This is a genomic window from Sinisalibacter lacisalsi, from assembly GCF_014640115.1.
Classification (GTDB): Bacteria; Pseudomonadota; Alphaproteobacteria; order Rhodobacterales; family Rhodobacteraceae; genus Sinisalibacter; species Sinisalibacter lacisalsi.
Map to the genome: position 1 here is coordinate 390,715 of NZ_BMGI01000002.1, position 375,573 is coordinate 766,287.

Below are 375,573 nucleotides of genomic sequence, written 5' to 3' on the forward strand. Positions count from 1 at the left end.
CCGGGTGATGTAACCATGACGATAATTTTACAGATTCGGAGGGGCTCATGGCAGGGTCGGTCAACAAGGTGATTCTGGTCGGTAATCTCGGCCGAGATCCGGAGGTTCGCACCTTCCAGAACGGCGGCAAGGTCTGCAATCTGCGGATCGCCACCTCGGAAAACTGGAAGGATCGCAACACCGGCGAACGGCGCGAAAAGACCGAGTGGCACTCGGTCGCCATCTTCCAAGAGGGGCTGGTGCGCGTTGCCGAACAATATCTGCGCAAGGGATCGAAGGTCTATATCGAGGGCCAGCTGCAAACCCGCAAATGGCAGGACCAATCCGGGCAAGACCGTTATTCGACCGAGGTTGTCCTGCAGGGATTCGGTGGCACGCTCGTGATGCTCGACGGTCGCAGCGGCGGCAGCGGTGGAGGTGGCGGCGGCTACGGGGATGACCCGGGTTACGGCGGCGGCGGTGGCGGCTACGGCGGCGACGACGCGGGCGGCCCGGGATCGGGCGGTTCCGGCGGCGGCAGCGGCGGCGGCGCGGGTGGCCCCGGCGGGTTCGACGACGAAATCCCGTTCTGAGCCCGGCGCACCGGGCGGGGTTGCGAGCCCGTGCCGCGCGGTCCATGTTCAAAAGGCGTGCGGATGACCCGCGCGCCTTTCTCTTGCGGGGATAACCGATGACTTGGTCCTTTCCGATCGGCCATCTGTTCGGCAGCGAACTCAGGGTGCATGTCACCTTCTTCCTGCTGATCGCCTGGATCGGCGCGACCGGCTGGCTGCAGGGCGGCCCGGCGGCGGCGGCGGTCTACATCCTCTACGTGCTGATCCTCTTCGCCTGCGTCATCGCCCACGAATTCGGCCACGCGCTCACCGCGCGCCGCTACGGCATCCGCACCCCGGACGTGACCCTCCTGCCGATCGGCGGCCTCGCCCGGCTGGAAAAGATGCCCGAGAAGCCGGGCCAGGAGATCATCGTGGCGCTCGCCGGCCCGGCTGTGAACGTGGTGATCTTCCTCGTTCTGGCGCTGATCCTCGGCCCCGCGCGGCTGGCGGAGGCCTCCTTCACCGAGATCACCCTCGCTTCGCTGCCGGCGCAGGTGGCGATCCTCAACCTCGTGCTCGCGGTGTTCAACCTGATTCCCGCCTTCCCGATGGACGGCGGCCGGGTGCTCCGGGCGGTGCTCTCGCTTTCCCTCGGGCGCGCCTCGGCCACCCGCGCGGCGGCAACGGCGGGGCAGGTGCTGGCCTTCGTGATGGGCCTTCTCGGCCTCGTCGCCGGCAACCCGTTCCTGCTCCTGATCGCCTTCTTCATCTTCATGGCCGCCGGGGCCGAGCGCGCCGACGAGGCGATGCGGACACTCGCCCGGGGCTTGTTGGCGCGGGACGCGATGATCACCGAGTATGAAACCCTGCGCCCCGACGACAGCCTCGATCTCGCCGCCACCACGCTGATCCGCACCACCCAGCACGAGTTCCCGGTGATCGACCCGGAGACCGGGCGGTTCGAGGGGCTGCTCACCCGCGCCGGGCTCTACCGCGCGCTGGAGGCCAGCCCGCGCCCCGCCCGGGTGGTCGAGGTGATGGAGCGTGAATTGCCCACGTCGCAGTTGACCGAGCCGCTCTCCGGCACGCTGACCAAGATGCAGACCGGCGCCCCGGCGGTGATGGTGATCGGGCGCGAGGGCACGCTGGTCGGCTACATCACCCGCGAAAACGTCGGCGAGCTGATGATCGTGGCAAACGCGCGCGGGGGGTGAGGCGAAATCCGTACGGATTTCGCACCGTTTTCCGTACGGAAAACGCCTCTAGCGGCGCGCCAGCGCATCCGCCAGAACCTCGCGCACCACTGCAAGGTCGACCTCTTCGGCCACGAAGGCTTCGCCGATGCCGCGCGCGAGGATGAACCGCAGCCGCCCGGCCTCCACCTTCTTGTCCTGCGCCATCAGCGCCATCAGGCCATCGACGTCCGGAAGATCGCCCGGAATGTCGGCAAGGTCGCGCTTCATCCCCATCGCCGCGAGGTGGGCGCGCAGCCGCGACGGCGCCTCCTGCGCCATCAGCCCGAGGCGGGCGGAGGTCTCGAAGGCCAGCGCGCAGCCGATCGCCACGCCCTCGCCATGCAGCAGCCGGTCGGAGTAGCCGGTGGCCGCCTCCAGCGCGTGGCCGAAGGTGTGGCCGAGATTGAGCAGGGCCCGGTCGCCCTGCTCGGTCTCGTCGCGCGCTACGATATCGGCCTTCATCTGCACCGATCGGCGGACCGCCTCCTGGCGCAGCGCCTGGTCGCCCGCCGCCAGCGCCGGCCCGTGGGTTTCGAGCCATTCGAAGAAGTCGAGGCTGCCCAGCCCGCCGTATTTCACCACCTCGCCGTACCCGGCGAGAAAATCGCGTGGCTCCAGCGTGCCGAGCGCACCGATATCGGCCAGCACGAGGCTGGGCTGGTGGAAGGCGCCGATCAGGTTCTTGCCCTGGGCTGAGTTGATCCCAGTCTTGCCGCCGACCGAACTGTCGACCTGCGCCAGCAGCGAGGTGGGGATCTGCACGAAGCGCACGCCCCGGCGCAGGATCGCGGCGGCGAAGCCCGCGAGATCGCCGATCACGCCGCCGCCGAAGGCCACCACCATGTCGCCGCGCTCGATCTTCTGCGCGATCAGCCACTCGACCACCTCCTGCAGCTGCGCCCAGCTCTTGGTCGCCTCGCCCGGCGGCAACACCAGCGCCTCGGAGGCGATGCCTTCCGCCGCCAGGCCGGCTTCGAGCGCGCCGAGATGCAGCCCCGCCACGCGGGCCTCGGTCACGATCGCCACGCGCTTGCGCGCCAGCAGCGGCGCGATTTCCGCGCCCGCGCGCCCGATCAGCCCCGCCCCGATGCGCACCTCGTAGGACCGCGCGCCGAGCGCCACCTTCACCACGTCCATCAATTGATCTCCTCGAGCACGTCGGGCCGGGTTTTCAGCGCCCGGATCACCTGCTTCGCCATATCCGGCAGGGTGTAATCGGGATGGGCGTCGACCACCAGATCGGCCTTGGCATAATAGCCGACGCGCGCATCGTGCAGGCGGGTGAGCGTGCCCCGCGGATCGGCGGTTTGCAGCAGCGGCCGCGTCGGCTTGTGGCGCACCCGCTCCCACAGAAGGTCGAGATCGGCCCTGAGCCAGACCGAGATCCCGGCGCGCGATATCGCCGCGCGATTCTCGGCGGCGAGAAAGGCGCCGCCGCCGGTCGAGATCACCCTCGGCCCGCCGCCGAGCAGCCGCTTGATCACCTCGGTTTCACGGGCGCGGAAAAACGCCTCGCCGTCGCGCGCGAACACCTCGGCGATGGTCATCGCGGCGGCGCGCTCGATCTCGTCGTCGCTGTCGATGAAGGGCACGCCAAGGATCTGGGCGAGCGTGCGCCCGACCGCGGACTTGCCCGCCCCCATCATCCCCACCATGACGATGGGTTTCTTCACCCGGAATGCCAAACCGGCAATGCCTCGCCAAAAATTCCCGCCGCGCCGTCATGGCGTGACCTCCGAAAGCATGGCATATAGGAAGAACGCAGGCAAAAAAACCTGCGAAACGCGAAGGGGCATGACTATGATCGGGCGGCTCGTGAAACTGATGCTGGTGCTGGCGATCCTCGGCGCGATCGGCCTTGTCGGCTTTGCCTATCTCGGCGATCTCGCGCCCCCGGAAAGCCCGCAGAGCCTGACGGTGACGCTGGATGCCGACTAGGCGGCTGGGGCGGCGTCTGGCCCTGATCGGCCTGCTGGCCACGCCGCTTTCCGCGCAGGAGGCGGGCGCGCCGATGTCGGCGATCGACTGGTTGTCGGACAGCGTCGCCGCGCCCCTCCCGCTGCCCGCCACGCCGGCCGAACCCGCGGTCACCCCGACCCGGCCGACCGCGCCGATCACCGTGTCGCCGCTCGACGCCGCCCAGGGGCGGCCCGACGCGATCGGCATCCTGTCGCCTGCCGTCACCGGTCTGCCCGCCGATCTCTGGGGCGCCTCGCGCGCCGAGGATATCGCCCGCCGGATTCGCGCCGAACGCGCCGAGACCCTGCCCGCCCTGCAGGCGCTGCTCTACATCATGCTGCTCGCCGAGATCGCCCCGCCGCGCGATGCCAGCGCCGATGGCCGGTCGGTCTTCCTGGCGCGGGTCGACAAGCTTCTCGAGATGGGCGCGCTCGACCAGGCCGGCGCGCTGCTCGAACGCGCCGGGCTGGACGATGCCGAGATCTTCCGCCGTCGGTTCGACGTGGCGCTGCTGGTCGGCGAGGAACAACCGTTGTGCGAAACGATGTCGGACATGCCGGGGCTTTCGCCGACCTTCCAGGCCCGGATCTTCTGCCTCGCCCGCGCGGGCGACTGGACGGGGGCCGAGCTTCTGCTGGGCACCGGCTCGGTGCTCGGGCTGATCGGCGAGGACCAGGCCGAGCTTTTCGCCCGCTTCCTCGACACCGAGCTGTTCGAGGGCGAGCCGCCGCTGCCGCGGCCGGTTCAACCCACGCCCCTGACCTTCCGTTTATACGAGGCGATCGGCGAGCCGATCCCCACAAACGGCCTGCCGCTGGCCTTCGCGCATGCCGATCTGCGCGAAGACAACGGCTGGAAGGCGCGAATCGAGGCCGGCGAGCGGCTTGCCCGCACCGGGGCGGTCTCGGACAACCAGCTTCTGGGGCTCTATACCGAGCGCGAGCCTGCCGCCTCGGGCGGGGTCTGGACGCGGGTTGCGGCGATCCAGGCGCTGCAGGCGGCGCTCGACGACGACGATACCGAAGCCGCCGCCGAGGCGCTGGCACGGGCCTGGTCGGCGCTCACCGCGACGCGGGTCGAGGTGCCGATCGCGCGGGTCTACGGCCCGCGCCTGCACGCGATGGGCCTGCCCGGCGAGGCGGCGCAGATCGCCTTCCGCATGGCGCTGCTCTCCGATGGCTACGAAAGCGCGGCGCGCAGCGGCACGCCCGATACCCCGCTCGACCGGCTGCTTGCCGGCGTGGCGCAGGGCGATGTGGCCGGGCTCGCCGCGCCCGACGCGCGGGCGGCGGCGGTGCTCGACGGCTTCCGCGCCACGCGCGCGCCGGCGCGCCTCGCCTCGCTGGTCGAGGGCAACCGGCTGGGCGAGGCCATCCTGCGCGCCTTGGCCCTGTTCGACGAGGGCGTCGACGGCAACCTCGACCAGGTGACCGACGCGCTGGCGCTCCTGCGCGCCGTCGGGCTGGAAGACACCGCCCGGCGCGCGGCGCTGGAATACCTGATCCTGGACCGGCGCGGATGAGCGCGGCGGGCGAGACCGAGCGCTGGATCTCGGCGTTCCTCGAAGCCCAGGCCGCCGAGCTGGACGCCGCGCGCAACACCCTGCTGGCCTATGGCCGCGACCTCAAGGACTACGCCGGCTTTCTCGCGCGCAAGGGCCTGGCCCCGGCAACCGCCACCCGCACCGACATCGAGGCATGGCTGGTGGATTGCGAAGCGCAGGGGCTGGCCGCCACCACCCGCGCGCGGCGGCTCTCGGCGGTGCGGGGGCTCTACCGCTTCGCCTTCGAGGAAGGCTGGCGCGCCGACAACCCGGCCCTGCGGATATCCGGCCCCGGCAAGGCGAAATCACTGCCCAAGACCTTGAGCGAAGACGAGGTCAGCCGCCTGATAGATGCTGCGAAGGCGCATGGCCGCTCCGCTGCCGACCGCGCCCGCAACACCTGCCTGATGGAACTGCTCTATGCCACCGGGATGCGCGTGAGCGAGCTTGTCGGCCTGCCCGTGGCCGCGGCGCGCGGCGATCCGCGGATGCTGCTGGTGCGCGGCAAGGGCGGAAAGGAGCGCCTCGTGCCGCTCTCGGCCCCGGCCCGCGTGGCGCTCGCCGACTGGTTGGCGCTGCGCGATGACGGGCAGGACAAGGCGCGCGCGAAGGGGCGCAAGCCCTCGCCGTTCCTGTTTCCCTCCAGCGGCAAGGAGGGCCACCTCACCCGCCACCGCTTTCACGGCTTGATCAAGGAATTCGCCGTCGTGGCCGGGATCTCGCCCGAGGCGGTCACGCCGCACCGGCTGCGCCACGCCTTCGCCACCCACCTGCTCGCCCACGGTGCCGATCTGCGCGCGATCCAGACCCTGCTCGGGCATGCCGACGTGTCGACCACCGAGATCTATACCCACGTGCTGGAGGAACGGCTCAAGTCGCTGGTGCTCGACCATCACCCGCTTGCGGCGAAGGACTGAGCGCGGCCGGGGTGCCCGACACCACGACAGCCATCGGCACATGACCTAGGCGCCGTAGAGCGCCTTGGCCCGCGTCTCGAAGGCGCGCACGATCCGTTGCATCGCCTCGTTGAAGACCACGCCGATGATCTTCTGCAGCACCGCGTTGCGGAACTCGAAATCGACGTCGAACGCCACCTCGCAACCGTCTTCGACATCGCGAAAGCGCCAGCGGCTCTGCATGTGCTTGAACGGCCCGTCGAGATACTCGATGTCGATCCCCAGCCCCGGCTCGTCGAGCACCACGCGGCTGCCGAACTTCTCGCGGAACACCTTGAAGCTCACCACGAGGTCGGCCTCCATCAGCTGGGTGCCATCGTGGTTCGGGGTCACCGAGCGGACCCGCGCCGCCGCGATCCAGGGAATGAACTCGGGGTAGCGCATCACGTCGGCCACGAGGTCATACATCTGGCGGGCGCTGTAGGGCATCCGGCGGGTTTCGGAATGTGTCGGCATCTTGCCCTTTCCCTGAGGCTCTGGGCGCGCTAATCCCATATCCGCAAGACCGGATGCAAGGGGGCGAGGATGCCGACGCGGCCATATGTCATAGACGAGATGATCTCGGCCAAGACCATCGCCGCCCGGGTGGAGGCGCTGGCCAAGGAGATTCACGATACATTCCGCGACACCGACAAGCTGGTGGTGGTCGGCCTGCTGCGCGGCTCCTTCGTCTTCATCGCCGACATGGTGCGCGAGCTTGACCTGCCGGTGGAGGTGGATTTCATCGAGGCCACGTCCTACGGCGACTCGACCGAATCGAGCCGGGAGGTACGTATTCTCAAGGACTTGCGCGGCGAGATCCACGGCCGCGACGTGCTCGTCGTGGAGGACATCGTCGATACCGGCTACACCCTGCAGCACGTTGTCGGGCTGCTCCGGGCGCGGGCGCCGAAACGGCTGAAAACCGTCGCCCTGCTCGACAAACCCACCCGCCGCGAGGTCGACATCAAGGCCGACTGGACCGGGTTCGAGATCCCCGACGAGTTCGTCGTCGGCTATGGCATCGACTACGCGCAGCGCAACCGCAACCTGCCCTTCATCGGCGCGGTGCGTTTCCTCGAACCATGAGGATCCGGCCGCAGCAATTCCTGCGCATGTCGCGCTGGGCGCGCCGGCCGCCTTCGGAGAAGCGGGTGAAACTGGTGCTCGCCGTGATCGCCATCGCGCTCGCGATCTGGGGGTTGGAGCGGGTGTTCGGCTCGCCCGAATGGATGCGGATCGACAGCACGCCCAAGGGCCGGATCAACCGTTGATCTGCCCCAGCCAACGCGGGCTGTCCTGCCGCAGCGCCGCCAGCAGCATCTCGCGCACCAGCCTGATGCGTGGCACGTCGACCATGTCGGCGTGGCTCGCCACCCAAAGGTCCACATTCATCTCCGGCATCGCGCCCGCAAGCCGGGCGAGGCGTGGATCGCCGTCGCCGATGACGCAGGGCAGCACCGCACGCCCCTGCCCGGCCGCGGCCATCTCGCGCAGCACGAGAAAGCTGTCGCTCCAGCCGGCGATATTGGCTTGCGGGATCGTCTCGGCCATCCACCTGGCGGCGCGCACGCGGGCGATGGGGCCGCTCAGCCCCAGCCAGCCGGCCTCGCCCCCCGGCGCGGCATAGACGCCGAACCCCAACCGCCCGGCCACCTCGCCGACCAGTTCGTCGGGCAGAGCCTCGGCCGGGCGCACCGCGATGTCGGCATCCATCCGGGCGAGGTCGGCGTGCTGGTTCTGGGCGCTGAGTTCGATCCTGAGCCCCTCCGCCTCGGCCTGCAGGCGGGCGATGATCGGCGGCAGGATCGCCTGGCAGATCGAATCGGTCGAGGTGACCCGAACGAGGCCCGCAAGCGGCGCGCGCGCGACGGTCAGTGCCCGCCCCACCCCGAGGGCGGCCTCTTCCATCGCCTGCATCGCCGCCAGCACCCGCGCCCGGTGCGGCGCGAGCCGGTAGCCGCGCGCGGTGCGCTCGAAGATCGCGAGGCCGAGTTTCTGCTCGAACCCGGTCACCCGACGCAGCACCGTGGCGTGGTTCACCCCGAGCACCCGGGCCGCACCCGAGAGGGAGCCCTCACGCGCGACCGCGAGCACGAATTGGATGTCGTCCCAGTCCATCCTTTGCATTCCTGCACAGACCCCCTGCAACATTGGTGAGTTCACAGCAAAATCCTAACAGATAGGCTGAGGGTGTTCCACGTTTCTGACCGAAACCGACATAGTCGAAAGGAGAACCCCATGCGTACCGCCCGTTCCCTCGCGCTCGGCCTCGCCGGCGCCATGCTTGCCGCCACCGTGGTGACCGCCGACAGCCATGCCCCAGCCCCGTCGCCGGCGATCAAGGCGCGCCAGGCCCAGATGCAGCTTTATGCCTTCAACCTCGGCACGCTTGGCGCAATGGCGCAGGAAAAGGCGCCCTATGACGCCGAGGTGGCCTCGGTCGCCGCCAAAAACCTCGCCGCGCTGGCCCATCTCGACGGATCGCTGCTGTGGCCTGCCGGCACGGATGCCGACAGCGTCGAAGGCACCCGGGCGCTGCCCGATATCTGGGCGAATTTCCCCGATGTCGCCGCGAAAGCTCAGGCGCTGCAAGAGGCGGCCGATGTGATGGCCGATGCCGCCGGCACCGACCTTGCCGCGCTTCAGGCCGCGATGGGGCCGCTCGGCGGCGCGTGCGGCGCCTGCCACAAGGCCTACCGCGTGCCGGATTGATCTCACGTTTCCGTGCGTTCCGGGTGAAGCGCATGGCCATATCCCCACCCTGCGCTAGGCTTGGCGACGATATCCGCGGGGCGGCACGCCGGTGCCGCCCCCGGTCTTCGACAGGAGATTTCGATGCAACGCTTTCTGATCCGTGTCGCTCTGCTCGGCCTCGTCGCCGTCGCCGCCGGGCTCTGGATCACCCGCCCGAAGGCTGACGGGGCGGAGGTTCTGGCCGGGCTGACGGCAGACGCGGGCCGCGGCGAGATGGTGTTCACCGCCGCCGGCTGCGCCTCCTGCCACATGGCCCCGGAAGCGGAGGGCGAAGCCCGGCTGGTGCTGGCGGGCGGGCAGAGCTTCCCCTCGCCCTTCGGCAGCTTCACCGCGCCCAATATCAGCCCCGACCCGGCAGAGGGTATCGGCGACTGGAGCGCGCTCGAGCTGTGGAACGCGCTGCACCATGGCACCTCGCCGGACGGGCAACATTATTATCCCGCCTTCCCATATGCCTCCTACATCCGGATGGAGCCGCAAGCGGTGGTCGACCTGCACGCCTACCTGCAGACCCTGCCCGCCGATGCCACGCCGTCGGCGCCGCACGCGGTGCCCTTCCCGTTCAACATCCGGGCGAGCCTTGGCGGCTGGAAGATGCTGTTCCTGCGGCCGGGCTGGGTGATGGCGGGCGATCTCACCGCCGAGGAGGCGCGTGGCCGGGTGCTGGCGGAGGCGATGGGGCACTGTGCCGAGTGCCATAGCCCCCGCAACGCGCTGGGCGGGACGAAGACGGGGGCGGACTGGCTCACCGGCGCGCCGAACCCGGCCGGGCGCGGCAGCTTTCCCAATCTCACCCCGCCCGCGCTGGACTGGTCGCAGGATGAACTGGTGGAATATTTCACCTCCGGCTTCACCCCGGAATACGACGTGGTGGGCGGCCACATGGCGCACGTGGTGGAAAACCTCGCGCAGCTGCCCGAAAGCGACCGCGCGGCCATCGCGGCCTATCTCAAGCGCCTGCCGCTCGACGGCTGAAGCCCGGCTTGACCGGGGTCATGGCCCGGCCCCCCGGCCCGGGCTAACCTGACCGCGTTAACCGTCGCGATGGGAGGTCAGTATGGCGGATTTCAAACTCATCGACGTGGACGAAACCCCGTATCTCTACGTCGAACGCAGCACCACGATGGACCCGGGCGAGATCTCGCGAGCGATGGGGTCGGCCTTCGGCGAGGTCTGGGCCTTCATGGAGAAGCACGGCGTGCCGCCGGGCGGCGGGGCGCTGTCGGTGTATCACGACTATGCCGAGGGCCGGATGGCCTTCCGCGCCGGCTTCGTGGTCGCGCGCGCCGACATGGCCGCGGCGGACGGCACGGTGAAGGCGGATGCGACCCCGGCGGGCCGGGTGCTGCACTTCACCCACATCGGCGCCTACGACGGGCTGCGCGACGCTTACGACGGGATGATGCGGCACATGGAGAGCGAGGGGCTCGCTTATGCCCCGCCGACCTGGGAGGTCTACCTCAACAGCCCCGACGAGGTGCACGAGGACCAGCTCGTCACCAAGTGCTACCAGGCGCTCGCGGGGTGATGCCGCAGGCGGTTTCCGTACGGAAACCGAAGCGATTTCCGTACGGAAATCGTGCCGAAATCCGCTGCGGATTTCGGCCCTAGCCCTGCCCGAGCTTCGCCAGCCGGTTCTCGCGCAGGCGGGCGAAATCCTCGCCGGCGTGGTAGCTCGAACGGGTCAGCGGCGTGGCCGAGACCATCAGGAAGCCCTTGCCGAAGGCCGCCTTCTCATAGGCCTTGAACTCGTCGGGCGGGACGAAGCGGTCCACCGCGTGGTGTTTCGGCGTCGGCTGGAGGTATTGCCCGATGGTGAGGAAGTCGATGTCCGCCGCGCGCATGTCGTCCATTACCTGCATCACGCCCTGCCGGTCTTCGCCCAGCCCCACCATGATGCCCGACTTGGTAAACATCGCCGGATCCAGTTCCTTGACCCGTTGCAACAGCCGCAGCGAGTGGAAATAGCGCGCGCCGGGGCGCACCTCGGGGTAGAGCCCGGGCACGGTTTCGAGGTTGTGGTTGAACACGTCCGGCCGGGCTTCGACCACCACTTCGAGCGCTTCCGGCCCGCATTTGAGGAAATCGGGGGTGAGGATCTCGATCGTGGTCTCGGGGCTGCGCTTGCGGATCGCGCGGATCGTCATGGCGAAATGCTCCGCGCCGCCATCGTCGAGATCGTCGCGGTCGACGGAGGTGATCACCACGTGGTTCAGCCCCAGTTTGTGCACCGCGTCGGCCACCCGGCCCGGCTCGAACGCGTCGAGCGTTTGCGGCCGGCCCGTGGCGATGTTGCAGAAGGTGCAGCCGCGGGTGCAGATCTCGCCCATGATCATCATCGTGGCGTGGCCCTGGTTCCAGCACTCGCCGACGTTGGGGCAGCCCGCCTCCTCGCAGACCGTCGCCAGCCCGTGCTCGCGCATGATCTTGTGGGTTTCGGCGTAGCCGGTGCCGCCGGGCGCGCGAACGCGGATCCAGTCGGGCTTTTTCGGCTGGGCATTGTCGGGACGGTGGGCTTTTTCGGGGTGCCGGCCCTCGGGTGTCTTCAGATCTCGCATGCGGGATACCTCCGTTCGTCCCCATATAACGGCTCGCGCGGGCTTGTCACAGCCAAAGGCGCGAAAGCGTGATATGCGCGGGCCGCATGTCTCGCGGCCGGCGGTCAGACCGCCGCCGCGCGCGCCACCAGTTCGGTGCCCGCCGCGGTGAGAATATCGGCGAGATCGCGAAACCATCCATCCGGCCCGCCGATGTCGCGCCGGACCAGCCCGATCACGCGCATCGGCTCGGGATCGGCGAAGCGTAGCACCGCCATGCCCGGCGTGCCGGGGGCTTCGGTGGCGTAGGCGATCTCGGGCAGCAGCGTCTGGCCGAAGCCGGCCGCGACAAGGCCGCACAGCGTGCGCAGCGAGGAGGCGCCAAGATCGACGCGCGTGGCCGGGCGGCGGGTGCCGCAGACCTCGAGCGCCTGGTCGGCAAGGCAATGTCCCTCGTCGAGCAGCAGGAGCCGCGAGGGGTTCAACTCGGTCGGGCGCGGCACGTCGCCGGCGCCGCGCATCTCGGCCACCTGGTCCTCGCGCGCGGCGAGCAGGAAGCGATCGGCGAAGAGCGGCTGTTCCACCAGGTCCGGCACGCCCGAGGGCAACGCGATCACCGCCGCGTCGAGCAAGCCATCGGCCAGCTCGTCGAGCAGAACCGCCGTCTGCGCCTCGCGCAGCCTGAGGTCGAGCGTGACATCGCGGGCGCGCAACCGCGGCAGCGCCTCGGGCAGAAGATAGGGCGCGACGGTGGGAATGATCCCGAGCTTGAGCCGCCCGTGCAACCCCGTCTGCCAGCGGGCGCTGGCCTGCATCCGCTCGATTTCCGCCATGATCCGACGCGCCGACGCCAGAACCTCCTGCCCGCCCGGCGTGAGCCGGAACCGGCGGTCGCTGCGGTCGATCAGGGTGGTCCCGAGGCGCTCTTCGAGTTCGCGGATCTGGGTCGAGAGGGCGGGCTGGGTGACGTGTGCGCGTGCCGCCGCACGGCCGAAATGCCGTGTTTCGGCCAGGGCGATAAAGTAGGCCAATTGCCTGAAGGTGATATCCATAAGCCCAATTTATGCAATTGGACGGCGGACGCAATCCCGGGCCATGGCGCGGGCCGGGCAGCGGGCAGGGATACGCGGCCCCTGCAGCGGGATCGCCGATCGGGTCTTGTCGCGGGGCGCCGTGGTCAGACGGGGGTTATTCCGCCGCTTCCGGCGCGCCGCTGGCGGATTTTTCACCCTGCCCGCTGCCGTCGGGTTTCTCACCCTGCGCATCGCTGTCGGATTTCTCGCCCTTCGCGGGCTTTTCCGAACCGCCGTCCTGCGGCGCCGGCTTGGCCCGGGGCTTGCGGCTGCGGGTGGTCTTGCGCGGTTTCATCTCCGGCGTTTCCACCAGCCCGCTGTCGCCCTCGGCCTCGCCGCCGGCATCGGCCACATCCTGCGAGGCGCCGCCGCTGGTTTCCTGCGCCGGCTTGCCGTCGCCCTGCCCGCGGTCGTCGCGATCGCGCGGCTTCTGCTGCTGGCGGTCACGGTTGGACTGATCCGCCTGCTGGCGCTTTTCCTCGGCGTCGCGCTGGGCCTCCCCGAGCAGGCGCGTATAGTGCTCCGCGTGCTGCTGGAAGTTCTCCGCCGCGACCCTGTCGTTGCCGAGAAAGGCATCGCGGGCGAGCTGGCTGTATTTGTCGATGATCTGCTGCGGTGTGCCGCGCACCTTGCCCTCGGGGCCGGAACTGTCGAACACCCGGTTCAGATTGTTGGCAGGCGAGCGGTTATTGCTGCGCGACTTGCCACGCGAACGTGATTTGGAAGGTCTCATAAGCTCTTGTTTCCAGCCTTTTCTTGGCTTTGTTGCGGGACAGGCAGCTCTTGGTGCCTCTATGGTCGTCCCAACTTTCGGCTTGCCGGCGACAGGCAATCAACTGACTGCGCCCTGTCGCTTGTGCCCTTCTAATCACGCTCACGCCGCGGTGACAAGGGAAAAAGGCAGATCCGGCGAGGCCGCGCTGATCCATGGTGTCGCAGGGGCCACAGGACGGGGGGCGACGGATCAGGGGCGCCGCGCGCGAACCACCCGGTCCCGGCCATCGAGATCGGGCAGCACCGTGACCTCCGAAAGCCCCGCCGCCGCGAACAGCGCCGCCACCGAGGGCCCCTGCGTCGGACCGATCTCGACAAGAAGGCGGCCACCCGGCACCAACCGCGCGCGCGCGCCGGCGGCGATGGCGCGGTAGGCGTCGAGCCCGTCGCCGCCCGGGGTGAGCGCGATCTCGGGGTCGTGCTCGCGCACCTCCGGGTCGAGCCCCGCCATCTCGCTGGCGGCGATGTAGGGCGGGTTCGAGACGATCAGGTCAAAACGCGCGTCGATACCGGAAAACCAGTCGGCCTCGATCAGCGTCAGCCTGTCGGCGACGCCGATGTCTTCGGCGTTGGAGCGCGCCACGATCAGCGCCTCCGTTGAAAGATCGCTTCCCAGCGCCTCCGCCCCGGTCCATTCCGCCAGCAGCGTGACCGCGAGAATGCCCGAGCCAGTGCCCAGATCAAGCAGCCGCGCCGGCGCCGGGCCGGCCAGCGCCTCGGCCACCAGCGTTTCTGTTTCTGGCCTCGGATCAAGCACATGCGGGGTGATCCTGAAGTCGCGCCCCCAGAATATCCGCCGCCCGATGATCCGGCTGACCGGTTCATGATCGAGCCTGCGGTGCAACAGCGCCTCGTAGCGCGCCATTTCGTCGTCGCTCACCTCGCGGTCGGCTTCGAGGATGAGCCGGTCGGCGGGGATGCCCAGGGCATGGGCCAGCAGCGCCCGGCTGTCGCGCCCGGAACTGCCCATGCCACCGAAGCCCAGAAGCCCGGTGCCCTTACCCAATGCCTGCGTCAGCCTCATGCGTCCATCTCCGCCAGTTGTTGCGCCTGATCGGTCTCGGTCAGCGCGTCGATGATCTCGTCGAGGTCGCCCTGCATGACCTCGCCGAGCTTGTAGAGCGTGAGCCCGATGCGGTGATCGGTGAGCCGCCCTTGCGGGAAATTGTAGGTGCGGATGCGCTCCGAGCGGTCGCCGGAACCGACTTGCGATTTGCGGTCGGCGGCGCGCGCATCGGCGGCGCGCTGGCGCTCCATGTCGAACAGCCGCGATTTGAGCACCTGCATGGCGATCTCGCGGTTGCGGTGCTGGCTCTTCTCGGAACTGGTCACCACGATTCCGGTGGGAACATGGGTGATCCGCACCGCCGAATCGGTGGTGTTGACGTGCTGGCCGCCGGCGCCCGAGGCGCGCATGGTGTCGATGCGCAGATCGCCCGGGTCGATCGCGATATCCACGTCTTCGGCCTCGGGCAGCACCGCCACGGTGGCGGCCGAGGTGTGAATCCGCCCGCCCGATTCGGTCTCCGGCACGCGTTGCACCCGGTGCACCCCGCTTTCATACTTGAGGCGGGCGTAGACATTCTCGCCCGACACCCGTGCGACAAGCTCCTTCACCCCGCCCAACTCGGTGAGCTGCTCCTCGATCACCTCGAAGCGCCAGCCCATGCGCTCGGCGTAGCGTTGATACATCCGCATCAGGTCGCCCGCGAACAGCGCCGCCTCCTCGCCGCCGGTGCCGGGGCGGATCTCGACGATGGCCGGGCGCGCGTCGGCGGCGTCGCGCGGCAGCAGTGCGAGCCGCATCGCCTGCTCGGCCTCGGGCAGGCGCGCCTTCAGCCGGGGCAGTTCCTCCTCGGCGAGCCCGCGCATCTCGGGATCGGCCAGCATCGCCTCGGTATCGGCGATGTCGTCCAGAAGCTGGCGATAGGATGCGATCTGCGCCACCACGGGCTTGAGCTGGGCATATTCGCGCCCGGCCCGGGCGAACTCCTCGCCCGAGAGCCCCTCGGCCATGCGCGCTTCGAGGTAGCCGAACCGCTCTGTGATCGCATCGAGTTTGTCGAAAGGAACCATGGCGTTCAGGTGGCCTATCGGCGGGGCTTGGTCAAGTGGCGCGGTGCCCGATGCCGGTTGCCGCCCGCCGCCGCCGTTCAGCCCTGCCCGGTTTCGAGCCGCTGAAACCAGCGCGCCACGCGGGCGGCGTTCATGCCCAGATCGCTGCGGCCATAGACGAGGTGCGAGTGCAGGTGAAGGTTGACGCCATCCTGCCAGATCACCGCGATATCGGGAAACCCCCAGAGCCGCGAGCGGGTGACGAAGGCGGCGGGATCGACGCTGTCGCCGATGCGGGTGGTGCGCGGTGTCTGCTGCGCGATCTCCAGCAGCCTCTCGAAGGCCCCCTCCGGCAGTTCGGCCAGCGGGCGCACCACCTTGAGCCCGCCCGGCACCGGGTGCACACCCGGCTCGAAGGGGCCCGGCCGGGCGTCGAGCCGGTGGCGCGGGAGCGGTGTGAAGCGGATCGCGGCCTGGGCCACGCCGATCAGGAGCACCGCGATGAGGATGGATTTGAGCATCGCTTCGCCTGCCTTGTTTGCTATCGTCTCTATGCAATACCCGCCCAGTGACCGAAAGGATCAATCCGATGCGTCTTGCCACCCTCGCCCTCGCCCTTGCCCTCGCGCCCTCGCTGGCCGTGGCCACGCCATATGACGGGCTCTACCGGCCGAACTACGATTTCGCCGCCGCCTGGGATTGCGCCACCGTGGGCGTGGAAGGCGGTGCGCTCGCGATCGAGGGGACCCGGCTGATCGGGGTGGAAAACACCTGCGAGCTAGGCGATCCGGTGGAGGTGCGGGGCATGAACGCGGTGCTCTACGATGCCACCTGTGAAGGCGAGGGCGAGGCTTACGACGAGCGCGTGATGCTGATGGCGCATGACTTCGGCGTCTACGTGATCCGCGACGCGATGGTGGTCGACTGGCTCTCCTGCGACGCAACACCCTGATGCGCCGGGGCGGATGATCGGCTAGGATTCGGCCCGGATCACATCGCGACGGGAGGCCTGCCATGCGTATCACCCCCAGCCTCGCCGTGGTGCTTCTGGCCAGTGCCGCCAGCGCCACGCCCTACGAGGGCAATTACCTGCCGCTGAACTATTACCCGAACGCCGTGAGTTGCCACGACGCGGGCAAGCCGGAGGGTCTTACCTGGATCCGCGGCGATACCCTGCGGATGATCGAGATGCCCTGCACGCTCAGCGCCCCCACGCCGGTGCGCGGGATGGAGGCCACGCTTTACGATGCGCTCTGCACCTATTCCGACGGGGTCACCCAAACCGGGGGGCGGGTGATGCTGATGCAGGCTCCGGGCGAGCTTTGGGTGATCTGGGACGGCTACATCGAGCACTGGATGCGCTGCGACTGAGGGGCGACGGCGCCGTGTCACGCGCCCGCGCGGGCGCGTCTCCCCCTGCCCGCTACCGCCGGGTCCAGCCCCAGAGGCAAAGCAGCTCCACCGCCACATGCGCCGCCGCAACGGCGGTGATCCCGGCGTGGTCATAGGGCGGCGAGACTTCCACCACGTCGCCGCCGACGAGGTTCACCCCTGCGATCCCGCGCAGGATCGCCGCCGCCTGCGCGGTGGACAACCCGCCCCACACCGGCGTGCCGGTGCCGGGGGCGAAGGCCGGGTCGAGCCCGTCGATATCGAAGGTGAGATAGGCAGGATGGTCGCCCACCACCTCGCGGACCCGGTCGGCCACCAGGTCGGGGCCGATCCGGTGCACCTCGGGCGCGTCGACCCCGGCGATGCCGAGCCGGTCGTCCACTTCGGTGCGGATGCCGACCTGCACCGACCGCTCCGGAACGATCAGCCCCTCCTTGACCGCCTTGTAGACGAAGGTGCCATGATCGACGCGGGACGGGTCGTCGTCGGGCCAGCTGTCGGTATGGGCGTCGACCTGGATAAGGGCCAGCGGCCCGTGTTTCGCGGCATGGGCGCGCAGGATCGGCAGGGTGATGGAATGATCGCCCCCCAGCGTGATCGCGGCGCAATCCTGCGCGAGGATGCCGGCGATATGGGCCTCCAGCCGGGCCGGGAAATTGGCCGGCGCGGCGTAGTCGAAGGCGAGATCGCCGTAATCGGCGATGGCGAACTCGCTCATCACGTCGTAACCCCAGCCAAACGGCGCATCGGGGCTTTGCAGCGCGCTCGCCTCGCGGATCGCGCGCGGGCCCAGCCGTGCACCGGGACGGTTGGTCACCGCCTGGTCGAAGGGCGCGCCGGTGATGGCGATATCGGCCGCGGCCAGATCCTTGGTGAAGGTCCGGCGCAGGAAGGTGGGCAGGCCCGAGAAGGTATTCTCGAAGCTCGGCCCCTTCATCCCCTCGCGGGTGATCGCGGTGTCGACCTGGTTTTTCGCGTCTTCCAGTGCCATGGTTCGTCCTCCCCGGGGGCAAGCGGAATTGCGACGCCTTTCTACAGCGGGTTCAGCCGCTCCACCAGACGGGCGAAGAAACTCGCCCCGATCGGCGCGATCTCGTCGTTGAAATCGTATTTCGGGTGGTGCACCGAGGGGCCTTCGCCCTGCCCGAGAAACAGGAAAGCGCCGGGCCGGGCTTCGAGCATGTAGGAGAAATCCTCCGCCCCCATCTCGCGCGGCCGGTCGATCTTGACCGCCGCATCGCCCGCCACCTCGCGCGCCACCGCCGCCGCCTTCTCCACCTCGCCCTCGTGGTTGACCGTGGGCGGATAGCCGCGCTCGTAATCGAGCAGGGCCTCGACGCCGTAGGCGGCCGCGCTGCCGGCCACGATTTCGCCCATCCGCCGCTCGACCATGTCGCGGATCCCGGGGGTGAAGGTGCGCACCGTGCCGCCGACGAAGGCCTTTTCGGGGATCACGTTGTCGGCGCTGCCCGATTGCACCATGGTGACCGAAACCACGAGGTCTTCGCGCGGCGGGTTGTTGCGGCTCACGATGGTCTGGCAGCCCTGCGCGATGGCCAGCGCCGCGGGGATCGGGTCGACCGCCTCGTGCGGATAGGCGCCGTGGCCGCCCTGCCCCCGGATGTGGATGCGGAAGGTATCGACCGCGGCCATGATCGGCCCCGGCGTGGTCGAGAAGGTGCCGAAGGGCTGGCCCGGCTCGTTGTGCAGGGCATAGACCTCGTCGATCCCGAACCGTTCCATGATCCCCTCTTCCACCATGATCCGCCCGCCGCCGATATCCTCTTCGGCCGGCTGGAAGATCAGCGCCACCCGCCCCGAGAAGGCCCGCGTTTCGGCAAGGTAGCGCGCCGCGCCGAGCAGCATCGTTGTGTGGCCGTCATGGCCGCAGGCGTGCATCCGTCCGGGCACGGTAGAGGCGTGGTCCAGCCCGGTTTCCTCGTCCATCGGCAGGGCGTCCATGTCGGCGCGCAGCCCGATGGTGCGCCCCGGCCCCTGCCCCTCGATGATCGCCACCAGGCCCGAGCGCGCGATGCCTTCGTGGATCTCGTCGACACCGAAGGCGCGCAGCTTGTCCACCACGAAACCCGCGGTCTCGTGGCAATCCAGTTTCAGTTCCGGGTGGGCATGGAGCCACCGCCGCCAGGTTTTCATGTCGTCGGCATAGGCCGCGATACGGTTGACTACGGGCATGGGTTTCGGCCTCTCGCGCGCTTTGCTATGGAACCCGGAGATTTCCCCGAAACAAGGGCCGACGCAATGGGCAAAACCTCAGATGACCTCGTGCATGACCCCGACGGCGGCATCGCACGGCTGGTCGAGATCATGGCCCGGCTGCGCGACCCCGAAACCGGCTGCCCCTGGGACGTGGCGCAGAGCTTCGCCACCATCGCGCCCTACACCATCGAGGAAGCCTACGAGGTGGCCGACGCGATCGAGCGCGAGGCCTGGGGCGAGTTGAAGGGCGAGTTGGGCGATCTACTGTTCCAGTCGGTGTTCCACGCCCGGATGGCCGAGGAGGAAGGGCTGTTCTCGTTCCACGACGTGGCCAACCACATGGCCGACAAGATGGTGGCGCGCCACCCGCACGTGTTCGGCGACCAGGCCGGGATCGACAGCGCCGAGGCCCAGACCGAGAACTGGGAGACGATGAAGGCGGCCGAGCGCGCCGCGCGCGCCGAACATGGCGTGCTCGACGGGGTGGCGCTGGGCCTGCCCGCGCTCTTGCGCGCCTACAAGCTGCAGAAACGCGCCGCGCGGGTGGGGTTCGACTGGGGCGCGGTCGGCCCGGTGCTCGACAAGATCGCCGAGGAGGCGCGCGAAGTGGCCGAGGCGCGCGACGAGCTGGGCCATGAAGCGCTGACCGAGGAGATCGGCGACTTGCTGTTCGCGCTGGCCAATCTCTCGCGCCATCTCGACATAGACCCCGAGGCCGCGCTGCGCCACGCCAATGCGAAATTCACCCGCCGCTTCGCCGCGATCGAGGCCGGACTGGCAGCGCAGGGCAAAGCGCCGCAGGAGGCGACGCTGGAAGAAATGGATGCCCTGTGGAACGCGGCGAAGGCGCAGGAACGCAAAACGCCGGGCTGAGGCCACAGCGGCGATTTTTCACCGGCGCCGCGGCAAGGGAAATGCCGCGACCGACTGTTTGAAAAGGTGCAAGGAGAGGCCGGATCGTCAGGGCGGGCTCAGCGCCCCGAGGCATCCGCCACGGCGACGAAGCTGGCCAGATCGGCGTCCGAGTCGAGGTCGGCCGCAGCGAAACGCTCGCTCAGGGCATCCGGCGCAAGCGCGATGTTCGACACCACCGAGGCACCCTCGCCCGCCGGCCCGTAGGCCGCGCCGTTCACCGCGAAATAGACGCTGCCGGCGTTCCCGGTGCGCAGGAGCGGCGGGCTTTCGGTCTTGGGCAGCACGTATTGCTCGCCGGCGTCGAGGATTTTTTCGAGGATCACCGAACCATCCGCCGCCTGCACCCGCACCCAGGACGGGCGAACGGCGAAGATCGCCACCTCCGGCGCGTCGGGGCCGAAGACGCGCACGCCGCCGCCGGGCACCGGCTCGTCGGCATTGGCCTCGGCCACCGCCGCATTGATCGCGTCTCCCGCAATCGCCCCTGCGCCCATCGGGCCCGCGCGCCCCGGTGCGGTGCGCCCCACCTCGGCGAGAACCCCCACTTCGGACGGGTCCAGCGTCGAGATCGGGCCATCGCGGGCGATCATCACCGGCATGTCGAGCGCCTCGGGCCGATAGAGCCGGTCGAGCGTATCGGTCGTGGGCGACGTGTTCAGCCCGGCCGGTCCGCCTTCGGCGAGGACCTCCGCGCCGCCGTCAGCGTCGCCGAGTCCCGGCAGGTCTTCCATCGCGCCCACGGCCTGTTCGACCGGGGCGAAATCGACCTTCTGGATTTCCTTGAGCAAGGACCAGCCGCCGTAGCCCAGCACGCCGACCAGCGCGATCAGCACCGCCACCGACCCGACCGCGCCTGGCTCGATCCCCTCGAAGATCGAACTTTGGCGCGGCACGAAACTTGCGTTGGGGTTGGCGAGCGGATCGCCGGCGGGGGCCGCGGGTTTGTCGGCCCGGGGCTTGGCCTGCGGGGTGAGACCGTGCACCGGCACGAAGCCGGATTCGCGGCAGAAGGCGGCGAAGGCGCGATCGGGGTCCATGCCGAGGTAGCGGGCGTAGGACCGCACGTAGCCGGCGATGAAACTAGGCGTTTCGAACGCTTTCACGTCGGCATTTTCGATCGCGGAAATATAGGTGGCCTTGATCTTCAGTTCGCGCTGAACGTCAAGCAGGGATTTGCCCAGCGTGGCGCGTTCGCCCCGCATGACATCTCCAAGCCTGAGATCGTAGGAATCGAATCCGCCCGGCGCATCTGGTTCCGTGATCTTGGGCGTCACCCACCGCCGGATCATGAACGCTGTCCCTCTCGCTGTCAGGCGGCCTGCCCGCTCAATGCCTCGACGTTCAGATGATTCTCGCAATCATCAACGTCTTGCGGCCAATTATTACCACAACGCCAGAGTTAGTGCACAGGCCGAAAAACTCAGGCGCTGAGTTCGGCGCGATTCAGCGCACATTGCGACCAGAGCGAATCCAGCGCCCGCACGAGCTTTTCGGTCTCGTCCGGGCCATGCACCGGCGAGGGCGTGAACCGCAGCCGCTCGGTGCCGCGCGGCACGGTCGGGAAGTTGATCGGCTGCACGTAGATGCCGAACTGGTCGAGCAGCATGTCCGACAGCGCCTTGGTGTGCACCGGGTCGCCGACGATCACCGGAACGATGTGGCTGCCATGGTCGATGATCGGCAGCCCAAGCCCCTTGAGCCGGGTCTTGAGAATCTTCGCCTGCTGCTGGTGGGTGTCGCGCAGCTTCTTGCCCTCGGCGGTTTTCAGCAGCGCCACCGAGGCCGCCGCGCCGGCCGCGACGACCGGGGCGAGCGAGGTGGTGAAGATGAAGCCCGGCGCGTAAGACCGGATGGCATCGACCATTTTCGCGCTCGCGGCAATATAGCCGCCCATCACGCCATAGGCCTTGCCAAGCGTGCCGTTGATGATGTCGATCCGGCCCATCAGCCCGTCGCGCTCGCACACGCCGGCGCCGCGTGCACCATACATGCCGACCGCGTGCACCTCGTCGATATAGGTCAGCGCGCCGAATTCGTCGGCGACATCGCAGATCTCGCGGATCAGGCCGAAATCGCCATCCATCGAGTAGACGCTTTCGAAGGCGATCAGCTTGGGGGCGTCGGGATCGTCGGCCGCGAGCAACTCGCGCAGGTGTTCGATGTCGTTGTGACGGAAAATCCGCTTGGCGCCGCCGTTGCGCCGCACGCCCTCAATCATCGAGGCGTGGTTGAGCGCGTCGGAATAGATGATGAGGCCGGGGAAGAGCTTGGGCAGGGTCGAAAGCGTCGCGTCGTTGGCGATATAGGCCGAGGTGAACAAGAGCGCCGCTTCCTTGCGATGCAGATCGGCCAGCTCGGCTTCGAGCCGCTTGTGATACACCGTCGTGCCCGAGATGTTGCGGGTGCCGCCGGAGCCCGCGCCGGTGGCGTCGATCGCCTCGTGCATCGCCGCGAGAACCGCCGGGTGCTGGCCCATGCCGAGATAATCGTTGCCGCACCAGATCGTGACCGGCTGGCTGCTGCCGTCGGGCTTCTGCCAGGTTGCGTGGGGGAACCGGCCCCGCTCGCGTTCGATGTCGATGAAAACCCGGTAGCGGCCTTCGTCATGCAGACGCCCCAGCGCCTCGTCCAGCTTGGCTTCGTAGTTCACACGCGTTCCTCCAGAATCCGGCCGGTTTGGATGCACTCTAATTGTAACATCACGGCAATCGAAGTGTTTTTTCACATACATTTTGCCGCAGGCCGGGAAATTGACCTGAATCAAGGCGGCGGGCAATTGGCGCCAACGGCCCGCCGCCCAGGATCATTCGGGCGCCGGCACCAGCAGGCCGATCACGGTGCAGGCGGCGCCGGTCTGCTGCGCGCAGACTTCAAGCACGGCGCTTTGCGCGGCGTCGGGCGTGGCGTGGTTCGCCACCGAAGCCAGTTTCTCGGGGCCCAGTTCGACGCCCTGCGGCACCGCGAGCGCGCCGTAGAAGCCGAACCCGGCCTGTTCGAAGGCGGCCATCTGCGCCGGCATCCCGGCTTGCAGCGCGGCGACCATCTCGGTCGCGGTGGCGTCGAGCCCCTCGGGCGCGACCGGCTGGAAGGCGAGGCCGCCCTCGGCATGGAGCGGCGCGGACATCCCGGCGCCAGCAAGTGCGAAACCGAGCGCGAGAACCATTCTTTTCATGCGAATTCCTCCTTGTGTCGCCGGCAACATAGGCAGCGCGGGCCGGCTTCGCCACCCTCTCTGGACAGTGGCCCCAGCTCTGATACGTTTTCCGCCGACCCGCGCGCGCGGCGCCGCGTTTGCGGACGACGCACCGGCGCCCGCTTCGCCCCGAAACGCCACAGGAGAAAGCCATGACCCTCACCCCCGTTCTCGCCCGCCTCGACGACGGCCTCGACGATGCCCTCGCCCGCCTGATGGCGCTGCTGCGGATCCCGTCGATCTCGACCGACCCGGCCTACAAGGGCGATTGCGACGCGGCCGCCGACTGGCTGGTGCAGGACCTCGAGAGCATCGGCTTCGACGCCTCCAAGCGCGCCACCCCCGGCCACCCGATGGTGGTGGCGCATGGTGGCGAGGGCGGCCCGCACCTGCTGTTCTACGGCCATTACGACGTGCAGCCCGTCGATCCGCTGGAGCTGTGGGACGCCGATCCCTTCGCCCCTGCGATCGAGGACACGCCCAAGGGCAAGGTGATCCGCGGCCGCGGCACCTCCGACGACAAGGGCCAGCTGATGACCTTCGTCGAGGCGATGCGGGCCTGGGTGGCGGAGCACGGCGCCCTGCCCTGCCGGATCACCATCTTCCTCGAGGGCGAGGAGGAATCCGGCTCGCCCTCGCTGGTGCCGTTCATGAAGGAAAACGCCGAGGAGCTGAAAGCCGACTTCGCGATGATCTGCGACACCACGATGTTCGACGGCAAGGTGCCGGCGATCACCACCCAGCTGCGCGGGCTGCTCGCCGAGGAACTGGTGCTCACCGGCCCCTCGCGCGATCTGCACTCGGGCATGTATGGCGGGCTCGCGCGCAACCCGATCAGCGTGCTGGCGAAGATCCTGGCCGATCTGCACGACGAAAACGGCCGGATCACGCTCGACGGCTTCTATGATGGCGTGCCGGAACTGCCCGACGAGATCCGCGCCCAGTGGCAGGCGCTGGCCTTCGACCACGCCCGGTTTCTCGGCGATGTCGGGCTCTCGGTGCCCGCCGGCGAGGTTGACCGCACGCCGCTGGAGAAGCTCTGGTCGCGCCCCACGGCGGAGGTGAACGGGATCTGGGGCGGCTACACCGGCGCTGGCTTCAAGACCGTGCTGCCCTCGAAAGCCTCGGCCAAGATCAGCTTCCGCCTCGTCGGCGAGCAGGACCCGGAAGCGATCCACGCCGCCTTCGTGCGCCACGTCGAAGACCGGCTTCCGGACGATGTGACGGCGGAATTTCCCAACGGGCACGGCGCCGGCGCCTCGCGGATGCCGACCGACGACCCGGCCTTCGAGGCCGCCCGCCAGGCGCTCTCGGATGAATGGGGGATGGAGGCGGCCTTCATCGGCTCGGGCGGCTCGATCCCGATTGCCGGGCATTTCCAGCAGGTCCTGGGGATGAACTCGATGCTCATCGGCTTCGGCCGCGACGACGACCAGATCCACTCGCCGAACGAGAAATACGACCTCGAGAGTTTCCACAAGGGCATGCGCAGCTGGGCACGGATTCTCGCGGCGCTGGCACGCTGAAGCTCCCGCGTTCCAACGTGGAAACTCGTCGGGGCTCCGCCCGTTCGGGCCTGAAAGGCTCCACCGGAGCCTTTCCGGGACGGCCCTCACTCCACAAGGGCATGCGCAGCTGGGCGCGGATCCTGGCGGCGCTTGCGCGCTAGAGGTTTCGACCGGGCTGCGCCCGGACGACCGGTGCGAGGGCTCTGCCCTCGTGCCGGAGGCATGCCGCCGGCGTGACGCTCCCGAGGTATTTTTTGTCAGGATGAAGGGGGATCAGGCCTCGGTCTTCACCACCGCCATGCGGGCGAGCTTGGCCGCGAGCAGAACCCAGGTCCAGCCGTGGAACACCAGATCGAAGATGTCGATCGGTTCGCTCAGCGTGCCGTCCGCAAGCATCTTGAGCTTTTCCCAGACATGCGGCTCGGGCACGAAGGGCGCGAGGCCGAGCGTGGCAGCGAAGAGCACCGCGTAGAGCAGCGGCAGGTTATCGAGAAATTTCAGCAAACGCGCGCGCATGGTCTCACCCCGTCTCGTTTCCGGGCCTCCCATACTGTGGGTGGAGCCGAATGACCAGAGGGGGAAAAGTGGCGCGGTTGACGGGACTCGAACCCGCGACCCCCGGCGTGACAGGCCGGTACTCTAACCAACTGAGCTACAACCGCGCAGGGACGCTTCGATCGGGTTTGGCAGCGATGGCGCGGTTGACGGGACTCGAACCCGCGACCCCCGGCGTGACAGGCCGGTACTCTAACCAACTGAGCTACAACCGCCCGCTGCCGAACCCCATGCGGGGCGTCGTGACGCCGGGTTCTAGAAGCGTGCGGGGGGGGCGTCAAGCGGTTCCGTGTGGCCTCGGGCGTTTTTTCCGCCGAGCGGCCGGATCGGTGGCGACTCGCGGGGTGAGTCGGCGCCGTGGCGAACGGCGCGCGCCCGGTCCGGGCGGCCCCGGCGGCCCCGGCGGGATCGCGGCGGCGGTATCGCGATCGCACAAGCGGCTTGACCTTTTCAAACCTCCCTCGGCCGCGCCCGCCGCCTCCAAGAGCCGGAATTGTGCGTTCGTGGCAACAGCCTGCGGGCCAGGGTGAATGCGCCGCTGCAAGGTCTTGCGGCGCGGCGCGGCGGCTGGGATCACCGTCGGGTATCTGGTGAAGCGCCAAAGCCTGGGGGGCAAGGGTGGTTACGAGACGAGACCTGATCCTCGGATCGGGGGCTGCGATCGCGGGCGGGACATGGCTGGCGCCGGGCACGGCGCGGGCGGCGTCCGCCGGGATCGCCCTGCCCGTCGATCTGGACACCGAGCGGCTGATTACCGTGACCGGCGCGCCGACGCAGGCGAGGCTGGTGGCGATGACCTTCGACGACGGTCCGCACCCGACCTATACGCCGGCCCTGCTCGACATCCTCAAGGCGCGCCGGGTCCGCGCCACCTTCTACGTGATCGGCCGCAACGTCGCACGCTACCCCGACATCGTGAAGCGGATGGTCGACGAGGGCCACGAGATCGGCAATCACACCTGGCAACACCCGTTGCTGTCGGGCCTCGGCAACACCGCGGTGCTGCGCGAGCTCGACCGCACCTCGGAAGCCGTGTTCCGGGCGGTGCGGCGGATCCCCGTCACCATGCGGCCGCCCTACGGCGGGCTGACCGGGCCGCAGCGCGCGATGATCCACAAGGAACGCGAGATGCCGACGGTGCTGTGGTCGGTCGACCCGGAAGACTGGCGCCGCCCCGGCTCCAGCGTGGTGGCCGACCGTATCGTCGACGGCGCCCGCCCCGGCGCGATCATCCTCAGCCACGACATTCACAAGCCGACGGTGCAGGCGATGCCCGTCGCCCTCGACGGGCTGATCGAGCGCGGCTACCGCTTCGCCACCGTGTCGATGATCCTCGGCGCGCGCGACTGGTCGAAGCTGCGCTGGCGGTTGCCGCGCGAGGCGCAGGCGAAGATCTGACACTCTTAATCCGGCAAACATATCAGTCAATTGAGACAGAAATGGATCTGTGGTTACAAGTTTTTGGACCCCGGCTCAATGTTCAGTCGGAGTCTTCATGGTTGTCTATTGCGTTCGACAACTTTTCCTTTTTCCCGCCCCTTCTCAGTCTTGGACCAAGCGCGACAACTAGCGCGACTATCCCGACCAGAACGCTAACAATGTCATTCAGAACGGCGACCAAAATTGTGAGTGTTTGCATCGTTATCCGTATCTTCCCTTCTGGCTCGTGGCCCGGGCCGTCATTGCGGCGGCAAGCCAATCTCATACCTCCCGGTGAGGGCGACGGGGCAAAGCCAGTACATGAAGAGACGATCGGATCGTCTAGCTTCAAGCTTCCGACCATAAGATCGGTCACCGCAAAATGCTCCCAGAACGGAGCTGCTCGATGCTAGACTTCTATCCCTACCCGCCGGACGGCCACACTATTGATGGTGGCTCGCCGACCAGCGGGTTCAACATAGGCACGAACCTGATCACTATCAACCCTTAGTGGCGGCGAAGAAGGGGTACGCATGGCGGGGAGTTTCAATTGTGATGGAGGCTGGTGGGTGATGAGGGACTCGAACCCCCGACATCTTCGGTGTAAACGAAGCGCTCTACCAGCTGAGCTAATCACCCGTGCGCGCGGTGTTACCCCTGCGCCCCGGAGAGATCAAGCCTCGAGCCGGGTCATCACCCCGTCGCGGATGTGCCAGACGATTCCCTGCCCGCCCGGCAGGCGCGAAATCCCCGCAATATCGAGGCCGAGCACCTGCCCGCGCAGCACCGCCGACAGCATCCCGTGGGCGACGATCACGGCCGGTGCGCGCTGGTCGGCGAGCCAGTCCGCGATGCGGGCGTTGAACGCCCCCCATGTTTCGCCGCCCGGCGCGTGGAAGTGCCAGGGCAACGGGTCGTCGCGGTCCATGATGTCGGGCCAGCCGGCCCGGAGTTCGGCGTCGGTCTTGCCCTCGAAATCGCCGAGTTCGATCTCGCGCAGCCGGTCATCGACCACAGGGACGGCGATCCCGTCGAGCGCGATCGCGGCGGTGGCGCGGCCCTGGGGCGAGACCTGGAACGTGGTGCGGTCGGGAAGGTCGGTGCGGCGCAGGATGCGGTTCTGATCGGCCGCCTGGCTGCGGCCAAGCGCGGTCAGCGGGCTGTCGCGCCCGCCCTGCTTGCGGCCCTCGGCGTTCCATTCGGTCTGCCCGTGGCGCAGGATCCAGAGTTCAGGGTTCCGCATCGAGAGGATGGCGTGGCGCGCCGGGCTGGCCCGGCGCGATCGTGATCGTGGTGGGAATGGTGGGTGATGAGGGATTTGAACCCCCGACATCTTCGATGTGAACGAAGCGCTCTACCACTGAGCTAATCACCCGTATCCGGGGGCTTTTAGCCTCACTCCGCGGCCTCTGCAAGAGGGTCTTTCGCCTTCTGTCCGGGCTTTTTGCGGCGCAGTTTGCAGACCACGATATCGCCACCGGCAAGCGGTTTCCTGCGCTGGACCTTGAGCGTGCCGAAGGGCTGGATCTTGACGCCGTCGCCGGCGACGATGGCGGCGCCGAGCTCATCGAGCACCGCGTCCATCACCGCGCGGACCTCGCGCCCCTTCACCCCCGTGCTGCGGGCCTTGACCCGCTCGAACAGGGCCTTCTTGGTCATCGCGTTCGGGATTTCGCCTGCGTTTGCGGCCTGCGGTTCGGCGGCCGGCTTTGCCGCGGCCTTCGCCGTGGTGGTCTTTTTCGCCGCCGTGGGCGCAACGGTCTTGCCGGTGCGGGTGCTGCTGCTGGTCTTTTTCGTGGTTGCCATGATACCGCCTCAATACAAGTCTTTTTGGGTTGATTGTTTCTTCCGCGTGGACGGTAACTAAAATTGCCAAACGAATCCAGCCTGATGGCCAGTCTGCCCCACCCGGCGATGCAAAAACGTCCCAGGTGCGCCCGACGGTGCGGCAGGCGCCATGACTGGACAGACCCGGCCCGGCTTGCAATGGTGGCGGCACCGGGCGGCAGTCAGGCCACCCGGTGCAGTTCCTCGGTTTCTGTTCATGGAGGACAATCAAGATGTCGAGACTCATCGGCTCCACCCTCGCCGCCAGCCTTGCGCTGGGCACCCTCGCCGGACCGGCGCTTTCCGGAAGCATTGCCGACCCGGTCGTCGATGCCGAGGTGATCATCCAGCAGAGTGCCAGCAGCGTCAGCCACCACCTGCTGCCCCCGGCGCTCTTCGTAGCCTTCGTGGCGGCGAGCATCATCCTCGGCCCCACGACGGTGGCGATTTCCGACGCGCGGCTGAAGACGGATATCAAGCACGTCGGCACCGCCGGAAACGGGCTGCCGCTCTATCACTTCCGCTATGCCGGCCAGAGCCAGACCTATGAAGGCGTCATGGCACAGGACGTGCTCACACATACGCCCGAGGCTGTGGTCGATCTCGGCGGCTACTACGGTGTGAACTACGGCATGCTCGGGTTGGAGATGCGCGCGGTCGACTGAACCGGGGGCGTTACCAATAGGCGGGGCTGTTCAGCGCTTCGACCCAGCACAAAGGGCCGCGGAGCCGGTCCAGCGGGCGCTCGGTGAGCGACTGCCCGAGCCAGCCATGCGGGAATTGCAGCGCAAGCGGCGCGCGCGCCAGGTTGTCGGTGATCGGCGCGAAGCCGACCTTGTCGTAACAGGCCGGATCGCCGTAGGTGAGCGCCACGTCGACGCCCCGGCGACGCAAGTCGTCGAGGCCGATGCGCAGGAGCTTCCGGCCGATGCCCCGGCGCTGGCGGCCGGTCTCTACGGCGACCGGGGCGAGCAGGAAGACGGTGCGGTTATCCTCGGGGTAGCGCAGGCGCGAGGCCATGACGCAGCCCGCGAGCCCGTCATCGTCGCGGCAGGTGAAAGCGCGCAGGTCGTCGCCCGGCGTTTTCTCGAACAGGTCCATCGCCAGCTTGCCGATCAGGGCGCCATCCTCGGGGCCTTCCGAGGCGGGGAACGTGGCCTCGGACAGCGCCGTGATCTCGCCGGCCCGGCTCCTGCCCTCGCGTGCGAAATCGACCCTCTGTCGCCTCTGCCCTCAGCCTGTTGGGTGTAACAGAAAAGGCGCGCCCGAGGGCGCGCCTTAGGATCTTCACATCAGGGCGTTGGCTCAGTGCGCCACCCGCCCCGGCTTTTCGCTCTCGCTCTTGAGCGCGGCCGCGGCGGCCTCTTCGGCGGCCTCGTCCCATTCCACCGGCTCGGGGGTGCGCACAAGCGCCCGGGACAGAACGTCGCGCACATGCGCCACCGGGATGATCTCCAGCCCCTGCTTCACGTTGTCGGGGATCTCGGTGAGATCCTTCTCGTTCTCCTCGGGGATCAGCACCGTCTTGATCCCGCCGCGCAGCGCCGCCAGCAGCTTTTCCTTCAAGCCGCCGATCGGCAGCACGTGGCCGCGAAGGGTGACCTCGCCAGTCATGGCGATATTCTTGCGCACCGGGATCTGGGTCAGCACCGAGACGATCGAGGTGACCATGGCGATGCCGGCGCTCGGCCCGTCCTTCGGGGTTGCCCCTTCCGGCACGTGCACGTGGATATCCCACTTCTCGAGCTTCGGCGGCTTCACCCCGATCGACGGCGCGATCGAACGCACGAAGGAATTGGCCGCGTCGATGCTTTCCTTCATCACGTCGCCGAGCGTGCCGGTGGTCTTCATCCGGCCCTTGCCGGGCAGGCGCAGCGCCTCGATCGACAGCAGGTCGCCGCCGACGCTGGTCCAGGCCAGCCCGGTGACGACGCCGATCTGGTCTTCCTTCTCGGCCAGCCCGTAGCGGAACTTGCGCACCCCGAGGAAGTCCTCGAGATTGTCCGGCGTGACCTCGACGGTTTTCACATCACCGCGCACGATCATCGTCACCGCCTTGCGGGCGCATTTGGCGATGTCGCGCTCAAGGTTCCGCACCCCCGCCTCGCGGGTGTAGTAGCGGATGATGTCGGTGAGCGCCGCGTCGGTCATGACGAACTCGCCCTTGCGCAGCCCGTGGTTCTTGATCTGCTTGTCCAGCAGGTGCTGCTTGGCGATCTCGCGCTTCTCGTCCTCGGTGTAGCCGGCAAGCGGGATGATCTCCATCCGGTCGAGCAGCGGCCCGGGCATGTTGTAGCTGTTGGCCGTGGTCAGGAACATCACGTTCGAGAGGTCGTATTCCACCTCGAGGTAATGGTCGACGAAGGTGCCGTTCTGTTCCGGGTCGAGCACTTCGAGCATCGCGCTCGCCGGGTCGCCACGGAAATCCTGGCCCATCTTGTCGATCTCGTCGAGCAGGATCAGCGGGTTGGTGGTTTTCGCCTTCTTCAGCGACTGGATGATCTTGCCCGGCATCGAGCCGATATAGGTGCGCCGGTGGCCACGGATCTCGCTCTCGTCGCGCACGCCGCCAAGGCTGATGCGGATGAACTCGCGCCCCGTCGCCCGCGCGACCGATTTGCCGAGCGAGGTCTTGCCCACGCCGGGAGGGCCGACGAGGCAGAGGATCGGCCCCTTCAGCTTCTTCGAACGCTGCTGCACCGCAAGGTATTCGACGATGCGTTCCTTGACCTTCTCCAGCCCGTAGTGATCGGCATCGAGCACCGACTGGGCGGCGACGAGGTTTTTCTTCACCCGGCTCTTCACGCCCCACGGGATGCCGAGCATCCAGTCGAGGTAATTGCGCACCACGGTGGCCTCGGCGCTCATCGGGCTCATGTTCTTGAGCTTCTTGATCTCGCCTTCGGCCTTCTCGCGCGCTTCCTTCGAGAGCTTGGTGTTGGCGACGCGCGCTTCCAGCTCGGCCACCTCGTTCTGGCCCTCGCCGTCTTCGCCGAGTTCCTTCTGGATCGCCTTCATCTGCTCGTTGAGGTAGTATTCGCGCTGGGTGCGCTCCATCTGGCTCTTCACCCGGGTCTTGATCTTTTTCTCGACCTGCAGAACGCTCATCTCTCCCTGCATCAGGCCATAGACCTTCTCCAGCCGCTCATCGAGCGTCAGCGTTTCGAGCAGTTCCTGTTTCTGGGCCACGTCCACGCCGAGGTGGCCGGCCACCAGGTCGGCCAGTTTCTCCGCCTCGACGGTTTCCGAAACCGCCGCCAGCGCCTCCTCGGGAATGTTCTTCTTCACCTTGGCGTAGCGCTCGAATTCCTCGTGCACCGAGCGCGTCAGCGCCTCGACCGTCTCCGCATCGCCGGTGGTTTCCTGCAGCGCCTCGGCCTCGGCCTCGAAATAGGCCTCGTTCTCGATGAACCGGGTGATCTTCACCCGCGACTGACCCTCGACGAGCACCTTCACCGTGCCGTCGGGGAGCTTGAGAAGCTGCAGCACGTTGGCGAGCACGCCGACGCGGTAGATCGAGTCGGTTTCCGGCTCATCGAGCGAGGGGTCGATCTGGCTGGCCAGCAGGATCTGGCGCTCTTCGCCCATGACCGCCTCGAGCGCCTTCACGCTCTTCTCCCGCCCCACGAAGAGCGGCACGATCATGTGCGGGAACACCACGATATCGCGCAGCGGCAGAACCGGGTGGGACTGGGTGGTATGCTCGGTCATGTTGTTTTCCTCTTGTTCGGCAGGCGCATCCGTCCCGTGTATCGGCAACGCGATCCGCCTCCTGTTCGCTGGCTGATTAAGTGGGGCGTGGCCCCGCCGGTTTCAACCGCGCCGGTGGTTTGGCGCATTGTGCCCGCGCGGCGCGCCACCGGCAAGGGCGCCGGCACGCGAAACTGCCTTGAAATGCATGCAATGGCCAGCTGGATGATCCCGGGCCGCCACAGGGGGAAAACCCCGGGCCCAAATTCACGCCGCCTGCGCCGCGCCCTTACAGCCGCTCGATGTCGCCCTCCGCGCGCCGCGCATGAAAATCGGCTTCGAAGGCACTGAATTCGCCGGCGGAAATCGCGTCACGCAAGCCTTGCATCAAGTCCTGGTAGTAATGCAGGTTGTGCCAGGTCAGCAGCATCGACGAGATCAGTTCGCCCGAGCGGAAGACGTGATGGAGATAGGCGCGCGAGTAGTTGCGGCAGGCCGGGCAGGTGCAGGCCTCGTCGAGCGGGCGCGGATCGTCGGCGTGGCGGGCGTTCTTGAGCGCGACCGGGCCGCGCCGCGTCCAGGCCTGCCCGGTGCGCCCGGACCGGGTGGGCAGCACGCAATCCATCATGTCGATCCCGCGCTTGACCGCGCCGACGATATCGTCGGGCTTGCCGACGCCCATCAGGTAGCGCGGCTTGTCGGCCGGCAGGCTGTCGGGGGCGTAATCCAGAACGCCGAACATCGCCTCCTGCCCCTCGCCCACCGCCAGCCCGCCGACGGCGTAGCCGTCAAAGCCGATCTGCACGAGTTTCTCGGCACTTTCGGCGCGAAGTTCAGGCGTCACCCCACCCTGCTGGATACCGAAGAGCGCGTGCCCCGGCCGGTCGCCGAAGGCCTCCCGCGAGCGTTCCGCCCATCGCATCGAAAGCCGCATCGAGTTGGCCACCGTCGCCTCGTCGGCGGGCAAGGCGGGGCATTCGTCGAAGCACATCACGATATCGGAGCCGAGCAGCTTCTGGATTTCCATCGAGCGTTCGGGCGTCAGCACGTGGCGCGAGCCGTCGATATGCGAGCGGAAGGTCACGCCCTCCTCGGTGAGCTTGCGCAGCTCCGACAGGCTCATCACCTGGAAACCGCCGGAATCGGTGAGAATCGGCCCCGACCAGTTCATGAACCGGTGAAGCCCGCCGAGCCGGTCGATCCGCTCGGCGCCGGGGCGCAGCATCAGGTGATAGGTATTGCCGAGCAGGATGTCGGCCCCCGTCGCCGCCACGCTCTCGGGCATCATCGCCTTCACCGTGGCCGCCGTGCCCACCGGCATGAAGGCCGGCGTGCGGATCTCGCCGCGTGGCGTCGAAAGCACGCCGGTGCGGGCCTTGCCATCGGTGGCGTGGAGTTGGAATTGCACCTGTTGGGCCATTGGATTATCCCGAATGTTTGACGCTGCTTCTGGCGCAAAACCGCCGCTGGCACAAGGATGGGCCCATGAGCACGATCGAGACCCGCACCACCCCCCGGCTGCAATTCGGCTGGGAAGAGTGGCTGTCGCTGCCCGACCTCGGCGTGCCCGCGATCCGGGCCAAGGTCGACACCGGGGCGAGAACCTCCGCGCTGCATGCCTTCGACATCGAAACCTTCGGCCCCTCGTCCCGGCCCAAGGTGCGCTTCACCGTGCACCCGATCCCGGGGCGCGAAGACCTGGTGATTCCCTGCTCCGCCCCGATCATCGACCGGCGCGACGTGACCTCGTCGAACGGCGAGACGGAAAGCCGCTACGTGATCTCGACCACGCTGGACGTCGCCGGCCATGCCTGGCCGATCGAGATCACGCTGACCAACCGCGCGCAGATGGCGAGCCGGATGCTTCTGGGCCGCCAGGCGTTGCTCGACCATATCACCATCGTCGCTACCGACCGCTTCCTGCAGCCCGAGCTGAGTTACGACGTCTACCACAGCGCCCGGATGCGCACCGCACAGCCGGCGCGGGCGCTGCGTGTGGCGGTGCTTTCGCGCGAACACAATTATTCCACCCGCCGGCTCGTCGAGGAAGGCGAGGCACGCGGCCATACCGTCGAGGTGATCGACACCGCGCGCTGCTACATGGCGATCAACGCGCTGGCGCCGGAGGTGCATTACGATGGCAAGCGGCTGCCGCGCTACGACGCGGTGATCCCGCGTATCGGCGCCTCGATCACCCCCTATGGCACCGCCGTGGTGCGTCAGTTCGAAACCATCGGCACCTATTGCCTGAACGGCTCGGCGGGCATCACCGCCAGCCGCGACAAGCTCTATGCCCACCAGCTCATGGCCCGGGCGCGCATCGGCATGCCCAACACCGCCTTCGCCGCCTCGCCCAAGGATACGGGCAACCTGATCGGCCTCGTCGGAACCGCGCCGTTGATCGTGAAACTCCTGGAGAGCACGCAGGGCAAGGGCGTGGTGCTGGCCGAAACCAAGAAGGCGGCCGAGAGCGTGATCTCGGCCTTCCGCGGGCTCAAGGCCAACTTCCTCGTTCAGGATTTCGTCAAGGAGGCGGCGGGCGAAGACATTCGCTGCCTGGTGATCGGCAACAAGGTGGCCGCGTCGATGAAACGATCCGGCGCGGAGGGCGATTTCCGCTCCAACCTGCACCAGGGCGGCACCGCGAAGACGGTGCGCATCACCAGGGAGGAACGCGAAACCGCGCTGAAGGCGGCCCGGGCCTTCGGGCTCAACCTCGCGGGCGTCGACCTGCTGCGCTCGGAGAACGGGCCGAAGGTGCTGGAAGTCAATTCCTCGCCCGGCCTGGAGGGGATCGAGACCACCTCGGGCAAGAACATCGCGGCCCTGCTCTACAAGGAGATCGAGGCGATGGTGCGCCCCGCGCCGGTGCGCCGGCGCAAGCCGCGCTAAGGCGTCAGCGCCGTTCCAGCACCAGCGCGGCGGTGCCCTCGGGATCGGCGATTCGCCGCACCGGGTAGCGCAGCGCCCAGCCGCGCCCGTACTCGGCGGCGGGGCCGATCACCGGGTCGTCGCGCCGCATCATCCGGCTGTAGCGCCAGTCATTCCGCGGCGCGGTGCCGACCCCCGCCCAGGTCAGCGCGGCGAGGATCGCCTCGCCGTCGGGCACGGTGACCACGTCGAGCACCGGCCCGGTGTCCCAGCGCCGGGTGAGCAGGGCGAGCACCGCCACCGGCGCGGTCGGGTGGCCGGGTGCGCGGTAGGCCACGACCCCTTCGGGCACCGGCTCGCGCGCGCCCAGTTGCACCGCGCGCAACGGCTTGTCGCGCCGGGCCAGTGCCGGCAGGCGCGGCATCACGCCGCCCGCCGCGGCAACATCAAGCCCGAAGGACAGGCAGCCGCCGCCCTCGTAGGCGCCGGGCTCGCGCAACAGCGAGTAATTGCGGTGCGGCTCGGCGGGATGAGTGGCGAAGGCGGCCACGCGCGCCCGCGCGGCGCGGCAATCGCGCGCGCTCACCTCGGCCGCCAGCACCACGCCCCGCCCGGCCTCGAAGGCGCGCAGCTGTTGCGGCGGGTTGGCGTCGAGCGCCACCAGCTTGCCGTCTTCGAAGGTGGAGAGCACCGGGGTCAGCCCCCATCCGGCGAGCAGCATGCGCTGGCCCTGGCGTTCCTGTTCGCCGGTCATCGACACCAGCCCGCGCACGCCCGCGCATTGCCAGCCCACCATCAGGTGGCCGATCGTGGTGCCCGCCTCCAGCGCGCCGAGCTGGTCGAACACCGTGCGCACCAGCGAACGCCGGGCGCGCTCAGGGGTGGAGATGTCGACGGGGTTGGCGGGCGGCAGGTAGGCGAGCACGAGGTAATCGCGCCCCCGTTCCAGCGCGAGACGGTCGAGAAAGCCCGGCCAGTCGCCCTCGAAGGGGGCAAGCGCACCGGCGCTGGACACCACCGGCACCACGGCGTCGCGCGCCGCGGGGCGGGCGCATCCGGCGACGAGAACGACGATGCAAAGCAGCAGCGCCGCCCGCACAGTCACGTACCGGCCACCAGAGCGTCGAGCTTGGCGGCGCAGTCGAAATCAAGTTCGCTGAGCCCGCCGACATCATGGGTCGTGAAGGTCACCTCGCAATAGCCCCAGCCGAAGGCGATATCGGGATGATGGCCCTCGCGGTCGCCGAGAAACGCCGCCGCGTTGGCCAGCATTACCGCCTTCTGGAACCCCTTGAAGGCGAACCGGCGGCTGAGTTTTCCGCCCTCCAGCCGCCAATCCTCGTGCAATGCGCCCAACCGCTTTGCCGCCGCGCTCTCGTCGATTTTTTCGGCCATGTCGGTCTCCTTGTCAGGACGCCGCACGCGCCTCCGGATAGAGCGGCGCGAACAACCCCAGCGATTGCGCCTTGCGCACATCGGCGAGCAGATCGCGCCCGGCTGCGGCGAACAGCGTGTCGATATCGTCCAGAACGTAGTAGAGCGGCTGGTGGATGTCGATCCGGTAAGGGGTGCGCAGGATGTCGATCACGTCGAATTCACGACGCTCCGGCTCATCCGACAGGCTCCACGGCAATTCCGTCGGGCTCGACGCCAGCCCCGAGCCGAGCGCCTTGAGCCGGCCCGCCTCGCGGGTCAGCCCGAACTCGATGGTGAACCAGTAGAGCCGGATGATCCAGGCATAATCGCCCGGGTCCGCGCGCAGCCCCGCCTCCCCGATCGCCTCGGTGAAGGCGGCGAATCGCGGGTCGGTGAGCAGCGGGGTGTGCCCGAAGATCTCGTGGAAGATGTCGGGCTCCTTGATGTAGTCGAAATCCTCGCGCGAGCGGATGAAGGAGGCGGCCGGAAAGGCCCGGTCGGCCAGAAGCGCGAAGAACCGCCCGAACGGGATCAGCGCCGGCACCGGCTCCACCCGCCAGCCGGTCAGCTCCCGCAGAACCGCCGAGACCTCGCCGGCCTGCGGCACCCGGTCGCGCGGCAGGTCGAGCCGGGCGAGACCGTCGAGATAGGGCCGGGCCATGTGTTGCGCCACGTTCGGGGCCTGCTGCGCGTAGAGATCGCGCCAGACCGCATTTTCAGCCTCGGTGTAATGGATCTGCCCCGTGGAATCCGGGCGCTTCGCCGCGTAGGCACTGGTCTTGGCCATGATATCCTCCCTGTCTGGCACGTTTTCGGCAGGATATCGCGATTTCGGAGGCAATTCTCTTCCACTCGGCGCCAGAATTGGCTAGAATTGGGTCGTATCTTTCTGAAACTTTCAATCTACGGCAAAATATGACCCCGCTTGACGAAACCGACAAACGCCTTCTCGCGATCCTGCAGGCCGAGGGCCGGCTGCCGATCCAGGAGCTGGCCGCCCGCGCCGGGCTGTCCACCTCGCCCTGCTGGCGGCGGGTGCGCAAGCTTGAGGAAAGCGGCGTGATCCGCGGCTACGCGGCGCTGGTCGACGCCCGCGCGGTCGGCCTGCTCACCCGCGCCTACGTGCATGTTTCGCTCGTCGATCACAGCGAGGAGACGATCCGCCGCTTCGATGCCTTCGTGGCGCAGGAGCCGCAGATCGTCGAATGCGCCAGCGTGACCGGGGCCGACGATTACCTGCTCAAGGTCGTCGCCCGCGACCCCGAGGCGCTGGAACATTTCCTGATGCACCGCATCCTGCGCCTCGGCATCGTGCGCGCCTCGACCACCCATTTCGTGCTCGGCCAGAAAAAGGAAACCACCGTTCTGCCGCTCGATTGAATGGAGGGTGGACCTCGCGCATCACAAATCCTATATGTTCTGTCAGGTATAAGGGAAACGCGCGATGAACAGCGAAACACCGCAGATGGAGGGCGCCCCCCTCATCAAACCCTCCAGCACCGATCACCCGCTCTACGAGCCGGTCGTCGAGGCTTGCCGCTCGGTCTACGACCCGGAGATCCCGGTCAATATCTACGATCTGGGGCTGGTCTACACGATCGAGATCAACGACGAGGGCGACGTGTCGATCCTGATGACGCTCACCGCGCCGGGCTGCCCGGTGGCGGGCGACATGCCGGGCTGGCTCTACGACGCCATCGGCCCCGTCCCCGGGGTGAAGTCGGTCGATGTGCAGCTCACCTGGGATCCGCCCTGGGGGATGGACATGATGTCGGACGAGGCCCGGCTGGAACTCGGGTTCATGTGACGATGCCGGGCCATCCCGCGAGCGAGCTCGAAAAGATGCGCGCGGGGCTGCCCTATCGCCCCGGCGATCCGGATCTGGTGGCGATGCGCAAGCGGGCCCAGCGTCTGATGCGCGATTACAACCAGACGGTCTACGGCGAGGACGAAGAGCGCGCCGCGATCATGCACGCGCTGTTCGGCTACCGGACCGACGCGGTGATCCGCCCGCCCTTCTTCGTCGATTACGGCACCGAGATCCGGCTCGGGCGCGGGGTGTTTCTCAACTACGGCTGCGTCATCCTCGACGTCGCCCGCGTCGAGATCGGCGACCGGGTGCAGATCGGGCCATACGTGCAGATCCTCACCGCCGATCATCCCCGCGACGCGCGGGAACGGGCCGGCGGGGCGGAATCGGGCCGCCCGATCCGCATCGGCGCCGACGCCTGGATCGGCGGCGGCGCAATCCTGCTGCCCGGCGTGACCATCGGCGAAGCCGCCCTTGTGGCCGCCGGCGCGGTCGTCACCCGCGACGTCGCCGCCGGCACCACCGTGGCCGGCAACCCCGCACGGCCCTTGAGTGAGCGGCCCTGAACCCTTACGTTGAACCCGCGAACAAGGAGTGCCCAGATGTTTTCGATCCCCGGCAAACAAGCGGTCAAGATGACCGACGCAGCGGCCAGTCAGATTGCCCGGCTGATGCAGAAAGACGGCCACCAGGGCCTGCGCATCGGCGTGAAGAAGGGCGGCTGCGCGGGCATGGAATACACCATGGACTACGTCGACGAGGTCGACCCGATGGACGAGATCGTGGAACAGGACGGCGCCCGGGTGATGATCGCGCCGATGGCGCAGATGTTCCTGTTCGGCACCGAGATCGACTACGAGGTATCGCTGCTCGAATCCGGCTTCAAGTTCCGCAATCCCAACGTCACCGAGGAGTGCGGCTGCGGCGAATCGATCAAGTTCGACGAGAGCCTCACCGCCGAAAGCTAAGATGCGCGCCGCCCGGACACGCCGTGGCGCCATCGCCGGTGCCCGGTGCCGGCCATTTGCCGCAGCATAGGCGCTTTGCGCCGCCGCCGATTGCCGCTAGTCTCCGCCCGACACAGCATCGGGGAGAGACAACATGCGGCGCGGATTGGCAGCGGGCAACTGGAAGATGAACGGCACGGCGGCGAGCCTCGGCGAGGTCGAGGTGCTGAAAACGGCGCACCCCGCGCCCGCGGTCGATATCCTGATCTGCCCGCCCGCCACGCTGCTCGAGCGGCTGTCCTCGGTGGCCAGCGGCAGCGCCATCGCCACCGGCGGCCAGGATTGCCACCCGGAAAAGGCCGGCGCCCATACCGGTGACATCGCCGCCGGGATGATCGCCGACGCGGGCGGCTCGCACGCCATCGTCGGCCATTCCGAACGCCGCGCCGACCACCACGAGACCGACGCCATCGTGCGCGCGAAAGCCGAAGCCGCGCTGGCGGCCGGGCTCGTCGCGGTGATCTGCCTCGGCGAGAGCCTCGATCAGCGCGAATCGGACCAGACCCTCGACGTGATCGGCGCGCAACTTGCCGGCTCGCTGCCCGACGGGCTCACCGGCGCCAATGCGGTGATCGCCTACGAGCCGATCTGGGCGATCGGCACCGGCAAGATCCCCACCATCGAACAGATCACGGAAGTCCATGATTTCATCCGCGCCGAACTGGTCGCGCGCTTCGGTGCCGAGGGCGAGGCCATCCGCGTGCTCTACGGCGGCTCGGTGAAGCCCTCGAACGCCGCCGAGATCTTCGCGGTGGCCAATGTCGACGGCGCGCTGGTGGGCGGTGCGAGCCTCAAGGCCGAGGATTTCTCGCCGATCATCGCCGCGCTCGAAACCGCGAAGGGCTGAGACCCGGAACCCCGTTCCCCTTCATCCTGGCACAAATACCTTGGGGGAGCGCGAGGGGGCAAAGCCCCCTCGCCCCCTCGGCGCTCACGAGGCACCGGCATGAACCACGACGATCTCGCCTATTGGTCGAAACGCGCCGCCGACTGGGCGCGCGATTACCACGCCGGCTTGCGCGACCGGCCGGTGCGCCCAGACCTGCAGCCCGGTGAGTTCCGCGCCCGGATCGAGGCGCCGGTGCCGGAACAGCCCGACCCGATCGCGGCGATCTTCGACGACATCACCACGCTGATCCCCGACGCGATGACGCATTGGCAGCACCCGCGTTTCTTCGCCTATTTCCCCGCCAACGCCGCCCCCGCCTCGATGCTGGCCGAGCAGATCGCCAATGCCATGGCGGCGCAGGCGATGCTCTGGCAGACCGCGCCGGCCGCGAACGAGATGGAGGCTCTGGTGATCGACTGGCTGCGCGACGGGCTCGGCCTGCCCGCCGATTTCACCGGCACCATCCACGACAGCGCCACCACCGCCACGCTCTCGGCGGTGCTCACCATGCGCGAGCGCGCGCTTGGGTTTGAGGGGCTCACCGCCGGCCTCTCCGGCCAGCCGCGGCTGCGGCTCTACGCCTCGGCGCAGGCGCATTCATCGGTCGACAAGGCCGCGCGGCTCTCCGGCATCGGCCAGGACAATCTCGTGAAGATCGCCACCCGGCCCACCGATCCGCTCCATTCGATGGACCCCGCCGCGCTCGACGCCGCGATCCGCGCCGATCTTGCCGCCGGGCACCACCCGGCGGGCGTGATCCTCGCCACCGGCGGCACCGCGATCGGCGCCTGCGACGATCTCGCGCCCCTGATCGCGGTGGCCAAGGCGCATGACCTGCCCACCCATGTCGATGCCGCCTGGGCCGGCTCGGCGATGATCGCGCCGGAGTTCCGCAAGCTCTGGGCCGGGGTGGAAGGCGCCGAGACGATCGTGTTCAACCCGCACAAGTGGCTCGGTGCCCAGTTCGACGCGGCGGTGCAGTTCATCCGCGATCCGGGGCCGCAGATCCGCACCCTCGGCCTGCGCCCCGACTACCTCGAAACGCAAGGCGCGGACGAGGTGGTGAACTACAACGAATGGACGATCCCGCTCGGCCGCCGCTTCCGGGCGCTGAAGATCTGGGTGCTCTTGCGCGCCGAGGGGCTTTCGGGCCTGCGCGCGCGGATCCGCAACCACGTGGCCTGGGCGCAGGAGGCGCGCGACGCCATCGCCGCCCTGCCCGGCTTCCAGATCGTCACCGAGCCGATCCTGTCGCTTTTCACCTTCCGTTTCGGCGACGATGCCAGCACCGCCCGGCTGCTCGACGCGGTCAACCGCGACGGGCGGATCTACCTCACCCAGACCACCCACGAGGGGCGGTTCGTGATCCGGATGCAGGTGGGGCAGTTCGACTGCACCCGCGACGACGTGATGATGGCCCCCGTCGTGCTTGCCGAGATCGCCGCGCGATCGTGAGGATTGGCCGCGCCGGCCCCGCCGTGATAACATCCCCGTGATGGGGCCGGTGCCCCGGTCGATGGAGGTTCCGCATGAAACGTCTTGCCGCCCTGCTCGTCGCGCTCATCCTGCCGGTGTTCGCCCTCGCCCAGAGCTGGCCGGTGCACGAGACGGTCTATGTCAACGATTACGCCAAGGTCATCGAGGAGGGCGCCGAGAGCCGGATCACCACCGCGCTGAAATCGCTGCGCGAGGACACCGGGATCGAGGCCACCGTGCTCACCCTGCACACCCGCTGGGGCTATGAGAACGTCGGCTCGCTCGAAGCCTTCGCCACCGGGCTGTTCAACCATTGGGGTATCGGCCGGGCCGAGACCAATGACGGCATCCTCGTGCTGGTGGTGACGGAAGACCGCGAAATGCGCATCGAACTCGGCGCGGGCTACGCGAGCGGCTTCAACCGCACCGCGCAGGACATCATCGACCGCATCTTCCTGCCGGCGTTCCGCGACGGCGACTTCTCGCGCGGGATCGAGGACGGCACCGCGGCGGTGATCTCGCGCATCGCCATGGCGCATCATGATGGCGCCGCGCCCGAGGCCTCCGCTGGTGGCGGTGGCAGCCTTCTCGGCGCGGTCATCGGCGCGCTGGTCGCGATCCTGGCCGGGGCGGCGCTCTTCGGCCGGCGGATTTCCGACCGTTTCGCGCGTTGCCCCGAGTGCGGCCAGCGCGGCATTCACCGCAAGAAACACGTGCTCGAACGCGCCACCCGCGCCGCCGGCGGCCGGGGCGAGCGGATCACCGATTGCCCGCATTGCGGCTATCACGGCGTGGTCAGCTACACGATCCCGCGCATCACCCGTTCGTCCTCTTCCTCCTCCGGCGGCTCCTTCGGCGGCGGGTCGTCCTCGGGCGGTGGCGCCTCGGGGCGCTGGTAGGCGCCGCACCGCCGATCTGCGCGCGCGGACGCAAGGTCATGCCTGCACGAGGGGCCGGGACGCATTATATATCGGGGCTGAAGGGAGTTCCGATGCAGCACCATGGCCTTGACCACAGCCTCGCCGAACACATCGCCGACGGCGTGATGCATGTTCTCGGCCTCGCCGCCGCGATCGCAGGGGCCACCGCGCTCCTGGTCTGGGCCGCGCTGGCGATGCCGCCCGACCGGCTCTGGCCGCTGGTGCCCTATGCCGTGGGCCTCGTCGCCACCTTCGCGCTGTCGGCGGCCTACAATCTCACCCTGCACCGCAAGATCCGCGCCGTGCTGAGGCGCTTCGACCACGCCGCGATCTACCTGATGATCGCGGGCACCTACACGCCGATGGCGATCATCGGGCTGGGCGGCGGGCGCGGGCTGGCGCTGGCGATCGCGGCCTGGAGCCTCGCGGTTTTCGGCATCACGCTGAAACTGGCGTTTTTCCACCGCTGGCCGCGCCTCGGCTTTGTCCTCTACCTTGCGCAAGGCTGGATCGGCGTGATCGCCGCCTGGCCGCTGATGCAGACTCTGCCCCCGGCCGCGCTGGTGTTGCTGCTCGTCGGCGGGCTGACCTACACGCTCGGCACGATCTTCTACGCCGCGCGCTGGCGCTTCTCCACCGCGATCTGGCACGGCCACGTGCTCGCCGCCGCCGCCACCCATTACGCCGCGGTGGTGCTGATCGCCGGTTTTTCCTGACCGCGGCGAAACGCGCGGCTCAGTCCTCTCGCGAAGGGGTCGACCGCCTGCCGCGAGCACCGCCGCGCCGGCCCGCGGTGCTGGCCGGCCCTTCCAGCCCCTCGCGCAGCACCGCGCTCATCGGGTGGTCCGGCGCGGCGCTGCCGTAATAGGCCAGAAGCGTTTCCATTTCCGCCGTCTCCTGCCCTTCCGGCCGCCCCAGCGCCCAATCGAGGAAGATCGCCCGGCACTCGGGCGCGCTGATGCCCTCGATCCTGTAGGCCTCCGCGATCAGCCCGCGCGGGTCGAGTTCGTGATAATCCATGGTCATGCCTCCCCCGGCAGGCGCGCGAGCGCCGCCTCGATTGCCGCCCGTGCCGCCTCGGCGCGGGCTTCCACTTCGCGGGTGAGCGCCTCGGCGCTGTCCATCCCGGTTTCGCGCAGCAGGAACTCGCGCCCGCCGGTGCCGACCGCCTCGAGATCGAGCGCACCCTCGGTCAGCAGCTTGGCCGCCGCCTGCATCCGCCACAATAGATCATAGGCCGCCAGCATCGCCTCGGCCTCCCCTTGCGTGAGCCAGCGGATTTCGACACCGCTGCCGATCTGCCCTTCCACGTCGCGCGGGCAATCCTGCGCCAGCACCGCGGCGCATTGCGCGACCAGCTCGATATCCTGCAACCGCCCCGGCCCGACCTTCGCCGCGAGCGGACCCGCCGTGCCCTTCGCCTCGGCGATGCGGGCGCGCATCTCCACCACGTCGCGGATCGTGGCGCCCGGATCGCGGTCGCGCCGGAGCACCTCGGCGCGCACCGCCTCGACATCGGCGCCGATCTCCATGTTGCCGGCCACCGGGCGGGCGCGGGTGAGCGCGAGGTGTTCCCATGTCCAGGCCTCGTCGCGCTGGTAGGCGGCGAAGCTGTCGAGCCCGGTGGCCACGGGCCCCTGCCGCCCCGACGGCCTGAGCCGCATGTCGACCTCGTAGAGCTTGCCCTCGGGCATCGGCGCGGTGAGCGCTGTCACCATCGCCTGGGTCAGCCGGGCGTAATAGGGCCGCGCGGTCAGCGGGCGCGGCCCCTGCGACTCCTCGACCCCGTCCGCGTCGTAGATCACGATGAGATCGAGATCGGAGGTCGACGAGATCGTCCGCGCGCCGAGACTGCCCATACCGATCAGCACCGCGCCGCGCCCCGGCGGGGCGCCGTGCTTGCGCGAGAACTGCGTCACCACCACCGGCCAGAGCGCGCTCAGAACCGCCTCGGCGAGGTCGGAATACTGCGCGCCCGCCTCGCGCCCCGTCACCAGCCCGCGCAGGTGATGCACACCGACGCGAAAGTGCCACTCCTTCAGCCAGCGGCGGGCGGCGTCGAGCTGGGCCTCGTAATCCTCCGAGAGCTCTTCCAGCCGGGCGCCGAGATCGTCCGCCAACCAGTGCAGCCCCGGCCAGTCGGCGAAAAAGTCGCCGCCGATCACCGCGTCGAGCACCTGGGAGTTGCGCCCGAGGTAGACCGCCAGCGCCGGCGCGGTGGCGGCGATATCGACGATCAGGTCGACAAGCGCCGGGTTGGCGTCGAACAGCGAGAACACCTGCACCCCGGCGGGCAAGCCGCGCAGGAAGGCGTCGAACTGCACCAGCGCCTCGCGCGGGCGCGCGGCCTTGTGCAGCCGAGCGAGGATATCGGGCTTCAGCCGCTCGAAGATCCCCGCCGCGCGGGCCGAACGACAGGCCGGGTAATTGCGCCAGCGGTCGACGATCTCCTCGTCGTCGGCATGCAGCACCGGCGCCGCCGTTATCCGCTCCTCGGGCGCGAAGAACCCTTCGGTCAGCTCGTGCACCTCCGCCAGCGCGTCGCGCAGCCGCTCACGCCAGGCCGCCACGTCGTCCTCGCCCGACATGTTGACGATCCGGCGGAACCCACCCGCACTGCCGGGCAAGGCGTGGGTCTGGGCATCGCGCACCATCTGCACCCGGTGCTCGATCTCGCGGTGGCCGCGGTAGTGCATCGCCAGCACCTCCGCCACGTCCTCGGGCACCCAGTTGCCGCCGGCGAGCGCCGCCAGCCCCGGCACGGTGGCGCGCAGGCGCAGCGACGGGTCGCGCCCGCCGGAAATGAGCTGGCGGGTCTGGGTGAAGAACTCGATCTCGCGGATGCCGCCGCGGCCGAGCTTCATGTCGTGCCCCTCCAGAGTGATCGGCCCGCCCAGCCCCTTGTGCTCGCGGATGCGAAGGCGCATGTCGTGGGCGTCCTGGATCGCGGCGAAATCGAGGTGCTTGCGCCAGACGAAGGGGGTGAGCCGGTCGAGATAGGCCTCGCCCGCCGCGATGTCGCCGGCGCAGGGCCGCGCCTTGATATGGGCCGCGCGTTCCCAGGTGCGCCCGAGGCTCTCGTAATAGGCTTCCGCCGCCGCCATCGAGAGGATCACCGGGGTCACCGCCGGATCGGGCCTCAGCCGCAGATCGGTGCGAAACACGTAGCCCTCGGCGGTCATCTCCGAAAGCGTGGCGCTCATCCGGCGGGTGGCGCGGACCAGGCTCGCGCGCGCCTCGTGGAAATCGTCGCGCTCATAGCGGCTTTCGTCGAACAGCATGATCAGGTCGATGTCGGAGGAATAGTTCAGTTCCCCCGCCCCCATCTTGCCCATCGCGATCGCCACCGCGCCGCCGGCGGTTTCGATATCGTCCTCGCTCGCGCCCGGCAGCTTGCCGCGCGCGATCTCGCGGCCGACATGGTACTTGAGCGCCCGGTCGGTGGCGTTTTCGGCAAAACGGGTGAGCGCGCCGGTGACCTCCTCGAGCGACCAGACGCCGGCCAGATCGGCCAACCCCGCGATCAGCGCCACCCGGCGCTTGGCCCGGCGCAGCGCGTCGCCCGGATCGCCATCTCCCTCCGGCGCGATCGCCGCCTCGAAGGCAGCCTCGGGACTGTCGGCGAGGGCCGCGCGCAGCCATTCCTCCTCGCGCTCCATCAACCCCTTGAGATAGGGGCTGCACCCCGCCGCGCCGGTCAGCAGCTCGGCCAGTTCGGGCGCGAGATCGGCAAAGCGCGTGGCCGCCTCGGCGCCATGGTCACGGTCGAAGGGGATGGGGCAGCGGGTCATGCGGGAAGCGAATGTCATGGCCGGAGATTGCGCCGGGCCTTCGGGGGGGTCAAGCAAACATGGCCGCCCCGAGGCGGCGTTTTCCGCAACGGAAAACGCTTCGGTTTCCGCTGCGGAAACCGTGGCGAAATCCGCAGCGGATTTCGGCCGCGCCCCGGCCTTGCGCCCGGGCGTGGCTCCATGCCAGAACCTGTGCAAAGAGGGAGGCAGGCAGACATGGCGAAATCGAAATCGCTCGCGCGGGTGGAGGCGGCGCTGGCCGAAGCCGGGATCGCGGCCGAGATCCTCGAAATGGCCGAGGGCACCCGCACCGCCGAGGACGCGGCGGCCGCAGCCGGCTGCGCGCTCGACCAGATCGTGAAATCCATCGTTTTTCGCGGCGAGGCCGACGGCCACGTGGTTCTGTTCCTCACCGCGGGCGGCAACCGGGTGGACCAGGACAAGGCCAGCGCGCTGGCCGGCGAGGCACTGGGCAAGGCCGATGCACAGCTGATCCGGGCCGAAACCGGTTTCGCCATCGGCGGCGTCGCCCCGGTCGGCCATCTGCGCGAGATCCGCGCCTTCCTCGATCCGCGCCTGTTGGAATTCGACAAGGTCTGGGCCGCCGCCGGCACCCCGCGCCACGTCTTCGCCGCCGACCCGCGCGAAATCGCCCGGATTTCCGGGGCACAAGTGGCTGATTTCACGATGTAATCGAAATTAATGTGAAGCGTGTTCACATTTTTCCTTGAAACCCGGAGGCGCCATGCCGATCTATTCGATGTGAAAGGCATTCACATTCAAATCGTTCGCACAAGGAGCACCCCGATGACTGTCGCCCTCAATCTTGAAGCCCGTAAATCGCCGGGGGCCGAAGGCTGGTTCCGCCGCGCCGAATCCTGGCTCGACGACCGTGGCAAAGGCGCCTGGATCGCCGTCATGGTTCTCGGCTTCGTCTTCTTCTGGCCGGTCGGCCTCGCCCTTCTCGCCTACATGATCTGGAGCAAACGGATGTTTTCCAAAGATTCCAGCCACAGCCGCAGCGCCCATGACACCGAATGGACCAACCGCCGGCACGGCTTCCGCCCCTCGGGCAACAGCGCCTTCGACGCCTACAAGGCCGACACGCTCAAGCGCCTGATGGACGAACAGGAGCAGTTCGAAACCTTCCTCGAGCGGCTGCGCGCGGCGAAGGACCAGCAGGAGTTCGACGCGTTCATGGACGAGCGCGCCGAGACCGCCCGCAAGGCCCGCGCGCAACGCGCCGAGGCGGCGGATGAGGCCGACGAAGACGGCGACGCCGCCGACCACGACGCGCCGGCGAAAGCCTGAGCCGACCTGAGCCAACACGGGTGGCCCCCACCGGGGCCGCCTCCCCCTGCCCGGATGAACACCATGACCCAGACCGACACCGCCCTTTGGGGCCTGCCCGACCCCGACACCCAATCGGAGTTCTACGCCGACATTCCCGTGAAACGGCTGATCGCATGGGTTTTCGACGCGCTGATCGTCTTCCTCACCGCCTTCCTGATCTCGCTCCTGACCGTGGGCATCGGGTTCTTTTTCTTCGGCCTGCTGATCGTGGCGGTCGCCTTCGTCTACCGCACCGTGACCCTCGCCAACCGCTCGGCCACGCTGGGGATGCGGCTCGTCGCCATCGAGATGCGCACCCACCGCGGCGAACGCTTCGATCTCGCCACCGCCGCGCTACACACGATCGGCTACCAGGTTTCGGTGTCGATGGTGGTGCCGCAGATCATCTCGATCGTGCTGATGCTCACCTCGGCCCGGGCCCAGGGCCTCACCGATCACGCCCTCGGCACCGCCGCGCTCAACATGACGGCGCGCGCCTGAGGCCGCCCCAAGGCGGGTTTACTCACAATCGTGCCAAGCACTTGGCGCGGCCGCGCTCGGGTGTTAGGCTCCCCCTGTCGGCCGCGCCTGCGCGCCGGCACTCGATGTATGATCAAGCCTTTAGAGCCGAACGCCGCCCCATGCGCCACACCCTGCCGCTCGCCCCGCAGTTCTACGTGACCGCGCCACAGCCCTGCCCCTACCTGGCGGGGCGGATGGAGCGCAAACTGTTCACCGCGCTGCAGGGCGAACAGGCGCACGAGCTGAACGACACGCTCTCCAAACAGGGCTTCCGGCGCTCGCAGAACGTGCTCTACCGGCCCTCCTGCGCCGAGTGTTCCGCCTGCCTTTCGGCGCGGATCCGGGTGGCCGATTTCGCGCCCAGCAAGAGCCAGCGGCGCGCCGACAGGCGCAACGCCCACCTGATGCGCCGCACCCGCGCGCCCTGGGCCACCGAGGAGCAATACGAGCTGTTCCGCAGCTACCTCGACGACCGCCACGCCGATGGCGGCATGGCCGACATGGACGTGTTCGAGTTCGCCGCGATGATCGAGGAAACCCCGATCCGGAGCCGGGTGATCGAGTATTCCACCCGGTCGGAGGATCACGAGCGCGGCCGCGAGCTCACCGCTGTCTGCCTGACCGACGTGCTCGATGACGGGTTGAGCATGGTCTATTCCTTCTTCGACCCCGCCAGGCGCGCGGACAGCCTCGGCACTTACGTGATCCTCGACCATATCCGCCTCGCCGCCGAGGCGGGCCTGCCTTACGTCTACCTCGGCTACTGGGTGCCCGGCAGCCCGAAGATGGCCTACAAGGCGCGGTTTTCGCCGCTCGAGATCTATTCCGGCGGCCAATGGGTCGAACTGTCCGATCCGGACGCGTTCCGCGCCGATCCGCACCCGCTTTCGAACGATCCGATCGCCGAGCAGGTGGCACAGATCACCCTGCCCGGCGCCGCCGCGGTGCGCCGGGGCTGACCCGGCGGGGGCAAGCGCCCCGAAATGAACGATCAACTGCCGACAGGCCCATCTGCAGAATAATATTGCTGCAGAATTTACCCCTGCGACACTTTATTCACCTATTTTGCCGTTGACGCCCCCGGCGCCCCCTCCTAGTCTGGCGCGCGTTACAAGGGAGATCCCGGGAATGAACGGCATTCTCATCGTAGTAGTAGGCGAGCGGCGCATGGGACGGTGACGGCACCCTGATAAATCCCCATGCGCCCCCGACAGCCTCGGGGGCTTTTTTTATTCGACAGCGACGCGTGACACGGAGAGCAAGATGACACGTCAGATGACCGGAGCGAGAATGGTGGTTCAGGCCCTGAAGGATCAGGGTGTGGACACGGTATTCGGCTACCCCGGCGGCGCGGTTCTTCCGATCTATGACGAGATCTTCCAGCAGAACGATATCCGCCACATCCTCGTGCGCCACGAACAGGGCGCGGTTCATGCCGCCGAGGGCTATGCCCGTTCCACCGGCAAGCCCGGCGTGGTGCTCGTCACCTCCGGCCCGGCGGCGACCAATGCGGTCACCGGCCTCACCGACGCGCTGCTCGACTCGATCCCGATCGTCGTGCTCACCGGCCAGGTGCCCACCTTCATGATCGGCACCGACGGGTTCCAGGAAGCCGACACCGTGGGCATCACCCGGCCCTGCACCAAGCACAACTGGCTGGTGAAGGACACCAACAAGCTGTCCGAGACGATCCACCAGGCCTTTCACGTCGCGCTCACCGGCCGGCCGGGGCCGACGCTGGTCGATATCCCCAAGGACGTGCAGTTCGCCACCGGCACCTATGTTCCGCCGCAGAAGGCGCGCACCGAGCATTACCGGCCGCAGGTGAAGGGCGACACGCTCGCCATCACCGAGCTGGTGGAAATGATGGAACAGGCCGAGCGGCCGGTCTTCTACACCGGCGGCGGCGTGATCAATTCCGGCCCCGGCGCGAGCCAGCTCCTGCGCGAACTGGTCGAGGCCACCGGCTTTCCGATCACCTCCACCCTGATGGGGCTGGGCGCCTACCCCGCCTCGGGCGAGAAATGGCTGGGGATGCTCGGCATGCACGGGCTCTACGAAGCCAACATGGCGATGCACGATTGCGACCTGATGATCAACATCGGGGCGCGGTTCGACGACCGGATCACCGGCCGGCTCGACAGCTTCTCGCCGGGCTCGAAGAAGGTGCATATCGACATCGACGCCTCCTCGATCAACAAGGTCATCCACGTCGATCTGCCGATCCTCGGCGATGTCGGCCACGTGCTCGAAGACCTGCTGCGGATCTGGAAATCGCGCGGGCGCAAGGTCAACAAGGACGGCCTCAAGGCGTGGTGGAGCCAGATCGAGGAATGGCGCGCGGTCAAGTGCCTGTCCTACACCAATTCCGACAAGATCATCAAACCGCAATACGCGCTCCAGCGCCTCGAGGCGCTGACCAAGGACATGGACCGCTACATCACCACCGAGGTGGGCCAGCACCAGATGTGGGCGGCGCAGTTCCTCGGCTTCGAGGATCCCAACCGCTGGATGACCTCCGGCGGCCTCGGCACCATGGGCTACGGGTTGCCCGCCTCCAACGGCGTGCAGATCGCCCACCCCGACGCGCTGGTGATCAACGTCGCCGGCGACGCCTCGATCCTGATGAACATCCAGGAAATCTCGACGGCGGTGCAGTTCCGCCTGCCGGTCAAGCAGTTCATCCTCAACAACGAGCGCCTCGGCATGGTGCGTCAGTGGCAGCAGCTGCTGCACGGCGAGCGCTACTCGCAAAGCTGGACCGAGAGCCTGCCCGACTTCCCGAAGATGGCCGAGGCCTTCGGCTGCAAGGGGCGCCGGGTGTCGGACCCGGCCGAACTCGACGACGCGATCCACGAGATGATCGAGTATGACGGGCCGTTCCTGCTGGAAGTGCTGGTGGAAAAACACGAAAACTGCTTCCCGATGATCCCGTCGGGCGAACCGCACAACAAGATGCTGTTGGGCGACGACAAGGCGACCGACGCCATCAAGGGCGGCGGCGCGGTGCTGGTGTAAGGAGGGCTGGACAGATGGCTGCATTGAAGATCAAGAAAGGCTCCTCCCGCAAATCGGCCTACGAGTTGCGCGATCCGAACGCCGAGGTGATCGAGCGTCACACCCTGGCGGTGCTGGTCGACAACGAGGCCGGCGTGCTGGCGCGGGTGATCGGGCTGTTCTCGGGCCGGGGCTACAACATCGACAGCCTCACCGTGGCCGAGGTCGACCACACCGGGCATCGCTCGCGGATCACCATCGTCACCACCGGCACGCCGGCGGTGATCGAGCAGATCAAGGCGCAGCTCGGGCGGATCGTGCCGGTGCACGAGGTGCACGACCTCACCGTGGAGGGGGCCTCCGTCGAGCGCGAGCTGGCCCTGTTCAAGGTTTCGGGAACCGGCGACAAGCGGGTCGAGGCGCTGCGGCTGGCCGATATCTTCCGCGCCCGCGTGGTTGATTCGACGCTTGAGAGTTTCATCTTCGAGATCACCGGAAGCCCCGAGAAGATCGACGCCTTCGCCGATCTCATGCGCCCGCTCGGCCTTGTCGAGCTTGCGCGCACCGGGGTTGCGGCGCTGGCGCGCGGCAGCGAGGGCTGACGCCCCGGCCCGCGCCCGGGCCGGTTCAGGCCACGATGTTGAGGTGGGATTCGGTCTCGCGCGTGCTGTGGAAGCCCGCGATGATGTCGCGCGGATCGGCGGCGACGAGTCCCGAGGTGACCGACGCCACGTCGCGCACGAAGCGCACCTCGTCGCGCACTTCGATCGAGAAGGTGAGTTGGTCGCCGCAATCGAGCGTTTCACAGCCGCCGGGCAGCTCCACCTCCGGCCCCAGGAAGGCGAGCGGGCCCTGGTCTTCGCACCAGATCATCCCCACCCGCGCCTTCGGGTTGAACCACAGCACGAGTCCGATCATCGCGCAATCCTCCGAAATCCTGCCCGGAAGCACGCCCGGGTCTCTTTTTCATTTTGCAACACGAATACGCGAGAAACTATACAAAAGTCCAAGTCACTTCCCCTTTCGTCGGGGACGTTTGCCCAAAAGATACGCTTTCACCTATCCGATTGGATAGGATTCCCCTCCACTTGGCAAGAAGGCACGCAAGAAAAAGGGGAGCCAAAGCTCCCCAGTTTCGCTGATAAGGCTCGTCCTTGGTACCGCCCGTTTGTGCTTCTGCCTGCGGCCTTATCCGCGGACGCGGCGAGCGCACCCGCCGCGGGTCTCGGTGTTCATGCCCGGCGCGCGGCCTCGGCCCGCTCCGGGATCGGCCCCTCGGTGAGGAAATATCCCACCCCCTCCACCGGGTCGATCTCGCGCAGGATCAGCCCGATCCGCTCGCCGGATTCGCTGCGGAACCCGAACGATGTGCCGGGCCTCGCGCCCACCAGCGCCAGCGGCAGCGCGAAAGCACCCGACCCGAGGCGCAGCCCGTCGCCGCCGGTCGAGACGATCACACGCAGCGATCCCGCCTCGACCTCGCGGCCGTCGATCACGAAATACCCTTGGAGATCAAGTATTTCCATATCGACCTCTCAGCTGCACCCGGTGGTGCCGCCACAGGTGTTGCACTTCAGGCAGGTGCCGTTGCGCACCAGCGTGTAGTTGCCGCAATCGCCGCAGGGGTCACCCTCGTAGCCCTGCATCCGGGCCTTGGCGCGGGGGTCGACCGACACCGTGCCGGTGCCGAGCGCGGTGGCCGCGGGGCCGCTCGTGCCGGTGCCTTTCAGCATCGTGCCCCCGGCCAGACCGTCGGCGGTTTCGGGCACCAGCGTGTGCAGCGCGCCGACCGGGTCGGGCGCATTGCCGAGCGCCGTCGCCCCGGACGACACCCCGCCCTGGAGCACCACCAGTTCCTGGGGCAGCCGCTTGCGCAGGTAGCCGGTGGAGCTGATCTGCTTGAGCACCTCCAGCGACCGGCTCGCAGCCGTTTCGCTCATCTCCTTGATATTGCTGACACCTTCTTCTTCGCCGCGGCCGATGTCGTCGAAGCTCGCGCCCTCCGGCTTGACGTGCGCAAGGTCGGTGCGGTCGAGGTAGCTGACCGCCAGTTCGCGGAAGATGTAGTCGAGGATCGAGGTCGCGTTCTTGATCGTCTCGTTGCCCTGCACCATGCCGGCGGGTTCGAACTTGGTGAAGGTGAAGGCGTCGACGAATTCCTCCAGCGGCACGCCGTATTGGAGGCCGACCGAAACCGCGATGGCGAAGTTGTTCATCATCGCCCGGAAGCCCGCGCCTTCCTTGTGCATGTCGATGAAGATCTCGCCGAGCGTGCCGCTCTCGTATTCACCGGTGCGCAGGTAGACCTTGTGGCCGCCGACGGTGGCCTTCTGGGTATAGCCCTTGCGCCGGTCGGGCATCTTCTCGCGCCCGCGCGCGACTTCCTTGATGACGATCTTCTCGATCACCTTCTCGGCCAGCACCGCCGCCTTTTCCTGCGGCGTGCCCGAGGCAAGGATCTCTTCGGCTTCCTCGTCGTCCTCGACCAGCGCCGAGGCGAGCGGCTGGCTCAGCTTCGAGCCGTCGCGGTAGAGCGCGTTGGCCTTCACGCCAAGGCTCCAGGACAGCTCGTAGGCCTTCTGGCAATCCTCGATGGTGGCGTTGTGCGGCATGTTGATGGTTTTCGAGATCGCGCCCGAGATGAAGCTCTGCGCTGCCGCCATCATGTAAATGTGCGAGTTGGTAGAGAGGAAGCGCTTGCCCTTCTTGCCGGCCGGGTTGGCGGTGTCGAAGACGTGGTAATGCTCTTCCTTCAGGTGCGGCGCGCCTTCCAACGTCATGGTGCCGACGGCGTGATCGTTCGCGGCCTCGATATCGCCTTTCGAGTAGCCGAGGTGGCGCAGCATGTCGAACGAGGGATCGTTCAGTTGCGCATCGGTAAGTCCAAGCGATTCCTTGCAGAAATCCGTGCCCAGCGTCCATTGGTTGAACAGGAAGCGGATGTCGAAGGCGCCGACCAGCCCGGCCTCGATCTTGGCGATCTCGGCCTCGCCGAAGCCCTTCTGGCGCAGCGTGCTGGCGTTGATCCCCGGCGCGTTGCCGAGCGTGCCGTGGCCCACGGCGTAGGCGACGATTTCCTCGATCTCGGCGGAGCCGTAGCCGAGGGCCTCGAGCCCGGCCGGCACCGAGCGGTTGATGATCTTGAAGTAACCGCCGCCGGCCAGCTTCTTGAATTTCACCAGCGCGAAATCGGGTTCGATGCCGGTGGTGTCGCAATCCATCACAAGCCCGATCGTGCCGGTCGGCGCGATCACCGAGACTTGCGCGTTGCGGTAGCCGTGCTGCTCGCCGAGCGCCAGCGCCTCGTCCCAGCTGGCCATCGCCAGGTCGACGAGACGGGGATCGGGGCAGTTGGCGTGATCGAGCGCCACGGGATTGACCGCGAGGCCCTCGTAACCATCGCTGGCGCCGTAGGCCGCGGTGCGGTGGTTGCGGATCACCCGCAGCATGTGTTCGGCGTTGCGCTGGTAGCCCGAGAAGGCGCCAAGCTCGCCGGCCATCTCGGCCGAGGTGGCATAGGCGGTGCCGGTCATGATCGCGGTGAGCGCGCCGGTCATCGCCCGGCCCTCGTCGGAGTCATACCCCAGCCCCATGTTCATCAAGAGCCCGCCGATGTTCGCATACCCGAGGCCCAAGGTGCGGAAATCGAACGACAATTGCGCGATTTCCTTCGACGGGAACTGGGCCATCATCACGCTGATCTCGAGCGTGATCGTCCACAGCCGGGTGGCGTGCATGTAGCTTTCGGCGTCGAACTTGCCGTCGTGCAGGAAGGTCAGCAGGTTCATCGACGCGAGGTTGCAGGCGGTATCGTCGAGGAACATGTATTCCGAGCACGGGTTCGAGGCGCGGATCTGCCCGTCTTCGGGGCAGGTGTGCCAGGCGTTGATCGTGTCGTGATACTGGATGCCCGGATCGGCCGAGGCCCAGGCGGCGTGGCCGATCTGCTCCCACAGGTCGCGCGCCTTGATCGTCTTGGCGACCGAGCCGTCGGTGCGGCGGATCAGCTCCCAGTCGGCATCGTTGCGCACCGCTTCGAGGTAGGCATCGGTGACGCGCACGGTGTTGTTGGAGTTCTGGCCCGACACGGTGCCGTAGGCTTCCGAATCCCAGTCGGTGTCATAGGTCGGGAACTCGATCGAGCCGTAGCCCTGCTTGGCGTAATCGAGCACGCGCTTGATGTAGTTCTCCGGGATCGCCACCTTCTTGGCGGCGCGGATCGCGGCCTTCAGGGTGTCGTTCACCTTCGGGTCGGTGGCGTCGGCCTCGGCGCCGTCCCAGGCGCGGATCGCGGCGAAGATCTCGTTGAGGTGCTGCTCGTGCATCTTCGAGCCGGCCACCAGCGAGGCGACCTTCTGCTCCTCCTTGACCTTCCAGTTGATGTATTCCTCGATATCGGGGTGATCGGCGTCGACGATGACCATCTTGGCCGCGCGCCGGGTGGTGCCGCCCGACTTGATCGCGCCGGCGGCGCGGTCGCCGATCTTGAGGAAGCCCATCAGCCCCGACGACTTGCCGCCGCCCGATAGCGGTTCATTGGCGGCGCGCAGGGAAGAGAAGTTGGTGCCGGTGCCGGAGCCGTACTTGAACAGCCGCGCCTCGCGCACCCAGAGATCCATGATCCCGCCGTCGCCGACGAGATCGTCGCCAATCGACTGGATGAAGCAGGCGTGCGGCTGCGGGTGCTCGTAGGCGGAGGCCGAGCGGGTCAGCTCGCCCGACTGGTAATCGACGTAGTAATGCCCCTGGCTCGGCCCGTCGATGCCATAGGCCCAGTGCAGGCCGGTGTTGAACCACTGCGGCGAGTTCGGCGCCGCCATCTGGGCCGCGAGCATGTGGCGCATCTCGTCGAAATAGGCGCTCGCATCTTCCTCGGTGGTGAAATAGCCGCCCTTCCAGCCCCAGTAGGCCCAGGCGCCCGCGAGCCGGTCAAACACCTGCTTGGCCGAGGTTTCGCCGCCAAAGCGTTGATTCTCGGGAAGTTTGTCGAGCGCCTTCTTGTCGGGCACATGCCGCCAGAGGAACGCGGGCACGTCTTTTTCCTTCACCGGCTTGGTTGCCGCCGGAACGCCGGCCTTGCGGAAGTATTTCTGCGCGATCACGTCGGAGGCCACCTGGCTCCAGCCGGAAGGCACCTCGACGTTCTCAAGCTTGAACACCACCGTGCCGTCAGGATTGCGGATCTCCGAGGTCGTGGAGGTGAAGTCCAGTTGCGCGTAGGCGTCTGCCCCTGCCTTGGTGAATTTGCGTTCGATTTTCATGGCGCCCGTATCGTCCCTTCTTGCTCGAGGCCCAGGCCGTCATTGCGGCGGCGGGCCGATCTCATACCTCCCGGTCGGGGCGGCGGGGCAAGGGATGGGCGTCGGGGGACTCTATGTCCTCCGCCGACCGGTCAAACGGTCACCGTAAAATGCTCCACGATCGGGGCTGCTCGATGCTAGACTTCTATCCCTACCCGCCGAGCGGCCACACTATATGTTGTGGCTCGCCGACCAGCCTGCACAAACTGGCGTAGGTAGCCGCAAAGATCAACGGAGATTTTTATCGTTTTTCGCTTGACTGGCCGGCCTCGGCGAGCCCGTCCGAGTCGGCTGTCGCGGCGGGCCCCGGAGCGGGTCGGGAAAGCGCCCGATATTTCAGGCGTTTCTTGCAGGTTGCTCGCAACACGCATGAGCCGGGGCGTCATCGTCCTGTTACCATCGGTTTTTCGGCGGGCGCGGCAGAGCGGCAACAGGCAAGCGCGCCAATGTTCGATTTGCGCAAGAATCGGGCAGGAAACATACTAGATATGGTCGGGCCAGATCGTAGTCTGCGCTGTATGTAGCGCGGGCCGCACGACTCACGAAGATCGGTGGGAGGATGTGGTCGGGGCGGCGAGATTCGAACTCACGACCTTCTGTACCCAAAACAGACGCGCTACCAGGCTGCGCTACGCCCCGACGAGGCTCTCCATACAGGCGCGCGCGGCGCGAGGGCAAGAGCCTATTGCGCGGCGATCCCGTCGCCGTCAGCGCATGCCCAGGCCGCCTCCGCGCCGAAGGCGGGATGGCGCATCTCGTCGCCCGGTCCGATGCCGATCGCCCCGGCCAGCCCGCCGCGGATCTCGAGCACCGCGAGCACCCCGTCGCCACCGCGGATCGGCGTGAGATCCCCCGGCACCGCCATCGGGTGCACGTGCTGGACCTTGCCCTCGGGCGTGACGAAGAGCATGTCGAGCGGGATCAGCGTGTTCTTCATCCAGAACGCCGGCGCGCCGGGCTGATCGTAGACGAACAGCATGGCATGGGACGCCGGCAGGCTTTCGCGGAACATCAGGCCGCGGGCCTGGGATTCGGGCGTGTCGGCGATTTCCACCGAGAATTGCGCCGCGCCCCAGTCGCCCCGGATATCCAGCCGATCGGGGGCGCAGGCCGTCGGCGCGGCCAGTGCCGCGCCGGTTGCGACGACGAGCGCCAGCGCCGCCGCCGCGAGGGCGCGCAGGGCGATCATCCCTCGCCGTCCGCCGCGAGCGCCGCATCCCATGCGGCCACGACCACGGCCATCCGGCCGCGCTCGCCCTCGATCACCCGCAGCGCCACCGCCTCGCCGGGCTGCAGATCGGCAAAGCCCGACCGGCGCAGCACCTCGATGTGAATGAACACGTCCTCGGGCTTGCCGAAGACATTGGCGAAGCCGAAGCCCTTGCCCTTGTCGAACCATTTCACCCGGGCCGGCTCCAACGGACCGGCGGAGTCAAGGTCGACAACCTCCTCCTCAAGCCCCTCGGCCGGCGCCACGCCGCCCTCGGGCGGCTCGATCGAGATCACCTCGACCGCCTGCATGCCGCGCTTGGTCGTCTGCGCCACGAGCTCGATCCGCGCCCCGTCGGCGACGGAACTCTGCCCGAAGTTGCGCAGCACGTTTGCGTGCAGGAGAATATCCGGCCCACCCTGCTCGGCCACGACAAAGCCGAAGCCTTTTGCCGCGTCGAACCACTTCACCTGGCCGCGCAGGGCCACCCGCGCCTCCGAATCGTGCTCGTCTGTCATTTCTTTCGCGTGTCCCGCGTTTTGTTCGCATCCCCAACCAATTAATTGGTTCAGATCGTTGTCGGTTGCAAGCAACCTTCACCTGTATTTTTGGACAGGTCACCGATCAGGGGGGATCTTGCCGACGCATCCCGCGCCCGATCCAATCACGGGTTGAGCCGGCTCACTTCCCAGGGCTGCCCCGGCGCGGCCCGCCGCCAGCGGAACCGGTCATGCAGGCGGAAGGCGCCATCGGCCCAGAACTCGATCTCGACCGGACGGATCCGGTAGCCGCCCCAGAACGGCGGGCGCGGCGGGTGGGTGCCGAGCCGCGGCGTGATCCTGGCGACCTCGGCCATCAACGCGGTCCGCGACGACAGCGGCTGGCTCTGGTGCGAGGCCCAGGCGCCGAGCCGGCTCTTCAGCGAGCGCGAGGCATAATAGGCATCGGCCTGCGGGCCCTCCTCGCGTTCCACCGTTCCGCGCACCCGGATCTGCCGGCGCAGGCTCTTCCAGTGGACCACGAAGGCGGCCTTGCCCGCGGCCTCGATCTCGGCCGCCTTGACCGAGCCGTAATTGGTGTAGAACACGAAGGCGTCGGCCTCGATCTCCTTGAGCAGCACCATGCGCACGTTGGGCAGGCCCTCCGGGTCGACGGTGGCGAGCGCGATGGCGTTGGGATCGTTCGGTTCGCGTTCGGTCGCCGCGTCGAGCCAGTCCTGCGCGATGCGAAACGGGTCGTCGCCCGCGAAAATCCCGCCCCGGTCGCTCATCCGAACCTTCCCCCGATCCTTCCCGGTGCCGCGGCGCGCCGCGGTGTCAGCCAGCCTGTATTCCCCGCTCCCGGCAGGCTTGAAGCCTCCGGGGCAATGACGTAGACCGGCTTAACCGAAAGCGAGCGGACGGGGAACAGCGAATGTCCAACGGGTTGATGAACGGCAAACGCGGTCTGATCATGGGCCTGGCCAATGACAAGAGCATCGCCTGGGGCATCGCCCGGGCCTGCCGCGAGGCGGGGGCCGAACTGGCCTTCTCCTACCAGGGCGACGTGGTGAAGAAACGCGTGCTGCCGCTGGCCGAGCAACTCGGCTCCGATCTCGTGCTGCCCTGCGATGTCGGCGACGACGCCTCGATCGACGCGCTGTTCGAGGCGCTAGAAGCCAAGTGGGGCAAGCTCGACTTTCTCGTCCACGCCATCGGCTATTCCGACAAGGCCCAGCTCCGGGGCCGCTATGCCGAGACCACGCGCGACAATTTCCGCGTGACGATGGATATCTCGGTCTATTCCTTCACCGCCGTCGCCAATCGCGCCGCTCGGCTGATGACCGACGGCGGCAGCATCGTGACGATGACCTATTACGGCGCCGAGCGGGTGATGCCGCATTACAACGTGATGGGCGTGGCCAAGGCCGCGCTCGAGGCCAGCGTGCGCTATCTCGCCGAGGACTTCGGCAAGGACGGCATCCGCGTCAACGCCATCTCCGCCGGGCCGATCAAGACGCTGGCGGCCTCGGGGATCGGCGATTTCCGCTATATCCTGAAGTGGAACGAACTGAACTCGCCGCTGCGGCGCACGGTGTCGATCGACGACGTGGGCAAATCGGCGCTCTACCTGCTCTCCGATCTCGGCTCGGGCGTGACCGGCGAGACCCACCACGTCGACGCCGGCTACCACGTCGTCGGCATGAAGGCCGTGGATGCGCCCGATATCGACGCCACGGCGGGGAGGAAAGAAGAATGAACGACCGCCTGCCGCACGAGAAGGGCTTTCACGTCTCCTGGGACCAGATCCACCGCGACAGCCGCGCACTGGCCTGGCGGCTCGATCACCAGGGCCCGCTCGAGGACGGCGCGTGGAAAGCCGTGGTCGCGATCACCCGGGGCGGCATGGCGCCGGCGATGATCGTCAGCCGCGAGCTCGATATCCGCATGGTCGACACGATCAGCGTGAAAAGCTACCAGCACCAGAGCCAGTCGGAGCCGGTGGTGATCAAGTCGCCCGACATGGACGTGGTCGGCGATGGCACCGGCGTGCTCATCGTCGACGACCTCGTCGATACCGGCCGGACGCTGGAAGTGGTGCGCAAGCTGATGCCCAAGGCGCATTTCGCCACCGTCTACGCCAAGCCCAAGGGCAAGCCGATGGTCAACACCTACATCACCGAGGTGAGCCAGGACACGTGGATCTTCTTCCCGTGGGACATGGCGCTGCAATACGTCGAACCCTATCGCGGCAAGGATTGAGACGCGCGTTTTTCGTACGAAAAACGCCACGGAAAACGTCCGTTTTCCGTGGCGAAATCCGGACGGATTTCGGCCCCGTCAGCCGATGGCCTTGAGGCCCGCCCGGAAGCGCGCCGCGTTCTCGCGGTAGCGCCGGGCGCTGTCGAGAAGCGCCGCGCGGGCGGCCTCGTCGAGATCGCGCACCACCTTGCCCGGCTCGCCCATCACCAGCGCGCCATCGGGGATTTCCTTGCCCTCCGTCACCAGCGCCCCGGCGCCGATCAGGCAGCCCTTGCCGATGCGCGCGCCGTTGAGGATCGTCGCGCCCATGCCGATCAGGCTGCCGGCGCCGATCTCGCAGCCATGCAGCATCGCCTTGTGGCCCACCGTCACGTCGCGCCCGATCACCAGCGGGTAGCCCGGATCGGTATGGCAGACCACGTGGTCCTGCAGGTTCGAGCCCTCGCCCACGGTGATCGTCTCGTTGTCGCCGCGTAACGTGGCACCGAACCAGACCGAGGCCCCGGCTTCCAGCACCACCTTGCCGATCAGGTTGGCGTCGGGCGCGGCCCAGCTGGTTTCGTGCAGGGTGGGGGCGATACCGTCGAGCGCGTAAAGGGTCATGTCAGTTCCTCGAATTCCGACTGCAGCGCGCGCACGTGCTCTACTAGCTCGGGTCTCTGAGGCGTTCTCATGCGCGTTACGGTGACGATCTGCACCAACCTGTCTAAAGTATCTTCAAGATCATCGTTCACAAGTACGAAATCGTAACCATCCCAGTGGCTGATTTCGTCCCAACTCTTGGCCATTCGTTCTACGATGGTTCGGTAGCTGTCTTGCCCTCTCTCGACCAAACGGCGATGCAATTCCCCTATGGACGGCGGCAACAAAAAAATCGACAGAGTGTGAATGCCCAGGGGCGAATTCTTGATCTGCTGGGCACCTTGCCAATCGACATCGAAGAGAACGTCTTGGCCCCCTTCTATAGCATTGCGCACAGGCCCCTGCGGCGAGCCATAGAAATTGCCGAAGACGTGGGCATGCTCCAGCATCTCGCCATCCGCCACCATGGCCTTGAACGCTTCGGGCGTGGTGAAGTGGTATTCTCGTCCGTCCACCTCTGCCGGGCGCGGCGCGCGGGTGGTGGCGGAAACCGAGAAGACGATCTCCGGGTCCCAGTCGCGCAGCCGTCGCGCCAGCGTCGATTTTCCCGCCCCCGAGGGCGACGACAGGATGATGAGTAGTCCGCGCCGCTTGGCCATGTGCCCTGCCCTATTCCACGTTCTGAACCTGTTCGCGCATCTGGTCGATCAGCGCCTTGAGATCGAGGCCGATGCGGGTGAGCTCCTGGAATTGCGCCTTGGAGCACAGCGTGTTGGCCTCGCGGTTGAATTCCTGCATCAGGAAGTCGAGCTTGCGGCCGCAGGCCTCCTTGCCTGCGAGCAGGCTGCGGGCCTGGCCGACGTGGGCGGCGAGCCGGTCGAGTTCCTCGCGCACGTCCGATTTCACCGCGATCAGCGCCAGTTCCTGCGCCACCCGGTCGGGATCGGCGGCTTCGGTGTTGTCCATCACCCGGGCGAGGGCGGCGCGCAGGTTGGCCGCCTGCGCCTCGCGCCGCGCCTCGGCGGCGGCAACGCCCGCGGACACCAGCGCCTCGATCTCGTCGAGCTGGGTTTCGAGCACCGATTTCAGCGCCGCCCCCTCGTGCGCGCGCATCTCGTTGAAGGCCGCGAGCAGGCCGGGCAGATCGGCGACCAGCGCGGCGCGCAGCCCGGCACTGTCCTCCGCCTCGGGCACGGCATCGCTCACCCCGCGCATCTGCGCGATCTCCACCGCGCTCGGGGCCGCCAGAACGATCCCCCGCGTCACGGCGGCTTGCGAGACCTCCACCAGCATCGACAGCGCGCGGTCGAGCGCCGCGGCATCGAGCGCCACGCCGCCGGCCGCCGCCTCGCGGGTAAGCTTGAGCCCCACCGAGACGCTGCCCCGCGTCACCGCCCCCGCCAGTGCCTTGCGCACGGCGGGCTCCAGCCCCTCGATCCAGTCGGGCAGTTTCAGCCGCAGATCGAAGCCGCGGGCGTTGACGGCGCGGATATCCCAGGCCCAGCTCCAGGCCGCGTGGTGGCCCTTGAGCGCGGCGAAACCGGTCATCGAGTGTATCATGGCGGGTTAACCAATCGTTTAGATTCTCCCGCAACTTCGCACGAAATTGTGGCAGATTGGGGCTGTAGCGGCCCATGACGCGTCTTCGTTAGCAGACCGCCCGAACCGGGGCAACCGAGACCGCGCGGGGCCGCACTGGCCCGCGGCACGCGCCCGGGCTCACCACAACGAAACGCGGGAGAGGCACGATGATCGACTACGTGAAGGACGACAAGGTAATCTCGCTCACCCCGATGCGCCGGCGCGCGCTGTTCCCGGCGATCGGCGTGGTCGATGCCTATTGGGAGGGCCTGCGCGACGGCCGGCTGATGCCCACGCGCAGCGATGTCGATCCGCGCGGGATCGCCGAGGTGCTCGAATTCGCCTTCATTCTCGAAAAGATCGCGCCGGGAGTGGCCCGCATCCGCCTCGCCGGGCTTCATCTCAACGAGATCATGGGCATGGAGGTGCGCGGCATGCCGGTGACCGCCCTGTTCCTGCCCGAGGCCCGGCGCGAGATCGCCCGGGTGCTGGAGACCGTGCTCGACGAGCCGGCCGTGGTGCGGCTGGCGCTGAACAGCCAGGGCAGCTTCAGCCTGGCCGGGCTCGAGGCGCAGATGATCTTCCTGCCGCTGCGCGATGAAAGCGGGCGGCCGATGCGCATTCTCGGCGCGCTGCAGGCGCGCGGCGAGATCGGCCGCGGCCCGCGCCGCTTCACCATCGCCGATATCGAAACCAAGCCGCTGATGGCCGACCCGCTGACCGCGCGCGCCCCCCGTCCCGGGCCCCCGGTCGATCGCGCGCCCCAGGGCGCCGGGATCGGTGACGACGCGCGCCCTTCCAGCCCCCACACCGAGGCGCTCCGCCGCCAGATCGCCGAGATCCGGCGCGCCAGCGAAGACGGGGATCGGCGCGCCAGCCACCTGCGCCTCGTGCACAACACGGCGGAGGACTGAACGCGGCCGGGCATGAAAAAGCCCCGGCCGCGCGGCCGGGGCTTTCGTCATCGTCAGGGTGCGGCGCGGCTCAGCCGGCGACGGCCTTGCGCGCTTCGGGCAAGACCCGTCCGGCCAGTTCCTCGGCGACGAGGAAGGCAAGTTCGAGCGCCTGCGAGGCGTTGAGCCGGGGGTCGCACACGGTGTGATAGCGGTCCGAGAGGTTCTCGTCCGACACCGCCTGCACGCCGCCGGTGCATTCGGTCACGTCCTTGCCGGTCATCTCGAAATGCACCCCGCCCGGAATCGTGCCCGCCTCGCGATGGACGGCGAAGAACTCCTGAACCTCGGCCAGCACCCGCTCGAACGGCCGGGTCTTGTAGCCCGAGGCCGACTTGATCGTGTTGCCGTGCATCGGATCGCAGGACCAGACCACCTCGGCGCCCTCTTCCTTCACCGCCTGGATCAGGCGCGGCAGGTGCTCGGCCACCTGCCCCGCGCCGAAGCGCGCGATCAGCGTCAGCCGCCCCGGTTCGTTCTCGGGGTTGAGCGTGGCCATCAGCCGCTTGAGATCCTCGGGCGTCGTCGAGGGACCGGCCTTGAGACCGATCGGGTTGATCACGCCGCGCGCGAATTCCACGTGCGCACCATCGGGCTGGCGGGTGCGGTCGCCGATCCAGAGCATGTGCCCCGACCCGGCCACGACCTGCCCGGTCGTCGAATCAACCCGGGTGAGCGCCTCTTCGTATTCGAGCAGCAGGCTTTCGTGGCTGGTGTAGAAATCCACCGTCTGCAGCGCGTGCGCGGTGTCGCCGTTCACCCCGGCGGCGCGCATGAAGCTCAGCGTGTCGGAAATCCGTTCCGCCATCTCGCGGTATTTCTCCGCCTCATCGCGCTCGGTGAAGCCCAGCGTCCAGCTGTGCACCTTGTGGATATCGGCATAACCGCCGGTCGAGAAGGCGCGCAGGAGGTTTAGCGACGCCGCCGACTGGGTGTAGGCGTGCAGCATCTTGAACGGATCGGGCAACCGCCCCTCGGGCGTGGCCTCGAGATCGTTGATGATGTCGCCGCGGTAGGAGGGCAGTTCGACGCCGTTCACCGTTTCGAACGCGGCCGAGCGCGGCTTGGCGAATTGCCCCGCCATCCGACCCACCTTCACCACCGGAACCTTGGCGCCGTAGGTCAGCACCACCGCCATCTGCAGGAGCACCTTGAAGGTATCGCGGATGGTGTCGGCGGAGAACTCGGCGAAGCTCTCGGCGCAATCGCCGCCTTGCAGCAGGAAGGCCTCGCCGCGCGCCGCCTTGGCCAACTCGGCCTTCAGCCGCCGCGCCTCGCCGGCAAAGACCAGCGGCGGATACTTGGCCAGTTGCGCCTCGACCTCGGCCAGGCGGGCCTGGTCGGGATAATCGGGCATCTGCACCCGGGGCTTGCTGCGCCAGGAAGATTTGGTCCAGTCCGTCATCGCCGTCTCCGTCAGCTTGTTTCGCGGGCCGTTAGCGGCAACAGGCCCGACAAGTCGGGGCCGGTATACGCGGGCTTGGCCAGCGGTGCAAAGCAAACTTGACCGTCCGGTGCATCTTGCGCGCGGGCGGCAAAGCTGTTGTGCTTCTTCCAGTTTGGCCGCAACGAGGAACGCGCGCAATGAGTCGAAGAGCCATCAGCGATGCGCCGGGCGACCGCCCGACCCGCCGTTTCGTTTTCGTGCTGCTGGAGGAGTTCACCCTGCTCTCCTTCGCCGGCGCGATCGACGCGCTGAGGCTGGCCAACCGTTTTCTCGGCTATGAGGCCTATAGCTGGACGCTGGCGGGCGAAGGCGGCGACGTGGCCACCTGTTCGGCCGGGTGCCGGGTGCAGCTCGACTGCGGCCTCGAAGAGCTGCGCCATTCCGACACCGCGGTGATCTGCGGCGGCGTGAACGTGGCGCGGCATACCTCGAAGAAGCTGGTGTCGTGGCTCCGGCGCGAGGCGCGGCGCGGGGTGTCGATGGGCGCGTTCTGCACCGGGGCGCACGCCCTGGCGGAAGCCGGCCTGCTCGATGGCAAGCGCGCCACGATCCACTGGGAAAACCACGACGGATTCGCCGAGGATTTCACCGAGGTCGATCTTGCCCGCTCGGTCTACGTGATCGACGGCAACCGGATGACCACCGCCGGCGGCACCGCCTCGATCGACCTGATGCTCGCGGTGATTTCGCAAGATCACGGCCCGGAAGTGGCCAACGCGGTCGCCGACCAGCAGATCTACACCTCGATCCGCACCGACCGCGACACCCAGCGCCTCTCGGTGCCCACCCGCATCGGCGTGCGCCACCCCAAGCTCGCGCAGGTGATCCAGGCGATGGAGGGCCATATCGAGGAGCCGGTGAGCCCGTCGCGGCTGGCCGCCGATGTCGGGCTTTCGACCCGCCAGCTCGAACGGCTGTTTCGCCGCTACCTCAACCGCTCGCCAAAGCGCTATTACATGGAGCTGCGGCTGCAGAAGGCGCGCAACCTGCTGATGCAGACCGACATGAGCGTGATCAACGTGGCGCTGGCCTGCGGCTTCACCTCGCCCTCGCATTTCTCGAAATGCTACCGCGCGCATTACGAAACCACGCCCTACCGCGAGCGCGGCTCCAACGCCGGCAAGAGCGCCGAGGCCTGAGCCGGGATCATTCCCCGGTCTTTCACGGCGCGGGCGAAATCCGGAACACGCCCTCGCGCCCGACCGAGAGAAACCAGATCGACCCGTCGGGCGCCTCGCGCACATCGCGCACCCGGGCTGTCTCGCGGGTGCGCAGGCCCTCCTCGTCGCCGGTGGCGGGATCGAGCACGGCGATGTAGTCGAACTTGAGGCTGCCCACCAGCATCCGCCCGGCCCAGTCGGGCCAGAGCGCGCCGGAATAGACCGCGAGCCCGGAGGGCGCGATCGACGGGTCCCAGTAATGCACCGGCTGCGCCATGCCTTCCGCTTCGGTGCCGATGCCGATCGTCGTTCCGTTGTAATTGCGCCCGTAGGCGATCACCGGCCAGCCGAAGTTCACCCCGGGTTCGACGCGATTCACCTCGTCGCCGCCCATCGCGCCGTGCTCGACCAGCCAGAGGGCCCCGTCCGGCCCGAGCGCGGCGCCTTGCGCGTTGCGGTGGCCGTAGGACCAGATTTCCGGCCGCGCGCCGGCGACGCCTGTGAAAGGATTGTCGTCCGGCACCGTGCCGTCGCGCATCAGCCGCACCACCGTGCCGTTGTGGCGGCTGTTGTCCTGCGCCAGATCGGCCTCGCCACGATCGCCGATGGTGAGGAAGATGTGGCCCTCGGCGCCTTCGACGATGCGCGAGCCGAAATGCTGGCCGCGCCCGCCACCCGGCGTCATCTCGAAGATCACCCGAAGATCGGCCAGCGCATCGCCATCGGCGTTCAGGCGCCCCACCGCAAGCGCGGTGCCCGCGCCGCCCGGCTGGGGTTTGGAGAAGCTGAGGAACACCTCGCGGCTGGTGGCGAAATCGCGCGGCACCATCACGTCGAGCAACCCGCCCTGCCCGCGCACCCAGACCTCGGGCGTGCCGCCGACGCGCACCCGCTCGCCGTCCGGCCCGACCCGCCATAGCGTGCCGCCGCGTTCGGTGACGAGAAAACCGCCATCGGGCAGGAAGGCGAGCCCCCAGGGTTCGCGAAAGCCCTCCGCCACGGGCGCGATCAGCAGCCGGCCCACGCTGGCCTCGACGGTTCCGGCGACGAGGGGGGCGGGCCCGGCGAGCAGGGCCAGAATCAGGGCGAGGGAGCGGGGTAGTGCGGAATGTTTCATGGCCCCAGTCTTGCCCGTGATTGACGCCACGGCAACGTGCTGCACGCAATCGTGAGACCCCAATACGCGGATAGAAGCCGACCGCTAAAGGCTTCCATTTTGTGACAAAGACGCTAGGGTGAGGGCCGGAAAATATGACCAACTTGGGAGAAAAAACATGAAAAAGCTGCTCATGGCGTCCGCCGCGACGCTGATCGCCACCGGCGCCTTCGCCGAAGATGTGAAGATCGGGGTGATCCTCGGTTACACCGGCCCGCTGGAATCGATCACGCCTGCCATGGCGGACGCGGCCGAACTGGCGATCAGCGAAGCCAACGAATCGGGTAAATTCCTCGATGGCATGACGCTGGTGCCGGTGCGCGCCGACTCGACCTGCATCGACAGCGCCGCAGCCTCCGCCGCCGCCGAGCGCCTGATCACCACCGACGGCGTGGCCGCCATCATGGGCGCCGACTGCTCGGGCGTGACCGGCGCAATTCTCGCCAACGTGGCGATGCCGAACGGCGTGCCGATGATTTCGCCCTCGGCCACCTCGCCGGCGCTCTCCACCGCCGAAGACAATGGCCTGTTCTTCCGCACCGCCCCGTCGGACGCGCGCCAGGGCGAAGTGCTCGCCGCGATCCTTGCCGACCGTGGCGTGAGCGAAGTGGCGATTACCTACACCAACAACGATTACGGCAAGGGTCTTTCCGACGCTTTCACCGGATCGTTCGAAGCGGTGGGCGGCTCGGTCACCACCGCGGTGCCGCATGAAGACGGCAAGGCGGATTACTCGGCCGAAGTCGGCGCGCTGGCCTCGGCCGGCGGCGAAGTCCTGATGGTGTTCGGCTACTCCGACCAGGGCGGCAAGGGCGTGATTCAGTCGGCGATCGACAGTGGCGCCTTCGACACCTTCGTGATGGGCGACGGCATGTTTTCCGAAGTCCTGCGCACCGATATCGGTGATGGGCTGGTCGGTTCCTACGGCACGATCCCGTGGTCGGAAGGCGAAGGCACCAAGGCCTTCACCGCGCTCGCCAACGCCGCCGGCATCAACCCCGACAGCTCCTTCACCCGCGAAAGCTACGACGCCGCCGCGCTGCTGGTGCTGGCCGCGATGAAGGCCGGCGAGGCCACCCCGGCCGGGATCGCCGCCAACGTGATGGATGTGGCCAACGCCCCGGGCGAGCTGATCCTGCCGGGCGAACTTGGCAAGGCGTTCGAGATCCTCGCCGCTGGCGGCGATGTCGACTACGTCGGCGCCTCCAACGTCGAGCTGATCGGACCGGGCGAAGCCGCGGGCACCTACCGTGAATACGACGTGACCGACGACGGTTTCGAAACCGTCAAGTTCCGCTGATCCAAGTGGCGCACTGACGAACCGCACAGCCCGGGGACGACCCCCGGGCTGTGCTTCATCCGGCGGGAGGGGGAACCCGCAGCAGACGGGGTGGGATCTGTGATCACGGTTGAAAACCTGCACAAGCATTTTGGCGGCTTCCATGCCGTCGACGGCGCGTCGCTGACCATCGAGAAAGGCTCGATCACCGGGCTGATCGGCCCGAACGGCGCGGGAAAAACAACGCTTTTCAATGTCGTCGCCGGGGTTCTTCAACCCACCTCGGGCCGCGTCACGATGGAGGGCGAAGACATCACCGGCCTGCCGCCGCACGAGCTCTTCCATAAGGGCCTGCTGCGCACCTTCCAGATCGCGCATGAATTCGCCTCGATGTCTTGCCGCGAGAACCTGATGATGGTGCCGCCCGGCCAGGCCGGCGAAAGCCTCTGGGACACCTGGTTCGGCCGCAAGCGGATTGCCGAGGAAGAGCGCGCGCTGCGCGCCAAGGCCGACGAGGTGCTGGAGTTTCTCACCATCGAACACCTCGCCGACCACAAGGCGGGGCAGGTTTCCGGCGGCCAGAAGAAGCTGCTGGAACTCGGCCGCACGATGATGGTCGATGCCCGGATCGTGTTTCTCGACGAGGTCGGCGCGGGCGTGAACCGCACCCTGCTCAACACCATCGGCGACGCGATCATCCGCCTCAACAAGGAGCGCGGCTATACCTTCGTGGTGATCGAGCACGACATGGATTTCATCGAGCGGCTTTGCGATCCGGTGATCTGCATGGCCGAGGGCAAGGTGCTCGCCGAGGGCAGCCTGGGCGAGATCAAGGCCAATGAACACGTGATCGAGGCCTATCTCGGCACCGGTCTGAAGAACAAGGACAAGGTCGAAGCATGAGCCAACCCTTCGACGCCCCCGGCTACAACCGCGATTCCACCATCGTGAACCCAAAGGGGCAAGGCGAAATGAGGGCCGGGCCGCAGCACGGCAAGGCCAAACCCGCCCCCGGCGGCCCGTTCCTGATCGGCGACAAGATGACCGGCGGCTACGGCAAGAACGGCCCCGACATCCTCACCGATTGCACCATCGCGGTGGACAGCGGCGAGATCGCCGTCATCGTCGGCCCCAACGGCGCGGGCAAATCCACCGGCATGAAGGCACTGTTCGGGATGCTCTACCTGCGCGCCGGCAGCGTCCGGCTCGACGGCGAGGACATCACCGATCTCACGCCGCAGGCGCGGGTGGCAAAGGGCATGGGCTTCGTGCCGCAGAACAACAACATCTTCACCTCGATGACGGTGGAGGAAAACCTCGAGATGGGCGCCTTCATCCGCCGCGACGACATCACCGAAACGATGGAGCAGGTCTACGACCTGTTCCCGATCCTGAAGGAAAAGCGCAACCAGCCTGCGGGCGAGCTTTCCGGTGGCCAGCGCCAGCAGGTGGCGGTGGGGCGCGCACTGATGACCCGGCCCAAGGTGCTGATGCTCGACGAGCCCACCGCCGGCGTCTCGCCGATCGTGATGGACGAGTTGTTCGACCGGATCATCGAAGTTGCCCGCACCGGGCTGCCGGTGCTCATGGTTGAACAGAACGCCCGCCAAGCTCTTGAAATCGCGGATAAAGGTTTTGTTCTCGTGCAAGGTCAGAACGCCCACACCGGGACCGGCAAGGAACTCCTCGCCAACCCCGAGGTGCGCCAGAGCTTCCTTGGGGGCTGACGGATGAAAGCCGCCGCCCTCGCCTTCGCCTTGCTTGCCGGCCCCGCCCTCGCCGGGCCGGTCTGCACCTTCACCGAGGAATGCTACATGTCGCTCGGCTGCGCGGCGACCGACCTGGAACTGACCGTCGACCACAAGGCGGCCCGGATCACGACCGTGGCCGAAACCCTCGATATCCTGCACGTCGAGGATGGCCCGGCGCAGCAGATCGTCGCGCGCGGCTCCGGCGCCCTGCACCTGCTGACGATCGGCGCCAATACCGCGCTCTACACCCTCCATATCGGCGCGGGCCCCGCGTCGATCACCTACATCGGCACCTGCGGAGACGATTGATGGATTTTCTGAATGCCATCGTGGCGCTGTCCAATTACGTGCTGATCCCGGCCATCGCCTATGGCAGCCAGCTCGCGCTCGGCGCGCTCGGGGTCACGCTGATCTACGGCATCCTGCGGTTTTCCAACTTCGCCCATGGCGACAGCATGGCCTTCGGCGCGATGGTGACGATCCTGTTCACCTGGTGGTTCCAGTCGATGGGGATCACCCTCGGCCCGCTTCCGACGGCGCTGCTCGCCCTGCCCTTCGGCATCCTCGGCGCCGCCGCGCTGTTGCTGGCCACCGACCGCGTCGTCTACCGCTTCTACCGACGGGTGAAGGCCAAGCCGATCGTCTTCGTGATGGCCTCGATCGGGGTGATGTTCATTCTCAACGGCCTTGTACGCTTCATCATCGGCCCGGGTGACCAGCGATTTGCCGACGGCGAACGCTTCATCATCTCGGCGCGCGACTTTCGCGAATGGTCCGGGCTGAGCGAGGCCCTGGTGCTGAAAACCTCGCAGGGCATCACCATCGTCACCGCCGTGGTGGTGGTGGCGGTGCTGTTCTGGTTCCTCAACCGCACCCGCACCGGCAAGTCGATGCGCGCCTTCTCCGACAACGAGGACCTGGCGCTGCTCTCGGGGATCAACCCCGAGCGGGTGGTGATGTACACCTGGCTCATCGTTGCCGCGCTCGCCACCATCGCGGGCGTGCTCTACGGGCTCGACAAGAGCTTCAAGCCCTTCACCTATTTCCAGTTGCTGCTGCCGATCTTCGCCTCCGCCATCGTCGGCGGCCTCGGCAGCCCGCTCGGCGCCATCGCCGGGGGCTTCGTCATCGCCTTCTCCGAGGTGATGGTCACCTATGCCTGGAAAAAGGTTCTTGGCTACCTGCTACCTGACAGCCTCGCGCCCGACGGGCTGGTGCAGCTTCTGTCCACCGACTATAAGTTCGCGGTTTCCTTCGCGATCCTCGTGGTGGTGCTCCTGTTCAAACCCACCGGGCTGTTCAAGGGGAAATCGGTATGAGCGTGAACTGGAAAAACATCGGCCTGTTCGGCGTCGTCGCCCTGCTCCTGCTCTGGACCGGGCTGTTCCAGAGCTGGAACTCGGCGCTCCTGATCATCAACATGGGCCTGATCTCGGCGATCATGGCGCTCGGGGTCAACATGCAGTGGGGCTACGCCGGGCTGTTCAACGTCGGTGTCATGGGCTTCGTGGCGCTCGGCGGGCTCGCGGTGGTGATCACCTCCGAGGCCCCGGTGGCCGAGGCCTGGGCGGCGGGCGGACCGCGGGTGCTCGCCGGGCTCGCCTTCGCCGTCGGCGTGCTGGCCGCCGCCGTCGCGCTCTACAAGCGCATGGCGCCCGGCCGCAGCCGCGCGCTTGCGCTCACCGTGCTGCTCGTCGGCGGCTTCTTCGCCTACCGCGCGATCTTCGATCCGGCGGTCGATGCCGTCGAGTCGGTGAACCCGGCCGCAACCGGCTATCTTGGCGGGCTCGGCCTGCCGGTGGCCGTGGCCTGGCTGGTCGGCGGCCTGCTCGCAGCCGGGGTGGCCTGGGCGATCGGCAAGACCGCGCTCGGCCTGCGCTCCGACTACCTCGCGATCGCCACGCTCGGCATCTCCGAGATCGTGATTGCCGTGCTCAAGAACGAGGAATGGCTGGCGCGTGGGGTGAAGAACGTCAACGGGCTCGACCGGCCCTGGCCGGTGCCCTACGAGGTCGACCTTCAGCAGAGCGCGGAGTTCGTCGACTGGGCCACAGGCTGGGGCCTCGACCCGGTGATCACCTCCTCGATCGTGGTCAAACTCGCCTTTGCCGGGCTCTTCATCATCGTGCTGGCGGTGCTGATGTGGATGAGCCAGGCCGCGCTCAACTCGCCCTGGGGCCGGATGATGCGCGCGATCCGCGACAACGAGGTCGCCGCCGAGGCGATGGGCAAGGACGTCACCCGCCGCCACCTGCAGGTGTTCATCCTCGGCTCCGCCGTGATCGGCATCGCCGGCGCGATGATGACCACGCTCGACGGGCTGTTCACCCCCGGCACCTACCAGCCGCTGCGCTATACCTTCCTGGTCTGGGTGATGGTGATCGTCGGCGGCTCGGGCAGCAACTGGGGCTCGGTGCTGGGCGGCTTCGTGATCTGGTTCTTCTGGGTGCAGGTCGAACCGCTCGGCCGCTGGCTGATGGACATGCTGACCTCCGGGATGGCAGCGGATTCGGCGCTGCGCGCGCACCTGATCGACTCGGCGGCGCATATGCGGCTGCTCACCATGGGGGTGATCCTGCTGCTGGTGCTGCGCTTCAGCCCGCGCGGGCTGATCCCCGAGAAGTGACCCGACCGGCGATCCTCGTTCTGGCCGCCGGTCGGGCCACGCGGATGCGCGGCCGCGACAAGCTGATGGAGGAGGTCGCGGGCCAGCCGCTGCTTGCCGAGCGGGTGGCGACAGCGCGCGCGACCGGCGCCCCGGTCTGGGTGACGCTGCCGCCGCGCGCCGAAAGGCCCGGCCGCTGGGCCGCGCTCGAAGGCGCCGGGGCCGGGCTGATCGAGGTGGGCGACGCCGATAACGGCATGTCGGCGAGCCTCAGGGCCGGTCTCGCGGCCCTGCCCGCCGATTGCCCGGCGCTCCTGGTGATGCTGGCCGACATGCCGGAGATCACCACGGCCGATATCACCGCCCTGCTCGCCCCCTTCGACGGCACCACGATCCTGCGCGGCGCGAGCGCCGAGGGGCGCCCCGGCCACCCGGTGCTGTTTCCCGCGCGCGACTTTCCCGCCCTCGCTGCGCTCACCGGCGACGCCGGCGCGCGCGACCTGCTCCGCGCCGAGGCCGGCCGGGTGCGCCTCGTGCCGCTACCCGCCCGCCATGCCCTCACCGACCTCGACACGCCCGAAGACTGGGCGGCTTGGCGCGCCGCGCGCCCACGGGGCTGACGTGCGAACGCCGGGCCCCTTGCGGGCGCCCGGCGCTCAGACATCCCCCCAGGGACGATTCTCATTCTGTCAGATCGAGGCGATCAGCTGCGCTTCCCGGTCGTCGATCGTCACCCGCATCTCGACGTAATTCGCGGCGGTGGTGTCGTAGCGCAGGCGCGGCACCGCCTCGGTCATCGCGTGCCATTCTTCCGGATGCGCCACGCGGATCGACCACATGTCGGGCGCGAAGCTCTCCATCCAGAGGCCGTTGACCCGGATCATCTGGTGGCTGTCGAGCAAGGGGTGGCTCCAGCGTGCAACCGAGCGCGGCACGATTTCGACACCATCGAGATGGGTGAGATCCCCCGCCGCCGCGAGCACCTCGTCGGTGCCGAACAGAACCTGGTTGAGCGGGCTGCGCACCAGCAGCCGCTGCCCGGGCGCAAGCACGAGGTTGCCACCCTCCGGGGTGCTGCCGAGCGCGCCGGCGCGGATGCGCACCGGGCCCGGCCCGGCCGGCATCGCGGCGTCTGCGGTGGCTTCCGGCACGTCGTAAACCACGGTGGAGGTGCCGATCCAGCGCAGCGGCTGAAGCCCGGCGTCGCGCGTCACGAGCTTGTCGCCCACGCGCAGATCGCGCGCCAGCACCGGGCCGCGCGCGGTTTCCACAAGCGCGGCCTGCGCCAGGCCGGAGGTGGCGAAGACCGGCGCGGCCATCTCGCCGAGCCCCCTGAACGCATCGCCGCGCGGATCGAGCGCGGGCGGAAGGTCGTTTTCCACGGCCGGTGAACGAAAGTGCAGCATGGTTTCAACCCCGTCAGGTCGGATCAAATCGTCGGACAGGGTCAGGCTACCCGTCAAAGGTGCCCCGATTGTGAAGAGATTCGGTAAATTGTGCCCGAATTGCTGGCCGGAGAACCGCTGAAAGCCAGTTGTTTTCGGCGGTGCGGCCACATTTCCGCCCGATTTCGCCACAATTCGCGCGATCCGGCCCCGGGTGCGGCAGGCCCGTTGATCCCGCGCCGAGGCCCTTTTGCGGCGACCGATTCGCCTTGTTTTCCTGCGTGACGGCGCTTGTTCCGGTTTGGAGACAATTCGCCCTTGTGTGGCAAGATTGGTGACTAAGGCGAAACAATGGCACCGATGCGGCCTCGGCGCCCTTTCAGTAATCCCGCGATATCATCGCCCCGGCGGCGGGCCGAAATGAAAACAATCCCGCAGTCACCCGCGAGATTGTTTCAAAACCGGAAACAGCGTGGCCTTCGGCGCGCGAAGCCCGTCTCGGCACCAGGTGCCGGGGGCAGCCCCTCCCCTTTTCCAGCCTGGGTCGCCCGCCGGAGCCGCCGGCGGGCGCGCTGCATCACTCCCCGACGAGCATCCGGGCTTCGTGCTTCTTGAGGATCCGCCGGGCGGCGGTGTAATCCTCGATCCCGTCGCGCGTATCGAGCTCGGGGAAAAGTTCGAACAGTTCCTGACGCTGGGCGTTGCCGATGCCCTTGAGCGAATGATCGCCCGGCTGGAAGCTTTCCGTCCACGCCCCGTCCGAGAGCACCACTTCGTGGTGTTCGAACATGAAGTGCAGGTAGGTCACCCCCAGCGGCTCGACGGTCATGATCCCCTTGTTGTCGACAAGGTGTTTCGCCGCCGCCAGCACTTCGCGCTCGTCGAAGTAGAGCGTGGTGCGATCGTTGGCCACCAGCACGCGGTGGTTCGGGCTGACCATCATGTCGCGCTCGGGCAGGCCGTTGCCGAGCGCGCCGGCGCGGATCAGGACCGGCTTGAGGTGGTCGGAAACCGCCAACTCCTTGAAACCGATCGGCTTGTGGCCGACCCACTTGATCTCCTGGATGCCGTTGTCGCGGGTAATCACCCGGTCGCCGGCCTTCAGCTCTTCCACCCGGCGCTCGCCCTTCGGCGTCGCGATCATGGTGCCCGGCGTGAAGCAGGGGATCACGTTCTCGATCTCGTAGAAGTTCAGCGTGCCGGCCGCATCGCCGTTCTCGTCGAAGTAGGAGACGAAGCCGTCTTCCTTGTCGGCCGAAGTATAGGTGACCTTGAGCGAACCGTTATTCGGGGCCGAGCCGTTGAGATCGAGCGTGTCGAAATCGTCGCCGCCTTCGCCACCGTAGATCAGATCGTCGGCATTGACGTTGACGAAGCTGTCGCGGTCGTCGCCGCCATACATCTCGTCATTGCCCGCGCCGCCATCGATCAGGTCGCTGCCGGCGCCGCCATGAAGCTCGTCATTGCCCTCGCCGCCGTAGATCGTGTCGTTGTCGATGCCGCCGTCGATGAAATCGTCACCCTCGTCGCCGTAGAGGATATCGGCATCGTCCTGGCCGTAGATGGTGTCGTTGCCGGCACCGCCATAGATCACGTCGATGCCGTTATCGGGCCGCGGGTCGATATCATCGGGGAGGTTGAGCGGGTCGAGCGACGGATCCGGGCCGAGGCCGCCATAGATCACGTCATCACCATCGCCGCCATGGATCGTGTCGGAACCGTGTCCGCCGATGATCGTGTCGTTGCCGGCGTCGCCGTAGATCAGATCGTCGTCGAGCCCGCCGTCGATGGTGTCGTCGCCGGCACCACCATGGATCGTGTCCTGGTCGTCGCCAGTGAGGATTGTGTCGTTGCCATCGCCGCCTTCGACGTAGTCGCGATCGTCGAACTTGTCGCTGTCTTCCGGCACCAGCGGCGGGAAGCCGTAGTCCGAGGCCGGGTTGGAGCCCGAGGTGTCGATGTAATCGTCCCCGGCGCCGCCGTAGACGGTATCGGAGCCATCGCCGCCGATGATCGTGTCGTTGCCGTCTTCGCCATGGATCACGTCATCACCGGCGCCGCCGACGATATGGTCGTCGCCAAGCCCGGCAAACACCGTGTCGTCGCCGTCGCCGGCGAGGATCACATCGTCGTTGGGCTGAGCGCCCGGCAGGATCGCGTCGTTCGCGTCGACCATGTCGCCTTCCGGATCGTCCATGTAATTCACGTCGATCAGGTCGTCGCCAACGGTGCCGGACACGATCCCGTCGTTGACCATCAGGGTCACGACCGCGCTGTCGGTTCCGCCGTTGCCGTCGGAGATGGTGTAGTCGATCGTGGTTTCCCCGAAGAAATCGGTGCCGGGGGTGAAGGTGATCGTGCCATCGGGGTTGATATCGACCGACCCGTCCGGGCTGGAGGCGCTGATCACGTTCAGCGGATCGCCGTCCGGGTCGCTGTCGTTGGCCAGCACCGAGATCACCACCGGGGTGTTGATCGGGGTGCGGCCGGCGTCATCCTCGGCCACCGGCGCGTCGTTCACCGGGGTCACGTCGATGTTCACCGTCGCCGTGTCGGTCCCGCCATTGCCGTCCGACACCGTGTAGGTGAAACTGTCGGGCCCGTTGTAGTCAGGGTCCGGGGTGTAGGTCAGCGTGCCGTCGGGGTTGATCTCGACCGTGCCGTTGGAGGGATCGCCCACCTCGGTCACCTCGAGCATGTCGCCGTCGACGTCGCTGTCGTTCGCCAGCACGTCGATCACCACCGCCGTGTCCTCGTCGGTGCTGGTGCTGTCGTCACCCGCCACCGGCGCGTCGTTCACCGGGGTCACCTCGACGCTCACCGTCGCGGTGTCGGTGCCGCCATTGCCGTCGGAGACGGTATAGGCGATCGTCGTGCTGCCGTTGAAGTTCTCGTCCGGCGTGAAGGTGAGCGTGCCGTCGGGGTTGATCTCGACCATGCCGTCCGGGCTCGTCGCCTCGGTCACCGTCAGCAAATCGCCGTCCGGGTCGCTGTCGTTCGCCAGCACGTCGATCACCACGGCGGTGTCCTCGTCGGTGGTGGCGTCGTCGTCCATCGCCATCGGCGCTTCGTTCTGCGGATCGGTGAGGAATTCCTCGATCTGGCTGAAGCCGAGCGTGTCGCCGTTCTCGAAGGTCACCGTGCCCTTGTAGGCGCCGGCATCGGTATCGTCCTCGATCTTGTCGATGGTCACCTTGCCGGCGCCGCGCAGATCGAGCACGTCGTGGTCGGTGTCTTCATCGGGGCCGTTGCCGCCGACGATCACGTCGCCCGCCCCGTCCTCGGCGCTGGCGACGATGAAGGTATCGTTGCCGCCCTCGCCATGCATCACGTCCGCCCCGGCGCCGCCGGTGATCACGTCATCGCCCGGCGGGCAGTGCTCGCCATCCGGCGCGGTGGTCTCGAAGGTCACGTCGGAAACCCAGATCGCCTGGTCGGTCGCCTCGCCGTTCTGGTAAAGGATCTCGACCCGCGCCACCGGGCCCGCGATCGCCACTTCGACCGATCCCAGCGCATCTTCGGGATCAACATTGCCCTCGTCCGGCGAGGTGCCCGTCACCGTATTGCCGTCCACGTCCTGCACGCCGGTGGGCGTGAGGACCACGTCCACCGCGTTGCCCTCGGCGTCGAAGGCGCGGACGGTCACCCGGTCGATATGATCATCGGCGCTGTAGCCGGTGTCGACATCGTTGAGCCGGAAGAACACGTTCTGCACCTCGTCGCCATAGGCGCTGTCTGTGGCCGAGAAGGCGAGCGAGGTGAGCGAGGTATCCTCGAAGCCGCCATCGCTGCCCACACCATAGAGCATCAGGCTGGAATCGGGATCGAGCCCCTCGCCCGCCTCGGTGTAGACCGTGTCGTCCGAAATCGTCGCGGAGGCGCCATGGTCGAGGGCGCTGAAGGCGATGTTCACGTTTATGCCGCCGGCGTCGTAATCGGTGGAGCCGCCTGGATGGGTGCCGTCGGCCGCCACGTTCTCCCAGACGAGGGTTTTCGCCTCGCCCGGCGCGCCGGGGGTGCCGGGGCCGTAATCGCCGTAGATCGTGTCGTCGCCCGCGCCGCCTTCGATGACATCGTTGCCGGCGCCGCCAAAGATCAGGTCGTCACCCGCGCCGCCGTCGATCACGTCGTCATAGGCTCCCGCCTCGCCGGTCGTGCCGGAGGCCGCGGGATCGTAGGTGGCGTAGAAGTCGGAATAGAGCAGCGTCTCGGTGCCGGAGCCCGTGTTCATCGTCGGCCCGTCGTCCGGCAGCGCCCCGTTGCCATCCGCATCGACGGCGTAGAACTCGGTGGGCTGCACACCGCCCTTGATCGACACGCCGAGCACCACCGAAGCCCCCTCGAGCTCGGGGTTTTCCGCCACGATGAAGCCATGCATCTGGGCGTAGAAATCATCGAGATCGTTGGAGATATGCGTCGGCGTGCCGCCTTCGGGGAACCCGTCGATCTTGATCGCCCGATCATGCTCGCCATCGCCATCGGTGTCGAAATAGAACACGATGTTGGAGATGTCCTGCTCCCAGGTCGGGAACAGGTCGCCCGTCTTCCCGCCGGTTTCGCAGGTTTCGTCATCGCCATGGATGGTGTCGTTGCCGTCGCCGCCATGGATCGTGTCGTCGCCCGCGCCGCCATAGATCAGGTCGTCGCCGCCCTCGCCATGGATCACGTCGTCGCCGTCGTTGCCGTAGAGCGTATCGTTGCCCTCTTGCGGCGTGCCATCGCTCACCTCGACGTCGAAGAAAACGTCGGTGATGTTGATGCCGCTGTTGCCGGAACCGTCCTGGTCGTGCTCGATCACGATCCGGGCCACCGGACCGGCGATGCCGACAAGCACGGAGTATTCCGGCGCGTCATCGTCGAGGTATCCGCCCTTGCTGTCGGCGGTATCGGCGCCGGGCACGCTGTCGGTGTCGAGCAGGCTCAGCTTGCTGCCACCGGTCATGTCCACCCGGATCACGTTGTCGTCGGCGTCGTAGGCGGTGACCCGCACCAGGCCGTCGCCGTCGATATCGTTGATCCGGAACGACACGTTCGAAACCGGGTCGGAGAAGGCCAGCTGGTAATCGCCCTCGTTGCCCTCGCCGTTGGTGATGCTCTCGAAGGAACTGTCGTCATCGACCGGGTCGCCATCGTCCACGATCCCGTCGGTGTTCTGCGTGGTCACCTCGAAGCGCGAGTCGGTGTGGCCAGTTTCGGTCAGGATCGAGAAGGTCACATCGACGTTGCCGGTGTTCTGGGTGAAGCCGTCGGCATCGGTTCCGCTGCCGAAATTCGGCGCCTCCGACCAGTTGAGGCTCTCGCGCAGGGTGACGGTTTCGGCCGCGCCGGAATCGCCATAGATCACGTCGTCGCCCGCGCCGCCGAAGACGGTGTCGTCACCCGCGCCCGCGTACACGGTATCATTGCCCGCACCCGCGACGATCACGTCATCGTCCGGCGCCGCACCGGACAGGATCGCATCGCCCGCGTCGACCATGTCGCCATCGGGGTCGCCGTCATAGGCAAGGTCGATCAGGTCGTCGCCCGCCGTGCCCTCAACGATGCCATCGCGGGTATCGTGCACCGCGTTGAAGCCCATGTCGGTGATCTTGATATGGCCCGACTCGTCGTCGCTGCCGCCGTGGTAGTGGATGATGACCAGTTCCACGATCGGCCCGGCGATCGAGACGGTCATGCCCTCTTCGTCAAGCTTCGTTCCGCCTTCGATGGTGTTGCCGCTCACCGTCTGCTCCGCCTGCAGATCGGAAAAGTCGACGTCGACGAGATCGCCGTTGGCGTCATAGGCGAGGATCGTCACCTTGTCGTCCCAGTCGTGCCCCTGGTCGATATCCTTGATCTGGAAGTTGAGGTCGGTCACCGCCGTGTCGAAGGTGATGACGGCGCGGGTCGGCTCCTCGACATCATCCGATTTGAGTTCGCCGTACTTGAGCCGGAATTCATCGTCATCGCCGTTGTCCGGCGTCGACACCGTGACCCCGACGGGATCGGCCCCGGAAGAGGAGACGAGCTGCGCAGAGCCGTCGGCGCCGGTCAGATCCCAGTCGAGAAGGTAGTCGCCGGTCGGCGTGTAGGAGGTCGAATAGGTCATCTCAAAGGTTCCCTTGCTCAAGTCCGCGGCGAGCGGCGGTAGGCGCAACCGCGTCACGAGGATGGTTATCTGAATTGGCCGAAACTGGCCGGCGCTCGTTGGTCATGATGTCATGGGGTGAGGGCACAGCCGCGCCGATCCCACTCGCGCGGGGCGCGGCGCAGACCTGATCGGTTTCCAACATCGGTGGCATGTCCCTACTGTCCCCTCGCTCAACACTCGTCACGTCCCGACCCTGGGCGATGCCCGGCCACGGAATGCCGCACATTCGACCATCTGGCCCTTCTGCCTGGGAATTCGGAGAGCGGGCCATAACGACCCTGCGGCGCGCGTCATGACAGACCCCCCGATCCATCACCCTCGCGACACCGCGCGCCCGCCACGATCGGCGAAATCGGCGCACACTCCGACCCCACGGAAATACCATGGTCTCGGTGCGGCCGCCCCCGTGGCCTGCAAACATCACCCCCCAGTCGGGCAACGCCAAATTACCCCCGTCCAGACGGTAAAAAAAGGGATTTCTCGGCGCGCGTCGGCGATGGCGGGTGCAAGATGGTTAACCCGGCGGCACGTTTTGGCCACCTTTTCGCCGGAGGATCCCCCTCGATTGTTTCCTGCCCGGCAACCGGTTCAACCCCCGGGAGAAGGCCGCCGAAACGGTCGCGCGTGGTTATCCCCGTAAACCCTCGGTTATCCACAGATATCCCGGTCTCGAGCCCGGGAATCCGCCCCCGGCGATGTTTCCGTGGCGTGAACAAAGCGCCGGCGCGTAATGCCGAATGAATTGGCACGCATTTGCCACAATCTTGTCGAAATTCGGCCATGCCGATGTTTGCGTCATCGCGCCAATCACCCCGGTTGGGGTCCATCGGTGCAGATTCGCGAACATGCCGATGGCCTCGAATCGCTCGCCCCCGATTTCAGCCACGTCAGCACCCGCGAGCACCGCCTCACCGGCGGGGCCGCAGACCGGCCGACCCGCCTCCCGGCGACGGACGGAACCCTGAAGTGTGTTGAAATGGTGCCCGAGGTGGGACTCGAACCCACAAGGTGTTGCCACCGGCGGATTTTGAATCCGCTGCGTCTACCGGTTCCGCCACTCGGGCACGCGCGTACCTGTAGCCGCGCCCCCCGGTGTCGTCAATCGCGAGATCGCCCTGCCCCGGCCGGGCCTCGGCCCTTGACCCCGCCCCGCCCGCGTGCTGCATAGCATCCAGACCCGGGGCCCACATGCTGCGCAAACTCTACGACTGGACAATCCGGCTCGCCGAGAGCCCGCACGCTCTCTGGGCGCTGGCGCTCGTCGCCTTCCTCGAAAGCTCCGTCTTCCCGATTCCGCCCGACGTGATCATGATCCCGATGATCATCGCCGCCCCGCGCAAGGCCTTCCTGATCGCGGGCGTGGCGCTCGCGGCCTCGGTCACCGGCGGCGTGCTGGGCTACGTCATCGGCTGGGGCCTGTTCGAGAGCGTCGGCCGCCCGGTGCTCGAATTCTACGGCAAGGACGCCTATTTCGACAGCTTCCGCCAGAGCTACAACGATTTCGGCGCCTGGGCCGTTCTGATTGCCGGCGTCACCCCCTTCCCCTACAAGGTGATCACGATCCTGTCGGGCGTCACCGGCCTCAACTTCGGCGTCTTCATGGTCGCCAGCGTGATCGCGCGGGGCCTGCGCTTCTTCCTCGTGGCGGCGCTGTTGTGGAAGTTCGGGGCCCCGATCCGCGATTTCATCGAACGTCGGCTCGGGCTGATGTTCATCCTTTTCGTGATCCTGCTCCTCGGGGGCTTCTACGCGGTGCAATACCTATGACCACGCTCACCTCCCGCCAACTCATCCTCGCCGCCACGCTGTTCTCGGTGGTCTCCTCGCTTGGCGCCTGGGGCTTCCAGGCGCTCGGCTACGAGCCCTGCCAGCTGTGCTATACGCAACGCTACCCGCATTACGCCGCCGTGGTGATCGGCGCGCTGGCGCTGGCCACCGGCTGGCACCGGCTGGCCTGGGCCGGCGCGCTGGCGGCCCTCGCCACCTCGGCGGTGGGCTTCTACCACAGCGGCGTCGAGCGCAAATGGTGGCCCGGCCCCGCATCCTGCTCGGGCGGCGGCGACATTTCCGGCCTCAGCCCCGAGGACCTGCTCGCCCAGCTCACCGCCACCGATTTCGTGCCCTGCGACGAGATCCCCTGGCGGCTGTCGGACGCGATCCCGTGGCAGGGGCTCGACATCACCATGGCCAACCTCAACGCCGTCGGCGCGCTCGTCGCGGCCTTCGTCTGGATCGCCGCCGCGCGCCGCGCCTGATCGCTTCTTGGGTCCAGAAATACCTCGGGGGGTGAATTGGCCGTGAGGCCAAGAGGGGGGCAGCGCCCCCCTTTCACATCAAAAAGAGCGCGGCGCAGCCGCACCGCCTGACCGCCTCAGCCGCGCGCCCGCAGCAACTGGCGCAGGATCCCGTGCAGCCGCTGCACATCGGCCCGGCTGAGCCCGAGCCGCGTCCACATGTTGCGCAAGGTCAGCTTCATCCCCTCCGCCTTGGTCTCGGGAAAGAAGAACCCGGCGCGCTCCAGCTCGGTCTCGAAATGCTCCGCCAGTTTCTCGACCTCGATCGCCTGCGCGAAATCGGTATTTGCGAGCACCTCGTGCGCCACGTCGCCACCCTGCCGGCGCCACTCGTAGGCCACCAGGAGCACAGTCTGGGCGAGGTTGAGCGAGAAGAAGTCGGGGTTCACCGGCACCGTGATGATGGCATTGGCGCGCGCGATATCCTCGTTTTCCAGCCCGGCGCGCTCGGGGCCGAACAGGATCGCCACCTTGCGCCCCGCCGCCGTCATCGCGCGAGCCTGTTCCATCGCCCGCTCGGGGCTGAGCACCGGCTTGGACAGTTCGCGCCCGCGCGCGGTGGTGGCGAAGACGTAGTCGCAATCGGCGATCGCCCCGGGCAGCGTGTCGAACACGCCGGCGACGTCGAGCACCCGCCCGGCGCCGGAGGCCATCGCCACCGCCTTGGGGTTGGGCCAGCCGTCGCGCGGGGCGACGAGGCGCATGCCGTCGAGCCCGAAGTTCAGCATCGCACGCGCCGCCGCGCCGATGTTCTCGCCCATCTGGGGCCGGACCAGCACGATCGCCGGCATCGCCACCTGTGAGTGCTCGCTCATTTTACACGCTTCCCTGCTGCCGCGCCGGGGTGATAGGCTGGATGGCAATGACAACGCAAGCAGGGAGGGGCCGCGATGTCATACGACGAGGGATTGGCGGACCTGATGCGGAGCGATCTCGCCGACACGCCCGGCATTGCCGAGAAGCGAATGTTCGGCGGCATCGCCTTCATGCTCGACGGCAACATGCTCTGCGGCGTCCACCCCGGCGCGGCGATGTTCCGCGTCGGCAAGGACAACGAGCCTTTCGCGCTGGCGATCCCGGGGGCGCGCCAGATGGCGCTCACCGGGCGGCGCATGGGCGGCTTCGTCGAGGTCGACGCCGAGGCGATGGCCGACGAGACCCGCCGCACCCGGATGCTCGATCTCGCCTTCGATTTCGTCCGCGCCCTGCCCGCGAAGTAGCCAAGCGGTGCGAAACCGGCTATAGCGCGGCAAACCGTCAAGGGAGCCGCCAGATGGCCGATACCGAGCAGCCGCAGCTTTATCTCGTCACCCCGCCGCAGATCGACCTCGAGGTCTTCCCCGAGCAGCTCGGCCGCGCCCTCGACGCCGTCGAGATCGCCTGCCTGCGGCTCGATCTCGCCAGCCGCGACGAAGACCTGATCGCGCGCGCCGCCGATGCCTGCCGCGAGGTGGCGCATGGGCGCGACGTGGCGCTGGTGATCGCCGACCACGTGTTGATGGTGGAGCGTCTCGGGCTCGACGGCGTGCATTTCTCCGACGGCGCGCGGCACGTGCGCAAGGCCCGCGCCGATCTCGGCGGCGATGCCATCGTCGGCGCCTTCTGCGCCGCCTCGCGCCACGACGGGATGACAGCGGGCGAACACGGCGCCGACTACGTCGCCTTCGGCCCGGTCGGCGCCAGCCAGCTCGGCGTCGGCAGCGTCGCCGAGCACGAGCTGTTCGACTGGTGGTCGAAGATGATCGAGGTGCCAGTGGTGGCCGAGGCCGGCTTCACCGAAGACCTGGTGCGCAGCCTCGCCCCGGTGGCCGATTTCCTCGCCTTCGGCGAAGAAGTCTGGCGCAGCGACGATCCGGTGGCACAGCTCACCCGCCTCGCCGCCGCGCGCGGCTGACCCGGCCCCGGCCTCGAAACGCGCTTCCGGCTTCTTGGGTCGGCAAATACCTCGGGGGGTGAATTGGCCGTGAGGCCAAGAGGGGGGCAGCGCCCCCCTTCGCGTCGTCCCCGGCGCAGCCGGGGGCGAAACCTCACAACGCCCCTTTTGCGATCTCCACGTCCAGCGGCGTGCGCACCGCCTGTTCGCAATAGCCCGCCAGAGCCTTGCGGTCGGCGAACTCCGACACCGCCACCGGCTCATGGTAGACGAGCTCCACCGAGCCCTGCGGCCATTGCGCCAGCACCTTGAGAAGGTGCGGCCCCATGTCCTGCGCCCCCCACCAGCCGAAGAACCGCGCGTCGCGCCCCTTCGGCGCGCGGTAGATCACCGTGACCGGCTGAACCTGCATCCAGTCGCGCAGGGCATCGTCGAAGAAGGCGGCGAACAGCGTGGTCTTGAACGGCAGCACCCGGCGCGAATCCGTCGATGTTCCCTCGGGGAAGAACAAAAGCTTGTGCCCCGCCGCGAGCCGGTCGCGAAACAGCGCCACCTGCGCCCCCGCCTCGCGCCGTTCGCGCTTGATGAAAACCGTGCCGGTGGCCTTGGCCAGCAGGTTGATGCCGGGCCAGCCCGCGACCTCGGCCTTGGAGACGAAATAGACGCGCTTGCGCGCGTTCAGCACGAAGATGTCGAGCCAGGAGGCATGGTTGGCCACCACCGCGCCCTTGGCGCGCATCTGCCGGCCGGTGACGGTGAGTTTCAGCCCGAGGATCGCCAGGCTGAGGCGGCAGACGGTTTGCGTGATCCAGGGCGTGAGCGGCCGGCGCAGGCCGTAGAGCGGCTTCTCGACCAGTCGCAGCACATACATCGCCACCAGCCCGGTGACGATCACCAGCACGATCGCCGGCCCCCGGATCGCCGCGCGCAGCCAGCCGAGCGGCGAGACCCGCACCGCTTCCGGCTCGGACCCGTCCTTCCAGACCACGCTCACGTCGGGTCCTCGCGCGCATAGATCGCCCGCACCGAGTCCGGCACCCGGGCGATATCGACCACCACGCAGACGTCGGTGGTGTTGAACGGCGCGTCGATGAAGGCGCCCTCGCCGACGAAACCGCCGAGCCTCAGGTAGGCCTTGATCAGCGCCGGCACCGCGCGCATCGCCGCCACCCGGTCGATCTCGGCCTCCGGCACCAGGTCCATGCGCTGGAAATGTTCCGGCAGCGCGCGCACCCGCAACGCCGGCGGCGCGAGATGGCGGTGATGCAGAAGCGAGAGCGGCTGCGCCAGCGGCGCCGGGTCGCTGCCATGAAACGAGGCCACGCCGAACATCACCTCGATGCCATGGCACTCGACATAGCCAAGCAAGCCGCGCCAAAGCTGCATCAGCGCCGCGCCGCCACGGTAGTCGGGATGCACGCAGGACCGGCCGAGCTCCAGCAGCCGCCGCCCGGAGGCCTTGAGCACGCCAAGGTCGTATTCGCTTTCGGAGTAGTAGCGCCCCACCCGGTGCACCATGTCGTCGCGCATCAGCCGGTAGACACCGATCGCCGCATCGCCCGGGCGCGCCCTGTCGAACAGCAGCAGGTGATCGTAATGGGCGTCGAAAGCATCGCGTTCGAGCCGCGCCGCGTGATCGACCAGCGCGCCGTCGCCGCCCAGTTCTTCCACGAAAACCTCGTAGCGCAACCGCTGTGCCGCGCGAATGTCGGCCTCGCCCGCGGCCAGCCTCAGCTCGAACTCCGGTCTGTGCGCTGCCATGCCCAGCCTCTCCTTCGCGCGCCGTCTTCCGCGCCTCGCCGAAAGCCCCTGTTCCGGGGTCGCGCGGCCCCGCGCGAAACGCGTCGGCCCGGCGCGGCGCCTCGCCTCGATCTCGCCGCGGCTTCACCGCGCAACGCTTTAGGTCGCCCCTGCGGATTTGGCAACCGGCGCGCGGCCGCAAACCGGTTGCTTCGCCTCATGGTTGTGCTAGCTTCTACCCATGAGCCTCATGATTGCACCACGCCAAAGCCGCGCCTCAGGTCTCGAGGATCGGATCGAGGTCGACCCGGGCGATGTCGATCACCACCTTGCCGGCGTGCTCGAAATTGACCGTTACCTTGCCGCCGATATTCGACTGCACCTGGCCACGCCCCCAATCGGGCCGGCCGGGATGGCGCACCAGCATTCCCGGCTCCAGCATCGATCCTGTTCCAGCCATGATCTTCCCCTTTCCGACGGAGCCGCCGATGTCCGACGCCCCGCCTGATCTCGTCGCCCTCGTGGGCACGCGCATCGCGCATGACCTCGCCAACCCGATCGGGGCGATCGCCAACGGGGTCGAGCTTCTCGCCCTCACCGGGCAGGACGACAGCCCCGAGCTCCAGCTCCTCGCCGAGAGCGTGGCGAACGCGGCGGCCCGGATCAAGGCCTTTCGCATCGCCTTCGGTGCCGCCCCGCCGGGCCAGCGGGTGAAGGCCGCCGACATCGCCGCGCTGTTTCCCCCCGGTGCGAGCGGCCACAGGCTGGCGGTCGACTGGCAGCCGGAGGCCGACGTGCCGCGCGGCCTGGCCAAGCTCGCCCTGCTCGGGCTGATGTGCCTCGAAACCGCGATGCCGAGGGGCGGCGAGGCGCGCGTAACCGCGCATGGCGCGGGCTACCGGGTCACCGGCTCGGGACCACGGCTCGCCCTGCCCGAAGGGCTCAGGGCCGCGCTCGACGGCGCGCCGCCCGCCGATCTCGCCCCGGCGCATGTCCACTTCGCCCTGCTCGCCGGCGAGGCCCGCGCCCAGGGCCGCGCGCTGCATCACGAGATCGGCTCGGCCGGGATCAGCCTCGCCTTCTAGCCTCAGGGCCGCACCGTGCCGTCGCCCTCGACGATATACTTGAAGCTGGTGAGCTGCTCGGCCCCCACCGGCCCGCGCGCGTGCAGCTTGCCGGTGGCGATGCCGATCTCCGCCCCCATGCCGAACTCGCCACCATCGGCGAACTGCGTCGAGGCGTTGCGCATCAGGATCGCGGAATCGACCCGCTCGAAGAAGCGCGCGGCGGCGGCATCATCCTCGGTCAGGATCGCCTCGGTGTGATGCGAGGAATAGCGCCGGATATGCTCGATCGCGCCGTCGATATCCTCCACCACCTTCGCCGCGATCACCGCGTCGAGGTATTCGCGGCCCCAGTCGTCCTCGCCGGCTTCCACGCTGCCCACGAGTCCCGACCCCGCGCGCACCTCCACGCCGGCCGCGATCAAATCGTCGATCACCTGCTGGCCGAGCGCCAAAGCGTCGCGATGCACCAGCAGGCACTCCGCCGCGCCGCAAATCCCGGTGCGCCGGGTCTTGGCGTTCATCACCACCTTGCGGGTCTTCTCCGGGTCGGCGGCCTTGTCGATATAGACATGCACGATACCCTCGAGATGGGCGAACACCGGCACCCGCGCCTCGCGCTGCACCAGCCCAACCAGCCCCTTGCCGCCGCGCGGCACGATCACGTCGACGAACTCCACCATCTGCAGAAGCTCGCTCACCGCCGCCCGGTCGCGCGTCGGCACCAGCTGGATCGCGTCTTCCGGCAGCCCCGCCGAACGCAAGCCATCCACGAGGCAGGCGTGGATCGCCTGTGACGAATGAAAGCTCTCCGAGCCGCCGCGCAGGATCACCGCGTTGCCCGCCTTCAGCGTCAGCGCGCCGGCGTCCGCCGTCACGTTGGGCCGGCTCTCGTAGATCACGCCGATCACCCCGAGCGGGGTGCGCACCCGCTTGATGTGCAGCCCCGAAGGCCTGTCCCACTCCGCCATCACCGCGCCCACCGGGTCGGGAAAACCCGCCACGGCGCGCAGGCCCTCGACGATCCCGGCAATCCGCCCCTCGTCGAGCATCAGCCGGTCCATCATCGCCGGGCTCAGGCCCTTCTCGCGGCCGTAGTCCAGATCCTTCGCGTTCGCCGCGACGATCTCGCCGCGCCGCGCCCAGACCGCATCCGCCGCTGCCTCCAGCGCCGCCGTCTTCGCCGCCGGCGAGGCGAAGGCCAGCTCCGCCGCCGCCGCCCGTGCCCGCGCCCCGATCCCGCGCATCATCGCGTGAATGTCCTGGCCCTCGCTCATCGCTCTTCCTCTCGCATCGTCCCGTCACATCCCCCTTCTTGGGTCCGAAAATACCTCGGGGGTTTGGGGGTGGAACCCCCAATCGAAAAATCCTGCGCGCCGCAGGCGCACCGCTTCACACCGCCGCTCTCAAAGCACCATGTCGTCGCGGTGGACGAGCGCAGCGCGCCCGGGGTAACCCAGCACCGCCTCGATCTGGTCCGACCGCTTGCCGATCAGGGCGCGCGCCTCCTCGGCGGTGTAACGCACGAGGCCCGCGCCGAGCCGCGCGCCATCGGGGCCGAGAATATCCACCGGGTCGCCGCGCCCGAAGGCGCCGTCGACCTCGGTCACGCCCGCGGGCAGGAGCGAGGTGCCCCGCGCCAGCGCGCGCGCCGCACCGGCATCGATTCTGACCGCACCGCGCGGCTTCATCGCCGCGATCCAGTGCTTGCGCGCCGAGGCCGGGGTGAGCCGGGCCTTGAACAGCGTGTGCGGCGCGCCGTCGTCCAGCGCCGCCAGCGGCCGGTGCTGCGCGCCGGCGGCGATGATCAACGCGCAGCCCGCCGCGGTGGCGGTCTTGGCCGCCATGACCTTGGTTTTCATCCCGCCCTTCGAGATGCCGCTCACCCCCTCGCCGGCCTGTGCCTCGAGCGCGGGGGTGATCTCGTCGATCACCGCGTAGCGCTGCGCCGAGGGGTCGGTCTGCGGGTTGGCGGAGTAGAACCCGTCGACATCCGAGAGCAGCACCGCGAGATCGGCGCCGACGGTCACCGCCACCTGAGCCGCCAGCCGGTCGTTGTCGCCGAAACGGATCTCGTCGGTCGCCACGGTGTCGTTCTCGTTCACGATCGGCACGATGCCGAGGCCGAGCAGGGTTTCCATCGTCGCGCGGGTGTTGAGGTAGCGGCGCCGGTCGGCGCTGTCCTCGAGGGTGACGAGCACCTGCGCCGCGGTGATGCCAAGCGGCGCCAGCGCCTCCTCGTAGGCGCGCGCGAGCCGGATCTGGCCCACCGCCGCCGCCGCCTGGCTCTGTTCCAGCGCCAGCCCGCCCCGGGGCAGGCCGAGCACGCCGCGCCCGAGCGCGATCGAGCCGGAGGAGACGAGCACCACGTCGGCGCCGCCCGCCTTCAGCCAGGCCACGTCCTGCGCCAGCCCGGCCAGCCAATCGGCGCGCAGCTTGCCTGTCGCGGCGTCGACGAGCAGCGCCGAGCCGATCTTTACAACGATCCTGCGGGCCTCGGTCAGGGTTGCCACGGCGCGTCCTCTTCGCCTTCGTCGCCTTCCTCGCGCCTGATGCGCAGCCGGTCGCTGTCGATCCGCGCCCGCAGCGCGCGCAGCACCTCCGTCACCCCGGCGCGCGACACGCCCGACATCACCATGACCTCGCCGCCGCAGGCCGCGGCCAGCGCCGCGCGCTTCTCCGCGATGTCTTCCTCGAGCAGGGCGTCGGCCTTGTTGAGCACCGTCACCCGGGGTTTCTCGGCCAGCGCCCCGCCGTAGGCTTCGAGCTCGTGGATGATCGTGGTGTAATCCGCCACCACGTCGTCGGCGGTGCCATCGACGAGGTGCAGGAGCACGGCGCAGCGCTCGACATGGCCGAGAAACTGGTCGCCCAGGCCCCGGCCCTCGTGCGCGCCCTCGATCAGCCCGGGAATATCGGCCACCACGAACTCGACGCCGTCGACCCCGACCACGCCGAGATTGGGCACCAGCGTGGTGAACGGGTAATCGGCGATCTTCGGCCGGGCGTTCGAGGTCGCGGCGAGGAAGGTGGACTTGCCCGCGTTCGGCAAACCCAGCAGCCCGACGTCGGCGATCAGCTTGAGCCGCAGCCAGATCGTGCGCTCGATCCCGGGCAGGCCGGAATTGGCCCGTCGCGGCGCCTGGTTGGTGGCGGTCTTGAAATGCAGGTTGCCGAAGCCGCCATTGCCGCCCTTGGCCAGCACCACGCGCTGGCCCACCTCGGTGAGATCGGCGATCACGCTTTCCTCGTCCTCGTCGAGGATCTCGGTGCCCACCGGCACGCGCAGCACGATATCCTCGCCCGACCTGCCGGTGCGCTGGCTGCCCTGCCCGGGCCGGCCGTTCTCGGCGAAGAAATGCTGCTGGTAGCGGAAATCGATCAGCGTGTTGAGGCCGTCGACGGCTTCCACCACCACGTCGCCGCCGCGGCCGCCGTCGCCGCCGTCGGGGCCGCCGTATTCGATGAACTTCTCGCGCCGGAACGAGATGCAGCCGTTGCCGCCCGAGCCGGAGCGGATGTAGACCTTGGCGAGATCGAGGAATTTCATGAAGGCGCCCTTTCAACTGGCTCTGCGATAGTGGGAAACCGCACGGGCCTCAAGGGGCGTGCGAAATCCGCGGCGGATTTCGGGCCGGAATTCGGGGCGAATTCCGTCACGGTTTCCGAAGCGGAAACCGCCCCCGCTCAATCGCGCGGCGCGGTCTCCCAGCGCGCCCGGCTGAGCCGCATCCGGTGCAGCACCATGTCCATGCCCTGCGCGCGCGACCACACCCTTTCATCGCCGTCGCGCCGGAACCCGAGCTTCTCGAGCACGTGGAACGAGGGATGATTGCCCTCGAAATGGCCCGACACGAGATCCTCCGCCGCGGTGCTGGCGAAGTAGTGGTCGAACAGCGCCCGAGCCGCCTCGGTGGCATAGCCGCGCCCCTGGTAGGGCCGGGCGAGCCAGAACCCGAGAGTTTCGGCAATCCCGATCACGCCGACGAGCGCCCCGGTCCGATCCTCGATCCCCCAGCCGTCATGGCCGGGGCGCGCCGCTGTCGCGGCGATGAAGGCCCGCGCATCGGCCTCGGTATAGGGATGCGGCACCACGGTGAGCCAGCCCGAAACCTCGAACGGCGAGAGCCCGGCCACCAGCGCCGGCACGTCGGCCTCGCACAGGTCGCGCAGAACCAGCCGCTCGGTGCGGATCGGCACACGGCCCGCCATGGCTCAGCCCATCTTGCGGATGTAGGTCCATGTCGGAACATTGGCGTTGCGCGCCAGCGAATGCGCCTCGGCGTCGCCGATGTATTCGAAGCCCGCGTTGGTGAGCACCCGCGCCGAGGCCGGGTTGTCCTGGAACACCTCGGCGAAGAGCTGCGCGTTGCCCAGCGGGTTGGCCTCGACCAGCGCGCGCACCGCCTCCGAGGCGATCCCGGTGTTCCAGAACGCCGGCGCCACCCAGTAGCCCAGTTGCGCCTGGTTGCGGTCCATCCGGGTGAGGCTGATCACGCCGAGCACGTCGTGGCCCTGCGTGCCGCCGTCCATCACCCAGACATCCTCGCGCCGGTCCGGCGCCTGGGCGCGGACGACATAGCCCTCGACCGTGCCCGGCGGCATCGGGTGCGGGATCGACCGCGCCCCCTCGGCCACGCGCCGGTCAGCGGCGTAGAGCGTCAACAGCCCGATGTCGCCGCGCCGCGGCGGACGCAGCACGAACCGCGCCGCCTCGATCACCGGCTGATCCGAAATGGTTTCCTGCTTCATGCGCCTTCCCTCCTCCAAAAAACGTTGCGATGAATATGGGCGCTGCGCCGGCCCCCGGGGCCGCCTCCTCGCGCAACTTTGAACCCTCACCGCGTCAGAAATAACAAAAGGGGGACCGGTTCATCGCCGATCCCCCTTGAATGTGCTTTGCGCTCGGGTTCGGCTTACTCGGCGGCCTCCGGTACCGGCATCACCGAAATGAAGGTGCGGCCCTTGAGGCCCTTGCTGAACGACACCTTGCCTTCGACGGTGGCGAAGATGGTGTGATCCTTGCCCATGCCGACGCCCTCGCCCGGCCACATCTTGGTGCCGCGCTGACGCATGATGATGTTGCCCGGGATCACGGCTTCGCCGCCGAACTTCTTGACGCCGAGGCGGCGACCGGCAGAGTCGCGCCCGTTGCGGGAGCTGCCGCCTGCTTTCTTGTGTGCCATCTCGCTCTCTCCTTACTTCGCCAGCTTCTTGGCCTGATCGACCCAGCCTTCACGCTCGATCCGGCCCTTGAAGCTCAGTTTCTCGTCGAATTCGGCGACATCGGCCTCGGTCCACGCAGCGATCTGCGCGAACGAGGTCACGCCGGCCGCGTGCAGCTTCTTCTCAAGCGCCGGGCCAACGCCCGAAAGCTGCTTGAGATCGTCCGCCCCGGCGTCCGCCGCCGGTGCCGCGGCCTTCTCGGCCTTCGGTGCGGCCTTCTCGGCTTTCTTGGCCGGCTTCTTGGCCGGCGCGGCGGCTGCCACGGCAGCGCCCGAAACCGAGCCCGCGCCCACCGCGGCCATCACGCCCGACTTGTCGGCGCCGTTCTCGAGCACATCGGTCACCCGCAGAAGCGTGAGCTGCTGGCGGTGGCCCTTGGTGCGCTGCGAGCCGTGCTTGCGGCGGCGCTTGACGAAATGGATGAGCTTCTCGCCCTTGATCTGGTCGATCACTTCGGCCTGGACGCCCGCACCTTCCACCAAGGGGGTGCCCACGGTCGCGCCGACCATGAGAATCTCGTTGAACTGCACCTTGTCACCGGCATTGGCTGCAAGCTTTTCCACGCGCAGCACGTCGCCGGCCTGGACCTTGTATTGCTTGCCACCGGTCTTGAGGACCGCAAACATCTGGTATTCCTTCATTTCTGCCGCGTCCTTCGGCCCCGGCCCCGCCGGCGTCATGGCTTTCGCCGCCTCGAACTGCGCGCCCCTCGGGGGCGTGGTTACAACCTCCGCCCGGGGCTTACCCCGTTCGGAAGCCCGGCTTATCCTTGGGACGAGCCATAAAGTCAAGCGCAAATGGGCATCCGCGCGCCGCCCCGGGGGCTGGCCCCGCGCCCGCGCCCGGGCCATAAATCGGGTCATGACCGATTCCCTTCTCCCCGCGGGCGACTGGCCCGAGATGCTGCCCGGCTGGGTCTGGCTGGTGGGCGCGGGCCCCGGCGATCCGGGCCTGCTCACCCTGCATGCGCTGAACGCGCTGCGGCAGGCCGAGGTGATCGTGCACGACGCCCTCGTGGCGCCCGCGATCCTCGACTGGGCCAATCCCGCCGCGACCCTGATCGACATGGGCAAGCGCGGCGGCACCGCCTCGCCGAAGCAGCGCGACATCTCGCTCGAACTGGTCGATCTGGCGCGCGCGGGCAAGCGGGTACTCCGGCTCAAGGGGGGTGACCCCTTCGTCTTCGGACGCGGCGGCGAGGAGGGGCAGACGCTGGTGCAGCACGGCGTCCCGATCCGCCTGGTGCCGGGGATCTCGGCCGGGATCGGCGGGCTCGCCTATGCCGGCATCCCGGTCACCCACCGCGACGTGAACGCGAGCCTCACCTTCGTCACCGGGCACGACCCGAGCGGCCATGCCCCGCAGCTGGACTGGAGCGCGATCGCGCGCGGGTCGGCGGTGATCGTGATCTACATGGGGATGCGCAACCTCGACGATATCGCGGCCAGGCTGATGGCGGCCGGGCGGGCCGGCGACGAGCCGGTGGCGATCGTACAGAGCGCCACCACGCCCGACCAGCGGGTGCTCGAAACCCGGCTCGACGCTTGCGCCGCCGAGGCGGAAGCCGCGGGCATCGGCGCGCCGGCGATCGTCTGCGTCGGCCGGGCCGCGCTGTTGCGCCAGGCGCTCGACTGGCAGGCGATGGTGGAAGGCGCCACGCCGCGCAATCCCGACCCGCTCGGCCTTGGCCCCGCCGAGGGCGCATGAGCGGCGCCGGTCTGATCCTCGCCGCCCCCGGCTCGGGCAGCGGCAAGACCACGCTCACGCTCGGGCTGCTGCGCGCCTTCCACCGGCGCGGGCGGGATGTGCGCGGCGCCAAGTCGGGCCCCGACTACATCGACCCGCGCTTTCACGAGGCCGCCTGCGCGCGGCCCTGCCCCAACCTCGACGCCTGGGCGATGCCGCCCGAGCGGATCGCCGCGCTGGCCGCGGGCGACGGTTTGTTGCTGATCGAAGGCGCAATGGGCCTGTTCGACGGCGCGCCGCCCGAGGGCAAGGGCGCGACGGCCGATCTCGCCCGCCTGCTCGGCCTGCCGGTGGTGCTGGTGGTCGACGCCGCGCACATGGCGCAAAGCGTAGCGGCGCTGGTGGCGGGCTTCGCGCGGCACGACCCTAGGGTGCGGGTGGCGGGGGTGATCCTCAACAAGGTCGGCTCACCGCGCCACGAGGCGATGCTGCGCCGCGCGCTCGCGCCGCTCGGCCTGCCGGTGCTGGGCGCGCTGCACCGCCAGCCGGGGCTCGAACACCCCTCGCGCCACCTCGGCCTGGTGCAGGCGGAGGAACGTGGCGATCTCGACGCCTGGCTCGACCACGTCGCCGGGACGGTGGCGGCGGCGGTCGATCTCGATGCGCTCGAAGCTCTCGCGGCCGATCTGCCCGCCGCCCCGGAAAGCCCCCGCCTGCCGCCGCCGGGCCAGCGCATCGCCGTGGCCGCCGACCGCGCCTTCGCCTTCGCCTACCCCCATATCCTCGACGACTGGCGCGCGGGCGGGGCGGAGGTTCTGCCGTTCTCGCCGCTGGCCGACGAGGCGCCCGCGCCGGGCGCCGATTTCATCTTCCTGCCCGGCGGATACCCCGAATTGCACGCCGGCACCCTGGCCGCCGCGAACCGGTTCAAGGAGGCGATTCGCGCCGCCACCTGCCCGGTCTGGGGCGAGTGCGGCGGCTACATGGTGCTGGGCAAAAGCCTCACCGACGCGGAGGGGGTTCGCCACGAGATGCTCGGCCTGCTCGACCTCGAGACCAGCTTCGCCAGTCGCAGGCTGCACCTTGGCTACCGGCAGGTCCGCGCGGCGCAAGGCCCCTTCCCCGGCAGTTGGGCGGCGCATGAGTTTCACTATGCCACGACGCTGCGCGCCGAGGGCACGCCGCTGTTCGAGGTGGCCGACGCCGAAGGCACCGCGCTCGCGCCCGCCGGGCTGATCGCCGGGCCTGTCGCGGGCTCGTTCCTGCACCTGATCGACCGGGCGCCCTAGCCCCCTTTCCTTTCCCGACAAGCCCGGATATTTCACCCCGATGAGCTCAAACATCATCTCCGACGACCGCAAGGCGAAACGCAACGTGGTGATCCTGGTCCTGGCCCAGGCGCTGCTCGGTGCGCAGATGCCGATGATCTTCACCATCGCCGGACTGGCCGGGCAATCGCTGGCCACCAATCCGTGCCTGGCCACCCTGCCGATCTCGCTGACGGTGCTGGCCTCGATGGTGATGGCCAACCCGATGAGCTGGATCATGCAGCGCCACGGGCGGCGCGCGGGCTTCTGGCTCGGCACGATCGGCGGCAGCTTCGGCGCGGCGATCGGCGTCTTCGCGCTGATCCAGGGCAATTTCGTGATGTTCAACGTCGGCGCGTTCTTCACCGGCTTCTACATGTCGGCGCAGGGTTTCTACCGTTTCGCCGCCGCCGATACCGCCTCCGACGAGTTCCGCCCCAAGGCGATCTCCTACGTGATGGCGGGCGGGCTCGCCGCCGCGGTGATCGGGCCGCAGCTGATCAAGGTCACCGCCGACGCGATGGTGGTGCCCTTCGTCGGCGCCTATCTGACGGTGATCGCGATCAACGTGTTCGGCGCCTTCCTGTTTCTCGGGCTCGACATACCCACCCCGGCGCGTCCGACGGGCGACGAGCCGCGCGGGCGCAGCACGATGGAACTGCTGAAAACCCCGGTGATCGCGGTTTCGATCGTCACCGCGATGGTGTCCTACTCGCTGATGAACCTGGTGATGACCTCCACCCCGCTGGCGGTGGTGGGCTGCGGCTTCGACACCGGCACCGCCGCCGATATCGTCACCGCGCACGTGTTGGCGATGTATGTGCCCTCGTTCTTCACCGGCCACCTGATCGCCCGTTTCGGCGCGCGCAGCATCGTGGCCACCGGCCTCGGCATCCTCGCCGCCGCCGGGTTCGTCGGCCTGATGGGGGTGGAACTGGAGCACTTCTTCGTCGCCCTCGTGCTGCTCGGCGTGGGCTGGAACTTCGGCTTCATCGGCGCCACCACGATGCTCGCGGGCGCGCATGAGAGCTACGAGCGCGGACGGATCCAGGGCATGAACGACATGATCGTCTTCGGCGGCGTCACCCTTGCCTCGCTGGCCTCGGGCGGGCTGATGAACTGCTCGGGCGGCAATGCGCAGGAGGGCTGGATCGCGGTGAACCTGGCGATGATTCCCCTGCTCGCGCTGGCCGGGGCCGCGCTGATCTGGCTGGTGATGCGGCCGAAGGACGAGATCGCCTGATCGGGCGGGGGCGCGGCGGGCTCCCCGGCGTGTTCACCTTCTCTTGCCTTGTCGCCGCCCCTGCCGCGCGTTATCCCTTGCCCGACCGCAAGCGAGCGAGGCCGAGATGACCCACAACCCGATCCGCCCATGGCGCAACATCGAGCGCCGCAAATCGCGCCAGATCATGGTGGGCAACGTGCCCGTGGGCGGCGACGCGCCGATCTCGGTGCAGACGATGACCAACACCGATACCACCGACGTGGCCGCCACCGTGGCCCAGATTCAGGCGGCGGCGGACGTGGGTGTCGATATCGTCCGCGTCTCCACTCCCGACGCGGCCTCGACCAAGGCGCTCAGGGACATCGTGCGCGAAAGCCCGGTGCCGATCGTGGCCGACATCCATTTCCACTACAAACGCGCGATCGAGGCGGCCGAGGCGGGCGCGGCCTGCCTGCGGATCAACCCCGGCAACATCGGCTCGGCGGACCGGGTGCGCGAGGTGATCCGCGCCGCCAAGGACCATGGCTGCTCGATCCGCATCGGCGTGAACGCCGGCAGCCTCGAAAAGCACCTGCTCGAAAAATACGGCGAGCCCTGCCCGGAAGCGATGGTGGAATCGGGCCTCGACCATATCCGCATCCTCGAGGACAACGATTTCCACGACTACAAGATCAGCGTGAAAGCCTCCGACGTGTTCCTCGCCGCCGCGGCCTATCAAGGCATCGCCGAGGCGACCGACGCGCCGATTCACCTCGGCATCACCGAGGCGGGCGGCTTCGTCTCGGGCACGATCAAGTCGGCCGTGGGGCTGGGCAACCTGCTCTGGGCCGGGATCGGCGACACCATCCGCGTGAGCCTCTCCGCCGACCCGGTGGAAGAGGTCAAGGTCGGCTTCGAGATCCTGAAATCGCTGGGGCTCCGGCACCGCGGCGTCAACATCATCTCCTGCCCGTCCTGCGCCCGGCAGGGGTTCGACGTGATCAAGACGGTGGCGATCCTGGAAGAGCGGCTGGCCCATATCCACACCCCGATGAGCCTGTCGATCATCGGCTGCGTGGTGAACGGCCCGGGCGAGGCGCTGCTCACCGACGTCGGCTTCACCGGCGGCGGCGCCGGGTCGGGGATGGTCTACGTCGCCGGCAAGCAGGATCACAAGCAGGACAACGCCGGCATGGTCGACCACATCGTCGAGCTGGTGGAGAAACGCGCCGCCGAGATCGAGGCGCAGGCGGAGGCGGACGCGAAGGCGGCCGAGTAGGCGGGGGGCACCGTGGCTGTCGAGACGGATGGCTCAAGGCCGGTTTGACGCCCGCCGTCGGCACCAACGGCAACTGACGCGGTAGGCGCGTCAGAACACGCTTGCGTGAACGCACATATGGCAACCTCTCGATCGCCATATTCTTGCCAAGTGTTTCATTTACCTGAATGCCCGTGAAACGGCGTGAGAGGTATGCGATGGAACAGGCAATCCAAGAGACTCCGGCGAAGTTCGGTCTGGTCGGGTTCATACTCGGTGTCGCGAGTATCGTCGTTATCCTCATTCAGCTTTCTGCGTTTTTTGAGCCGCAAGAGCAGAGCACCGGCTCTGTCATTGGCGAGATCGCCGCCGACATCAGGCTATCGGCCACGCGGGCCTTGTCGGGCGCGCCAGCCCCGGACCCGGCGTCGGCGCCCCGGGATTACAGCACGATCATCACCATCGCGGCGCTCATTTCGGCGGGGGGCGCGGTCGTGCTTGGTGCCTTGGGGCTATATCGCAACGAACCGCACCGGCTTTCCTACATGGCGGTTGGCGTGGGTATGTCCGCCTTCGTCATGCAGTATCTGTTCTGGTTGGCGCTCCTGGTTTGCGGCGTGGCGCTGCTCATCAGCATTATCGGCAATCTCGACAGTATTTTCGGCTAGCAGAAACCTTCATAGTCAAGACCGACCTTCACCGCTCGATACGCGGGTGATGTCACCGCATGGCCGCCATGAGGCCCGGTCGGCCCGCTCGATCCTGGCACCTGCGTTTTCACCCTGCAAGGCGGACCGGAAAACGCACATTTTCCGGTCCAGAATTCGTCCGAATTCCGGCCCTGCGTCGGCTGACCGCCGACAGCGCCGGAAATCCCGTCAGGTCAAGGAGTTCACTGCTTGCCTTCGCGCAGTTCCCCAACGATTTCGACCATCCCGCCGAGCGGCACGTAGCCGCGCACCAGTTGGTCTTCCATCACGAAGGTCGGCGTGCCGGTGATCTGCAGCCGCTGCGCCAGCGCGTGGTTGTCGCTGATGATTTCATCGACCCGGGGGGCGGTCATGCCGTCGAGGATGGCGTCGCCGTCGAGACCGAGGCCGTCGGCCAGCGCCACGAGGCTGTCGGGCGTGACGTTGCCGCGCATCGTCATCAGCGCATCGTGCAGCGACTCGTAGGCCGCGCCGCCATCGCTCAGCAACGTCGAGACCGCGAAGCGCGAGGCCAGCAGGCTTTCCTCGCCGAGGATCGGGAATTCCTTGTAGATGATGCGGATGTTGCCATCGCTCTCGATCAGTTCCTGAAGCTCCGGGTAGGCCTTCTTGCAATAGCCGCACTTGTAATCGACGAACTCGACGAAGGTGACATCGCCGTCGGGGTTGCCGCCCACGAACGACACGCCGTCATTGAAGATCGCCTCGGCGTTGGTCTTGACCAGCGCGGCGTCGCCCGCCACCTGCTCGGCGGCGCGGCGGCGTTCCAGCACCTCGATCGCCTCCATGATCACGTCGGGGTTGTCGAGCAGGTAGGCGCGCACCTCGTCTCGAAACGCATCGCGCTCGCTATCGGTCATGGCGTCGATCTCGAAGGCGGACGCGGGCGCGGCGGCGAGGCCGGCGGCGAGCGCGAGGGCGGGGAGGTAGCGGCTGGTCATACTGGCTCCGATCTGGAATTTCACGTTTCGTCGGACATTGGCGCAACCGGGGCCGGGGCACAACCGGGCGCGGCGCGGCGCCGCGTCACGTCTTGACCTTTCGCCCCCGAGGGGGCACCCCGGACGGATCCAGACTAGCGAGGGCGGTATGAAGGCATCAAGGCGGTCCGAGGTCGATCCCTTCATTGTGATGGACGTGATGGAAGCGGCGCGCGCGGCGGAAGCGGCGGGGCGGCACATCATTCACATGGAAGTCGGCCAGCCCGGCACCCCTGCCCCAGAGGGCGCGCGGCGGGCGGTGATGGACGCTATGGAAGCGGGGCCGCTCGGCTATACCGTGGCGCTCGGCCTGCCCGAGTTGCGCGCGCGCATCGCCCGGCTCTACGCCGAGTGGTATGGCGTCGATCTCGACCCGGCCCGCGTGGTGGTCACCGCCGGCTCCTCCGGCGCCTTCCTGCTCGCCTTCACCGCGCTGTTCGATTCGGGCGACCGGGTGGGCTTGGGCGATCCCGGCTATCCCTCCTACCGCCAGATCCTCTCCGCCCTCGGTTTCACCCCCGTCGGCATCCAGACCCGGGCCGAGAACCGCTACCAGCCGGTGCCGGGCGATTTGCCCGAGGGGCTTGCAGGACTGATGCTGGCCAGCCCCGGCAACCCCACCGGCACGATGCTGGGGCATGACGAGATGGCGGCACTGGTCGCGGCCACCCAAGAGCGCGGCATTTCGCTGATTTCCGACGAGATCTATCACGGGCTGCACTACGGCGCGCGCGGCGTGAGCGCGCTGGAGATCACCGACGAAGTGTACGTCATCAACTCGTTCTCGAAGTATTTCTCGATGACCGGCTGGCGCGTGGGCTGGATGGTGGTGCCCGAGGATCACGTGCGCCGCGTCGAGCGGATTGCGCAGAACCTGTTCATCTGCCCGCCGCATGCCAGCCAGATCGCCGCCCTCGCCGCGCTCGATTGCAGCGACGAGCTGGAGGCCAACCGGGCGGTCTACGCGAAAAACCGCGCCTTGATGCTGGAGGGGCTGCCGAAAGCCGGGTTTGACCGGATCGCCCCGCCCGATGGCGCCTTCTACGTCTATGCCGATGTCTCCCACCTCACCGACGACAGCCGCGCTTTCGCCGCGGAGATCCTCGATCGCGCCGGCGTGGCGGTGACCCCGGGGCTGGATTTCGACCCGGTTCGCGGCCACGGCAGCTTGCGCTTTTCCTACGCCCGTGCCGCCGCCGACATCGAGGAAGGGCTGGTCCGGCTCGCGCGGTTCATGGCCGCGCGCGGATGAGCGGGGCGGCCTGCGCCGGGCGGGGCTATGCAGGACATGCCGGCGGGGTATAGTTGGGCGAAAAAGGGCAGAGCTTTGCAGCGTTTCCTTCTTCTTCTCGGGCTGATCTGGCTCCTCGCCGCGCCGGGGGCCGAGGCGCAACAGGCGCTTTCCGGCCTCGCCCGGCTCACCGACGCGGGCGTCGAGATCAGCGAACGGCGCGGCCGGGTCGAGATCGGGCTGGGCGTGACCCAGGCGGTGCCGTGGCGCATCTTCACCCTCGACGGCCCGCCGCGCGTGGTGGTCGATTTCTCCGAACTGGACTGGACCGGCGCCGACCCCGAGGCCCTCGCCTCGGCCGCCACGCAGATCGACGCCATCGCCATGGGCACGTTCCGGCCGGGCTGGTCGCGGATGGTGATCGCGCTCGCCGGGCCGATGGCGGTGACCGCCTCCGAGATGGACACGCGCGGCCCGGGCGCCCGGGTGCGGCTCCGGCTCGAAGCCACCGACGCCGCGGGCTTCGCCGCCAGTGCCGGCGCCCCGGAAAGCGCGCTGTTTCAACGCGCGCGCGGCGCCGGGATCGAGACGGACGCGCCGCCCCCGGCGGCGGGCCGGCTCGTCGTCGTGCTCGATCCGGGCCACGGCGGGATCGACCCCGGGGCCGAGCGCGAGGGCCTTCGCGAGGCCGACCTGATGCTCACCTTCGCGCGCGAACTCAAGGACGTGCTGCTGCGCGCCGGCCTCTTCGACGTGGTGCTGACCCGGGACGACGACATCTTCGTGCCGCTGGAGGAGCGGGTGACGATCGCCCGGCGCGCCGGGGCCGACGTGTTCCTCTCGCTCCATGCCGACGCGCTGGCCGAGGGCCATGCCGAGGGCGCCACCGTCTACACGCTGGCCGAAGAAGCCTCCGACACCGCGTCGGCGGCGCTGGCCGAACGCCACGACCGCGCCGACCTGCTGGCGGGGGTGGACCTGTCGGACACCGACGACGCGGTGGCGCTGGTGCTGATGGACCTTGCCCGCACCGAGACCGCGCCGCGCACCGACAGGCTCGCGGAGGCGCTGATCGAGGGCATCCGCGGCACCACGCAATCGACCTACAAGCATCCGCACCTCGAGGCCGCCTTCTCGGTGCTGAAGGCGCCCGACATCCCCTCGGCGCTGATCGAATTGGGATTCCTCTCGTCGGAACGCGACCGCGCCAAGCTCGCCGATCCGGCCTGGCGGATCAGCGCCGCGGAGGGGATTCGCGACGGGCTGCTGTTCTGGGCGCGGGAAGACGCGGCCCTCAGGGACCGGCTGCGCCGCTGACCCCGCCTATCGCGATTTCGTGACCGGCCGCGCATATCTTGGTCTTGTAATATTCAAAAAGATGAATATTATCGTCCTCAACAAAGCAACACCGCCACGGGCCAACGCGAACAGGCGCCGGTGGCAACCAGACCAAAAGGAAGATCCGATGCTGAACTTCATGATGGGCCGTCAGGCCACCGCCTCCCGCTTGTCGCCGCAAGATGCCGTCGCGAAAGCGAAAAACGGCGAGATCGTCGTTGTCGACGTGCGCGACCACAACGAGCTGATGATGACCGGCAAGGCCGAGGGCGCGGTGCATATCCCGCTCAGCGTTCTGCAGATGCAGGCCAACCCCTCCTCGCCCGATTTCCACCCCGCGCTCGACACGTCGAAGCCGATCGCCGTCTATTGCGCCTCCGGCGCGCGCTCGTCGATGGCGGCGCAGGTCTTCCAGCAGCACGGTTTCGAAGAGGTGCACAACATCGGCGGCCTTGGCCACTGGCAGATGGCCGGCGGCGCGATCGAACGCGCCTGAGCCAGAAGGTTTTTCAACGTCCCTCCCGGACGCTGACTTGCCCCGCGATCTTCCGGTCGCGGGGCTTTTTTGTGTCTGTGTCGGGCTTCACCGGGTGGTGGGAAAGGTCTCAGCTCTTGCCCCGGCCACCGGCTTTGCCTTTTTGCTCTTTGGCTTTCCGGCCCTTGCCCTTGCCATCGCGCTTCGCGTTGGGGCCTGCCCCTTTCCCGACACCGGCCCGCTCGCGCGCCGACGAGGCAACCTTGGGCGATGAACCCACCTGGCTCCCGGCGCTGCGCTCGGCGCGTCCGCCGCCGCAATCCCCGGCCGCGCAGGATTCGAACGTCGGCAGGTGCCTGGTTTGCGATGCGGCCATCAGGTTGTTGAAAACACGGGTCACATCCGGGTAATCCGCGACCGCTGGCAGAAGCTCGCGCTCATAGAGCGCCATGTTGGTGATCTCGCCGACCACGCCTGCCGCGTAGGCTTCGGCCAGCGTTGCCGGCAAGGGCTCGAGGGCACGGGTGCCGTCGAGCCATGGATTGGTGGGAATGGCGACATCGTGTTTCGCCAGCAGCCGGATCAGCGCGTCCGAATGCTTCTTTTCGGCCGCGAGGATATTGGAGAACGCGGTGTTCGGTCCGTATTCGTCGATCAGGGCGGCGTAGACCGCCGCCGCGTGATACTCGTCCATCAAGGCTTCGAGAACCGCAGCCTCGGCCTCGTCGGAAAGCGAACCAGCCTGTGCACTGGCCGCGAAGGCAACTCCCGTCGCCAGAACGGCGAGCGTCTTGGTGAATGATTTCATGGTCTTCTCCTGCTGAATGCGAAGCGTTTCGCCACTACGGCGGCGACAATCGCAGAAGGACCTTAAAAATCGGGCAAGAATGGGGTGGTTTGAAGCGACAGGCCGCGTCAAACCGTCACGGCACACACTCCTGCCTAGTAGTGAATCGCGCGCCCCCAGGCGTCGAGCACGCTTTCGTGCATCATCTCGCTGAGCGTCGGGTGCGGGAACACGGCTTGCATCAGGTCTTGCTCGGTGGTCTCCAGCTGCCGGCCGACGACGTAGCCCTGGATCAGCTCGGTCACCTCCGCGCCGATCATGTGCGCGCCGAGCAATTCGCCGGTCTTGGCATCGAACACGGTTTTCACGAATCCCTCGGGCTCGCCGAGCGCGATCGCCTTGCCGTTGCCGATGAAGGGAAACTTGCCCACCTTCACATCATGGCCCAGCTCCTTCGCCTTCGCCTCGGTGTAGCCCACGCTGGCCACCTGCGGATGGCAATAGGTGCAGCCGGGGATGCTTTCGGGGCGCACCGGGTGGGCGTGCTCCCCGGCGATCAGCTCGGCCACCATCACGCCCTCGTGGCTGGCCTTGTGCGCGAGCCACGGCGCGCCGGCGATATCACCGATGGCATAGAGCCCCTCCACGCCGGTGCGGCAATAGGCGTCGACCACCACGTGGCTGCGGTCGATCTCGACGCCCAGCTCCTCCAGCCCGAGATCTTCCACGTTGCCGACGATGCCGACCGCGGAAATCACCGTGTCGAACGCGTGTTTCCCGGTCTTGCCGCCCCGTTCGATCTCCGCCGTCACCTCCGCCTTGCCACGGTCCAGGCTCTTGACGATGGATTTTTCCCAGATCGTCATCCCCTGCTTCTCGAAGGCCTTTTTCGCGAAGGCCGAAACCTCTTCGTCCTCCACCGGAAGCACCCGGTCCATCACTTCGACGACCGTAACATCGGCCCCCAGTGTACTGAAAAAGCTGGCAAACTCGATGCCGATGGCACCGGAGCCGATGACCAGGAGCTTTTTCGGCATATGCGGCGGCTCGAGCGCGTGCCGGTAGGACCAGACCCGATCCCCGTCGGCCTCCAGCCCCGGCAGGTCTCGCGCCCGCGCGCCGGTGGCGAGGATGATGTTTTTCGCTTCAAGATCGAGCTCTTCCTTGTCGGTCTTGACGTGCACCTTGCCCTTGGCGGGGAGCGACGCGATGCCCATCACCACCTCGACCTTGTGCTTCTTGAGCAGGTGCCCGACGCCCGAGGAAAGCTGCTTGGCCACGCCGCGCGAGCGTTTCACCACCGCGTCGAGATCGTAGCCGATCTTCTCGGCCTTGAGGCCGAAATCCTTGGCGCGCCCCATCAGGTGGTACACCTCCGCCGAGCGCAGCATCGCCTTGGTCGGGATGCAGCCCCAGTTGAGGCAGATACCGCCGAGGTGCTCGCGCTCGACCACCACCACCTTGAGCCCCAGTTGCGCGGCCCGGATGGCGGCGACGTAGCCCCCCGGCCCCGCGCCGACAACGATAAGGTCATAGGTTTTTCCGGCCATGCGCGCCTCCATCGAAAAAGTAGTTTGACATTAAACTATTCTTGACCGGCCTTCAATCATGCCGGTGAGATAGCCGTCATGCCAAGCCTACATGGCACGCGCGCGAAATGACACCCGTGGTTGCCCACGGGTGCCGTCGGGTTGATCGGTAGGTCTGACGCCTCAGGCCCGCAATTCGCGCAGCACCGCGCCATAGCCGCCGTCGCGCTCGAACTCGCGCTCGTGCGGCGTGTCGGGGCGCGCCAGCGCGGCGTTGCGGTAGGGGAACCGGCCGTAGCGGCGGATCACTTCGCGATGCGCCTTGGCGTGCTCGAGATTTGCGGCGCCGGTCTCGGGCATCCGCGTGAGCATCAGCCGCACGCAGCGGTCCTGATCGGTCTGGCTCTCGGAGTGCATCAGCGGCAGATAGAGGAACTGCCGCGCCGGCTCGTCGATCTTCATGTCCCAGCCCTTGTCGATCGCGCATTTGGCCGCCGCCAGCGCCGGCTTGTCGGAGGAGAAGGCGCGGCCCTCACCCCGGAACATGTTGCGCGGGAACTGGTCGAGCAGGATCACGTAGGCCAGAACGCCGGACGGATAGGTCAGCCAAAGCGAATAGGCCCCCTCCTGCGCCTTGCGCCAGGCGGATTCGAACCGCTCGCGGATACGCGCGTCGAGCGCCTCGTCGGTCTTGTACCATCCTTCGGGTCCAACCTCGTCGAGCCAGAACGCCAGTATGTCTTCGGGTGTCGCCATCGCCCCATGCCTCCTTGCCTGCCATGCCCCGGGCGATTCCAGCGTTACAAAAGTTTCACATCCACGCAAGCCGATTTCGGATTATTGCGCGACTGTTTGCGTATCTGTGTCCGCGCTGCCTTCTTCGCCGGCATCCTCAACCGCGTCTGCATAATACTCCTGCGCCATGTCGACAGCGACCGGCGAGGCCGAGGGCAGAACCGCGGCGTAGCTTTGGGTTTCGGTCACCGCCGGCGCCGCGCGGCGGGTGGTGCGCCACAGGCCGTAGCCGACGAGCAGGAGCATCATCACCGCGAGGTAGATGAAAAACCCCTGTGGGCCGATCACCGTCATCGCCCAGCCGGTCACCAGCGGCCCGGCCACCGCGCCGACGCCGTTGACGAACATCAGGCCCGCCGAGGCCGCGGCCATGTCGTCGACCTCGAGGAAGTCGTTGGTATAGGCAAGGAGCAGCGCGTAGAGCGGGTTCGAGGTGCCGCCGACGAGGAAGGCGGCCACGATCAGCGCCGGGTAACTGCCCGAGAAGATCACCGGCACCAGCGCCGCCGTCGCGCCAAGCCCCGCGACGGTCAGGATCAGGCTGCGGCGGTCGACCCGGTCGGAGATCCAGCCGATCGGGTATTGCATCACCAGGCCGCCGACGTAGATCATCGCGATGAAGAATGACAACCGCCCGATGCTGAGCCCGATCTGGCTGGCGAACACCGCCGCCATGCCGAACAGCGCGGAAAACACCGCGCCCATGATCATGATCCCCACCACGCCCAGCGGCGAGATCCGCACCAGGTCGCGCAGCGTCATCCGCCGCGCGGTGGCGAAGGCCGGGGTCGGGCTCACCGAGAGCAGGATCGGGGCGAAGGCAAGCGACACCAGCACCGAGGGCAGGATGAACAGCAGATACCCGCCCGGGTCGGCCAGCACCACGAGGCCCTGCGCCGCGATGATGCCGATCATCTGCACGATGAGGTAGAGCGAGAGCGCCTTGCCCCGGTTCTGGTTGGTCGCGGCGTTGTTGAGCCAGCTTTCGGCGGTGACGTAGACGCCGGAGAAGGAAAAGCCGATCGCCACCCGCAGCAGCGTCCAGGCGATCGGGTCGGTGATCACCGGAAACAGGATCAGCGCGGCCGAGATGAAACTGCCGAGCGCGGCGAAGACACGCACGTGCCCGACCCGCCGGATCAGCCATGGCGTGGCCCGCGAACCGCCGAGAAAACCGGCGAAATAGCCCGACATCACCACCGACATCTCGTAGGTGGAAAACCCCTCGATCGCGCCACGCAGGCCAAGCAGCGTGCCCTGGATGCCGTTGCCGACCATCAGCAGCATCACCCCAATCAGGAGCGCCCAGGAGCTTTTTAGAACGTCAAGCATGGCCCACCTCTAGCAGATACCGCCGCGCCGTAGCATCCCGTGTCCCACCCGTCGCCTGGAAAACGACTCGACTGCGCGAAAAAACGCCGGCGCCCTCATCCCGACGAAGAGATGTCCGCCCCTCGCCGCCGCAGGGTTGCCGAAGGCGCAGCGGATGTTTCGCCAAGGGGGTGGCAAGCGCCGCCCGGCTTGCCGCTTCAGAGCGAGGTCACCCAGAGGATGGTGGCATCCTCCTCGCTGGTCGAGATCACGTTATGGCCCATCGAGGCATCGTAATAGGCGCTGTCGCCCCGGCGCATCTCGACCGGCTCGTAGAACTCGGTGATCAGCCGGATCGCCCCGGTGAGCACGTAGAGAAATTCCTCGCCGTCATGGCGCACCCAGCCGTCGAACTCGTCGAAACTGCGCGCGCGCACCCTCGCGCGATAGGGCAGCATCGCCTTCTTGGTAAGCGCACCGGCGAGCAGCTCGTGCTCGTAGGTGGCGGTGGGATGGGCCTGGCCCTCGCCAGTTTTCGTCACCGTCATCCGGCCCGACACCTTGGCGTCGCGCGGCGGCGTGAAAAGTTGAGGCACCGAGATTTCCAGCCCCACGGCAAGCTTTTTCAGCGCCTCGTAGGTCGGGCTCATCTGGCCGTTCTCGATCTTCGACAGCGTCGAGCGCGCGAGCCCGGCCTGGCTGGCGGCCTGTTCCAGCGTCCAGCCGCGCGACTTGCGCAGGGAGCGCACCCGTTCGCCGAGGTTGAGCGGCTGCGGGTCCGGCGCATCGTGGCCCGACTGGCGGGCAAGCTGGATCAGGTTGGGTTCTGGCGGGATCACGGGTTCCATGGCGCTTGATATACGCCCGCGCGCGGCACTTGCAAGCGCAGGCCCGGGCGGCATAGTGGCCCCATGCTCTCCGTCGATGCGCCCGGACCCGCCCTCCCCCCGCCGCCCGGCCGGTTCAACCTCGCGGCCTACGTGCTCGCGGGCGGCGCGGCCACGCCCGGCAAGGTGGCGCTGTCGATCCTCGGCGCCGATGCGCCGGAGGATTGGACCTATGCCCGCCTCGCCCGCGCCGTGGGCGGGATCGCCGGCGGGCTCGCCGCGATGGGGCTCGCGCCCGGCGACAGGGTGCTGCTGCGGCTGGGCAACACGGTGGAATTCCCCCTCGCCTTTCTCGGCTGCATCGCGGCCGGGCTGGTGCCGGTGCCCACCTCCTCGCAGCTCACGACGCCCGAGATCGGGCCGATGGCGGCGCTGGTCGCGCCCCGGCTGATCGTGGCGGGGCCGGGCATCGCCCTGCCCGACCCTCTGCCCTGCCCTGTGCTGACCGAGGCGGAGCTGCACGATCTGGCCGCCCACGCCCCCGAAGCGCCGCGCCTCGGCGACCCCGAGCGCCCGGCCTACGCGGTGTTCACCTCCGGCACCTCCGGCCGCCCCCGCGCCGTGCTCCACGCCCACCGCGCGATCTGGGCGCGGCGGATGATGTGGAACGGCTGGTACGGGTTGCGCCCCGACGACCGGCTGATGCACGCCGGCGCCTTCAACTGGACCTATACCCTCGGCACCGGGCTGATGGACCCGTGGAGCCGGGGCGCCACGGCGTTGATCCCGGCCGCCGGCACAGCGCCCGCCGACCTGCCGGCGCTGGTCGCCGAACACGGCGCGACGATCTTCGCCGCCGCGCCCGGGGTGTATCGCCAGATGCTGCGCGCGGGCCTGCCGCCCCTGCCCCGGCTGCGCCACGGGCTCTCGGCGGGCGAGAAACTGGCCGACCCGATCCGGCACGCCTGGCAAGTGGCCACCGGCACGGCATTGCACGAGGCCTTCGGCATGTCGGAATGTTCCACCTTCGTCTCCGGCAACCCGGCCCGGCCCGCACCAGAGGGGGCGCTCGGCCACGCACAGCCCGGCCGCCGCGTGGCGGTGCTGGGAGACGACGGCGCGCCGGTGCCGCGCGGCACGCCCGGCCTGCTCGCGGTGGACGCCGCCGACCCGGGGTTGATGCTCGGCTATCTCGGGGCGCCCGAGGCCACCGCCGCGCGGTTTCGCGGCGGCTGGTTCGTCACCGGCGACCGCGTGGCGATGGCGCCGGACGGCGCGCTGCGCTACCTCGGGCGCGACGACGACATGATGAACGCCGGCGGCTACCGGGTGTCGCCGGTCGAGGTGGAGGCGGCGATGGCGGCGCATCCGGGGGTGCACGAGGCGGCCTGCGTCGAGGTCGCGGTGAGCGAGAGCGCCAGCGTGATCGGCTGTTTCTACGTGCCCGAGGCGGGGCCGGTGGCCGAGACGGCGCTCTCGGCCCATGCCCATGCGCGGCTCGCGCATTACAAGTGCCCGCGCCTCTTCGTGGCCGTCGACACCCTGCCGCGCGGGGCCAACAACAAGCTCCTGCGCCGCGCGCTCCGCCGCAAGCTGGAGTCGGGCGAGATCGCGCTGCCCGCGCCGCCGGGCCGCAACCCGGCCGGATGAGGCCGCGCCGCCGTCAGTCGCGCGCCCGCGCGGCGGCGAGCAGATCGGCAACCCCCTCCGACAGCGGCAGGGCCCCGTCGTGAATATCGGCGTCGGCCACCCAGCGCGCGGCGGCGGCATCGTCGGCGGCGCAAAGCGCGCCGCGCGCATCTTCGCAGGCCACCGCGACGAGGAAGAAATGGTAGAGCAGCCGCCCGTCGGGCGCGTGGTGCAGGATCTCCTTGCTGCCAAGCTGGGGCCCGGCGCTGGCTCTGAGCCCGGTTTCCTCCATGAGTTCGCGCAGGGCCGCCTCGGCCACGGTTTCGCCCGGCTCCACCTTGCCGCCGGGAAAGCCCCACAGCCCCTGGTCGGGCGGGTTGGCGCGCTGCACCAGGAGCGCCTCGCCGGGCCGGAGCGCCACCGCGAGCACCCCCAGCACCGGCGCGGCGGGGCTCATTCCGCGGCCCGGTGGCGCGGCTTCAGCATCTCGGCGAGGTAGTGCCCGGTGTGGCTTTCGGCCACCGCCGCCACCGCCTCCGGCGTGCCCTCGGCCACGATCCGCCCGCCGCCGTCGCCGCCCTCGGGGCCGATGTCGATGATCCAGTCGGCGGTCTTGATGACGTCGAGGTTATGCTCGATCACCACCACCGTGTTGCCCGCCTCGACCAGTTCGTGCAGCACTTCGAGCAGCTTTTTGACATCCTCGAAATGCAGCCCCGTGGTGGGTTCGTCGAGGATATAGAGCGTGCGGCCCGTGGCGCGCTTGGACAGCTCCTTGGAGAGCTTCACCCGCTGCGCCTCGCCACCCGAGAGCGTCGTGGCCTGCTGGCCGACCTTGATATAGCCAAGCCCCACCCGCATCAACGCGTCCATCTTCTCGCGGATCGAGGGCACCGCCTTGAAGAAGTCCTGCGCGTCTTCCACCGTCATGTCGAGCACGTCGGCGATGGACTTGCCCTTGAACCGGATTTCCAGCGTTTCGCGGTTGTAGCGCGCGCCCTGACAGGTTTCGCATTCCACGTAGACGTCGGGCAGGAAGTGCATCTCGATCTTGATCAACCCGTCGCCCTGGCAGGCCTCGCAGCGCCCGCCCTTGACGTTGAAGCTGAACCGCCCCGGCTTGTAGCCGCGCGCCTGGGATTCCGGCAGCCCGGCGAACCAGTCGCGGATCGGGGTGAAGGCGCCGGTATAGGTGGCGGGGTTGGAGCGCGGGGTGCGGCCGATCGGGCGCTGGTCGATGTCGATCACCTTGTCGAGATGTTCGAGCCCCTTCACCGCGTCGCAGGGCGCGGGCGTTTGCCGCGCGCCGTTCAGGCGCATCGAGGCGGTCTTGAACAGGGTTTCGATGGTGAGGGTGGATTTGCCGCCACCCGAAACGCCGGTGACGCAGACGAACTGCCCGAGCGGGAAATCCACCGAAACCCCTTGCAGGTTGTTGCCGGTGGCGTTTTCCACCCGCACCGCCTTGCCGTTGCCCGCGCGGCGCAAGGCGGGCACGGCGATCTCGCGCGCGCCGGTGAGGTATTGCCCGGTGAGCGAGGCGGGGTTCGCGGCGACCTCTTCGGGGGTGCCGCGCGCCACCACCTGGCCACCGTGCACACCCGCGCCGGGGCCGATGTCGAAGACGTAATCGGCCTCGCGGATCGCCTCCTCGTCATGTTCCACCACGATCACGGTATTGCCCTGGTCGCGCAGGTTTTTCAGCGTATCCAGAAGCCGTCCATTGTCGCGCTGGTGCAGCCCGATGGAGGGTTCGTCGAGCACGTAGAGCACGCCGGTCAGCCCCGAGCCGATCTGGGAGGCAAGCCGGATGCGCTGGCTTTCGCCGCCCGAAAGCGTGCCCGCGTTGCGGCTGAGCGTGAGGTATTCGAGCCCGACGTTGTTGAGAAAACCGAGCCGCTCGCGGATTTCCTTCAGGATCGCGCGGGCGATCTCGTTCTTCTGCGCCGAGAGGTGTTTCGGCACCGTCTCGCACCAGTCGAACGCCTCGCGGATCGACATTTCCACCACCTGGCCGACGTGCAGCCCCGCAATCTTCACCGCCAGCGCCTCCTCGCGCAGCCGGTAGCCGCCGCAGGCGCCGCAGGGGCGATTGTTCTGGTAGCGCTCGAATTCCTCGCGAATCCAGTTCGAATCGGTCTCACGGTAACGCCGCTCCATGTTGGGGATCACGCCCTCGAAGGGGCGCGTGACCTCGTAGACCCGCCCGCCCTCGTCGAAGCGGAAGCGGATCTCTTCCGCGCCGGTGCCGTGCAGGAACACCTGCTGCACATGCGCCGGCAGGTCTTTCCACGGCGTGTCGCGGTCGAACTCGTAGTGCTTCGCGATCGCCTCGATGGTCTGGCGGAAATAGGGGGACTTGCCCTTTCGCCACGGTGCCAGCGCGCCGTCGTAGACGTTGAGCGAGGTGTCGGGCACGATCAGGCGCTCGTCGAAGAACAGCTCGACGCCGAGCCCGTCGCAGGCCGGGCAGGCGCCGAAGGGCGCGTTGAACGAGAACAATCGCGGCTCGATCTCGGGGATGGTGAAACCGCTCACCGGGCAGGCGAATTTCTCCGAGAAGGTCATCCGCTCCGGCTCACCGTCCTCGGGCCTGGGCGCGGTTTCGAGCACCGCGATACCGTCGGCGAGGTCGAGCGCGGTGCGCAACGAGTCCGCCAGCCGCGTCTCCAGCCCCTCGCGGACGATGATCCGGTCGACCACCACGTCGATGTCGTGGCGGAAGTTCTTCTCCAGCTTCGGCGGATCTTCCAGCTCGTAGAAGCCGCCATCGACCTTCACCCGTTGGAAGCCCTGTTTGCGCAGTTCGGCGAATTCCTTGCGGTATTCGCCCTTGCGGTCGCGGATGATCGGCGCGAGCAGGTAGGCGCGGGTGCCCTCCTCCATCGCCATCACCCGGTCGACCATGTCCTGCACCTGCTGCGCCTCGATCGGCTTGCCGGTGGCGGGCGAATAGGGCGTGCCGGCGCGGGCGAAAAGCAGGCGGAGATAGTCGTAGATCTCCGTCACCGTGCCCACGGTCGACCGCGGGTTCTTGCTGGTGGTGCGTTGCTCGATCGAGATCGCGGGGCTGAGGCCGGAGATGTGATCCACGTCCGGCTTCTGCATCATGTCGAGAAACTGGCGCGCATAGGCCGAGAGCGATTCGACGTAGCGGCGCTGGCCCTCGGCATAGATCGTGTCGAAGGCGAGCGAGGATTTGCCCGAGCCTGAGAGCCCGGTGATCACCACCAGCTCGTCGCGCGGAATATCCACGTCGATGCTCTTGAGATTGTGTTCGCGCGCGCCGCGCACCTCGATGAACTTCTGTTCAGCCATGGGCCACCTCGTCTGACCCGGCCTTGATACGCCAAAGCGCGCGGGCCGCCAATCGGAAAAAGAGAACGAAAGCGGAACCCGGCTGCGCCGGAATGCCCTCTCCCCAAGCTCGTGATACATGGCTTACAATAACGCAGGTTCAACCCCCGTCACGGAGCCCGACATGCTGCGCCTCATCGCCTTTCTGCTCATCTTCCCCGCCGCGCTCCTGGCCCAGGGCGCGCCGAAGACCATCCTCGTGCTCGACGGCTCCGGCTCGATGTGGGGCCAGGTCGACGGAGTGAACAAGATCGTGATCGCGCGCGAGGTGATCGAGGGGCTGCTGACGACGCTGCCCCCCGAGCAGGAACTGGGGCTGATGAGCTACGGCCACCGCCGCAAGGGCGATTGCGCCGACATCGAACTGCTGATCGCGCCGGGCACCGACCGGGCGGCGATTCTCGACGCGGTGAACGCGATCAACCCGCGCGGCATGACCCCGCTTTCCGACGCCGTGATCGCCGCCGCCGAGGCGCTGCGCTACACCGAGGAGGCGGCGACGGTGATCCTCGTTTCCGACGGGATCGAAACCTGCGACCGCGATCCCTGCGCGGTGGGCCGCGCGCTGGAGGCCGCGGGCGTGGGCTTCACCGCGCACGTGGTCGGCTTCGATGTCGCGGGCGAGCCCGAGGCGCTGGCGCAGCTGCAATGCCTCGCGGAGGAGACCGGGGGGATGTTCCGCACCGCCGCCAATGCCGAGGAACTGGCGCGTGCGCTCGACGTGGTGGTGCGCACCCCGGACCCGGCGCCGGACCCCGCCCGCGTGACCTTCCAGGCGCTCGACGGCGCGCAGGGGCGGGTGATCCGCGACGGGCTGGTCTGGTTCGTCGAGACCGACGCGGCGGGCGTGGTGCTCGACAATGACGCCAGCGCGCCCGAGCCGGTGGTTTCGCTGCTGCCCGGCGAAGGGCGGGCCGAGGTGCTGCGGCTGGCCGACGAGGCGGTTGCCGAGGCGCGGTTCACCGTCGGCGCCACGCCGCTCACGGTCACGCTGGTGCTGCCCGAGTTCCGCCCGCCGGCCCGCGTCTCGCCCCCCGCCGAGGCCCCCGCCGGGGCGACGATCCCGGTCGCGTGGACCGGGCCGGATGCGCCCGACGATTACATCTCGGTCGCCGAGGCCGGCGCGCCGGAAGGCAGCCGCACCAGCAAGGTGTTCACCGAGCGGGGCAACCCGGCGATCCTGCGCCTGCCGATGATGCCGGGCGACTACGAAATCCGTTACGTTCTGCGCGAGGGCCTGCAGGTTCTGGCGATGCAGCCGATCACCCTCACCGAAGTCACCGCCGCGCTCGACGCCCCCGCCAGCCTGCCCGCCGGGAGCGAAATCAGCGTCGGCTGGGACGGGCCGGATTATGACCGCGACTTCATCGCCATCGCCCGGCCCGACGCGCCCGATACCGGCTTCGAAGTGCGCGCCTATACCGGCAACGGAAACCCGGCGCGGTTCAGGGCCCCGGCAACGCCCGGCGACTACGAGCTGCGTTACGTCGGCAACGACAACGGCACCCGGGTGCTCGCCCGGCAGCCGCTCACGCTCACCGAGTAGCACGCCCCAGGCGTCGCACGACCACGGCGGCGCCGACGCCTTCGCCCGACCGGCCGGGCCACCTTTCCCTGCGCGGCAATCCCCGTTACCAAAGGGGCATGGTCAAACTCGTCATCTTCTCCGATCCGATCTGCCCGTGGTGCTACATCGGCAAGGCCCGCCTCGACCGCGCGCTCGAGGCGCGGCCCATGCACCCGTTCGAGGTGGAATGGCATCCCTTCATGCTGAACCCCGACATGCCGCCCGGCGGGATGGACCGGCGCGCCTACCTGGAAGCCAAGTTCGGCGGCCAGGAGGGCGCGGTGCGGGCCTATATGCCGATCGTCGACGAGGCCAGGAGCGCGGGGCTCAACCTCAACCTCGAAGCCATCGCCCGCACGCCGAGCACGATCGACGCCCACCGCCTGATCCACTGGGCCGGACTGGAGGGGCGGCAGACGGCCGTGGTGTCGGCGCTGTTCCGGGCCTATTTCGTCGAGGGGCGCGATATCGGGGCGGCGGAGGTTCTCGTCGAGATCGCCGAACGCGCGGGCATGGACGGCGCGGTCACCGCCCGCCTGCTCGCCACCGAGGCCGATGCCGCCGACATCCGCGCCCGCGATGCCGATGCGCGCGCCAGGGGCGTGCGCGCCGTGCCCACCTTCCTCGTGGCGGGCACCCACGTGGTGCCCGGCGCGCAACCCACCGCGCTGTGGCTGAACGTGATCGACGAGCTCGCCGGCGACGCCGCCGACGGGCCGGCGCAGGAAAGCGGGCCCACCGGCTGAACCCGGCCGCTGGCCTCTGGCCATTCCCGGCAGCTTGCGGCAAAGAGGGGGCTCGAAAAGGACCCCCCCGATGCCACGTCTGCTCGCGCCCACGCGCCCCCTGCCCTTTGGCGAACTTGTGCTGCTGCTCGCGGCGCTGATGTCGATGATGGCTTTCGCCATCGATTCGATCCTGCCCGCCCTGCCCGAGATCGCCGCCGAATTCACCCCGCAGGATGCCTCGCGGGCGCAACTGGTGATCGCCGCCTTCATTCTCGGCACCGGGATCGGGCAATTCTTCATCGGCCCGTTCTCCGACAGTTACGGGCGGCGGCGCGCGCTGATGCTCGGCGTGGGCCTGTTCATCGCCGGCGCGCTCGGGGCGCGGGCGGCGGGGTCGATCGAGGCGCTGCTCGCCTTTCGGCTGTTGCAGGGCACCGGCGCGGCGGCGAGCCGGATCGTCAGCCAGGCGGTGATGCGCGACCTGTTCTCCGGCCGGGCGCAGGCGCGGGTGGGCTCGATCGTGTTCTCGTTCTTCGTCATCGTGCCCGCGGTGGCGCCGATGATCGGGCAGCAGATCATCGCCTTCGTCGGCTGGCGCGGGCTGTTTGCGAGCTACGGCTGGCTCGGCGCGGTGGTGCTGACCTGGTTCCTCCTGCGCCAGCCCGAGACGCTGCGCCCGGAGAACCGCCGCGCCTTCCGCCTCGGCCGGGTGCTGGTGGCGATGCGCGAGGTGCTGGCCACCCCGGTGGCGCTGCGCTACCTGCTCGTCGCCAGCCTCGGTTTCGGCCAGCTCATGGCCTATATCTCCTCGGCGCAGCAGATCTACGTCGACGCTCTCGGCGCGGGCGACCGCTTCGTCTACTACTTCGCGGGCGTGGCGCTGATCTCGGGGCTGTCGGGCTTCATCAATTCCCGGCTGGTGATGCGGCTGGGAATGCGCCCGCTCGCCTCGGTCGCCTTCGCCAGCCAGGGGCTGATCGCGGCGGCGCTCGCCGTGCTCTGGCTGTCCGGCATCATCTCGGCGCTGCCGCAGGGCTGGCAACTGGTCATCTTCATCGCCTGGTCGGTCAGCCTGTTCTTCATGAACGGGCTCACCTTCGGCAACATCACCGCGCTGGCGATGGAGCCGCTCGGCCACATCGCCGGCACCGCGAGCGCGGTGATCGGGGCGCTGTCGTCGATCCTGGCGGTCGCCATCGCCGCCCCCGTCGGGCTCGCCTACAACGGCACCCCCGGGCCGCTGCTCGCCGGGGCGGCGATCTGCTCCGTCCTCGCGCTGGCGCTGATCCGGGGCGATCGCGACCGGGTGCGCGGCTAGGCGCCGGGCCTACCCCGTCGCCCGCGCCAGCATCCGCGCCCTGAGCACCCCCGCCGCGCCGAGCTGCACCACGTAAGCCAGCATGATCGGCACCAGGAAACTCGGCCCGAAACGGTCGAGCGAGAACGAGGCGAGGATCAGCGCCAGCGTGATGTAACGCGTCACCATGTGCCAGTAGACGGCTCGGCCCTCGGGGCTGTCGCCGGTGAAGGCGGTGGCGAGCGCGATGGCCACAGCATAGAAGGTGAGCGTCGCGGCGAAACCGATCGCCAGCGTGGCCGGATCGAGGCGGAACAGGGCCTGGGCGCTGTCGAGCGAGAACAGGTAGAAGACGATCCCCGCCATGGTGATCTGCGAGATCGCCCGGGCGTGACGCTCGGCGAAGGCGACGAGACCGGGGGCGTCGTCGCGCGCCCAGCGGCTGATCAGGAACGGCAGCACGATCAGCACCAAGAAGGGCGCGAAGGGCGGGACGCGCAGCGAAGCGCCCGTGGCCACCCCCGCCGCTTCGACAGGCGGAAAGAACGGCGCCGCGAGGCCCGGGAAGGCGTCGAAAACCAACGTCACCGGCAGGATCAGCGCCAGGTTCACCACCGAGAGCAGGAACCCCAGCCGCACATCCGCGCCGGCGCTGCGGATCCAGGCCATCACCATGCCGCCGCCGGGCAGCAGCGCGAGCAGGAAAAGTGCGGCGGCGATGCCCAGATCGCGGCTGAGCCAGCCGATCAGCAGCGCGGCGGCGGCGAGCAGAACGAAGTTCAGACCAAGGTTGAGCGCGATCGGCCGCGCCTCGGCCCGGCCCAGCCGCAGCGCGGCGGTGTCGAGGCGAAACAGCGTCGGGGTGACGAGGAAGACCCCCGCGAAGATACAGACGAGGGCGGAAAAACCAAAGCCGCCGGTGAGCGCACCGACGCCGAGGCCCAAGCCCATGGCGGCGAGAAGGATCAGGATCTGTTGCATGGCTTCCCCGGTCTGGCCCTCGCTGCACATGGCGCCGCGACACGCGCGATCAAGCCGGGCAGTTTGTCGCGGGCGGGCCCGGGCGAAATCCGCGGCGGATTTCGGGCCGATTTCCGTACGGAAATCGTCGCGGTTTCCGTACGGAAACCGCCCTGCCCTCAGCCCTTGCGCTTCACCGTGCCGGCCTTCTCGGCGAGGTCGCGGGCGATGGCGAAGGCGCCCTTGATCTTGTCGGCGTCGCGCGCCCAGTCGCGGCGAATGACGATCTTGTTGTCGCGCACTTTCGCCAGCCCCTTCTGGTCGTTGAGGTATTCCACCAATCCTGCGGGGTTGGCGAACTTGTCGTTGTGGAACTGGATCGTCGCGCCTTTCGGCCCGCCGTCGAGCCGGGCGATGCCCGCCTTCTTGCACATCGCCTTGATCCGCACGATCAGCAAGAGCGTGTTGACCTCGCGCGGCAGCTTGCCGAAGCGGTCGATCAACTCGGCGGCGAAGCCTTCGAGCTCCACCTTGGTGCTCAGCCCCGAGAGCCGGCGGTAGAGCCCCAGCCGCACGTCGAGGTCGGGCACGTAGTCGGCCGGGATCAGCACCGGCACACCGAGGTTGATCTGCGGCGCCCATTGCTCGTCGGCTTCGGTCAGCCCCTCGCTCTCGCCCGAACGGATCTTGGCGATCGCTTCCTCCAGCATCTGCTGGTAAAGTTCGTAGCCCACCTCGCGCATCTGGCCGGATTGTTCCTCGCCGATCAGGTTGCCGGCGCCGCGCAGGTCGAGATCCTGGCTCGCCAGCATGAAGCCGGCGCCGAGGCTGTCGAGGCTGCCCAGCACCTTCAGCCGCTTTTCCGCGCCGGCCGTGAGCGGCACGCGCGGCTTGGTGGTGAGGTAGGCGTAGGCCCGCGTCTTCGCCCGCCCGACCCGGCCGCGGATCTGGTAGAGCTGGGCCAGCCCGAACATGTCGGCGCGCCAGACGATCATGGTGTTGGCGGTAGGGATGTCGAGGCCGGATTCGACGATGGTGGTGGCCAGCAGCACGTCGAACTTGCCATCGTAGAAGGCGTTCATCCGGTCGTCTAGCTCGCCCGCCGCCATCTGGCCATGCGCCACCACGTAGCTCACCTCAGGCACCTGGGTTTGCAGGAACGCCTCGATCTCGGGCAGTTCCTTGATCCGCGGCACAACGAAGAAGCTCTGCCCGCCGCGGTAATGCTCGCGCAGCAGCGCCTCGCGGATCGTCACGCTGTCGAACTCGCTCACGTAGGTGCGGATCGAGAGCCGGTCGACCGGCGGCGTGCCGATGATCGAGAGGTCGCGCACCCCCGAGAGGCTCATCTGCAGCGTGCGCGGGATCGGCGTGGCGGTGAGGGTGAGCACGTGCACGTCGGAGCGCATCTCCTTCAGCCGTTCCTTGTGGCTCACGCCGAAGCGCTGTTCCTCGTCGATCACCAAGAGCCCGAGGTTCTTGAACCGGACCGACTTGGCCAGAAGCGCATGGGTTCCGACGACGATATCCATCGTGCCATCGGCGATGCCCTTGCGGGTGCGCTCGGTCTCGCGCGCGCCGACGAAGCGCGAAAGCTGCCCCACGGTGATGGGAAAGCCGCGGAAGCGCTCGGCGAAGCTCTTGTAATGCTGGCGCGCGAGCAGCGTTGTCGGCGCGATAACCGCCACCTGCATGCCGCTCATTGCCGCCACGAAGGCCGCGCGCATCGCCACTTCGGTCTTGCCGAAGCCGACATCGCCGCAGATCAGCCGGTCCATCGGCTGGCCGCTGGCGATATCCTCGATCACGTCTGAAATCGCGGAGAGCTGGTCTTCGGTTTCCTGGTATGGAAAGCGCGTGGCGAACTCTTCCCAGGCGTGGTGCGGCGCTTCCAGCACCGGCGCCTTGCGCAGGGCGCGTTCAGCCGCGAGGCGGATCAGCTTGTCGGCGACCTGCCGGATGCGCTCCTTGAGCTTCGCCTTCTTGGCCTGCCACGCGCCGCCGCCCAGCTTGTCGAGAAGCCCTTCCTCGTGGCCGAATTTGCTAAGCAGTTCAATGTTTTCGACGGGGAGGTAAAGGCGGTCTCCGCCGGCGTATTCGAGCACCAGGCATTCGTGCGGCGCGCCCGCGGCGGTGATCGTCTCGAGCCCGGTGTAACGGCCGACGCCGTGATCGACATGAACCACCAGGTCGCCCGGGCTGAGCGCATTGGCTTCGGTGAGGAAGTTCTCGGCCCGCCGCCGTTTTTTCGGCGCGCGGATCAGCCGGTCGCCCAGCACGTCCTGCTCGGAGACGACGGTGAGGCCGATGCCGGTATCGGTCCGCGCCTCGAAGCCGTGCTCCAGCGGCCAGACCGCGAGGTAGACCCCGCCATGGCTCTCGGGCACGTCGCGCCAGTCGGCGATCTCGGCGGTGGCGGTCAGCCCCTCGTCGGCCAGAAGCCCCTTCAGCCGGTCGCGCGCGCCCTCGGAATAGGAGGCGACCACCACCGCGCCCGCTTCGCGCTTTGCCCGAATGTGATCCGCCAGGGCACTGAACAGGTTGATCTTCTCCTGCTGCCGCTCCGGGGCGAAGTTGCGCCCGATCCGGCCGCCGCCGTCGAGCACACCCGGCCCCGTGGCGCGCGGCAACTGGGCGAACTCGATCACCCGGCTTTGCGCCGTGGCCGCCTCCCAGCCGGACTCGTCGAGGTAGAGCAGCTGCGGCGGACAGGGCTTGTAGACCGAATCCATCCGCCCCTTCGCCGCCATCGCCGCGCGCCGCGTGTCATACTGGTCGGCGATACTCTCCCAGCGCGCCAGTCGCGTGGGCACAACCTGATCGTCGAGCATCACGCTGGCGCCGGGCAGGTAGTCGAACAGCGTCTCCAGCCGCTCGTGGAAGAACGGCAGCCAATGCTCCGCCCCCTGGTGCTTGCGCCCCGCGCTCACCGCCTCGTAGAGCGGATCGTCGGTCGTCGTCGCGCCGAACTCGATCCGGTAATTCTGCCGGAACCGGGTGATCGCCGCGTCGTCGAGGATCACCTCGCTCACCGGCGCCAGCTCGACCACCGAAAGGTTCTCGGTGGTGCGCTGGGTGACCGGGTCGAACCGGCGCGCGCCGTCGAGCACGTCGCCGAACAGGTCGAGCCGCACCGGCCCCGCCTCGCCCGGCGGGTAGATGTCGATGATCCCGCCGCGCACGGCGAAGTCGCCCGGTTCCATCACCGTGGGCGCCTGCGAAAAGCCCATGCGCACGAGGAACGACTTGAGCGCGTCGACATCGATCCGGCTGTCGACCCGGGCGGTGAAGCTCGCCTCACGCAGCACCTCGCGCGCCGGCAGCCGCTGGGTGGCGGCGTTCAGCGTGGTGAGCAGGATGAAGCGCTGCGTCGGCATGCCGTGGGCGAGGGCCGCGAGCGTGGCCATCCGGGTCGCCGACACGTCGGGGTTGGGCGACACCCGGTCATAGGGCAGGCAATCCCAGGCCGGAAAAGTGATCCGGGTGACATCCGGCGCAAAGAAATCGAGCGCCGCCGCCATCGCCGCCATCCGCCGCGCGTCGCGCGCGACATGCACGACCGGGCCGCCGGAGTTTTCCAGTTCGCGGGCGAGGAGCCGGGCGTCGTATCCCTCGGGAGCCCCCGAGAGCGTGATGGGGCGTGGATCGGTCATGGCCCGGGGCTGTTACTCCGCGCTGCGGGCGGGATCAACCGGTGATCGCGCAGCCGGCGCGCACCGCCGCTCAACCGCCCAGAACGCCGATCGACATGTTCTGGTACATCCCCCACATCGCGGTGATGAAGACCGAGATCATGCCGACGAACTGGGTTTGCACCCGGTGGCGGTGCATCCGCTTGCGCAGTTCGGCACCGGTGAGCGCACCGGCCCGGATCAGGTTCGCGGTGCGCAGCGACAACAGCCCCACGAACGACATCGGCGTGACGAGCAGGAACACCGCCTGGGCGAACTCGATGCCATACCAGAACCCCAGCAGCGCCAGCGCGGTGATCAGCCCCGAGGCCAGAGCCACCAGCCAGATCCCCGAGACGCCGGCGATGTAGAACAGCCGGTTGACGTTGATGCGCACCATGTCCTCGAGGTCGCGCTCGGCCTCGCCGCCGTGACGCCCGGCGCGCTGCACCATGTCCCAGGGCACGCCCAGAACCCAGTGCGAGGTGGTCGACCAGACCACGGCCAGTGCGATCCAGTACCACAGGTTGGAAAAGGATCGCATGTCGATGAGTTCGAAGACCGCCGAATACCAGTCCACCGTACCGCCTGTTGTCTGCCCCTCAATACGCGCCCCTCTTAACGCCCCGCATGGCCGAGCGCCAGCCCCGAGCGGGAAGCCTTGAGCCGGAGGCCCCGGCGTGGCAGATGGGGAACGCAATTGCCACGGAGACAGACATGAGCCGCACCTTTGCCCCCTTCCCCGCCACGCGGCTGCGCCGCATCCGCCGCACCGAGGCGCTGCGCGGGCTCGTGCGCGAAACGCAACTCTCGGTGACCGACCTGATCTGGCCGGTTTTCGTGATGGAGGGCGAGAACGAGGCCCACCCGGTGCCGTCGATGCCCGGCGTCTCCCGCCTCAGCATCGACCGGGTGGTGGCCGCGGCGCGCGAGGCGCGCGATCTCGGCATCCCGGCGATCTGCCTGTTTCCCTACGTCGACCCGGCGCTGAAAACCGAGGCCTGCGAACTGGCCTGGGATCGCGACAACCTCTCCAACCGCGCCACCCGCGCGATCAAGGACGCCGTGCCCGAGATCGCGGTGATGACCGACGTGGCGCTCGACCCCTACAACGCCAACGGCCACGACGGGATCGTGAAGGACGGCGAGATCGTGAACGACGAAACCGTCGAGGCGCTGGCGCGCATGGCGCTGGCGCAGGCCGAGGCCGGGGCCGACATTCTCGGCCCCTCCGACATGATGGACGGCCGCATCGGCGCGATCCGCGCCGCCCTGGAGGCGAACGGCCACCCGAACGTGACGATCATGTCCTACGCCGCGAAATACGCCTCCGCCTTCTACGGCCCCTTCCGCGACGCAGTGGGCGCCTCGGGCGCGCTCAAGGGCGACAAGAAAACCTACCAGATGGACCCGGGCAATGCCGGCGAGGCGCTGCGGCTGGTCGAACGCGACCTGACCGAGGGCGCCGATATGGTGATGGTCAAGCCGGGCATGCCCTATCTCGACATCGCCCGCGCGGTGAAGAGCGAGTTCCGGGTGCCCACCTTCGCCTACCAGGTCTCGGGCGAATACGCGATGCTGATGGCGGCGGCCGAGAACGGCTGGCTCGACGGCGAAAAGGTGATGATGGAGAGCCTGACCGGCTTCAAACGGGCGGGCCTCGACGGGATCCTGACCTATTTCGCCCCCCGCGCGGCACGGCTGCTCAACGGCTGACCACGCGGCGGGACGAAATCCGCGGCGGATTTCGTAACGGAAAACGGACGTTTTCCGGGCCGTTTTCCGCGGCGGAAAACGCGCCCGCGGCGGGCCGGGCGCCGCTTCGGCGCGGGAGCGGAGTTTCGCCATCTGAGCGAGGTCACGGGTGACAGGTGCGCGGGCTTGGCGTATCATTCCGCCCGTTCCCGGGCGCAAGACCCGGGCGTGGGCACGAGGCATTCGAAAGGCGGCAGCACGATGAGCAAACTCTCCAGACGCGGTTTCATGGTTACCCTTGGCGGCGGCGGGCTTGCGCTCGCGGGCTGCGGCAACGGCATGGGCTCGGAAGGCCCCTCGCGGATCGACGCGCGGGTCGCCGCCACGCTGCAACAGATGTATCAGGAAGTGCCCGACAGCCGGCGGCTGGAGGAAAAATCGGTCGGCATGCTGGTGATGCCGCTGGTCACCGAAGCCGGCTTCGGCGTCGGCGGCGCCTACGGGCGCGGCGCGCTGATGGTGGGCGGTGTCGCGGTGGATTACTACGCCCAGACCAAGGCGAGTTTCGGCATCCAGGCCGGGGCGCAACAATATGCCCACGTGCTGTTCTTCATGACCGAAGACGCGCTGGCCAATTTCCGCACCGCCTCGGGCTGGGTGGCGGGGGCCGACCTGAAATACGCCGTCGCCACCGAAGGCGGCCGGATTTCCGCCGACTCGATCACCACCATGAGCCCGGTCGTCGCCCTCGTGTTCAGCCAGGCCGGGCTGATCATCGGCGCGACGCTGGAGGGCTCGAAATACACCCGGATCATTCCCTGACCCGATCCCGGCGGCCGTGGGCCAGGCCCGCGCCGGTCGTTCAGTAGGCGCGCGCCGCGCCCTGGGCGAAGAGCGCGCCGAGGCGGTCGAGGATCGCCCATGGCGGCTCGATCCCGAGGCTGACATCGCGCGCCCAGTCGGCGGCGGCGAGGCTCATCTTGTAGCGGTGCCCGTCGGGATCACGGCAAGGCGCCATCGCGATCACCTCGTAGACCGCGCGCGCCTTGGCCGCCATCACCGGGTTGGGCCAGGGCCGGTTGCGCAATTCATCCATGAAGACGAGATCGCAGCCGCAATCGAGCAAGCCCGTTTGAGCGATACACAGGTCGTGGCGCTGACAGGCGGCGTCGAGCAGGTCGAGCGCGGGGCCGGCGCCGTGGTTCGGCCCGCACCAGTTGCCATGCACCGGAAAAGCCATGCCCTGCGCCACCGCGGGCGGCGCGATGAGCAAGGCAAACAGCAGGGCGATCACGCGGGTCATGGCGTCAATTCTGCGCCAGGGATCGGCCCGCGTCCAGCGCCGCTTTGCCGCACGGCGGGGTTTGGCCAGCAGGACGGGACGAGTCCTTGCGCCGGACCCTATCGCGCCCGCAGCAGCCCCGCGAGCACCCCGGGCAGCGCCTCGGGCAGGTCTTCGGCGATCAGCCCCGGGCCGAAGGCGCGGGCGGCCTCGGTGTGTAACCAGGCCGCCGCCTTCGCCGCCGCGAAGGCCGAGAAGCCGCGCGCCATCAGCCCGGCGATCAGCCCGGTCAGCACGTCGCCCGCCCCGGCAGTCGCCAGCCACGGCGCGGCCCGGTCGTAGGCCGCGAGGTGAATGGCGCAGCGCCCTTCGGGCGAGGCGATCACCGTGTCGGGCCCCTTGAGCAACACCACCGCGCCGGCCCGCGCCGCCGCCTGCCGCACCGCTTCGAGCCGGGAGGGCGCGGGACCGCGCGTCGCCGGGCCCGCCAGATCCTCGGCGAGATCGGGAAAAAGCCGAGCGAATTCGCCAGCGTGGGGGGTGAGCACCGTGGCGCTGTGCAGGAGGGCGAAGAGCGTGGCCGGGGCTTCGGCGAAGGCGGTGAGCGCATCGGCGTCGAGCACGGTGGGGCGGCCGGCGCCGAGCGCCACCGGCACCAGCGCGCGGGCCCGCGCCACCCCCAGTCCGGGGCCGAGCGCGAGCGCGTTCAGCCGGGTGTCGTCGAGCGCAGCGGCAAGCCCGGGGCCATCCTCGACCGCGGTCAGCATGATCGCGGTGAGCTGGGCCGCGTTCTCGGCCAGCGCCGGGCCGGGCGTGCCGAGCGTCACCAGCCCGGCCCCCACCCGAAGCGCCGCGCGCGCCGCGAGCCGGGCCGCGCCGCCCCTGGCCGTGCCGCCCGCGAGCACCAGCGCGTGGCCGTGGCCGTATTTGTGCGCCCCGGGGCTGGCGCCCTTGTCGAGCCGGTCCGGGTCGGGCGCCGCCACCAGCGTTGCGAGCGCGCGCACCCCGTCTGCCCCGAGCGCGGCGCGGGCCTGGCCGGGCGTCAGCCCGATATCGGCCACCACCGCGCGGCCGCAGCGTGCCGGCCCCTCGGCCAGCACATGGCCGAGCTTCAGCGCGTGAAAGCTCACGGTGAGCGTGGCGGCGGCCACGCCGTCGCCTTCCGGGGGCGCCAGCGGGCGGCCCGAATCCATGCACAATCCCGAGGGCGCATCGACCGCGACCACCCGCCCCTCAGCCCAGGCCATTTCCGCCAGCGCGTTGGCCGCCCGCGCCGCCACCCCTTCGAGCGGCCGGGCCAGGCCGGTGCCGAACAGCGCGTCCACCGCGAGATCGGCGCCGCCGAGCGCGGCCAGCGCCTCATCCAGTCCGAGCACCGGGCCGAGGGCTGCCCAGCGATCATGGTTGCTGCGGGCGTCGGGCGGCAGCCGGTCAGGCGTTCCCAGAAATCCGAGGCTCACGCGCCAGCCGCGATCCGCCAGCAGCCGGGCGATGACGAAACCGTCGCCGCCGTTGTTGCCCGGCCCGCAGAGCACCACCGCATCACCCGCGCGCGCCGCCAGTTCGGGCCAGTGCCCGAACACTTCCGCCAGAACGCCCGCGCCCGCGCGCTCCATCAACGCATCCCCGGTGACCGCGCCCGAGGCGATCGCGGCGCCCTCGATGGCGCGCATTTGGGCAGATGTCAGCAGCATGGCCATGGTCGGCGCCCCTTTTCTTCGCATTTCGCCCGGTTTCGCGGCTTAATGCACAAATTTTATGCACGGCGGATGGAATCCTGCCTCCCGCCACGCTACCACGACCCTATCCAATTGAGGCCGCCCGGCGAAAGTGGTCAGTGGGCGGCGAACCTGAACCCACGGGGGGAATGAACATGAAAAAGATCGAAGCCATCATCAAGCCGTTCAAGCTCGACGAGGTGAAGGACGCGCTGCAGGAGATCGGCGTGCAGGGCCTGTCGGTCATCGAGGTCAAAGGCTTCGGCCGGCAGAAGGGCCACACCGAGCTGTATCGCGGCGCCGAATACGTCGTCGACTTCCTGCCGAAAGTGAAGATCGAGGTGGTGCTCCCGGCCGACCAGGTCGATGCCGCCATCGAGGCGATCATCGCCGCCGCCAAGACCGACAAGATCGGCGACGGCAAGATCTTCGTCAGCCCGGTCGAGCAGGCGATCCGCATCCGCACCGGCGAAACCGGCCTCGACGCCGTTTGACCGGCCCCGCGAGCCTAAAATCCAAACTCTGAAACCAAGGGAAAATGTCAAATGAACAACGCTGACGTTCTCAAGCTGATGTCGGAAGAAGATGTCGCCTACGTCGATATCCGCTTCACCGACCCGAAGGGCAAGCTGCAGCACGTGACCGTGGTTGCCGGCCTCGTCGACGAGGACTTCCTCGAAGAGGGCTTCATGTTCGACGGCTCGTCGATCGCCGGCTGGAAGTCGATCGAAGCCTCCGACATGAAGCTGATGCCCGATCCGGGCTCGGCCTACATCGACCCGTTCTATGCCGAGAAGACGCTCTGCCTGCACTGTTCGATCGTCGAGCCCGACACCGGCGAGCCCTACGAGCGCGATCCGCGCGGCACCGCGCAGAAGGCCGAAGCCTACCTCAAGTCCACCGGCATCGGTGACGTGGCCTATTTCGGGCCGGAAGCCGAGTTCTTCCTGTTCGACGACGTGCGCTACTCGGTGACGCCGCACAAGGTTTCGTTCCAGCTCGACGCGGTCGATGCCGCCTGGAACACCGATACCGAATACGAGATGGGCAACATGGGCCACCGCGCCCAGCACAAGGGCGGCTACTTCCCGGTCAACCCGATCGACGACGGCCAGGACATCCGCTCGGAAATGCTCTCGACGATGAAGCAGATCGGCATGAAGGTCGACAAGCACCACCACGAGGTGGCCAGCGCCCAGCACGAGCTTGGCCTGATCTTCGACAGCCTCACCACCCAGGCCGACGAACTGCAGAAATACAAGTACATCATCCACAACGTCGCCGCCGCCTATGGCAAGTCGGCCACCTTCATGCCCAAGCCGATGAAGGGCGACAACGGCTCGGGGATGCACGTCAACATGTCGATCTGGAAGGACGGCAAGCCGCTCTTCGCCGGCGACAAGTATGCCGACCTGAGCCAGGAAGCGCTGTGGTTCATCGGCGGGGTGCTCAAGCACGCGAAAACGCTGAACGCCTTCACCAACCCGGCGACCAACTCCTACAAGCGCCTCGTGCCCGGTTTCGAAGCCCCGGTGCTGCGCGCCTACTCGGCCCGCAACCGCTCGGGCTGCGTCCGGATCCCGTGGACCGAGAGCCCGAAGGCCAAGCGCGTCGAGGCCCGTTTCCCCGATCCGGCGGCGAACCCCTACCTCGCCTTCGCGGCGCTGCTTATGGCCGGCCTCGACGGGATCAAGAACAAGATCGATCCCGGCCCGGCGCAGGACAAGAACCTCTACGACCTGCCGCCCGAAGAACTGCAGGACATCGAGACCGTCTGCGGCTCGCTGCGCGAGGCGCTCACGTCGCTGGAGAACGACCACGACTTCCTGCTCGCGGGTGATGTCTTCACCAAGGACCAGATCCAGGGCTACCTCGATCTGAAGTGGGAAGAGGTCTATGCCTACGAGCACACCCCGCACCCGGTGGAATACCTGATGTATTACAGCGTCTGACCCGACCGGGACGACACAACCAGAGGGGCGCCTTGATGGCGCCCCTTTTTTCTTGTGCACTGGTCGCTTGAGGCGCGGCGCGAAACAGTTGCGACGGGCCGCCGCGATTTGAGCCCGAAATAAGACAATCCTTGGCCCTTCGATGTTCAATAATCTTGAAAAGATCAAATTGTAGCCGGATTCTTGGGATTACCTGTGGTTGATCTGATGGCAGGAGGGCCCGTGATGACCGGATTCGCCAACAGTACGATTGCAGCGTTGTGTTACGCAAACGAGACCGAGATCGACTTCCAGGAGCTGAGCCATGAACTGGGCCGGGCGCTCTGGACCAACCCCGAGGGGCAGCTCGACATCGACGCTGCCTACGATGATTTCGTGGTCTACGATCTGGCGACGATGCGTATCTGTCTCGCCTATACCCGGCTCGCGGGCGCCCTGCCGGACGCCGAGACCGCCCCGCGCTTTGCCGAGTGCATCGTGGTGTCGGTCGGGCCCGGCCCCGACGGCGTGCCCGCCGGTCCCGGCACCGAGGACCGCGCAGCGATCTGCCAGGGGCTGGCCGACCGGATCACCATGCACTGCGGGCCGGAACGTTTGATCGTGCGCGAATACCCCGGCGCCTTCGATGCCGACGCGCACGACGCGCTGGTGGAAGACATCGCCACCCCGCGCGCCCGCAACCTCACCGCGCCCTACGACCCGCGCACCGAGGAACTGATGTGGGAGATGGCGCAGAAAGCCTGGAGCGAAACCGCACCGGCGCCGGAGCCGCAGCCGGAATACAGCGCGGATGTGATCGACATCACCGCCGCGAAGGCCGCGCGCGACGCCACGCCGGAGGAGGACGACGAGGACGCGCTCTGGGACCGCGACCCCGAGAGCCAGCCGATCGTGCACCGTGCCGCCGTCAACGGGCTGAACGCGGCGATGCTGGTCTTCGCCCTGCCGGTGGGCGCGGCGCTGCTCACCCTGGCCGTGCTCGGGCGCGAGAGCCTCGGCTTTTCGGCCCGCACCACGGCGATCACCGGCTCGGTGATGGGCGCGTCGCAGACCGATGTGGCCCAGTCCCTGCTCGCGATGCTGAGTTGACCCCGGCCCCGGATTGCGCGCCGGGGCCTCAGATCACCGCCGCGCGCCCGGCCAGCGCCGCGCGGTCCTCCGGCGCGAGCGTCTCCATCGCCAGAACGAAGGTGTGGATCGAGAACACCACCGCGCGCGTGCGCGCGAGGCGTTTGAGCACCTGCCGCTCCATCCTCAGCCAGCGCGCGCTGCCCGGCGCGCAAGACCGCGTCTCGCCCTCCCGGCGCGGCTGGTGCAGGGCGGGATCGCCGTAAACGAGCGCATTCGCCCGCCAGATCGGCCGCTCCGGCTGGAGCCCGTCGAACAGGCGCTGCACCCGCCGGGCAATATCGTCATCATACGCCGGCACCGGCACGTGGATCGCGGTGAGCGGGCGCAGGAACTTCTGCGCCAGCGTCCAGCTTGCCGGAAAGCAGAGCACCGCACCGGTGAGCACATGTTCGCGCGCGCCGGCGGGCTTTTCGAGAATCACCAAGTCTTCCTGCACCAGCCGCCCGGCGGTGGCGAGCGGATCGGCCCGGTCGAGCGGCACGATCACGCCGTCGGGCCTCTGCACCTGCCCGGCGGACAGCGCGTAGCCGGGCGCGCCGGCGATCTCGGCCAGCACCGCCTCGAGCAATTCTTCCGCCGCCGGGCGCGCGGCGGGATCGAGCGCCAGCACCATTGCGCGGCGCGCGGCGATCAGCGAATCGCGCAGCGCCATCTGGCCGGCGAAGGCCTCGTCGGCAATCAACCATTCCCCCGGCGCAACCGGGTTCAGCCCCGGCAGGCGGCGGGTCTTCTCCTCGGCCCAGGGCCGGAACGGCAGATGATCTTGCAGGATCGGCTCGCTCTGCATCGCCACCTCAGAACCGCATGGTGAATTCGGCCAGAACGCCGTGGTGGTCCGACCCCAGCAGCGGCAGGCGCACCGCCGCGCCCTCGGCGCCGGTGGCGAGCACGAAGTCGATCGGCAGCCCGATGACCGGGTTGGGCCGGAAGGTGGTGAGCGTCGGGCCGATCCGGCGCACCCCGGCGGCGCGCGCGATCCCGCGCACCGAGGCCGAAAGCGGGAAGGCGTTGAAATCGCCGCCGATGATCTTCGGCCCCGCCAGCGCCGCGATTTCCGGCGCGAGGGCGATCACCATCTCGCGGTGCAGCGGCTGATCGGGGGTTTCGAGATGCACCGACAGCACCCAGACCGGCCCTTCGGGCATGGTCACCTGCATCGCGGTCACGCCCCGCCCTTCCAGGCAGCTCGCGGAGCCCTCGACCATCGGCCAGCGCGACGCCACCGCGACGCCGCCGATATCGCGAAAACGGCACAGTTTCTGCGACGGATAATCCGGCTTCAAACCGTCGAGCACGGCGCGATTGGCGCGGCTGACCTCCTGCAGCGTGACCGTGTCGGGCGCGCGGGCGCGAATGTCGTCGACGATGGCGGCCTTGTCGGCGAGATCGAACATCAGGTTCTTCTGGTAATGCACGATCACGCGCGGGCCCGGCTGCGCCCCCGCGCCGGGCACGACGAAGGCGATCATGGCGACCATCACGATCACGCGCCAGAGGCCCGGAAACGGCACCGGGAAAGCCGCAAAAACTCTTTTCATCCAGGCACCCTAGGTCAATCGAAAATGATCCGCAAAGCCTTCCCGCACCACGTTTGCGAGAGCCGACCGGGGCGGGCTTGCATCGGCGAGAAAATGCCAGCACCTTGCGCCGAAACGAAAGGCCGGCAGAGATGAAAACCGAGAGCTTCACCTTCACGGGCCACGACGGCGGCGAGCTCGCCGGGCGGCTCGATCTGCCCGAGGGGCCGGTGCGCGCCACCGCGCTGTTTGCCCATTGCTTCACCTGCAGCAAGAACATCCTGCCCGCCCGGCGCATCGCGGCGCGGCTGACCGAGGCGGGGCTCGCGGTGTTGCGCTTCGATTTCACCGGGCTCGGCCAGAGCGAGGGGGAATTCGCCGACACCACCTTCGCCTCCAACATCGGTGATCTGCACGCGGCGGCCGAGGCGCTGGCGGCGCGGGGCATGGCGCCGAGCCTGATGATCGGCCATTCGCTCGGCGGCACGGCGGTGCTGAAGGCGGCGGCGGCGCTGGACGGGATCAAGGCCGTGGTCACCCTCGGCAGCCCGGCCGCCCCCAACCACGTCACCCACAACTTCGCCCGCCGGCTCGAAGAGATCGAGCGGAACGGCGTTGCCGAGGTCGATCTCGGGGGGCGGAAATTCAACATTTCCAAGGCTTTCCTCGACGACATCCAGGAGCATGACCTGACCGCGGCGATCCACGGCCTGGGCGCGGCGCTCCTGGTGATGCACGCCCCGCGCGACATGGTGGTGGGAATCGACAACGCCGCCGAGATCTTCAAGGCAGCGCGCCATCCCAAGAGCTTTGTCACGCTCGGCGACGCCGACCACATGATCAGCCGCAGCGAGGATGCCGAATACGCCGCCACCGTGATCGCGGCCTGGGCCGGGCGCTACCTCGGGATCGACCGCGCCGCGCCAGCCACGCGCGCGATGCCCGCCCCCGCCGACCCTGCCCCGGAGGGCACCGTGCGGGTGCGCGAGATTGACCCGGAGGGGTTCACCCAGGAGATCGCGAACGGGCCATGGCACGGCTTCATCGGCGACGAGCCGGAAGAGGTGGGCGGCGGCAACAAGGGCCCCAACCCCTATGCCCTGCTCAAGGCCGCGCTCGGCACCTGCACCTCGATGACGATGCGGATGTATGCGCGGGTGAAGAAATGGCCGGTGACCGGGATCAGCGTCGACGTGACCCACCGCAAGGAACCCGCCGCGGACGGCGCGAAGGACGATCGCGGCCGGCCGCTGAAGGTTGACGTTTTCACCCGGCGGATCACGCTGGAGGGCGATCTCGACGACGGCCAGCGTGCCCGGCTGATCGAGATCGCCGACCGCTGCCCGGTGCACCTGACCCTGCACCGCGCCAGCCGGATCGAGACCGAGGTCGCGGGCTGACCGCCCGCGCCGGGGGGGCGCTGCCCCCCTCGCCCGTTCCGGGCTCACCCCCCGAGGTATTTCGGCCAGGATGAAGGGGCCGGGGATTGTTTCGGTCTTGACCTGCGTGCCCGCCTGCCGGAAACCGGGCGCCATGAGTACCGGACGTTTGACGATTGATCTCGACGCGATCGCCGCCAACTGGCGCGCGCTGGACGCGATGAGCGCCGCCGGCGTGCAGACCGCCGCCGTGGTGAAGGCCGATGGCTACGGGCTGGGCGTGGGCAAGGTGGCGCGCGCGCTGGCCGCGGCCGGGGCGCGGCGCTTCTTCGTGGCGGTGGCCGAGGAGGGCTGGGCGGTGCGCGAGGCGCTGGGGCCGGGGCCGGAGATCGGCGTGTTTTCCGGCCACATGCCCGGCGATACCGACATGATCCACGATCTCGGGCTGGTGCCGATGCTCAACTCGATCGAGCAGATGACCCGGCATTTCGAGGCGCTGCCGGGGCATCCGTTCGGGGTTCAGCTCGATTCGGGGATGAACCGGCTCGGCATGGAGCCGGGCGAATGGGCGGCGGTGCGCGAGATGGTGCTGGGCCTCGGCCCGCGGCTGTTGATGAGCCACCTCGCCTGTGCCGACGACCCGGACCACGAGATGAACCCGCGCCAGCTGGCGCAGTTCATCGAGATGACCGAAGGGTGCGACGTGCCGCGCTCCTTCGCCGCGACCGGCGGCATCCTGCTCGGCCCCGATTACCACTTCGACCTGACCCGGCCCGGCGTCGGGCTGTATGGCGGGCTGCCCTACGAGGACGCCCGGCCGGTGGTGGAACTGGACCTGCCGGTGATCCAGCTGCGCGAGATCGCGGCCGGGGAGAGCATCGGCTACGGCAATACCTTCGTGGCCGAACGGCCGACGCGGGTGGCGACGGTGTCGGGCGGTTATGCCGACGGGTTGTCGCGGCACCTGTCGAACCACGGCGTGCTGTTCCACGAAGACACCCCCTGCCCGATCCTCGGCCGCGTCTCGATGGACCTGATCGGCGTCGAGGTGAGCCATCTCGGCGAAGAGCCGAAGTTTCTCACCATGCTCGGCCGCCACCAGGGTGTCGATGACATCGCGGAGGCCGCGGGCACGATCGGCTACGAGGTGCTGACCCAGCTCGGGCCGCGCTATGTGCGTCGCTACGCGCGGGGGCGCGAGTGACGCCTTCGCCCGGGAATTCCCCTCGCCCGCGGGGCCGCGATGCGGTAACCGGGAGCCATGATCTGGCTGCGTTCCCTCAACCTCGCGCTCGTCGTGCTCTTTCCCGTCGCCTGGTTCGCGCCGCTGCTGCGCGCCGGGATCGACCTGCCGTTCTTCGGGCTGGAGGAGATCAGCGTGGTCTCGGGCCTGCAGGCGCTGTGGCAGACCGACGTGGCGCTGGCGCTCCTGGTGAGCTTCTTCGCGATCTTCGCGCCGATGCTCAAGGTGATCGGGCTTGCGCTGATCCAGTTCGGGATGATGCGGCGGCGGGTTCTGCCGGCGCTGGAGTTTCTCGGCCGGCTGGCGATGGCCGACGTGTTCCTGATCGCGCTCTACATCGTGGTGCTGAAAGGCGCGGGCTTCGCCCGGGTGGAAACCGGCTGGGGGCTTTATTTGTTCACCGCCTGCGTGCTGGCCTCGATCGTTCTGGCCTGGGCCACGACGAAACGGCGGCGGACATGAGCGCGCAAGGCACAGGCTGATGGCGAAGAAACCCTCCTTCACCTGCCAGGCCTGCGGCGCCGCGCACAGCAAGTGGTCGGGCCGCTGCGAGGCTTGCGGCGCGTGGAACAGCATCGTCGAGGAAAAGCCGCTTTCGGCCGGCCCTGCATCGAAAACGCTGGGCGGGCGGCGCGGCACGCCGGTGATGCTGACCGACCTCGCCACGGAGGAAGCGCCGCCGCCGCGCGCGCGCTCGGGCGTAGAAGAGTTCGACCGGGTGCTGGGCGGCGGGCTGGTGCCCGCGAGCGCGATCCTCGTCGGCGGCGACCCGGGGATAGGCAAATCCACCCTGCTGTTGCAGGCCGCCGCAAGTTTCGCCCGCAATGGGTTGAAATGCATATATGTTTCCGGCGAGGAGGCGAGCGCGCAGGTGCGGATGCGGGCGGCGCGCCTCGGCCTTACCGACGCCCCCGTGCGGCTCGCCGCCGAAACCAACCTGCGCGACATCCTGACCACGCTGGAGGCCGAAAAGCCCGACCTCGCGGTGATCGATTCGATCCAGACGATGTGGGCCGACAACGTCGAGAGCGCCCCCGGCTCGGTGGCGCAGGTGCGCGCCGCCTCTCATGAGCTGACCAGCTTCGCCAAGCGCCACGGCGTTTCGGTGGTGCTGGTTGGCCATGTCACCAAGGACGGCCAGATCGCGGGCCCGCGCGTCGTCGAGCACATGGTCGACACCGTGCTCTACTTCGAGGGCGAGCGCGGCCACCAGTTCCGCATCCTGCGCGCGGTGAAGAACCGCTTCGGCCCGGCCGACGAGATCGGCGTCTTCGAGATGACCGGCGGCGGGTTGGCGGAGGTGGCCAACCCCTCGGCGCTGTTCCTGTCGGAACGCGAGAAACCGGCGCCGGGCTCGGTGGTCTTCGCCGGGATCGAGGGCACCCGGCCGGTGCTGGTGGAGCTGCAGGCGCTGGTCGCGCCCTCGTCGCTGGCCCAGCCGCGCCGCTCGGTGCTGGGCTGGGATTCCGGGCGGCTGGCGATGATCCTCGCGGTGCTGGAGGCGCGCGTCGGCATCCCCTTCGCCGGGCTCGACGTATACCTCAACGTCGCGGGCGGGATGAAGATCTCCGAACCGGCCGCCGACCTCGCCGTGGCCGCGGCGCTGCTGTCGGCGCGCGAGGACGTGGGCGTGCCGCCGGAAACGGTGGTTTTCGGTGAAATCTCGCTGTCGGGGGCGCTTCGCCCGGTGGCGCAGGCGGAAAACAGGTTGAAAGAAGCGCAAAAACTTGGTTTCACAACTGCCATTGCTCCGGCAGGGTCGAAATTCGGTGAAGGCTCGGGAATGCAGGTCCGCACGATGGACGACCTGGTGAGTTTCGTGGGCGAGGTTTTCGGCGCGGGGTGAGCGCCTGAGGAATTGGGAAGCGAAAGCATGGACGGTTTCACGATTGTCGACGGGATCGTCGCGCTGGTCATACTGGTATCTGCCATTCTCGCCTATTCGCGCGGGTTCGTGCGCGAGGGCATGGCGATCGCGGGCTGGGTGATCGCGGCGGTCGTGGCCTACATCTTCGCGCCCCGGGCGGTGCCACTGATCCGCGAGATCCCGGTGCTGCGTGACTTCATCGCCGACAGTTGCGAGCTTTCGGTGATCGCCGCCTTCGCCGGCGTGCTGGCGCTGGCGCTGGTGGTGGTCTCGATCTTCACGCCGCTGTTCTCCTCGGCGATCCAGCGCTCCGCGCTCGGCGGCGTCGACCAGGCGCTCGGCTTCGCCTTCGGGGTGCTGCGCGGGCTCCTGCTGGTGGCGATCGCGCTGGTGATCTACGACCGGGTGATCATCACCGAGAGCCTGCCCATGGTCGACGACTCGCGCACCGCCAAGGTTTTCGCCCGCACCTCCTCGCGGATCGACGAGCAGATCCCCGCCGATGCGCCGGGCTGGATCGTGGAACGCTACGAAACGCTGGTCTCCAGCTGCACCGTGGCCGGCCCGGCCAACTGAGCTTGACCTGACGCAATCGCCCGCGCAGGCTGCGGGCGGAGGCCGTCATGTCCGACCCGACCCGGTTCTGGGATCGCATTTCAGCAAAATACGCGCGTCAGCCGGTGGCGGACGAGATCGTCTATGCCCGCAAGCTGGCCCAGACGCAGGAGCGGCTGCAGCCCGGTTGGGAGATGCTCGAGATCGGCTGCGGCACCGGCAGCACCGCGATTGCCCACGCGCCGCACGTCAAACAGGTGCGCGCCGTCGACTTCTCGAAAAAGATGCTCGCCTTCGGTCAGGACCGGGCCGCGCGCGAGGGCGTTCGCAACGTACAGTTCGACTGCGCCGGGCTTGACGACATCGACACGTCGCGCGCCTACGACGCGGTGCTGATGCTCTCGCTCCTGCACCTGATCCCCGACTGGCAAGGCGCGCTCGACAAGGCCAGGGCACTGACCCGGCCGGGCGGGATCTTCGTCTCCTCCACCGCCTGCATGGCCGCGATGCCGCTGGCCTTGCGCCTCGTTCTGCCGGGGCTGGCGAAGCTTGGCCTGGTGCCCCGGATCAGCAGCTTCACCGCCGACGAGCTTGCCGAAGCGATCACCGCGCGGGGGTTCGAGATCGAGGAACGCTGGCAGCCGGGGCCACGCGCGGCGGTGTTCATCATCGCGCGGCGGACGGCCCCCGCGGCGGCTCGATAGTCATAAATCGGTCACATCCGGCCCGGGGGGCCGTGACACTGCTCCGACGACGCCTTATGAGGGGGCATCCCGCGCCTACAGGATTCGGAGCCGCCATGTCTTCCTGCGCCGCCATGCCGCCCGCCCACCCCTTCGACGACGACAAGCTGAGGGAGGAATGCGGCGTCTACGGCGTCACCGGACTGCCGGAAGCCGCCAATTTCGTCGCCCTCGGCCTGCACGCGCTGCAGCACCGCGGCCAGGAGGCCGGCGGCATCGTCAGCTACGATCCCGACACCGGTTTCAACTCGGCCCGCCGGTTCGGCTACGTGCGCGACAATTTCACCAAGGCCAGCCTGATGGAAACGCTGCCCGGCACCGTCGCGATCGGTCACGTGCGCTATTCCACCGCCGGCAAGAAGGGCGCGGCGATCCGCGACGTGCAGCCCTTCTTCGGCGAGTTCTCGATGGGTGGTGCTGCGATCGCGCATAACGGCAACATCACCAACGCCGAGGAACTGCGCCACGACCTGATCGAGCGCGGCTCGATCTTTCAGTCGAGCTCCGACACCGAGTGCATCATCCACCTGATGGCGCGCTCGATGGCGAAGTCGATCCCCGACCGGATGGAAGACGCGCTGCGCCGCGTCGAGGGGGCGTTTTCCATCGTCGCGATGACCCGCACCAAGCTGATGGGGGTGCGCGATGCGCTCGGGGTGCGCCCGCTGGTGCTCGGCCAATTCGGCGACGGCTGGGTGCTGTCGTCGGAAACCTGCGCGCTGGACATCATCGGCGCGCGCTTCGTGCGCGAGATCGAGCCGGGCGAAATGGTGGTAATCTCGGCCGATGGCAGCCTCGAGAGCCGCCGCCCCTTCCGCCCCAAGGCGTCGCGCTCGTGCATCTTCGAACACGTCTATTTCTCGCGCCCCGATTCGATCCTCGGTGGCCGCTCGGTCTACGAGACCCGCCGCCAGATCGGGGTGGAACTGGCCCGCGAGGCGCCGGTAGAGGCCGACCTGGTCTGCCCGGTGCCCGATTCCGGCACGCCCGCCGCGATCGGCTATGCCGCCGAGAGCGGCATTCCCTTCGGCCTCGGCATCACCCGCAACCAGTACATGGGCCGCACCTTCATCGAGCCCACCGAGCAGATCCGCAACATGGGCGTGCGCCTCAAGCTCAACGTCAACCGCGCGCTGATCGCCGGCAAGCGGGTGATCCTCGTCGACGACAGCGTGGTGCGCGGCACCACCAGCCAGAAGATCCGCGAGATGATCCTCGACGCCGGCGCCAAGGAGGTGCATTTCCGCATCGCGAGCCCGCCCACCGCCTGGCCCTGTTTCTATGGCGTCGACACGCCGGAACGCTCCAAGCTGCTCGCCGCCAACATGACCGAGGACGAGATGTGCGCTCATCTCAACGTCGACAGCCTGAAATTCATCTCGCTCGACGGGCTCTACCGCGCCGTCGGCGAGGCCAACGGCCGCGATCCGAAGGCGCCGCAGTATTGCGATGCCTGTTTCTCGGGCGAATACCCCGTGGCCCCCTCCGACATGATCGCAAAGGGCTTCACGGTGAAAGCAGCGGAATGACAGACACACCCCTTCAGGACGACCCCCGCTGGCAGAAGCTCGCGGCGCGCGGCGGGCTCATCAGCCTGCCCTTCGATGCGCCCGACGGCTGGCCGCACGGCCCCTTGCCCAAGGGCGAGAAGGCGCTGGAGGTGGGCGAAGACCGCCTGTCTTCGGCCTATTGCACGATGCAGGGCCACCGTTTCCTGCGCGCGGTGCTGCTGCTGCCGATCACCGGCGCGCGCACCGTCTTCGGCTATGAGACATGGGCCAGCGTGAGCGAGGAAAGCTGGCAGGGCTGGCTCTCCGCCCGCGCCGGGGGCGAGACCTTCGCGGGCTGCTTTGCCTGGGCCGCCAACGTGCTGCCGGGGTTCGACAGCGCCGAGCCGGTGGCCTGCAACCTCGTGCCCGGACCCATGGGCCAGCCGCCCCGCCTGCAGCCGCAGCCGGGCCAGCCGCTGCACGAGGCGCAGCGCAACGGCATCTCGCCCGAGCACCTCGCCGAGATCCACGCCGCGGCCGGGGCCGACCTCGCCGCCCTGCTCGACGCTTAAGCCCGGCTTAACCCGCGCAGGTTAGGCTCGCCGGTATCCAGAAGGATCCGGAGGGCAGGATGACCCGAACACGCGCCCATGGCGGCGCCCCCAATGCCTTCGTTGCCGAGAACGCCACGCGGCGCGGGGTGATCCCGCTCGACGAGGTGGCGCTGCTGGGCGTCGCCGGGCCGCAGGGCGCGATGCGCGCGATCATCCGCATGTCGGACGGCGATATCGTCACCGGGGCGCTCGGCGAACGCATCGCCTTGGGCGAACTCGTGGAGGTGTCGCCCGCGGGGGTGGTGATCGAGATGGCGAACGGATTTGCCGCCTTCCTGCGCCCCTATCCCTGGGGCCAGGACCGGGCGCCCGGCTGAGCGGGCCGCGCGACCCGGTGATGTGGCGCGGGCCGGCCCAAAGCGCCTTCCTGTGCAGCGCAGGGCCACGCCCGGCCCGCCTCGCGTGCCCCCGCCCGCTCGACCTGTCGCGCCAGGCCCACGACGCGACCACCGCACGGCACGCGAGCCGCGCGGCCTTGCCCCCATCGCACGGCCCACGCCCCACCCGGCCCACGTCGCGGCCAGCCTGACCTGCCTTCACCGCGTTTCCGGTCCCGGCCCGCTCCGCCACCGCCGCCGGGCCAGCGTGGTCCTGCCCGCCCTGCCGCCGCGCGTCCAGTCCCGGCCCCGGCCACCTGCCACGCCACCAAGCCCCGTCTGCAGGCACCGCCCCGCCCGGGCGATCACGAAGCCGTCAGGGCGCGGGCGATGTCGAGACCGCGCCATGCATTGTCGCCGCCGGGCGCTTGCCTCCACGCGCCCGGCCGCTACAAAGGCGGGCAAGGAGAAATGCGCATGGCCGAGACCGACCCCCTCGTGATCTTCACCCCTTCGGGCAAACGCGGCCGCGTGGCCGCGGGCACGCCGGTGCTGACCGCCGCGCGGCAACTCGGGGTCGATCTCGATTCGGTCTGCGGCGGGCGCGGGATCTGCTCGAAATGCCAGGTCACGCCCTCCTACGGCGCCCATGCCAAGCACGGCATCACCGTGCGCGAGGACGCGCTCACCGCGTTCAACGCCGTCGAGGAACGCTATGACCGCGTGCGCGGGCTGAAACCGGGCCGCCGTCTCGGCTGCCAGGCCCAGGTCATGGCCGACGTGGTGATCGACGTGCCGCCCGAGAGCCAGGTGCACAAGCAGGTGGTGCGCAAACGCGCCGAGGCGCGCGACATCGTGCTCGATCCCGCCATCCGGCTGCATTACGTCGAAGTGCCCGAGCCCGACATGCACGCCCCGGAGGGCGATCTCGAAAGGCTGCTGGCGGCGCTGAAATCGGAGATGGGGCTGGAAACGCTCGGCTTCGACCTGCACCTGCTCGCCAGCCTGCAAAAAACGCTGCGCGCGGGCAAGTGGGGCGTCACCGCCGCGGTGCACCGCCACGGCCCGCCGCAGGTGATCGCGCTCTGGCCGGGGTTTCACGACAAGGCGCACGGGATCGCCGTCGATATCGGCTCCACCACCATCGCCGGCCACCTGACCGATCTCGCCACCGGCGAGGTGCTGGCCTCTTCGGGGATCATGAACCCGCAGATCCGCTTTGGCGAAGACGTGATGAGCCGGGTCAGCCACGCGATGATGAACCCCGGCGGGGCCGCGGAACTGACCACCGCCGTGCGCGAGGGGCTGAACGCGCTGATCGACGCGCTGGTGGAGGAGGCCGGGATCGACAAGGACACGCTGCTCGACAGCGCCTTCGTGATGAACCCGGTGATGCACCACCTCTTCCTCGGGCTCGACCCCTACGAACTGGGCCAGGCCCCCTTCGCGCTCGCCACCGGAGCGGCGCAATCCCTGCGCGCCGTCGATCTCGGGCTCGATCTCGCCCCCGGCGCGCGCGCCTACGTGCTGCCGCTGATCGCCGGGCACGTCGGCGCCGATGCCGCCGCGGTGGCGCTCTCGGAGCAGCCGCACAAGTCGGACGACCTGGTGCTGGTGGTGGACGTGGGCACCAATGCCGAGATCCTGCTGGGCGACCGGACGGGCGTTCAGGCCTGCTCCTCGCCCACCGGCCCCGCCTTCGAGGGCGCGCAGATCAGCGCCGGCCAGCGGGCCGCGCCCGGCGCGATCGAGCGGGTCGAGATCGACCCCGTCACCAAAGAGCCGCGCTTCCGGGTGATCGGCAGCGATCTGTGGTCGGACGAGCCGGGCTTCGCCGAGGTGATCGCCGAAACCGGGCTCACCGGGATCTGCGGCTCCGGCATCATCGAGGTGATGGCCGAGATGCGCATGGCCGGCATCGTCGACGCCAAGGGGCTGATCGGCACGGCGGAGGAAACCGGCACGCCGCGCTGCGTCGCCGACGGGCGCACCCAGGCTTACGTGCTCTGGGAGGGCGACGAGAACCATCCCCGCATCACCGTGACCAACAACGATATCCGCGCGATCCAGATGGCCAAGGCCGCGCTCTACGCCGGCGCGCGGCTGCTCATGGACAAACGCTGCGTGGACAAGGTCGACCGCGTGGTGCTGGCCGGCGCCTTCGGCGCCCATATCTCGCCGCGCCACGCGATGGTTCTGGGCATGATCCCCGACGTGCCGCTCGACAAGGTGACCTCGGCCGGCAACGCCGCCGGCACCGGCGCGCGCATCGCGCTTCTCAACCGCGGCGCGCGGGCCGAGATCGAGGCGGTGGTGCGCGCGATCGAGAAGATCGAAACCGCCGTCGAGCCGCGGTTCCAGGAGCATTTCGTCGCCGCCACGGCGATGCCCAACGCCGCCGACCCGTTCCCGCTTCTGCGCGCGGCGGTGCCGCTGCCCGAGCCGAGCTTCACCGGCGGCGAGGCGGGCGGCGGGCGCAGGCGGCGGCGGCGCGGCTGACCGCGCGGCTCAGTCGCGGGCGTAGGCGTCGTCGAAGCGCACGATATCGTCTTCACCGAGATAGCCACCGGTCTGCACTTCGATCAGGGCGATCGGCAGCTTGCCGGGGTTTTCCAGCCGGTGGCGCGCGCCGAGCGGGATGTAGACCGACTGGTTCTCGCTCACCAGCTGCACCTCCTCGTCTAGCGTCACCCGCGCGGTGCCCTCGACGACGATCCAGTGCTCGGCGCGATGATGGTGCGATTGCAGGCTCAGGGCCGCGCCGGGATGCACCACGATCCGCTTGACCTGGAACCGCTCGCCACGCACCAGGCTTTCGAACCAGCCCCAGGGCCGGTGTTCGCGCGGAAAGGCCTCGGCCTGCCGCGCGCCGCGCGCGGTGAGCGCGGCCACGGCCGATTTGACATCCTGCGCCCGGTCCTTGTGGGCCACCAGCACGGCGTCGGGCATCGCCACGGCGAGCAGGTTCTCGAGCCCGAGGCCGACGATCTCGAGCCCGTCATCCTCGGAGCGCAGCAGGGTGTTGCTGCAGTCGATCGCCGTTGCCCGGCCCGAGGTGGCCACCCCCTGCGCGTCGGGTGCGCTCTCGCGCCAGACCGCCTGCCAGTCGCCCAGGTCCGACCAGCCGCCGGCGAAGGGCACCACGGCGAGATTGTCGGCCCGCTCCATCACCGCGTAATCGAGCGAAATCGCCTCGACCTCGGCCCAGGCCTCGGGATCGAGGCGCAGGAACCCGAGATCGGGCCGGGCCTGCGCCACCGCGCGCGACACCGGCGCGCAGAGCGCCGGGGCGTGGGCCTCGAACGCCTCGCGGATTGCGCGGACCGAGAACAGGAACAGCCCGGCATTCCAAAGGTGCCGCCCCGAGGCCATCATCTCGGCGGCGCGGCCGGCATCGGGCTTTTCGACGAAGCGCACGAGGTCGGTCGCGCGCGGCGCGGCGGGGTCATGCGGCGCGGCGAGTTCGAGATAGCCATATCCCGTCTCGGCCCGGTCCGGGGCGATGCCGAAGGTCACCAGCTTGCCAGCCCGCGCCGCCTCGGCCCCCTCGGCCACGGCGGCGAGAAACCCGGCCTCGTCGGGCATGACATGATCGGAGGGCGCGACGAGCATCAGCCCGTCGGGATCCTGCTCGGCAAGCTGGAGCGCGGCGGCCAGCACCGCCGGGGCGGTGTTGCGCCCGGCGGGTTCGAGCAGGATGGTGCCGGGATCAATCCCCGCCCCGGCCAGTTGCTCGGTCACGATGAACCGGAAATCCGACCCCGTCACCACCAGGCTCGGGCCGAAGCCCGGCCCGTGGAGCCGCCGCGCAGCGGCCTGGAACAGGGTTTCGCCACCGAGCAGCGGCACGAATTGCTTGGGGTAGGACTTGCGCGACAAGGGCCAGAGCCGCGTGCCCGACCCGCCCGAGAGCAGCACCGGTGTGATCATTCCGCTCTCCCCCCTTGCGCGCGGCTGCCGCGCTCAGAACCGGTAGCCAAGCCCGAGCTTGGTGTTGTAACGCGTGGCGAGACCGCCCGCCAGCGGATCGAGCCGCTCGACCTCGGCGCGCAGGAACATCTCGTCCAGCACCGGCACGTCGACACCGGCGCCGGCACCCCAGACACCGCTGCCGGTGGTCGAATAGCCTGCGCCGACCTTGCCGTAGACCAGCGCCGCGCCGGCATCGACCCCGGCGCGCAGGTTGGCCGTTGCGGTGAGATCGCTGCCGCCCCAGACCGAGTTCCAGTCGTAATCGACCTCGCCCTCGACCCCGAGCACCACGCCGTTGCCCACGTCGGCATTGTAGCCGGCGAAGGCCCCGATGGCGACGTCGGTGGCGCCGCCGGCCGCGAAATTGTTGCGCGCGGTCACACCGCCGTAACCGCCCGCGAAATCCTGCGCCGCTGCGGCGGCACCGACACAAGTGATGAGGCCGGCAACGGCCAGTCTGGTGATCTTTCCGGTCATGGGATCAAGCTCCTGTATGTGTTTTTGGTGCGGGGCCTTGGCTGACCCTCGCGGTTTTTCTGCTCTGGTATCGAATGATAGCCGATCTTGGCGCGAATCCCAATCCATCCCGGTCAGGAAGCGGCGCGACGTTGCCGCACGGCACCGCCTGCGCCCGGCCCCGGAGCGGCGCGCGCCATCACCCCGACAACGAGACGCGCCCCCGCCCCGATCGGGCCAGCGCTGCGTTCTGACGATGTGGAATGTGGCGCACCCGATAGGATTCGAACCTATGGCCTCTGCCTTCGGAGGGCAGCGCTCTATCCAGCTGAGCTACGGGTGCCTGAGCCGGGGATATAGGCGAAGCGACGGGGCGTCGCAACATGAAAAGGGCCACGCACGGCTGTATCCGTGGTGGCCCTTTTCGTGTTTGATACCAGCGGCGATCAGCGCTTGGAGAACTGGAAGCTCTTGCGGGCCTTGGCCTTGCCGAACTTCTTGCGTTCCACCACGCGGCTGTCGCGGGTGAGGAAGCCGGCCGCCTTCAGGGCCGCGCGCATCGACGGTTCGTAGAGCTGGAGCGCCTTCGAGATGCCGTGCTTGACCGCACCGGCCTGGCCCGAGAGCCCGCCGCCCTTCACCGTCGCCATCACGTCGAACTCGTTTTCGACGCCGGCAACCTGGAACGGCTGGCGCAGGATCATCTGCAGCACCGGACGGGCGAAATACTTGTCCATTTCCTTACCGTTCACCGTGACCTTGCCCGAGCCGGGCTTGATCCAGACGCGGGCGACCGCGTCCTTGCGCTTGCCGGTGGCGTAGGCGCGGCCGAGCGCGTCACGCTCGGGGGCGCGGGGGGCGAGGGTTTGTTCCGCTGCCGGGGCATCGGTGCCTTCGACCACGGTATTCAACTCGTCGAGCGATTTGATCTCTTCAGCCATGGTCAGCCCTCACGCGTGTTTTTCTTGTTCATCGACTTGACGTCGAGCACTTCCGGGCTTTGCGCCTCGTGGCCGTGCTCCGTCCCGGCGTAGACACGCAGGTTCGACATCTGCTTGCGGCTCAGGCGATTGCCCGGCAACATGCGCTTGATCGCCATCTCGACAACGCGCTCGGGATGCGCGCCTTCGAGGATCTGGCCCGCGGTGCGCGACTTGATGCCGCCCGGGTAGCCGGTGTGCCAGTAGTGCACCTTGTCGGTGCGCTTCTTGCCGGTGAGCTGCACCTTGTCGGCATTGATGACGATGACGTTGTCACCGCAATCCATGTGCGGTGTGAAGCTCGGCTTGTGCTTGCCACGCAGACGCATGGCCACGATCGAGGCGAGACGGCCCAGCACGACGCCCTCGGCGTCGATGATGATCCATTTCTTCTCGATGTCTGCGGGGGTCGCAGAAAAGGTTTTCATGGTTTTCGGCCCTTGATGGGTTTCGGATGGGCCGGTTCTAGCCATTTGCGGCGCGTCGTCAAGGGCATTGCACTCGAATAAAACATGCAAAACCAATGGCTTGATAATTAGGTATTATTTTACCCCATTTTTCGCAGCCGCCGATGCCGCAATCGGCGCCGCGCCGCCGGTGTTGCGCCCCGCGGTGCAGAAACCGCTTGCATCGTCACCGCCCCCTGCCCTATACGCCGCGCACTTTCGGGACCGATCCCAACTTCGAGGCATCGGGGGGGCGCTAAGGGACCGACTGGATCCGCGGGGGGGCAACCCTCCTAAATCTGCTGGAACGAAGGGGAGCGCCATGAAAGACGCCAGCCTCTTCCAACTGGGGATCGGTCTGGAAACAGGCGCCCAAACGGAAGACACCGATTTCGGTGGGCTCGTGCCCGCCAACACCAATGCGCCCGGCCTTTTCGACGAGGACCGGGACGATCACTTCATCCGCCGCGACGGCAAGGTCTATGCCGGCACCCATCTCATTCTCGAGGTGGTCGACGGCACCGGGCTGGACGACGAGGCCCGCATCCAGGCCGCGTTCCGCGAGATCGTCGAGGTCTGCGGCGCGACGCTGCTGCACATCCACACCCACAAGTTCAGCCCGCAGGGCGTGTCGGGCGTGGCGGTGCTGGCCGAAAGCCACATCAGCGTGCACACCTGGCCCGAGATCGGCTACGGCGCCTTCGACGTGTTCATGTGCGGCGACGCCCGGCCCTGGCTCTCGGTCGAGGTGCTCAAGCGCGCCTTCGCCACCGACGACGTGCGCGCCAAGGAGCTTCTGCGCGGCGACGGGCTGGTGGAGGCGGTGCAATGAAGGGCTGGTCAAACGAAACCCTGCACGCCGATTATGCCCAGTCGCTGCGGATCGGCCGGCTGATCTACGACAGCGAGACCGAGCACCAGCGCCTGCGCGTGTTCGAGAACGACACCTTCGGCCGGGTGCTGACCCTCGACGACGTGGTGCAGACCACCGAGGCGGACAACTTCATCTACCACGAGATGATGGCGCATGTGCCGATCCTGGCCCATGGCGCGGCGCGGCGGGTGCTGATCGTCGGCGGTGGCGACGGCGGCATGGCGCGCGAAGTGCTCAAGCACGCCAGCGTCGAGCACGTCACCATGGTCGAGATCGACGCGGGCGTGGTCGCCTTCTCGCAGGCCTACCTGCCGATGCTGAGCCAGGGCGCCTTCGACGATCCGCGGCTCGACCTGGTGATCGCCGACGGCGCGGCGTTCATGCGCGAAACCGCCGGCGGCTACGACGTGATCATCGTCGACAGCACCGATCCGGTGGGCCCCGGCGAGGTCCTGTTCACCGACACGTTCTATGGCCACGCCCGCGCCGCGCTGGCCGAGGGCGGCATTCTCGTCACGCAAAACGGCGTGCCCTTCCTGCAGGGCGCGGAACTGACCAACACGATGCGCGCCTTCAAGGCGCTGTTTCCGGACTGGACCTGCTACCTCGCCACCATCCCCAGCTATGCCGGCGGACCGATGGCGATGGGCTGGGGCAGCGCCGGCACGGCGCGGCAGACCGCGCCCGAGGTGTTGCGCGCGCGGTTCGAGGCGGCCGGGCTGGATACGGGCTATTACACCCCCGAGGTGCATCTGGGCGCCTTCGCCCTGCCCGGTTACGTGCGCCGGCTGATGCCCTGAGGGCAGCCCCCGCCGCGCGGCGGGGGCAGACGCGGCCGCGCGGCCGCGTCGCGCATCATTCCGGGTGGCAGATCTCGTGCCTGGCGATCGCCTTGATCGTGCGCAGCACCAGCCCCGCCACCACAACGATGAGCAGCACGAGCACCACCACGCCGATCACCTCGTGCACCAGCGTCGCTTCGATCCGGGCGAACAGGAACGAGGCGATGGCCAGCGCCGCGAGCGGGAAGGACAGCGCCCACCAGCTCAGCGCGAAGGGCAGTTTCGCCAGCTTGGGCAGCTGCATCACCACCAGCGCGGCGAAGATATAGGCGGCGTAGATCAGCCCGCGGCCGAAGCCGTCGATCACCCCGCCGGTCATCTTCACGTAAGCCACGAAGGCCACCGAGGGCGGCGCGATCAGGATCACCATGGTGGGAAACAGCCGCCCCGGGATCGGGTCGTGAAACACCAGCCGGTTCATCACCAGTGTGAGCAGCACGCCCCAGAACATCATGCCGCCGGAGAAGAACAGCCAGGAGACCTCGATATAGCCCATCTCGGCCCCCGCCACCGGCACGATGACGTTGCCCACAGCGGGAATGAACCAGGCCGGGGTGAGATGGCCGACCTCGAAGGAGCGATGGCTGATCCAGCCCGAGATCACCGCGATGGTGAGCACCCCCTGCCCGACCACGCCGACGAGCCAGAGCGGCCGCGCAACGGCGGGAAACTGCGGCGCCAGCGCGGTGGCGAGCAGCAGGAGCGAGATCGTCACGGTGGGAAAGAAGGCCAGCCGCACCGGGTGATGCCATTCCCAGGCCACCATGCCGGGATAGCGCAGCGCCTTGGCGATGTAGAGCGCGGCGATGGTCGCGGCAACGACGATGCCGATCCAGAGCACCACCTGCGCGGCCGGGCCCGCCATCGGGTAGAGCGGGGTCGCCGCATGCAGCGCCAGCGTGAGGCCCATCAGCCCCATCACGATGGCGAAGAAAGTGATCGGGAAATGTTCCAGCCGGTTGGGGGGCGCCTCGCTCATGGCAAGTCCTTTCGCGTGTTTCTCCTCAAGCGCAAAGGCCTAGCGCCTCGCCCCGCGCCGGTCAACGCGGCGATTTGGCCGCGCCGGGGCCGCGGGCGCGCGCCCGCGGGTCATCGCCGCGCGCGCGGCGATGACCGCCGCTAGCGTTCGGGCGGGATCGAATAGGTGAGCGAGGCGCGCGCCACCGGCTGCTCCTCGCCCTCGGAATAGATCAGCACGTCGCCCACCGCGAGCACCCGCCCGAGCTTGAGGAGCCGCACGTCGCCGCGCAGGTTGGCCTCGGCCACCGGCTTGCGCATGAAGTCGATCGAGCAATTGGTCGTCACCGCCAGCGCCTTCGGCCCGACCATGGCGAGGATCGCGAGATAGACCCCGACATCGGCAAGCGCGAACATCGTCGGGCCCGAGACCGTGCCGCCGGGGCGCAGGTGCCTGTCGTGCACATGGGCGCGCAGCACGAGGTGCATCGGGGCGACGTCGAGGATCTCGAAATCCTCCGCCACCTGCCCGAAATCGCGCGCAAGGAAGGCGCGCAGATCGTCGAGGTTCATCTTCAGAGACATGGCTTTCCCCTATCGGTCCGGGGCGCTATCGTGCCGGGCAAAGACAGGGAGAACAAGATGGAAGACACCATTCTGCTGCGCGAGGATCACGGGGCCATCGCCCGGCTCACGCTCAACAACCCGCGCGCGCTGAACGCGCTCTCGGACGAGATGCTGGATGCGCTCGCGGCGGAATTCGACCGGCTCGCGGACGACGAGACGATCCGCGTGGTGGTGCTCGCGGCCAACGGCAAGGCGTTCTCGGCCGGGCACGACCTGAAGGAAATGCAATCCCACCGCGATGCCCCGGACGGCGGGCGCGCCTATTTCGATGCGCTGTTCGACCGCTGCGGCGCGGTGATGCAGAAGATCCCCGCCCTGCCCCAGCCGGTGATCGCCGAGGTGCACGCGATCGCCGCCGCCGCCGGCTGCCAGCTGGTGGCGAGCTGCGACATGGCGGTCGCCGCCGAGGGCACCCGTTTCGGGGTGAACGGCGTCAACCTCGGGCTGTTCTGCTCCACCCCGGCGGTGGCGCTGGCCCGCGCCCTGCCGCGCAAGGTGGTGTTCGAGATGGCCGCCACGGGCGACTTCATCGACGCGGCGCGCGCCCGCGAGGTCGGGCTGGTCAACCGGGTGGTGCCGCCCGAAGAACTGACCGGGGCCACCATGGCGCTCGCGCAGGTCGTCGCGGAAAAGCTGCCCGCCGCGATCCGGCTCGGCAAGGCGGGGTTCTACGACCAGGTGCAAAAGCCGCTCGCCGCCGCCTACGACAGCGCCGGTGCGGTGATGGTCGAGAACATGATGGACGAAGACACCGACGAGGGCATCCGCGCCTTCATCGAGAAGCGCAAAGCCCGCTGGGCGGCGGGATAGATGGATCGCCCCGGCTGCGCCGGGCCGATCCGCCGGGGGCGCTGCCCCCGGACCCCCGAGGTATTTTTTCCAGGATGAAGGGGCAAGGCGCCCCCGGTCGGCAGGGCCTTGCGATCAGGCCGGGCTGCGCGGGATCAGCCGCAGCCAGATGCCGTCTTTCCCCCGCACGGTGAGATGCGCCACCGGCATTGCCGGGCGTCCTTCCACCGTCTCGAAGCGGAACGCCCGCACCAGGAGCGCGAGCAGGAGCGGCCCCTCGGCCATGGCGAAGCCCGAGCCGGTGCAGACGCGCGGGCCGGCCGAGAACGGCATGTAGGCCGTGCGCAGCCCCAGCTTGCCGTTCTCGGTGGCGAAGCGGGCCGGGTCGAAGGCGTCGGGGTTGTTCCAGATTCGCTCATGGCGCTGCTGGTGCCAGGGGCTCAGCACCACCTGGCTGCCCGGCTTCACGTCACGCCCCCGGAAATGCTCGCACCCCGCCGCCTCGCGCACCATCATCGGCACCGGCGGGTAGAGCCTGAGGGTTTCGCGAAACACGTCGCGGGTGACCTTGAGGCGCTTCAGCGAGGAGAAATAGATCCGGTCGGGGTCGATCTCGCGCGCCGCCTCCTCGGCCACCTGCTCCTGCCAGTCGGGGTGGAGCGCGAGCAGGTAGAGCGCCCAGGCCAGCGCCGAGGCCGAGGTTTCATGCCCCGCGAGGAAGAAGATCGCCACCTGGTCCACCATCTCGGCGGTGTCGAAGGCTTGCCCCGTCACCGGGTCGCGCGTCGTCATGATCTTGGTGGCGAGGTCGTCGGGCGCGCGGCCCGCCTCGATCTCTGCCATCCGGCGGGCGGTCAGCTCGGTGATCAGCGCCCGGATCCGGCGCGCCGTGCGTTTCGTCTCGCGGCGATGAAAGCGCGGAAACCAGCGCGGCAGCGGCAGCACCGCGCCGAGGTTGAGCACCGGCTGGGCGCGCTGGTGGGCCTTGAACTCGGCGAATACCGCCCGCGCCACCTCGTGCTCGATCGGGATCGAGAACAGGGTGCGGAAGATCACGTCCGCCGCCGCCTCGCTGGTCTCGGCCTCGATCTCCAGCGGCTGGCCATCGGCGCGCGCCTTGAGCCGCTCCACCGCCGCGATCCCGGCATCCCACATCGCCGGGAAGGTGTCGCGCAGCCGCCCGCCCTCGAAGGCCGGGTCGATGATCCGGCGCTGGCGCTTCCATGTCTCGCCGTTGGTAACGAAGACCGAATTGCCCAGAAGCGGCGCCAGCCCCTCGCGAACCCGGTCGGACTTGGGGAAATCGTCGGGCCGCTGCTTGAGCACCAGGTCCACCAGCGCGGGGTCGTTGCACATGTAGGAGCGAAAGAACGGCGTGCGGAACTCGGCCATCCACGCCCGGTAGAGATGCGCCGGCTGGGCCGAGAGGATATCGGCGCGAAACAGCCGCATGTAGCGCCAGAGCGAAACCTTGCCGGGCCGGGCGGGAGGTTTGGGGGGCAGCGTCATGGCGCCATACTGGTGTATTTCGAAATGCCCGCGTCAATGCGGCTTTTCGACGGCGGGCGGCCCGCGTAACGGCTGGCGAGGCTGAGCGGCCCGGCGGTGATCTGGAAATAGTCGTAATCCTTCGGCCGGTCGAAGGCGCAGAGATACTGGAAATGCAGCCGGAAGAAGCGCCAGCGCAGCGCCCGCCAGCGCGCCGGGCTGAGCGTCTGGGTGAAGGCGGCCGAGATCACCAGCGGCCAGCGCTTGCCCTCCGGCGCCACGCCCGACACGCTCACCGGGTCGCACAGCGCGAAGGCGCAGCCGTCGCCCGGCGCGGTGACGTCGACCCAGGCGATCTCCTCGGCGCGGCTCAGATCGTGCAGGTCGCGCCTCAGTCGCGCCGCATCGGGCAGGAACGACACCATCGGCACCACCTGCCCGAGCGTGAGAAAGCCGAGCTTCGGCCCGGTTTGCGGCACGCGACCCGCGCGGATCAGGTCGGCGAGGATCGACACGCCGAGATGCGCGCCGGAGGAATGGCCGACCACCAGCACCTCGTCCACGTCGGTTTCCAGCGCCTCGGCGATCTGGTCGGCGAAGCTGGCCATGCGGGCCTCAAGTTCGGGCGGGTTGGCGCCCCTGGTGGCGGCCGAATAGGCGTAATCGTGCATCAGGTAGTAGACGTAGAGCCGGTTGTCGATCTTGCGGAACCAGCGCAGCAGGGCGACGCCCGCGAGCGCACCGAGAACGCCCCCCGCCACCCAGCCGGGCCAGCCCGGGCCGGGCAGGAGCCGCCCGATCCCCATCGCGGCACCCGCCGCCACCACCCAGGCCAGCGCCAGCGCTGCCAGCGCCTGCAGGATCAGCATTCCCACCGGGTAGAGCGCCGCGATCACCGGCCCCTTGCGCAGCCGCATCAGCCGCCAGAGCGCGCCGGAGGCGATATAGGTCCAGGCGGTGCGGGCCATCAGGGCGTAGGTCTGCGCGATGTTCAGATCCATCGAGGCGCGCACGATGTCGGACCAGACCAGCACGTCGAACTCGGCCTCGGTCTCCGCCCCGTCGATCACCGCGCGCACCTGCCAGCCGTAACTGTCGCCGCCCTGCCGGCCGATCAGCGCCACCTCGTAGCCCGAGATCGCCGCCTGCGCCGCCGATTCCTTGCGGTAGAGCTCGCGGTAACGGCGTGGGTGAATCGGGTCGTAGCCGGGGATGTAGAACACCCGGCGACGCGTTATCTCCTGTGGAATGGCGCTGCTCATGGCCCGGCTTTTGCTTGTTTCATCACAGGCTACACCTGCAATCGGGCAATGATAAGACCCCCGCCGCTTTCATCTTTGCGCAAATATCGCGGGGGGTTTGGCGGGCTGGCCCACAATCTGTCGCCCCGGGGCGAACCCTCACCCCAGCGCCGAAAGCGCCGGGAAGGTTTCGAGCAGCCACCACGAGAAGGCCGAGAAGCCGCCGGTCAGCATGAGCAGACCGATGGTCCAGAGCAGAAGCCCCATGATCCGCTCGATCCGGTCCATGTGCCGCTTCATCCAGGTCATCAGCCCCTGCATCCGCGGGAAGAAGGCGGCGACCAGCAGGAAGGGCACGCCGAGCCCGGCGGCGTAGATCGCCAGCAGGAAGGTGCCGCGCGCCACGCTGGCCTCGGAGGCGGCGAGCGAGAGGATCGCGCCGAGCTGCGGGCCGATGCAGGGCGTCCAGCCGAAGGCGAAGGCGAGGCCGAGCAGGTAGGCACCGAAGGCCGATCCGCCCTGGTCGCCGGCATCGAGCCGGGCCTCGCGGTTGAGGAAGGGAATCGTGAAGATGCCGAGAAAATGCGCCCCGAACACCATCACGATGATCCCCGCGATGGTGCTGAACAGGCTCTGGTTCTGCAAGAACACCGCGCCGAAGGCAGAGGCCGCGAAGCCGAGGAACAGAAACACCGTCGACAGCCCCAGCACGAAGAACAGCGCCGTGAGCATGGCCTTGCGCGAGGCTTTCTTGCCCGCCGACAGCTCGCCCACCGAGATACCCGACATGTAGGCGATATAGGGCGGCACGATCGGCAGGACGCAGGGGCTGAGAAAGCTCAGGATCCCCGCGATCAGCGCGATGGTCATGGCCGGGAGAAGGCTGGCGTCGATGAGGTCAATTCCGAACATGACGCCTCTCTAGCCTGCCGGTGTGCGCCCGTCACGTGCCATCTGGTCACATCCCGGGGAGCGGCCGGCCGGGCGCGGGGCCCGGCCGGGATAGGATCAGCGCCCGAGCGCCCACCAGCCGCGCTTTTTCGGCGCGTCCGGCTTGGCCTCGTCCTTGTCCTCGGGTTCGGCCTTGGCCGGCTCCGGGGCCTTGGCCTCGGCCGGTTCGGGCGTCTTGGCCTCGGCCGGTTCCGGGCTGGTCGCCGGCGCGGACTCGGCCGCGGGGGCATCCGCCTCGGCCTCGGCAGGCTTCGCCGCCGCCTTCGCCCTGCTGGCGCTGGTGCTGCGCGGCTTGGCGGCGGTGGTCTTGCCGGCAGAGGATTTCGAGCGCGACGAGGTGGTGGTCTTCGACCGCGACCGCGTGATCTTCTTCGGCGCTTCGGCCTCTTCGCCGGCCTCGGCCGCAGCTTCCGCCGGAGCCGCCTCGGCCTCCGTCACCGGGGCCACCTCCGCGTCAGTTTTCGGCGATTTCGAGCGCGACCGCGAACTGCGCTTGGGCGCGGGTTTCGCAGCGGCGTCGGCCTCCGGGGCCGCAGCTTCGGCGGGGCCCGCAGCGGCCTCGGCCTCGGGCGCGGCGGTTTCGGCGGCGGCCTTCACCGTCTCCGCCCCGGTCTCTGCATCCTGATCGCCGTTGCCGGTTTCGGACCCCTCCTCGCCGTTCTGCGACGATTTCGAGCGCGACGGGCGACGACGACGGCGGCGGCGCTTCTTCTTGGGCTGTTCATCGCCCTGGGAAGGGGCGTCGACGGATTCCTTCACCTCGGTCTCGGCCTCGGCCTCAGCCTCGGTCTCCGCCTCGTCGATCTCGTCCATCAACATCGCCCCGGCCGACACCACCGGCGTCTCCGGCACCGCGCGGGTGGCGGTCTTGAACTTCTCGATCGAGAAATCGGGCGAGATCAGGAACGGGTCGGCCTCGACGCGGATACCCATGCCGTAGCGCAGCTCGATCTGGGCGATGTGCTCGCGCTTGTGGTTCATCAGGTAGTTCACGATCGCCACCGGCGCCTTGAGCAGCACTTCGCGCGAGCGGCGGCGGGTGCCCTCCTCCTCAAGCTGGCGCAGGATCGTGAGCGCGAGGTTGTCATCCGAGCGGATCAGCCCGGTGCCGTGGCAATGCGGGCAAGGCTGGGTGGTGGCCTCGATCATGCCGGGGCGCAGCCGCTGGCGGCTCATCTCCATCAGCCCGAAGCCCGAGATCCGGCCCACCTGGATGCGGGCGCGGTCGGTCTTCAGCTTGTCCTTCATCCGCTTCTCGACGGCGGCGTTGTTCTTGCGCTCGTCCATGTCGATGAAGTCGATCACGATCAGCCCGGCGAGGTCGCGCAAGCGCAGCTGGCGGGCGACTTCCTCGGCGGCTTCGAGGTTGGTCTTGAGCGCGGTTTCCTCGATCGAGCCTTCCTTGGTGGCGCGGCCGGAGTTCACGTCGATCGCCACCAGCGCCTCGGTCACACCGATCACGATGTAACCGCCCGACTTGAGTTGGACCGTGGGATTGAACATCGAGCTGAGGTAGCTCTCCACCTGGTAGCGCGCGAACAGCGGCAGCCCCTCGGCGTAGTGCTTCACGTTCTTGGCGTGGGACGGCATGATCATCTTCATGAAATCCTTGGCCACGCGGTAGCCCGCGTCGCCCTCCACCAGAACCTCGTCGATTTCCTTGGAATAGAGATCGCGGATCGAGCGCTTGATGAGGTTGCCTTCCTCGTAGATCTTCGCCGGTGCGATGCTCTTGAGGGTGAGCGTGCGGATCTCTTCCCACAGCCGCTGGAGATACTCGTAATCGCGCTTGATCTCGGCCTTGGTGCGCTTGGCACCGGCGGTGCGGATGATCAGCCCCGCGCCTTTCGGCACCTCGATCTCGTTCGCGATTTCCTTGAGCTTCTTGCGGTCGACGGCGTTGGTGATCTTGCGGCTGATACCGCCGCCACGCGCGGTGTTGGGCATCAGCACGCAGTAGCGGCCGGCGAGGCTGAGATAGGTGGTGAGCGCCGCGCCCTTGTTGCCGCGCTCTTCCTTGACGACCTGCACCAGCAGGATCTGGCGGACCTTGATGACTTCCTGGATCTTGTATTTCTTCGGGCGCGGCTTGCGCGCGGTGCGGATTTCCTCCGTCACGTCTTCTTCGGCGACCGATTCGATGCTCCGCTCGTCGCCGTCATCGTCGTGCGCGTCGTCGCCCTCGTCGTCGCCATTGGCGTCGTCGTCCGATTGCCGCTGCGCCGACTCGTCGGCTTCCGGCTCCTCGACCGGGGTTTCCTCGACCCGCTCCATCGGCGACTCGGCGCCCTCGTCGTCACCGTCGAGGTCGATCACCTCCATGCTTTCGGGCAGGTCGGATGACGCCTCGGCGGTGACCACGGCGTCGTCGGCACGGGTGTCTTCGGCCTTGGATTTCGACCGCGAGCGCGAACGTGAGCGCGACCGCGAGGACCGGGATTTTTCCTTCCTGGTCTCTCGCTCGTCTTCCTCGGCTTCCATCGCCTCGGCGAAGGCCTGCTCTTCGGCGAGCAGCGCTTCACGGTCGGCGACGGGGATCTGGTAGTAATCCGGGTGGATTTCGGAGAACGCCAGGAAGCCGTGGCGGTTGCCGCCGTAATCGACGAAGGCCGCCTGGAGCGAGGGCTCCACGCGGGTGACTTTCGCTAGGTAGATGTTGCCGGCGAGCTGGCGCTTGTTTTCGGATTCAAAGTCGAATTCCTCAACCTTGTTGCCGTCCACCACGACGACGCGGGTTTCCTCCGCGTGCGTGGCGTCGATGAGCATTTTCTTGGGCATGTTTTCTCGATGCACCCCGGCAGACCGCACGCCCTGTCGGGGGTGCGGCGAAACGGGGGTGACTTGTCTGGGCGATCATCGGCGCGGGCAACGGCAGACGCGACAGCGACCGTGAACGGCCCCCTGCTTCTGTCTGATCCTGTCCTGCGCGCCTCATCGCGTTTCTTCTCCGACTCATGCGGCAGATCCGCCGCCGAGCCTGTTCAGGGCCACGCCGCACCCTCGGGATTGGCGGGCAAATGTCTGGCCATTCGGCCGGTCCGGCCCGGTGGGCCGCCTCTCGGTCTGGTCACGCGCCCGGGCAATACGCGCCAAAGGCTTGCGGACCAGCGAAACTTTCGGGCGGGTCGGGCCATCGCCCGAAACCGCCTCATCCTACATAGGGGCAGGTAGTGGGCGATGACAATGGCAAAATGCCGCCTCGCGCAGATTGCGCGCACACGCGGACGTTGAAACCCGCGCCTTCGCGGGGCGTTAGTAGAGGCCCCCCGCCGCCACCGAACCGGTATCGGCGCGCTCGGGCACGATCACCACGGTGCCGGTCGAGGTGGTCACCTCGGTGCCGGTTTCCATTTCCCCGGGCAGGAACAGCGGCAGGTTCGACCCCATCGCGAAGCCGCCGTCGAACATCACGCCGAACACCGGCTCCTCACCGTCCCGGAAATACTCGGCCACCACGTAGTCGCCGGTGGCGTCGTTCGGCAGGCGGGCGCCGGAGAAGCGGTCGATCTTGATGAACTGCCCGCCGGGCGGCAGCTTGAACCGGCCTCCGCCGTATTTTTCCACCGCCTCGGTCATGAAACGCTGGAACACCGGCGCGCAGGTGCCGCCGCCGGAGGCGCCGGGAAGCGTGCGCGGACGGTCGTAACCGATGTAGCAGCCCGCCACCACGTTGGAGGTGAAGCCGACGAACCAGACATCCTTGGTATCGTTGGTGGTGCCGGTCTTGCCTGCCGTGGGCACCGGCAGGCGCACCGCGCCCGAGGCGGTGCCGCGCTGCACCACGCCCTGCATCATCGAGGTGAGCTGGTAGGCGGTGATCGCGTCCATCACGCGCTCGCGGTTGCTGGTGATCTTCGGGCTCTCGCCCTCGGGCAGGTCGGGCACGCTGCATTCATCGCAATGGCGGCTGTCGTGCCGGTAGATGGTGCGCCCCCAGCGGTCCTGCACCCGGTCGACCAGCGTCGGCTCGACCCGCTCGCCGCCGTTGGCGAACATCGCGTAGGCCGCAACCATGCGAAACAGCGTGGTCTCGGACGATCCCAGCGCATTGGCGAGAAACGGGTCGAGCCGGTCGTAGACGCCGAAGCGTTCGGCATAGGCGGCCACCGTCTCCATCCCCACTTCCTGGGCAAGGCGCACCGTCATCAGGTTACGCGATTGCTCGATCCCGGTGCGCAGCGGCGTCGGGCCGTAGAACTTGTTCGAAGCGTTCTTCGGCCGCCAGACCTCGCCGCCGACCTCCACCTCGATCGGCGCGTCGATCACGATCGACGCGGGCGAGAAGCCCGAATCGAGCGCCGCGGCGTAGACGAAGGGTTTGAAGCTGGAGCCCGGCTGGCGGGTGGCCTGGGTGGCGCGGTTGAACACCGAATGCTGGTAGGAAAAGCCGCCCTGCATCGCCAGAACCCGGCCGGTGTTGACGTCCATCGCCATGAACCCGCCCTGCACTTCCGGCACCTGGCGCAGGCTCCAGCGGATGAAATCGCCCGCACCGTCATCGCCGGAGGTCACGCGGCGCACATGCACCACGTCGCCGCGCTCGAAATTGTCGACAAACGATCCGCGCATCCACGAGATGTCATCGCGCGGCACTTCCCAGGGGCTCGGCTCGGGCTGACCCTCGATGCGCAATGTCATGCGCTGGTCGCCGACCTGGTCGACCACGGCGACGAACCACTTGCCGTCGAGCATCACGTCGCGGGTGACCGAAACCTCGGCCAGCGCCGCTTCCCAGCTGCCATCGTCGATGCGCGCCGGGTCGATCTTTTCCTCGGTGCCGCGCCAGACGCCGCGGGCGCGGTCGAAATCCTCGAGCGATTTCTGCAAGGCCTGCGCCGCGACCACCTGAAGCTCGGGGTCCACCGTCGCGCGGATCGTGAGGCCGCCGCCGAAGAACTCGTCCTCGCCGAAATCGCGGCTGAGCTGGCGGCGGATCTCGTCGGTGAAATAGTCGCGGTCAGGCATGAAAGAGCGGAATGACGGGATGTCGCCGCCCTGCACCGTGCGCAGCGGCCTGGCCACCGCCGCCTCGTAGGTGGCGTTGTCGATGTAGCCGTTCTCGCGCATCTCGCGCAGCACGTAATCGCGCCGCGCCACGGCGTCTTCCTGGTCGCGCACCGGGTGCAGCGTGCCGGGCCGCTGGGCGAGCGCCGCGAGATAGGCCGCCTCCTCGGGCGCAAGCTGGTCGAGCGTCTTGTTGTAGTAGGTCTGCGCCGCCGCGGTCACGCCGTAGGAATTCTGGCCAAGGAAGATCTCGTTGAGGTAGAGGCCGAGAATCTGTTCCTTGTCGAGGGTGCCCTCGAGCCGGGTGGCGAGGATCAACTCCTTGATCTTGCGTTCGGCGGAACGGTCGGACGACAGCAGGAAGTTCTTCATCACCTGCTGGGTGATCGTCGAGGCGCCGCGCAACCGCCCGCCCTGCAGCGCTTCGAGCGCCGCCGCCGCCATGCCGCGCATGTCGTAGCCGCCGTGGATGTAGAAATTCTTGTCCTCGGCCGAGACGAAGGCATGTTTGACCAGATCGGGGATCTGCTCGGCCGGGGTGAACAGCCGGCGCTCCTTGGCGAACTCGTCCATCAGCCGGCCCTGCCCGGAATAGACCCGGCTGATCGTCGGCGGCTGGTAATTGGCAAGCTGTTCGTGGCTCGGCAGGTCGCGGCTGTACATCCAGAAGATGGCGCCCAGCGTGAGCGCGCCCATGACCGCGGCAAGCGTCAACCAGGAAAAGATCGAGCCCAGAATGCCTAGTATGAATCGGACCACGCCAGTCCTCCGAGGAATGAAACAGCGTGCTCTATACGCGAGCGGGCGCGACGGGTCAAAACACCTTTGGCCGAACTCGGCGGGATGTGGCCAAGCACGGGCGGCTTGATGCCGGTCGCCCCCGCCCACGCGGAGGTGACTGGACGCCCGCGCGCGCCGCGCCTACGCGGGAGGCATGAGAGACTCACCCGCCCCTTCCGCCGCGCCCGCGGACGTGATCGCCACCTATGACCGCGTCGCCGAGGGCTTTGCCCGCGCCCGCGACCGCACGCTCTACGAGCGCCGCTGGCTCGACCGGGCGCTTTCCCATGCCCCCGGCCGCCGGGTGCTCGATCTTGGCTGCGGCGCCGGTCTGCCGATCGCGGCCTATCTCGAAGACAGGCGCTGCACGCTAACCGGGGTCGACGCGGCCGCGGCGATGCTGACGCTCTTCGCCCGCAACCTGCCCCGCGCCCGCCCGATCCACGCCGACATGCGCGGGCTCGACCTCGGCGAGAGCTTCGACGTGATCGTCGCGTGGAACAGCTTCTTTCACCTCGCCGTCGACGACCAGCGCGCGATGTTCGAGACCTTCCGGATTCATGCCCGGCCGCGCAGCGTTCTGCTGTTCACCACCGGGCCGGAGCCGGGCGAGGCGGTGGGCCGCGTCGCGGGTGCGCCGGTCTACCACGCCTCGCTCGCGCCCGACGACTACCGCGCCCTGCTCGCCGCGCAGGGCTTCGAGGTGATCGCCTTCGTGCCGGAAGATCCCGCCTGCAAGGGCCACTCGGTCTGGCTCGCGCGCGACCGGGGCGAGGACTGACGCCCCCCCGGCGGGGCAGCCGCGTTCGGCGGCGTCGCCCCTACCAGCGCCCGGTGAGGGTTTTGACCAGGAGCGAACCGCGCCGGGCGAAATCCGAGCCTTCCAGCCCGCCCGCCGCGATCGCCTCCGGCGCGTGCGCGGCACGGGCGAGCACCGCCGGCGCCCGCCAGGCGGCGCGGATCGCGGGCAACGCCGGGCCGAAGCGGGCGGCACGCGCACGGGCGAGGTCTTCACGCGCCGTCCCGATCAGGTCCGCCAGCCCCTCGGGCCGCGCCGGCCAGCCCCGCGCCTCCAGCTCCGGCACCGCCAGCAGCCAGCCCGCCAGCCCCGAGGCGCGGCCCACCGCCCGCGCCGGGGCTTCGAGGCCTTCCTCGCCGCCGAGCGCCGCCACGCTGGCCCACATCAGGCTGCCCGCCGTCGCCGCGAGGTAGTCGCCGAGCGCACCCGCGTCGGCGAAGGGCGCGCGTTCGAGGTCGGCCCAGCGCGCCCGCGCCATCTCGTCGAGCGGCGCAAGCGGCAACCCGTCCCGGCGCACCACCTCCGCCAGCGGGCGCACCACCTCGTGCGCGCGGGGCGCGGCCCCGGCGCCGATCTCGGCCAGCACGTCGCGCCAGAACTGCAGCCGCATCTGGCCGATCATCGGCTCGGCCGAGACCCAGGGCGCGCGGGCGACCTCGAGGTTGAAGGCGTAGAGCGGAAACAGTCGTTCCCGCGCCTCGGGCGGGGCGGCCATGGCGGCGAGGAACCGGTCGGGGTCGCCGCGCGAAACCAGCTCTGCGCAGGCTTCCAGGGTCATCGCGGCCGCACCACCGCGAGGGCGTAGCCGAAGGCGTCGCGGTGCGCGCGCCACAACGCCGCTTCCGCCTCGGCGGCGTCGAGGACCTCGGCGAGCGCCGCGTCGGCACCGGGCCGAAGCCGGGCGATACGGGCGTCGAGCGGGGTGTAATAGGCCTCCCAGGCCGCATCGGTGAGGACTCGCAGCCCGCACAGATCGTAATCGGCCGCCGCGATCCGGGCTTCCAGCGTGGCAATGTTGCCCATCGGCAGGTATTCCTGCGAGAGCGCCGCCACCGCCGCCCTGGGCCGCACCTCGGAGAGCCAGACCAGCTCGGAGAAAGCCACCACCCCGCCGGGCGCGAGCCGGGTGCGGAAATGCTCCAGCGCTTGCGTGATCCCGAGAAAATAGAGCGCGCCCGCCGACCAGACCAGGTCGAACGGCCCCTCCGGCGCGCGCATGTCGGCCACCTCGGCGGTGACGCGCGGATCATCGCCCCAGCGCGCCTTGACCTGGGCGATGAAGCCCGGGTGCAGGTCCACCGCCGTCACGTGGCCCCGGGGCGCATGCGCCAGAAGCCCCTCGATATCGGCCCCCGGGCCGCAGCCCGCGTCGAGGATCGCCGCATCGCGCGGCAGGTTGGCCACGCCCATCGCCCAGTCGAGGCTTTCGCGGTCGCCCGGGCCCTCGCGCGGCATCTCGGCATGAAGGGTGAAGAACGGGTCGCTCATTGCGCCGCCACGCCCGGCTTGCGTTCCGGCATCGCGCCGTCGCGCAGGAGCTTCCAGTTGATCGCGTCGAGCAGCGCCTCGAAACTGGCATCGACTATGTTGGGGCTCACCCCCACCGTCGACCAGCGCCGCCCCTGCCCGTCTTCGCTGTCGATGATCACGCGGGTGACGGCCTCGGTGCCGCCCTGGGTGATGCGCACCTTGAAGTCGACCAGTCGCATGTCGTCGATCTGCGGCTGGTAGGGGCCCAGATCCTTGCCCAGCGCCTTGGCCAGCGCGTTGACCGGGCCGCGATCCGCGCCGGTCTCGTCCATGCTTTCAGACACCGACAGCTTCTTGTCGTCGCCGATCTTCACCACCACGACCGCCTCCGAGAGGCTCACCATCCGGTCATAGCGGTTCTTGCGCCGCTCGACGGTGACCTTGTAGCGCTTGACCTCGAAGAACGCGGGCATCTGCCCCAGCATCCGCCGCGCGAGGATCTCGAAACTCGCCTGCGCGCCGTCATAGGCATAGCCCTCGTCCTCGCGCCGCTTGATCTCGTCGAGGATCTCGCCAAGCCGCGCGTCGCCCTTCTCGATCTCGATCCCGGCCTCGGCCAGCCGGCGGCGCAGGTTCGATTGCCCCGCCTGGTTCGACATCGGCACGATCCGCGCGTTGCCGACGAGGCCGGGCGGGATGTGCTCGTAGGTGGTCGGGTCTTTCAGGATCGCGCTGGCGTGCAGCCCGGCCTTGTGGGTGAAGGCCGAGGCGCCGACGTAAGGTGCCGAGCGCAGGGGCACACGGTTGAGGATATCGTCGACCTGGCGCGAGACCCGGGTGAGCGTGGTCAGCGCGGCTTCGGTGATCCCGGTCTCGAAAGCCGAGCGATAGGACTCCTTCAGCAGCAGCGTCGGGATCAGGCTCACGAGGTTGGCGTTGCCGCAGCGTTCGCCGAGCCCGTTCAGCGTGCCCTGCACCTGCCGGGCGCCCGCGTCGATCGCGGCGAGGCTGCCGGCCACCGCGTTGCCGGTATCATCGTGGCAATGGATGCCGATGTTGTCGCCCGGGATACCGGCCTCGATCACGGCGCGGGTGATGTCGTGGATCTCGTCCGGCAGCGTGCCGCCGTTGGTGTCGCACAGAACCACCCAGCGCGCGCCGGCCTCGTGGGCCGCGAGCACGCATTCGAGCGCATAGGGCGCGTTGGCCTTGTAGCCGTCGAAGAAATGCTCGGCATCGAACAGCGCCTCGCGCCCCGAGGCGACCATGTGGGCCACCGAGGCGCGGATGTTCTCGAGGTTTTCCTCCAGCGTGATCCCGAGCGCGGTGGTGACGTGGAAGTCATGCGACTTGCCGACGAGGCAGACGGCGGGGGTTTTGGCGTTCATCACCTGCGCCAGAACGTCGTCGTTCGCCGCCGAGCGCCCGGCCCGCTTGGTCATGCCGAAAGCGGTGAAGGTGGCGCGCGTCTCCGGCCGCTGGTCGAAGAAATCGCTGTCGGTCGGGTTGGCACCCGGCCAGCCGCCCTCGATGTAGTCGACGCCAAGGGTGTCGAGCGCCTCGGCGATGGCGATCTTCTCGGCCACCGAGAACTGCACACCCTGGGTCTGCTGCCCGTCGCGAAGCGTGGTGTCATAGATGGTGAGGCGTTCAGTCATCGGACCGGCCTTTCCTGAGATGATCTTTTGTATCGTGACCCCACCGGATCGCCCGCGATCCGGTTTGCGCCCGCCCCGCCCCCAGGGCGGGCGCAAGCGCCCCCCCTCGGGTCGCGCGCAAACCTCTGTTATTCAGTGCCCGCATCACAGCCCCTCCAGCTTGGCGGGATCGAACCCCGCGCCGGGCACGAGTTCGACGCCCTCTTTCGACATCCGCACTTCGACACCCGCCTCGGTGAGAGCGGTTTTCAGGGCATCGACGGCGGTGAAGTCCTTGGTTTGCAACGCGTTGGTCCGAGCCTCGTTCAGCTTGTTGACCAACGGCTGCAAGTCTGGGCCTTCGGTCCATTCACCCATGCCCTGCTCCAACAACCCCAAGACCCTCGCCGTTGCCAAGAAGTTGGCCGCCGAGACAGAGTGCTCAGGCGTGTCCTTGCCCATCTCCAAGGCGCGCGCCATTGCACGCAATCTTTGGATGCAATCGTAGGTGTTCAAATCATCGTACAGTGGCTGTAGCTCGATCTCTTGGACCTCCCCCGGCTCAACGTCTTTCACCAAGGACCACCATTTTCGCAAGGTCCGCTCGGCCTGCTCAGCCTTTTCCTTGGTCCAATCCATCGGCTTGCGGTAATGCGTGCCCAGAAACACGAACCGGATCACCTCCCCCGGCACGCCCTGCTCCAAGAGATCATGCACCGTGAAGAAGTTGCCCAGGCTCTTCGACATCTTCTTGCCCTCCACCTGCAGCATCTCGTTGTGCAGCCAGTAGCGGGCGAAGCCGCTGCCGGGGTGGGCGCACTTGCTCTGTGCGATCTCGTTTTCGTGGTGGGGGAACTGCAGGTCGTTGCCGCCGCCATGGATGTCGAAGGTCTCGCCCAGGATCTCGTGGCTCATCGCCGAGCACTCGATGTGCCAGCCGGGCCGGCCGCGGCCCCAGGGGCTGTCCCACCCCGGCTCGCCCTCGGCGGCGGGTTTCCACAGCACGAAGTCCATCGGGTTACGCTTGTAGGGCGCCACCTCCACCCGCGCGCCGGCGATCATGTCGTCCACCGAGCGGCCCGAGAGCTTGCCGTAATCGGCGTAGCTTTCGACGGCGAAAAGCACGTGGCCCTCGGCCTCGTAGGCATGCCCGCGCGCGACGAGGTCTTCGATCATCGCGATCATGTCACCGATATGCTCGGTGGCGCGCGGCATCTCGTCGGGGTCGAGCGCGCCAAGGCTGCGCATGTCGTCGAGATACCACTGCGTCGTCGTCGCGGTGATCTCGTCGATCGGCACGCCGCTTTCCTCCGCCCGGGCGATGATCTTGTCGTCCACATCGGTGAAATTGCGCACGTAGGTCACGTGATCCGGCCCGTAGACGTGGCGCAGCAGCCGGTAGAGCACGTCGAACACCACCACCGGGCGGGCGTTGCCCAGGTGCGCGCGGTCATAGACGGTGGGACCGCAGACATACATCCGCACGTTACCCCGGTCGATCGGCTCGAAAACCTGTTTCGAGCGGGTGGCGGTGTTGTAGAGCTTGATCTCAACCATAGTCGTCCTCGCGCGCGCGTCCCGCGGCGGGCTTAGCAACTTCGACCAAAAGAGGAAACAGAAGAACGGCCCGCCTGACGTATGTCAGCCGGTAATGCAGATGCAGATGATGGTGCCGTTGGTCTTCATGGAAATGGTGATAGCAGCCTGTTCGCGGCCCGGCAAGCCTGCTAGCCTCGGCCCATGTCACGCGCTTTCGTCATGGAGTTCTGTGCCGGCCTGCCCGGCGCCGCGTGGTCCGAGCCCTTCGGCCCCGGCACCGATGTCTGGAAGCTCGGCGGCAAGATCTTCGCGGCCATCGGCGCGGATGCCGCAGGCGTTTCGGTCAAATGCCCCGACGTGGAAACCGCCGAGATGCTGCGCGCCGCCGGCGTGGCGACGAAGGCGCCCTATTTCCACAAATCCTGGGTCATGGTGCCCTTCGCCGAAGGCGAGGCCGAACTGGAGCACCGCCTGCGGGTGAGCTACGAGACGATCCGCGCGAGCCTGCCCAAGAAGATGCAAGCCAACCTCGCACCGGCAACCTGACCCCCATCTTCTTGGGTCTAAAAAATACCTCGGGGAGCGCGAGGCCCTCTCGGCGCTTCCCGCTGCGGGGAAGCGCCTGCCGGGTTACCGATCGCGCATGGCGCGATCGTCCAGGCAGCGCCCCTCGCATGGGTCGCGGCGCACAAGCGCCGCGAAACCGCTCAGGCCACCGCCGCGTTTGTCTTCGGCCCGAGCGCGCCCTTGAGCCACATCTGGCCCACCTTCACCACCACGTAAGGGATGAACCCCGACGCGGCCACCAGCGCCAGCGCGCCGAGCAGGCGAAACCCTTCGCCATAGCCGGCCGCGCCGAGCACCATCATCAGCGAGGCGAAGGCGGCGAGCGGAAAGGTGATCGCCCCCCAGAGCGGCGAGAACCCGGCGGCGATCATCCAGCGCGCGCGCAGCACCAGCGCGGCCACCAGGACCATCGACCAGATCGCCAGCCCGAAGCCGAGCGCGCCATGGCCGAGCAGCAGCGCCACGGTGGCCAGAAGGCTCGAGGGCGCGGTATGGATGGCGAGCAGCGGGCGCAGCGGCGCGGGCACTTCGCGCCGCGCGAACTGCACCGCTGAGGCGATCCAGATCAGTACCGCCGCCGCCAGCGTGGCCCAGAACACCGCCGTGGCCAACCCGGTCCACCCCAGCGGCAGCGCGGCGAAGGGGCTGACGATGAAGCCGACGAAGGTGAGATGAAACACCGGCGTCACCGTGCGCGCCTCGGCCGGCCCGGTCAGCAGCGCCCACACGATCAGCCCCATGACAATCACGTGCCCCGCGAAGCCCAGCGCCAGCACCGCCCGCGCCAGCGCTTCCGACCTCGGCAGCACCGCCACCGCCAGCAGCATCAGCGCCATCGTCATCGCCGCCAGCCCGGCGCGGCCGGGCAGCACCTTGAGGTCTTCCAGCACCACCCCGGGGCGGGCCGCGATCTTGGCGAGATAATTGCCCAGCGCGTAGAGAAACAGCAGCGTCACCGCCCCCATCAGCACCTGCCCCACCGCGCCGCTGATCCCGAAGGCGTCGGGTGCCCGGCCCCAGGCCATGGCAAGGCCGAAGAGCCCGAGGATCGGCGGAAAGATCGCCGGCGGGGTCTTGCGCCAGCGGGGAATGTTTTTTTGCGCCTGAAAGGCGGGGGGTTGTGCGGCCATCTGTCGTCTCCTGTCCTGTCGGTCCCAGATGGGCCGTGCGGCGATGCATTGGAATGCGCCCGGTGGTCGCGCCCCTGCCGGCAGGCTGATCCAGCAATTGACCGGGGTCAACACCGGGGGCAGCATGGCGCGGTGGGGAATCGGCGGCCGAGGAGCCGCCGCAACGGGTAACGAACGGGGGAAATCATGAAATCCAGCATCATCGCGGCCACGCTGGCCGCCACCTTCCTTGTGTCCTGCGCCCAGCGCGCCGATGAGGTCCAGGCCACTTACGTCTCGCCGCTGGCCTACCAGGGCTACAGCTGCAAGCAGATCGAGGACGAGGCGCGCCGGGTCGCGGCGCGGGCCGGCGAGGTGGCCGGGGTGCAGCACCGGAATGCTTCCAACGACGCCGCCGCCACCGCCGCGGCCGTCATCCTGTTCTGGCCCGCCGCCTTCCTGATCAAGGGCGATGGCAGCACCGCGGCCGAACTGGCGCGTCTGCGCGGCGAACTCGAAGCGCTGGAAGCCGCTTCGGACGCGAAACGATGCGGGCTGGTGTTTGAAACCCGTCAGACCACGGCCAGCTAGCGGCGGCGGCGCGGCCGTTCAGATCGCGCCGAGCGCCTTGCGCAGCATGTTGAGGGCCACCAGCGTGAGGAACACGCCGAAGACGCGCTTGAGCGGCTTGGGGTCGAGCGCGTGGGCCAGCCGCACCCCGAGGGGCGCGGTCAGCATGGTCATCGCGATCACCACGAGGAAGGCGGGCAGGTTCACCGCTCCCAGCGTGTAGGGCGGCGCGTCGGGCACGGTGACGAAGAGAAAGCCGATCACCGAGGGCAGCGCGATGATCAGCCCGAAGCCCGCCGCCGTCGCCACCGCGCGGTGAATCGCCACGCCATGCAGGGTCATGATCGGCACCCCGAAGGAGCCGCCGCCGATCCCCATCAGCACCGACAGGAAGCCGACGATCGGCGACAGCACGCTGCGCAGCAGCCCACCCGGCATCTCGTGCCCCAGCCGCCAGTCGGCGCGGCCGAACAGCATGTAGAGGCCGATGGCGAAGGCCAGCCCGCCGAAGATCAACTGCAACTCCGCCGAGCGCAGGCTGGCGGCCACCAGCACCCCCAGCACCGCGCCGATCACGATCCCCGGCGCCCATGCCTTGAGGATCGGCCAGTCCACCGCGCCCTTGCGGTGATGCGAGAGCACCGAGCGGATCGAGGTGACGATGATGGTGGCGAGCGAGGTGGCGAGGCAGACCTGCATCAGCGCGCCCGACTCGTAGCCGAGCCCTGCGAAGGCAAAGTAGAAGGCGGGCACCAGCACGATCCCGCCGCCGACCCCGAGCAACCCCGCCAGCACCCCGGCGAGGGCACCGATCGCGAGCAGGATGGCGAGCATCTGCAATATCAGCATGGTATCGGGCAAAGGCATCGGCGGGCACTCGCGGCTGTGGCTGTGGCTGTGGATGTAGCGTTGGCGTGCCTTACACCGCCCTCGCGCGGAGGAAAAGCGCTCACCGCCCGGCGGCGATGCCGGCCACCGGGCGCGCCCGGCCGGGCCTCACGCCGACCTCGCCTGCCCCTCGGGCGGCGCACCCGCCCGCGCCGCGAGGCATTGCGCCAGCGCCGTCTCCAGCAATTCCGGCCCGGCGCCCGGGCGGTGGGCCCCTTCCGAAAGCACCCGCCGCCAGATCCGCGCCCCGGGGCGCCCGGCGAACAGCCCCAGCATGTGCCGGGTGATCTCGTGCAGCCGCCCGCCGGCCACAAGATGCGCCTCGATATAGGGCAGCATCGCGCGCGCCACCGCCTCCGGCGTCATCGGCGCGGCGTCGTCGCCAAAGATCCGCGCATCGGCGCCGAGCAGGATTTCGGCCGGTTGGTGATAGGCCGCCCGCCCGATCATCACCCCGTCCATCCCCGCCGCAAGCTGCGCCTCGGCCTCGTCGAGCGTGGCGATCCCGCCGTTGATCGACAGGTGCATGTCGGGAAACGCCCGCTTCATCGCCTGCACCAGCGGGTAGTCGAGCGGCGGCACCTCGCGGTTTTCCTTCGGGCTGAGCCCCTTGAGCCAGGCCTTGCGGGCGTGGATCGTCATCCGCCGCACCCCGGCCGCCTGCATCGTGTCGAGGAAGGCGGGCAGAACCTCGCCGGGCTCCTGGTCGTCCACCCCGATGCGGCACTTCACCGTCACCTCCACGCCGCCGGCCGCGTCCTGCATCGCCCGCACGCAATCGGCCACCAGCCCCGGGCTCTTCATCAGCACCGCGCCGAAAGTGCCCGATTGCACCCGGTCGGAGGGGCAGCCGACGTTGAGGTTCACCTCGTCGTAACCGCGCGCGGCGCAGAGCCTGGTGGCCTGCGCCAGCTCGCCCGGGTCCGAGCCGCCAAGCTGAACCGCGACCGGGTGCTCCTCGGCGTTGTAATCCAGCAGATGAAGCGCGCCCCCCCGCACCAGCGCCGGCGCGGTGACCATCTCGGTGTAGAGCAGGGCATGGCGGCTCATCACCCGGTGGAAATAGCGGCAATGCCGGTCGGTCCAGTCCATCATCGGCGCGACCGACAGGCGCGCGGCGGCCCGCGCGGGGGTTTCAGAGAGGTCCGACTGTTGCATCCGTTCCGCGTGTCCCGACTGTGACCATGCCGGCGGCGTTCGGGCGGGGGCCGCCAGCGCCGGCGTCAATGCGCCGGTTTAGCACCCCTCGCCCCGAGTTTTCCACCCCTCGCCGCAGCGCCGGCCCGCCCCGTTGGCGCCGCCGATCCACCGCCGGGTTGTGCGGGGCACGCCAAAGGCGCCGAAAACCCCGCGCCTTCCAGCTGTGAAGGTCTCTGCGCGACATGCGCGAGCGCTTCATGGCCCACAACGCACCTGCGGTGCCAGACGCGCGGCCCTCGCCGCCGGATCGGCGGTTTTTCTGCGTGGCCCATTCCCCCGCGGGCGGTTTTCCCGCAATCTGGGCCACATGGACATCGTTCTCATCACCACTGTCATCGCCTCGCTGTTCGTGGTGATCGGCGTGGCCGAGCCGCTGGCGGCGCGACTGCGGCTGCCCTACAGCGTGATCCTCGCGATGCTGGGGGTGCTGATCGGGGTCGGCGCGATCTTCTTCCTGCGCACCGAGTTGACCGATGCGCTGAACCCCGTGGCCGAGGCGATCCTCGGCCTGCCGATCCGCTCCAACGTCTTCCTCTACGTGTTCCTGCCGACGCTGCTGTTCCAGGCCACGCTGGGGATCAACCTGCGCCGGATGCTCGACGACTGGGTGCCGATCCTGGTGCTCGCGGTGGTCGCCGTCGTCGTCGCCACGCTGTTCGTCGGCTACGCGCTGTCATGGGTGAGCGCGCTGCCGCTGGCCGCCTGCCTTCTGATCGGCGCGATCGTGTCGACCACCGATCCCTCGGCGGTCGTGGGCATCTTCCGGTCGATCTCGGCGCCGCGGCGGCTGGCGCGGATCATCGAGGGCGAGAGCCTGCTCAACGACGCCGCCGCGATCGCGCTGTTCGGGCTGTTCATGGCCTTCGTGATGCTCGGCACACCCGATCCGACCCTGGGCGATGCCTTCACCCGCTTTCCGCTGCTGATCGCCGGCGGCGTGCTGACCGGATGGCTCGCCGCACGCCTCGCGGTCTGGCTGATGGCGCGCCTCGCCCGGCACGAGCTGGCGCAGATCTCGATCTCGGTCGCCCTGCCCTACCTCGCCTATATCGGCGCCGAACAGAGCGTGGGCGCCTCGGGCGTGGTCGCGGTGGTGACGGCGGGCAGCACGCTCAACCTCATCGGCCCCGGCCGCGTGCCGCCCGCGGCCTGGGCGAACCTGCGCGAGATCTGGGATCTGCTCGCCCACTGGGCCGGCGCGCTGATCTTCATTCTCGCCGCCCTGCTCATCCCGAGACTGCTCGAAGGCGTGCGGCTCTCGGATTTCGTGCTGATCGCGGTGGTCGTGCTCGCCGCCATCGCCGCGCGGGCGGTGGTGCTGTTCGGGCTGATGCCGCTCCTGACCCTGCTGAAGCTCTCGCCGGCGGTGGAGCGGCCCTATCGCTACGCGATCCTCTGGGGCGGGCTGCGCGGCGCGGTCACGCTGGCGCTGGCGCTGGCGGTGACCGAGAGCCTGCGGGTGCCGCTCGAGATCAAGCGCGTTGTCGGTATCCTCGCCACCGGGTTCACCCTGTTCACCCTGATCGTCCAGGGCACAACGCTGCGCGCCTTCATCGCCCGGCTCGGCCTCGACCGGCTTTCGCCGATCGACGAGGCGCTGTCGCGCCAGGTCGTCGCCGTCGCGCTCCAGACGGTGCGCGAAGACGTGGCCCGCACCACCGCCAATTACGAGCTGACCCATGACATCGTGCGCGCCGAGGCCAAGCAGTTCGGCGAACGGCTCGACAGCGCGGTGAAAACGGCCGAGGAAAATCGCGAGATCCTCGATCGCGACCGGATCACCCTCGGCCTGATCGCGCTGGCGGGGGCGGAGCGCGACACCATCCTGGCGCGCCTGCGCGAGCGCACGATCTCGCTGCGGATGTCGGAGCAGATCCTGTCCGACGCCGACCGGCTGATCGAGGGTGCGCGGTCGGGCGGGCGCAGCGGCTACCGGCGCGCCGCCCGTCGCGGCGTGGCCTATGGCCCGGCGCTGCGCGCCGCCGTCTGGCTCAACAGCCGGCTCGGCATCTCCTACCCGCTGGCCCGGATGACGGCCGACCGGTTCGAGCGGCTGCTGGCGCAGCGGGTGATCCTGCGCGACCTCGGCGGCTTCATCGACGGGCGCATCCGCCGCATCCATGGCCGCCGGGTGGCCGAACTGCTGCAGGAGCTGCTGGCGCGACGGGTCGAGGAAGTGAAAACCGCGCTCGAAGGGCTGCGGCTGCAATACCCCGGCTATGCCGAGGAACTCGAGCGGCGCTTCATCCGCCGCACCGCGCTTCGGCTGGAGGAACGCGAATACGAGACCATGCGCGGCGACGGGCTGATCGGCGGCGAACTGCACGCCGCCCTGGTGCGCGACATCGCCGCGCGACGGATCGCGGCGGAGGACCGCCCGCGCCTCGACATCGCCCTGCAGCGCACCGAGCTGGTGCGGCAGTTTCCGCTGTTCTCCGACCTCGACAAGTCCGCCTCGAAACGCCTCGGGCGGGTTCTGAAAGCCCGCTATGTCAACGTCGGCGACGTTATCGTGCGCAAGGACAGCACGCCGCGCAGCGTGTTCTTCATCGCCTCGGGCGCGGTCGAACTCGAAAGCGCCGGGCAGACCTGGCGGCTCGGGCGCGGCGAGATGTTCGGCCAGATGGCGATCCTGATGCAGAAGCCGCGCCGCGCCCAGGTGCGCGCGATCGCACCCTCGACCCTGCTGGTGCTGGACGAGGCACGGTTCCGGCGCCTGCTGCGGCGCAGCGCGGCGCTGCAGGCTGCGGTGCGCGCCAGCGCCGAGAAACGCGGCATCTCACCGGAGGCGCTGACCGCGGAGCCAGACCCCGCCGCATGACCCCGCCGGATACGAAAAAGCCCCCCCGGAAACCGGGAGGGCCAATGTCGTGTCACCGAACGGGGCGGGTCAGGCGGCGGTTGCCATCCGCGCCTTAGCGGCGTTCCAGAGCGCCTCGCTGCGGGCCCCGGTGCGGCAGAAGGCGAAGACCTTGCCTTGCGTCTCGCGCATCGCCCTGGCAAAACCGCTGACCGCGTAGTCGGTCGGGCTGCGGTCGGCCTGAGGCAGGTAACGCGCCTCGATGCCGTTGTGCTTGCAGGCCTCGTTGATCTCGTTCCAGTCCGGCTGCCCGGCTTCCTCGCCGTCGGGCCGGTTGCAGATCACAACCCGGAACCCGGCGGCGGCAAGATGGGCGACGTCTTCGGGCCGGATCTGGCCCGCGACCGTGACTTGCTGGTCAAGCTCTTTCCAATCCCGGCGCATCGGCCTGCTCCATTACAGGGTGTTGACCGGAACCTTGAGGAAGACCTTGCCGTCTTCTTCCGCCGGGGGCATCTCGCCGGCCCGCATGTTGACCTGCAGCGACGGGATGATCAGGCGCGGCATGGCGAGCTGGGCATCGCGCTCGGTGCGGAACTTGACGAAATCCTCTTTCGTCTTGCCGCCGCCGACGTGGATGTTGTGCTCTTTCTCTTCCGCCACCGTGGTCTCCCACTGGATGTCGCGGCCGTTGGGGCCGTAGTCGTGGCACATGAACAGCCGGGTTTCCTCGGGCAGGCTCAGCACCTTCTGGATCGAGTCGTAGAGCACGCCCGCGTCGCCGCCGGGGAAGTCGGCCCGCGCCGAGCCGCCATCGGGCATGAACAGCGTGTCACCGACGAAGCCGGCATCGCCGACCACGTGGGTCATGCAGGCCGGGGTGTGGCCCGGGGTGTGCATCGCGAAAGCGGTCATGTTGCCGATCTTGTAGGTGTCGCCTTCCTGGAACAGCTTGTCGAACTGCGAACCGTCACGCTGGAACTCGGTGCCCTCGTTGAACACCTTGCCGAAGGTGTCCTGCACCACGGTGATGTTCTCGCCGATTCCGATCTTGCCGCCCAGCTTCTGCTGGATGTAGGGCGCGGCGGAGAGGTGGTCGGCGTGGACGTGGGTCTCGATCAGCCATTCGAGCTTGAGGCCGTTGTCCTCGATGTACTTGATCATCCTGTCGGCGCTCCCGTAGGAGATGCGGCCGGCGGCGTAGTCGATGTCCATGACCGAGTCGATCACCGCGCAGGCGTTCGACGTCGGATCCTTGACGACGTAGGAAATCGTGTTGGTATCGGGATCGAAGAAGGCTTCGACCTCGGGCTTCACGGAGGTGTCGACGGGGTAGTCGTTTGACAGGTCTTTCATCGTTGCGCTCCTGTTGTCCGGGTGATCTTTCCCCGGTCCGGTTTCACTTCGCCCCGGCCCTGCCCTGATCGGGCGCCGCCGGTGCGGTTGATAGGATATCTAGGTATTGGCACGGCCCACGTAAAGGGTTCACATGCGGTTTTTTGAATTTGTTTGATTCCGGCCCGCCTCCGGTCATGCCGTGGCCGCCGAGGCGCGCAATGCGCCCAGCCGCATCAGCCCGCGCGCCACGAACATCCCGGCGATCAGAGCCGCGGTGAAGGCGAAAACCTCCATCCGGCCGGTGCCGAGCGCCGGCAGCGACGCGCCGGGGCAGAAGCCCGAAAGCCCCCAGCCGATGCCGAAAAGCACCGCACCCCCCACCAGTTTCACGTCGAGCACGCGCGAGGTGGGCAGTTGGAAGCGTGGCGCGAACACCGGCGCGGACCGGCGCAGGACCAGCCGGTAGCCGACCGCCGCCACCAGCAACGCGGTGACCATCACCACCGCGAGCGAAGGATCCCAGCCCCCGGCGACATCGAAGAAATTGAGCGTCTTGGCCGGGTTGGCCATGCCGCTGATGGAGATTCCGAGGCCGAACAGCAGCCCGGCGAGGTAGATGGCGACAATTTGCATTACATGCCTCCCCAGATATGGCGCACCGCGTAGACGGTGAGCCCGGTGGTGATCATGAAGGTGGTGGTGGCCACCAGCGAGCGGCGGGCGCCGCGGGCCAGGCCGCAGATGCCGTGGCCCGAGGTGCAGCCCGAGCCGAAGGTCACGCCGAGTCCGACCAGAAAACCGCCGACCAGCACCATCCACGGCGCCACCGGCACCTCGACAGCAGGCATTTCGCCGGCGAAGGCGAAATAGGCGGCCGGGCCGGAGACGAGACCCGCGAGGATCGCGGCCCGCCAGGCCCAGTCGGAAGACGAGGACGGGCTCAGAAAGCCCGCGAGAATGCCGGTGGCCCCGAAAACATTGCCGCGCAGGGCCAGCAGCATCACGGTGGCCATCCCGATCATCGCGCCGCCCGCGGCGGCGCTCACCGGGGTGAACGTCGTTTCAATCATGTGGTTCTTGCCTCACTCAAGATGTTCTGTTCGCACCTCACGCTAACAAGGCGGTGGCGCGTGTCGCAAGCCATTATTCAAACATATGAATTTGTTGTGAGGTCGGCTTGACGCCCCTTTCGCCGCGGCGCAATGGCAGGCGGCTTGAATTCAAAACCGCGCAAGTGAATTGATTGCCCGTCCACAATCGCTTATGTCGGATAAAGGATTGCAGTCATGAACAAGGTTGCCCGGATGAACGCCCACGTGATCACCGAGGATATGTCGGCAGAGGATATGGACAAGATGATGTCCTCGGCCTGCGATGCGTCGGCTCTGCTCAAGGCGATCAGCCACGAGGGGCGGCTGATGATCCTCTGCGCTCTCGTCACCGGCGAAAAATCGGTCACCGAGCTCGAGGAATTGCTGCACGCCCGCCAGGCCGCGGTGTCACAACAGCTGGCCCGGCTGCGCATGGAAGGGCTGGTCACGCCACGGCGCGAGGGCAAGGCGATCTACTACTCGCTTGCCGACGAGCGCCCCAAACGCATCCTCGAAGTGATCTACGAGATGTTCTGCTCCGTAGCGCCAGAGGGTGAAGGCGAGGTTGACGATCAGCCGGCCGCACGCGCCTGAACTCGCGCCGCCATCCCGCGCAACACCGTCAGGAGCCTTCATGGCACAGAGCTTCATTCCCGGCCCGGACAACACCCGTGCCCTGCGCGGCGCGTTCGGGCGCTTCGCCACCGGCGTCACCGTGGTGACCGCCGCGGCCGAACGCGGGCCGATCGGGATCACCGCCAACAGCTTCACCTCGGTCTCGCTCGACCCGCCGCTCTTGCTGTGGTGCCCGGCGAAGGTATCGCGCCGCCATGATGCCTTCGTCAGCGCCGAACGCTTCGCCCTGCACGTGATGGGCACCGGACAGGACCAGATCACCTGGGCCTTCGCCAATACCGCCGAGGCCTTCGAACATTGCGACTGGGAGCGGTCGGAACACGGCGTGCCGCTGATCTCGGGCTGCCCGGCGCGCTTCGAATGCACCATCCGCGACCGGATCGACGCGGGCGATCACACCGTGATCATCGGCCACGTCACCCGCGTCGCCACCGAGGACGGGCCGGTGGCGCGGGTGTTTCTCGGCGGGGATTACGGCCAGTTCGATCCGGGCTGAGCGCCCGGGATCAGTTCTTAAGGATATCGCCGCGCCGGTAGGTCGCGCGATCGGTCGAGCCATCCTTGTATTCGAGAACCACATCTACAGTCTCGATTGCACCCAAATCAAAGGAGACAAAGGGCGGGAATGTAAGATCGACCTGTGCGTTGGGGGCCACGTCATCAATATAGCAGGGCTCCATCTGAAATTGCTTTTCCGCCCCATCATTTACAGAGTACCTGATGCTCTCCAAACCGCACCGCCACGCCAGAAGGTGGCCAAAATCAAGAAAATCCTTACCGTCGTATTCCTTGACCGCAACCCAACGGTTCTTTGTGACATCAAAAACCTGTTTGCTGTCATCAGCCGATATGGGCTGCTGGCCCATCGCCGGCGTCGCCAGCGCCAGGATCAGACCGACCGTACGAAAAACCTTCATTTGCGCTCCTGCACCGGGATGATCGAGGGTGCTTTTCCTCTCGGCATCTGGGCCTATACTGTCAGAAAAGCAAGGGGCAGGCAAAGCGATCATGGCCAGGCAGGCGGAAAAGCGGGCAGCGTTCAACGTCGTGGTCGTCGGCCAGGCCGGGCGGCTGCAATACGAGGCCCTGCTGTTCGCCGCCTCGCTGCGCCGGAACGACCCGGGCTTCACGGGCCGGCTGTTCATCGCCGAACCCGAACCCGGCGGCGCCTGGCCGAACGATCCGCGCATCGACCCCGAGGTGCGCGCGGCGCTGGAAGAGTTGAACGCCGAGATCCTGCCCTTCCCCGCGCGCCATTTCGGCAAGTCCTACCCGCAGGGCAACAAGATCGAGGCGCTTCTGGCGCTGCCCGAGGGCGAACCCTTCGTCTTCTTCGACAGCGACACGGTGATCACCGGCGCGCTCAGCGCGGTGCCGTTCGATTTCGCCCGCCCCTCGGCCTCGATGCGGCGCGAGGGCACATGGCCCGAGATCGAGCTTTACGGCCCCGGCTACGGCGCGATCTGGAAATCGCTCTACGACCGCTTCGGGCTCGATTTCGAAAGCACGCTCGATCTTTCCGAGCCCGACGAATACTGGGGCCGCTACCTCTACTTCAACGCCGGCTGGTTCTTCGGCGCCGATCCGCACGGCTTCGGCCAGCGTTTCCTCGACACCGCGCTTTCGATCCGCGACGACCCGCCCGAGGAACTCGCGCTGCAAAGCCTCGACCCCTGGCTCGACCAGGTCGCGCTGCCCTTGGTGATCCATGCCCTCGGCGGCGGGCGGCCCGGCCCGGAGCTTGACGGGCTCGACGGCGCGGTCTCCTGCCACTGGCGGGTGCTGCCGCTGGCCTACGCCCGCGAGAGCGACCGGGTGATCGAGGCGATCGAGGCGGCGGCCGCGCCGAACCGGATCAAGAAGGTGCTCAAAGCCCATGATCCGATGAAGAAAATGATCTTTCACGGGCGCGGCCGGAAACTGCGCGAGATGTTCGACCGCGACCGCCTGCCGCGCTCCGAAAAGATCCTGCGCAACCGGATCAAGCGCGAGGGGTTCTGGATCCGCTGAGCGCGAAACACGCCGCCCGGCTCAGCCCGCGAACACCGCCCCCATGTCGCGAAATCCCTTCACCTCGATCGGGTTTCCCGACGGGTCGCGGAAGAACATCGTCCATTGTTCGCCCGGCGCGCCTTCGAAGCGCACGGTGGGCGCGATCACCCAGGCAGTGCCCGCCGCCTCCAGCCGGTCGGCCAGCGCGCGCCAGTCGGGATAGGCAAGCACCAGCCCGAAATGCGGCATCGCCACCATGTGATCGCCCACCCGGCCGCTGTCGGCGGTGGCGAAGGGCGGGCCGAGATGCAGGCTCAACTGGTGGCCGAAGAAGTCGAAATCCACCCATGTCTCGGTCGAGCGCCCCTCGGCGCACCCCAGCACCCCGCCGTAGAAGGCGCGGGCGGCGTCGAGATCGGTGACGTTGATGGCGAGGTGAAAGGGCGTGGGCATCGGCGCGCTCCGGCATGGTTGTTCCATCCACCCTAGCCCGGGCGCACCCGAATTCCAGCCCCCGGGCCGGGCATGGAACAAACTTCCTTTCTCGCGCGGCCAATTGCCCTGCCCCCGGCTTTGCCCTAGCCTCCCGCGCAGAAATGTCAGGGAGACACGCAAGATGACCAAAGACCTCGGATTCGACACGCTGCAGGTGCACGCCGGCACCGAACCCGATCCCGCCACCGGCGCGCGCCAGGTGCCGATCTACCAGACCACGGCCTACGTCTTCCGCGACGCCGACCACGCGGCGGCGCTGTTCAACCTGCAGGAAGTGGGCAATATCTACTCGCGCCTCACCAACCCCACGGTGAGCGCGCTGGCCAACCGGATCGTCGCGCTCGAGGGCGGCGCCGGCGGCGTCTGCACCTCATCGGGCCACGCCGCACAGATCATGGCGCTCTACCCGCTGATGGCGCCGGGGCTGAACATCATCGCCTCGACCCGGCTCTATGGCGGCACCTACACCCAGTTCACCCAGGTGTTCAAACGCTTCGGCTGGGAAGCGAAATTCGTCGATTTCGACGATCCCGCGGCGGTGGCGGCGGCGATCGACGACAACACCCGCGCGATCTTCTGCGAAAGCCTCGCCAACCCGGCGGGCGTGCCCACCGATCTCGACGCCATCTCCAAGGTGGCGAACGATGCCGGGCTGCCGCTGGTGGTCGACAACACCTCCGCCACGCCCTACCTGTGCAAGCCGATCGAGCACGGCGCGACGCTGGTGGTGCACTCCACCACCAAGTTCCTGACCGGCAACGGCACGGTGACCGGCGGCGCGATCGTGGATGCGGGCACCTTCGACTGGTCGGCCTCGGGCAAGTTCCCCTCGCTCTCCGAGCCCGAGCCCGCCTATCACGGCATCAAGTTCCACGAAGCGCTCGGGGCGATGGCCTTCACCTTCTACAGCATCGCCGTGGGCCTGCGCGACCTGGGCATGACGATGAACCCGCAGGCCGCGCATTACACGCTGATGGGGATCGAGACGCTCAGCCTGCGGATGCAGAAACACGTGGAAAACGCCCAGAAAGTGGCCGAATGGCTGGAGCAGGACCCGCGCGTTGAAAGCGTGAGCTATGCCGGGCTGGCCTCCTCGCCCTACAACGACCGCATCAAACGGGTCTACCCGAAGGGCGCGGGCGCGATTTTCACAGTGGCGCTGAAGGGCGGCTACGATGCCTGCGTGAAGCTCGTCGACAACCTCGAGCTGTTCAGCCACGTCGCCAACCTCGGCGACACGCGCTCGCTGATCATCCACTCCGCCTCCACCACCCACCGCCAGCTCAGCCCCGAGCAGCGCGCGGCGGCGGGCGCCGGCGACAACGTGGTGCGGCTCTCGATCGGCATCGAGGACGCGGACGACCTGATCGCCGATCTCGACCAGGCGCTGGCCAAGGCCGGCGGCTGAACGGTTTCGCCCCGGGCTGCGCCCGGGACGACCGGGAGGGGGGCCTTGCCCCCCTCTTGGCCTTCGGCCAATTCACCCCCCAAGGTATTTGCCGACCCAAGAAGCCGCGCGCCCGGGCCGGTCCAGGCCGCGCCCCGGGGGTTCTTGGGTCGACAAAATACCTTCGGGGGGTGAGCGCGTCAGCGCGAGGGGGGCAGACAGCCCCCCTTCTGCGACCTTCGCAGTCGGACCGGCCGGCGGGGGAGCGGCGCCGAAAGAAAAGACGCGCGCCCCGAAAGGCGCGCGTCTCGATGTCCGACGGAGGTTCCCGACTCAGCCGAACATGTCGGAGGCGATGCCTTCGTACCAGCCGATGCTTTCCTCGTAGGTCCGCCTGCGAAGCTCCTCGTCTTCGCCAGTCTGGCTGATGAAGCCGTCGACCTTGGCGATCTTCTCCTCGGTGGCCTCGTAGGAGGCGCCCACCTTCACACCGTCATCGGTGCCGATCAGCGACCAGCAGGTGTTGGAGAACTTGGCCGGGAAGACCCGCGAGTCGGTCAGCTCGCCGCGGATCGTCATCGCGGCGACCTTGGCCTGGCTGTTGGCCGAGAAGCCGGATTTCGGCATGTCGCCGGCACTGGTGGAGTCGCCGAGCACGTAGATGTTGGCGTCGATGGTGGAGCGCATCGAGCTGGGTTCGATCGGTGCCCAGTTGCCATCGTTCACGCCCGCGATCTCGACGATGCGGCCGGCCTTCATCGCCGGGATGACGTTGCAGACGTCGACGTTGGTGACCTCGCCGTCGACCGTGATGGTCATCGCCTCGGGGTCGACCGAAACATCGGCACCGCCGAAATCCGGCCCGATCCGCTCGATCATGCCCGGGTAGTGCTTGGCCCAGCCTTCCTCGAACAGGCCCTGCTTGGAGAACGCGGGCTTGGGATCGAGGATCAGGATCTTCGCGGTCGGGTTCATGTCTTTCAGCATGTGGCCGACCATCGAGACCCGCTCGTAGGGCCCCGGCGGGCAGCGGTAGGGGTTGGGGGGCGCGATCATGGCGAAGAGGCCGCCCTCGGGCATCGATTCGATCTGGCGCTTGAGCAGCTCGCTCTGCGAGCCGGCCTTGTAGGCGTGCGGCATCGCGTTCTGCGCCGTGACATCCCAGCCCGGCACCGCGCCATCGACGAAATCGATCCCGGGGCTGAGCACCAGCCGGTCGTAGTGCAGGGTGTCACCGCCCGCGAGGGTCACGGTCTGGGCGTCACGATCGACGCCGACGGCCCAGTCGTGCACCACGTTGATGCCGTAGTCGGCCGCGAGCGTGCCATAGCTGTGGGCGATGCTTTCGAGGGTGCGGAAGCCCGCCAGGTAGAGGTTCGAGAAGAAGCAGGTGTAATAGGTGCGCGTGGGTTCGACCAGCGTCACGTCGATCGCCCCGTCGCTGTCCTTGGCGATGTAGCGCGCCGCCGTGGCACCGCCGGCGCCGCCGCCGATGACCACGACCCGTGGCTTGCCATGCCCCGCGGCATGCACCGACGGCGCCGAAAGGCTCGCCGCGGCCGCCATGCCGGTCCCGACAAAGGTGCGTCTGTTGAGTTTCATTACGTGTCCTTCCTTGGTAACTTGACCGCCCGACACCGGGCCGGTCCGAACATGGCGGCCCGGATCACAGGCTGCCATAATATGCGGCGAGAGCCGCGATTTCCTCGTCCGACAGCCGTCCGGCGAACATCTGCATCACCGGATGGGGGCGGATCTTCTGCTTGTAGGCGTGCATCGCCACAACGAAATCCTCCTCCGGCCAGCCGGTGATCGAGGGCACGCCCTCGTCGTCGCCGTCGGCCTGGTGGCAGGTCATGCATTCGGTCGACAGGTATTCACCGTAGTCGACATCGCCGGCGATCGCGAGCACCTCGGGCGCCAGGTCCACCTCGCTCGGCATCGCCGTCGGCGCGGCTTCGGGTATGTTGGCGGGATTGGCGGAGAACTGGCGCAGGTAGGCCAGCACGTCGGCGCGTTCCTCCGCGTCCTTGATCCCGCGGAAGGCCATTCGCGTGTCGCTGACCAGCGCCTTGGGGTTCTCGATATAGGCGTCGAGCGTGCGCAGATCCCAGAACAGGCCATCGACGCCCTCGCGCATGAGCCCCTTGGAATAGCGTGTGTAATCTTCCATCGAGCCGGCGCGGCGGCCGAAGATGCCGTTGAGATGCGGGCCGACGCGGTGCTTGGCGCCTTCGCCGACCTGGTGGCAGGAGGCGCACTGGCGATAGGCCTTCGCCCCCTCTTCCGCGTCTCCCAGCTCCTGCGCGGTGGCCGACCCCGCGATCATAATGGCGGTCACCCCGGCGACAAGCGGCGACTTGATCATCACGTTCCTCCCTGTGACCTCTCCGGCAGCCCTGGCTCTTTTTCGGCCCTGGTCTCCGGCGGCATCTGTTGTTCTTTTATTCCGATATGTCGATTTGATCCAGAATTTTGTTTCAATGTCACGCGGCCGATGGCGGCCATTCCGGCCCTGCGCACGCGCTCTGCGGCAGAATGCCGCAACCCTCGCCGGACCGGGCGCGGCGGCGGGATGAAGCGGGCATCGCGCCCGCGCACCAAAGCGCCTGGGGTGGAATTTTCACGGCACGAAACGCTACCGCACGGGCCCCGTCTGCCTGGTGTCGCCCCCGTCTTTGGCGACCCGCGGCGGGCCGGCGTCACCGGTCGGCGAGCAGCGCCGAGACCGGCGCGAGAGTGACCGATGCGGCCCGGGTGCCGAGCGACCATTCGACCAGCGCCTGCACCGTTTCGGCCCGTGTGCGCGCGACGACGATCACCCCTGATTCGTTGCGCGCGCGGAAGGCGGCATTGTCGAGGAAGCGGCGGATCACCGGCGCGGCCTGCCCCTCGGCGTCGAGATCGCGGAACACCAGCCCGGCCTTGACCCCCGCCTTCTGCGCCGCCTTGTGGCCGGTGTTCAGCCCGGACGGGAAGCTGACGAGGCCGTGGCCGGTCTCCGCGAGGTTGACGGCGAGTTGCACCGCCCCCGGACCCAGCCCCTGGAAGCCGAGCGATTCCTCGGCCATGGCGGCAACGCTGTCTTCCAGCAGCGGCACATAGGCTTCGAGGTTGATCTCGACATCCGCCGCCGTGGCGCCCTCGGGCAGCGGCAGGATGGTGACCACCTCGAGCCCCTGGTCGCGGTAGAAGGCGATGGTCTCGGCCGCGTCGAGCGCGGCGGCGTCGACGGCCACGCTCACCGGGAAAGGCAGATTGCCGAGGTCGGCGTTGGCGTTGCCGGTGTCGATCAGCAGGATCGCCATCAGCGGCAGATCCGCCGGCGCGTCGAAGGGCGCCGCATTGCGCTGCAGCGCGGGTGCGCTGGCCAGGTCTTCGGCGGTGGCTTCCTCGGCGAGGTCTTCCCCGGTGGGCTCTTCCTCCGTCTCGTCGCCGATCCGGGGCAAACGGCCGGTGATCACGGTGCTTGCCGGGGTATCGGCCTCTGGATCTGCCTCAGCAGTCGTCTCGGCCGGCTCTGCGGCGTCCGCTGCGTCGGTATCGGGAGCGCCGGGCATCTCGGCCGTCGACTCGGAGATCGCCGGCGCTGCGGGGCTCTCGGGTTGCGTCATCGCGGCGGCGACGTCGGTCTCCGCCTCCGGCGCGTCGGCATCGGCCGGGGCCGCGTCGTCCTGCGCCCCGGACACGGCCTGCGCCGGCGCCTCCGCTTCGGCCCCGTCGTCTTGCGCCTCCGCCTCGGGCGTTTGCGCATCGGCCGGCCGGGTGGCGCTTGGCGCGTCGGCTTCAGGCGTCGGCGCCCGTGGTTCGTCGGCGTCTGCGGGCGGGGTCTCTGCATCGCTGGCCGCCATGGCGTCAGGCGCATCGGCGGTGTCGGCATCAGTGGCCGCCGTTGCGTTCGTGGCGTCGGCGTCGGCCGTGTCGCCCGCGTCCGCCCACGGCTCGGCCTCTGCCGGCGCCGCGGTCCCCGAAAGATCAGGCTCCGCCTCGGCATCGCCTTCCTGCGGATCGTCGGACGGGGTGTCAGCCGGCGAGGTATCGGCAGGTGCATCGCCGCCCGCGTCCGGCACGCCGTCCGCCTCGGCATCCTCCGCCGCGGGCATTTCCGGCTCAACAGGGGCCGCTTCGTCCTGCCCCTGCGCCGGCTCCGGTGCCTCGTTCACCGGGGTTTCCTGCGCCGCCGGCGCCGGAACGGCCCCGGGCATTTCCACCCGGTCGAGCACCAGCGATGCCGTGCCCAGCCCGAGCCCCGCGACCACGATCCCCGTGGCGATGCCTGCCAAAATGCCACGTGCCACCTGCGGCCCCCTTTCGATATCGCGCGCCCCGCCTCTTGACCCTCGGCGGCGCCTCTGAACATGTATACCCCGACGCCATCGACAGAAAACCCCCTTTGCCCGGACCCGCGCGCATGATCCTGCTGATCGATAATTATGACAGCTTCACCTACAACCTCGTGCATTACCTGGGCGAGTTGGGGGCCGATGTTGTCGTTCACCGCAACGACGCGCTCGACGTGAAGGCCGCGATGGCACTGAGGCCCGAGGCCATCGTGCTCTCGCCCGGCCCCTGCGATCCCGACCAGGCCGGCATCTGCCTTCCACTGAGCCTCGCGGCGGGCGAGATCGGCGTGCCGCTCCTCGGCGTCTGCCTCGGCCACCAGACCATCGGCCAGGCCTTCGGCGGCAAGGTGGTGCGCGCGACCGACATCGTGCACGGCAAGATGGGCGAGATCCACCATGGCGGCAAAGGCGTGTTCAGGGGCCTGCCCTCGCCGCTGCAGGCCACGCGCTACCATTCTCTGATCGTCGAGCGCGAGAGCCTGCCCGACTGCCTCGAGGTGACCGCCTGGCTCGACGACGGCACGATCATGGGCCTGCGCCACAAGACCCTGCCGATCGAGGGGGTGCAGTTCCACCCCGAGAGCATCCGCTCCGAACACGGCCACGCGATGCTGCGGAACTTCCTCGACCAGGTCACCGAACAAGCGAAGGTATCGGCATGAGCGACGCGATCAAACCCCTCATCGCCGCCGCCGTCGACCGGCCGCTCACCCGCGCCGAGGCCGAGACCGCCTTCAGCATCCTGTTCGAGGGCGAGGCGACGCCGAGCCAGATCGGCGGGCTCTTGATGACCCTGCGCACCCGCGGCGAGACGGTGGACGAATACGCCGCCGCCGCCTTCGTGATGCGCGAGAAATGCCGCCGGGTGCATGCCCCCGCGGGCGCGATAGACATCGTCGGAACGGGGGGCGACGGCAAGGGCACGCTCAACATCTCCACCGCCACCGCCTTCGTCACCGCCGGCGCGGGCGTGGTGGTGGCAAAGCACGGCAACCGCAACCTGTCGTCGAAATCCGGCGCGGCGGATGCGCTGACCCAGATGGGCGTGAACGTGATGGTAGGGCCGGAGGTGGTCGAAAAGGCGCTCGAGGAGGTCGGCATCGCCTTCATGATGGCGCCGATGCATCACCCGGCGATCGCCCATGTCATGCCCACCCGCGCCGAGCTTGGCACCCGGACGATCTTCAACATTCTCGGCCCCCTGACCAACCCCGCCCACGTGACGCGCCAACTCACCGGCGCCTTCTCGCGCGAGATGATCCGGCCGATGGCCGAAACCCTGAAGGCGCTCGGCAGCGAGAAGGCCTGGCTCGTGCACGGCGGCGACGGCACCGACGAGCTTTCCATCGCCGGGGTGAGCTGGGTGGCCGCGCTGGAGGGCGGCGACATCATCGAGCGCGAGCTGCACCCGGAAGACGCGGGCCTCCCGGTGCATCCGTTCGAGGACATCCTGGGCGGCACCCCGGAAGACAACGCCCGCGCCTTTCGCGCCCTGCTCGACGGCGCACCGGGCGCCTACCGCGACGCGGTGCTGCTCAATTCCGCCGCCGCGCTGGTGGTGGCCGACAAGGCCGGATCGCTCAAGGAAGGGGTCGAACGTGCGCGCGAGAGCATCGACAGCGGCGCGGCGAAAGCCAGGATCGAAGGCTTGGCCCGGGTCACCGCCGCGGCCTGAGCCGGGCGCACGCCGCCACGCGGCGGCGTGACACGCGGTCGCGCGACCGCGTTCCCGGCCCCGCCGAAGCCGCTTCCGCCGATGCCGGCGGCATGGCACTCTGTCCGCGAAACGCAGGAGGCAGGCATGACCCCGACCAACCCCAACATGGCGCGCACCTTCCCGCCCCCGGTGATGGAAGCGCGGCGCTGGATCGAGGGGGTGCATTTCCCGCCCGAACGCCCGCTGATCAACGTCAGCCAGGCCGCGCCGGTGGCCCCGCCGCCCGAGGGGCTGCGCCGGGCCATCGCCGAAGCGGCGATGGAGGATGACACGGCGCATCTCTACGGCCCGGTGCTCGGCCTGCCCGCGCTGCGCGAGGAGGTGGCCGCGCAGGTCTCGGCGCTCTACGGCGGCGCGGTCACCCCGGCGCAGGTGGCGATCACCTCCGGCTGCAACCAGGCCTTCGCCGCCGTGATGGCCACGCTTGCCGGCCCGGGCGACGAGGTGATCCTGCCGGTGCCGTGGTATTTCAATCACAAGATGTGGCTCGACATGTCCGGCGTTACCGCCGTGCCGCTCGCCACCGATGACGAGCTTCTGCCCAGCGTCGCCGCCGCCGAGCGCCTGATCACGGAGCGCACCCGCGCCATCGTGCTGGTCACCCCCAACAACCCCGGCGGCGTCGAATACCCCGCCGACCTCGTGGCCGCCTTCCACGACCTCGCCCGCGCCCGTGGCCTGGCCCTCGTGCTCGACGAAACCTACCGCGATTTCGACAGCCGCCCGGCGCCCGCGCACCACCTGTTCGAAGCCGCGGACTGGGACGACACCCTGATCCATCTCTATTCCTTCTCCAAGGCCTACCGGCTGACCGGCCACCGCGTCGGCGCGCTCCTCGCCGCACCGGCCCGGCTGGCCGAGGCGGAGAAGTTCCTCGACACGGTGACGATCTGCCCCAACCAGCTCGGCCAGCGCGCGGCGCTCTGGGGGATGCGGAACCTCTCGCAATGGCTCGCCGGCGAGCGCGCCGAGATCCTCGCCCGCCGCGCCGCGATCGAGACCGGCTTCGCCACCCTGCCGGGCTGGCGCCTGCTCGGCGCCGGCGCCTATTTCGCCTATGTCCGCCACCCGTTCGCCGAACCCGCCGACGCGCTCTGCCGCCGCATGGTGCGCGAGATCGGCGTGCTGGCGCTGCCCGGCACGATGTTTCGCCCCGGCGACGATCCCGCCGCGCCGCGCGAATTGCGCATCGCCTTCGCCAATATCGACGCTGCGGGCATCGCCGAGCTGTTCCACCGCCTCGCCGCCCTCGGCCCCGGCTGAAGGCGCGCGCCGGCCGTTTTCCGCTGTTGGCATTCGTCCGCACAGGCCCTAGAACCGGGTGACCGTAACGGGGAGATTTCCGCTCATGTCGATGGCGCAGAACAAGATCAGCCGGGTGTTCGTCTGGATCATCATGGGCCTGGTGATGGTGGGCCTGGTCGGCTTCGGGTCGTTCAACTTCGGCGGCAGCGTGAGCGCCATCGGCAAGGTCGGCGATACCGAGATTTCCGGCGACCGCTACTTTCGCGAGCTCAACGCCCAGCTCAACGCCTTCCAGGCCCAGATCGGCGAGCGGCTGAGCTTCGCCGAGGCGCAGTCCATCGGCCTCGACCAGGCGGCGTTGGAGACGGTGATCAACCAGGTCGCGCTGGAGAACGAGACCGCGCGGCTCGGGGTTTCGGTCGGCGACGAGGAACTGGCGGCGCGCATCCGCGACATCGACGCCTTCCACGGCATGAGCGGCGGGTTCGACCGCGAGACCTACAATTTCGTGCTGCAGCAATCCGGCCTGACCGCGCGCGAGTTCGAGCAGACCCTGCGCTCCGAGGTCGCCCGCACCGTGCTTCAGGGCGCGGTGACCAACGGCATCGCCGTGCCCCCGGTCTACGCCGAGGTGCTCTATGGCTGGGCCCGCGAAGCGCGCGATTTCACCTGGGCGCGGCTTGGCCCGGAGGCGCTCGAGGCGCCGGTGGGCACGCCCGACGCCGCCACGCTCGCCGCCTTCCACGAGGAAAACCCCGCGATCTTCACCCTGCCGCAGGCGCGCCGCATCACCTATGCCTGGCTCGCGCCGGAAGACGTGATCGACGATATCGAGGTGTCCGAGGCCGATCTGCGCGCGCTTTACGAGGCGCGGATCGACGAATACCGGATGCCCGAGCGGCGGCTGGTGGAGCGGCTGGTGTTCGGCACCGAGGCCGAAGCCGAGGCGGCCGCGGCGGCGCTGGAGACGGGTGACGCCACCTTCGAAAGCCTCGTCGCCGGACGCGGGCTCGAGCTTGCCGACACCGATCTAGGCGACGTGACCGAAGGCGAGCTTGGCCGCGCCGGCGCCGAGGTCTTCGCGCTCGACGGCCCCGGCGTGGCGGGCCCGGTGATGACCGATCTCGGCCCGGCGCTGCTGCGGATGAACGCGATCCTGCCGGCGCGCGAAACCAGCTTCGAGGCCGCGCGCGAGGATCTGCGCGCCGAATACGCCGCCGATGCCGCCCGCCGTCTTCTGCAGGACCGGATGATCGAGCTCGACGACGTGCTCGCCGCCGGGGCCACGCTGGAAGACCTCGCCAACGCCGAGGGCATGCGGCTCGAAACCATCGACTGGACCGGCGCCGAAAGCGACGGAATCGCCGCCTATGACGCCTTCCGGGCCGCCGCCGAGAGCGTGGCCGAGGGCGATTACCCGGCGATCGAGCTGCTGTCGGACGGCGGGCTCTTCGCGCTCCGGCTCGACGAGGTGGTGCCGCCCCGGATGCAGCCGCTCGACGAGGTGCGCGAGGACGCGATCGACGCCTGGCAACAAGCCGAAACCCTGCGCCGTCTCGCCGCCCGCGGCGAGGAGATGCTGGACGAGATCGAAGCCGGCGAAAGCCCGGCCAGCCTCGGGTTGACCGAGGTGATCGAGACCGGGCTCACGCGCGATGGCTTCATCGAGGGCGCGCCGCCCGCGCTGGTCGACCGCGCCTTCGCGCTCGAGCCCGGCGACTGGGCGCTGGTCGAGGATGAAAGCGGCGTGTTCCTGCTGCGCCTCGACGCGGTGATTGCCGCCGACCAGGACAGCGAGGAGGCCCGCTCGGTGAAGCAGAACTTCCTCGCCAGCTCCGCCCAGACGCTCGCGCTCGACGTCGAGGCCGCCTTCTCCGCCGCGATCGAGGCGGACGCCGGCATCACGCTCGACCAGGCGATGATCAACGCGGTCAACACGTCGTTCCAGTGAGGTGATCCCGTGGCCCTGACGCCCTCCTTCGACGCCTTCGAAAAAGCCTGGGAGTCCGGGAAGAACCAGGTGGTCTACACCCGGCTCGCGGCCGATCTCGATACCCCCGTTTCGCTGATGCTGAAACTCGCCGAGGCCAAGCGCGACAGCTTCATGCTCGAAAGCGTGACCGGCGGCGAAACCCGCGGGCGTTACTCGATCATCGGCCTGAAGCCCGACCTGATCTGGGAGTGCCGCGGCACAAGCGCCCGGGTCAACCGGCAGGCAAGGTTCGATCCCGACGCCTGGGAAGACATGGCGGCCGAGCCGCTGACCGCGCTGCGCGAGATCCTCGCCGAGAGCCGGATCGACCTGCCCGACGATCTGCCCGCCGCCTCCGCCGGGCTGTTCGGCTACCTCGGCTACGACATGATCCGCCTCGTCGAACACCTGCCGGACGTGAACCCCGATCCGCTCGGCCTGCCCGACGCGATGATGATGCGCCCCTCGGTGGTGGCGGTGCTCGACGGGGTGAAGGGCGAGGTGATCCTCGTCTCCCCCGCCTTCCAGGGCGGCGGGCTGAACGCGCGCGCGGCCTATGCCCAGGCCGCCGAGCGGGTGATGGACGCGCTGCGCGATCTCGAACGCCAGCCGCCCACCACGCATGATCTGGGCGAGGTGACCGAGACGCCCGAGCCGGTGTCGAACTTCGCGCGGGCCGACTACCTCGCGGCGGTGGAAAAGGCCAAGGACTTCATCCGCGCGGGCGACATCTTCCAGGTCGTGCCGAGCCAGCGCTGGACCCAGGCCTTCCCCCTGCCGCCCTTCGCGCTTTACCGCAGCTTGCGCCGCACCAACCCCTCGCCGTTCATGTTCTTCTTCAACTTCGGCGGCTTCCAGGTCGTCGGCGCGAGCCCCGAGATCCTCGTCCGTGTGTTTGGCCGCGAGGTCACCATCCGCCCGATCGCCGGCACGCGGCCGCGCGGGCAGACGCCCGAGCAGGACAAGGCGCTCGAAGCCGATCTGCTTTCGGACCAGAAGGAACTGGCCGAGCACCTGATGCTACTCGATCTCGGCCGCAACGACGTTGGCCGGGTGGCGAAGATCGGCACGGTGCGCCCGACGGAAGAATTCATCATCGAGCGCTATTCCCACGTGATGCACATCGTCTCCAACGTGGTCGGCGAGTTGCGCGAAGACGAAGATGCGCTCTCGGCCCTGCTCGCCGGGCTTCCCGCCGGCACCGTCTCGGGCGCGCCCAAGGTGCGGGCGATGGAGATCATCGACGAGCTGGAGCCGGAAAAGCGCGGCGTCTACGGCGGCGGCGTGGGCTATTTCTCCGCGGGCGGCGACATGGACATGTGCATCGCCCTGCGCACCGCGGTGGTGAAGGATCGCAAGCTCTACATCCAGGCCGGGGGCGGCGTGGTCTACGACAGCGACCCGGAGGCCGAGTTCGAGGAAACCGTCAACAAGTCGAAGGCGATCCGCATGGCCGCGGCAACCGCCGGCATCTTCGCCAAGTCCTCCGGCAACTGACGCCTCAGCTCCTGCGGTTGATCAGCATGATCCCGGCGGCCACCAGCACCAGCTGGGCGATCAGCGCGAGGGTGACGGTTTCGCCCAGCCAGAGCCAGCCGAGGATCACCCCGAAGACCGGCGACAGAAAGGCGAAGGCGGCGATCTGGCTGGTCTTGTAACGCGACAGCAGCCAGAACCAGACCACGAACACCCCCGAGACCACCACCACGATCTGGAACAGCATCAGCCAGCCCGTCATAACCGTCAGATCACGCAGCAGCGGGCCGAAGAACAGCGAGGCGCCGAGCAGCACCGGGGTCGACACCGAAACCTGCCAGAACATCTGCATCTCGAACCGGGCCTGCGAAAGCCGGGTGAGGCGCGGCAGGAGCGAAACGCCCATCCAGCCCAGGGCCGCGATCAGCGCGGCGATATCGCCCGCGAGCGACGCCTCGCCGCCCAGCCCCGAGCGGTCGACGATGGCCCAGGCCACCCCGGCGAAGGCCAGCGTCAGCCCGACAAGACGGGTCCGCGTCAGCCGCTCGCCCGGCAGCACGAAATGCGCGGTGAGCGCCATCCAGACCGGCATCGAGTAGAAGATCACGCTCACCCGGGTCACCGTGGTGAGATCGAGGGCAAGAAAGAGCGCGACGAATTCGACCGAAAAGATCAGCCCGATCAGCACCCCCGGCCCGAGCATGCCGGGGCTGAAGTCGAGCCGGTGGCCGCGAAGGCGCATCCAGCCCCAGATCACCGCGACCGCGCCGAGCGACCGCACGCCGGCGGCAAAGACTGGCTGCAACCCCTCGTTGGTGAGCTTGATCACCACCTGGTTGCCGGCGAGGATCACCATCAGGAAAATCAGCAGGGCGCCACCGCCCAGGTCAATGTCGCGCCTGTCATGCATGGCGCGAAAGGACGGGGGGATGGCGGGGAAGTCAACCCCTTGCGCCGCGTGCCCTGCGGCCAGACCCCGGCGCCGTGGCGCGCGGCCAAAGTTATCGCACAGTCGCCGAACGGGCTTGCCTCATAGCGCGACTCGTCCGAAACTCGCTCGCGCGACAGGATCATCGCCCGCGCCTCCGTGCTGCGGGCAAGGAGGGATGTGTGACCGATTACCTCGTCTACGACGTGTTCACCGCGCGGCGCCATGGCGGCAACCCGCTCGCCATCCTGCCCGATGCCCGCGCCCTGCCCGAGGACGAGCTGCAGGCCATCGCGCGCGAGTTCAACCTCTCCGAGACGGTGTTTCTCTACCCGCCCGAGAACCCGGCGCATACCGCGCGGCTGAGGATCTTCACCCCGACGATGGAAGTGCCCTTCGCCGGCCACCCGACGATCGGCGCGGCGGCGATGCTGGCCGAGGCCGGGCTTGGCCCCGACATGGTCCTCGAACTGGGGATCGGGCCGCTCGCGGCGCGGGCCGCAGGCGGGCGCGCCAGCTTCACCACTTCGGCGCCGCTCCAGCGCCTCGCGTCGCCGCCACCCGCCCTCGTCGCCCGCGCCCTCGGCACCACGCCCGACCGGCTCGCCGGCGCGCCCGAGATGGCCTCGCTCGGCCTTGCCTTCACCTTCACCGAGCTGGCCGACCGCGCCACGCTCGCCGCCCTCGCCCCCGATCCGGCCGCCTTCCGCGAGGGTGCCGCCGCCTTCCCGGCAAGCCTCGATTTCGCGCAATATGCCTTCGTCGATGCCGGCGACAGGATCCATGCCCGGATGTTCGCCCCGCTCGACAACATCCCCGAAGACCCGGCAACCGGGTCCGCCGCCGCCACGCTCGCCGCCCTGCTCGCCGACCGGCGCGGCGGGCCGGTGGCGCTCACCGTTCACCAGGGCGACGACATGGGCCGGCCCAGCGTGATCGAGGTCGAGGCCGGGCCCGGCGGCGTCACCGTCGCGGGGCAAGCGGTGCGGGTGATGGAAGGCAGGCTGCTGCGATGAACGCCTGGGTGCTGCTGCTCGACGCGATCGGCAAGGTGGAAAGCGGCAGGCTTCCCGCCTCGGCGCTGCGCCGGCTGCTCAAGGGGTTCGGGCTGCGGCAGGTCAAGACCTTCCCGAAGTCGAATGACGCGATCTTCTGTGGCGTGATCGACGCGCGCGCCTTCGGCAGCTTCGTCGAAGACATGATCGCGGCCAACCACGGCTGGCGCCCTCGCGCCCTCGTGCTGTCGCGCGAACGCTTTGCCGAGATTATCGCCGCCCGGCCCGCCGCCGGCACGACGCGAAACAGCGCCGAGGCGCATATCTGGTTCCTGCACCGGTCGAGCCCGGCGCGCAGCGAGGCGCTGCGCAAGCTCGCCGCGCCCGGCGACCGTCTCGCGCTCACCGAGGACGCGCTCTATCACCACGCGCCCGGCGGCATCGACCGCGCCCGCCTGGCCGCGCGCCTCGAGGCCGTGCTGGGTGTGCGCACCACCCTGCGCGCGCCCGCCGAGGTCAACCGGATTGACGAGACGCTCGCCACGCTGCGCGACGATTGAGCCGGGGGCGACAGCGGGCCGGGATCGCCCGGAAACGTGACTTTCCAAAGCGAAGCCCAGCCAATAGACAGCTTGGAAGCGCACGCCATGGGGAACCGGCGCGCCGCTCGACCGCCGTGCTGGTTTCGGACCTGGAGACCCGGATGATCGACTCGCATCTGTTGCCGTTGCAACGGCGCGCGCTGGCGCCACTGGCGCGGGCGCTCGCCGCGCGCGGTGCGCGGGCGGATGCGATCACGCTCGCGGGGTTCGCCATCGGTCTGGCCGCCGTGCCGGCGCTCGCCTTCGGCCAATTCGGTCTCGCGCTCGCCCTGATCCTCGCCAACCGGCTGGCCGACGGGCTCGACGGCGCAGTGGCGCGGCTCACCCGGCCGACCGACCGGGGCGCCTTTCTCGATATCGCGCTCGATTTCGCGTTCTACGCCCTGGTGCCGGTGGGTTTCGCGCTGGCCGACCCCGCCGCCAACGCGCTGCCCGCCGCCGTGCTCGTCGCCGCCTTCGTCGGCACCGGCTCGTCGTTTCTCGCCTTCGCGGTGATCGCGGCGCAGAAGGGGATGAGCGCGCGGGCCTATCCGACCAAGGGCATCTACTACCTCGGCGGACTCACCGAGGGGTTTGAAACCATCGCGCTTTTCGTGCTGATGTGTTTGTTACCGCAGCACTTCGCCGCGCTGGCCTATATCTTCGCGGGGCTATGCGCGATCACCACGCTGACGCGGTGGCGGCAGGGCTGGCTGGCCTTCGCGGCCGCCCCGGACAAGAAAAACACCTCGGCCTGACGCCCCGCGCCAAGGCCAGACACAGGGATAATCGATGCGCCTTCACCTCGCCGCCGCCGCCCTCGCGGCAAGTCTCGCCACCGCCCCTGCCGTCGCCGACGACTGGCAGGCCACGCTCGACGCCGCGCGTGGCCAGACCGTTTTCTGGAACGCCTGGGGCGGCGACGGGCGCACCAATGCCTTCATCGACTGGGTCGGCGACGAGACCGCCCGGCGCTTCGGCGTCGAGGTCCGCCACGTCAAGCTCACCGACACCGCCGAGGCGGTCACCCGGGTGATCTCGGAGAAGGCGGCGGGGCGTGACGAGGGCGGCTCGGTCGACATGATCTGGATCAACGGGCCGAACTTTCTCGCGATGAAGGAGCAGGGGCTGCTGCATGGCCCCTTCGTGGAAAGCCTGCCCAATGCCGCCTACCTCGATCTCTCCCCCGGCGCGCCTGCCACGGTGGATTTCACCGAGCCGGTCGAGGGGATGGAAAGCCCGTGGCGGCTCGCCCGCTTCGTCTTCGCCTTCGATACCGCCCGCATCGACGTGCCGCCCGAAACGATGGCCGAATTCGTGCCGTGGGCCGAGGCGCACCCGGGGCGGATGACGCATCCCGACCCGTCGAACTTCATGGGCGCCACCTTCCTCAAGCAGGCGCTGATCGAGCTTGCGCCCGACGCAAGCGCGCTGCAATCGCCGGCCGGGGATGCGGTCTTTGCCGAGGCCACCGCCCCGCTCTGGGCCTGGTATGACGCGCTCCGGCCCAACCTCTGGCGCGGTGGCGCGGCCTTTCCGGAGAACGAATCCATCCAGCAACAGCTGATGAACGACGGCGAGATCGACATCGCGATGTATTTCGATCCCGCCGCCCCCGCCGCCGCGATCCGGCAGGGGCTTCTGCCCGACACCGCCCGCGTTTTCGTGCCCAAGGGCGGCAGCATCGGCAATGTCAGCTTCGTGGCGATCCCTTACAACGCCGCCAACCGCGAAGGCGCGATGGTGGTGGCCAATTTCCTGCTCGCCCCCGAGACGCAAGCGCAGATGCAGAACATCGACGTGCTCGGCGCCTTCTCGGTGCTCGACCCGGCCAGGCTCGACGACGCCGGGCGCGCCGCCTTCGCCGCGCTGCCCGACGACCCCGCCCTGCCCCGGCTCGACGAACTCGGGCCGACGCTGATCGAGCCGCACGCCAGCTGGATGACCCGCCTCACCGAGGCCTGGGCCGACCGCAACACCCGATGAGAGTGGCGCCCGAAGGGCGGGGTCTGCGCGCGCTGGTCCTCGCGGCGCTGGCCTTCGGGCTGATCGGCCCGATCGCGGCGGGGCTCTGGGCCACGGCGCGGGCGGGCTTCGGGGTGATGCCGGTGATCGGCGCGACCGAGGCCAGCCTCGCGCCCTGGTCCGCGCTCTTCGCGCTGCCGGGGCTGGCCACCTCACTCAAGGTCACCGCTTTCACCGGGATCGTCTCGACCCTGCTGTCGCTGATCCTCGCACTGGCGCTCACCGCCGCGCTGCAGCCGCGCCTCACCGGCGGCCGGGCGGCGCGCCTGCTCGCCCCGTTCCTCGCCATCCCCCACGCCGCGCTCGCCATCGGGCTGGCCTTCGTGCTCACCCCCTCGGGCTGGATCGCCCGGTTACTCGCGCCGATCCTCGGGCTGGACCGCCCGCCCGACATCGCGCTGGTGGGCGACCCCTGGGGCATCGCGCTGATCCTCGGGCTGATGCTGAAAGAGGTGCCGTTCCTGATGCTGGTCAGCCTCGCAGGCCTCACCCAGATCCCGCTCGCCCAGCACCTCGCCGCCGGGCGCTCGCTCGGTTACGGGCGCGCGGCAGTCTGGCTCAAGCTGATCGTGCCGCAGCTCTGGCCGCTGATCCGGCTGCCGGTGATGGTGGTGCTGGCCTATGCGCTCTCGACGGTCGAGATGGGGCTGATCCTCGGGCCCTCGAACCCGCCTGTGTTGGCGGTGCTGCTCACCCGGCTGTTCTTCGCGCCCGACACCGCGCTCCTGCTGCCGGCCTCGGCCGGGGCGCTGCTGCAGGGCGGGCTGGTGGCGGCGGCCTTCGCGCTGCTGTGGCTCACGGAACGGGCCCTGGCGATGGCCGGACGGTTCTGGCTCTGCCGCGGCGGGCGCGGGCACGGGCTCGATCCGATCCTCCCCCTCGCCCGCGGGCTCGGGATGATCGCCGCCGCACTCGGCGCGCTGGCCATGCTCGCGCTGCTGACATGGTCCTTCGCCTGGCGCTGGCCCTGGCCTGCGGCGCTTCCCGAGAGCTGGTCGCTCCGGGCCTGGACCGGGGCGGCGCCGGGGCTTGCCCGCGCCCTCGGCCTCACGCTGGCCCTGGCCCTCGCCACCACCGCGCTCTCGCTCGCCCTCGCCGTGGCGTGGCTCGAGGGCGAGGACCGCGCCCGCAGCCCGCGCGCGCCCTGGGCCGAGGCGCTGATCTACCTGCCGCTCCTGGTGCCGCAGATCGGTTTTCTCTACGGGTTGAACGTGCTGTTCCTGCGGCTCGGGCTCTCGGGCGGGCTCGCGGCGGTGATCTGGGCGCAGGCGCTGTTCGTCTTTCCATACGTGATGATCACGCTGTCCGACCCCTGGCGCGCGCTCGACCCGCGGCTTGCCCGCGCCGCCGCTTCGCTCGGCGCCGGGCCGTGGCGGCGGCTGTTCACCGTCAAGCTGCCGGTGCTGATCGCCCCGATCCTCACCGCCGCCGCGATCGGCGTGGCGGTCTCGGTGGCGCAATACCTGCCGACGCTGTTCATGGGCGCGGGGAGGATCGCCACGCTCACCACCGAGGCGGTGACACTGTCGTCGGGTTCCGACCGGCGGGTGACCGGGGCCTATGCCACGCTGCAGACGGCGCTGCCGCTCGCCGCCTATGCCGCCGCCTTCCTCGTGCCTGCGCTGCTGCACCGCGACCGGCGCGCATTGAGGGGGGGCGGCGCATGAGCCTGGTTCTGGATGCCCTCAGCGTGCGGGTCGCAGGGGGGGCGGCGCTGTTCGCGCCGCTGAGCCTCACCATCGGCCCCGGTGAGGTCAGCACCGTGATGGGCCCTTCCGGGGTGGGCAAATCCACCCTGCTCGACGCCATCGCCGGCCACCTCGCGCCGGCCTTCACCCTCTCCGGCGGCGTGACCCTCGACGGGCGCGACATCCTCGCGCTGCCCGCCGAGGCCCGCCGCGTCGGGCTGGTGTTCCAGGACGCGGTGCTGTTTCCCCACCTCTCGGTCGGCGACAACCTCGCCTTCGGCCTCGCGGCGCGGGTGAAAGGGCGCGCGGCGCGGCGCGCGGCGGTCGAGGCGGCGCTGGCGCGGGCGGGGCTTGCGGGGCTGCATGACCGCGATCCGGCGAGCCTCTCGGGCGGCCAGCGGGCGCGCGCCGCCTTGATGCGCAGCCTTCTCGCCGAACCCGCCGCCCTCCTGCTCGACGAACCCTTCTCCAAGCTCGACGCGAGCCTGCGCGACGAGATCCGCGCCTTCACCTTCGCCCATATCCGGGCGCGCGCGATCCCCGCGCTGATGGTCACCCATGACCCCGCCGACGCCGAGGCCGCGGGCGGGCCGGTGATCGGCCTGACCCCGCAATGAGACCTTGCGTGACCGCGACGCCCGCATCCACCGCCATCGCCCCGGGCGTGACCGCCCTCGCCATGTCCTGCCTGCCGATCCGCGCGCCGACCGCGCTCGCCCAGCGCGCCTGAGGCGTTTTCCGCACGGAAAACAGGCCGATTTCCGTACGGAAATCGCAACGAAATCCGTACGGATTTCGCCGACGTCGTGTCAGCCGCACCGTGACGATCTTGCGTCTTGCCCCGCGATCCCGTTCCTGCCATGACTCGGGTGATGGTGGTCGTTCGGCTTGGCCGATGACCTTAAAAGGGAACGCGGTGCGGGGCTTGCCCCAAATCCGCGACTGCCCCCGCAACTGTGAGCGGCGAGCCATCCTGCATCAAGCCACTGGGCCCCGGCCCGGGAAGGCGCAGGAGAGCCGAGACCCGCGAGTCAGGAGACCTGCCATCCTTGTCATGTCAACCCGGGCGGGGTGCCCCGGAGGAGGATCGCGGATCATGGGCCAGGCCCGCCGGAACATTCGGTCTTTCACCACCCCCCGCCGCCAGGCGCGGAGGGCGCGATGGATATTCACACCTTGTCACAACTGCTGATGGCCCCGGCCGGCCCGGACCGGGCGCGCGAGATCGGCCAGATGGGCTACATGCAATGGCTCGCCGGGCTGCCCGGCGGGGCCCGCTACGAGGCCGAGGTGCTGCACGCCCTGCGGGTGACGGCGGACTTCATCGACAGTGATCCGGCGGTGGCCGAGTTCTGCCGCCTGCTCCGCGCCTCGCTTCGCGGGCCGCTCGCCCCGCTGGAGCTCGCCCTGCCCGCGCCGCGCCGCCGTGGCGGCGCGTGGCAACGGCGGCGCGCGCTGTGAGCGACGGTCAGGCCGGGCCGGTGGGCTCAGAAGCCGCTTTCCACCTTCACGTGGGCATGGGCATGGGCCTCGCCCGCGTTGTGCACATGCTCCGGCCCGCCTTCCGACACCGGGATCAGCGACAGCGCGCCATGCATCACCCCGCGTTCGAGAAACAGCGCCTCGGCAAAACCCGATACGTCGCCCACCTGCCCGCGCATCACCGCCACCTCCAGCGAGGTGCTGTGATCGAGCGGCACCGAGAGCGCCGCCACGGTCTGGTCGTGCCGGTCGAGGCGGCTTTGCGGCACTCGCACCGCGAGGTTGCGCATGGATTGGTCGACGGCGCAGGACACCACACCGTAACAGGGCGCCTCCCGCGGCGCGTCGGCCCGCGCGGCGAGCCCCCGGCGCACGAGATCGCGAATCGCTTCCGAGCGGTTCGCCGCACCGCTGGCGGCCAGGAAATCGTCGAGCGCCTCGGCGATATCGTCGGTCAGGGTGATGGTCACGCGCTGCATCGGGGCCTCCGGTTTGCCACGGGGCAACATACCAGCCCGGAATCGGCCGCGAAAGCACCGGTTTTTCTGCGCCTGCATCTTGCCGCGGGAGGCCCGTATGATAACCTCGCATGAAATTCATACCCGTTCGGAGAGCTTCATGAAGCTGCGCCCCTTTGCTCTCGCCACCGCGCTCGCCAGCCTCGGCCTGGCCCTGCCCGCGGCGGCGCATTTCCTCGAGATCCTGCCGCAGGCGGACGTGCTGCCCGAGGGCGGCGACGTGCGCCTCGATCTCACCTTTACCCACCCGTTCGAAGGCGGCCCGGTGATGCAGATGGAGCGGCCCGCCGCGGTTGGCGTGCTCCATGGCGGCGAGAAGACCGATCTTGGCGGCGCGCTCACCGAGGCGCCGCAGGAGGGCGCGATGGCCTGGCGGCTGACCCACGCGCTCGACACCCCGGGAGCGGCGGTGTTCTGGGTCGCGCCGCACCCCTACTGGGAACCGGCCGAGGGCGCTTTCATCGCGCATTACGCCAAGGTCGTGGTCGACAGTTACGCCACCGGCGAGGGCTGGGACGCGATGGTGGGCCTGCCGGTCGAGATCGCGCCGCTGACCCGGCCCACCGGGATCTGGGCCGGCAACCTGTTCTCCGGCGTGGTGACAAAGGCGGGCGAACCGGTGCCCTTCGCCGAGGTCGAGGTGGAATTCGTCAACGATGGGCGCCTCGACGCCCCGAACGAGGCCTTCGTCACCCAGGTCATCAAGGCCGACGCGAACGGCTCCTTCCACTATGCCATGGCCTTCCCCGGCTGGTGGGGCTTCGCGGCGCTGCTCGAGGCAGACGACCCGATGACCTCGCCCGAGGGTGAGGCCGTGCCGGTGGAGGAAGGCGCGCTGATCTGGGTCCATGCCCAGGGCGCGGGAAACTGAGCCGGTGCATATCCCCGATGGCATCCTCTCGGCCCCGGTGCTGATCGGCGGCGCGGCCCTGGCGGCGGCCGGGGTGACCCTGGCGCTGCGCCGCATCGACGAGCGCGCGATCCCGCGCGTGGCGATGCTCGCGGCGGTGTTTTTCGCCGGATCGCTGGTGTCGGTGCCGGTGGGGCCGTCGAGCGTGCACCTGGTGTTCTCAGGGCTGATGGGGCTGATGCTGGGGCTCGGCATCTTCCCCGCCGTGCTGGTCGGGCTGGCGCTGCAGGCGGTGATGTTCGGCTTCGGCGGGCTGACCACGCTCGGGATCAACACCCTCAACATCGCCCTGCCCGGCGCGTTGATCGGCCTCGCGCTGGGGCCGATGATCCGCACCGCCGCCTCGCCGGCTCGCGCGGCGCTGCTCGGCGGCGTCGCGGGCGCGGCAACGGTGATCGCCTCGGGGCTGCTGGTGGCGCTCTCGCTCTGGCTATCATCGGCGGAGTATGGTCTCGTCGCACAGGTTCTGCTGGTCACCTACCTGCCGCTGGCGCTGGCCGAGGGCGCGGTGAGCGCGGCGGTGGTGGCCTTTCTCGCCCGGGTCCAGCCCGAGGCGCTTGCGCCGCGGCTCGCCGCCGGGCCGGAGTAACCCGATGCGCGCGCTCCTCGCCTTCTTCCTCGCCTTCCTCCTCGCCAGTCCCGCCGCCGCGCACGGGCTGAAGGTTTTCGCCACCCCCGAGGGCGACCGCGTCACCGGCTACGCCTTTTTCATCGGTGGCGGTCGGCCCAGGGGCGCTGGCTGGCGCGCCGAGATGGCCGGGGCGCAGATCGCGCAAGGCCAGACCGACGACGAGGGAAGCTTTGCCTTTGCCGCCCCCGGCGAAGTGACCGGCGATGTCACGATCACCGTCAGCCTCGGCGACGGCCACGCCGCCACGAAGAGCCTCGCACCGGAGCGGTTCGGGGCCGTGGCCGTGGCGGCTTCCGATGCGCCCGCGCCCACGCCGGACACCACGCCCGCGCCCGATGCCGTGGCCCGCGCGGTCGAAGCCGCCGTCGCCCGCCAGATCGCGCCGCTCCATGCCCGAATCGAGGAACTCGACGCCCGGCTGCGCCTCACCGATATTCTCTCTGGCATCTTCCTCATCCTCGGGCTGGCCGGGATCGGGCTCTGGGCGATGGGGCGGCGGCGGTGATCCTTCCCGCCGACCTGCGCCTGCGCCTCGCCGCCGCTTTCGTCGCGGTGGCGCTGGTGTCGCAACTCTCCGGGCTCGCCCCCGCCCTGTGCGCCGCCGCGCTCGCCCTCACGCTCTTCGCCCTCGACCGGCAGGCGCTCCCATGGCGGCGGCTGTTGCACCTCGAAGCCTTCCTGCTCCTGCTCTTCCTCACCCTGCCCTTCACCATCGAGGGCCGCGCTGTGGTGAGCCTCGGCCCGCTCAGCGCCAGCGCCGAAGGGCTGGCCCGCGCGGCGGTTCTGGCGGGCAAGGTCACCGCCTCGGTGCTGCTGATCGCGCTGCTCATCGGCGGCCAGGAGCCGCTGCACCTGGGACGGGCGCTCGCCGGGCTCGGCCTGCCCGAGCCGCTGGTGCGCCTGTTCGTCACCACCGCGCGCTATGTCGGGGTGATCGGCGCCGAGGCGCGCCGGTTGCATGACGCGATGCGCGCGCGCGGCTTCCGGGCGCGATCGAACCTTCACACCTGGCGCAGCTACGGCTACCTGGTCGGGATGCTTCTCGTCCGTGCCCTTGAACGCGCCGACCGGGTGGAAGACGCGATGCGCCTGCGCGGCTTCACGGGGCGCTACCCGCGCGCGCCGCTGCCCGCCCCGGCGCGGGCCGACTGGGCGGGCGCCGCGCTGATCACGGGTGCTGCCGCCCTCATCCTGGTTTGGGACAAGCTGTGACCGATCTCGTCCGCCTCACCGATCTTGTGCTCGAACGCGATGGCCGCGCGGTGCTCTCGGGCGCCAGCCTCGCGCTCGCGGCGGGCGAGCGGCTTGCCATCGTCGGAGCCAACGGCGCCGGCAAGACCACGCTTCTGCGCGCCATCGTCGGGCTGGAGCGGGCGCAGGCGGGCGCGGTGGCGCTGTTCGGCGAGGATTGCCTGCGCGAGGCCGATTTCCGCGCCGCGCGGCCGCGCATCGGCTTTCTGTTCCAGGACAGCGACGATCAGCTCTTCTGCCCCAGCGTGCTGGAAGACGTGGCCTTCGGCCCGCTCAACGCCGGGCTTGGCGCGGCCGAGGCCAACGCCCGCGCCACCGCCACGCTGGAGCGCCTCGGCATCGCCCATCTCGCCGCGCGCTTCACCCACCGGCTCTCGGGCGGCGAGAAGCGGCTGGTCTGCCTCGCCGGCTTGCTGGCGATGGAGCCCCGGGTGCTGCTGCTCGACGAGCCCACCAACGGGATCGACGCCGCCAATGGCGCCCGGCTCGCCGCCGCGCTCGCGGCCTACGCGGGCGCGATGATCCTCGTCTCGCACGATGACGCCTTCGTCGCCGCCTTCGCCACGCGGGCGATGATCCTCGCCGAGGGCCGCCTCGTGCCCGGCGAGATCCACGACCATCCGCACCTGCACAGCCATCCGCATATCCACCCGGCCTGAACCCCGCTGGCCCTTCCCCCCGGTCCCGCGCCATGGCAGGTTGCCCGCAAACCCCGAAAGGCAGGACAGATGACGCTCAGGCTCCACAATTACTTCCGCTCCTCCACCTCCACCCGCCTGCGTGCGGCGCTCAACCTCAAGGGGCTCGCCTATGACTACGTTGGCGTGCACCTGCCCACCGGCGAGCAACGCGCCGCGGCCTACACCGGGATCAACCCGCAAGGGCTGGTGCCGGCGCTGGAACTGGAAGACGGCACCGTGCTCACCCAGTCGCTCGCGATCATGGAGTGGCTCGAGGAGGCCCACCCCGAGCCGCCGCTGCTGCCCGCCGCGCCGAAGGCGCGCGCCAGGGTGCGGGCGCTGGCGCAGATGGTGGCGCTGGAGATCCACCCGATCAACAACCTGCGGGTGCTGAACTTCCTCGATGCCGAGTTCGGCGCCGGCCACGCCGGCAAGAAGAGGTGGTTCACCCACTGGGTCCACACCACGTTCGAACCGCTCGAAGCGATGCTGGCGCAAAGCCCCCACACCGGCACCTATTGCCAAGGCGACACCCCCGGCTACGCCGATTGCTGCCTCTACGCCCAGATCTGGAACAACCGCCGCTTCGAGGTCGACATGGCGCCCTACCCGACGATCAACCGCATCTTCGCGGCACTCGACGCGCTGCCCGCCTTCAGCAACGCGGCGCCGGCGCAACAGCCCGACGCGGGCTGAGCCATGGAACGGGGACCTCCGCGCCGGGCGACGGCAGGTTCTGAAGCCCGACCCTCCCCCCTTCTTGGGTCGAAAAATACCTCGGGGGGTGCGGGGGGCAGAGCCCCCCGCGCGGTCGCCCCGGGCACACGGCCCGGGACGACACCGCGTCAGCGCGGCGCCATCCGGATCGCACCGTCTAGGCGGATCACCTCGGCGTTCAGCATCGCGTTCTGGGCCATGTGCAGCGCCAGCGCGGCGAATTCCTCGGGCTTGCCAAGCCGCGACGGGAACGGCACCTGCGCGCCGAGGCTGTCCTGCACCTCCTGCGGCAACTGGTCGAGCAGCGGGGTGAGGAAGATGCCCGGCGCGATGGTGTTGACGCGGATACCGTCGCGCGAAAGATCGCGCGCCATCGGCAGGGTCATGCCCACCACGCCGCCCTTCGAGGCGGCATAGGCCACCTGGCCCACCTGGCCGTCGAACGCGGCGACGGACGCGGTGTTGATGATGGCGCCGCGCTCACCGTCGTCATTGAGCGGCTCGGCGGCCACCATGCCCTCGGCCGCCTGGCTGGCGCAGTTGAAGCTGCCGCCGAGGTTGACCGTGATCGCCTTCATGAACAGGGCGGGGTCATGCGCCACGCCCTTCGAGACGGTTTTTGCCGCCGGGCCGATGCCGGCGCAGTTCATCAGCACGCGCTCCTGCCCCTGCACGGCGCGCACCTTGGCAAAACCGGCCCGCACGCTCTCGGGGTCGGACACGTCGACGCGGGCGAAGACGCCGCCAAGCTCCGCCGCCACCGCCTCGCCGCGCGCCTCGTTGAGATCGAACAACGCCACCGGCGCGCCCAGCGCGGCGAAGGCCCGCGCCACCGCCTCGCCCAGCCCCGAGGCCCCGCCCGTCACCACCAGGGGTGTATCCTTGCCGATCTTCATTGTTATCTCCCATAACTATTTTCCCCGGACATAGCAGGAAGCAAAATGCGGGGCAATCGGGTGGTGCGCCGGGCACGCGCGCGGGGCACGCCGTTGACAGAGCGCCCGGCCATCGTCGCCCTCTTGGTGGGGCACGAAGTGGGGCACGAAACCGTTACAGAAACTTCACGCTGCAGCCGCCTTATTTCTGTTATCCGTGAAATATGGAAACAGTGATTCCCGACCGTCTCGCCACCCTTGGCCACCCGCAACGGCTTGCCGTGTTTCGGCTGCTCATGCGCCGCCACCCCGACCGCCTGCCGGCGGGCGAGATCGCCGGCGCGCTGGGGCTCAAGCCCAGCACGCTCTCGGCCTATCTCGCGGCGCTGATGCAGGCCGGGCTGGTGCGGCAGGACCGCGCCGGCACATCGCTGCTCTACTCCATCGCCATGACGGAAGTTCAAAACACGCTCGACTACCTGATGCGCGATTGCTGCCGCGCGCGCCCCGAGCTTTGCGCCCCCGTCGCCTCGTCCCGCCCCGGAGAACAAACCGCCATGCCCGACCGCAAATTCAACGTGCTGTTCATCTGCACCGGAAATTCCGCCCGCTCGATCTTCGCCGAATCGATCCTGCGCGATCATGCCGGCGACCGTTTCACCGCCTATTCCGCCGGCACCAAGCCCTCGTCGGAGTTGAACCCCTACGCGCTCGAGGTGCTCAAGGCCAACGGCCACGACATCTCGCTGCTGCGCGCCAAGAACGTGGGCGAGTTCACCGGCCCCGATGCGCCGGCGATGGATTTCGTCTTCACCGTCTGCAACCAGGCCGCCAACGAGGAATGCCCGGCCTGGGAGGGCCAGCCGATCAGCGGCCATTGGGGCATGCCCGACCCGGTGAAGGCCGAGGGCAGCGAGGCCGAGAAACGGCTGGCCTTCCGCGAGGCCTACGGCGGGCTGTTGCGGCGGATCAGCGCCTTCGCCGCCCTGCCGATCGCCGCGCTCGACCGGATCGCGCTGCAGGCCGCCGTCGACGACATCGCCCATCTCGCAAAGGACTGACCCCGGATGACCACCTATGCCCTCAACGGCCTTGGCCGGATCGGAAAACTCGCGCTGAAACCGCTCCTCGAGCGCGGCGCCGAGATCGCCTGGATCAACGACGCGGTGGGCGACCCGGAGATGCACGCGCATCTTCTGGAGTTCGACACGGTGCACGGCCGCTGGCAGGCCGATTTCGCCCATGACGCCGGGAGCGTGACCATCGGTGGCACCCGCCTGCCCTTCATCGGCACGCGCAACCTCGCCGATCTGCCGCTCGACGGCGTCGACGTTGTGATCGACTGCACCGGCGTGTTCAAGACCGAGGCCGCCCTTGCGCCCTATTTCGAAGCCGGGGTGAAGAAGGTGATGGTTTCGGCCCCGGTGAAGGACGGGCCGACCGCCAACATCGTCTACGGCGTGAACGATGACACCTACGACCCGGCGGCGCATGACATCGTCACCGCCGCCTCCTGCACCACCAATTGCCTCGCGCCGGTGGTCAAGGTGATCCACGAGAGCCTCGGCATCCGGCACGGCTCGATCACCACGATCCACGACGTGACCAACACCCAGACCATCGTCGACCGGCCCGCGAAAGACCTGCGCCGCGCCCGCTCGGCGCTGAACTCGCTGATCCCCACCACCACCGGCTCGGCCACCGCGATCACGCTGATCTACCCCGACCTCGCGGGCCGGCTGAACGGCCATGCGGTGCGGGTGCCGCTGCTCAACGCCTCGCTCACCGATTGCGTCTTCGAGGTCGAGCGCGCAACCACGCCCGAGGAGGTCAACGCGCTGTTCGAGGCCGCCGCCGCTGGCCCGCTCAAGGGCATCCTCGGCTACGAGACCCGCCCGCTCGTGTCCGCCGATTACACCAACGACACCCGCTCCTCGATCGTCGACGCGCCCTCCACCATGGTGGTCAACGGCACGCAGGTGAAGGTCTACGCCTGGTATGACAACGAGATGGGCTATGCCCACCGGCTGGTCGACGTGGCGCAGATGGTGGGGGCCTCGGTGTGACCACCCGGCCCGAGGGCCTTTCGGCCTATATCGCGGTCACCGCCGCCTACTGGGCCTTCATGCTCACCGACGGCGCGCTCAGGATGCTGGTGCTCCTGCACTTCCACACGCTGGGCTTTTCGCCGGTGCAACTGGCCTATCTCTTCGTGCTCTACGAGATCGCCGGGATGGTGACGAACCTCTCGGCGGGCTGGATCGCGGCGCGCTTCGGGCTGACCTCAACGCTCTACGCCGGCCTTGCGCTGCAGATCGTCGCCCTGCTCGCCCTCGCCCGGCTCGATCCCGGCTGGGCCATCGGGGTTTCGGTGGCTTTCGTGATGGTGGTGCAGGGCGCCTCGGGGGTGGCCAAGGATCTGGCCAAGATGTCGTCCAAATCGGCGGTGAAACTGCTCGCGCCCACGGCGGATGGCGGGCTGTTTCGCTGGGTCGCGGCGCTGACCGGCTCGAAGAACGCGGTCAAGGGCCTCGGCTTCCTGCTCGGCGCCGCGCTGCTCGCAGGCATCGGCTTCACCTGGTCGGTGCTGGCGATGGCCGCCGGGCTCGCGGTGATCCTCGCAGCCATCGCGCTGGCGATGCCGCCGGGCCTGCCCCGCGGCCGCAAGGGCGCCAAGTTCTCGGAAGTGTTCTCGAAATCGGCCAACGTGAACTGGCTGTCGGTGGCGCGGGTGTTCCTGTTCGGCGCGCGCGACGTTTGGTTCGTCGTCGGCATCCCGGTCTATTTCTACGCCGTGCTCTCGGACGGCAGCGAGGCGGGCAACCGCGCCGCCTTCTTCCTGATCGGCACCTTCATGGCGGGCTGGATCATCCTCTACGGCGCGGTGCAGGCCGCCGCCCCCCGGCTGCTCGGGGCCGCCCGCCGCCCCGAATCCGATCTGATCCGCGCCGCGCGCGGCTGGGCAGCGGCGCTCATCGCCGTGCCCGCCGCCCTCGCGCTCGCGCTCTTCGCCGCCCCCGGTCCGGCGCCTTGGCTGACCGCCACGCTGGTCGCGGGCCTGCTTGCCTTCGGCGCGCTCTTCGCGGTCAATTCCTCGCTGCACTCCTACCTCATCCTCGCCTTCACCCGCGCCGAGCGGGTGACGATGGACGTGGGCTTCTACTACATGGCCAACGCGTTCGGCCGGTTGATCGGCACCCTGCTTTCGGGCCTGACCTACCAGCTCGGCGGGCTGGGCTTGACGCTCACGGTCGCGGCGGCGATGGTCGCGCTCTCGGCCCTCGCGGCGGGCCGGTTGCACGCAGACGAGGACCAAGGCCCGGCATGAGCATCTTCGAACGCTACCTGACGCTCTGGATCGCACTGGCGATGGCCGGCGGCATAATCATCGGCAGCCTTGCGCCGGGGCTGGTAAACGCCATCGCCGCGGCCGAGGTGGCGCGGGTCAACCTCGTGGTGGCGGTGCTGATCTGGGCGATGGTCTACCCGATGATGGTGGCGGTCGACCCGGCCCATATCGGCGGCGCGCTGCGCGAGCCGAAGGGGCTGGCGATCACCCTCGCGGTCAACTGGCTGATCAAGCCCTTCACCATGGCGGCGCTGGCGGTGCTGTTCTTCGAGACCGTCTTCGCCCCCTTCATCTCCCCCGAGGACGCCTCGCAATACATCGCCGGGCTGATCCTGCTCGGCGCCGCGCCCTGCACGGCGATGGTGTTCGTCTGGTCGCAGCTTACGAAGGGCGACGCCAATTACACCCTGCTGCAGGTCTCGGTGAACGACGTGGTGATGGTTTTCGCCTTCGCGCCGATCGTGGCGCTGCTGCTCGGGGTGACCGACATTTCGGTGCCGTGGGAAACGCTGGTGCTCTCGGTCGTGCTGTTCGTGGCGCTGCCGCTCCTGGCCGGGGTCGCCACCCGCCGCTGGCTCGCATCGCCCGCCCGCATCGCCGCGTTCCAGGCCCGGGTGAAGCCGTGGTCGGTGATCGGGCTGATCGCGACGGTGGTGATCCTGTTCGGCCTCCAGGGAAAGGTGATCCTCGACCGGCCCGCCGTGATCGCGCTGATCGCGGTGCCGATCCTGATCCAGTCCTACGGTATCTTCGCGCTGGCCTACCTCGCCGCCTGGGCGCTCAGGGTGCCGCACCGGATCGCCGCGCCCTGCGCGCTGATCGGCACCTCGAACTTCTTCGAACTGGCGGTGGCGGTGGCGATCTCGCTGTTCGGGCTCAATTCGGGCGCGGCGCTGGCCACCGTGGTGGGGGTGCTGGTGGAGGTGCCGGTGATGCTCTCGCTGGTGGCGCTGGCCAACCGCACGCGGGCGCGCTTCGGCTGAGCCGGGCGCGGCGAAATGGGGCCTTGGCAATCATCGCCCGCGCCGCTAAACCCGCGCCGAACGCACTTGGAGCCGGGTGAAACTCCCGGCTGGCTCCTCCGGCCGCCGATCCACCGGATAACCCGACACGCACACCAATGACCAAGACCGCGATGCGCCGTCGCGGCCCCGGGAACCGCTTTCATGATCACACCCGCCCAATACCGCCGCCAGTGGACGAGCAACATCCGCGGCGATCTGCTCTCCGGCCTCGTCGTCGCCCTCGCGCTGATCCCCGAAGCGATCGCCTTCTCGATCATAGCCGGGGTTGATCCGAAGGTCGGGCTCTATGCCTCGTTCTCGATCGCGGTGATCATCGCCATCACCGGCGGCCGGCCGGGAATGATCTCGGCCGCCACCGCCGCCACGGCGGTGCTGATGGTCACGCTGGTCAAGGACCACGGGCTGCAATACCTGCTCGCCGCCACCGTGCTGGCGGGGCTGTTGCAGATCGGCGCGGGGCTTCTGAAGCTCGGCCGGGTGATGCGCTTCGTCTCGCGCTCGGTGATGACCGGCTTCGTCAACGCGCTGGCGATCCTGATCTTCATCGCGCAACTGCCCGAGCTCGATCCGCGCAACGTGCCGATGCTCACCTACGTGCTGGTCGCCGCGGGGCTGGCGATCATCTACCTGTTTCCGCGCCTCACCACCGCCGTGCCCTCGCCGCTGGTCACCATCATCGTGCTGACCGGGCTTGCCGTGGTGCTCGGGCTCGACGTGCGCACCGTGGGTGACATGGGCGCCCTGCCCGACACTCTGCCGGTTTTCCTGATCCCCGACATCCCGCTCAATTTCGAGACCCTGCAGATCATCTTCCCCTATTCCGTCGCCGTCGCCATCGTCGGCCTGCTCGAAAGCCTGATGACCCAGCAGATCGTCGACGACCTGACCGACACCACCTCGGACCGCAACCAGGAGTGCATCGGCCAGGGAATCGCCAACACCGCCACCGGCTTCATCGGCGGCATGGCGGGCTGCGCGATGATCGGCCAGTCGATCATCAACGTCAAATCCGGTGGCCGCGGGCGGCTTTCGTCCTTCGCCGCCGGGATCTACCTTCTGGCGATGGTGGTGCTGATCGGCGATATCGTGGCGATGATCCCGATGGCGGCGCTGGTGGCGATCATGATCATGGTCTCGATCGGCACCTTCTCGTGGTCGTCGATCCGCAACCTGCGCGACCATCCGCGCTCGTCGTCGATCGTGATGCTGGCGACGGTGTTCTTCGTGATCTACACCCATAACCTCGCGATCGGCGTGCTGGTCGGCGTGCTGCTCTCGGGGCTGTTCTTCGCCTGGAAGATCGCGCAGCTTTTCCGGGTGCGCAGCGAGATCACGCCCGATGGCAGCCACCGCACCTATCACGTCGAGGGCCAGCTGTTCTTCGCCTCGTCGGAAGACTTCATGAAGGCTTTCGACTTCAAGGAAGCGCCCGAAAAGGTCACCATCGACGTGAGCCGCGCGCATATCTGGGACATTTCTTCGGTTGCCGCGCTCGACATGGCCCTGCTCAAGTTCCGCCGGGAGGGGGCCGAAGTCGAGATCATCGGCCTCAACGCGGCGTCCGAAACCATCGTCGACCGGCTTGCCGTCCATGACAAGCCCGGCGCGATGGACACGCTGATGGGCCATTGAGGGAGACAGACCCATGCTGACAAACACGCTCATCGCGCTCGTCGACGGCTCGGCCTATGCCGAAAGCGTCTGCCACCACAGCGCCTGGATCGCCCGGCGCACCGGCTCGAAGGTCAAGCTCTACCACGTGATGGGGCGGCGCGACGGGCCCGAGAAGCAGGACCTGTCGGGCGCGATCCGGCTCGGCGCCCGCACCCGGCTGCTCGAACAGCTCTCCGAAGTGGACGCCGCCCGCGCCAGGCTCGCCCATGAACATGGCCGCGCGATCCTCGAAGACGCCAAGGCCATCGTCGCGAGCGGCGGCGACGTCGAGGTGGAAACCCGCCTGCGCCAGGGCGACCTGGTCGAGACCATCACCGAGAAGGAAGACCAGGGCGACATGATCGTGGTCGGCAAGCGCGGCGAGGCGGCGGGGCTGGCGTCGGAACATCTCGGCTCCAACCTCGAACGCATCGTGCGCGCCAGCCACAAGCCGGTGTTCATCGCCAACCGCGCCTTCAAGCCGATCGAACGCGTGCTGCTGGCCTTCGACGGCGGCCCCTCGGCAATGAAGGCGGTCGACTACGTCGCCGATTGCAAGCTGTTCGGCGGGCTGGAGGTGTCGCTCGTCTTCGCCGGCGCCGAAACGCCCGAACTGCGCGCCGCGCTCGACAAGGCCTCGGCCCGGCTCGGCGCGGCGGGCTTCACGCCCGAGATCATCCTGCGCCCCGGCGAGCCGGAGAAGGTGCTGGCCCAGATCACCACGCTCGGCGCGCATGACCTGCTGGTGATGGGCGCCTATGGCCACTCGCGGGTGCGCCACCTGATCATCGGCTCGACCACCACCGCGCTGATCCGGTCCTGCCCGGTGCCGGTGCTGATCATGCGCTGAGGCGCACCGCGCGCGCGGCCCCCTTGCGCCTGCCGGCGGCTTCGGGCAGTCATGTGCGGTCGAAACGCGAAACCGGGAGGCCGCAGGATGGACGTGCGCGTGAAATGGGTCGAAGATCGCACCTTCGTGGGCGAGGCGGAAGCCGGGCACAAGATCGTTTTCGGCGCCGCGTCCGAGGCCGGGCCGAAGCCGGGCCCGAGCCCGATGGAACTGGTGCTGATCGGCACCGGCGGCTGCGCTGCGTATGACGTGGTGCACATTCTCGAAAAGGGCCGCGAGCCGGTGGAAAGCGTCGAGGTCGAACTCGACGCCGACCGCGCCGAGACCGATCCCAAGGTGTTCACCCGCATCCACATGCGTTTCATCGTCAAGGGCCGGGGCCTGAGCGCCGGCAAGGCCGAACGCGCCGTGAGCCTCTCGGTGGAGAAATACTGCTCGGCCTCGGCGATGATGGCGGCCACCGCCACGCTGACCCACGAGGTCGAGGTGGTCGACACCGCCGCGAGCTGAACGGTTTCGCCCCGCTGACGCGGGCCGATCCACACGGGGGCTCTGCCGTCGTGCCGGAGGCACGCCTTCGGCGAGACACCCCCAAGGTATTTTGGCCAGGATCAAGCGGCAACCCGCACTCCCGGCTTGGAGTTTCCCATGGACAACCTGCGCGGCGCGCTCTTGATGGTTCTTGCGATGGCCGGGTTCGCCATCGAGGACGCTTTCGTCAAGGCGATCACCGCCCGCGTGCCGATGGGCCAGGTGCTGGTCTACCTCGGCGCGGGCGGCGGGCTGGCCTTCGCGATGCTCGCCAGCCGGGCCGGCTATTGTTGGCGCTCGCGCGCGTTCTTCACGCCGGTGGTGATGCTGCGCAACGCCGGCGAGATCGTCGGCACCACCGCCTTCGTCACCGCGCTGACGCTGATCCCGCTGTCGCTCGCCTCGGCGCTGTTGCAGGCGATGCCGCTGTTCGTGACGCTGGGGGCGATCGTGTTCATGCGGGTGCAGGTGGGTTGGCGGCGCTGGGCGGCGCTGGCGGTGGGGCTGATCGGCGTGCTGATCATCCTGCGCCCCGGCTTCGAGGGTTTCCGCCCCGAGGCGCTGTTCGGCCTGCTCGCGGCGCTCGGGCTGGCGACGCGCGATCTCGCCACCCGGGCCTGCCCGCGCGAGGTGCACCCGCTCCAGCTTTCGGCCTGGGGCTTCTTCATGCTGGTGCCGATCGGCGCCGGCCTGCTCGCGCTTTCCGGCGGCGCGGTGCGCCCGAGCCCGGTCGAGGGCGGGATGATCCTCGGCGCGCTGGCGCTCGGAATGGTTGGCTACTACGCCCTGACCCGGGCGATGCAGACCGGCGAGATCGCCTTCGTCACGCCGTTTCGCTACACGCGCCTGGTGTTCGGCCTCGCCATCGGCTGGACGCTGTTCGGCGACCCGCTCGACGCTCCGATGCTGGTCGGGGCCGCCATCGTCGTCGGCGCCGGGCTCTACACGCTGATCCGCGAGCGCCGGCTGATGCGGCGCCCCACCGCGGTGCCGCCACCCACCGCGATCTGAGCCCGTTTTTGCCGCGCCGCGGCGCGACGTCCCTTCCCTCGCGGGCCTGCGCGCGGTATGACCGCGCCTGAACGCACCTCAGACAGGACCAGCGCCATGAGCACCATCATCGACCTTTTCGCCCGCGAGATTCTCGACAGCCGCGGCAACCCCACGGTGGAAGTCGACGTGATCCTCGAAGACGGCACCGAGGGCCGCGCCGCCGTACCCTCGGGCGCCTCCACCGGTGTGCACGAAGCGCATGAAAAGCGCGACGGCGACAAGAGCCGCTACGGCGGCAAGGGCGTGCTCGAGGCGGTGGCCTCGGTCAACGGCGAGATCGCCGAGGCGCTGGTCGGCTTCGACGCCACCGAGCAGGAGGCGATCGACGCGGCGATGATCGAACTCGACGGCACCGCCAACAAGGCCCGGCTCGGTGCCAATGCCATCCTCGGCGTGAGCCTCGCGGTGGCCAAGGCGGCGGCGGAATTTTCCTCGCTGCCGCTCTACCGCTACGTCGGCGGCTCGGCGGCGCGGGTTCTGCCGGTGCCGATGATGAACATCATCAACGGCGGCGAACATGCCGACAACCCGATCGACATCCAGGAATTCATGATCATGCCGGTGAGCGCGGACAACATCCGCGACGCGGTGCGGATGGGCGCGGAAGTGTTCCACACGCTGAAGAAGGAGCTTTCGGCGGCGGGCCTGAACACCGGTATCGGCGACGAGGGCGGCTTCGCGCCCAACCTCAGCTCCGCCCGCGAGGCGCTCGATTTCATCCTCAAGAGCATCGAGAAGGCCGGCTACAAGCCCGGCGAAGATATCTTCCTCGCGCTGGATGCCGCCTCCACCGAGTATTACCGCGATGGCAAATACGATATGAAGGGCGAGGGCCTGTCGCTCTCGTCGGACGAGAACGTGGCCTACCTGCAGGCGCTGGTGAACGACTACCCGATCCTCTCGATCGAAGACGGCATGGCCGAGGACGACTGGGACGGCTGGTCGACGCTGACGGAAGTACTGGGCGACCGGGTACAACTCGTCGGCGACGATCTGTTCGTCACCAACCCCGAGCGGCTGGCGCGCGGGATCGAGGATGGCGTGGCCAACTCGATGCTGGTGAAGGTCAACCAGATCGGCACGCTGAGCGAGACCCTGCGTGCCGTCGAGATGGCCCACCGCGCGCGCTACACCAACGTGATGAGCCACCGCTCGGGCGAGACCGAGGACGCCACCATCGCCGACCTCGCGGTGGCGACGAACTGCGGCCAGATCAAGACCGGCTCGCTCAGCCGCTCCGACCGGCTGGCGAAATACAACCAGCTGATCCGGATCGAGGAAATGCTCGGCGAGACGGCGATCTACGCCGGGCGGTCGATCCTGAAATGAGCCGGCGGGAGGGGGGGGGGAAGGAGAATGGAAATGGTCGTATGACAGTGTACATTGTCGGCGGTTCGAACTCTCTTCACAAGGAGGGGTGGATCAGCCGGTTTCGAGACCTCGAACCCAATTTCATCAACTTATCGGTTGGAGCTACGACCTCAATCACCGGATTATTCAGAGCGATCACCACAGACGATCTCGGTGCTAGCGATGTAATTGTCTGGGAATATGCTCTAAACGAGATAAACCACATCCACCGGGGGCTTCAGGCAAATACACTGCTGTGCCACATTGAGCATTTCGCTCGGTGGGCGCGAGCCCGAAACGTAGCTTTCGCGCCCGCTATCTTCACACCGAGAAGATTAGAACAAGATACGAAACGTGCACCATATTATTTACGCCTCCAAGAACTCTTCGACCATTATGGGCTGGAGGCATTTGATATGTCAGCCGAGTACAGGGCCGCGCTAGGAGTGCACACGTTACCGAAGAACGTGTTCAGAGACGGTGCACACTACGCACATAGCAGGGAAGTGCTAGACTTCATTTCACAAGGCGTATTCAGGGCAGTAACTGCAGCGCGCGTACCCGCCCCAGTTGAACCTAAGATAACAAACGGCCAAGATTTGCAGCTTATAACAGGATTCGCCGAGGAAGTTTTTTCAAACAGCGCAATGCGTGTGCCGTATTCGCGGCCTTCGATACGAGTTATGCTGCCGGAACGCTCGACAGTCACCGCGATTACGTTCCTTTCATCACCGCGCGAAGACGCATTTGAACTGATTGTTCCTCATTACTCGGGCAGTGCAAGAATGCCAGTTTCGGCTACGCACAAAAACAAAGCATTCCCTGCACTCCTTAAAACCGTGATCGTACCGCAGGAAGGAATAAGTTCGATGACGCCATCTCCCGGCAAGCCCGTTCGGATCGAAAACTGGAGTGGCGATGGGCGCCTATATGCAGCCCATGGATGCAAAAGAAAGCAGTCCGAATCTCGCGCTCAATCACAAGCACGGATCGCAGGAATTTTTGTCATAAAAAGAGCACGTTGGGCGCGGATTGCCCGCGCCCGAAAGGCGGTTCTAAGGCGACTTCCCCAACTAAACTTGCGGTCTACTTAAGTCCCCACCGCTGCGCGCGGGCGGTTGCGCCGGGCGGGGCACGGGCCTAAAACCGATGCCATGACCAACGTGCTCGACAGGATCAAGGCCTACAAGCTCGACGACGTGGCGGCGCGCAAGGCCGCCCGACCGCTGAGCGATGTGGAGGCCGACGCCCGCGCCACCAGCCCGGTGCGCGGCTTTGCCCGTGCGCTCGAAGCGGCCACGCAGACCGGCTATGGCCTGATCGCCGAGATCAAGAAGGCAAGCCCCTCGAAGGGGCTGATCCGCGCCGATTTCGACCCGCCGGCGCTGGCGCGCGCCTATGAGGCCGGGGGCGCGACCTGCCTCTCGGTGCTGACCGATACGCCCAGCTTCCAGGGCGCCGACGATTTCCTCGTCGCCGCGCGCGAAGCCACCGCGCTGCCGGCGCTGCGCAAGGATTTTCTCTACGATCCCTGGCAGGTGGCCGAGGCGCGCGCGCTTGGCGCCGATTGCATCCTGATCATCATGGCCAGCGTTTCCGACGCGCAGGCCGCCGAGCTGGAAGACGCCGCCTTCGGCTGGGGCATGGACGTGCTCGTCGAGGTGCACGACGCCGAGGAACTGGAGCGCGCCACCCGGCTGCGCGCGCCGCTCCTGGGCATCAACAACCGCAACCTCAAGACCTTCGAGGTCACGCTCGACACCACCCGCGCGCTGGCGAAACGCGCGCCGGCCGACCGGCTGCTGGTGTGCGAATCGGGGCTCTTCACGCCCTCCGACCTCGCCGACATGGCCGCCGTGGGCGCGCGCGCTTTCCTGATCGGCGAGAGCCTGATGCGGCAGGACGATGTCGCGGCCGCCACCCGCGCGATCCTCGCCGACCCGGTGCTGCCATGACCGACAAGCTCACCCATTTCGACGCCGCCGGACAGGCGCACATGGTGGATGTCTCGCAAAAGGCGGTGACCGCGCGCGAGGCGGTGGCCGAGGCACGGGTGATCATGACGCCGGAGACGCTGGCGCTGGTCGAGGCGGGCAGCGCGAAAAAGGGCGACGTGCTCGGCGTGGCACGGCTTGCCGGGATCATGGGCGCGAAGAAGACCGCCGACCTCATCCCGCTGTGCCATCCGCTGCCGATCACCAAGGTCGCGCTCGAGCTCGAACCCGACGCGGGCCTGCCCGGTGTGCGGATCACCGCCACGGTCAGAACCTCGGGCCAGACCGGCGTCGAGATGGAGGCGCTCACCGCCGTCACCACCGCCGCCCTCACCGTCTACGACATGCTCAAGGCGGCCGAGAAGGGCATGCGCATCGAGGGTGTGCGGCTGCTGGCGAAATCGGGCGGCAAATCGGGGGATTTTCGCGCCGAATGATCACCGTATCCCAGGCCCTCGACCACCTCTTCACCCTCGCCCGGCCGCTGGGCACGGAACGCGTGGCGCTGGCGGAGGCGGCCGGGCGGGTGCTGGCCGAGCCGGTGGTGGCGGCGCGCAACCAGCCGCCCTTCGCGGCGGCGGCGATGGACGGCTATGCGCTGAAGGGCGTCGAGGCCGACCCTGAGGCGATGTTCAAGGTGATCGGCGAGAGCCGGGCGGGCGCGCGCTTTGATGGCGCGGTGGGCCCCGGGCAGGCGGTGCGCATCTTCACCGGCGCGCCGGTGCCGGTGGGTGCCGACCGGGTGATCATCCAGGAAGACGTGACCCGCGAGGGCGACCTGATCACGCTCGCGCGCGCGCTCGACCGCGGGCCCTACGTGCGCCCCGCCGGCACCGATTTCACCATCGGCGACCGGGTCGAGGCGCCGCGCGTGCTGGGCCCGCGCGACCTGGCCCTGATCGCGGCGATGAACGCGGGCGACGTGGTGGTGATGCGGCGCCCCGAGGTGGCCCTGATCGCCACCGGCGATGAGTTGGTGATGCCCGGCGAGGAGCCGGGGCCGGACCAGATCATCGCCTCGAACGGGTTCGGGCTGAAGGCGATGATCGAGGCCGCCGGCGGCCGGGCGCGGCTGCTGCCGATCGCGCGCGACAGCGCCGAGAGCCTGCGCGCCGCCTTCGAGCTGGCCGAGGGCGCTGACCTCGTGGTGACGATCGGCGGCGCCTCGGTGGGCGATCACGATATGGTCGCCCCGGTGGCCGCCGAACTGGGCATGGAGCAGAGCTTCTACAAGGTCGCGATGCGCCCCGGCAAGCCGCTGATGGCCGGGCGGATGGGCGATGCGGCCATGGTCGGGCTGCCGGGAAACCCTGTGTCTTCGCTGGTTTGCGGCACCATCTTCATCCTGCCGATGATCCGCGCCATGCTCGGCCTTGGCGCCGCCCCAGCCCCCCGACGCCCCGCCGTGCTGGCCGAAGACCTGCCCGAGAACGGCCCGCGCGAGCACTACATGCGCGCGGCGCTCGACGGCGAGACGATCCGACCTTTGCCGCGCCAGGACAGCTCGCTCCTGACCATCCTGCACCGCGCCGACGCGCTGCTGGTGCGCCCCGCGGGCGACGGTCCGCGCAAGGCGGGCGACACCGTGGACTTCGTCGCGATTTGACCCGAAGCGTTGACACGAAACGGGAACGCGGGTAGAACATTACCTGAACCGCAGCGCATGGCCCGTTCCGGCGCGGCGCCATACTGACCGGCTGCCCGGCGGCAGCTGGCCGCAGAAAAACAAGGGGCGAGCACATGCTGACGCGCAAGCAACTGGACCTTCTCGATTTCATCAACAAGCGCCTCGCGCGCGACGGCGTGCCGCCCTCGTTCGACGAGATGAAGGAGGCGCTGGACCTGCGCTCGAAATCGGGCATCCACCGGCTGATCACCGCGCTGGAAGAGCGCGGCTTCATCCGCCGGTTGCCCCACCGCGCCCGCGCGATCGAAATCGTCAAACTGCCCGATGCGCTCGACCCCTCCGGCAAGGCCGGGTTCGAACCACGGGTGATCGACGGTGACCGGCCCGACCGCACCCCGGCGGGCGCGATGGCGCTGGGCCAGGCCGACGCGCTGGAACTGCCGCTGCTCGGCCGTATCGCCGCCGGCACGCCGATCGAGGCGATCACCGATGGCGCCGAGCACGTCGCGGTGCCCGGCGCGATGGTGGCCGGCGCCGGCAAGCATTACGCGCTGGAGGTCAAGGGCGAGTCGATGATCGACGCCGGGATCAACTCGGGCGACGTGGTGATCATTCGCGAAACCTCCGTTGCCGACAACGGCGATATCGTCGTCGCGCAGGTCGAGGGCTACGAGGCGACGCTGAAACGCTACCGCAAGTCGGGCGACATGGTGATGCTGGAAGCCGCCAACCCGGCCTTCGAAACCCGGCTCCTGCGCGAGGACCAGGTCGAGGTGCAGGGCAAGCTCGTGGGCCTGATCCGCACCTACTGAGGCCGGCCCTGGCCGCACGGGGCGCGGATTTCGTACGAAATCCGATCACGTTTTCCGTACGGAAAACGTTCCGAAATCCGCAGCGGATTTCGCCCCCTCCCCGCGCTCAGCGCACGGTCCAGGGCCTGCGCCCGCCGGTCTCGGCCACGCTCTCCACCCGCAGCCCCGCCGCGCCGGGATAGAGCGCGAGCGCCCCGGTGGCCTGCAACGCCGCCTCGTCGTAGAGCGTGCAGCCCGGCGGCACCGCCTCCGCCGTCATCGACAGCACCACCACGTCGGCCCGGGCACAGGCCGCCGCGAGCCGCTCGCGGGCGCCGCGGCCGGTGAGATGCACGAGCCTGCGTCCGCCCAGATCGGCCTCCCGCGCCCCGGCCTCGCCGTCGAAACCGCGGCGGGCATGGGCGATGTCCTGCGTCACCGGGTCGCCGTCGTTCTCGAGCCAGACCCGGGCGGCGAAACCGTCGCCCCTCGGCTTCGACAAGGCCCGCCCCTCCGGCGTCATCACCCCCACCAGCCCGCCGCTGGCGGTGACCAGCACCGCCGGCCGGTCGGCCTCGACCCACAGCGCCAGCGCCACGGCCACCGGCACCGCCCCGGCCAGCCGCCAACGTCCGGCGAGAAGCACCGCCACGAGCCCGCCCAGCGTGACCAGCGGCAGCACCGCCGCGCCGGGGCTCGGCACATGGCCCACCGCGCCCTCGAGCCCGGTGACGAAGCGCGCCACCGCGAGGATCCACATGATCGGGTATTGCATCAGGTCGAGCGCGATCCAGCCCAGCCCGAGGGGCGCGAGCAGCGCCGCCAGCACCGCGAGCGGCATCACCAGCGTGCCCATCACCGGCACCGCGGCGAGGTTCGCCAGCAACCCGTAATGCGACACGATGTTGAAATGCGCCGCGGCGAAGGGCGCGGTGGCGATCCCGGCCACGGACGAGGCGATCACCACCGAGATCGGCCCGCGCAGCAGCCGCGGCGGGTTCCACGCCGGCCAGTCGCGCAAGGCACCGAACACCGCCACCAGCGCCGTCGTCGCCGCGAAGGACATCTGGAAGCCCGGCTCGGTGAGCGATTCCGGCTGCACCAGCAGGATCGCCAGTGCCGCCACCGCCACCGCCCTGAGGGTGAGCGCGCGCCGGTCCATCAGCACCGCGCCGAACATCACCGCCACCATGATGAAGGCGCGCTCGGTGGCGACGTTGCCGCCCGAGAGCGCGAGGTAGAACGCGCCCGCCTGCAACGCCACCACCGCGGCCACTTTTCGGATCGCCACCCGGTCGGCCAGCCCCGGCACCAGCGCCAGCGCGTAGCGCAGGGCGGCGAAGACGAAGCCGGTGAGCAGCCCCATGTGCAGCCCGGAGATCGCCAGCAGGTGGGCGAGGTTGGCGCCCCTGAGCGCGTCGACGGTATCACGGTCCATCGCCGAGCGGTCGCCGGTGGTGATCGCGGTGGCGAAGGTGCCCGCCTCGTTCGGAAGCACCTCCAGCACCCAGGCCGAGATCCGCGCCCGCAGCCGCGACACCAGCACCTCGCCGCGCCCCTCGGGCGGGGCGAGCAGCAGCGCCGGCGCGCGGGTGTAGCCCACCGCGCCGATCCGGTCGAACCAGGCCATGCGGCGAAAGTCGAAGCCGCCGGGCTCCACCGGCCCCTCGGGGCCGGAGAGGAAGGCGGTCATCGCCACCCGCTGCCCCGGTTCGGGATCGAGAAAGCCCTGCCGGCCGTGCAGCGAGACCCGCACCCGCTCGGGCGTGCGCGCCGGCGCAACGCGGTCGAGCCGCACCCGGTCAAGGGTGAGCCGCGTGGCCTCGGAGGCGGAGCGGTCCACCTTCACCACCCGCCCCTCGACGGCGCCGTAATAGCGAAAGTCCAGCACCGGGGCGCGCACGATTTCGCTGCGCAAGCCCGCCACCATCAGCCCCGCCAGCACCGCCGCCACGCCCATGGCGAGGAACGAAAGCCCGGCGTAGCGGCTGCGCCGGAAGTGCCAGCCGAGCGCGGCGAAACCGGTGGCGCAGAGACCGACCAGAACCCAGGCCAGCGCGCCCGGCTCCTCCGACAGGCTGAAATAGCTGCCCACCCCCAGCCCGAGGCAAACGGGCGCGAACAGCAGGAGCCGCCCCGAAAGCCGCTCCAGGCGACCGGACAGGCGGGCCAGCGGGGTCACCCTTGTTCTCTCCCTCGTGAGCGACTAGACCTCGCGAAGCTAGCTCAATCATGGTTTCCAAAAGGTTAACGCGCGCATGGCTGATACCCCTGTCGTCACCCGTTTCGCCCCGTCGCCCACGGGCTACCTGCACATCGGCGGCGCCCGCACCGCGTTGTTCAACTGGCTCTACGCGCGCGGCCGGGGCGGCCGGTTCCTGCTGCGCATCGAAGACACCGACCGCGCCCGCTCCACGCCGGAGGCGACGGCGGCGATCCTGCACGGGATGGAGTGGCTCGGGCTGGATCACGACGGCCCGATCGTCAGCCAGTTCGAACGCGCCGAACGCCATGCCGAGGTGGCGCAGGAGATGCTGGCGCGCGGCCATGCCTACAAGTGTTTCGCCACGCAGGACGAGATCGCCGCCTTCCGCGAGCAGGCCCGGGCCGAAGGGCGCTCGACGCTGTTCCAGTCGCCCTGGCGCGACGCGGACCCGGCGAGCCACCCCGACGCGCCCTTCGTGATCCGCCTCAAGGCCCCGCGCACGGGCGAGACGGTGATCGACGACCAGGTGCAGGGCCGCGTGGTGATCGGCAACGACCAGCTCGACGACATGATCTGTTTACGTTCGGATGGTAGCCCCACCTACATGCTCGCCGTCGTCGTCGATGATCATGACATGGGCGTCACCCACGTGATCCGGGGCGATGACCATCTCAACAATGCCGCCCGGCAGATGCAGGTTTATGCCGCGATGGGTTGGGATGTGCCGGTTTTCGCCCATATCCCGCTGATCCACGGCCCCGACGGCAAGAAGCTCTCCAAGCGGCACGGCGCGCTCGGTGTGGAGGAATACCGCGCCATGGGCTACCCGGCGGCGGCGATGCGCAACTACCTCGCCCGCCTCGGCTGGAGCCACGGCGACGACGAGGTGTTTTCCGACGAGCAGGCGCTGGCGTGGTTCGATCTCGACGGCATCGGCAAGGGGGCGGCGCGGTTCGACTTCAAGAAGCTCGATCATATTTCCGGCCAGCACATCGCCGCGATGGACGACGCGGCACTCATTGCGCAGCTGCAGGATTACCTTGACGCGGTCGGGGGCCGGCCGCTTTCGGCGCCCGAGGCGCGCGCCGTCGCCAAGGCCATGCCGATCCTCAAGCCGGGTGCGAAGACCTTGCCGCAAATCCTTGACAAGGCGCGATTCCTTCTCGTGTCCCGCCCGATCGAGAAAGACGAGAAAGCGGCGGCGGCGCTCGATGATGTATCCCGTAGTATACTGACTCAATTGACGCCGCAGTTGCAAAATGCTAGCTGGGATCGCGACACGCTGGAAACCGTTCTGAACGGCTTCGCCGAAGCGCAAGGCACGAAGTTCGGCAAGCTTGCCGCGCCGCTGCGCGCCGCCCTCGCGGGACGGGCCGTCACCCCCAGCGTTTTCGACATGATGTTGCTCCTCGGGCGCGATGAAAGCATCGCCCGCCTCGAGGAAGCCGCCGTATAACCCGCCCTGCCCCCGTTCGGGACGGGCCACCAGAGAAAGGGACGCGCATGCCAGAACAGACGGGAACCGCGAAGCTAAGTTTCGCCGGCAAGGAACTCGAGCTGCCGATGTATTCGCCCACGGTCGGCCCCGACGTGATCGACATCGCCACGCTCTATGGCCGGGGTGGCGTGTTCACCCACGACCCGGGCTTTACCTCCACCTCGTCGTGCGAAAGCGCGATCACCTATATCGACGGTGACGCGGGCGAACTGCTCTATCGCGGCTACCCGATCGACCAGCTGGCGGAAAAATCGCATTTCCTCGAGGTCTGCTTCCTCCTGCTCTACGGCCACCTGCCGACGGCGCAGGAAGCGGAAGACTTCGAGAACCGGGTGACCCGCCACACCATGGTGCACGAGCAGATGACGAAGTTCTTCTCGGGCTTCCGCCGCGACGCGCACCCGATGGCGATCATCACCGGGGTGATGGGGGCGATGTCGGCCTTCTACCACGACAGCCTCGACATCAACGACCCGTGGCAGCGCGAAGTGGCCGCGATCCGGATGATCGCCAAGATCCCGACGATCGCCGCGATGGCCTACAAGTATTCGATCGGCCAGCCCTTCGTCTATCCGAAGAACTCGCTCGATTACGCCTCGAACTTCCTGCACATGTGCTTCGCGGTGCCGGCGGAGGAATACGAGGTGAACCCGATCCTGAGCCGCGCGATGGACCGGATCTTCACCCTGCACGCCGACCACGAGCAGAACGCCTCCACCTCCACCGTGCGCCTCGCCGGCTCTTCCGGGGCCAATCCCTTCGCCTGCGTCGCCGCCGGGATCGCCTGCCTCTGGGGCCCCGCCCACGGCGGCGCCAACCAGGCCTGCCTCGAGATGCTGAAGGAGATCGGCACCGTCGACCGCATCCCCGAGTTCATCGAGCGCGCCAAGGACAAGGAAGATCCGTTCCGCCTGATGGGCTTCGGCCACCGCGTCTACAAGAACTTCGACCCGCGCGCGAAGGTGATGAAGGAATCGGCCGACGAGGTGCTCAGCCTGCTCGGGATCGAGGAAAACCCGACGCTGCAGGTGGCCAAGGAGCTTGAGCGCATCGCGCTGGAAGACCCCTATTTCGTCGAGAAGAAGCTCTACCCGAACGTCGATTTCTACTCCGGCATCATCCTCGAGGCGATGGGCTTTCCGACCTCGATGTTCACCCCGATCTTCGCGCTCTCGCGCACCGTGGGCTGGATTTCGCAGTGGAAAGAGATGCTGGGCGACCCGAACCAGAAGATCGGCCGCCCGCGCCAGCTCTACACCGGCGAGACCCGCCGCGACTACGTCGACGTCGAAGACCGCTGAGGCGCCCCGCCTTCACATGCGCGCGAGCCGTCCCCCCGGGGGCGGCTCGCTTGCGTTTTGCCCCTTCCCCGGGTCGTCCATGCGCCCCATATTGAGGCAATGCTGAAGCTCACGCCCATATTGCTCGCGGTGCTCTACGCGGTGGTGATGTATCGTTTCTCGGCCTGGCGGCTGGGAAGCGAGCTTGATTCCAGGTCGACGGAACTGGCCGACCCGAAGCTCAAGGGCCTGACCGACCGGCTTGCCCGGGCGCTCGACCTCGAACGCATCCGCGTGCATATCTACGAGATCGAGCCGGTGAACGGCCTCGCCGCGCCGGACGGGCGTATCTTCATCACCCGCGGCTTCTACCAGCAATACCGCGAGGGCCGGGTGTCGGCCGAAGAGATGGCGAGCGTGATCGCGCACGAGCTCGGTCACGTCGCTTTGGGCCATGCCCGGCGGCGGATGATTGACTTTTCCGGCCAGAACGCCCTGCGCACCGCGCTCGGCATGGTGCTCTCGCGTTTCCTGCCGGGGGCGGGCATCTACATCGCCGGTCTCGTCGCCAGCCTGCTCGCCGCCCGGCTGTCGCGCGGCGACGAATACGAGGCCGACGCCTATGCCGCCGCGCTGCTGACCAAGGCGGGGATCGGAACCGATCCGCAGAAATCGCTGTTCCTGAAGCTCGACCAGCTCACCGCGGCGCGCGCCGGCGCGATGCCGGCGTGGTTCATGAGCCACCCCAAGGCCGAGGAGCGCATCGCCGCGATCGAGGCCAACGAGGCGAAATGGAAGGTGGAGTGAAGCGCCGGCTGCCGCCGGCGCGCACGGCGTCGCGCGACACCGTGTGACGCGCCCGCGCGGGCGCGTTCCCGCGGACGATCAGCCGGCGGAGAGATCGGCCTGGCGGGCCTCCAGCGCCTTGCCCAGCCGCGGTAGCCGCGCTTTCTTCATCAGCCGCCGGATCGGCCAGGCCTCGCCCGAAAGCCGCTCGGCCTCGGCCTGCACCGCGTCGGCGACATCCGCCACCGCCTCGGGATGCCGGGCGAAGAGGTCGCGCAGGAACAGGTCGGGCACCTCGCGCCGCAAGCCTTCCTCTTCCAGCGTGTGGCGCGGAAAATCGCGGGTGTTGAGCGTGAGCAGAACGTCGGCCGAGCCGGCGATGGCGGCGGCGAGCACGTGCACGTCATCCCGGTCGGGCAACCACAGCCGCGCCTCGTCACCCGCTCCCGGGCGCACCGAGGCCTTCGGCCACCGCGCTTCGGCCAGCGCGATCTCGCCGCGCGCGAGGGTTTCCTGCCCCGGCCCCAGCTTGGCTGCCGCGCGCACCCATTCCTCGAGGATGCGCGGGCTCCAGAGCGGCTCGAACAGCCCCGCCGCCGCCACGCCCAGCAGCATCTCGCGCATCACCGTGGGGTAGAGCACGCAGGTATCGAGCAGAACCTTCACGGCATCAGCCGGTAGAACAACGCCTTGAGATAGCCGCTCTCGGCCAGTTGCGGGTGTTGCGGATGGTCCGGCCCGGCAAAGCCGGTGTGGACCAGTTGCGCCGCGCGCCCGGCGCGTCCGATGCCCCGGTTGCAACTGGTGCGGAACTTCGCCAGATCGGCGGCGTGCGAACAGGAGCACAGCACCAGGTAGCCGCCCGGCGCCACCAGCCCGGCCGCCAGCCGCGCCACCCGTTCATAGGCGCGCAGCCCGGCCTCGAGCGCCGGTTTCGCCGGCGCGAAGGCCGGCGGATCGCAGATCACCAGGTCGAACTGCGCGCCCTCGTCCGCGAGCGCGGCCAGCACGTCGAAAGCATCGCCCTGGCGGGTGGCGAAGCGATCCGCCACACCGCTGAGCGCGGCGCCTTCCGCCGCCAGCGTGAGCGCCGCCGCCGAACTGTCGACGGCCAGCGCCTGCGCCGCGCCGTTCGCGAGCGCCGCCAGCGAGAAGCCCCCGACGTGGGAAAACACGTCCAGCACCCGGGCGCCCCGGGCGAGCCCCGCGGCGAAGGCGTGGTTGGGGCGCTGGTCATAGAACAACCCGGTTTTCTGCCCGCCGAGAAGGTCGGCCACGTAGGTGGCCCCGTTCATCGGCACCGCCACCGCCTGCGGGTCTTCCCCGATCAGGATGCGGCTGTCGTCGTCCAGGCCCTCGAGCGCGCGGGCGCGGCCGGCGGCGTTCTTCACCACCACGCTCACGCCGGTCACCTCCACCACCGCCTCGGCCAGATCGTTGGCGAGCCGGTCGGCCCAGGCCGCGTTAGGCTGGATCACCGCGACCTCGCCGAACCGGTCGATCACCACCCCGGGCAGCCCGTCGGCCTCGGCATGGACGAGCCGGTAGAACGGTGCATCGTGAAGCCGTTCGCGGTGGGCGAGCGCCATCGCGATCCGGGCGCGCAACCAGTCCGGGCCGATCTCGGCGGCGGGGTCGCGGTCGAGCACGCGGGCGAAGATGCGCGAACCGGGGGTAACGGCGACGGTGGCGAGCGGGATGCGGCCCTCGTCTTCCAGCACCGCGATGGTGCCGGGGGCGAGCGCCCTGGTGCGCCGGTCGGTCACGATTTCATTGTCGAATACCCAGGGCGCGCCGTGGCGGATGGCACGGGCGTTGGCCTTGGGCTTGAGGCGGATGGTGGGGCGGGTATCGGTCATGCCGCTCCCCTACCCCAGCGCGCGCCCGGCGCAAAGCCCAAACGAAGGGGGGCGAGCCGCCGGCCCGCCCCCCGCTCATCGGTTTCTGCCTGCCTCAGCCCTGCAGGAAATCGCGCGGGCGGGTCAGTTCCTGTCGGATCAGATCCTTGACCAGCGCAGTGATCTCGAGCCGCTGGTTCAGCCCCTGCGCCTCGTTTTCGAGCGCCTGCGCCGCGCTGATCCGGTGATCGAAGCCGATCCGGCGCGCCGGTTCGAGCAGCTCGCCGGTCTCGGCATCGCGCACCGCGACATACATCCAGACCTCGTGCTCGCCGCCGATCGAATAGCGGGTGCGCTTGGTCAGCGCGTGGAAGCGCGTCATCACCACGTCGAGCACCACATCGCGGCTGCCCTCCGTCGCGGCCACGCCCTCTTCGAGCGCCGCCGTCATCAACTCGCGCACCTGCGCGTGCCGGTCGCCCGCAGGGTCTTCCTGCCAGAGGATGTCGACGCGCGGCTTGATGCCGTTATCCTCCGAGGAGGTGAGCGTTTCGGGCACTTCGACCCGGACGTCCACCACGCGGTAGGACCGGTTCAGGGGCACCGACGGTTGGAACTCGCCATCCTTGGAACTCAGCAGCTCCGAGTTGGCCAGCGCGTTTCGGCTTACGATATCCCCCCCCGCACAGGCGGAGAGCAGGGCGGCGGCGGCCATCATCAGGGTGGCGCGGAACAATGTCATGGTTTCCTCCAGCTACTTGTACGCATCTCGATGCCGGCGACTTTGTTGACCAAATGCGGCGGAACTGCGGAAAGCTGGCGGTATTGTCGCGGAAATCAGCCGAAGGCGGGTCGGGCGGGGTCGGGTATTGTTAGCGCTAAATCCCTGTGCTACCTCCCGGTCACCTGCCCGTGCACGGTTTCGCACCCCCCGCATGTCGACGAAGGACCGCCCCGATGACCCTCCATCCCGAGCTTGACCGCATCACCCAGCGCATCATCGCCCGTTCGCAGGACCGGCGCGCGCGCTATCTCGACCAGGTCGCGCGCGCCGCCGACGAAGGCCCGCGCCGGGCGCATCTGAGCTGCTCGAACCAGGCCCATGCCTATGCCGGCGCCGGCGACGACCAGGGCGCGCTGGCCACCGGCCGCGCCCCCAACATCGGCATCGTCACCGCCTATAACGACATGCTCTCGGCCCATGCGCCCTACAAGGATTTCCCCGACCAGATCAAGGCGACCGCCCGCGCGGCAGGGGGCACGGCGCAGGTGGCGGGCGGGGTGCCGGCGATGTGCGACGGCGTCACCCAAGGCGAGGTGGGCATGGAACTCAGCCTTTTCTCGCGCGACGTGATCGCGCTCGCCGCCGGCGTGGCGCTCAGCCACAACACCTTCGACGCCGCGCTCTACCTCGGTATCTGCGACAAGATCGTGCCGGGGCTGGTGATCGCCGCCGCCACCTTCGGCCATATCCCCGCCGTCTTCGTGCCCGCCGGGCCGATGACCTCCGGCATCTCGAACGACGAGAAGGCCAAGGTGCGCCAGCGCTTCGCCACCGGCGAGGCCAGCCGCGAGGAGCTGATGGCGTCGGAAATGGCGGCCTACCACGGGCCGGGCACCTGCACCTTCTACGGCACCGCCAATTCCAACCAGATGCTGATGGAGTTCATGGGGCTGCACCTGCCCGGCGCGAGCTTCGTCAACCCCGGCACGCCGCTGCGCGAGGCGCTCACCGCCGAGGCCACGCACCGGGCGCTGTCGATCACCGCGCTCGGCAACGAATTCATCCCGGTGGCGGACGTGCTCGACGAGAAGGCCTTCGCCAACGGCATCGTCGGGCTGATGGCCACCGGTGGCTCGACCAACCTCGTGCTGCACCTCGTGGCGATGGCGCGCGCGGCGGGGGTGGAGCTGGCGCTCGAGGATTTCGCCGAGATCTCCGCAATCACGCCGCTGATGGCGCGGGTCTACCCCAACGGGCTGGCGGACGTGAACCACTTCCACGCCGCCGGCGGGCTTGGCTACATGATCGGCAACCTGCTCGACGCCGGGCTCCTGCACCCCGACACCAAGACCGTGGCGGGCGGCGGGCTGGCGGCCTACGCCACCGAGGCCAAGCTCGCCGGCGAGCGGGTCACCTGGGAGCCCGCCCCGCGCGACAGCCTCAACGACAAGATCCTGCGCCCCGCCGCCGATCCGTTCCAGCCCTCGGGCGGGCTGGTCCAGCTGTCGGGCAACCTCGGGCAAGGCGTGATCAAGGTGTCCGCCGTGGCACCTGAGCGGCACGTGATCGAGGCCCCGGCGCGGGTGTTCGACAACCAGGAGGCGGTGAAGGCCGCGTTCCAGGCCGGCGAGTTCACCGGCGACGTGGTCGTGGTGGTGCGCTTCCAGGGGCCGAAGGCCAACGGCATGCCCGAGCTGCACGGGCTGACGCCCACGCTCTCGGTGCTGCAGGATCGCGGCCTGAAGGTGGCGCTGGTCACCGACGGGCGGATGTCGGGCGCCTCCGGCAAGGTGCCGGCCGCGATCCACGTCTCGCCCGAAGCCGCCAACGGCGGGCCGATCGCCAAGCTGCGTGACGGCGACCGCGTCCGGCTCGATGCCGAGGCGGGAACGCTGGAGGTGCTCGAAGCCGGCTTCGCCGAGCGCGCCGCCGTCAGCGCCGATCTGAGCGCCAACAGCGCCGGGATAGGGCGTGAATTGTTCGAGGTTTTCCGCCAGAATGTCGGTCTGTCCACGACCGGCGCCGCCGTCGTCGTCTAGGGAGCACCGCATGACACCGCAAGAAGCCAGCCGGAAAACCGAAGAGATCTGCCGCCTCGCCCCGATCGTGCCGGTGCTGGTGGTCGACGACGTGGCCCATGCCGCGCCGCTCGCGCGCGCCCTCGTGGCCGGCGGGCTGCCGGCGCTGGAAGTGACCCTGCGCACCGCCGCCGCCCTCGACGTGATCGCCGCGATGGCGGAGGTTCCGGGCGGCGTGGTCGGCGCGGGCACCCTGCTCACCCCCGACGACGTGAAGGCCGCCAAGGCCGCCGGCGCGCGCTTCGGCGTCTCGCCGGGCGCGACCGACGCGCTGCTCGATGCCGCCGAGGCGGAAGATCTGCCGCTGTTGCCCGGTGCCGCCACCGCCTCGGAAGCGATGCGGCTGTTCGAGCGCGGCTATTCGGTGATGAAGTTCTTCCCCGCCGAGGCCGCCGGCGGCGCCGCCTTCCTCAAGTCGCTCGCCTCGCCGCTGCCCGCGATCCGGTTCTGCCCCACCGGGGGCGTCAGCCCGGCCAACGCCGAAGACTACCTGTCGCTGCCCAACGTGCTGTGCGCCGGCGGCAGCTGGGTGGCGCCGAAACCGGCGATGCTGGCGGGCGACTGGGACGGGATCGAGGCGCTGGCGCGCGAGGCCGCCGGGCTCGGACGCGGCTGAGGCGCGCGCGGCCGCGTCAGCCGTCTTCGCCGCGCAGGTAGGCCACCAGTTGCGCCGTCGAGCCGTCCTTGCCCTCGGTGCCGGCTTCGCCCGCGACGATCGGCTCCAGCGCCTGGGCCAGCACCTTGCCCAGTTCCACCCCCCATTGATCGAAGGAGTTGATCCCGAGGATCACCCCCTCGACGAACACCCGGTGCTCGTAGAGCGCGATGATCTGGCCGAGCACGAAGGGCGTGAGGCGCCGGTAGGCGAGCGTGGTCGAGGGCCGGTTGCCGGGAAACACCCGGTGGCGGGCCTGGCGCTCCAGTTCGTCGCCGGAATATCCCGCCTCCGCCATCATCTCGCGCGCCTCGTCCAGCCCGCGCCCCTTCATCAGCGCCTCCGATTGCGCGAGGCAATTGGCTACCAGCAGCCGGTGCTGGTGCGCCAGGTCCGGCTCGTGCCCCTCGGCGCCCACCATGAACTCGCAGGGCACCACCTGCGTGCCCTGGTGGATGAGTTGGTAGAAAGCGTGCTGGCCATTGGTGCCGGGCTCGCCCCAGACCACCGGGCCGGAGGGCACTTCCAGCGGCGCGCCATCCATGCCCACGCGCTTGCCGTTGCTCTCCATCTCCAGTTGCTGCAGGTAGGCCGGCAGCCGGGCGAGGCGCTGCTCGTAGGGCAGCACCGCGCGGGTGGGATAGCCGCAGACCTGCGCGTGCCAGATCCCGGTGAGCGCCAGCATCACCGCGAGGTTGTCGGCGCCCTCGGCCTGCTGGAAATGAAGGTCCATCGCGTGGCCGCCGGCGAGCATCTCGCGAAAATGCTTCGGCCCCACCGCGATCATCAGGCCAAGCCCGATCGGCCCCCAGAGCGAATAGCGCCCGCCGACCCAGTCCTCGAAGCCGAACACGCGCGAGGGGTCGATCCCCCAGTCGCCGGTCTTGTCGGTGGCCGAGGACAGCGCGGCGAAATGGCGGCTGGCGGCCTCGGCGCCCACCCCGCGCACCAGCCAGTCGCGGGCGGTGGCGGCGTTGGTCATGGTTTCGATGGTGGTGAAGGTCTTGGAGGCGATGATCACCAGGGTCGTCGCCGGCTCGATCCCGTCGAGCACGTCGCGGATATGCGCGCCATCGACGTTCGACACATAATGCAGCCGCGGCCCGTCGTGATACGGCGCCAGCGCCAGCGTCGCCATCGCCGGGCCGAGATCGGAGCCGCCGATACCGATGTTCACGATATCGGTGAACCGGCCGCCGCCGGGCGGGCGCACCCGGCCCGAGCGCAAACCTTCCGCGAAATCCTCCATCCGCGCGAGGGTTGCGTGCACGCCGGGCAGCACGTCGACGCCATCCACTTCGACCGGGCCCGGCCCGGGGTGGCGGAGCGCGGTATGCAGCACGGCGCGGTTCTCGGTCTCGTTGATCTTCTCGCCGGCGAACATCATCGCGCGCCGCGCCGCCACCCCGGCCTCCTCGGCCAGCGTCAGCAGCAGCGCGCGCGCCTCGGCGTCGATCAAAGTCTTGGAGTAGTCGAACAACAGCCCGTCGGCGCGCACCGAGAACTCGCCGGCCCGGCGCGGGTCATCGAACAGCGTTTCGATGCGCATGTCTCCCTGCGCGGCGCGATGCGCCTTGAGGTCGGCCCAAACCATGAAACCTGTCTCCCGCGTCTCAGCTTTCCGCCCAGTGCACCGTGAGCCCGTCGAGCACCGCCGCCACGGGGGCTTCGGTGGGATCACCGAGCGCCTGCGCCCGCTCCAGCGCCGCGCGCTTGGCCGGCCCGACGATGACGAGATGACGGTTCATCGCGCCGTTGATCATCTCGGCCGAAAGCGAAACCCGCGGCTCGCCGGCATCGGGCGCGTCCATCGAGACAAGGCCGGGGGCATTCGGGCGCAACGCCTTTTCAAGATTTTCGGCGCCGGGGAACAGGCTCGCCGTGTGCATGTCTTCGCCCATGCCGAGCAACACCACGGTGAGCGGCGCCAGCGCCTCGACTTGCGATGCCACATACGCCAGATCGGGATCGGGCGCCTCGCCACCGGTGTAGAACGGCACGAAGTTCGCCGCCGCCGCCTTGTCCACGAAAAGCCGTTCGCGCAGCAGCCGGGCGTTCGAGCGCGGGCTGGTTTCGGGCACCCAGCGCTCGTCGGTGAGCAGCACGTCGACGCGCTCCCAATCCAGCGAGATCGCCGAGAGCACGTCGAACAGCGGCCCCGGCGTGGTGCCGCCCGGCACCGCGAGCGAGGCGCGCTCGCCGGTGACGAGAACGCCGTTCAACGCGCCGGCAATCTCGTCGGCGAGCCCGAGCCACAGCATGTCGCTGTCGGTATATTCAACGAATTTCATGAGCCAATCTCCCTCCAGCGGCGGCCATCCCTGTGCATCAGGATAAGCGCCTCCTCCGGCCCCGTCGACCCGGCTTCGTAAGAGATCGGCTTCTCTTCGCGCGCATCCCATGCGGCGATCACCGGATCGGTCCAGGCCCAGGCCGCCTCGACCTCGTCGCCGCGCATGAACAGCGTCTGGTTGCCGCGGATCACATCCATGATCAGCCGCTCGTAGGCGTCGGGCACGTCGGCGGCCTCCTCGCCGAGCGCCTCGGCGAAGGTCATGTCGAGCGGCACGTCGATCAGCCGCATACCCCCCGGGCCGGGCTCCTTGATCGTCACCGTCAGGTCCATCCCCTCGTTCGGCTGAAGCCTGATGGTGAGCTCGTTGGCGCTCTGGCCGGTGTCTTCCTCGAAGATCGAATGCGGCGGCTCCTTGAAGCGCACCACGATCTCGCTCACCCGCGCCTTCATCCGCTTGCCGGTGCGCAGGTAGAACGGCGTGCCGTTCCAGCGCCAGTTCGACACGTGCAGCTTCATCGCGATGAAGCTCTCGGTACGGCTGGCGGGGTTCTCGGCATCGTCGCGGTAGGAGGGTGTATCGGCCCCGGCGCGGTATTGCCCGCGCACCACGTCGCCCGGCTCCACCGGGTCGAGCGCGCGGATCACCTTGAGCTTCTCGTCGCGCACCGCGTCGGGATCGAACTTCGCCGGCGGCTCCATCGCGATCAGGCACAGAAGTTGCATCAGGTGGTTCTGCACCATGTCCCGCATCGCGCCCGACTTGTCGTAATAGGCGCCGCGCCCGCCCACGCCGACGGTCTCGGCCACGGTGATCTGGACATGGTCGATATACTGGTTGCGCCACAGCGGCTCGAACAGCAGGTTGCCGAAGCGCACTGCCATGAGGTTCTGCACCGTCTCCTTGCCGAGGTAATGGTCGATCCGGTAGATCTGCTGTTCGTCGAAATGCCGCGCCAGCATCGCGTTCAGGTCACGCGCCGAGGCGAGGTCGTGGCCGAAGGGCTTTTCCACCACGATCCGCGCCTCCGGCCCGGCGATCTTGTGCTTGTGCAGCCGCTTGGCGAGATCGCCGAACAGCGCCGGGGCAACCGAGAAATAGAACGCCTGGACCACGCCCGCGCGCATCTTCTGCGACAGGTCGGGCCAGCCATGGGTGCCGGTCGCGTCGATGCCGACGTAATCGAGCCGGGCGAGGAAGGCTTCGACGCTTTCGGCATCGCGCTTCGAGGCAGGCAGAACCTCGTTCAGCGCGTCGGCAACCTGCGCGCGGTAGGCCTCGGCCGACATGTCGGAGCGCGCCGCGCCGACGATTCGCGCGTCGTCGGGAATCTGGCCGTCGCGAAAGCGCCGGTAGAGTCCGGGCAGGATCTTGCGCCGGGCAAGGTCGCCGGTGCCGCCGAAGATCACCAGATCGAACGCCTCCACCGGGATGACACGCGAAACCATGGCTCTGCTCCATTCTTGGGTTAACGCTGAATTCTCGGGTTAGCGCTAACGAAAAGCGCCGCGCCCGTCTGTTACGTTGTCCCGCGCGCCCTGTCTAGCACCGCCATGTAACGGCGCAACCCCGGGCGGCATTTGCGCAACGGCTCAGGCGTCGGGGCCGAACCCGTCGATGCCGTGCCGCCGGGCAAACCATGCGAACAGCGGCATCTCGATCGCCAGCATGGTGATGAGCGAGAACCAGAACCAGTTGAGGTTGACGAAGACGAGCGAAAACCGCGCGCCCGTGCCCCAGAAGAGCGCGCCAGCGAGGCCGAGCGCGAGCCCCGATACCGCGAGATCGGCCCGCATGATCCTGACGGCCGTGAGCGGACGCATGGTGGGATAGATCCCGAGGTAGGCCACCAGCAGGATCGCGGCGTTGATGATCAGGATCTGGGCTTCCGGCGGCAGGGTCATGGCTTCCTCGTGACGGGTGGCGCGCCCGCCCCTTGCCACGGCGCGCGTGGCGTGTTCAACCCCGCCCCCATGAGCGAGGCGTATCACACCATCATCATCGGCGCGGGCGCGGCGGGGCTGTTCTGCGCCGCCCACGCGGGCGGGCGCACGCTGGTGCTCGACCATGCCGCCAAGCCCGCCGAGAAGGTGCGCATCTCCGGCGGCGGGCGCTGCAATTTCACCAATCTCGACGTGACGGCGGCGAATTTTCTATCGGAAAACCCGCATTTCGCCAAGTCGGCGCTGGCGCGCTACACGCAGTGGGATTTCATCGAGCTTGTGTCGCGCCACGGCATTGCCTGGCACGAGAAAACACTCGGGCAATTGTTCTGCGACGGCAAATCCACGCAAATCGTCGAGATGCTGCTCGCCGAGGCGCGCGGCGCCGGCGCCGAGCTGCGGCTTTCCACCCCGGTGCGCGAGGTGGCCCATGCCGACGGGCGCTTCCGCCTGGGCACCGATGCCGGACCGCTCACCGCGCGCACCCTCGTGATCGCCACCGGCGGCAAATCGATCCCCAAGATGGGCGCCACCGGCTTCGCCTACGACATCGCGCGCCAGTTCGGCCACGCGGTGACGGAGACCCGCCCCGCCCTCGTGCCGCTCACCTTCGGCGACCGTTTCGCCCCGCTCTCCGGCGTGTCGCTGCCGGCGCGCGCCTTCAACGCCCGCGCCGGGTTTGACGAACAGATCCTGTTCACTCATCGCGGCCTCTCCGGCCCGGCGATCCTCCAGCTTTCCTCTTACTGGCGCGAGGGCGAGGCGATCACGCTCGATCTCGCGCCGGGGCGCGACCTCTTCGCCTTCCTGCGCGACGAACGCCAGCGCGCCGGGCGGCGGGCGCTCTCGACCGTGCTCGCGGGCCTCCTGCCCGCCCGGCTCGTCGATCACCTCGCGCCCGGGCTTGGCCTCGCCGCCCGCCTGGCCGACCAGCCCGACGCGCGGCTGCGCGAGATCGCCGAGGCGCTGCACGGCTGGCATCTCACCCCCACCGGCTCCGAGGGCTACCGCACCGCGGAGGTGACGCTGGGCGGGATCGCGACCGGCGGGCTTTCGTCGCAGACGATGGAATCGCGCCACCTGCCCGGCCTCTACTTCATCGGCGAGGCGGTGGACGTGACCGGCTGGCTCGGAGGCTACAACTTCCAGTGGGCCTGGGCGTCCGCCCACGCCGCGGGCACGGCGATCGCCGGGCAGCCCTAGGGCCGCCCGGCGCGGTTTCGCTATTGCCTGGTCCAGATCTCGGCGTCGCAGATCGCGCCGCCGAGCACGCAACCCTCGATCTTGAGCCTCTCGCGGCCGATCAGGACGGTGCCGGCGAAGGTCATGAACCCCGGCATGTCGGGGTGCTTCATCTTCGGCCCTTTCCAGGTGCCCGGGCTCTCCTGAACCATGCCGTGGCACATCTCGAACCCGTCCGACGCGCGGGTGCAGAACAGACGCCCGCCATCGTCCGTCACCTTGATGACCTGCGTGCCCTCGCGCAGCCACTCGGTGGTGCCGGCCGCGGCCGGCAGGGCCACAAAGGTTACAGCCGCCGCGGCAAGCGCGGCCCAGGTATTGATCCGTTTCATGTGTTCCTCCCTTGGATCCTTCGCTTATCAATGCGAATATTCAGATAGTAGCATCAATGCATATCCACCCTGCAACCCCCTTGCCCAAGCGGCGCGCCGGCAGAGCGTTGTGCCCGCGTGGCAAGCCCGCTAACCTCGCGCCAAACCAGTCCGGGGAGCGCGCATGAAAGTCGCCAGTTTCAACATCAATGGCATCAAGGCCCGCCTTCCGGCGGTGCTCGACTGGCTGCAAGAGGCCGCGCCCGACGTGGCGATTCTGCAGGAGATCAAGACGGTGGACGCGGGCTTCCCCCGCGAGCCTTTCGAAGACATGGGCTACAACGTGGAAACCCATGGGCAAAAAAGCTTCAACGGCGTGGCGCTGATCTCGAAATTGCCGCTCGAGGACGTGGTGCGCGGGCTGCCCGACCCGGAAGGCGCCGGTCGCGAGGGCGCCGACGACGAGGAAGCGCGCTACATCGAGGCCACCGTGGTGGGCGCGCGTGCGGTGCGGATCTGCGGCCTCTACCTGCCCAACGGCAACCCCGCGCCGGGGCCGAAATACGATTACAAGCTGCGCTGGATGGAGCGCCTGGAAGCGCGCGCCAAGGCGTTGCTTTCGCAGGAAGAATGCTTTCTGATGGCGGGGGATTACAACGTCATCCCGCAAGCCGAGGACGCCGCCCGCCCGGAGGCCTGGACCGATGACGCGCTGTTCCTGCCCGAAACCCGCGCGGCCTTTCGCCGGCTCGTCAACCTCGGCCTCACCGACGCGCTGCGCGCCCGCACCCTGGCGCCCGAGTTCTACACCTACTGGGATTTCCAGCGCGGGGCCTGGGCCCGCAACGATGGTATCCGCATCGACCATTTCCTGCTCTCGCCACAATGCGCCGACCTGCTCGAGGATTGCCGCATCGACAAGGAAGTGCGCGCCCGCGAAAAGCCCTCCGACCACGTGCCGATCTGGGTGAGCCTCGCGGCGTAAAATCATATCATGGCGCGAAAAATCATCATCGACACCGATCCGGGGCAGGATGACGCCGTCGCCATCCTGCTGGCGCTGGCCAGCCCCGAGATCGCGCTTCTGGGCATCACCGCGGTGGCCGGGAACGTGCCGCTGGCGCGCACCGCCGAGAACGCCCGGATCGTCTGCGAACTGGCGGGGCGAGAGGATGTGAAGGTCTTCGCCGGCTGCGATGCGCCGTTGCGCCGCCCGCTGGTGACGGCCGAACACGTTCACGGTAAGACCGGGCTCGACGGGCCGGAACTCTGGACGCCGCAAATGCCGCTCCAGCCCGGCCACGGTGTCGACTTCATCATCGACACGCTGCGCGCCGAGCCTGCGGGAACGGTCACGCTCTGCCCGATCGGGCCGCTCACCAACATCGCCACTGCGCTGGAAAAAGCCCCCGATATCGCGCCCCGCGTCGCGGAGATCGTGGCTATGGGCGGGGCCTATTTCGAGGTGGGCAACATTACCCCGGCGGCCGAGTTCAACATCTATGTCGATCCGGAAGCCGCTGATATCGTGTTCAAATCCGGCATCCCGATCACCGTGATGCCGCTTGACGTGACGCACAAGGCGCTGGTCACCCGCGCCCGACTGGAGGCCTTCGCGGCACTCGGCACCCGCACCGGGCGTTTCACCGCCGAGATGCTGGATTTCTTCGAACGCTTCGATATCGCCAAGTATGGCTCCGAGGGCGGCCCGCTGCACGACCCGACCACCATCGCCTGGCTCCTGAAGCCCGGGTTGTTCACCGGACGGCACGTCAACGTCGAGGTCGAAACGCAATCCGATCTCACCCGCGGCATGACCGTGGCCGACTGGTGGGGCGTGACCGACCGCGCGCCCAACGCCACCTTCATCGGCGACATCGACGCCGACGGGTTCTTCGCCCTGCTCACCGAGCGGCTCGCGCGGCTGCCATGAGGCGGAGGCCCCGCCTCGACACCAACGCCGAAGCCTGATAAAATGCGTCTCTTAGACCCAATTTGTCGACGGCGCGAAAGTGATGCTCACCAAGCCGTTTCTCCCGGTTGCCCTCTCGGCCATTGCCGCCGCACTCACCATCATCGCGTCCATCCTCGGCCTGCGCGATCCAGGGCTCTACCGCCACTTGACACCTGAAAGGCTGATCCCGGGCGCGATCTCGCAGGACCTTGTCAGCCTCGGCGTCGCCGTCGGCCTCCTTGCCCTCGCCGCCCGCCTCGCCGCTGGCGCCAGCGCGCGGTTCTGGGCGGTCTGGCTCGGGCTCCTGGGCTATCTCGTCTACGGCTACGGGCTCTATGCCTTCGAGACGATCATCAACCCACTGTTTCTCTTCTACATCGCCATCTTCTCGGCCAGCCTCTGGGCGCTGCTTGCCTTTTTCGCCCGCGCCGATCGGGGCAAGCTCGCGGCCAAGGCCCCGCCCCGGCGGCTCACCGCCGCCCTCTTCACCCTGCTCATCGCGCTGTTCGCGGCGCTCTGGCTGTCGATCCTGATCCCGGCAATGCAGACGCGCACGGCACCCGACGCGGCGACGATCTTCGTCTTCGATTTCGGCTTCGTCCTGCCCGCGCTCGCCTTCGCCGCCGCCATGCTGTGGCGCGCAGACCCTTGGGGCGACCTGCTCGCGCTGCCATTGCTGATCAAGTCGGGCACGCTTGGCATCTCGGTGTTGATCGGATCCCTTCTGGCACCGATGTTTGGCCTGCCGATCAACCCCGGAGAGGTTGCCACCTACGCCATTCTCGGGCTGCTGCCGCTTGCCCTCACGATCCCGTGGTGGCGCGCGCTGACCCCCTAGCGCGGGGCCGCGAGAAGGCTTAGCTTCTCCCCATGCGTGCGACATTCGACAATTCATACACCCGCCTGCCCGACCGGCTCTTCGCCCGGCAGGCACCCGTTCCCGTGGCCAATCCCGCCCTCGTGGAGGTGAACGCCCCGCTTGCGCGCGAGCTGGGCATCGACCCGGCCAGCATCACGGCGCAGGTGATCGCGGGCAACGTGGTGCCAGAAGGAGCCGATCCGATCGCCCAGCTATACGCCGGCCACCAGTTCGGCAACTGGGTGCCGCAGCTTGGCGACGGGCGCGCGGTGCTGCTCGGCGAGGTCGTCGACATTCACGGCGCGCGGCGCGACATCCAGCTCAAGGGCGCGGGCCGCACGCCGTTCTCGCGCGGAGGCGACGGGCGGGCGTGGCTCGGCCCGGTGCTGCGCGAATACGTGGTGTCGGAGGCGATGCACGCGCTCGGCATTCCCACCACACGTGCGCTGGCGGCGGCCACCACGGGCGAAGATGTTTACCGCGAAGGGCCGATGCCCGGCGCGGTTCTGGCGCGGGTGGCGGCGAGCCATATCCGCGTCGGCACGTTCCAGGCCCTCGCGGCGCGGCGCGACACCGAGGGGCTGGCCGCGCTCACCGATCACGCCATCGCCCGGCATTACCCCGAGGCCGAGGGCGCGCTCGGGTTGCTCGCGGCCGTCGCCAAGGCGCAGGCCGCGTTGATCGCGGGCTGGATGAGCGTCGGCTTCATCCATGGCGTGATGAACACCGACAACATGAGCATCGCCGGCGAAACCATCGACTATGGCCCCTGCGCCTTCATGGACGCCTACCACGGCGCCACGGTGTTCTCCTCGATCGACCGGATGGGGCGCTACGCCTTCCAGAACCAGCCCGATATCGCGATGTGGAACCTCGCCCAGCTCGCCAGCGCGCTGCTGCCGTTGATCGACACCGACGAGCAGGCCGCCATCGCCGCCGCGCAAGACGCGCTCGACGGTTTCGCCCCCGCCTTCCGCGCCGCCTGGCTCGGCCGGTTCCGCGCCAAGCTCGGGCTCACCCGCGCCGAGGAGGGCGACGAGGCGCTGATCGTGGGGCTTTTGCAGCGGATGTCGACCAGCGGGGCGGATTTCACCAATACCTTCCGCGCGCTGGCCACCAGTGGCGACGCCTCGGCGCTGGTGAACGATGCCGGCGCCTGGGACAGCTGGGCGCCCGACTGGCGCGCCCGCCTCGCCCGTGAAACCGGCGACACCGGCGCGACCATGCGGGCCGCCAACCCGGCGGTGATCCCGCGCAACCACCGGATCGAAGAGATGATCGCGGCCGCCGTGGCGGGCGATTTCGCGCCGTTCCACCGGCTGATGGCGGTGCTCGCCACCCCCTTCGACGAGGGGCCGGAGACCGCCGAATATGCTAAACCGCCGCGCCCCGAAGAGCGTGTGCGCCAGACCTTCTGCGGCACCTGAGCGCAGAAGGCTTTGTTTTGCCGCCTGGCTGCCCATATAGGTGAGACAGGCATGAAACTCGCAAGCTACAATATCCGCAAGGCCGTCGGCCTTGACCGTCGCCGCGATCCGGGACGGATCCTCGATGTGGTCAACCATATCGGGGCCGACGTGATCGTGCTGCAGGAAGCCGACAAGCGGCTTGGCCCGAGGCCGACCGCCCTGCCCCGCCAGCTCATCGCCGACCATACCGATTACACGCCCGTCGACCTCGCGATCACCGACGTGTCGATCGGCTGGCACGGCAACGCGATTCTCGTGCGCAACGGCTTCGAGGTGGGCGATCCCCAGCGCATCGACCTGCCGGGGTTGGAGCCGCGCGGCGCTGTTTCGGCGCTGATCGGGGGCAAGCTGCGGGTTGTCGGCGTGCACCTCGGGTTGATGCGCCGCCACCGCCATGTTCAGTTGCGCCAGATCCGCCACGCGCTGGAGCAGTGCGACAGCCCCACCGCCGTGCTCGGCGATTTCAACGAATGGTCGCCGCATGCCGGGATGGAAGAATTCCAGGACCATTTCGAGATCGTCACCCCCGGCAAGTCGTTCCACGCCTCGCGCCCGATGGCGGCGCTCGACCGCGTCGGGCTGAGCCCGGGGATCGCGCTCAAACATGGCGGCGTGGTGGAGACGAAGCTTGCGCGGGTGGCCTCCGATCACCTGCCGATCTGGGTTGAAATCGCGCTTCCCGAATAGTCGACCAACTTTATCAGGTATTGACCTGACAAAATCACTCGGGTATTTCCACCGCATCAATGCATGGAGGACCGCATGAATTTCAGACTTTCCCTCACCGCCGCGCTCGGACTCGCAACCGCGGTCACCGCGCTCCCGGCCTCGGCGGATGTGAATGTCTATTCCTACCGCCAGCCCGAACTGATCGAGCCGCTGGTGCAGGCTTTCACCGACAAGACCGGGATCGACGTGAACGTCGCCTTCCTCAACCAGGGCATGGTCGAACGGCTCAAGGCCGAGGGCGCACGCTCGCCGGCGGACGTGGTGCTGACGGTCGATATCTCGCGCCTGGCCGAACTGGTGGAAGCGGGCGTGACCCAGCCGGTCGAAAGCGCCGTGCTCGCCGAGCAGATCCCGGCCGCGTTTCGCGATCCGGGCAACGAATGGTTCGGCCTCACCTCCCGCGCGCGCATCGTCTACGCCTCGAAGGAGCGCGTGGCCGACGGCGAGGTGACGACCTACGAGGATCTCACCGATCCCAAGTGGAAGGGCCGGATCTGCACCCGCCCGGGCACCCATTCCTACAACGTCTCGCTCACCGCCGCGGTGCTGCACCATCACGGCGAGGAAGGCACCCGGGAATGGCTCGAGGGCGTGAAGGCCAACCTCGCGCGCAAGCCGCAAGGCAATGACCGCGCGCAGGTCAAGTCGATCTGGGCCGGGGAATGCGATATCTCTTTCGGCAACACCTATTACATGGGCGCGATGCTGGAGGACGAAGAGCAGAAGCAATGGGCCGAGTCCGTGCGGATCATCTACCCCAGCTTCGAGAACGGCGGCACCCACATGAACGTGTCGGGCATGGCGATGGCCAAGGCCGCGCCGAACCGCGACGATGCGCTCAAGTTCATGGAATTCCTCGCCTCCGACGAGGCCCAAAAGATCTACGCCGAGGCGGTCTACGAATTCCCGGTGAACCCGGACGTGCCGAACTCCGCCCTGGTCGGGAGCTGGGGCAGCTTCACCCCCGATGACGTCAACCTGATGGAAATCGCGCGGCTCCGCCCCGAAGCGCTCAAGCTGATCCAGGTGGTGGATTTCGACGGCTGAGGCCTAGCCCTCCACGGTCACGCCCGGCATCTTCGCGAGCCGGGCGAGATCGTCTTCGAAGCGGGCGCGCAGTTTTGCGCGCCCGTTCACGTCGAAACCGGCGAACGGCTCCGGCGCCGCGCGCCCCTCGGTCTCGGCACGAACTTTGGCGATCAGCGCCTCGCCTGCGCGGTCGCCCCAGCCCGCAACGTGCAGGCGGGGAGCCTAGAGCATCGGGTTTTTGTAATAGCCTGCCAGATGCTCGTAATCCACCGCGAGGAAGGTGCGCAAGGCGTCGCGGGTTTCGGGGGCAAGATCGTCGAAGGCAAGCCGCGTTCTGGTGGAGTTGAAGCGCGGGATCTCGACTGTTTCGCCGGTGAGCGCCGAGAGCTTCTCGGCAAGCGCGTCGATCTGAGATGTCTTGTAGACCGCGTCGTATCTCAGCGGCGCGGGACCAATGAAGAGCCAGGCCGGCAAGACGTGGTGCTTCACCACCGAGGCCTGAGCCATGTAGCCCTCAAGATTCTGGAAGAAGAAGTCCGGGTCGGGATCAAGCGGCAGAACTTTTTGTTTGCGCAGCAAGCGCGAATTGTACAGTTCACGCCGAGCAACCTCTCGATCGGTATAGGCTGAAAACAGCCGCTTAAGCGGATCGCGCCCCACAGTGAATCGCCAATGGTCCTCGTATTTGCGCCAACGGTGCGGCCGGAAACGCTTGGTCGGGTAGATTGTGTGGACCAATCTGGGGCGGCCTCGATCTCGGCGCTCGGCACAGTGACACTCGGGTCGATCCGGGCGAGCGCAGCCTTCACGGAAGTGCAGGCCGCCTTGGGCAGCGCCATGTAGGCGATCTTATAGGCGTCTAAAGCAATAACCATGTATGGCGTCCCCTCGATCCACCAAAAATTCACAATCGCAGGCTGCGGACAATGCCCGGCCCCGTCTATTCCCAATCGCCAAGGCAGACGGCGCGCAGCTCGTCGGCCTTTTCGTGCACCATCTCCTCGCCGCGCGCGATCGCCTCGGCGCCGCGGTGCAGTTCCAGAACGGTCAAGGCCTTGAACTCGCCGTTGAGCGTCACGTGCGGCGGCTCCCCGGCGAAGCGCGCGCGCCGGATCGTCTCGGTCATCACGTCGATGGCGGCGGAGAGCACGTCGAAATAGGCCGGCGTGGCCGCTCGGGCCTGCGCCTCGGGGTCGATCCCGAAGGCCTCGTGCAGCGCCTGGGGCAGCACCGAGGCGGCCCAGTTCGCTACCGGCTTCGGCTCCGGCGGATGCCAGATCCGCCCGCGCGGCTTGGCGTTGGGGTTGACCGCGATGATCACCTCCGCGCCGCGCGCCCGTGCCGCCGAAACCGGCACCGGGTTCACCAGCCCGCCATCGAGCAGCCAGCGCTCGTCGATCTGGATCGGGCTCATCATCCCCGGAATGCCCGCCGAGGCGCGCACCGCCTTGTAGGTCGGCCCATGGTCGAGCCAGATCTCGCGGCCGGTCTCCATGTCGGTGGCGATGGCGGTAAAGGGGTGGCCGAGGTCTTCGATCAGCTCGGGCACGCCGAGTTCCTTCAGGATGGTCTCGATCTCGCGCGCTTCGACCAGCCCGCCGGAGCGCAGGCGCAGATCCATCATCGAGACGAAGCGCGCGGGGCTGAGCGCGCGCACCCACTCCTCCAGCTCGCCGAGCTTGCCGCCGGCCCAGGCCGCGCCGACGATCGCCCCCATCGAGGTGCCGGCCACCACGTCCGGGGTGATGCCGATCTCTTCGAGCGCCTTCAACACCCCGATGTGGCACCAGCCGCGCGCGCCGCCGGAACCAAGGGCCAGACCGATCTTCGGTTGTTTGCTCATGCGCCGAGTTTGCCCTCTTCCAGCGCCGCGTCAAGCCGGTGCAGCTTCAGTCACTCGCCCGTTCGGCCTCGATCTCGCGCCAGCGCGCGACGTTGCGGTTGTGCTCCGCCAGCGTCTCGGCAAAGGCGTGGCCACCGCTGCCGTCGGCGACGAAGAAGATGTAATCTGTGTTCGCCGGGTCGAGCGCCGCCTCGATCGAGGCCAGGCCGGGGTTGGCGATCGGCGTGGGCGGCAGCCCGTCGATAACGTAGGTGTTGTAGGGCGTCTCCGAGCGCAGTTCCGATTGCCGCAGGCCGCGGCCCAGCGCGCCCTGCCCGCGGGTGATGCCGTAGATCACCGTCGGGTCGGTCTGCAGCCGCATGCCGGCGCGCAGACGGTTGACGAAAACGCTCGCCACGGTGCGGCGTTCCTCGGCGACGCCGGTTTCCTTTTCGACGATCGAGGCCATGATGAGAGCTTCCTCGGGCGTGCCGTATGGCAGGCCCTCGGCGCGGTTGGCCCAGGCCTCGGCCAGCCGGGACTCCTGGGCGCTCTGCATCCGGGCGATCACCTCGGCGCGGTCGTCGCCCGGCCGCACCTCGTAACTGTCGGGCGCGAGCCGGCCCTCGGACGGCACCTCGTCGACGCTGCCGGAGAGGAATTCGGCCTCTTTCAGCGCCTCGACGATCTGCCACGAGGTCGCCCCCTCGGCCACCGCGACGCGGAAGCGGGTGTCGATCTGGTCGCGCAGGCGGAGGTAGTCGGCGGGGATCTGCTCGGCGTCGGGGGCAAACTCGACACGGGTGACGAAGCGCTCGGTGACGGGATCGAGCTCACGCACCTGGATGTCGCTGGCCAGCACACCGATGCGGTAGACGATCTCGGTGCCGCAGGTCGAGGCGCCGCCGCGGGTGACGATATCGACGATCTGTTCCATCGAGGCGTTCTCGGGCACGAGGAAGCTGCCGGCCTTGAGCGCCTGCGCCTTGCCGGTGTAATCCGCCCCCATGCGCAAGATCGCGGCGGACGACACCGCGCCTTCCGCGGCGAGGTTTTCCGACACGCGGCTGAAGTTCGAGCCGGGCTCGACACGCAGGCAGATCGCGGCCTCAAGCGGGCCGGGTTCGACGTATTGCCGCTGGCCCCAGGCGACGAGGCCGCCGAAGACGATCAGCACCAGCACGAAGAGCGACAGCGCCGTGGAGGCGATATTGCGCCACATCAGCCGCGCACCTTGCCCATCACCAGCGAGGCGTTGGTGCCGCCGAAGCCGAAGGAATTCGACAGCGCCACGTTGATCTCGCGCGCCTGCTTCGCATTCGCCGCGAGCGAGAGTTTCGGCGTCACCGCCGGGTTGTCGAGGTTGATCGTCGGCGGCGCGACCTGGTCGCGGATCGCGAGGATCGAGAAGATCGCCTCCACCGCCCCGGCAGCGCCGAGCAGGTGGCCGATCGACGACTTGGTCGACGACATGGTGACGTTCTGCGCGTGATCGCCCAGCATCCGCTCGACGGCGGCCAGCTCGATCACGTCGGCCATCGTCGAGGTGCCGTGGGCGTTGATGTAGTCCACCGCCGAGGGCTCCAGCCCGGCGCGCTTCAGCGCCGAGCGCATCGCCCGCTCGCCGCCCTCGCCGTCTTCGGAGGGCGCGGTGATGTGATAGGCGTCGCCCGAGAGGCCATAGCCGAGGATCTCGGCGTAAATCTTCGCACCGCGCGCCTTGGCGTGTTCGTATTCCTCCAGCACCACCACGCCGGCGCCCTCGCCCATCACGAAGCCGTCTCGGTCGGCGTCATAGGGGCGCGAGGCGGTTTCGGGGGCGTCGGCGCGCTTCGACGAGAGCGCGCGCGCGGCGTTGAAGCCGGCGATGCCGATCTCGGAAATCGCCGCCTCCGCGCCGCCCGCGATCATCACGTCGGCATCGTCGAAGGCGATCAGCCGCGCGGCGTCGCCGATGGCGTGGGCGCCGGTGGAACAGGCCGTGACCACCGCGTGGTTCGGCCCCTTGAAGCCGTAGCGGATCGAAACCTGGCCCGAGACGAGGTTGATCAGCGCGCCGGGAATGAAGAACGGCGACACCCGGCGCGGCCCCTTCTCATGAATGAGCAGCGCGGTTTCGGCAATCGAGTTCAGCCCGCCGATACCCGAACCGATCATCACCCCGGTGCGGATCCGGCTTTCCTCGTCCTCGGGCTTCCAGTCGGCGTCGCGCACCGCCTGCTCGGCGGCGGCGATACCGTAGAGGATAAAGTCGTCCACCTTGCGGCGGTCTTTCGGGTCCATCCAGTCGTCGGCGTTGAAGGTGCCGTCGGAGCCATCGCCCAGCGGCACTTCGCAGGCATAGGTGGTGACCACGCGCGAGGCGTCAAACCGGGTGATCGGGCCCGCGCCGGACTGCCCGGCGAGCAGGCGCGCCCAGGTCTCCTCCACGCCGCACGCCAGCGGCGAAACCATTCCCAGACCGGTGACCACCACGCGACGCATCATCAACTGCCCTTCCATCCAAGCCGGCTTTGCAACGTCGGATTGATAGCCCGCGCGGGGGCGCAGGGGCAAGGGTGAAACCGGAGCGCGGCGGGCAACCGCCCGCGCCTTGCGTGGCGCCGCGCGCGCCGCCACGGCGGGTGCCCCGGCACCCGGCCGGTCACGGCCGCTCACATTCCGGCGAGCGCATATGATGGACGCTGGCTATTGCCCGCGGCGCGGCCTATCAAACGGTCGAACACCGGACCAAACGTCATTCGAGGATTTCCCATGCCCGACAGCCGCCTCACCCGGCGCAGCCTGATCGCCGCCGCCGCCGCCCTGCCGCTCGCAGCCCCCGCGGTTCTGCGCGCCCAGCCGCCCGTGCCCGAGATCGAGATCGAGAGCGAGGCCGACGAGGTGGTGCGGCGCAATATTTCCTCGTTCAAGGTCGAGCATTGGCAGGACCATTTCGAGAGCCTCGGCAAGGGTGCGATCGTCGCCGACACGGTGAGCCGGGCGCTGCACTTCTGGTCGGGCGACGGTGAGACCTACAAGCTCTACCCCACTTCGGTGCCGCGCAGCGACGAGCTGACCAAGCGCGGCTATACCGAGATCGTGCGCAAGAAGGTCGGGCCGACCTGGACCCCGACGGCCTCGATGCACGAGCGGATGCCCGATCTGCCCAAGGTGATGGGGCCCGGCCCCGACAACCCGCTGGGCAGCCATGCGCTCTACCTGTCCTGGCCCGCCTACCTGATCCACGGCACCCACGACACCCGCAAGATCGGCCGGCGCTCTTCCGACGGCTGCATCGGGCTTTACAACGAAAAGATCGCCGAGCTGTTCGATCTTGCGCCGGTGGGCACGCAGGTGCGCCTGATCTGACCGGACCGTCACGGGCTGGACCTGTGCCGCTTTCCCGATATGATCGGTTCGACGCGAGCGAACGGATCGGAACGGGAGGGAAGCAAGGTGTCGATGCAGGTGCGTATTCTGCCCGAGATCGGGTTGGTCTATGTGCGCTATTCCAGCTGGATGTCGATTGACGAGAGCGGCGCGGCCTTTGCCGAGTATCTCGCCCATCCCGATTTCCGCCTCGGGCAGAAACAGCTGATCGACCTCACCGAGGTCACCGAGTGGGACAGGGATTTCACCAAGCTGCTCGCGCTGCAGGCCCGCAAGGCCGACGTTTTCCACCAGCCGCCGCACTCCACTCTGCTCGCGATGATCGCGCCGACGCCCAAGGCGCGAACGCTCGCCAACTGGGTCAGCCGCTCCTGGGACCAGGTCGACACCGTGGCCTATCTCGTCGCCGAAACCGAGGCCGAGGCGCTCGAACTTCTCGGCATCCGCGCCGAGCGCATCGACGAGTTGCTCCCCTCGCCCTGAAACGGCCTCTGCCGCTTGCCTCGCGGGCATTTTTTGCGCAGGCTCGACGCAGGCAGACGCGGGAGGGGCAGATGGCCACCACGACCCCCGATTTCACAATCGGCATCGAGGAGGAATACCTCCTTGTCGACAAGGACAGCCTCGCCCTCGCCGTCGCCCCCGAAGGGCTGATGGAAGCCTGTAAGGCCGAGCTCGAAGACCAGGTTTCACCCGAGTTCCTGCAATGCCAGATCGAGATCGGCAGCCATGTCTGCCGCTCGGTGGCCGAGGCGCGCGACGATCTGCGCAAGCTGCGCGCATCCGTCGCCCGGCAGGCCGAGAAGCACGGCCTCGCCCCGATCGCGGCCTCCTGCCACCCGTTCTCGGCCTGGCGCGACCAGCACCACACCAACAAGGAGCGTTACAACGATCTGCGGCGCGATCTCGGCGGCGTCGCCCGGCGGCTGCTGATCTCGGGGATGCACGTGCATGTCGGCCTGCCCGATCCCGAAGACCGCATCGACGTGATGAACCAGCTCACCTATTTCCTGCCGCACCTGCTGGCGATGTCGGCCTCCTCGCCGTTCTGGCAGGGCGAGGACAGCGGGCTCGCCTCCTACCGGCTGACGATATTCGACAACCTGCCGCGCACCGGGCTGCCGCCGAAGTTCTGGAGCTGGTCGGAATACCAGCGTTCGGTCGATGCCATCGTCGATATCGGGCTGATCGAGGACGCCTCGAAGATCTGGTGGGATCTGCGCCCCTCGGCGCGCTTTCCCACCATCGAGGCGCGGATCTGCGATGTCTCGCCGCGGATGGAAGACACGCTCACCCTCGCAGCGCTGGTGCAGTCGCTCACCCGCTTCCTGTGGCGGCTGAAGGGGCAGAACCGGCGCTGGCGGGTCTACGACAACTTCCTGCTGGCCGAGAACCGCTGGCACGCGATGCGCTACGGCATGTCGAACGGGCTGATCGACCTCGGCCAGCGCCGCATCGTGCCCTTCGCCGATCTCGTCGAGGAAATGATCGCGCTGGTGGCCGAGGATGCCGAGGCGCTGGGCTGTCTCGAAGAGGTCGAACGCGCCCGCGAGATCGTCGCCGGCGGCAATTCCGCCGACCGCCAGCGCCAGGTGTTCCGCGACGCGATCGAGGCGGAGGCCTCGGTCGAGGAAGCGCTGCGCGGGGTGGTGCGCCACCTGATCGCCGAGTTTCACGCCGATCTCTGATCCGGCCTTCGTTCCCGGGCCGCGCACGCGATCGCGGGATCGCGTGGCACGCCGCCGCGCGGCGGCGTGCCCCGGCGCTGGACCCGGCGCCGTTTCCGGGGCAGAAACGGGCGGACCCGCCGACCAAACGGACCCGCCCCATGCCCGATATCCGCATTTCGCGCGAAGGCCGCGCCGGCCGCATCACCCTCACCCGGCCGCAGGCGCTGAACGCGCTGACCTGGGCGATGTGCCGCGAGGTCGCCGCCGCGCTCACCCGCTGGCGCGACGACGCGGAGGTGCGGCTGGTGCTGATCGACGCCGAGGGCGACAAGGCTTTCTGCGCCGGCGGCGATATCCAGGAGATGTATGACACCGGCCGGCACGGCGATTTTGACTATGGCCGCCGGTTCTGGGCCGACGAATACCGCATGAACGCGATGATCGCGGAATATCCCAAGCCGGTGGTGGCGCTCCTGCAGGGCTACACCATGGGCGGCGGGGTCGGGCTCGGCTGCCACGCGGCGCACCGGGTCGTCTGCGAGACCAGCCGCATCGCCATGCCGGAAGTGGCGATCGGGCTGGTGCCCGACGTCGGCGGCACCCACCTTTTGGCGCGCGCGCCGGGGCGGATGGGCGAATACCTCGGTGCCACCGCCGCGCGCATGGGCCCTGGTGACGCGATCCGCGCGGGCTTTGCCGATCTCTACATCCCGCGCGAGTTCTGGCCCGCCCTCGTGCGGGCGCTGGAAACGACCGGCGATCTCGCCAGTCTCGACGCGATGGCGCAGGACGCGCCGCCCCCGCCCCTCGCCGACCACCAGGCCGAGATCGACCGGCTGTTCGCCGGCACCCCCGCCGACATCGTCGCCGCGCTGGAGGCGGAGGGCGGCGACTTCGCCCGCGAGGCCCTGGCCGCGCTGCGCCGCGCCTCGCCGCTGGCGGTGGCCTGCGGGCTGGCCAATATCCGCGCGGTGCGGGGCGAAGGCACTGTCCGCGCCGCGCTCACCCGCGAATACCGTTTCACCTGGCGCGCGGCGGAACACGGCGACTTCCTCGAAGGCATCCGCGCCCTGATCATCGACAAGGACAAGGCGCCGCGCTGGCAGCACGCCCGGCTCGAGGACGTGGGCGAGCACGACGTGGCCGCGATGCTGGCCGGGCTGGGCGCACGGGAGTTGGCGCTGTGACCGGAACCGCCCGCGCATGAGCTGGACGCGAACCGCCCCCGCGCTGAACGCGCTGGAACCCGAGACGCGCGCCATGCTCGATCGTCTCGCCCCCGTCGAGGTCCCCGAGGCGGCGGTGCTGTTCTCGCCCGGCCAGGCGGTGAAGGGCTACGTGATCGTGCTCGAGGGCCATGTCGGGGTGCATCTCATCGGTCCGGGCGGGCGCGACATCCTGCTTTACGAGGTGGCGCCGGGGCAAAGCTGCATCCAGTCGACGCTGGGACTGATCGGCGGCGCCGATTATTCCGCCGAGGCCACGGCGACGGTGCCCACCCGGCTGGTGCTGGTGCCGCGCACGCTGTTTCTCGACCTGCTCGACCGCTCGCCCGGCTTTCGCAAGATCGTCTTCGCCGCCTTCGCCGAACGGATGCAGGCGATGATGCAGCTGATCGAGACGATGAGCTTCATGCGCGTCGAGGCGCGGCTGGCGGCGCTGATCCTCGACCGGGCCGACGCCGCCGGCACGCTAGAGATGACCCAGGCCGAGATCGCCCGCGCCATCGGCACCGCCCGCGAGGTGGTTTCGCGCCGGCTCGACCGGCTGGCGCGCGCCGGCGCGATCCGGGCCGAACGCGGCCGCATCCGAATCCGCGACCGGGCGGCGCTGGAGGCGCTGGTGGCCAACCCGGCCGTGTGACTCCGTCACATGATCTTCTCCTGCGGTTGTGCTAGGGTGCAGGCACTACCAACGGTTCGACCGAAAGGACCCACCCATGATCAAGACCAATGAAGGCACGATCGACCGCGTGCTGCGCATCATTCTCGGCGGCGCGCTGATCACCGGCTACTTCCTCAATCCCGAGGGCGCCTATTCCTGGCTCTATTGGCTCGGGGTGATCCCGCTGGCCACCGGGATCGTCGGCTGGTGCGGGCTTTATGCCGTGCTCGGCATCAACACCTGCAAGATGAAGAACTGAGGCCTCGCGCCCCGGCCCCCGGGCCCGGGGCGCGCGCGCACCCCCTGCGGCTAGCCCGTCGCCCGCAGCCGGCGGATCAGCGACGACGTATCCCAACGTCCGCCGCCCATTTTCTGCACATCCTTGTAGAACTGGTCGACCAGCGCCGTCACCGGCAGGCTGGCGCCGGTCTCGTCCGCGGCGTCGAGGCAGATCCCGAGATCCTTGCGCATCCAGTCGACGGCGAAGCCGAAGTCGAAGCGGTCGTCGGCCATGGTCTCGGCGCGGTTCGTCATCTGCCAGCTGCCCGCCGCGCCCTGGCTGATCACCTCCACCACCTCGCGGATGTCCAGCCCGGCCCTCTCGGCGAAGTGCAGCCCCTCCGACAACCCCTGCAGCAGACCGGCGATGCAGATCTGGTTGACCATCTTGGCCAGCTGCCCCGCGCCGCTCTCGCCCAGCCGCCGGATCGTGCGGCCGTAGGCCGCCATCACCGGCGCGGCGGCCTCGTAGGCCGCCGCCTCGCCGCCGCACATGATCGAGAGCACGCCGTTCTCGGCCCCCGCCTGCCCGCCCGACACCGGCGCATCGACGAAGCGCAGCCCGGTCTCGGCGGCCACGTCATGCAGGGCGCGCGTCACGCTTGCCGATACCGTGGTGTGATCGACGAAGATCGCGCCCGCCGCCATGCCGGCGAAGGCGCCCTCCGGCCCGAGGCAGACCGAGCGCAGATCGTCGTCGTTGCCGACGCAGGCCATGACGAAATCGGCGCCCTCGGCGGCGGCCCGCGGGGTGGCCGCCATCGCGCCACCATGCGCGGCGACCCAGGCCTCCGCCTTCGCCGCGGTCCGGTTGTAGACCACCACCTCGTGGCCCTGCGCCACCAGGTGGCCCGCCATCGGGTAGCCCATCACCCCGAGGCCAAGAAAAGCGCATTTCGCCATATCACCGCTCCGTCGATTGCATGCCTTGTCGCTTGCCTTTATTGACGGGGCCTCGGGGCGGGTCAACAAAGGTGGACCATGGCGGCGCTTTTCAGGTGGACGGTTCGGGTTGTCGCGGCGGTGCTGATTCTCGCCGGCGTCGCGCTGGCCTTCGTCTACTACCTCGCCGCGCGCTCGCTGCCCGAATATGACGCGACCCGGCCGGCGCGCGGCATCTCGGCCCCGGTCGAGATCGTGCGCAACCACGCCAACGTCCCCCACATCTTCGGCGAGACCGACGACGACGTGTTCTTCGGCCTCGGCTACGCCCATGCGCAGGACCGGCTGTGGCAGATGATCATGCTCCGGCGCACCGCGCAGGGGCGGCTTTCGGAGGTGTTCGGAGAACGCACCTTGCGGATCGACGACCTCATGCGCCGGCTCGATATCTACCCGCTGGCGCAACAGGCCGCGACGATGCAGACCCCGGAGACCACCGCGATGCTGCGGGCCTATGCGCGCGGCGTGAACGCCTGGCTCGACCGGGTGAACGACGAAGCGCTCGGCCGGGGCGCTCCTGAATTGTTCATGTTCTCCAATGACGTGAGCCCATGGGTGGCGGCCGACAGCATCGCGGTGATGAAGCTGATGGGGGTGCAGATGGCCTCGCACGTGCAGGCCGAGGTGCTGCGCGCGCGGGTGACGCTGGCGGTGGGGGCGGATCGGCTTGTCGACATCCTGCCCGATGCGCCGGGCAGCGGCGTGGCCGCCATGCCCGATTACGCCAGCCTGTTCGACGCGGCGCCGAACCGCTTCGCCGCCCTCTCCCCCCTGCCCGCGCCCGATCCGCTCTCGCCGGTGGCGCCCTACGGGCTGGGCGGCGCCTCCAACGCCTGGGCCGCCGCGCCCGCGCGCTCGGCCGCCGGGGGCACGCTGCTGGCCAACGACCCCCACCTTGGCTTCTCCGCGCCCTCGGTCTGGTATCTCGCCCGGCTCGAGCTGCAAACCGGCGGGGTGATCGGCGGCACCATCCCCGGCATGCCGGTGATGCTGGCGGGGCGCGGCGCGGGTTTCGGCTGGGGCCTGACCTCGTCCTATCTCGACGATCAGGACGTGTTCATCGAGAAGCTCAACCCCGACGATCCCGGCGAGGTGCTCACCCCCGAGGGCTTCAAGCCGATGGAGAGCCGCGCCTCGATCATCCGGGTGAAAGACCAGCCCCCGGTCACGATCAACATGCAATGGACGGAAAACGGCCCGGTGCTGCCCGGCCAGCACTACGCGCTGTCGACGATCACCCCGCCGGGGCACGTCACCAGCCTGGGCTGGACGCTGCTCACCGCGCGCGACCGGTCGATGGGCGCGGGGCTGGCGCTGATGCGCGCGCGCTCGGTCGAGGAGGGACTGGCGGCGGGGGCGGACTTCGTCGCACCGTCGCAGAACGTCACCATGGTCGACGCCGAGCGGATCGCGATGAAAACCTTCGGCCGGATGCCCCGGCGCGATGCCGATCACGCCACCGAGGGGCGGATGCCCAGCCCCGGCTGGGAGACGCAGAACCGCTGGCGCGGCACCGAGGCCTATGCCGCCAACCCCGAGTTCGTCGCCCCCTCGGGCGGCATCGTCGGCAACACCAACAACAAGCTGCTCGAACGCCCCTTCCCGCTGCACGTCAGCCGCGACTGGGGCGATACCCAGCGGGTGCAACGCTGGCAAAGGCTGATGCAGGCGCGCGAGGTGCATACCCGCGAGAGCTTCATCGAGGCCCAGCTCGACCCGGTCTCGGTCACCGCGCGCAACCTGCTGCCGCTGGTCGGGGCCGATCTGTGGTTCACCGGCGAGCCCGCCCCCGAGGGCACGCCCGAACGGCTGCGCCAGCGCGCGCTCGACCTGCTGGCCGACTGGAACGGCGAGATGAACGAGCACCTGCCCGAGCCGCTGATCTACATGGCGTGGATGCGCGCGCTCCAGGACCGGCTGATCCGCGACGAGCTCGGCCCGCTGGCGAACGCCTTCAGCCACGTCAACCCGGTGTTCATCGAACGGGTGTTCCGTGACGTGGACGGGGCGTCGCGTTGGTGCGACGTGGTGCAATCGGCGCCGGTCGAAACCTGCACCGAGATCTCGCGCCAGGCGCTCGACGAGGCGCTGATCTGGATCGGCGAGGCGGTGGGCGGCGAGATCGAGGCGCTGCGCTGGGGCGATCTGCACCAGGCCACGCATGACCACGCCGTGCTCGGCGAGGTGCCGGTGCTGCGCTGGTTCGTGAACATCCGCCAATCCACCTCCGGCGGCGACAACACCCTGAACCGCGGGCTTACCTCGGGGCGCGGGGCGAACCCGTTCCTCAACATCCACGGGCCGGGCTACCGCGGGGTCTACGATTTCGCCGACCCGGATTCGTCGCTGTTCATCACCTCCACCGGCCAGTCGGGCCACTTCCTGTCACGCCATTACGACGACCTGGGCGCGCTGTGGCGGCGCGGCGAATACGTGCCGATGAGCCTCGACCCCGCCCTCGCCCGCGCCGCGGCGGTGGGGGTGACACGGCTCCTGCCGATGGAGTGACCCGGGGGCGCGGGGCCGCGTTTTCCGTGGCGGAAAACGTGACGGTTTCCGTACGGAAACCGGGCCGAAATCCGTACGGATTTCGCGCTCCTGACGTTGCACACATGGAATGGGGTTCGCTGGTGGCAGGAGGGGATCGGACACATGGTCAGCAGCGTTGAGGGGAATGGTGGGGCGAGGGGGTGGAGGCCAGACTACCGAATACTGCTTTATGGAAGAACAGCGGCAATGTGCGGGGAGCGGAATTTGCAAAGCTGGGGCAGTTTCCTGACACCGGACCTTCAAGCTGAGTGCAGCGAATGCCGGGTGAGAGCCCAAAATTACTGATGCTGCAACCTGTTTAGATGTCGGTTATCGTCTTGGAAATAAGTGAGTATGAATAGACGATGACTACCGATGATTTTTGAACCTGAGCATTGGGAAAAGCCGTCTCCAAGAGAGATGCTTGATTTTCTGGATCGCCCAAAGGCGACCGGGAAACCCACTGGCAGTACGCTCGTCTTTCGTAAGCAGCTTTCGCCTCTGTCTGTCTACAAGTACCTCGTTGCCCGCTTTGGCCAGCCCTACGGCTTCCAAACGATGGCGAAGAAGCCGCACGACAGCGACAACCTTTTCCATTGGGACTACCTTCTAAAAGCGGGTGACACTTGGCTTCACATGCAGGGAGGGAACCGAGATGTCCATGTCACGGTTTTTGGCAAGCGCATGTCGTCCAAGAATTGGGCAAAATTCGCGAAGGCGCTGAAGGGTGATTTCGGCCGCTGTGGTCGCGAAATGGCGGCAGTCGGCGCGACACTCGAAAAGTGGAGCGTTGTCTCGAACCGATTTGCGTTGATCGCGGATGCCTGCGCCGGTTTCCACGAAGTTTTGACGGACGAGCAAGACCTTCCCGACTTCGCTCCGGGAAAGCGTAGGTCCAACGCGGGCATCAAGCGCTACCATAAACACGTTGAGAAGATCGGGAAGCGAGCGGACCGGGTGTTTAGTGCATCGCTCTCGCTCGATTTGATTACGCCGGTACTGGCTGAGGCATTCATCAATCTCGTGATACTCATGACCCGAAAGGACGAACTGAAGCGCAACCCGAGACAGTATGAACACTATATCCGGCAACCAATTGATACGCGGGTCTTCGACCTGCACTTGAAGTGCAACTACTTCACAGCAGGGGTCGATCCCAACAGCGATGAATACAAGGCGTTCAAGCGGGTTATGGATCGTCGGAACCATAACCTCCATGGAAACATTGATCCCGGCAGGGACGCCATCGAAACAGTCTACTTCGACAATTTTACGCCGCTCTACGAAAGAGGTGCTGATCCGATCCTCGAATTATTCAAGAACAAGGAAGCGGTATTCGACGTTGCCGGTGTGCTCGCTCGATACCACGACGTTCACACCTTCCTCATTTACGTGCTGAGCTTAATTGAGGAGAAACCCAGAGCGGAAATCGAGATGATGATGGATGAGTCAACTTTCGGGTATGACGTTTCGCGCGAGCGTCCGGGCCGCCTCTTCTCCTCTCTGGAAGTCATGATGTTGATGCCGCTCAAGTACGACGATGAATTGAATGTCGATTGGCGGTAAGTAGCCGACAGCGGCCATTGGAGCAACCGCAGCGAAGGTCAGCAAAGTCCGCACTGCCGCCGCTCGACTGGTCCAGCGTGAAGGTCCGCTCTAACCTGCCAGGCAGTTTCGCGCCACGTCCGCTTTGGGCTGACAACGGTCGTCGCGTCCGAATGTGTCAACAGCCCCGCGCCACCACCCTCGCCCCATCCCTCAATCCACCGAAGGCGACCCGGGGTCCTTTAGTAAGACGGCGGCCGCTAGCCCTTGAATCTGTCGAACGCCGCCTTCTGGCGCGGGGTCCAGTCGACCGCGAGCACCCAGCCGTTCTTGTCTTCGCGCTCCTCGACGACCACGTGGGCCTCGTGCAGCCAGGCCCGTGCCTTGCCGTGCGAGAAGCCGAGGCGCACGTGGTCGCGGCGGCGTTCCTCGGCCAGTTGCGTCTCGATCGCGGCGGTGAGCGCATCAAGCCCGGCGCCGGTCAGCGCCGAGAGCGCCACCACGCCGGCGTTGCGCGCGGCCTCGGTCTCGCGCGCCGCGCGGGCCTCGGGATCGAGCCGGTCGATCTTGTTCCAGACCTCGATGCGCGGGGTTTCCTCGGCCACGCCGAGGTCCTCGAGGATCGTCTCCACGTCCCTCGCCTGCGCGTCGGTCTCTTCGGCCGAGACATCGCGCACGTGGCAGATCACGTCGGCGCCCAGCACCTCCTCCAGCGTGGCGCGGAAGGCGGCGACGAGCTGGGTTGGCAGATCGGAGATGAAGCCCACGGTATCGGACAGGATCACCTTGCGCCCCGACGGCAGCACGAGGCCGCGCATCGTCGGGTCGAGGGTGGCGAAGAGCATGTCCTCGGCCATCACCTCCGCGCCGGTCATCCGGTTGAACAGCGTGGATTTGCCGGCGTTGGTGTAGCCCACCAGCGCCACCACCGGAAACGGCACCTTGGCGCGCGCGGCGCGGTGCAGTTCGCGGGTTTTCACCACCTTGGAGAGCTGCTTGCGCAACCTGGTGAGCTGTTCGTCGATCGCGCGCCGGTCGGCCTCGATCTGGGTTTCGCCGGGGCCGCCGACGAAGCCAAGCCCGCCGCGCTGGCGCTCAAGGTGGGTCCAGGCCCGCACGAGGCGGGTGCGCTGGTAGGAGAGCGCGGCCATTTCCACCTGCAACACGCCTTCGCGGGTGCGCGCCCGGTCGGAGAAGATTTCGAGGATCAGGCCGGTGCGGTCGAGGATCTTGACCTTCCAGGCCTTCTCGAGATTGCGCTGCTGCACCGGGCTCACCGGCCCGTCGATCAGCACGAGGTCGATCTCGTGGGCGGTGAGCCGGGCCCTGATCTCCTCGATCTTGCCGGTGCCGAACAGGTGGCCGGGATGCGGGCGGGCAAGGCGGACGATCTCCTGCCCCAGCACTTCCAGGCCGGGCAGCGCGGCGGCGAGCGATACGCCCTCTTCCAGCGCCGTCTCGGGGTCGCGGCGCGTCCGGTCGGCGGTCAGATCGGGGTGGATCACCCAGGCGCGGGTGGGTTTTTCCTCGCGCGACGTGGGGGCAGTGGTCATGGCATGAGCCTCGTGAAATATGCGGGCGCCGCGCGGTTGCAACGCCGCGGGGCTGCGGCGTTTGCAAGCGCATTGTCCCCGCGCGGGTCGGCGCGGGGCGGTGTCGGTCTGATACGGCCGCAGCGGGAGGTCAGGTTTCGTCGCCGTCGTAGAGGTTGATCGGCTGCGACGGCATGATCGTCGAGATCGCGTGCTTGTAGACGAGCTGGCTTTGCCCGTCGCGCTTGAGCAACACGCAGAAATTGTCGAACCACGAGATCACACCCTGCAGCTTCACGCCGTTGATCAGGAAGATGGTCACCGGAACCTTGGCCTTGCGGACATGGTTCAGAAACGCATCCTGTAGGTTTTGCTTGTCGGCAGCCATCGCTTCTTGCCCTTGTTGTCTCGTGCTGCCGGAACCCGGCAGAATTCCCTGCTGCTCCAGTATGTAATGGCCTCGCTCAAGTTTCCACCCCCAAATTCGAAGGTTTTTCGCCCCGGATCAGCGCCGCCACAGGTCGGGCGAGAACAGCGCGACGATCGCCAGCGTCTCGAGGCGGCCGAGAATCATCGCCGCGGTGAGCACCGCCTTGCCGGCGCCGGTCAGGCTCGAGTAGAGCACCGGTTCGGGAAGGGCGACGGAGGCGAGCGGGCCGGTGGTGGTGAGCGCGGCCACCGCGAACACCAGCCCGGCCTCGAAGCCCGGGCCGGTGAGCGCGAAGGCGATCCAGATCAGCGCCACCGAGAACGCCATCAGCATGAAGGACAGCCACGCCATGTAGGCCCCGCCGCGCCGCAGGTAACGCGCCTCGCGGCCCGCGCCGGCGACCGAACTGGGGTGCACCAGGCGTCCGAGCTCGCGCCGGCCATGCTGGTAGAGCGCGTAGACCCGCAAGAGCTTGGTGCCGCCCGCCGTCGTCGCTACCCCGCCGCCGATCAGGGCGAGACCGATCAGGATGATCCCCGGTGAAGTCAGTCCCGACCAGTCCTGCGTCCGCTCCCAGCCAGCGCTTTCGAAGCCGGTGGTGGTGAGGAAGGAGAGCACCGTGAAGGCCGAGCCCCAGAGCGTGGCCAGCCCCTCGACGAGGCTCATCTCGGCGCCTTCCAGCTCGTAGGCGCCGAGGAAGTGACGCAGGAACAGGAACGCGGGCACCAGCGTTGCCAGCGCCAGCGCGATGCGGATTTCCGGATCGCGCGCCACGGTGCCGATCCCCCGCCCCCGGGTTTCGCTCGCGAAGGTGATGCGCGAGACGGCGAAGACGAGGAATCCCGCCACCACCATCTCGCCGCCCCAGCCCGCGCCGCCGCCCTCGAGCCCGCCCACCGGCGAGATGCCGGAGGTGGAGAGCACCGACATCGCATGTGCAAGCGCCACCGCCGGCGTATCCCCGGCCACGATCAGCCCGACCCAGAGCAGCAGCGTGAGCCCGACATAGATCGGCAGGAGCTGAGCGGCATGGGCGCGCACCCGGCGCGACAGGTTGGCGCGTTCGGTGATCTGGACGAAGCCGCGCGCCACCACTTCCTGCGTCGGGGCGCGGCGGCGCACCTCGAAGCCGCCCAGCGCCATCGGCGCCAGCACCGCGATCGCGGCGACCCACATGATCAGGCCGCCCAGCCAGCCGACCGTGGCGCGCCAGGTGTGCAGCGGCGCGGCGAGGCGACCGGGGCGTTCGAACAGCGTCGCCCCGGTGGTGGTGAGCGAGGAGACCATCTCGACGTAGGCATTGACGAGCGTGGTGTTGCCGACGGCCTGGTGGAACGGCAGCGCGAACAGGAAGGGCAGCGCCACGAACAGCCCGGCCAACCCGGCGAGGTGGCGGCGCGGGTGTTCCGCCCGAGCCCGGCCGGCGAGCGCGATGCCGATGAACAGCGCCAGCAACAGGTTCAACGCGCCGAAGTAGAAGAAGACCTCCGCGATCACCCGCGCGCCGATCAGCGCGGCGTGCAGCGCCGGTATGAACATCGCCAGCCCGCCAAGCCCGATCAGGGTGACGATGAGCGGCAGGCGGGCGATCAGGGTGAACATCGCGCGCGCACCGGGCTCAGAAGAAGTCGATCGAGACCTGGAGCAGGCGCTCGACCTCGCGCACATCCGCCGCCATGGCAAAGATCACCACCACGTCGCCCTCCTCGATCTTGGTGCCGCCGGTGGGCCGCACCACCTTTTCGCCTTTCAGCACCGCCCCCACCAGCACGCCCTCGGGAAACTCGATATCGCGAATCGCGTGGCCGGCGATCGGCGAGGTGGAGAGCACCTGCGCCTCGATCACCTCGGCCTCGGCATCGCCCACCGAGTAGACCCCGCGCACCCGGCCGTGGCGGATGTGGCGCAGGATCGAGCTGACGGTGGTGGCGCGCGGGTTGATATAGGCGTCGATCCGCAGCGGCTCCATCAGCGGGATCAGCGAGGTATCGTTGATCAGGCAAATCGCCATCGGGCAGCCGGCGGCCTTGGCGCGCACGGCGGCGAGGATGTTGACCTTGTCGTCATCGGTCACCGCGAGCACCGCGTCGGCGCGGGCGATTCCCGCCTCGCGGAGCAGTTCGATATCCATGCCGTTGCCATGCAGCACCACGGTGCGTTCAAGGGAGTCGGCGGCGTGCTCGGCGATGTTGCGGTCGAGTTCGATCACCTTGGCGCGGATGCGGTCGTGGCGCGCTTCCAGCGCCTCGGCCACCGAAAGCCCGACGTTGCCGCCGCCGATGATGACGACGCGGTCCTGGCGCGTGACCTCCTTGCCGAAGATCTCCAGCGTGCGGTTCACATCGCCGGTTTCGGCGCAGACATAGACCTGGTCGCCGACGAAGAGCTGGTCGGAGGCCTCGGGCACGAACAGCGTGCCGTCGCGGCGCACGCCGACCACGATCGCCTTCAGCGTCGAGAACAGGTCGGTCAGCTGGCGCAACGGGGTGTTGACCACCGGGCAATCGTCGTCGAGCTGGAGCCCGAGCAGCGTGGCGTTGCCCTGGAAGAAGGTCTGCACGTCGAAGGCCGAGGGCGCGGTGAGCCGGCGCAGCGCGGCGTCGGCCACCTCGCGCTCGGGGCTGATCACCACGTCGATCGGAAGGTGTTCCTGCCGGTAGAGATCGGAATAGATCGCGTCGAGGTAGCTCTGCGCCCGCAGCCGGGCGATCTTGCGCGGCACCGCGAAGATCGAATGCGCCACCTGGCAGGTGACCATGTTGACCTCGTCGGAATGGGTGGCGGCCACCAGCATGTCGGCGTCGCGCGCCCCGGCGCGGGCAAGGATATCGGGATAGGAGGCGAAGCCGGTCACCCCCTGCACGTCGAGCGTCTCGGTGGCGCGGGCGACGAGATCGGGGTTGTTGTCGACCACCGTCACGTCGTTGTTCTCGCCCGACAGGTGGCGCGCAATCTGCCAGCCAACCTGGCCCGCACCGCAGATGATGACCTTCATTGGGGTCTCCGTTCCGTCACCGGGAAGGATTGGCAGAAAGGCCGGGGATGGTCAACGTGGCGCGGCTCGCAAGCGAAGCATCGCGGACGGCGTGGCCCGCTCGCGGGGTCAGTTCAGCCCGAAGCCATGGATCTCGGCCAGGGATGCGATCGAGGCGACCTGTTCCAGCGTGACATCGCCGCGCGAGAAGCTCGTGCCGCGCCCGTCCAGTCCGAGCAACGCGGTTTCCGCCATGCAGGCAAACACGGTCTGGTCCGCAAGCCCGAACTGTTCGAACAGCATGGTGTTGTCCGGCGGCAGGGTCACCCGGGAGCCATGTATGATCTGCACGTCATCGCGATCGCGCGCAACCGCCGGCGCGATGTCGGACGGCACCGAAACGTCCAGGATCACCTTGGGGCCGGGCCCGAGGTGGTGCGGAAAAATGATCGGTTCGGGGCTGTTGGTGGCGGTCACGATCACATTGCAATCGCGCAAAGGATCAAGGCTATCGGAAACCGACACCCGCGTGCTGGCCCCGTGCCGCGCCGCGTCGCGGTGCAGGGTCGCGGCGAGGTTTTCCAGCCGGTTGCGCGATCCCGCCCGGCCGAACAGCGTGAGCTCGGAGAATTCCGGCGCGATCCGCCTTGCCACGGTCTGGCCGATGTTGCCGTTCGCGCCGACCACACCGATCTTGGCAGGCCGATTGCCAAGGTGACGGCCGATCGCGCGCTGCAGGCCGACCACGCTCGCGGCGACGGTCAGCGCGTTGCCCGTCGTCACGCCGATCCGGCTGTCATCGACCCGGCGCCCGTTATGCGTTGCGATCGACAGGAAGCCGCCCAACCCGACCGCAAGGCACCCGTCATCGGCGAAGGCATCGACGGCGCCTTGAACCTGGTCGACGATCCACTGGCTCTCGCCGCTTCGCATTGCCGCTTCGATCGTCCTGGTCGATGCGAAGACCGATTTGAAGTGAACCTCGACCGCCAGCCCGGACGCGGTCACGATCCGGGCGATCTGGACCGGTTCGGGCCGGCTGAGCGGAGCGAAGCGCGCGTTGAGATCCTGCCGGTCGGCCTCGGTCAGCCGCGCCCAGCTCGGATCCCATCGCAGCAGCCGCTCGTCGTCGGCAACATGGATCAGAAACCCCACCTTGCGGGTATCTTCCCGCGCGGGGGCAAGCGGCGCGGGCAGCGGGTTGTCGCGGCAGTCAACGCTTTCGGCCAGCCATGATGCCTTGTCCAGAAGGTGGCTGACCAGGTAGGCGCCATCGCAATCGCGCAACGCGACCAGGGCCGCCTCCAGCGCCTCGACAAAGGCGTCGAGCTGGTGATCGGACACGAAGGCCGATGGCTGCAGCCGCAGCGTATCGGGAGAGGAAAGCGGCGTGGCGACACGGATGTTGAAACGGGCGAGCAGGAAGGAACAAACGAGCGGGCCAAGCAGCCTCTGCGCGGCCGCACTCCTCAGAACACCGGACGGAAAGGCCCGATCGCCATTGATCTCCAGCCCCTGCATCAGCCCGACGCCGCGCACCTCGCGGACCACATCGGGATAGTCGCGCGCGAGCCTGTCGAGACGGGCGCGCAACCGCGCCCCGACCTGCGGCACCCGGCTGGCAAGGTCTTCGGACTGCGCAACATCGAGGGCGGCCAATGCCGCGCGCGCCGAAAAATCGTCTTCCGCAAAGGTCGAACTGTTCAGGATGCCGAAGCCCGGCTGGTATCGCCGCCTGCGGATCATCAATGCGCTGATCTTGGCGATACCGCCCCCGAGGCTCTTGCCGAAGGTGTAATAATCCCCGACCACGTCCGATCCGGTCGCGGCGGCGAAAGGGCCGCACCGGTAGAACCCCGACTGGATCTCGTCCAGAACCAGCGGGAACCCGTGTTCGTCGGCCAGCGCGCGCAGGGTTTTCAGAAAGCCCGGGTCGAGCGGCTGAATCCCGCCCTCCCCTTGCACGGGCTCGACGAAAAGCCCCGCCGCGAGCGAGAACGGCTTTCCAGACCGGGTGCGCATCAACCCGTCGACAATCTTGCGCGCCGCAACCGGGTCATTGCGCGGTATGGTTTGCACCGAAAGCCCGAATGGCGCCTTTCGCCAATAGGCCAACCGGCCGATCGAGAGCGCGGCGAGGGTCTTGCCATGGTAGGAGCCCTCGATCGCCAGAAACACCGGTTCGTTCCCGGCCACGGACTGCGGATCGCTCACGTCGAGCCCGGCGCACTTCGCTTTCTCGATGTATTCAAGGACCGCGTGTTTCAACGCGCCCTCGATGGCTTCCGACCCCGAATTGGCGAAAGCGACCGCATACTCGTCACCGGTTTCGCCCGCCAGGGTCTCGTTCAGCCGTCGCGCCAATGTTCCGCTCAGCCCCCGGACCGCCCCTTGCGCGTGAATGGGACGTTCCGTGGCAAGGGCGGAGATCGCCGCGTGGCGAACCTTCGGGTGATTATGCCCGAGCAGGCATGATCCATAGCCCCCCACGAAATCCAGAACTTCCCGGGCCTGCCCGCTTTCGTCAACCGCCGTCAGAACATCCCCGCGGGCGTGGATATAATCCATGTCGAGGTCGAGCAGCGGCAGAAGCCGGGTGAAGTCGGGGCGCACGAACCTTGCATAATCGGCCGCGCTCGGCTCCGGAAGGTCGGCCAGCTCATCCGGCGGATACCCGGCCTGCGCGGCCGTCGGCGAAGCGTTCGCCAGTGCCGGGCCGGGCGCTGGGTCAGGTGTGGGCAAGCCAGCGCGCGGAGCGTCATCCTGCGGACTATCGGCGGGCTGGTCGAGATTGATCTGCGGCAGCAACAGGCGCGCCAAGCCCGACAGGCTGGTCTCCGCGTCGATCGCGTCCATTGGCAGGGCGACGCCGGTTTCCTCCTCCACCATCATCCCGAATTCGAGCCCGGCGAGACTGTCGAAGCCGGTATCGACCAGGGATCTGTTCCGGTCGATTTCCTCCATGCCCAACCCGAGGACGGCACCGAGCTTGTTCGCCAGATAGGTTTCCAGCACGGATGGGCGATGGCCCGGATCGGCTGCCACCAGGTTGGACAGGATCGCCGAGGTCGGCCCCCGCGCCTGGCTCCCCGGCGCTGACCGGGACGGATAGAGATCCCGGCACACCGGCAAGCCGGCCACCGGCGGTGGCGGTTGATCGGCCACGCGCGGCGCGAACCGGGCCGCGACGAGGTTCGGGGTATCGCCGCCTATCGCCTTGAACAGCGTGGCCAGGCCATCGGTTGGTGTGAAGCTGCGCAGCCCCAACCGCTCGAACCGGTCCGCCGTGCCGGGACTGGCCTTCGCCATCCCGCCTTGCCAGGGGCCGAGATTGATCGACACCGCCGGCAGGTTCTCGCCCGCGCGGGCCCGGCACAGCGCGTCGACCCCGGCGTTTGCCATCGCGTAGGCCGCCTGCCCCGGCGAGCCCAGAACCGTGGCCACCGACGACAGGCACACGAAGCTCTGGATGTTTCGTGACCGGGTGAGCCGGTCGAGCACGCGCGCGCCTTCCACTTTCGGACGCCAAGCCCGGGCAAGGGCGCCGGCGTCGAGATCGGCGATCACCCCGTCGGCCAGAACCCCTGCGCCGTGAAACAGGTGAACAATATCCAGACCGGCCGCGTCGGCCCGCGCGAAAACCCCGGCCATGGCTTCCTCGTCGCCAACATCCGCAGCACAGCTCAGGAGCCTGACGCCGCGCGCTTCGAGCGCCGCCAGCACATCGGCGGCCGCCGGTCCCGGCCCCGACCGCCCGACCATCACCAACCCGTTCACGCCCGCGTCGGCCAGTTGGCGGGCGAGCGCCAGGCCAATGTCACCAAAGGCACCGGTGATGAGCGCGCTGGCGACGGGCGGCGCGGCCACCGGCGGGTGACCGGCCTTGTCGCGCGCAATGCCGGGGATCGTCAGCACGACCTTGCCGATATTGCGGGCGCCGGCCATGTACTGGAACGCCTCCGCCGCCGCATCCAGCGCAAACACCTTGCGCGGCAGCGCCGATAGCTGGCCCGCCGAAACAGCGCCCGCCACCTCGGCCAGAACACGCCCGGCCTTTTCCGGGGCAAGACCGAACAGAAGTTCCATGTCCAGAGTGTGAAAACTGACCGAGCGATGGAACGGGCGCATCCGCAACCCCCGGTTCTCGACGATGTCACGTTTGCCGATGTCGACGAAGCGCCCGAACGGGCGGAGCAGCCCGAGGCTTGCCTCGAGCGCCGGACCGGCAAGCGAATTCAGAACAACGTCGACGCCTTGCCCATCGGTGGCGTGCATCACCGTGTCGACGAAGCCCAGATCGCGCGAGTTGCCGATGGTCTCGATCCCGAGCCCGGCGAGATAGGCGCGCTTTTCCTCGCTCCCGGCGGTTGCGATGATCCGCGCCCCGAGGTGCTGGGCGATCTGCACCGCCGCCAGCCCGACGCCCCCGGCCGCGGCATGGATCAGAACGGTCTCGCCGCGCGACAAGCCGGCAAGGTCGACAAGACCATACCAGGCGGTCGTGAAGGCGATCGGGATCGTCGCGGCCGCCTCCGGCTCGATGCCAGCGGGGATCGGCACGACGGCCGCGCGCGGGGCCACCACCATGGTCGAAAAAGCACGCGGCGCAACCGCCATGACGCGGTCGCCGATCGACAGGCCGGTGACGTTCTGCCCGAGTGCGCGCACCACCCCGGCGCATTCGTCCCCCATCCAGAGACTTTGCCCCGGCCGGTTCGGGTATTGCTTCAGCGCCTTCAGGACATCGCGGAAATTCAGACCCGCGGCCTGCGGCGCGATCAGCACGTCATCGTCGCCCATTGCCGGGCACGCCATCGGCACCACGGCGAGGTTGGATATCCCCGGCTTCATGCCAGGGTCGAGGGTGCGTTCGCCGGTCGAGGCCGGGGCAGGCGACCACGGGCGCTCGGGCGGGGCCACGGGATCGAGCCGCAGGGTCTTCAACGCGCCGTCCCGCCAGATCAGATCGCTTTCGTCCGGCCGCGCCACCGCCGCCTTCACCGCCGCGGCGATATCCGCGGCTTCGGCCCCGGGCGCGACCACGAGGTTCGTGGCCCGCAGCCGCGGGCTTTCGTTGGTCAGAACGCGCACCGCGGCCTGCACGGCCTCGGCGGCGATCTCGCTGCCCGCGTCGCCCCGCTCGGCGGGCCGGAACAGCGCGACCACGCGGGCAAGCCCGCCGTCCGCCTCAAGCGACTTCAGCAGCGCCAACGCCGTTTCCGCAAGAACCAGAGGCTCGGCGCAGTCACCGCCGGCAAAATCAAGCACCACGAGGGCTGCGGCAGGCGAAGCCCCCGCGCCGTTCGCATTGCGGCCGGAATCGTCCAGCAGCGCCGCGAGCCGGTCCGCGAGGTCACCCGGCGTCAGCGCATGGATATCCCAGCCCTCGTGCCACGCGTCGGCCGCGCCGGGCGCCATGGGCAGCGCGGTTTCCGCCAATGCGAAGAGCGGGCCCGTGGCCGATGGCAGGCCCGGCGCCGAGCCGATCCGCTGGATCTGGAAATCGCGCAGGCTCAGGCAAAGCCTGCCTTCGCCGTCGAAGAACGACAGATCAAAGGATTTCCGATCAGGAAACAGGGGACCATCGACCAGCGAGGCCTGAACGCGTGCCTCCGTTGGCAACGGGCGGTGCAGCACGAGACGTCCAAATCCCGTCGGCACCCAGGCCCCCGCCGTGTCGCCCCCGTCAACGGATTGAAGCGCCGCCGCCACGACCTGGAACCCGCCGTCCAACTGGCAGGGGTTGAGCGCGGCGCCACCGAGGGCGGCAACCTCGGGCGCCCCCACCCAGGCCTCGGCCCGCCCGGGCACCGCGGCGAGGCGGTCCACCAACCGGAAGGCGGCCCCGTATTGCAGGCCCGAATCCGCGAGGGCGGTGTAGAAATCATCCGCCCGCCGCGCCACCGCACCCGCCAGCGGCGCCGGTTGCTGGCTACCGGCGCTCTGCTCGCCATTGGTTGGCGCCGTGGCCCGGGCATGGGCCACGATCCTCGGCGCTCGGTCGCCGGTTTTTTCGAAGGTGACGACGAGATCCCAAACCCGTTCTTGCAGCTTCAACGCCGAAACCAGCAGCCGCGCGCCGTCGGTATCGGCCAGGGGCACCATGTCGGGCAACGCGCTGTCTTCGAGTTCGACTTGCGCGCGGCCGGCCAAGCTCCGGGCGGCGCGCAGCATCAGGTCGACGTAGAGCGCGCCGGGCACAACCGGGCGACCGCGCACCACATGCTGTTCAAGCAAGTCGCGAACGCCGGCGCGATCGAAGTCGAACCGCAGAACCGCGTCACTCCCCCCGCCCGGCGCATCGGGCTCGGCCGGGGCGGGCACAGTCCCGGTTCCGAACTCGAACCAGTAACGGGCGGTGCCAAAACGGTAGGGCGGCAGATCAACCGGCCGGCCGAGCGCGGCGGCTGGCAGCAAGCGCGACCAGTCGACAGCCGCCCCCCGGGCATAGGCCGCCGCCAGCCCGGTCAGAAAACCCGTCCGCGTGTCCCGGTTCGCCTTCAGGGCCGGGACGACCGCGTAAGGGCGGGTTTCATCGTTCAATCCGTGCAGCCAGGCCGACAGGATCGGGCGCGGTCCGATCTCGACCACGCAGCCCGGATCGTCCGCCTGCAGCGCGCGGATCGCGCCCTCGAAATCGACCGGTTCGCGGATTTGCCGGGTCCAGTAGGCGGCATCCATCGGCGCATCGGCATCCACGACCGCCGCCGAAACCGTCGACACGATGGGAATGCGCGGAGCGTTGAACGTGAGGTTGGCGATCTCGGCGCGAAACGGTTCCAGCACCGGCTCCATCTGCGCCGAATGAAAGGCGGCAGAAACCGCAAGCCGTGCCGCTTTCAGATCGGGCGCGGCCGCCGCCAGTGCTTCGATCCGGGCGATATCGGCGACGGGACCGGAGAGCGTCACGCTGCCCGGCGCATTCCTGCCCGAGACCGACACCTCCGGGTAGGGGGCCGCGATCTCGCCCACGAATTGCGCAACCGCCGCGCCCGGCCCCGTGAGCGCCAGCATGCCACCGCGGCCGGGTGCTGCGGCCATCATCCGCGCCCGCGCGAGAACCAGCGTCATCGCGGTGTCCAGGTCCATCACGCCGGCAAAAGAGGCGGCGGTGATCTCGCCGAGGCTGTGCCCGACCAGAACATCGGGCCGGACGCCCATCGCCTCCCACGCCCGCGCCAGCGCCAGCCCGGTGGCGAACAGGGCCGGCTGCGCAACGGCGGTGTCTTCCAGCCGGGCAGCGGCCTCCGCATCGGTCGCGAGGATCGCCTCGAGAATGGCCGGGCCGCCCCTGTCGCGCGAGGCCGCGTCACAGGTTTCGAGCACCTCGCGAAAGGTCGGCACGGCCGCGAACAGATCGGCGCACATGCCTGGAAATTGCCCGCCCTGCCCCGAAAAGCAGAATGCCAGCTTGCGTTGCGTGCCGGCGGGCTCGGGCGACTTGCGCGCGACCATGGCGTCGAGCCGGGCCAGCAGATCGTCGCGGCCATCGAACACCACTGCCTGTCGCAGCGCATGACCGGCCCGCCGGCGGGCCGCCGAGGCGCATAATCCATCGAGATCGAGTGCGGGGGTTTGATCCACCAGATCGCGATAATCCGCGACCGTCTGCGCGAAGGTCTCGGCGGAATGGCTCGAGATCGGCAGCACCTTCGGCCCGGGCGCCTGACGCGCCGCTTGATGCGGTGCGGGGCGGGCCTCCTCCACCACGATATGCGCATTGGTGCCGCCGAAGCCGAAACACGAGACCCCGGCCCGCAGCGGCCCCGGTTTCGCCTCCAGAAGGGTGGTTTCCCGCGGCAGCCGGATGCCGGCATCCGCGCCGATCTCGATCGGTTGATCGAGAAAGGCCAGCCCCGGCACCGCGCGCGCCTCGAGGCTCTTGACCACCTTCATCACCCCGAGAAGCCCCGAGGCGGCCTCGAGATGGCCGAAATGCGGTTTTGCGGCCCCGATCAGAACCGGCCCCTTGGGGCGAGGTGGCCCGGAAAACACCGCCTGCAGGGCGTCAAGCTCGATCCGGTCGCCAACCTTGGTGCCGGTGCCATGGGCTTCGAGAAAATCGATCTCGGCGGTCGCGAGGCCCGCGTTTTCCAGCGCCGCCTCGACGACGGCCGACTGCATCGCGCCGTTCGGCGTGGTGATGCTGAGCGTGCGCCCGTCCTGATTGACGGCGGAGCCGGTGATCCAGGCGCGCGCGGCCTGTCCTCGGTCGCGCAGGACATCCTCGCGCGACAGCAAGACCACGACGCAGCCTTCCGAGCGCACGTAGCCGTCGGCCTTTGCATCGAAGCTCTTGCAGCGCCCGTCGGGCGCCAGCATCCGGGCCTTTGAAAACGAGATCGTCGACAGCGGTGAAACGATGACGTTCACGCCACCGACGAGAGCGTGGTCGCATTCGCCGTCGAGCAGGCTTTGGCGGGCGAGATGCAGCGCGACCGACGCCGAGGAACAGGCCGTGTCCACGGCAAGGCTCGGACCGTTGAAATCGAAAAAATGGCTGATGCGGTTGGCCGCGATGCTGTGCGCCGCGCCAAGGCCCGAATAGGCATCGACCTCCAGCATTTCCGTGTCGAGCAACTGGCGCTGGAGATAATCGAAAGTCGAAACCCCGACGAACACCCCGGTGTTCGTCCCCTTGAAGTCGTTCGGATCGAAGCCGCCGGCCTCGATGGCCTGCCAACTGGTCTGCAGGAGCAGGCGCTGCTGCGGGTCGATCAAACGCGCCTCGCGGGCCGAGATCCCGAAGAAGGCCGCGTCGAAGGCGTCGATCCGGTCGAGGTAGCCTCCCAGCTTGGGCAGCGACTGGACCCTGGCGTTCTTCTGCTCGGCGATGCGCTGGCGGGTCTTCCAGCGTTCGTCCGGCGCAGCGGTGATCGCCTGCCCGCCCGACAGCATCAGATCCCAGGCCGCGTCGGGACTGTCGGCCCCCGGCAAACGGCAGGCCATTCCGACAACCGCGACGCGCCTGCATGTCCCGGGCCTGCTGCCCGTCGGTTCGTCCTGCAGTGAGGCCCCGCGATTGTTCATGATTTCACGATGTTGCACCGGGCTGTGAAGGTCAAGAACCGGGGGGCCTGGCGGTCTTATTCCCGCTGGACATGAGGCCACCCGCCAATAAGGTGCGAAAATGGCAGCGACCCGACACGTTGAGCTTAAGGTGACGGACTTCCGGGGCGATCCCGCCGAAGCGGCCGCCTTCGTGAGCCGGTGCTGGAGCGCACAATTCCCAGAAACGGTGAGTTGTTCGCAGTGGGACGCCAATGACTTCGCCTGGCAGGTATTCGCGCAACCCGAGAACATCATTCTCGGGGCCTATGCCGGCGCGGATCTCGTGGGCTTCGTCTATGGCGAGCCCGTCGATGTGCTTTGGCGCGGCCGACCGGTGCGCGCGATGTTTTCGTCGGTGCTGGCGGTTGATCCGGCCTGGAAAGGCAAAGGCATTGCCAAGGCCCTGGCGCAAACGCTGGCGGGGCGTATGCGCGCGGCGGATCTCGCCTTCATCTTCGGGTTCGCCGTGCCCGGATCGGGCAGCCTGGGGCCGAAGTTCTGGCAAGGGTCGCAAGGCGCGCTGCGGGCGGTCGGCATCCGCCCCTGGATCCGGCCGTTGAACAGCCGCGCCCTCGCAACGGCGGCGGGTGCGCCGGCCGAACGCATCGCCGCAAGGTTCGCGGCGGCCACCGGCTTTGGCGGGCCGCCGCACGGCGCCGTCGACGGGGTGCGCCCTTACGAACCCCACGACCTCGACACCTGCCGCGCGCTCCTGATGCAGGCCGAATCCGATGCCGATCTGCGCTACGACTGGACACCGGAGCGGCTGGCACTCCAGCTTTCCTTCCGGGGCATTCCCTCGACCTGGGTTTATGACGACGGCACCGTGCGCGGGTTCGTCAACGTCCACCCCGTGCGGCTGCGGGGCCGCGCGCCGTTTTCCGCGGGGCAGATCAACCACCTGGTCGCCGATCCGCCGGCGCAACGGGTTTCGGCCGTCCTGATGCGGGCCGCGCTGCAGGGGATCGCGGCGGCCGGCCATGCCCTCGCCATCTGCCCGGACTCGTCTTCGGCCACGCTGCCGACCCTGCTGCGCACGGGGTTTCTGCCCTTCGTGCGGCGATACGATTGCCTGTTTCTATTCAACGCGCCGCAGTTGGATTTATCGGACCTCAAACGCGTGAAACTTCAATTGCGCTGACCTTCACGCCCTATTCCTCCCCGCGCAGCCGAAAGCGCTGGATCTTGCCCGTTCCGGTCTTGGGCAGGCTGGACACGAAGTTCACCCGGCGTGGATACTTGTAGGGCGCAATGGTCGTCTTCGCATGGTCCTGCCACGCCGCGGCCAGGCCCGGGCCGGGGCGTTGGCCGGCCGCGGGCCCGACGAAGGCCCCCACGATCTGCCCGCGCGCCTCGTCCGGGGCCCCGACGACCGCGCATTCAAGCTCCGCGGGATGCGCGAGCAGGGCCGCTTCCACCTCCGGGCCGGCGATAGTGTAGCCCGCCGACAGGATCATGTCGTCCGACCTTGCCAGGAAGTGAAACACCCCGTCCTCGTCGCGCCTGAACGTGTCGCCGGTGATGTTCCAGCCCGCCTGCACGTAGTCGCGCTGCCTGTCGTCCCCGAGGTATCGGCATCCGGTTGGCCCACGCACCGCGAGCCGCCCCGGCGTGTTGGGCGGTTGCTTCTGCATCCGGTCATCCACGATCCGGGCCTCGTAGCCGCCACCGCGCCCGCTTTGAGCACCGCGATCCAGCACGCGATCATCGCGGGCGTGTTGCCGCCGAGGGTCAGAACCCGATTACCGGGCAGGACGCCGAAGTCATCGGCCAGCACCCGGGCGATCCGGTTTGTCCAGTCGGCGAGCTCCGCGTAGGTGAACACCCTGGTCTTGCCGCGCAACGCCACGCGCCGGCCATGTGCGGCGGCAACGAGCTTGTCACTCAACTCGGCCCCCCCGTTCAGCCAGACGGGGTATTCGGGGCCGCCCGTCAGCGCGGGCCAGTCGTCCGGATCGGGGAGATTGTCCCGGGTGAAGGTGTCAACATGAGCACTCGGTCCCAGCATCCGGTTTGGCCCCTCCGGTTCGATCCACAACCTCGGCGGGGCGTGCCGCGCGTTCCTCGCCCGCCCCGCAGCAGGATCGGCGCCACGTGGAAAAATACTAGCCGGGAGAGGCCCCGGGCGCAAACGCGGCGGACCGTGGCCGCGCCGCGGGTTTCGTTGCCTGCCGGGTGGCTGTGCACTACGCTGATCGCGCAAGGTGGCCCCGGCCGCCCAGACGTTTCATTGACCAAAGGAGCCGGGCCATGGCGCCACGACATGTTGTCCATCACATTCCGGTCTGCCCGTTTTCGCAACGTCTCGAGATCCTGCTGGCCCTGCGCGGGCAGCGCGACGCGGTGGAATTTCGCGTCGTCGACATCACCCGGCCGCGTGATCCCGACCTGCTCGCCCTCACCCGGGGCACCACGGCGCTGCCGGTGCTGGTCACCCCCGATGGCCGCGTCCTCAAGGAAAGCCTGGTGATCCTGCGCTATCTCGACGAGATCCTGCCCGGCGAGCCGCTGCGCCGGGCCGACCCGTTCGAACACGCGGTGGAATCCATGCTGGTGGCGAAGGAAGGCCCGTTCACCACCGCGGGCTATCTCTTCGTGTTGAACCAGGACCGCGACGCGCGCGCGGCGCACCGGGACCGGCTGTTGCGCCTCAATCGCGAGATCGACGATTTCCTGTGCGAACACAACCCCGAGGGCACCTTCCTGTTCGACCGGTTCGGGCTGGCCGAGGCGGTGTTCACGCCGATGTTCCAGCGCTTCTGGTTTCTCGACTATTACGAGGGGTTCGACCTGCCCGACGAAGAAGGCTTCGCGCGGGTGCGCCGGTGGCGCGCCGCCTGCATGGCCACGCCCGCGGCGGGCCAGGTTTGCGAGGAAGAGATCGTCAAGCTCTACTACGACTATGCCCAGGGCGCGGGCAATGGCGCGCTGGTGGCGGGGCGCAACGTGTCGAGCTTCGTCTTCGATCCGCACTGGCGCGACAGGCCTTGGCCACCGCGCGGCAAGTATGAGGGGTCGGCGTCGGACGAGGCCCTCGGCCTCGCCGGCTAGCGGCGGGCATGGAGCGGCGGTTCAGCCCTCGTCGCCCTCCGCCACCCAGGCCACCCGCGCGCCGGACTTGGTGCCGGTGACCACGCCGAGCGACTTGAGCTTGCGGTGCAGCGCCGAGCGTTCCATGCCGACGAAGCTCGCGGTGCGGCTGATGTTGCCGCCGAAGCGGTTGATCTGGGTAAGCAGGTATTCGCGTTCGAAGGCCTCGCGCGCCTCACGCAGCGGCAGGGTGGCGAGCGCGGCGGGCAGAACCACGTTGCCGCCCGCGCCATCCTCGCCGCCGGTGTCGACCTCGGCCAGCTCCGCCGCCGCGATCTCGCCGGCGCCGTCGCCGAGGATCAGCACCCGTTCGATCACGTTCTTGAGCTGGCGCACGTTGCCCGGCCAGTGCATGCTTTGCAGCATCGCCTTGGCCTCGTCCGAAAGCTTGCGCAGCGGCAGGCCCTGCGTGGCGTTGAACACGCGGATGAAATAGCCTGCAAGCTCGGGAATATCCTCGCGCCGTTCGGCCAGCGGCGGCACCTGGATCGGCACCACGTTGAGCCGGTGATAGAGCTCCTCGCGGAACCTCTTGGCGGCGATCTCGGCGGTGAGGTCGCGGGTCGTGGACGAGATCACCCGCACGTCGACGTTGACCCGGTCGGCCCCGCCCACCCGGGTGAAACTCTGCTCCACCAGAACCCGCAGGATCTTCGATTGCGTGCCCAGTGGCATGTCGGCCACCTCGTCGAAATAGAGCACGCCGCCATGCGCTTCCTCGAGCAGCCCCGGCTCGATGCCGCGCTCGGCGCCCTCGCGGCCGAACAGAACCTCCTCCATCCGGTCGGGCTCGACGGCGGCGGAATTGACCACCACGAAGGGCCCGTCGGCGCGTTCGCCGCCGCCGTGGATGATCCGCGCCGCCAGTTCCTTGCCCGACCCCGCCGGGCCGGTGAGCATCACCCGCCCGTTCGAGCGCATGACCTTCTCGAGATTGGCGCGAAGCGTTCGGAACGCGGCCGAGGTGCCGATCATCTCCACCGGCCCGTTGTCCTTGCGCTTCAACTCGACGTTCTCGCGCCTGAGCCGCGAGGTTTCCATCGCGCGCGCGATCACCACCATGAGCTGGTCGATGTTGAAGGGCTTCTCGATGAAGTCGTAGGCGCCCTGCTTGATCGCCGCCACGGCGATCTCGATGTTGCCATGGCCCGAGATGATCACCACCGGCACCTGCGGGTGCTCGCGCTTGACCATCTTGAGGATGTCGATCCCGTCCATCGCGGAATCCTTCAGCCAGATGTCGAGGATCATCAGCGCCGGCAGTTCCTTGGCCACCTCGGCCACCGCCTCGTCGGAGGTGCCCGCGAGACGGGTGGTGTAGCCCTCGTCCTCGAGGATGTCCGAGATCAGTTCGCGGATGTCGCGCTCGTCATCGACAATCAGGATATCTGCCATCTGTTTCCCCGTTTCCCGTCGCTCTCGTTACATCACTCGGCCGCGTCGCGGGCCTGGTCCACCGGCCGCACCGGCAGCCGCACCACGACGCGCGCGCCGGGCCGGTCGGTGCCGCCGAACATCTCGGCATCGAGCAGGTGCAGGCTGCCGCCATGCTCCTCGATGATCTTCTTCACGATCGGCAGGCCCAGCCCGGTGCCCTTGTCGCGGGTCGTCACGTAAGGTTCGAACAGCCGGGCCCGGTCGGCCGGCAGGCCGATGCCGTTGTCGGAAATCTCGATCACGCCCGCGCTCACATCTTCCCCCGTCTCGCGCCACAGCCGCACCCGGACGATGGGCTGGTGCCCCTCCGGAGCCTCGCCTTTTTCGTGAAGCGTTTCAATCGCTTCGCCGGCATTTTTTATGAGGTTCGTGAGCGCCTGTCCGATCATGGTTTCGTCCAATTCGGCGAGCATCTCGCCCTGCGGCAGATCGGCCTCGATGGTCACCCCGTCCTGCCCGGCCTGCTGCAACGTCACCGCCGAGCGCACGAGGCCGGCGAGATCGGCCGGCTTGCGGTCGGGTTCGGGCATCCGCGCGAACTTGGAGAACTCGTCGACGATCCGGCGCAGATCCTCGGTCTGGCGCACGATCACCCCGGTGAGGTTTTCCAGGTCCTCGGCGTCGGGCTCATCCAGCTTGCGGCCGAACTTGCGCTTGATGCGCTCGGCGGAGAGCTGGATCGGGGTGAGCGGGTTCTTGATCTCGTGCGCGATCCGGCGCGCCACGTCGCCCCAGGCGGCCATGCGCTGCGCGGTGACGAGATCGGTCACGTCGTCGAAGGCGATCACGTAGCCCTCGATCGCGCCGGTGTCGGAGAAGCGCGGCGCCATCCGCACCAGCAGCCGTTCCTGCCGCCCCATGCGGCTGAGGCCGAGCTCTTCCTGAACCCGCTCGCCGCCGACATTGGTGAGCCGGTCGAGCAGCGGCGCGAACTCGGGCACCACGAGGCCGAGATCGGCATGTTCCGGCTCGCTGCGGTCGAGCCCCAGCATCGCCTGCGCGGCGCGGTTGAGAAAGGTGATCCGGCCATCGGCGTCGAGCCCGATCACCCCGGCCGTGACCGAGGCGAGCACCGAATCGAACAGCCGCCGGCGGCGCTCGATCTGGTCGGTGTTCTCCAGCAGCCGGTCGCGCTGAAGCTTGAGCTGGCGCGTCATGCGGTTGAACAGCCCCGAAAGCTGCTCGATCTCGTCGCCGGTCTCCTCCTCGATCACCTGCACGTCGAGGTCGCCGGCCCCCACCCGCTCGGCGGCGAGCGCGAGCCGGCCCACCGGCCGCGCGAGGCGTTCGGCGAACCACATGCCGAGCCAGGTCGCCGCCAGGATCAGGATCGCGGCGAAGCCGAGGTAGATCAGCCCGAACTCGAACAGCACCTGGCTGCGCTGGCTTTCGAGCTGCTGGTAGAAGCGCACGGTTTCCTGGGTTTCGTCGAGCAGGTTGAGGATCTCGCCGTCGACATCGCGCGAGACGTAGAGGAAATGGTCGGCAAAGGCGTCGAGCCGCACCAGCGCGCGGAACTCGTCGATATCCCAGTCCTCGATGATGACGGTTTCGCCGGTCAGCGCGGTCTCGATCGCTTCCGCCGGCGGGCGTTCGTAGTCGAACAGGTAGGAGCGGTCGCCGCGCAGGCGGATCTCGCCGGTGCCGTCGATGATGTAGGCCTCGCGAAGCCCCCGCTGGATGCGGCCCTGCGCCTGCGCCAGCGCCTGCCGCAATTGCGCATCGGAGAGGAACACGTTGGCCTGCTTGGACAGGTTGAGAAAGGCCGCGACCGCCTCGGAATCCTGTTCGAGGCCGACGCGATGCTCTTCCTCGTAGGCCTGCGCGGCGGCGAGCGAATTGCCCACCACCCGGCTCACCCGGTCGGAAAACCAGCCCTCGAGCCCGACGTTGACGGTGAGCACCGCGAACACCGCCACCAGCACGGTGGGCAGGAGCGCGAGCAGGGCGAAGGCGCCGGTCAGCCGCAGGTGCAGCCGCGAGCCCGCCGACTTGGCGCGGCGCGCGCCCACCATCCGCACCAGCCCGATCAGCACCAGCGCCGCGACGGTGAGAACATAGACGAAATCGGCCAGCAGCACGAGCCGGAGGGCGTTGGATTCGACCCCCTGGTCGAGCGGTCCGAGCACCAGGTAGGTGAGGACGGCCAGGGCCGGGCCGAGCACCACGATGCCGAAGGTGAGCGCTGCGCGCGCCTGCCGCATGCGCCTGAGCCGCGCAAGGCGCTCCCACGTCCATCGCTTCGAATCGCTGCCCGCCACGTGACCCCCAAAGAACACCGCGCATGGCCAAGCCGCCGCCCTGCGGCGCATATGCCACGGCTGTGGCCCTTTTACATCAACTTGCGGCGGCGTGTCACCTCGATTCCCAGCTCGGTGATCTTCTTTCGCAGGGTGTTCCGGTTGATGCCGAGAAGATCGGCGCAGCGCGCCTGGTTGCCGCCGGTGGCATCGAGCGCGATCTCGATCAGCGGCACCTCGATCTCGCGCAGCACGCGCTGGTAGACACCGGGCGGCGGCAGCGAGCCGCCGTGCAGATCGAAATACCGCTTGAGATGGCGGGCGACCGAGGCGCCGAGGTTCTCGGCCTCGTCGAGCGCCACCATCGGGCCGCCCGAAGGCGCGCCGAGCGTCGCCTCGACCTCGGCGCGCGAAATCTCGGCCTCGGTGCCGGTGACCATCAGCCGCTGGATGGTGTTTTCCAGCTGGCGCACGTTGCCGGGCCAGGGATAGGCGCGCAGCACCTCCGCCGCCTCATCCGACAGCGCGCGCGGCGTCATCCCGTCGCGTTCGGCGCGCAGCAGGAAGTGCTCGGCCAGCGCCGGAATATCCTCGATGCGCTCACGCAGCGACGGCACCGGGATGGTGACGCCGCCGAGGCGATAGTAGAGATCCTGCCGGAAGCCGCCCGACTTCAGCCGCCGGGCAAGATCGCCCTGCGAGGTGGCGAGGATGCGCGGGGCGTGGTCGGTGAGGCTGTCGAGCATCCGGGTGATGCGGGCCTGGGCGTCGGCGTCGAGATCGCCGATCTCGTCGAACAGCAGCGTCCCCTGCCCGACCTTGGCGAGCAGCTTCGCCGGGCCTTCCATCGGCACCAGGTCGTCGGGGGTGGCGACGACGAAGGGCAGCGAGCGGCGATCGGAGAAATCGTGGATCGCGCGCGCGATCAGGCTCTTGCCGGTGCCGCTTTCGCCGGTGATGAGCACCGCCAGTTCGGTGTTCATCACCCGCGCCACCAGCCGGTAGAGCGCCTGCATCGCCGGGGTGCGGCCCACCAGCGGCAGATCGGCGCTCTGCCCCACCGCCTCGGCGCCGTCGCTGCGCCTGGGCGGCGGCATCCGGCGCTTCTGTTCCAGCGCCCGGGCGGCGCGCTTCATCAGGTCGGGCAGGTCGAAGGGCTTGGGCAGGTAGTCGAAGGCTTCCTTCTCGGCGGCCTGGATCGCGGTCATGATCGTGTTCTGCGCCGAGATCACGATCACCGGCAGATCGGGCCGCATGTGCGCGATCTCGGGCAGCGCGTCGAGCCCGTTGCCGTCGGGCATGACCACGTCGGAAATCACCAGATCTCCCCGCCCCTCCTCGACCCAGCGCTTGAGGGTGACGAGCGACGAGGTCGCATGCACCCGGCAGCCGGCGCGGGTGAGCGCCTGGGTTAGCACGGTGCGGATCGTGCGGTCGTCGTCGGCAACGAGGACGGTGCCATCCATCGGGGTTTACTCCTTGTCTTTCGGGGCGACCGGCAGCGAGATGCGAAAGCGCGTCTTGCCCGGCACGCTGTCGACGGAAATCCAGCCGTCATGGTCGGAGATGATCTTGGAGACGAGCGCGAGGCCGAGCCCGGTGCCGTTCTCGCGCCCCGAGACGAAAGGCTCGAACACCTGCGCCGCGATCTCCGGCGGCAGGCCCGGGCCGTCGTCGCAGATCTCGACCTGCAGCGGCAGGCCCGCGCCGCTGCCATCGGGGCGCCTGAGCCTGAGCGCGTGATCGTAGAAGGAGCGGATGCGGATCGTGCCGCCGCCCTCTCCGGCCGCCTCGGCGGCGTTCTTGAGCAGGTTGAGAAACACCTGCATGAACTGGTCGGGGTCGACGTAGGTGGGCGGCAGCGAGGGATCGTAATCCTCCACCAGCCGCATCTTGGCAGCAAAGCCCACCTCGGCCGATTTCTGCGCCCGGTCGAGCAGGTCGTGGATATTGACCACCTGGCGCTCGGGCGGGCGCAGGTTGCCGAATTGCTCCACCTGGTCGAGCAGCGCCACGATCCGGCGGCTCTCGGTCACGATCAGGTCGGTCAGTTCCAGGTCGTCGCCCTTGAGGCCCATCGACAGGAGCTGCGCCGCCCCGGTGATGCCCGCGAGCGGGTTCTTGATCTCGTGCGCCAGCATCTCGGCCATGCCGATCGCCGAGCGCGCCGCCGACTTCACCCCCATCGACTTGCCGAGCCGCACCGCGAGGTTGCGCGGGTGCAGCAGGATCAGAACGTCCTCGCCGCCCTGCACGGGCGCGATCTGCACGTTGCATTCCACCGGCGGCGCGTGGCCGGCGCCGACATCGACGTTGTTGATGAACATCGGCCCCTGGTCGCGCCGGACCCGGGCGAAGGCGCCGTCGATATCCGCGTCGATCGCGAGGCGGTCGAGCACCGGCTTGCCGAGCAGCGATTTCATGCTGGCGTTGAGAAAGGATTCGCCCGCCGGGTTGACCTCGAGGATCTCATCGTCGGCGCCGATCATGATCGCGGGCACAGGCAGCGAGGCCCAGAGCGCGTCGTTGTCCATCAGGCGGCCTCCCGTCGCGGGGCGAGCGCGTCGGCGAGCCGGGCGCGGACATGGTCGGGATCGGGCGAAGCGAGCACCTCGCGGCGCAGGCGCGCAGGCGTGCCGGCCTCGTCCATGTACCAGCCGAGGTGCTTGCGGATCACCCGCTTGCCGAGATCGCGGCCGTAGAAGGAGAGCGAGGCGGCAAAGTGCCCGGCCACCATCTCGACCAGCGCCGCGCCCTCGGGCACCTCCGGCCCCGGCGCCCCGGCGAGCGCCGCGCCGATCTCGGCGATGAGCCAGGGCTTGCCGCCGGTGGCGCGGCCCACCATCACGCCGTCGGCCCCCGATTGCGCGAGGGCGGTGCGGGCGTCGTCCGGCGACGCGATGTCGCCGTTGGCGATCACCGGAATGCTGACGGCCTGTTTCGTCGCCGCGATCGCCGCCCAGTCGGCCCGGCCCTTGTAGAACTGGCAGCGGGTGCGACCGTGGATCGTGATCATCCGCACCCCCGCCGCCTCGGCGCGGGCGGCGATGCCGGGCGCGTTGAGCATGTCGTCATCCCAGCCCAGCCGGGTTTTCAGCGTCACCGGCACGTCGACGGCGGAGACAACCGCCTCGATCAGCCTGAGCGCATGGTCGGGGTCGCGCATCAGCGCCGACCCGGAAAGCCCGCCCACCACCTTCTTGGCCGGGCAGCCCATGTTGATGTCGATAATCCGCGCGCCGTTCGCCGCGACCATGCGCGCCGCCTCGCCGATCCAGTAGGGATCGCGGCCCGCGAGCTGCACCGCCGTGCCCTCGAGCCCGAAGCCCAGCTCGGCGCGTTCGCGCACCCCGGGCTTGGCCTGCACCATTTCCTGGCTCGCCACCATCTCGCTCACCACCAGCCCCGCGCCGAAGCTTTGCACGAGGTTGCGGAAGGGCAGATCGGTGATCCCCGCCATCGGCGCGAGAAAAACCGGGGGATCGAGAGTGATGTCGCCAAGCCTCACGGCCATATGCCTAATCCTTGAGCAGGTGCCTGTCATATAGCGGCGGCACGGCGGGGCCGCAAAACGCCGCGCACATTCCATGGGCGTTTTTTCGCTTCTGCACAATATTTAATCACACAAGCCGGCAGACGCGCGGCCATTGTCCTTGAAAACGGCACGGCATAAACAAGGCGCATGGATATCGCGAGCATCATCGTCGCCGCCGGGCGCGGCACAAGGGCGGGCGGAGACGTGCCGAAGCAGTGGCGCGCGCTGCACGGCCGCCGGGTGGCCGACTGGAGCGTCGCCGCCTTCACCGCGCATCCGCGCATCGGCCGGGTGGTGCTGGTGCTGCACCCCGACGACCTCGGCCAGGCCGAGGGGTTCGACGGCGTGATCGTGGCCACCGGCGGGGCGACGCGTGACGCCAGCGTGCGCGCCGGGCTGGAGGCGCTGGCGGGCGATCCGCCCGGCCTCGTGCTGATCCACGACGTGGCCCGCCCGCTGGTGCGCCCGCCGGTGATCGACCGGGTGATCGACGCGCTGGCCGACAGCGCCGGCGCCGCCCCGGCGCTCGCCGTCACCGATGCGCTCTGGCGCGGTGCGGGCGGCAAGGTGGCCGGCACGCAGGACCGCGCCGCGCTCTACCGCGCGCAGACGCCGCAGGGCTTCCGGTTCAAAGCGATCCTCGACGCCCACCGGGCGCACCCGGGCGGGGCTGCGGATGATGTGGAGGTGGCGCGCGCCGCCGGGCTTGACGTGGCAATCGTCGAGGGCGACGAGGCCAACCTGAAGATCACAACGCCCGGCGATTTCGCCCGGGCCGAGCAACTGATGGGAGAGGCAATGGATATCCGGGTGGGGCAAGGCTATGACGTGCATGCCTTCGAGGCGGGCGAGGCCTGCATTCTCTGCGGCGTCGCGGTGCCGCATGACCGCAAGCTCAAGGGCCATTCCGACGCCGACGTGGGCATGCACGCGCTCACCGACGCGATCTACGGCGCGCTGGCGATGGGCGACATCGGCCAGCATTTCCCGCCCTCCGACCCGCAGTGGAAGGGGGCCGAGAGCCATGTCTTTCTCACCCATGCCGTCGGGCTGGCGCGCGAGAGCGGTTACGAGATCGGCAATGTCGACGTGACGCTGATCTGCGAACGCCCGAAGATCGGCCCGCACGCCGGCGCGATGCGCGCCGAACTTGCCCGGATCATCGGCCTCGACGCGGGCCGGGTGAGCGTCAAGGCCACCACCTCGGAACGTCTCGGCTTCACCGGCCGCGAAGAAGGGATCGCCGCGCAGGCCGTGGCGACGCTGGTGCGGGCATGAAGAAGATCGTCGCCAGCTTCCTCTACGTCGGCTACCTGCGCCCGGCCTCCGGCACCTGGGGCTCGCTCGCCGCCCTGCCCTTCGTCTGGGCGCTGCACGTGCTCGGCGGCCTCATGCATCCGCTCGGCGGCCCGCTCCTGCTCGCCCTCGCCGCGCTCGCGGCCTTCATCGCCGGGCTCTGGGCCACCCCGGCCGTGGCCGCCGAAACCGGCCGCGAAGACCCCTCCGAGGTGGTGATCGACGAGGTGGTGGGGATGTGGATCGCGATGGTTCCGGTCTCGGTCGGCGCGGCGATGATGAACGCCGAGATCCTCGCGCTCTACCCCGGCTGGATCGCGGCCTTCTTCGCCTTCCGGCTGTTCGACATCTGGAAGCCCGGCCCGATCGGCTGGGCCGACCGGCGCGGCGACGCGATGGGGGTGATGCTCGACGACGTGCTGGCCGGCATCCTCGCCGGGGTGGTCACCATCGCCCTCGCGGCGCTCTCGCACCTGTGGCTGATGGCATGACCGACGCCGCCGCGCTCATCGACCTGTGCCGCGACAAGGGGCTGACGCTGGCCAGCGCCGAAAGCTGCACCGGCGGCATGATCGGCGCCGCGCTCACCGATATCGCCGGCTCGTCGGACGTGTTCGAGCGCGGCGTGATCACCTATTCCAACGCCGCCAAGGTGGCGCTCCTGGGCGTGTCGGAAGCCACGCTCGCCGATCACGGCGCGGTGTCGGAGGCGGTGGCGCGGGAGATGGCGGCGGGGCTGCTGGCCCGCGCGCCGGTGGATATCGCGGTTTCCGTCACCGGCATCGCCGGGCCGGGCGGATCGGAGCACAAGCCCGAGGGGCGGGTCTGCTTCGGCATCGCAACGGCGGCGGGCACCCGGTCCGAAACGGTGGAGTTCGGCGCCCTCGGCCGCGCCCGGGTGCGCGCGGCGGCCACCGCCCATGCGCTGGCCCTCGTCGCCGCGGCGGCGCGCGACGCCTGAGCCGGGCGGCGTTTTCCGTACGGAAAACGGCTCGGAAAACGTCCGTTTTCCGCTCCGAAATCCGCAGCGGATTTCGCCCCACCCGCGATGAACAGCCTCACGGGCCGGCACCCCTGGCGCTGCGCGGCGCCGACGCCCCCGCGCAGGCACCTGCCCGCATCGCTACGGGCAGACCCCGCCGATGCTCAGATACTTGCCGTATACCCAGCCTTGCGGCGTGGGCTGGCCCCAGTAGGGCTGGGTGCAGCGGCCCGACATGCAGTAGACGTAATACCAGCTCCCGTTGCGATCCCAGACCGAGATCTCGTCACCGAGATAGAGCTCGCCGTGCTGGGCGTAGTTGGAGCCCGGCCCCGAGCGCACCGCGAGGAAGCCTGCGCCGCTGGCATGGTTGTAGTGCGACACCGGCTTCACGCCGACGACATAGCCGGTGCAATCGCCCGCGAGGGCCGGCACCGTGCTGGCCATCAGCGCGATCGCCGCGACCAGCGCGGAGCGGGTGAGCTTGCGTTTGGTGAATTTCATGACAGATCCCTCCTCTGCCTGGCGCGGGCAGTCTCGCGCGCCCGCGCCGGCGCCGCCATGACCTGCGTCAACAGCCCCGGCGCAGCGCCTCGGGCAGCATGTCGGTGCAGGGCCAGCGCCCGGTCATCAGCGCCAGGTCCCAGCCCTGGGTGAGCCCGACCGCCACCATCGCGGCGAAGGCCGGCGCGGGGTCGTACTCGAGCCGGAGGATGCGCGCGCCGTCGGCGTCGAGCCGCAGGTAGCGCCCGCCGCGCCGCCCGTCGTGCGGCGGCAGGCCGATCATCCCGGCGTTGATCCAGCGCAGCCCCGAGATGTCGCGCTCGAAGGCCAGGCCGGCGTGGCCCGCGATCACCGCGTCGACCGGCCCGGCGGCGGCGGCGATGGCCTCGATCTCGCGGGCGAACACTTCCGCCGGCGTCGAGGGCCACAGGAAGCGCGCGGGCGCGGTGCCGCCGCCGTGCACCACCGCGTAGCGCCGCCCCTCATGGGCGAAGACGGCGATATCGGGCAGGGTTTCCATCCAGTCGCGCTGGGCGGCGGTGACCTGCCTGTCGGTGTGGCGCCACCACGCCGCCGCGATCCGCCGGGCGACGCTGCCGGGCGGGTAGCCCGAGCCGCTGTCGGCCGCGCCGGCGGCAAGCTGGCGCTCGATATTGCCGGCCACCACCGTGTGACCGTAGGCGCGGGTTGCGGCGAGGCATTCGGCCGGCTGACCGCCGATGCCGACGATGTCGCCGGTGCAGATCAAGCGGTCGCCCGGCACCCCCGCCCGGCCCGCCTCGCGCAGGAGCGCGCCGAGCGCGGCGAGGTTGGCGAGCGTGCCGCCATAGGCGATGACAGGGCCGCGCAAAGTGCCCAGATCTGCGATCCTCATGCGGCCCTCCCTTGAAACGCAGGCCCCGCCCCGCCATAGAAGGACAACCTCCATCGAAAGACAATGCTGATGACGCCCGACGCCACCCCCGCCCTGTTCGACACCGCCTTCTGGTTCACCGCCGCCGCCATCGCGGCGCTGCTGGTTCTGTCGGCCTTCTTCTCCGGGTCCGAAACCGCGCTCACCGCCGCCTCCCGCGGCAAGCTGCGATCGCGCGCCGACCGGGGCGATCGGGGCGCCGGGCGCGCCCTGGCGATCACCGAGGACAACGAACGCCTGATCGGCTCGGTGCTGCTCGGCAACAACCTCGTCAACATCCTCGCCACCTCGCTCGCCACCGCGTTGCTCACCCGTCTATTCGGCGAGAGCGGGGTGGCGCTTGCCACGCTGGTGATGACCCTGCTGGTGCTGATCTTCGCCGAGGTCCTGCCGAAGACCTACGCGATCACCCGGCCCGAATCCGCCGCCGCGCTGGTTTCCGCACCGATCAGGGTGGCGGTGCTGGTGTTCTCGCCCTTCGTCTCCGCGGTGCGGATGCTCACCCGCGGCCTGCTGAAGATCTTCGGCGTCAAGACCGATCCCAACGCTCACCTGCTCGCGGTGCGCGAGGAGATCGCCGGGGCGCTCACCCTCGGCCATTCCGAGGGCACGGTGGAGAAGGAAGACCGCGACCGGATTCTCGGCGCGCTCGACCTCGGCGACCGCACGGTGGACGAGATCATGTTGCACCGCAGCCAGATCGAGATGATCGACGCCGAACTGCCCGCGGCGGAAGTGCTCAAGCAGGCGCTGGCCTCGCCGCATACCCGGCTGCCGGTCTATCGCGGCGAGCCCGAGAACATCGTCGGCGTGATCCACGCCAAGGATCTCAGCCGCGCGATGTATGCCGTCGTCGACAGCGCGGCGGGCGCGGCCGACCGGGCCAGCGCCTTCGCCGACTTCGACATCATGCAGGTGGCGATGGAGCCCTACTTCGTGCCAGACACCACCCCGCTCGACGACCAGATGCGCAACTTCCTCAAGCGGCACACCCATTTCGCGCTGGTGGTGGACGAATACGGCGCCTTGCAGGGGCTGATCACGCTCGAAGACATCCTCGAGGAAATCGTCGGCGAGATCACCGACGAGTTCGACACCATCGCCGCCGAATCCGGGCTGACCCGCAAGGACGACGGCAGCGTCATCGTCGACGGAACGATGACGATCCGCGATCTCAATCGCGCGCTCGACTGGTCGCTGCCGGACGAGGAGGCCAACACCATCGCGGGCCTCGTGATCCATGAATCGCAGATGATCCCGAACGAGGGCCAGACCTTCTCGTTCCACGGCTACCGCTTCGAGGTGCTGACCCGGGTAGAAAACCGCATCGCGACGCTGCGGGTCCGCGCGCTCTGAGCGGCGCGCGGCGCCTGCCCGATTCCTGCCGCAATTTCACCGAGTGTTTGTGGTCGGCGCGAAGACGGCCACAAGATATCGCGGGGCGCGCGTTTCCATTCCGCGCACAGCGCGTTTCCGCCCCATTTTCGCCACCTTTTCCCTTTCTCCGAATCGGTTTGCCCCCTACCCCTGTAAGGGCCTGGGGGGGCGTAACGGTGAGAGCGTATTGCCTTGGGAGACAATACCAATCCAACCGTCCGTTCGTTGACTCGAGCAGACGAGCCGCACTGGCGACGGATGTGGTCGGCCTACCTGGCGTTCTACGAGTCGGACGTGAACGAAGCGGTCTTCGAGACCACCTTCGCCCGCCTCCTCTCGGACGATGAGCCCCAGTTCGCGCTTATCGCGGAAGCCGCCGGCCGGCCCGTGGGGCTCGCGCATATCATCTTCCACCGCCACAACTGGAGGATCGAAGATGTCTGTTACCTGCAGGATCTCTACGTCGATCCGGCCCAGCGGGGGCTCGGCCTCGGCCGGGCGCTGATCGAGGCGGTCTATGCCGCCGCCGACGCCCGCGGCGCGCCGTCGGTCTACTGGATGACGCTAGACTCCAACGAGACCGCGCGCAGGCTCTACGACCGGATCGGAGAGGTGACACCGTTCATCAAGTATCAGCGGGGGGCGATACGATGAAGATGCAACGCGGGTTGATCGTGGGGGCGATCATGATCCTGGGGCTGGCGGGCTGTTCCGCCGAGCTGCCGCAAGGGGAACTGACGGAACGGGAAGTGACGTCACGGCAGATTTCGGTTCCGGCGCAATTGCCGCCGATGAACACCTTCGCCAGCTCCGGGATCGAACGCCCCAAGCGCCCGAACCGCGAGATCGCGGCGGACTTTCTCGATCTCGCCTTCAGCCTCGAAAGCGGGCGCAGCCTGCCGGTTCTGACCCGCTTCGAGGGGCCGGTGACGCTGGCGGTGACCGGCAAGGTGCCGGCAAGCCTGCAAACCGATGTCGAGCGCCTGCTGCGCCGCCTGCGCGCCGAAGCCGGGATCGACATCCGCCAGGTCGAAGACGCGCCGGCCTCGATCACCGTGGTCCTGATCGGCAAGCGCGAGATGCAGCGCCTCGTGCCGAATGCCGCCTGTTTCGTCGCGCCCAACGTGTCGAGCTGGTCGGAATACAAGGCCGCCCGCCGCACACCGCAGACCGACTGGACCCGGCTCACCGAGCGCCGCCGCATGGCGGTATTCATCCCCGCCGACGTGAGCCCACAGGAGGTGCGCGACTGCCTGCACGAGGAAGTCGCCCAGGCGCTGGGGCCGGTGAACGATCTCTACCGCCTGCCCGACAGCGTGTTCAACGACGACAATTTCCACACCGTGCTGACCGGCTTCGACATGCTGGTGCTGCGCGCCTTCTACGCGCCCGACCTGCGCTCGGGGATGACCCGCGCCGAGGTGGCCGGGCGCCTGCCGGCGCTGCTCGCGCGGCTCAACCCCGACGGCGGCTACGGCGTGCCACGCCCGACCGGCCAGACCCCCGATGCCTGGAAAGAGGCGATCGAGGCGGCGCTCGGCGGATCGGCCAGTGCCCCGACCCGGCGCGACGCCGCGCGCCGCGCCGTCGACCTCGCCCGCGTCTACAACTGGCGCGACAACCGCCTTGCCTTCTCGCTCTTCGCGCTCGGCCGGCTGAATCTCGGGGTGAACTCCGATATCGCGCTGGCCGCCTTCCACGAGGCCGAGGCGATCTATCGCGCCTCGTCGGTGACGACGCTGCACGCGGCGCACATGGGGGTGCAGCTCGCCGCCCATGCCCTCAGCCTCGGCAATGCCGAAACCGCGATCCGCATCGCCGACAGCCACCTCGACGCGGTGATGCGGGCCGAGAACGCCGCGCTTCTGGCCACCTTGCTGATGATCAAGGCGCAGGCGCTCGAATTCCAGGGCCGCGACCCCGAGGCGCAACTTGTCCGTCTCGACAGTCTCGGCTGGGCGCGTTATGGCTTCGGCTCGGAGGCCGCGGTCGGCGCGCGCCTGGAACAGATCGCCGCCATCGCGCCGCGCGGTCGCATCTGATAGCGGGGGCTGCGCCCCCTGGCCATGGGGGGGCTGCATGATCATCCTCGCGTTCGCCCTGCTGGGCGCTGTCATCGGTGGCTTTCAGGCCCGCTCACGCGGCGGCAAGCCGCTCGACATCGCGCAATACGCGGTGTCGTATTCGCTGGCGTTCGCGATCATCGGGCTGTTCATCACCGTGTTCCTGCTGCGCGGCTAGGCGCGCGCGATCCGGCATCTTGTCGCGCCGTCCGGGCTCTGCCACACAAGGGGGACGAGACCGGAGACCGCCACCATGTTCCTGCCCTTCTTCGAGGCCCTGCGCGCCCACAAGGTGCCCGTCTCCTTGCGCGAATACCTCGCCTTCCTCGAGGGCATGGGCGCCGGGCTGGTGACCTATGACGTCGAGGGCTTCTATTACCTCGCACGCACCGCGATGGTGAAGGACGAGCGCAACATCGACAAGTTCGACCGCGCCTTCGCCGAGGCCTTCGAGGGGCTGGAGGGGATCAGCCTCGAGGCGGTTCTGGAGGCCGTGGATATTCCGGCCGACTGGCTCGAAAAGCTGGCCGAGAAACATCTCAGCGCGGCGGAAAAGGCCGAGATCGAGGCGCTCGGCGGCTTCGACAAGCTGATGGAAACCTTGAAGCAGCGCCTGCGCGAGCAGGAAAAACGCCACCAGGGCGGCTCGAAATGGATCGGCACCGCCGGCACCTCGCCGTTCGGCGCCTACGGCTACAACCCCGAGGGCGTGCGCATCGGCCAGCACAAGAGCCGCCACCAGCGCGCGGTGAAGGTATGGGACAAGCGCGAGTTTCGCGATTTCGACGACACGGTGGAACTGGGCACGCGCAACATCAAGGTGGCGCTGAAACGGCTGCGCAACTGGGCGCGCGACGGCGCGCGCGAGGAACTCGACCTCGACGGCACGATCCGCGCCACCGCCGAGCACGGCTACCTCGACGTGAAAACCCGCCCCGAGCGGCGCAACGCGGTCAAGGTGCTGCTGTTTCTCGACGTCGGCGGCTCGATGGACCCGCATATCAAGGTGGTGGAAGAGCTGTTCTCGGCGGCGCGGGCGGAGTTCAAGCACCTCGAATACTACTACTTCCACAACTGCCTCTACGAAGGCGTCTGGCGCGACAACCGCCGCCGCTGGCAGGAGCAGACCCCGACATGGGAGGTGCTGCACACCTACGGGTCCGACTACAAGTGCATCTTCGTCGGCGACGCCGCGATGAGCCCCTACGAGATCGCCTATCCGGGCGGCGCGAACGAGCACTGGAACGCCGAAGCCGGGCAGGTCTGGCTCCAGCGCGCCCGCGAGGCCTGGCCCGACCACCTGTGGATCAACCCGGTGCCCGAAACCCACTGGCGCTACACCCAGTCGACCGGCATGATCGCCGAGATCTTCGAGGGCCGCATGGTGCCGATGACGCTCGAAGGGATCGAGCGCGGGATGAAGGACCTGGGGCGGTGACGGCCCGCACCCGTTTCGGCGCGGCGGCTGGCCCGATCATGGGGAGGGCGCGATGATCCGGTGGTTCAAACGGCTCTGGTCGGCCGCGCCGCTCGCCACCGTGCTGCTGGTGCTGGCGCTCGCCGCCGCCGGGCTGTTCGCCGTGCGCAGCGTGGCTTTCGTGATCTACTGGAGCGACCCGGCGCGCCAGGAGCAGACCATCGCGGGCTGGATGACGCCGGGCTACATCGCGCATTCGTGGCAGGTGCCCCGCGCGGTGGTGCTCGAGGCGGTGAACGCGCCGGTGCCGCCCCCCGCCGGGCCGATGAGCCTGCGCGATCTCGCGGCGCTGAACGAAGTGAGCGTCGATGCCCTGATCGCCGAGGTCGAAGCGGCGATCGCGGCCCATCGCGCCGGAGACCCCGGCGATGAGTGAAACCGTCTTCGCGTTGGTCGCCGCCTATGGACCCTGGGCGATCTTCGCATCCGCCTTCCTGTCGTGCCTCGCCCTGCCGATCCCGACCTCGCTGATGATGCTCACCGGCGGGGCCTTCATCGCGGCCGGCGATCTCGATCCCTGGGGCGTGGTGGCCGGGGCCTATGCCGGCGCCGTCGTCGGCGACCAGGCCGGGTTTCTGATCGGCCGGTTCGGCGGCCGCCGGGTTCTCGACCGCCTCGCCCGCGTTCCCGCCCGGGCGACGGTTCTGGCGCGCGCCCGCAAGGTCGTCGACCGGCATGGCGGGCTGGGCGTGTTCTTCTCGACCTGGCTGGTGGCGCCGCTGGGTCCTTGGGTGAACCTGATCGCGGGCGCGACCGGGCTGCGCTGGGCGCGCTTCACCATCTGGGACATCCTTGGCGAGATGGTCTGGGTCAGCGCCTATGTCGGGCTCGGCTACGGCTTCGCCGCGCAGGTTTCCAACATCGCCGACCTGCTGGGCAACGCGGTCGGGCTCTTGGTGGCGCTGGTCGTGGCCGGCGCGATGGCGCTGTGGATCGGGGCGGTCTTGCGGGCGCAGGCGGCCAAGGCATCAGCCCCGAAGGACTGACCCCGGGCCGCGCTCTCAGCGTCCTTCGAACTTCGGGCTGCGCTTTTCGAGAAAGCTCAGCACGCCTTCCTTGAAATCACGCGAACGGCCGCATTCGCCCTGGATCTGCGCCTCGAGCGCGATCTGGTCGTCGAAGGTGTTGCCAAGCGAGGCCCGCATTGCCCGCTTGATCCCCTGGTAGGACATGGTCGGACCGGTCGCGAGATGGCGGGCGCGCGCCTGCCAGTGGCTCTCGAAGTCGATATCGGGCACCGATTCCCAGATCATGCCCATCGCCGAGGCTTCGTCGGCGCTGATCTTCTCGGCGAAGAGCGCCGCCCCCATCGCCTTGGGCAGACCCATGGCGCGCGGCAGGTTGTAGGTGCCGCCGGCGTCGGGGATCAGGCCGATGCGGCTGAAGGCCTGCAGGAAATAGGCCGATTGCGTGGCGATCACCACGTCCGCCGCGAGCGCGATATTGGCCCCGGCCCCGGCCGCCGGGCCGTTCACCGCGGTGACGGTGGGGATCGGGCTGTCGACGATGGCGCGCAGCAGCGGCTCGTATTCGTCGCGCAGGGTGCGCTCGAGATCGATGTTGTCGGCATTGGCGCGGTCGCCGAGATCCTGCCCCGAGCAGAACGCCTTGCCCGCGCCGGTCATCACCACCACCCGCGCCTCGGTGCCCGCGCGCTTCACCGCGTCGGCCATCTCGGCGCGCATCTGGGTGTTGAGCGCGTTCATCTTCTCGGGACGGTTCAAGAGGATCACCGCGAGCCCGTCGTCGATGTCGTAGCGGATCGTGTCGTATTGCATGCGCGCCTCCCTGTCGGTCGCCGGCGAGACTAGCCGAGCGTTGCGCAAAGGGGAAGAAACAAAACCGACCGTGAAGTCGAACTTTCGGGCCGGGAGGCGTTTTCCGTACGGAAAACGGCACGGTTTCCGTACGGAAACCGAAGCGAAATCCGCGGCGGATTTCGCCCCCTCTCAGCCCTTCATCAACTCGTCGAGCCGCGCCTGTTCGTCCGATGTCAGCCTCGCCGCAGGCTCGGCGCTCGTCGAGCGGCGGCGCAGGTAGGCGCCGGCGCCGAGCAGCGCGATCACGAAGAGCGCCGGCCCGGCCCACCACAACAGGATGTTGGCGCCCTCGGTGGTGGGCTTCATCAGCACGTATTCGCCGTAGCGCTCGACCACGAAGTCGATCACCTGCGCGTTGCTGTCGCCCTCCACGAGGCGCTCGCGCACGAGCAGCCGCAGGTCACGCGCGATCGAGGCGTTCGATTCGTCGATGTTCTCGCCCTGGCAGACCACGCAGCGCAGTTCGGCCGAGATCTCGCGGGCGCGCGCCTCGAGCGCGGGATCGTCGAGCACCTCGTCGGGGTTCACCGCGAAGGCGGGGCTGGCGATCAGGGCGAGCGCGAGGAACAGTTTCTTCATTCCGCCGGCACTCCCCCCGGCACCGGCCTGCGCGCCTTCGCCGCTCCGGCGGCGACGCGGAAGCGCCGGTCGGTGAGCGACAGGAGGCCGCCCAGAGCCATGATGATCGAGCCCGCCCAGATCCAGTTGGCGAAGGGCTTGATGAAGGTGCGCACCGCCCAGCCGCCGCCCTCCTGCGGATCACCGATCACCAGGTAGATGTCGCGCCAGAACCCGCCGTTGATCGCCGCCTCGGTGGTCGGCATCGCCTGCACCGGGTAGACGCGCTTTTCGGGCCGCAGCGTCGCGATCAATCTGCCGTCGCGGCGCACGTCCATGATCCCCACGGTCGTGAGGTAATTCGGCCCCTGTTCGCGCACCACGTCGTTGAGGGTTATCTCGTACCCGGCGGTTTCGAAGGTTTCGCCGATCTGCGCGACGCGGATGTCTTCGGAATCCCACGCCATCAGCCCGGCTATCCCCATGAAGGTGATGCCGACGCCGGCATGGGCCGTGGCCTTGCCCCAGTCGGCGCGCGGCAGCCGGGCCAGGCGGCCGAGGCGCGCGCCGATGGCGCCGCGCCCGGTGCGTCCCATGAGGTCGGTCAGCGCGCCAGCCACCAGCCAGGTGCCGAGCAGGAAGCCCACTGGCCCGAGGATCGTCCGGCTCGTCTGCATCGTCCAGACCAGCAGCGCGACCAGAACCGCGAGCACGAGCGCGGGCAGCAGCGGGCGCATCGCGCGCCCCAGCCGCGCGCGCTTCCAAGGCAGCATCGCCCCCACCGGAAGCACGATCGCCAGCACCACCATGAAGGGGGTGAAGGCGGCCTCGAAGAACGGCGGACCGACCGAAAGCTTGCGGTCCATGAAGGCTTCCGCCACCAGCGGCCAGATCGTGCCGATGAACACCACGAAGGACGAGACCGCGAGCAGGATGTTGTTGACCACCAGCGCCGATTCCCGGCTCACCATGGAAAACACCCCGCGTGCTTCCATCGCCGAGGCGCGGAAAGCGTAGAGGATCAGGGCGCCGCCGGTGAAGAAGGCGAGGATGCCGAGGATGTAGACGCCCCGCGTCGGGTCGGAGGCGAAGCTGTGCACGCTGGTGATGATGCCGGAGCGCACGATGAAGGTGCCGATCAGCGAGAAGCCGAAGGCGAGGATCGCGAGCAGGATCGTCCAGCTTTTCAGCGACTCGCGCTTTTCCACCACGATCGCGGAGTGCAGCAGCGCGGCGGCGAAGAGCCAGGGCATGAACGAGGCGTTTTCCACCGGGTCCCAGAACCAGAAGCCGCCCCAGCCGAGCTCGTAGTAGGCCCACCACGAGCCCAGCGCGATACCGATGGTGAGGAAGATCCAGGCCGCCAGCGTCCAGGGCCGCACCCAGCGCGCCCAGGCGGCGTCGACCCGGCCCTCGATCAGCGCCGCGACGGCGAAGGAGAAGGCCATCGAGAGGCCGACGTAGCCGAGGTAGAGGAACGGCGGGTGGAAGGCGAGCCCCGGATCCTGCAGCAGCGGGTTGAGGTCGCGCCCGTCGAACGGCGGCTGCGCGAGGCGCAGGAACGGGTTCGACGTGAAGATGATGAAGCCGAGGAAGGCGACGCCAATCGAGGCCTGCACCGCAAGCACCCGCGCCTTCAGCCGGGGCGGCAGGCCCTTGCCGAACCAGACCGCCATCGCGCCGAACAGGGCAACCGTGAGCACCCAGAGCAGCATCGAGCCCTCGTGGTTGCCCCAGACACCCGAGATCTTGTAGAGCATCGGCTTGTCGGAATGCGAGTTCGCCCAGACCAGGTGGAGCGAGAAATCCGAGGTCACGAAGGCCCATGTCAGCGCCGCGAAGGAGATGGCGACAAAGGCGAATTGCAGGTTGGCGGCCGGGGCGGCCACGGCCATCCAGCCGGTCCATCCCTTGTGGGCGCCGATGAGCGGCACGATCGTTTGCACGATGGCGACGGCGAGCGCCAGGATCAGCGCGACATGTCCGAGTTCGGTAATCATGGCGGGGAGAATAGGCGTATTCCCCGGCGCCGCCAATCCCATGCGCGCGGATGTCGCGGATTTGTCATTGCCCCGCCCCCGGCGCGCGCACCCCGAAGGTGTTGGCACGGCGCCATTGCGCGCACCGCCGCCGCCACCTGTGCCTGACCCCGATCAAGGCAGCGGGCCGGAAAACGCGTTAAGCTGATAAGTGGAAGCCACGAACCAACACTCGAATCGGGAGGGTTCGATGAAGCCGCTTATCAAGACCATCCTTCTTTCCTCGGCACTCGCATTGGCCGCCACGACGGCGCCGGCGGGCGAATGGGAAGGTGCCTATGCCGGCGTCTTCGTCGGCCATATCAGCTTTCCCAGCGTGATTGCGGGCACCCAGGCCGGCTATGCCTTCGAGGTCACCGACGGGATCTACCTCGGCCCCGAAGTCGATGCCTTCTACATCACCAGCACCGGCGAGCTGGCCGGCAGCGCCACGGCGCGGATGGGGGTGGAACTGTCCGACGACCTCCTGGTCTACGGCCGCGGTGGCGTCTTCGCCTTCAGCGGGGGCTCCACCGGCTGGCTCGCCGGGGGCGGTGCCGCCGTCACGGTGAACGATTCGCTGTCGCTGTTCGCCGGGGCCGACCGCTACGATTGCGGTTGCGTCTTCAACGTTCTGCGTGCGGGGATTCAGATGAACTTCTGACCGGCGTGGACCACATGCCTCGTGGCGACCGGGGCGCTGCGGCGCTCGGACCGGATGCGCTGGTCCATGGCAATCTCGGCGTCGGCACCCGGTTCTGACGCGAACGCGCGCGCCCGGATGCCTTGCTGCGGGCCTGCGCTACAACGGCAGGGCAACGAGGCCCGACAGCGCCAGCGCCAGCGCCACCGGCCAGAGAAAGCTGGCCCCGTGCCAGCCGAAGGAGCGGTGGATCACCGAGAAGTGCAGCACCGCGCCGACGATGCAAAACCCCAGCACCGCGAGCGATCCGGCGGCGAGGCCGCCCCACACCGGCGCACCCGCAAGGCTCGCCGCCCATCCCCAGCCCGCGAAAAGCCCCCAGCCGAGCCAGCTGAACGCCATGCCGAGCGCCAGCGGCGTCGTGCGTTCGAAATACAGCCACAGGAAGGTGCCCGCGATCATCAGCGCCATCAGCGCCACCGCGCCGGCGGCCAGAACCAGCGCCGCCTCGCCGCCGAGCGCCGCCCTGACGAGCGCAAGCGCGGCGAGGATCAGGGCAAGAAGCCCGATTGCCTGTTTCATCCCGTCAGAACCTCCCGCACCGCCTTGTCGAGCTCGCGCGCCGCGCGGTTGTAGCGCGCGACGGACCGGGCGAATTTCGGCCCGGTGAGCCAAGCCCGAAGCCCGCGCGCCCAGCGTTTCAGCCGCCCGCTCATGGCCGTTCCCGCCCGCCGTAGGGCAGCCGCTCGCGGATGATCGTGGTGATCTCGATCAGGATCGCCGAGTTCTTGTCGAGCACCGCGCGGGTGGCCTGGTCTTTCTGCAGGTCGCGCCAGAGCAGGTAGAACACCAGCACCACCCAGGGGCCGTGCTCGGTGAGCAGCGCGACGAGGAAGTCCGCCGTCATCGGCCATCGCCCCGCCAATCCTCCAGCGCCGGGTTGGGATCATCGAAGGCGCGCGTGCCGGCGTCGAGCGCCTGAAGCGCGCCGATGTTGCGCACCACGGTGCCGGTGCGCCCCATGGTCTCGACCAGCGAACGCTGGAACTCCTGCCCCTTGAGCTGGTGGCGCGCGCCGAAATAGAAGCTCACGATCGCGCCCATCAGCCACCACAGCGGCTCGGGCACGAGCTGGATGCCCTGCATCCGCGCGGCGAACCAGACCGGGTCGACCATCGCCGCCACGAACAATCCCAGCGTCCCCAGCGCCAGCGCCGGGCGCGGCAGCCGGTTCAGCCCGTCGATGAAGCGGTCGAACGCCCCCTTGCGCGGCTGGACGAACTCGCCGGCGAACTGCCCCAGCGCCGCCGCGCGCCACGCCGCCTCGCGCTCGGCCCCGGCCTCGGTATTTTCCATGAACAGCTCGGCGGTCTCGCGCACCACGTTGCGGCCGCCGCCGAACAGCGCGCCGATCATCGCGGCGACCCCGGTGCTCAATCCCATGCTGCCACCCGGGCGCGGTGCTCGGCCTCCGTCAGGCGGAACTTCGGCGAGATGAAGGCTTCGGCGCGCAGGATCCAGCCGCCCTTGCCGCCGTCGCGGCGGCGGGCGTATTTGCGGCTCGCCGGGCGGCTGTCGGCCAGGCGGTAGTAGTAGTTGCGCCGGGCGATGCCGTAGGCATCGGCGACATGGCCCGGCGCCTCGGTCGCCGCGCGCTGCGCCGCCGCCGCCGTCTGCGGCCCGATCGCGCCGTCCACCGCCACCGGCTGGCCCATCTGCGCCAGCAGCCGCTGCAGGATGCGCACCGCGTTGGCGCCCGCGTTCACATACATGTCGAACACGGAAGGCTGCAGCGCCTCGGGCAGAAGGGCGATGCCGGGACGGCGGAAGTAATGTTCGATGAAGATCTCGCGCGCCTGGTCGCGGGTGAGCCGCTTCACATCGGCGGGCGTCACCTGCCCGTCGCTGTCGAGATCGAGGCCGAGGGCGCGCATGGTGTGGATCGTGACGCCGAAATTGGTGGCGCCCCCGGGATCGTCGGGATCGTTCACGTAACCGCCTTCGCGGTCGAGGATTTCATCGGCGATGTCGCGGATGGAAAGCATGGCTGCCCCCGTTGTTCAAACCGGGGGCAAGCCTCATCTCATGGCGTTAACGGCGGCGAAACCGGGCGCGCGCCGGGCCTCAGGAGCCGGTTTCGTCGGCGGCGTTCGGGTCCTTGTAAAGGCCGTCGTCCTTGAGCGAATCGAGCACTTCCTTGGGCATGTAGCTCTCGTCGTGCTTGGCGAGGATCTCCGAGGCCTGGAACACGCCGTCGACGTAGACGCCGGTGCCGATCATGCCCTGGTTCTCGCTGAACAGGTCGGGCAGGATCCCGGTGAACACCACCGGCACCGATTGCGCCCCGTCGGTGACCACGAAGCGCACCGTTTCGCTCTGGCCGCGCTCGATCGAGCCTTCCGCCACCAGCCCACCGATGCGGAACACCTCGTTCGGCGCCGGCGGCTCGGCCAGGATCTGGCTCGGGTCGCGGAAATAGTTGATGCCGTCCTTGAAGGCGTAGCCGATCAGCCCCGCCGCGATCCCCAGCGCCACGAAGGCCAGGATAACGATCTGGATACGCCGTTGTTTCTTCAGGCCTTTCATACCAGCCATGTGGTCCTCCTCACGGGAACACCGGGGCCAGCATCAGCCCGGTGGTTTCGTCTTCGCCCAACATCAGGTTCGCGTTCTGCACCGCCTGCCCCGACGACCCCTTGGTGAGGTTGTCGAGCGTCGAGACAATGAGCGCGCGGTTCTCCTTGCGATCGGGAATAACACCGATATGGCACAGGTTCGACGCGGTAACATGTCCCATACCCGGCGCGCGGCCAAATGGCAGAACCGTGATGAAGGGCTCGTCGGCATAGGTCCGCGCGAGGGCTGCATGGATCGCCTGCGGATCGCCCTCGACGTAGCAATCGGCGAGGATGCCGCGAGTTGCCGGCACGAGGTGCGGGGTGAAGATGATCTCCACCGGGCGCCCGGCGAGCAGCGCGAATTCCTGGTCGAACTCGCCGAGGTGGCGGTGCCTGCCACCTTGCGCATAGCCTTCCACGTTGGTCGCGCGCTCGGCGAACAGCATGTTTTCCTTGAGCGACCGCCCCGCCCCGCTGATCCCGTTCTTCAGATCGCAGATGATCCGGTCGAGGTCGATCAACCCCTGTCCGATCAGGGGGCGCAGCGCGTATTGCACCGTGGCCGCGTTGCAGCCGGTGCCCGCCACCAGCCGCGCGTCGCGGATCTCGTCGCGGTAGAATTCGGTGAGGCCATAGACGGCCTCCTTCTGCAACTCGGGCGCCACGTGCGGCTGGCCATACCATTTCTCGTAGGCCGCCGGATCGCGCAGGCGGAAATCGGCGCCGAGATCGACCACCTTCACGCCGCGCGGCAGATCGCGCACCAGCGCCTGGCTCAGCCCGTGCGGCAGCGCGGCGAAGACAAGATCGACGCCGGCGAAATCGATCTCCTCCATCTTCACCAGCGCGGGCAGGTCGAGATGGGCAAGATGGGGGTAGACATCGCCCATCCGCATCCCCGCCTTGCGGTCGGCCGAAAGCGCGACGATTTCCATCGTCGGATGGGTGGCGATGATCCTCACCAGTTCCGCCCCGGTGTATCCGGAGGCGCCGAGGATGGCGATCTTGTGGGTCATGGGGCCCTCGTTCTCATGGGTCGGCATATGGGGGCGCGCGGGCGCCCGCGCAATCAGGCGGCTTCGAAGGTGATCTTGCGTCGCAGGAACTGCGTCGCCCGGTCGCTCACCCGGCGCGGATCGCCGGTGGTGAGAAACTTCGCCTCTTCTCCCGGCCCCCTCATCTGCGGGTGGCGGCCGAGGTAATCGGCGAGGCTGTCGGCCACGAGGCTGGCCTGGCTGTAGACGTTCACCTCCGGCCCGAGCGCATCCTGGAACACGTCTTCCATCAGCGGGTAATGGGTGCAGCCCAGAACCGCCGCTTCCGGGGTGGGCATCTTGCGCTTGAGCGCGTCGACGTGGCTGCGCACGAGGGCTTCGGCAAGGATCATGTCGCCCTCCTCGATGGCGTCGACCACGCCGCCACAGGCCTGCGCCTCCACGTCCACGCCGATGGCGCGGAACGCCAGTTCGCGCTGGAAGGCACGGCTCGCGACCGTGGCCGGCGTGGCGAACAGCGCGACATGCTTCACCGCCACCTCGCGCGGCGGGGAATTGTCGCCCCAGTCGCGCTCGGTCATCGCTTCGATCAGCGGCACGAACACGCCGAGCACCCGTTTGCCCGGCGGCAGCCAGCTTTCCTGCATCCGGCGCAGGGCGGCGGCCGAGGCGGTGTTGCAGGCCAGGATCACCAGGTCGCAGCCCTCGTCCCAGAGCCGTTCCACCGCGGCGGTGGTGAGCTTGAAGATGTCATCGGCATCGCGCACGCCGTAGGGCGCATGGGCATTGTCGCCGAAATAGACGAAGGGCACATCCGGCAGGCGCTTGGTCAGCGCATCGTAAACCGTCAGCCCGCCCAGACCAGAATCGAAAACGCCAACCGCCATGTTTTCCCTCTCAGAGTGTCGGCCCGGTTCTACGATCAAACCCCGGGCGACGCCAGCAAAAGCGGCGTCACTCCGCCGCCCGCGCGGCGGCCTCGCCGCCTGACCGGAAGACCGCGAGAAGTTCCGCCCGGCGGCGCGCGGCAGCCCTGGCGTTGGCCGCCTTCACCGGGCCGAAGCCGCGGATCGTGAGCGGCAGCCCGGCAAGCTCGCGGGCGATGGCTTCGGTTGCGGGGGCGACCTGCCCGAAGACCTCGCGCATATCCGCCTCGTATTCGCGGATCAGCGCGCGCTCCATTCGCCGTTCGGCGCTGTAGCCGAAGGGGTCAAGCGGCGTGCCGCGCAAGGCCTTGAACCGCCGCAGCCCCGCCATCATCGGAAGGATCCACGGCCCGAATGCGCGTTTCTTCGGTCGCCCGTCGGCACCGGGGCGGGCGATCAGCGGCGGGGCCATGTGGTAGGTGAGGCGCAGATCGCCCTCGAACACGGCTTCCGCCTTGCTCCGCGTGTCCGCCATCAGCCGGGCCACCTCGTATTCATCCTTGTAGGCCAGGAGCTTGTGATAGCCGAGCGCCACCGCCTCGCGCAGTCCTTCCGGCGCGGCGTCGACCAGCGCGCGGTAACGCCGGGCAAGCCGCGCGTTCTGGTAGGCCACCAGGTGCGCCTCGCGGTAGGCGACGCGCTCCGCCAGCGGGGCCTCACCCGTCTCGACCGCGCCGCCGATGTGGCGCGCCGCCTCGGCCGGGTGCAGCACCGCCCAGCGGCCGAGATCGAAGGCGCGCCGGTTCGCCTCCACGGCCTGCGCGTTCAGCCCGATCGCCTCGAAGATCGCCGCCCGGCCCACCGGCACGAGGCCCTTCTGCCAGGCCGCGCCCAGCACCATCATGTTGGAATAGATGCTGTCACCCAGCAGCGCGCGGGCCAGTTCGCTGGCGTCGAACAGCGTCAGCCGATCCTTCAACCTGGCCTCAAGAGACATCCCCAACCCCTTGCCCGGAATTCGAAATTCCGGATCACGGGTGAAGGCGCCGGTGATCGTTTCGTGCCCGTCCACCACCGCGCCGGTGCGCCCTGCCTGCAAGAGCGAAAGCGTGGCGGGGCTGGCCGACACCACCAGGTCGCCGCCGATCAGCGCATCGGCCTCGCCGGTGGCCACGCGAATCGCGGTGATGTGTTCCGGCTTCTCGGCGATGCGCAGATGCACCGTCACCGCGCCGCCCTTCTGGGCGATCCCGGTCATGTCGATCAGCGCCGCGCCCTTGCCCTCCAGATGCGCGGCCTGCGCCAGAACCGCGCCGATGGTGACCACGCCGGTGCCGCCGACGCCCGTCACGATCGTATTCCATGTGCCTGAAATCGCGGGGCTTTCCGGCTCCGGCATGTTTGGCAGGTCGATCCGCGCCTCGGCCTCGCGGCGCAGCTTGCCGCCCTCCACCGTCACGAATGAGGGGCAGAACCCCTTGAGGCAGGAGAAATCCTTGTTGCAGGCGGATTGGTCCACCGCCCGTTTGCGGCCCAGTTCCGTCTCCACCGGCACGATCGCGACGCAGTTCGACTGCACGCCGCAATCACCGCAGCCCTCGCAGATGTCGGTGTTGATGAACACCCGCCGGTCGGGGTCGGGAAAAGCCCCGCGCTTGCGGCGGCGGCGCTTCTCGGCGGCGCAGGTCTGCACGTAAAGAAGAACCGTCACACCCTTGATTTCACGCAATTCCTTCTGCACCGCGTCCAGTTCGTCGCGGGTCCGCCGCGCGACGGCGGAGGGGAAAGCCGAAAGGTCGATCTCTTCCTTCGGGTCGTGCACCAGCACCACCTTCGCCGCCCCCGCCGCGACCATCTCGGCGGCGACCTTCTGCGGATCGAGCCCGCCATCGTTGGCCTGCCCGCCGGTCATCGCAACGGCATCGTTGTAGAGCAGCTTGTAGGTGGCGTTGACGCCCGAAGCGATGGCGGCGCGGATCGCCATGATGCCGGAGTGGTTATAGGTACCGTCGCCCATGTTGACGAAAACGTGGGGACGGGTGGAAAACGGCGCCTCGCCGATCCAGTTCGCGCCTTCGCCGCCCATCTGGGTGAAGCCCTCGGTTTCGCGCTCCATGAATTGCACGAGGTAATGACAGCCGATCCCGGCATAGGCGCGGCTTCCCTCGGGCACCTTGGTGGAGGTGTTGTGCGGGCAACCGGCGCAGAAATAGGGCAGCCGGGTGGCCAGCGCCGCGCCGTTATCGGCCCGGCGGCTCTCGGCAAGGCGGGCGCGGGCGGCGCGCAAGCCCTCGCTGTCGCGCCCCTCGGCCGCGAGCAAGGCGCCGATCTTCTCGCCGATCATCACCGGGTCGAGCACGCCGTGCGCGGGGAACAGCTCCGCCCCGTCCGCATCGCGCGCGCCCAGCACGCGCAAGCTTGCGCGGCCGAACAACAGGTCTTTCGCCTGCCCCTCGATCACCTTGCGCTTTTCCTCGACGCAGACGATCAGCTCCAGCCCCTCGGCCCATTCAGCGAAACTCGCCCGGTCGAGCGGCCAGATCTGGCCGACCTTGTAGGCCGTCACCCCGAGCCGCTCCGCCTCGTCCGCGCCGATGCCGAGCAACTCCAGCGCATGGGCGAGGTCGAGCCAGGATTTGCCCGCCGCGACGAACCCGATCTTCGCGCCCGGCTGGCCCAGCATCCGCCGGTCGATCCGGTTGGCCCGCGCGAAGGCCTGCGCCGCGGGGATCTTGTGGGCGTGGAGCCGCGGCTCCTGCGGCACGCGGTCGTCGACCAGGCGGATGTTCAGCCCGCCCTCGGGCATGTCGAACGCCGGCATGACGAACGCCATCCGCTCAAGCCGGGCATCCACCACGGCGGTGCTTTCCACCGTGTCCTTTATAAGCTTCAGCCCGACCCAGAGCCCGGCGAACCGGCTGAGCGCCCAGCCGTAGAGCCCGTAGTCGAGCACCTCCTGCACCCCGGCGGGCGACAGAACCGGCATCCCGGCGTCGATCGCGGCCCAGTCGGAGGCATGCACCACGGTGGAACTTTCGCCGGTGTGATCGTCGCCCATCGCCACCAGCACGCCGCCATGCGGGCTGGTGCCCGCCATGTTGACGTGGCGCAGAACGTCGCCGGAACGGTCCACGCCCGGCCCCTTGCCATACCACAGACCGAAAACGCCATCGAAACGCCCCTCGCCGCGCAGTTCCGCCTGCTGGCTGCCCCAGAGCGCGGTGGCGGCGAGATCCTCGTTCAGCGCCGGCTCGAAGCGGATATCGGCGGCCTCCAACGCGGCACGCTGGCGCGTCATCCAGGCATCGACCGCCCCCAGCGGCGAGCCGCGGTAGCCGGTGACGTAGCCTGCGGTATTCAGCCCCGACGCCCGGTCGCGCGCCTTCTGCATCAGAACCAGCCGCACCAGCGCCTGCGTGCCGGTGATCAGCACCGGGCTGGCGGCCAGATCGAACCGCTCTTCAAGGCTGGGAACATGCTTGGACATCGCGCACCGCTGCTGAAACGGCCGGCAAACCGGCAACAGGCCCGAGCCTAGCGGCAAAAAACGTGGCCGTAAAACGACAAACCGGGCCAGCCCCTTGGCTTTTCACATGACCGTGCCGATCTCATGGTATACGAATGTTCACGGTAACACCTACCCCCCGGGATGCAGATGGATTGGGACAAGCTCAGGATTTTTCACGCGGTGGCGGATGCGGGGTCTCTCACGCATGCGGGCGATACCCTTAACCTCAGCCAATCGGCGGTGTCGCGCCAGATCCGCGCGCTCGAGGAGAGCCTGAACGCCACGCTGTTCCACCGCCACGCGCGCGGGCTGATCCTGACCGAGCAGGGCGAGCTCCTGTTCGACGCCACCCGCGCCATGAGCCAGCGGCTCGAGGCGGCGGTGGCGCGCATCCGCGATTCTAAGGAGGAGGTGTTCGGCGAACTTCGGGTAACCACCACCACCGGCTTCGGCTCGCTCTGGCTCGCGCCCCGGCTGCCCAAGCTCTACGAACGCTACCCCGATCTCAAGATCGACCTGATGCTGGAGGAACGCGTGCTCGACCTGCCGATGCGCGAGGCCGATGTGGCGATCCGGATGAAGGAACCGAGCCAGGCCGATCTCGTGCGCAAGCGGCTGATGAGCGTCAACATGCGGCTCTACGCGATGCCGGGCTATCTCGACGCCCACGGCCGCCCGACCCGGCCGGAAGACCTGCACGAGCATCGGCTGATCTGCATGAACACCACCACCGCCCAGGTCAGCGCCGGCGCAAGCTACGTGCAGGAGCTGCTGACCCATGACGTCAAGTCGCTGCTCACCGTCAACAATTACTTCGGCGTGCTTCAGGCGGTGCTGAACGGCCTCGGCATCGGCGTTCTTCCCGATTACGTGGTGCACGATTTTCCCGATCTCGAACGGGTGCTGCCTGCCTCGCAATCGAACGAAATCCCGGTTTTCCTCGCCTTTCCAGAGGAATTGCGCCATTCCAAGCGCGTCGCGGCGTTCCGCGATTTCGTCACCGAGGAAATCTTCGAGTTCCGCCGCCGGTCCGCGACCTGACGCAAGGTCATGTGAGGCCGGCGAGCAACAGGCGCGAACTATGCGCTGACCGCATAGCTGCATTGCAGCATTTCTGCTTGAACCATAGGCACCACCCCCATAAATGAGCTTCAAAGTTGATCACCGAGGAAACTCAGATCAGCTTTTACCTCCCTGTTGGACTTAGGCCGGGCCTTGTGCCCGGCTTTTTTTTGGCCAGCCGCCGCACCGCGCGCCATCGCCCCGGCGCCATGGGTTTGACACCGGTCAAGGCGCCCCCGCCCCGAAAGCCCGATGATCGCCCCGCATATCCACGGGAGGCGTTCGCGATGACCACCGGCTTTTCCATTCCATCCAGGGCGATCATTCCGTTTCTTGCGCTCGCCTTCGGCCTCGCCTGGGGCCTGTTCGTCGTCCTGCTCACCATCCCCGACACGGTGGCCGAGGTTTTCGGCCCGATGAGCGCCTCCAACCCGCTGTTCATCCTCGCGGTCTATTCCCCGGCCCTCGCCGCCTTCATCGTGCTCGTGCTCTACGGCGGGGTCACCGCGATCAGGCCCTTCGCGAAACGCCTTCTGCTGTGGCGCATTTCGCCGATCTGGCTGGCATTCGTCGTGCTCGGCATCCCCGCCGTCCATGTCGTGGGCGCGGCGATCAAGGGCGGCCCGCTCGTCGCCCCGCTCCCCGAGGGCGGGATGTCCGGGCTGCTCGGCGTGCTCGCCTTCATGCTCCTGCTCGGCCCGGTCGAAGAATTGGGCTGGCGCGGCATCGCTCTGCCGATCCTTCAGCGCCACATGGCGCCGCTTTGGGCCGGCATCGTGCTGGGGCTGATCTGGGGCATCTGGCACCTGCCCGCCTTCCTGGCCTCGGGCACACCGCAAAGCGGCTGGAGCTTCATGCCCTTCCTCGGGGGCGCCGTCGCGGTCAGCGTGATCCTCGTCCCGCTGTTCAACGCCACGCGTGGCAGCCTGCTCTGGGCCGCGTTGTTCCACTTCCAGCTCAACAACCCGCTGTCGCCCGATGGCCAGCCCTGGGACATGGCCGTCTTCGCGCTCGTGGCGGTGATCGTGGTGGTGCTGAACCGCGAGACGATGCTGAAACGGGGGCATGGGGTGACGCAGGTCACCTGATCCCCCTTTCCCAAGCCCGCCCCATACCGTATGAAACCCGCCAACGAAGCTGCCGCAGGGGATAATGCCGTGACCCAAGAGCCCGAGATCACCGAAGACCTGATCGCAGCCCACGGGATCAAGCCCGACGAATACGCCAATATCCTGCGCATCCTGAACCGGGCGCCGAACTTCACCGAGCTCGGCATCTTCTCGGCGATGTGGAACGAGCATTGTTCCTACAAGTCGTCAAAGAAATGGCTGCGCACCTTGCCCACCGAGGGGCCGCAGGTGATCTGCGGGCCGGGCGAGAACGCCGGCATCGTCGATATCGGCGACGGCCAGGCGCTGGTGTTCAAGATGGAAAGCCACAACCACCCCTCCTACATCGAGCCCTACCAGGGCGCCGCCACCGGCGTCGGCGGCATCCTGCGCGACGTCTTCACCATGGGCGCGCGCCCGATCGCGGCAATGAACAGCTTGAGCTTCGGCGAGGTCGACCACCCCAAGACCAGGCGCCTCGTGCACGGCGTCGTCGAAGGGATCGGCGGCTACGGCAACTGCTTCGGCGTGCCCACCATCGGCGGCGAAGTGCGCTTCCATTCCGCCTACAACGGCAACTGCCTCGTCAACGCTTTCGCCGCAGGGCTGATCGACGCCGACAAGATCTTCTACTCCGCCGCTTCCGGCGTCGGCATGCCGGTGGTCTATCTCGGCGCGAAAACCGGGCGCGACGGCGTCGGCGGCGCCACCATGGCGAGCGCCGAGTTCGACGACACGATCGAGGAAAAGCGCCCCACCGTGCAGGTCGGCGACCCGTTCACCGAGAAACGGCTGATGGAGGCCACGCTGGAACTCATGGCCACCGGCGCGGTGATCTCGATCCAGGACATGGGCGCGGCAGGGCTGACCTGTTCGGCGGTGGAGATGGGCGACAAGGGCGGCCTCGGCATTCGCCTCGACCTCGACAACGTGCCGCAGCGCGAAGAGAACATGACTCCTTACGAGATGATGCTGTCGGAAAGCCAGGAGCGCATGCTCATGGTGCTCGAGCCCTCGAAGGAGGCCGAGGCGCGGGCGGTGTTCGAGAAATGGGATCTCGATTTCGCCATCGTCGGCGAAACGCTGCCCGAGGATCGCTTCGTCATCATGCACCAGGGCGCGTGCAAGGCAGATCTGCCCCTGCGCGCGCTCTCCGGCGAAGCGCCGGAATATGACCGCCCCTGGGAAGAAACCGCGCCCGCCGAGCCGCTCGACGACGTGCCGGGGATCGACCCGATCGACGGGCTGCGCGCGCTGATTTCGTCGCCGAACTACGCCGCCAAGCAGTGGGTCTACGAGCAATACGACCACATGGTCATGGCCGACACGGTGCGCGCGCCCGGCCTCGGCGCCGGCGTGGTGCGGGTGCATGGCACCAACAAGGCCATCGCCTTCACCTCCGACGTCACCCCGCGCTACGTGAAGGCCAACCCGGTCGAGGGCGGCAAGCAGGCGGTGGCGGAAGCCTACCGCAACCTCACCGCCGTGGGGGCGACGCCGCTCGCCACCACCGACAATCTCAACTTCGGCAACCCCGAAAAGCCCGAGATCATGGGCCAGTTCGTCGGCGCCATCAAGGGCATCGGTGAAGCCGTGGCGGCGCTCGACATGCCGATCGTCTCCGGCAACGTCTCGCTCTACAACGAAACCGACGGGGTGGGCATCCTGCCCACGCCGACCATCGGCGCGGTCGGGCTGATCCGTGACATCGACGCGGAACTGATCTCGGGGCAGGTCCGCGAGGGCCACGTCGCGCTGCTGATCGGGGAAACCAAGGGCCACCTCGGCCAGTCGGCGCTGCTCGCGGAGGTGTTCCACCGCGAAGACGGCGACGCGCCGCAGGTCGACCTCGTGGCCGAGAAGCGCCACGGCGATTTCATCCTCGCCAACCGCGCCCTGATCAAGGCCTGCACCGATCTCTCCGATGGCGGGCTCGCGCTCGCCGCCTTCGAGATGGCCGAGGCCGCCGGCGTGGGCGTGCACCTCGAGGCGCACGACACCCCCACCCTGTTCGGCGAAGACCAGGCGCGCTACCTCGTCGCCTGCAACTTCGACGAGGCCGAAGCCCTGATGGTCGAGGCCGGCAAGCTCGGCATCCCGATCGAAACCGTGGGCCGCTTCACCGGCCACGCCATCCGCCTCGGCGGCTCCGACGCGCCGCTGGAAGACCTGGCGCAGATCTACCGCACCAGCTTCGAGGCCCGGGCCACCTGAGCGCCGCCGGTCTTCCAGGGTCCAAAAAATACCGCACCGGAGTGTCACGCCGCAGGCATGCCTTGGGCACGACGGGTGTGAAACCCCGGCCCTGCCCTTGCAAACCGCGCGCACCCACGTCATCGAAAGCCATGAGCCAGATTCCCGACCTCACCCCCGACTGCGACGCCTGCGCCGCGCTGTGCTGCATGGCGCTCGCCTTCGACGCCGGCGAAGACTTCGCCATCGACAAGCCCGCCGGCCTGCCCTGCCCAAACCTCGAAGCCGATCTCGGCTGCGCGCTCTACACCCGGCTCGAGGACGCGGGCTTTTCCGGCTGTGCGCGTTACGATTGCCACGGCGCGGGCCAGCGGGTGACGCAGGAGTTGTTCGACGGGCGCGACTGGCGCGCCGAACCGGCGCTGGCCAAGCCGATGATCTCGGCCTTCGCCAACATGCGCAAGGTGCACGACGGGATCGAGCTGCTGCTGGCCGCCGGGCGGCTCGATCTGCCCGCGCCGCTCGAGGAGGAACGCGAAGACCTGCTCGAGGCCTACGCCCGCCCCGACTGGACCGAAAACAGCCTCGCCGCCTTCCCCGCATCCGACGCCCCGGCCCGCCTCGCCGCCTTCCTGCCGCGCCTGCGCGACTGGGTGTGAGACGGGTTCCCCTTGCGGCCAGCCCCTTACCCGCCTAAATTTGTCGGAAACCATGGAACGGGGAGAGCGCGCATGGCTATGGAAGGACAGGAAATCGAAGCCCTGATCCGGGAAGAATTTCCGCAAGCGAAGATCACGATCACCGACATGGCCGGCGACGGCAACCACTGGGCCGCCGAGGTCATCGACGAAAGCTTCCGCGGGCTGAACCGCGTGCAGCAGCAGCGAAAGGTCTATGCCGCGCTCAAGGGCAGGATGGACGGACCCAACGGTGCGCTCCACGCGCTCGCGCTGACAACCAAGGCCCCCGATTGACAGACCACACGGAAAACAACGCGACGCGAACAGGAAAGGCAACATCATGAGCGTTAAGGACAGCATCCGCGACACCGTCACCAGCAACAACGTGGTGCTCTACATGAAGGGCACCAAGGACATGCCGCAATGCGGCTTCTCCAGCCGCGTGGCGGGGGTGCTCAATTTCATGGGCGTCGATTTCGTCGACGTGAACGTGCTCGCCGACGAGCAGATCCGCCAGGGCATCAAGGATTACTCCGATTGGCCCACGATCCCGCAACTCTACGTGAAGGGCGAATTCGTCGGCGGCTCGGACATCATCACCGAGATGACGCTCTCGGGCGAACTCGACCAGTTGTTCGATGACAAGGGCGTCGCCTATTCCAAGGAAGCCGCCGACAAGATCCGCGAAGCCAACGGCTGATCGCCCCGGCCTGACCGAAAAACGCCGTCCCGTTTGCGCGGGGCGGCGTTTTGCATGTCCCGAGACCGTCCAAGCCGTTTTCCGTTGCGGAAAACGCCACGGTTTCCGATGCGGAAACCGGTCCGAAATCCGCCACGGATTTCGCTCCCGCCTCAGCCGGCCGCTTTTTCTTCCACCGCCATGGCGATGGCCTCGGCGCGCGCGGCGATCTCGGCCATCGTGTCCACCACCCCTTCGGGCAGCCGCGCGGCCTTTGCCGCGCCCTGAGCCTCGGCCAGTTGCGCCTCCAGCTCGGCGATGCGCTTCTCGGCGAGCTTGAGGTTGTCGTCGATGCCGGCGGTCTTGTCGGCGAGCATCAGCCCGGCCATCAGCAGCATCCGGCTCTCGGTGAGGTGGCGGATCTGGGCCACCAGCGTCTGCGCCTCGGTGTCGAGCATCGTCGCGGCGGCGCGCAGGAAATGCTCCTCGCCCTCCTGGCAGGCAACCTCGAATTCGCGGTTGCCGATGGTGATTGTCACGTCAGGCATCGGCATTCTCCCCTTCGCCGGTTGCGCGCACCCCGGCCTCGGCCTCGGCCACCAGCGCGCCCAGTTCGCCCAGAACCGCGTCCAGTTCGGCCCGGTCGGCGCCCTGTGTCGCGCGCAGGCCCTCCAGCTCGGCCATCATCGACTTGTTGACGAGGTGCGGCTCGGCGACGCCATTGGAAATCGCCTCGCGCAGCGCGGCGTTATTGGCGCGCAGTTCCGCGTTCACCCGTCCGAGACGGGCCACCGCGGCCTCCTCCGCTTCCATCAGCCCGCGAAGCCGCTCAACTTCGCGCGCCAGCGTCTCGACCGCGCTGTCCTGCCTGGCCTTGATCGCGCGCACCCGCTCCTCGAGCTGGGCGTTCGCCGTGCGCTCCTCTTCGAGTGCCGCGGTCAGCCGCGCCACCTCGCCCTCGTCGGCCGCCGGCGCCTCGGGCGCCCTGTCCAGCGCCTCGAGCCCGGTGCCGATCCGGTCGAGCGCCGCGGTGATCCTGGCCTGGAGATCGGAAATGTCCGTCATGTCTGCCCGCACGTCCTTGATTGTTTCCCATACCCGGGCCGCCCGTATTTCGTGCGCGTGGCGCGAATCGCGGGGCCGCGACCCTTCAGGCGAGTTTATCGAACTCCCCCGCCGAATGCGCCCCCCTTTGCTCTCAGTCACTTGGGGGGCACGCTTGATCTTGCCGCCCCGGCTGCTATGCACGGGCGCGTGAATGCAATCGCCTGAGAGGAACGGCCCCGTGGACATCGCAACGCTTCGTGACAATCACCCCGAACACTGGATGCGCGCGGCCGCCGTGCGGATGCTCGCCGTCGACGCCGTTCAGGCGGCGAATTCCGGCCACCCCGGCATGCCGATGGGCATGGCCGACGTCGCCACCGTGCTGTTCTCCAAGCACCTCAAGTTCGACCCGAAGGCCCCGAAATGGCCCGACCGCGACCGTTTCGTGCTCTCCGCCGGTCACGGCTCGATGCTGCTCTATGCGCTCCTGCACCTCACCGGCTACGAAGACATGACGATCGAGCAGATCAAGAACTTCCGCCAATGGGGTTCGATCACCGCCGGCCACCCGGAATACGGCCACGCCACCGGGATCGAAACCACCACCGGCCCGCTTGGCCAGGGCATCGCCACCGCCGTGGGCATGGCGATGGCCGAGGAGGCACTGCGCGCACGTTTCGGGCGCCGGGTGCAGGACCATTTCACCTACGTTATCGCCGGCGACGGCTGCCTGATGGAAGGGGTGTCGCATGAGGCGATCGGGATCGCGGGCAAGCAGAAGCTCGGGCGCCTGGTCGTGCTCTGGGACAACAACAACATCTCCATCGACGGCGAGATTTCGCTTTCCGACGTGACCGACCAGCGCGCCCGCTTCAAGGCCGCCGGCTGGCAGGTGCTGGCCTGCGACGGGCATGACCCCGACGACATCGACCGCGCGCTGACCGAAGCGAAATCCTCGAAGAAGCCCACGCTGATCGACTGCAAGACGCATATCGGCCTGGGTTCCGCGGTTCAGGACACCGCCAAGGCGCATGGTTCCCCGCTCGGGGCCGAGAACATCGAATCCTTGCGCGAAACCTATGGCTGGCCCCATGCGCCCTTCGAGATCCCCGCCGATATCGCCGGCTGGTGGAAGGAGATCGGCGCGCGCGGCGCGCAGGTGCGTGCGGAATGGAATGACCGCGTCGCCGCCCTCTCCGAGCAGCGCCAGAAGGAGATTGCCCGGGTGTTCGAAGGCACCCCCCCGCGCCGTCTCTCGGCGACGATCAAGGCGCTGAAAAAGCAGGTTTCCGACGAGGGGCCGAAGGTCGCCACCCGCAAGAGCTCCGAGATGGCGCTGGAGGTTATCAACCCGATCATGCCCGAGACCATCGGCGGCTCGGCCGATCTCACCGGCTCCAACAACACGCTCACCGCCGGTCTGGGCATCTTCGACGCCACCAACCGCAAGGGCCGCTACGTGCATTACGGCATCCGCGAGCACGCCATGGCGGCGGCGATGAACGGCATGGCGCTGCATGGTGGCATTCGTCCCTATGGCGGCACCTTCATGGTGTTCACCGATTACGCCCGCCCCGCGATGCGGCTCTCGGCACTGATGGGGGTGCCCACCGTTTACGTGATGACGCATGATTCGATCGGTCTCGGCGAAGACGGCCCCACCCACCAGCCGGTGGAGCACCTCGCGATCTGCCGCGCCACGCCCAACACCTGGACCTTCCGCCCCTGCGACACGGTCGAGACCGCAGAAGCCTGGGAACTGGCGCTGACCTCGCAACGCACCCCCTCGGTGCTGGCGCTCAGCCGGCAGGGCCTGCCCACGCTGCGCCGCGAACACAAGGCGAAGAACCTCACCGCGCAAGGCGCCTACGTGCTGGCCGAGGCCGGGGCCAAGCGCCGGGCGATCCTGATCGCCACCGGCTCCGAGGTCGAGATCGCCATCGCCGCGCGCGAACTGCTGGAGGCCGAGGGGATCGGCACCCGCGTCGTCTCGATGCCGTCGATGGAGCTGTTCGCCGCGCAGGACGAAAGCTACCGCCGCAAGGTGCTGCCGGCCGGGCCGGTGCGCGTTGCCATCGAGGCCGGCGTGCGCGCGGGCGGCTGGGATCGCTGGCTCCTTGGCGAGCGCGGCCGCGAGGCGAAGGCCGGGTTTGTCGGGATGGAGAGCTTCGGCGCCTCCGCGCCGGCCCCGCGCCTCTACGAGGAATTCGGGATCACCGCGGATGCCGTGGTCGAACAGGTCAAGACCCTGCTCGGCTGATCCGCGCGCCGCTGTCACGACACCAAGCCGCCCCGGTGAACCGCCGGGGCGGCTTTGCTTTTGCCCGGCCGGTTGCACCTGTGCGCCGTTCATTCACCGCACCGCCGTAGAAGCGGAGCCACAAAAGCAGAAGGGGGCGCCGAAGCGCCCCCTCCCCTAAGCCATGCCTTGTTCCGAGGTCAGAACCGGTAGGACACCGCCAGAATACCCTGGTGCAGCGTGTTCGGGCCGGTCGGTTCGTAGGTGTAACGATACCGTCCGGTCAGGATGATGTTCTCGGTCGCCTTGACCGAGAGGCCGGCACCGGCCGACACGCCGAAGAGATCCGCCGGCGAGAGGTAGGAACCGCCGAAGGTGACATGCGGCATCACATCGCCTGCGTCATAGCCGACGATTGCGTCGAGACCGAAGAAATGGTTACCGGCGGGGTTGAACACGTAGTTGTAGCTGAGTTCACCACCGATGACCAAATCACCCATGTCTTGCAGGTATCCGGCGTGGACACCCGCGCCCCAGGCGTTGGTGCCGCCCGTGACGCCGCCCGTGCCGTTGATACCGGCGTAGAAACCGGTCCAGTCGGACGCGGGCTCCACGTACTGCGGCATCGGCGTCGGCTCGACGACCGGGTCCTGAAGGCTACCGGCAGCCGCCGGCATGGCGGCGAACATTGCGATTGCGGTTGTCGCGAAAAGTTTCTTGAACATCGAAAACCTCCTTTGGTTTATCACGGGAGCCGTGAACTTCGAGGTTGTAACTGTACGATCATTACATACCCGCGGAGCCTGTCTGTCAAAGCCAACAGCGCCGACCGCCGTAAAGAATTCGTGTCTGTTGCAACTCCGTATCGCCTTTCGCCGCAAGTGACCGAAACCGGCGGAATGGCGCCGATCGCAGCCCCCGAAACGGGCCCCATTTGCCTCGTGCCGCTCACACCGGCCGCGCATCGACTCACGCCTGCACGGCGCCCTCCCGGCCCTTTCAATGACCCTGGGTCTTGCCCGTCAGTGCCGCGATCGCCGGTTGGATCACCCGCGTCGCCAGCGGGATCAGCAGCACCCCGAGGGCAAGGCCGAACAGCCCGTCGAGCGCCGCCGTCACCAGCCAGCCGGCGACGTCCGCCCAGCCCGCCGCGACGGCGAGCGCCACGACCTCCGACCAGTGGTGCACGAAATCGTAAACCGGGTGCCAGCCCAGCTGGTGCAGCCCATGCACCACGATGTTGCCGCCGACCCAGAGCATCGCGGCGGTGCCCACCAGAGTCAGCAACCGCATCACGCCGGGCATCGCCTTCACGATTCCGCGCCCGAGCGCCCGGGTCAGCCCGAGCCGTCCGCGCGCCGTCATCACGAGGCCGATATCGTCCATCTTCACCAGCAGCGCGACCGAGCCGTAAACCACCACGGTGATCCCCACCGCCACGAGCGCCAGCGTGGCGGCCTCGATCACGAGTGTCGATTTCGGTATCGCCGCCAGCGCGATCGTCATGATCTCGGCCGACAGGATGAAATCGGTCTTGATCGCTCCCGCCACCTTTTCGCGCTCGAGGTGCATCGGATCGCCCGGCTCGGTCTTGGCGGCGTCGATCACCTGTTCATGCGGGAACAGCGTGTGCCAGACCTTCTCCGCCCCCTCGAAGCAGAGATAGGCGCCCCCCAGCATCAGCAGCGGCGTGATCGCCCAGGGCGCGAAGCTCGACAGCATTAGCCCGAGCGGCAGCAGGACGATCAGCTTGTTGCGGATCGAGCCGAGCGCGATCCGGCCCACGATCGGCAATTCCCGCGCCGGGGCGAAGCCGTGCACGTATTTCGGCGTCACCGCCGCGTCGTCGATCGCCGCGCCGGCCGCCTTGGCGCCCGCCTTCGCCGCCTGCCCGGCCACATCATCGACCGACGCCGCCGCCACCTTGGCGATCCCCGCCACGTCATCGAGTAGCGCCAGAAGCCCGCTCATGCCATCCTCCACCACCGGTTCCGACGCTCACGCTACAGCATTGCGCGAGAGGCGCAACGGCCGGCAAGGCCGCATCCCCCCGGGCAGCGCTTGGGCCAATAACCTGGAAACATGCGTTGAACTCCCCGCGCCGGGCGCGGCTGCCCGGGCGGCTGACCGGGCGCGCATGGCCAGCGTGATCCCGGTCGACCCGGCGCCGCTCGCACCCGTGCGGGGCAGCTTTTTTCTTGCCCCTCCGCCGCTGATCGGCAAAGTCCTGTTCATGACCAACAAGATCGCCCTTGCGCTCGGCCTGCTCCTCGTCGCGGTTTTCGCGGTGGATGCCTATGCCTACGGCGGCACGCTGCCGGTGTTCCTCGGCAAGAAGCTGTTCGATCTGCTTGACTGGATCGCCTTCTGGCGCTGAAACATGCCTTCGCCGCATGGCCGTCATGCCTTGACACGCCCGCGCCTATCCCGAAGGTTGGCACCGGTATTTCACCCCCCGAGCGGGGCCCAACTCTCAACCCGAGGATGAATAAATGACGGTCAAGGTAGCCATCAACGGTTTCGGACGGATCGGGCGCAACGTGCTGCGCGCGCTCGAGGAATCTGGGCGCAAGGATATCGAGGTGGTGGCGATCAACGATCTCGGCCCGGTCGAGACCAACGCCCACCTGTTGCAGTTCGACAGCGTGCACGGCCGGTTTCCCAAGGATGTGAAGGTGAACGGCAACACCATCGACGCCGGCTCCGGCCCGATCGAAGTGACCGCGATCCGCGATCCGAAGGAACTGCCCTGGGGCGATGTCGATATCGTGATGGAATGCACCGGCATTTTCACCGACCGTGACAAGGCCGCGATCCACCTCGAGAACGGCTCGTCGCGCGTGCTCGTCTCGGCCCCCTCCAAGGGCGCCGACAAAACCATCGTCTACGGCGTGAACCACGAGGTGCTCAGCGCCGACGACGTGATCGTCTCCAACGCGTCCTGCACCACCAACTGCCTCGCGCCGGTGGCCAAGGTTCTGAACGACACCGTGGGCATCAAGCGCGGCTTCATGACCACGATCCACTCCTATACCGGTGACCAGCCGACGCTTGATACGATGCACAAGGATCTCTACCGCGCCCGCGCGGCGGCGATGAGCATGATCCCCACCTCGACGGGCGCCGCCAAGGCGGTGGGCCTGGTGCTGCCGGAGTTGAACGGGCTGCTCGATGGCGTGGCAATCCGGGTGCCGACGCCGAACGTCTCGGTCGTCGATCTCACCTTCGAGGCGGGCAAGGAAACCAGCGTCGAGGAGATCAACGACGCGATCCGCGCCGCCGCCGATGGCCCGCTCAAGGGCGTTCTGGGCTACACCGACCTGCCGAACGTCTCGATCGACTTCAACCACAACCCCAATTCCTCCACCTTCCACATGGACCAGACCAAGGTGATGGACGGCAACTTCGTGCGCATCCTGACCTGGTATGACAACGAATGGGGCTTCTCCAACCGCATGCTCGATACCGCGGTGGAAATGGGCAAATACCTCTGATCCCGGCGCATATCCGCCACCCGATCACGCGAAGGCCGCCCCACCGGGCGGCCTTTTTCTTTGGTTTCAGGCGGTTGCGAGCCATGCACCCAGCGCAGGGCCGTTATCGCTAACTGCCGGTTGTGCTGCGCCGCGGCATCCCCAGATTGGAGGCGAAGGCAACCAGTGACCAAAAGGAGATCGTCATGACCGCCTATGAAAAAATCCGAGAGATCATCGCCAAGCGCGCGCTCTACCACAAGACCCGCCGCGAGATCGAGGCCCTGCCCGTCGACCTCGCGATCGAGGACATGGGGCTCAACCCCTACGACGCGAAAGCGATCGCCCGGCGCGCCGTCTACGGCTGACGCGCCCGGCGCCCGGGCTCGGGGTCAGCCCCCGAGCCGGGCCTCTAGCCGCGCGCGCACCTCGGGCGTGACGAACTTGGACACGTCGCCGCCCAGCCGCGCGATTTCCTTGACGAGTTTCGAGGCGATCGGCTGGAACTTGGCCTCGGCCATCAGGAACACGGTTTCGACCGAGGCATCGAGCGCCCGGTTCATTCCGACCATCTGGTATTCGTATTCGAAATCGGCCACCGCGCGCAGCCCGCGCAGGATGATCTGCGCGCCCACGTCATGGGCGCAGTCGATCAGCAGGTTGTCGAACGGGTGCACCACGATCTCGGTGCCGGTCTCGGCCATGATCTTCGTCGCCTCGGCCTCCACCATCGCAACCCGGTCATCGAGCGGGAACAGCGGCCCCTTGCCCTCGTTGATCGCCACCGCGATCACCAGCCGGTCGACGAGCAGGCAGCCACGCCGGATGATGTCGAGATGTCCGAGCGTGATCGGGTCGAACGTGCCGGGATATAGGCCGATGCGCATGGGCGTGCTCCTCAGATATTGCGGCGCACGCAACATTATTTCCCCAACAGGCGCAAGACCTTTCTGCGCTGCGGCGCCGCCCTCGCGCGAAGGGTCAGTATCCCATGATCATCGCCTTGAGGGATTCGTTCTGCGCCGAGAGTTCGTTGAGCCGCCCCTTCACCACGTCGCCGATCGAGACCATGCCGACGAGCTCGCCGTCGGCCATCACCGGCATGTGCCGGAACCGCCCCTCGGTCATCATCTGCAGCACCCGAAGCGCCCTGTCGCCGGGGATGCAAGAGATGATGTCACGGGTCATCAGGTCGTCGACCGGATCATTCAGGCAGCCACCGCCGCGCTTGCCCAGTTCGCGCACGATGTCGCGCTCGGTGATGATGCCGAGCGGCACCAGCCCGTCGTTCGACACGATCAGCGCGCCGATCCCGCGGCTCGACAGGATGCTGGCCGCTTCGCTCACCGCTGTTCCGGGCGCAACGGTGAGCACCCCCTCGATATCCTTCTCCTTCAGGATCTGGCTGATGAGCATGACTGGTCCTCCCTGGCGCCCTGCGGGCGATCTTTTACTTGTTGATTAAGCCTGCTCAGGGTCCGGCGACTTGTCAAGTCAGGCCATGGCCTCCAGCCGCGCAACCTCGGCGCGCAACCCCTGGGCGATCATGTCCCCCACCCGGTGCAACCGCCCGTTCCGGGCATCGGCCGCGTGGCGCACGAGGTAATAGCTGCGGGTGAGCGAGAACGTCCCCGCCAGAACCTTCTGCAGGCCCGGTACGAAGGGCAGCGAGAAATCATGCGCGATGCCCAGCCCGGCCGCCTCGCGCAGAAAGCCCAGTTGTACCGAAACCGCGTTCGACGCCAGCGCCACGCCCTCGGCCCCGATCTCGGCGAGATAGTCCAGCTCGGCGTCGAAGATCATGTCGGGGATGTAGCCGATCACCGGGTGGGCGGCGACATCCTCGAGGCGTTCGATCGGCCGCGCCGTAGCGAGGTAGTCGCGGTGGGCGACGAGGTGCAGGTGATAATCGGTGATCTTCTGCACCGTCAGCCGCCCCGCCGCCGGGGGCGACACGGTGATGGCGAAATCCGCCTCGCGCCGCGACAGGTTCACCACCCGGGGCAGCGCCACGATCTGCATGTCGAGGCCGGGATGACGCGCCCTGATCCCGGCGCAGACGCGCGGTAGGAGAAAGTTGGCACAGCCGTCGGGTGCACCGATCCGCACCTGTCCGGTGAGCCGGTCAGCTGCTCCGCTGAGCGCCTCGACCCCCTGCGCCACCGCCTGCTCGACCGCCTCGGCATGGGCGAGCAGACGCTCCCCCGCCACCGTCAGCCCATAGCCCGAGGGCGCGCGCTGGAAGAGCGCCGCCCCCATCGCCTCTTCGAGCCGGGCGATGCGACGGCCCACCGTGGCCGGATCGCGTTTCAACACCCGCCCGGCCGCCGAAAGGCTCTCGCCGCGGGCCACGGCGAGGAAAACGCGCAGATCGTCCCAGTCCGGATCCATCGCCTGCCTTTGCAATTTCGCAAGACACCTTTGAGAGGTTTCGCCTTTTCCCGGCAAATTTGCAAGAATACTCTGCGCGAAACCAAAGGAGACACGCCATGTACGAAGTCGAACACTGGATCAACGGCCAAAGGGTCAAGGGAGCCTCCGGCCGTTTCGCCGATGTCTACAACCCCGCCACCGGCGAGGTGCAGGGCAAGGTGTCGCTGGCAAGCCCGGCCGAGCTTGACGCGGCGGTGAACAAGGCCGCCGCGGCGCAGGCGGACTGGGCCCGGGTCAACCCGCAACGCCGCGCCCGGGTGATGATGAAATTCGCCCAGCTCATCGAGCGCGACATGGACAAGTTGGCCGAAACCCTCAGCCGTGAACACGGCAAGACGCTGCCCGACGCCAAGGGCGACATCCAGCGCGGGCTCGAGGTGGTCGAGGTCTGCATGGGCGCACCGCACATGCTCAAGGGCGAATATACCGACTCCGGCGGCCCCGGCATCGACCTCTACTCGATGCGCCAGCCGCTCGGCGTGGTGGCCGGGATCACCCCGTTCAACTTCCCCGCCATGATCCCGCTGTGGAAGCTTGCCCCTGCGATCAGCGCGGGCAACGCGATGGTGCTCAAGCCCTCCGAACGCACGCCCTCCACATCCGTGATGCTGGCGGAACTGCTGCAGGAGGCGGGCTTGCCCGATGGCGTGTTGCAGGTGGTGCACGGCGACAAGGAAGCGGTCGATGCGATCCTCGATAACGACGTGGTGCAGGCGGTGGGCTTTGTCGGCTCCACCCCGATCGCGCAGTACATCTACGGCCGGGCGGCGGCGAACGGCAAGCGCGCGCAGTGCTTCGGCGGCGCCAAGAACCACATGATCATCATGCCCGATGCCGACATGGAAAAGGCCGCCGACGCGCTGGTGGGCGCGGGCTACGGCGCCGCGGGCGAACGCTGCATGGCGATCTCGGTGGCGGTGCCGGTTGGCCATGAGACCGCCGACCGGCTGGTGGAACTGCTGGTGCCCCGGATCGAGAAGCTGAAGGTCGGCCCCTACACCGCCGGCGACGATCTCGATTACGGCCCGCTGATCACGGGCCAGGCGATGGAGCGCGTGAAGGGGCTGATCTCCAGCGGCGTCGACCAGGGCGCCACGCTGGTGACCGACGGGCGCGACTTCAAGCTGCAGGGCTACGAGAACGGCTTTTTCGTCGGCCCCACCCTGTTCGACAACGTGACCCCGGAGATGGACATCTACCGCGAAGAGATCTTCGGCCCGGTGCTGAGCCAGGTGCGGGCGGCGAGCTACGAGGATGCGCTCGGGCTGGTGATGGACAACGACTACGGCAACGGCACCGCGATCTTCACCGCCGATGGCGACACCGCGCGCGATTTCGCCAGCCGGGTCAACGTCGGGATGGTGGGGATCAACTTCCCGATCCCGGTGCCGCTCAGCTACCACACCTTCGGCGGCTGGAAGAAATCGGCCTTCGGCGACCTCAACCAGTATGGCCCCGACGCCTTCCGCTTCTACACCCGCACCAAGACGGTCACCTCGCGCTGGTTCAGCCACGTCAAGGAAGGCGGCGAGTTCCACTTCAAGGCGATGGATTGAGAAGACCACGCGGCGGGCGTTCTGCGCGCCCGCCGGCTTCCCGGCATCGGCCCCCCGCGCGTGCGGATCAACCGCGCGGGATGGAAACGCCCCGGCGCCCGGCGAGATCGGTCACGTATTGCCAGGCCACCCGGCCCGAGCGCGCGCCGCGCGTGGCCTGCCATTCGATCGCCTCGGCGCGCAGGGTGTCGTCGTCGATCTCGATGCCAAAAGCATCGGCATAGCCCCGGATCATCGCGAGATATTCGTCCTGCGAACAGGGATGGAACCCGAGCCAGAGCCCGAAGCGATCGGAGAGCGACACCTTCTCCTCCACCGCTTCACCGGGGTTGATCGCGGTGGAACGCTCGTTCTCGATCATGTCGCGCGGCATCAGGTGGCGGCGGTTGGAGGTGGCGTAGAACACCACGTTGTCGGGACGCCCCTCGATGCCGCCGTCGAGCACCGCCTTGAGGCTCTTGTAATGCTCGTCGTCATGGCTGAACGACAGATCGTCGCAAAACAGGAGGAACCGGTGCGGCGCGTCGCGCAGGTGGGTCAGGAGCCGTCCCACCGAGGGCAGATCCTCGCGCTGGAGTTCGACGATCTTGAGCGGCAGCCCCTCGGCGCTCACCGCCGCGTGCACCGCCTTGACCAGCGACGACTTGCCCATCCCCCGTGAGCCCCAGAGCAGCGCGTTGTTGGCGGGCAGGCCGCGCGCGAAGCGGCGGGTGTTGTCGAGCAGCGTGTCGCGGGCGCGGTCAACGCCGATCAGCAGCCCGATATCGACCCGGGCGACCTGCTCGACCGGGATCAGCCGGTCGGGCGAGACGTGCCAGACGAAGGCCTCGGCGGCGGCGAAATCGGGCGCGGCCAGGGGGGCCGGGGCGATCCGTTCCAGCGCCTCGGCGATGCGGGCAAACAGGGATTCGGTCATGTGTCTCTCTTCGGATCGTCCGCGTCCGGCCCGTCGTCGTCACCTTCCGGCCCGTCCTCGTCGATCTCCCAAATGCTCTCGTCGTCAGCGGCGTCGGCCGCCTCTTCGTCGTCGTCGAATTCCTTGAAGATCGGGTCGTCGTCGGGGTTTTCAGGCGTTTCGCCGCCTTCGGCTTCGCCGCCCTCGGTCTCGTCGTCATCCTCGAACCAGAGACCCTCGGCCCGCAGCTCCTCTTCGCGCTTCCTCTCGAAGCGGCGCACGAGCTGGATCGAAATCTCGTAAAGCCCGTAGACCACCACGAACAGGATCAACTGGGTGATCACGTCGGGCGGGGTGACAACGGCGGCCAGCGCCAGGATGCCGACGACGGCATATTTGCGCACGCCCGCGAGGCCGGCGGATGTGGCAAGCCCGGCGCGGCCCATCAGCGTCAGCAACACCGGCAACTGGAACGACAGCCCGAAGGCCACGATCAGTTTGAGCGTGATGTCGAGGGTTTCGTTCACCTTACCCTGGAAGACGATGTCGATGCCCTTCTTGCCCTCGGGCACGACCGCCGTCACGCCCTCGCCGGGAACCTGGTCGAAAAACGCGGTGAAGATTGAGGCGGTATCGGCAAAGCCGAGGAAAAACTTCATCGCCAGCGGGGTGACGACGAGGTGCGCGAAGGTGGCGCCGGCAAGGAACATTGCGGGCGAGGCGATCAGGAAGGGCAGGAACGCCGCCTTTTCCTTCTTGTAGAGTCCCGGCGCGACAAATCGCCAGAGTTGGTTGGCGACGAAGGGGAAGGAGATCATCAACCCCGCCACCATCGCGATGCGGATCAGGGTGAAGAAGTATTCCTGCGGCGCGGTATACTGCATCACCGGGTTGGGATTGCCCAGGGCACGCATGCTGGCCTCGATCGGCACCAGCAGCCAGTCGAGCAGGGTGCCGGCGAAAACGAAGGCGATCACGAACCCCACGAGGAAGTAGAGCACCGCCCGGATCAGGCGGTTGCGCAACTCGGCCAGGTGCTCGATCAGCGGCGCGGAGCTGTCTTCGATCTCGTCATCGGTGCGGCTCATGCGTCGTCGGCCTTGTCAGATTTCGCCGTCCTGGTCTTGGCGGTCTTCGCGGCGGGCTTGGCGGCGGGCTTCTTCGCGGGCGCTGCCGTCGCGGGTTTCTTTGCCGCGGGTTTCGCCGCGGCGGGCTTGGCAGCGGGTTTCTTCGCGGCTGGCTTTTTCGCGGCGGGCTTCTTGGCTGCGGGCTTGTCTCCAGCCGGCTTCTTCTCCGGCGTGGCTTTCTCGGCGGCGTCGCTCGCCTCTGCCGCGGGGGCCGCGGTCTGCGCCGGTTTCTGCACCGGCTTCGGCCGCTCCGGCGGCTTGCCCTTCACCGGCTTCTTCGCGGTCTCACCTGCCGCCTTCTCGGCCGCCTCGCGGTCAAGCCGCGCCTGGCCCACCTTTTCGGTGGCGGCGCGGATCTTCTCGATATCGGCCTGGCGCTCGGGGTCGAGCCCCTTCGAGATCGCCTCTTCGCTGGTCTCGCCTTCCTTAGGTTTCGACGGCTTGGTCGGGTCCCATTTCTCGAACGAGTCCGCGGCCTGGTTGAGCTTGTCGAGCCCGTAGCTGCGTGGATTGGTGAGGCCCTTGAGCTCCTTCGATGCCTCGCGCATGCCGCTTTCATCAGCGGCGGCGTTCATCGCCGAGGTGAACTCACGACCAAGCGAGCGCAGCCGTGCGGTGAACCGCCCCAGCGTGCGGAACATTCCCGGCAGGTCTTTCGGCCCCACCACGATCAACGCGATGATGCCGATGACGAGAAGCTCGGTGAAACCGATGTCGAACATGGCCGCGCCCCCGGTTCAGATCAGGCGTCGTCCTTGTCCTTTTCGGGGGTGACGTCTTTCGCGTCAGCCGCCGCCTGATCCTCGACTTCTTTCTTGCCCTCTTCGACTCCCTTCTTGAAGGAAGTGATCCCCTTGCCGACTTCGCCCATCAACGAGGCGATCTTGCCGCGCCCGAAGAGGACGAGAACGACAACCGCAATCAGCAAGACTTGCCATGGCCCAAGAGACATTCGCTTTCCTTTCGCGGAACGTTTTTCCAACTCCCGCCCGTATCTATTGCTTCCGGACGGAAGATCAAAGCCCGAATGCGGGCGCACGCGCAAGAAAATGCCGGTGCCGGCTCAATCGGCGCGCCGGCGCCAGTCTTTGCTGGGGATCACCGGGAAGACGAAACAGCGATCACGCCGGATCGCGATCCACAGATGCGTGCCGGCCTTGGGCAGGAACACGCTCGGCACCGTGGCCTTGAGCAGCGAGCCGTCGAAATCCATGCGGAACTCGACGAGGCTTTCCTTGCCGATGAAGCGTGCGCGCTCCACCACGCCCCGCGCCCAGACGCCGTGCTCGGGGCTGGGTGCCGGCCCCTGCCCGCCGCGGTCGAAGTCGATCTTGATGTGCTGCGGGCGGATCACGATCTCGACCTCGGTGCCGTCGGCCTGGCCCGGCGCCATGAACTTTCCGAACGCGGTTTCGGTGAGCAATCCCTGCACCCGGCCCCGGATCACGTTGATATCGGAGAAAAACGCCGCCGCCTCGCGATCGACCGGCGCGTTGTAGACGTTGTAGGGCGCGCCCTGCTGCACGATGCGCCCGCGGCGCATCAGCGCGATCTCGTCGGCCATGCGCATAGCCTCTTCGGGCTCGTGCGTCACCAGCAGAACCGCCGTGCCCTCGTCTTTCAGGATCGACAGGGTTTCGTCGCGGATGCCGTCGCGCAGGCGATTGTCGAGGCCGGAAAACGGCTCGTCCATCAGCATGATGCGGGGCCGCGGGGCCAGAGCCCGCGCCAGCGCCACACGCTGTTGTTCGCCGCCGGAAAGCTCGTGCGGGTAGCTGTCGATGTAGCGCAGAAGCCCGACCTTATCGAGCAGCTCGTGCACCCTCAGCCGCTTCTCGGTGCGGGTTCCGTCGAGGCCGAAGGCGATGTTGTCGAACACGCTGAGATGCGGGAACAGCGCGAAATCCTGGAACATCAGCCCTGTGCCGCGTTTCTCCGGCGGCACGAAAAAGCCGGGCGCGACGATTCGCTCGCCGTCGATGCGAATCTCCCCCTCGTCGGGCCAGTCGACCCCGGCGATGATCCGCAGCGTGGTGGACTTGCCGCAGCCGGAGGGGCCGAGCAGGCATGTCACCTGCCCCGGCATCACGCTCAGCGACACCTCGCTCACCACCGGCACGCCGCCGAAACGCCGGGTGATGTTCCTCACTTCCAGCCGTGGTGTCATGCCCGCGTCGACCCGCCCATACCCGATTAATCTTATCGGAATAGTTCCATTTCGCTGCAGATAGCAGCAAATCTCCGGCGCGGGCAAGCCTCGCCGGTCTCATCATGGCCCAAATGCGCGGCCGTTGCCAGCCCGGCCCGGGCCGGGCTCAGATGGTCGCGTTCACCTCGCCGCCATCGGCGAGGATGTTCTGCCCGACGATGAAGGCCGCCTGTTGCGAGCACAGGAACGCGCAAGCGGCGCCGAATTCCTCGGGCGTGCCGTCGCGCCCCACCGGGTTGGTGGCGAGGCGTTGGGCCTTCTGCGTGTCGATGCTGATGCCCTTGAGCTCGGCGTTGCGGGCGTCCATCGTGCGGATGCGGTCGGTGTCATGCGAGCCGGGCAGCAGGTTGTTGATCGTCACCCCCGAATGCGCAACCTGCCGCGCGGTGCCGGCCACGAAGCCGGTCAACCCGGCGCGCGCCGAGTTCGAAAGGCCCAGCGCCGCCAGCGGCGCCTTGACCGCGCGGCTGGTGATGTTGATCACGCGGCCCCAGCCGCGCGCCATCATCCCCGGCACCAGCGCCTGGATCAGCGCCACCGGGGTGAGCATGTTGGCGTCGAGCGCGGCGATGAAGTCGTCGCGGTCCCAGTCCGTCCAGGTGCCCGGCGGCGGACCCCCGGCGTTGGTGACGAGGATATCCACCTCGCCGGCCACCGCGAGCACCTCGGCGCGGCCTGCCTCGGTGGTGATATCGGCGGCTACAGTCTCGACCGGAACGCCGAAACGGTCACGAATCTCCGCCGCCGTCGCCTCGAGCGCCTCGGCGCCGCGCGCGTTCAGCACGAGGCTCACCCCCTCGCCTGCCAGCGCCTCGGCACAGCCGCGCCCTAGGCCTTTGGAGGAGGCGCAGACCAGCGCCCGTTTCCCACGTAATCCGAAGTCCATCGCCATCTCTCCCGCGTTGTTCACCTTCGCCTAGCAAAGGCCGAGCGATTCGCCCATGCCGGGGGGTGGTTGCCGGCGGCGCGACAATCCTCTGCGCAGCGCCGCACCTGGCCCTGGACCGGCAACAATTCGCCATGCGCGACAGGCCGGGATCGCTTTGTTTTCATGCCTTCGTTGACCCGATCGCCGCCGAAGCATAGGATCTCATGGCTGCGGTGGGGGCCGCGTGGGAGCTGTCATGTCATTTCAACCGATCCAGGTCGAGTTGCCGGTCCGGCATATCTCGGTGTTCCCGGCCGAGGCCTTTCGCGCCATTCATGGCGTGAACGAGGGCGATCCGCTCACCGATGCGTCGGACCTCCTGCACGAAGACATCTACGCGCTCGACGAAGACGCCCAGCCGCTGCGGCTCGGGCTGGCCTCGGATGGCACGCCGGTGTTCCGCGTTGCCGCCGGCAGTGCCACCGGCCGGCCCGGCGCGCCGGTCCACCTCGACAGCCTGCTCACCTTCATGGGGCCGGCGGGAGAAACCCGCGAGGCGCTGGTTTTCGTCGAGGTCGATGCCGCCACGGGCACGATCTCGCAGGTTTACCTCCACCCGCTCGCCCCGTTCGCGGCGAAGGCCGGTTACACCCTTGTCACCGTCGAGCACGAGGCGGCCGCCGCGCGGCTCGCCGCCACCGCCACCGTTGCCTTCACCCGCGGCACCCAGATCACCATGGCCGATGGCCGCCAGGTGCCGATCGAGGCGATCCGCCCCGGCGACAAGGTGCTCACCCGCGATTCCGGCCCGCAGGCGGTGCGCTGGACCGGGGTTCAGACCCTGCGCGCCACCGGCGCCTTCGCGCCGATCACCATCGCCCCGGGCACGCTCAACAACACCGGCAGGCTGGTGGTCAGCCCGAACCACCGGCTGTTCATCTACCAGCGCGTCGACGCGCTCGGCGCCGGACGCAAGGAGATCCTCGTCAAGGCCGGGCTCCTGGTGAACGGCACCAGCGTGACGCAGGAGCCGGGCGGCTTCGTGGATTATTTCCAGATCCTGTTCGACAAGCACGAGATCATCTACGCCGAGGGCATCGCCGCCGAGAGCCTCTTCGTCGACACCACGACAAGGCCGGTTCTGCCCGAGGAAGTGGCAAGGCGGCTGCAGGACCGGCCCGAAAGCGCGCGTCTGCCCGGTCACGAACTGGGCGAGGCCGATCTGGCGCGCAGCGCGAGCGCGGTCGCGATGCTCAAGCGCATCTCGGCGCTCTGAAACCGCGCCGGTCCCCGCCCGGCCCTGTCGCGCTTGCCGCGCCCCCCCGCCTCGCTTATATCCGCGGCCATGTTGGACGTCGCTCATAACCGCCCCGCCCTGCCGCCGGAGATCGCCCGGCGCCGGACCTTTGCCATCATCTCGCACCCGGATGCGGGCAAGACGACGCTGACCGAGAAATTCCTGCTCTACGGCGGCGCGATCCAGATGGCGGGCCAGGTGCGCGCCAAGGGCGAGGCCCGGCGCACCCGCTCCGACTTCATGCAGATGGAGAAGGACCGGGGGATTTCGGTCTCCGCCTCGGCGATGAGCTTCGACTTCGGCCCCTACCGCTTCAACCTCGTCGACACTCCCGGCCACTCCGATTTCTCGGAAGACACCTACCGCACCCTGACGGCGGTGGATGCCGCGATCATGGTGATCGACGGCGCCAAGGGCGTCGAGAGCCAGACCCGCAAGCTGTTCGAGGTCTGCCGGATGCGCGACCTTCCGATCCTGACCTTCTGCAACAAGATGGACCGCGAGGCGCGCGACACCTTCGAGATCATCGACGAGATCCAGGAATTGCTGGCGATCCACGTCACCCCGGCCTCCTGGCCAATCGGCATGGGGCGCGATTTCCTCGGCTGCTACGATCTCGTCCATGACCGGCTCGAACTGATGGACCGCGCCGACCGCAACAAGGTGGCCGAATCGATCGAGATCGACGGGCTGGACGACCCCCGCCTAGCCGAGCACGTGCCCCAACACCTGCTCGAGAAGCTGCGCGAGGAGGTCGAGATGGCGCGCGAGCTGCTGCCCACGCTCGACGCCGAAGAGGTGGCCGCAGGGATGATGACGCCGATCTGGTTCGGCTCCGCGATCAACTCCTTCGGGGTGAAGGAACTGATGAAGGGCATCGCCGAATACGGCCCCGAGCCGCAGCCGCAATCGGCCGAGCCGCGCCAGATCGCGCCGGAAGAAAAGAACGTGACCGGCTTCGTCTTCAAGGTTCAGGCCAACATGGACGCCAAGCACCGCGACCGCGTGGCCTTCGTCCGCATGGCCTCGGGCCACTTCAAGCGCGGCATGAAGCTCATGCACGTGCGCACGAAAAAGCCGATGGCGATCTCCAACCCGGTAATGTTTCTCGCCTCCGACCGCGAGCTTGCCGAGGAAGCCTGGGCCGGCGACATCATCGGCATCCCCAACCACGGGCAATTGCGCATCGGCGACACGCTGACCGAGGGCGAGGCCCTGCGCGTCACCGGCATCCCCTCCTTCGCGCCGGAACTTCTGCAAGGCGTGCGCGCGGGCGACCCGATGAAGGCCAAGCACCTCGAAAAGGCGCTGATGCAATTCGCCGAGGAAGGCGCCGCCAAGGTGTTCAAGCCCGATATCGGCTCGGGCTTCATCGTCGGCGTCGTGGGCGCGCTGCAATTCGAGGTTCTGGCCAGCCGGATCGAGCTGGAATACGGGCTGCCGGTGCGCTTCGAGGCCTCGCAGTTCAAATCCGCCCGCTGGGTGACCGGCCCGAAGGCCGAGATGGACCGTTTCATCAGCGCCAACAAGCAGCACATCGCCCACGACAACGACGGCGACGTGGTCTACCTCACCCGCCTGCAATGGGACATCGACCGGGCCGAACGGGATTATCCGGAGCTGACGCTGTCGGCCACCAAGGAAATGCACGGGGACTGAACCCGTGCAGGAACGCTATCTCGGCGACAGCCACGATTTCCTGAAATACGCCGTTCTGAAGGCGTTGCACGCCGGGCTTGGCGGACCCGTGGGGCTGAACTGGTATCTCACCCACCCCGAGACGGTCGACCCGTGCGGCAATGGAGACGGCGAGAAGCGCCATCACCTCACCCAGCCGGTCTGGCGCAACTGCGACCCCGATCTCCTGGCCGGGATGGCGGCGTTTTCCGATCCTTCCGGCCGCACGCTTGCGCGTTTCGAGGCGAGCGACATCCTGCCCGCCGATACGCGATATATGTCGGACCCGGTGCCGACCGACCGCGACGCTCGGGCAGACTGGCATCGCCGCGCCCTCGACCTGCTCGCGCCCTGCACGGCCGTTTTCCTGGATCCCGATAACGGCTTCGAAGTGCGCTCGATGACCCGAAAGCGCAGCCCGAAATACGCACTCTTCGAGGAAGTGCACGCCTACCGCGCGAGGGGTCAGGCGGTGGTCACGATCCAGTTCGCGCCCCGGCGTCCGCTGGCCGACGTGGCGCGCGAGATGCTCGCCCGCCACAGCACGGCATTCCCCGAAGACCGCGGGTTGGCGATGTTGCGCGGGCGCAGCGCCCCGAACATCCTGCTACAGCTGGCGGCACCGCCCGCCCGGCAAAACGCCTTGCGCGAGGCGTTGGACGCGCTTGTCCACCGCCTGCCCGGCAAACTCGAATGGATCGCCGCATGACCACCGCCATCCCGCGCAAGATCGTCGCCGAGGCCCTTGGGGTCGACGAGGCCAGCCTGCCTCCCGGCGACCTGCCGCTCGACCGGCTCGCCGCGCGCTTTCTCGCCTACCTGCGCGCCGGCGACGGGGAATCCCCGGCCCCCGCCACGCACCCCGACGCATGGACCGTCGCCCTTTTCGACGCGCTGGTGCGCGATCACCCCGGCCCCGCGCTCGCCGCGATCCGCGCCGCGCTCGCGGCCTGCGCAAGCCCCGAGGACGTGGCGATGGTGGCCGCCGGCCCGCTCGAAGACGCGATCGGCGCGCAGGGGTCGGCGCTGATCGACGAGATCGAGCACCTCGCCGCCACCGCGCCGCGCTTCGCCTATGCGCTCACCGGGGTCTGGCCGGGCGAACCCGGCGCCGCGCCGCTCCTCTGGGCGAGGATCGAGGCGGCGCGGGCGGGTGTTCCCGGCCTCGACGACGGCGCGCCGCTGCCGCCCGCCGACGGGCTGGGCTGAGCTGAGCCGGTCAGGCCAGCTTGGCGTCCATCGTGATCTCGCAGCCGAGCAGTTGCGAGATCGGGCAGCCGGTCTCGGCGGCTTCGGCCGCTTTGAGGATCGCCGCCTCGTCACCCGGCGCCTTGATCGTGGTTTCGAGATGCGCGTTCACGATCTTCGGGCCATCCTCCATCGACAGCGAGATCGTCGAGCGGGTTTCGATCCGCTCGGCGGTGATCCCCTGTTCGGCGAGGATGTTGGCGAGCGCCATCGAAAAGCAGGCGGCATGGGCCGCGCCGATCAGCTCTTCGGGGTTGGTGCCCGGCTTGTCTTCGAACCGTTCGCGAAAATCGTAGGCCACGCCGTCGAGCACGCCACTCTGCGACGAAAGATGCCCCTGCCCGTCTTTCAACGTGCCTTCCCAGATCGCGCTTCCGTGTTTCCTGATCATGTCGTCCTCCTGTTCGCTATGCCCCATTGTGCCGCCCGCACCACCGCCCCTGTCAAGAGCCGCCGCCGTGATCGCCGCGCAACGCCGATCTCCTTGACCTTTCCGCGCTCGCCCGGTAATGCGTCACACATCAAGACGCCCCGGCAATCCGGCCGGGCGGGCCGCGCTGATTTTGCGGCCAGTTGCGCCGCGAACCCAGACGAAAGGCACCACTTGACCAAATTCTCCGAACTCAACCTGAGCCCGAAAGTTCTCAAGGCCGTCGAAGAGGCAGGCTACGAGACCCCGACCCCGATTCAGGAAGGCGCGATCCCGCCGGCCCTCGAGGGCCGCGACGTGCTCGGCATCGCCCAGACCGGCACCGGCAAGACGGCCTCCTTCGTGCTGCCGATGATCACCCAGCTCGCCCGCGGCCGCGCCCGGGCGCGGATGCCGCGCAGCCTCGTGCTCTGCCCCACCCGCGAGCTCGCCGCGCAGGTTGCCGAGAACTTCGAGAACTACGCCAAGTACGTGAAGCTCACCAAGGCGCTGCTGATCGGCGGCGTCAGCTTCAAGGAACAGGATCAGCTGATCGACCGCGGCGTCGACGTTCTGATCGCAACGCCGGGCCGCCTGCTCGACCATTTCGAGCGCGGCAAGCTCTTGCTCACCGGCGTGCAGATCATGGTGGTCGATGAGGCCGACCGGATGCTCGACATGGGCTTCATCCCCGATATCGAGCGCATCTTCGGCCTCGTGCCCTTCACCCGGCAAACGCTGTTCTTCTCCGCCACCATGGCGCCGGAGATCGAGCGCATCACCAATACCTTCCTCTCCAGCCCCGCCCGCGTCGAAGTGGCCCGCCAGGCCACCGCCTCGGCGACGATCGAACAGGCGCTGGTGATGTTCAAACCCTCGCGCCGCGACCGCGCGGCGACCGAGAAGCGCGCCGTGCTGCGCGCGCTCATCGACGCCGAGGGCGAGGCCTGCACCAACGCCATCATCTTCTGCAACCGCAAGACGGACGTGGATATCGTCGCCAAGAGCCTCAAGAAGGGCGGCTACAATGCCGAACCGATCCACGGCGATCTCGACCAGTCCAAGCGCACGGCGGTGCTTCAGGGGTTCCGAGACGGCACGATCCGCTACCTCTGTGCCTCCGACGTCGCCGCGCGCGGGCTCGACATCCCGAACGTGAGCCACATCTTCAACTTCGACGTACCGAGCCACGCCGAAGACTACATCCACCGCATCGGCCGCACCGGCCGCGCCGGGCGCTCGGGCAAGACCTTCATGATCTGCGAGCCGCGCGACGAAAAGAACCTCGACGCGGTCGAACGCCTGATCGAGGGCCCCATTCCCCGCGTCGCCAACCCGCTTGGCGGCGGCCAGGACACGGCAGCCGAAGGCGCGCCGGCACCGCAGCCGGAACCCGAAGCGCCGCAGGCGGAAAAGAAACCGTCCTCGCGCAGCCGCAGCCGCAGCCGCAAACCCGCCGAGGAAGCTCCCGCAGCAGCCCCGGCACCGGCCCAAACGCCGGCACCGGCTGAGGAGGCCCCTGTGCGCGAAGAAAAACCGGCAAGCCGCCCGCGCTCTTCGGGCCGCGGCAAGGGCGACGACAAAGCCGTCGTCGGCATGGGCGACCACCTGCCCGGCTTCATCGCCCTGAGCTTCGAAGACCGGCGCGGCTGAACAGCCTCCCGCCTGTGGTAACCTTTTGTTTCGGTCCCGGTGCGATACTGCGGGTGAACCCCCCGCGAATCGCAAGGAGGCCGCATGAACCAGATCCAGCCGGACCAGCGCGCCCGCAAGCGCACCAGCTGCAGCAACCGGATCGAACTCCTTTTCGGTGAACACCGGCTGCCGGCCGAACTTCTCAACATCTCCTTCGCCGGTTTCCAAGCCCGCCTCGCCCCCGGCAGCGCCGGGGCGGACCTCGCCGCACTCGAGGCCGTGCGGTTCGAAGGCCTGCCGGCTGTCTCGGCCTCGGTGGTCTGGCACCACGGCGAGACCTTGGGCGCCGCCTTCGATGCGCCCGAAAAGGCCGGGCCGGTGATCGCCGGCTTCATCGAGCTTTTCGTGCCACCGGAAGGCTAGCCAGCCTCAGCCCTCCAGCCGGCTGACCACCACCGTCACCTCGGGTTTGCGGCCGATCTCGTCCTGCGTGACCTTCTTGGTGATCCGCACCAACTCGTCCTCGACCGCGGCGTCGTCGCGCAGGGTCCGGGCCTTGGCCCGCATCAGGAACTGGCCGAGATCCTGCTCCAGCACGTCGACCAGCGCCGCGCGCGACCGGCCGGTTTCGGGCAGGCCCATGGTTTCGACCCAGGGCTCTCCCAGCGCCTCGTTCCCCTCGAGGATGACGTTCACCATCACATGCCCATTCAGCGCCAGCCGGATCCGGTCGCGCACCACGCCATCGAGCGCGCCGATCAGAATATCGCCGTCGAGATAAACCCGCTCGGCTTCGACATGCTCCACGATATGCGGCCGCGCCCCGGTCAGGTCGCAGACCGCGCCGTTCACCACCACCAGCGAGACGCGGCCGTTGGCCTCCGCCAGCTTGGCGTGCTCGCGCAGGTGGCGGTGCTCCCCATGCATCGGGATCACGCATTCGGGGTTCACCAGCGCGTGCACCCGCTCCAGATCGGGGCGGTTGGCATGGCCCGAAACGTGATAGCGATCGTCCTCGGCGACGATATCCACCCCCATCTCGGAAAACGCGTTCATCGTGCGGATCACGCCGCGCTCGTTGCCGGGAATGGTCTTGGAGGAAAACAGGAAGGTATCGCCCTCGTTCATCTCCAGCCCGAGATACTTGCCGCGGCTGAGCTGCGCCGAGGCGGCGCGGCGCTCGCCCTGGCTGCCGGTCACGATCAGCATCAGGTTTTCACGCGGGAGGTCGCGCGCGTCTTCCGGCGTGATGGTGTGCGGGAAGGCATCGACCACGCCGGTTTTTTCCGCCACCTCGACCATCCGCCGCATCGCCCGGCCGAGCAGGCAGACCGAGCGGCCGGCGGCCAGCCCGGCCTCGGCGAGGGTTTTCACCCGGGCGACGTTGGAGGCGAAGGTGGTGGCCACCACCATGTGCGGCGCCGCGGCCACGAGCTTGCGGATCGGGTCTTTCAACTCGGCCTCGGACCGGCCGGGATGATGCGAGAACACGTTGGTGGAATCGCAGACCAGCGCGCGCACCCGGCCCTTGGTGGCCTCGCGCCAGAGCCCCTCGTCCCAGGGCTCACCCACGCCCGGGGCGGTGTCGAGCTTGAAGTCGCCGGTGTGCACGATCCGGCCGGCGGGGGTGTCGATCACCAGCGCCGCGCTTTCCGGGATCGAGTGCGAAACCGGCAGAAATGCCACCTTGAACGGCCCCGCCTCGATCCGCTCGGGCCAGGCGCCGACGATCTCCACGTTGGCCGGGTCCTGCCCCGCTTCCTCGAACTTAAGCTGCGCCAGGTGCCCGGTGAAGCTGCGCGCGTAAACCGGCGCGCGCAGGTCGGGCCAGAGCCGCCCCACCGCGCCGACGTGGTCTTCGTGCGCATGTGTGATGAAGATCGCCTCGATCCGCTCGGCGTTGTCGCGCAGAAAGCCGATATCGGGCAGGATCAGGTTGACCCCGGGCGTGGTGTCCATGTCGGGAAAGGTCACCCCGAGGTCGACGACGATCAGCCGCTCCTCGCCGGGGGCGCCGTAGCCGTAGACATAGGCGTTCATGCCGATCTCCCCCGCACCGCCGAGGGGAAGGTAGATCAGCCGGTTCTTGCTCATGGGTTGCCCTGCTCTTTGTTGTATTGATGAATTTTCACGAGGCCGTGCATCGTGAGATTGTCGGCGAAATGGTCGAACACCGGGGCGTGGCTCTGGAACAGCGGCGCGAGGCCGCCAGTGCCGACCACCGTCATCGGCCGGCCGTGCTCCTCGATGATCCGCGCCGAGATTTCCTTGATCAGCCCGACGTAGCCCCAGAAGATGCCCGATTGCATGCAGGCCACGGTATTGGTGCCGATCACGCGGTCGGGATAGGTGATGTCGACATGCGGCAGCGCCGCCGCCGCCATGTGCAGCGCCTCGAGGCTGAGGTTCACCCCCGGCGCGATCACCCCGCCGATATAGGCGCCGTCGCTGTCGACCACGTCGAAGGTGGTGGCGGTGCCGAAATCGACGACGATGATGTCGCCGCCGTAAAGATCGTGCCCGGCCACGGTGTTGACCAGCCGGTCGGGGCCGACTTGCGTGCCCGCATCCACCCGCACGTCGACCGGCAACAGGCACTCGGGCTTGCCGACGACAAGCGGGCGCAGGCCGAAGTAGCGGTCGGCGAAGACGCGCAGGTTGAACACCACGCGCGGCACGGTGGAGGAGATCACCACGCCCTTGATGTCGGGGGTGATGCCGTGGTGACGGGTGAGCGTGTCCCACCAGACAAAATACTGGTCGGCGGTGCGCTGGTGCTCGGTCGAGGTGCGCAGGGTGGCGAGAAACTTCTCGCCGTCCCAGATCGAGAACACGGTGTTGGTATTGCCGCAGTCGATGGCGAGAAGCATGCCTGCCCCTTCAGAAAAAAATGTCGCCCGCCGCGATGCGGTGCAGGCCGTGCGGCGTTGATAGGACAAGTTGCCCTGCCTCGTCCACCTCACGCATGACGCCCGTGATCTCGCTGCTCGTAAGGCGCGCGGTGACGGTCTCGCCAAGCCGGGCGGCGCGGGCGAGCCAGGCGGTGCGGATCGGCGCAAAGCCGAGATCGGCGAATTGCGCCTCCCAATGGGCATAGGCGGGGGCGAGGGCTTCGAGGAAATCGCCGGGCGGCACGGTCAGCCCGGTTTCGCCCGCGAGCGAGACCGGGCGCAGCGCGCCGGGCTCCACCTCGTCCGCCGCCGGCGCCTCGGCGAGGTTGACGCCGATGCCGATCGCCAGCCCCGAAAGCCGCCCACCCGCCGGCCGGCCTTCGAGCAGGATGCCCGCCACCTTGCCGCCGTTCAGCAGCACGTCGTTCGGCCATTTCAGCGCGAAGGACTCGGCCCGCCCGGTGAGGGCGGCAAAGGCGTCGAACAGCGCCAGCGCGGCGACGAAGGAGCGCAGCGGCGCGGCTTCGGGCGCGACGCGTGGCAACACCAGGGTTGCGGCGAAATTGCCCTCGGGGTTCGCCCAGGCCCGGCCCCGGCGCCCGCGCGCGGCGGTCTGCCGGGTCGCGGTGATCCAGGTCGGGCCTGACATTTCGCCGAACCGGCGCGCGGCCTCGTCGAGCGTGGAGCCGACTTCACCGAGCGGCACGTGCGCGTATCCCGGCGGCCAGTTCATCGCTGCCGCCGGGAGCACGCCGCCGCGCGGCGGCGCTTCACGCGGTCGCGCGACCGCGTGCGGCCGGACGGATCCGGCCTAGTTGACAAGGGCCGCCGCCGCCTGGGCCGCCGCGCCCTCGACGCCGAACAGGTTGATGACGCCGAGCAGCATCGCCGCCGCCGCGCCCATCAGCATCACCCAGGCGGCCGGGCTCATCGGGGTTTCGACCCGCTCCTCGGCCTCTCCGAAATACATGTAGTAGACGATGCGCAGGTAATAGAAGGCGCCGATCACGCTGGCGACCACGCCCGCCACCGCGAGCAGGGTCATGTCGGCCTGCACCGCCGCGCCCAGCACGTAGAGCTTGCCGAAGAAGCCCACCATCGGCGGCACGCCCGCGAGCGAGAACAGGAGCACCAGCATCGCCAGCGCCTTGACAGGTTCGCCCTTGGCGTATTGGTGCAGCGCTGCGATCTCGGTCACCGGCTTGCCGTCGCGCTCCATCGACATGATGAAGGCGAAGGTGCCCACGTTCATGGTCAGGTAGATCGCCATGTAGACCAGCATCGCCTGCACGCCATACTGGCTGCCCGCGGCGAGACCGATCAGGGCAAAGCCCATGTGGCTGATCGAGGAATAGGCCATCAGCCGCTTGATGTCGCGCTGGCCGATCGCTGCCACCGCACCGAGGAACATCGACAGAACCGCCATCAGCGCGATGATCTGGCTCCAGTCGCCCACCGCCTGCCCGAAGGCGTCGAACAGCACCCGGCCGAACAGCGCCATCGCCGCGAGCTTGGGGGCGGTGGCGAAGAAGGCCGTCACCGGCGTCGGCGCGCCTTCGTAGACATCCGGCGTCCACATGTGGAAGGGCACGGCGGAGACCTTGAAGGCGAGGCCCGCGACCACGAAGGTCAGGCCGAAGAGCAGGCCAAGCCCCATCTCGCCACCGCTGGCGGCGGCGAGGATGCCGTCGAACCCGGTGGTGCCGGCGTAGCCGTAGGTCAGCGACGCGCCATAGAGCAGGAGGCCGGAGGAGAGCGCGCCGAGGATGAAGTATTTCATCCCGGCTTCCGTCGATTTCACGCCGTCGCGGCGCATCGCGGCGACGACGTAGAGGGCCAGAGATTGCAGCTCCAGCCCCATGTAGAGCGTCATCAGGTCACCGGCGGAGACCATGATCATCATCCCTACCGTGGCGAGCGCGATGAGCAGCGGGTATTCGAAGCGCCCCAGCCCGCGACGGACCAGGGTATCCTGCCCCGCCAGCAGCACGGCGGCGGCGGCGACGAGGATGCCGACCTGCGCGAAGCGCCCGTAGGCATCTTCGAACAGGAGGCCGCCGAAGGCGCGCCCGTTCACCGCCTCGCCGAGGCCGATGAACAGCGCCAGCGCCAGCATCACCCCGGCCGTGGCCCAGGTGACGAGCGGCGTGGCCTTGTCCTTGCCGGTGTAGACGGCCGCCAGCAGCGCGAACATCGCGAAGACGGCGAGCAGCAATTCGGGCAGGATGGCTTGCAGATCGAACGCGGTCATGTCGTCCCCCTCAATTCGAGACCGTGGCACTGTCCGCGAGAGCGGGCAAGGCGGCGTGGTATTGGTCGAGCAGCGCGGTCACCGAGGGCCCGATCAGGTCGAGAACCAGGCTCGGGTAGACGCCGAGGATGAGGGTGGCGGCCACCAGCGGCGCGAAGATCGCCTTCTCGCGGGTGTCCATGTCGGTGATCGCCTTGAGGCTTTCCTTGATCAGGTCGCCGAAGACGACCCGGCGGTAGAGCCACAGCGCGTAGCCGGCCGACAGGATCACGCCGGTGGCGGCCACCGCGGCGATCCAGGTGTTGGCCTTGAACATGCCGACCAGCGTGAGGAATTCGCCGACGAAGCCGGAGGTGCCGGGCAGGCCGACGTTGGCCATGGTGAAGAACATGAACACCGCCGCATAGGCCGGCATCCGGTTCACGAGGCCCCCATAGGCGGCGATCTCGCGGGTGTGCATCCGGTCGTAGATCACGCCAACGGCGAGGAAGAGCGCGCCGGAGACGAAGCCGTGGGAGATCATCTGGAAGATCGCCCCGTCCACGCCCTGCTGGTTGGCCGCGAAGATGCCGGCGGTGACATAGCCCATGTGCGCCACCGAGGAATAGGCGATGAGCTTCTTCATGTCTTCCTGCACCAGCGCCACAAGCGAGGCCCAGACGATGGCGATCACCGAGAGCCAGAGCACGAGATCGGTCATCACCGCCGCCCCTTGCGGGAACATCGGCAGGCTGAAGCGCAGGAAGCCGTAGCCGCCCATCTTGAGCAGGATCGCCGCCAGCACCACCGAGCCGGCCGTGGGCGCCTGCACGTGCGCGTCGGGAAGCCAGGTGTGCACCGGCCACATCGGCATCTTCACCGCGAAGGAGGCGAAGAAGGCGAGGAACAGGAGCGTCTGCGCCCCGCCGACGACCTGGATCCCGAGGAGCGAGAAGCTTTCCGAGCCGAAGCTGTGGCGCATCAGCGCCGGGATGTCGGTCGTGCCCGCCTCGACATACATGTAGATCATCGCCACCAGCATCAGCACCGAGCCAAGGAAGGTGTAGAGGAAGAACTTGAAGGCGGCGTAGATCCGCTCCTTGCCGCCCCAGATGCCGATGATCAGGAACATCGGGATCAGGCCGGCCTCGAAGAACAGGTAGAACAGCACCAGGTCGAGCGCGACGAAGACGCCGATCATCAGCGTCTCGAGGATCAGGAAGGCGATCATGTATTCCTTCACCCGGGTCGTCACGCCCCAGGTGGAGGCGATCGCGATGGGCATGAGCGCCGTGGTCAGCATCACGAAGAGCACGCTGATGCCGTCGACGCCGAGCTTGTAGGTGAAGCCCATCAGCCAGGTGTGTTCCTCGACCAGCTGGAAACCGGTGTTGGCCGGTTCGAACTTGAACAGCACCGCGAGCGAGATCAGGAAGGTCGCCGTGGTCGCGGCCAGCGCAAGCCACTTGGCGTTGCGCTGCGCCGCCTCGTCGTCGCCGCGCAGGAAGGCCGCGAGGATGCCGGCTGCCACCAGCGGCAGGAAGGTGACGATCGAAAGCAGGTTGTCCATCAGTTCGCCCCTCCGGTGATCGCCATGATGGTGATGAGAACGACGATCCCGATGACCATCGCGAAGGCATAGGTGAAGACGTAGCCCGATTGCAGCCGCCCGGCGAGACGGGTGAACCAGGGCACCACGCCCATTGCCAGCCCGTTGATCGCACCGTCGATCACGTTGCCGTCGCCGCGCTTCCACAGGAACCGGCCGAGCGCCTTGGCGGGACGGACGAAGAGGAAATCGTAGGCCTCGTCGAAATACCACTTGTTGAGCAGGAAGCGGTAGAGGTGCGGCTGGCTGCGGGCGAGCCGCTTGGGCAGCGTCGGGTTGGCGATGTAGAACCACCAGGCGGTGGCGAAGCCGATCACCATGGCGACGAAGGGCGAGACCTTCACCCATGTCGGCGCGTGGTGGGCATCGTCGAGCACGTGGTTGTCAGGATGCATGAAGATCGCCCCCTCGGGCGCTGCGGCGACGGCGTGCGCGGCCTCTTCGCCTTCCCCGCCCTCATCGACGGCCTCGACCTGGTGCTCGGGGATGCCGAAGAAGCGGTTCACCTCCTCGTGCGAGCCGAAGAACGATCCATACCAGACCATACCCGAAAACACCGCGCCGAGCGCCAGAACGCCGAGCGGAATGGTCATCACGCGCGGGCTTTCATGGGCGTGTTCATGGGTGTGCTTGTCACCCCGCGGCTTGCCCCAGAAGGTCAGGAACATCAGCCGCCAGGAGTAGAACGAGGTGAACAGCGCCGCGACAACGAGCAGCCAGAACGCCGCGCCGCCATCGGTGCCGGCCCAGGCGCTCTCGATCACCGCGTCTTTCGACAGGAACCCGGCAAAGCCGATATGGGTGAGCGGAATGCCCACGCCGGTGATCGCCAGCGTGCCGATCAGCATGATCCAGAAGGTGATCGGGAATTTCGACTTGAGCCCGCCATAATTGCGCATGTCCTGCTCGTGGTGCATCCCGTGAATGACCGAGCCTGCGCCGAGGAACAGCATCGCCTTGAAGAAGGCGTGAGTGAAGAGGTGGAACATCGCCACCGAGTAGACGCCGACGCCGGCGGCCACGAACATGTAGCCGAGCTGCGACATCGTGGAATAGGCGATCACGCGCTTAATGTCGTTCTGCACGAGGCCGATGGTGGCGGCGACGAAGGCGGTGGCCGCACCGATCGCCACGATGAAGCCCATCGCCTGCGGCGCGTATTCCATCAACGGCGACATGCGGCTGACGAGGAACACCCCGGCCGTCACCATGGTGGCGGCGTGGATCAGGGCCGACACCGGGGTCGGGCCTTCCATCGCGTCCGGCAGCCAGGTGTGCAGGAACAGCTGCGCCGATTTGCCCATCGCGCCGACGAAGAGCAGGAAGGCGATGAGGTTGGCCGCGTTCCACTCGGTCCAGAGGAAGCGCACGTCGGTTTCGGCCAGCATCGGCGCGGCGGCGAACACCTCGTCGAGCCGGATCGAGTCGGTCAGCAGGAAGATCGCCGCGATGCCGAGCGCGAAGCCGAAATCGCCCACCCGGTTGACCACGAAGGCCTTGATCGCGGCGGCGTTGGCGGAGGGTTTCTTGTAGTAGAAGCCGATCAGAAGGTAGGAGGCCACGCCCACGCCTTCCCAGCCGAAGAACATCTGCAGCAGGTTGTCGGCGGTCACCAGCGCGAGCATCGAGAAGGTGAAGAAGCTCAGGTAGGCGAAGAAGCGCGGCCGGTAGCTTTCGGGCTCGAACTGGTCGTCATGCGCCATGTAACCCATCGAGTAGAGGTGCACGAGTGCCGAGATCGTGGTGACCACCACAAGCATGATCGAGGTGAGCCGGTCGAGCCGGATCGACCAGTCGGTCTGGAAGCTGCCGGAATCGATCCAGCGCATGATCTGGATGTGCTGGGTGCCCTCGGGCAGCCACAGGAACACGATCCACGACAGGAAAGCGGCGAGGAACAGCAGCCCGGTGGTGACCATCTGCGCCGCCCTGTCGCCGATGATCCGGTGGCCGAAGCCCGCGATGATGGCCCCGACGAGGGGCGCAAAGAGGATGATCTGAACCATGTGCCTCAGCCTTTCATCACGTTGACATCTTCCACCGCGATCGAGCCGCGGGTGCGGAAGAAGCTGACGAGGATCGCGAGGCCGATCGCGGCCTCGGCGGCGGCGACGGTGAGCACGAACAGGGTGAAGACCTGCCCGGTGAGATCACCGAGATAGGCCGAGAAGGCGACCAGGTTGATGTTGACCGCGAGCAGGATCAGCTCGATCGACATCAGGAGCACGATGATGTTCTTGCGATTGAGGAAGAGCCCGAAGATGCCGATGACGAAAAGCGCCGCCGCCAGCCCCAGGTAATGTTCAAGTCCAACCATGTCGTCCCTCGTTCGTTCCGCCTTCGACGGATGATTTTTGTCTCGTCACGCCCCGGCGCCGTGGCGCGCGGAGCTCGTTGCGACCTGCCGGCTCACAGCCCCTGCCCCGGCTTCACGTCGATCATCCTGATCGCCGCCTTCGGGTCGCGGTGCATCTGTTCGACCACGTTCTGGCGCTTGATGTCGCGGCGATGGCGCATGGTGAGCACGATCGCCCCGATCATCGCCACCAGCAGGACAAGGCCGGCCAGCTGGAACAGCAGGATGTAGTCGGTGTAGATCACCATCCCGAGCGCGGCGGTGTTCTGCACCTCGCCCGCCACCGGCGCGGCCAGCATCTCGACGCCATCCGCGGTGACCCAGGTGCCGAGGATCATCCCCAGCTCGACGAGCAGGATCACCCCGATCAGCAGAGCGATGGGCAGGTATTTCGCCATCCCCGCCCGCAATTCGGCGAAATCGACGTCGAGCATCATCACCACGAAGAGGAACAGCACCGCCACCGCGCCGACGTAGACGATCATCAAGAGCATCGCGATGAACTCGGCTCCGAGCAGCACGAAAAGACCCGTCGCCCCGATGAAAGCGGTGATCAGCCAGAGCACCGCGTGCACCGGGTTGCGGCTCACCACAGTGAACAGCCCCCCCACCAGCACGGTCAGCGCAAAGACGTAGAATGCAAATCCGGCGACGGTCATGCGCCCCCCTCCTCGTCAATTTCCGCAAAGACGCCCTTGGCGAGCTCCAATGCGCGGTTCATGGCCGGAAGCCCGCCCAGCATCGACATCTGGTAGATGACTTCCGCGATTTCCTTCTCGGTCGCGCCGGCCTCGCGCAGGTGGCGCACGGTGAGCGTGATCTGCGGCTCGGCATGGGCGCCGGTGGCCACCAGACCCGCCAGCGTGACCATGAGCCGGGTTTTCGCATCCAGCCCGTCGGGGTTGAAGGCATTGCCGAAGACAGCCTCCATCCAGTCGCGCGGCATGGTCGGCACGAGCTTTTCGAAGCCCTTTGGCGTGAACTCGGCCAGGCTCGGGTTCATCGCCCGCGCCATCGTCGCGGCCTGTTCCATCATCTGGGCATATGTGCGTGCGAAATCGCTCATCTGTAGGGCGCGTCCAGCTCCAGGTTACGGGCGATCTCGGCTTCCCAGCGATCGCCGTTGTCGAGCAGCTTGGCCTTGTCGTAGAAAAGCTCCTCTCGGGTTTCGGTGGCGAACTCGAAGTTCGGCCCCTCGACGATGGCATCCACCGGGCAGGCTTCCTCGCAGTAACCGCAGTAGATGCACTTGGTCATGTCGATGTCGTAGCGCGTGGTGCGGCGCGAACCGTCATCGCGCGGTTCGGCGTCGATGGTGATCGCCTGCGCCGGGCAGATCGCCTCGCACAGCTTGCAGGCGATGCAGCGTTCCTCGCCGTTGGGGTAGCGGCGCAGCGCGTGCTCGCCGCGGAAACGCGGGCTTAGGTGGCCCTTCTCGTAAGGGTAGTTCAGCGTCGCCTTGGGCTTGAAGAAATACTTCAGCCCCAGCTTGAAGCCGACGAGGAAATCCCAGAGCACGAAGTATTTCGCGGCGCGGACGTAGTCGAATGCCATGACTTCAGCCTCCCGTGGTCCAGCGGGCGTAAGTGCCCCAGAAAGCGCCGTATTGCGCGAAGAACGCCACCAGCACGACCCAGGCCAGCGACAGCGGCAGGAACACCTTCCAGCCGATCCGCATGAGCTGGTCGTAGCGGTAACGCGGCACCACCGCCTTGGTCATCATGAACAGGAACCAGAAGAACCCCATCTTGAGGAACATCCAGTGGATGCCGTCGGCCAGCCCCGGGATCGGCGACAGCCAGCCGCCGAAGAACAGGAGCGTGATCAGCGCCGTCATCAACGTGATCGCGACGTATTCGCCGATCATGTAGAGCAGGAAGGGGGTGGAGGAATATTCCACCTGGTAGCCGGCCACCAGTTCGGATTCGGCCTCCGGCAGGTCGAACGGCGGGCGGTTGGTCTCGGCCATCGCCGAGATGATGAACAAGAACACCATCGGGAAATGCGGCAGCCAGTACCATGAAAGCAGCCCCGCCCCGGCTTGCGCATTGACGATGGCGGTGAGGTTCATCGAGCCGGTGGAGATGATCACGCCGATGATAATCAGGCCGATCGAGACCTCGTAGGAGATCATCTGCGCCGCCGAACGGAGCGAGCCGAGGAATGGGTATTTCGAGTTCGAGGCCCAGCCGCCCATGATCACGCCGTAAACCTCGAGCGAGGAGACCGCGAAGATGAACAGGATCGCCACGTTGATATCGGCGAGCACCCAGCCCTCGTTGAACGGGATCACCGCCCAGGCCACCAGCGCCAGCACGAGGCTGAGCAGCGGCGCGAGGAAGAAGACGAACTTGTCGGCCCCGGCCGGCACGACGATTTCCTTCACCACGTACTTGATGAAGTCGGCGAAGCTCTGCAGCAGGCCGAAGGCGCCCACCACGTTGGGGCCCTTGCGCAGCTGCACCGCGGCCCAGACCTTGCGGTCGGCCCAGAGCAGGAAGGCCAGCGCCACGAGAAGCGGCACCACGATCAGCAGCACCTGCCCGGTGATGAGCAGCGCGATGCCGAGGTTGGTGGTCGTGAAGAATTCATACATGGTGCATGGCCTCAGATCGTCGGTATCCCGTTGTCCTCGCAGGCGGCGACCGTCACTTCCGCGTCGATCGTCCGCAAGCCTTGCGGCAGCGCGTCGGAGATGACGTAAACGGCATTCCCCGTCCAGACGCTACCTTGTTGTTGCACGTTGGTGCGCACATGCCGGGCAAAACCGTATCCCCGGATGAGCGCGTATTGCGCCGCCGCGCATTCGCCGTAATCGGCCACGTCCTCGGTATCACGCGCCCCGCGCATGGACACGTCGAACTGCACCAGGTCGCCGTCGAGCAGCCCGGTTTCGATGCCGAGATAGACCGGATCGAACGGCAGCGCGTCGCGCGAGACGGGGCTTTCCGTCTCGGCGCAGGCCGCGAGCGCGAGGGCCCCGGCAGAGGCGATATGGGCGGCGCGCAGCGTCATTCGGCGGCGATGCCTTCTTCGGCTCGCCGCGCCTTGGCTTGAGCGCTGAGCTGCCCCATCAGGGCCGAGGCCCGCGCGATCGGGTTGGTAAGGTAGAAGTCCTTGACCACGTTACGGAAATCCGCCTTGCCGGGCTTGCCGGGAGTAACCGGCTGCCAGGTGTTTTCCGGCACCTCGTCGACCCGGCCCAGGTGCGGCACGGCGTCGATCATCGCCCGGCGCAGCGCCGCCTGGCTGTCCCACGGCAGGGGCGCGCCAAGCTCGCCGGAGAGCGCGCGCAGCACCGCCCAGCTTTCCTTCGCCTCGCCCGGCGGGAAGGCGGCGCGCAGGGCCAGTTGCGGCCTGCCTTCCGTGTTCACGAACAGCCCCGATTCTTCCGTATAGGCAGCGACGGGCAGGATGATGTCGGCGCGGTGCGCGCCGCGGTCGCCATGACTGCCGATGTAGATCACCAAAGGCCCCGCCTCGATCTCGATCTCGTCGGCCCCCATGTTGACGATCACGTCGGCGCCCTCGGTGGCGGCCTTGAGCCCGCCCTTGGTGGTGGCGCCCACGTCCATCGCGCCAACCCGACCGGCCGCCGTGTGCAGCACCATGAGCCGGGAGTTGGAGTTTTCCGCCAGTTGCATCGCGAGGCCCAGAACCGCCTCGCCATCGGCCTCGTTCAGCGCGCCCTGACCGACGATCACCACGCTGGGCAGATCCTTCGTCGCGCCGATCTCCTTGCCCGCCAGCTCTTCGAGCGCGGCGCGGTCGGTGCCGACGTGGACGTAATCATAGGTGAGATCAACGGCTTCGCCGACGAGCCCCACGGTCGCCCCGTTCAGCCAGGCCTTGCGGATGCGCGCGTTCAGCACCGGCGCTTCGTCGCGCGGGTTGGTGCCGATGAGCTGGATCATCTTCGCGCCGTCGATGTCCTCGATCGTCGCGGTGCCGACATAGGCCGAGCGGTTGCCCTCGGGCAGCTTGGCCCCGTCGGTGCGGCATTCAACAGCGCCGCCCATGCCTTCGATCAGGGATTTGAGCGAGAACGCCGCCTCGGTCGAGGCGAGATCGCCGACCAGGCCGGCGAGCTTTTTGGCCCCCCTCATCGCCTGTGCCGCCGCGCCGAGCGCCTCAGGCCACTCGACCGGGGCGAGCTTGCCGTCCTTGCGCACATAGGGCCTGTCGAGCCGCTGGCGGCGCAAACCGTCCCAGACGAAGCGGGTCTTGTCGGAGATCCACTCCTCGTTCACCCCGTCATGGTTGCGCGGCAGGATCCGCATGACCTCGCGGCCCTTGGTATCGACCCGGATATTGCTGCCGAGCGCATCCATCACGTCGATGGTTTCGGTCTTGGAAAGCTCCCAGGGCCGCGCGGTGAAGGCGTAGGGCTTCGATGTGAGCGCGCCCACCGGGCAAAGGTCGATGATGTTGCCCTGCAGGTTGGAATCGAGCGTTTCGTTCAGGTAGCTGACGATCTCGGCATCCTCGCCGCGCCCGGTCTGGCCCATCTGGGTGATCCCGGCCACCTCGGTGGTGAAGCGCACGCAGCGGGTGCAGGAGATGCAGCGGGTCATGTGGGTTTCGACCAGCGGGCCGAGGTCGATATCCTCCACCGCCCGCTTGGGCTCGCGGAACCGGCTGAAATCGACGCCATATGCGATGGCCTGGTCCTGAAGGTCGCATTCGCCGCCCTGGTCGCAGATCGGGCAATCGAGCGGGTGGTTGATGAGGATGAACTCCATCACCCCCTCGCGCGCCTTCTTCACCATCGGCGAGTTGGTTTTCACCACCGGCGGCTGGCCTTCCGGGCCGGGGCGAAGATCGCGCACCTGCATGGCACAGGAGGCGGCGGGTTTTGGCGGGCCGCCGACGACCTCGACGAGGCACATCCGGCAGTTGCCCGCGATGCTCAGCCGCTCGTGGTAGCAAAAGCGCGGCACCTCGATCCCTGCGACTTCGCAGGCCTGGATCAGGGTCATCGCCCCGTCCACCTCGATCTCGTTGCCGTCGATGACGATTTTCTTCAGGTCGCTCATATCTTACTCCGCCGCCATCCGGCCCGATTTCTGGGCCTTGATACGGTCCTCGATCTCGTCGCGGAAATTGCGAATGAGGCCCTGGATCGGCCAGGCGGCCGCGTCGCCAAGGGCGCAGATCGTGTGGCCTTCCACCTGCTTGGTGACGTCGAACAGCATGTCGATCTCCTCGATCTCCGCCTCGCCGCGCACCAGCCGGTCCATCACCCGCATCATCCAGCCGGTGCCCTCGCGGCAGGGCGTGCACTGGCCGCAGCTTTCGTGCTTGTAGAACTTCGACAGCCGCCAGATCGCCTTCACGATATCGGTGGACTTGTCCATCACGATCACCGCGGCGGTGCCGAGGCCGGACTTGAGATCCTTCTGCAGGTAGTCGAAATCCATGATCGCATCGCGCATGTTCTCGCCGCGCACCACCGGCACCGAGGAACCCCCCGGGATCACCGCCAGCAGGTTGTCCCAGCCGCCGCGAATGCCGCCGCAGTGCTTTTCGATCAGTTCCTCGAACGGGATCGACATCGCCTCTTCCACCACGCAAGGGTTGTTGACGTGGCCGGAGATGGCGAACAGCTTCGTGCCGGCGTTGTTGGGCCGCCCGAAAGAGGCGAACCAGTCGGCCCCGCGGCGCAGGATCGTGGGCACCACCGCGATGCTCTCGACGTTGTTGACCGTGCTCGGCGCGCCGTAAAGCCCCGCCATCGCGGGGAACGGCGGCTTCATCCGCGGCATCCCCTTCTTGCCCTCGAGGCTTTCGATCAGCGCGGTTTCCTCGCCGCAGATATAGGCGCCGGCGCCGTGGTGCAGGAAAAGATCGAAATCCCAGCCCGAGCCCGCCGCGTTCTTGCCCAGAAGGCCGGCGTCATAGGCCTCGTCGATCGCCGCCTGCAGCGCCTCGCGCTCGCGGATGTATTCGCCCCGGATGTAGATGTAGGAGCTATGCGCCCCCATCGCGAAGCTCGCGATCAGCGCGCCCTCGATCAGCGTGTGCGGATCGTGGCGCATGATCTCGCGGTCCTTGCAGGTGCCCGGCTCGGATTCGTCGGCGTTGATCACCAGGTAGGCGGGCCGGCCGTCGCTTTCCTTCGGCATGAACGACCACTTGAGGCCGGTGGGAAAGCCCGCCCCGCCCCGGCCGCGCAAGCCGCTCGCCTTCATCTCGTCGACGATCCAGTCGCGGCCCTTGGCAATGATCCCGGCCGTGCCATCCCAATGGCCGCGCGCCTTCGCGCCCGCGAGGGTGCGCTCGTGCATGCCATAAAGGTTGGTGAAGATCCGGTCCTGATCCTTCAACATTCCTGCCTATCCTTCATCTTTCCGGCGTGCCCGCCAGATCCGAAACGTCACGATCAGCACGAAGGCGAACCCCGCCAGCGCCACGAGATCGAGCAGCGCGCGGGTGCGCTGGGGCCAGTCCATTGCGTTGCCCGCCCAGATCGCCCCGATCCAGAACAGCCCGGTTGCGGCGGCCACGAGGGCCGCCATGCGGCCCTGCCGCGCCAGGGCTCTTTCATCCGGATCGGTGCTCAATGCGTTCACTCCCGGGGCTTACTCGTCATACATGCCACTGCCGGACGCGCGCTTGGAGAACTCCGTCTCCTCCCCGCTCGCCAGCGCCCGGGCCTGATCGACCCAGCCATCGCGGCTGACCCGGCCCTTGAACCCCTTGAGGTTCTGATCGACCCAGGCCACCTCGTCGGCCGTCCAGTTGGCGATCTGCTCGTAATGGTAGAAGCCCAGGTCGTGCAGCGCCTGTTCCAGCTTCGGGCCCACGCCCTTGATCAACTTGAGGTCGTCCGCCTTGCCGCCCTGCGGCGCGTCGAGCGCCTCGGGGCGGGTGCCTTCGCCCGCGTCCGCGGCCGGTGCGGCCTTGTCCTTCGCCACCTTCTTTGCCGCACGGGCCTCGGCAGCGGCCTCTTCGGCGGCGGCCTTGCGCCCCGATTCCGCCTCCGCCGCGGCCTTCTCGCGGGCCGCCTTCTCGGCGGCCTCTGCGGCTTCGGCAGCCTTTTCGGCCTCGGCCTTGTCCTCGGCGGCCTTCGCCTCGGCCAGCGCCCGGTCGACCGCTTCCTTCTCGGCCGCGGCCGCCACGTCGGCCGGCTTGGCCGCCGTCGCGCCCGTGCCCACGCCCGCCGCTACGCCGGTGGCGCGCTCCGCACCGGCGACGGCGCAGAACATCCGCTGCAGCACGATCGCGACCGCCGCGGCGAGCAGGACGCCCGCGATCAGGCCCCAGAAGCCGCCGATGAGCAGGAGCAGCACGAGGCCGAGTAGTGCGCCGACGATCCAGCAGATATTGCGGCAGGAAAACATGCCTTGGTCCGTGTCAGTCATCGTTCAAGTCCCCATAATTCCTGTTGGTCGGTCCCTTCGGGCGCGCCGCCGGCTCTGACCGATCTGATCTTCGCGCGTCCCGTCTTCACTCGTACCCGACGCCTAGTAGACGTCGCCCTTCTTCACCTTGGCCGAAAACTCGGTTTCCTGACCGGCGGCGAGGCGCTTGGCCTGCTCCACCCAGTCGTCACGGCTGACCCGGCCCTTGAACCCTTCGAGGTTCTCGTCGACCCAGGCCACCTCGGCCCCGGTCCACTTCGCGATCTGGTCGAAATGGAAAAACCCGAGCGTGTTCAGCAGAGATTCGAGCTTCGGCCCGACCCCCTTGATCTGCTTGAGATCGTCGGCCCCGCCGGCGCGCGGCTCGGCAAGCGCCTCGGGCTTGGTGCCCGTCCCGGCCGGGGGCACGCCGGTGGGCCCGGCCGTCCTGGGCGGCGCCTTCACGGCAGGCTTGGCCGCCGGTTTCGCCGCCTTCCTGGCGCTGACGTGCACCTTGCGGCCGCCGGCGAGCCACGGCGTGGTCACCGGCACCTCGCTGCCGTCGATCCGCTTGATCGTGTCGCCAAGCCCGGTGGCCAGCGCCACCGAGGCGTTATACTGCGTGCGCCCGCTCTCGTAATCGGTGAGCGACGACAACCCGCTGAGCGGCTCGGCGGCGTAGCGCCCGTTCTGCGGACCAGGCACCGGCACCTCGCCCGCCGCGAGCCGGTCGATCAACTCGGCGAAGCTCTCGGTGCTGAGGTCTTCGTAGTAATCCTTGCCGACCTGCGCCATCGGCGCGTTGGCGCAGGAGCCGAGGCATTCCACCTCTTCCCACGAGAACCGGCCGTCGGCCGACAGCATGTGCGGCACCGGCGCGATCTTTTCCTTCGCCACCGCGACGAGGTCTTCCGCGCCCATGATCATGCACGACAGCGTGCCGCAGATCTGGAAATGCGCGACCGACCCCACCGGCTGCAGCTGGAACATGAAGTAGAACGTGGCCACCTCGAGCGCCCGGATATGGGCCATGCCGAGCATGTCGGCGACGTATTCGATCGCGGGCTTGCTCAGCCAGCCCTCCTGCTCCTGCGCGCGCCAGAGCAGCGGGATCACCGCGCTCGCCTCGCGGCCCTCGGGATACTTGGTGAGCTGCGCCTTCGCCCAGTCCAGGTTGGCGGGCGTGAAGGCAAAGCTCTCGGGCTGGTCATGGTGCAGACGGCGCAGCATCAGCGGTCAATCTCCCCGAAGACGATGTCGATGGTGCCCACCAGCGCCGCCACGTCGGCAAGCTGGTGGCCCTTGGCGATATGGGTGAGCGATTGCAGGTGCGCGTAGCCGGGCGCGCGGATCTTGCAGCGGTAGGGCCGGTTGGTGCCGTCGGCCACGAGGTAGACGCCGAATTCGCCCTTGGGCGCCTCGACGGCGGCATAGGTCTCGCCCGCCGGCACGTGGAACCCCTCGGTGTAGAGCTTGAAGTGGTGGATGAGCGCCTCCATCGAGGTTTTCATCTCGCCCCGCTTCGGCGGCGCGATCTTGCCGCGGGCGAGCACGTCGCCCTGCCCGTCCGGTGCGCGCAGCTTGGCGATGGCCTGGCGCATGATCTTCACGCTCTCGTGCATCTCGGCGATACGGCAGTTGTTGCGGTCATAGGTGTCGCCATGGGTGCCCACCGGCACGTCGAACTCGAACTCGTCGTAGCATTCGTAGGGCTGGGCGCGGCGCAGATCCCAGGCGAAGCCCGAGCCGCGCACCATCACGCCCGTCATCCCCCATTGCTGGATCTCGTCCTCGGTGACGATGCCGATATCGACGGTGCGCTGCTTGAACACGCGGTTCTCGGTGATCAGGTTGTCGATATCGTCGAGCACCGCGGGGAAGCTGTCGCACCAGGCCTCGATATCGTCGAGCAGGTCGGGCGGCAGATCCTGGTGCACGCCGCCGGGGCGGAAGTAATTCGCGTGCAGCCGCGCGCCGCAGGCGCGATCATAGAAGCCCATCAGCTTCTCGCGCTCCTCGTAGCCCCACAGCGGCGGCGTGAGCGCGCCCACGTCGAGCGCCAGAGAGGTGGTGTTGAGCAGGTGGCTGAGGATCCGGCCGATCTCGGAATAAAGCACCCGGATCAGGCTGGCCCGGCGCGGCACCTCGGTGCCGGTGAGCTTCTCGATCGCGAGGCAGAAGGCATGTTCCTGGTTCATCGGCGCGACGTAATCGAGCCGGTCGAAATAGGGGATGTTCTGCAGGTAGGTGCGGCTCTCCATCAGCTTCTCGGTGCCGCGGTGAAGCAGGCCGATATGCGGGTCCGCCCGCTCGACGATCTCACCATCAAGCTCCAGAACGAGGCGCAACACGCCGTGCGCCGCCGGGTGCTGGGGGCCGAAGTTCAGGTTGAAATTGCGGATCTTCTGCTCGCCCGTCTGGGCGTCTTCGAAACCCTTGCCGCCGTCCATCATTCCTGCGCCTCCCCTTTCTCGTCACCGGGAAGCACGTATTGCGCGCCCTCCCAGGGAGACATGAAATCGAACTGCCGGTATTCCTGCACCAGCGAGACCGGCTCGTAGACCACGCGCTTCTTGACCTCGTCGTAGCGCACCTCGGTATAGCCGGTGGTGGGGAAATCCTTGCGCAGCGGATGGCCGCGGAAGCCGTAATCGGTAAGAATGCGCCGCAGGTCGGGGTGATCGGTGAAGACGATGCCGAACATGTCGAACACCTCGCGCTCGAACCACATCGCTGTGGCGTGCACCCCGGTGACCGACGGCACCAGATCGCCCTCGTCGACCGGGCATTTCACCCGGATGCGCTGGTTCTGGTACATCGACAGCAAGTGGTAGACCACGTCGAAGCGCTGCTCGCGCTCGGGCCAGTCGACCGCGGTGATGTCGATCAGGGTCGAGAACTTGCAGTTCGGGTCGCTCTTGAGAAACTCGATGAAGCCGGGCAGCGCGCTGGCGCGGATCTCGACGGTCAGCTCGCCGTGCGACACGTGATGCGACGCGACCTGCTCGGGCCGTTTCGCCGCGATCTCCGCGCCAAGCTCTTTCAGGGCATCGTCCGACATGGGCTTACCTCACGATGGTTCCGGTGCGGCGGATCTTGCGCTGGAGCTGGAGCACCCCGTAGAGCAGCGCTTCCGCCGTGGGCGGGCAGCCCGGCACGTAGACGTCGACCGGGATCAGCCGGTCCACCCCGCGCACGACCGAATAGGAATAATGGTAGTAGCCGCCGCCGTTGGCGCAGGAGCCCATCGAGATCACGTAGCGCGGCTCGGGCATCTGGTCGTAAAGCTTGCGGATCGCCGGTGCCATCTTGTTGGTCACAGTGCCGGCCACGATCATCAGGTCCGACTGGCGCGGCGAAGCGCGCGGCGCGGTGCCGAAGCGCTCGAAATCGTAGCGCGGCATGGCGCCGTGGATCATCTCGACGGCGCAGCAGGCGAGCCCGAAGGTCATCCAGTGCAGCGAGCCGGTGCGCGCCCAGTTGATGATGTCGTCGGTGGTGGTGAGCAAAAAGCCCTTGTCGGCGAGTTCCTCGCCCAGCGCCTTCGCGCCGGCTTCCTTGTCGGCCCCGGCCGTATTGGCCCCGGTCATCACTCCCATTCCAGCGCCCCCTTCTTCCATTCGTAGGCAAAGCCGATCGTCAGCACGGCGAGGAACACCATCATCGACCAGAAGCCCAGCAACCCGACATCCTTGAACGCCACCGCCCATGGAAACAGGAAGGCGATCTCGAGATCGAAGATGATGAACAGGATCGACACGAGGTAGAACCGCACGTCGAACTTCATGCGCGCGTCATCGAAGGCGTTGAAGCCGCATTCATAGGCCGAAACCTTCTCCGGGTCGGGGTTGCGCACCGCCAGCACCGCGGCCGCGATCAGGAACACCAGCCCGAGGGCGACGGCGACGGCCAAGAATATCATGATCGGGAGGTATTCGCGAAGAAGGTCTTCCACGTGAGGCTCCTTTGGCGGGGTGACCCGCAAGAGTTTCGCTCGTCGTGCGCGGTTTACTCCCGGGGGTCGGGGGGGTCAACCGAACCGCGTTCACATTCCACACGGCGAATATCTTTGCGAAACGGCCGGATCGACGGATCTTTTTCCCTTTGTATCCGATTGTTTACCGCACATTCCGCCGCGCCCGCGCCGCGCGGACCGGCCGGAACGCTCCGGCAGGCCGATGGATTTTTTCGCAGCTGCAGCACGAAATGCTCACCCCAGCGCCACGCGGATCGCGCAAACCAGCATCGCCAGCGTCACCGGGCCCCACAGGCGGCGTTCGGGAATCGACGGAGTCGCGAGGTTCATCGCCGCCGAAAGCGCCGAAACCGCCACCACTGCCCAGACCAGCCAGAGCGGCGGCGCGGGGCTGACCAGCCCGGCCCGGCCGAGCATGACCAGGGCGAAGACCGCGATCAGCCCGCCTTGCAGCAACGCGGCGAAACGCATCGGCAACGGGAATCGTCCCGGGAACCGCCCGCCCATCGCCAGGTGCCCCCAGGGCGCGCCGAGCGCCATCGCGATCTGGAATGCCACCACGACGAGGGCAAGCAGGGCATAGAGAATGGCCGCCCCGGTCAGCATGGCGACCGGTGCCCCGGCACGCGACTGGAAGTCGTCATTAGTGCTTTCACTTATCGAACCTTTTTTGCCGATTAATGGCGAACAAATGTAACAATCATTTCACTTTAACGACTTTTCCTCATGCTGGCGCATCGCCGCCCGATGCGCCGCGGCGCTTTCCTCGGAAAAGCAGCACAGGATGATCCGCCCCGGTTGCGAGCCGCTGTTCTGCCAGGCCAGAACCTCGCGCACCGCGATCGCCGCCGCAAGCCCGGCCGGGTAGCCGTAAACCCCCGTCGAGATCGCGGGAAAGGCGATGCTGTCGCAGCCCGCCGCCTCGGCGAGCGCGAGCGATTGACGGTAGCACGCGGCCAGCAACGCCGCCTCCCCCGCACCGCCGCCGCGCCAGACCGGCCCGACGGTGTGAATCACGTGGCGCGCCGGAAGATCGTAACCCGCCGTAAGCCGCGCCTCACCGGTCGGGCAGCCGCCGAGGGTTCGGCATTCCGCCAGCAGCCCGGGCCCGGCGGCACGGTGAATCGCGCCATCCACACCCCCGCCGCCAAGCAGGCTCTCGTTCGCCGCGTTGACGATCGCATCCACCGCAAGCGTGGTGATATCGGCCACGATGATCTCGACACTCATGCGCACCCTTCCTTCCTTGCCGCGCCTGATAACCCGGCGCGGGTTTCTATCGGCGCCTCCTCCGGCCCCCCGGCCAGTCTCCGCGCGGCAAGTCTATCGCCGGTGGCATCGGCGCACAAACCCACTGGCCCCGCCCGCGCCCTTGCGCTATTTCCCTCCGCGATGACCCAGACACTCACGATCCGCCGCCCCGACGACTGGCACCTGCATCTGCGCGACGGCAGCATGCTCAAAGCCGTCCTGCCCGAAACCGCGCGCCACTTCGCCCGCGCCATCGTGATGCCGAACCTCGTGCCCCCGGTGGTCACCGCGGCCGACGCCGCCGCCTACCGCGCGCGGATCATGGCGGCGCTGCCCGAGGGGATGGCGTTCACCCCGCTGATGACGCTCTACCTCACCGAGGAAACCGATCCGGCGGACGTGAAAGCCGCCGCCGAGAGCGGGCTGGTGACGGCGGTGAAGCTCTACCCGGCGGGCGCCACCACCAACTCGGCCTCCGGCGTGCGCGACTTCGACAAGGTGCGGCCGGTGCTCGAAACCATGGCCGAGATCGGCCTGCCGCTCTGCGTGCACGGCGAGGTGACGACGCCGGAGGTGGATATCTTCGACCGCGAGGCGGTGTTCATCGAAACCGTGCTCGATCCGATCCGCCGCGCCACGCCGGGCCTGCGGGTGGTGATGGAGCACATCACCACGCGCGACGGGGTGGATTACGTGGCCGCCGGCGGCGATGATCTCGGCGGGACGATCACCACCCACCACCTGATCATCAACCGCAACCACCTGCTGGTGGGCGGCATCCGCCCGCATTACTACTGCCTGCCCGTCGCCAAGCGCGAGGAGCACCGGCTGGCGCTGCGCGCCGCCGCGACGGGGGGCAACCCGCGCTTCTTCCTCGGCACCGATTCCGCGCCGCACCTGACGCATCTCAAGGAGCACGCCTGCGGCTGCGCCGGGGTGTTCTCGGCGACCAACACGATGTCGTGCCTCGCCGAGGTGTTCGAGCAGGAGGGCGCGCTCGACCGGCTCGAAGGCTTCGGCGCGCTCAATGGCCCCGCCTTCTACCGGCTGCCGGCGAACGAGGAGACGATCACGCTCACCAGGGGCGATCCGGTCGCCTACCCGCCGGTGATCGAAACCGACGATGGTCCGGTGACCCTGTTCGACCCCGGCTTCCCGCTGCACTGGCGGGTCGACTAGGATGGGATGGGCGCGCAGGCAGATCAGATCCTTGAGAGGGCCACGCCACCGCCCCGCCCACCGGGGAAGCCCAGCCGCCGTCGAGATCAGCACCGAAATCGGCGCCCTGCTGGAGCGGAACGAGCGGCCACAGGCACTCGAGCGATTCCGTGAGGCGATCCGGGGCGGTGCGCCGCTGCCGTATCCCGATGATCACCTGAAAACCCTGCGAGCGGCCAACGATACCGACAGCGCGCGCGCGCTCGCGCGCGACTGGGCGCCGCAGGGAGCCTGGACGCCGGGGCAGATTGCGCACGCCGCCAAGGTGCTTTTTGACCTCGGCGACCGGGAACAGGCCCTGCACCGCCTGGCCGAGGCTTGCGCGCGGCACCCGCGGGCGCGCGGGCTCGCGCTGACACGGGCCCGCCTGCTGATGCTCGACGGGCAGCGCGACGCCGCGATCGCCGCCTACGAGGCGATACCGGACATTCCCGCAAAGCGGGCGCGGGAGGTCTCCCTGATCCTGCGCGCCCTGCGCGAGGAACGGGTGACCGCGCTCGGGTTCGAGCTGTCGGTGCCGGCGCGGGTGGTCCCGCCCGGGATGCTGCTCGGGCTGATCCGGGGCCGGTACGAAACCGCCGAGCGGCACGGCGCCACCAACGGCCTGCGCCCGGGCGACCGGGTGCTGGAACTGGGCACGGGCATCGGCATCATGGCGTTGTCGCTCTTTCGCGCCCAGCCCGGGCTCGACATTCTCTGCGTCGAGGCCAACCCGGTGCTGGAACCGGTGATCCGCGAGAATTTCGCGCTGAACGGCTGCCCGGCAAAGCTCGAGATCGGTGTCGCCGGGCTCAAGGACGGACAAACCGCCTTCCACGTCGAGGCGAATTTTCATGCCAGCGGCACCGCGCCCCGCGCCACCCAGGCCACGCGGATCGAGCAGCGCGAGATCGACACCAACCGGCTGATCGACGGGTTCCGCCCCACGGTTCTCGTGCTCGACATCGAGGGCAGCGAGATCGCCCTGCTGCCGAGGTTGACTCTGGACGGCGTGCGCCGGATCGTTGTCGAGTTCCACCCGGCCATCAACACCGCGCAGGAGATCAGTCAGACCGTGGCGAGCCTTCTGGCGCAGGGATTCCTGCTCGACTTGCGGCAGGGAAAAGGACAGGTCCTGGTTTTTGACCGGGGCGATGAAAGAACCGAAACGATGCACGAGAGGCCTGCACCATGATCCCCTCCGCCTTCCCCGACAAATCCGAAATCGCCCGGCTCTCGGCCCGGATGCTGCTCGAGATCGGCGCGGTGAACTTCAGCCCCGAGGATCCGTTCATCCTCGCCTCCGGCCTGCCCTCGCCGACCTATATCGACTGTCGCAAGCTGATCTCCTACCCGCGCATCCGCTCGACGCTGATGGATTTCCTCACCATCACGGTGATGCGCGAGGCGGGGTTCGAGGCGTTCGACAACATCGCCGGCGGCGAAACCGCCGGCATTCCCTTCGCCGCCCTCGTCGCCGAACGGCTGGCGCTGCCGATGACCTACGTGCGCAAGAAGCCGAAGGGCTACGGCCGCAACGCCCGGATCGAGGGCGCGATGGCCGAGGGCGAGCGGGTGCTGCTGGTCGAAGACCTCACCACCGACGGCGGCTCCAAGCTCTCCTTCGTCGACGCGATTCGCGAAACCGGCGCCAGTTGCGGGCATACGGCGGTGATCTTCTACTACGGCATTTTCCCCGAGACCGAGAAAACCCTTGGAGATCATGGCGTTCAGCTTCACCACCTGTGCACCTGGTGGGACGTGCTGGCGGAAGCCAAGGCCCAGCGCGTGTTCGACGCGGCCACGCTGGCGCAGGTCGAGGCCTTCCTGAACGACCCGCGCGGCTGGCAGGAAGCGCATAAAAAACGCTGATTTTCCGGCCCCGTCCGGCGGGGATTTGCGCAAGATGCAGCGGCACCGGCGACGCTGAACGCCAGATGTGGTAAGCTTGTCGCCTCAAGCGGGTTATCCACAGGATATCCAGATTGCCGGGGCGCGCAGCGGGGCCTATGACCGTCGCGCAGAGGGGGACTCCATGAACGACGCCACGCCGATCAAGAACGCGGAAGGCCCGGAAACCGGCGCGATGCCGCACAACATCGAAGCCGAACAGCAGCTTCTCGGCGCGATCCTGACCAACAACGAGACCTACGACCGCGTCGCCCAGATCCTGCGGCCCGAGCATTTCTACGAGCCGGTGCACGGGCGCATCTTCGAAGAGGCCGCGCGCCGGATCACCGCCAACATGCTGGCCTCGCCGGTGACGCTGAAAGCCTATCTCGCCGATGACGAGGGGCTGAAGGAGCTGGGCGGCGCGGCCTATCTCGCCCGCCTCGCCGGTGCGGCGATCTCGTCCTTCGCGGCGCAGGATTACGCCCAGATGATCTACGAGATGCATCTGCGGCGCGAATTGATGCAGCTCGGCACCGAGATCTCCTCCACCGCCGCGCGCATGGCCGATACCGGCACCCCCTCCGAACAGATCGTCGAGGCCGAGCAGGCGCTCTACAAGCTGGCCGAAACCGGGCAGACCTCGAAAGGCTTCCAGAGCTTTCTCAACGCCGTGACCGACGCGGTGAAGGTGGCCAACGCCGCCTACCAGCGCGACGGCGGGCTGGCGGGCACCTCGACCGGCCTCACCGATCTCGACAAGAAGCTCGGCGGCCTGCACCGCTCCGACCTTCTGATCCTCGCGGGCCGCCCCTCGATGGGGAAAACCTCGCTCGCCACCAACATCGCCTTCAACATCGCCAAGGCCTACAAGAAGGGCAAGTTGCCCGACGGCGGCGACGGGGCGATCAACGGCGGCGTCGTGGGGTTTTTCTCGCTCGAGATGTCGGCCGAACAGCTCGCCGCGCGGATCCTCTCCGAAGCCAGCGAAGTACCCTCCGAGCAGATCCGCCGGGGCGACATGACGGAAGGCGAGTTCCGCCGCTTCGTCGAGGCCGCCAAGGCGCTCGAAGCCTGCCCGCTCTTCATCGACGACACGCCGGCGCTGCCGATCAGCCAGGTGGCCGCCCGCGCCCGGCGGCTCAAGCGGATGCACGGGCTCGACGTGCTCTTCGTCGACTACCTCCAGCTCCTGCGCCCGGCGACGGCCAAGGACAGCCGGGTGAACGAGGTTTCGGAGATCACGCAAGGTTTGAAGGCGATCGCCAAGGAACTGGATATCCCGGTGGTGGCGCTCTCGCAGCTGTCGCGCCAGGTCGAAAGCCGCGACGACAAACGCCCGCAGCTGAGCGACCTGCGCGAATCCGGCTCGATCGAGCAGGACGCCGACGTGGTGATGTTCGTGTTCCGCGAGGAATATTACGCCGAGCGCGAAAAGCCCTCCGACGACAAGCTCGACGCGATGGCCGAATGGCAGGACCGGATGGAACGGTTGCACGGCCGGGCCGAGGTGATCATCGGCAAGCAGCGCCACGGGCCGATCGGCAACGTCGAGCTGAGCTTCGAGGGCCGCTTCACCCGGTTCGGCAACCTCGTCAAACCGTGGCAACAGGGCGACGGAGGGTTCTGAGCGTGACGATCCACGAGTTCATGGCCGCCTACAAACGGGTCTGGGAGGGGCAGGACAGCGCGGGTTTCGCCGCGCTCTTCACGCCCGACGGTCGCTATCACAACACCCCGTTCCAGGTGCAGGAAGGGCCGGAGGCGCTCGCCGCCTACTGGGACCGGATCAAGCTGCAGGACGATATCTCGCTCAGCTACGAGGTGCTTGCCGAAACCGCTACCGGCGGCGTCGCGCACTGGCACGTGGAATACCAGGTCGCCTCGGAAGAGCTGTTCGAGATCTGGGCAAAATCCACCGGCACCGCCCTGCCCCCGCGCAGCCCCGGCGATCCACTGCCCCGGATGATCCTCGACGGCACGCTCACCGCGGCGTTCGGCCCCGACGGGCTGGCGCGCGAGGTGCGTATCTGGTGGCACTCGATGCCGCAACCGGCCTGAGCCCGGCGGCGCGTGAGCCGAGGATGCGGCCGCGCGCCCGCACGATGGCAAGCCCGAGATGGCCGAGGCAGGCGAGATCGAGGATCACCATCAGCAGCCAGGTTTTCGTCAGCGTGAGCCCGACGACCGCGACGGTCAGCACCAAGACGATCACCACCTGCCCCGGGCGCACCCGCAGCGCCTTGGGTGCGAGCGTTTTCAGCTTCGAGACCATCAACAGCGCCACCAGCCGGTGACGGATCGCCCCCAGCCGCCGAGGTCGCGGGCCACTTGCCGAGGCCGGACCCGGCCCCTAATCTCGCGTCATGATTGCACCGGCCATCCTCTTGTTCGCCTCGATATCCGCGCTGCTCGTGGCCGTTCTGCTGCCCGGCTGGTCCGATCTCGTGCTGGTGGCCGGCCCCGCGGCCCTCGCCAGCCTCTACCTGCTCCTGCGGGCGTGGTCCGCGCCGGACAGGGTGGCGCCGGACTGGGTGATCCGATGGCTCCAACGTGATGCACTGGCGCAATGAGACCCCCGATCTCGACACCGTGCGCGCGGTGCTCGCCCATGTCGCGAGTCTCGGGATGACCCCCGGCGTGGTGTTCGACGCCAATGCGGGCTACCTGCTGTTCGGTCGCCATCACAACGACCGCGCCTTCAGCGCGCGCCTCGGCCTGCCGCTCGACCGGGTGATGGTGGTGCCCAAGGGCACGCCGGCCGACCCCTTCATCCTCACCGCCGCGCGCGATCTCGGCGCGCGGATCGTGACCAATGACCGGTTTCGCGACTGGGCGGGTGATTTTCCCGAGGTGCAGACCCCGGGCTATCTCCTGCGCGGGGGCTTTCGCGAAGGGCGGCCCTGGCTCGAACTCGGCCCGCAGCAGGCGGAATGAAACGAAAAACGCCGCCCCGGGGGGCGGCGCTCCTCGATTTAACGCGTTGCCAGCCTCAGCGCGCGAGCTTCCACAGGCCCGGCACCACGAGGGCGGCCAGAACCAGCTTGAGCGCGTCGCCCGGCAGGAACGGCAGCATGCCCTTTTCGACCACCCAGGCGAGGCCATGCTCGGCGGCGAAGAGATGCGCCATCCAGCCAAGGCCCACGGCATAGATGATCGCGGTGCCTACGAGCATCGCGCCCGCCATCCCGGCAACGGACTTGTCCCAGCCGCGACGAGCGAGCAGGCCCATGGCGGCGGCGGCCAGCGCGAAGCCTGCGAGGAAGCCGCCGGTCGGCCCGGCGATATAGGCGAGCCCGGCCGCCTCGCCGGTGAACACGGCAAAGCCCGCCGCGCCAAGCGCGAGGTAGCCCAGAACGCTCATCAAGCCGAGGCGCAAGCCGAGGCCCGCGCCGAGGGCGAGCACCGCGAAGGTCTGCATCGTGATCGGCACCGGCCACATCGGCACGCGGATCTTGGCGGCCAGCGTCAGCAGCGCGATGCCGCCGAGCACCAGCGCCACCTCTTTCGCGGCGCGCGCGGCGCCTGCCTGCGGCCCGAAGGCTTCGCCCAGCACGCGGTTCATGGTAACGGCCATGGGTCTCTCCCCTTGTTCAATTCGTCCCGGCAGTTTTGCCCGAGCGGCGCGCGCGGCGCAAGGGTGTTGGCGGCCACGGCCGGGCGCGGATGCGGAAATCTTGCAAAGCTGCGAAGCGGGTTATGCAAATATTCCGGGGCAGCCCCCGTCGCGGCGCCGTTCAAGCGGTTTCGTAACCGCTTGCCACGGCGGTTGGAACCGCCGTCGCTCATGCCGGTCGGAAATCCGAGATCGAAACGTAGTCCTTGCGCGGCCCGCAGACCTTCCAGATCATCCGCCAGTGCGGCCAGCGGGTGAAATTGTAGGTGACATCGTAGGCGTCGGGGTCGCAGTCGTGCCAGTCCTGCACCACCCGCGCGGCAGGGTCGATGCGATGGAAGGGGCGGCCATCCTCGAACAGCACGGCGATCCCCGCCCCGTCCTGCCGCCACAACAGCTTTCGCCGCGCCGCCATCGGCGGTTCCTGCGGCAGCCGCAATTCGCCCACCTCCGAGTAGAGCAGCCCCTCGGCGTCGGGGGTAAACCGCGCCACGCCCTCGAACAGCCCGGTGGTGTCCATCCAGGCATCCTCGATCCGGCGCGCGATGCGCCAGCGCCCCGTGAAGTCATCCAGTTGCGGCATGCGGCCCGCCTTGTTCAAATCCCGCCGCCAGTCTATGACGCCCGCGACGCCCAAACAAACCGAAAGGCAGCCGCCGATGATCCCCCGTTATGCCCGCCCCGAGATGACCGCGATCTGGGAGCCCGCCACCAAGTTCCGCATCTGGTACGAGATCGAGGCGCATGCCTGCGACGCGCAGGCCGATCTGGGCGTGATCCCGAAGGCCAACGCCGAAGCGGTCTGGAAGGCCCGCGACGTGGAATTCGACGTCGCCCGGATCGACGAGATCGAGGCCGTCACCAAGCATGACGTGATCGCCTTTCTCACCCACCTCGCCGAACATATCGGCGCCGACGAGGCGCGCTTCGTGCACCAGGGGATGACCTCGTCGGACGTGCTCGACACGACCTTCAACGTCCAGCTCGTGCGCGCCGCCGACATCCTGCTCGCCGACATGGACAAGCTGCTCGCGGCGCTGAAAAAACGTGCCTTCGAGCACAAGGACACGGTGCGCATCGGCCGCTCCCACGGCATCCACGCCGAGCCGACCACCATGGGGCTGACCTTCGCGCGCTTCTACGCCGAGATGGACCGCAACAAGAACCGGCTGGAAAAGGCCCGCTGGGAAGTGGCCACCGGCGCGATCTCGGGCGCGGTCGGCACCTTCGCCAACATCGATCCGGCGGTGGAGGAGCACGTCTGCGAAAAGCTCGGCCTGCGCCCCGAGCCGATCTCCACGCAGGTGATCCCGCGCGACCGCCACGCGATGTTCTTCGCCACGCTGGGGGTGATCGCCTCCTCGATCGAGAACGTCGCCATCGAGATCCGCCATATGCAGCGCACCGAGGTGCTGGAAGCGGAGGAATTCTTCTCCAAGGGCCAGAAGGGCTCGTCGGCGATGCCGCACAAGCGCAACCCGGTGCTGACCGAAAACCTCACCGGGCTGGCCCGCCTCGTGCGCATGGCGGTGGTGCCGGCGATGGAGAACGTGGCGCTCTGGCACGAGCGCGACATTTCGCACAGCTCGGTCGAGCGCGGCATCGGCCCCGATGCCACGATCACGCTCGATTTCGCGCTGAACCGGCTCGCGGGCGTGATCGACAACCTCGTGGTCTATCCCGAAACCATGCTCGCCAACATGAACAAGTTCAAAGGCCTGGTGATGAGCCAGCGGGTGCTGCTGGCGCTCACCCAGGCCGGCGTCAGCCGCGAAGACGCCTACCGCCTCGTGCAGCGCAACGCGATGAAGGTCTGGGAACAGGGCAAGGACTTCAAGACCGAGCTTCTGGCCGACGCCGAGGTGACGGCGGCGCTCAGCCCGGCCGAGATCGAGGAGAAATTCGACCTCGGCTACCACACCAAGCACGTGGACACGATCTTCAAACGCGTGTTCGGCGAAAGCTGATCGCGCGCGCGTGATCGAACGCGGCGGCGAAATATGCTATCCTGACCTTCCATAACAGGGAGTTCGGATATGAAAGCGATCAAGCTTCTCGCCGCCGCCTTCTTCGCGCTGATGCCCGCCGCGGGCTTCGCGATGTGCTCGGAGCACAAGGAATCCGCCAACGTCTGCGCCACCGGCATGAGCTGGGACGACGAAAAGCAGGCCTGCGTCGAGATCGTTTCGAGCTGAGCGCAGCGGCCGTTCCGGCCTGCGATCCGGCGTCTTTTTCTCGCGTCGGATCAGCCGCGTAAGCCGGTTGTTAACCCGCGCCTGCCAGTCTCTGCCCACCGCGAGAGGCCAGGAGGAATGAGGTGACGACCGCGCTGCCCGCCATCGGGAACGATCCGCTCGCTCCCGGCGCGCTCGATGTTCCCGGCGGGGCGGCCGGGGGCCTCGCCGCGCCGAGGAAACTCTCGCGCAAGCAGAAGGCCGCGATCATCGTGCGGCTCTTGCTGGCCGAAGGGGTGAAGCTCTCGCTCGCCGACCTGCCCGAGGCGCTGCAGGCCGAACTGGCCCAGCAGATCGCGACGATGCGCTTCGTCGACCGGGTGACGCTCAAGGCGGTGATCGACGAATTCGTGGCCGAGATCGAAGACGTGGGCCTGTCGTTCCCCGGCGGGCTGGAGGGCGCCCTTTGGGTGCTCGACGGCACGATCAGCGCCGCCACCGCCAGCCGGATCCGCAAGGCGCGCGGCATCGTCTTTCACGGCGACCCGTGGAGCACCATTGCCGCGCTGGCGCCCGATCGGCTGATGCCGGTGCTGGAGGAGGAAAGTGTCGAGGTGGCGGCGGTGCTGCTCTCCAAGCTCAAGGTCTCCACCGCCGCCGACCTGATCTCGCGCCTGCCCGGGCCGCGCGCCCGGCGCGTGGCCTATGCGGTGTCGCTCACCGGCGCGATCGAGCCGCAGGTGGTGGAGCGGATCGGCCGCTCGCTCGCCGAACAGCTCGACGCCCAGCCTGCCAGGGCTTTCTCCGAGGGGCCGGTGGAGCGCGTCGGCGCGATCCTGAACTTCGCCTCCGGCGCCACCCGCGACGAGGTCTTGCAGGGGCTCGACGAGGAAGATGCCGCCTTCGCCGAGGAGGTGCGCAAGGCGATCTTCACCTTCGCCAACATCCCCGCACGGATCGATCCGCGCGACGTGCCCAAGATCACCCGCGAGGTCGATCAGGCGGTGCTCATCACCGCGCTGGCCGGCGCCACCGGCGCACTGACCCCATCGGCGGAGTTCATTCTCGAGGCGATGTCGAAACGGATGGCCGACCAGTTGCGCGAGGAGATGGAAAACCTCGGCACGGTCAAGCCGCGGGAGGCCGAGGAGGCGATGAACGCCGTGGTCAACGCGATCCGCGAACTGGAGGCGGCGGGAGAAATCCTCCTGATCGCGGACGATGAGTGAGGGCTGACCCCGCTTGCGGCGCGCGTGGCACCGCAGCCAAATCCGATGGCACCGCCGCCGCCCTGGCCCGACCGCACGGCAAAGAAAGCGGCACCCTCCCCTCTTCATCCTGGCCGAAATACCTCGGGGGGGTCCGGGGGGCAGAGCCCCCCGGCCCGGATCGCCCCGGGCGCAGACCGGGGCGGCCTGGGCTTGTGCCAAAAACCCGCCGGGTCCAGGCGGCGGCCATCCGGTCTCGACGGGCAAGCGGGTCTCATGCGGGTCAAACCGCTGCGCACCCGCCCCCCCCCCCCCCCCCCCCCCCCCCCCCCCCCGCCAACGGCTGAGGCACGCCGACGCCGCTTGTGCATTGCGGCTCTGCGCACAGGGTCATAAGGTCGGCCCATGCGCAGACCCGTTCCCCCCATTCCACGCCCGATCGCGAGCACGGCATGAAGGCGCTGTCGCCGGTGGGCGCGGGCATCGGGCTCTATCTCCTCGCCGTCCTGAACATGACGGTGATGGACATCTTCGCCAAGACGCTGACCCAGGAATTGCCGGTGGTGCAGGTGGTCTGGGCGCGCTACGCGGGCCAGACCATCCTCGTCACGGTGCTGCTGCTGCCCCGGCTCGGGCAGGTGGTGCGCACGCGCCACCCCTGGCTGCAGTTCCTGCGCTCGCTGTTCCTGCTCATCGCCACCACGATGTTCTTTTTCGCGATCAGCCGCCTTGGGCTGGCCGAGGCGACGGCACTGATGAACGTCAACCCGGTGCTGATCACGCTCGGGGCGGCGCTGTTTCTCGGCGAGCGCATCGGGATGCGCCGGGTGTTCGGCATTCTCGCGGCAATGACCGGCGCGCTGATCGTGATCCGGCCGGGCACCGATGTGTTTTCGCCCAACGCGTTCTTCGCGCTGGCGGGCGCGGTGTTCTACGCCGGGTTCGCGCTCGTCACCCGCTTCGTCGGCCGGGGCGAAACGGTCTGGACCTCGCTGTTCTACACCGCGCTTCTCGGCGCGCTGGTGCTCTCGGTGGTGGTGGTTCCGGTCTGGCAGACGCCGAGCCCGCGGGCGGCGATGATGATGCTGGCGATCGGCGGGATCGCGGCGCTCGGGCAGTTCCTGCTGATCCGCGCCTTCATGCTGGCCGAGGCCTCGCTCGTCGCGCCCTTCTCCTACGCCGGGCTGCTGTTCGCGACGATCTGGGGCATCCTGTTCTTCGACGAGTGGCCCGACGCGGCCACCATCTTCGGCGCGATGATCATCGCCGCGGCCGGGGTTTACGTCTGGCACCGCGAAACCCGCGATGCGCGGGCCCGGCGCGAGGCCGAACTCAGCGCGGAGTGAAGGCGGCGAGGATGGCGCCCGGCCCTTCCTGCTGCACGATGACCGCGTAGTTGCCCGAGGTGGGCAGGTCCGCCACCGCTTCGAAATCGCCCTCGCCGGTCCAGTGCCCGAGCCGCTGCCACGAGGTAACGATATTGACATAGGTGAAGGTTTCGCCGGCATTCTCGCCCTTGCGGATCTCGACGGTCGCCTGCGGCGTGAACACGACGAGATCGACGGTCATCCGCCCCATCGCCGCACCGGGCGCAAGGACGCGGCAGTTGATTCGCAGCTCGCTGCCGGCCGCCTCGGCCTCGATCGCCACCGGCGCATGCTTCTCGCCATGCGCCTGCAGCAGCCCCGCCACCTTCATCGGCTTGAACCCGACCACGTGATCGACACCGCCGATCACCATTTGCGGCGTGTAGATCGAGCCATGCCCCGCGGCGCGGGCATAGCCCTTCTGGCGCGCGGTGTATTCGGGCTGCGCGAAGCTGTCGGCCCAGCCGATGTAATCCCAGTAATCGACATGCAGCGCCAGCGGCAGCACATCGTCGCGCGCCGCCAGTTCGGCGATCATCTTGTCGGCGGGCGGGCAGTTGGAACAGCCCTGCGAGGTGAACAACTCGAGCACCACGAGCGGTTTTTCGTCGGCCCAGGCGGTGGAGGCGACAAGGCCCGCGAGGGCGGTCGTGGCAGCTAGGAGAAAGGATCGCATCTGGGCTCGTTTCCGTTTGATCGACCTCTACCTAGACCAGCCCCCCCTCACCTGCCAATCAAGGTTTTGCGAGAGTTTGAAATTCGAAGCCGCGCGCCGGCGATTGCATAACGGTGTGCAATGGTATACATTCCCGTCAACCGCCCCTTGCGCCGCCTCGGCAAACGGGGCACATCAGCGCCCAAGCTTTCGTTACGTCAAGGGAGACCCAGATGCCCATCATCGTCGGCCAGGATACCGCAAACACCCGCAAGACGCTCAGCGCCGGAGGCGCCACCATCGCCTATTACTCGATCCCGGCCGCCGAAGCCGCCGGGCTCGGCGCGTTTTCGCGCCTGCCCGCCGCGCTCAAGGTGGTGCTCGAGAACATGCTGCGTTTCGAGGATGGCGGCCGCACGGTGAGCGTGGACGACATCAAGGCGTTTTCCGACTGGGGCAAGCAGGGCGGCCAGAACCCGCGCGAGATCGCCTATCGCCCCGCGCGCGTGCTGATGCAGGATTTCACCGGCGTGCCGGCAGTGGTCGACCTCGCGGCGATGCGCGACGGGATCAAGGCGCTCGGCGGTGACGCGAAGAAGATCAACCCGCTGGTGCCCGTCGACCTCGTGATCGACCACTCGGTGATGATCGACGAATTCGGCAACCCGCGCGCCTTCCAGATGAACGTGGATCGTGAATACGAGCGCAACATGGAGCGCTACCAGTTCCTCAAGTGGGGCCAGACCGCGTTCGAGAACTTCCGCGTGGTGCCGCCGGGCACCGGCATCTGCCACCAGGTCAACCTCGAATACCTCGGCCAGACGGTCTGGACCGACAAGGACCAGAACGGCGAGGAGGTTGCCTATCCCGACACGCTGGTGGGCACCGACAGCCACACCACGATGATCAACGGCGCCGCCATTCTCGGCTGGGGCGTCGGCGGCATCGAGGCCGAGGCCGCGATGCTCGGCCAGCCGATCTCGATGCTGATCCCCGAGGTGGTGGGCTTCAAGCTCACCGGCGCGATGACCGAGGGCACCACCGGCACCGACCTCGTGCTCAAGGTGGTCGAGATGCTGCGCGCCCATGGCGTGGTCGGCAAGTTCGTGGAATTCTATGGGGAAGGCCTCGACAACCTGCCGCTTGCGCAGCGCGCCACCATCGCCAACATGGCGCCCGAATACGGCGCCACCTGTGGCTTCTTCCCCGTCGACGACGAAACCCTGCGCTACCTGCGCCAGACCGGCCGCGATGAAGACCGGATCGCGCTGGTCGAGGCCTATGCCAAGGAAAACGGCTTCTGGCGCGGCCCGGACTACGACCCGATCTATTCGTCGACGCTCGAACTCGACATGGGCGAGATCGTGCCCGCGATCTCCGGGCCGAAGCGGCCGCAGGATTACCTGCCGCTCGACACCGCCGCGCGCGCCTTCGAGGATGTGGTCGCCGAGTATCGCGGCATCGACATTTCCGCCGATGCGAAAGACATGGCCGACGAGGGCCCTGTGCCCACCAAGCCCGTCAACCTGCACAAGACCGCGAAGGTCGAGGGCGAGGATTACGAGCTGCGCGACGGCTCGGTGGTGATCGCCTCGATCACCTCCTGCACCAACACCTCGAACCCCTACGTGCTGATCGGGGCCGGCCTCGTCGCGCGCAAGGCCCGCGCGCTAGGCCTCACCCGCAAGCCCTGGGTGAAAACCTCGCTCGCGCCGGGCTCCCAGGTGGTGACGCAATACCTCGAAGCGGCCGATCTGCAGGACGATCTCGACGCCATCGGCTTCAACCTCGTCGGCTACGGCTGCACCACCTGCATCGGCAACTCCGGGCCGCTCCAGCCCGAGATTTCCAAGGCGATCGCCGAAAATGACCTGATCGCCACATCGGTGCTCTCGGGCAACCGCAACTTCGAGGGCCGCATCAGCCCCGACGTGCGCGCCAATTACCTCGCCTCGCCGCCGCTGGTGGTGGCCTATGCGCTCGCCGGCGACATGAACATCGACGTCGCCAACGAGCCGCTGGCGCAGACGCCGGACGGCAAGGACGTCTACCTGCGCGACATCTGGCCCACCGACGCCGAGATCGCCGAACTGGTGGAGCGGGTCGTCACCCGCGAGGCGTTCCAGTCGAAATACGCCGACGTGTTCAAGGGCGACGAGAAGTGGCAGGCGGTCGAGGTTTCGGGCGGCGAAACCTACGATTGGCCGCCGCAGTCGACCTATATCCAGAACCCGCCCTACTTCCAGGGCATGGCGCCCGAGGCGGGCACGATCTCGGATATCGAGGGGGCCCGGGTTCTGGCGGTGCTGGGCGACATGATCACCACCGACCACATCTCGCCCGCCGGCAGCTTCAAGGCCGATACGCCCGCCGGCAAGTATCTCATCGAGCGGCAGGTGCCGCTGCGCGAGTTCAACTCCTACGGCAGCCGGCGCGGCAACCACGAGGTGATGATGCGCGGCACCTTCGCCAATATCCGTATCCGCAACGAGATGCTCGATGGCGTCGAAGGCGGCTACACCAAGGGGCCGAACGGCGCGCAGACCTCGATCTACGACGCCGCCATGGCCTACCAGGCCGAGGGCACGCCGCTGGTGGTGTTCGGCGGCGAGCTTTATGGCGCGGGCTCTTCGCGCGACTGGGCGGCGAAGGGCACCAACCTGCTCGGCGTCAAGGCGGTGATCGCCGAGAGCTTCGAGCGAATCCACCGCTCCAACCTCGTCGGCATGGGGGTGATCCCCTTCGAGTTCACCGGCGGCGACACCCGCAAGTCGCTCGGCCTCACCGGCGAAGAGACGATTTCGATCACCGGCCTCGAAGAGGGCTTCGCGCCGCAGGCCGAGGTGCCCTGCACGATCACCTACGCCGACGGCACGGTGAAGGAGATCACCCTGAAATCGCGCATCGATACCGGGGTCGAGAAGGAATACGTCGAGAACGGCGGCGTGCTGCACTACGTGCTGCGCAACCTCGCCAAGGCGTGAGCCGTCCGGCAGCGTGACAAAGGCAAGCCCCGGGCAGCACGCCCGGGGCTTTTTCGTCAGCTCATCTGCGCGCCCCGCCCGGGCCGAAGGCGTGCCCCCGGCCGCCTGAATCGTGCTCAGGCCAGCGCCGTCACCACGATGTCGGCCGGGTCGAGCCCCGGGTCGCCGGCGAGGCGCGCCACGATCACGCCGTTCACCGCCACGGCGGTGGTGTCGGTGGCGGGGTCATGGGTGAGCGTGGCTTGCGGCCAATCGCCGGGCGCAAGCCCGAACAGGGCGGCATCGAGCAATTGCAGGTGAAGCGCATCGGTCGCCGGGTCGAAATCATCGAGCCGCGCGGGGGTGTTGGCGTCGGGCATGTCGAACAGCGCGTAGGATGCCGGCTGCTGCCCGGTTTCAACCGGCTCGGGGCGAAACAGGTTCTCGCGCATCGGGCGGGTCATCGCGCCGTGGCGGCGCCGAGGCGGCCGCGCTCGCTGGCCGGTGCGGCCGTGGTCTGACTCATGGTTCCAGGTCCCGTTTTCATCCCCGACACAATCGCGGGCAAACCGGGCGATTTGTGGGAGAAACGGGGGTTATTGCGCGAATTCACCACGCGTCGGAAACACTCTGTCTCCGCTTCGGCCCGGATTCGGTAAGGAAAACTTAACCAGCCCATGCTAGATCCGGGGCATGACCAGACGCATTCCCATCCCCGCCCTCGAAGCCCTTGCCCTTGCCGCTTTCATCGCCGCGCTCTGGCTCGCAGGCTGAAGGTGCAAACGCCCCCGTCGCCGGGGGCGCTGCCTTATTCCACCACCCGGGCGCTTTCGATCACGTCCGGGCTGTCGGTCACCGCGCCGTTGCGCCCGGTGCCGCGCTTGATCGCCTGCACCACCTCCATGCCGGAAATCACCCGGCCAACGGCGGTATACTCGCCGTCGAGGTGCGGCGCCTTGTCGAACATGATGAAGAACTGCGAGTTGCCCGAGTTGGGATCGGCCGACCGCGCCATGCCGACCACACCAGCCACGAAGGGCTCTTCCGAGAACTCCGCCGCCAGGTCGGGGTAGGACGACCCGCCCGCCCCCGCGCGCGACAGGTCGCTGCCGGCACGGCCGAACTGGACGTCGCCGGTCTGCGCCATGAAGCCGTCGATCACGCGGTGAAACACCACGCCGTCATAGGCCCCCTCGCCCACCAGGGCGAGGATGCGCTCGGCGTGGTTCGGCGCCAGGTCATCGAACAATTCGATCACCACCTCGCCCTCGGCCTCGCCCGAGATCGTCAGCGCCACCTGCGGCCCGTCGCCGGGCGGGGCGGTGACCACCTGCGGTGCGGAGCCGGGCACGGTGAGGAAATAGTAGAGCGCGATCAGCCCCACACCGGCCAGAAAGATGATCCAGGCGATCAGCCGCGACCGGCCGTTGCGCGCGCCCCGCTGATCGCCCGGTTCGAGATCAGGCATCCGCCGCCACCTTCACCGAGATCATCTTGTCGGGGTTCGCGGGCGGCTCGCCACGCACGATCTTGTCGACATGCTCCATCCCCGAGATCACCCGGCCATAGACGGTGTATTGGCCGTTCAGGAAATGGTTGTCGCCGAAGTTGATGAAGAACTGGCTGTTGGCGCTGTTGGGGTTCTGCGACCGGGCCGCTCCCAGCGTGCCGCGATCATGCGGCAGCTTGGAAAACTCCGCCGGCAGGTCGGGCAGGTCGGAGCCGCCGGTGCCGGCGCGGCGCAGATCGCCGCCGGCGTCGACATTGCCGTGCTCGACGTCGCCGGTCTGGGCCATGAAGCCGTCGATCACCCGGTGAAACACCACGCCGTCATACTTGCCCGCGCGTGCGAGCTCCTTCATCCGCGCGGCGTGCTGCGGCGCCACGTCGGGCAGCAGCTCGATCGTCACGGTGCCATCCTTGAGTTCGATGAGAATGGTGTTTTCGGGGTCCTTGATCTCGGCCATTGGGGCGCTCCTGTGCATTTCGTTGGCCGAAACCTATGCGCGCGCGCGTCGGAGGAAAAGGCCCATCGGGCGGCGACGCCGTTAGATTTTCGTTTCAGGCAAGAAAAAAGAATTTGCCCGCCCGCGCATTTGCCTCATTGACCCATCGGCCCCCGATCGTGTCTTTGACCCGTGACAGACTGCACGGGAGAGAGCGATATGGCCTGGAAAACCCTTGATGACATGGATCTGGCCGGCAAGGTTGTGCTGGTGCGGGTGGATATCAACGTGCCGGTGGACGATGCCGGCAACGTCACCGACGCAACCCGGATCGAACGGATCGTGCCGACGGTGACCGATATCGTCGCCAAGGGCGGCAAGCCGGTGCTGATGGCGCATTTCGGCCGGCCCAAGGGCCAGGTGGTGCCGGAGATGAGCCTCAAGACCATCGTGCCGGCGCTGGAAGCGGCCTTCGGGATGCCGGTGAAATTCGCCGCCGACTGCATCGGCGGCCCGGCCAAGGAGGCGGTGAGCGCGCTTGGCGACGGCGAGGTGCTGCTGCTGGAGAACACCCGTTTCCACAAGGAAGAGACAGAGAACGACGCGGTCTTCGCCGCCTCGCTGGCGGCGCTCGCCGATGTCTACGTCAACGATGCCTTTTCCGCCGCGCACCGCGCCCATGCCTCGACCGAGGGCATCGCCCGGCTGCTGCCGGCCTGCGCCGGGCGGCTGATGCAGGCGGAGCTTTCCGCGCTTGAAGCCGCGCTCGGCAACCCGGTGCGCCCGGTGGTGGCGGTTGTCGGCGGCGCCAAGGTTTCGACCAAGCTCGACCTTCTGGGCAACCTCGTGGGCCGGGTCGATCACCTCGTGATCGGTGGCGGCATGGCCAATACCTTCCTTGCCGCGCAGGGCATTGACGTGGGCAAGTCGCTCTGCGAGCACGATCTGGCCGACACCGCGCGCGAGATCCTCGAAAAGGCCGGCGCCGCGGGCTGCGAGATCATCCTGCCGACCGACGTGGTGGTGGCGCGCGAGTTCAAGGCCGGGGCGGCGAACGAAACCGTGGCCGCCGACGCCTGCCCGCCGGACGCGATGATCCTCGACGCCGGGCCCGACAGCGTGGCGAAGATCAATGCCACGCTCGACCGCGCCAAGACGCTGATCTGGAACGGCCCCCTCGGCGCCTTCGAGATCGAGCCCTTCAACGCCGCCACCAACGCCGCCGCCGCCCATGCCGCGGCGCTCTCGAAGGCGGGCGAGCTCACCTCGGTTGCCGGCGGCGGCGATACCGTCGCGGCGCTGAACCAGGCCGGGGCGGCGGAGGATTTCACCTATATCTCCACCGCCGGCGGCGCCTTCCTCGAATGGATGGAAGGCAAGGATCTGCCGGGCGTGGCCGCGCTCGACCAGGGCTGACCACGCCAACCAGACGGCAAAGAGGCGGGCCCGCGGCGGCCCGCCTCTTTCGTGCCGCGAAATAGCGCTACCACGATTGAACCGCTCCGCCGCGCGGCCTACAAAGCCCCGACACCAGCCATCAAAGGGGGCAGACATGCCGAACCAGGACCAACTCGCCCAGATGAAAACGGGCAAGGGCTTCATCGCAGCACTCGACCAGTCCGGCGGCTCGACACCCAAGGCGCTCGCCGCCTACGGTGTGGGCGAAGATGCGTGGTCGACCGAGGAAGAGATGTTCGACCTGATCCACGCCATGCGGTCGCGGATCGCCACTGCCCCCGCCTTCACCGGTGACAAGGTGATCGGCGCGATCCTGTTCGAAATGACGATGGAGCGCGAGATCGCCGGCAAGCCGGCGGCCGAATTCCTCTGGAACGAGCGCCGCGTGGTGCCCTTCCTCAAGGTCGACAAGGGCCTCGCCGACGAGCAGAACGGCTGCCAGCTGATGAAGCCGATGCCCGATCTCGATGCCCTGCTCGACCGCGCGGTGGCGGCGGGCATTTTCGGCACCAAGATGCGCTCGGTGATCAACGCCGCCAATGCCGACGGCATCGCCGCCGTGGTGGCGCAGCAGTTCGAGGTGGGCAAACAGATCCTCGCCAAGGGGCTGGTGCCGATCATCGAGCCGGAGGTGAGCATCAACTGCCCCGAGAAGGCCGACGCCGAGGACATCCTGCTCGAGGAGATCACCAAGCATCTCGACGCGCTCGATGACGGTCAGGATGTGATGCTGAAGCTCACCCTGCCGACGATCACCAACCATTACGGCACGCTGATCAAGCACCCCAAGGTGGTGCGCGTGGTGGCGCTGTCGGGCGGCTACGCGCGCGACGAGGCCAACGCGCTGCTCGCGCAGAACGCGGGCATGATCGCGAGCTTCAGCCGCGCGCTCACCGAGGGGCTGACCGCCCAGATGAGCGACGACGAGTTCAACGCCGCCATCGGCGCGGCGATCGAGGACATCTACCAGGCCTCGATCACCTGAACCGGGCAAGATCGGCGGAAGGTGGCGCAACGGCCGCCTTTCGCCCAGGCATTTTGGGATTCACAAGCCGAATCACCTGTGCGATACTGGTGCGCAGCGTCCGCGAGAGGCGCGCGTGAGGCACGAACGGGCAGATGATGAGCAATCCGCGCAATCAATCCGGGCTGGGTGGGGTCGTGTATTTTCTCGGCCTCGTGGCCGCGGCGCTCTACTTCACCTTTGCCAGCGTGCAGGGCGATTTCGGCCTGTTCAACCGGGTGCGGATCGACGCCGAGGCCGAGGCCCTGCGCGCCGAGCGCGACCGGCTGGCCGAAGACCTCGCTGTGCTGCGCAACAAGACCCACCGTCTCTCCGACGAGTACCTCGACCTCGACCTGCTCGACGAACAGGCCCGCTCGGTGCTTGGCCTCGTGCGCGGCGACGAGGTGGTGCTGCGCTGACGCCCTCGGGGCGGTGGTTTCGACCACGCCCGGCAGCGGCCGCAGCTGGCGGCCCACGGCATCACCCGGCGCGGGAAATCTCACTCATATCAGTCAATTGGCCCAGCCCGGCCGATGCGCCGGCGATCTCCGGCGCACCCTGTGCCGGGCCGCGTGCGACCTAGCGGCGCGAGGTCGGTGCGGTCGCCTCGACGCGGGCGGGGATATTGGTCGCCACCGGCACGCGCTTGCCGCCTTTCGGCTCGTCATCTTCGCCCATCCGCATGATCACGATGGCGAATTGCACGCCCGCGAACACGATGCCGTTGAGGAACACCAGCATCGCCAAGGCGATCCACCCCATGTCGGAGGTCGAGATCAGGTGCCAGAGGTTCGCGATGTTCAGGTAGAGCAGCGCAAAGACGAAAACGCCCGACAGCGCGAAGCCGATGATCACGTTCTTGATGTATAGGCGCACCAGTTGTGGCATTGGGTTCCCCCCGGTTTTTCGAGACTCTCACCCTAACACGTAAGGCGCCGCCGCCAAGCGTCAAGCTGACGCAGCTCACCCGGGGGTGAAGCCGCGTGGCTCAGAACGCCTCCGGACGCGCCTCGCGGGCCATGTGGTCGAGCACCGCGTTGGCGAATTTCGGCTCGTCGCTCTCGGGGAAGAACGCCCGGGCCACGTCGACGAACTCGCTGATCACCACCTTCGGCGGCGTGTCGCCCTCGACAAGCTCGGCCCCGGCGGCGCGGAACAGCGCCCGCAGCGTCGGGTCGATCCGGCCGATCGGCCATTTCGCCACCAGCGCGCGGTCGGTCATCTGGTCGATCCTGGCCTGCAGGTTCACCGCCGTTTCCATCAGCGCGCGGAACAGGTCGGGATCGCCCTCGACCATCTCGCCCTCTTCGAGCGCCTCGCCGAAGCGGAACTCCTCGAACTCGCGGATCACCCGCTCCACGGTCTGGCCCGAGCTTTCCATCTGGAACAGCGCCTGCACCGCGTAGAGCCGCGCGGCCGAGCGCATCTTGCGCTTCTCGTTGCCCGACAGGGTCATGCCCCGGTGCTCCCCTCGCCCGGATCGCCCGCGAGCCGGTATTCCTCCCAGGGGCGGAAGCCCACCGGCTTGTCCACCCGGCCCCACTTGTGGCGCAGGGCGATCAGGTGCAAGGCCGCGGCCGCCGCGCCGCCGCCCTTGTTCTGCCCGTCCGGATCGGCGCGCACCTCGGCCTGGGCGCGGTTTTCCACCGTCAGGATGCCATTGCCGATCGCGAGGCCCTGCAGGCCGAGCAGCGTCAGCGCGCGCGAACTGTCATTGCAGACCGTCTCGTAATGCGTGGTTTCGCCCCGGATCACGCAGCCAAGCGCCACGTAGCCGTCGAAGTTCGAGAGCCGGTCGGCCATGCCCAGCGCCGTCGGCACCTCGAGCGCGCCCGGCACCTCGACGAGATCGCAAGAAGCCCCCGCCGCCTCGATCTCGGCCCGGGCGCCGGCCAGGAGGTTGTCGGCGATATCCTTGTAATAGGGCGCCACCACGATCAGCAGCTTCACCGGCTTGTCGAAGACGGGGCGCGGCAGGACGTAGTGCTGTTCGTTCCCGGCCATCACTTACCTCCGCGAATCGGGTGTGTGCCCTCGATTACGAGATCGTAGGCTTCCAGCCCCACCACCTTCGGCATCGGGCTGTTGGTGAGCAGCATCAGCCGCCGGATCCCGAGCGCCGAGAGGATCTGCGCGCCGAGCCCGTACTGGCGCAGGATCTGCGGGCTCACCGTGCCGTCGACGGCGAGCTTCATCGCCGGGTCACGCAGGAGCACGACAACGCCGCGGCCTTCTTCGGCGATGATCTCCATCGCGCGCTGCAGCTCGTCGGCGGGCGCCGGGCCGAGCCCGAGCGCATCTTCCAGCGGGTTGAGGCTGTGCATCCGCACCAGAACCGGCTCATCGGTGGTCAGGTCGCCCTTGGTGAGCACGATATGCTCGGCGCCCTGGGTTTCGTCGGTGAAGACGCGCAGCATCCAGTCGCCGCCGAATTGCGAGGTCACCGCCTTCTGCGCGCTCTCGTTCACGAGGTTGTCGTGGCGGCGGCGGTAGGCGATCAGATCGGAGATCGTGCCCACCTTCAGCCCGTGTTTCTGGGCGAAGCCGACAAGCTCGGGCAGGCGCGCCATGGAGCCATCGTCGTTCATGATCTCGCAGATCACGCCGGCGGGCTGCAGCCCGGCAAGGCGGGCGATATCCACCGCCGCCTCGGTATGGCCCGCGCGCACCAGAACGCCGCCGGCGCGGGCGCGCAGCGGGAAGACGTGGCCGGGCGTGGCGATGTCGCTGCCGCCCTTGGCCGGGTCGATCGCCACGGCGATGGTGCGGGCGCGGTCATGCGCCGAGATCCCCGTGGTTACCCCCTCGCGCGCCTCGATCGAGACGGTGAAGGCGGTTTCGTGCCGCGAGGCGTTCACGGTCGACATCAGCGGCAGGCCCAGCGCGTCGATCCGCTCGCCGGGGAGCGCGAGGCAGATCAGCCCGCGCCCGTGGGTGGCCATGAAGTTCACCGCTTCCGGCGTGGCCATCTGCGCCGGGATCACGAGATCGCCCTCGTTCTCGCGGTCTTCGTGGTCGACGAGAATGAACATCCGGCCGTTGCGGGCCTCTTCGATGATCTCCTCGATGGCGGAAATGGCATCGCGCCAGTTCACTTCCATCGGACCGGGGGTTTCGTATTGCTTTCCGTCCGCCATGGTCTTCCCTCGCTTGCGCTCGCCCGGGGAGATAACCGCTCGCGCGCGCCATGGCCAGAGGCAAAGGCGCGCGGGTTCCGCCGAGGCAATTCGCATGGCCTCGACCAACGAGACGGGTTAGACAGGGGCAACGACCGCCCCGGGCGGCGCAGGCCCGGGCGCGCAGCACAGGAGGAACCAGCATGGCGGAGATCAGCTTGGCGAAGGCGCGGACGATGATCCGCAAGACGCTGGAGGCGGGACGCGCGCAGGAGATGAAACCGCTCGCGGTGGCGGTGCTCGACGCGGGCGGGCATGTCATCGCCTTCGAGCGCTCCGACGGCGCACCTCCGGGCCGGTTCGAACTGGCGCGGGCCAAGGCCTACGGCGCCGTGATGCTCGGCATGGGCGGCACCGCGCAGCGCGACCGGGCCGAGGCGCAGGCCTATTTCATGATCGCCGCCAACGGCATCTACGGCGGCCAGCTGGCCCCGGTGCCCGGCGGCATCCTCGTGCGTGACAAGCGCGGCCGGGTGGTCGGCGCAGTCGGCGTGACCGGCGACACCTCGGAGAACGATCTGGCCGTGGGAATCGCCGGGATCGAGGCGGCGGGGTTTGCGGCCGAGGGGTGATCCCCCTTTTTCTTAGGCCCTGCACGACCTATCTTGTGACCAACAGCCATGGAGGACCGGCACGGTGACGGCGAAACGACGCCCGGTTATCGGGATCATCGGCAACTCGGCGCTGATCGGCGGCGATTACCCCGCCCACGCGGGCGGCACGATGAATTCTGCCGCCGTTGCCGAGGTGGCCGGCTGCATGCCGCTGCTGATCCCCGCCGATCCGAACTACGTGAGCGTCGAGGAACTGATGGAGACCTGCGACGCCTTCCTGCTCACCGGCGGGCGGCCCAACGTGCACCCGGAGGAATACGGCGAGCCGCCGACCGAGGCGCATGGCGCCTTCGACCGCTGCCGCGACGCGGTGACCCTGCCGCTGGTGCGCGCCTGCGTCGAGCGGGGCCAGCCGTTCTTCGGCATCTGCCGGGGCTTCCAGGAGGTCAACGTCGCCATGGGCGGCACGCTCTACCCGGAAATCCGCGAATTGCCCGGCCGGATGAACCACCGGATGCCGCCCGAAGGCACGATCGAGGAAAAGTTCGCCATCCGCCACGTGGTGCACCTTGAGGAGGGCGGCGTGTTTCACCGCCTGCTCGGTGCGCGCGACGTGATGACCAACACGCTGCATGGGCAGGGCATCAAGACCGCCGGCAAGCACGTGGTGATCGACGGCTGGGCCGATGACGGCACGCCGGAGGCGATCTATATCGAGGACGCGCCCGGCTTCGCGCTCGCGGTGCAATGGCACCCCGAGTTCAACGCGGCCAACGATCCGGTGTCGCGCCCGCTGTTCGAGGCCTTCGGCGATGCGGCACGCGCCTGGGCCGAGGGGGCGTGCCGCACGCCCGCGCTCAAGGCGGTGTGATCACGTCGGGCTTGACCTTTCCCCTGCTGGAAGCCCGATCCTGAGCTTTTCGCGAAAGGAGGCGTCATGCGGGGCGTGCTGGCAATATCGGTGATCGCCGCGGCGGCGGCCGCGGGCTGGCTCCTGCTGCGTGACCCGGCTCCCGAGCCGGCACCGGTGGCAGGTGCGGGTGCCGCGGGCGAGATGGTCCCGGTCCAGATGCCCATGCTGGCGGGTGCCGAGCTCGTCGGCAAGCAGGTGTTCGCGGCGCGTTGCTCCGAATGCCACGGCCCCAACGCGGGCGGGATCGAGGGTGCGGGGCCGCCGCTCATTCACAAGATCTACGAACCCTCGCATCATGGCGACATGGCCTTCGTGCTGGCCGCCACGCGCGGGGTGCGGGCGCATCACTGGCGCTTTGGCAACATGCCGCCGGTCGAAGGGATCACGCAAGGCGAGATCGACGCGGTGGTCACCTTCATCCGCAAGGTGCAGCGCGTCAACGGCATCCTTTGAGCCTTGCGCGCCGCGCCCGACCGGGGCACCAAGGCAGGGGTCAACCCCGGGAACCCCGCATGAAACGCTCGCGCATCAACGAGATCATGGCCGAGGCCGACGCGATGATCCGCCGGTTCGGCTTCACCCTGCCGCCCTTCGCCTACTGGACGCCGGAGGAATTCCGTGCCCGCGCGCCCGAGGCGCAGGCGGTGATCGGCGCCCGGCTGGGCTGGGACATCACCGATTACGGCGCGGGTGATTTCGACAGGATGGGGCTTTTCCTGTTCACCCTGCGCAACGGGCGGCTCGCCGATCTGCGCGCCGGGCGCGGGATGTGCTACGCCGAGAAACTGCTGATCTCGCGCCGCGACCAGCTCAGCCCGATGCACCGCCACATCGTCAAGGCCGAAGACATCATCAACCGCGGCGGCGCGACGCTGGCGGTGGAATTGTTCGGCTCCGACCCGGACGGCGGCTTTGATGTGTGTGCCGGCGGCGTGGTGCACTGCGACGGGATCGAACGGCGCTTCGCCCCCGGCGAGGTGATCCGCCTCGCGCCGGGCGCAAGCGTCACCCTGATGCCGGGCGACTGGCACGCCTTCTGGGGCGAGGGCGGCGACGTTCTGATCGGCGAGGTCTCCACCGTGAACGACGACGAGACCGACAACGTGTTTCGCGACCCGATCGGGCGGTTTTCGCAGGTGAAAGAAGACGAAGCCCCGCGCCACCTGCTGGTGTCGGACTACCGGCGCGTGTTCGGCGGTTAGGGTTCGTCACCCTGACAGAAATTTGTCGATTTGCGCTGCGTTCGGCTTCGGTTGAGTGGACGAAGGCTTGGACGGTGTTGATGCGGACGATCCCGACTTTCGCCGCAATTGCGGAAACTGGTGCGCTCAAAGTCCTGCGCTGTCACGGACTGCGGGAAGCGGTGGTGCGCTTTGACTGCGCGATCATTCAGTCATACCATCAAAAGCGGACAAAAAGCTGACGTAATATCGGTGTGCGATGCTGTGTCATAGTGAACCGCCCCGGGTTTGCCGGAGGCCGGTTGATGTAAGCTACGCGGCCATGGTTTCAGTTTCCAGAGCTGCGTAGAAGTTGGCTTCGGCCTCTGCCGGCGGGATGTTTCCGATGGGTTCCAGCAGGGGGCGGGTGTTGAACCAGTCGACCCATTCGAGGGTGGCGTATTCCACGGCGTCGAAGCTGCGCCACGGGCCACGGCGGTGGATGACCTCGGCCTTGAATAGGCCATTGATCGTCTCTGCGAGTGCGTTGTCATAACTGTCGCCGACACTGCCGACCGAGGGCTCGATGCAGGCCTCGGCCAGGCGCTCGGTGTATTTGATCGACAGATATTGCGATCCGCGATCGCTGTGGTGCACGAGGCCCGCGCCCGGTTGCCGCTGGTGAACGGCTTGTTCCAGAGCGTCGAGGACGAAGCCGGCGTGGGCCGTGCGGCTCACCCGCCAACCGACGATCCGGCGGGCAAAGGCGTCGATCACGAAGGCGACGTAGAGTGAGGCATTGGTCGCCATCGGTTCGAGACCGATGCCGAACGCCCGACCAGGTAGCGACGTAGGTGAAGTCGCTGACCCAGAGCCTGTCAGGCGCTGGCACACGGAACTGCCGGTTCACCTTGTCCAAGGGGCACGGCAGCGTCTTGTCCGGCACCGTGGTCCTATGCGGCTTGCCGCGGATAGCACCGTGAAGTCCCATGTCCTTCATCAGCCGCGCGACGGTGCAACGGGCGACATCGAAGCCTTCCCTCCCGAGCTGTCGCCAGACCTTCCGCACGCCGTAGACCCGCCAGTTCGCCTCGAAAACCCGCTCGATCTCGGGGCGCAGCTCCGCGTCCCGCTTCGCCCGGTCCGAGAGCAGATCAGGATCAGCGCGTTTGACCAGATGATCGTAGAACGTAGACGGGGCAATCGGCAGTTCCCTGCAAATCGGCTCGACCCCAAGCTCCGCGCGATGCGCTTCAATAAACGCGATCATGACTTCGGTCGGCGGTCGAGCTCCGCCTGAGCAAAATATGCGCTGGCCTTCCGCAGGATCTCGTTCGCCTGCCGGAGTTCCCGGTTCTCCCGCTCCAGCGCCTTCAGCCGCTCGGTCATCTCAGTCGTGACACCGGCCCGCTTGCCGCTGTCGACCTCGGCCTTCTTGACCCACTCATTCAGCGTCTGTGCCGCACAGCCGATCTTCGAGGACACTGACAGGATCGCCGACCAACGGCTCTCATGCTGCCCAGGATTGTCCAGAACCATGCGAACCGCTCGCTCGCGCACTTCGGGGGAATACTTGTTCGTTGTCTTGCTCATGATGCTCCATCCTACTCAGGAGTTGGAGCCTCCGGCAAACCCGGGACGGTTCATACAACTTGACTGAGTGTCATGAGGTTTGGTGGGGCTCAATCAATGCCGATTGCTGAGAGGACTCGCTTGATCTCTACATAGAGATAGATTTCGTCATCTTGGGTGATCATGCGGGCGTGCATCGTGCAGATGCGGATTGGGTAAAGACGCTGAAAGGATTCCTGCACGAAAGTCGGACGGCGGAACACCGGCTCGAACACTTCATTCCAGTTGTTTTTTTGCGTGATGATCGTAAGCCTCCGGGGAGGGCCGTCTTTCTGACTTGAGGCTCACGGCGTAGGTCCGGCGCTATGTCCGACCATAGATACAGACCTGAAGTAGAGATC

The 375,573-nt window shown here is 68.2% G+C and carries 368 protein-coding genes, 7 tRNA genes, 3 pseudogenes, 1 riboswitch and 2 other annotated features; of the genes and pseudogenes, 187 read left to right on the forward strand and 191 right to left on the reverse strand.

What is annotated here, in order from left to right; genetic code table 11:
- The first annotated feature begins 47 nt into the window (after positions 1 to 47).
- Both ssb and IEW01_RS07720 read left to right on the forward strand, forming a co-directional pair.
- Positions 48 to 572: a single-stranded DNA-binding protein gene (gene ssb, locus IEW01_RS07715; protein WP_188527035.1), complete on the forward strand. Its 525-nt coding sequence runs from the start codon at positions 48 to 50 to the stop codon at positions 570 to 572.
- A gap of 98 nt (positions 573 to 670) precedes the next feature.
- On the forward strand, positions 671 to 1,750 hold the full coding sequence (locus IEW01_RS07720; protein WP_188527036.1) for a site-2 protease family protein: 1,080 nt from the start codon (positions 671 to 673) through the stop codon (positions 1,748 to 1,750).
- A 48-nt stretch (positions 1,751 to 1,798) separates the two neighbouring features.
- Here the strand turns inward: IEW01_RS07720 and aroB are convergent, their stop codons facing one another.
- Positions 1,799 to 2,908 carry a 3-dehydroquinate synthase gene (gene aroB / locus IEW01_RS07725; RefSeq protein WP_188527037.1) on the reverse strand — a complete coding sequence of 370 codons (1,110 nt, stop codon included), beginning with the start codon at positions 2,906 to 2,908 and terminating at the stop codon, positions 1,799 to 1,801.
- Positions 2,908 to 3,444 (reverse strand): shikimate kinase, encoded by a 537-nt coding sequence (locus IEW01_RS07730; RefSeq protein WP_308418945.1) that lies wholly within the window; start codon positions 3,442 to 3,444, stop codon positions 2,908 to 2,910. The genes aroB and IEW01_RS07730 overlap by 1 nt, the downstream gene beginning before the upstream one ends.
- A gap of 127 nt (positions 3,445 to 3,571) precedes the next feature.
- On the opposite strand from IEW01_RS07730, the gene IEW01_RS07735 reads away from it, so the two are divergent.
- Genes IEW01_RS07735 through IEW01_RS07745 form a run of 3 tightly spaced genes read left to right on the forward strand, consistent with a single transcriptional unit; the run spans position 3,572 to position 6,190 of the window.
- Positions 3,572 to 3,709 carry a hypothetical protein gene (locus IEW01_RS07735; RefSeq protein ID WP_229738171.1) on the forward strand — a complete coding sequence of 46 codons (138 nt, stop codon included), beginning with the start codon at positions 3,572 to 3,574 and terminating at the stop codon, positions 3,707 to 3,709.
- Positions 3,699 to 5,252 carry a hypothetical protein gene (locus tag IEW01_RS07740; protein ID WP_188527039.1) on the forward strand — a complete coding sequence of 518 codons (1,554 nt, stop codon included), beginning with the start codon at positions 3,699 to 3,701 and terminating at the stop codon, positions 5,250 to 5,252. Before IEW01_RS07735 ends, IEW01_RS07740 begins: the two co-directional genes overlap by 11 nt.
- Positions 5,249 to 6,190 carry a site-specific tyrosine recombinase XerD gene (locus tag IEW01_RS07745; protein WP_188527040.1) on the forward strand — a complete coding sequence of 314 codons (942 nt, stop codon included), beginning with the start codon at positions 5,249 to 5,251 and terminating at the stop codon, positions 6,188 to 6,190. The genes IEW01_RS07740 and IEW01_RS07745 overlap by 4 nt, the downstream gene beginning before the upstream one ends.
- A 45-nt stretch (positions 6,191 to 6,235) precedes the next feature.
- Here IEW01_RS07745 and IEW01_RS07750 read toward each other — a convergent pair whose 3' ends face one another.
- Positions 6,236 to 6,685 carry a type II toxin-antitoxin system RatA family toxin gene (locus tag IEW01_RS07750; RefSeq protein WP_188527041.1) on the reverse strand — a complete coding sequence of 150 codons (450 nt, stop codon included), beginning with the start codon at positions 6,683 to 6,685 and terminating at the stop codon, positions 6,236 to 6,238.
- A gap of 69 nt (positions 6,686 to 6,754) precedes the next feature.
- Here IEW01_RS07750 and hpt point away from each other — a divergent pair, with 69 nt between their 5' ends.
- Both hpt and IEW01_RS07760 read left to right on the forward strand, forming a co-directional pair.
- Entirely contained in the window at positions 6,755 to 7,297 is a 543-nt protein-coding gene (gene hpt / locus IEW01_RS07755; protein ID WP_188527042.1) for a hypoxanthine phosphoribosyltransferase, read from the forward strand.
- On the forward strand, positions 7,294 to 7,482 hold the full coding sequence (locus IEW01_RS07760) for a hypothetical protein (RefSeq protein ID WP_188527043.1): 189 nt from the start codon (positions 7,294 to 7,296) through the stop codon (positions 7,480 to 7,482). Before hpt ends, IEW01_RS07760 begins: the two co-directional genes overlap by 4 nt.
- On the opposite strand, the gene IEW01_RS07765 is transcribed toward IEW01_RS07760, so the two are convergent.
- Complete coding sequence (locus IEW01_RS07765; protein ID WP_188527044.1) at positions 7,472 to 8,329, reverse strand: LysR family transcriptional regulator; 858 nt, start codon at positions 8,327 to 8,329, stop codon at positions 7,472 to 7,474. The genes IEW01_RS07760 and IEW01_RS07765 overlap by 11 nt on opposite strands.
- Before the next feature lie 120 nt (positions 8,330 to 8,449).
- On the opposite strand from IEW01_RS07765, the gene IEW01_RS07770 reads away from it, so the two are divergent.
- The 3 genes from IEW01_RS07770 to IEW01_RS07780 all read left to right on the forward strand — a co-directional run bounded on the left by IEW01_RS07770 (position 8,450) and on the right by IEW01_RS07780 (position 10,493).
- A complete protein-coding gene (locus tag IEW01_RS07770; RefSeq protein WP_188527045.1) occupies positions 8,450 to 8,923 on the forward strand; it encodes a c-type cytochrome in 474 nt (157 codons plus the stop codon).
- Positions 8,924 to 9,046: 123 nt separating this feature from the next.
- On the forward strand, positions 9,047 to 9,940 hold the full coding sequence (locus tag IEW01_RS07775) for a cytochrome c (RefSeq protein ID WP_188527046.1): 894 nt from the start codon (positions 9,047 to 9,049) through the stop codon (positions 9,938 to 9,940).
- Positions 9,941 to 10,022: 82 nt separating this feature from the next.
- Entirely contained in the window at positions 10,023 to 10,493 is a 471-nt protein-coding gene (locus IEW01_RS07780) for a GyrI-like domain-containing protein (RefSeq protein ID WP_188527047.1), read from the forward strand.
- Positions 10,494 to 10,572: 79 nt separating this feature from the next.
- On the opposite strand, the gene lipA is transcribed toward IEW01_RS07780, so the two are convergent.
- The 6 genes from lipA to IEW01_RS07810 form a co-directional block, all read right to left on the reverse strand.
- A complete protein-coding gene (lipA, locus tag IEW01_RS07785) occupies positions 10,573 to 11,523 on the reverse strand; it encodes a lipoyl synthase (RefSeq protein WP_188527048.1) in 951 nt (316 codons plus the stop codon).
- 104 nt (positions 11,524 to 11,627) lie between these two features.
- Positions 11,628 to 12,554: a LysR substrate-binding domain-containing protein gene (locus tag IEW01_RS07790; protein ID WP_188527049.1), complete on the reverse strand. Its 927-nt coding sequence runs from the start codon at positions 12,552 to 12,554 to the stop codon at positions 11,628 to 11,630.
- Positions 12,555 to 12,690: 136 nt separating this feature from the next.
- Entirely contained in the window at positions 12,691 to 13,308 is a 618-nt protein-coding gene (locus IEW01_RS07795) for a DUF4167 domain-containing protein (protein ID WP_188527050.1), read from the reverse strand.
- 231 nt (positions 13,309 to 13,539) lie between these two features.
- Positions 13,540 to 14,373, reverse strand: a complete 834-nt coding sequence (gene prmC, locus IEW01_RS07800; RefSeq protein ID WP_188527051.1) for a peptide chain release factor N(5)-glutamine methyltransferase — start codon at positions 14,371 to 14,373, stop codon at positions 13,540 to 13,542.
- A complete protein-coding gene (gene prfA, locus IEW01_RS07805; RefSeq protein ID WP_188527052.1) occupies positions 14,370 to 15,425 on the reverse strand; it encodes a peptide chain release factor 1 in 1,056 nt (351 codons plus the stop codon). Before prfA ends, prmC begins: the two co-directional genes overlap by 4 nt.
- Before the next feature lie 77 nt (positions 15,426 to 15,502).
- Positions 15,503 to 15,925: a DUF1499 domain-containing protein gene (locus IEW01_RS07810; protein WP_188527053.1), complete on the reverse strand. Its 423-nt coding sequence runs from the start codon at positions 15,923 to 15,925 to the stop codon at positions 15,503 to 15,505.
- A 68-nt stretch (positions 15,926 to 15,993) separates the two neighbouring features.
- Between IEW01_RS07810 and IEW01_RS07815 the strand changes: the two genes are divergently transcribed.
- Both IEW01_RS07815 and IEW01_RS07820 read left to right on the forward strand, forming a co-directional pair.
- Positions 15,994 to 16,356 (forward strand): hypothetical protein, encoded by a 363-nt coding sequence (locus IEW01_RS07815; protein WP_188527054.1) that lies wholly within the window; start codon positions 15,994 to 15,996, stop codon positions 16,354 to 16,356.
- Positions 16,357 to 16,418: 62 nt separating this feature from the next.
- On the forward strand, positions 16,419 to 16,775 hold the full coding sequence (locus IEW01_RS07820) for a hypothetical protein (protein WP_188527055.1): 357 nt from the start codon (positions 16,419 to 16,421) through the stop codon (positions 16,773 to 16,775).
- A 52-nt stretch (positions 16,776 to 16,827) separates the two neighbouring features.
- On the opposite strand, the gene speB is transcribed toward IEW01_RS07820, so the two are convergent.
- The gene (speB, locus tag IEW01_RS07825; protein WP_188527056.1) at positions 16,828 to 17,787 is read right to left on the reverse strand and encodes an agmatinase; all 960 of its coding nucleotides are present in this window, start codon (positions 17,785 to 17,787) and stop codon (positions 16,828 to 16,830) included.
- Positions 17,788 to 17,828: 41 nt separating this feature from the next.
- Complete coding sequence (locus IEW01_RS07830) at positions 17,829 to 18,989, reverse strand: M20 aminoacylase family protein (protein WP_188527057.1); 1,161 nt, start codon at positions 18,987 to 18,989, stop codon at positions 17,829 to 17,831.
- Positions 18,990 to 19,055: 66 nt separating this feature from the next.
- Between IEW01_RS07830 and mazG the strand changes: the two genes are divergently transcribed.
- On the forward strand, positions 19,056 to 19,886 hold the full coding sequence (mazG, locus tag IEW01_RS07835; RefSeq protein WP_188527058.1) for a nucleoside triphosphate pyrophosphohydrolase: 831 nt from the start codon (positions 19,056 to 19,058) through the stop codon (positions 19,884 to 19,886).
- A 98-nt stretch (positions 19,887 to 19,984) separates the two neighbouring features.
- Here mazG and IEW01_RS07840 read toward each other — a convergent pair whose 3' ends face one another.
- The 4 genes and pseudogenes from IEW01_RS07840 to IEW01_RS07850 form a co-directional block, all read right to left on the reverse strand.
- On the reverse strand, positions 19,985 to 20,965 hold the full coding sequence (locus tag IEW01_RS07840) for a DUF4115 domain-containing protein (RefSeq protein WP_438810819.1): 981 nt from the start codon (positions 20,963 to 20,965) through the stop codon (positions 19,985 to 19,987).
- Positions 20,963 to 21,217, reverse strand: a pseudogene (locus IEW01_RS17845) (helix-turn-helix domain-containing protein); the annotation flags it as partial. The gene IEW01_RS07840 and the pseudogene IEW01_RS17845, both read right to left, overlap by 3 nt.
- 131 nt (positions 21,218 to 21,348) lie before the next feature.
- Entirely contained in the window at positions 21,349 to 22,578 is a 1,230-nt protein-coding gene (gene hemA / locus IEW01_RS07845) for a 5-aminolevulinate synthase (RefSeq protein ID WP_188527060.1), read from the reverse strand.
- Positions 22,579 to 22,731: 153 nt separating this feature from the next.
- Complete coding sequence (locus IEW01_RS07850; protein WP_188527061.1) at positions 22,732 to 23,100, reverse strand: hypothetical protein; 369 nt, start codon at positions 23,098 to 23,100, stop codon at positions 22,732 to 22,734.
- Positions 23,101 to 23,273: 173 nt separating this feature from the next.
- Between IEW01_RS07850 and IEW01_RS07855 the strand changes: the two genes are divergently transcribed.
- Positions 23,274 to 24,647 carry a M20/M25/M40 family metallo-hydrolase gene (locus tag IEW01_RS07855; protein WP_188527062.1) on the forward strand — a complete coding sequence of 458 codons (1,374 nt, stop codon included), beginning with the start codon at positions 23,274 to 23,276 and terminating at the stop codon, positions 24,645 to 24,647.
- Between the two features lie 255 nt (positions 24,648 to 24,902).
- Here the strand turns inward: IEW01_RS07855 and IEW01_RS07860 are convergent, their stop codons facing one another.
- The 3 genes from IEW01_RS07860 to IEW01_RS07870 all read right to left on the reverse strand — a co-directional run bounded on the left by IEW01_RS07860 (position 24,903) and on the right by IEW01_RS07870 (position 25,399).
- Entirely contained in the window at positions 24,903 to 25,145 is a 243-nt protein-coding gene (locus IEW01_RS07860; protein WP_188527063.1) for an RND transporter, read from the reverse strand.
- A 69-nt stretch (positions 25,146 to 25,214) separates the two neighbouring features.
- Positions 25,215 to 25,291: transfer RNA gene (locus tag IEW01_RS07865), tRNA-Asp, on the reverse strand.
- A 31-nt stretch (positions 25,292 to 25,322) separates the two neighbouring features.
- Positions 25,323 to 25,399, reverse strand: a tRNA-Asp gene (locus tag IEW01_RS07870).
- A gap of 403 nt (positions 25,400 to 25,802) precedes the next feature.
- On the opposite strand from IEW01_RS07870, the gene IEW01_RS07875 reads away from it, so the two are divergent.
- Positions 25,803 to 26,582, forward strand: a complete 780-nt coding sequence (locus tag IEW01_RS07875; RefSeq protein WP_188527064.1) for a polysaccharide deacetylase family protein — start codon at positions 25,803 to 25,805, stop codon at positions 26,580 to 26,582.
- 584 nt (positions 26,583 to 27,166) lie between these two features.
- Here IEW01_RS07875 and IEW01_RS07880 read toward each other — a convergent pair.
- From IEW01_RS07880 to IEW01_RS07895, 4 genes are all read right to left on the reverse strand, one after another.
- A tRNA-Val gene (locus IEW01_RS07880) sits at positions 27,167 to 27,242 on the reverse strand.
- A 34-nt stretch (positions 27,243 to 27,276) separates the two neighbouring features.
- Positions 27,277 to 27,846, reverse strand: a complete 570-nt coding sequence (locus IEW01_RS07885) for a histidine phosphatase family protein (RefSeq protein WP_188527065.1) — start codon at positions 27,844 to 27,846, stop codon at positions 27,277 to 27,279.
- A 57-nt stretch (positions 27,847 to 27,903) separates the two neighbouring features.
- Positions 27,904 to 27,978, reverse strand: a tRNA-Val gene (locus IEW01_RS07890).
- Positions 27,979 to 27,998: 20 nt separating this feature from the next.
- Complete coding sequence (locus tag IEW01_RS07895) at positions 27,999 to 28,409, reverse strand: HU family DNA-binding protein (protein ID WP_188527066.1); 411 nt, start codon at positions 28,407 to 28,409, stop codon at positions 27,999 to 28,001.
- Positions 28,410 to 28,663: 254 nt separating this feature from the next.
- Here IEW01_RS07895 and IEW01_RS07900 point away from each other — a divergent pair, with 254 nt between their 5' ends.
- Complete coding sequence (locus IEW01_RS07900) at positions 28,664 to 29,095, forward strand: tail fiber domain-containing protein (protein ID WP_188527067.1); 432 nt, start codon at positions 28,664 to 28,666, stop codon at positions 29,093 to 29,095.
- A gap of 10 nt (positions 29,096 to 29,105) precedes the next feature.
- Here IEW01_RS07900 and IEW01_RS07905 read toward each other — a convergent pair whose 3' ends face one another.
- From IEW01_RS07905 to tgt, 3 genes are all read right to left on the reverse strand, one after another.
- A complete protein-coding gene (locus IEW01_RS07905; protein ID WP_188527405.1) occupies positions 29,106 to 29,606 on the reverse strand; it encodes a GNAT family N-acetyltransferase in 501 nt (166 codons plus the stop codon).
- Between the two features lie 129 nt (positions 29,607 to 29,735).
- Positions 29,736 to 32,141 carry an endopeptidase La gene (gene lon, locus IEW01_RS07910; RefSeq protein ID WP_188527068.1) on the reverse strand — a complete coding sequence of 802 codons (2,406 nt, stop codon included), beginning with the start codon at positions 32,139 to 32,141 and terminating at the stop codon, positions 29,736 to 29,738.
- A gap of 268 nt (positions 32,142 to 32,409) precedes the next feature.
- Positions 32,410 to 33,540 carry a tRNA guanosine(34) transglycosylase Tgt gene (gene tgt / locus IEW01_RS07915; RefSeq protein ID WP_188527069.1) on the reverse strand — a complete coding sequence of 377 codons (1,131 nt, stop codon included), beginning with the start codon at positions 33,538 to 33,540 and terminating at the stop codon, positions 32,410 to 32,412.
- 65 nt (positions 33,541 to 33,605) lie between these two features.
- Here tgt and rimK point away from each other — a divergent pair, with 65 nt between their 5' ends.
- Positions 33,606 to 35,012 (forward strand): 30S ribosomal protein S6--L-glutamate ligase, encoded by a 1,407-nt coding sequence (gene rimK / locus IEW01_RS07920; protein WP_188527070.1) that lies wholly within the window; start codon positions 33,606 to 33,608, stop codon positions 35,010 to 35,012.
- 4 nt (positions 35,013 to 35,016) lie between these two features.
- Here rimK and IEW01_RS07925 read toward each other — a convergent pair whose 3' ends face one another.
- Genes IEW01_RS07925 through phhA form a run of 3 tightly spaced genes read right to left on the reverse strand, consistent with a single transcriptional unit; the run spans position 35,017 to position 37,194 of the window.
- Positions 35,017 to 36,096 carry a hypothetical protein gene (locus IEW01_RS07925; protein WP_188527071.1) on the reverse strand — a complete coding sequence of 360 codons (1,080 nt, stop codon included), beginning with the start codon at positions 36,094 to 36,096 and terminating at the stop codon, positions 35,017 to 35,019.
- Positions 36,093 to 36,386 (reverse strand): 4a-hydroxytetrahydrobiopterin dehydratase, encoded by a 294-nt coding sequence (locus IEW01_RS07930; RefSeq protein ID WP_188527072.1) that lies wholly within the window; start codon positions 36,384 to 36,386, stop codon positions 36,093 to 36,095. Before IEW01_RS07930 ends, IEW01_RS07925 begins: the two co-directional genes overlap by 4 nt.
- Before the next feature lie 13 nt (positions 36,387 to 36,399).
- Positions 36,400 to 37,194 carry a phenylalanine 4-monooxygenase gene (gene phhA, locus IEW01_RS07935; protein ID WP_188527073.1) on the reverse strand — a complete coding sequence of 265 codons (795 nt, stop codon included), beginning with the start codon at positions 37,192 to 37,194 and terminating at the stop codon, positions 36,400 to 36,402.
- A 128-nt stretch (positions 37,195 to 37,322) separates the two neighbouring features.
- On the opposite strand from phhA, the gene IEW01_RS07940 reads away from it, so the two are divergent.
- From IEW01_RS07940 to trhA, 8 genes are all read left to right on the forward strand, one after another.
- Positions 37,323 to 37,787, forward strand: a complete 465-nt coding sequence (locus IEW01_RS07940; protein ID WP_188527074.1) for an Lrp/AsnC family transcriptional regulator — start codon at positions 37,323 to 37,325, stop codon at positions 37,785 to 37,787.
- Positions 37,788 to 37,851: 64 nt separating this feature from the next.
- Positions 37,852 to 38,214: an SUF system Fe-S cluster assembly protein gene (locus IEW01_RS07945; RefSeq protein WP_188527075.1), complete on the forward strand. Its 363-nt coding sequence runs from the start codon at positions 37,852 to 37,854 to the stop codon at positions 38,212 to 38,214.
- 2 nt (positions 38,215 to 38,216) lie between these two features.
- Positions 38,217 to 38,783: a sugar O-acetyltransferase gene (locus tag IEW01_RS07950; RefSeq protein WP_188527076.1), complete on the forward strand. Its 567-nt coding sequence runs from the start codon at positions 38,217 to 38,219 to the stop codon at positions 38,781 to 38,783.
- Positions 38,784 to 38,819: 36 nt separating this feature from the next.
- On the forward strand, positions 38,820 to 39,185 hold the full coding sequence (locus IEW01_RS07955) for a HesB/IscA family protein (protein WP_188527077.1): 366 nt from the start codon (positions 38,820 to 38,822) through the stop codon (positions 39,183 to 39,185).
- Between the two features lie 133 nt (positions 39,186 to 39,318).
- Positions 39,319 to 40,071: a triose-phosphate isomerase gene (tpiA, locus tag IEW01_RS07960; protein ID WP_188527078.1), complete on the forward strand. Its 753-nt coding sequence runs from the start codon at positions 39,319 to 39,321 to the stop codon at positions 40,069 to 40,071.
- A gap of 99 nt (positions 40,072 to 40,170) precedes the next feature.
- Positions 40,171 to 41,568, forward strand: coding sequence for a pyridoxal phosphate-dependent decarboxylase family protein (locus IEW01_RS07965; RefSeq protein ID WP_188527079.1), 1,398 nt, complete (start codon positions 40,171 to 40,173; stop codon positions 41,566 to 41,568).
- Between the two features lie 74 nt (positions 41,569 to 41,642).
- Entirely contained in the window at positions 41,643 to 42,488 is an 846-nt protein-coding gene (locus IEW01_RS07970; RefSeq protein WP_188527080.1) for a TPM domain-containing protein, read from the forward strand.
- A gap of 92 nt (positions 42,489 to 42,580) precedes the next feature.
- Entirely contained in the window at positions 42,581 to 43,225 is a 645-nt protein-coding gene (trhA, locus tag IEW01_RS07975; RefSeq protein WP_188527081.1) for a PAQR family membrane homeostasis protein TrhA, read from the forward strand.
- A gap of 19 nt (positions 43,226 to 43,244) precedes the next feature.
- Here the strand turns inward: trhA and IEW01_RS07980 are convergent, their stop codons facing one another.
- Both IEW01_RS07980 and IEW01_RS07985 read right to left on the reverse strand, forming a co-directional pair.
- Positions 43,245 to 43,529, reverse strand: coding sequence for a hypothetical protein (locus tag IEW01_RS07980; RefSeq protein WP_308418946.1), 285 nt, complete (start codon positions 43,527 to 43,529; stop codon positions 43,245 to 43,247).
- 2 nt (positions 43,530 to 43,531) lie between these two features.
- Positions 43,532 to 46,318 (reverse strand): [protein-PII] uridylyltransferase family protein, encoded by a 2,787-nt coding sequence (locus IEW01_RS07985; protein ID WP_188527083.1) that lies wholly within the window; start codon positions 46,316 to 46,318, stop codon positions 43,532 to 43,534.
- Between the two features lie 198 nt (positions 46,319 to 46,516).
- Between IEW01_RS07985 and IEW01_RS07990 the strand changes: the two genes are divergently transcribed.
- From IEW01_RS07990 to ilvN, 6 genes are all read left to right on the forward strand, one after another.
- Entirely contained in the window at positions 46,517 to 46,993 is a 477-nt protein-coding gene (locus IEW01_RS07990; protein ID WP_188527084.1) for a YbaK/EbsC family protein, read from the forward strand.
- A 114-nt stretch (positions 46,994 to 47,107) separates the two neighbouring features.
- Positions 47,108 to 47,611 carry a DUF2852 domain-containing protein gene (locus IEW01_RS07995; RefSeq protein ID WP_188527085.1) on the forward strand — a complete coding sequence of 168 codons (504 nt, stop codon included), beginning with the start codon at positions 47,108 to 47,110 and terminating at the stop codon, positions 47,609 to 47,611.
- 63 nt (positions 47,612 to 47,674) lie between these two features.
- Positions 47,675 to 48,133: an RDD family protein gene (locus tag IEW01_RS08000; protein WP_188527086.1), complete on the forward strand. Its 459-nt coding sequence runs from the start codon at positions 47,675 to 47,677 to the stop codon at positions 48,131 to 48,133.
- 140 nt (positions 48,134 to 48,273) lie between these two features.
- A complete protein-coding gene (locus tag IEW01_RS08005) occupies positions 48,274 to 49,113 on the forward strand; it encodes an arginyltransferase (protein WP_188527087.1) in 840 nt (279 codons plus the stop codon).
- 304 nt (positions 49,114 to 49,417) lie between these two features.
- Positions 49,418 to 51,172 (forward strand): acetolactate synthase 3 large subunit, encoded by a 1,755-nt coding sequence (locus IEW01_RS08010; protein WP_188527088.1) that lies wholly within the window; start codon positions 49,418 to 49,420, stop codon positions 51,170 to 51,172.
- 14 nt (positions 51,173 to 51,186) lie between these two features.
- Positions 51,187 to 51,753 (forward strand): acetolactate synthase small subunit, encoded by a 567-nt coding sequence (ilvN, locus tag IEW01_RS08015; RefSeq protein WP_188527089.1) that lies wholly within the window; start codon positions 51,187 to 51,189, stop codon positions 51,751 to 51,753.
- A gap of 25 nt (positions 51,754 to 51,778) precedes the next feature.
- Here ilvN and IEW01_RS08020 read toward each other — a convergent pair whose 3' ends face one another.
- The 7 genes from IEW01_RS08020 to pdxH form a co-directional block, all read right to left on the reverse strand.
- Positions 51,779 to 52,069 (reverse strand): hypothetical protein, encoded by a 291-nt coding sequence (locus IEW01_RS08020; protein WP_188527090.1) that lies wholly within the window; start codon positions 52,067 to 52,069, stop codon positions 51,779 to 51,781.
- Between the two features lie 314 nt (positions 52,070 to 52,383).
- A complete protein-coding gene (locus tag IEW01_RS08025; protein WP_188527091.1) occupies positions 52,384 to 52,677 on the reverse strand; it encodes a hypothetical protein in 294 nt (97 codons plus the stop codon).
- Positions 52,678 to 52,686: 9 nt separating this feature from the next.
- Positions 52,687 to 56,412 carry a vitamin B12-dependent ribonucleotide reductase gene (locus IEW01_RS08030; protein ID WP_188527092.1) on the reverse strand — a complete coding sequence of 1,242 codons (3,726 nt, stop codon included), beginning with the start codon at positions 56,410 to 56,412 and terminating at the stop codon, positions 52,687 to 52,689.
- Positions 56,413 to 57,013: 601 nt separating this feature from the next.
- Positions 57,014 to 57,090: transfer RNA gene (locus IEW01_RS08035), tRNA-Pro, on the reverse strand.
- A 43-nt stretch (positions 57,091 to 57,133) separates the two neighbouring features.
- Positions 57,134 to 57,640, reverse strand: a complete 507-nt coding sequence (locus tag IEW01_RS08040) for a DUF192 domain-containing protein (RefSeq protein ID WP_188527093.1) — start codon at positions 57,638 to 57,640, stop codon at positions 57,134 to 57,136.
- Positions 57,637 to 58,179: a cold-shock protein gene (locus IEW01_RS08045; protein ID WP_188527094.1), complete on the reverse strand. Its 543-nt coding sequence runs from the start codon at positions 58,177 to 58,179 to the stop codon at positions 57,637 to 57,639. Before IEW01_RS08045 ends, IEW01_RS08040 begins: the two co-directional genes overlap by 4 nt.
- A gap of 146 nt (positions 58,180 to 58,325) precedes the next feature.
- Positions 58,326 to 58,931: a pyridoxamine 5'-phosphate oxidase gene (gene pdxH, locus IEW01_RS08050; RefSeq protein ID WP_188527095.1), complete on the reverse strand. Its 606-nt coding sequence runs from the start codon at positions 58,929 to 58,931 to the stop codon at positions 58,326 to 58,328.
- A gap of 143 nt (positions 58,932 to 59,074) precedes the next feature.
- Between pdxH and fabI the strand changes: the two genes are divergently transcribed.
- Together fabI and gpt are read left to right on the forward strand one after the other, a co-directional pair.
- Positions 59,075 to 59,899 carry an enoyl-ACP reductase FabI gene (gene fabI, locus IEW01_RS08055; RefSeq protein WP_188527096.1) on the forward strand — a complete coding sequence of 275 codons (825 nt, stop codon included), beginning with the start codon at positions 59,075 to 59,077 and terminating at the stop codon, positions 59,897 to 59,899.
- The gene (gpt, locus tag IEW01_RS08060) at positions 59,896 to 60,402 is read left to right on the forward strand and encodes a xanthine phosphoribosyltransferase (RefSeq protein WP_188527097.1); all 507 of its coding nucleotides are present in this window, start codon (positions 59,896 to 59,898) and stop codon (positions 60,400 to 60,402) included. The genes fabI and gpt overlap by 4 nt, the downstream gene beginning before the upstream one ends.
- A 78-nt stretch (positions 60,403 to 60,480) precedes the next feature.
- Here the strand turns inward: gpt and IEW01_RS08065 are convergent, their stop codons facing one another.
- The 3 genes from IEW01_RS08065 to IEW01_RS08075 are packed head-to-tail and all read right to left on the reverse strand — an operon-like array spanning position 60,481 to position 62,544.
- Positions 60,481 to 61,005, reverse strand: a complete 525-nt coding sequence (locus tag IEW01_RS08065; protein WP_188527098.1) for a gamma carbonic anhydrase family protein — start codon at positions 61,003 to 61,005, stop codon at positions 60,481 to 60,483.
- Complete coding sequence (gene gmk / locus IEW01_RS08070; RefSeq protein WP_188527099.1) at positions 61,002 to 61,643, reverse strand: guanylate kinase; 642 nt, start codon at positions 61,641 to 61,643, stop codon at positions 61,002 to 61,004. Before gmk ends, IEW01_RS08065 begins: the two co-directional genes overlap by 4 nt.
- Positions 61,644 to 61,653: 10 nt before the next feature.
- The gene (locus IEW01_RS08075; protein ID WP_188527100.1) at positions 61,654 to 62,544 is read right to left on the reverse strand and encodes a YicC/YloC family endoribonuclease; all 891 of its coding nucleotides are present in this window, start codon (positions 62,542 to 62,544) and stop codon (positions 61,654 to 61,656) included.
- A gap of 188 nt (positions 62,545 to 62,732) precedes the next feature.
- Here IEW01_RS08075 and IEW01_RS08080 point away from each other — a divergent pair, with 188 nt between their 5' ends.
- Positions 62,733 to 63,479, forward strand: a complete 747-nt coding sequence (locus IEW01_RS08080) for a PAS domain-containing protein (RefSeq protein ID WP_188527101.1) — start codon at positions 62,733 to 62,735, stop codon at positions 63,477 to 63,479.
- Between the two features lie 70 nt (positions 63,480 to 63,549).
- Here the strand turns inward: IEW01_RS08080 and IEW01_RS08085 are convergent, their stop codons facing one another.
- The gene (locus IEW01_RS08085; protein WP_188527102.1) at positions 63,550 to 64,923 is read right to left on the reverse strand and encodes a class II 3-deoxy-7-phosphoheptulonate synthase; all 1,374 of its coding nucleotides are present in this window, start codon (positions 64,921 to 64,923) and stop codon (positions 63,550 to 63,552) included.
- 179 nt (positions 64,924 to 65,102) lie between these two features.
- Here IEW01_RS08085 and IEW01_RS08090 point away from each other — a divergent pair, with 179 nt between their 5' ends.
- A complete protein-coding gene (locus tag IEW01_RS08090) occupies positions 65,103 to 66,104 on the forward strand; it encodes a GlxA family transcriptional regulator (protein WP_188527103.1) in 1,002 nt (333 codons plus the stop codon).
- Between the two features lie 22 nt (positions 66,105 to 66,126).
- Here IEW01_RS08090 and IEW01_RS08095 read toward each other — a convergent pair whose 3' ends face one another.
- Positions 66,127 to 67,242: a PQQ-dependent sugar dehydrogenase gene (locus IEW01_RS08095; RefSeq protein WP_188527104.1), complete on the reverse strand. Its 1,116-nt coding sequence runs from the start codon at positions 67,240 to 67,242 to the stop codon at positions 66,127 to 66,129.
- A gap of 157 nt (positions 67,243 to 67,399) precedes the next feature.
- Here IEW01_RS08095 and IEW01_RS08100 point away from each other — a divergent pair, with 157 nt between their 5' ends.
- The 7 genes from IEW01_RS08100 (at position 67,400) to IEW01_RS08130 (ending at position 73,536) form a co-directional block, all read left to right on the forward strand.
- Positions 67,400 to 68,581 carry an ABC transporter substrate-binding protein gene (locus tag IEW01_RS08100; RefSeq protein ID WP_188527105.1) on the forward strand — a complete coding sequence of 394 codons (1,182 nt, stop codon included), beginning with the start codon at positions 67,400 to 67,402 and terminating at the stop codon, positions 68,579 to 68,581.
- Positions 68,582 to 68,680: 99 nt separating this feature from the next.
- On the forward strand, positions 68,681 to 69,463 hold the full coding sequence (locus IEW01_RS08105) for an ABC transporter ATP-binding protein (RefSeq protein ID WP_188527106.1): 783 nt from the start codon (positions 68,681 to 68,683) through the stop codon (positions 69,461 to 69,463).
- Positions 69,460 to 70,287 carry an ABC transporter ATP-binding protein gene (locus tag IEW01_RS08110; protein WP_188527107.1) on the forward strand — a complete coding sequence of 276 codons (828 nt, stop codon included), beginning with the start codon at positions 69,460 to 69,462 and terminating at the stop codon, positions 70,285 to 70,287. The genes IEW01_RS08105 and IEW01_RS08110 overlap by 4 nt, the downstream gene beginning before the upstream one ends.
- 3 nt (positions 70,288 to 70,290) lie before the next feature.
- Entirely contained in the window at positions 70,291 to 70,620 is a 330-nt protein-coding gene (locus IEW01_RS08115) for a hypothetical protein (protein WP_188527108.1), read from the forward strand.
- On the forward strand, positions 70,620 to 71,630 hold the full coding sequence (locus IEW01_RS08120; protein WP_188527109.1) for a branched-chain amino acid ABC transporter permease: 1,011 nt from the start codon (positions 70,620 to 70,622) through the stop codon (positions 71,628 to 71,630). The genes IEW01_RS08115 and IEW01_RS08120 overlap by 1 nt, the downstream gene beginning before the upstream one ends.
- Positions 71,627 to 72,937, forward strand: coding sequence for a branched-chain amino acid ABC transporter permease (locus IEW01_RS08125; RefSeq protein WP_188527110.1), 1,311 nt, complete (start codon positions 71,627 to 71,629; stop codon positions 72,935 to 72,937). Before IEW01_RS08120 ends, IEW01_RS08125 begins: the two co-directional genes overlap by 4 nt.
- Complete coding sequence (locus tag IEW01_RS08130) at positions 72,934 to 73,536, forward strand: nucleotidyltransferase family protein (protein ID WP_188527111.1); 603 nt, start codon at positions 72,934 to 72,936, stop codon at positions 73,534 to 73,536. The genes IEW01_RS08125 and IEW01_RS08130 overlap by 4 nt, the downstream gene beginning before the upstream one ends.
- 69 nt (positions 73,537 to 73,605) lie before the next feature.
- Here IEW01_RS08130 and IEW01_RS08135 read toward each other — a convergent pair whose 3' ends face one another.
- The 3 genes from IEW01_RS08135 to IEW01_RS08145 form a co-directional block, all read right to left on the reverse strand.
- On the reverse strand, positions 73,606 to 74,298 hold the full coding sequence (locus tag IEW01_RS08135; protein WP_188527112.1) for a Hint domain-containing protein: 693 nt from the start codon (positions 74,296 to 74,298) through the stop codon (positions 73,606 to 73,608).
- Between the two features lie 580 nt (positions 74,299 to 74,878).
- Entirely contained in the window at positions 74,879 to 80,389 is a 5,511-nt protein-coding gene (locus tag IEW01_RS08140) for an Ig-like domain-containing protein (protein WP_188527113.1), read from the reverse strand.
- A gap of 1,019 nt (positions 80,390 to 81,408) precedes the next feature.
- A tRNA-Leu gene (locus IEW01_RS08145) sits at positions 81,409 to 81,495 on the reverse strand.
- A gap of 124 nt (positions 81,496 to 81,619) precedes the next feature.
- On the opposite strand from IEW01_RS08145, the gene IEW01_RS08150 reads away from it, so the two are divergent.
- Together IEW01_RS08150 and IEW01_RS08155 are read left to right on the forward strand one after the other, a co-directional pair.
- Positions 81,620 to 82,198, forward strand: coding sequence for a YqaA family protein (locus tag IEW01_RS08150; protein ID WP_188527114.1), 579 nt, complete (start codon positions 81,620 to 81,622; stop codon positions 82,196 to 82,198).
- The gene (locus tag IEW01_RS08155) at positions 82,195 to 82,686 is read left to right on the forward strand and encodes a disulfide bond formation protein B (protein ID WP_188527115.1); all 492 of its coding nucleotides are present in this window, start codon (positions 82,195 to 82,197) and stop codon (positions 82,684 to 82,686) included. The genes IEW01_RS08150 and IEW01_RS08155 overlap by 4 nt, the downstream gene beginning before the upstream one ends.
- A 116-nt stretch (positions 82,687 to 82,802) precedes the next feature.
- On the opposite strand, the gene IEW01_RS08160 is transcribed toward IEW01_RS08155, so the two are convergent.
- On the reverse strand, positions 82,803 to 83,540 hold the full coding sequence (locus IEW01_RS08160) for an RNA methyltransferase (protein WP_229738146.1): 738 nt from the start codon (positions 83,538 to 83,540) through the stop codon (positions 82,803 to 82,805).
- A 75-nt stretch (positions 83,541 to 83,615) separates the two neighbouring features.
- On the opposite strand from IEW01_RS08160, the gene IEW01_RS08165 reads away from it, so the two are divergent.
- Together IEW01_RS08165 and IEW01_RS08170 are read left to right on the forward strand one after the other, a co-directional pair.
- A complete protein-coding gene (locus tag IEW01_RS08165; RefSeq protein ID WP_188527116.1) occupies positions 83,616 to 83,945 on the forward strand; it encodes a TfoX/Sxy family protein in 330 nt (109 codons plus the stop codon).
- 53 nt (positions 83,946 to 83,998) lie between these two features.
- Complete coding sequence (locus IEW01_RS08170) at positions 83,999 to 84,619, forward strand: thiamine phosphate synthase (RefSeq protein ID WP_188527117.1); 621 nt, start codon at positions 83,999 to 84,001, stop codon at positions 84,617 to 84,619.
- A 133-nt stretch (positions 84,620 to 84,752) separates the two neighbouring features.
- On the opposite strand, the gene olsA is transcribed toward IEW01_RS08170, so the two are convergent.
- The 3 genes from olsA to IEW01_RS08185 all read right to left on the reverse strand — a co-directional run bounded on the left by olsA (position 84,753) and on the right by IEW01_RS08185 (position 86,798).
- Positions 84,753 to 85,592 (reverse strand): lyso-ornithine lipid O-acyltransferase, encoded by an 840-nt coding sequence (gene olsA, locus IEW01_RS08175; RefSeq protein ID WP_188527118.1) that lies wholly within the window; start codon positions 85,590 to 85,592, stop codon positions 84,753 to 84,755.
- The gene (gene olsB / locus IEW01_RS08180; protein WP_188527119.1) at positions 85,589 to 86,359 is read right to left on the reverse strand and encodes an L-ornithine N(alpha)-acyltransferase; all 771 of its coding nucleotides are present in this window, start codon (positions 86,357 to 86,359) and stop codon (positions 85,589 to 85,591) included. The genes olsA and olsB overlap by 4 nt, the downstream gene beginning before the upstream one ends.
- 256 nt (positions 86,360 to 86,615) lie before the next feature.
- Positions 86,616 to 86,798: a DUF3553 domain-containing protein gene (locus tag IEW01_RS08185; protein WP_188527120.1), complete on the reverse strand. Its 183-nt coding sequence runs from the start codon at positions 86,796 to 86,798 to the stop codon at positions 86,616 to 86,618.
- A gap of 28 nt (positions 86,799 to 86,826) precedes the next feature.
- Between IEW01_RS08185 and IEW01_RS08190 the strand changes: the two genes are divergently transcribed.
- Positions 86,827 to 87,423, forward strand: coding sequence for a histidine phosphotransferase family protein (locus tag IEW01_RS08190; RefSeq protein WP_188527121.1), 597 nt, complete (start codon positions 86,827 to 86,829; stop codon positions 87,421 to 87,423).
- A 2-nt stretch (positions 87,424 to 87,425) separates the two neighbouring features.
- Here IEW01_RS08190 and IEW01_RS08195 read toward each other — a convergent pair whose 3' ends face one another.
- From IEW01_RS08195 to IEW01_RS08225, 7 genes are all read right to left on the reverse strand, one after another.
- Entirely contained in the window at positions 87,426 to 88,679 is a 1,254-nt protein-coding gene (locus IEW01_RS08195) for a glutamate-5-semialdehyde dehydrogenase (protein ID WP_188527122.1), read from the reverse strand.
- 129 nt (positions 88,680 to 88,808) lie between these two features.
- The gene (gene proB, locus IEW01_RS08200; protein ID WP_188527123.1) at positions 88,809 to 89,915 is read right to left on the reverse strand and encodes a glutamate 5-kinase; all 1,107 of its coding nucleotides are present in this window, start codon (positions 89,913 to 89,915) and stop codon (positions 88,809 to 88,811) included.
- The gene (gene obgE / locus IEW01_RS08205; RefSeq protein WP_188527124.1) at positions 89,903 to 90,952 is read right to left on the reverse strand and encodes a GTPase ObgE; all 1,050 of its coding nucleotides are present in this window, start codon (positions 90,950 to 90,952) and stop codon (positions 89,903 to 89,905) included. The genes proB and obgE overlap by 13 nt, the downstream gene beginning before the upstream one ends.
- 137 nt (positions 90,953 to 91,089) lie before the next feature.
- Positions 91,090 to 91,614, reverse strand: coding sequence for a GNAT family N-acetyltransferase (locus IEW01_RS08210; RefSeq protein WP_188527125.1), 525 nt, complete (start codon positions 91,612 to 91,614; stop codon positions 91,090 to 91,092).
- A gap of 3 nt (positions 91,615 to 91,617) precedes the next feature.
- Positions 91,618 to 92,154 carry a GNAT family N-acetyltransferase gene (locus tag IEW01_RS08215; RefSeq protein WP_188527126.1) on the reverse strand — a complete coding sequence of 179 codons (537 nt, stop codon included), beginning with the start codon at positions 92,152 to 92,154 and terminating at the stop codon, positions 91,618 to 91,620.
- 164 nt (positions 92,155 to 92,318) lie between these two features.
- Complete coding sequence (gene rpmA / locus IEW01_RS08220; RefSeq protein WP_188527127.1) at positions 92,319 to 92,588, reverse strand: 50S ribosomal protein L27; 270 nt, start codon at positions 92,586 to 92,588, stop codon at positions 92,319 to 92,321.
- A 12-nt stretch (positions 92,589 to 92,600) separates the two neighbouring features.
- Entirely contained in the window at positions 92,601 to 93,254 is a 654-nt protein-coding gene (locus IEW01_RS08225; RefSeq protein ID WP_188527128.1) for a 50S ribosomal protein L21, read from the reverse strand.
- A gap of 235 nt (positions 93,255 to 93,489) precedes the next feature.
- Between IEW01_RS08225 and cobA the strand changes: the two genes are divergently transcribed.
- The 5 genes from cobA (at position 93,490) to IEW01_RS08250 (ending at position 98,751) form a co-directional block, all read left to right on the forward strand.
- Complete coding sequence (gene cobA / locus IEW01_RS08230) at positions 93,490 to 94,335, forward strand: uroporphyrinogen-III C-methyltransferase (protein ID WP_188527129.1); 846 nt, start codon at positions 93,490 to 93,492, stop codon at positions 94,333 to 94,335.
- The gene (locus tag IEW01_RS08235) at positions 94,332 to 95,603 is read left to right on the forward strand and encodes a cobyrinic acid a,c-diamide synthase CobB (RefSeq protein WP_188527130.1); all 1,272 of its coding nucleotides are present in this window, start codon (positions 94,332 to 94,334) and stop codon (positions 95,601 to 95,603) included. Before cobA ends, IEW01_RS08235 begins: the two co-directional genes overlap by 4 nt.
- Positions 95,604 to 95,643: 40 nt before the next feature.
- A complete protein-coding gene (locus IEW01_RS08240) occupies positions 95,644 to 96,864 on the forward strand; it encodes an MFS transporter (protein ID WP_188527131.1) in 1,221 nt (406 codons plus the stop codon).
- Positions 96,865 to 96,970: 106 nt separating this feature from the next.
- Entirely contained in the window at positions 96,971 to 98,104 is a 1,134-nt protein-coding gene (ispG, locus tag IEW01_RS08245; protein WP_188527132.1) for a flavodoxin-dependent (E)-4-hydroxy-3-methylbut-2-enyl-diphosphate synthase, read from the forward strand.
- A gap of 197 nt (positions 98,105 to 98,301) precedes the next feature.
- Positions 98,302 to 98,751, forward strand: coding sequence for a hypothetical protein (locus tag IEW01_RS08250; RefSeq protein WP_188527133.1), 450 nt, complete (start codon positions 98,302 to 98,304; stop codon positions 98,749 to 98,751).
- A 224-nt stretch (positions 98,752 to 98,975) separates the two neighbouring features.
- On the opposite strand, the gene IEW01_RS08255 is transcribed toward IEW01_RS08250, so the two are convergent.
- Positions 98,976 to 99,734, reverse strand: a complete 759-nt coding sequence (locus IEW01_RS08255) for a DsbA family protein (protein ID WP_188527134.1) — start codon at positions 99,732 to 99,734, stop codon at positions 98,976 to 98,978.
- Between the two features lie 148 nt (positions 99,735 to 99,882).
- On the opposite strand from IEW01_RS08255, the gene IEW01_RS08260 reads away from it, so the two are divergent.
- The 3 genes from IEW01_RS08260 (at position 99,883) to IEW01_RS08270 (ending at position 102,838) form a co-directional block, all read left to right on the forward strand.
- Positions 99,883 to 101,025 (forward strand): pyridoxal phosphate-dependent aminotransferase, encoded by a 1,143-nt coding sequence (locus IEW01_RS08260; protein ID WP_188527135.1) that lies wholly within the window; start codon positions 99,883 to 99,885, stop codon positions 101,023 to 101,025.
- A 75-nt stretch (positions 101,026 to 101,100) separates the two neighbouring features.
- On the forward strand, positions 101,101 to 102,321 hold the full coding sequence (locus IEW01_RS08265) for an N-acetylmuramoyl-L-alanine amidase (protein ID WP_229738149.1): 1,221 nt from the start codon (positions 101,101 to 101,103) through the stop codon (positions 102,319 to 102,321).
- Positions 102,322 to 102,469: 148 nt separating this feature from the next.
- Entirely contained in the window at positions 102,470 to 102,838 is a 369-nt protein-coding gene (locus IEW01_RS08270; RefSeq protein WP_188527136.1) for a rhodanese-like domain-containing protein, read from the forward strand.
- A gap of 109 nt (positions 102,839 to 102,947) precedes the next feature.
- Here the strand turns inward: IEW01_RS08270 and IEW01_RS08275 are convergent, their stop codons facing one another.
- From IEW01_RS08275 to IEW01_RS08295, 5 genes are all read right to left on the reverse strand, one after another.
- On the reverse strand, positions 102,948 to 103,736 hold the full coding sequence (locus IEW01_RS08275; protein WP_229738151.1) for a ferritin-like domain-containing protein: 789 nt from the start codon (positions 103,734 to 103,736) through the stop codon (positions 102,948 to 102,950).
- Positions 103,737 to 103,759: 23 nt separating this feature from the next.
- Complete coding sequence (lpdA, locus tag IEW01_RS08280) at positions 103,760 to 105,154, reverse strand: dihydrolipoyl dehydrogenase (RefSeq protein WP_188527137.1); 1,395 nt, start codon at positions 105,152 to 105,154, stop codon at positions 103,760 to 103,762.
- A 162-nt stretch (positions 105,155 to 105,316) separates the two neighbouring features.
- The gene (locus IEW01_RS08285) at positions 105,317 to 105,889 is read right to left on the reverse strand and encodes a DUF924 family protein (RefSeq protein WP_188527138.1); all 573 of its coding nucleotides are present in this window, start codon (positions 105,887 to 105,889) and stop codon (positions 105,317 to 105,319) included.
- Positions 105,890 to 105,970: 81 nt separating this feature from the next.
- The gene (locus tag IEW01_RS08290) at positions 105,971 to 107,260 is read right to left on the reverse strand and encodes an MFS transporter (protein ID WP_188527139.1); all 1,290 of its coding nucleotides are present in this window, start codon (positions 107,258 to 107,260) and stop codon (positions 105,971 to 105,973) included.
- A gap of 197 nt (positions 107,261 to 107,457) precedes the next feature.
- A complete protein-coding gene (locus IEW01_RS08295; protein ID WP_188527140.1) occupies positions 107,458 to 108,087 on the reverse strand; it encodes a helix-turn-helix domain-containing protein in 630 nt (209 codons plus the stop codon).
- Between the two features lie 63 nt (positions 108,088 to 108,150).
- On the opposite strand from IEW01_RS08295, the gene IEW01_RS08300 reads away from it, so the two are divergent.
- A complete protein-coding gene (locus IEW01_RS08300) occupies positions 108,151 to 109,716 on the forward strand; it encodes a class I adenylate-forming enzyme family protein (protein ID WP_188527141.1) in 1,566 nt (521 codons plus the stop codon).
- A gap of 13 nt (positions 109,717 to 109,729) precedes the next feature.
- On the opposite strand, the gene IEW01_RS08305 is transcribed toward IEW01_RS08300, so the two are convergent.
- The gene (locus IEW01_RS08305) at positions 109,730 to 110,152 is read right to left on the reverse strand and encodes an NUDIX hydrolase (RefSeq protein WP_188527142.1); all 423 of its coding nucleotides are present in this window, start codon (positions 110,150 to 110,152) and stop codon (positions 109,730 to 109,732) included.
- A complete protein-coding gene (gene uvrA / locus IEW01_RS08310) occupies positions 110,149 to 113,013 on the reverse strand; it encodes an excinuclease ABC subunit UvrA (protein WP_188527143.1) in 2,865 nt (954 codons plus the stop codon). Before uvrA ends, IEW01_RS08305 begins: the two co-directional genes overlap by 4 nt.
- Before the next feature lie 163 nt (positions 113,014 to 113,176).
- Here uvrA and IEW01_RS08315 point away from each other — a divergent pair, with 163 nt between their 5' ends.
- From IEW01_RS08315 to IEW01_RS08325, 3 genes are all read left to right on the forward strand, one after another.
- Positions 113,177 to 114,598, forward strand: a complete 1,422-nt coding sequence (locus IEW01_RS08315) for a VWA domain-containing protein (RefSeq protein ID WP_188527144.1) — start codon at positions 113,177 to 113,179, stop codon at positions 114,596 to 114,598.
- Between the two features lie 98 nt (positions 114,599 to 114,696).
- On the forward strand, positions 114,697 to 115,365 hold the full coding sequence (locus tag IEW01_RS08320; RefSeq protein WP_188527145.1) for a DsbA family oxidoreductase: 669 nt from the start codon (positions 114,697 to 114,699) through the stop codon (positions 115,363 to 115,365).
- Positions 115,366 to 115,435: 70 nt separating this feature from the next.
- Positions 115,436 to 116,665 (forward strand): multidrug effflux MFS transporter, encoded by a 1,230-nt coding sequence (locus tag IEW01_RS08325; protein ID WP_188527146.1) that lies wholly within the window; start codon positions 115,436 to 115,438, stop codon positions 116,663 to 116,665.
- 9 nt (positions 116,666 to 116,674) lie between these two features.
- Here the strand turns inward: IEW01_RS08325 and IEW01_RS08330 are convergent, their stop codons facing one another.
- From IEW01_RS08330 to IEW01_RS08340, 3 genes are all read right to left on the reverse strand, one after another.
- Entirely contained in the window at positions 116,675 to 117,625 is a 951-nt protein-coding gene (locus IEW01_RS08330; RefSeq protein ID WP_188527147.1) for a hypothetical protein, read from the reverse strand.
- 158 nt (positions 117,626 to 117,783) lie between these two features.
- Positions 117,784 to 121,257, reverse strand: coding sequence for a transcription-repair coupling factor (mfd, locus tag IEW01_RS08335; protein ID WP_188527148.1), 3,474 nt, complete (start codon positions 121,255 to 121,257; stop codon positions 117,784 to 117,786).
- 70 nt (positions 121,258 to 121,327) lie between these two features.
- Entirely contained in the window at positions 121,328 to 121,855 is a 528-nt protein-coding gene (locus tag IEW01_RS08340) for a component of SufBCD complex (RefSeq protein WP_188527149.1), read from the reverse strand.
- Between the two features lie 137 nt (positions 121,856 to 121,992).
- On the opposite strand from IEW01_RS08340, the gene hemB reads away from it, so the two are divergent.
- On the forward strand, positions 121,993 to 122,991 hold the full coding sequence (hemB, locus tag IEW01_RS08345; RefSeq protein ID WP_188527150.1) for a porphobilinogen synthase: 999 nt from the start codon (positions 121,993 to 121,995) through the stop codon (positions 122,989 to 122,991).
- A 240-nt stretch (positions 122,992 to 123,231) separates the two neighbouring features.
- Positions 123,232 to 123,792, forward strand: a complete 561-nt coding sequence (locus tag IEW01_RS08350) for a lipid-binding SYLF domain-containing protein (RefSeq protein ID WP_188527151.1) — start codon at positions 123,232 to 123,234, stop codon at positions 123,790 to 123,792.
- 40 nt (positions 123,793 to 123,832) lie between these two features.
- On the opposite strand, the gene IEW01_RS08355 is transcribed toward IEW01_RS08350, so the two are convergent.
- The gene (locus IEW01_RS08355; protein ID WP_188527152.1) at positions 123,833 to 124,273 is read right to left on the reverse strand and encodes a phospholipase A2 family protein; all 441 of its coding nucleotides are present in this window, start codon (positions 124,271 to 124,273) and stop codon (positions 123,833 to 123,835) included.
- A gap of 98 nt (positions 124,274 to 124,371) precedes the next feature.
- A complete protein-coding gene (locus IEW01_RS08360; RefSeq protein WP_188527153.1) occupies positions 124,372 to 125,952 on the reverse strand; it encodes an NAD(P)H-hydrate dehydratase in 1,581 nt (526 codons plus the stop codon).
- Positions 125,953 to 126,125: 173 nt separating this feature from the next.
- Here IEW01_RS08360 and IEW01_RS08365 point away from each other — a divergent pair, with 173 nt between their 5' ends.
- The 3 genes from IEW01_RS08365 to IEW01_RS08375 all read left to right on the forward strand — a co-directional run bounded on the left by IEW01_RS08365 (position 126,126) and on the right by IEW01_RS08375 (position 129,011).
- Positions 126,126 to 126,464, forward strand: a complete 339-nt coding sequence (locus IEW01_RS08365) for a P-II family nitrogen regulator (protein ID WP_188527154.1) — start codon at positions 126,126 to 126,128, stop codon at positions 126,462 to 126,464.
- A gap of 51 nt (positions 126,465 to 126,515) precedes the next feature.
- Positions 126,516 to 127,922 carry a type I glutamate--ammonia ligase gene (gene glnA / locus IEW01_RS08370; protein ID WP_188527155.1) on the forward strand — a complete coding sequence of 469 codons (1,407 nt, stop codon included), beginning with the start codon at positions 126,516 to 126,518 and terminating at the stop codon, positions 127,920 to 127,922.
- Between the two features lie 225 nt (positions 127,923 to 128,147).
- The gene (locus tag IEW01_RS08375) at positions 128,148 to 129,011 is read left to right on the forward strand and encodes a hypothetical protein (protein WP_188527156.1); all 864 of its coding nucleotides are present in this window, start codon (positions 128,148 to 128,150) and stop codon (positions 129,009 to 129,011) included.
- 28 nt (positions 129,012 to 129,039) lie between these two features.
- On the opposite strand, the gene IEW01_RS08380 is transcribed toward IEW01_RS08375, so the two are convergent.
- Both IEW01_RS08380 and IEW01_RS08385 read right to left on the reverse strand, forming a co-directional pair.
- Positions 129,040 to 129,840: a heme-dependent oxidative N-demethylase family protein gene (locus tag IEW01_RS08380; RefSeq protein WP_188527409.1), complete on the reverse strand. Its 801-nt coding sequence runs from the start codon at positions 129,838 to 129,840 to the stop codon at positions 129,040 to 129,042.
- A 7-nt stretch (positions 129,841 to 129,847) separates the two neighbouring features.
- Positions 129,848 to 130,591, reverse strand: coding sequence for an endonuclease/exonuclease/phosphatase family protein (locus IEW01_RS08385; protein ID WP_188527157.1), 744 nt, complete (start codon positions 130,589 to 130,591; stop codon positions 129,848 to 129,850).
- A gap of 131 nt (positions 130,592 to 130,722) precedes the next feature.
- Here IEW01_RS08385 and IEW01_RS08390 point away from each other — a divergent pair, with 131 nt between their 5' ends.
- From IEW01_RS08390 to IEW01_RS08435, 10 genes are all read left to right on the forward strand, one after another.
- Positions 130,723 to 131,970, forward strand: a complete 1,248-nt coding sequence (locus tag IEW01_RS08390; protein ID WP_188527158.1) for a bifunctional alpha/beta hydrolase/OsmC family protein — start codon at positions 130,723 to 130,725, stop codon at positions 131,968 to 131,970.
- 133 nt (positions 131,971 to 132,103) lie between these two features.
- A complete protein-coding gene (gene alr / locus IEW01_RS08395) occupies positions 132,104 to 133,153 on the forward strand; it encodes an alanine racemase (RefSeq protein WP_188527159.1) in 1,050 nt (349 codons plus the stop codon).
- A gap of 57 nt (positions 133,154 to 133,210) precedes the next feature.
- Positions 133,211 to 133,654, forward strand: a complete 444-nt coding sequence (locus IEW01_RS08400) for a paraquat-inducible protein A (RefSeq protein WP_188527160.1) — start codon at positions 133,211 to 133,213, stop codon at positions 133,652 to 133,654.
- Between the two features lie 19 nt (positions 133,655 to 133,673).
- The gene (gene radA, locus IEW01_RS08405) at positions 133,674 to 135,038 is read left to right on the forward strand and encodes a DNA repair protein RadA (protein WP_188527161.1); all 1,365 of its coding nucleotides are present in this window, start codon (positions 133,674 to 133,676) and stop codon (positions 135,036 to 135,038) included.
- A 27-nt stretch (positions 135,039 to 135,065) separates the two neighbouring features.
- The gene (locus IEW01_RS08410) at positions 135,066 to 135,635 is read left to right on the forward strand and encodes a CvpA family protein (RefSeq protein WP_188527162.1); all 570 of its coding nucleotides are present in this window, start codon (positions 135,066 to 135,068) and stop codon (positions 135,633 to 135,635) included.
- A gap of 47 nt (positions 135,636 to 135,682) precedes the next feature.
- Entirely contained in the window at positions 135,683 to 136,318 is a 636-nt protein-coding gene (locus IEW01_RS08415) for a class I SAM-dependent methyltransferase (RefSeq protein ID WP_188527163.1), read from the forward strand.
- Positions 136,319 to 136,431: 113 nt separating this feature from the next.
- Complete coding sequence (purF, locus tag IEW01_RS08420; RefSeq protein WP_188527410.1) at positions 136,432 to 137,886, forward strand: amidophosphoribosyltransferase; 1,455 nt, start codon at positions 136,432 to 136,434, stop codon at positions 137,884 to 137,886.
- Positions 137,883 to 138,419, forward strand: a complete 537-nt coding sequence (locus IEW01_RS08425) for a DUF2199 domain-containing protein (RefSeq protein WP_188527164.1) — start codon at positions 137,883 to 137,885, stop codon at positions 138,417 to 138,419. Before purF ends, IEW01_RS08425 begins: the two co-directional genes overlap by 4 nt.
- Positions 138,420 to 138,478: 59 nt before the next feature.
- On the forward strand, positions 138,479 to 138,778 hold the full coding sequence (locus tag IEW01_RS08430; protein WP_188527165.1) for a hypothetical protein: 300 nt from the start codon (positions 138,479 to 138,481) through the stop codon (positions 138,776 to 138,778).
- A gap of 477 nt (positions 138,779 to 139,255) precedes the next feature.
- The gene (locus IEW01_RS08435) at positions 139,256 to 141,277 is read left to right on the forward strand and encodes an ASKHA domain-containing protein (protein WP_188527166.1); all 2,022 of its coding nucleotides are present in this window, start codon (positions 139,256 to 139,258) and stop codon (positions 141,275 to 141,277) included.
- A 9-nt stretch (positions 141,278 to 141,286) separates the two neighbouring features.
- On the opposite strand, the gene IEW01_RS08440 is transcribed toward IEW01_RS08435, so the two are convergent.
- From IEW01_RS08440 to rplM, 5 genes are all read right to left on the reverse strand, one after another.
- Positions 141,287 to 142,708, reverse strand: a complete 1,422-nt coding sequence (locus IEW01_RS08440) for a mannose-1-phosphate guanylyltransferase/mannose-6-phosphate isomerase (RefSeq protein ID WP_188527167.1) — start codon at positions 142,706 to 142,708, stop codon at positions 141,287 to 141,289.
- Between the two features lie 33 nt (positions 142,709 to 142,741).
- Positions 142,742 to 143,227 (reverse strand): outer membrane protein, encoded by a 486-nt coding sequence (locus IEW01_RS08445; RefSeq protein WP_188527168.1) that lies wholly within the window; start codon positions 143,225 to 143,227, stop codon positions 142,742 to 142,744.
- A gap of 245 nt (positions 143,228 to 143,472) precedes the next feature.
- Positions 143,473 to 143,549, reverse strand: a tRNA-Arg gene (locus IEW01_RS08450).
- A 103-nt stretch (positions 143,550 to 143,652) separates the two neighbouring features.
- Entirely contained in the window at positions 143,653 to 144,147 is a 495-nt protein-coding gene (rpsI, locus tag IEW01_RS08455; protein WP_188527169.1) for a 30S ribosomal protein S9, read from the reverse strand.
- Positions 144,148 to 144,149: 2 nt separating this feature from the next.
- Positions 144,150 to 144,614, reverse strand: a complete 465-nt coding sequence (gene rplM / locus IEW01_RS08460; protein WP_188527170.1) for a 50S ribosomal protein L13 — start codon at positions 144,612 to 144,614, stop codon at positions 144,150 to 144,152.
- A 340-nt stretch (positions 144,615 to 144,954) separates the two neighbouring features.
- Here rplM and speD point away from each other — a divergent pair, with 340 nt between their 5' ends.
- Both speD and speE read left to right on the forward strand, forming a co-directional pair.
- Positions 144,955 to 145,464 carry an adenosylmethionine decarboxylase gene (gene speD, locus IEW01_RS08465; protein WP_188527171.1) on the forward strand — a complete coding sequence of 170 codons (510 nt, stop codon included), beginning with the start codon at positions 144,955 to 144,957 and terminating at the stop codon, positions 145,462 to 145,464.
- A complete protein-coding gene (speE, locus tag IEW01_RS08470; RefSeq protein WP_188527172.1) occupies positions 145,461 to 146,306 on the forward strand; it encodes a polyamine aminopropyltransferase in 846 nt (281 codons plus the stop codon). The genes speD and speE overlap by 4 nt, the downstream gene beginning before the upstream one ends.
- Positions 146,307 to 146,361: 55 nt before the next feature.
- Here speE and IEW01_RS08475 read toward each other — a convergent pair whose 3' ends face one another.
- Both IEW01_RS08475 and IEW01_RS08480 read right to left on the reverse strand, forming a co-directional pair.
- A complete protein-coding gene (locus IEW01_RS08475; RefSeq protein WP_188527173.1) occupies positions 146,362 to 147,327 on the reverse strand; it encodes an SLAC1 anion channel family protein in 966 nt (321 codons plus the stop codon).
- A gap of 140 nt (positions 147,328 to 147,467) precedes the next feature.
- Complete coding sequence (locus IEW01_RS08480; RefSeq protein ID WP_188527174.1) at positions 147,468 to 147,890, reverse strand: PaaI family thioesterase; 423 nt, start codon at positions 147,888 to 147,890, stop codon at positions 147,468 to 147,470.
- Between the two features lie 57 nt (positions 147,891 to 147,947).
- Here IEW01_RS08480 and IEW01_RS08485 point away from each other — a divergent pair, with 57 nt between their 5' ends.
- A complete protein-coding gene (locus IEW01_RS08485; RefSeq protein ID WP_188527175.1) occupies positions 147,948 to 148,742 on the forward strand; it encodes an enoyl-CoA hydratase in 795 nt (264 codons plus the stop codon).
- Between the two features lie 114 nt (positions 148,743 to 148,856).
- Here the strand turns inward: IEW01_RS08485 and IEW01_RS08490 are convergent, their stop codons facing one another.
- The 5 genes from IEW01_RS08490 to IEW01_RS08510 all read right to left on the reverse strand — a co-directional run bounded on the left by IEW01_RS08490 (position 148,857) and on the right by IEW01_RS08510 (position 158,164).
- The gene (locus tag IEW01_RS08490; RefSeq protein ID WP_188527176.1) at positions 148,857 to 150,230 is read right to left on the reverse strand and encodes a cytochrome P450; all 1,374 of its coding nucleotides are present in this window, start codon (positions 150,228 to 150,230) and stop codon (positions 148,857 to 148,859) included.
- Positions 150,227 to 151,471 carry a hypothetical protein gene (locus IEW01_RS08495; RefSeq protein WP_188527177.1) on the reverse strand — a complete coding sequence of 415 codons (1,245 nt, stop codon included), beginning with the start codon at positions 151,469 to 151,471 and terminating at the stop codon, positions 150,227 to 150,229. Before IEW01_RS08495 ends, IEW01_RS08490 begins: the two co-directional genes overlap by 4 nt.
- Before the next feature lie 138 nt (positions 151,472 to 151,609).
- A complete protein-coding gene (locus tag IEW01_RS08500; RefSeq protein WP_188527178.1) occupies positions 151,610 to 152,362 on the reverse strand; it encodes a cytochrome c biogenesis CcdA family protein in 753 nt (250 codons plus the stop codon).
- A 96-nt stretch (positions 152,363 to 152,458) separates the two neighbouring features.
- Positions 152,459 to 155,179, reverse strand: coding sequence for an Rne/Rng family ribonuclease (locus IEW01_RS08505; protein WP_188527179.1), 2,721 nt, complete (start codon positions 155,177 to 155,179; stop codon positions 152,459 to 152,461).
- A gap of 474 nt (positions 155,180 to 155,653) precedes the next feature.
- Positions 155,654 to 158,164: a penicillin-binding protein 1A gene (locus IEW01_RS08510; protein WP_188527180.1), complete on the reverse strand. Its 2,511-nt coding sequence runs from the start codon at positions 158,162 to 158,164 to the stop codon at positions 155,654 to 155,656.
- Positions 158,165 to 158,339: 175 nt separating this feature from the next.
- On the opposite strand from IEW01_RS08510, the gene IEW01_RS08515 reads away from it, so the two are divergent.
- Positions 158,340 to 158,966 carry a class I SAM-dependent methyltransferase gene (locus IEW01_RS08515; protein WP_188527181.1) on the forward strand — a complete coding sequence of 209 codons (627 nt, stop codon included), beginning with the start codon at positions 158,340 to 158,342 and terminating at the stop codon, positions 158,964 to 158,966.
- Positions 158,967 to 159,006: 40 nt separating this feature from the next.
- Here IEW01_RS08515 and IEW01_RS08520 read toward each other — a convergent pair whose 3' ends face one another.
- The 4 genes from IEW01_RS08520 to cysS form a co-directional block, all read right to left on the reverse strand.
- Complete coding sequence (locus IEW01_RS08520; protein ID WP_188527182.1) at positions 159,007 to 159,762, reverse strand: phytoene/squalene synthase family protein; 756 nt, start codon at positions 159,760 to 159,762, stop codon at positions 159,007 to 159,009.
- Positions 159,759 to 160,472, reverse strand: coding sequence for a class I SAM-dependent methyltransferase (locus tag IEW01_RS08525; protein ID WP_188527183.1), 714 nt, complete (start codon positions 160,470 to 160,472; stop codon positions 159,759 to 159,761). Before IEW01_RS08525 ends, IEW01_RS08520 begins: the two co-directional genes overlap by 4 nt.
- Complete coding sequence (gene cimA, locus IEW01_RS08530) at positions 160,469 to 162,112, reverse strand: citramalate synthase (RefSeq protein WP_188527184.1); 1,644 nt, start codon at positions 162,110 to 162,112, stop codon at positions 160,469 to 160,471. The genes IEW01_RS08525 and cimA overlap by 4 nt, the downstream gene beginning before the upstream one ends.
- 144 nt (positions 162,113 to 162,256) lie before the next feature.
- Positions 162,257 to 163,648 (reverse strand): cysteine--tRNA ligase, encoded by a 1,392-nt coding sequence (gene cysS, locus IEW01_RS08535; RefSeq protein WP_188527185.1) that lies wholly within the window; start codon positions 163,646 to 163,648, stop codon positions 162,257 to 162,259.
- Positions 163,649 to 163,831: 183 nt separating this feature from the next.
- Between cysS and IEW01_RS08540 the strand changes: the two genes are divergently transcribed.
- Complete coding sequence (locus IEW01_RS08540; RefSeq protein WP_188527186.1) at positions 163,832 to 164,176, forward strand: MmcQ/YjbR family DNA-binding protein; 345 nt, start codon at positions 163,832 to 163,834, stop codon at positions 164,174 to 164,176.
- A 161-nt stretch (positions 164,177 to 164,337) separates the two neighbouring features.
- Here IEW01_RS08540 and IEW01_RS08545 read toward each other — a convergent pair whose 3' ends face one another.
- A complete protein-coding gene (locus tag IEW01_RS08545; RefSeq protein WP_188527187.1) occupies positions 164,338 to 165,327 on the reverse strand; it encodes a TDT family transporter in 990 nt (329 codons plus the stop codon).
- Positions 165,328 to 165,513: 186 nt separating this feature from the next.
- On the opposite strand from IEW01_RS08545, the gene IEW01_RS08550 reads away from it, so the two are divergent.
- Positions 165,514 to 165,897 carry a hypothetical protein gene (locus IEW01_RS08550; protein WP_188527188.1) on the forward strand — a complete coding sequence of 128 codons (384 nt, stop codon included), beginning with the start codon at positions 165,514 to 165,516 and terminating at the stop codon, positions 165,895 to 165,897.
- Between the two features lie 18 nt (positions 165,898 to 165,915).
- On the opposite strand, the gene IEW01_RS08555 is transcribed toward IEW01_RS08550, so the two are convergent.
- Both IEW01_RS08555 and dusA read right to left on the reverse strand, forming a co-directional pair.
- Positions 165,916 to 166,725 carry a sulfite exporter TauE/SafE family protein gene (locus tag IEW01_RS08555; RefSeq protein ID WP_229738153.1) on the reverse strand — a complete coding sequence of 270 codons (810 nt, stop codon included), beginning with the start codon at positions 166,723 to 166,725 and terminating at the stop codon, positions 165,916 to 165,918.
- A 147-nt stretch (positions 166,726 to 166,872) separates the two neighbouring features.
- Positions 166,873 to 167,922 (reverse strand): tRNA dihydrouridine(20/20a) synthase DusA, encoded by a 1,050-nt coding sequence (gene dusA / locus IEW01_RS08560; RefSeq protein WP_188527189.1) that lies wholly within the window; start codon positions 167,920 to 167,922, stop codon positions 166,873 to 166,875.
- Positions 167,923 to 168,271: 349 nt separating this feature from the next.
- Here dusA and IEW01_RS08565 point away from each other — a divergent pair, with 349 nt between their 5' ends.
- Positions 168,272 to 170,785, forward strand: coding sequence for a cation:proton antiporter (locus IEW01_RS08565; protein WP_188527190.1), 2,514 nt, complete (start codon positions 168,272 to 168,274; stop codon positions 170,783 to 170,785).
- 69 nt (positions 170,786 to 170,854) lie between these two features.
- Here IEW01_RS08565 and IEW01_RS08570 read toward each other — a convergent pair whose 3' ends face one another.
- The 4 genes from IEW01_RS08570 to IEW01_RS08585 form a co-directional block, all read right to left on the reverse strand.
- The gene (locus IEW01_RS08570) at positions 170,855 to 171,208 is read right to left on the reverse strand and encodes a protein tyrosine phosphatase family protein (protein WP_188527191.1); all 354 of its coding nucleotides are present in this window, start codon (positions 171,206 to 171,208) and stop codon (positions 170,855 to 170,857) included.
- 12 nt (positions 171,209 to 171,220) lie between these two features.
- Positions 171,221 to 172,120 (reverse strand): MBL fold metallo-hydrolase, encoded by a 900-nt coding sequence (locus IEW01_RS08575; RefSeq protein ID WP_188527192.1) that lies wholly within the window; start codon positions 172,118 to 172,120, stop codon positions 171,221 to 171,223.
- Between the two features lie 174 nt (positions 172,121 to 172,294).
- Positions 172,295 to 172,735, reverse strand: a complete 441-nt coding sequence (locus IEW01_RS08580; protein WP_188527193.1) for a DUF6691 family protein — start codon at positions 172,733 to 172,735, stop codon at positions 172,295 to 172,297.
- Positions 172,735 to 173,172 (reverse strand): YeeE/YedE family protein, encoded by a 438-nt coding sequence (locus IEW01_RS08585; protein ID WP_188527194.1) that lies wholly within the window; start codon positions 173,170 to 173,172, stop codon positions 172,735 to 172,737. Before IEW01_RS08585 ends, IEW01_RS08580 begins: the two co-directional genes overlap by 1 nt.
- 216 nt (positions 173,173 to 173,388) lie before the next feature.
- Between IEW01_RS08585 and IEW01_RS08590 the strand changes: the two genes are divergently transcribed.
- The gene (locus IEW01_RS08590) at positions 173,389 to 173,787 is read left to right on the forward strand and encodes an ArsR/SmtB family transcription factor (protein ID WP_229738155.1); all 399 of its coding nucleotides are present in this window, start codon (positions 173,389 to 173,391) and stop codon (positions 173,785 to 173,787) included.
- A 40-nt stretch (positions 173,788 to 173,827) separates the two neighbouring features.
- Positions 173,828 to 174,325 (forward strand): flavin reductase family protein, encoded by a 498-nt coding sequence (locus tag IEW01_RS08595; protein WP_188527195.1) that lies wholly within the window; start codon positions 173,828 to 173,830, stop codon positions 174,323 to 174,325.
- Between the two features lie 10 nt (positions 174,326 to 174,335).
- Here the strand turns inward: IEW01_RS08595 and IEW01_RS08600 are convergent, their stop codons facing one another.
- Positions 174,336 to 174,746: a hypothetical protein gene (locus tag IEW01_RS08600; RefSeq protein WP_188527196.1), complete on the reverse strand. Its 411-nt coding sequence runs from the start codon at positions 174,744 to 174,746 to the stop codon at positions 174,336 to 174,338.
- A 91-nt stretch (positions 174,747 to 174,837) separates the two neighbouring features.
- Between IEW01_RS08600 and IEW01_RS08605 the strand changes: the two genes are divergently transcribed.
- Entirely contained in the window at positions 174,838 to 175,839 is a 1,002-nt protein-coding gene (locus tag IEW01_RS08605; RefSeq protein ID WP_188527197.1) for a GT-B fold glycosyltransferase domain-containing protein, read from the forward strand.
- 21 nt (positions 175,840 to 175,860) lie between these two features.
- Here the strand turns inward: IEW01_RS08605 and IEW01_RS08610 are convergent, their stop codons facing one another.
- On the reverse strand, positions 175,861 to 176,274 hold the full coding sequence (locus tag IEW01_RS08610) for a VOC family protein (protein ID WP_188527198.1): 414 nt from the start codon (positions 176,272 to 176,274) through the stop codon (positions 175,861 to 175,863).
- Between the two features lie 163 nt (positions 176,275 to 176,437).
- Here IEW01_RS08610 and IEW01_RS08615 point away from each other — a divergent pair, with 163 nt between their 5' ends.
- Positions 176,438 to 177,724 carry an O-acetylhomoserine aminocarboxypropyltransferase/cysteine synthase family protein gene (locus IEW01_RS08615; RefSeq protein ID WP_188527199.1) on the forward strand — a complete coding sequence of 429 codons (1,287 nt, stop codon included), beginning with the start codon at positions 176,438 to 176,440 and terminating at the stop codon, positions 177,722 to 177,724.
- A gap of 312 nt (positions 177,725 to 178,036) precedes the next feature.
- Here IEW01_RS08615 and IEW01_RS08620 read toward each other — a convergent pair whose 3' ends face one another.
- The 3 genes from IEW01_RS08620 to IEW01_RS08630 form a co-directional block, all read right to left on the reverse strand.
- Entirely contained in the window at positions 178,037 to 179,305 is a 1,269-nt protein-coding gene (locus tag IEW01_RS08620) for an NAD(P)/FAD-dependent oxidoreductase (RefSeq protein WP_188527200.1), read from the reverse strand.
- Positions 179,306 to 179,369: 64 nt separating this feature from the next.
- A complete protein-coding gene (locus IEW01_RS08625) occupies positions 179,370 to 180,071 on the reverse strand; it encodes a c-type cytochrome (RefSeq protein WP_188527201.1) in 702 nt (233 codons plus the stop codon).
- A 334-nt stretch (positions 180,072 to 180,405) separates the two neighbouring features.
- Complete coding sequence (locus tag IEW01_RS08630; protein WP_188527202.1) at positions 180,406 to 182,001, reverse strand: divergent polysaccharide deacetylase family protein; 1,596 nt, start codon at positions 181,999 to 182,001, stop codon at positions 180,406 to 180,408.
- Positions 182,002 to 182,114: 113 nt separating this feature from the next.
- Here IEW01_RS08630 and IEW01_RS08635 point away from each other — a divergent pair, with 113 nt between their 5' ends.
- The 5 genes from IEW01_RS08635 (at position 182,115) to trpE (ending at position 188,477) form a co-directional block, all read left to right on the forward strand.
- Positions 182,115 to 182,708, forward strand: a complete 594-nt coding sequence (locus tag IEW01_RS08635; protein ID WP_188527203.1) for an anthranilate synthase component II — start codon at positions 182,115 to 182,117, stop codon at positions 182,706 to 182,708.
- A complete protein-coding gene (gene trpD / locus IEW01_RS08640) occupies positions 182,705 to 183,721 on the forward strand; it encodes an anthranilate phosphoribosyltransferase (protein ID WP_188527204.1) in 1,017 nt (338 codons plus the stop codon). Before IEW01_RS08635 ends, trpD begins: the two co-directional genes overlap by 4 nt.
- A gap of 126 nt (positions 183,722 to 183,847) precedes the next feature.
- A complete protein-coding gene (locus tag IEW01_RS08645) occupies positions 183,848 to 185,026 on the forward strand; it encodes an aminotransferase (RefSeq protein ID WP_188527205.1) in 1,179 nt (392 codons plus the stop codon).
- Positions 185,027 to 185,117: 91 nt separating this feature from the next.
- Entirely contained in the window at positions 185,118 to 186,959 is a 1,842-nt protein-coding gene (locus IEW01_RS08650; protein ID WP_229738156.1) for a peptidyl-prolyl cis-trans isomerase, read from the forward strand.
- Positions 186,960 to 186,968: 9 nt separating this feature from the next.
- The gene (gene trpE / locus IEW01_RS08655; RefSeq protein ID WP_188527207.1) at positions 186,969 to 188,477 is read left to right on the forward strand and encodes an anthranilate synthase component I; all 1,509 of its coding nucleotides are present in this window, start codon (positions 186,969 to 186,971) and stop codon (positions 188,475 to 188,477) included.
- 4 nt (positions 188,478 to 188,481) lie between these two features.
- Here trpE and IEW01_RS08660 read toward each other — a convergent pair whose 3' ends face one another.
- The gene (locus IEW01_RS08660; RefSeq protein WP_188527208.1) at positions 188,482 to 189,366 is read right to left on the reverse strand and encodes a DMT family transporter; all 885 of its coding nucleotides are present in this window, start codon (positions 189,364 to 189,366) and stop codon (positions 188,482 to 188,484) included.
- A 200-nt stretch (positions 189,367 to 189,566) separates the two neighbouring features.
- On the opposite strand from IEW01_RS08660, the gene IEW01_RS08665 reads away from it, so the two are divergent.
- From IEW01_RS08665 to IEW01_RS08695, 7 genes are all read left to right on the forward strand, one after another.
- Positions 189,567 to 190,400 carry a PhzF family phenazine biosynthesis protein gene (locus IEW01_RS08665; protein ID WP_188527209.1) on the forward strand — a complete coding sequence of 278 codons (834 nt, stop codon included), beginning with the start codon at positions 189,567 to 189,569 and terminating at the stop codon, positions 190,398 to 190,400.
- Positions 190,397 to 190,939, forward strand: coding sequence for a DUF1697 domain-containing protein (locus tag IEW01_RS08670; RefSeq protein ID WP_188527210.1), 543 nt, complete (start codon positions 190,397 to 190,399; stop codon positions 190,937 to 190,939). The genes IEW01_RS08665 and IEW01_RS08670 overlap by 4 nt, the downstream gene beginning before the upstream one ends.
- A 143-nt stretch (positions 190,940 to 191,082) precedes the next feature.
- Positions 191,083 to 191,718, forward strand: a complete 636-nt coding sequence (locus IEW01_RS08675) for a CDP-alcohol phosphatidyltransferase family protein (protein WP_188527211.1) — start codon at positions 191,083 to 191,085, stop codon at positions 191,716 to 191,718.
- 34 nt (positions 191,719 to 191,752) lie between these two features.
- Positions 191,753 to 192,946, forward strand: coding sequence for an ABC transporter substrate-binding protein (locus tag IEW01_RS08680; RefSeq protein WP_188527212.1), 1,194 nt, complete (start codon positions 191,753 to 191,755; stop codon positions 192,944 to 192,946).
- Positions 192,943 to 194,652 (forward strand): ABC transporter permease, encoded by a 1,710-nt coding sequence (locus IEW01_RS08685; RefSeq protein ID WP_188527213.1) that lies wholly within the window; start codon positions 192,943 to 192,945, stop codon positions 194,650 to 194,652. Before IEW01_RS08680 ends, IEW01_RS08685 begins: the two co-directional genes overlap by 4 nt.
- Positions 194,649 to 195,290, forward strand: coding sequence for an ATP-binding cassette domain-containing protein (locus tag IEW01_RS08690; protein ID WP_188527214.1), 642 nt, complete (start codon positions 194,649 to 194,651; stop codon positions 195,288 to 195,290). The genes IEW01_RS08685 and IEW01_RS08690 overlap by 4 nt, the downstream gene beginning before the upstream one ends.
- Before the next feature lie 239 nt (positions 195,291 to 195,529).
- Positions 195,530 to 195,735, forward strand: a riboswitch (cobalamin riboswitch).
- 99 nt (positions 195,736 to 195,834) lie between these two features.
- Positions 195,835 to 196,134: a hypothetical protein gene (locus tag IEW01_RS08695; protein ID WP_188527215.1), complete on the forward strand. Its 300-nt coding sequence runs from the start codon at positions 195,835 to 195,837 to the stop codon at positions 196,132 to 196,134.
- A gap of 26 nt (positions 196,135 to 196,160) precedes the next feature.
- Here IEW01_RS08695 and nikR read toward each other — a convergent pair whose 3' ends face one another.
- Positions 196,161 to 196,634, reverse strand: coding sequence for a nickel-responsive transcriptional regulator NikR (nikR, locus tag IEW01_RS08700; protein ID WP_188527216.1), 474 nt, complete (start codon positions 196,632 to 196,634; stop codon positions 196,161 to 196,163).
- Positions 196,635 to 196,773: 139 nt separating this feature from the next.
- Between nikR and IEW01_RS08705 the strand changes: the two genes are divergently transcribed.
- From IEW01_RS08705 to maiA, 6 genes are all read left to right on the forward strand, one after another.
- The gene (locus IEW01_RS08705; RefSeq protein WP_188527217.1) at positions 196,774 to 197,544 is read left to right on the forward strand and encodes a DUF4198 domain-containing protein; all 771 of its coding nucleotides are present in this window, start codon (positions 196,774 to 196,776) and stop codon (positions 197,542 to 197,544) included.
- A gap of 4 nt (positions 197,545 to 197,548) precedes the next feature.
- Positions 197,549 to 198,172: a cobalt transporter CbiM gene (cbiM, locus tag IEW01_RS08710; RefSeq protein WP_229738157.1), complete on the forward strand. Its 624-nt coding sequence runs from the start codon at positions 197,549 to 197,551 to the stop codon at positions 198,170 to 198,172.
- Between the two features lie 4 nt (positions 198,173 to 198,176).
- Complete coding sequence (locus IEW01_RS08715) at positions 198,177 to 198,719, forward strand: NikL family nickel/cobalt ECF transporter subunit (protein ID WP_188527219.1); 543 nt, start codon at positions 198,177 to 198,179, stop codon at positions 198,717 to 198,719.
- Positions 198,716 to 199,426, forward strand: a complete 711-nt coding sequence (gene cbiQ, locus IEW01_RS08720; protein WP_188527220.1) for a cobalt ECF transporter T component CbiQ — start codon at positions 198,716 to 198,718, stop codon at positions 199,424 to 199,426. Before IEW01_RS08715 ends, cbiQ begins: the two co-directional genes overlap by 4 nt.
- Complete coding sequence (locus IEW01_RS08725) at positions 199,423 to 200,124, forward strand: energy-coupling factor ABC transporter ATP-binding protein (protein WP_188527221.1); 702 nt, start codon at positions 199,423 to 199,425, stop codon at positions 200,122 to 200,124. Before cbiQ ends, IEW01_RS08725 begins: the two co-directional genes overlap by 4 nt.
- A gap of 69 nt (positions 200,125 to 200,193) precedes the next feature.
- Positions 200,194 to 200,841: a maleylacetoacetate isomerase gene (maiA, locus tag IEW01_RS08730; RefSeq protein ID WP_188527222.1), complete on the forward strand. Its 648-nt coding sequence runs from the start codon at positions 200,194 to 200,196 to the stop codon at positions 200,839 to 200,841.
- 149 nt (positions 200,842 to 200,990) lie between these two features.
- Here maiA and IEW01_RS08735 read toward each other — a convergent pair whose 3' ends face one another.
- Complete coding sequence (locus IEW01_RS08735; protein ID WP_188527223.1) at positions 200,991 to 201,758, reverse strand: SDR family NAD(P)-dependent oxidoreductase; 768 nt, start codon at positions 201,756 to 201,758, stop codon at positions 200,991 to 200,993.
- A 203-nt stretch (positions 201,759 to 201,961) separates the two neighbouring features.
- On the opposite strand from IEW01_RS08735, the gene IEW01_RS08740 reads away from it, so the two are divergent.
- The 14 genes from IEW01_RS08740 to lexA all read left to right on the forward strand — a co-directional run bounded on the left by IEW01_RS08740 (position 201,962) and on the right by lexA (position 215,981).
- Positions 201,962 to 202,798, forward strand: coding sequence for an arsenate reductase/protein-tyrosine-phosphatase family protein (locus IEW01_RS08740; RefSeq protein WP_188527224.1), 837 nt, complete (start codon positions 201,962 to 201,964; stop codon positions 202,796 to 202,798).
- A gap of 6 nt (positions 202,799 to 202,804) precedes the next feature.
- Positions 202,805 to 203,803, forward strand: coding sequence for an ArsJ-associated glyceraldehyde-3-phosphate dehydrogenase (locus tag IEW01_RS08745; RefSeq protein WP_188527225.1), 999 nt, complete (start codon positions 202,805 to 202,807; stop codon positions 203,801 to 203,803).
- Entirely contained in the window at positions 203,800 to 205,065 is a 1,266-nt protein-coding gene (gene arsJ / locus IEW01_RS08750) for an organoarsenical effux MFS transporter ArsJ (RefSeq protein WP_188527226.1), read from the forward strand. Before IEW01_RS08745 ends, arsJ begins: the two co-directional genes overlap by 4 nt.
- The gene (gene arsB / locus IEW01_RS08755) at positions 205,062 to 206,069 is read left to right on the forward strand and encodes an ACR3 family arsenite efflux transporter (protein ID WP_188527227.1); all 1,008 of its coding nucleotides are present in this window, start codon (positions 205,062 to 205,064) and stop codon (positions 206,067 to 206,069) included. The genes arsJ and arsB overlap by 4 nt, the downstream gene beginning before the upstream one ends.
- A gap of 65 nt (positions 206,070 to 206,134) precedes the next feature.
- Positions 206,135 to 206,192 (forward strand) — a sequence feature (sul1 is cis-regulatory element that is thought to sense ions involved in sulfur or methionine metabolism; They are found in Alphaproteobacteria).
- A 60-nt stretch (positions 206,193 to 206,252) separates the two neighbouring features.
- Positions 206,253 to 207,743, forward strand: coding sequence for a SulP family inorganic anion transporter (locus IEW01_RS08760; protein WP_188527228.1), 1,491 nt, complete (start codon positions 206,253 to 206,255; stop codon positions 207,741 to 207,743).
- Between the two features lie 13 nt (positions 207,744 to 207,756).
- Positions 207,757 to 208,614 carry a universal stress protein gene (locus IEW01_RS08765; RefSeq protein WP_188527229.1) on the forward strand — a complete coding sequence of 286 codons (858 nt, stop codon included), beginning with the start codon at positions 207,757 to 207,759 and terminating at the stop codon, positions 208,612 to 208,614.
- Between the two features lie 87 nt (positions 208,615 to 208,701).
- A complete protein-coding gene (locus IEW01_RS08770; RefSeq protein WP_188527230.1) occupies positions 208,702 to 209,124 on the forward strand; it encodes an OsmC family protein in 423 nt (140 codons plus the stop codon).
- Positions 209,125 to 209,262: 138 nt separating this feature from the next.
- Positions 209,263 to 210,156, forward strand: coding sequence for a DMT family transporter (locus IEW01_RS08775; RefSeq protein ID WP_188527231.1), 894 nt, complete (start codon positions 209,263 to 209,265; stop codon positions 210,154 to 210,156).
- A gap of 96 nt (positions 210,157 to 210,252) precedes the next feature.
- Positions 210,253 to 211,527, forward strand: coding sequence for a phosphopyruvate hydratase (eno, locus tag IEW01_RS08780; protein ID WP_188527232.1), 1,275 nt, complete (start codon positions 210,253 to 210,255; stop codon positions 211,525 to 211,527).
- A gap of 41 nt (positions 211,528 to 211,568) precedes the next feature.
- Positions 211,569 to 212,642: a hypothetical protein gene (locus tag IEW01_RS08785; protein WP_188527233.1), complete on the forward strand. Its 1,074-nt coding sequence runs from the start codon at positions 211,569 to 211,571 to the stop codon at positions 212,640 to 212,642.
- A 60-nt stretch (positions 212,643 to 212,702) separates the two neighbouring features.
- The gene (gene trpC, locus IEW01_RS08790; RefSeq protein ID WP_188527234.1) at positions 212,703 to 213,503 is read left to right on the forward strand and encodes an indole-3-glycerol phosphate synthase TrpC; all 801 of its coding nucleotides are present in this window, start codon (positions 212,703 to 212,705) and stop codon (positions 213,501 to 213,503) included.
- Positions 213,500 to 213,979 (forward strand): cyclic pyranopterin monophosphate synthase MoaC, encoded by a 480-nt coding sequence (gene moaC / locus IEW01_RS08795; protein WP_188527235.1) that lies wholly within the window; start codon positions 213,500 to 213,502, stop codon positions 213,977 to 213,979. The genes trpC and moaC overlap by 4 nt, the downstream gene beginning before the upstream one ends.
- On the forward strand, positions 213,976 to 215,148 hold the full coding sequence (locus IEW01_RS08800) for a molybdopterin molybdotransferase MoeA (protein WP_188527236.1): 1,173 nt from the start codon (positions 213,976 to 213,978) through the stop codon (positions 215,146 to 215,148). The genes moaC and IEW01_RS08800 overlap by 4 nt, the downstream gene beginning before the upstream one ends.
- A 134-nt stretch (positions 215,149 to 215,282) precedes the next feature.
- Entirely contained in the window at positions 215,283 to 215,981 is a 699-nt protein-coding gene (gene lexA / locus IEW01_RS08805; protein ID WP_188527237.1) for a transcriptional repressor LexA, read from the forward strand.
- 106 nt (positions 215,982 to 216,087) lie between these two features.
- Here the strand turns inward: lexA and IEW01_RS08810 are convergent, their stop codons facing one another.
- A complete protein-coding gene (locus IEW01_RS08810; RefSeq protein ID WP_188527238.1) occupies positions 216,088 to 218,142 on the reverse strand; it encodes a ComEC/Rec2 family competence protein in 2,055 nt (684 codons plus the stop codon).
- A 76-nt stretch (positions 218,143 to 218,218) separates the two neighbouring features.
- Here IEW01_RS08810 and gltX point away from each other — a divergent pair, with 76 nt between their 5' ends.
- From gltX to IEW01_RS08825, 3 genes are all read left to right on the forward strand, one after another.
- Complete coding sequence (gene gltX, locus IEW01_RS08815; protein ID WP_188527239.1) at positions 218,219 to 219,622, forward strand: glutamate--tRNA ligase; 1,404 nt, start codon at positions 218,219 to 218,221, stop codon at positions 219,620 to 219,622.
- A gap of 47 nt (positions 219,623 to 219,669) precedes the next feature.
- Positions 219,670 to 220,965: a citrate synthase gene (gene gltA, locus IEW01_RS08820; RefSeq protein ID WP_188527240.1), complete on the forward strand. Its 1,296-nt coding sequence runs from the start codon at positions 219,670 to 219,672 to the stop codon at positions 220,963 to 220,965.
- A gap of 99 nt (positions 220,966 to 221,064) precedes the next feature.
- Positions 221,065 to 221,751: a M48 family metalloprotease gene (locus IEW01_RS08825; protein ID WP_188527241.1), complete on the forward strand. Its 687-nt coding sequence runs from the start codon at positions 221,065 to 221,067 to the stop codon at positions 221,749 to 221,751.
- A 78-nt stretch (positions 221,752 to 221,829) separates the two neighbouring features.
- On the opposite strand, the gene IEW01_RS08830 is transcribed toward IEW01_RS08825, so the two are convergent.
- The 3 genes from IEW01_RS08830 to IEW01_RS08840 all read right to left on the reverse strand — a co-directional run bounded on the left by IEW01_RS08830 (position 221,830) and on the right by IEW01_RS08840 (position 224,310).
- Positions 221,830 to 222,396, reverse strand: coding sequence for an RSP_2648 family PIN domain-containing protein (locus tag IEW01_RS08830; RefSeq protein WP_188527242.1), 567 nt, complete (start codon positions 222,394 to 222,396; stop codon positions 221,830 to 221,832).
- Positions 222,393 to 223,589 (reverse strand): RSP_2647 family RNA methyltransferase, encoded by a 1,197-nt coding sequence (locus IEW01_RS08835; RefSeq protein WP_188527243.1) that lies wholly within the window; start codon positions 223,587 to 223,589, stop codon positions 222,393 to 222,395. Before IEW01_RS08835 ends, IEW01_RS08830 begins: the two co-directional genes overlap by 4 nt.
- A 94-nt stretch (positions 223,590 to 223,683) precedes the next feature.
- Entirely contained in the window at positions 223,684 to 224,310 is a 627-nt protein-coding gene (locus IEW01_RS08840; RefSeq protein WP_188527244.1) for a DUF6778 family protein, read from the reverse strand.
- A 215-nt stretch (positions 224,311 to 224,525) separates the two neighbouring features.
- Here IEW01_RS08840 and edd point away from each other — a divergent pair, with 215 nt between their 5' ends.
- On the forward strand, positions 224,526 to 226,331 hold the full coding sequence (edd, locus tag IEW01_RS08845) for a phosphogluconate dehydratase (RefSeq protein WP_188527245.1): 1,806 nt from the start codon (positions 224,526 to 224,528) through the stop codon (positions 226,329 to 226,331).
- Positions 226,332 to 226,341: 10 nt separating this feature from the next.
- Positions 226,342 to 226,986, forward strand: coding sequence for a bifunctional 4-hydroxy-2-oxoglutarate aldolase/2-dehydro-3-deoxy-phosphogluconate aldolase (eda, locus tag IEW01_RS08850; protein ID WP_188527246.1), 645 nt, complete (start codon positions 226,342 to 226,344; stop codon positions 226,984 to 226,986).
- A 16-nt stretch (positions 226,987 to 227,002) separates the two neighbouring features.
- Here eda and pgi read toward each other — a convergent pair whose 3' ends face one another.
- The 4 genes from pgi to IEW01_RS08870 all read right to left on the reverse strand — a co-directional run bounded on the left by pgi (position 227,003) and on the right by IEW01_RS08870 (position 231,223).
- Positions 227,003 to 228,619, reverse strand: coding sequence for a glucose-6-phosphate isomerase (pgi, locus tag IEW01_RS08855; protein WP_188527247.1), 1,617 nt, complete (start codon positions 228,617 to 228,619; stop codon positions 227,003 to 227,005).
- A 19-nt stretch (positions 228,620 to 228,638) separates the two neighbouring features.
- A complete protein-coding gene (gene pgl / locus IEW01_RS08860; protein ID WP_188527248.1) occupies positions 228,639 to 229,316 on the reverse strand; it encodes a 6-phosphogluconolactonase in 678 nt (225 codons plus the stop codon).
- Positions 229,313 to 230,767 carry a glucose-6-phosphate dehydrogenase gene (gene zwf, locus IEW01_RS08865; protein WP_188527249.1) on the reverse strand — a complete coding sequence of 485 codons (1,455 nt, stop codon included), beginning with the start codon at positions 230,765 to 230,767 and terminating at the stop codon, positions 229,313 to 229,315. The genes pgl and zwf overlap by 4 nt, the downstream gene beginning before the upstream one ends.
- Before the next feature lie 144 nt (positions 230,768 to 230,911).
- A complete protein-coding gene (locus IEW01_RS08870; RefSeq protein WP_188527250.1) occupies positions 230,912 to 231,223 on the reverse strand; it encodes a hypothetical protein in 312 nt (103 codons plus the stop codon).
- A 69-nt stretch (positions 231,224 to 231,292) separates the two neighbouring features.
- Here IEW01_RS08870 and IEW01_RS08875 point away from each other — a divergent pair, with 69 nt between their 5' ends.
- A complete protein-coding gene (locus IEW01_RS08875) occupies positions 231,293 to 232,465 on the forward strand; it encodes a BaiN/RdsA family NAD(P)/FAD-dependent oxidoreductase (RefSeq protein ID WP_188527251.1) in 1,173 nt (390 codons plus the stop codon).
- A 20-nt stretch (positions 232,466 to 232,485) separates the two neighbouring features.
- Here the strand turns inward: IEW01_RS08875 and IEW01_RS08880 are convergent, their stop codons facing one another.
- Positions 232,486 to 232,836: a DUF2147 domain-containing protein gene (locus IEW01_RS08880; protein WP_188527252.1), complete on the reverse strand. Its 351-nt coding sequence runs from the start codon at positions 232,834 to 232,836 to the stop codon at positions 232,486 to 232,488.
- A 163-nt stretch (positions 232,837 to 232,999) separates the two neighbouring features.
- On the opposite strand from IEW01_RS08880, the gene xth reads away from it, so the two are divergent.
- The 6 genes from xth to IEW01_RS08910 all read left to right on the forward strand — a co-directional run bounded on the left by xth (position 233,000) and on the right by IEW01_RS08910 (position 238,873).
- The gene (xth, locus tag IEW01_RS08885) at positions 233,000 to 233,800 is read left to right on the forward strand and encodes an exodeoxyribonuclease III (protein WP_188527253.1); all 801 of its coding nucleotides are present in this window, start codon (positions 233,000 to 233,002) and stop codon (positions 233,798 to 233,800) included.
- 6 nt (positions 233,801 to 233,806) lie between these two features.
- Positions 233,807 to 234,748, forward strand: coding sequence for a nucleoside hydrolase (locus IEW01_RS08890; protein WP_188527413.1), 942 nt, complete (start codon positions 233,807 to 233,809; stop codon positions 234,746 to 234,748).
- 82 nt (positions 234,749 to 234,830) lie between these two features.
- A complete protein-coding gene (locus IEW01_RS08895) occupies positions 234,831 to 235,607 on the forward strand; it encodes a hypothetical protein (RefSeq protein ID WP_188527254.1) in 777 nt (258 codons plus the stop codon).
- Positions 235,608 to 235,639: 32 nt separating this feature from the next.
- Entirely contained in the window at positions 235,640 to 237,055 is a 1,416-nt protein-coding gene (locus IEW01_RS08900) for a protein adenylyltransferase SelO (RefSeq protein ID WP_188527255.1), read from the forward strand.
- A gap of 51 nt (positions 237,056 to 237,106) precedes the next feature.
- The gene (locus IEW01_RS08905) at positions 237,107 to 237,784 is read left to right on the forward strand and encodes an endonuclease/exonuclease/phosphatase family protein (protein WP_188527256.1); all 678 of its coding nucleotides are present in this window, start codon (positions 237,107 to 237,109) and stop codon (positions 237,782 to 237,784) included.
- A 75-nt stretch (positions 237,785 to 237,859) separates the two neighbouring features.
- Positions 237,860 to 238,873, forward strand: coding sequence for a Fe(3+) ABC transporter substrate-binding protein (locus IEW01_RS08910; protein WP_188527257.1), 1,014 nt, complete (start codon positions 237,860 to 237,862; stop codon positions 238,871 to 238,873).
- A 204-nt stretch (positions 238,874 to 239,077) separates the two neighbouring features.
- On the opposite strand, the gene IEW01_RS08915 is transcribed toward IEW01_RS08910, so the two are convergent.
- The 4 genes from IEW01_RS08915 to fabF all read right to left on the reverse strand — a co-directional run bounded on the left by IEW01_RS08915 (position 239,078) and on the right by fabF (position 243,161).
- Positions 239,078 to 239,515 (reverse strand): sulfotransferase family 2 domain-containing protein, encoded by a 438-nt coding sequence (locus IEW01_RS08915; protein WP_368855194.1) that lies wholly within the window; start codon positions 239,513 to 239,515, stop codon positions 239,078 to 239,080.
- 280 nt (positions 239,516 to 239,795) lie between these two features.
- Entirely contained in the window at positions 239,796 to 240,698 is a 903-nt protein-coding gene (locus tag IEW01_RS08920) for a patatin-like phospholipase family protein (RefSeq protein WP_188527258.1), read from the reverse strand.
- A gap of 46 nt (positions 240,699 to 240,744) precedes the next feature.
- On the reverse strand, positions 240,745 to 241,899 hold the full coding sequence (gene mltG / locus IEW01_RS08925) for an endolytic transglycosylase MltG (protein WP_188527259.1): 1,155 nt from the start codon (positions 241,897 to 241,899) through the stop codon (positions 240,745 to 240,747).
- Positions 241,899 to 243,161: a beta-ketoacyl-ACP synthase II gene (gene fabF, locus IEW01_RS08930; protein ID WP_188527260.1), complete on the reverse strand. Its 1,263-nt coding sequence runs from the start codon at positions 243,159 to 243,161 to the stop codon at positions 241,899 to 241,901. Before fabF ends, mltG begins: the two co-directional genes overlap by 1 nt.
- Positions 243,162 to 243,431: 270 nt before the next feature.
- Between fabF and IEW01_RS08935 the strand changes: the two genes are divergently transcribed.
- The 6 genes from IEW01_RS08935 (at position 243,432) to IEW01_RS08960 (ending at position 247,862) form a co-directional block, all read left to right on the forward strand.
- Positions 243,432 to 244,028: a L,D-transpeptidase gene (locus tag IEW01_RS08935; protein ID WP_188527261.1), complete on the forward strand. Its 597-nt coding sequence runs from the start codon at positions 243,432 to 243,434 to the stop codon at positions 244,026 to 244,028.
- A 93-nt stretch (positions 244,029 to 244,121) separates the two neighbouring features.
- Positions 244,122 to 244,532, forward strand: coding sequence for a hypothetical protein (locus IEW01_RS08940; RefSeq protein WP_229738161.1), 411 nt, complete (start codon positions 244,122 to 244,124; stop codon positions 244,530 to 244,532).
- Between the two features lie 71 nt (positions 244,533 to 244,603).
- Positions 244,604 to 245,737 (forward strand): carboxylate-amine ligase, encoded by a 1,134-nt coding sequence (locus IEW01_RS08945; RefSeq protein WP_188527263.1) that lies wholly within the window; start codon positions 244,604 to 244,606, stop codon positions 245,735 to 245,737.
- A gap of 140 nt (positions 245,738 to 245,877) precedes the next feature.
- Positions 245,878 to 246,906: an enoyl-CoA hydratase/isomerase family protein gene (locus IEW01_RS08950; protein ID WP_188527264.1), complete on the forward strand. Its 1,029-nt coding sequence runs from the start codon at positions 245,878 to 245,880 to the stop codon at positions 246,904 to 246,906.
- A gap of 16 nt (positions 246,907 to 246,922) precedes the next feature.
- Complete coding sequence (locus IEW01_RS08955; protein WP_188527265.1) at positions 246,923 to 247,582, forward strand: Crp/Fnr family transcriptional regulator; 660 nt, start codon at positions 246,923 to 246,925, stop codon at positions 247,580 to 247,582.
- A 76-nt stretch (positions 247,583 to 247,658) separates the two neighbouring features.
- Positions 247,659 to 247,862 carry a YgaP family membrane protein gene (locus tag IEW01_RS08960; protein WP_188527266.1) on the forward strand — a complete coding sequence of 68 codons (204 nt, stop codon included), beginning with the start codon at positions 247,659 to 247,661 and terminating at the stop codon, positions 247,860 to 247,862.
- A gap of 50 nt (positions 247,863 to 247,912) precedes the next feature.
- On the opposite strand, the gene IEW01_RS08965 is transcribed toward IEW01_RS08960, so the two are convergent.
- Positions 247,913 to 248,785 (reverse strand): NAD(P)-dependent oxidoreductase, encoded by an 873-nt coding sequence (locus IEW01_RS08965; RefSeq protein WP_188527267.1) that lies wholly within the window; start codon positions 248,783 to 248,785, stop codon positions 247,913 to 247,915.
- Between the two features lie 78 nt (positions 248,786 to 248,863).
- Between IEW01_RS08965 and IEW01_RS08970 the strand changes: the two genes are divergently transcribed.
- Together IEW01_RS08970 and IEW01_RS08975 are read left to right on the forward strand one after the other, a co-directional pair.
- The gene (locus tag IEW01_RS08970) at positions 248,864 to 251,332 is read left to right on the forward strand and encodes a penicillin acylase family protein (protein ID WP_188527268.1); all 2,469 of its coding nucleotides are present in this window, start codon (positions 248,864 to 248,866) and stop codon (positions 251,330 to 251,332) included.
- Between the two features lie 396 nt (positions 251,333 to 251,728).
- Complete coding sequence (locus tag IEW01_RS08975) at positions 251,729 to 252,919, forward strand: hypothetical protein (protein ID WP_188527269.1); 1,191 nt, start codon at positions 251,729 to 251,731, stop codon at positions 252,917 to 252,919.
- A gap of 239 nt (positions 252,920 to 253,158) precedes the next feature.
- Here IEW01_RS08975 and hflX read toward each other — a convergent pair whose 3' ends face one another.
- The 5 genes from hflX to IEW01_RS09000 form a co-directional block, all read right to left on the reverse strand.
- A complete protein-coding gene (hflX, locus tag IEW01_RS08980) occupies positions 253,159 to 254,451 on the reverse strand; it encodes a GTPase HflX (RefSeq protein ID WP_188527270.1) in 1,293 nt (430 codons plus the stop codon).
- Positions 254,452 to 254,581: 130 nt separating this feature from the next.
- Positions 254,582 to 254,818: an RNA chaperone Hfq gene (hfq, locus tag IEW01_RS08985; RefSeq protein ID WP_085527516.1), complete on the reverse strand. Its 237-nt coding sequence runs from the start codon at positions 254,816 to 254,818 to the stop codon at positions 254,582 to 254,584.
- A 117-nt stretch (positions 254,819 to 254,935) separates the two neighbouring features.
- Entirely contained in the window at positions 254,936 to 256,462 is a 1,527-nt protein-coding gene (locus IEW01_RS08990; RefSeq protein WP_188527271.1) for a potassium transporter TrkG, read from the reverse strand.
- A 16-nt stretch (positions 256,463 to 256,478) separates the two neighbouring features.
- Positions 256,479 to 257,855: a Trk system potassium transporter TrkA gene (gene trkA, locus IEW01_RS08995; RefSeq protein ID WP_188527272.1), complete on the reverse strand. Its 1,377-nt coding sequence runs from the start codon at positions 257,853 to 257,855 to the stop codon at positions 256,479 to 256,481.
- 108 nt (positions 257,856 to 257,963) lie between these two features.
- Positions 257,964 to 266,864, reverse strand: coding sequence for a type I polyketide synthase (locus tag IEW01_RS09000; RefSeq protein WP_268236811.1), 8,901 nt, complete (start codon positions 266,862 to 266,864; stop codon positions 257,964 to 257,966).
- 100 nt (positions 266,865 to 266,964) lie between these two features.
- Here IEW01_RS09000 and IEW01_RS09005 point away from each other — a divergent pair, with 100 nt between their 5' ends.
- Positions 266,965 to 268,026: a GNAT family N-acetyltransferase gene (locus IEW01_RS09005; RefSeq protein WP_188527274.1), complete on the forward strand. Its 1,062-nt coding sequence runs from the start codon at positions 266,965 to 266,967 to the stop codon at positions 268,024 to 268,026.
- Positions 268,027 to 268,036: 10 nt separating this feature from the next.
- On the opposite strand, the pseudogene IEW01_RS09010 reads toward IEW01_RS09005, so the two are convergent.
- Positions 268,037 to 268,893: pseudogene (locus IEW01_RS09010) on the reverse strand (AMP-binding enzyme).
- Between the two features lie 242 nt (positions 268,894 to 269,135).
- Here IEW01_RS09010 and IEW01_RS09015 point away from each other — a divergent pair.
- Positions 269,136 to 269,936 carry a glutathione S-transferase family protein gene (locus IEW01_RS09015; RefSeq protein ID WP_188527275.1) on the forward strand — a complete coding sequence of 267 codons (801 nt, stop codon included), beginning with the start codon at positions 269,136 to 269,138 and terminating at the stop codon, positions 269,934 to 269,936.
- Between the two features lie 21 nt (positions 269,937 to 269,957).
- On the opposite strand, the gene ntrX is transcribed toward IEW01_RS09015, so the two are convergent.
- The 5 genes from ntrX to dusB form a co-directional block, all read right to left on the reverse strand.
- Positions 269,958 to 271,370 carry a nitrogen assimilation response regulator NtrX gene (gene ntrX, locus IEW01_RS09020; protein ID WP_188527276.1) on the reverse strand — a complete coding sequence of 471 codons (1,413 nt, stop codon included), beginning with the start codon at positions 271,368 to 271,370 and terminating at the stop codon, positions 269,958 to 269,960.
- 32 nt (positions 271,371 to 271,402) lie between these two features.
- A complete protein-coding gene (locus tag IEW01_RS09025; RefSeq protein WP_229738162.1) occupies positions 271,403 to 273,616 on the reverse strand; it encodes a sensor histidine kinase NtrY-like in 2,214 nt (737 codons plus the stop codon).
- Positions 273,617 to 273,744: 128 nt separating this feature from the next.
- The gene (locus IEW01_RS09030) at positions 273,745 to 275,118 is read right to left on the reverse strand and encodes a response regulator (protein ID WP_188527278.1); all 1,374 of its coding nucleotides are present in this window, start codon (positions 275,116 to 275,118) and stop codon (positions 273,745 to 273,747) included.
- Between the two features lie 6 nt (positions 275,119 to 275,124).
- Complete coding sequence (locus IEW01_RS09035; protein WP_188527279.1) at positions 275,125 to 276,186, reverse strand: two-component system sensor histidine kinase NtrB; 1,062 nt, start codon at positions 276,184 to 276,186, stop codon at positions 275,125 to 275,127.
- Positions 276,186 to 277,166, reverse strand: coding sequence for a tRNA dihydrouridine synthase DusB (gene dusB / locus IEW01_RS09040; protein WP_188527280.1), 981 nt, complete (start codon positions 277,164 to 277,166; stop codon positions 276,186 to 276,188). The genes IEW01_RS09035 and dusB overlap by 1 nt, the downstream gene beginning before the upstream one ends.
- A gap of 168 nt (positions 277,167 to 277,334) precedes the next feature.
- On the opposite strand from dusB, the gene IEW01_RS09045 reads away from it, so the two are divergent.
- Genes IEW01_RS09045 through IEW01_RS09055 form a run of 3 tightly spaced genes read left to right on the forward strand, consistent with a single transcriptional unit; the run spans position 277,335 to position 279,444 of the window.
- A complete protein-coding gene (locus IEW01_RS09045; RefSeq protein ID WP_188527281.1) occupies positions 277,335 to 278,465 on the forward strand; it encodes a bifunctional 2-C-methyl-D-erythritol 4-phosphate cytidylyltransferase/2-C-methyl-D-erythritol 2,4-cyclodiphosphate synthase in 1,131 nt (376 codons plus the stop codon).
- On the forward strand, positions 278,462 to 278,974 hold the full coding sequence (locus tag IEW01_RS09050) for a phosphatidylglycerophosphatase A family protein (RefSeq protein ID WP_188527282.1): 513 nt from the start codon (positions 278,462 to 278,464) through the stop codon (positions 278,972 to 278,974). The genes IEW01_RS09045 and IEW01_RS09050 overlap by 4 nt, the downstream gene beginning before the upstream one ends.
- Positions 278,971 to 279,444: a CinA family protein gene (locus IEW01_RS09055; protein ID WP_188527283.1), complete on the forward strand. Its 474-nt coding sequence runs from the start codon at positions 278,971 to 278,973 to the stop codon at positions 279,442 to 279,444. Before IEW01_RS09050 ends, IEW01_RS09055 begins: the two co-directional genes overlap by 4 nt.
- 162 nt (positions 279,445 to 279,606) lie before the next feature.
- Here the strand turns inward: IEW01_RS09055 and IEW01_RS09060 are convergent, their stop codons facing one another.
- Both IEW01_RS09060 and IEW01_RS09065 read right to left on the reverse strand, forming a co-directional pair.
- Positions 279,607 to 279,969: an SH3 domain-containing protein gene (locus tag IEW01_RS09060; RefSeq protein ID WP_188527284.1), complete on the reverse strand. Its 363-nt coding sequence runs from the start codon at positions 279,967 to 279,969 to the stop codon at positions 279,607 to 279,609.
- Positions 279,970 to 280,036: 67 nt separating this feature from the next.
- The gene (locus IEW01_RS09065) at positions 280,037 to 280,843 is read right to left on the reverse strand and encodes a metallophosphoesterase family protein (protein WP_188527285.1); all 807 of its coding nucleotides are present in this window, start codon (positions 280,841 to 280,843) and stop codon (positions 280,037 to 280,039) included.
- A 69-nt stretch (positions 280,844 to 280,912) separates the two neighbouring features.
- On the opposite strand from IEW01_RS09065, the gene IEW01_RS09070 reads away from it, so the two are divergent.
- The 7 genes from IEW01_RS09070 (at position 280,913) to IEW01_RS09100 (ending at position 286,785) form a co-directional block, all read left to right on the forward strand.
- On the forward strand, positions 280,913 to 282,238 hold the full coding sequence (locus IEW01_RS09070; RefSeq protein WP_188527286.1) for an HlyC/CorC family transporter: 1,326 nt from the start codon (positions 280,913 to 280,915) through the stop codon (positions 282,236 to 282,238).
- Between the two features lie 279 nt (positions 282,239 to 282,517).
- Positions 282,518 to 282,913: a GNAT family N-acetyltransferase gene (locus IEW01_RS09075; RefSeq protein ID WP_188527414.1), complete on the forward strand. Its 396-nt coding sequence runs from the start codon at positions 282,518 to 282,520 to the stop codon at positions 282,911 to 282,913.
- On the forward strand, positions 282,910 to 284,301 hold the full coding sequence (locus IEW01_RS09080; RefSeq protein ID WP_308418947.1) for a DUF2927 domain-containing protein: 1,392 nt from the start codon (positions 282,910 to 282,912) through the stop codon (positions 284,299 to 284,301). Before IEW01_RS09075 ends, IEW01_RS09080 begins: the two co-directional genes overlap by 4 nt.
- A gap of 37 nt (positions 284,302 to 284,338) precedes the next feature.
- The gene (locus IEW01_RS09085; RefSeq protein ID WP_188527287.1) at positions 284,339 to 284,500 is read left to right on the forward strand and encodes a hypothetical protein; all 162 of its coding nucleotides are present in this window, start codon (positions 284,339 to 284,341) and stop codon (positions 284,498 to 284,500) included.
- Between the two features lie 75 nt (positions 284,501 to 284,575).
- Entirely contained in the window at positions 284,576 to 285,760 is a 1,185-nt protein-coding gene (locus tag IEW01_RS09090) for a vWA domain-containing protein (protein WP_188527288.1), read from the forward strand.
- A gap of 52 nt (positions 285,761 to 285,812) precedes the next feature.
- Positions 285,813 to 286,175 (forward strand): hypothetical protein, encoded by a 363-nt coding sequence (locus IEW01_RS09095; protein WP_188527289.1) that lies wholly within the window; start codon positions 285,813 to 285,815, stop codon positions 286,173 to 286,175.
- On the forward strand, positions 286,168 to 286,785 hold the full coding sequence (locus IEW01_RS09100; RefSeq protein ID WP_188527290.1) for a DedA family protein: 618 nt from the start codon (positions 286,168 to 286,170) through the stop codon (positions 286,783 to 286,785). Before IEW01_RS09095 ends, IEW01_RS09100 begins: the two co-directional genes overlap by 8 nt.
- A gap of 15 nt (positions 286,786 to 286,800) precedes the next feature.
- Here IEW01_RS09100 and IEW01_RS09105 read toward each other — a convergent pair whose 3' ends face one another.
- The 3 genes from IEW01_RS09105 to IEW01_RS09115 form a co-directional block, all read right to left on the reverse strand.
- Complete coding sequence (locus IEW01_RS09105; protein ID WP_188527291.1) at positions 286,801 to 287,577, reverse strand: enoyl-CoA hydratase-related protein; 777 nt, start codon at positions 287,575 to 287,577, stop codon at positions 286,801 to 286,803.
- 171 nt (positions 287,578 to 287,748) lie between these two features.
- Positions 287,749 to 288,198, reverse strand: a complete 450-nt coding sequence (locus tag IEW01_RS09110) for a cytochrome c-type biogenesis protein (protein ID WP_188527292.1) — start codon at positions 288,196 to 288,198, stop codon at positions 287,749 to 287,751.
- Entirely contained in the window at positions 288,195 to 290,177 is a 1,983-nt protein-coding gene (locus tag IEW01_RS09115; RefSeq protein ID WP_188527293.1) for a heme lyase CcmF/NrfE family subunit, read from the reverse strand. The genes IEW01_RS09110 and IEW01_RS09115 overlap by 4 nt, the downstream gene beginning before the upstream one ends.
- A gap of 229 nt (positions 290,178 to 290,406) precedes the next feature.
- On the opposite strand from IEW01_RS09115, the gene IEW01_RS09120 reads away from it, so the two are divergent.
- Positions 290,407 to 290,859: an outer membrane protein gene (locus IEW01_RS09120; RefSeq protein WP_188527294.1), complete on the forward strand. Its 453-nt coding sequence runs from the start codon at positions 290,407 to 290,409 to the stop codon at positions 290,857 to 290,859.
- Positions 290,860 to 290,997: 138 nt separating this feature from the next.
- On the opposite strand, the gene IEW01_RS09125 is transcribed toward IEW01_RS09120, so the two are convergent.
- The 9 genes from IEW01_RS09125 to IEW01_RS09165 form a co-directional block, all read right to left on the reverse strand.
- Positions 290,998 to 291,420, reverse strand: coding sequence for a hypothetical protein (locus IEW01_RS09125; protein WP_188527295.1), 423 nt, complete (start codon positions 291,418 to 291,420; stop codon positions 290,998 to 291,000).
- Positions 291,417 to 291,554: a hypothetical protein gene (locus IEW01_RS09130; RefSeq protein ID WP_188527296.1), complete on the reverse strand. Its 138-nt coding sequence runs from the start codon at positions 291,552 to 291,554 to the stop codon at positions 291,417 to 291,419. Before IEW01_RS09130 ends, IEW01_RS09125 begins: the two co-directional genes overlap by 4 nt.
- Positions 291,551 to 291,745 (reverse strand): hypothetical protein, encoded by a 195-nt coding sequence (locus IEW01_RS09135; protein ID WP_188527297.1) that lies wholly within the window; start codon positions 291,743 to 291,745, stop codon positions 291,551 to 291,553. Before IEW01_RS09135 ends, IEW01_RS09130 begins: the two co-directional genes overlap by 4 nt.
- Positions 291,742 to 292,281, reverse strand: coding sequence for a holin family protein (locus IEW01_RS09140; protein ID WP_188527298.1), 540 nt, complete (start codon positions 292,279 to 292,281; stop codon positions 291,742 to 291,744). The genes IEW01_RS09135 and IEW01_RS09140 overlap by 4 nt, the downstream gene beginning before the upstream one ends.
- Entirely contained in the window at positions 292,272 to 292,883 is a 612-nt protein-coding gene (locus IEW01_RS09145) for a holin-associated N-acetylmuramidase (RefSeq protein ID WP_188527299.1), read from the reverse strand. Before IEW01_RS09145 ends, IEW01_RS09140 begins: the two co-directional genes overlap by 10 nt.
- Positions 292,884 to 292,962: 79 nt before the next feature.
- Positions 292,963 to 293,424 carry a cytochrome c maturation protein CcmE gene (ccmE, locus tag IEW01_RS09150; protein WP_188527416.1) on the reverse strand — a complete coding sequence of 154 codons (462 nt, stop codon included), beginning with the start codon at positions 293,422 to 293,424 and terminating at the stop codon, positions 292,963 to 292,965.
- A gap of 19 nt (positions 293,425 to 293,443) precedes the next feature.
- Positions 293,444 to 294,472, reverse strand: a complete 1,029-nt coding sequence (gene argC / locus IEW01_RS09155) for an N-acetyl-gamma-glutamyl-phosphate reductase (protein ID WP_188527300.1) — start codon at positions 294,470 to 294,472, stop codon at positions 293,444 to 293,446.
- A gap of 53 nt (positions 294,473 to 294,525) precedes the next feature.
- Positions 294,526 to 295,338 carry a glutamate racemase gene (gene murI / locus IEW01_RS09160; RefSeq protein ID WP_188527301.1) on the reverse strand — a complete coding sequence of 271 codons (813 nt, stop codon included), beginning with the start codon at positions 295,336 to 295,338 and terminating at the stop codon, positions 294,526 to 294,528.
- A gap of 67 nt (positions 295,339 to 295,405) precedes the next feature.
- Entirely contained in the window at positions 295,406 to 298,804 is a 3,399-nt protein-coding gene (locus tag IEW01_RS09165; protein ID WP_188527302.1) for an indolepyruvate ferredoxin oxidoreductase family protein, read from the reverse strand.
- 168 nt (positions 298,805 to 298,972) lie between these two features.
- Here IEW01_RS09165 and IEW01_RS09170 point away from each other — a divergent pair, with 168 nt between their 5' ends.
- The 6 genes from IEW01_RS09170 to grxD all read left to right on the forward strand — a co-directional run bounded on the left by IEW01_RS09170 (position 298,973) and on the right by grxD (position 304,569).
- Positions 298,973 to 299,866: a LysR family transcriptional regulator gene (locus tag IEW01_RS09170; RefSeq protein ID WP_188527303.1), complete on the forward strand. Its 894-nt coding sequence runs from the start codon at positions 298,973 to 298,975 to the stop codon at positions 299,864 to 299,866.
- A gap of 308 nt (positions 299,867 to 300,174) precedes the next feature.
- Positions 300,175 to 300,975 carry a CPBP family intramembrane glutamic endopeptidase gene (locus IEW01_RS09175; RefSeq protein ID WP_188527304.1) on the forward strand — a complete coding sequence of 267 codons (801 nt, stop codon included), beginning with the start codon at positions 300,175 to 300,177 and terminating at the stop codon, positions 300,973 to 300,975.
- Between the two features lie 30 nt (positions 300,976 to 301,005).
- Positions 301,006 to 303,210 carry a phosphoribosylformylglycinamidine synthase subunit PurL gene (gene purL / locus IEW01_RS09180; RefSeq protein WP_188527305.1) on the forward strand — a complete coding sequence of 735 codons (2,205 nt, stop codon included), beginning with the start codon at positions 301,006 to 301,008 and terminating at the stop codon, positions 303,208 to 303,210.
- 131 nt (positions 303,211 to 303,341) lie between these two features.
- Positions 303,342 to 303,848, forward strand: coding sequence for a hypothetical protein (locus IEW01_RS09185; protein ID WP_188527306.1), 507 nt, complete (start codon positions 303,342 to 303,344; stop codon positions 303,846 to 303,848).
- A gap of 72 nt (positions 303,849 to 303,920) precedes the next feature.
- Positions 303,921 to 304,163 (forward strand): BolA/IbaG family iron-sulfur metabolism protein, encoded by a 243-nt coding sequence (locus IEW01_RS09190; protein WP_188527307.1) that lies wholly within the window; start codon positions 303,921 to 303,923, stop codon positions 304,161 to 304,163.
- A gap of 46 nt (positions 304,164 to 304,209) precedes the next feature.
- Entirely contained in the window at positions 304,210 to 304,569 is a 360-nt protein-coding gene (grxD, locus tag IEW01_RS09195) for a Grx4 family monothiol glutaredoxin (RefSeq protein ID WP_188527308.1), read from the forward strand.
- Positions 304,570 to 304,721: 152 nt separating this feature from the next.
- Here grxD and IEW01_RS09200 read toward each other — a convergent pair whose 3' ends face one another.
- Together IEW01_RS09200 and IEW01_RS09205 are read right to left on the reverse strand one after the other, a co-directional pair.
- A complete protein-coding gene (locus IEW01_RS09200) occupies positions 304,722 to 305,096 on the reverse strand; it encodes a cell division protein ZapA (protein WP_188527309.1) in 375 nt (124 codons plus the stop codon).
- On the reverse strand, positions 305,089 to 305,613 hold the full coding sequence (locus IEW01_RS09205) for a hypothetical protein (RefSeq protein ID WP_188527310.1): 525 nt from the start codon (positions 305,611 to 305,613) through the stop codon (positions 305,089 to 305,091). The genes IEW01_RS09200 and IEW01_RS09205 overlap by 8 nt, the downstream gene beginning before the upstream one ends.
- Positions 305,614 to 305,833: 220 nt before the next feature.
- On the opposite strand from IEW01_RS09205, the gene tkt reads away from it, so the two are divergent.
- Positions 305,834 to 307,855, forward strand: coding sequence for a transketolase (gene tkt / locus IEW01_RS09210; RefSeq protein ID WP_188527311.1), 2,022 nt, complete (start codon positions 305,834 to 305,836; stop codon positions 307,853 to 307,855).
- Positions 307,856 to 308,034: 179 nt separating this feature from the next.
- Here tkt and IEW01_RS09215 read toward each other — a convergent pair whose 3' ends face one another.
- Both IEW01_RS09215 and IEW01_RS09220 read right to left on the reverse strand, forming a co-directional pair.
- The gene (locus tag IEW01_RS09215) at positions 308,035 to 308,559 is read right to left on the reverse strand and encodes an outer membrane protein (protein ID WP_188527312.1); all 525 of its coding nucleotides are present in this window, start codon (positions 308,557 to 308,559) and stop codon (positions 308,035 to 308,037) included.
- Between the two features lie 274 nt (positions 308,560 to 308,833).
- A complete protein-coding gene (locus IEW01_RS09220) occupies positions 308,834 to 309,805 on the reverse strand; it encodes a DUF808 domain-containing protein (RefSeq protein WP_188527313.1) in 972 nt (323 codons plus the stop codon).
- 262 nt (positions 309,806 to 310,067) lie between these two features.
- Between IEW01_RS09220 and IEW01_RS09225 the strand changes: the two genes are divergently transcribed.
- The 3 genes from IEW01_RS09225 to IEW01_RS09235 all read left to right on the forward strand — a co-directional run bounded on the left by IEW01_RS09225 (position 310,068) and on the right by IEW01_RS09235 (position 311,675).
- Complete coding sequence (locus IEW01_RS09225; protein ID WP_188527314.1) at positions 310,068 to 310,211, forward strand: hypothetical protein; 144 nt, start codon at positions 310,068 to 310,070, stop codon at positions 310,209 to 310,211.
- A gap of 115 nt (positions 310,212 to 310,326) precedes the next feature.
- The gene (gap, locus tag IEW01_RS09230) at positions 310,327 to 311,328 is read left to right on the forward strand and encodes a type I glyceraldehyde-3-phosphate dehydrogenase (protein ID WP_188527315.1); all 1,002 of its coding nucleotides are present in this window, start codon (positions 310,327 to 310,329) and stop codon (positions 311,326 to 311,328) included.
- 185 nt (positions 311,329 to 311,513) lie between these two features.
- The gene (locus IEW01_RS09235) at positions 311,514 to 311,675 is read left to right on the forward strand and encodes a hypothetical protein (protein ID WP_188527316.1); all 162 of its coding nucleotides are present in this window, start codon (positions 311,514 to 311,516) and stop codon (positions 311,673 to 311,675) included.
- A gap of 24 nt (positions 311,676 to 311,699) precedes the next feature.
- Here IEW01_RS09235 and coaD read toward each other — a convergent pair whose 3' ends face one another.
- The 3 genes from coaD to IEW01_RS09250 form a co-directional block, all read right to left on the reverse strand.
- Positions 311,700 to 312,194: a pantetheine-phosphate adenylyltransferase gene (coaD, locus tag IEW01_RS09240; protein WP_188527317.1), complete on the reverse strand. Its 495-nt coding sequence runs from the start codon at positions 312,192 to 312,194 to the stop codon at positions 311,700 to 311,702.
- 94 nt (positions 312,195 to 312,288) lie between these two features.
- Positions 312,289 to 312,723 (reverse strand): CBS domain-containing protein, encoded by a 435-nt coding sequence (locus IEW01_RS09245; RefSeq protein WP_188527318.1) that lies wholly within the window; start codon positions 312,721 to 312,723, stop codon positions 312,289 to 312,291.
- Between the two features lie 78 nt (positions 312,724 to 312,801).
- Positions 312,802 to 313,698, reverse strand: coding sequence for a LysR family transcriptional regulator (locus tag IEW01_RS09250; RefSeq protein WP_188527319.1), 897 nt, complete (start codon positions 313,696 to 313,698; stop codon positions 312,802 to 312,804).
- 98 nt (positions 313,699 to 313,796) lie between these two features.
- On the opposite strand from IEW01_RS09250, the gene IEW01_RS09255 reads away from it, so the two are divergent.
- Positions 313,797 to 315,296 carry a CoA-acylating methylmalonate-semialdehyde dehydrogenase gene (locus tag IEW01_RS09255; protein ID WP_188527320.1) on the forward strand — a complete coding sequence of 500 codons (1,500 nt, stop codon included), beginning with the start codon at positions 313,797 to 313,799 and terminating at the stop codon, positions 315,294 to 315,296.
- Positions 315,297 to 315,363: 67 nt separating this feature from the next.
- Here the strand turns inward: IEW01_RS09255 and IEW01_RS09260 are convergent, their stop codons facing one another.
- From IEW01_RS09260 to IEW01_RS09285, 6 genes are all read right to left on the reverse strand, one after another.
- A complete protein-coding gene (locus IEW01_RS09260; RefSeq protein ID WP_188527321.1) occupies positions 315,364 to 316,212 on the reverse strand; it encodes an ATP-binding protein in 849 nt (282 codons plus the stop codon).
- The gene (tatC, locus tag IEW01_RS09265) at positions 316,209 to 317,279 is read right to left on the reverse strand and encodes a twin-arginine translocase subunit TatC (protein ID WP_188527322.1); all 1,071 of its coding nucleotides are present in this window, start codon (positions 317,277 to 317,279) and stop codon (positions 316,209 to 316,211) included. The genes IEW01_RS09260 and tatC overlap by 4 nt, the downstream gene beginning before the upstream one ends.
- The gene (gene tatB, locus IEW01_RS09270; protein ID WP_188527323.1) at positions 317,276 to 318,040 is read right to left on the reverse strand and encodes a Sec-independent protein translocase protein TatB; all 765 of its coding nucleotides are present in this window, start codon (positions 318,038 to 318,040) and stop codon (positions 317,276 to 317,278) included. Before tatB ends, tatC begins: the two co-directional genes overlap by 4 nt.
- Positions 318,041 to 318,060: 20 nt before the next feature.
- Complete coding sequence (gene tatA / locus IEW01_RS09275) at positions 318,061 to 318,270, reverse strand: twin-arginine translocase TatA/TatE family subunit (RefSeq protein ID WP_188527417.1); 210 nt, start codon at positions 318,268 to 318,270, stop codon at positions 318,061 to 318,063.
- Positions 318,271 to 318,381: 111 nt separating this feature from the next.
- Positions 318,382 to 319,485, reverse strand: coding sequence for an ABC transporter ATP-binding protein (locus tag IEW01_RS09280; RefSeq protein WP_188527324.1), 1,104 nt, complete (start codon positions 319,483 to 319,485; stop codon positions 318,382 to 318,384).
- A gap of 148 nt (positions 319,486 to 319,633) precedes the next feature.
- Positions 319,634 to 320,413, reverse strand: coding sequence for an SDR family oxidoreductase (locus IEW01_RS09285; protein WP_188527325.1), 780 nt, complete (start codon positions 320,411 to 320,413; stop codon positions 319,634 to 319,636).
- A gap of 238 nt (positions 320,414 to 320,651) precedes the next feature.
- Between IEW01_RS09285 and IEW01_RS09290 the strand changes: the two genes are divergently transcribed.
- From IEW01_RS09290 to IEW01_RS09305, 4 genes are all read left to right on the forward strand, one after another.
- A complete protein-coding gene (locus IEW01_RS09290; protein ID WP_188527326.1) occupies positions 320,652 to 321,671 on the forward strand; it encodes a Hint domain-containing protein in 1,020 nt (339 codons plus the stop codon).
- A gap of 69 nt (positions 321,672 to 321,740) precedes the next feature.
- Entirely contained in the window at positions 321,741 to 323,351 is a 1,611-nt protein-coding gene (locus IEW01_RS09295; RefSeq protein ID WP_188527327.1) for a peptide chain release factor 3, read from the forward strand.
- Between the two features lie 4 nt (positions 323,352 to 323,355).
- Positions 323,356 to 324,078, forward strand: a complete 723-nt coding sequence (locus IEW01_RS09300) for a hypothetical protein (RefSeq protein WP_188527328.1) — start codon at positions 323,356 to 323,358, stop codon at positions 324,076 to 324,078.
- Positions 324,075 to 324,578, forward strand: coding sequence for a DUF6869 domain-containing protein (locus tag IEW01_RS09305; RefSeq protein ID WP_188527329.1), 504 nt, complete (start codon positions 324,075 to 324,077; stop codon positions 324,576 to 324,578). Before IEW01_RS09300 ends, IEW01_RS09305 begins: the two co-directional genes overlap by 4 nt.
- 10 nt (positions 324,579 to 324,588) lie before the next feature.
- Here the strand turns inward: IEW01_RS09305 and IEW01_RS09310 are convergent, their stop codons facing one another.
- Entirely contained in the window at positions 324,589 to 325,008 is a 420-nt protein-coding gene (locus IEW01_RS09310; RefSeq protein ID WP_188527330.1) for an OsmC family peroxiredoxin, read from the reverse strand.
- Between the two features lie 213 nt (positions 325,009 to 325,221).
- On the opposite strand from IEW01_RS09310, the gene IEW01_RS09315 reads away from it, so the two are divergent.
- A complete protein-coding gene (locus IEW01_RS09315; RefSeq protein ID WP_188527331.1) occupies positions 325,222 to 326,679 on the forward strand; it encodes a DEAD/DEAH box helicase in 1,458 nt (485 codons plus the stop codon).
- An 84-nt stretch (positions 326,680 to 326,763) separates the two neighbouring features.
- The gene (locus IEW01_RS09320; RefSeq protein WP_188527332.1) at positions 326,764 to 327,084 is read left to right on the forward strand and encodes a PilZ domain-containing protein; all 321 of its coding nucleotides are present in this window, start codon (positions 326,764 to 326,766) and stop codon (positions 327,082 to 327,084) included.
- A 6-nt stretch (positions 327,085 to 327,090) separates the two neighbouring features.
- On the opposite strand, the gene IEW01_RS09325 is transcribed toward IEW01_RS09320, so the two are convergent.
- The 23 genes from IEW01_RS09325 to IEW01_RS09435 all read right to left on the reverse strand — a co-directional run bounded on the left by IEW01_RS09325 (position 327,091) and on the right by IEW01_RS09435 (position 348,296).
- Entirely contained in the window at positions 327,091 to 328,755 is a 1,665-nt protein-coding gene (locus IEW01_RS09325; RefSeq protein ID WP_188527333.1) for a ribonuclease J, read from the reverse strand.
- Positions 328,752 to 329,531: a type III pantothenate kinase gene (locus tag IEW01_RS09330; protein WP_188527334.1), complete on the reverse strand. Its 780-nt coding sequence runs from the start codon at positions 329,529 to 329,531 to the stop codon at positions 328,752 to 328,754. The genes IEW01_RS09325 and IEW01_RS09330 overlap by 4 nt, the downstream gene beginning before the upstream one ends.
- 10 nt (positions 329,532 to 329,541) lie before the next feature.
- Positions 329,542 to 330,285: a biotin--[acetyl-CoA-carboxylase] ligase gene (locus tag IEW01_RS09335; protein ID WP_188527335.1), complete on the reverse strand. Its 744-nt coding sequence runs from the start codon at positions 330,283 to 330,285 to the stop codon at positions 329,542 to 329,544.
- A gap of 78 nt (positions 330,286 to 330,363) precedes the next feature.
- The gene (gene nuoN, locus IEW01_RS09340; RefSeq protein WP_188527336.1) at positions 330,364 to 331,803 is read right to left on the reverse strand and encodes an NADH-quinone oxidoreductase subunit NuoN; all 1,440 of its coding nucleotides are present in this window, start codon (positions 331,801 to 331,803) and stop codon (positions 330,364 to 330,366) included.
- 10 nt (positions 331,804 to 331,813) lie between these two features.
- Complete coding sequence (locus tag IEW01_RS09345) at positions 331,814 to 333,352, reverse strand: NADH-quinone oxidoreductase subunit M (protein ID WP_188527337.1); 1,539 nt, start codon at positions 333,350 to 333,352, stop codon at positions 331,814 to 331,816.
- Complete coding sequence (gene nuoL / locus IEW01_RS09350; protein ID WP_188527338.1) at positions 333,352 to 335,397, reverse strand: NADH-quinone oxidoreductase subunit L; 2,046 nt, start codon at positions 335,395 to 335,397, stop codon at positions 333,352 to 333,354. Before nuoL ends, IEW01_RS09345 begins: the two co-directional genes overlap by 1 nt.
- A gap of 5 nt (positions 335,398 to 335,402) precedes the next feature.
- Entirely contained in the window at positions 335,403 to 335,708 is a 306-nt protein-coding gene (gene nuoK / locus IEW01_RS09355) for an NADH-quinone oxidoreductase subunit NuoK (RefSeq protein ID WP_085524907.1), read from the reverse strand.
- Positions 335,709 to 335,800: 92 nt separating this feature from the next.
- Complete coding sequence (locus IEW01_RS09360; RefSeq protein WP_188527339.1) at positions 335,801 to 336,406, reverse strand: NADH-quinone oxidoreductase subunit J; 606 nt, start codon at positions 336,404 to 336,406, stop codon at positions 335,801 to 335,803.
- Positions 336,403 to 336,813: a carboxymuconolactone decarboxylase family protein gene (locus IEW01_RS09365; protein ID WP_188527340.1), complete on the reverse strand. Its 411-nt coding sequence runs from the start codon at positions 336,811 to 336,813 to the stop codon at positions 336,403 to 336,405. Before IEW01_RS09365 ends, IEW01_RS09360 begins: the two co-directional genes overlap by 4 nt.
- Positions 336,810 to 337,301, reverse strand: coding sequence for an NADH-quinone oxidoreductase subunit NuoI (gene nuoI / locus IEW01_RS09370; protein ID WP_188527341.1), 492 nt, complete (start codon positions 337,299 to 337,301; stop codon positions 336,810 to 336,812). The genes IEW01_RS09365 and nuoI overlap by 4 nt, the downstream gene beginning before the upstream one ends.
- 4 nt (positions 337,302 to 337,305) lie before the next feature.
- Complete coding sequence (gene nuoH / locus IEW01_RS09375) at positions 337,306 to 338,343, reverse strand: NADH-quinone oxidoreductase subunit NuoH (RefSeq protein ID WP_188527342.1); 1,038 nt, start codon at positions 338,341 to 338,343, stop codon at positions 337,306 to 337,308.
- An 11-nt stretch (positions 338,344 to 338,354) separates the two neighbouring features.
- Complete coding sequence (locus IEW01_RS09380) at positions 338,355 to 338,762, reverse strand: YNQ4 family lipoprotein (RefSeq protein ID WP_188527343.1); 408 nt, start codon at positions 338,760 to 338,762, stop codon at positions 338,355 to 338,357.
- On the reverse strand, positions 338,759 to 340,783 hold the full coding sequence (nuoG, locus tag IEW01_RS09385) for an NADH-quinone oxidoreductase subunit NuoG (protein ID WP_188527344.1): 2,025 nt from the start codon (positions 340,781 to 340,783) through the stop codon (positions 338,759 to 338,761). The genes IEW01_RS09380 and nuoG overlap by 4 nt, the downstream gene beginning before the upstream one ends.
- A 3-nt stretch (positions 340,784 to 340,786) precedes the next feature.
- Positions 340,787 to 342,076, reverse strand: coding sequence for an NADH-quinone oxidoreductase subunit NuoF (gene nuoF, locus IEW01_RS09390; RefSeq protein WP_188527345.1), 1,290 nt, complete (start codon positions 342,074 to 342,076; stop codon positions 340,787 to 340,789).
- Between the two features lie 6 nt (positions 342,077 to 342,082).
- Entirely contained in the window at positions 342,083 to 342,310 is a 228-nt protein-coding gene (locus IEW01_RS09395; protein WP_188527346.1) for a DUF5337 domain-containing protein, read from the reverse strand.
- Between the two features lie 18 nt (positions 342,311 to 342,328).
- Positions 342,329 to 343,111 (reverse strand): helix-hairpin-helix domain-containing protein, encoded by a 783-nt coding sequence (locus IEW01_RS09400; RefSeq protein WP_188527347.1) that lies wholly within the window; start codon positions 343,109 to 343,111, stop codon positions 342,329 to 342,331.
- A gap of 102 nt (positions 343,112 to 343,213) precedes the next feature.
- The gene (gene nuoE / locus IEW01_RS09405; protein WP_188527348.1) at positions 343,214 to 344,320 is read right to left on the reverse strand and encodes an NADH-quinone oxidoreductase subunit NuoE; all 1,107 of its coding nucleotides are present in this window, start codon (positions 344,318 to 344,320) and stop codon (positions 343,214 to 343,216) included.
- Complete coding sequence (locus IEW01_RS09410) at positions 344,320 to 345,543, reverse strand: NADH-quinone oxidoreductase subunit D (protein WP_188527349.1); 1,224 nt, start codon at positions 345,541 to 345,543, stop codon at positions 344,320 to 344,322. Before IEW01_RS09410 ends, nuoE begins: the two co-directional genes overlap by 1 nt.
- The gene (locus IEW01_RS09415; protein WP_188527350.1) at positions 345,540 to 346,151 is read right to left on the reverse strand and encodes an NADH-quinone oxidoreductase subunit C; all 612 of its coding nucleotides are present in this window, start codon (positions 346,149 to 346,151) and stop codon (positions 345,540 to 345,542) included. The genes IEW01_RS09410 and IEW01_RS09415 overlap by 4 nt, the downstream gene beginning before the upstream one ends.
- Positions 346,152 to 346,155: 4 nt before the next feature.
- Positions 346,156 to 346,689: a NuoB/complex I 20 kDa subunit family protein gene (locus tag IEW01_RS09420; RefSeq protein ID WP_188527351.1), complete on the reverse strand. Its 534-nt coding sequence runs from the start codon at positions 346,687 to 346,689 to the stop codon at positions 346,156 to 346,158.
- Positions 346,680 to 347,045, reverse strand: coding sequence for an NADH-quinone oxidoreductase subunit A (locus tag IEW01_RS09425; RefSeq protein WP_188527352.1), 366 nt, complete (start codon positions 347,043 to 347,045; stop codon positions 346,680 to 346,682). The genes IEW01_RS09420 and IEW01_RS09425 overlap by 10 nt, the downstream gene beginning before the upstream one ends.
- Before the next feature lie 255 nt (positions 347,046 to 347,300).
- Positions 347,301 to 347,672, reverse strand: a complete 372-nt coding sequence (locus IEW01_RS09430) for a hypothetical protein (protein WP_188527353.1) — start codon at positions 347,670 to 347,672, stop codon at positions 347,301 to 347,303.
- 99 nt (positions 347,673 to 347,771) lie between these two features.
- Positions 347,772 to 348,296, reverse strand: a complete 525-nt coding sequence (locus tag IEW01_RS09435) for an O-acetyl-ADP-ribose deacetylase (RefSeq protein WP_188527354.1) — start codon at positions 348,294 to 348,296, stop codon at positions 347,772 to 347,774.
- Positions 348,297 to 348,458: 162 nt separating this feature from the next.
- Between IEW01_RS09435 and pyrC the strand changes: the two genes are divergently transcribed.
- The 8 genes from pyrC to IEW01_RS09465 all read left to right on the forward strand — a co-directional run bounded on the left by pyrC (position 348,459) and on the right by IEW01_RS09465 (position 354,341).
- Positions 348,459 to 349,496, forward strand: a complete 1,038-nt coding sequence (pyrC, locus tag IEW01_RS09440; RefSeq protein WP_188527355.1) for a dihydroorotase — start codon at positions 348,459 to 348,461, stop codon at positions 349,494 to 349,496.
- Between the two features lie 31 nt (positions 349,497 to 349,527).
- Complete coding sequence (locus tag IEW01_RS09445) at positions 349,528 to 350,709, forward strand: FkbM family methyltransferase (RefSeq protein WP_188527356.1); 1,182 nt, start codon at positions 349,528 to 349,530, stop codon at positions 350,707 to 350,709.
- Positions 350,706 to 351,386: an orotate phosphoribosyltransferase gene (locus IEW01_RS09450; RefSeq protein WP_188527357.1), complete on the forward strand. Its 681-nt coding sequence runs from the start codon at positions 350,706 to 350,708 to the stop codon at positions 351,384 to 351,386. Before IEW01_RS09445 ends, IEW01_RS09450 begins: the two co-directional genes overlap by 4 nt.
- A gap of 163 nt (positions 351,387 to 351,549) precedes the next feature.
- On the forward strand, positions 351,550 to 353,034 hold the full coding sequence (locus IEW01_RS09455; protein WP_188527358.1) for a replicative DNA helicase: 1,485 nt from the start codon (positions 351,550 to 351,552) through the stop codon (positions 353,032 to 353,034).
- Between the two features lie 2 nt (positions 353,035 to 353,036).
- Positions 353,037 to 353,465: a nuclear transport factor 2 family protein gene (locus IEW01_RS09460; protein ID WP_188527359.1), complete on the forward strand. Its 429-nt coding sequence runs from the start codon at positions 353,037 to 353,039 to the stop codon at positions 353,463 to 353,465.
- Between the two features lie 113 nt (positions 353,466 to 353,578).
- On the forward strand, positions 353,579 to 353,701 hold the full coding sequence (locus IEW01_RS17765; RefSeq protein ID WP_268236814.1) for a hypothetical protein: 123 nt from the start codon (positions 353,579 to 353,581) through the stop codon (positions 353,699 to 353,701).
- A gap of 69 nt (positions 353,702 to 353,770) precedes the next feature.
- Positions 353,771 to 353,977, forward strand: a complete 207-nt coding sequence (locus IEW01_RS17685; protein WP_229738163.1) for a hypothetical protein — start codon at positions 353,771 to 353,773, stop codon at positions 353,975 to 353,977.
- Positions 353,961 to 354,341 (forward strand): hypothetical protein, encoded by a 381-nt coding sequence (locus IEW01_RS09465; protein ID WP_229738164.1) that lies wholly within the window; start codon positions 353,961 to 353,963, stop codon positions 354,339 to 354,341. Before IEW01_RS17685 ends, IEW01_RS09465 begins: the two co-directional genes overlap by 17 nt.
- Positions 354,342 to 354,396: 55 nt before the next feature.
- On the opposite strand, the gene IEW01_RS09470 is transcribed toward IEW01_RS09465, so the two are convergent.
- Together IEW01_RS09470 and IEW01_RS09475 are read right to left on the reverse strand one after the other, a co-directional pair.
- The gene (locus IEW01_RS09470) at positions 354,397 to 354,981 is read right to left on the reverse strand and encodes a biotin transporter BioY (RefSeq protein ID WP_188527360.1); all 585 of its coding nucleotides are present in this window, start codon (positions 354,979 to 354,981) and stop codon (positions 354,397 to 354,399) included.
- A 208-nt stretch (positions 354,982 to 355,189) separates the two neighbouring features.
- Entirely contained in the window at positions 355,190 to 355,603 is a 414-nt protein-coding gene (locus IEW01_RS09475; protein WP_188527361.1) for a DUF6314 family protein, read from the reverse strand.
- A 76-nt stretch (positions 355,604 to 355,679) separates the two neighbouring features.
- On the opposite strand from IEW01_RS09475, the gene purB reads away from it, so the two are divergent.
- The 4 genes from purB to IEW01_RS09495 all read left to right on the forward strand — a co-directional run bounded on the left by purB (position 355,680) and on the right by IEW01_RS09495 (position 359,748).
- Positions 355,680 to 356,987: an adenylosuccinate lyase gene (gene purB, locus IEW01_RS09480; protein WP_188527362.1), complete on the forward strand. Its 1,308-nt coding sequence runs from the start codon at positions 355,680 to 355,682 to the stop codon at positions 356,985 to 356,987.
- 69 nt (positions 356,988 to 357,056) lie between these two features.
- Positions 357,057 to 357,215 (forward strand): hypothetical protein, encoded by a 159-nt coding sequence (locus IEW01_RS09485; RefSeq protein WP_188527363.1) that lies wholly within the window; start codon positions 357,057 to 357,059, stop codon positions 357,213 to 357,215.
- 122 nt (positions 357,216 to 357,337) lie between these two features.
- Positions 357,338 to 358,423 carry a flagellar motor switch protein FliG gene (locus tag IEW01_RS09490; protein ID WP_268236815.1) on the forward strand — a complete coding sequence of 362 codons (1,086 nt, stop codon included), beginning with the start codon at positions 357,338 to 357,340 and terminating at the stop codon, positions 358,421 to 358,423.
- Positions 358,424 to 358,854: 431 nt separating this feature from the next.
- Complete coding sequence (locus IEW01_RS09495; protein ID WP_188527364.1) at positions 358,855 to 359,748, forward strand: DMT family transporter; 894 nt, start codon at positions 358,855 to 358,857, stop codon at positions 359,746 to 359,748.
- On the opposite strand, the gene IEW01_RS09500 is transcribed toward IEW01_RS09495, so the two are convergent.
- Entirely contained in the window at positions 359,735 to 360,445 is a 711-nt protein-coding gene (locus IEW01_RS09500) for a DUF1223 domain-containing protein (protein WP_188527365.1), read from the reverse strand. The two genes, IEW01_RS09495 and IEW01_RS09500, sit on opposite strands and share 14 nt — an antisense overlap.
- 212 nt (positions 360,446 to 360,657) lie before the next feature.
- On the opposite strand from IEW01_RS09500, the gene acnA reads away from it, so the two are divergent.
- A complete protein-coding gene (gene acnA / locus IEW01_RS09505) occupies positions 360,658 to 363,408 on the forward strand; it encodes an aconitate hydratase AcnA (RefSeq protein ID WP_188527366.1) in 2,751 nt (916 codons plus the stop codon).
- Positions 363,409 to 363,524: 116 nt separating this feature from the next.
- On the opposite strand, the gene IEW01_RS09510 is transcribed toward acnA, so the two are convergent.
- The 3 genes from IEW01_RS09510 to IEW01_RS09520 form a co-directional block, all read right to left on the reverse strand.
- On the reverse strand, positions 363,525 to 363,851 hold the full coding sequence (locus IEW01_RS09510; RefSeq protein ID WP_188527367.1) for a hypothetical protein: 327 nt from the start codon (positions 363,849 to 363,851) through the stop codon (positions 363,525 to 363,527).
- 344 nt (positions 363,852 to 364,195) lie between these two features.
- A complete protein-coding gene (locus tag IEW01_RS09515) occupies positions 364,196 to 364,855 on the reverse strand; it encodes a peptidylprolyl isomerase (protein WP_188527368.1) in 660 nt (219 codons plus the stop codon).
- Complete coding sequence (locus tag IEW01_RS09520) at positions 364,848 to 365,354, reverse strand: peptidylprolyl isomerase (RefSeq protein ID WP_188527369.1); 507 nt, start codon at positions 365,352 to 365,354, stop codon at positions 364,848 to 364,850. The genes IEW01_RS09515 and IEW01_RS09520 overlap by 8 nt, the downstream gene beginning before the upstream one ends.
- Before the next feature lie 198 nt (positions 365,355 to 365,552).
- Between IEW01_RS09520 and IEW01_RS09525 the strand changes: the two genes are divergently transcribed.
- The 3 genes from IEW01_RS09525 (at position 365,553) to IEW01_RS09535 (ending at position 368,216) form a co-directional block, all read left to right on the forward strand.
- The gene (locus IEW01_RS09525; protein ID WP_188527370.1) at positions 365,553 to 366,749 is read left to right on the forward strand and encodes a phosphoglycerate kinase; all 1,197 of its coding nucleotides are present in this window, start codon (positions 365,553 to 365,555) and stop codon (positions 366,747 to 366,749) included.
- Positions 366,750 to 366,885: 136 nt separating this feature from the next.
- Complete coding sequence (locus IEW01_RS09530; protein ID WP_188527371.1) at positions 366,886 to 367,776, forward strand: fructose bisphosphate aldolase; 891 nt, start codon at positions 366,886 to 366,888, stop codon at positions 367,774 to 367,776.
- Positions 367,777 to 367,913: 137 nt separating this feature from the next.
- Complete coding sequence (locus IEW01_RS09535) at positions 367,914 to 368,216, forward strand: FtsB family cell division protein (RefSeq protein WP_188527372.1); 303 nt, start codon at positions 367,914 to 367,916, stop codon at positions 368,214 to 368,216.
- Between the two features lie 160 nt (positions 368,217 to 368,376).
- Here the strand turns inward: IEW01_RS09535 and IEW01_RS09540 are convergent, their stop codons facing one another.
- From IEW01_RS09540 to ribB, 4 genes are all read right to left on the reverse strand, one after another.
- A complete protein-coding gene (locus IEW01_RS09540) occupies positions 368,377 to 368,685 on the reverse strand; it encodes a hypothetical protein (RefSeq protein WP_188527373.1) in 309 nt (102 codons plus the stop codon).
- A 100-nt stretch (positions 368,686 to 368,785) separates the two neighbouring features.
- Positions 368,786 to 369,253 (reverse strand): transcription antitermination factor NusB, encoded by a 468-nt coding sequence (nusB, locus tag IEW01_RS09545; RefSeq protein WP_188527374.1) that lies wholly within the window; start codon positions 369,251 to 369,253, stop codon positions 368,786 to 368,788.
- Complete coding sequence (locus IEW01_RS09550) at positions 369,250 to 369,801, reverse strand: 6,7-dimethyl-8-ribityllumazine synthase (RefSeq protein WP_188527375.1); 552 nt, start codon at positions 369,799 to 369,801, stop codon at positions 369,250 to 369,252. The genes nusB and IEW01_RS09550 overlap by 4 nt, the downstream gene beginning before the upstream one ends.
- Positions 369,801 to 370,934, reverse strand: a complete 1,134-nt coding sequence (gene ribB / locus IEW01_RS09555; RefSeq protein ID WP_188527376.1) for a 3,4-dihydroxy-2-butanone-4-phosphate synthase — start codon at positions 370,932 to 370,934, stop codon at positions 369,801 to 369,803. Before ribB ends, IEW01_RS09550 begins: the two co-directional genes overlap by 1 nt.
- Positions 370,935 to 371,116: 182 nt before the next feature.
- Here ribB and IEW01_RS09560 point away from each other — a divergent pair, with 182 nt between their 5' ends.
- The 4 genes from IEW01_RS09560 (at position 371,117) to IEW01_RS09575 (ending at position 373,642) form a co-directional block, all read left to right on the forward strand.
- Positions 371,117 to 371,545: a GlcG/HbpS family heme-binding protein gene (locus IEW01_RS09560; RefSeq protein ID WP_188527377.1), complete on the forward strand. Its 429-nt coding sequence runs from the start codon at positions 371,117 to 371,119 to the stop codon at positions 371,543 to 371,545.
- A gap of 64 nt (positions 371,546 to 371,609) precedes the next feature.
- Complete coding sequence (locus IEW01_RS09565) at positions 371,610 to 372,398, forward strand: gamma-glutamyl-gamma-aminobutyrate hydrolase family protein (protein ID WP_188527378.1); 789 nt, start codon at positions 371,610 to 371,612, stop codon at positions 372,396 to 372,398.
- Between the two features lie 66 nt (positions 372,399 to 372,464).
- On the forward strand, positions 372,465 to 372,893 hold the full coding sequence (locus IEW01_RS09570; protein WP_188527379.1) for a c-type cytochrome: 429 nt from the start codon (positions 372,465 to 372,467) through the stop codon (positions 372,891 to 372,893).
- Positions 372,894 to 372,952: 59 nt separating this feature from the next.
- Positions 372,953 to 373,642: a D-lyxose/D-mannose family sugar isomerase gene (locus tag IEW01_RS09575; RefSeq protein ID WP_188527380.1), complete on the forward strand. Its 690-nt coding sequence runs from the start codon at positions 372,953 to 372,955 to the stop codon at positions 373,640 to 373,642.
- A 291-nt stretch (positions 373,643 to 373,933) separates the two neighbouring features.
- On the opposite strand, the pseudogene IEW01_RS09580 reads toward IEW01_RS09575, so the two are convergent.
- Both IEW01_RS09580 and IEW01_RS09585 read right to left on the reverse strand, forming a co-directional pair.
- Positions 373,934 to 375,193, reverse strand: a pseudogene (locus IEW01_RS09580) (IS3 family transposase).
- Positions 374,796 to 374,912: a sequence feature (AL1L pseudoknot), on the reverse strand. (Overlaps the previous pseudogene by 117 nt.)
- An 89-nt stretch (positions 375,194 to 375,282) precedes the next feature.
- Positions 375,283 to 375,447 carry a hypothetical protein gene (locus tag IEW01_RS09585; RefSeq protein ID WP_188527381.1) on the reverse strand — a complete coding sequence of 55 codons (165 nt, stop codon included), beginning with the start codon at positions 375,445 to 375,447 and terminating at the stop codon, positions 375,283 to 375,285.
- Positions 375,448 to 375,573 lie beyond the last annotated feature (126 nt).

Coding starts and splice junctions, on each gene's coding strand:
- tgt (WP_188527069.1), bottom strand. CDS start 33,540: ATGGCCCAACAGGTGCAATTCCAACTCCACGCCACCGATGGCAAGGCC.
- IEW01_RS08945 (WP_188527263.1), top strand. CDS start 244,604: ATGGCCACCACGACCCCCGATTTCACAATCGGCATCGAGGAGGAATAC.
- IEW01_RS08110 (WP_188527107.1), top strand. CDS start 69,460: ATGAGCCAACCCTTCGACGCCCCCGGCTACAACCGCGATTCCACCATC.
- IEW01_RS08350 (WP_188527151.1), top strand. CDS start 123,232: ATGAGCAAACTCTCCAGACGCGGTTTCATGGTTACCCTTGGCGGCGGC.
- ispG (WP_188527132.1), top strand. CDS start 96,971: ATGACCCACAACCCGATCCGCCCATGGCGCAACATCGAGCGCCGCAAA.
- pgi (WP_188527247.1), bottom strand. CDS start 228,619: ATGGTTTGGGCCGACCTCAAGGCGCATCGCGCCGCGCAGGGAGACATG.
- IEW01_RS08010 (WP_188527088.1), top strand. CDS start 49,418: ATGACACGTCAGATGACCGGAGCGAGAATGGTGGTTCAGGCCCTGAAG.
- IEW01_RS08540 (WP_188527186.1), top strand. CDS start 163,832: ATGTCACGCGCTTTCGTCATGGAGTTCTGTGCCGGCCTGCCCGGCGCC.
- IEW01_RS07895 (WP_188527066.1), bottom strand. CDS start 28,409: ATGGCAACCACGAAAAAGACCAGCAGCAGCACCCGCACCGGCAAGACC.
- gmk (WP_188527099.1), bottom strand. CDS start 61,643: ATGGCCAAGCGGCGCGGACTACTCATCATCCTGTCGTCGCCCTCGGGG.
- hpt (WP_188527042.1), top strand. CDS start 6,755: ATGCCGACGCGGCCATATGTCATAGACGAGATGATCTCGGCCAAGACC.
- ntrX (WP_188527276.1), bottom strand. CDS start 271,370: ATGGCAGATATCCTGATTGTCGATGACGAGCGCGACATCCGCGAACTG.
- IEW01_RS08515 (WP_188527181.1), top strand. CDS start 158,340: ATGAGAGACTCACCCGCCCCTTCCGCCGCGCCCGCGGACGTGATCGCC.
- IEW01_RS07765 (WP_188527044.1), bottom strand. CDS start 8,329: ATGGACTGGGACGACATCCAATTCGTGCTCGCGGTCGCGCGTGAGGGC.
- IEW01_RS07955 (WP_188527077.1), top strand. CDS start 38,820: ATGTTTTCGATCCCCGGCAAACAAGCGGTCAAGATGACCGACGCAGCG.
- IEW01_RS09495 (WP_188527364.1), top strand. CDS start 358,855: ATGAAGGCGCTGTCGCCGGTGGGCGCGGGCATCGGGCTCTATCTCCTC.
- IEW01_RS07840 (WP_438810819.1), bottom strand. CDS start 20,965: ATGGACCCCGATCGCGCCTTCGCCGCCTTCTGCCGCGAATCCGGCTTC.
- IEW01_RS08650 (WP_229738156.1), top strand. CDS start 185,118: ATGGCGCAGAACAAGATCAGCCGGGTGTTCGTCTGGATCATCATGGGC.
- cobA (WP_188527129.1), top strand. CDS start 93,490: ATGACCGATTCCCTTCTCCCCGCGGGCGACTGGCCCGAGATGCTGCCC.
- IEW01_RS08160 (WP_229738146.1), bottom strand. CDS start 83,540: ATGAGCGAGCACTCACAGGTGGCGATGCCGGCGATCGTGCTGGTCCGG.
- IEW01_RS08770 (WP_188527230.1), top strand. CDS start 208,702: ATGGACGTGCGCGTGAAATGGGTCGAAGATCGCACCTTCGTGGGCGAG.
- IEW01_RS09335 (WP_188527335.1), bottom strand. CDS start 330,285: ATGAACTGGCCGCCGGGATACGCGCACGTGCCGCTCGGTGAAGTCGGC.
- IEW01_RS08195 (WP_188527122.1), bottom strand. CDS start 88,679: ATGAGCGAGGGCCAGGACATTCACGCGATGATGCGCGGGATCGGGGCG.
- nuoK (WP_085524907.1), bottom strand. CDS start 335,708: ATGGTTGGACTTGAACATTACCTGGGGCTGGCGGCGGCGCTTTTCGTC.
- IEW01_RS08290 (WP_188527139.1), bottom strand. CDS start 107,260: ATGCTTGACGTTCTAAAAAGCTCCTGGGCGCTCCTGATTGGGGTGATG.
- IEW01_RS08625 (WP_188527201.1), bottom strand. CDS start 180,071: ATGATCAAGTCGCCGCTTGTCGCCGGGGTGACCGCCATTATGATCGCG.
- nuoH (WP_188527342.1), bottom strand. CDS start 338,343: ATGTATGAATTCTTCACGACCACCAACCTCGGCATCGCGCTGCTCATC.
- IEW01_RS08090 (WP_188527103.1), top strand. CDS start 65,103: ATGAGTCGAAGAGCCATCAGCGATGCGCCGGGCGACCGCCCGACCCGC.
- IEW01_RS07940 (WP_188527074.1), top strand. CDS start 37,323: ATGACCCCGCTTGACGAAACCGACAAACGCCTTCTCGCGATCCTGCAG.
- IEW01_RS07965 (WP_188527079.1), top strand. CDS start 40,171: ATGAACCACGACGATCTCGCCTATTGGTCGAAACGCGCCGCCGACTGG.
- IEW01_RS08875 (WP_188527251.1), top strand. CDS start 231,293: ATGAGCGAGGCGTATCACACCATCATCATCGGCGCGGGCGCGGCGGGG.
- IEW01_RS09110 (WP_188527292.1), bottom strand. CDS start 288,198: ATGAAGAAACTGTTCCTCGCGCTCGCCCTGATCGCCAGCCCCGCCTTC.
- IEW01_RS08300 (WP_188527141.1), top strand. CDS start 108,151: ATGCTCTCCGTCGATGCGCCCGGACCCGCCCTCCCCCCGCCGCCCGGC.
- IEW01_RS08375 (WP_188527156.1), top strand. CDS start 128,148: ATGACCGGATTCGCCAACAGTACGATTGCAGCGTTGTGTTACGCAAAC.
- IEW01_RS09055 (WP_188527283.1), top strand. CDS start 278,971: ATGACCGACGCCGCCGCGCTCATCGACCTGTGCCGCGACAAGGGGCTG.
- IEW01_RS09365 (WP_188527340.1), bottom strand. CDS start 336,813: ATGAGCGATTTCGCACGCACATATGCCCAGATGATGGAACAGGCCGCG.
- IEW01_RS08355 (WP_188527152.1), bottom strand. CDS start 124,273: ATGACCCGCGTGATCGCCCTGCTGTTTGCCTTGCTCATCGCGCCGCCC.
- IEW01_RS09570 (WP_188527379.1), top strand. CDS start 372,465: ATGCGGGGCGTGCTGGCAATATCGGTGATCGCCGCGGCGGCGGCCGCG.
- IEW01_RS09165 (WP_188527302.1), bottom strand. CDS start 298,804: ATGTCCAAGCATGTTCCCAGCCTTGAAGAGCGGTTCGATCTGGCCGCC.
- IEW01_RS08735 (WP_188527223.1), bottom strand. CDS start 201,758: ATGAAGATCGGCAAGGATACACCCCTGGTGGTGACGGGCGGGGCCTCG.
- IEW01_RS08775 (WP_188527231.1), top strand. CDS start 209,263: ATGGACAACCTGCGCGGCGCGCTCTTGATGGTTCTTGCGATGGCCGGG.
- IEW01_RS08005 (WP_188527087.1), top strand. CDS start 48,274: ATGCGCCACACCCTGCCGCTCGCCCCGCAGTTCTACGTGACCGCGCCA.
- IEW01_RS08120 (WP_188527109.1), top strand. CDS start 70,620: ATGGATTTTCTGAATGCCATCGTGGCGCTGTCCAATTACGTGCTGATC.
- IEW01_RS08115 (WP_188527108.1), top strand. CDS start 70,291: ATGAAAGCCGCCGCCCTCGCCTTCGCCTTGCTTGCCGGCCCCGCCCTC.
- IEW01_RS08030 (WP_188527092.1), bottom strand. CDS start 56,412: ATGAAAATCGAACGCAAATTCACCAAGGCAGGGGCAGACGCCTACGCG.
- maiA (WP_188527222.1), top strand. CDS start 200,194: ATGACGCTCAGGCTCCACAATTACTTCCGCTCCTCCACCTCCACCCGC.
- mazG (WP_188527058.1), top strand. CDS start 19,056: ATGGGCAAAACCTCAGATGACCTCGTGCATGACCCCGACGGCGGCATC.
- IEW01_RS08840 (WP_188527244.1), bottom strand. CDS start 224,310: ATGACATTGTTCCGCGCCACCCTGATGATGGCCGCCGCCGCCCTGCTC.
- grxD (WP_188527308.1), top strand. CDS start 304,210: ATGAGCGTTAAGGACAGCATCCGCGACACCGTCACCAGCAACAACGTG.
- IEW01_RS08150 (WP_188527114.1), top strand. CDS start 81,620: ATGCTGCGCAAACTCTACGACTGGACAATCCGGCTCGCCGAGAGCCCG.
- IEW01_RS09360 (WP_188527339.1), bottom strand. CDS start 336,406: ATGACCGTCGCCGGATTTGCATTCTACGTCTTTGCGCTGACCGTGCTG.
- IEW01_RS08765 (WP_188527229.1), top strand. CDS start 207,757: ATGCTGACAAACACGCTCATCGCGCTCGTCGACGGCTCGGCCTATGCC.
- IEW01_RS08170 (WP_188527117.1), top strand. CDS start 83,999: ATGGCCGATACCGAGCAGCCGCAGCTTTATCTCGTCACCCCGCCGCAG.
- IEW01_RS08085 (WP_188527102.1), bottom strand. CDS start 64,923: ATGACGGACTGGACCAAATCTTCCTGGCGCAGCAAGCCCCGGGTGCAG.
- xth (WP_188527253.1), top strand. CDS start 233,000: ATGAAAGTCGCCAGTTTCAACATCAATGGCATCAAGGCCCGCCTTCCG.
- IEW01_RS09305 (WP_188527329.1), top strand. CDS start 324,075: ATGACCACCGCCATCCCGCGCAAGATCGTCGCCGAGGCCCTTGGGGTC.
- IEW01_RS09070 (WP_188527286.1), top strand. CDS start 280,913: ATGACGCCCGACGCCACCCCCGCCCTGTTCGACACCGCCTTCTGGTTC.
- IEW01_RS08545 (WP_188527187.1), bottom strand. CDS start 165,327: ATGGCCGCACAACCCCCCGCCTTTCAGGCGCAAAAAAACATTCCCCGC.
- dusA (WP_188527189.1), bottom strand. CDS start 167,922: ATGCAACAGTCGGACCTCTCTGAAACCCCCGCGCGGGCCGCCGCGCGC.
- IEW01_RS09450 (WP_188527357.1), top strand. CDS start 350,706: ATGATCCCCTCCGCCTTCCCCGACAAATCCGAAATCGCCCGGCTCTCG.
- eno (WP_188527232.1), top strand. CDS start 210,253: ATGAGCACCATCATCGACCTTTTCGCCCGCGAGATTCTCGACAGCCGC.
- ilvN (WP_188527089.1), top strand. CDS start 51,187: ATGGCTGCATTGAAGATCAAGAAAGGCTCCTCCCGCAAATCGGCCTAC.
- IEW01_RS09280 (WP_188527324.1), bottom strand. CDS start 319,485: ATGACACCACGGCTGGAAGTGAGGAACATCACCCGGCGTTTCGGCGGC.
- purF (WP_188527410.1), top strand. CDS start 136,432: ATGCCGCCCGCCCACCCCTTCGACGACGACAAGCTGAGGGAGGAATGC.
- IEW01_RS09455 (WP_188527358.1), top strand. CDS start 351,550: ATGAACGACGCCACGCCGATCAAGAACGCGGAAGGCCCGGAAACCGGC.
- IEW01_RS09065 (WP_188527285.1), bottom strand. CDS start 280,843: ATGAGGATCGCAGATCTGGGCACTTTGCGCGGCCCTGTCATCGCCTAT.
- IEW01_RS09015 (WP_188527275.1), top strand. CDS start 269,136: ATGGCGCCACGACATGTTGTCCATCACATTCCGGTCTGCCCGTTTTCG.
- IEW01_RS08215 (WP_188527126.1), bottom strand. CDS start 92,154: ATGAAGCAGGAAACCATTTCGGATCAGCCGGTGATCGAGGCGGCGCGG.
- IEW01_RS08835 (WP_188527243.1), bottom strand. CDS start 223,589: ATGACCGATACCCGCCCCACCATCCGCCTCAAGCCCAAGGCCAACGCC.
- fabI (WP_188527096.1), top strand. CDS start 59,075: ATGTCCAACGGGTTGATGAACGGCAAACGCGGTCTGATCATGGGCCTG.
- IEW01_RS07860 (WP_188527063.1), bottom strand. CDS start 25,145: ATGCGCGCGCGTTTGCTGAAATTTCTCGATAACCTGCCGCTGCTCTAC.
- IEW01_RS08285 (WP_188527138.1), bottom strand. CDS start 105,889: ATGGCGACACCCGAAGACATACTGGCGTTCTGGCTCGACGAGGTTGGA.
- IEW01_RS08905 (WP_188527256.1), top strand. CDS start 237,107: ATGAAACTCGCAAGCTACAATATCCGCAAGGCCGTCGGCCTTGACCGT.
- IEW01_RS09220 (WP_188527313.1), bottom strand. CDS start 309,805: ATGAGCGGGCTTCTGGCGCTACTCGATGACGTGGCGGGGATCGCCAAG.
- IEW01_RS09485 (WP_188527363.1), top strand. CDS start 357,057: ATGAAAGCGATCAAGCTTCTCGCCGCCGCCTTCTTCGCGCTGATGCCC.
- IEW01_RS08675 (WP_188527211.1), top strand. CDS start 191,083: ATGATCGACTCGCATCTGTTGCCGTTGCAACGGCGCGCGCTGGCGCCA.
- IEW01_RS08920 (WP_188527258.1), bottom strand. CDS start 240,698: ATGAGCAAACAACCGAAGATCGGTCTGGCCCTTGGTTCCGGCGGCGCG.
- IEW01_RS07885 (WP_188527065.1), bottom strand. CDS start 27,846: ATGCGGAACCCTGAACTCTGGATCCTGCGCCACGGGCAGACCGAATGG.
- IEW01_RS17685 (WP_229738163.1), top strand. CDS start 353,771: ATGATTGCACCGGCCATCCTCTTGTTCGCCTCGATATCCGCGCTGCTC.
- IEW01_RS08360 (WP_188527153.1), bottom strand. CDS start 125,952: ATGGCCATGCTGCTGACATCTGCCCAAATGCGCGCCATCGAGGGCGCC.
- IEW01_RS09550 (WP_188527375.1), bottom strand. CDS start 369,801: ATGGCCGGGAACGAACAGCACTACGTCCTGCCGCGCCCCGTCTTCGAC.
- IEW01_RS09430 (WP_188527353.1), bottom strand. CDS start 347,672: ATGCTGACCGGGGCGGCCATTCTCTATGCCCTGCTTGCCCTCGTCGTG.
- IEW01_RS09530 (WP_188527371.1), top strand. CDS start 366,886: ATGCCGAACCAGGACCAACTCGCCCAGATGAAAACGGGCAAGGGCTTC.
- IEW01_RS08580 (WP_188527193.1), bottom strand. CDS start 172,735: ATGCAAATTGTCGCCATCTACCTCGCCGGGCTGCTGTTCGGCCTCGGA.
- IEW01_RS08495 (WP_188527177.1), bottom strand. CDS start 151,471: ATGAGCAGCGCCATTCCACAGGAGATAACGCGTCGCCGGGTGTTCTAC.
- IEW01_RS09465 (WP_229738164.1), top strand. CDS start 353,961: ATGCACTGGCGCAATGAGACCCCCGATCTCGACACCGTGCGCGCGGTG.
- arsB (WP_188527227.1), top strand. CDS start 205,062: ATGAGCATCTTCGAACGCTACCTGACGCTCTGGATCGCACTGGCGATG.
- radA (WP_188527161.1), top strand. CDS start 133,674: ATGGCGAAGAAACCCTCCTTCACCTGCCAGGCCTGCGGCGCCGCGCAC.
- IEW01_RS09125 (WP_188527295.1), bottom strand. CDS start 291,420: ATGAAACAGGCAATCGGGCTTCTTGCCCTGATCCTCGCCGCGCTTGCG.
- obgE (WP_188527124.1), bottom strand. CDS start 90,952: ATGAAATTCCTCGATCTCGCCAAGGTCTACATCCGCTCCGGCTCGGGC.
- mltG (WP_188527259.1), bottom strand. CDS start 241,899: ATGTGGCGCAATATCGCCTCCACGGCGCTGTCGCTCTTCGTGCTGGTG.
- IEW01_RS09345 (WP_188527337.1), bottom strand. CDS start 333,352: ATGGACAACCTGCTTTCGATCGTCACCTTCCTGCCGCTGGTGGCAGCC.
- IEW01_RS08870 (WP_188527250.1), bottom strand. CDS start 231,223: ATGACCCTGCCGCCGGAAGCCCAGATCCTGATCATCAACGCCGCGATC.
- dusB (WP_188527280.1), bottom strand. CDS start 277,166: ATGGCCGTGAGGCTTGGCGACATCACTCTCGATCCCCCGGTTTTTCTC.
- IEW01_RS08330 (WP_188527147.1), bottom strand. CDS start 117,625: ATGCAACAGATCCTGATCCTTCTCGCCGCCATGGGCTTGGGCCTCGGC.
- IEW01_RS09035 (WP_188527279.1), bottom strand. CDS start 276,186: ATGGACAACGACGCGCTCTGGGCCTCGCTGCCTGTGCCCGCGATCATG.
- IEW01_RS09470 (WP_188527360.1), bottom strand. CDS start 354,981: ATGGCCGTTACCATGAACCGCGTGCTGGGCGAAGCCTTCGGGCCGCAG.
- IEW01_RS09100 (WP_188527290.1), top strand. CDS start 286,168: ATGAGTGAAACCGTCTTCGCGTTGGTCGCCGCCTATGGACCCTGGGCG.
- tatC (WP_188527322.1), bottom strand. CDS start 317,279: ATGAGCCGCACCGATGACGAGATCGAAGACAGCTCCGCGCCGCTGATC.
- IEW01_RS08100 (WP_188527105.1), top strand. CDS start 67,400: ATGAAAAAGCTGCTCATGGCGTCCGCCGCGACGCTGATCGCCACCGGC.
- IEW01_RS08715 (WP_188527219.1), top strand. CDS start 198,177: ATGCGCGCGCTCCTCGCCTTCTTCCTCGCCTTCCTCCTCGCCAGTCCC.
- IEW01_RS09400 (WP_188527347.1), bottom strand. CDS start 343,111: ATGACTGACACGGACCAAGGCATGTTTTCCTGCCGCAATATCTGCTGG.
- IEW01_RS09215 (WP_188527312.1), bottom strand. CDS start 308,559: ATGTTCAAGAAACTTTTCGCGACAACCGCAATCGCAATGTTCGCCGCC.
- ribB (WP_188527376.1), bottom strand. CDS start 370,934: ATGGCGGACGGAAAGCAATACGAAACCCCCGGTCCGATGGAAGTGAAC.
- IEW01_RS09260 (WP_188527321.1), bottom strand. CDS start 316,212: ATGACCGAATCCCTGTTTGCCCGCATCGCCGAGGCGCTGGAACGGATC.
- IEW01_RS08605 (WP_188527197.1), top strand. CDS start 174,838: ATGGCCAGGCAGGCGGAAAAGCGGGCAGCGTTCAACGTCGTGGTCGTC.
- IEW01_RS09085 (WP_188527287.1), top strand. CDS start 284,339: ATGATCATCCTCGCGTTCGCCCTGCTGGGCGCTGTCATCGGTGGCTTT.
- IEW01_RS08385 (WP_188527157.1), bottom strand. CDS start 130,591: ATGAAAAGAGTTTTTGCGGCTTTCCCGGTGCCGTTTCCGGGCCTCTGG.
- IEW01_RS08095 (WP_188527104.1), bottom strand. CDS start 67,242: ATGAAACATTCCGCACTACCCCGCTCCCTCGCCCTGATTCTGGCCCTG.
- edd (WP_188527245.1), top strand. CDS start 224,526: ATGACCCTCCATCCCGAGCTTGACCGCATCACCCAGCGCATCATCGCC.
- IEW01_RS08295 (WP_188527140.1), bottom strand. CDS start 108,087: ATGGAACCCGTGATCCCGCCAGAACCCAACCTGATCCAGCTTGCCCGC.
- eda (WP_188527246.1), top strand. CDS start 226,342: ATGACACCGCAAGAAGCCAGCCGGAAAACCGAAGAGATCTGCCGCCTC.
- IEW01_RS08235 (WP_188527130.1), top strand. CDS start 94,332: ATGAGCGGCGCCGGTCTGATCCTCGCCGCCCCCGGCTCGGGCAGCGGC.
- IEW01_RS08965 (WP_188527267.1), bottom strand. CDS start 248,785: ATGGCGAAATGCGCTTTTCTTGGCCTCGGGGTGATGGGCTACCCGATG.
- IEW01_RS09255 (WP_188527320.1), top strand. CDS start 313,797: ATGTACGAAGTCGAACACTGGATCAACGGCCAAAGGGTCAAGGGAGCC.
- IEW01_RS09130 (WP_188527296.1), bottom strand. CDS start 291,554: ATGAGCGGGCGGCTGAAACGCTGGGCGCGCGGGCTTCGGGCTTGGCTC.
- IEW01_RS09225 (WP_188527314.1), top strand. CDS start 310,068: ATGACCAACAAGATCGCCCTTGCGCTCGGCCTGCTCCTCGTCGCGGTT.
- IEW01_RS08620 (WP_188527200.1), bottom strand. CDS start 179,305: ATGAAACTCAACAGACGCACCTTTGTCGGGACCGGCATGGCGGCCGCG.
- IEW01_RS09135 (WP_188527297.1), bottom strand. CDS start 291,745: ATGACGGCGGACTTCCTCGTCGCGCTGCTCACCGAGCACGGCCCCTGG.
- IEW01_RS09320 (WP_188527332.1), top strand. CDS start 326,764: ATGAACCAGATCCAGCCGGACCAGCGCGCCCGCAAGCGCACCAGCTGC.
- IEW01_RS08585 (WP_188527194.1), bottom strand. CDS start 173,172: ATGATTGAAACGACGTTCACCCCGGTGAGCGCCGCCGCGGGCGGCGCG.
- IEW01_RS07980 (WP_308418946.1), bottom strand. CDS start 43,529: ATGGATTATCACGAACTCGACCCGCGCGGGCTGATCGCGGAGGCCTAC.
- IEW01_RS08660 (WP_188527208.1), bottom strand. CDS start 189,366: ATGCATGACAGGCGCGACATTGACCTGGGCGGTGGCGCCCTGCTGATT.
- IEW01_RS07985 (WP_188527083.1), bottom strand. CDS start 46,318: ATGACATTCGCTTCCCGCATGACCCGCTGCCCCATCCCCTTCGACCGT.
- IEW01_RS09025 (WP_229738162.1), bottom strand. CDS start 273,616: ATGCGGCAGGCGCGCGCAGCGCTCACCTTCGGCATCGTGGTGCTCGGC.
- IEW01_RS08140 (WP_188527113.1), bottom strand. CDS start 80,389: ATGACCTATTCGACCTCCTACACGCCGACCGGCGACTACCTTCTCGAC.
- IEW01_RS09145 (WP_188527299.1), bottom strand. CDS start 292,883: ATGCTTTCCATCCGCGACATCGCCGATGAAATCCTCGACCGCGAAGGC.
- IEW01_RS08575 (WP_188527192.1), bottom strand. CDS start 172,120: ATGAAAGACCTGTCAAACGACTACCCCGTCGACACCTCCGTGAAGCCC.
- rpmA (WP_188527127.1), bottom strand. CDS start 92,588: ATGGCACACAAGAAAGCAGGCGGCAGCTCCCGCAACGGGCGCGACTCT.
- IEW01_RS09140 (WP_188527298.1), bottom strand. CDS start 292,281: ATGGGATTGAGCACCGGGGTCGCCGCGATGATCGGCGCGCTGTTCGGC.
- IEW01_RS09120 (WP_188527294.1), top strand. CDS start 290,407: ATGAAGCCGCTTATCAAGACCATCCTTCTTTCCTCGGCACTCGCATTG.
- trkA (WP_188527272.1), bottom strand. CDS start 257,855: ATGAAGGTCATCATCTGCGGTGCGGGCCAGGTTGGCTGGCAGATTGCG.
- IEW01_RS08400 (WP_188527160.1), top strand. CDS start 133,211: ATGATCTGGCTGCGTTCCCTCAACCTCGCGCTCGTCGTGCTCTTTCCC.
- IEW01_RS09105 (WP_188527291.1), bottom strand. CDS start 287,577: ATGCAATACGACACGATCCGCTACGACATCGACGACGGGCTCGCGGTG.
- IEW01_RS08440 (WP_188527167.1), bottom strand. CDS start 142,708: ATGATCACACCGGTGCTGCTCTCGGGCGGGTCGGGCACGCGGCTCTGG.
- IEW01_RS08445 (WP_188527168.1), bottom strand. CDS start 143,227: ATGACCGGAAAGATCACCAGACTGGCCGTTGCCGGCCTCATCACTTGT.
- IEW01_RS07995 (WP_188527085.1), top strand. CDS start 47,108: ATGACTGTCGCCCTCAATCTTGAAGCCCGTAAATCGCCGGGGGCCGAA.
- IEW01_RS09250 (WP_188527319.1), bottom strand. CDS start 313,698: ATGGATCCGGACTGGGACGATCTGCGCGTTTTCCTCGCCGTGGCCCGC.
- IEW01_RS09050 (WP_188527282.1), top strand. CDS start 278,462: ATGAAGAAGATCGTCGCCAGCTTCCTCTACGTCGGCTACCTGCGCCCG.
- coaD (WP_188527317.1), bottom strand. CDS start 312,194: ATGCGCATCGGCCTATATCCCGGCACGTTCGACCCGATCACGCTCGGA.
- trhA (WP_188527081.1), top strand. CDS start 42,581: ATGCAGCACCATGGCCTTGACCACAGCCTCGCCGAACACATCGCCGAC.
- IEW01_RS08935 (WP_188527261.1), top strand. CDS start 243,432: ATGCCCGACAGCCGCCTCACCCGGCGCAGCCTGATCGCCGCCGCCGCC.
- IEW01_RS09560 (WP_188527377.1), top strand. CDS start 371,117: ATGGCGGAGATCAGCTTGGCGAAGGCGCGGACGATGATCCGCAAGACG.
- IEW01_RS08485 (WP_188527175.1), top strand. CDS start 147,948: ATGGAAGACACCATTCTGCTGCGCGAGGATCACGGGGCCATCGCCCGG.
- IEW01_RS07795 (WP_188527050.1), bottom strand. CDS start 13,308: ATGAGACCTTCCAAATCACGTTCGCGTGGCAAGTCGCGCAGCAATAAC.
- IEW01_RS09175 (WP_188527304.1), top strand. CDS start 300,175: ATGACCACCGGCTTTTCCATTCCATCCAGGGCGATCATTCCGTTTCTT.
- IEW01_RS08690 (WP_188527214.1), top strand. CDS start 194,649: ATGAGCCTGGTTCTGGATGCCCTCAGCGTGCGGGTCGCAGGGGGGGCG.
- IEW01_RS07815 (WP_188527054.1), top strand. CDS start 15,994: ATGCGTCTTGCCACCCTCGCCCTCGCCCTTGCCCTCGCGCCCTCGCTG.
- IEW01_RS08970 (WP_188527268.1), top strand. CDS start 248,864: ATGGCGGCGCTTTTCAGGTGGACGGTTCGGGTTGTCGCGGCGGTGCTG.
- IEW01_RS07745 (WP_188527040.1), top strand. CDS start 5,249: ATGAGCGCGGCGGGCGAGACCGAGCGCTGGATCTCGGCGTTCCTCGAA.
- IEW01_RS08680 (WP_188527212.1), top strand. CDS start 191,753: ATGCGCCTTCACCTCGCCGCCGCCGCCCTCGCGGCAAGTCTCGCCACC.
- nikR (WP_188527216.1), bottom strand. CDS start 196,634: ATGCAGCGCGTGACCATCACCCTGACCGACGATATCGCCGAGGCGCTC.
- IEW01_RS09285 (WP_188527325.1), bottom strand. CDS start 320,413: ATGGACTTCGGATTACGTGGGAAACGGGCGCTGGTCTGCGCCTCCTCC.
- hfq (WP_085527516.1), bottom strand. CDS start 254,818: ATGGCTGCCGACAAGCAAAACCTACAGGATGCGTTTCTGAACCATGTC.
- IEW01_RS09295 (WP_188527327.1), top strand. CDS start 321,741: ATGTTGGACGTCGCTCATAACCGCCCCGCCCTGCCGCCGGAGATCGCC.
- IEW01_RS07990 (WP_188527084.1), top strand. CDS start 46,517: ATGGCGAAATCGAAATCGCTCGCGCGGGTGGAGGCGGCGCTGGCCGAA.
- IEW01_RS07760 (WP_188527043.1), top strand. CDS start 7,294: ATGAGGATCCGGCCGCAGCAATTCCTGCGCATGTCGCGCTGGGCGCGC.
- trpD (WP_188527204.1), top strand. CDS start 182,705: ATGAGCGACGCGATCAAACCCCTCATCGCCGCCGCCGTCGACCGGCCG.
- IEW01_RS08435 (WP_188527166.1), top strand. CDS start 139,256: ATGGCCGAGACCGACCCCCTCGTGATCTTCACCCCTTCGGGCAAACGC.
- IEW01_RS09190 (WP_188527307.1), top strand. CDS start 303,921: ATGGCTATGGAAGGACAGGAAATCGAAGCCCTGATCCGGGAAGAATTT.
- IEW01_RS09475 (WP_188527361.1), bottom strand. CDS start 355,603: ATGCCGCAACTGGATGACTTCACGGGGCGCTGGCGCATCGCGCGCCGG.
- IEW01_RS07775 (WP_188527046.1), top strand. CDS start 9,047: ATGCAACGCTTTCTGATCCGTGTCGCTCTGCTCGGCCTCGTCGCCGTC.
- IEW01_RS09575 (WP_188527380.1), top strand. CDS start 372,953: ATGAAACGCTCGCGCATCAACGAGATCATGGCCGAGGCCGACGCGATG.
- IEW01_RS09525 (WP_188527370.1), top strand. CDS start 365,553: ATGGCCTGGAAAACCCTTGATGACATGGATCTGGCCGGCAAGGTTGTG.
- IEW01_RS08635 (WP_188527203.1), top strand. CDS start 182,115: ATGATCCTGCTGATCGATAATTATGACAGCTTCACCTACAACCTCGTG.
- IEW01_RS08960 (WP_188527266.1), top strand. CDS start 247,659: ATGATCAAGACCAATGAAGGCACGATCGACCGCGTGCTGCGCATCATT.
- IEW01_RS08760 (WP_188527228.1), top strand. CDS start 206,253: ATGATCACACCCGCCCAATACCGCCGCCAGTGGACGAGCAACATCCGC.
- IEW01_RS08800 (WP_188527236.1), top strand. CDS start 213,976: ATGATCACCGTATCCCAGGCCCTCGACCACCTCTTCACCCTCGCCCGG.
- IEW01_RS08610 (WP_188527198.1), bottom strand. CDS start 176,274: ATGCCCACGCCCTTTCACCTCGCCATCAACGTCACCGATCTCGACGCC.
- IEW01_RS09170 (WP_188527303.1), top strand. CDS start 298,973: ATGGATTGGGACAAGCTCAGGATTTTTCACGCGGTGGCGGATGCGGGG.
- IEW01_RS08325 (WP_188527146.1), top strand. CDS start 115,436: ATGCCACGTCTGCTCGCGCCCACGCGCCCCCTGCCCTTTGGCGAACTT.
- IEW01_RS08740 (WP_188527224.1), top strand. CDS start 201,962: ATGGAAACAGTGATTCCCGACCGTCTCGCCACCCTTGGCCACCCGCAA.
- IEW01_RS08990 (WP_188527271.1), bottom strand. CDS start 256,462: ATGTTCACCCTGATCGCCCGCCTGCCGCTCATCGTCACCCTGATCGGG.
- IEW01_RS08500 (WP_188527178.1), bottom strand. CDS start 152,362: ATGTTCGGAATTGACCTCATCGACGCCAGCCTTCTCCCGGCCATGACC.
- rpsI (WP_188527169.1), bottom strand. CDS start 144,147: ATGGCTGAAGAGATCAAATCGCTCGACGAGTTGAATACCGTGGTCGAA.
- IEW01_RS08940 (WP_229738161.1), top strand. CDS start 244,122: ATGCAGGTGCGTATTCTGCCCGAGATCGGGTTGGTCTATGTGCGCTAT.
- ccmE (WP_188527416.1), bottom strand. CDS start 293,424: ATGAAAGGCCTGAAGAAACAACGGCGTATCCAGATCGTTATCCTGGCC.
- purL (WP_188527305.1), top strand. CDS start 301,006: ATGAAACCCGCCAACGAAGCTGCCGCAGGGGATAATGCCGTGACCCAA.
- IEW01_RS08190 (WP_188527121.1), top strand. CDS start 86,827: ATGTCCGACGCCCCGCCTGATCTCGTCGCCCTCGTGGGCACGCGCATC.
- IEW01_RS08040 (WP_188527093.1), bottom strand. CDS start 57,640: ATGATCGCCCTGCGCGCCCTCGCGGCGGCGGCGCTGGCGCTCGTCGTC.
- IEW01_RS08315 (WP_188527144.1), top strand. CDS start 113,177: ATGCTGCGCCTCATCGCCTTTCTGCTCATCTTCCCCGCCGCGCTCCTG.
- IEW01_RS07735 (WP_229738171.1), top strand. CDS start 3,572: ATGATCGGGCGGCTCGTGAAACTGATGCTGGTGCTGGCGATCCTCGGC.
- IEW01_RS09330 (WP_188527334.1), bottom strand. CDS start 329,531: ATGCTTCTCGCCATCGACTGCGGCAATACCAACACCGTGTTCTCGATC.
- IEW01_RS08670 (WP_188527210.1), top strand. CDS start 190,397: ATGAACGCCTGGGTGCTGCTGCTCGACGCGATCGGCAAGGTGGAAAGC.
- IEW01_RS08210 (WP_188527125.1), bottom strand. CDS start 91,614: ATGGCGGGCCGTGTGCCGATCCGCACCGAGCGGCTGGTTCTGCGCGAC.
- IEW01_RS09185 (WP_188527306.1), top strand. CDS start 303,342: ATGAGCCAGATTCCCGACCTCACCCCCGACTGCGACGCCTGCGCCGCG.
- IEW01_RS09420 (WP_188527351.1), bottom strand. CDS start 346,689: ATGGGAGTGATGACCGGGGCCAATACGGCCGGGGCCGACAAGGAAGCC.
- IEW01_RS08685 (WP_188527213.1), top strand. CDS start 192,943: ATGAGAGTGGCGCCCGAAGGGCGGGGTCTGCGCGCGCTGGTCCTCGCG.
- fabF (WP_188527260.1), bottom strand. CDS start 243,161: ATGCGTCGCGTGGTGGTCACCGGTCTGGGAATGGTTTCGCCGCTGGCG.
- nuoL (WP_188527338.1), bottom strand. CDS start 335,397: ATGGTTCAGATCATCCTCTTTGCGCCCCTCGTCGGGGCCATCATCGCG.
- IEW01_RS07970 (WP_188527080.1), top strand. CDS start 41,643: ATGAAACGTCTTGCCGCCCTGCTCGTCGCGCTCATCCTGCCGGTGTTC.
- ssb (WP_188527035.1), top strand. CDS start 48: ATGGCAGGGTCGGTCAACAAGGTGATTCTGGTCGGTAATCTCGGCCGA.
- speD (WP_188527171.1), top strand. CDS start 144,955: ATGAAAGACGCCAGCCTCTTCCAACTGGGGATCGGTCTGGAAACAGGC.
- gltA (WP_188527240.1), top strand. CDS start 219,670: ATGCCAGAACAGACGGGAACCGCGAAGCTAAGTTTCGCCGGCAAGGAA.
- IEW01_RS09060 (WP_188527284.1), bottom strand. CDS start 279,969: ATGAAATTCACCAAACGCAAGCTCACCCGCTCCGCGCTGGTCGCGGCG.
- IEW01_RS07820 (WP_188527055.1), top strand. CDS start 16,419: ATGCGTATCACCCCCAGCCTCGCCGTGGTGCTTCTGGCCAGTGCCGCC.
- nuoG (WP_188527344.1), bottom strand. CDS start 340,783: ATGAGCGACCTGAAGAAAATCGTCATCGACGGCAACGAGATCGAGGTG.
- speE (WP_188527172.1), top strand. CDS start 145,461: ATGAAGGGCTGGTCAAACGAAACCCTGCACGCCGATTATGCCCAGTCG.
- IEW01_RS09090 (WP_188527288.1), top strand. CDS start 284,576: ATGTTCCTGCCCTTCTTCGAGGCCCTGCGCGCCCACAAGGTGCCCGTC.
- IEW01_RS08045 (WP_188527094.1), bottom strand. CDS start 58,179: ATGACAGACGAGCACGATTCGGAGGCGCGGGTGGCCCTGCGCGGCCAG.
- IEW01_RS08185 (WP_188527120.1), bottom strand. CDS start 86,798: ATGGCTGGAACAGGATCGATGCTGGAGCCGGGAATGCTGGTGCGCCAT.
- IEW01_RS07720 (WP_188527036.1), top strand. CDS start 671: ATGACTTGGTCCTTTCCGATCGGCCATCTGTTCGGCAGCGAACTCAGG.
- IEW01_RS08595 (WP_188527195.1), top strand. CDS start 173,828: ATGGCACAGAGCTTCATTCCCGGCCCGGACAACACCCGTGCCCTGCGC.
- IEW01_RS08025 (WP_188527091.1), bottom strand. CDS start 52,677: ATGGAAATACTTGATCTCCAAGGGTATTTCGTGATCGACGGCCGCGAG.
- IEW01_RS09540 (WP_188527373.1), bottom strand. CDS start 368,685: ATGCCACAACTGGTGCGCCTATACATCAAGAACGTGATCATCGGCTTC.
- glnA (WP_188527155.1), top strand. CDS start 126,516: ATGAACAACGCTGACGTTCTCAAGCTGATGTCGGAAGAAGATGTCGCC.
- IEW01_RS09380 (WP_188527343.1), bottom strand. CDS start 338,762: ATGACGCTGCGCGCCGCCCATATCGCCTCTGCCGGGGCCCTCGCGCTC.
- nuoN (WP_188527336.1), bottom strand. CDS start 331,803: ATGACCGCGTTCGATCTGCAAGCCATCCTGCCCGAATTGCTGCTCGCC.
- IEW01_RS08600 (WP_188527196.1), bottom strand. CDS start 174,746: ATGAAGGTTTTTCGTACGGTCGGTCTGATCCTGGCGCTGGCGACGCCG.
- pyrC (WP_188527355.1), top strand. CDS start 348,459: ATGACCCAGACACTCACGATCCGCCGCCCCGACGACTGGCACCTGCAT.
- IEW01_RS07790 (WP_188527049.1), bottom strand. CDS start 12,554: ATGGATATCACCTTCAGGCAATTGGCCTACTTTATCGCCCTGGCCGAA.
- rplM (WP_188527170.1), bottom strand. CDS start 144,614: ATGAAAACCTTTTCTGCGACCCCCGCAGACATCGAGAAGAAATGGATC.
- trpC (WP_188527234.1), top strand. CDS start 212,703: ATGACCAACGTGCTCGACAGGATCAAGGCCTACAAGCTCGACGACGTG.
- IEW01_RS08480 (WP_188527174.1), bottom strand. CDS start 147,890: ATGTCTCTGAAGATGAACCTCGACGATCTGCGCGCCTTCCTTGCGCGC.
- IEW01_RS09290 (WP_188527326.1), top strand. CDS start 320,652: ATGTCATTTCAACCGATCCAGGTCGAGTTGCCGGTCCGGCATATCTCG.
- IEW01_RS08555 (WP_229738153.1), bottom strand. CDS start 166,725: ATGCTGATATTGCAGATGCTCGCCATCCTGCTCGCGATCGGTGCCCTC.
- IEW01_RS08255 (WP_188527134.1), bottom strand. CDS start 99,734: ATGACCAGCCGCTACCTCCCCGCCCTCGCGCTCGCCGCCGGCCTCGCC.
- rimK (WP_188527070.1), top strand. CDS start 33,606: ATGAGCACGATCGAGACCCGCACCACCCCCCGGCTGCAATTCGGCTGG.
- cimA (WP_188527184.1), bottom strand. CDS start 162,112: ATGACTGAACGCCTCACCATCTATGACACCACGCTTCGCGACGGGCAG.
- tatB (WP_188527323.1), bottom strand. CDS start 318,040: ATGTTCGACATCGGTTTCACCGAGCTTCTCGTCATCGGCATCATCGCG.
- speB (WP_188527056.1), bottom strand. CDS start 17,787: ATGGCACTGGAAGACGCGAAAAACCAGGTCGACACCGCGATCACCCGC.
- olsB (WP_188527119.1), bottom strand. CDS start 86,359: ATGGCAGCGCACAGACCGGAGTTCGAGCTGAGGCTGGCCGCGGGCGAG.
- IEW01_RS09000 (WP_268236811.1), bottom strand. CDS start 266,864: ATGAACAATCGCGGGGCCTCACTGCAGGACGAACCGACGGGCAGCAGG.
- IEW01_RS08155 (WP_188527115.1), top strand. CDS start 82,195: ATGACCACGCTCACCTCCCGCCAACTCATCCTCGCCGCCACGCTGTTC.
- IEW01_RS09500 (WP_188527365.1), bottom strand. CDS start 360,445: ATGCGATCCTTTCTCCTAGCTGCCACGACCGCCCTCGCGGGCCTTGTC.
- prfA (WP_188527052.1), bottom strand. CDS start 15,425: ATGGTTCCTTTCGACAAACTCGATGCGATCACAGAGCGGTTCGGCTAC.
- IEW01_RS09535 (WP_188527372.1), top strand. CDS start 367,914: ATGAGCAATCCGCGCAATCAATCCGGGCTGGGTGGGGTCGTGTATTTT.
- IEW01_RS08390 (WP_188527158.1), top strand. CDS start 130,723: ATGAAAACCGAGAGCTTCACCTTCACGGGCCACGACGGCGGCGAGCTC.
- IEW01_RS09410 (WP_188527349.1), bottom strand. CDS start 345,543: ATGATGGACGGCGGCAAGGGTTTCGAAGACGCCCAGACGGGCGAGCAG.
- cysS (WP_188527185.1), bottom strand. CDS start 163,648: ATGGTTGAGATCAAGCTCTACAACACCGCCACCCGCTCGAAACAGGTT.
- IEW01_RS08000 (WP_188527086.1), top strand. CDS start 47,675: ATGACCCAGACCGACACCGCCCTTTGGGGCCTGCCCGACCCCGACACC.
- IEW01_RS08505 (WP_188527179.1), bottom strand. CDS start 155,179: ATGCCCAAGAAAATGCTCATCGACGCCACGCACGCGGAGGAAACCCGC.
- IEW01_RS08490 (WP_188527176.1), bottom strand. CDS start 150,230: ATGACGCTGCCCCCCAAACCTCCCGCCCGGCCCGGCAAGGTTTCGCTC.
- IEW01_RS08910 (WP_188527257.1), top strand. CDS start 237,860: ATGAATTTCAGACTTTCCCTCACCGCCGCGCTCGGACTCGCAACCGCG.
- IEW01_RS09245 (WP_188527318.1), bottom strand. CDS start 312,723: ATGCTCATCAGCCAGATCCTGAAGGAGAAGGATATCGAGGGGGTGCTC.
- zwf (WP_188527249.1), bottom strand. CDS start 230,767: ATGGTTTCGCGTGTCATCCCGGTGGAGGCGTTCGATCTGGTGATCTTC.
- IEW01_RS08955 (WP_188527265.1), top strand. CDS start 246,923: ATGAGCTGGACGCGAACCGCCCCCGCGCTGAACGCGCTGGAACCCGAG.
- IEW01_RS09205 (WP_188527310.1), bottom strand. CDS start 305,613: ATGACGGACATTTCCGATCTCCAGGCCAGGATCACCGCGGCGCTCGAC.
- IEW01_RS08225 (WP_188527128.1), bottom strand. CDS start 93,254: ATGTTTGCGGTCCTCAAGACCGGTGGCAAGCAATACAAGGTCCAGGCC.
- IEW01_RS08020 (WP_188527090.1), bottom strand. CDS start 52,069: ATGATCGGACTCGTGCTGTGGTTCAACCCGAAGGCGCGGGTGGGGATG.
- IEW01_RS08570 (WP_188527191.1), bottom strand. CDS start 171,208: ATGCGCCGGGATTGGAAAGAGCTTGACCAGCAAGTCACGGTCGCGGGC.
- IEW01_RS09080 (WP_308418947.1), top strand. CDS start 282,910: ATGAAGATGCAACGCGGGTTGATCGTGGGGGCGATCATGATCCTGGGG.
- IEW01_RS07855 (WP_188527062.1), top strand. CDS start 23,274: ATGACCCTCACCCCCGTTCTCGCCCGCCTCGACGACGGCCTCGACGAT.
- IEW01_RS08260 (WP_188527135.1), top strand. CDS start 99,883: ATGAAGGCATCAAGGCGGTCCGAGGTCGATCCCTTCATTGTGATGGAC.
- IEW01_RS08880 (WP_188527252.1), bottom strand. CDS start 232,836: ATGAAACGGATCAATACCTGGGCCGCGCTTGCCGCGGCGGCTGTAACC.
- IEW01_RS09310 (WP_188527330.1), bottom strand. CDS start 325,008: ATGATCAGGAAACACGGAAGCGCGATCTGGGAAGGCACGTTGAAAGAC.
- IEW01_RS08475 (WP_188527173.1), bottom strand. CDS start 147,327: ATGAGCGAGGCGCCCCCCAACCGGCTGGAACATTTCCCGATCACTTTC.
- lipA (WP_188527048.1), bottom strand. CDS start 11,523: ATGCGAGATCTGAAGACACCCGAGGGCCGGCACCCCGAAAAAGCCCAC.
- IEW01_RS08645 (WP_188527205.1), top strand. CDS start 183,848: ATGACCCCGACCAACCCCAACATGGCGCGCACCTTCCCGCCCCCGGTG.
- uvrA (WP_188527143.1), bottom strand. CDS start 113,013: ATGGCTGAACAGAAGTTCATCGAGGTGCGCGGCGCGCGCGAACACAAT.
- tatA (WP_188527417.1), bottom strand. CDS start 318,270: ATGTCTCTTGGGCCATGGCAAGTCTTGCTGATTGCGGTTGTCGTTCTC.
- IEW01_RS08615 (WP_188527199.1), top strand. CDS start 176,438: ATGACCAAAGACCTCGGATTCGACACGCTGCAGGTGCACGCCGGCACC.
- nusB (WP_188527374.1), bottom strand. CDS start 369,253: ATGACCCTGTCGGGCAACGAGAAGCGCAAGATGCGCTCGGCCGCGCGG.
- IEW01_RS09435 (WP_188527354.1), bottom strand. CDS start 348,296: ATGAGTGTCGAGATCATCGTGGCCGATATCACCACGCTTGCGGTGGAT.
- IEW01_RS08785 (WP_188527233.1), top strand. CDS start 211,569: ATGACAGTGTACATTGTCGGCGGTTCGAACTCTCTTCACAAGGAGGGG.
- IEW01_RS07945 (WP_188527075.1), top strand. CDS start 37,852: ATGAACAGCGAAACACCGCAGATGGAGGGCGCCCCCCTCATCAAACCC.
- IEW01_RS08695 (WP_188527215.1), top strand. CDS start 195,835: ATGGATATTCACACCTTGTCACAACTGCTGATGGCCCCGGCCGGCCCG.
- IEW01_RS09325 (WP_188527333.1), bottom strand. CDS start 328,755: ATGAGCAAGAACCGGCTGATCTACCTTCCCCTCGGCGGTGCGGGGGAG.
- nuoE (WP_188527348.1), bottom strand. CDS start 344,320: ATGCTGCGCCGTCTGCACCATGACCAGCCCGAGAGCTTTGCCTTCACG.
- phhA (WP_188527073.1), bottom strand. CDS start 37,194: ATGGCCAAGACCAGTGCCTACGCGGCGAAGCGCCCGGATTCCACGGGG.
- IEW01_RS08320 (WP_188527145.1), top strand. CDS start 114,697: ATGGTCAAACTCGTCATCTTCTCCGATCCGATCTGCCCGTGGTGCTAC.
- IEW01_RS08895 (WP_188527254.1), top strand. CDS start 234,831: ATGCTCACCAAGCCGTTTCTCCCGGTTGCCCTCTCGGCCATTGCCGCC.
- IEW01_RS08975 (WP_188527269.1), top strand. CDS start 251,729: ATGATTTTTGAACCTGAGCATTGGGAAAAGCCGTCTCCAAGAGAGATG.
- prmC (WP_188527051.1), bottom strand. CDS start 14,373: ATGAGGCTGACGCAGGCATTGGGTAAGGGCACCGGGCTTCTGGGCTTC.
- IEW01_RS08565 (WP_188527190.1), top strand. CDS start 168,272: ATGGACATCGTTCTCATCACCACTGTCATCGCCTCGCTGTTCGTGGTG.
- IEW01_RS08950 (WP_188527264.1), top strand. CDS start 245,878: ATGCCCGATATCCGCATTTCGCGCGAAGGCCGCGCCGGCCGCATCACC.
- IEW01_RS08525 (WP_188527183.1), bottom strand. CDS start 160,472: ATGAGCGACCCGTTCTTCACCCTTCATGCCGAGATGCCGCGCGAGGGC.
- IEW01_RS08250 (WP_188527133.1), top strand. CDS start 98,302: ATGGAACAGGCAATCCAAGAGACTCCGGCGAAGTTCGGTCTGGTCGGG.
- IEW01_RS07900 (WP_188527067.1), top strand. CDS start 28,664: ATGTCGAGACTCATCGGCTCCACCCTCGCCGCCAGCCTTGCGCTGGGC.
- IEW01_RS08075 (WP_188527100.1), bottom strand. CDS start 62,544: ATGATACACTCGATGACCGGTTTCGCCGCGCTCAAGGGCCACCACGCG.
- nuoF (WP_188527345.1), bottom strand. CDS start 342,076: ATGTTGAAGGATCAGGACCGGATCTTCACCAACCTTTATGGCATGCAC.
- IEW01_RS08520 (WP_188527182.1), bottom strand. CDS start 159,762: ATGACCCTGGAAGCCTGCGCAGAGCTGGTTTCGCGCGGCGACCCCGAC.
- IEW01_RS08430 (WP_188527165.1), top strand. CDS start 138,479: ATGACCCGAACACGCGCCCATGGCGGCGCCCCCAATGCCTTCGTTGCC.
- aroB (WP_188527037.1), bottom strand. CDS start 2,908: ATGGACGTGGTGAAGGTGGCGCTCGGCGCGCGGTCCTACGAGGTGCGC.
- IEW01_RS08825 (WP_188527241.1), top strand. CDS start 221,065: ATGCTGAAGCTCACGCCCATATTGCTCGCGGTGCTCTACGCGGTGGTG.
- IEW01_RS09235 (WP_188527316.1), top strand. CDS start 311,514: ATGACCGCCTATGAAAAAATCCGAGAGATCATCGCCAAGCGCGCGCTC.
- IEW01_RS08305 (WP_188527142.1), bottom strand. CDS start 110,152: ATGAGCCCCGCCGCGCCGGTGCTGGGGGTGCTCGCGGTGGCGCTCCGG.
- IEW01_RS07750 (WP_188527041.1), bottom strand. CDS start 6,685: ATGCCGACACATTCCGAAACCCGCCGGATGCCCTACAGCGCCCGCCAG.
- IEW01_RS08240 (WP_188527131.1), top strand. CDS start 95,644: ATGAGCTCAAACATCATCTCCGACGACCGCAAGGCGAAACGCAACGTG.
- gltX (WP_188527239.1), top strand. CDS start 218,219: ATGGCTGATACCCCTGTCGTCACCCGTTTCGCCCCGTCGCCCACGGGC.
- pdxH (WP_188527095.1), bottom strand. CDS start 58,931: ATGAGCGACCGGGGCGGGATTTTCGCGGGCGACGACCCGTTTCGCATC.
- IEW01_RS09045 (WP_188527281.1), top strand. CDS start 277,335: ATGGATATCGCGAGCATCATCGTCGCCGCCGGGCGCGGCACAAGGGCG.
- tpiA (WP_188527078.1), top strand. CDS start 39,319: ATGCGGCGCGGATTGGCAGCGGGCAACTGGAAGATGAACGGCACGGCG.
- IEW01_RS08165 (WP_188527116.1), top strand. CDS start 83,616: ATGTCATACGACGAGGGATTGGCGGACCTGATGCGGAGCGATCTCGCC.
- IEW01_RS08125 (WP_188527110.1), top strand. CDS start 71,627: ATGAGCGTGAACTGGAAAAACATCGGCCTGTTCGGCGTCGTCGCCCTG.
- IEW01_RS07810 (WP_188527053.1), bottom strand. CDS start 15,925: ATGCTCAAATCCATCCTCATCGCGGTGCTCCTGATCGGCGTGGCCCAG.
- murI (WP_188527301.1), bottom strand. CDS start 295,338: ATGGCGGTTGGCGTTTTCGATTCTGGTCTGGGCGGGCTGACGGTTTAC.
- IEW01_RS08270 (WP_188527136.1), top strand. CDS start 102,470: ATGCTGAACTTCATGATGGGCCGTCAGGCCACCGCCTCCCGCTTGTCG.
- IEW01_RS08900 (WP_188527255.1), top strand. CDS start 235,640: ATGCGTGCGACATTCGACAATTCATACACCCGCCTGCCCGACCGGCTC.
- moaC (WP_188527235.1), top strand. CDS start 213,500: ATGACCGACAAGCTCACCCATTTCGACGCCGCCGGACAGGCGCACATG.
- hemB (WP_188527150.1), top strand. CDS start 121,993: ATGAGCCGCACCTTTGCCCCCTTCCCCGCCACGCGGCTGCGCCGCATC.
- IEW01_RS07740 (WP_188527039.1), top strand. CDS start 3,699: ATGCCGACTAGGCGGCTGGGGCGGCGTCTGGCCCTGATCGGCCTGCTG.
- IEW01_RS09515 (WP_188527368.1), bottom strand. CDS start 364,855: ATGCCTGATCTCGAACCGGGCGATCAGCGGGGCGCGCGCAACGGCCGG.
- IEW01_RS09030 (WP_188527278.1), bottom strand. CDS start 275,118: ATGGATGGCACCGTCCTCGTTGCCGACGACGACCGCACGATCCGCACC.
- lpdA (WP_188527137.1), bottom strand. CDS start 105,154: ATGGCCGGAAAAACCTATGACCTTATCGTTGTCGGCGCGGGGCCGGGG.
- gpt (WP_188527097.1), top strand. CDS start 59,896: ATGAACGACCGCCTGCCGCACGAGAAGGGCTTTCACGTCTCCTGGGAC.
- IEW01_RS07930 (WP_188527072.1), bottom strand. CDS start 36,386: ATGGCCGAAAAAATCGACGAGAGCGCGGCGGCAAAGCGGTTGGGCGCA.
- IEW01_RS09005 (WP_188527274.1), top strand. CDS start 266,965: ATGGCAGCGACCCGACACGTTGAGCTTAAGGTGACGGACTTCCGGGGC.
- gap (WP_188527315.1), top strand. CDS start 310,327: ATGACGGTCAAGGTAGCCATCAACGGTTTCGGACGGATCGGGCGCAAC.
- pgl (WP_188527248.1), bottom strand. CDS start 229,316: ATGAAATTCGTTGAATATACCGACAGCGACATGCTGTGGCTCGGGCTC.
- IEW01_RS08705 (WP_188527217.1), top strand. CDS start 196,774: ATGAAGCTGCGCCCCTTTGCTCTCGCCACCGCGCTCGCCAGCCTCGGC.
- IEW01_RS09415 (WP_188527350.1), bottom strand. CDS start 346,151: ATGTCGGACGATGCCCTGAAAGAGCTTGGCGCGGAGATCGCGGCGAAA.
- nuoI (WP_188527341.1), bottom strand. CDS start 337,301: ATGGCATTCGACTACGTCCGCGCCGCGAAATACTTCGTGCTCTGGGAT.
- purB (WP_188527362.1), top strand. CDS start 355,680: ATGATCCCCCGTTATGCCCGCCCCGAGATGACCGCGATCTGGGAGCCC.
- IEW01_RS08410 (WP_188527162.1), top strand. CDS start 135,066: ATGGACGGTTTCACGATTGTCGACGGGATCGTCGCGCTGGTCATACTG.
- IEW01_RS09510 (WP_188527367.1), bottom strand. CDS start 363,851: ATGACCCGCCCGATGCGCGAGAACCTGTTTCGCCCCGAGCCGGTTGAA.
- IEW01_RS09075 (WP_188527414.1), top strand. CDS start 282,518: ATGTGGTCGGCCTACCTGGCGTTCTACGAGTCGGACGTGAACGAAGCG.
- IEW01_RS09200 (WP_188527309.1), bottom strand. CDS start 305,096: ATGCCTGACGTGACAATCACCATCGGCAACCGCGAATTCGAGGTTGCC.
- IEW01_RS08065 (WP_188527098.1), bottom strand. CDS start 61,005: ATGACCCTTTACGCGCTCGACGGTATCGCCCCCACCCTGCACGAAACC.
- argC (WP_188527300.1), bottom strand. CDS start 294,472: ATGACCCACAAGATCGCCATCCTCGGCGCCTCCGGATACACCGGGGCG.
- IEW01_RS09095 (WP_188527289.1), top strand. CDS start 285,813: ATGATCCGGTGGTTCAAACGGCTCTGGTCGGCCGCGCCGCTCGCCACC.
- IEW01_RS07830 (WP_188527057.1), bottom strand. CDS start 18,989: ATGCCCGTAGTCAACCGTATCGCGGCCTATGCCGACGACATGAAAACC.
- IEW01_RS08380 (WP_188527409.1), bottom strand. CDS start 129,840: ATGCAGAGCGAGCCGATCCTGCAAGATCATCTGCCGTTCCGGCCCTGG.
- IEW01_RS07950 (WP_188527076.1), top strand. CDS start 38,217: ATGCCGGGCCATCCCGCGAGCGAGCTCGAAAAGATGCGCGCGGGGCTG.
- lon (WP_188527068.1), bottom strand. CDS start 32,141: ATGACCGAGCATACCACCCAGTCCCACCCGGTTCTGCCGCTGCGCGAT.
- IEW01_RS08415 (WP_188527163.1), top strand. CDS start 135,683: ATGTCCGACCCGACCCGGTTCTGGGATCGCATTTCAGCAAAATACGCG.
- IEW01_RS09520 (WP_188527369.1), bottom strand. CDS start 365,354: ATGGCCGAGATCAAGGACCCCGAAAACACCATTCTCATCGAACTCAAG.
- IEW01_RS08745 (WP_188527225.1), top strand. CDS start 202,805: ATGACCACCTATGCCCTCAACGGCCTTGGCCGGATCGGAAAACTCGCG.
- hflX (WP_188527270.1), bottom strand. CDS start 254,451: ATGACCACTGCCCCCACGTCGCGCGAGGAAAAACCCACCCGCGCCTGG.
- IEW01_RS08080 (WP_188527101.1), top strand. CDS start 62,733: ATGATCGACTACGTGAAGGACGACAAGGTAATCTCGCTCACCCCGATG.
- IEW01_RS08365 (WP_188527154.1), top strand. CDS start 126,126: ATGAAAAAGATCGAAGCCATCATCAAGCCGTTCAAGCTCGACGAGGTG.
- IEW01_RS08425 (WP_188527164.1), top strand. CDS start 137,883: ATGACAGACACACCCCTTCAGGACGACCCCCGCTGGCAGAAGCTCGCG.
- IEW01_RS08590 (WP_229738155.1), top strand. CDS start 173,389: ATGAACAAGGTTGCCCGGATGAACGCCCACGTGATCACCGAGGATATG.
- IEW01_RS07850 (WP_188527061.1), bottom strand. CDS start 23,100: ATGAAAAGAATGGTTCTCGCGCTCGGTTTCGCACTTGCTGGCGCCGGG.
- alr (WP_188527159.1), top strand. CDS start 132,104: ATGAGTACCGGACGTTTGACGATTGATCTCGACGCGATCGCCGCCAAC.
- IEW01_RS09115 (WP_188527293.1), bottom strand. CDS start 290,177: ATGATTACCGAACTCGGACATGTCGCGCTGATCCTGGCGCTCGCCGTC.
- mfd (WP_188527148.1), bottom strand. CDS start 121,257: ATGACCGATCCACGCCCCATCACGCTCTCGGGGGCTCCCGAGGGATAC.
- acnA (WP_188527366.1), top strand. CDS start 360,658: ATGCCCATCATCGTCGGCCAGGATACCGCAAACACCCGCAAGACGCTC.
- IEW01_RS08550 (WP_188527188.1), top strand. CDS start 165,514: ATGAAATCCAGCATCATCGCGGCCACGCTGGCCGCCACCTTCCTTGTG.
- IEW01_RS07770 (WP_188527045.1), top strand. CDS start 8,450: ATGCGTACCGCCCGTTCCCTCGCGCTCGGCCTCGCCGGCGCCATGCTT.
- IEW01_RS07780 (WP_188527047.1), top strand. CDS start 10,023: ATGGCGGATTTCAAACTCATCGACGTGGACGAAACCCCGTATCTCTAC.
- lexA (WP_188527237.1), top strand. CDS start 215,283: ATGCTGACGCGCAAGCAACTGGACCTTCTCGATTTCATCAACAAGCGC.